Source organism: Paenibacillus sp. JNUCC 34 (assembly GCF_058269055.1).
In genome coordinates this window covers 1,579,558-2,040,930 of the sequence record NZ_CM177770.1, presented here as the reverse complement: position 1 = coordinate 2,040,930, position 461,373 = coordinate 1,579,558, and the positions used below count along the sequence as shown (strand labels likewise).

The window sequence follows — 461,373 nt, the reverse complement described above, 5'->3', positions numbered from 1 at the left end:
AGCTTTTACGATATATTTACTGCCGAGATATTTGCCAATCGTCTTCGCCTTGGCCGGCGACTCTACGATGACGAGTGAATCCGCCACAGGTTCATCCTCCTCTCAAACATTCAACTTACAATTAAATCAGCTTATATATTGCACCGGGTAATTGGGTTATCTGCTTTTTTATGATTAAAGATAACAGAACTGAATGCAAATGTCCAAAATCCCATCGGGACCGCTCCAATAGTTCATCCAGCGTCCCGGGCCCCTGTTGCAACATATGGTATATTTCCATTTCATCATTTGTCAACCCACTAATATCGTAATCCCTGGACGAAGATCCCCGCTGCTCCTTGAAAGATGCGCTTTGTTCCGCGCTTGGCAACCATGATCCATACTCCTCCAGAACATCTTGAGCGCAGGTGACCAACTTGGCACCCTGTTTGATTAAATCCAGTGTTCCTCTGCTTTTGGGAGAAGTGACAGGACCGGGAACGGCAAAGACATCTCTCCCTGCCTCCAAAGCAGCATCCGCAGTTATCAAAGATCCGCTTCTGGCGTCCGCCTCAACGACCAACGTTCCGAGTGTCATTCCGGCGATGATGCGATTTCGCTGTGGAAAAAAGCCAGGAAGTGCCTTTGTCCCTGGTGGATACTCAGATAGGACGAGACCTTTTACAGAAATCTCTTCATATAAAGAGCGGTTCTCCGGTGGATAGATAACATCAATTCCTGCTCCAAGAACAGCGATTGTGTTACCTCCACATTTTAAAGCTGTCTCATGAATAACACTGTCAATGCCTCTAGCCATACCACTTACGACGGTCAGTCCGGACCTGGTTAATTCTTCAGTCAAAATCGATCCAACCTTCCGTCCGTAGGCTGTTGGTACTCGTGTCCCTACCATGGCGATTCCCGGTTCAGTCAACAAATGAACATTACCGAGCAGATATAAAACCCAAGGTGCCTGCGGAGATGACTTTAACATGTCAGGGTATCCTTCATCAAGTTTAGTTATAATCTGACATGAGTTTAGAGTCAAATTTCGGCATTTTTCTTCTACAGAATAATCAAGGGTGTCTGATAATCTGCGGGCCGTTTCGACAGAAACTCCACAGGCTATCCAATCTTTTTCTCTAAAATCCGTCATATGCTTACCGAAAATACCATTCACCATGAAGCGTTGAATTGTCTTCCAGCCTACTCCCTCTGTCTCGTGAAGGGCGATTAATAACGCACGTTCAATCAATTGCTTCATTATATAACCTCCAAGGCATAATCTAAAGAAAAACACAAAAAGCAACCCTTCATTTCCTTTAAGGAAATAAAAGGTTGCTTACCTACAGCGTTATATTACTTCATCTTGCTTAGTGTGTTGTGCACAGGTTAAGAATACCCTTTTCCTCAAGCACACTCACAAGTGTTGAACCCATCTCGGATGGTGTTGGAGCTACTTTAATTCCGCAAGCTTCAAGGACAGCTATCTTTTCCTTAGCTGTTCCTTTACCACCGGAAATGATAGCACCCGCATGTCCCATACGTTTTCCTGGAGGAGCTGTAGCACCACCGATAAAGCCAACAACAGGCTTAGTCATGTTCGCAGCTATCCATTCAGCCGCTTCCTCTTCCGCTGTACCACCGATCTCACCAATCATGATGACAGCATGGGTCTGAGGATCTTCATTGAAAAGTTTAAGAATATCAATGAACTCAGAACCTTTAACAGGGTCGCCCCCGATACCCACTGCAGCGGATTGTCCAATACCACGTGTTGTCAGTTGATGAACCGCTTCATACGTAAGGGTTCCGCTTCGGGATACAACGCCCACATGTCCTGGCATATGAATGTAACCCGGCATGATACCGATTTTGCATTCACCTGGTGTAATAACGCCCGGACAGTTAGGTCCGATCAGACGGGACTTTTTGCCTTCCATATAACGGGCAACTTTGACCATATCCAGTACTGGAATACCTTCTGTGATACAGATAACAAGTTCCATTTCCGCGTCAACTGCTTCCATGATGGAGTCAGCTGCAAATGCAGGGGGAACATAGATAACACTTGCAGTAGCACCGGTTTCCGCTTTGGCTTCTGCTACCGTATTAAATACCGGAAGACTGACAGTTTCGCCATTCTCCAGCGTAATATCCACTTGGGTGCCACCTTTGCCCGGAGAAGTTCCTCCGACCATTTGTGTACCGTAATCGAGTGCACCTTTCGCATGAAAGAGGGCAGTTTTACCTGTAATCCCCTGTGTAATGACTTTTGTGTTTTTATCGACCAAAATACTCACGATTGATTCACATCCCTATTGTTATTTGAAAATGAAAGCAACCGCACGGCTGGACTTACCGTCCTACGTGCCATGCCCCTTCAGGAATGAATATTACTGAACGAGTGAAACGATCTTCTGTGCTCCATCAGCCATGGAATCAGCAGGAACGATATTCAGTCCGGATTCAGCCAAGATTTGTTTACCCAAATCAACGTTTGTACCTTCCAGACGAACGACCAGCGGACGAGTAAGTCCGAGCTGTTTCGCCGCTTCCACAACACCGGATGCAATGACATCACAGCGCATAATTCCACCGAAAATGTTCACGAAAATACCTTTAACCTGCGGATCGGACAAAATAATCTTGAATGCTTCTGTTACTTTCTCCGTTGTGGCGCCGCCCCCTACATCAAGGAAGTTAGCCGGGTCCCCGCCATAGTATTTAATAATGTCCATTGTAGCCATGGCAAGGCCTGCGCCGTTTACCATGCAGCCGATATTTCCATCTAATGCTATGTAACTCAAATCATATTTTGAAGCTTCAATTTCCTTCTCGTCTTCTTCTTCCAAATCACGCAGCTCTTGAATGTCCTTATGACGATACAGCGCATTGGAATCGAAGTTCAGCTTAGCATCCAGAGCCATAACGTTGCCGTCACCAGTTACAACCAACGGATTGATCTCGGCAATCGAGCAGTCTTTTTCGACAAAAGCGGTATACAATGCGATCATGAATTGTGCAGCCTTGCCGACCAGTTCTTTAGGAATATTGATAGCGTATGCCAGCTTGCGGGCTTGGAACATCTGCATCCCAACAGCTGGATCAATGACTTCCTTGAAAATTTTCTCAGGAGTTGCTTCTGCAACCTCTTCGATTTCTGTGCCGCCTTCTTCCGAAGCCATCATAACGACACGTCCGGTCCCCCGGTCAACAACAACACCGATATAATACTCCTTGTGAATATCGCAGCCTTCTTCAATAAGCAAGCGCTTAACTTCTTTACCTTCAGGTCCGGTCTGATGTGTTACCAGTACCTTGCCTAAAATCTCCTCGGCATAAGCACGAACCTCATCGAGATTCTTGGCTACTTTAACGCCGCCAGCTTTACCGCGTCCGCCTGCATGGATTTGCGCTTTGACAACGGTTACGGGACTGCCAAGCGATTGTGCCGCCTCAACAGCTTCCTCTACCGTAAAAGCTACCTTGCTGTTAGGAACGACCACTCCATATTGCTTCAGTACTTGTTTTGCTTGATATTCATGGATATTCATTCTGGAATCCTCCTATCAACATGACTGGAACAAGGCCTTATAAACCTATATACAAACCCAAGCTATTGTAACATGTTTTTAAAACGCTTACCTTAAAAAGTTCACAACTTATCCACAGTTTTTTGATATGGATATGATTCCAACTAGAGAATGTTTGGAAACTTTTGTAAGAAAAGGTGCTGATTTAACGATATTTCAGTACTCTCTTAGTGTCATTTCCTAAAACTTTTAATAATGATCTTGGTTATAAAAATCCCTATGGCGATGACTATGATTCCTGCAATTAATGTTATCACAATGTTTTCCCAAAGGATTGTCATCGTTTCCTCCCCAATTTCTCAATATTTTTTAACCCTTTTGAGAACTTCGTTTAAAATAAGTTAAGAAAGCTTGCACAAGAATATTTTACCAATAGCATGAACAGATTACAAAAGGTTTTATCATTTACTTCCCGTTTGTCACTCATACGAAAGAGGTTGCTAGATCAAACAAATGGTTTTGCAAACATGGCAATGATCCGATAATCACTAAATGTGCTGTGTTATGGCTAATGTCCTTTATTGACTTCCCCTCTCACTTTTATATAAAATAGATACAAATAGCGCGAAAATAAGGAAGCACCTTTTTTCGGATAACATCCCCCGCCTCTGAGGTAGGGATCTATCAGAAAGTAGGTGTTTTTTTGGTATGTATGGCAAACTTCACAGCGCATGCCTGTACGGCATTGACGGTGTTATCATCCAAGTAGAGGTGGACCTTGCCAATGGGCTGCCGCAAACCTCCATCATCGGTCTTCCCGACTCATCCATCCGTGAATCGGTTGAACGGGTCAGAGCCGCCATTAAAAATTGTGGCTTCACCTATCCCATGCAAAGAGTCACTGTGAATTTAGCTCCTGCTGATTTACGTAAAGAAGGCTCATCCTTTGATCTGGCTATAGCTTTAGGGATTTTGATGACAAGCGGACAGCTTACATTGACCTCCCCAGATCGGCTGCTGATGATCGGGGAACTCGCTCTGGACGGCTCTCTCAGGCCGGTTACAGGGGTGCTTTCCATGGTAGAGCGCGCCAAACGCGAGGGCTTTGAAGGGGTTCTCCTTCCCCGGGAGAACGCTCCTGAAGCAGCATTAATCGCTGGAATTAACATATACGGGATTAGTCATTTAGCAGATCTAACTGAGGTCGAGGAATTAGAATACAGAGATAGAAATACGAAGTCACGTAAAAAAGACGGTGAGCCTATAGCAGTCTCACTGTCCCACTTATGTTATCGGCCGGAATCAACCCATACTAAGAGTTTTATTAAGGATACAGATAGGATTTCATTCGAAGATTACAGCGATGTGCTTGGACAGCAGCATGTTAAGCGCGCCTTAACCATCGCGGCCGCTGGAATGCATAATATCCTGCTCATTGGACCACCAGGCACCGGCAAGACGATGCTCATCAAACGGCTCCCTTCTATCCTCCCTGCGTTGAGTGAACAAGAGTCATTGGAAACGACCAAAATTTTCAGTGCAGCCGGCAAGCTAAAACAAAGCGAAGAACTCCTGCGGCAGCGTCCTTTCCGCTCACCTCATCATACGATATCCTCGGGCGGACTTATCGGCGGCGGCACGATTCCGAAGCCCGGCGAGGTCAGTCTAGCACATAGAGGCATATTGTTTCTGGATGAGCTGCCTGAATTCTCCCGAAGTGTGTTGGAAGTATTGAGACAGCCGCTGGAGGATCGTGAAGTAACGATAAGCCGCGCCCGAGCTGTATTTACATTTCCTGCTCAATTTATGCTCGCTTGTTCCATGAATCCTTGCCCTTGTGGATTCTATGGCAGTGATCATCCACATCACCGCTGTACATGCAGTCTGCATAGGATTGCACAATATAGAGCCAAAATATCAGGTCCACTGCTTGACCGTATTGATCTCCAGGTAGACGTGCCCAGACCCAAAGAGTGGCCGGGAGCAGCAAATCCGCTGTCCTCGGAGGAGATGCGTGTTCAGGTGAATCTAGCCCAGAGTGTTCAACTGGCACGTTACCGTAATACTCCATTCAACTGGAACAGTGAGCTTTCTGGCAGCGCCCTCAGGCGGTTTACCAAGCTTGATCGTACTGCTGCCGATCTTCTCCATTCCACACTCGATATGCTAGGACTTAGCATGCGTGCATATGACCGCATATTAAAGCTGGCCCGAACCATTGCTGACCTTGAGAGGTCTTCAGGCATAAATTCCGGTCATATTGCTGAAGCGATTCAATATCGTCAACTCGATAAACAAACCGTACAGACGGATGAAGCAATGTATTAGATGATTTTGAAATAAACAAAACAATACAAGCCAACATTTCACGGTTTTTCAATTGACCCATGAAATGTCGGCTTTTTTTAGAGATATTCTTTTGATTAGAAACGGACTTAGCCTGCTACCTCTCTATCTTGCCATCGTTGACAAGGGCTGCTCAAAAGGCAGCCTCTATAAGTTCAATGGAGTCCACACTCATATCCGGCTTAAGTATTACAGCTACCACATCAAATCGAATCGGTATGTCATAGTTTTTTTTGTAATGAATATACTGCTGGGCGATACTGCGGACTTGGGCGATTTTCCGATGGTTAACCGATTCGGATGGCGTGCCGTATGTAGACGTACCGCTTCGACTCCGTACCTCGACAAACACGAGCGTCCCTCTGTCGTTCGCAATGATGTCAATTTCCCCCGTTCGATTACGCCAGTTACGGTCCAATATGCTGAAACCACGTTCAACCAGGAAAGAGGCTGCAGCTTCTTCTGCTACTGCTCCCTTTTGCTTACGGGTATCTTTCCTTCCTTCTGACATAGGTCTCATAAAGGTCGACTCCCTTCCTTAGCCAATCCATCCGCCTGATAGACATAGGTTAGAACTTCGGCCACCAACTGATATAGCTCTGTAGGAATCTGCTGATCCAAATCGAGCTTAGAGAGAACTTCTACCAGGGCAGCATCCTCTTGAACCGGGACACCATGTTCCTTTGCTCGTTCCAGGATTGTGTCTGCCAGCTTGCCTTGTCCTTTGGCCGTTACGATCGGTGCATCGCTCTCACCAGGGGTATATTTTAAGGCTACCGCTTTTTTCAAAGCTAATTCGGGTTCTTTCCCCTTCATATCCTATAATCCACCCCTTTATAGGTCTGCGGTGTATACTCTGCTGCCGTACCTCCTGCAGAGCTGTCAGCCCCAAGCTCGGTGATCTCAGGAAAGGGGCTTGTCTTCATACTGAACAGCTGATAACCGATTGATTCTACTCCTGCCGCGAGCTCGCTTTTTCTGGATTCAAACAATTCCGAGACCCAAGGCTGATCATTCCGTAGATGAAGACTTACAATCTTGTCTACTACATGAACATCAATGACGGTTGGCCCCAGATGTTTCATATCCAGATCAAACCATAAGCGGCAGTTTCTTGCGTCGAGCTCGCCCTTTCTGCCTCTCCGTGACTGAATATGTACGGATGCTGTTTGCTGTCCATCGGACCCATGTAACGGAATAAACATCGTAACCTGGGCGAACGGTGCCGTTCTATCCGTATTAAGCAAAAGCTGCTGTCCCGTCAGATGTTGTATCAATTGCTGGGCTGCCTCTTTAAGGACAGGTGGCATATCATTGCTCGCTGCAAGCTGAAGCAACAGTCCTTTCAACGTGTCATGACCATCCGCTGGACTGTTGCCGTTTACAGCTGACGCTGTATTGGGAATCTGGGAGCCAAGGTTCGCCATTGTCTGTTCCATTGTAAAGTTACCTGAAGCTGCCATGTTCGCAGCAGGCCCCTGCAAACTGTTAACGGAATTTCCCTGTGCCGCCGCTGTTTGTGCTGTTTGCCCTGCCTGTGTCGTCTGCGTGGTCTGTGTCGTCTGCGTTGTAGTGTTGTTAGCTCCCTGAGCGAGGCCAATCTCCTGGGTTTGCGTTCCACGTTGAGCTGTCTGGGCAACTTGTGAGACCCCCGTCCGTTCATTCACAGCAGCAGCCGTTCCTTGAGCTGCTGACGCTGCAGAAGCTCCCTGGAATCCTTCTGCAGCCATGTTGGGACCGGGACCCGAACCTCCGCTAGGCGGGTTCAGGGGCCCGGTATGGCCGGCGGCCGCGGTACTTGCCGCCGAGCCTTGGACGGGGCTCCCACTTGCCCCGCCGCCTTGCTGCGCGGGTGGCTGCGCCCCGCGCAACACCTGCTGCTCGTGCTCTGCACCGAGCAGCTTGAGCAGCCGCCCCACCCACGGCTCCGCCCCGTGGGTGGGCGGCTTCGGCGAAGGGCCTGCGGCCCCTTCGCCAGGCTGCGCCGCTTGCGCCGAAGGCGGCGGCGCGCTCTCTGCCGCCGGCCCTGTGGGTGCGGCGGCTTGCCCTGCTGCCGGCGGCATGGCCGTTCCGGCAGGGCCTTTGGCCGGCTGAAGCGGTGCACCGGCCAAAGGCCCTTGCTGCGCGGTGCCTGCGCGCAGCTGCTGCAGCAGGTCTTGCAGCTTCGTCAGCAAGGCCTGCTGCCCTCCGCGTGCCGTTTCAGCGGCAATCGTCGGCTTATCGCCTGCGCCCATTGAGGGTGCAGCCTCACCAGCTGTCTCCGTAGCTAACGCTGCCGTATTTGATGAGCCAATATTTTTGCCAATATGCTGCTCATTCGATTGACTACCCCGCAGTAATTCAGCAAGCTGATTCTCCAGAGACTTTAGCAACTCGTGTAGTTGAGGACCAAACACAGCTTGATGCAGCCCTTTAACGCTCTCTGGTGTTATAGGCAGCCCACGGTGAAACGCAATAGCAGATGCCTCGATCCACTCCGTTAAAGGTACTTGGACTGGCTTCATGGCAAGCATTTCTTTAAACTGAGCTATATTTTCCTTCGTTAATGGAATTCCTACCATCTGCATACCACGAATCATTTCCCGGTTTTCCTTCGTATCCGGCAGACTCGCGAATTCAAGTATCTCAACCATTGAGGACGGTGTAAGCGTCTGGTTTGGAGATTGACTCAACGGTTTTAGTACCGTTGTTCCTTCTTCACCTGGCGGTTGGACTTGAAGTAGCGCTGTTTCTCCTGCCCGAAGCGGTGTTTCAAGTTTGGCTTTCACCTGTACTCCCTGAATCTGTACAACCGCTTCCTGTCCGTCTTCCGATACATTCATGACGATACCGCGAACCACCTGACCCGGTTTCATTTCTAACGTTTTCGTTTCGCCTACCTTTTGCTCTCCAAGAAGACCACGAATCAACGATCCGATGTTCACGATTTGTTCCTCCCAAAACATCCATTTTCCTTATATATCGGCAGCAGCCCGCCTTTTTGCAAGGCGGGCTGCACAAGATTTTAAAATAGAGACAACTGTTCAACTTCAATATTCTTCAAAAAACTCCGCCGATGCAGCGGTGTTGGACCGTGAATGGAAATCTGCTCACGATGCAGTTTAGTTGCGTATCCCTTATGTATGGCGATTCCGTACTCTGGATAAGCGGTATTCCAAGCTCCTTCACACAGTCGATCCCGCGTTACCTTCGCTACAATAGAAGCTGCTGCAATGGATTGGCTGTTTGCGTCTCCTTTAATGATGGCAAGCTGCGGTATGTTACAGTCTACCTTTTCCGCATCGACAAGCAAAAATTGTGGAGTTACCACCAGCTGCTCCAAAGCCATTTTCATTGCCAACCTAGCCGCCTGTTTTATGTTAATCCGATCGATTGTTTCAGCATCCACCTGTCCAACGCCAACAGCAAGCGCATGTTCCATAATAAGATCATACAACGAATCACGCTTCTTAGCGCTCAACTTCTTTGAATCATTAATTCCTTCAATAACTAATCCTTCTGGCAGAATAACCGCAGCGGCAACAACATCCCCAAACAGACAACCTCGCCCTACCTCATCAATTCCTGCAATATGTACATACCGGGTCCAGTACTCACGTTCATATAACAACAAATCACTCATCATAATAACTCCTCGATGCCTAGCAAATAAGGCTTCTGATTCAATCTTCTGTCTCGATACCTGCACTTCGAATCTACAAATCTATTAGACAAATCATATCATATGCAGCCGTGAACAACCACCCATCCTTAAGCTCATCAATACTATCAATCCCGCCTCTTAACGGAAAAACATCACAAAAAAACCACCGTTACCGGTGGTTTCCAATGTTCAATTAGTAGGGTGATTCCATTGAGAAGCGCCCCATCTTTCCGGCCCGCAGTTCACGTAAAAAGGTGCTTGAGGCTTTTTCCAAATCCACTCGCCCACCACTCATGATACAACCGCGCTTACGGCCAATGTCCTCCATCACTGTCACAATCTCATCCGGATTCTCAAAATCCTCTGGACGCTGCTTCAGATCAAATCGCTCGCTCATGGGTTCCCAGTAATATTTAGACAAGTATTTAACCGCAAAAAAGGCGATATCCTCGACGTTCAATATTTCTTCTTTGATGGCCCCGGTTACTGCGAGACGATATCCAACATTTTGATCCTCAAATTTCGGCCACAAAATACCCGGCGTATCGAGCAGTTCCATTTCACCACCTGCAACCTTAATCCACTGCTGGCCCTTTGTCACACCCGGACGGTCTCCTGTAGCAGCAATACTGCGCCCTGCTAATCGGTTGATCAAGGTGGACTTACCTACATTCGGAATACCTACAATCAGAACACGCATGGCCCGAGGATTCATACCTTTGGCTATCTGTTTGTCGATTTTCTCTTTAAGCAGCAGTTTCACCTGATCTGGTATATCTTTAACACCCGTGCCTGTCGAAGCGTCTACCGGGAATGCCGTATGGCCCTGCTCTTTAAAATACGTCAGCCACTGACGAGTCACCTCAGGGTCTGCCAGATCCGCCTTGTTCATAATGATCAGTCGCGGCTTTCCCTGCAAAATATCGTCGATCATCGGATTACGGCTAGATAGCGGCAGTCTGGCGTCGATCAGCTCAATAACAGCATCAATCAACTTCAGTTTATCCTGTATTTGACGGCGTGCTTTTGTCATATGTCCTGGAAACCATTGTATCGTCAACGTCGTCACCTCACAAAAATTCCAATTCCATTATTCTTTATATTCCCTGCTAGTGATTAATCAAACCAATATCTTTTATCGGCCAAAAAATCAGGTCAGCCCGGCCTACGATATCTTCCAATGGAATAAAACCGATCATCCGGCTGTCTGTACTATTAGAACGATTATCACCCATTACAAACACATGACCTTCAGGTACCTTTCCATCCGAGAAATGCGCATTCGGGAAGTTCGTACTGTTATAGAGCCTGTCATCTTCATGTGCTTGATCGATAGCTTCTTGTATGTAGGTTTCATTAACAGGCTTTCCGTTAACGAGTACTTTGTCTCCTTCAACCTGAACTGTATCTCCGGCTACTGCAATTACCCGCTTAATGAAATCTCTTCCTTCAGAAGGCACATGGAATACGACAACTTCTCCACGCTCCGGTTTACGGATATCGTACAGGATCTCATTGACAATGAGCTTCTGTCCCGTTACAAAGTTAGGCTGCATTGACGGTCCTTGCACAATGAATGGTTTAAAGAGAAGCCAGCGAATGAGAACCACAAGAACTAATGCAATAAGAAGAGCCTTAAGCCATTCCACCACTTCATTCTTTTTCTTCTTAACCGGTTTCTCTGCCTCGTCCGTTTCAAATGTCTCTTGCTGTGTATCCTGCTGCATAATTCACCGTCCTCTCTGTATTGATGAGCTACAGCATATAATCATTTTTGGATATACAAAAGGGGCTTGTATATACGTACAAGCCCCTTTTACCGTCAGTTGATTAACGACGAAGTTCTTTAATTCTCGCTGCTTTACCGCGCAGTTCACGAAGATAATAAAGCTTCGCACGACGCACTTTACCACGGCGAGCCACTTCGATTTTCTCGATTTTTGGCGAGTTGATTGGGAAAGTTCTTTCCACACCAACACCGTAAGAAATTTTACGAACTGTAAAAGTCTCACTGATTCCGCCACCGCGACGTTTAATTACAACACCTTCGAACAACTGGATACGTTCACGAGATCCCTCGATAACCTTAACGTGCACTTTTAAAGTGTCGCCAGGACGAAAGCTCGGAATATCCTTGCGAAGTTGCTCTTGAGTAATCGCTTGTACGATATTCATCTAGGACTCCCTCCTCTCACACAGGCGTTCTTACCTCTTCCGGAAAACCTCTTGTTCCCCATCATTATCCGCAGCGGACCACCGTATTCACAACAAAAGAAATATTAACATAATTCATGGGTAGAAGCAAGTACTTTGTACTCTACGATCATTTATCCGTCCCAATGGGGAACAATAAAATTCATCTTACAATGTAAGTGTATGATCTTGACATTCCCACCCCTAAAGGGGCAAGTCTGCTGGCGCAGATAGGATTCTTGAGTAGTTAACGCCCCTCCTGAGACAGTGCATTTAGCATCTCAGGCTCTCACCCTGTTACCAGATGAGACAGGTTGTTTGCTCAAATGTTTTAGCGTCTTGTTCTTGACGACTTCATACATTTTACGTGGCGAAAGAGTTAGTCGCCACAACCCCTTATGTATACTATTTTCAAAGAGCGAGCATTCGTTCACTATACCCTAACTGGCAGTGTAGGACAATTAGCTGTCTAATGACAGCCCTTGCCCTAAGCCGATTCATCCAGTGCCTAAAGGCTAGGGCTTTTTAGACTAGAATCTGTAATTAAATATTCGTGTTAAGTCCCGATTTGGAACATCGATACTCTCGCTCCAACGGAAGTCGCTGTAAGTGATTTTGAAGTGGGAGATAAGTTATATAATTGAACGGCATCACCGACTGCCAAATTGATAACCGCCGATCCAGACAATCTGGCATTTTTCGAATTAAGCTTTATATTAGCTGTGCTTGTTGTATTACCATTAATGACGATACCAAAGGTGATTGGTGCAGTTTGCCCACTAGCATAATAAACTTGCCAATCAAAATAATAGTAACCCGCGGTAACTATGGTCATAGTAGTAGTTCCATTAAAGGTTACCCCTTGCAAACTAATTTGGTTAAATGTGACAGGAGTATTAGAAGCAATAGTCTCTACTACTCCATTACTGTTGTATAAAACACTTCCACCAATCCTTGTTGCGTTGCTGGTAGTCCCAGTTGCTTCTGCGGCTTCTACAGCAGCTTCTATAGTATCTGTAACTCCTGTTGCGCCAGTCTCTCCATTAACTCCCGCTGCACTTATTTTCGCTATTGCTCCGGTTTCACAGGTTATTCCTGTGTCGCCCGTTACTATTGTTTCATCTATAGCTCCAGTGGCTCCTGTAGCTCTTATGTCACCTGTTGCTTCTGTTTCGTCTGTGGCTACCATTACTCCCGTAGCATCTGTTGCCTCCGTCCCACCTGTCACTTCTGTGACTCCAGTTGCTTCTGTTCTACCTGTAGCTCCATTCTCTCCTGTAGCTCTTATTTCGTCTGTGGCTCCCGTTTCTCCCGTCGCACCTGTTACTTCAGCTACTTCTATTTCTCCCGTTACTTCAGTTGCTCCTGTTTCGTCTGTTACCTCAATTTCACTCGTACATCCTGTGACTCCCGTCGCTACTGTTACACCAGTTTCTACTGTCTCTCCTGTCGCTTCTGTTTCTTCCATTACTTCGGATGCTCCGATTGCTTCTGTGTCATCTAAAGCTCCTAAGTTACCTGTCGCTTCTGTTACTCCCGTTACCTCTGTTGCCACAGTTCCACCTGTCACTTCTGTGACTCCAGTTGCTTCTATTTCACCTATTACCTCTGCTGCTCCTGTTTCGCCCGTTACCTCTGTTTCGCCGGTACCTCCTGTGACTACCGTCGCTACTGTTACACCAGTTTCTACTGTCTCTCCAGTTACTTCCGTTACTTCGGATGCTCCGATTGTCTCTGTGTCATCTGAAGCTCCTAAGTTACCTATTCCTTCTGTCTCTCCTGTTGCTTCTATTACTCCCGTAGCTTCTGTTGCCCCAGTTCCACCTGTCACTTTTGTGACTCCAATTGCTTCTATTTCACTTATTACCTCTGCTTCACTCGTACCTCCTGTGACTACCGTCGCTACTGTTACACCAGTTTCTCCCGTCACACCTATTACTCCGCCGGCTATTTCTATCTCTTCCAGTGCTCCTGCTTCGCTCATGGCTCCAACTTCACCTGTAACTCCCGTTACCACAGTTGATCCCGTTAACCCTGTTACTCCTGTTCCATCTGTAGCTACTATTACTCCAGTTTTACTCGTTACTCCGATTACTTCTGTCCCTCCTATTGCTTCTGTTTCTTCCGTTACTTCTGTCCCTCCTATTGCTTCTGTTTCTTCCGTTACTTCTGTTGCCCTTGTACTACCTGTCACTTCTGTGACTCCGATTTCTTCTATTTCACCTATTACCTCTGCTGCTCCTGTTTCCCCTGTTACCTCTGTTTCGCCGGTACCTCCTGTGACTACCGTCGCTACTGTTACATCAGTTTCTCCTGTCTCGTCAGTTACTTCCGTTACTTCGGATGCTCCGATTGCCTCTGTGTCATCTGAAGCTCCTAAGTTACTTGTTCCTTCTGTCTCTCCTGTTGCTTCTGTTTCTTCCGTCACATCTGTTGCCCTTGTACTACCTGTCACTTCTGTGACTCCATTTGCTTCTATTTCACCTATTACCTCTGCTGCTCCTGTTTCCCCTGTTACCTCTGTTTCGCCGGTACATCCTGTGACTCCCGTCGCTACTGTTACATCAGTTTCTCCTGTCTCGCCAATTACTTCCGTTACTTCGGATGCTCCGATTGCCTCTGTGTCATCTGAAGCTCCTAAGTTACTTGTTCCTTCTGTCTCTCCTGTTGCTTCTGTTTCTTCCGTTACATCTGTTGCCCTTGTACTACCTGTCACTTCTGTGACTCCAATTGCTTCTATTTCACTTATTACCTCCGTTTCCCCTGTTACCTCTGTTTCGCTCGTACCTCCTGTGACTACCGTCGCTACTGTTACACCAGTTTCTCCCGTCTCGCCAGTTACTTCGGATGCTCCGATTGCCTCTGTGTCATCTGAAGCTCCTAAGTTACCTGTTGATTCTGTTACTCCCATTACTTCTGTTGCCCTTGTACTACCTGTCACTTCTGTGACTCCAATTGCTTCTACTTCACTTATTACCTCCGTTTCCCCTGTTACCTCTGTTTCGCTCGTACCTCCTGTGACTACCGTCGCTACTATTACATCAGTTTCTCCTGTCTCGCCAGTTACTTTCGTTACTTCGGATGCTCCGATTGCTTCTGTGTCACCTAAAGCTCCTAAGTTACCTGTTGCTTCTGTTACTCCCGTTACCTCTGTTGCCCCAATTCCATCTGTCACTTCTGTGACTCCAGTTGCTTCTATTTCCCCTATTACCTCTGTTTCCCCTGTTACTTCTGTTTCGCCGGTACCTCCTGTGACTCCCGTCGCTACTGTTACACCAGTTTCTCCTGTTTCGCCAGTTACTCCTGCTTCACCCCTTGCTCCTGGTTCATCAGTTTCTTCCGTTACTCCCGTTACTCCTGTTTCTCCAGATATTCCAATAGCTCCCGTTGCACCTTCTTCGTCACCTGTGACTCCGGTGGATCCTGTGCCTTCCGTTACACCAGTCTCTTCTCTAGATCCAATAAATCCAAAAAATCCCATACCTCCTATTTCTCCGGTTGCTCCTATGGCTTTTGTTTCTTCTGTTTCTTCTGTTGCCCCAGTTCCACTCATTATTCCTATCTCTCCCACTGCTTCCGTTGTTCCAGTTTTCCCCTTTACTTCAGTTACCACCTCTCCCGTTTCTCCTGTCTCACCGCCTACTTCATCCGTTGTTCTTGTGCCTCTTGTCATAGCAATAGCCCGTATTTGTCCTATTGCTCTGGTAGACCCTTTATTTCCAGTCTCTCCAGTTGCTCCTGATACCCCCTCTAACGCTTGCATAACCGTAACCCCATAAACACTCTCAGCACTCGAATGTGATACCGCACTAAATGATCGAAACAATGATGCCTCTCCAGCTAACGATATATTTAAAGTCGGGACTAATGCTGCTAAAGTGGTTAAATAATCAGTCAATACCTCGTTAATTAGCACTGCTGGAATAGGGTCATGTTCCAAGAGATTGATAATATTTTGTTCTATTTCGCGAAGCCTGTTGCTCTTCAAAGTTGTGGCTCCTAACAAAACAGTCTGCTCGCTAATTTCGCTTAATACACTCCTTAGCTTCTCTCTTGTTTCCATCCCCGGTTGAGTCATCGCATTCATTATAAAGAACGGTAAACTATCCAGCGAATTTATTAATGATGCAGGATCCCGTAGTGTATTTGAGCCATTTCCGGTTTCCACCACTTGCCTTATAACCCTTAGACCGTCGTTCACAATAGTCTCAATATCCTTTCGCACACCGATGCGAACAGCTGAAATCATTACTGCATTTATAAATTGCTCTAATCCTTTTGCAACCATGATCGGGTCGGACACGTTTGAGATTACAGCTTTTTGCTGTGCGGCATTTGAAATCGCCCTTTTTTCACGCATACTAATTGGCATATTTTGAATTAGTCTGTTCAAAGTTTGCACCTGCGATTTAAGTAGTACAAAACTCCCGTCCCCCCTGTCCGTGAACGCCTTTGGTATATCAGCGCTCAGTTGCCTGATCAATTGTATAAATTTTCTAGTTCGAGAACCTCTCTTTTTAGGATGATCTTCAGCTCTCTTTATCTTGAATTTTTTACCACTAGGCCTCTTCTGCAGATTCATGTTCTCCCTCCCAAATTGTCATCGCTGCACCAATGATTTCCCGTTGCCTATATACCTATAGGACATATACCTATAGGACATATTATTCCCTTTAGCTCGTTCCAGTTCTGCTCCCACTAACAAAAAAACAATCATCCTCTACTTGTTCAGGAAGATTGCTTAAAGTAAGTCATAAATAGAGCGATCTCAGTACTTCATCGTTTCACCACATGCCTGGCAGGAATAAAATGTACCTCTCTGGTAACGATGTCACTCGCATTATTCCCATAATGGTCAATCTCGAACGCAATCCGGCCAATACTCCATTTCTGACGAAATTTCTGATTCGAAACGGATCCTACTCTAGACAGATTAAAACAAATGACGAATACCAGTATGTTATGCAACAGAGCTCATCCATTATGTAACATTTCCCCACAAAAAAAGAGAAAATCCGCAAAGGACTTCCTCTTCGATATATTCTTTAATTCATTATTCATGATTCTCACGTTCACGATTCACACGAAGTTTTTCCAGAAAAATCTTATCTTTTGGGGTAAGCTCCAGACTTTCCAACAATTCCGGACGCCGCTCCCAGGTTCTCTGCAACGCCTGCTCTCTGCGCCACACCTCAATATTCGCATGATGGCCGCTCAACAAGATATCCGGCACTTTCCATCCTCTGAACTCAGCCGGACGAGTATAATGCGGATATTCCAGCAGACCTGTACTGAACGAGTCAGTAACGGCAGACATTTCATTACCCAGGACTCCAGGGAGAAGCCGGACAACTGAATCAATGATTACCATGGCCGGAAGCTCTCCGCCTGTCAGCACATAATCACCAATGGATAGTTCATCCGTTACCAGGTATTCACGAATCCGTTCATCATAACCTTCATAATGGCCGCAAATAAATACCAAATGTTCTTCCTGCGCAAGCTCCTCCGCTTTTTTCTGCGTAAACGTTTCACCCTGTGGGCACATCAAAATAACACGGGGTGGCTTCTGATGAGCCACGACCTGTACTGAAGATACCTCGTCAACCACAGCAGTATCCGAATCCGTATCACTTCCGTAAGCTGCCGACGTCGATGACAGCAAATCCTCAACAGCCGCAAAGATCGGATCCGGTTTAAGAACCATTCCGCCCCCGCCTCCATAAGGCGTATCGTCCACCTGTGAGTGTTTATTGCCGGAATACTGGCGGAAGTTAACCGCATTCAAAGAGACGATTCCCTTCTCAGCAGCTTTACCCAATATGCTGGAATGGAATACACCGTCAAACATTTCAGGAAACAGCGTCAGAACATCAACCTTCATGTTATAACAATCCTTCCATCAGGTGAACCCGAACAATTTTGGAGGCTTTATCCACATCCAGCACTACATCCGGAATGGACGGAAGAAGGATTTCTGTACCATTTGGAGTTTTCACTACCCATACATCGTTAGCACCCGGTGTCAGAATCTCCGTAATTGTACCTAACTCTTCAGCAGGCTCGTCATCAGTGATGACACGGCAGCCGATGATTTCATGAAAGTAATACTCGTTCTCCGGAAGTTCCTCTTGAAGATCTTCACTGATCTTAAGGAGACTTTCTTTATATTTCTCAGCTTCATTGATTCCGCTAATTTCTTTAAACTTGATGACATACATGTTTTTATGAAAACGGGATGATTCCACCGTTACGGGTACAGGTCTGCCACCCTTTGGCGACACGATAAACAGCTGGTTTTTACTCGCGAAACGCTGCTCTGCAAAATCCGTATGTGGCACCACCTTAATTTCGCCGCGAATACCGTGTGTATTCACGATTTTCCCTACGGTAAATAACTTCTCAGACATGTCTTCCTCCTGCATCTCGTTATGAATTCAGATCACATTCCGACCTACCGGATTTCTTCAGCATGCACGAAAAAGGGCTAGGACATGCATCCTAACCCCCTTTCGTATATCTTTAAGAAAAAGTCTCTTAAGAAATGATATCAACGGTCACCCGTTTATCCATTTTAACTGCCGCTGATGTTACGACCGTACGCAGTGATTTGGCGATTCGCCCCTGCTTGCCTATGACCTTCCCGACATCGTCAGGATGCACGTACAGTTCATATACAATCAGGTGCTCCTTCTCAACTGTCTTCACAGTCACATCTTCTGGATGATCCACTAAAGCCTTAGCAATTACACGAACTAATTCTTCCATAGATGACCCTCGCGATCAGTCTTATTTCTGATGCTTAAGCTCATGAAACTTCTTCATAACGCCCGCCTTGCTCAGCAAGTTGCGAACAGTATCGGATGCTTGCGCACCGTTTTGAAGCCAGTTGAGCGCTTTTTCTTCATCGATCTTAACTTCAGCCGGTTGAGCAACCGGATTGTAATAACCGATTTCCTCGATAAAACGGCCGTCACGCGGGGAACGGGAATCAGAAACCACCACGCGGTAGAAAGGGGCTTTGTGAGCACCCATACGTTTCAGACGAATACGTACTGCCATTTGAAAATTCACCTCCTTCAAAAAATGTCCTGTTTCTTTCCTCTATTTGAACCTTAACGGAAAGGGAACTTCATTCCTTTACCAGTTAAACCTTTTAACTGCTTCATGGCCTTATTCTTGCCGCCCTTTGGACCCATCATATCAGAGAACTGCTTCATCATCCGGCGCATTTCATCAAACTGCTTGATGAGGCGGTTAACCTCGGCAAGCGATGTACCACTACCGGTTGCAATCCGCTTACGGCGGTTATGATTGATGATGTCCGGTTGCTGCTTCTCTTCGGTTGTCATGGAGTGCACGATCGCCTCGATGCGACCCATCTGCTTCTCATCTACCTTGAGATCTTTCGTCTGCTTCATCTTGCCCATACCCGGAATCATGTCCATTAGCTGGTCCAGTGGACCAAGCTTCTTAACCTGCTCCATCTGCTCCAGGAAATCCTCGAACGTGAACTCAGCATTACGCATCTTCCGTTCCATTTCCTTCGCTTTATCAGCATCGATGTTCGACTGAGCCTTCTCGATCAAGGAGAGCATATCACCCATTCCGAGAATCCGGGATGCCATCCGCTCCGGATGGAACGGCTCCAAAGCGTCGATTTTCTCTCCGAGTGCTGCGAACTTGATCGGGCATCCGGTGACCGCTTTAACAGACAATGCGGCACCGCCTCGAGTGTCACCGTCAAGTTTGGTCAATACAACACCGGTTAACTCTAACTGTTTATTGAAGCTGTCTGCCACATTGACAGCATCCTGACCTGTCATCGCATCCACGACGAGCAGAACTTCATCCGGATTCACAACACTGTGAATCTGTTTCAGCTCTTCCATCAACTCTTCATCAACATGAAGACGTCCGGCAGTATCGATAATGACATAATCATGACCATTATCCTTGGCATGCTGCAAACCTTGCTTCGCAATTTCTACCGGGCTTGTTTTGTCACCAAGAGAGAACACAGGTACCTTGATCTGCTCACCCAGAACCTCCAGCTGCTTGATCGCTGCCGGACGATAGATATCACCTGCTACGAGTAGCGGACGGCTGTTCTGCTTCAAAAGAAGCTTGGCAAGTTTACCCGAAGTTGTTGTCTTACCGGCACCTTGCAAACCTGCCATCATGATAACGGTTGGGGGCTTAGTGCTCTTCACGAGCTTCGACTGGCTTCCGCCCATCAGCTCTGTCAGTTCCTTGTTGACGATGTCAATGATAACCATACCCGGCGTGAAGCTGTCCATGACTTCCTTGCCAATAGCTTTTTCTTTGACCTTGGCCACAAATTCTTTTACTACTTTGAAGTTGACGTCGGCTTCAAGAAGTGCCAGACGAACCTCGCGCATGGCTTCAGTTACATCCTCTTCGGATACTTTACCTTTACCGCGAAGCTTGCTGAACACATTCTGCAGCCTGCTGGTCAATCCTTCAAATGCCATATCCGCCACCTCCGTCCTACATTCTTAATCCTATAACATGAGTTGATTTACCATATCGGTCATTATTTTCTTATCGTGTTCATTCAAGGTGCTATCACTAAGTAGATTTCTCAGCTTTTCAAGCTCATGGAGACGCTCCTCGTGCTTTTTCATAAGACCGAGCTTCTCTTCATAAGTCTCCAGCACCTGTTCTGCACGCTTGATGTGCTCATAAACAGCCTGACGGCTAATTTCAAACTCACTCGCAATTTCACCCAAGGAGAAATCCTCATGAAAATAGTGCTTTAAAAACGTCTGCTGCTTCTCTGTAAGCAGTCGTTCGTAGAAATCGAACAGCAGATTAATACGGTTCGTCTTCTCGAGTCGGTTCTCCTGACTCATTTAAGGGCACCCCCTCGTCAAGGAAAAACACTTTACAGTTCACTTAACGAACATTATCATACAAAAAACATAGAAGGATGTCAAGCTTTTCTCCTTGTCATCCTTCTCTTTTAATTTTCTTATATTTTTCAAGCAATCAGCGAATTGGCAGCAGGTAGATCAGTACTGCGAAAAAGTGCAGCACACTGCCTGCCAATACGAACAGATGCCAGATCGCATGATGGAACGGAAAGCCTCTCCATACATAAAAAATGGTGCCGAGCGTATATAGCAAACCACCACCAACTAATAAGTTTATGCCTTGCGGAGCGATAACCGCTGTCAACGGATTCCACGCAATGACAATCAGCCACCCCATTGCAATGTAAAACACCGTGGACATGAACAGAAACCTTTTGACAAAAAAGGCTTTAAATATACACCCGAACAAAGCGATGCCCCAGATGATCCCGAACAAGCTCCATCCAAGAGTTCCTCGAACCGCTACTAACAAAAATGGAGTATAGGTTCCGGCGATAAACAAGTAGATGGAAGAGTGGTCAAGGAACTCAAACACATCCTTCGCTTTCCCTTCCTTAAAACTGTGAACCAGTGTGGAATTCAGATACAGAAGCAGCATGGTTGTTCCATAAATCGTAAAGCTCACCACATGCCAGACAGTTCCTTCGATACTGGAGAAGACAATCAGCAGCACGAGAGCGGCTACACTGAGCGCGGCGCCAATACCATGAGTAATTGCGTTGGCTATTTCTTCCCTGCGGGGATAAGTATAAGTATTCGCCACAACCAACTTCCTTTCGTTCTAATCTTTATTCCTCATTATAAGCGCTTCTGTTATTCAAATCCAGCCGAGAAGAAGCATCACCTTCATTCTCAAAATTGCAGTTCCATAGACGATGATAGTTTAAACTTATTTTTGAACAAGTCCTCCTTTCATCCAATCTATTAAGCTATCAATACATATAATGTCGTAGAACGTTGAAAGGAGGATCAGACCTATGCCTATGTGTTTCTTCACCAAAGCAAAAAAATTAACTCGTCAAGTGGAAGTTCTCAGCCTACAGACTGAATTGCTAACCGACCGGGTCCAATCTCTTGAATATCAACTGTTGACCGGACTTATCATCATCCCGTCATTTATTGATTATTTTGGAAATCGGACGAGCCAAAGGGTTCGAGTCAGCACGATGTTTGTCACGCTTGAGGGCATAGTTATCGCAACCGCAGATGATGGTGTCCAGCTTCGCGAGCCTTCGGGAGACCTCGTACTGATTCCATTCTCAAAAATAAACTCTGTTCGTTAATGCTCATGCGGATATAGAAAGGTGGTGTATAAGGTATGCGCTATGTCGATTGGCTTAGAGGCTTTCTCGGATCGGGGGTAGAAGTAACCGTGTCTGGTGATATCGTTGTCGGAACGTTAATAGACTTTGATGAATCGACTCTCTCTCTGAAAATTCTTCCCATCATTCACGGCCCCCCCACTGACACAGTGACGATTCCCCTGCAATCTGTTGAATTTATCCGTATTGTCTCCTCATTAGAATAACGTCTATTGACGTATCTCAAAGAAGACAGACCACTTTTAGCGGTATTTTATTCTTACGAGAGAAGGATGCTGTTTACTCTTTCTTATCTCATAAGAAAAACAAAAAAGAGGACCTACACAAGTGGATCCTCTTGCTTGTCTATATCAATACATTGCGTTACACGGAATCTTCCGTACCCTCTTCTTCCTTAATCAGCCCGGCAAATAATGCGTGCACAAACTGTTCGGAATCAAAGGTTTGCAAATCGCCCATTTTCTCACCGAGACCCACCAGTTTAACCGGCAGATTTAGCTCTTGGCGGATGGCCACAACAATACCGCCTTTAGCCGTACCGTCCAATTTCGTCAGTACGAGGCCGGTAACCCCGCTTTTCTCGCCAAACAGCTTTGCCTGGCTCAGTGCATTTTGGCCCGTTGTAGCATCCAATACCATTAGCACCTCATGAGGAGCGCTTGGAATTTCACGCTGGATGACACGGAAGATTTTATTCAGCTCTTCCATTAGGTTCGTCTTGTTCTGAAGGCGTCCCGCTGTATCACATAACAGAACATCCGCTTGACGCTGCTTCGCGGCTTGTACCGCATCAAACATCACTGCCGCCGGATCCGAGCCCGGTTGCTGCTTAATGACCTCAACCCCGACACGCTCTCCCCACACTTCCAGCTGCTCGATTGCTCCGGCACGGAACGTATCACCAGCGGCAAGAAGCACTTTTTTGCCTTCCTGTTTGAAACGATGTGCCAACTTACCAATGGTTGTCGTCTTGCCAACCCCATTGACTCCCACGAACAATATGACGGTAATCCCGTCCGGATTCATTCGGAGCTCATTATTGTTGTCACCTCGAAGCAAGCCCATCAGTTTCTCGGACAAGACCGGCTGAAGATCAGCAGCGTCTTCAATACGGCGTTTCTTTACTTCGTCACGCAGGTCATCCATCAAGTCCATTACCGTGTTTACGCCAACGTCGGCGCCGATAAGAATCTCCTCGAGCTCTTCGTAAAACTCCTCGTCAATCTTTTTGCGGCGAATCATCAAATCCGAAACCTTTTCCACAAGCCCTTTACGGGTTTTCTCCAGACCATCACGGAATTGTTTTGTTACACTTTCTGTTTTGCTCGAAATGCTCTCTTTAAGTTTCTTAAAAAAGCTCATATGTTTCCTCCATGTGATTGTATATAGTTAGGCGATTTCCGCTTCCTCGCTCTCAAGCTTAACGGAGACGAGCTTCGACACGCCGCCTTCTTCCATCGTCACACCGTATAATACATCGGCTTCTTCCATCGTACCTTTGCGGTGTGTGACAACAATGAATTGGGTTTGCTCCGAGAACTCACGTAAATACTGAGCAAATCGGACGACGTTTGCTTCATCCAGGGCTGCTTCTACCTCATCCAAAACACAGAACGGCACCGGTTTAACCTGCAATATCGCAAATAACAGCGCCATTGCGGTCAGTGCCCGTTCTCCGCCGGAGAGTAGCTGAAGATTCTGAAGCTTCTTGCCTGGAGGCTGAGCCACGATATCAATGCCTGTCTCAAGCAAACGCTCTGGATCTATGAGGATCAGATCTGCCCTTCCTCCGCCAAACAGTTTCGTAAACACCGTGCCAAATTCTTTGCGAATCGCATCAAAGGTCAGTTTAAAGCGCTTGGACATCTCATCATCCATCTCTTTGATGACCTGATATAGTGTTGTCTTCGCTTCCACCAAGTCAGCCTTCTGCTCGCTGAGGAATTGATAGCGTTCGTTAACACGCTGGTATTCCTCGATCGCTCCCAGATTGACGTCACCCAGTGCCGATATACTGCGCTTCAGGTCGCGCACTTCATTCTGTACAGTCGGCACATCCTCAGGCACGGGATAACGATGTTTCGCGAGCTCATAACTCAGCTCGTAATCTTCACTCAATTTTTTCAAAATGTTCTCCAGTTCCACATCCAGACGGTTTACACCAATCTCGGTCTGACGGAGCTGATCCTCAACAGATCTCAGCTGAGTTCGCTGTTCCTTCGTCTCACTTTCCTCCAGCTCTAGCTTTCGACTGAGCTGTGCACGGGATGCCCGTTTAAACTCAAGCTGTTGTGAGGCCTCGTCCTTCTTCAATTTGAAATGGTTCAGATCCTCGATCTGTTTTACACTCTCGGCAGCATTCTGTTCCAATTCCGCCACTACGGAGGATAGCATCGTCCGGTTCTGTCGCTGCTCTTTCTCGTGATTGTCCACATCGGACTGAAGTCGCTTCAATTGCTCCTCAAGCGAGAAAGTTTCCTGATCCAGCTTACCCTCTCGAACCTTGAGTGTGGTCAGCTGTGTCTGAAGCTCGTCTTTAGCGGATTCGTTAGCCTTACGAGCGAACTCAGCAGCCTGTATAGCCTGATGTGTCGCCTTTTCCTCAGCCTCCAGCTCAGAAAGCAGCTTTTCTGCACGAGCGCGGCTCTCCTGAATCTCCTTGGCTTCCTGCTCGTGACTTGTCTTTTCCTGACCTGCCAGCTCTGCCTGCTCCAAAACATGACGTAGTTCATGCTCCAGCTGTTTCCGATCACCCGATGCTTGCTGCTCTTCTATTCGTTTATCGTCACCGGATTTCCGCAGCTCATCCAGCTTGTCCTGAGACTCGACCATCTGACCTCTAACCTGCTCAACACCCTGTTGCAGCTTTCTGATCTGCTTCTCAGTCTCCGTAATTTCCTGATCCAACTGATCGAGTTGGCGCTTACGTCCCAGAAGGTTGTTACTCTTCTTATGATGGCTACCGCCTGTCATAGAGCCGCCGGCATTGACCACGTCTCCTTCCAGAGTTACGACACGGTAGCGATACTGGAACCGGGCAGCAATTTTGTTAGCCTGCTCCAGCGTCTCCGCAATCACTACATTACCGAGCAAGCTGCCAACGATGCTGCTATATTTCGGATCATATTGAACCAGCTCTGACCCGAACCCAACGAAGCCAGCCTCGCCTTCAGCCATTGAACGATCCGATGCTGAAACCTGACGCGGACGAATAACGTCGAGTGGCAGGAATGTGGCACGACCCAGCTGACGCTGCTTCAGAAACGATATAGCTTGCCGTGAAACAGCTTCATTATCCATAACGATATGCTGTACAGATGCACCGAGCGCCGTTTCCATGGCTAATTCCAGTTTTTCCGGCACACGGATTAGCTCTGCAACTGCTCCGTGAACCCCATGCAGGACAGACTTACGGGATGCCTTGAGCACTTCTTTAACACCCAACATAAAGCCGTCGAAATCATCTTGCATTTCTTTCATCGTATCACGACGGGAAATTTGCGCTTCCCGCTTCTGTTCCCATTTGCGAAGTGCGTTCTGACTTTCCTCCAGCAGCTTCTGTAACGAATTGTATCGCTCGCTCTCCGTAATATATCCGTTGCGAAGTTCAGCAATCTCCTTGCCGAATCGTTCAACATTACGGTTGATCTGCTCTTTGCGGCTGAGCAGTTCCTCTTTCTGACCTTCCCATTTGCCGGACTCCTCTTCAGCCCGATTCATCCGGCGTCCTAACGCCTCTTGCTGCTGATCCGCATAACGGATTTCATTGCGAGCCTGGGCCATCCGGTTCATTAGCTCCAGAAGGTTACCTTTCAAACTCTCTTCTTGCTGTTGGCTAATTCCGCCAGTAACGCCCACCAGCTTGGCTTCCTCTGCAGAAAGATTATCTCTCAGCTCAGCCAGCTCTTTCTGGAGAGCTCCAAGCTTGACCTTCATTGCGGCCAGTTCTTCCTGCCGGTCATTCAGCCGGGTGTCACCAGATTCTACGTTCTGGGATAACTGATCGCGAGTCCGCTCCAGATTTCGGCGACGCTCCTTTAGAACTTCACCGTAACCCTCATTTTTCTCAAATGATTCACTGTACTGCAGCAACTGGTTCTGGATTGTTTCAACTTCCTCTTCCAGCTGACGGAGTGCTGAACGATCGTTCTCCAGTTTGGCATCATGTGCAGACACCACGGTAGACAACGCCAGCTGCTCTTCCTTCAGCTGCTCCAGCTTGGCGTTCGCCTCACTCCATGCGCCATGAATCTGTTCAATCTGATACACATATAACGATATTTCTTGGCGCTTCAATAGCTCTTTAAGTTCCTTGTAACGTATTGCCTTCTCTGATTGATCCTTCAATGGTCCAATCTGGTCCTCAAGCTCAGTTACAAGATCGTGGATACGAAGTAAGTTCTGCTCCGTCTCATCCAGCCTGCGTACAGATTCCCGCTTTCGGGACTTATATTTCACGATACCCGAAGCTTCCTCAAATATACCCCGGCGATCCTCGGAACGAGTACTCAAAATCTCTTCGATCCGGCCTTGTCCGATAATGGAATACGCCTCTTTGCCGATACCGGTATCCATAAACAATTCAGTTATATCTTTCAGTCGGCATGACTGTTTGTTAATCAAATATTCACTATCACCGCTGCGGTGTACACGACGGGTTACAGTCACTTCATTAAAATCAAGCGGGAGCACATGGTCCTCATTATCCAAAGTCAAGGATACTTCGCCATAGTTCACAGCCTTACGCGCATCACTTCCGGCAAAAATGATATCCTCCATCTTGCCGCCACGAAGTGATTTCGCACTTTGTTCACCCAAAACCCAGCGGATGCCATCAGAGATATTACTCTTACCACTTCCATTTGGGCCGACCACTGCGGTAATTCCCCGAACGAATTCCATTTCCGTCTTGTCGGCAAACGATTTGAAACCCGCTAATTCTATCCGTTTCAAAAACATATATTCCAAATCACCTCTACCGTTATTGTACCATATCGAATAACCTCAAGCTGTCGTTAAATCCCTGTATGTAAGGAAGCTGCTCTTAACATCAAGTTCCATTCATCTTCTAAGGGAAGGACAACGAAAAAGAGCAAAAAACAGTCGTGAACTCGGGTTTCCGGTTGTCCTCTTGACTGATCTTTGCTCTTTGTTTGTCCTCACATCGGCGAAGCTTAGGTGTTTGCGCGTTTCAGCTGCTTTAAGGCTACCGCCGCTGCCTGCTGCTCGGCTTCTTTCTTAGATCGGCCACTGCCGCGTCCAAGACATTCGCTTCCCATAAATACTTCAGAGACAAACTCACGTTCATGCGCAGGTCCCCGCTCTTCAACGATACGATATTCCAGCGTACCCATACCGTGATGCTGTGTTAATTCTTGAAGCTCGGTCTTATAATCGCTCATTTGAGGCCGGCCGTTCACTGTGACCGATCGGAATACATGATCACTCAAAAATGAACGAACTGCCTCTAACCCTTGATCGAGATAGAGCGCCCCCACAAAAGATTCGAACACGTCGGCAAGAAGAGCCGGGCGAGTTCGTCCGCCCGTCATTTCTTCTCCCTTGCCTAAGAGCACATAACGGCCAAAATCCAGTCTTTCAGCAAATTTGACCAACGAAGGCTCGCAAACGATTGCGGCCCGGAGTTTTGTCAGTTCCCCTTCTGGACGATCTGGGTAAAGGTTGTACAAGAACTCACTCACCGTGAGCTCCAGTACAGCGTCACCCAAAAATTCCAGACGCTCGTTATCCTGACTCTGGCTAAAACGATGTTCGTTGACATATGAGGCGTGGGTAAAGGCCTGCTTCAGCAACATCCCGTTACGAAACTGGATTTGAAGTTTATGCTGTAACTGCTTCAGATCTCCACTCAACACACTGTCCCCTTACTCGGCGTATTTTTTCAGAATAATGGTGGCGTTGTGGCCCCCAAATCCAAACGAATTGGACATAACCACGTTCAATTCGGCTTTTCTTGGTTTATTTGGCACATAATCTAGATCGCATTCTGGATCCTGATCCTCGAGATTAATCGTAGGAATAATCGTTTGGTTTCCAAGGCTCAGTGCACAAATAACGGCTTCAACGCCGCCTGCAGCACCAAGCAAATGGCCTGTCATCGATTTGGTGGAGCTCACCGCAACTTTATAAGCATGATCGCCCAAGGCCATCTTGACTGCCTTGGTCTCCGAACGGTCGCCAACCGGTGTGGATGTTCCATGAGCATTGATGTAATCAATATCTTCCGGAGTAATACCTGCATCTCGAATAGCCATCTTCATACAGCGTGCTGCACCATCCGGATTAGGCTCGGTAATGTGGTAGGCATCAGCGCTTAATCCATAACCGATAACCTCAGCGTAAATTTTGGCACCGCGCTTCTGCGCATGCTCCAAAGATTCCAGTATCAGCACTCCAGCACCTTCACCCATTACGAATCCGTCACGTCCAGTATCAAACGGACGGCTTGCCTTCTCAGGCTCATCATTACGGGTTGACATCGCACGCATCGCGCAGAAACCGGCCATGCCTGTTGGACGGATGGTAGCTTCAGCACCGCCGCACACCATGACGTCAGCATCTCCGCGCTGAATCAAACGTAAAGAATCACCGATAGAGTGGCTGCCAGTAGCACAGGCGGTCACTTGAGTTGTGTTCGGTCCCTTGGCACCTAAGTTAATCGACATTTGGCCAGAAGCCATATTAGCGATCATCATCGGAATGAAAAACGGACTTACACGCTTAGGGCCCTTTTCCAGCAATATGTTATGCTGGTCTTCCCATGTTCCCAATCCGCCAATACCAGAGCCAATCGATACACCGACACGTTCTGCTTCAGCGTTAACACCAATCTTAATTCCGCTGTCTTCAAGCGCTTTACTGCCGGCTGCAACCGCAAACTGGACAAAACGGTCCATCTTGCGCGCTTCCTTGCGATCCATGTAATCTTCCGGATTAAAATCCTTCACCGATGCGGCAATCTGTGTCGTATAGCCACTGACATCAAAGGCTTCAACATGCGACACCCCAGATTTACCACTCATCAGACTATTCCAAAATGTTTCGAGGTCTTGACCCAAGGAGGTCATGACACCCATTCCTGTTACAACCACTCTTTGTTTCAAACAGACTCACCTCTATGTGGACTACCCTTATCTTTCCAAAACACTCGAGAAAATTCAGGGCAGCAATAATATATCAATATTTATTTCATACATGAAAATCATTTTCTTGAAATGTGGAGAAGTCCCGCCTTACAACAAGAACGGGACTCAACTTTAAGACTTAGGTATGAGATTGTATGTACTTAACAACTTCACCTACGGTCGTAATTTTCTCCGCATCTTCATCAGAGATCTCCATATCAAACTCATCTTCCAATTCCATTACCAATTCTACTACGTCGAGAGAATCAGCTCCAAGGTCATCTTTGAAAGATGCTTCTAGTGTTACGTCGGCTTCGTCAGCACCCAGGCGGTCGACGACGATGCGTTTCACGCGTTCCAATACATCAGACATCCGGCTCACCTCCTCTTTGGTAATTATACGAGATATGATTTCAAATTGCCATAGAAGGCAATTGAAAACGTTTTTTAGTCCGGCGGCTTTTCTGTCATGACAGAAATGTCCTTACATATACATCCCGCCGTCTACGTGCAGAGTCTGCCCTGTCATATAAGCCGCTGCGGAAGAGGCCAGGAAAGTAACGACATCTGCGATCTCTTCCGGCTTTCCAAGACGTGCAAGCGGGATATCTCCCATAAGCTTTTCACGCATGTCTTCCGGCAGCTCACGCGTCATGTCTGTATCAATAAATCCAGGCGCAACCGCGTTTACTGTAATTCCACGAGAAGCAAGCTCACGAGCTGCCGATTTCGTCAAACCGATGACTCCTGCCTTCGCGGCAACATAGTTGGCCTGTCCCGGATTACCGAGTGCTCCTACAACAGATGAAATATTAATGATGCGCCCATAACGCTGCTTCATCATCGGACGAGTTACCGCCTTGAGACAGTTAAACACACCCTTTAGATTTGTTTCGATCACTTGATCGAATTCTTCTTCTTTCATCCGCATGATTAAATTATCTCTAGTAATCCCCGCATTATTCACCAGAATATCAATTCTGCCCCATGCATCGATTACTTGCTTAACGAGAGCATCGGCTTCGGCGCTGATTCCGACATTGGATTTCAAGGCAATCGCCTCAACACCTTTGGCTCGTATTTCAGCTACAACTTCATTGGCGGCAGCCTCATTACCGGAATAATTCACAGCGACATTCGCCCCCATGTCCGCTAATGCGAGTGCAATACTACGCCCGATACCGCGGGAAGCGCCTGTAACCAGAGCCGCTTGCCCTTTTAAAGCTTCGATCATGAATGTACCTCCTTTCCCCGAGTTTACCCATGTAACTGCTGTTTCAACTCATCACGAAGTGATTCAAGAAGCGAAATCGACGTCGAATCTTGAATTCAGCTGAAAATCTAACCTCTTGAACATGAACTTAAAGAGTCTCAAGCTCTTTAATGCTGCTTAGGCTGTTAATATTGATAAGCTTCACACTTTTATCAATTTTCTTAATTAATCCGGTAAGAACATTGCCTGGCCCGATCTCCACAAAGGTATCGACACCTTGACTGATCATCCATTCCACACTGTCGTGCCATAAAACCGGGGAATAGACCTGTTCCACCAGCAATTTCCGGATTTCTTCAACGTCGCTGACCGGAAGAGCAGTTACGTTGGCTACAACAGGCATAGCCGGAGCAGACAGCTTAACATCTTTCAGCTTCCCGGCGAGACGGTCAGCTGCTTCTTTCATCAGAGATGAGTGGAAAGGACCACTGACTTCCAGCGGAATAGCCCGCCTGCCACCTGCTTCTTTCACACGTTCTGCAGCAGCGCTCACACCTTCTGCGGAACCAGAAATGACGATCTGACCCGGACAGTTCATGTTAGCAAGCTCAACGGGTGCTCCAGCCTCTGAAATACTGCGGCACAGATTGCTTAACGCTTCACGGTCGGCTCCCAGGACAGCAGCCATAGCACCTTGTCCGCCTGGTACAGCTTGCTCCATGTACTCACCGCGTGCACGGACAATCACCACTGCCTCCTCTAAAGACAAAACTCCTGCAGCTACCAGTGCACTGTACTCACCAAGGCTGTGACCGGCCACATAATCGGGAGTGATGCCCTTTTCGCGGAAGGCCTCTAAATATGCCACGCTTGCAGCAAGAAGTGCTGGCTGTGTGTTGTAGGTTTGCTTCAGCTCCTGTTCGGGACCTTCAAATATAATAGAGCTAAGCGAAAATCCAAGACTTTCGTCGGCGGTTTCAATGACGCGCCGGGAAGAGGGAACCTCTTCAAACACATCTTTAGCCATACCTATCGACTGTGCACCCTGTCCGGGAAACACAAATGCTATTTTGCCCAAATGTACGGCTCCTCTCAGCTGATTAAATTTAACATTACCATTTAAGTACGGATGCTCCCCAAGTCAGACCCCCGCCAAAACCAACCATAACGACGGTATCGCCTTCCTTTATACGACCCTCTTCGCGAGCCTCTACTAGAGCCAGCGGAACGGAAGCTGCCGAGGTGTTGGCATACTTGTCTACATTGATCATAACTTTTTCATCCGGGAGATTTAAACGCTCCTTGGCGGATTGAATAATCCGGACATTTGCCTGGTGAGGAATAAACAGGTCGATATTTTCTTTGGTTACACCCGCTTTGGACAATACCGTCTCTGTTGCAGAGCTCATGACCCGAACAGCGAATTTGAACACTTCACGTCCGTTCATATAGATAAAATGCTTATTTGCTTGCAGTGTATCCGCTGAAGCTGGCAAGCGGGAGCCGCCTGCTTCGAGATACAAATGAGCGCCGCCAGCGCCCTCTGCTCCGAGGTCAAAGGCTTGGAAGCCGCGTCCTTGCGGCACTTCACCGAGAATGACTGCACCTGCACCGTCACCGAACAAAACGCAGGTATTGCGGTCTGTGTAATCTGTAATTCGGGACAGACAATCTGCGCCAATCACGAGCGCATTGTTGTACATTCCTGTCTGCAAGAAATTCGTTGCCGTCGCCAGCCCATAGACGAATCCTGAGCAGGCTGCCGACAAGTCAAACGCTGCCGCTTTTTTCGCGCCAAGACGATCTTGAAGCAGACAAGCCGTAGAAGGAAAAAACATGTCAGGCGTAACGGTAGCGACGATGATCAGGTCCAGGTCCTGACCGGTCATTCCAGCTGACTCCAATGCCTTTACAGCGGCTTCGTAGGCTAGATCCGAAGTCGCCTGATCCGGAGACGCGATATGCCGCTCCTTAATGCCTGTACGGGAGACGATCCACTCATCGCTCGTCTCCACCATTTTTTCCAAATCACTGTTCGTTAAAATTTTCTCAGGGACATATTTACCTGTACCAATAATACCAACCGGACGTAAATTGTTGTTCATATTCTCACTCACTTCCCGCTAATTTCGTTTGAAATACTTTCGACCAAACGATTTTGCATAGCTATTCGGGCTTGACGTACCGCATTTTTAATAGCGTTGCCGTCTGCTGAGCCGTGGCTCTTAACCACAAGACCGCTTAATCCAAGGAGAGGTGCCCCTCCATGCTCTTTATAATCCATGATTGACTTCAGGTTTCTTAACTGTGGCATCATCATGGCGGCTGCCAGTTTTGTCTTCAATGACTGACTGAACTGTTCCTTAAGCAGTGAGAACAGCGCGCCAGCGGTTCCTTCGATCGATTTCAACAGGATGTTTCCCGCAAATCCGTCGCAAACCAATACGTCGCAAACGCCGTTCATTACATCACGAGCCTCTACATTGCCAACAAAATGGATCGGCAGTTGTTCAAGCAGAGGGTATGCGTGCTTCGTCAATTCATTGCCTTTGCCTGGTTCCGTTCCGACATTCAGCAAGCCTACACGAGGTTTGGATACACCGTGAACCTTTTCACGGTACAAGCTTCCCATCAGTGCATACTGCTGCAGATGCTCAGGCTTAGAGTCCATATTCGCACCCAAATCCAATGCCAGTACACCTTTACCGTCCAATGTAGGAATCATTGGTGCCAGCGCAGGACGTTCAATACCCTGCATCCGTCCCACAACGAGCAATCCAGTTGTCATCAGTGCACCCGTATTTCCTGCCGAAATCATGGCTTCCGCTTCACCCTCACGGATCATTCTTCCGGCAACAACCATCGAGGCATCCTTCTTACGGCGCACTGCCTTAACGGGCTCGTCTTCCGCCTCAATGATCTCGCTCGCATGGCGCAATATCAGGTTCGAGGGCCGCTCCTTGAGAAACGGCTCCATTCGTCCCTGATCGCCGACAAGAATGATCTCGGTGTCTTTCCATTCCTGTGCTGCAGCTACCGCTCCTTCCACCGTACTCTGCGGAGCGTTGTCACCGCCCATGGCATCTATGGCAATTCTCATGTTGTATCCTCCTTTGCTTGGCTCTATTACTCTCCTGTCGACCGGTATACGATGAAATTACCCTGGAACACCATTTCATCACTGACATAAGTGAACACTTCAACTTTAGCCTTGTCCTTCTGGCCAGCGTTTGAACGCACATATGCTTTTGCAATACACTTCTCTCCAAGCCGAACCTGCCGTAAAAAACGGATATCCGCCGAGGAAGTGAGCGCAATTTCGTCATTGATAACGGCGACCGCCAAAGAATTAGCCTGAGCAAAAACATAATGCCCTCTCGCAATGAGTGTCTTGCTGAATACATGCTCATCCCGGATCTCAAATATCGATATGCCGCTCTTGTCCAACTGCAAATCCACCACATCACCGACCACCTCATCCAGTGACAGTGAACGGACCTGATCGTATGAGTGCTCCGCCATCTGTTTCATCCGCTCTCGAAGCTCAGGAATGCCGAGTTCCATCCGGTCGAGGCGAATCGTCTGTATGCTCACTTTAAGCTGGCGCGTCAGCTCACGGTCCGTGACAAAAGGGTTATCATCAATCAGCTGAATCAATCTCTGGTGCCGGTCTTTTTTAGTTAGACGTTCGATGATGATACAACTCCTTCTGCCGCAAAGGCGCCATTCTCATGATATATGTAAAAGTTAAACCTTAATATTAGAACCTGGTACTAATATGTAGTATAAATCATGTTAGAATAAAAAGAAAGGGGCAACCAGACAAAAAAAATAGCACCTCACCAGAGATGAAGTACTACTTGTTAAAAACTATTGTTTGATGATCTCTCTTGCTTTGTACGTTCCGCACACTTTACATACGCGGTGAGCAAGTTTCAATTCTCCGCACTGTTCGCATTTCACCATGCCTGGCACAGCCAGTTTAAAATGAGTACGACGCTTGTCACGACGTGTTTTGGACGTTCTACGTTGAGGTACTGCCATGTTCCCACCTCCTTATCAGTTCAACCCGCTTTCACGGGATGTCATATCCATCATCATTTAAAAAAGTCCTTCAGCCCGGCCAGCCTCGGGTCGATCACTTCTGTGTCGCAATCGCAGGAGTCCTCGTTCAGATCTTTACCACAGCTTGGGCAAAGTCCCTTACAATCCTCGCTGCAAACCGGGGCCAGCGGCAGATAGAGTACCAATGCTTCTTCCACATACTGAGCGAGATCCACACTCTCGCCTTTCACGTACGTGATGTCTTCATTTTCATCCTGAACATCGTCAGGATTCTCTACCGGCTGGAATACTTCATGAAAAGGGATGTCCAGTTGTTCAGTAACCGACTTAAGACAGCGAGAGCATTTAATCTCAAGCTGACCTTGTAACCGTCCACGAACGTCTACCGAGCCCGTGATGGATGGAGTCGCCTTTAGGTCCACTTCAAGCGGTGTTACGGCGATAATCTCCTTCCGGCCTTTAACAGCACGGCTTACATCCACGGTTTGATGGAACTGTAACGGTTGATCGCTGGTTGTCAATTTTCGAAATTGAATAAGCATATCCATCACTCCAAACAAACAAAGATTATTATACCGATTTATAGAGACTTTTGTCAACAGCATTTCCTGCAAGTTTCCACGCTGAACTTGTTATTACAGTATAGTACTGACATGGTCGCGTGCCTTCAATTATTCTTGCAGAACAATCAAAGAATTATGATATATTTTTAGCACAAGGAGTTGGTATTGGTGAAAACTGTTGGAATTATCGTGGAATACAACCCGCTGCACAACGGCCATGTGCTTCATTATACAAAATCCAAAGAAATAACGGGTGCCGAAGCCGTAGTTGCGGTCATGAGCGGCCCATTCCTGCAGCGCGGAGAACCTGCGCTCGTTAATAAGCGGGCTCGTACAGAAATGGCTTTACGAATGGGTGTTGATCTTGTCATCGAGCTGCCAACAACCTATGCTGTGCAGCCTGCAGAATGGTTCGCATATGGTGCTTGTGCTCTTCTGAATGCAACCGGGGTCGTGGACTGCCTTTCCTTCGGCTCTGAAAGCGGAACACTCCATGATATTCTTCCGCTTGCTGAAAGGCTTGCCGAGGAAAGCGGAGAGCTCCGTCAGGAAATTGCAGAGCGCATGTCGTCCGGGAGCAATTTTCCATCCGCATATGCCGCTGCAGCCGCAGCCGTAACCGGTGCCTCAGAAACATCCATACATACTTTAACACAACTGCTATCTCAGCCCAACAACTCGCTGGGTCTGCATTACTTGATAGCACTTAAACGACTCGGCAGCCAGATCGTTCCGTATACAATTCCACGGAACAGTGCGCAGTATCACGATTTAGTACCTGCTTCCCCATCCATTGCCAGCGCAACTTCCGTCCGGAAGCTGATTCTGGAGAACGGGCTTGAAGCATCCGCGCCGTATGTCCCAAGTTACACTCTCGACATTCTCCGCCGAGAAATCGAAGAAGGCCAAGGGCCAATTGACTGGGAAAGACTCCGTCAGCCGATGTTTCATGCTCTTTTTACACAAGATGTCGCAAAGCTGGAGTTGTATCACGAGGTTACCGAAGGTTTGGAGCACCGGATTCATCGGCTTCTCCCCCAACTTGCGGAGCCAACCGTGGAATCTTTGCTGGACGCGTTAAAGACTAAACGCTATACCCGAACTAAGCTGCAGCGTATGCTTCTGCACATTTTGCTTCATCACAACAAATCCGAGATGACTCGTGAGCAGCTCGAAGAAGGACCGGGCTATATCCGTGTCCTCGGATTCAGCACAACAGGACGAGCTCTGCTTAAGGAAATGAAAAAGACGGCCTCACTCCCAGTAATCATAAGACCGTCCACCTTCAATCATCCCCATCTGGCACGGGATCTCGAAGCGGCAGCCATATATGCTAACGCATGCCCGAAACCCTCCGTATCAGCGATGTTCAGCGATTATTTTCTGCCTCCGGTTACCCTTTAGGAGGCAGATTGTTCATATAATCAACCGCATCCTGCAGCTTGTCAACCGGGATCAGTTTCATGGCGGTACCGATACGGTCCGCTTTGGCCTTCGCTTCGTCGTAATTTTTACGCGGAACGAAGAATAACTCAGCCCCTTCACGATCGGCTGCCACGATTTTGTGCTTCGCTCCGCCAATCGGGCCTACCGTTCCCTCTTTATTAATCGTTCCGGTACCAGCCACTCGGTAGCCTTTGGTCAAATCACCTGGTGTGAGCTGATTGTAAATTTCCATCGTAAACATAAGCCCGGCCGAAGGTCCGCCAATCTTAGTGTCGGCAAAGGTGATGCGGTTATTCGGATTTTCCGGTTCGATCGTCTGCATCGTAGCGATCATAACGCCTAATCCAGGCCGCTCGGCACCCGTATTGTCATCCTTGATCGGTACCAGTTTCACTTGTGTGGATACAGGTTTACCTCCCCGCTCCAACTTTACTTCCACCGATTCTCCGACCTTTTTCGCCGACATCAGCTCTGCCAGCTTCGCGTTGTCTGAAGTCGGTTCCCCATCTACAGACAACAACTTGTCACCGGGGTGGAAATGCTCCTTATTTGCGGAATCTTTCGGAACCGAAATGACAAACATGTAAGCCGGGATAATGCTGTAATCAATACCAGCCGCATAATAAGCTGCTTCCATCGCTAGAGACTGGGAGGAATTCATGTAATACACCTGGGTAGCTGCATACTCCTCTTTACTTTGGTTGCCAAGCTTTTCTTCTTTTTGTACCACTTCCGCATTTGAATTAAACGCAGCCATAATCAGCAGTGCCGTATTAGCATAACTCGCCGAGACCGTTGTTAGCATAAAAGTACCCTCTTCAGCTGAGTCACCTTTTTCAACAGAAATCATCGGTCTTATTTCCTCAGCGCTTCCCGGCTGATACACCAAGTAAGGTGTGGGCATATACACAACCACATACAGCAAAATTCCAACAAGCACAAGATATAAAAGCGCTCTTAATCCACTTGGTTTAACGGTTTTTTTCATGGTTTTCCCTTCCCTCTGGCATGTCTCTCGCCACTCCTGACACCGCATATGGTCTGACGGTTGTCTCCTCTGCATAAAGTGGTACTAGCCATGTTTACGCGGAGAGGAGAATCCTTATGAATAAAGGTAATGCCGTCAACCGGTCTTCCAGCCTGTGGACCACCATTCTTCTCGGAGCCGCAGCTTTTCTACTGGTACTGGCTGTCATCAGCGCTCCTGAATCTGCATTTCAAGCCTCTCTCCAAGCTTTAAAGCTGTGGTGGAACATTGTATTCCCCGCCCTGCTCCCTTTTCTTGTCCTTGTAGAGATTATTATTGCCTATGGCTGGGCTCACGGTATCGGTAATCTTCTAGATCCCTTAATGCGAAAAATTTTCAAAGTGTCAGGTAGCGGGGGCGCAGTACTGATTACCGGAATGATTGCAGGCTTCCCAGCAGGGTCCCAAGTTTCCGCCAGTATGGTGAAACAAGGAGATCTCGATGCCCAAGAAGCCGGAAGGCTCGCCGCTCTATCGCATTTCTGCAACCCGATGACCATCATGGTCGTGATCGGTACCGGACTCCTTCATCAGCCTGTGGCCGGATATTTCCTACTCGCTGTTCACTGGTCGGCCGGTTTGCTGGCAGCGTGGACATACTCACGCAAGCGGATGAGTCTGAGGCGAGCCCAACTTGAACACCCCGCCGGATCAAATAAAGTCATAGAACAGTCAAAAAACGCCTCATTGCTGTTTCGTTCGGCAAATGCAGCTTCCGAGGCACGTATGCGTGATGGACGCAGCTTCGGCAAGCTGCTTGGTGAATCCGTTACACGCTCGGTCCAAACGCTATTGATGACCGGCGGTTTTATAATGATTTTTGCGGTCATCGTTAAAGTATTGTCCGCTTATTTGTTTCCATATGCTCCTTCCTATACTGCAGGCCTGCTGGAAATTCATATTGGAGCCCAGACCATCAGTGAAGGCACATTTTCTTCCTCTTCAATTCAATTGGCTATTCTGTCAGCCATGCTCGCATGGAGCGGTATCAGTGCACACCTTCAGAGCCTTTCGGCTCTTACGGCAGGCAGCACGAAATGGACGGTATTCGCTGGAAAAAGACTTCTGCATGCAGCTTACGCCTTCTGCCTTGCTATCATCTTTTGGAAACCCGTCGGTTCCATTACTTCCGCAGTGCTTCCGGCATTCGGTGTTGTACCGCAAGAACCGCTGCAAGATGAGCACATATTTAACCTATGGAGCGGTTTTCATGTAGTTCTGAAGTGGCAAATTTTAACAGCCCTTATCTTAATGTGCTTATTTTGGATTGGCTCCCGGTTTATTTCCCGACATTCCCGTTAAACTTCTGACGGAGCGCCTTATCAACCTCCGGGCTCACCAAATCGGTCGTGTCCCCGTTGAAGTGAGCAATTTCTTTTACAAGGCTGGAGCTGAGATAGGAATACTTCGGATTGGTCATCATGAATATCGTTTCTGCGTCAGGATTCAGCTTGTGGTTCGTGGATGCCATCGTCAGCTCGTATTCAAAATCAGTAACCGACCGGATTCCGCGTACAATAACTTGGGCATTTTTATCACGGACATAGTTAGCAAGCAAATCCCGGAAGCCGTCCACCTCCACATTCGGCAAATGCGATGTGACTTGGCTGAGCAATTCCTTTCGTTCCTCTAAGGTAAAGAGGGGGTTTTTGCTTAAGTTGTTAAGCACGGCTACGATCAAATGATCGAACTGTTTAGAAGCTCTTGTAATAATATCCATATGCCCCATCGTTACAGGATCAAAGCTGCCTGGATAAACGGCAACGCGATATGTACTTTTCTGCTGTCTTTTCATTGATGTTATTCCTCCTCGCCGGACTTCTCCGGCTTACTTTCAAGTTCTTCATACTCATATATTGATACGGTGGTCTCACCATATTTGGCTGTTCGCAAATGGCAGAAGCCGCTAATTTCCTCGGGATACGAATAGCTTGACTCGTACTCCAGCACCAATAAGGCTCCTGCACTTAGCAGCCCCCGGGTTGCCATCTCAGTCATCAGTACATCACCGTTTTTCATTCGGTAAGGAGGATCCAGGAACACGAGGTCGAAGATATTCTTCCTCTTTTCCAATGCTTTTATTGCCCTTCCCGCTTCATTACGATATATTTCAGCATCTAATTCAAAGCCTGTCGATTTCAGGTTAGCCTTGATCGTATCAATGCTCTTCGGTTCCATATCGATAAATACAGCCCGCTCCATTCCCCGGCTCAGCGCCTCAATTCCAAGCCCGCCTGTACCGGCAAACAAATCCAGAACGGTCCCTCCATCAAAATACGGACCAATCATGCTGAAGATCGCTTCTTTCACTTTATCCGTCGTCGGACGGGTACCCATACCAGGCACGCTTTTCAGCGGCCTGCCCTTGGCACTTCCCGCTACTACTCTCACTGCAACTATCACCCGTTCTATGTCCAAATGTTAAATGCCGACAAGCAGAAACGACTTCGTCGTCCCTCTCAAAGGACAACGGCGCTTCTGCGAGAAAGATAAGCCAAGTATAAGTGAATTCTTATAATTGCTTATATTTTGAAAAAAGGCATTTTATGAGATTATCGTAACACAATCACCCCGCATATGAAAAATGAATCATAACCTTCTTCAAATTTTTTCAATAAACAGGTATATTTCCACCTATGAGGGGCATCCTTGAACTATCGACATCAACGTATGTCGTAGACAACCGCGGAGAAGACTTACGTTTCCCCATAAGCTCTTCGTCCGGTTTCTCCTCTCCCATGATGGAACCTCCTCGGAGGTTCCTGAACAAAAGCCCTGTAGAGTCAAGACTTTTACAGGGCTTTTGTTCTTTTTTTATCTTAGGGGTAAGAACTGTATAGAAGGCTTTATGTATTAGGATTTTAGATGAAATGATTGCTATAGCTACTCAAGTAACGTGATGTGATAAGTAATGTTGTATGTAATACAACACTGGAGAATCAGAATGTCTGAACCTACTGATATTGTTGTAGATTCTACAACAATCCCTTCTGGAAAGAGGTAAATAAATGATCTCCTCTCCTACTTATTGTATTGAATACAACAATTCGTCCTTCGCCACTTTATAACGGAATAAAATTGCACTTTATACAACACTGACTTAAATCCTGTTGGATGATATGAGCAGTCACTTTCCACGTATGGGGGTTCATTCAAGTTCATATAGGTTTTCCATATGTGTATCAATGATTAAAGCAATAAAACCCAGCCTATATGGCAGGGTTTTATATCGACGGTCTCTACTCGTCACAGTTTGGCCCGCTTCGTCTATCGTGGGCCAGTATCAAGGATTAGATAAATGCGCGTTGCCTTTTCCCTCAAAACGAACTAGGCGAGCGCCTTTTGATCATAAGATTGATGAATTCGCCTATCAGCTTTAGCACCGACGTAACTCAAAGAAGACAGACCGCTCTTAACAGTAGTTTTTCTTGCGAGATGAGGCTGCTGTTTACTCCGAAGTTTATACTTTCTTATCTCATAAAAAAAAGCGTGCCGATATATTCATCGGACGCGCTGATCCATATAAGAGTCTATATATCTGCATACTTACTTTACCGCTTCATTCACAGAAGGCTCGTCAGATAACTCAGAACGTCTGCGCCGATCGATGAGCCCTTCTTCTCCATGTTCCCGATATTTCCGCATCCACACCTTCAGCCGACCGATGTCAGATATCTCCAAGGCTTCTGCAACTTCTTTTTTTGTCATTCCATTCAGCCGCATGGCGACTGCCTTCTTTTTAGTCTCCAGACTGTAATATTGAAAAATCTGTCCCTTTTTCGCCATTGATATCACCTCTACCGATATATATCGGTTTAATCAGACGTTTTTTCAATATATGTTGTACGTTTACAATTAGGGCAGCAAATATCCTCTGCGTACCGCGTCTTCGATCAGCTCTTTCGCCCACTCGCAAATGCCAGGCACGGAGGAAGATATAGATTCGATTCGCGACAATACTTGTATGGAGGTCACGCCATGTTCGCGCCATGATTTCCCTTCAGTCGCATAATTGTGAAGCAAAGGCTGAAGCCGGTCCATCGCACAGGCGAATTGTGCATCCCAAGAGGAGCCTTCCTCAAATTCGAGCCACAACGCCATCATGTCCTTACCCTGATCTTCAGGCAAAATACTGAATATACGCTCCGCTGCGGCTCGTTCACGCTCAAACTTCCCCACACTTCCCTGAATGTCATACGCAAAAGTATCACCCGCATCAATTTCCACCAGATCATGGATCAGCAGCATTCGAAGAACACGCAGAAGATCCGGTTTGATTCCTACAGCATGCTCCTCAAGCACTGCTGCCATTAGCGCAATATGCCAAGTATGCTCCGCATCGTTCTCCCGTCTTGTACCGTCGGTAATATACGATTGTCTAACGATATTTTTCAGCTTATCCACTTCACGAATAAAATCCAGTTGTCTTAAAAAACGTTCATTCATGCTTGATTCCCCCTAAATTGTCTTACTTCCTTCCATATAACCTAAGCATACTTAAAAACAAAAGGCAGTCCAGAAAAATCATTTTCTATTCTGCCTAATGATTCTTTACGTTCCTTCTGGAGATTCATCATGCTGCTGAGAACAATAATAAGTGTGATATACTTATTTAGTATATTAAAGTGCGTGTTCAAAAAGGTCGGTTTTCAGCACCGAGAAGCTTGGATAAAGCTAGGGACTGAGGAGCGGAGCGTACGTTTTGGGTACGTGAGCACCGGAAGGACCGGCTGAATTCAAGATTCGATGCCGAGCCCACTTCCTGATTCACTTCGTGATCAAAAGCGGACTTTTTGAACTACCTCTTAAAACAACAATTCGTAGGAGCCTAAACAGATGCACAAGACCCCGATTCGTAATGTTGGTATCTTCGCTCATGTCGATGCCGGAAAGACGACAACCACCGAACATTTACTGTTTTGCAGCGGAGCTATACGCAAACTGGGCAGCGTTAATGATGGTACCGCCCAAACCGACCGGTTGGAGGTGGAACGCGAACGGGGCATATCGGTAAAATCCGCCTCAGCCTCGCTAGAATGGAACGGCACAAGGCTCAATCTGATCGATACACCAGGACACGTCGACTTTCTGTCCGAGGTGGAGCGGCCGCTCAGGGTCATGGATGGTGCTGTACTTATCATCTCTGCAGCCGAAGGTATTCAATCCCAGACCGAAACCGTCTGGCAGACCTTGCGTTCGCTCGGGATTCCAACCTTACTCTACATTAACAAAATGGATCGGACAGGTGTCGACACCAAGAGTCTGATGGATGAAATCCGGCGTGTACTCTCCCCTGACATCTTTCCTGTAAACTTACCACATGGTGAAGGAGAAACTTTTCATAGCGTCTCCTCTATCTGGAGCGATAGTGACAGCAGCAACCCTGCTGTCGAAGCCAGCCTGCATTATGCAGCGGAGCTGGCTGCCGGACTCGACGAAGACCTGCTCGAGCGTTACGTTGAACACGGTACTCTTGCGAAAGAGGACATTCGAAATAAACTTAAAGAATATACCCTTATTGGTCAATCCTTTCCTGTCTGTTTCGGTGCTTCTCAACGAGGCATCGGTATCCGTGAACTGCTGAATCATATGACCGAATACCTGCCGGAAGCCGGCGGCAATGAAGGTGCTGAGCTGTCGGGCGTCGTATTTAAAATCGAGCGTGACGCAAATATGGGCCGGACTGCATATGTACGCCTCTATAACGGTGTTTTGAAAAACCGCGACTCCCTCTTTAACTCCACCAGAAACATTACCGAGAAAATCACCCAGATCCGCAAGATGGATAGCGGTGGTAAGCTAGTAGACACCGGCCAGGCGGCAGCAGGCGACATTGCGGCTGTATATGGCCTGGTACAGACCCGGATTGGAGATATCCTCGGAAATACGGAAGGCGTTCCCATCTCCCCTGAGATGGCGGTTCCGCTACTAACGGTACAGGTCCGAAGCAAGGATGCTTCACGGTATCAGGAATTAGCAGAAGCACTTCAGGAGCTTACTGATGAAGATCCGCTGCTGGATTTTCAGTGGATGCCGGTTGAACGTGAGCTTCATTTAAAAGTGATGGGAACCATTCAGTTGGAGATATTAGAAAACATACTTCTGAACCGGTACCATCTTGAGGTCGTCTTCGATCCGCCTTCGGTCATTTACAAAGAAACACTGGCTTCAACAGCCCAAGGTTTTGTCGCTTATACGATGCCGAAACCTTGCTGGGCAGTGCTACGCTTCGACATGGAACCCCTTCCCCGCGGCAGCGGTCTAGAGTACAGTTCCATTGTCCGGAATGAGAATCTTCTCCAGAGTTATCAGAATGAGGTCGCAAGACGAGTACCGGAAGCCCTTCGCCAAGGACTATTCGGCTGGGAAGTAACCGATCTTAAGATCACACTCGTAGAAGGCGAGCATCATGTGTGGCATACACATCCACTCGATTTTGTCATTGCCACACCGATGGCTGTGATGAACGGGCTTGCAGCTTCAGGAACCGTACTGCTTGAACCTATGCTCCGCTTCCGGCTGACTGTGCCTGAGGAGAATGGTGGACGTATGCTCAGCGACCTTGTCCAAATGAGAGCCACGTTCGACAGCCCGGTCATCTCCGGAGGCCGCTGTATCGTTGAGGGGGTTGTACCAGCAGCCGAATCACTCGATTTCCCTATTCAAGTTCGCTCTATAACCGGCGGACGGGGCGTGTGGACTACTTCATTTGCCGGCTATGAACAATGTCCGACCGGAAGTAACGTCACACGCGAACGCCGAGGTGTCAATCCGCTGGACCAGTCCCATTTTATTCTCAGCATGCGGAATGCTTTATCCAATGTATAAACAATTTCTAGATGGAGGATAAGAATGGGTAATTTTATTGGATTTCTTTTATTATGGAGAATTTTGGGCAACCCGGTCGTAGCTATACTAGTCATACTTCTTATCGTTTATTTATTGGACCGCCGATTTGTCGGATTGTTCCCAAGCTTCACCCGCCCTTTCAAACGGATGCGCGGTATCTCCAAACTTCGTACTGTAATTGCGAACAGTCCAAGTGATGTAACTTCACGGCACGAGCTCGCTAGACTGCTCATCGAACGCCGCAAATACAAGGAAGCTTTGGAGCTACTTGAATCCATTCATGCCAGCTCTGAAGATTCCGCGGAATATTGGGATGATCTGGGGACCTGTCACCTGAACACCGGGAACATTCCGCAAGGTGAGCAATATATTTTAAAAGCACTCGAGATGAATCCCAGAGTAAAATACGGAAGGCCTTATTTAAGGTTGGCGGGGGCATATAAAACCAGTGATCGTGAAAAAGCAATCACCTACGTTCAACAATTTCAAGCTGCACATTCGTCCTCCAGCGAGGCTTATTACTTACTCGGATCCATGTACAAGGATCTTGGAAGAAACGAAGAAGCGAAACAGGCCTTCAAGGAATCCGTGGAAGTGTACAAGTCATTGCCAAAGTATAAGAAGCGCCAGGAACGGAATTGGGCTGTTCAAAGCCTTCTAAAAAGCATCTTATAAATCCGCATGGATAGATTTTTTACTAATTCAAAAAACCGGCACCTTCAAGGTTCAAGGAGCCGGTTTTTCTTATGCAATAATGCGGTGACGCGCCGTGTACTTACCCCTACTTTAAAGGCTTGTACCCAAGCTGGTTCAGCTGCTCTGCAATAACACGATGTCCTTTCGTGCTTGGATGTACGCCATCAATAGAGAGCATCTCTTGCTCCCGGCCTAAAAACCGGGAATATACATCGGCTACACGAAAATAACCCCCATCTCCGAGTCCCATCAAGTACCTGTTAAAGCGTGTAACATATTCTGCTGCCTCTCCCCAGGAAGGATACGGATTGTACAAGCCAACTACCCTAATCATGTATGGCTGTCTGCTGCCTGTCTTTAATTTACGAATGGTGCCGAGACTGCCGGACATATTTTGCTGACAACGAATTAGAGCTATATCCAGCTTCGATTTGTCCAGTTGACCTCCTGACGACTTTACAGCACGGATCAGATCATTCCCTCCAATAGAGATGGTAATGATATTCGCTTCTTTTAAACTACTCCGAAACCTTGGATCTCTCATCACCCGTTCATATAGCTCCTCTGAGGTTAACCCGTTGATCCCCAAATTGTCATAAGCTACAAACTGCTGAAGATGTATCTCGGACATCCGCCTGTATAACGGCACAAAACCGCTGCCAGGTACAGCCCCAATCCCGAAGGTCAGAGAGTCGCCAACAGCGGTATAATGGTACACCACCCTATTCACCTCCCCCCCTACTCATGATAGATATCATATGATTGATCCGCGGTATCCGAAACGGGAAATAGCCTCGTTTGAAACGGAAAACCTTGGCAGGGAGGAAAAATTGGGAGTTACATATTTATGCTTTGATGATGATCGTCAGACTGTGATTTAGCCCCGCTAAAAGGCCACCAATTGCCTTTACCGAACATTTTAACCATTACGGGTACAAAGAACGGCAGGAACACCAATGCGTAGAGCACAAGACCGGTTAGTACAACCGTTGCTATCTGCATCATAGACAGGACGCCTGATGGATACATGGCTGCAAAAGTACCGCCCAGGATCAAGACTGCTGATAAGATAACCGTACCCATGTTTCTCATAGCATGGAGTATTGCATCCTGCACATTCATCGTTTTGTTCTCGTTAAAGCGGTCCATCAAGAAGATGCTGTAGTCCACACCAAGTGCAGTAAGCATCACGAATCCGAAGAAAGGAGTCGCCCAGCTTACGCCTGAATATCCCAATAGATCAACAAAAACAAATTCGGTTACTCCAAGTGACACATAATACGTAATGATCAGTGAGAATAAAAGATAGATCGGCATAATGATGGAGCGTAGCAAAACGATCAAAATCAGCAAAATGCCCGTCATCATCAGGATAACTGTCCGGTTATAATCCTCATCCGAAATCATTTTCAAATCCGCAAATGTGCTAGTTACACCGCTGATCGCCTGTTCAGCATTTTCTAGCTTCGTGCCTTTTACTGCACGGTCCACTGCATCTTCTATATCCTTCACACGGTCCAACGTATCAGCAGCGTAAGGATTTCCTTCAAAAATAACATCAATAGTCATGATTTTCCGATCAGGGGACAAATAATTGTCAAAGGCCCGCTGCATATCCTTATGGCCCAGCGCCTCTTGCGGAATGAAAAATCCACTCAATTCTTTGTCGGGTGCTGCTTGAATTTGCACAAGATAATCTTGTGCTGTATCCAGTCCTCCACTAATCTTCGCAAGTCCATCGACACTTTGATTCAGGCCATCTGTCAGCTGAGAAATCTGGCCTGACAATTGGCCAAAACCTTCCTGGATCTGCTCCTGTCCTCCTTGCAGCTGCTCCATACCTAATTGAATCGAAGGAAGTTTGCCGACAACTTGGCCTTGGCCGCTTGCCGCTTGATCAAGCCCTTTCTGCAATGCGCTCATGCCGGAAATCAATTGGTCGAAGCCCTTGGCAAGTTCCTGTTGACCGGATGCCGCAGCTGCAAAGCCTTCATTGGCTTTATTCAATCCGTCTGCTGCTTGTTTAGTCTGCTGCTGCATCTGAGTCAGCCCTGCAGCAAGCTGAGACGTCCCTTTACTTACCTCGCCGACAGTACCGCGAATCGTTAAGTAATCCTTATCCTGAAGGAGATCCGGCCTAGATGTCTCCAAACGTTCAAAGGAAGCCTCCAGCCCGTTAAGGGCTCCGACAACACCGCTAAGATGCTCTTGAATTTCAGTCATCGCTGTGCTTAAAGCACTGACTCCCTGAGCTGCCTGCCGGTAACCTTTAAGCAGCTCATTATTGGCGATCGCAAGCTGCTGAGCGCTCTTTTTAGCCGTTTGGAGGGCTTTCTTCAGCTCGCCAGCTCCAGCAGAACCGCTCTGTATGCCGTTCTGAATTTGCTTGAGTGCATTCCCAAGCCCCCCAATGCCCTGCTTGAGTTCAGCAGTACCTTGTGTCAGCTTGCTACTGCTTTCTGCCGCTTCCCTCAGTTTAGGCTCATTTTGACTTAACTGTCGGCTGGCCTCGGATAGCCCCTTTTGAATTTCAGATAAACCGTCTGTCGTCTGCTTCAGCCCTTCATTCAAGGTACCAACCTGTTCGGAGATCTGGAAATCCTGGATTTCATCTCCGGCCGGACGAGACAAACTTCTCACAGAATCCACGCCGTTCACCTTCAGCAGTTCACGGGATATTTTTTCTGTCAAAGCCATATATTCGCCTGTATCCATTCGGTCATCATTTTTGATGACGAGCGTCGTCGGCATGGATTGACCCGCCCCGAAGCCCGCCTCTATGAGATTAAAACCTTTAACAGATTCGTAATCTTCGCTTATTTCTTCCATGCTGTTAAACGACAGCTGCCCATTATACGTCACCAGGAAAGGTATGCAAATGAGGGCAACAATAAGCAGCGCTGCCCATGGGCGCTTCAGTGAAAAAGAACCTGCAAGGCCCCATACCCGACTCTCTTTATGCTCCAATGAGCCTTTTGAAGGCCAGAACAGTTTGTTACCGAGCACCACCATAAAGAAAGGTACGATCGTAAATAGCGCTGCCAGCATGACCGCGATGCCGACTGCCACTGCTACCGCAGACTGAAAAAGGATAAACTGCGACAAGCCGATGGACAGGAACCCGATAAAAACGGCAAGACCAGAAAAGAACACGGTTTTACCAGCTGTTCGATACGTCTCCACGATCGCTGAAGCGATATCTTCCTGACGCATCAACTCTTCCTTGTATCGACTGATCAACAGGATACAATAGTCTGTACCGATCCCAAACATGACCGCAACCATAAAGATTTGCGTAAAGGTTGACAGCGGAAAGTCGATCGTGTCAACCAGAAAGGCCACGACGGACTGCGATACCAAATAACTGATACCTACCGTCAGCAAAGGAATGAACGGAGCAACGAAAGAGCGGAACACAGCAAATAAAATCACAAGAATAAATATAATGGTTATGTATTCCGTCTTCTTGAGTCCGTCTTGCGAGCCCTGAATCGTATCTTCATTAATCAGTTCATTACCAGTAAGAAAATATTCCACTCCGATATCGCCAAGTGTTTCATGGACTTTCGTTCTCAGCTCTTTAACCGGCATCTTATTTGTGTCAGCTGAGACTGCGATCATAACGGTCTTGCCATCTTTGGATATCATCTTGCCTTCAAGAGCAGGTTCGTCAAAAGGATTCATAATCGTATCAATCCCTAATACATCCTGCAGTGCCTTCAAGTCGGAAACAGCTTTCTTAACCTTACTTTTTCCTTCTTCACCTAAATCGTTTGAGTCGTAAAAAACCATGGCGGATTGAACCAGATTTTCTCCACCCTTGGCTGCATTCATGTCTTTCAATATTTGGGCTGCTCGGGTTGAGGAGTATCCGTCCGGAACGGACAGCTGACCTTTTTCCCGGACTAGATCACCCATCGACGGAGCAGTAAACAGCAATAAAACAGCAGCAGCCAACCATAATACGATGATAGCCCATCTGGCCTTAAGTACCGTTTTCATTCTCTTGTTCCCCTCCGTGTTCCTGCATCAGTCTGGCCAGCTTTTCATACAGTGTTATAAAGTGCTCTACTTCACCTTCGTCAAAATGGGTCAAATACGATGACACGATTGACTGCACCTGAAGCTCAGCCTGTTGATACACACTGCGACCATGTTCCGTCAGTGTCAAATAGACCACTCTTCGATCCTCTTCATCCCGCGCTCTCTCAATCCAGTTCCGCTCCACCAATCTGTTGACAATCGCCGTAATTGAGCTTTTGCCCACAAATAAAAATTCCGCCAAATAAGTAGATGTGCATCGTTCGTTACTGTGGATCAGACCCATCACTTGATGCTGCTCTCGCGTCAGCTCAACGCCGATCCCTTCACGGGTATCCGAAAGTATTCGTCTGCTCACCATCATATCCGCCTCGATATAACGTTTGATCCAGCTCTCAGCATGTTTTAGATCGATGTAGCTCACCCCTGTCCTATTTAGTTCACCAATAAAACTATTTCACAATAAAACTATATCCATCCGTGGTTTAATTGTCAAATTTTTGTATTATTCCAATAACTTGTCTGGACATAACAATAGCCCCCACTTGTGAAAAGTGAGGGCTATTGTTCATTAACCTATCAAGAGGTGTTAAGTACTAACTCATAATCGCAATATCGATTAATTCCGGATCAGATAATCGAAAGCACCTAAAGCCGCCGTAGCACCAGATCCCATAGAAATGATGATCTGTTTATATGGACTATTCGTACAATCGCCGGCAGCAAACACTCCAGGTACATTTGTAGCACCATGGCTGTTTACGACGATCTCACCAGAGCGAGTGCGTTCAACCGTGTCGCCTAACCAATCGGTATTTGGTACAAGACCGATCTGTACGAAGACACCCTGCAATTCAACATGGTGAGTTTCGCCTGTTCCACGATCGACATAAGAGATACCATTGACCTTGTCATTTCCGGTAATTTCTTTGGTTTGCACATTCTTGAGCACCGTAACGTTAGGTAGGCTGTAAAGACGATCTTGGAGCACTGCATCAGCTTTGAGCTCTGGTGCAAACTCTAGAACCGTTACATGTTTTACAATACCTGCAAGATCAATCGCTGCCTCAACCCCAGAATTACCGCCACCAACAACCGCAACGTCTTTACCTGTAAACAAAGGACCGTCACAATGCGGGCAATAAGCTACCCCTTTGTTCTTGAACTCTAATTCACCAGGTACACCGATATTCCGCCAACGCGCTCCTGTCGATACGATTACCGTCTTGCTCTTTAGAACAGCACCGTTTTCGAGTTCGATTTCAATGAAATCTTTCTTTTCCAAACGCTTGGCACGCTGCAATTTCATAACATCGATGTTGTATTCTTTCACTTGCTCTTCAATACTAGCTACGAGCTTAGGACCTTCCGTATATTTGACACTGATAAAGTTCTCAATGCCCAAAGTGTCATTGACCTGACCGCCAAAGCGTTCAGCAACAATACCTGTACGGATCCCTTTACGTGCCGCATAAATCGCTGCGCTTGCACCTGCCGGACCGCCGCCAACAACAAGCACATCATATGGGTCCTTATTGTCAAACTCTGATGCGTCCGGAGCAGTACCTAGCTTAGCAAGAATTTCTTCAACCGTCATACGACCGCTTCCGAAAAATTCACCATTGAGGTAAACGCTTGGCACAGCCATAACATCCTTGCTCTCTATCTCTTCTTTGAATACCGCACCGTCAATCATCGTATGAGAGATGCCAGGATTGAAGATACTCATCAAGTTCAGAGCTTGTACAACATCAGGGCAATTATGGCAGCTCAGGCTGATATAAGATTCAAAGTTATATTCGCCACGAATACTTTTGATTTGATCAATTACGCTTTGCTCGACCTTTGGAGGTCTTCCGCTAACCTGCAATAGAGCCAGTACTAATGAAGTAAACTCATGACCGAGCGGTGTTCCAGCAAAGGTTACTCCCGTGTCTTCACCCACACGATTTACGCTAAAGCTTGGTGTTCTAGATAATTGTGTGTTTTCCACAGTTATCTTAGCAGACATGCCGGCAATCTCATCAACCAGTGCAAGCATCTCTTGAGATGCCTCATCGGAGCCTGCACTGACTTTGAGCACAACATCGCCTTCCAAAAGCTGGAGATATTGTTCTAGTTGATTTTTTATTTCTTGATCTAGTGTCATTTTATCACACCTTAAATTTTGCCTACGAGATCGAGGCTCGGTTTAAGTGTTTCTCCACCTTCCTGCCATTTCGCTGGGCAAACTTCACCCGGGTTGTTACGAACATACTGTGCAGCTTTGATCTTGTTAACAAGAGCACTTGCATCACGGCCGATGCCTCCAGCAGTAATCTCAACAGTTTGGATAACACCATCTGGATCAATGATGAACGTACCGCGATCTGCAAGACCATCAGCTTCGATCAGTACATCAAAGTTGCGAGAGATCACATGGGAAGGATCACCGATCATAATGTACTCAACCTTGCCAATAGCAGGGGAGCTCTCATGCCATGCTTTATGTGTAAAATGAGTATCTGTAGAAACAGAATATACTTCAACGCCGAGTTTCTTCAAAGTTTCGTATTGGTTCTGCAAATCTTCGAGCTCAGTAGGGCAAACAAATGTAAAGTCAGCTGGGTAGAAGCAAACAACACTCCATTTACCTCTGAAATTTTCTTCTGTAACTCCGATAAATTTACCATTGTGAAATGCGGATGCTTTGAATGGTAGTACTTCTGTTCCGATTAGTGACATGTTTATATCTCCTTTAGTTATATTTTTATTAGTAGTATACTCAATTCAATTCGAATATACTTTATAATAATTATTATTAGATAATTAATAAAATATGTCAAGCGTATTTTACTAATTATAATAAGAACTCTTTGAGTTAATTATACCTTTTCACAAAAACTACAATAAAAAGGCCACCCAAGGATGAATCCTCAAGAGCAGCCTGCTTTTAAAACACATATGTTATTCTTCTTCCTCTTCCACATCATATACGCAGCGGAAACGTTCAACCCCAGGGTACAGCTCTCCAAGACTGTAAATCTCAAATCCGATGCTGCGGTAAAAGCCCACAGATTCCTCATCGGTCTCTGCAATAACACGCGTAGGCTTTTCTTGCAGCAGCAGTTCCAGAATCATGCCCCGGCCGTAATCCTTACCTCTGTTTTCCGGTGTTACTGCAATGTGCTTGATAGTCATTTCATCTACTACCTTGTGGACACCAATAATGCCTACAAGCACGCCTTCTTCCTCATATCCGTATAATTCCAGTCCATTAGGTTTACGGTAAGCTTCTACCGCTTGATCCAGCCTCTCCGGATCCGGAAAGACGGAGTAAGCAAGCAATTCCTTAACCTCCAGATCCTCCAGACGGGAAGAAATTTGTTTTATCATCGTCATATCTCCATTTCCAAGTAGTATCTCAAACTCATCTCACTGCAATTCCTGTGCGGTAATACCGAGCTTCCTGAGTAGAGCTGACGCCTGCAGCTTCTCTTCATCCGTTAGGCCGCTTACCGCGTGCGCAATCTTCTCTTTATGTACGGAGAAAATACGTTCAAATTGCTCCTTGCCCTCATCAGTTAATTCAGCGTAAATAACACGGCGATCCTCTGCCGATGCTCTTCTGATGAGCAAATTCTTTTTTTGCAGCTTGTCCACCACATACGTAATATTTCCACTAGAAATGAGTACCTTCTCGCCAATTTTTTGCAGTGGCTGCGATCCTTTGTGATACAGCACATCCAGTACACCAAATTCTGTTGAGTTGAGCCCGTGACTTTGGATACTCCGGTTAGAGTGAGCCATCACGGAGTTATATGCCCGTGAAAGTACTACTAATAAGTATAATGACAAATCTTCATGTTCCTGATTATCAGACATGCTTTTTTAACCTCCGAAATCATTTATCCCGAGTTGTTTTTTGTTGTTGCTGTCCATGACATCCACAGCCCCGTCGCTACGCCCGATAAAAGCTATGTCTGCCATACCGATGAACAAGCCATGTTCTACAACACCCGGAATTCCCCTCAATTGCTGCTCCAGCTGTTCTGGAGAGTTTATTATACCAAATCCACAATCAGCTATGTAATTACCGTTATCCGTTACATACAAGTTCCCCGTTTCTTCCAGCCGAAGCTGCACGCTGCAGCCCAATCTCTCCAATGCAGCGTAAGTCCACTCCCTCGCAAAAGGTACAATCTCAACGGGCAGCGGAAAGTTCCCTAATGAAGTAACTGACTTACTCTCATCGGCCACAATCAGAAGACGATCACTGTGGAAGGCGGTAATTTTCTCTCGAAGCAGAGCACCTCCGCCACCCTTGATCAAGCGAAGCTCTGGATCGAGCTCATCCGCGCCATCAATCGTGAGATCGAGTCTACCGATATGGTGCAGGGGACTTAGTGTAATTCCATGCTCAACTGCCAGCTTTTCCGAAGCCTTAGACGTAGCAACCGCTTTAATGGATAGCCCTTCCTTTACACGTTCTCCGATTCGGACGATCGCCCAATAGGCAGTAGATCCGGTACCGAGTCCAACCTTCATACCATCCTGAATATATTCAACTGCTTTTTCTGCGGCATTCTTTTTCATATTCATGCTGTTCTTTCTCCTTTGTCTGTTAAAGAATATCGTTTCTGGAGGTATGTTAGCAATTTTAAACGGGGCTGCGCTCCGCAAGCCCCGTAATAACGTTACAGACAGAGACTGTTAAGCATAGTGTTCCAACCACTGAACATACAAATTCGCATTGTCCGATTCAAAACATACAAAGTCAATCTGCTCGAGTCGGTTATCCTGCGAATCTTCTCTAAGAAATTCAGTGACCGCTTTCAAAGCAACATCACAAGCGGGCGATTTGGGATATCCGTAAATACCGGTGCTAATATTGGGAAACGCAATGCTTCGTGCTCCCACTTCATTCGCCAGTTGCAAACTGCTCCGGTAACAATCCGCCAAGGTTTGTGCTTCACCACGGCCTCCGCCTTCCCAAATTGGACCGACGGTATGGATAACATGCTTGGCATCCAAATTCCCTGCCCCCGTAATGACTGCGTGACCTGGAGGACATCCCCCCTGGAGCTTTCGAATTTCCTTGCACTGCTCCATAATTTCAGGACCGCCTATCCGGTGAATGCCTCTGTCAACACCGTTACCGCCCAAAAGGCCGGAATTCGCTGCGTTTACGATAATGTCACCCTTCCAAGCCGTAATATCGCCTGATAATACGGAGATCAGTGTCTTTCCGATGGTTATCGTTTTCATTCGGAAATCTCCTTTCGGCCTTGTTCCTGTTCATTACCCCGTCAGAGGAGAGGTTGACTCTATCCGCAGCATTGTTATTTTAACAGTTCCTCTTCTGTTTGACTTGCAGCCAGTTCTGAACGATTGGCAGCTTCAGAGAGTCGATCCGCCATTCGTATTTCATCCTCACTCTGCAAAGCTTCCACTTCCGAACGATAACCGATAAACGTTCCTCTTTGATGAGCCTGAATCATATGTCTCATCATTATCATCCCTGCCTCTTCTAATTTCAAATCCCCACTGCTTTCGTGAGTAACTCTGCACAAAACAGCCTTCATTATTCCGTTCAAGTCACGGTATTCCATGATCCCAAGCGGCACCATAGTCCTTCGGTCCTCTTCGGTTAATTCCCTCGTCATATAAAGTGTATATTCAGAGGAAGGCACTGAAATGTATGTAGCCTGCTTCTTTTCGGCAATCATTTTTGAATTCCGAAAAGCTAAATATCCTGCCACAGCAAACAACAACAGACATACCGTGATTCCAACCTTTAGCATTAAATCCCCCCCTTAATGAATGCAGCTTCAACCTAAAGCTTTATAGTCATGTGAATATCTTTCGATTCAGTTCGTATAGCTCCGGATCCTTCTCTTCCATCAGTAGAAGATATATTATTTCCACAGCTGTATTATGGCTAGAAGTAACATATGCAGCGGATAAAACGATCTCCATATCCAGGAAGGTACGCGGAACGATTCAATCCGCTTCCACATAAGCGGGCCATAAGCAATCAGTATGGTCGGCAACAAACTCCACAGCTGTAGGTCCCAATTATTTAAGAAAAGATACAGCATATTCAGCATCAGATGCCACGGTACAAGTAAATGGACAGGAGAGTACCTGAATACCAGAATGAGCAGTAGACCATAGGCGCCGTAATCAAAAGGAAACATCTCCATAACAAAACTTGCGGCAGCTACAATTCCGATGGACAGCGTCAAGGAATCAGAGCGGTCCAATATGTGCAGTACAACCACACCGGCCAAAAGTGAAACGACCACATTCAATCCATAGGGATTGATCACAAGCTGGTACGGAATTTGAGACAATAAAGCGATCATACCCAGACGAAACATATAGCGGGGTCTTGATGAAGTGTGGAAATAACCCTGAACAAGACCATAGACATAAAGGGGAAATGCAATACGCCCGATGATTCTCCAAATTTCCTGTCCGGGAAAAAAGACAAGTCCAACATGATCAGTCAGCATAGTAAGCATGGCCAGCAGTTGCACAACATCCCTCCCCAGCTTATTTATTCCATTATGAGTTGCTTTTCATTTGTCTGCAAGCTCTAAACAATCTATCAAATTACCGTTACTTATCCAGAAAAACGCCCGTCCCCCTTGAAGGGTGCGGGCGCAGATTAACTCCGTTATATACCTACTATTATAAAAGTTCCTTACGAAGCTGCTCCGGTGATTTCGGGGACAGCAGTCCGAATGGAATATCAAACACGGTTTTCGCACCGGCGTCACCAGCTTGTCCCAACTTGTAAGCAGCACGTGCATAAGCTACGAGCACACTGGCTGTAAATTCTGGATTACTATCCAGCTTCAGACCGAATTCGATAATCTGCTTGCTGTTTTCTCCAGTACGGCCACTGCGCAGCACTGTACCACCGTGTGGCATGCTGGAATGATCACGCTTCAACTCTTCTTCACTGATAAAGTTTACTACTGTATCATAATCGGCGAAATAGTTCGGCATTTCTTTAATTTCAGTCTCAATCGCAGCTTGATCCGCTCCTTCTTCAGCTACGATATAGCATTCACGAAGATGCTTGTCGCGGGTGCTGAGTTCCGGATTCTCGCCGCTGCGTACACGCTCAACAGCTTCTTCACGAGGAATTGTGTACTGCACACCATTCTTCACGCCGGCAATACGGCGAATGGCATCAGAGTGGCCCTGACTTACACCCTTACCCCAAAATGTATATTCATTTCCTTCAGGAAGTACTGCTTCTCCAAGCAGTCTGTTCAAGGAGAATAATCCCGGATCCCAGCCTGTTGAGATCACACTGATTTTACCGCCTTTACGTGCGGCTGCGTCAACACTTTCGTAATAAGAAGGAATTTTAGCGTGTGTATCAAAACTGTCTACTGTATGAAACAGTCCTGCCAAAGCTGGACCCTGTTCCGGTAGATCCGTAGCAGAACCGCCGCAAAGAATAAGCACGTCGATTTGTCCTTTATAGCTATCCAGTTCGGAAATATGTACCGCTTTCGCTTCCGAGGATACCCCTTCAGGATCACGCCGGGAAAATACGGCTGTTAATTCGAAGTCGCTGTTCTGTTTAATGGCCTTCTCTACCCCGCGGCCCAGATTTCCGTATCCTACAATCCCCACTCTTATCTTTTGTGTCATATTACGCCTCCTTATATTTTGACTTCCGCTATTGTACCAAGAGTTTCGTCATTTTTAAACAATTGCCAGCATATTTATCGGATTTTTTTTATTATTATACCTTGGAGTTATTTTGGGTAAAGCCACTCTTGTAATCGACTGACACCGCCCCATATCGGGTGACGACGCCCGCGAGCCAATGCAACATTTGATATACAGTAACATAAAAAAGGAGCTTCTACAAAGCAAGCTCCATCAATTCAGAATATTCCACTCCGATTTAAGAATTAACTATTGCGTCTCCATGCCCAGACCGATTCATCGTCTCTGGATGGCGGATCATCGATACACAGAACAATGCAATCAACATACTGCCCGCTGCACAATAGAACAGAATTGAATATCCAAACGCATCAATAAGCTGGCCCAGTAGCGGCGGTGAAGAGATGGCGGCAAGTGAGGATGCAAGATAGTACATTCCCGTGCGTGTGCCAATACTCTCTTCCGATCCGGTAGACACGATGAACGGATAAGAGTTAATGTTGATGCACGCCCAGAACAAGCCTCCAATCGTCAGCAAAATCCGCAGCACCAGCAAAGAATCAATGAACGGAATGGATGCAAATACGACCAAGAGTCCTGCAACGCCGATGAATATTACCCGCTTCTTCCCAAATTTGCTTCCGAGCCACCCGCTTGGAATAGCGAATAGCACAAAGGCAAGTGAAAAGAATGTCAGTGAAAACGACGCTTCTGATTTTGTCAGTCCCATTTCATTTTTGCCATATAAGGTAAAAAGTGTTTCCACGCCTTGATAGGCGACAAACCAAAAGAAGATGGCTAAGAGCAGAAAGATCGTTGTACGATTTAACTGACCCTTAAACGATATTTTTGTTTTGACCTCGGTTTGTACGGCATAACCCGGTGCATCCCGCTTCTCTTTAATAAAACGCATCAGAATAAACATGGAGATTAGAGTGACACAAGCCGCCGCAATGAACGGGAACGAAGGATGCGCTTTATACAACACCGATCCAGCACCAAATGCAATAATGGAACCGATGCCCCCCATAAAATTAATAATACCATTGGCCCGGGTCCGGTTTTTCTCGGCTGTGATGTCGGGCATAAGCGCAACCGTTGGAGAACGATAAAGGCTCATAGCGAGATTCATCAGCACCATAAACAGAATTAGTGTCATCATTCCGGTGTGAAATGGAATGATCGCTGTAAATAAGGCACCAAGCGGCATACCGATCAGAAGATAAGGCATTCTTCTTCCGAAGCGGGTATGAGTCCGGTCGCTGCGGCTGCCTATCCATGGCTGTAAGAATAGAGCAAAATAATTATCGATGGTCATAAAAAAACCGATCAATGCAACGCTCGATATGTAGTCCTCAAGGAAAAAGGGAACAAAAGCGTTATATAATGCCCAGGTAATACTAATACTGAAAAAACCGAATCCTAACAGCCACGTTTTTTTCACATATTCACGCTCCTTCAGTTCGAAGCAGTCCGTTAAGCCGATCCGGGTAGTCCGTAATGATACCGGCTACTTTAGACGCAATCAGACGCTTCATTTCTTCAGGTTCATTAACAGTCCACGGATGGTACACGATACCGCATGCTTTGGCTTCCTCAACCCATTCAGGCAGCACAGCATATTTTAAAGCATGCAGCGCATCTGCGCCTACAGATTGGGCGTATTCCCAAGCCTTGTACAAGCCCTCTACATATAAAATACCTGTACGGATTTCAGGGGCAATGGTCTTGCATTTTACGAGTGAATAATGATTAAAGCTGGAGATGACAACTCGATCCTCCATCCCGAAACTTCGGATACTGGCGATTACCTTTTCTTCCAGCTCCGGATATTGAATGCTCCCATTTTTCAGTTCAATGTTTACAATGGTACCCCGATCTTTGGTCAGCTCGAGCAGTTCCTCAAGCGTAGGGAGTCGCTCTTCACGGAATTCCTTACTGAACCAGGAACCCGCATCAAACTTCTGGATTTCTTCGAGCGTGTAATCTTTAACAAATCCCTGTTCACCTGTCGTTCGCAGAACCGTTTCATCATGGATTAGAATCAGCTTTCCATCCTTGGTCATCTGGACATCCGTCTCGATTCCTGTTGCTCCAAGCTCCAGTGCCTTACGAAATGCCGCCATCGTGTTCTCCGGGCATACGCCAGATGCCCCCCGGTGTGCAAAGTTGATGATTTGTGTCATATTGAACTCCTCCTGATCGTCTTATGGATTTAATTCTATAATAGCCCCTAATTGTTAAGCCTGTGTTTAATGAGAGCAAACATGTTTAAACAAATAATTCACTCCCCTCATCTTTTATTCCACGTTCATTAGCCAAACCCTGTAAAGACCATTGTGAAAACGATTAATTTTTGAGGCAGCATCCCTTTCTTAACATTATGCTCCATAATAAATAGCCAGACGCATTCTCTCGCGCCTGGCTCCATTAACGGGACATAATCCAACCTTCATTACTGCCCGTTTCCCTCAATATATGCCTGTATCTCTTCAAATGTAGGATCTTCAAACTTTACACCATTGATAAAGATCGTTGGGGTTCCTTGCACCCCCTGCTTATCAGCGATATCCAAATCACGTTTGATGTTCTTGATATACTTTTCAGACTTCAGGTCTTCTTTAAATTGTTCCAAAGGTACTTCAGGCATTTCCTGTTCTACCAGATCTGTTATAAAAGAATAGGTCGCCCATTCCTTGTCTTTATCGCCTTGCCGTTCTGTCATCAGTTCGTGATACTTCCAGAAATAATCCGGATCCATTTGGTACAGTGTCTCTCCAGCTAAAGCGGCGAGGACGGAGTCCGGAGCAAGAAATGCCATGTCAACATAAACAAAATTGGCTTTCCCTGTGTCAATATACTCGGTTTTTAAACGGGGAAATACTTCATCTGTCCACACTTTGCAGTAAGGGCACTTATAATCCGAAAATTCAACGATTTGAAAGGGCGCTGATGGGTCCCCCAAAGTTGGTTGATTCTCAACATCAAAACCTTCCGGCACTTCACCGGCCTGAACTTGTTGAAGATCAGGATACTTCATGCTCTCTTCTCCGCCTGATTTATCATTCAGGACAAACAATGCAGTTATAGCCGCAACAACGAGGAGACCTACTATGATTCCAGTGAAAATCCTTTTACGCTGTGACAATGGCTTTACGGATTTTGACGGTTTTGGCTGTGAACCAGAATACTTGGACTTTTTACGCTTGCTCTCCCCCAAGTCTCTCCCCTCCTTTTTTTATTCTAGGGCAAATCTCTCTTTCATCACATAAATATCGCATAAATTGGGGCAATTTAATCACATAAACATAGGCAATTTATTGACAATCATAAATTGTCAGACATATAATTGTTTAGACAACTATTTTTTTGAAAAAATCACTGAAAGCGGTGAGTTATTTCTTGAAAGATCTTGAAAGCATTCCTTCGATCGGATTTCAGCTCGGTTATACCTACCGCAGAGCGACGAATCTGTTTGCACACAGATTAAAGCCTTTTGATATTACACCTGAACAGTGGTCTGTGCTAAACCAGATCGCAATCAGCGAAGGGTTGAATCAAAAAGAAGTTGCGGCAAGGGCCGATAAGGATCAGCCTACTACGACACGCATACTCGATTTATTAGAAAAAAAAGGGCTCATTCGGAGAGAAGTTTCACCCCATGACCGCAGAGCCTTTTTGCTGCATATTACGGAAACCGGCAAAGAGCTGATCACATCCACAACTCCCATAGAGCAGGAGTGCAGCCGTATGATTGCCGAAGGTATTGATCCGAAGCAGATAGAACTGTTCTGGGACATCATCTCTCGTATGAACGCTAACATCGAACGAAATCAGACATAACAGGAGAGATAAAATCCATGAATGACCTAATCAAAACAAACAAATTGTGGACCAAAGAATTCGTCACATTAATGCTAAGCAATCTGTTCTTGTTTCTCACCCTTCAGATGCTTCTGACCACACTGCCGGCTTATGCCAAGGAAGCTTTCGAGGCCAACCCGACACAGGTTAGTCTCATCACAAGCGTATTTGCATTTAGCGCCATTGCATCCCGGCTGTTTTCCAGTAAAGCTCTTGAAAAGGGAAAACGCAGGCAGCTGCTTTACATCGGCCTCTTCATATCACTGATTGCAACACTTGGCTATTACTGGGCCACAGGCATTGGTGTTCTGCTGCTTATGCGCGTTTTATTCGGCATCGGCTTCGGTATGACCAGCACTTCCTTCCCAACGATGGCTTCGGATGTAATACCGGCTAAACGCCTCGGTGAAGGAATGGGTTATTTCGGCTTGTCTACCACCCTTGCCATGTCCATTGGACCTATGATTGGTTTAACCCTTCTACAGGGCGGAGGATTCACTCCGCTTGTTATTATTACATCAACCATAAACATTCTCATATTTCCACTAGTTTTTTTACTTACCTCGAGAACACCTAAAAACCATAAGAAGTCGGCACCTGAACCTATTCAGGAAGGCGGGAGAACTTCCGTCAAACGCCGTTTGCTCCTTCCTTCTGTTTTGAATTTCTTGACATCAGTCACCTACGGTGGACTTCTAAGTTTTCTCGCTGTATACGGAGATGAAGTCCAACTGTCCAATCCGCAATATTTCTTCCTGTTTAATGCCCTTGCCATTATTCTAATTCGTCCCGTTTCAGGCCGATTATATGACCGATATGGACACAAAGCACTATTAATTCCAGGAGCCTTGTTCATGATGGCTGGTCTTATACTCCTTACTTATGCTTCATCGACCGGAGGTCTGCTGATTTCCGCCATTTGCTACGGTCTTGGTTTCGGTTCTATGCAACCTTCGTTGCAAACATGGATGATCCAGGAAGTTCCTGCTCGGCAGCGTGGTATGGCCAATGGGATGTTCTTAAATTCATTAGACTTCGGAGTGGCCATCGGCGCCATGATTCTAGGAACGATTGCCAGGTACACCAGCTACACCATTATGTATCGTTATTCTGCCATTGCTATGGTTTTATTAATCATCATTTATACGGCAGCTCTCATCAAAAGATCCTTCTCCCGAAAATCAGATATCAACCAAACCGAAGCAGATCAATCCATCTGATTGTTCAGCTTGTTGAACTGAACATATTTCACGAAATAGAACACACAAAAAACCTTGCCTACTTACGGGCAAGGTTTTTGTTGCTCAATCCATGCGGTTTTTTAAACTGCATTCTGGAGTTTCCTCCGCCACGACTCTGTTCTTTCTCTTCAGGCTTCACGGCAAAGAAAGTTAATAGCGATCCGATTGCCGACACTGCGGCCAGCACAATAAACAGTACCCAGTGATTGGCTCCAAGCAAAAGAGAGACGACGGGTGGCCCCAATGAGACCCCGATGAAGCGCATACTGCTGTAAAGTGAGGTAATTGTTCCTCGCTGCTCCTTCTCCACACCTTCTGTCAGAAGGGTGTCCATACATGGGAGCGTAAGGCCGATACCAATACTTCCAAGAGTCATCAGACTTATGACAAAATATATCTGATCACTGAATCCTGTTATGATCAATGAGGCTGTGAGCAGTGTCATTCCCGTAAACCCGGTCCACTTCATAGCTGTCTTATTACTTCCTATAAATTTCCCTGCCAAAAAAGAAGCCAAGCAAAGTCCAGCGAGTGGTATAGCCAGAACAAGTCCTTTCAGGACTCCCTTTAATTTATACGTTGATTCCAGTATCTCCGACAAATAAAAGAGAACACCAAACACTCCAAACATAGCAATGCCGCCAATTGCAAAAATTGCATACAGCCATCGGCCCTTTTCATGAAGAACCTCTTTCGTGGTTTTCAAAAATTCACGGATGGACTGCTTGTTTTCCTTATGCTTAGGGGGCTTCACAAGAAATATGACCAATAAAATAGAGATTAAGCATAACGCGGGTATCGCTATAAACGGAAGATACCAGACAATACTCCCCAAAAAGGCTCCCAGTATCGGACTTACAACTTTACCAAACGTATTCGATGTTTCGATAATTCCTAGACTTTTACTAACTTCCTCTTCTTCCTTAAACATATCGCCTACAAGTGGAATCACAATGGGAAAAGCACCGGCCGCTCCTATACCCTGAAGCAACCTTCCTGCCAAAATCACGGTGTAAGCTCCCATTCCATCCATCAGCCAGGCTGCAACCGCTGAAACCCCGCCTCCTGCAGCAGTAATAATCAAGCTTGGTATAATTATTTTTTTGCGCCCGTAACGGTCAGAAAGATAGCCAGCAATGGGAATTAGCAGTATGGCAACAACGCCATAAACCGTGATCAGCATACTGACCATAAACGAGCTAATACCCAAGGCTCTAGAAATTTGGGGCAAAATGGGAATTAGCATGGAATTGCCTAACGTCATGATTAACGGTATGGATGCTAGGGCAAGCAAGTCCCATTTCTTGTTTTCCATGAGAAGACCACCTTTAACATCATTTGCTTCATTGTTATTGTGGGTTCTTTCTCACGTAATATTCATGGCAAAAAGGTGGTTTACAATTCGCTACACTTTAAAACCGGACATTAATTGCTGCAGATGATTTGAAAGTTCATTTAACGTTTGAATATTGTTTGTGATTTCCTCCATCGAGGCCAGCTGTTCTTCGGTTGCAGCGCTGACGCTTTGAGTACCTCCAGCCGTTGTTTCCGTAATCTCAGAAATCCGTTTAACCGATTTGACAATTCCATCCGCACCATAATTCATCTGTTCCGTAGCTGCACTCACTCCGGCGATTTGATCGTTCAGTTCCGCAATCGATTGCTCGATATTTTGGAAAGCATCTTCAGCTCCCTTTGCAACACTCATGCCTTCCATTACGGATTGGAGCCCATTCTCCATCACTAGTGTCAGATCCATAATGTCACGTTGAATTTGTTGAACGAACTGACTGATTTCTTCTGATGATGCCGATGATTGTTCCGCCAGCTTTTTCACTTCCGAAGCAACTACTGCAAAGCCTCTTCCATGCTCACCAGCCCGGGCTGCTTCGATCGAGGCATTCAGGGAAAGCAGGCTCGTCTGGGCCGCCACATCCTTAATCATGTCACCCATAGCTCCAATACTGGCCGCTTTTTGGCCCAATGCCTTCACAGCCTCAGTTGACTGACTTACACTACTGCGTATATTTTCCATCTGCTGCATCGTATGAATGATTGCCTGCTCACCCTCTCCCGCAAGTTGATTCGTTTTGCTTGAGAGTTCTGCAGTTACCTGAGCCGTTACTGCGATCTGTTTCATTCCGTCTGCCATTTCATAGACAACAGCTGAAGTAGCCTCCGTATCCTGAAGTTGATTTTCTACCCCCGCCGCCAACTCCTCCATAACGCCCGAGGTGTGCTGTGTAGCCTGACGTATCTCCTCAGAACTGGATTTGAGCATCACGGTAGATTCCGCCACCTGACTGGCAGCATTTTGAACCTGGAGTACAATTTCCCGGAATCCTTCATTCAGCTTGTTGTAAGCACCAGCCACTTCTCCGATCTCATCCTTCGTCCGGATACTTACCTGCGTTATCAGATCCCCTCCACCATCTGCAATCTTCAAGAGTTGCTCACGCATCCGACCTAGAGGAGAAATCGATCTCACTAGGAAAAAGCTCTGAAGTGTGTTATATACAACCACGGCTAAACCAACAACCAAAACAATGCTGTTTTGAATATTAGACTGTTTACTGATTGCATCCTCTCGTTCTTCCATGTCTTTATCTTTTTGTTCCGTGAATTCTTTTATCATAGGTTCAAAGGATTCGCGAATTTCCCTTTCAAGCTGAAAGGCCTCTTTATACACAGTAAAAGGATTGAGTTCTTTCTGTCCAAGACCCGCCTTGATTAACACTTCTTCTACCGCATCATTGTAAATCGAATATCCTACAGAGATCTGATGGAGTCTCTTTAACTCTTCAGCCTCTGAACCCACCAGCTTTTTCGTCGCCTCTAATAACTGAACAAAAGAATCTTGTTTCTTTCTCAGACCGTCTATGAATAACTGATCTCCAGACAGCAAAAATCCTCGTTCATCATTCGCTATACCCGCAAAATACAGCTGCATTTCATTCAGATTGTACACAATCTTCTGGTCCACTTCTATAATCGATGAGAATTTCTGTTCTGTTGTTTTCGATGAGAAAAATGCGCTAATGATCATGCAAGCTATCACCGTTGATACAACGGTTGATGAAATTAGTAATTTTGTTTTTATTTTCATTCCACAGCACCTATCCTTATGTAAGTTTCTGTTCCATATATATCTTTCGACAGGACAAGCTGGGAAATGAATAGGGTACTTAAAGCCCTAGTATGTGTTTAGAGCAATTGTGAGGTTTTTGTGAATTTAATAATATGTGGTCTCGCTTTCAAGGAAAAATTTATTATTTATTCAAATTATGAACATCCGGAGCCATAAAACGAAGCAGGTTACCCAAGGATGTATCCTCGGGTAACCTGCTTTTTGGGACAACCTTATTTGACATTAATTCTGGGGGAGAAAAGTGCTCTTTTCACCCACATGGTAAATGTGAAGCTCATGCATCGCGCGCGTGCAAGCAGTATAAAACAACTTCCGCTCACTTTCCTTGCTGTACACTTCATTCGATCCATTGTATATAATCACAGCATCAAACTCCACACCTTTGGCCAAATAGGCCGGCACGACAAGTGTACCTTTTTCAAATGCAGGCGTGTTCTTTCTAATGAGTCTTACCGGAATTTCCGCCGACAGCTGCTTTTGAACACGCTGGCTTTCCTCTTCCGTCTTACAAATGACTGCCACATAATGATATCCCTTGTCATGGAGACTGCGAATATCGGATATGACCGACTTCGTCAGTTCAGCTTCTGTCTTTACCGGAATAACACGAGGCTCCTCGCCAGGGCGGTTAAACGGAACGATGACCTCTCCCCCCGGAATCATCTTCCGTGTAAATTCAACGATCTCATAAGTGGACCGGTAACTCCGTGTTAGGTTGATCACTTCTGTCTCTTCTTTTCCGTATAGGCTGACTAGATTTTCCAAACTTCCCAGCGCTTCACCGTGAGCATAAATGGCCTGATTAAGGTCGCCTAGAACCGTCATTTTTGCACGTGGGAATAGCCGTTTGAGAAATTCCAGCTGAAAGGCTGAATAGTCCTGCACCTCATCCACGATAACATGGCGGATCGATGTGTTCGTCCGGAAGCCTTGCAGCAGCTCTTTCAAATAAAGGAACGGAGTTGCATCTTCATAAAATAGTTCCTTATGCTCGATCTTCTGCATCGTCTGACTACACACTTCACTCCAGCTGCCAGGCAAAGCCGCTTCATTTCCTGCCAAACGTCTGAACAACCGTTCGTCCGCAAACAGCTTTCGATACAACCCTTTAACATCAACAAACCGGAACCGCTTGATCCAACGCCGCAAAGGTTTGAGACGATCACTGACCACCATACGCCCGAGAAGTTCCTTCTCCTGATCAAAATCGTTAAAGCTGTCTTCCTTCTTGCTCTGTTTTCGCCGCATCGTTTGATAAGCACGGTGATAATCATCCGGATCCATCAACTCGATCTGATCCTCAACCCATGGCGCTTTTCTCTCTTCATGCGAAAAATCGGATAACCTCTTCAGCATCCACTCTCTCATTAAGTCGAGTCTTCCGGCGAGTTTAACCGCAGAGTCATAACCATAGAACTGAGCAGCCATCTCATCTCCACTTATGATGACCCTGCCCTGAAAAACAACGGGCCTAAACATCATGCCTTCTCTCTCTAACAGGTCTTTATACGAACGAATAACATCCAGATAAGGCACAGAAGACTTATAAGCTATTCCCTCTAGACGCGCCCGATGAGCCGGTGTATCTGGTGCATTCAACAAAATTTCGGTCTGTGTAAACACATCTTCCAGCTCGAACTCCCTTCCGAGCCGATGCTCCAGATAAGATTGGAATGTTGTCTGCTGCATGTTCTCTTCCCCGAGCTCTGGCAGAACCGTTGAAACATAACTGTTAAAGAGGGGGTTCGGCGAGAACAGGATCATCTGATCGGCCTGCAGCACTTCCCGGTATTTATACAGCAAATAAGCAACTCTCTGAAGGGCAGCCGAGGTTTTCCCGCTTCCGGCAGCACCTTGAACGATCAACATACGTGTCTTGTCATTCCGAATGACTGCATTCTGCTCTCTTTGAATCGTAGCCACGATACTTTTCATGCGGTCATCAGCGCTGTGGCTGAGCACCTGCTGCAGAAGCTCATCACCAATGGTCACTCCTGTGTCAAATAGGACTTCAATGACTCCATCATGAATAACAAACTGCCGCTTCAGGCTCATCTCTCCCGTTACAGTACCGGAAGGCGTCTCGTACCGGGTTATTCCCGGTGCTCCATCATAATATAAGCTGGAAATCGGAGCACGCCAATCATACACAAGAAAGGTCTCCGAGTCGTCGTCCATAAAGGAACCGATCCCTAGATAAATAGGCTCCTCCTGGTTCATTCCTTCTTCTCGGAAATCAATCCGCCCAAAATAAGGTGAGTAAACGAGCTTCTTATATTTTTTCAAAGCTTTGCTGGACTGCAGGTGGGATCTCTCTCTTTCGGAAAGAACCTGGGCCTGCTGCCGCAGGTTGGTTGACGTCTCGCCCAAATCATCAGGGTTACTGAAATTGACGGTCACCTCATCCCAGAATTCTTTACGCATGCCAATGACATCACCACGCACTAAACCGACATCCGCCTCAAGTTGAGTAATTTTACTGCTGATTTTATCCGTGACATCTGTTACCCGCGTTTGTTCGTCTTTCCAATCCTGATCGCTGATAGCCATCTTTTCATCCCCTTATGCACTGGTTGACAGCGTGCTTAATCCATGATATAATTAGATTGCCTTAGACATAACATTGATATATCTGTACAATCAGACCAAGATTTATTTTATCAGTCTACACCACATTAATCAATATAGTTACCCAGAAGTCGGCTAAACTAGCCGGTTTTTTTGTGTTTACTTATAAACAAACAGGCTGGACTTTACTGTGCCCGCCTGTTTATTTATATAATCGCACTTCATTATGATTCGTATAACGACGTCTTTACTCTTATTTCTTGAGCCAGGCCAGTATTCCTCCGTTGTTATCCTTATCCTCCACGAAACGGCTGATGTGATCCGCAACTCTGTTTAACCGCTCTAACGTATGGCCATAGTCATACATTGCCGCTGCAACAATCGTCAACCGGAATCCCCCGGGCTGCATACCCGCCCCACATATCACCTGATCCATAAAAGCCTCGTTCTTTTCTGCCATACATTCGGCCTCATCCCCATTAGGCTTCAGTATATCTTCAAACTTCCACAATATATGCTCATGGAATTTGATCAGCCGTTCGAGATTCGCATCAAACTGCACATCGATTTCCTCACTACGCTGAACCTGAAAATAGTGATTCTCCACGGCGTTAAGCACTTCATACCCTTTTTGGAGCGAGCTTAGCAAGTGCTTATACACAACAAGCTGTCTGGAGTGGCTGAATTTTGCACGCTTCATTTTTTTCTGCTCTTCCTCAAACAAATTGTACTTGTCAGCCAGAGATTTAATCGTCCCTTCCAGACTGTTCAATTCATCCCGGTAAACGGAGTCCTTAATTTCGTGGGAAATAGCAGTTCGGAGCAGCAGTGACATTTTGCCGAATACGCTGTTGATTTGCTTGAAATATTGCTCTCTCGGTTTCGGGGGAAAGACCAATATATTAATCAGAAATGCTGAAACGATACCAATGAGCGTTAGGAAGAACCGATTTATGGCAAAATCCCACTGTCCGGATGCTTCCATAACCGAAATAACTGTGACCAGGGTCAGACCGATCGTCTCTCCCATATTCAATTTAATACAGATCATAATGACCAGAATACACACAAGTCCTACGGAGATAGGTTTATTGGTAAGAAAATATCCTCCAAGCATCGCGATAATAGCCCCAAGTGTGCTGGTCTGCAATTGGTCAAGGAAATACTTCCAAGATCGATAAATTGAAGGCTGCATTGCAAATATCGCTGCGATCGCAGCACCGACCGGCGAGGTAATGCCGAGCAGCATCGTCAGGTAGAGGGCCAAAGTTACAGCTAAGCCCGTCTTAAACATTCTTGCACCGAAGGCCATCGGAAGCCCTCCTTAACATATTTCTATGATCACTATTCATGTATAATAGATAAGTACTGTTTATTGCAGTAACCCATCTCATATACGAAGTAATTACCCTTTAAGTTCCAATGTTATGCAATTCGGCTTTTTAGAGACTCGTACATACCGATAGAGAACATTAACCATGAACAACTTACCAAATACCCACCAATCACATCACTTGGGTAGTGAACTCCCAGATAAATTCGGCTTAGTCCTATGCCCAAAATCATCACACTGAATAAAATCAGAACAAAAACTCTGCGTATTACGGTATCTAAATGCTTCCACAGCAAATAGGTCAATATCCCGTACAATGCAAAAGCGGCCATTGAATGTCCGCTCGGAAAACTATATCCAGTTTCTTCTACCAAACGGTTTATATCGGGTCTTATTCGGCGAAATGACATTTTCAATACCATATTCAAGATTTGAGATCCCAATACTACAGTAAAGAAGAGTATTATTTCTCTACGAAGCCGCAACGCATACAACAAGACAGATACGACGGCACAAATCACTATAATGGGAACTGTGGAACCAATGTATGAGAAGCCTTTGGCGATATCCGTTATCACGGGCTGTTCAAATCCACGGACAAGCTCTATGAAAAAGGAGTCGAACCAGAAAACTCTATCTAACACAACCATTGCTGCTACTCCCGCAAAAGCAAGAAACGAAAGAAAAGATAAGATCCAAAACCGTCTGATTCGGGTATTAGAATATGTACGGTTGTGACTCATAATGCCATCTCCTTATCCATGTCTCATTTATAATGTGGACCAGAAACAAGATACTATCATGTTCCCCAGCTGTTGTACAGCTCTTTCCAATATGTTTAGTTTTTCCGTAATAATCTAATTATTATCACCAATTTCATCGAAAAACTTTTTTAGGAGGTTTATATGCAATACAAACGCTGGATCACTGTCGCTTTAGGAGCAGTTATATGTGTTTCATTAACCGCTCCCGCCCATGCAGACACAGGAGAAGTGCCTGCCGGAGCCGGATCTTATACTACTGTTCTTCCGCCTGGAGCCGCTGAAGCTCAGCAGGGCATTTACAAAACATCCAGGGTGACTGGTAAAATGCCTACGAATGATTGGTGGAGTAGCCTTGCATGGGATACCTATTCGGAAGCTCAATACCCCCATCCTCTTGCTATAAAGAACGAGGAAAGCGGCATACAAATTTTTAATCCGAGCCCGCGAATATGGGCAGACAGCGCTGCGATCTCGGGCATGATGGACGATACTCGTGATTTTACGGTCGGACATTCAGGTTCAGCCACCTTTCCGGATGCCAAGGTCGATGAATATAACGATTGGTTTGTCAGAGCTGAGTACAAGTCCGGGACGAAGTCAATGCAGGTTACATATGGTCACGGTTCGCCATTCGTATATTTCACTTATACAGACGGAGATCCGCAAATTTCATTCCACTCCACACCAGAAGTCTGGTACGGAAATGCGTCCAGTTCAGCTATAGGAATAACCATTGATGGTGCCCATTACGGGCTTTTCGGACCGACAGGCAGTACTTGGAGTGGTATTGGCAGCCGTAAGCTCACCAATTCGCTTCATGGCAAGGACTACTTCTCTATTGCCGCATTACCGGATAACAAACCTGCAATCCTTGAAAAATACAGGCAATACGCTTATTCACATGTTACAGATACCAAGGTCAGTTGGAATTATGACCCTTCAACCAGTGAGGTCACAACGACGTATACATATGATACGGAACCGAAAGAAGGGAGCCAAGATGGGACCATTTTCGCCTTGTACCCACACCAATGGAAACATTTATCCAGCACATATCTTCTTCCATACATATATCCATCGGTTCGCGGCCAAATGAAGACGGGTGAAGGCAGCTCTTTTCAAACAAAAATGAAGTTTACAGGTGTGCTTCCCTCCCTGCCGGACAAAGGTTCCTACGACCGGGACAAGCTCGCTCAATATATAGAGGAAGCCAAAGATGAAGACTATTACGGTGCTCCTGACACCTATTCGGTCGGAAAGCATCTTGGCAAGCTGACAGCTCTTGTACCGATCGCTGAACAAATAGGAGATACGAAAGCCGCAGAACGGTTTCGCAGTGAAATCAGGTCACGTTTGGAGGATTGGTTAAAAGCCAGCGATATCTCGGGTAATCCAAATCCCTCCGAGTTGTTCTATTACAACAGCCAGTGGGGCACACTCATTGGTTATCCCGCAAGTTACGGTACGAATATAGAACTGAATGATCATCACGTTCACTACGGATATTTTTTGAAAGCAGCCGCTGAAATCGCAAGAACGGACAAAAACTGGGCCAGCGATAGTCATTACGGTCCCATGATACAAATGCTGATTCGGGATATTGCGAGCATGGATAGGAACGACCCACTGTTCCCGTTCCTTCGCAGCTTTGATCCCTATGCAGGACATTCCTGGTCTTCAGGTCATGGCAGATTCGGTGACGGGAACAACAACGGCTCCTCTGCTGAGACTATGAACGCCTGGGCAGCGCTTATTTTGTGGGGAGAAGCAACCGGAGATACAGATACCCGTGATCTCGGCATTTATTTATATACAACAGAAATGAATGCTATAAATGAATACTGGTTTGATACGGCTGGCACGAATCATTCTTCCAGCTTTACACGATCTAACGCGAGCATCATCTGGGGTGGTAAAACGACCGGAGATTCAACGATGTGGACTGCCAATCCGGAAGTGGTTCACGGAGTGAACTGGCTGCCAATCACGGGTTCTTCTCTATATCTGACCCAGTACCCTGCCTATGCCAGTAGGAATTATGAAACTATGGTTGATGAAAACAAGGGAACGGACTTCAATGCATGGGAAGATCTCGTGTATATGTACTTAGCTATTTCAAACCCTACGGAAGCTGCAAATATGTTCGCTGCTCAAGCGAGTTCCATGGTACCGGAGCAAGGTAATTCAAAGGCAAACGCGTATCACTGGATTCACAATCTAGACGCCTTAGGTACCCAAGACCCGGACATTACCTCAGACTATCCGCTGTATGCTGTTTTTGATAAAAACGGGCATAAAACCTATGTGGTCTATAACATGACTGATTCTGAAAAAACCGTATCCTTCTCAGATGGTACAGTGATAACCGCTTCTCCAAATCGTTTTACGAGTATAACGAAAGAATAAGAGCTTAAAAAAGAAGAAACAGCTCAATACTATTTGCCGATTTTTTTACAGAAGATGAAGACAATCATATTGAAGAAGAGACTAAGTTAGCAGAGACGAAAAGAAAAATTATTGAAGCCATTAGAGCTAATTGAATAATTACAACAGGCAACAATGAAAAAGGTATTGGTTTAAAGCCAATACCTTTTTTCACTTGATGTTCAATTGTATATAACCCAGATGGTCACAAATGCGGCCAAAGCAAGGACATAGAGCAGTACAAGTCTCACCATGTTCGTTTTCGTCCTGCGCTCATATTTCGGGTTAGACTTCTTGTTTTCCTGAGATAAGCCTACCATGACAGTAGCTACACCTCCGATTAACGCTAAAGCAATGACGATGACATAGGATATCACGTCATATCCCCCTTTATATGTAGTCGATAGTCGGAGATGTGCTCACATCGATGATGAATCAGAACCGCCCATCCAAAATATGTTTAACTGCCTGCACCCCTTCTTCGATGCTGCCGACATGCAGGACAATCTGTTTGTTCTCGTCATAATGACGGAAAGAATGATCATACTTCGGATCATAATAATGTGTCAGCAGCAATTGTATAGCTTCGGGATACCGGTCTTCGGCAAGACAGCGTCCAATCTCTGCGGCGACAGGTGTATGGATCCGCTCTTTGATCCGCTTGAAGGCCTCCACATATTCATCTTTGAATTCGGCCGGACGATAATCCTTCATAATCTGCGAGACACGTTCTTCTATAGGCATATCCATTACGATTGCCGTACCGGCCTCCTTCTTCTCCATAAGGAAATCCGGGATAACAACCTTACCGACCCGTTTGCTTTCCGCTTCAATAAGAACATATGGTGATCCAGCGACTTCTTTTAACCGTTCAAGCAGTAGAGAGTCAAATGTCTTCTGATTGCGGGAGCTGAGGCCGATATGTCCAAAGATCGATCCACGGTGACCCGATAAACCTTCCAGGTCAATGACCGGATACCCTTCCTGCTGTAGTTGTTGCAAAACAGCGGTCTTACCAGTTCCCGTGAATCCGTGAAGCACGAATGCTTCCGAATCGAGTTTCGCCTGCTCCAATGTTTCGACAACCAGCTTACGGTATGCTTTAATCCCGCCTTGCAATCGGTACACATGTACATCCATCAGAGAAAGCACGGTAGCTGCTGTCCGGCTGCGCATACCGCCTCTCCAGCAGAATACTGCCTTGTTGCCTTCAATATCCTTAAATGCCCTTACAAATGCCGGAAGCTTAGCAGACATGATTTCCAGACCGCGGTCTTTGGCTGCATCGACACTAACCTGTTTATACAGGGTTCCTATCTCTGCTCTTTCCTCGTCATTAAATACCGGGATATTACTGCTGCCTGGTATAGTTGACTCCTTGAACTCCGATGGAGATCTAACATCGATCAGACTGATTTTTTTACTGCTCTGAAGTTCAAGCAGTTCCTCCACACTGATGTCTTGAAACATATCCGTACACTCCTTTTATCCAAGCGGGACCACTCTGGTTGTTATTCGACAATAATTCTTCCCGGGTGATCGCTCGTTACACGTCCGATCAAACCTGCTTCAACACCTGCATCCAAAAGTTCCTGAAGCAACTTTCCTGCTTCGCTTTCTTCAATCGCAATCAGCAGACCTCCTGAAGTTACTGCATCACACAAAATCCAGCGGTCTACTTGGTCCATCTGTTCAGGGAAGTCAACAGAATCACTGACGTGATCATGGTTATTTTTCGTACCACCTGGAATTACTCCAGCTTCGGCCATCTCTCGGACACGTGGTAACACAGGCACCTGATCTTTTACGATCGTAATACCTACTCCGCTGCCTTTTGCCATTTCAAGTGAATGTCCCATCAGACCGAAACCTGTTACGTCTGTACAAGAATGCACATTATAACGGTCCATGATTTCAGCGGCTGTCTTGTTGAGCCCTGCCATAACTGAAGTCACCCGGGTAATCTCTTCTTCACTAAGCAGATCCTTTTTAATAGAGCTTGTCAAAATACCTACACCGATCGGCTTGGTAAGGATAAGCACGTCTCCAGGCTTCGCGCCAGCGTTAGTCCGAACCTTGTCAGGATGAACGATACCGGTAACAGCCAAGCCGAATTTCGGCTCTTTGTCATCAATGGAGTGTCCTCCGACAAGGGTAACGCCGGCTTCTTTCAACTTATCTCCCGCTCCGCGCAATATATCGGAGAGAACTTGCTTGTCCAGTGTAGAGATCGGAAATGCTACAATATTTAACGCTGTCAGCGGTTTTCCGCCCATTGCGTAAATATCACTGATGGCGTTCGCTGCTGCAACCTGACCAAACGAATACGGATCATCAACGATCGGAGTAAAGAAGTCGACGGTCTGCACCATAGCGAGATCATCCGTCAAACGATATACACCTGCATCATCACTTGTATCCAAACCTACCAGCAAATTCGGATTTGGTTCTGCAGGCGGAAGTGTGCGAATCACTTGTGCCAGATCAGCAGGTCCAATTTTACAGCCGCATCCCCCTTTAGAAGAATAAGAAGTCAGTTTGATTTTTTCAGGTTGGTTCATATGATGGATCATCCTTTCATGATGGGTATCCTTTGTACTTTCAACATACAACAACCCCGGAAATGCTATGCTGGTCTAACAGCATGAAACACCTCCCGGGGGCTAATCAACAAAAGTCGTTTTTTAGTTAATTTCATTATATGAAAATGCCGGCATTAAGTCTATTCGTTTCCGCTCCCTCAAAGATCTTCCATACATTTATCTCATTACTGAGCGAAATACTAATGCTATAAAATCTATACTTCCTAAATGTTGGTTTATATCTTCAATATTTTTATCATTTCTTAAGGTAAGCCATTTGTTTATCTGGTAAAGTGATAAAAGATAATAACAACTCATTATTAGAAGTAGTTGAAGGGAGTCAATGATTTTAATGAAAGAAAATGATGATCTACAGCCAACGAACAGCGAACGTCCAGAGGATGATATGGGACAAGCCCAGGATCCGAACCCGAACGTAACGCCAGATCCTGTCACACCTGATGAGAATGAAACTCTGCTGGAAACGCCTGATTCAGACAATCATTCCGAAGAAATTTCTGATTCGGAACCTGCTCGGGACGAACTTATTCCACTGGATGATGTAGCGGTCCAACCATCCGAATCTGCAGAATCTCTTACACCTGACAGTGGTGATATAAACGAACCCCCGGCATCAGGAAACGGAAGCGGAGGCAAAGGCTGGATGATCGCATCCCTGCTATTGGCGGCCGCACTGATTGTCGTCCTGATCGTGAATCCATTTGCCAAGAATAACGGCAAAAAAGCAGTGGCCACCGTAAATAATGTCAACATTACAAAAGATGAATTGTACGACTCACTTGTTAAGGCTGGTGGAGAGCAAACCTTGGATTCTCTCATCACTGAGGAGCTGCTCAAACAGGAGCTCGACAAGAAATCCATCAAGATCACAGATGCTCAAATTAATGAAGAAATCGAATCCATAAAAAGCATGTTCCCATCGGAAGAAGATTTCAATACAGCTATGAGCTCCAGTGGATTGACAATGGACTTACTGAAAGACCAGACCAAAATGCAGCTTGAGTTGACTCAACTGATGGGCGACAAAGCAAAAGTGACAGATGAAGAGGCAAAGGAAGTTTACGACCAATATAAAGACAGCTTTGCTACACCTGAGGAAGTTCGTGCTTCCCATATTCTTGTCGAGACGAAAGAGGAAGCCCAGAAGATCATTAAGCAACTGCAAGATGGTGCCGACTTTGCGGCCATTGCCAAAGAGAAAAACCAAGACGCTACGAAGGAAACCGGGGGCGACCTTGATTTCTTTGCACGCGACTCCGGTATGGATAAAGACTTTGAAGATGCAGCCTTTAAGCTGAAAAAGGGTGAAATTACCACTGAACCGGTAAAAAGCTCCTTTGGATACCACGTCATTAAAGTGACTGACCGCAAAGAAGCAACGAATCCAACGTTTGAAGATAAAAAAGAGGAGATTCGCAAACAGCTCGTTTCTTCGAAAGTGAACGAACAGTCCGGTGCGTATATCCAAGAATTGAAAGACAAAGCGAAGATTACGAACAGTATTGAAAAGAAAGAAGATAAATCCGCTAGTGAGACGGGTAAATCTTCAGCGGAGTAATATTCAAAAGTACCCTATGCTGTCAAAGGCATAGGGTACTTTTTTGTTAAATTTTAAAAATCCCTTTTATGCACGCGGAAAACATGTTAGAATGTAAGCGTTATCAAAAAAATGATAATTAAATAAGGGGGAATCAGAATGATGAGGTGCGCACCAGAATCCAGAAATGTGTATGAGGACTTCGTGGTCGAGACGGACATTCTGTTCTTTAAAACCGGAACCCACGGGTTGGTCAGCTTTCACGGCAGAAATTATAATATAAAAAAAAGAATGACTGCCGAACAAATCACCTCGCTTTTATCCGGAAAACAATTCTTTAATGTTGGCGGAAACTGCTACGTTAATGTAGACAAAGCTACGGATGTCGAACAGGGAATTGTTTTTTTTGGCGAAAAGGCACCGTCCTCAAAAATTCTTCGTATTCCAAGAAGAAAGCAAGAACCGCTCAAACGACTCATGGCGGGGGTCAAACAGCCTGTTACATAGTCCCTTGCTAGATGAAGGGGGTGTCCCATAAGGTCCATTGACCTGGGACGCTCCCTTTGTCTTTCGCATAGTTCTTATGTTAACGAAACGGCGAAACCGCTTGATAACCAACATATAAAAATACTTCTCGAAGCAAAAATGGTAGCTTGGTACTCCAGCTTTTATAGGCACTGTTGACAGCAGGTGATGAATGGGCATCCAGATTCAGGTCATCCGCCATAAGCATTGCTCGTTTCATATGAAGCGGGTCGCTGACGATCAAGAAGGAGGTGATTCCTTCCCGTTCTGCGACGATTTTAGCATTTTGCATATTTTCTTCGGTAATGGTGGAGGTTGTTTCGACGAAGATATCCTCGGACTTCACTCCGTGACGAATTGCATATGCTTGCGCGGCTTCCGCCTCGCTAATCTCGCCTTCTCCTCTACTGCCTCCCGTGAAAATCAACTTCTTCACATTTCCAGTATTGTACAGCTTAATAGCATGGTCAATTCTCCCCTTCAAGACAGGCGAAGGCTCTCCGTTAACAATGCCTGCACCCAGGACTATAGCTGCATCGGCTTGAACAAGGTTTGTCTTCTGTCCAAAGGACAAGATAGAATAGGCTGTGACCATGACATATATGAACAGAATGATTACCAGCATAAGAAGAAATCGCAGCGTTCTGCTTTTCTTTAGAGATTTTTTCCGATTAACTGAATCGCTGACCATACATGCCCTCCTATGCGTTATGGGGTTTATCCCCTAAAGAAGCTCACATTCTCCCGGCAATCGTCATTTTAAAACCCTGGCTGCAGTGCTTGATTAGGCTTCGTTATCCGATTTTTTCGTGCTGTATGCCGTTAAGAGTTGTTCGATATGACGGATTGTATATAAAGCATGCTTATTCTCCTTTGTCAATCTGCTGATCATAATTCCGCCTTGCATCGCGGATAAAATGAATGAAGCGACCGATTCGGTATCCAGATCCGATCGAAATTCTCCACACTCTACCCCCATTTGCAAAATTTCGCGAATGAACGCAAGCATGCGATCGAAAGAAGCGACCGTAGGCTCCCGAAGAACCGGGGTTGAATGGTCACTCTCCACTGCGCTGATCAGGAACGGGCAGCCGCCTTTTAACGGAGGATTGTGAACAGGATCGTTGTAGACGTTGCAGAAAGCGAGGATTTTGCCCGCTGCGGTAGGAACATTCTCTATTGCCTGATTAAAGTGACACCCTACTAACTCGCACGCATAAGCAAATGCCTCCAAAGCAATCTCGTCTTTGCCGGAAAAGCTTCGGTAGATTCCTCCTTTGGTAACGCCTGTCGTTTCGATAATATCTTGTATCGACGATCCTGAGACTCCCTTTTGGTTAAAAAGCTCCGCGGACTTCTGGATGATATGGAGTCGTGTTTTTTCTCCTTTGCGCATGGAACGTCCCCCTTGCCGTAACTCGTCAGAAACTCGTCCTTATTTTGTAACATTTGACGAATAAATTATAGCACGAATCGGTATATGATCGAAAAAAGAAACCGAACGGTACGGTTTTTTAAATCAAACTCAATTAGAAAGAGGTTAGCGAAGGATGAGCAAGAATAAGAAGCTGTACGGGGTCGTGGCTATTGCCGCATTTGTGTTTATTTTTTACATCGTGTATATGTATTTTTTTCGCGACCCGAATGCATCCACGTTTCTAAGCAGCAAAAGCGATACGAGGCGTCCGCCCGACGTCGAGGCCTGGTTAAAAGTCATGCGAGTCCATGCCATTCTCGCCTGTATCGCCATGGTACTTGGAATCGTTAACTTTTCCAAACGATTTCTCCGGAAATTTCGAACGTGGCATCGCATAAATGGCTACCTGTATTTATTGTGCGTCGTCGTTGTCGTCGTGACCTCCGGTTACATGGCGCCGTACTCGACCGGAGGAAGAATAACGAGCATCGCGTTTAATCTATTAAGCATGGTCTGGCTGGCGATGACGATCGCAGCGATCGTGAAAATCAAGAAGAAACAGATCGTTCGGCATCAAAAATGGGCCGTTCGAAGCTTTGCGTTCTGCTTTACGAATATGTTCATCCATTTGTACACGTCAATTTTGCATTACGGGTTCGGTGTCCCCTATGTAGACAGCTATACCGTCGGTATTTTCGCTACGATCGCCACTCTATTCCTGCTAGCCGAGTACGTTATCCGGAACATTCTGGAGCTCCACACGCACAACGCTTCAACTGGCATTAATTCGAATGTACATTGAGACGTTATTAATTTTAATGATTTTAAGCTCAATTTTTTCAATTCATGGTAATATTCATATAAAGAAAAAGTTCATCACCCGTACTCCAAGGGAGGTCTCTCCATCAAATCGTTATTTGATCCAAATTATCCACATGCTTTCAAGGCTTTCTCTACAGAACATTGGATTATTCTTGGCTTACTACTTGTGCTGATCTTGACTCTATTCTTTTGCCGAAGAGTAATCTCGTCAAGACCCGCTGTTCAATCCACCCTGAAATGGGTCCTCATTGCAGCGCTGCTGCTGCCTGAAATTAGCCTTCAATTATGGTATGTATCGAGCGGCATATGGGACCGCACCACATCCCTTCCGCTAGAGCTATGCAGCCTGACGATGTTACTTTCCGCAATCATGCTGATAACTGGCAGCCGTAAAATATATCCGTTAGTATACTTTGCTGGCATTGGCGGTGCACTTCAGGCGGTACTCACCCCAAGCCTTGATTATCCATTTCCGCATTTCCGATTTTTCCATTTCTTTGTGGCCCATCTCGCGATCATTATTGCACCCTTATATATGACGTGGATACGAGGATATCGCCCTAACTGGAAGTCCATTGGCTGGACTATGGTGTTCCTGAATGCTGCCGCACTTGTTGTGGGACTATTCAATCTTGCGTTGGGTTCCAATTACATGTATCTGATGAGCAAGCCATCCACACCATCTATTCTGGATTTGCTGGGACCGCACCCTTTTTATATCCTTGTGGAAGAATTGTTCGCACTCGCCCTGTTTATTGTCATGTTTGCCCTGTTCTTTGCCATACCGGACCGCTTAAGGAAAAGAAGAGCCAACCGTACCAAGTCGCTGGAACGATCTGTGTAACAACAAAAAAGCGTATGGGATCTCTGCTTAAGACGCGGGATTCCATACGCTTTTATATTGAGCGTGATTCTACTTTACATACAACCGGGATGTCTCTTCCCATATTTCATCTGGTGCGAGACTGAACAGTCCAATTTCATCACTTGGGAGATCCACATATGGTGCATTGACTAAATTGACCTGAGGCTCCGGACAGAAATACTGTTTGCAAGCTTTGTTGTTCCAAATCATCCACTGCTTATACGAAGTGCCGACATCGTAAACCAAGGTCTTTCCGATCTTGGAATCCGTCAGCTCCATACGGTTTCGGCCATTTTGTGGAACTGCTGTGTAGTGATTGTCCATCTCTTCAAAATAAGGACTAACCCCTTCTCCACGCATCTGCTCCTCTTCTGCCGTCAAAGCTTGATACTTACCTGTCGGCAGCATTCGTTCATTCAATTCCCAGCGCTGGCCAATCGTGAATTTCACCTTACAGTCATCTGAAGTGCTTCCTTCCGAAAACGGTGCGTTCACTGCCGTATGGAATGCCAAAAGGCAAGGCATCACGTTATCTCCATTATTGCGGATGAATACCTGCTGTGATAATCCGTCAGCACTCAAGGAGTAGCGGAGCCGGAAGGTAAACTTATGTGGCAGCATCGTAAACACCGGATGCTCTTCTTCGATCTTCACACTCACAGCAACATAACTTTCTGATGGGGTCGTTCCAAACTCCTCCACAGTCCAAGGAATAGTATGTAAAAAACCGTGCAGGTGATTACCCGTAGCCTCTTCATTTACCGGGAATTGATATGTTTGTCCGTTCCACGGAAACTTTCCATCCTCATAACGGTTCGGCGGGAACAGCACAGGTATACCGTGTACTCCTGGATTGTCCTTGAATTGTCCCATCTCTGACTCGGCAGGCTCCCTCAGGAATCGGTAACCGCTTTCCTTATCGCGAAAAGCAATCAGGTTCCCCCCAATTTCCGGCAAAATAACGGCCTCATATGGACCGAACTGTAGCCATACGGCTTTCTCTCCCTGATACGGTCCTTCGAACGCCTTGTGGTTCATCGGTTGATCTCTCCTCTCAATGTGACATATATAGATTACCATACCCTACCTCTCGGTCAAGATTCTATATGTCACATGAATTGGTCACCCTGGTCAGAAATGACCGAGGGTGAGTTTCATGTATATGAACATTACTCCGTCCTTGCCGGTCTTGTCGCTTCTGCGAGTTCTCTTTCGAGTTCCCCTGCAAACGTTTCTTTCTGCTCTGGGGTCCAATCCATTACCGAAGCCATGTATTGAATCACAGGTTCCTTCCACTTCAATGTCCATTCGATTTTAAACAGCAATGAACCGGTTCGGCGGATAAAGAAATCTACAGGTTTGACAACCATTTCATACTGAATCGCATATACAAGCGGAACAATTACCGACAAGGGAAGATCATTATCATTTCTTTTATTACCGATCTCATGCGCTAGCTGGAACAGCTTCTCGGCATTGGTACCATACGTCCTTACCCAGCTTTCAGCAAGCTTGGAATCCAGTCCTTGACTTACGCCCTGCTGTGTCTTTTCGCGAATAAAAGCAGGGAAATTAACAGAACCCCCTACATTACCGCCGGAGATCGGGAGATTTTTCGTTTTACAAGGGCCAAACACCTTACCGCCCCCTTCTTGAATTCGCTTCGCAACCAGATTAACAACGGTATCAGCCATTTTCCGGTAACCTGTCAGCTTCCCTCCAGCAATGGTGATCAATCCAGATGGTGATTCCCATATTTCATCCTTCCGTGATATTTCGGACGGGTCCTTGCCTTCTTCCAAAATAAGAGGTCTAACTCCTGCCCATGCAGACTCAACGTCTGATCCTATCAACTTCACACTTGGAAACATATAATTTATCGCTTTTAGAATGTAATCCCGGTCTTGAACGGTCATAAATGGATGTCCGGGATCATTTTTGTAAACCGTATCAGTTGTTCCTACATAGGTTTTTCCGTCCCGCGGAATAGCAAAAACCATACGTCCATCAGGCGTATCGAAATATACAGCCTGTCTTAAAGGAAACTTCGCCTGATCGATGACAAGATGTACCCCTTTGGTCAGTTGGAGTGTTTTCCCCTTTTTAGAGCCGTCCATTTCGCGTATCCGATCCACCCAAGGTCCGGTGGCGTTCACGATTTTATGGCCAGATACCTTATGAACCCCGCCGCTCAACATATCTTTCACAGTGATTCCCGTGATCCGTCCGTTTGCGTCATAATTCAAGGACTCCGCTTTCGCATAATTGATCAATTCAGCACCGTGTGCTGCTGCTTCTTTGAGCACTTCCAGCGTCAGACGGGCATCGTCTGTTCGGTATTCAACATAATAACCGCCACCTTTTAACCCATCCTGTTTCAGGAGTGGCTCCCTGTTTAAGGTTTCAGTTGATGACAGCATAGTACGCCGTTCGCCACGCTTAACGCCAGCCAAGAAATCATAAACCTTCAGTCCGATAGACGTGCTGAATTTACCGAATGTCCCTCCTTGGTGAATAGGTAGAAGCATCCACTCCGGAGTTGTGACATGCGGCCCATTCTCATAAACCACAGCCCGCTCCTTGCCGACTTCTGCCACCATACCCACCTCAAACTGTTTCAGATAGCGTAGTCCTCCATGAACAAGCTTGGTCGAGCGGCTGCTCGTTCCTGCTGCAAAGTCTTGCATCTCCAGCAATAGAACACTAATGCCGCGAGTCACCGCATCCAAAGCGATCCCAGCCCCGGTTATACCGCCGCCAATAACAATCAAATCAAAAGTGCTGCCTGCCATATTCTCAAACTTCTGTTTCCGATCCATACTTGAAAAAGACTTCGACTGCTTCATTTTTGTATTTCCTCCCCGAACAAACCTCATTTATTTGTAAGAAAAACGTCTATCGCCCGAACCTCAAAGAAGAAAGACCGCAAAAAAAGAGACCACGAAGTACGCGGAAACGCCAGAATAAACGGCGTCCGCGACATGTGGTCTCTCCTAATCTCCAGACGTGTATTAACTTATGGATTATTATAACACATAAAATTTTAATGAAAAGCCATTGCTGCAAAAATAGCCTTTTTCCAACCTTTATAAAGCTGCTCCCGCGTCACTTCATTCATGTCAGGGTCAAATCTCTGCTCTACACTCCACTTATTACAGATCTCGTCTTGGTCCTTCCAGTAACCTACAGCCAACCCTGCTAGATACGCGGCTCCTAGAGCTGTTGTTTCACTAATGACAGGGCGTTCCACAGGCACGTTTAATATATCACTTTGAAATTCCATAATAAACGTATTGGCTACCGCACCGCCATCTACACGCAGCGCTTCAATCTTGTATCCCGAATCCTCTTCCATGACAGACAGAACATCCCTTGTTTGATATGCAAGTGATTCCAGCGTTGCCCGAATGAAATGCTCTTTAGTCGTCCCTCTTGTCAATCCGAACACTGCCCCGCGGACTTCACTATTCCAATAAGGGCTTCCTAGTCCGACAAAGGCAGGAACCACATACACCCCTTCTGCAGATTCAACCCGTCTAGCATAGGGCTCGCTATCCTTAGCTTCCCGGAACATACGCAGTCCGTCTCTAAGCCACTGGATCGCAGATCCTGCTACAAAAACGCTGCCTTCGAGCGCATATTGAACTTTTCCGTCTAGCCCCCAGGCAATTGTCGTAATCAGTCCATGCTCGGATTTTACCGGTTTATCACCGGTGTTCATCAGCATAAAGCTGCCTGTGCCGTACGTTGTCTTTACCATTCCTTCTTTAAAACAGGTCTGGCCGAACAATGCAGCCTGCTGGTCACCTGCTGCACCGGCAATCGGCACTTCCCGGCCGAAAAAATGATAGGTAGCCGTTGTGGCGTATACCTCGGAGGATGGTCTAACTTCCGGAAGCATAATTTTAGGGATATCCAGTATCTCCAGCAACTCGTCATCCCACTTCAAGTCATGAATGTTAAACAGCATCGTGCGTGATGCATTGGAGTAATCCGTAACATGCGCCTGTCCTCCGGACAGCTTCCAGATGAGCCAAGTATCAATCGTACCGAAGAGAAGCTCTCCTCGCTCGGCGCGGTCACGCGCCCCGTCAACATGGTCAAGAATCCATTTGATTTTCGTTCCGGAAAAGTACGGGTCAACCAGCAGTCCGGTTTTGTCACGAACTTTTTGGTCATGGCCGGCCGCAATCAGCTGCTCACAAATATCGGCCGTCTGGCGCGACTGCCATACAATCGCATGATAAACCGGAACTCCCGATTTGCGGTCCCATATAACGGTGGTCTCCCGCTGGTTGGTGATGCCGATCCCGGCTATCTGATCTGTTTTCACTCCGGCTTCGGATAAGCAGGTTGCAATAACAGCCAGGATAGAGCCCCATATTTCATTTGCATTTTGCTCAACCCAACCGGGTTTGGGAAAATACTGCGGAAACTCTTTCTGAGCTGAATACACCATACTTCCTTCCTGATCAAACAAAATCGCGCGGGAACTAGTTGTGCCTTGGTCCAGCGCCAATATGTATCGTTCCATCATGGTCTCCCCCTTTGCAAATCGTCACATAAAAGATTAAGGTTTCATGTAAACGATGTCAAATAAGTCATTGCAATTTCTCGAACCCATCTTCTAGATGACAAGGTAGGAACTAGCGACCCGGGTAATAATGCTCAAACAACTCTTTGCTCGATGTTGTAACAGCCGTAGCTCCTGCCGAAATTGCCTCCTCCACCTGCGTCGGAGTCCGGATCAAACCTCCAGCAAAAATCGGGATTCCGGTACGCTGGTGCACTTCTTCAATCATATGCGGCATTGCTCCAGGCAACACTTCAATATAGTCGGGCTGGGTCTTCTCGAGCAGGGCGTAGTTCTTCTCCAGAGCTAGCGTATCCAGCAAGAACACTCTCTGAATCGCAACAATCCCCTTCTTCTTTGCCTTCAAAATAACGCTCGCTCGTGTGGAAATCAGCCCGTCCGGGCGAATTTCCTGGCACAAATATTCTGCAGCGTATTCGTCATTTTTCAGTCCCTGAATCAGGTCTGCATGAAGAAACATGCGTTTCCTCGCTTCGCGAATCAGCCGATACATTTGTCCCAGACGGGCGACGTGCGTATCCAACAGGACACCGTACTCGTATGTGCTCTCCAAAATTTTATCCAGCTGCTTCATCTGTTTCGCAGCGGGAAGTATTTTCTGTCCGTGAAAGCTCATGTGCTCCACTCCTCTCAATCGAAATAACAAGAAACTCTCTTTATTCTATTATTTTTGCTGTTTGGCGAAAAGTTTGCACTTTTCTCCATTGTCATCCTCAGTGTGTGGGTAGCATTGCTATAACTATTTTATTAAAGGAATCGGGATGTGCGGAATTAATGGGTAACTGCATGTATATATTGTACAGACACTGTCTCGATGAGCGAGCTTATCTCATAATCGGATACAAGGAGGGGTATGATCATGCTGAAAGGTATCAATCAGTGGGGATTTCCCGAGGGGACTTCCTTGGAGGACATGTTTCATCATGCAAAATTGGCCGGTTACGATGCGGTGGAGCTTAACCTTAATCCATCCGGTGGAATCGGGCTGACAATGGAAAGCACACTAGCTGATGCAGAAGCAATTCTTGCACTTGCCACCAAGCATGGAATTATGCTTCGGAGTTTGTCTACCAGCTTGCTGTGGCGTGCACCTTTATCAGCAACGGATTCGGCAGTCAGGGCTGAAGGTGCTGCTGTTGTAACGAAGCAAATTGAACTGGCTTCTCTGCTTGGTCTAGACACGATTTTAGTCGTACCCGGTGTTGTAAACGCTGACATTTCTTATGATGAATGCTACAACCAGAGTCAGGACGAAATCAGGAAACTGCTTCCTATCGCTGAACAACATGGTGTATACATTGGTATCGAGAATGTGTGGAATAAGTTCCTGCTCTCTCCGCTGGAAATGAATCGGTACATTGATGAGCTGGATTCTCCAATGGCTGGTGTCTATTTCGATGTGGGTAATATCCTGCAGTATGGCTATCCCGAACAGTGGATCCGGATTCTCGGACATCGCATCAAGAAGTTACATGTCAAGGATTTCAACACGAATATTGGCAACGGCGCCGGGTTTGTACCTTTACTTTCAGGAAATGTGAACTGGAATGAAGTTCGGAGGGCACTGCATGATATCGGTTATAACGATACCTTGACTGCAGAGCTCAGTCCTTATGCCGCAGATCCTTTCCAGATGACATATGACACCTCCCGGCAGCTTGATATTATTATCGGCAGCCCAAATCCCCTCAGGAGTGATGGATCCATGCTCATTACCTGACAAGTTCCAGTTAACACTCCATGGTAGTGCAAGAAAGAACTATCCGGCGAACAGGTTGTGAGCAATCCACACACACTTGATCTTCTTCGTTATCTCTTAACATAGAAGCCGTACGGTGTTTGTCCTGAACGGCTTCTTTGTTTGCTCTTTTTTTCTCTAATAAACTCTGCATTTATTCAATTGGCTATAAACCAAGTGAAATGTACTTGGTTTCAAGAAACTCCTCAATTCCGTAGTGTCCACCTTCTCGGCCAAGCCCACTTTCTTTGAAACCACCGAATGGTGCCTGTGCCGTGGATGGTAGAGGATCATTTATCCCGACAATGCCATATTCCAAAGATTCAGCGATCCGTATAGCTTCTCCCAGATGTTCGGTAAACACATAAGCTGCAAGGCCATAAGGGCTGTTGTTCGCCCGTTTCACCACTTCCTCAACGGTTGAGAATACAGCAATGGGAGCAACTGGACCGAATGTCTCTTCATTCATACATAACATGTCATCGGTCGCGTTCATAATGACCGTTGGGTGAACGTACTGGCCGTGACTTCCAGCAGAAAAATCATTTCCTGTCAAAATAACTCCGCCTTTTTCTGTCGCATCTTTGATCTGACTTCTAACCTTCTCTGCTGCTTTTGCGTTGATAAGTGGCCCAATATCTATCCCTTCATCCATCCCGTTTCCAACCTGAAGTTCCTTGGTCCGTTCAGCTACCTTCTCTGCAAACACGGACGCAACAGACTCCTCCACATATATACGGTTGGTACACACACATGTTTGTCCAGCATTCCGGAATTTGGACAAGATGACCCCTTCTGCAGCTTTGTCTAGATCTGCTCTCGCTGTGACGATAAACGGAGCATGTCCGCCCAGTTCCAGTGACAGTTTTTTAACATTACCTGCTGCCCCAACCATCAATTTTTTCCCTACAGCGGTTGAACCTGTGAATGACAGCTTTCTGACCCGGCTATCCTTCTGCCATGCCTCAGCAATCTCGCTCGCTTCACCTATTACAACGTTAATGACGCCAGCTGGAATTCCTGCTTTTTCTGCCAGCTCCACCAGCTTGAGTGCAGTATATGGCGTTTCCTCTGAAGGTTTAATGACGATCGTACAACCGGCGGCCAATGCAGGTGCTGCCTTTCTGGTTATCATTGAAGCTGGAAAATTCCATGGCGTAATTGCAGCGACGACACCAACAGGCTGCTTTGTTACAATGATTCGTTTATTGGGAGAGGAAGACGGAATGGTCTCACCGTAGATTCGTTTCCCTTCTTCTGCGTACCAGCTAATAAAGCTGTTGGCATAATTAATTTCTCCCGACGCTTCTTTCAGCGGTTTTCCCTGTTCAAGCGTCATGATCTTCGCCAGTTCATCCGTGTGTTCTTCGATCTGTTCATACCAGCGACGCAGTAGCTTTCCTCGCTCATCGGCTGTCAAACCAGACCAGGCTGGGAACGCATTAAAAGCTGCATCTACCGCCAATCCTGCTTCGGTACGTCCACCCTTAGCCACCGTTCCGATAATTCCACCGGTAGCCGGATTCACAACCTCCATTTGTCCGGATGCGGTCACCCACCGTCCGCCGATATACATGCCATTAGGATACATGTTATAAACCTCCTCTTCAGTCCTGAGTCTTCATTATCCTCTAATAGTAACTGGCTATCAAACAACAAAAACACCGATGCCTGAAGACAGACACCGGTGTTTCTAATCTATTTATTGTTACTTCACACCAGCGTTTACTTCTTTAACCATTTCTGCTACGGATGTCAGTCCACCACCGGAAAGATACCAGTAGTTCGGATCCAGGTAAACGATGTTTCCTTCTTTGTAAGCATTTGTTGTCTTCACAAGTTCGTTCTCTACTACATCTTTTGCACCAGAAGCTTCACCTGTAGTTACGACAGCTCCGCGGTCAACAACGAACAGATAGTCCGGATTTTTCTCTACGATATATTCGCTGGAAATGTCCTTACCGTGTGTGCTGACTTCAATACCAGGGTCAACAGCTGTAAATCCGAATACATCATGCAGAATACCAAAACGGGATCCAGGACCATAAGCACTGATCTTTCCTTCGTTCGCCAAAATAATCAGAGCGTTCTTTCCAGTTGCTGTAACCTTATCGTTCAGTGCTTTAATGTCTTTATCAATCGCAGCCAACTCTTCTTCGACTTGACTTTCCTTACCGAAAATTTCACCAAGAGTCTTCATATTTTCTTTAAAGGAATCCATATATCTGCTTGTGTCAACGCCCATGTAAATCGTTGGTGCAATTTCAGAAAGCTCTTTGTATGCATCGCTTTGTCTGCCGGAAATAATAATGAGATCTGGAGCAATTTTGTTGATTTTTTCAAAATCCGGTTCTTTTAAGCCACCCACGTTCTCATATTTACCTTCACTATACTTGGACATATAAGGAGGAACATTCTTTTGAGGAACACCTGTAACCTCTACGCCCAGCTTATCCAGCGAGTCCAATACACCAAAGTCAAATACTACAATTTTCTGAGGTTTTTTTGTAATTGGAGTTTCTCCAAGTTCATGCTTAATAGTCAATTTATCGCCTGTAGCCTCTTCCTTATTACCGCTCGCACCCGTTTTCTTCTCATCGGAACCACATGCGGCAAGAGCCAGTGTAAGTAAGGATACCATAAATAACATCAACATTTTCTTCATTTCTTAAACACCCCTGTTTTTTTATTTATTATATTTAATATAAATATTTGAAGATAAGGTTAAATTTTACATTACCATGTCATAAGAGATCCTTCCGCTTTGCCAAGCAGACCCCTTAATATTTATGAAGGAATAAGCTCAATCGCATATCTTATTCCTTTTTGAAATTGTCCCAACTAACGCTTATGCGTAGTAAACACAAATCTTATTATCGTTAATCTCTTCAATCTCAATGTCCATATCATAGATTCCTTTAAGCACATTGCTCTGGATAATCTTATCGGTTCTGCCCTCGTTCTCAATTTTTCCGTCTTTCAGAGCTACGATATAATCCGAGTAGCAGGACGCAAAGTTGATATCGTGAATAACAATCACAATCGTCTTATCCAAATCCGTCACCAGTTTTCTGAGGATTTTCATGATTTGGACAGAATGTTTCATATCAAGGTTGTTCAGCGGCTCATCAAGCAAAATATAATCTGTATTCTGAGCGATGACCATGGCGATATAAGCACGTTGAGTTTGACCGCCGCTCAGCTGATGCAGATATTTATCCTGCATATCTTCCAGCTCCATGTAACGAATGGCTTCATCGATATATTTCTTATCCTCATTCGTTAATCTGCCCTGAGAGTAAGGGAAACGCCCGAAGGATACCAGTTCTCTAACGGTCAACCGAAGACTGATATGATTCGACTGCTTCAAGATCGAGATCTTCTTGGCAAGGTCGCCACTCTTCCATTGGCTAACTTCCTTACCTTCAATCATGATCTCTCCGCTGTCTTTCGTAACCAGTCTGCTGATCATGGACAAGAGGCTACTTTTACCGGCACCGTTCGGTCCGATAAATGACGTAATCTTACCTTTAGGTATCGAGACCGATACATTATCCACGACTTTTTTGCCGCCGTAAGCTTTAGATACGTTAGTTACCTGGATCATGATTTACTCTCCTTTAATAGCAGATATATGAAATAGACACCACCGATAAAGTTAATGATGACACTCAGCGTTGTTGAGAACGTAAACACTCGTTCAACAATTAACTGACCTCCGACCAGAGCGATGATGCTGATCAGGATAGAACCTGTAATTAAGTAGGAATGACGATAAGTTTTCATGAATTCATACGCCACGTTAACAACAAGGAGTCCCAGGAATGTGATTGGACCGACAAGTGCTGTTGCTACTGAAATCAGAACTGCCACGATAATAAGCATTCTTTTGACAACATAATCGTAATTCACACCTAGGTTAATCGCGTGCTCACGTCCCAACGCTAATACATTGAGATACTTGAAATACCTGGCAAAATAAATCAGGGTAATTGCCACCACTATGAAAGCAATGACTAACAACTCTGTTTTTACATTGTTGAAACTGGCAAACATTTTGTCTGAGATAAACTGGAATTCATTCGGATCGATCAACACTTCCATAAAAGAAGATAAGCTTGAGAATAACGATCCGAAGATCATTCCGATTAATAGAAGGAAATATATGTTGTTTCCTTCCCTTCGGAACAAAATCTTGTACAAGACTCCCGAGAAAAGAATCATGCCGCCGACATTGATCAGAAAGTTTACATTACCCAGCTCATACAGTTTAAAAGAACCGAAAGCGAATATGACAAATGTCTGTATTAAGACGTATAAGGAGTCCAACCCCATGACACTTGGCGTCAAAATCCGATTATTGGTAACCGTTTGAAACACCGTGGTAGACAGCGCAATTGAGCCGCCTGTTAGAACAATCGCCAACACCTTCTTGATTCTTCTCGGCAGCGCGTAGTCCCAGTTACCTCCAAGATCAATGAACAAGAAGAGGCCTATCAGGATGAGTGCCACCGCGGCCAGCAGACCGGTTTTGGCTTTATATGTCATATGCCTTTCTCCTCATCAGTAAGTAAATGAATATGCCGCTTCCGATTACACCCACGGTTAAGCTGATCGGAATTTCATAGGGATAAATGATAATTCGACCGATGATGTCGCAGAAGAGAACAAATGCGGCCCCGAGTAGTGCGGTATGCGAAAGGCTTTTTTTCAAATGATCCCCCAAGTAAAGACTCACGATGTTTGGTATTATCAACCCCAGAAAAGGTATCATACCTACAGTCAGAACTACTGAAGCTGTCACCAGAGCCACAATGATCAAGCCGATGTTCACAACTCTCCGGTAACGAAGCCCCAGATTCGTTGCGAACTCCTCTCCCATGCCGGCCACAGTAAACTTATTAGCGAATAAGTAAGCCAGAATGACCAGAGGAACACTTATGTACATCAACTCGTACTGCCCTTTAATGATCATCGAGAAGTCACCCTGCAACCAAGCAGACATGTTCTGAATAAGGTCATATTTATAAGCAAAGAATGTAGCGACCGAGCTGATAATATTCCCGAACATCAATCCAACCAACGGGATAAATACCGCATCCTTGAATTTGATCTTGTCGAGGATCTTCATAAAGATCATCGTACCTGCAAATGCAAACAAGAATGCAACCAGCATCTTAATCAGAGGACCCGTAGTTGAGAATACCAGCATCGCTACCAGAATGCCCAGCCTTGCGGAATCCATAGTCCCTGCCGTTGTTGGAGATACGAATTTGTTCCGGCTGAGCTGCTGCATGATCAAACCGCAAATACTCATACTGACTCCCGCCAGAATTAGACTGATAAGCCTCGGTATACGACTGACTAGCATAATATGCTGTTGTTGCTCCGTCATGCGGAACAGGTCAAGCGGTGAAATATCCTTCACTCCTATGAATAAAGAAGTAATGGATAACACCACAACTGCTGCGATCAAGTATCTTTTCTTCATATCTCTTCCTTCTATGCGGGATGCAGTTCCGGTATGATCCGGCTGGATGTCGATATCACTCTCAATGAGATTGATTATCATTTGCGATCTAAAGTGAATTATATCATCACATTCTCAACCCGACAAGTATAATTGAGAATCAAACTCAATTATACTTTTAATTATTAGCACATTTGTTCATCGTTTGTTCATAATATTAAGTTTCTTTCATGATAAGATCACTTGTTTAAATCGCCCTGGTTCAATTATTTGTTTAAACTTCAAAAAAAGTGATTAATAAAATCTTGACAAGGTGTTCTATATTATACTAAGATACTTACGTATCAATCATTTCTTACAAAACGTAAGTTGATAGACGTTGTGAGAACTCCATATGAATGTATGATTGATCGAAGTATTAGAAACCAAGATGCATAATCACAGGTATATCAAGGAAATGCTTATATCAGGTGAAAATGCAAAAATGATAATTTTAGGAGGATTTTATATTATGTCAACAGATTTCAGCACTGCTCTTAAGAATCGCCGCTCCCACTATGCAATCAGCAAAGATTCCGTTATTTCGGATGAACGTATCCATGAAATCGTAAATGAGGCTGTAAAACATACTCCGTCTTCTTTTAACTCCCAAAGCGCCCGTGTGGTTGTACTTTTAGGAGAACAACACGATAAGCTGTGGAACATGACAGAAGGTATTCTTAAAGAAGTGGTAGGCGGAAGTGAGGAGCAGTTTGCTCCCACAGCTCAAAAAATGGCTGCTTTTCGTGGAGGTTATGGTACTGTCCTCTTCTTTGAAGACAACAATGTAATTTCAGGCCTACAAGAAAACTTCGCTGCTTATGCGGATAACTTCCCAATCTGGTCTCAGCAGTCTTCCGGTATGCTTCAGTTTGTAGTATGGACGGCACTTGAAACAGAAGGTCTTGGTGCTTCCTTGCAGCACTATAACCCACTGATCGATGAGAAGGTAAAAAATGAATGGAACCTGCCTGAAAGCTGGAAGCTTATAGCTCAAATGCCTTTCGGCAACCCTACAGCTGAGCCTCACGAGAAGGAATTCAAACCTCTTGAAGATCGCGTAAAGCTGTTTAAATAAGAACCTATTCAAGAAAGCACCGATGATAGTCGGTGCTTTCTTTCTTTTATATAGTATCTTATACTTATTGATATATCCCGATCACGGGGAGTACAATATCGCTATAACAATTTTATCATCAATTCACTGAAGTTCGTTTTCACTCAACTTAATGAATTATTTTCAAGCTGAACTAGGGGTGCCTTGTGCTGAGAGACGAATTGTTCGTCAACCCTTACTACCCGATCTAGGTCATACTAGCGTGGGGAAGTGGAGCTTTATGTTTATTTTGCTATAAGCATAAAACTGCACTCCTTCACAGGGTGCAGTTTTTTTTATATCTTATTAGGAGGTTATTATGTATGAGTAATCCAGCATGCGGGACCAGCCGAATTGTAGGCTGCCGTTTCTCTGTATTTCCGATGACTGACAGGTTCGTTCAGGTCATTACAGAAGCATTGGCGTCCGTAAACACGGACAAGGTATGGATGTATACCGATGATTTATGTACTTGCATTAGAGGCAGAGCCGAACATGTATTTGACGTAACCCGTGCAATATTCGCACATTCAGCGGCCACTGGCGTACATACCGTATTTAATGGAACATTCTCAATCGGATGTCCAGGCGACAGCAAAGGTGATGTGTATATGTCGGAAGATGATACACGTATGAACGAAGGCCTTGCGGGTTCAGCTAATATTGAAACTGCCTGTCATTTCTCGCTCTATCCACTTGGCACAGATAATTATATGGACATCATATATCAAGAGGTTGAACGTGCTAAATCAAAAGGGACTCTGACACAAGGCATTCACTATGCCAGCCGGCTGGACGGTACATTATCAAGAGTGTTCGACACACTCGAAGATGCCTTTATGCATGCGATTCAAACTGACCGAAGCCATCTGGTTATGACAGCCGTGGTATCGGCCAATAGCCCTTCACCAAAAGAAATCTAGCACATGATTATATCACACAAAACAAAGATGAGCTCGGCCTGATTGCTGGCCGAGCCTTATTTCTTTTGTTTTACTTAGTTGCTTATACCATGCAGTAAGGACGATAACCACTCGTGTGATTTAATCACAATATTAATGTATTGAGATGGGAGCGATTCAGTAACGGCAAGAGCCCCTTACCTTTGTTTATTCTTCATATCCGATTAAATGAGTTCCTCCATAGGGCTCAAGGAGTCTTGGCACTAATTCGATTATGGCTTCCCGATCATCGTAAAGATACAACCTCTCGAGCGCCTCCTCCAAATCCGCTGCGATGCTGAAATTAAATTCCGACAACAATCGGTATAATGTCTTTCCCTCACCCGTCCACTGTTGATTCACTCTAAGAATAAACTCGCATAATAGCGTGGTCAGTTTTTGAGCGATAAACCACATTTCTACACGTTTGTCTGAGCCTTTTAAGTCCATCATAAATTCGGTTACAGCATAACGGGCTACATCAATATCAAATGAAGTATAGGGCAACGGGCCATAATCCAGATCACTTTGTGCTTCTTCCCGAATCTTCTCCCCTTCCGGGCGAGAAGTTAATACTCTTCCTTCTGCGAGTATACGCTGCAGAGTTGGATTTCCGGCCATTACACCTGCATCAAACTGCTCCCGGTATCCTGATGTTGTTAAGAAGAACAGTTCCACGACCCAGCCAAATGATTCAATCGTTTTTCGATTGAAGTCTTCCACACTGTCATCTATAAGCACAATATCGAGATCAGATTGTTCGTTGTGCTCTCCTCTGCCTGCACTTCCTCCCAATACAGCTATCAAGCAATTCGGATAGTCCCGAAATATCAGTTGTTTGGCTACCTCGAACGGCTCAGTTTTCACGATACGTTCCCCCATTGTTTGATAAATACCTCCTCAGCCGAGAAAAACGGGCTCAAATTATTAAATTCAACTAAAACCCCAAAGGTACCTTAAACATATGGTAAATAGACGAATACACTTTACACCGAATATAAGGAAGAATTGGGGGACTCAAGAGCATGAACTATATCAACATGCTATCCAAATTAGGAATGGGAAGCGCTCATCCGGGAGGATTTGAAGCGACCCTAAGGTTATTCCGAAAAGAACCAATCCCTCTAGGCAGCCGTATTTTAGAAGTAGGCTGTGGGACCGGTAGAACTGCATGTCACCTGACCGAGCAAGGATATAACGTTACCGCTGTTGATCTGCATGAGAACATGCTGAATAAAGCCCGAATGCGGGCTGATGCAATGGGACTGGATATTAATTTCCTTAAGGCTGATGTGTGCTCTTTACCATTTGAGGGTGAACAGTTTGATTACGTGATTGCAGAGTCAGTCACGGTATTCACCAATGCAACCGAATCGCTATCCGAGTACTGCCGGGTATTAACCAAGGGAGGCACGCTGTACGACCGTGAATTGCTGATGGACAAACCGATGCCGTCTAAAACGCAGAAAGAATTGGAACAATTTTTTGGTATCCCGCGTCTCATGAATCGTGAAGAATGGCGCAGTCATCTCATAGAGTGTGGATTCTCCTTTGAGGAAGCCTTAGAATACAACCACTTTACAGAGCAAATGAAACAGGAACAAATCCAACACCTGGATACGCTCGAATGCCGGGATGAAGGCGCACTGCTTGATCTCTCCTTATGGGAAACGTTATTTCAACATGACCGGATGATATTGGACAATACGAATTTTTTAGCTTCCGCCTTATTCAAAGCTGTAAAGTGATAATTTGATGTTCATATCCAAGGGGAAAAGCATTGTAGACCCACCTTTTTTTCCCCTTTGGCTTTTTACTGGATAGACTATTTGAACTATTTTTAATTATTTTAAATCCATACAATGTAATTCGTTATATCTACTTATGTCGAAGAATGTTATAATCATGGTAAATATATCCTATGCTTAAAGGAGGAACTCTTTCTTATGTCGTGGTTCAACAAGCTACCGATCTCCAGTAAAATAACAGCTGCTTGTTATGCGATAGCTGTTCTATTTGCAGTTCCAATGCTGCTAACCCTAATCGTTCTCGGCAAAACCGTAATAGGGATTCTGCTTGTCGCTACACTCGCCCTTCTTACATACCCGCTTTCGCGGATAATCGAGAGAACGCTTACACAATCTTTCGCTGATATTTCCAATGTTTCATCCAAAATTGCCAAAGGCGATTTCACTTTTAAAGTGGAAGAAATCGGAGGCATGTCAGATCTGAGTCGAACTTTTAACAGTATGGTTGAGAGACTTCGAAAAATTTTGCAGGAAACTTCGGATATCACTCGTAAAGTCATGAAATCCAGTCGTGATATATCAGACAAGAACCATAACCTGATCGAAGTTATGAACCAAGTGTCCCTTTCTTCTAACGAGCTTGCTGTAGGAGCGAATGAAATATCGGAAGATGTGTCCGAGATGAGTGAGTCAATCCGTGAGATTGAGCAGATGGTTAGCAATTATACAAATTCCACAAAAGAGATGAACCAGCGTTCCACAGAAACACTCAGCTTAGTGGAACAAGGACGCGTATCTGTTTCGAAACAATCTGCCGGAATGCAGAAAAATATTGAAGCCACCGAGAAAGTGTCGGAATCAATTGATGCCCTCTCCAAAAATGCTAAAGGGATTACCAAAATCACCGAAACAATCTCGGAGCTCGCTGAGCAGACTAACCTGCTGTCACTAAACGCCTCGATTGAAGCTGCACGGGCTGGGGAGCATGGCGCCGGGTTTGCAGTTGTCGCTCATGAGGTTCGCAAGCTCGCGGAAGAATCGACTTCTTCCACGCGTGAAGTGTTTAATCTTGTACGCAGCATTGAGCATGACATTAATCTTGCCGAACAGAACATTAAAATTAATGAAGAAGTGGTTCGTCAACAGACTGAAATGATTCATGAAGCGGAACAAGTCTTTTTGGATATCGTTACAAGTGTACAGTACATAGCTGAGCAAATCTCCGCCTTCTCCAAAGAAAGCGAATCGATGCTAGAAAGCGCCCAAAGTATATCTGCTGCGATACAGAACATATCGGCCATTACTCAAGAGTCAGCTGCCGGAACCGAGCAGGTATCCGCCTCCATGAACGAAGGAATCGTATCCATCAAGAAAATGGCGGACGAAGCGGAAGCTATGACCGATGCTGTATTCCAGCTCCAAAAGACGATCAATGTCTTCAAATTTTAAAAGACAATCTGAAATCAAAATGGACTATAAAACAAAGCAAGCTACCTAAGGATGAATCCTCGAAAGGATGAATCCTAGAGTAGCTTGCTTTGTTTTATTCTGAGAGTTATCCGTCAGCAACGAAATCCAAGTCATCCATTTCCCTGGAAATATTTCATAACAATATTTAAACAACTGAGCTTGCTTGAATCTGATTGAACTTGCTGATTGCTAATTTTATTGATCATGATCTCCTTCAGTGAACTGCTCTGTCATCATCTCCACAAAAGGGGTGATTGGGATAAACTTCAGCTTTTTCAAAGGTATCCACTCCGCCCCAAGCGAATCCTGCTGGTCCCCTTCTCTTTTGATCGGGGCTTTGTCATCCTCTAGCTCTACCTGATATATAATACCGATATGGTGCATTTCCTCCAGCTCATCTTCAGTCCGCTGATAAATGATCGTGCAGGAAACGGCGGTTTTCATGACACCATGAATTGCTGTCAGGCCAGTTTCTTCTTGAAATTCTCGTTTCAACGTCTGTTCAGGTTCTTCTCCGAACTCAATCGAGCCGCCAGGCAAGTCCCATTTCCCCAAATAAGGTCCTCTCGCTTTACGAACCAACAGTATACGGCCATCCTTAATCAAAACCCCATAAACACCGAGATGCGTATATTTTTCCACTGAACTCACAACCTTTTATTGAAAATCTATCTCTTCTGTGTTTGTTAATTTTTTTGCGCTATAAAGGTAATCCATTGGCTTTGGAACAGTATGTCCCTTCCATGCTTTACTTCCTGAATCTCCTGTTTAATCTGGTTCATCTTCATAATTTCCCAATCCAGAATGTCAAAGTGCTCGGCATCCGCTATATGACCTTCTATGAGATGTTCAACCTCGTATTTCACTGCATTTGCCCGTAATATATCAATCGCAGCTGACAGTAGATCCACACATACAATCTTGCCTTCGCTCTCCCGAATACGCTGTGCAATCGGAATGCTGTTTCTTCATAAAATTGGTTATGATAGTTTATTTCTTTCGTTCGTGCCTCGGTGAACTGATTCATCTATTTCCCTCACTTCTGTGACATGCTCTCTCCAAAATGAAACAAATTCAGCAACACTCTTATACCGCTCATCTCGGTTCGGGCTGACAGCTTTAACCGCAATTTTATGTAAGGCCTCCCCAGCATCCCATCTGTCCATCGAACGGTCCCGTTCACCGCCGAGTAATCCAAAGGCAATCGCGCCCATATTAAACACATTGGTCACGCTATCAATGACCGCTCCTCGTTGAAATTCCTCAGGTGACATAAACCTGGATGAGCCCCATAGTCTTCCCATCGAATTATTAAATGGTTTCCGTTGATACATGTCAATGTCGCATACGCGGACCGTGTGGTGAATGAAATCATATAAAATACTGCCGTCATAAAAATCGACAGCAACAACATCATTCTGTTCCACGTAGACATGAAAATCAAAAATATCATTCAAAGATTGCAGCCTTAACTCGACCGGCAGCTGTCTAAAACGGAAATAGGGGGAATCTGGATGGGTGTATTTTGCCGGAGGTGGATACGTTTCATGCGGATGCAGATTTTCTCCTGCAAACCATTCGAATACGGTAGCATATCCTGTTCCGACAGGGTAATGGTTCAGCAGCTTGATCAGGGAAGGATGACTCAGCTCCTCATACAGGTGAATTCCTTTCTTTAAACGATTTACAGCATCGTCCGGTTCTCCATTAAACTCCAGCGTTCGTGCCCCTGCATATTTTATAAACTTTCGCGTGCCATCTACTGATTCCACACCAAAGCTGATATTTCCGGAATCCTGCTGGGCAAACACCTGAAAGACACGTCCCTCATCCTGAATCCACTCGAAGTCATGGACTTCCCTTAAATCAAAAGTAACATCACCCATTTTGATCTTTACATTAGAATCATTCATCCGGTGCCCCCTCATAGAAAAAAATAGACCGTTCTCATCCAGAAAACGGCCTTTGTACTAAATCAGAACTGTTTATTATTATATTCCAATAAATTACTTATCTCAATCCAATATCTTCAAACCGGTTATGTATGTTCTCACTTAAAAATAGACTCAATTCTTGTACTGCCTCCTCTTCCCGCTGCTGAGCCTCCATAAATAACGGAATAAGCTGTTTGGCCCTCGTTCGATTCTCCGGAAAGCTTGTGCCAGCTCGGGGCGAATTTTGAACAATATCATTAAATAGTTCAGCTACCCTACCGTACAGCTCAGCCGCCTTATTGCACAAAGGCCATATATTTTTCAGTGAGGACATGTATTGGGCGATATCCTGCTTGGCGGCCCCATAACAGCGAAAGGTTTCCAAGGCGCCTTCCTCGTCATAATCTCCGCCTTGAAGAGCTTCTATAATGGCAGCATACGCCTGCCTGCCGCAAGCATACTCACTTGAAGGCAGCATAATGTCATGTGTCTCCCACTTGCTTACTGCCTGCATCAGCGACTCCTTATAAATCTCATAGATGTCCATGGCGATTTGTTCTTCATACAGCTGATAATACCAATATGGGGAATGGTTACAACCGAAATCCTCATATCTAATCGTTTGATACTCATTACTAATTCCATCACAATACAAAAATGTTTGTTGTTCATCATCATAACCCGTGACGACAACAAATGAATCCTTCCAAATCAGTGCTCCCGTTCCCCGGGCAATCGATTGTTTGATATCTTGTACAGCAGCCTTTTGATACAGCGAAAAGGTAGGCTGAAAATGAAAACCTGCATGTTGTGTTGTCGTTAGCCCCAGAAGATCAGCAGCTACAAAATGCTCAGCCATCCAATTGTAGGCTGTGGCGGAGTCAACGGATAATCGGCGGTTTACCGTAAAGCGGAAAGCCATCGCCGTCATACCCGACAAAACAGACTTTGAGCAGTTCACTGAACCTCTATGCATCAAAATAGCATAAAGAGCGTCGATGTAGGAAAGGGATTCTTGTCTCATATGTAAATCGGATAAAATGATCCGTTCCATCATTTAGCACTCCTTTCATTATCGAACCATATGTGCGCCCCACCTTGGAATCGTGCTTCGCTTAGGGTCGGGGTAACGTCTGGAAATATCTCTGAATTGATTGACAGCCTGATCTTCTATATCTTTAGCCGCAAGCAGAGCTTCAATAAGTACCGGGATGTACGCCCTGTTTATTTGTCTTCCGTTTTGCGAGTCCGTTAGGTAATTCGCAAGCTCTCCTATGACTTGTGTCAGCTGTGAATACAGTTCATAAGCTGGCTGAAGATCAGGCCACAGCACGACTGCTTCCCGTAAATAATTTTTGATCTCATTTCTCGAATATATATAGGAATCCAAAATATAGACGGCGCCAAATTCGTTATAACTGCCGCTCTCCAGTCCTCGGATAAGAAAATCGTAAGCCAGTTTGCCTGAAGCGATATCCGTCGAAGGTAGTGTCTTATAAGGAATATCCCAATCTTGTATAGCGAGTCTCAAAGATTCCAGTATCATATCTTTTACCGGGACGTCCACTTTTTCCCCCAACAACTGAATGTGCCAAAAATCTGTGCTATTCAGTCCAAAATTATCGTAGAGTACAATCTGATCTTCTGCAGAATAACCATCTTGTACGAAAAAGACCGAATCTTCATCATCATATCCACGAATCACGCCGAATTCCGGAATCCAGTAGATTACACCTTTTCCTTGATTCAGGCTTTCTTTTACCCATTGTACAGCTTCTTGCTGATAGCTCTTAAACGTCGGATGTCTTCTATAGCCTCCATCGCTTACGGTATAGATTCCAAGATTGTCTACAGCCGGCCAATGCTCTATCCCCCATTGTCCATAGGCTGACACAGACATCGGCAGCAATCGCTCATGCACGGTAAACTTAAAGGCCATTCCTGTAAGACCTGACAACATATACTTCGGTCCTTGAAAAAGTCCAGAGTATGTCAATATGGCATAAAGACTGTCTGTAAACGATTTTGACTCTCTTTTCATGTCAAGATGATCCAAATAAATTCCGCTCATAGCGCCTCCTTATTCCTTTGATGTGTCAGTTGAATGTTCATTCAATGAATTCAATTGCTCAACTATGGTCTCGCAGCGACTTCTAAGCTTAGCTCTTAGCCATTTGGGTGAGGACAGCTTCCGCCATTCGGTCATATGAATCATCAGATCCTGCATAAATAGCTCCGTATCGTAAAACTCAATTTGGTATTTACATTCTTCGATTCCACAAGCAGGATAGCCATACCACGTATTTCCGATGATCGGCTGCCTAAACTCAACCATTGCCTGAAAAGGTTTTGATTTCGGACGCAAGGTATCTCCGTATTCATAAATAGAACCAAGGGTAGTTTCTTTAGCCTTCTCCCCTGTTACTTTCAAATGCTTGATCCGGTCCAGACGTAATTCAATATCTTTTTGTTGTTCGGTGCAATGCATACGGACATAATCCGCACTGTATTTAGATAAAAGCTGAAGAGGACATCCTGTTAAAAAAATATCGCCTTCTTCTTCTCTATACAAAATTTTTACAATGAGCAACTCCCGAACAGCATGATTCAGCAGTTCAAAAAACTGCATCACTTGTGGGCTGACGCTAAATACCGGAAGACGGGTACTTTCCAGCTGCTGCTCGTCCGTAAAACGTCCAAGTAAATGCGCAACCCTTCGGACGGAAGACGAGTTCTCATAATCATAGCTTCTATAGCGGTGGGCAAGGTAGTTAAGTACTCTCTTTTCTTCTTCGGTCATATAAAGAAGGGGGAGAAGAAACGTTTTATCCTCATAGCAATAGCCTCTTTTTTTGGCAACGTAATTCAGTGGGGCCCGTAACGAGATTTCCATATATTCAATATCACGTTGCGCCTGGCGGGTAGATATTTCAAACTCCTCTGCCAATAAACGACTGTTCGGGTATTTTCCTTCCCGAATCTGCTGATCGAACCAGTGTATCCGGTGCATATTGCTCATAACGGTGTCAACTCCCCTCTGCCATTGTAACCAACTTAAAGCGCCCGCTCCCTCCATGGGGAACGGGCAAGCACCTTCCGACTCAGTCAGCTAAATCAGCTAGCTGAAATTGCGTCTACCTTCGACTGTGGTGCCTTGTCACACCGTTTACATACTTTAACGGCTGTTCCGTCTGTTTTTGTCCGAGGATATAGCAGCTTGATTCTGGTGCTATGACAGACGGGGCATGTACCTCTTCCACGTGAAGGTAAGTTCCAGAGGGAGCGCCCTCTTTTAGGTTTGGCCATTTTTTGCTAACCTCTTTTCATCTAATCTCATCTTAGAATGTCTTCCTTAATATGGGAAGCAATTTTATTATATTACATGTGCTACGACATAAAATGTCGTAGCACTAAAGCAATCAATTAAATTAAAAACTCTGTTAATATATTGTTGTTTTTATAGTGAAAAAGAGACCCTCAAGTTGCGAAGGTCTTTTAATTAATCAATTATTCATCTTTCGGTTATAAACAACTCTTGACCAAAAGTAAACAGCACAACCTATCAATAAGATTGTCATTTGCCAACCAGAATCACCCTTAATGAAAAAACCATAAAGTGACCAAATCAATAATGCTATGGTATAAAAGATGAATCCATATTTTGCAGATTGGTCACTCTGATATTTCTCCATTTCATCAGCTTTTCGTAATTTCATTTGACTTCCTCCTCAAAAATAAATAATTTATCAATTGGTGTATCGAGATGAAGAGATAACTTGAATGCTAACGCTAAGGTAGGGTCATATTTATTATTTTCGATGGCATTTATTGTTTGTCTTGTAACGCCACATATATTTGCGAGTTCTTCCTGAGAGAGTTTCATATTTCTTCGTATATTTCTAATATTATTTTTCAATTCAACCCACCTTAATTTCATAAATGTAAAAAACTTTTTACATTCATAATTATAATACATCGTCTCTGAATGTCAAATTGTTTTTACATTTAGATCTACTTGACTATCAACTCTTTAAACGTGATTTCAAATCCTCCACACAAGGCCAAATTAAAAAAACCGCCAGCTGCCCGTTGAACGAGCGTTGGCGGTTTTATAGTGCGAAATTACCGATATTCCTTCCCATCGATATGCAAAAAATTATTGTGTTCTCGACCTTATGCAGGTACCTGTTAAATCGCCGCATCAATCCTGGTCTGCGATGCTTTATCGCACCGCTTGCATACTTTTAAAGACGTACCGTCGGATTTGGTTCGGGGGTACAGCAGTTTAATCCGGGTACTGTGGCATACCGGACAAGTGCCCCGACCACGGGAAGGCAAATGCCATAGGGAGTGTCCTCTTTTGGATTTGGCCATTCTCTCATAAACCCCTTTTCCTCAAAATTTCACCTGAAAACGCATTACCGGACCGGGTTGAAAGTTATGAGATCCATGGGCAAAAAGGAGGCTGGTTAATTCTAATGTCTCGTATCTGTAATCGGGCCTTTTCCTTCAGCCAAAAGCTTTGTCAAATAAACAATTTGTCCGGTATGATATCCGTAATGCTCAGCCACATAGAACAGATGGCTCTGAATCGGACGTGTGTAATAGGAATCTGAGGTTTCGGAATTTCCTACTCTCATCCGCTTCCAATCTTCAGGGTCGTACCATACCTGCACTTCACGTTGTAAGTCCTGATCCGTCAGTTCACCCAATACTGCTCCCGAATGCTAACGGACGTCTTTCATCCGGGTGAGAATCTCACTTCGTTTCAATCCACCATTCATCGTAAATTCATTAGAACGTTCTCGGATAAACGGATTGTTTCCAATTCCGCTCACGAAATGCTGGTACTCGTTACCGGCCAGATGAATGCACAAATTCCCGATGCTCAGCATTTCCCCGTTTACCCTCTCCCAGATCTGTTCCTCCGAGAGTCGGTTAAGGCAAACTTCAATCCGCGCAAGCTGGGTGTTCATCTGCTTCAGCACTTCTTGGACAAACATATCTTATACCTCCTCATATGTACCATATTTATGTTCATTTTGTTGATTTAGTCATGTTGGCCGTTAATTTCATAGGGAACATAATATGTCATGTTTCCGAACCCGGATTTCGTCTTAGTCCCCATCTAACCGTACCGTATATAACGGCAAGCAAGGCCTTCATCAAATTTTTAACGGATTCCTGATCATAATCCTGTAAAAGACGATAATTAATCATCGATCCCTCTCCCTATAGAAAAGTAACAGCCATGCTGATCAGATAAGCAGCAGGTATGATGACAAGCTGTGCAAGCAGAGTTCCAAAAAAACGCGTGACCATTAACAGTGTATATACCTTTCCTAGCTGATCTCTCGTTTCCGGTTGGTGTGTTGCTTTATCTGTAATTAGACCCAGCTGGGGATCAATAAAAATCGTTAATATAATAGTAGCTATACCATTAATAATGCCGGAGGCTTGAGAAGCTGTTGTACTTAATTCAGGTACGATATGGGCCGCATATAAAGAAGACAACACTCCTACTGTATAAAAGGCCGTTACCACAACATTCAGCAAGATAAACCGCTTGGGAATGTCCAGATATCGGAACTGACTGATCTTAAGTGTTGGTTTTCTAAAATAATGCTTCGTATTCTTGAGCTGACCTACCGTTACGCTTGTAATGAGCTTGGGGATCGAGCCGGCTACCTCCAGCTTCGCTATGACTCGGGCGAACAGGTTTACGAACGTGGGAAACAGCGCTATGGCAATCAAGGTGCCAACAGATGCCGCAAGTAGAATAAATCGAAAATAACGGAGTACATCAAAGGAAGGATCTATTCGGGCATAGTCTACAAATTTGGCTGTCAGCGGAGCCTGAATCAGGTTGGAGGTTCTCGATACGAGCACAATAATGCCCGTCAGAGACAAAGCGACAGCAATTTTGTTCAACTTCACGCCAGCATACCGGGCGGAATAGGATAATGTTTCAGCTGTGTGGATAACCATCGTCAGAATAAATACGATTATGAGGCTGTTCACCATAAGCGGTACTCCTCTCACTCCACCGTAATATTAAAATCCATCCCATACGGATGAAGTCCTAACTTTTGAGCTACTCGTTGAGAATTCAAATTGTCCCAGGACGTACTGTACAGCGGTATGCGACCTTGCTTTAATACTTCGCCAATCCATTTCGCGGTTACCTTTGCAGCCAGTCCTCTCCCCCTGAAATCTTCAACGGTTGAAAGACTTGCTTCAGTAGCTCGGTCTGAGATTCGGGCGGAGCAACATAGCGAGACCACTTGACCATCCCATACATAACCGACTATCGGCAGATGTTCTGTGAGCTTAAGCGTTAAATGATCAAAATGTCTGCTAAGCATATGAGCATTATTTTCGTTGATCACCATTATCTGTTCATCTTCCATAGGCGGTGGGGTGCTGTGAAGGTATGCGTAAGCTGGACCAATCCATACATTTTTCACTGCACTATATTTTCCGATGATTTCACATAGCATTACGATATTTATAGATGATTTGATATGATCATTTAGCTCTTCTGCAATCGCCTCGGGTAAGCGATCACTTATATACGTATGCATGGAATTACGTGTTTTCCCAATAAAAAGCGCAGGTGAATCTGTCTCGTCCGGTTCGTTTATTCTAATCATCCGCCCTGTTTCATCCAAAACATACAATGTCGAAGCCTGAATCTGCATCAGCTGATCGTCATTTAGATCAATGCTTTTCATAAAATTATCTTTATCATCATCCTGCTTCGCTTCTCTAATGATAAAATCCATGGTGTCCTCCAGTAGTTTGATATAAATCCGTATCAGATTTTATCTAATGTTGTTCCACATGGATTTAACAGCTCTTCCGTTTGGCAATCCATAGGGTCCATCGGTCTTGTTCCTTTATTTCATCGTCTTGTCTATCTTGCAATTTTTCAAGTATATAGGCAACGAGCTCCCCAAGTTCATGATCATTAAGGTCATGAAGAATAGATCGGCCTGTTCGATTCAGCAGGTCTTGCTCCAGTTCGGCTATATCATGATAGGTTCTACGTGTTTCCCAGAAGGAAATCTCTTCAATCTGTTCAAATTGATTCGCAGAAAGGCTTTGTGCTACGACAAGACTCGTATGCCTGCGCTCCGTTTCCTTCTGAATCAATCTAGGGTATCTCTCGAAAAAATATCCGCGAATGTGGTTCACACTTCCAGGAAGAAGACAATCTGCCTGGGTCCTGTCCTGCACAATGATCAATCCCCCCGGCTTTAGCACACGAGAAGCTTCCCTGAAGCAGGCACCTAGATCCGTAATGTGATGAATAAGAGCCCGCTCCAAGATCAGATCCACGCTCTGCTCCGGCAAACCGGTATCAAGCGCATCCCCTTGCTTAAAAGATATATTTTCGTAAGAGCTACAGTTATCCCTTGCCCCATCCAGATTGGATCTGGAGAAATCCATACCTATGACACGACTTGCTCCCATGTCTGCCAAAGCCTTGCTGTATATCCCGCCGCCGCATCCAATATCGAGTGCAACCCCAGGCTTGCTGCCGACATAAAGTCGCATAAGCTCAACCCACCCGTGATCGGCTGTTCTTGCAGCGTAGGTATGTTTATTTTTCCCGTCATGAAAATCAATGGTCATCGCCGCACCTCCTATTACTGTGGATATAACGCTGATCCTAATCCGAGCAGCCGTGCGGCTCTCTCATATACTTTATGCAATTGATCCTTGCTGATCAGTTCATGGTTATGCTCGAAAGTAAGGTGGAACTCTTGATTCCGTTCAGCCAAATATTCAAGATAGCGATAGGAATCCCCGCAGCTTACATCCTCATCATGCTCTGGCAGCACCGGCAAATGATGTTTAAAAGTATCATCCGAGTAAACAACGTTGCTGTAATGCACCAAATAAACCTGAGAAGCCAAAGTCTCCATGAAGTTATATGGATCAAAACCCTCAAACACTCGGCGTGCGATATCCAGCCTTGCCGTGTCGATGACCAAGCGGATGTCGGGATTATTTAAGAACGATTGAATAAACACATCTTCATAATCTCCGAAAAAATCATGCTCTAGCACAATACGCTGTCGGTATTGTTGCTGCAGCTCGGACAATTTTTCAAACAACCGTTCAGAAATGTCCTGAAATTCGGATTTGCTTAATTGGTCATATTCATAGCGTTTCAATGAATCCGGAAGTTTCGGATACGGAAAATAAGGCTGTTGAAAAGTTGGATAGAATGGATAGTGAAATAGAATATAATCCGCCCCACACTCTGCCGCAAGCCTAACTTCTGTCGTTATTCGTTCTAATGCCTCTCTATATTGCTCCGGGTCGGGAGAATTCAGGGTAGGCATCGAGTAGCCATATGTATCGAGAATAGGACCGTGAACACCAAACTTGAGATTTTCGTTCATGCAGAACCTGCTTACCTCTTCAACGGCTTCTTTGCTCGGATACTTCGAAATCTCCATTCCGCTAATGAAATCATTAGATATATCATTCCATCGATCCAGCGTGAATTGATGCCACATCCCTATTTGAAGACGTCTCATTTTCTATTCCTCCATCGCCATTTACTCTGTAATACTAAGCTTCACTTCATCCTCGTATGCTTCAAGGTTCGCTTCTCCACCGACAGGAATCGTAATTTGCGGTGATGTATGTCCAAAGTTCACATCGGCTACTACAGGCAGGTGCTCCAGTTCTTTCTTGGATTTGATAATATCGTGCAGGAGTTGTCTGCTCATCTGTGATGCATGTTGAAACCGTCCGATAACGATTCCTTTAACATCATGAAAGCCGGGCTGATGAATGAGTGATTGCAGATCACGATCAAACGTTGGCGGTAGCGATTCCAAATCATCTTCAAGAAACAAAATGGCTCCCGCTAAATTCGGCATAAACTCAGTCCCTTGCAGCAGGTTCAGAGTACACAAATTACCGCCAATGATTACACCTTCCGCTTTTCCTTCATTAATAACATAAGGGCCGTCGTTCTGGATAAACGTTCGATTCTCCTGATCCATATACCAGGCATCATCACTCCATTCCGCTGAAGGAAGTACCGATACTGGCCCCTCTTGGAACATCATTTTGTAAAAATATTCGGTCGTATATTCAATCCCGTGAAGCATGCCGAAGGTTGAATAATGCGGACCAGAATATGTAATCAACCCTGTCTTAGCATATATAGCGTTGCTGAGTGCCGTAATATCGGAATATCCACACAGTCTTTTCGGATTCGAAGCGATCAGATCATAATCAACATAGCTCAGGAGCTGATTGCAATTGTAACCGCCAATCGTTGTGAGAATGCCCGAAACATTCGGGTCAAGAAATGCTTCATGTAAATCTTGAATTCTGGATTCGATAGACGAAGAACTAAACGCGTCACTTTCCTCGCAGTGCTTGGAGTATGTTACAGTGAGCCCCATCTCACGTAGTCGCTGCTCGGAAAGTATCCGTTGTTCTTTTGCGATAATAGACATACTCCGTGAAGGTGACAGGATACGGATCTCATCACCTGGCTTGAAATTTTGCGCTTTCATGTTACGTCTCCTCTATGTTCAAGTGACTATAGTTCACTTGTATTCTTGAATGTGTGTTTGCCGATGCAATGATTGCATCAAGTACAGATTGAACCTTATGTCCATCATGGAAAGTAGGTAAATCGACTAGTCCATCATCACCGTTTATCGATTTATGTATTAAATCTACCATTGGATAAAACCCACTGTAGTAATGTTTAAGTGGAGCTTTTAATTTATATGGCGGCGGGATAAAAGACATCAGCTGTAAAAGAAGCATCGTTTCTAAAGTTACCCATGATTGAAAATGCATCATCTGTGTTCCTATTTTCTATTTCAGTAGCTCCTGAAAAGCTAGGGACAACCGTTCTCATACTAGCGTATACATGGTCGATTTCTTCTTCCATCCACCACATCATTGAATCCAGCATATGTGAGCCTACCGCAAATAAATGTCCTCCACCAGACTCTTTTTGCCCTTCCCATCCTCTAGGTTGAGTCGCTAACGCTTCATATCCAGAAAAACTCCCCTGGTACTTCATATGATGTATACTGCCAAGTTCACGATTCTTCAAAATTTGTTTAATCCGCTGTCGGACAGGTGTTAATCTCCATTGGAAATTTACAAATCCTTTGCGCTTTGTTCCGATGGTTTCATTTATCATGATCCGAGTCTGATCCGAATTCATTCCAAGAGGTTTCTCACATAATACATGTAGTCCGTTCTTCAGTGCTTCCATTGTCATTGAAAAATGATGTACTGGAGCAGACGCTACAGATATTAAATCTAGCTCCTCCGCTTCAATCATCTTGTTCCAATCTGTATAATGTTTAAGGTTCGTCATAGCCTTTTCATCGAGACCTCGATGAACACTGGAAATGCACTTCACTTCAAAACCCTCATGCATTTGAAATATGGGAGCGTGTACAGTCGCCCCAAACCCGCCTCCAATAATACCAACGTGAATCTTTCGCATGTATTGTATCCCCCAGTTAGTAGTATTCTCTGCTGTACTCCTCGATTCGGCTCTTTAACTCTCGATTTCGGTACATTAAAAACTGGCGCATATACGATTTCAGCGCAACTCTTTCAGCAATCCATCCGAGTGGACCTAACGGGGCCTCCAGATAAAGAACATCCTGCATGATCGTCGTAATCCCCAAATCGATAAAATGATGCTCATGCTTCAGGCTTTTGAATGCTCCGCGGCTCATCGTATCTACAAAAAGATAAGGCCTTCTGTACTCCGTGATTTGAGAAGTTAACCGCTGCCGGATCAGAAAGTGGGTCGCTTCAAATGTAACAAACTCTCCTTGTCCGATCATTCCGCTCGTGACTCCCTCAACCGCATGTTCTTTTGTATGAGGCCACACAGTTTGTGTATGAAGATCGATATCCCTGGCAAAATCAAAACAAATGTGAATAGGTGCCATGATTTCAATTTCTGTTGCAATTTTAATCAAAAGATTTACCCACCTTTATGAATTCTCTCTGCTGCTTAACACGACAGATGTTTCAGGTATAATACCTTTGTATGCCTGCGCGGATTAATAATTTCAAGAATAACTTCGGTTTCTGAGGAATCACAAAGCCTCAAATGGCTCACTCATTCTCTTCTTTGTTCAGCCATTCATCATCACCATCACTCCTTATCTAGTAAAAAAGACACCAAGCACGATTAAGCTTGGTGTCTAATATAAATCTTATCTCAGGTGTTATCTGCTGTTAATAGTATACATCAAATGGCTTTAACCGGAAATGCCATTACACTCACCCGTGCAATTCACTTTGATGGCATTGTACCCAGAATTACAGAGGACAGTTCAATCCCCATGATCACCATACGGGGCCCGGCCCCAACTTTCCCCAAGTTAATGCCCGCTGGATGAGTTCCTGAGCGTGAAATCCCAGCCATTCCTCAGCATCTAGCACCCATTGGACAATTCCATGCATCCAACCCTCGCTGTCCAGCCCGTCTACATAGCGACCATAGAAATAGGCCAGCATCGCTATCCGCCGAAGTCTGATCAAAAAGGGAATACACTGAATCTCCTTCTCAAGAAGTGGGTTATGACTTAGATATCCCGTACCAAATGCTTCAACAATATTCCAGCCGTCACCATGCTCCCATAAAGCCGTTGGGCCTCCGCCCAAACCGATGGCCAGATCCATAACTCGAACATCATAACAACAAAATTCAAAATCGATAATTCCAGTAATTTGCCCTCGCTGCATCAGCCTGTTCCCGTTCGTATAATCTCCGTGAATAAGCTGCTTAGGTAAGGAAGAGTAAACTTCTTCAACTCCCTCCAATACGGAAAATATCATTTTCTGTATTCTGCTCTTGTGGATACTGGATGCAGGCAATTTATCAGGGATTTGCGAAATATCCTCCACATTCCGGTGAAACCGGTCCAGCTCACTGTACGAAGGATTTCCATCCAAGTCAGGCTTAATATATTTCAATACACGGTCCAGTTCAGCCAAAGCCCTCCCAGATTCATATTGCTGCTCCGGATCGGTAAGGTCTGGATGACGGCCAGCCAGTAACGGCATTAGAGTTGCGTATCGATGAAGTTCATCAATATATACGATAGTTTCTTTGGTTACTGATTCTGTGAAGACGGGTACTTCAAACGTCGTTTTTTGCAGCTTCAGCGCGTTCATGATCAACCATTCCCTATGAATCCGAGTCATATCCTTGTCGCTTTCGTATATACGAAGAATATAGGATTGATCCGGGTGGGTAATTTGAAAAATTTGATTAAAGTGGCCAATCGTTATTTCAGTTATGGTATACGGTTTATTCAGGTTATAGTATTGATCTATATAAGATATATTTAATGCTCTTTCTCCACCCATCTCTAGTCGAACCACACCTCTTTCGCCGGATTCCGAAGATACTCGAACATCTGCTGAAGCTGTTCCTTGGTGTTGCGTTCCAGCGATAATTCCGGCAAGTTATTTTCGCTAAAGAAACCAACGTCTGAGGTCTCTACTCCACCTGCCGCTTCTCCCCCAGTTAGTTCGCATTGGATAAACATCTTATATACATGCTGAGATGCAGGGGGATGATTATGGAATTTCTTATCCAGCACTGCCAGCAATCTGACAGGCCGAGCATCATAACCGGACTCTTCCTTGATCTCTTTTACGGCAACCTCTTTTGCCGATAGCCCAATGTCAGCCCATCCGCCCGGAAGTGCCCATGCTCCATCTAGCCTTTCCTTGACTAGAAGAATTTTTCCCTCTTGAAAAACAACCCCACGCACATCCACCTTCGGTGTTGGGTATCCCGTGTCACTCGCAAATAATGTCCGAATCTTCTCATGCTTCATATCAGTGTATTCATGTAAAATCGAAACGCTTAGTTCCCGCAGCTGTTCGAATCGTTCTTTATCATAAACATCCTTGGAGTATGCAAGGCCTGACTGACTGATCGCCTGAATCTCCTTCGCCCACTCAAGCCACTTCTGAGTCATTGTACTTCCCTCCTATTATTCCAACGGTTTAATCTGATCTTTCCAGCGTGCCATAAAATATCGATTGGATATTTCGAGGGCTTTCGTACGATCGCTCGCCGGTGCTGAAATCATCAATCCATCTCCCCCGTTCCAGCCACGCCCGCCCGAATCTGATTCCTCAAACACCTCTATCGTAAATTCGCTCATATCCGCATTTGTGTACATTGCACCGTAGTTATAGTGGTTCACTTTTCCGTTTTCAACATGTACATATAAAATATAATCTGGATCAGCGTTTTTACGAAATCTCATTTTCAGCTTCTTCTGCTCTTCAGGTATCGGTATCTCTTCACCCTCAACTTCAATTTTACCCGTAAATATTCTTTCCCCTTTGAAATTCCACTTCATCTTACCATTAATGTTGACGGTAACAGACTCTTCGAAGTCCTTGTTCTCTATCCCTAGCCTATACTTCATCCCTTCTACTGTATGATGAATAGACTTCGGAACCATATACCAAATGACGCCAGCCACGGCAGCAATCAACAGGCCCATTAGTATAGATACGGTCACTTTTCTAATACTCCACTCTCTCAGGCTAGACTCACCCCGACTTCCATAAATTTCATTATTAATATATCATATGAAAAAAAATAGAGGGTGTTCTAAAGATGAATACTCCCACCACTTACCTATGCTGACGCTTCGATTGAAGTGGGGGTTTCTGATGTATCATCTCTGCTTATTACTGGATGCTTAACATCAGTGGAGTTGACACGTTGACGGACTGGCTACCGACCAACCCCGCTATCCCATTGGCGGATGCTTTTGGGAATACTTTACGCATGATATTCGCTGCTCCGTTCACATCAGCATGGATCAGGCCCTTCCGACTTCGATACAACCCGCGATGAATCCGCTTGCCCGAGAAGGCCCTTGTAACTCCTTCTTCATACTTGGGCAATGGGTCGTGATCCAGGAAACTGGCCTTCGACGTATACGCCTCTTCGGTGAGAATCACTTCGATTCCGAGTGCCGCGGCTTTATACCGGATCATCGAAACAAGCATCTGATGTGGAATGTAACAGAACGACTGATTGTTGCTCCGCCCCATATCGGATTCCACCTTCCATCCCTGATTGTATCCGATGATGATTGTCCCGATCTTCTGCTCGGCAGCTAGTTTGACAATATAATGACTCGTCTTGTGAAACAAGTCCTTAATCCTCCGATGACGCTTCAGATGCAGCCGATTTAGTCGCTTGGATGAAAATGCACCTTCCTGCGGTTGTTTGCCTTGGCGGAGAATCCCAGTATAATGTGCCTTCAACTTGTTGTAATACTGATTGATTGCTTTCATCGGCTTGCCCTTCACGCATACCGGTCGATGACCCGTATTTGTGACGATGGTTGCAAGCTGATCAATGCCCAAATCAATCGCCAGCGCATTCTCTTTCGCGACATCCGTCGCTTCTACTGGGCAAGCGAATACCAGTTCCACGACATATTGCCCGTATTTCGGAACGATGCGTACCTGCTTCAAATCTCCCTCTGTATAGCCGAGCTTGCCGATATTGAGCCGCTGTTTCGTCTTTGGGAGTTTGAGGTACTTGCGATCCTTGATCTCACAATCCTGATTGGTGAAAACGACTTCCTTGGCCTTGGTGCGGGCGTAGCCGGGAATATGCGGTCTTCCGGCGTATTTGTCAGGTCGCACGCGATAATCCGTGATGCTGGCGAAGAAAGATTGCCAATTGGAAAATACACGCTTCATAACCCACTGACTGCATTGTGCAGGGAGCGCCCGGTAATCCGCTTGTTCCATCGTCTTGAACAGACAATCGAGAAAGGGATAATCCACATAAGGAGACGCCTTCGTCGGCAATTCGAACAGGTGGCAGCGGGAATCCTTCCGCTGGTCGGCTGGTTTCAGAAGCTGCTTCTGAAGTCTCGCCTGATGGGCTTCAAGTTGGCGTACGTTCATCAATCCGATGTTCGCCAGTAACGTGTTCATGACTTGTTGTTGCAGGGGTTGAAGAGGTTTGTCCTGCCTGAGTGCCGTAAACACTTGGCGGATATAAAAGTTCGTCGTATTGTACAAATTCTTGGCGTCCTGACGCGTTGCTAAACGCACAAGAGGGCGTCCGTCTCTCCAGACAGACACCCTCCTCTATTTACACTTAACTAGTAAGCGGTTTCAAACATTCTAATAATGGCTGCTTCTTAATTAGACTTATCCTCAAGCCGCAATACCAAGCGGGGAGAACAGCACATACATTGCGATCATCAATATGACCATGACAACCGTAAATACTCTCGCATGTTTCCATGGTGTCAAGTCTACCTTGCCTGAGTTGTACAGTTCGAAATCTTCATCTCGCGGCGCAAACTTGCCGACAATAAGCATAACAAGCACACACACAGGGAACAGCACACTTAAAATATACAAAAAGTTAATCTCACCTAAGAAGAACTTGGACAACGCATAGAGTACAATGTGCGCACACAGCGCAATTTTCGGTGCAATCGCCGGTACTCGCTTCGTAAAGAATCCGACCACAACCGCCGCGATAATCGGCACATTATAGAATCCGAACATTTCTTGCAAATAATAGTACAAGCCTGATGGTGCGAATAGAATAAGCGGTGATATTGCTACCGATACGAGGCCGAGCACGATAGCAAATATACGGCCAGCTTTCACCAATTGCTTTTCTGTTGCTTGCGGTTTGAACATCGGCTTGTAAATATCCAACGTAAACAACGTCAAAGAGCTGTTCAACGCTCCGTTGAAGGAGCTTAGGATTGCACCGAACAATACAGCCGCGAAGAATCCGGATAACAATGTTGGCAATACTTCGATAACGAGCGAAGGATACGCCATATCCGCATTTGATAATGAGTTATTGAACAAGTGATACGCAATGATACCTGGAATAACAAGATAGAAAGGTCCAATTATTTTGAACATACCTGCATACAGAACGCCCTTCTGGCCTTCCTTCAAGTTCTTCGCACCTAATGTACGCTGCACGATCGCCTGATTTGTACACCAGTAGAACAAGTTGTTGAATAGTAGACCGAAGAAAATCGTAACGAATGGAACAGGTGAACTGCTGTCACCGATAGAATTCAGCTTTTCAGGTTCCTTTTGCAGCAATGTGTTGACACCATCGACAAGGTCCCCTCCCCCTAGTGCAACAAGACCAAGAACCGTAATTAACAGTCCGCCTACAATAAGACCTACCCCATTCAACGTATCTGACAAGGCACAGGCCCGTAGACCACCGAGAACAACATACAGGATACCGACAATACCAATCACCAATGAAACGACGAGTACCATTCCAAAGTCACCGAAGCCAAAAATAGAGGACAAGTTAAAAATCGTATCTAACACAAGCGCACCTGAGTAAAGAACTGTTGGAAGATACGCCATCGCATAACCTAGCAAGAATAAGATCGAAATAATTTGACGTGTACGCATGTCATAGCGCTGCTCCAGGAAGTCTGGAATCGTTGTAATACCTGCTTTCAAATAACGGGGCAGGAAGACAAACGCCATGAAAATTAACGCGATTGGCGAAGTAACCTCCCACGCCATAACGACCATGGATGAGCCATAGCTCTGTCCATTCAAACCCACCATTTGCTCGGTGGATAAGTTTGTCAGGAGTAGGGAGCCTGCAATGACGATCCCCGTCAAACTGCGTCCGCCTAAGAAATAACCATCTGAACTGTTCAAATCTACCGCTTTCGTCTTATGCCACGAATACCACGCTATGAAGCACGTATACAGTAAAAAGGTAATGACCGTGATGTACAGCATGCCTTTATTCCCCTTCCACTCATCGAGTAACGATAGTAGCCTTTCTGCTTGCAACTTGCGATTCTGTATCTATTTTCTAACGACAGACTGCACAGCGACCAGCTGGCCCGTCTCGATCGATTGCTTGCACGCATATCCTAAAATCGTCGACTGAACACCATCTGCCACCGTTACTTCCGGCTTCCGATCTTCACGGATACAGCGAATGAATTCAATCACTTCATCCACATATGCCTGTTCGAACCTCTCCAGGAACCCGCTCGCACATTCGCGTACGACTCCGCGCTCATCCATTAGCGCAACTTGATTCTTCTCTGGTATCGTACCGATACGCAAAGAGCCATGTGTCCCGATAATTTCTGTCTCGATATGATAACCATGGGCACAGTTCCGACCTGCCACGAATATCCCCATCTTCTTACCCTCGAACTGCACGAGAGCCGCTCCTGTCTCTGCATCCTGCAGCTGTTCAAGCTCTGGATAACGATGTGAACCGCCAATTGCCCATACTGTTTCCGCTTCAGCGCCAAGATACCAACGTGCTAAATCGAGATCATGAATCGCCATGTCGAGGAACAATCCACCACTGTAGTTGCTCTTAGCGAACTGTAGGAAGCTAGGCATCGCCTGAGCAGGATCGAGTCCATAACAGCGGACAAGCACAGGCTCGCCAATCGCTCCCGCTTCAATCTGCTGCTTGGCATAAACGTAAGAGCGGTCATAACGTCTCATGAATCCAAGCATAAATACTTGATCAGGATAACGCAGTACAGCTTCCTGTACACGCAGCGCTTCTCCCATATACAACCCGAGCGGCTTCTCGGAGAAGACGTGGAATCCCGCTGCCAAAGCTTGCTCAATCTGCTTGCAGTGAAATCCAGATGGAGAGGCGATAAAGATCGCATCAAGCTCATTATTGCGCAACATTTCTTCGTAATCTGTATATCCGTACGGAACACCAAGATCACGCTTAGCAGCTTCCACTTCCTCCTCCTTCACACTGCATACGGCTGTCAATGTGCAGTGCGGTATCCGGAATGCCAAATTCTCTGCATGCTGTCTTCCTAATCGGCCTAAGCCGACTAAGCCAACCGATATGCGCCTGTTGCCGTTTAATTGCATGCTCCCACTCCTTTTTCCTCGCCTATACGCCTGCTTTCTCCCGAATATAACCTCTCGCCTTTATCGCATATTCCAACGGATTCGCCTTCGCCGGATCCTGTTCTGCCTCTACGAGCATCCATCCTTTATATGAAGCGCCTGATAATTCCTCGAATACAGGTGTGAAGTCGATGCAGCCATCTCCCGGAACTGTAAACACACCGGACTTCACTGCTTGCAAAAAGCTCATCTGCTCCGTACGAACTTGATGCGCTACGTCTGCCCGCACATCTTTCAAATGCACATGTTTAATTCGACTCATGTGACGCTTCAGCACATCCAAGTGGTTCTCGCCCGAGAACACGAGATGACCGGTATCATACAGCAAGGACACAAGTGCTGGGTCCGTACTTTCCATGAGACGGTCGATCTCTTCCGTCGTCTGTACGCCTGTCCCCATATGATGGTGGTAGACGAGATGCATCCCCTTCATCCGAGCCAATTCTCCGAGTCCATGCAACCCTTCTACGAGATGATTCCATTGTTCATCTGTAAATACAGGCTTGTTCGCGAACAATGGCGTCTCCATTTGACCCTGAATGCTGTGACCTTGCTCCGAAACTACGATCACCTTTGCACCCATTGCATGCAGGAAATCACGATGTTCAATGAACATTCTTTCTGTCTCTTTATAGTCCTGAACGGTCAGGTGTGCGCTGAACCACGCACTTGCCACTTCTAAGTTTCTCAAGTGTAACGCCTTATGTAAAGCGCTTACATTTCTGGGGTACTTATTACCGATCTCCGTGCCTGTGAACCCCGCCAGAGCCATCTCACTAACACACTGCTCAAACGTATTGCCGCCGCCCAATTCAGGCATGTCATCATTTGTCCAACCGATCGGGGCAATTCCAAGCTTTACGGTACCTGCTGCAAACATATCCATTCCTCCCAGCTTAAGTGACTATTATTTTAATCCCTTTGAAGGTGAAGCAGAGGGGTAAGGTGATCGCCTCTTGATCATGTAAAAGCTCGACCACCCTACCTTCTGCCACTATACACCGAACTGATTACCGGTTCCCCAAGTATCTGTGTTCCTTTAGTAAGGTTTTGCCTGTTTCAGATGATGCTCTCGATCCGCCAGCGCTTCCTTAATTCCTGCCTGATCTGACACTTGAGCAACGCCTACGTTCCACCAAGCTCCATAACCATCTGTCATTGTCTTTGGTAGTACCTTAATGTCCAAGAGCGTTGATGACGTCTGTTCTTTCGCCCACTCAATCGCTTCAGCGAGCTCGTCAATCGTAAGTACGGTACGAGTTGCGACACCATATCCAGCAGCGCTTTTGGCAAAGTCGATCAGCAGCAGCTCCCCGTCGAGCTTACCTGTCATCAGGTTGCGTGCTCGGAACTCTGTACCGAAGCTCCCCATGCCATGACCCATCTGCAAGTTATTAATACAGCCGAAGCCGATGTTGTCAAAGAGCAGTACGTTCACTTTTTGCCTTTCCTGCAAGCTTGTGACCAGCTCGGAATGCAACATCATATAGCTGCCATCCCCGCAAAATGCGTACACTTCCCGCTCGGGCTCCGCGATCTTTACACCGAGAGCTCCAGAGATTTCATAGCCCATACAGGAATAACCATATTCCATGTGATACGTGTTCGGTTTCTCCGACTTCCACATCCGTTGCAGATCTCCCGGCAGACTGCCTGCTGCACCAACGATGACCGCCTCTTCACCAAGTAGATCATTCAATGCTCCTAGCACCTGCGTCTGCGTCAGATGGCTGTTCAGTACCTGCGCATATTCCGGCAAGGCCTCATTGATATGACCTTCAATCTCTGGCTTGAAGTTGCTTGTGTCATATTCGATCTGTGCCAGCCTATTCCACTCTGCCGTCCACGATTTCTTCGCAGCTTCAACCTCAGTCTTGTAGGTCGACTTATAGCCAACCTGTACAAGGCGCTCATGCAAAGTGAGAAGTGCGGTGCGGGCATCCGCTACGACACTGACCGCATCAAGCTTACCAGCATGGAATGACGAGGCATTGATCGTCAACACCGCCTTGTCAGGGTGCCCGAACAATTCCTTCGAACCCGTAGTGAAGTCAGTGAACCGTGTGCCGACACCGATAATAAGATCGGCTTCGCGTGCTAGCTTGTTAGCCGCTTCATTACCCGTAACCCCAATCCCGCCTACATTCCACGGATGGGATGCAGGGATCGCGCTTTTTCCAGCCTGCGTCTCGACGATCGGGATGCGGAACGATTCCGCGAACGCCATCAAGGCTTCTCCTGCCTCGGAGTAGCGGACACCTCCGCCACACACGAGAATCGGCTTCCGTCTCTCGCGGATAAGATCTTCTGCCGCCTTGAGCGCCTCTTCGCTCGCAGGACGGCGCTCGATGCGATGTACTCGCCGCTGGAAGAAGGACAGCGGATAATCGTACGCTTCCGCCTGCACATCCTGCGGAAGTGCGATCGTAACTGCTCCGGTGTCCGTTAGGTCCGTCAGCACGCGCATCGCTTGAATCATTGCTGACATCAACTGCTCAGGACGAGTTATGCGATCCCAGTACTTACTTACTGGGCGAAATGCATCGTTCGTCGAGATCGTCATATCATACGTCTGCTCGATCTGCTGAAGCACCGGATCTGGCTGACGGGAAGCAAATGTGTCACCCGGCAGTAGCAGCACTGGGATCTGATTCGCTGTAGCCGTTGCGGCAGCAGTTATCATGTTCGCTGCACCTGGCCCGACAGACGAGGTGCAAGCGCAGATTTGTCTGCGACGCTTCTGCTTCGCAAAAGCAACAGCAGCATGTGCCATGCCTTGCTCATTCCGGCCTTGATATACTTCAAGCTCCCCAGGCGCCTCCTCCAGCGCCTGTCCTAGACCGAGCACGTTGCCGTGCCCGAATATCGTAAAGACTCCTTTAATAAATCTCTCCTGCTGTCCATCCACCTCTATATATTGTTGATTCAAGAACCGAACCAGCGCTTGGGCTGTTGTCAATCGAATCGTTGTCATCGTTAGAACCAACCACCTTTCGATCACCGCTTACAGGTGTGGGATTACCACCGAGTCGTTACCATCTTCTTGCGTGTATAGAACTCCACTCCGTCCGTGCCGTTTGCATGCAAGTCGCCGTAGAACGAATCTTTCCATCCTGAGAACGGGAAAAAGGCCATTGGAGCCGGAACGCCGACGTTCACGCCAAGCATACCTGCATCGATATTTTCACGGAACTGGCGCATATAAGCACCGCTGCCTGTGAAGAGACAAGCACCGTTCGCAAATCGGGACTCATTCGCCCACGTAATCGCTTCATCAAGACCCTTTACTCGCACGATGGAAAGCACTGGAGCGAATATTTCATCCTTCCATATCTTCATCTCTTGCGTCACTTCATCGAAGATCGTCGGGCCTACGAAGTAGCCTTCACCAGACGCCTGAGCATCGTTACGACCGTCGCGCACGAGACGTGCTCCTTCTTCAACACCAGCCTCAATATAGCTGAATGTGCGTTCCTTGTGTGCTTCACGAATAACTGGACCTAAAAACACGTTTTCTTCTAATCCGTTACCAATGTTCATGTCATTAGAAGCTTTTACTAGTCGGGATACGAGTTCATCTGCCACCGCTTCGTGTACGAGTACAACGGAGCATGCCATACAACGTTCGCCAGCAGAGCCGAATGCCGCATTAACGATTTGGTTCGTTGTCACATCCAGGTCCGCATCTTCCATGACGATGGAGTGATTTTTCGCCCCAGTCAAAGCTTGAACGCGCTTCAAGTTCGCCGTACCACGCTTGTACACATACTCTCCTACTGGCTGCGAGCCAACGAAGGAAATTGCTTTTACAAGTTTATGATCCAAGAGCCCGTTCACTACATCATGCGCACCATGAACAATATTCAAGACACCTTTAGGTAAGCCTGCTTCTATGAACAGCTCAACGAGACGAATCGCCAATAGCGGTGTGCGTTCAGAAGGTTTCAGCACGAACGTGTTGCCGCAAGCAATCGCAAGCGGAAACATCCAGCAAGGCACCATCATCGGGAAGTTGAATGGAGTAATACCACCGACAACACCGATCGGATAGCGATACATACCAGATTCGATGTTCGTTGCGATATCTGGAAGCTGCTTACCCATCATTAATGTAGGCGCACCTGCTGCGAACTCAACGCACTCGATCCCGCGCTGAACTTCACCATACGCTTCCTTGAAGTTTTTGCCGTTCTCCTGCGTAATCAGCTTCGCCAGCTCGTCCCAATGCTCTACCAAGAGCTGCTGATAACGGAACAGAATGCGCGAGCGGCGCGGAACAGGTGTGCGGGACCATGTCTTGAACGCCTCGGCGGCAGCTTGCACAGCCTCATTTACTTCTTCTGTTGTGGAGAGCGGCACATGTGCAATCACTTCTCCTGTCGCTGGGTTGTATACAGGTTCAATATGAGTGGATGAAGAGGATTTCCATTCTCCTCCGATAAAGTTGCGAACGGTCATTTCTGCTACCATGATTTTTGTTTCCCCTTTCGCGTATTGGATTAGATAACATTATATATGGATTCATAAGGGCCCTTTACCATTCGTTACAGTTGAATACGTTCTGTTGTCTCCATGAAGGTCCGCAGCTCTTCTGCTGTTGGCATCGCTTCTGAGCAGCTGTGGCGTGAAATAACAATTGCAGCGGAAGCACTGCCATAATCCATCGCCGTTGCCACGTCATGTCCTTGCATCAATGCATAGATCATAGCTGAAGCGTAGGAGTCACCTGCTCCGAACGTCTTAAGTACTTTCGTTTTGAAAATACCGCCCTTAAACGACTGCCCTTCCTTCGTGTAAGCAATCGATCCCGCGCCGCCATGCTTGATAATAACAACCTGCGCATGATGATCGAACCAAGTCTGAGCAGTTCGTTTGTCATCTGCCTGCTGGCCATCGAACGATTCCATCATGTCGAACTCCTCACGTGTTCCGATAATAAAGTCGCAGTACTGCGCCGCCAACTTATAATAAACCGCTGTTTCTGATGTATCCTTCCACGTGTACGGTCGGTAGTCCAAGTCGAAGAACACGAACACGCCGTGCTTACGGGCGTAGGATAGAGCGACAAATACCGCTTCACGAGATGGGCTTGCAGCTAGTGCAGTCCCGGAGATTAGCAGTGCCTTCGCCTTCTTGATGTAATCTTCGGACACTTCCTCAGGACGCAGCATCAGGTCTGCGACATTGTCACGGTACATCAAAATGCTGCAATCTTCGGGGCTTTTAATCTCTGTGAACGCTAACCCTGTCACCGCTCCTGTATGATCAACGGCTAACTGGGTCGCATCGATGCCCTGCTCCTCTAAATATTGCTTGATGAATCTTCCCATTTGATCATCCGAAATTTTGCCGATGAACCCGCTCTTCAGTCCGAGTCGTGCTACACCGATGGCGATATTAGCCGGAGAACCTCCTACATATTTCGTGAACGTCCGTGTCTGTTCCATCGGACGGTTGAATTCATTCGCATTTAAATCGATACACAGTCGGCCCAGCGAGATAAAGTCGAGCTGTCGCTCCGCTGGAAATTGAATCGTACTCATTTCATTTCGCACCTCCATATGGTCAGATACCGTATATGTTACTTCTCAGCTATACCCTTTCCTTCATGTGACACATTGCGCTGTGATCGACTAAACGATCTGTCTGAAATCCTGTCATGTTCGGTCTCGCTGTAATGTTATGAGTTGGAGTTAAGCGCTTACCTTATGGCTCATTATAAACATACATTTTTCCCAATGTAAACGCTTTTTCATAAGGTTTTTAAGTTCTTTATTTCACAATCCCTATTTATTACCTTTATAAAAAAACAGCCTTAGAACAAGGGATAACGCGGTTTAACTATGTTATTAAATTCACAACTTGAAAAATAAAAAAAGGTCCAGTATGATGGGGGCATGAGTTAAGCGCTTTCCCTAAATAATCATTCTATATCAGAGAAAGCAGGAGATATTATGTTTCAAGTAGGTATAATTGGCGCCGGACGAATCGGCAAACTTCACGCTGAACATATTCAACGCACATCGATGGCACGCGTTCGTTCCGTATCTGACGTCAATATGCAAGGTTTGAATACTTGGGCATCCAGCCTTCATATTCCAGTAGTAACTGACAACTATCAAGACTTGTTAAACGACCCTGCTATTGATGCAATATTCATCTGCTCGCCAACGAGCACACATGCGACGATCATTCAAGAAGCAGCACGTGCCGGTAAACATATATTTTGCGAAAAGCCTGTGAGCTTCTCGGTAGAAACTACGGAATTGGCACTGCAAGCTGTACGCGATGCGAATGTGATGCTGCAAGTCGGATTCAATCGCCGCTTCGACCATAACTTCAAGAAAGTTCGCGATACCGTGCAAGGTGGTGTCATTGGCGAACCGCATCTTTTACGAATTACATCGCGTGATCCTGAGCCACCTCCAGCTGAGTATGTAGCAAAATCCGGCGGTCTGTTCATGGATATGATGATTCATGACTTCGATATGGCTCGGTATGTCATGCAGAGTGAGGTTGTGGAGGTATATGCACAAGGCGCAAATTTGATCGATCCGAAAATTGGCGAGCTGAACGATGTTGATACCGCTGTCGTCATGCTGACCTTTGCGAACGGCGCAATCGGTATTATCGAGAACAGCCGTAAAGCTGTTTACGGCTACGATCAGCGTATCGAGGCATTCGGCTCCAAGGGCTGCATCTCTACGGAAAATGATCGCCCTTCAACTGCAGTCATTTCAACAAATGACGGGGTTATGATGGATAAGCCGCTTTATTTCTTCCTGGAGCGCTATACTCAGGCGTATGTGCAGGAGATTGAAGACTTTTTCCGTTCAATTCAAGAAGAGTTCCCTATCGTATGCGATGGCAATGACGGTTTGCAAGCGGAACGACTCGCGCGAGCAGCGAAGGAATCCCTTCTTACGGGTCTTCCGGTCAAGCTTAATCATGTGACTGTGTCAGATTGAAAATATTTATAAACAGCGCGAAGGAGGCAATCCCTATGTCTAAGCTTATCGTCTCTCCGCACACACGCGATGCGGAAGGAAATATTGTTCGCGTCACACCTGAGAGTGCGGGCTGGAAATACGTTGGATTCGAGGTATACTCCTTGAAGTCCGGCGAGACTCTGCAGCGAAATACGAACGATCAGGAAGTTTGCCTAGTACTCTTGAGCGGAAAAGCAAATGTGAGCACAAAAAAAGAACAATTCGGAGTTATCGGACAACGTATGAGTGTGTTCGAACGCATTCCTCCGTATTCTGTCTACGTCCCTAACGACGATCAGTACACAGTCATAGCAGATACTGATCTCGAACTCGCAGTATGCGCGGCACCGGGGCGCGGCACGTACCCAGCCCGTCTTATCCGACCAGAAGATGTCGGTGTGGAGACACGTGGTTCGGGAAGTATGGAACGTCACATTCAAAACATTTTACCTGAGCAAAACGCTGCTGATAGCCTGCTCGTCGTGGAAGTATATACACCGGGTGGACATTGGTCCAGTTACCCACCGCATAAGCATGACCAAGATAATTTACCGCATGAATCCTACTTGGAGGAAACGTATTACCATGAAGTAAATCCAGGCCAAGGGTTCATCATGCAGCGGGTATACAATGATGATCGCTCGCTCAACGAGACGCTTGTCGTGCCTAACCGTAATGTCGTGCTGGTACCGGAAGGGTATCACCCTGTATCCGCGCCTCCAGGATACGATTCGTATTATTTGAATGTAATGGCAGGCCCGATTCGGACGTGGAAGTTCCATAACGATCCTGATCATGAATGGTTATTCCCTCGATAAGTACATCTGAACCATCTACAGTAAGGCTATAATATTAAACAAGGGAGAATGGGTGTAGTCCATTCTCCCTTTGTTGCTTATAATAGATTTAAAGGATGACGTATGAAGGAGAAAGCTATGAAACCAACAATTTACGATGTGGCCAAAGCGGCAGGCGTCTCTATCGCAACGGTATCCAAAGTTGTGAACAAAACTGGTAACATAAGTCAAAAGACACGCGAACATGTGCTCAGCATTATGGATGAGCTGCAATATCAGCCTAGCGTCGTCGCTTCCGCACTGACAGGGAAGAAAACATCTACCTTTGGACTCCTCCTGTCAAATATTGCAAACCCATTCTTCGCAGAAGCAGCACGATCCCTAGAAGATGAAGCACGAGCGGCGGGCTATAGCATCGTAATGTGCAGTACCGACAATGAGGACGAGCGGAGTGTGAATTATCTTTCTCTCTTGCAACGCAAGCAGGTCGATGGCATGATCATCGCATGTCACTTCACGGACTGGTCACTGCTTCAACCCTATTTGGCAACCGATATGCCTGTCGTACTCTTCTCAAAAGATATTCCTTCCTTAGACGTACATACCGTAACGGTAGATGATTATAAAGGTGGCTATCAGGCGATCGAGCATCTTATTCACAATGGGCATCAACATATCGGTATCGTAGCCGAAGCAGGTCCGAGTGGCGAGCACCGGATTCAGGGTGGACAGCAAGCGATGAAAGAAGCCGGCATACCATACCGTTCAGAATGGATAACAAACGTTCATTCCTCCATTCGAGATGGCTACACCGGGGCACGTCAAATGCTGGAGCAATCTGAACGGCCAAGTGCTATCTTTGCCTGCAACGACATGCTCGCTGTCGGTGTACTGCAAGCCGCGCAGGAGTTGAGACTGCAAGTTCCGAGTGACCTCTCTATCATCGGCTTTGATGATACGCTGCTGTCCCAGATCGTACAGCCACGGCTTACGACTATTTCGCAGCCTATTACAGATATGGCACATCATACGATCCAACTGTTACTGCGTCATGCAGATACACCCGATATGTCCAAGCAGAAAGCTATCTTTCAGCCGAAGCTTATAGAGGGGCGTTCGACGCAAGCCATCACACCTACATCATAACTCGGTCATGATCGTCGTGTGTTCTCGTATACATGTAGCGTAGATTGCTGAACACAAGAATGGTCTGGCCGATACTACAGCCAGACCAAGGGGAGATTAAACGTTATACTTGCTGAAGCCAAGATGGGCTTCAATTTTTTAAATGCCCTTTGCAACAATTTAATACAGCTTATCAGAAGTCGCCTTCGCGGTAAGCTCCTTGAACTTCAACGCATGATCCTTCATTCGCAGCGATACGCCGACATTAAGCAGATCAATAATGGAGAGCTGCGAAATTTTAGCTGCGAGGGAGCTGCTTGAAAGCGGGTTTTCACGTGCAACCATAATGAGTACAATATCGGCTATTTTCGTAATTGGAGAACGGGCATTGCTTGTAATCGCGATAACCTTCGCTCCAGCCTTTTTAGCCAGCAGCAGGTTCTCATTCGTATCTTTCGTGCTGCCGGATATCGAAATGCCTACAGCGACCGAATCATCTGAGAGCAGAGCTGCCTCGATAGCCTGAAAGTGAGTATCAGTACTGGCGCCTCCCCGTTTGCCTATACGCAGAAAGCTTTGTGCTGCCTGCTTTGCTGTAAGTCCAGAGGAGCCTACACCAAAAAACTGAATCTGCTTCGCATGATGAAGAACATCTATAGCCTTGCCAAGCTCTTCGGGATTTACGAGCTCTCGTGTCTGTTCCAACGTCTGAATATGTGCTGTAATAATTTTGTTCGTTAATGCGGAAGGGTCGTCCTCCTCGGTAACTTCCGTATGTAGATAATCCATAGGCTGAACTAAATCCTGAGCCAAGGATAGCTTAAAATCTTGAAATCCTTGGAACTTCAGCTTCCGGCACAATCGAAGAACCGTTGTCTCGCCTACATCCGCTTTACTTGCTAAATCGGTCACCGATTGATAAATGATCTCTGGTGCATGCTCCAGTATATATTGGGCTGCTTTTTGCTCTGTTTTAGTAAGACCATTGTAGTGACTTCGTATGTGTAGTAAGGTTTTACCTGCTTCCTGTTTGACTTCCACTCCGCTCAACCTCCTTGTTTAGATGTTCAGTAAAAATTCCATGGACACGCCAGATACTGTACATCAATATAACCTAATTTGTTGAAATTTTCATCCTCGCGTTTCATGCGTAGGATGAAATGACGTAAGTTATATAGTCAATTTATAAACCAGAAACAATTTCATGTTTTTTGGCATGATCCTTCCTGTCCAGAAATATAAAGAAACTAGAACCATTGCCAACCTTACAGGAGGGATTAAGATGGGAAAAACGAAAGTGGCCATTATCGGATGCGGAACGATAGCCAAATCTGCACATATTCCTGCGTACCTGAATAACCCAAACGCAGAAATAAAATATTTCTGTGATTACTACAAGGAAAATGCAGAGCGTTTCGTGAAAGAGTATGGGTGTGGTATAGCAGTACAGGATTATCGTGACATTTTGGACGATCCGGAAATTGAGGCTGTCTCCGTCTGTACGCCGAACAATGCACATTCTATCGTCTCAATCGATTTTTTACGTGCTGGCAAAAATGTGCTGTGTGAAAAACCTGCTGCCCGAACGTATGTCGAAGCATTGGAAATGCAAAAAGTACAGCATGAAACGGGCAAAGTCCTCAATATCGGAGTGGTCAATCGCTTCAACAAAGGTGTTAATATTATTAAAAGTCTGATCGAAAGTGGCGAGCTTGGAGAGCTGTACCACGTCTATGCCAGCTTCCGTGCCCACCGTTCTATCCCTGGTCTTGGAGGCGCTTTCACAACAAAGGCCGTTGCAGGCGGTGGTGTAATGATCGATTGGGGGGTACACTTTCTTGATGTAGTTATGTACTGTTCAGGAGATCCAGCTCCAAAGACGGTAACCGCTCAAACCTATTCCAAGCTCGGCCGTGATATGAAGAATTACACCTATATGAACATGTGGGCTGGTCCTCCGAAATACGAAGGCACTTACGATGTCGATGATTTTGTCACAGCCGTGATCCGAACGGAAGGTCCCAGCATCACAATGAATGGTGCCTGGGCACAAAATATCGGCGAAGAAGAAATGTACATTGATTTTCTGGGGGACAAAGCAGGAATCCGGTTGCAATACGGCGGTGACTTTAAAATGTACAGCGCAAAAAACGGGGCCCTGCTAGAAACCAGTCCGAAATTTAACGCCGGTGACCATTTCCAAAATGAAATCGACGCTTTTCTGGAATGCATCCGTACAGGCGAAAAGCTGCCATCACACATTGACACCGTTATCGTTACCGCAAAAATGATCCAGGCCATTTACGATTCATCAGAGCAGCAAAAAGAGATTACTTTCGACTAACCAGCTAGGAGCGTGAAGAAATGACGAAAAAAATCGGATTCATCGATTATTTCCTCGATGAATGGCATGCAGAAAAATACCCAGAATGGATTGAGAGCGCCTCGGGCGGCACGATGAAAGTAACATGCGCCTACGGTAAAATAGACTCTCCAACCGGACGAAGCAATGCTCAGTGGTGTGCAGACAAGGGCATTCAGCTCCGCTCTTCCATTGAGGAAGTCATCGAGGAGAGCGATTATCTGATTGTTCTTTCTCCCGATCACCCTGAATTCCATGAAGAGCTGTCGCAACTTCCGCTCCGATCAGGTAAGCCAACTTACGTTGATAAAACATTTGCCCCCAACAGACAGACGGCGCTCGCCCTGTTCGAGACTGCAAGTGAGCACGGTACCCCACTCTATTCCAGTTCAGCTCTCCGATTTGCAGCGGAATATATGGAGACCGAACGCATCGGAATCGAAACCATTTGCAGTGTCGGACCCGGACAGTATGAAAATTACTCGATTCATCAGATTGAACCGATTGTGTCTCTCATGGGAAGTGATGTCAAACGGGTGATGTATATCGGGACAGCGAATTCGCCTGCACTGCTCATTGAATTTGGTAACCGCCGACAAGCAACGATTAACCATTTTGGATGGGAGTGCCCTTTTACACTAACTTTGAATTATGAGTCGGGGCAGGCCAAAATCGTAAAGCCTGAGTCTAATTATTTCGGCTCGTTCATATCTCAAATGCTGCAGTTTTTTGAAAGTGGTGAGCCAAAGGTCGATCCTGCGGAGACGATTGCCATTATTACTATCATCGAATACGGCCTGAAAGCAGCCGCTACACCCCATCAATGGGTGAATCTGCCGTCCTGATCATCATGTAAACAACAAAAACCGTCCAGATCGTGAAGTGCCCCCAATTGTTAATTGTATCTAACGATTAGGGGGCACTTCAATCATCGGACGGTTTTTGTCTTGATGAAGCAGTCGGCATTACCCTACCAATCCAGTTCGTTCCACACTTTCTACAAAGTACTTCTGAGCGAAAAGATAAAGGAAAAAAATCGGCAAGATGCCCAGCAGCGTACCGGTATTCAAGTATAGGGACATGTGAGATACACCGCCGACATATTCAGGGCGTACTGTACCCGGGAGCAAATCGAGCATGCGTGACAAGAGTGTGTAGTTCGGTGCAAACAGATTGACGAAATAGCTGTCATTCCACTGCCAAATGAAGGAGAACAGCATCACCGTAGCAATGGCAGGCACAGCATTGGGGAGCATGACCCGGGCAAAGGTCTTCAAAATTCCTGCACCATCCACATAAGACGCCTCCTCCAAATCCTTGGGTAAAGAACGGAAAAACTGCCGGAATATAAAAATATACAGACCATTTTTAAGCCCCATAGCGAGCCCCGAAGAAATGAAAAATGGCCAAAAGCTCTCTAGCAGATTAACGCCTTGCTTTCCTGTAAATAGCTGATACAGACCGAACACATCAAAAAACCGGTAGTGCAAATAGGTCGGAACCATAATCGTCTGTGGCGGTACTACAATCGTAAAGATAACAATACCGAATAAAATACCTCTTCCCCGGAATTTAAGTCTGGCAAATCCATATCCCGCCAAAGCGCATGAAATGAGCTGAAGCACCGAGGTAACCATACTTAAAATAAACGTGTTGCGAACTGCTTCCGTGTAGTTGAGATACCCAAATACCGTCTTGATATTGTCCAGGGTCAAATTGCGCGGAATCCACACCACGGTGGAGTCAAACAGATCTTGTTTGTCGCGAAGAGCTATCGAAACCTTGGTAAAGATCGGGTACAAAATTATAAAACAAATGCCAAGCAATAGCACTGTGCGGGTAATGACCCAGAGCCAATGTTTCGCTTTCTCAACCGGATTATAACGCTCATACCAGCCACCGATTGCGTGAATGGGGCCGGCAGCTGAATCGCTAATTTTTTTCATGTTTGATTTGAGGTTCATGGGGTGAGCCTCCTAAAAGTTTTGTGGAGCATAGACCCATTGTATTACTTCGGAACAAAACTCACTTCAAAAGCGTGAGCTTAGTTTTGTGGAGCATAGACCGATCTAATCATGATAGAATACTTTTTTCGAGATGAAATATGTTGAAATCACCAGAATGATCGATATGACCAGGAAGTAAATCCACGACATTGCCGCACTTACCCCGAAGTTTAGACCCCCGAATGCGGTACTCTGAATCATTTCCGTCATCCGGTTGTTGTAGAAGGAATCGATGATGGTATATACAACATTTGTCAGGATTAGCGGCGATATCATCGGAAACGTAATTTTCCAGAATGCCTCATACCCGGTGGCCCCCTCCATTTTGGCAGCCTCGTACAGAGAAGAGGATACGGACTGAAGTCCAGCCAAAAAAATGAGAATCTGTACGCCCGACGAACTGATGATCTGATATATCCGATCAACCGCTCCTGTTAGATAATTGACAATATCGAAGCTTAGACCCGCTTGCAACAGAAGCGGCCGCAGCTCTAAGCTTCTCAATCCGGAGTAGTTGCTCTCGAGATCGGTCGACGAAGCACCCATCACCTGAGCAAGAAAATTTCCGTTATCCAGCTTGGCGATGACACCGGAAGCGAGAACAACCGGAAGAAATATAATTGCTCTTGCCAGCATTCTGCCCCGGAATTTTTGGGACAGTAGGGTTGCCGTAAACAGACTAAAAAAAATGATGAGCGGGACGTTTAGAGCCATCGTTGTAACTGCTTCGGTCAAGTTGCGTACATACCAAGCGTCAACAAAGAGAATATGTTTAAAATTGTCCAAACCCACATATTGAAGATCATATCCGTCCGAGGTGAGACTCAATTTATGGAAACTGAACTGCAGGGATTGAATGAACGGAACTGCCATCAGCAAAATGAAGCCGAGCAGCCAAGGGGTGATAAACAACACGCCAAACCACGCTTTTTTTCGTTCCAAGCTCATCTTACGTTTACTCGCCATGATCAGCCCCCCTCAACGATATAACCATTCCCTTGAATAGTCTTGCCTTCCACGGTGACGGCTTCCTTCCGATAATTCACAATCACTTGCAGTCCGTTTTCATACGTCGTCCGGTATACACGTTCAGACAGTTTTTCATGCCCGGTAATGGTTTGGCTCCGGACTTTCTTCAAAACAGCATTCACTTCACCATACGCCGAGACAGCCTCCTGAACCCACTGCTTATACTGATTAGAGTACAAATAACTGAAGCGGGTATCTTTAAGAGCCGAAGGATCTCCATAGAACCAGCTGAAATAAACGTTGGCCCCTGTCTCAACAGAGCGAAGGATACTAACACGAACGTCTTGGTCATCCGCCATATTGAACGGACTTCCCGTGTATTCCACATAACCATGCAGTACCATCTGGTTAAACGGAACTGACTCGCCAGCTAGCTGATATTCATTGCTCTTCTCCGGTACACCCAGTACGTGAGAGGCATAAGGAAGAGCATATGCATTGCCGCCGTTCATCATTAAATCCGGCACACGTTCATATATCTTAGCCAGTTCAGAGGTAATCAGGGCTTTAGATTGTTCACGTGTCAGTTCCCCATTTCGCCGAAAGTCCGAATATAGCTCGGAACCAAGGTCCCGAAGAGACAAGGAGCCTGGATTCCATTTGGCATAATCGGTCATGAAATCGTCCACGGTCTCTTGGAGCTTCCTTGGAGACAATAAGTAATACTGCAGAAGCTCGGTATGGCGAAAATATGCAGCACGGTCAAACTCGTAGATTTTGGCGTATCGGCGGGATATATACTGTGCCGAATCTTTACCCGGGCTAAATCCGCCAGACGAATGGTATACATGCTGAAATGCCGTATCCGGATAAAAACCCCCTCCGTTCTGCTGCAGCTTCTCTGCAAGATGCCTCCAGTCTTCCTTGCTTCCAATGACAGAGTCCATAGCAATTCCGGAAGGAAAACTATGATTGATTCCGTTGTTAAACCAGCCTTTGTAATTAACACGGATGTTCTTTATCTGATTACCGTAGAGCTCATCCACGATCTCTTCCGCTTGCTCTAACTTGGTCAGCGGGACTAGTGATTCATATGGAAAGCCGAGCATGTTTTTCATTTTGGGAACACTGCCGAACAGTTCCAGATAAAACGGCGTATCCCCGTCACCCTGTATTTTTTTCATACCGTATGCGGTCTCCAGATAAGAGCGGTAGCTTCCAGCCATACCGGCATAATTTGCCTGATCACCACTTAAAAAAGCATAGCGGATTCGCAGCTGACCCCGATATGTTTCTCTCGGAGTTTTATGCATAATTTCGTTATTACTCAGACGAACCTCATCTTTGGGCAAAATGATGAACTGACTGGAAACGGTGTTGAATTCATGCAATCTCCCACTAATATCAGCAGACAGCCAAGCCAGACCGTCCCCCTCCTCAATAACGGCCAGAAACGCGGCATCGTTTTTTTTCATACCGAATACCGGCAGGCGGTTGGGAAGAATACTGTTGAGCTTCTCCTTCACATATTTCGCGCTGTCTTCACCATATACCGGCATTTGAATCGGCTGCGCCAGCTTCCTGCCGCTATTGAGTCGAATTAAAGTGCCTGAACCGTCCGGCAAAAAAATATACCCTTCATCCTCTTTACCTGCAGCCCCGAAATTCTCTAGAAGACTGAGGGTATGAACCCGGTAAGGGGGCGTTTCCTCCTTCAAAGTATTCGTATCTACCGAAGCGACGAGGTGATCTCCATCCAGTGTATAAGAAAGAGCTACCGAAAACTTCGGATTCCCTCCCTCGGTTTCACTTTCCGCTCCTCCCTGACCGCCTTCACCGTTGTCGATGGCTAGATCCTCTTCCGTGTATTCCATTTTTTCGAACAAGGCAAGCAGCTTCTTGACCACCGCTTTTGGTATTTCCCGCCGTTCATATACATTCTGGCTTTCGTTGAATTTGTAACGGATTTTCAACTGCTCTTGATCTGCTGAATCATCCAGCCGGCTCAGCAGCCGTTCTTCGAACCTCTCCTTGCTAACCTTAAGAGGGACTGACTCCAATCCCTTTTCTGGATTACCGAATTGATAGGTGACTGTTACGTCCTTTCCCGTAACTTGAATTTCAAACTGCTTGAATTTGACGCTGTTGTTAAAGCTGTCATAATCCTTGTTCTGTCCATTGCGGGTTAGATAAACAAAGGAGATTTGAGAGGACAGCTTTCCTTTCAGATAAGGCGATGCCAACTTATCCCCGGAGCTGTCCGGATTAGAACGCCACACCTGCCCGCTTCGTTTATCCAGTACGGCGATCTCCGCGGTTTTCTTACTGATATACAGGCGAAGGTAATCATTCTCCAATACCGGATCAAGCCCTGGGATTTGAGGCTTAACTTGATCCGCGGCCGTTAGCGCTATGAGAGTAGCATCCGGTGTTAAACTCACTTTCTTGGTTCGAGTATCGTCCCCGACCGGCTGAACCGAATCTCCATCCGGTGACGATTTACAAGCTGTAACGGTCATTATGACCAGTAGAAGGGTTAATACCGCCAATCGGCGCCATCCAGTTACATTACTCACGATATTAACCCTCCCCCATTCTGAATATCACTTCTTTATATATGGTCGTAAAGAAAGAGAGCATCTGCTGAGCAAGGCTGAAGAACAACAGTCCAAGGAATATAATAATTCCGATCACAATCATCGTTAGAATTATCGTTATAACTGTCTTGGTTACACTGTATTGATGAACCGTCAGCATACCCACAAACAATAAAGCGAAAAACCATAGATACCCTGCCGATTCAAGAAGTGAATAAAAAGCACTTTCCTGAATGGTCATAACGTTGGATAAAAGAATTAGAGGGACCTGCAGCAAAATGAGCGGAATAAGCGCATATGCCGTAGCGATGACGATTTCCTTGAACTTGCCTTCGCCATCCATCAGCGTGGTTAGTGACCAGTTCGCGATACAGAACAAGAAAAACGGAAGAACGATGAACTTGATCTCATCAAGTGTGTTTACGCTGGCTGCAGTGCCTGCCGCCGGGTTAAATATAAAGCCGGTAAACTGCCTCTTTAGCACATATGCGAGTGATAACAGGAGGAGAAGCAGCAGCGCAAACCAGGTGCGCCCTTTCTTCTCGAACTTCAGCTCCCAAAAACCGTTGAACGGATGAAAGATCGTATACCAGGCTATTCCGATCACCCCTGGCTCACCCTCCTTCCGCTTTAAAAGCAGCTTAGCTGCAACGAATAACAATATTACAGCTATAAACCCGGTGATGATGATCCCGAAATGCTCCCACATGAAATCTTTCCGGTACCGTTCGAACGCCCTGGAGTAATATTCTCTATGCATACCGAGTTCGAAGTTGGTCATCGCCTCGTAATTGTTACCTTGCCTTAGCTCCGCCTTGCCGATTCCGAGATAAGCCAATTCCAAATTACTGTTGAGGCTCAGCGCTTCACGCCATTTTTCAACGGATTGTTCTTCCTCGCCTGTATCGTTTAAAATCACAGCATCCCGGATGACTTGACCATAACGCGTCGGTTCAAATATCACGAGATGATTAAATCCTTTGTCGAGTACAACCATCTTGTCGCCGAGCATATCGATATCTGCGGGTGTTTTGAAGGTGCCGACCTGCTCGCCAAGAAGACCATAAATGTACATTAGCTTTCCTTCACGATCATAGGTAAAAATCCGTCCACGGGTGTTGTCCAGAATGCTGTAAATTCCATTACGATCAATAGCCACACTCGTGATGGAAGAGGTTCCACTTCGGGTTCCTCCAATATTGAAACGGATATCTCCTTTAGGCGGATGATAGCCCGTTCGCTTCAGAACATCACTTCCTGAAGGATTCAGACGTTTGACCGGCGCGTCCGAGAATGCCTCACGGGTCGTCGCGTAAATGAAGCCTTCGTTATCGATGTCCACATTACCGAATTCAACCGGGATAAACAGCACCATTTTGGAGCGTTGCTCCTTTGTCATCACCCGTTTCCAGAATAACTCGACCGGGCTGTACTTTACGTTGTTCACACCCATAAATCCAGTGAATTTACCACCGGAGTCAAACTGCATAATTCCGTTAAAAACACCTTTCCCCACAACATACAATCTTCCCGCCGAGTCACCGACCAGCTTGCTCGGTTCATAAACGAAATTGCTACCCAACACATCGCTTTCAGGCGCCCCTATCACCCGAATCAAATCCCCATTTTCCGATAACTCCACTACACGTTTATTGCCAGTGTCCGCGACGAACAAATGACCATTGGGATGAACAAATACGCCCTGCGGTGCTGAAAATATGTCTTTCATGCCTGAGTTCTGAAAGCTGTCAATCACCCTTACTACCTTCATTTCTGAATTCAAAATAACGATGCGGTGATTACCGGTGTCCGCAACATAGATTTCATGGTCCTGCGTAATGTAGATGTCCTCAGGTGCATTAAACGGACCGGACGAAAGCTCGTTACCGCTGATTTGCCGCACAGGCAAATACGGAGCCGGAGCTGGTTCAGGGTCTCCCCACCAGGAATAGTTGTAACCTTCATACGGGGCGGCCAATGCCGTGACCGGGATGACAAGCATCATGGCAAGCAGCGGGATCAGCAGCATTATTCGATATCGTCTCACCGTGACTTCCCCCTTCCCCTCAATCCTTCATCCCGGAAGTTGACATCGTTTGAATGACACTGCTCTGTGAAATGATGAAAATGAGTATCGGGACCGTCAGCATCAGCAGTGTTGCAGCCATAGACGGACCGGTTCGAATGATGCCACCCGACAATATTTGTGAAAAAGCATAATCAATCGTCTTCAGCTGCTCACTGTAAATGTACATAGATCCTGCTGTACCGCCCGCTCCCCACAGGCCCTGAAACGAGAAAATGATAAGTGTGAGCCACGCTGGCTTAACAACAGGCATGACAATGCTCCAAAAAATACGGATTTCGCTGCAACCGTCAACCTCCGCTGCCTCCAGCAACGCATCTGGAATCTGTTCCATGTACTGCTTCATGAGATACAGACCAAGCGACGATCCGATGGCCGGGATGATGACAGCCCAGTGTGTATCCAGAAATCCGAGCCAGGACATCGTCATATAGTTCGTTATTTGGGTTACTGTAGCCGAGAACATAAGCGACAACACTACAACCGTAAACAGAAACGTTTTGCCGGGGAATTTTCGCTTAGCAAGCGGATAGGCTGCCATGGATGCAATGATGACATGCCCGGCCGTGCCCACAATAGCAATGAAGAAGGTGTTGTAAATATACCTTGTGAACGGAACCCAAGATCCTGCGAGCAGATAGTACAGATCATAGAAGTTCGTTAGCGTAGGATTCCGCACAAAAAAATCCGGCGGGAATTTTAATATTTCGTTAATCGGCTTGAAAGCATTACTGATGACAAATACAAGCGGAAGAGCCATGAAACAACCGATTATCGCAAGCAAGCCGAACAGTATGATGTCACCCACCAGGGAGCGGCCTAGCCTCTTTTTCCTTAAGGTGATTTGCACCACGGTCACTCACCGACCTTTGTAAGCAGTTTACGGACGATCAGGTTAGAACCCAGCATCATGACGAACAGAACCGTGGCGATGGATGAGGCGTATCCCATCTCAAACCGAATGGAGCCGTAATCCATCAGATGCGTAACAATCGTATGACCTGCATATTTGACGCTTGGAAATCCTGCTAGCGCAGTTGCCACTTCGGCGACTGCAAACGAAGCCGTAATCTGAATGACCGCCCCGAACAGCAGCATGGGTTTCATCGAAGGCAGTGTGATGAACCACAACTCCTGCCACCGATTGCGTATACCGTCAATCGCTCCCGCTTCATGCAGTGTTTTATCCATACTCTGGAGACCGGCAATAAACGCTAAGAAACTCGTTCCGAGACTCAGCCACAGCTGTACGATAATAATGATAGGAAGAATATACTTCGGTGTCTTGAGCCAAAGAATCGGTTCCAAGATGAGATGCCATTTCAGCAAAAATGCATTGATGTACCCGTACGAATCACTGCTGAACAGCAGGGTCCATACGATGTAAGCACTGCCGGACAAGGCTGGAGCATAAAAGACCAATGTCGCGATTGCTCTCAATTTAGGCGGAAACTCGTTGATCACCCAAGCCAGCACAAAGCAAGCAATATAACTGATCGGACCAGTAATAGCAGCAAACAAGAGCGTGTTTTTAAGAGCAATCAGAAACACGTCGTCACGCACAAACAGCTGCGCATAATTCCGCCAGCCGACCCATTTTGGAAATTCCAACATATTGAAATTGGTGAAGCTGACGAGAAGAGACAATACAACAGGTAGAACTGTAAATGTCAAAAAGATCAGAAAGTAAGGCGTGAGCATCGCATAGATGGCTTTGTTTCGTTTCACTTCCCTCCAGATTCCGCCTTCCCGCCGCCTTGAAGGCGCTGCCATTTTATTCTTCTTCACTAGCTGCACCATGGATATCCCTTCTTCCTACTTCGTCGGCAGACCGAACTCCTGACGTTTTATGGTGATTTCCTGGTTGATCGTCCGAACGTAATTTTCAAGCGTTTCTCGCGGCTCACTGCCGTCGGTGTAAACCTCATAAAAAGCGTTATAAACGTGGCGATCCAATGAATACCCACCCGGTACTACCGGTCTGCCAACTACCCACTTCAACTCGTCTGTCAGCTGCTTAAGCTCTCTTGCCGACCAAGGCAACTGTTTCAGCACTTCGATATTTGCTGCCGCATACCTAGCTGATTCCCCGAGAATTGCTTCCATCTCTCGTCCAAACGTTACCTGAGCTTCCGCATCGGTCCACCATTTGATAAATTCCCAGCCAGCCTCTTTATTGACCGCATTTTTAAACATGACGGTGCCAGTCGAGGTGCTTAGTGTATCATGGCGTACGATACCGTCCTTGCCCAAGGTACCTGGGAGCGCGGTGAAATTCCACTGACCCCTGATTTCCGGTGCAAATATCGTCAGGAAGTTATACGTTGTGTAATCGGCTATACCAAGCGGCATTTCACCGGTTCGAAAGCGATTAATAAAATCAAACTCAATTGGCAACTTATAGTTCGTATACAGCTCCGTCCATTTCTGAAATGTGTTGATACCGATTTCCGAATCCAAATCCGTGACAATGCCGTCATCTTGATAATATTGGCCACCATTTTGATAAAGCATGGTCTCAAACACAATGTTAGTCGGCAGGGCAATATCCATATTGTGCTTTTGAAGTTCCGGTATGATCTTATATATGTCTTCCCACGTTTCCGGAACTCTAAGATTCAGCTCATCCAGTATATCTTTCCGATAGAACAACATCGGGAATGATTGTGTTTCTGGAACTGCGTATATCCCGTTTTTATACTTAAATCCTGTAAAAGCACTATCCATAAACCGGTTCTTAACGTCCACAAAATCGGGAAAAATCGTTAAATCCTGCAGTGCGTTCCGTATTGCGAAATTGATCACATCTCCTTGAGTCAGAGCAATATCAGGTCCTTTGCCTGCCAGGGTTGCCGGAAGTACAACCGCAGGATTTACTAATTGCAGGTTGACTGATATACCAGTTTGCGGTGTAAAGGAGTTATCAATCATGGAACGAAGGAGCTGCGCCTGATCCCGTCCGGCGGCGATCCAGACCGTGACCTCCTTATCTTTTTTATTGCCGTTACTGACATGGTTGTAATTTTCTGAGAAAGATTTAGTGAAAGACATAACCTCATGGACTGATTTGCCCACAAAGCCGGTACTGACAGCCGGTGTCTTTACATCTGGTGATTTAAAATATAAATAATCAATCTCGAGCGGTTGATGACTAACCGATAAAAGCCATGTTCCCAGCGCGGTGACATTGTCTTTAAACTGCTTCAGACGCGAATTCAATGTCTCCGGTCGACTTCCAAGATCGCTGAGCTGAAACGATGTCGTCCGGAGAATGGCAGTGCTTCCGCTCGTCCCTCCGACCATTTGATCCATCTGATCCGCTGCCTTGGACAGCAGCTCACTCTGCTTCATAAAGACGTCCTGAAGCTCGGGAATTTTCTTGTCGAGTTCATAATCCCGAAACGGGTCTGGTACTGTTGATGTAATCATGATGATCTTGAGGTATAACGCGTTCAACTGCTGTATAGTGGATCGGACCATTCGAATAGTGTCCGTTAATTCACCTATAGTAAGCTCCAGCTTGATTTCGTGCTTCCCTTTCGCCAAGTAAAACAAATAGGGCTTACCGTCTTCACCGGGTGAGCCCATCTGCCAGGCTCCATCGTAATTGAACGGAATCGCCTCTGCCTCCTTGAACGGCACACTGCCGTCAATCGTTAATTTACGGACGACTCTAATTCCTCGAACGGCATTCTGCTTGTATCGTAGCCCGAATTCATACAGCCCGTCCTCAGGGATGTCAACATCCCAAGAGATCCACTGTCCAGGCACCTTCCAGTTGACACCACCGATCGTGTTCATTCGGATTTTGGAAACATGATATGGCTCAGTTCCGGGGCTAGATCGGTCATTCAGTGGGTATAAGGAAGGATTGGACTTCAGCGAAGCGCTCTCTCCTTGAAATTTGATGAACTGGCCACTTGTTTTACTGTAACCCTGCTTCACATAATTTTGTTCCACCTCAAGATAGGCGGGTATTTCTTTCTCTTGATAAATTTTCAAGTAGTCTATAATCATCGGTTCTCGCAAAGAGACCAGTGTAATTCGATGGTTACCTTTTGATAAATAAAACGAAAAGGGCTCTTTATAATAACCTTCCGAGTCCCGGATGACACTGTCCTGCCACTCTGGGCTCTCGATCTGCCTTGGTCTAAGGTCGTTCCCTCTGGAGTCTTGTTCCACTTCGGACAATTCGTTTCGCCAGACGCGGGAAAACACAAGCCTGGACGCTTCATCAAAAGGCGTCTTCCCGTCAATCAATAGTTCCCTTTCGATCGGAGAGCTGTTTCCCTTTACCGGAAAATAGTGCAGTCCAATATGATACAGGCCTTCCTCTTCCACAAAGACGTCCCAATGAACGGCCCCTGTATCTTCTGTCTGTATGACGGGGGTTTCCGCTCCCTCATAGGAGGTTATGATTCGTACTTCCATTCCTTCTGTGGCAGCAAAGGACTCAGCTTCTATCGTTTGAGCAGAGGCGGGTCTGGGCTGATTCCCGTACTCGGCCAGATAAGTCTCATATCTGCCTCCGGATGCAGCTTTCAATACCGCAGAATTATTCATTAGCGCCTCCGGCGATACTTTAATAGGCTCCAATACACTGCTTGAAGCTTCGTTACTTGAAGCAACAAAAATAACAGTTAAGACGATGACCAGGGCCAGCAGAGCAGCGGTGATCATCTTGGTCTTCCTAGTTACCTTCCGCATGCAAAACCCTCATTCCTCATCAATTGGATAAAAGGAGGGAATCCCTTACGGGATTCCCTGCTGTTACAGCCTCTCTTCTGTGCAATGGACACGATTTCAACATTCCACTTTATTTTGCAGGTTCTTTTTTTGTATTCAGGTGCTTGTCGATACCATCTTGGGCAACCTGTTTATTTCTTTCAAGTATGGTCTCTGGTGACTCTCCCTTAATAATTGACCTTGGTATTTCTCCGAGAGCGCCGTTCAGTGGTAGGAATACAGGCTGGGAGTATTTAATCAGCTCCAGCATCGCTTCTACATCTTCCTCATCAGCCAGAAGTTGCTTTTCCGCATCTTCTCGGTTGACTTGATCCACACGGTCCCACATCTGGATTTGCTCCCATATATATGCCTTCTCTTCGGCACGCTTCACGTTCGCCGGAATGTAGAATTGAACATAGTTTTCCACACTGCCTTGATACTGTGTTGCCTTTGGTCCTTTCGGGAAAAATACGAAGCCTTGCTCATCCGTCATATTCGTCCGGGTTGCACCTTCCCACAGTTCACCAGTCACCATGGCAGCTTTACCTGTATTAAAATAGGTTTGAGAGTCAGTATGTTCGTTATCGCCAACTTTCGGGGCGATCACTTTGTGCGTGTTGTACAAATCGTACAAGAAGCGCAGAGCTTCCAGCACATTCGGATTGTTGTAGGCAAATACATGCTTGCCGTCCTTTTCCTCAATCAAGGCAGCACCATTGGAATGAACCAGAATCCGTGTAAGTACAGCTCCGTCGTTGGTTATCCCATACTGATCGATCACCCCATCACCGTCAGTATCTTTGGTGGCTTTTTTTGCGATATCCAGAAATGCGTCCCAATTCCATTTGTCCTGAGCGACCAACTCATGCGGATCAGGCAGTCCTTCACGTTCAAACAATGTTTTATTGTAATAAACACCGGATACATTATTGATATTGGAAGTGAAGCCGTACATTTTACCGTTGACCATACCATGCTTCTTCATGCCCTCCGGCCATTTGGGATCATTAAAATCAAAGAAATCATCCACCGGCATGAATAATCCTTGATTGATTGCAGGAACGGCAAAATAGTAGTCAAGTGCCACAATATCCGCTACAGATTCGCCGGAGAGAGCTGCGTTCGTGACCATTTGGATGTTCTCTCCCCAAGGTACCTTCTCCCATACAATTTTGACGTTATATTTCTTCTCCGCCTCTTTCCATTTTTCAATCGTCAAAGCCCCTTCCGGTGTGTCTTCCTTCGGACCATCGATCCAATGCAGGATTTTAAGCGTCTCGCCGTTCATATCAATTTTCCGTTCTTCTTTCACCGGCGGTTCCTGTTCTTTTTTCTCCGGCGGCGGTGGTGTCTCTGCTGTCTTCGTTCCTCCGCTCTCGGGCTTCGGATTTGCCGGGGGAGTTGAGCTGCTGCACGCCGATACAAACAGGAGTGTAAACGCTACCATAATTGTGGCCAACAAATGGATCTTTCTCATATCAAAGCCCCTCCATCTTGGTTAAAGTGACTTATATCGTACCGTGTATCACTAATTTTATTATTTAGAATTTTGTATTATTCCCGTTTTATTTCAAAATCGATAAAAGGCTTTTATTAGGGGATCTCATTCATATTTTCAAAAATAAAAAAACAACATCATAGCCCTCTATAAGATGAGGTACCACAATGCTGTTGTATTCATAAACGGCCACACAGACTCATACAGTTATTTCACAACTTTTTTGCCGAGCTTATGCCCAACCAAGACGACTGGGAGCATAAGCAGCCCTAAGGGGATGCTCAACAAAACTTGACTCCACGTTACCAATCCATCCGAGAGCAAGCGGTAAAACAAGAACAGGCCATACGGAAGTGTAATGATTACAGCAGTAACAACCCCCGGCGTATATCTCCTTAAATAAATACTTTGACCAAGATGAGTGAACACATGTATGAAAAACAAACTGTTAAAAGCCAGAAACACTAAAAACTTCCCCTGCTCCGCAGCCATAAACGTAAACGGGATGAACACAATCAGCTCCAATAGTACGGCAACGGCAAATTGACTGCTATTAATTTGGAACAGGTTCTCTAGTCTCTTCTTCATGAAACCCGGTACTTTCGTTATGACTTCTGTCCGGTTCTTCTCAATCCACGGGCCGACCCAGATAATCTCTTCGAGATCATGAATTAAAAAAGCAACAATAAACAGCCATACTAACGTTGGTATGCTCATTTCCATAAATAATTCCAGCATATTATCTCCCCCAGACCCAGATCTATTAAACTGTTTAGATCATCAATATTTCCCGGATCTCCTGTTCCGTAAGTGCTGTCAATACTTCCTCTCCAGGTTGAATAATTTCCTCGATTAAATCTTTCTTATTCTGCTGGAGCTCGTACATCTTATCTTCCACGGTACCCTGCGCAACAAGACGGATCACCTGCACTATATTCTTCTGTCCGATGCGATGTGCACGATCTGCCGCTTGCTGCTCAACGGCAGGGTTCCACCACAAGTCGTACAAAATCACGGTATCTGCGCCAGTCAAATTCAGTCCAGTACCGCCTGCTTTCAGAGAGACCAAGAACAAATCCCTCTCTCCTTCATTAAATCTGCTGCATAAAGTAACCCGCTCCGCGGCCGGTGTCTGACCGTCCAAATAGAAATAAGATATCCCCTGATCCCCAAGCTCACGGCCGATGAGGCCTAGCATCTCTGTGAACTGCGAAAAAATAAGCATCCGCTTTCCTGCATTGCGGCACTCTTCAACAATCTCGATCAACTGCTCGAACTTGGCTGAACTGCCTTCATACCCCTCCACAAACAACGAAGGATGACAGCACAGCTGTCGAAGCCTAGTTAAGCCGGCGAGAATCTTGATACGGTTCTTCTGGAACCCCTTCTCGTTCAAATGTTTCAAGGCTTCATGCTGCAGCTTAGCCAGATAAGCGGCATATAGCTTCTTCTGCTCCGGCAACAGCTCAGAAGCTTGAAGAGTCTCAATCTTATCAGGCAGCTCCTTCAATACATCGGACTTCAGCCGGCGCAGCAGAAATGGCCGGATACGCTTTGCCACCGTTTCCCTAGACAGCTCATTAAAGGCCCTCCTATCCGGGAACAATTGTGGAAACACAGCATCGAATATGGTCCATAGCTCTTCCATTTTATTCTCTACCGGCGTTCCTGTAAGTGCAAAACGGTACAGTGCATCAATTGCTTTTACGGCGTGTGCTGTCTGGGTAGCATGATTCTTGAACGTCTGGGCCTCATCCAAAATTACCGTATGAAATGATTTCCCTACATAAATAGTAATATCTCTGCGGAGTAGCGGGTACGAAGTAATTACAACATCTACTCGTTCGGTATTCTGCAGTGCAGATGCCCGCTCACTTTTCGTGCCATCAGCGATGACGACTTGGACCTCAGGCGCAAACCTTTCCAGCTCATTTTTCCAGTTGTACATAAGTGATGCCGGAGCGACAACCAACGCAGGTTGCTTCCGTTCTCGAATCTCAGACAGAACCGAAACGATAAACGCGATGCTCTGCAGTGTTTTGCCAAGACCCATATCATCCGCCAGGATACCTCCAAATCGGTAGAACGCCAACGTCTTCATCCACTGATAACCGTATGCCTGGTAGTCCCTCAAGATATGAGACAAACTTTCAGGTACCGGGAAATCCAAATGGTCCGGATTTCGAACATGCTCCAGGAGACGTCTCAAAGACTTTTCCAGCTTTATAGAGTTCCCATGACTATCGGAGTCCATGAAAAACAACGCGCGAACCGCAGGCAAACGCATTTCGGTACCATTCAGATCCGATAGATTGATCCCCATCCCATTCATTAAATGAAGCATTTCCTGAAATTCTGTACTTTCCAGTGGCATTAGAGCACCGTCCGGCAGCTTGTGAAACTTGCGTTTCTCTTCCAGAGACTTCAGAAGCTTGCGTACTTCCGCCTCCGGTATTCCATCCATATCAAACTTGAACTGCAGCCATTCCGTCCGTTCGTCCATACTCACCGTTACTTTAGGAGGAATAACTCCTTTAAACAGCCGTACCTTCACCGCAGAGGTAGCATACACCTTTAACAGCTGCTCCAGCTGCGGAACAACATGATACAGAAAATCGTACTCATCATCCTCGTCATCCAGAAAATATCCGCCCTCAGTCTTAATGAATCGGCTTTGTTCCATAAGCTCCAGAATTCGGTTTTCCTGATCTCCGTTACGCATCAGAATCCGGCCTTCGCCCCGCTTTTGATACGTTTCCTGGAGAGGATTGATAATAATATCACCGTATTGAAATTCAAGACCCGCCAATAACCGATCCTTCACCCGATCCAGATACAAACGGGCTGCAAGAGGCGTCTGCACGATCCGGTTAGAGACGACCTGAGAAACACCGACACTGCCTAGCTTTCTTAATCCGGGAATGACCTTTTCCATAAAAGATTCCATCTGTTCCGGAACAATCCCCATGGTGCTCCTGCCTGAGTTCTCAAGCATATGTTTCATATTCAAGAGTTTTGCGCATTGATCCCCAGGCAGCTTCCACAGCTTCCCTTCTGCAAGGACCAACTCATACGCTTCCATAACCATCATATTCTCTAGCCCTTGTACATGAAGCTGATAGTCTTCAGTTCCCTCACGGACCTGGTCAAACTCAAAATGAAGCGGAATCGCTTCATCACTCAAACCGAGTCCATCATACGTAACCCCATCTTGCTCCAGCTTTATGGATGGTGCTTTTACGAGCAGCGGATATAAATCTCCCCAGACATAAGGAGGAATTAATAACATCCGCTCACCACTCAGCTTGCTCGGCTGAACATTAGCAAACGGACCGGACGTCTCAAGGTACATTTGCTCACTGCTGAATATTTCAATAATCTGCCGAATAATATCGTCATCCTCTTTTTTAAAGCTGTGAAGCTCAGGGTCGTACGTGAAATGCTTAGAAAAAGCATAACTTTCTTTACGCTGAACTCGATCGAGAAATTGCCGGATGTTTTGTACGATATACATTCGCTTGGGTCCGATCTTCATCTCAATGCCAAACCTATATTTCCGGTATCCATAAGAGATCACTCGGCATACAAGCTCAACATCAAGTACCGTTCTAGTATCAAAATAGGTCTGCGAACGGCTTGAACGCTTGTGCTTGTCTTCAAAGATTTCCAACATCGTCTTCGTGAGCATAATATCCACATCCGAAACGCCTGTTTCCTCCACAGGAGAGCGCATTTCTGAATCTGGATATCCAACGGGTAAAGAAAGAAGAGGCAAATCCCCTTCTTTTTGAATATGTAATATATACAGCAGTGCAGCGGCTGTATGTTTGCAGTGCTTATCAAATGAAAAAAAAGACGAACAGGTGCATGCCGCCTCCACTTCTCCATTATTATAAATCTTCACATCTACATCACAAATCGGGTCATCATCGACCCTCGCATAAAAAACAGATTCACTTGGATTATAACTTGTAATCGAAACTTTGCCAGACCGAGCGTACATTACTCCTTTGTTAAAAGAGGTTCGTCCGCACAGTGTTTGGATGACTTGTTCATTTATTGGAAAGCTCATCCCGAATCCTTTCTTTTACCTGATCAATTGGACAAGCCGTTATGGCTCGCCAAATCTAATATAACAGAATAAGCCCAGTAAGAGCCACTGAAGAGTGGCTATCTTTTGGGCTTGTGTTTCGGTATGAGCAGTTCATTCTTTCTTTTTGATCCCAGCCAACTTCCGTAACCCATGGATCAGAAGCAGCAGCAAGGGCAGCAGCAATCCAATAGTCAATATATAAGTAACCCAAATTCGGGAATCGAAGTTCTGCTGATAGACGACATTGGGGTAAATGACGACCGATATAGCTACCTGAAGCATGCCTAGGGGCAGCACCAAAGGCCGATAGTCACTCAGATTGAATATGTAGGCCAGAGCGAGCGCTATGATGTACAGATACAGGGTTAATCTAAAGTAGAGTGATATAAACCACATGATCGCCATAATCGCTTCAATTCGCTGCAAAAAGTTGCCGATATTAATTTTTTGAGCTAGCAGATAGCTGGGATAAATACTATGCGAAATGATCTCGGGGCCGAATACCAATATCGATAAAGCCACGATCAAAGCTATCACAAGCCCGCCAATCAAGCTTCCCAGAAGAAAAGCTTTTCGGGCTTCCCGGGGCTGATTCACAGCAGAAGAATGAATCATCAGCATTAAGAAGTGTGGGAGAAACACCGTTGCGATGAAAGAAAGCACACCAGGCAAAATGGGGCTTCCCCCCCGTTCAAACACAGGCTGAATATTCTCCAGTTTGATCCGTGACGCTACTAAAATAACGAAAGAAACGTAAAGCAGCATAAACCAGGGGAACATCAACTCGGCTGAGCGGGCCAGCGTCTCCAAGCCGAGCCTTACGCCCATGACCACCACAATGGCAAATAGAATATTTACAGCTTGTATTGGGGTTTCGGGCATCATCTGAGTCGTCAAGAAACTTCCGATATAATGCAATACTCCGGTAACTATAATGATTAATGTAATGATGATCAGCAGAGATAAAGCTTTTCCCAGCCATTTGCCCAAAGCTTTCTCCATGATTTGAATCAGATTCATCTGTGGGTACAGCCCTGCTAAGATATTGTACAACACGGTTAGGCAGAGCCCGCAGGCCACGCCAATGAGAGAGGCAATCCAAGCATCCTGCTTGGCTATATCAGCTGCGGTCGATGGAATGACCAGAATGGCGCTGCCGATTGTGAAAAAAATCGTTAAGATCGTAAATTGTCTTACTGAAATTTTGACCGTTTCTTCCATAAGTTCACCTCAGTTCATTAAACGATTAGACCGATTGCGGACAACAGATCACTGAGCGGCTTAAACATAAAAGTGATCCATTCAAGCGGGCTGGGAATATCGCGATTTATATTGACAATGATACTGCTCACGACAGCCAAGAGCAGCAGGATGGAGAATACCCAAAGCTCCTTTTTTTGCTTTTTTTTGAATAAAGGGGGGGCCTCCAACCAGGCAATGAGAGCCCCAACCGCAATGATTACCGCAATAGCGAGCATGCTTGAGTTACTCCTTCATATTGTTCAGAAATGAATCGCCAACTGTACCGAGTCGGTGAATTCTAACTTTGACCTTGATATGAACCGGTAAATCGCTAAAGTAGCGCTCATCCCAGTCGTCTTTCATCTTCTTCCATGCTTTCGGATCAGCACGTCGAATCGCTTCACCGAATCCCAAAATATCCACACCGAAAGAGTTCTGCGCCTTCTTGATTGCTGACTCCATCAGCGATATGATTTCGGCTTCCATCTCTTTTTCAATCCGTTGAATCGTTTCTGTCTTGGTCAGTTCCAAGTTTCTGCACTCCACTTCGGCAATATTTTGCTCCACTTGGAGGGTAATGTTCACCTGAGGCTGCCCCTGTACAATATGGCCTTTTATCTTCGCTTTTGTCCGATAGACCTCTGTAGTAATCTTGCCTCCCCCCGGGCAGTCCACATGGCCGGCCGTGCTTTTGACATTCCCGCGGATGTAGTTATACCCCTTACTCTCATTCTCGTTTAACCAGCCAATCAATTTGTCTTCCTTAAATGCGGCAAGCCCTGAATCTTTCAATTGGGTGGGGGTATCGATGTTTTCAACATTTTTCTTTGAAGCTCCGATCTCCGGGTCTCCAATGATTTGAAGTCCGGACAGGACAGGGTGCTTACCCCTGTCGATAAGATCCCTGACCGTTTCATCTAGCGTTTCCGTCAAACTGGGAGACCAGAATTTCTCGGATGTCTCCAGTGTGCTAAATAATTTGCTTGCCGGGACTTTCTCAAGTGGTGTCATGATTTTTAGCACCTCCTCTGCGGAACTGTTCTGAGTCACCACAAGGTAAAAATCGGTTCGAAATTCATGATCGCGGTACAAAAGATCCAAGCTTTTTGCCATTCCTTCCCGGGCAAGGGATTCACCGAGCAGGAGTATCCTCAGGTGGGAAAAATAAATTTTTCGCGGACTGAAGGTGCTCATTCTCCGCACAGCTTCCAAGACGGTGTCGCCCTCTGTCGAATATAAGATGGACGGGGCTAAGCCGCCCCCTTTGGAAGATACTTCTTTGGGATTCACCACCTGAACCGATACTCGGTATTTTTCTCCCACCTTATCGATCCCCATTCCAACCGCGATGGCGAGCTCATTTAGTTCCCTACGATTCCAGCAGCCTGTCAGAAAAGAGCTCAAAATAAGGAGTGAGAACAGACTGAATACGAATCGTTTCATCCACCTCTGCCCTCCTTTCCATGCTTATTTTTGAGATTTGCGGGAAGAAGCGCTGGTTTGCCGCTTAATATTTTTCTGACTGATCAATCGCGGGCGGGAAACCATCAGGCCGTGAGGAAACCGGAAGAGAGCATCCTTGTTGTCGCTGGGAATCAAAGGTGCAAGCGGCGTCATATAAGGGACGCCAAAGGTTCGCAAGCTACAAAGATGCAGGACAAGAGCGATACAACCTACGAAAATGCCGAACAATCCGAAGGAAGCGGCGATTCCCATGAAAGGAAAACGCATCATCCGAAGAGCGATGGACATGTTGTAGGCAGGCAGTACAAAGCTTGATATGGCTGTGAGTGAGACGACAATGACCATGGCGGCGGAGATAATTCCGGCCTCAACGGCCGCTTGCCCGATAACCAGCGTACCCACAATGGAGACTGCTGCTCCAATGTACTTTGGCATGCGGACGCCAGCTTCACGTAAAATTTCAAAGGTAATCTCCATCATGAGCGCCTCGATGAAGGCGGGAAAAGGAACGTTTTCCCGCTGCGCTGCGAGCCCGATCAGCAAATTAGTCGGCAACATTTCATGGTGAAATGTTGTAATGGCAATATATAACGATGGAGCCAACAAGGCGATAGTGGCTCCGCCATAACGAAGCAACCGGACAAAAGTGCTGATATCTGCCCGTTGATAGTAATCTTCCGCAGCATTCAGGAAGGAGACAAACGGCGCCGGGACGATAAGTACAAACGGAGTACCGTCGACCAGGATCGCCACTTTTCCTTCCAACAGCTCAGCTGCAATGACATCAGGCCGCTCGGAGTGATACATGGTCGGGAAGGGAGTTCGCGTTTCATCCTGAATCAATTCCTCGATATATCCAGTCTCCAGAATAGAGTCAATGTCGATGCGGTCCAGCCGAGCATGAACTTCTTCTACGATTTTGTCATTCGCTATGCCCTTGATATACATAATGCCTATATCCGTTTTAGTGACTCGGCCGATTTGTTTGGATTCCAGCCACAGACGTGGATCCTTGATTTTACGCCGGATCAAAGCTGTATTGGTACGCAAGGATTCTGAGAAGCCTTCACGTGGGCCTCGGACCACATTCTCTACGGCAGGCTCACCGACACCGCGATCCCTCCATCCTCTCGCGCTCGCTGCTATACCCTGCGATTCGCCGTCGATGAGAATAACTGCATCTCCGGATAGCAGCGAGTGATATAAGGCTTCAAAGTCCGAAAGATCATGGATGTCGCCAAAAGTTAGGGCTTCATCTTTTAGAGTCTGTATAATATCTGATGAGGAATCCGACTTCCGGTCAATAGAATCGGAATCATCTCCTTCTTTTTTTTGCATTAATGATTCCATAATATAGTCGTTTATGACTTTTCCTTCTGCCAGCCCGTCGGTAAACAGGATTGCAAGGGTTCGGCCGCCGGCGGGCGCATATGGAATTTTCCTTATAATGAGATCGGTGCTGTTACCTAGGCTCTCTTGAATTTGCTTAACGTTTTGCTCCAGACTCTTGCTGAGCACGTCAGCAGGAGGATCCGTCTGAATCTCGCCGTTTTCAGCAGGCGATTTTTTGATTTTATGAGGGCTTCTTTTCCGAAAAATCATGATGTTCTTCCTCTCGCGGTCATCTTTATCCCCATTATTACCTTAGTGGCTTTTGATAAACCCCAGAAAAAGAGGAATAGGAAATTCATTTTTCTCTCATTCCGGTTCAGCCGAGCAATTTGTATGTAGTTTCAAGGACATTATTTGTGGTATAAAAAAAATGCCCCGCAGCCGATTGCTCGGCATACGAGACACAAAGTATGAGAATCCCTTAGTAGGAGATGAACCACTATTCAACGGATTCAGCCGATTAGGCTGAATCCCAGGTCTTAAACAGCCTCTTGCTGTTCAACCTTCGGTTCGGCCGCCATCTTTTTAGACAGATAGACGGCAACGAATATCGCGGTAATCCCGCCAACGATTTTCCCGACAATCATCGGGAAAATCATCTCTTTAGCTACCCCTGCTGTAAAGCCGAGGTGATCACCGAACACAAATGCGGCGGACACGGCAAAGGCCACATTGATGACCTTACCCCGAGCGTCCATGTCTTTCATCATGCCAAACATCGGGATAACGTTGGCGAGTGTAGCTACCAAACCCGCTGCTGCAATCTCATTCATGCCGAGCAGCTTGCCCAGCTTCATCAGCGGTTTGTTAAACACCTTCGTAATAACAAATACCATAGCAAAGGCACCAGCCAACACAATGGCAATGTCGCCGACAATTTGAATACCTTCCTCAAGTGGAGCCATACCAGGAATAATCGTGATATCCGTCAGCTGTTGTGTAATACCAACAGCAAGTCCCAGTGTTGCAACGATAACAATAAACTGTCCAAAGATAGTGAAACCTTTGATCATGCCTTGCGGGAATTTCCACAAGCCAAGCACGATGAGCACCGCGAACAGGATGATTGGCACCAGATTGGATAAAATCATTCCGATGGAGAACCCTGCCACAAGGCCCCCGATCAAGCATCCAAGAGGAATCGTAACAATACCAGCCAACACACCGGTGGCCATAAATTTATGGTCTTCCTTTTTAATGATGCCAAGTGCAACTGGAATGATAAATACAATCGTTGGTCCCAGCATTGCACCTAAAATAGTACCGGCAAACAAGCCTGCCTCAGGATTCTGAGCCAGCTCCATAGCGAGTGAATAACCACCCATATCGTTAGCTAGCAACGTGGTTGCGAACATTGCTGGATCCGCTCCCAGCGCAGTATACAGCGGAACGACAACCGGGCTTAACAGCTTGGCCAATACCGGAGACAGGGAGATGATCCCTACCATCGCCAGCGTGAGCGAACCCATGGCCATAATCCCTTCATCGAATTGGTGGCCCAACCCGAATTTGTACCCGATGCACTTGTCGATGGCACCGAGAACCATGAAAATAACCATGCCGTAAATGATGATTTCGTTGATTTCCACGAACGTGCTCCTCCATTCTTACTATCAGAAATGTTGTTTGATTTCCTCGGACGGGGAACGCAGCACGGTATTGTGAATAATCCGTTTCTGATCAATGGAGGACTCGAACACCTTCATCCCCTGCTCAACGTCGCTGACACTACCCGTGAACACGGCGAGGAACTTACCGCCAATCGCCATGCCGAGGTTCATTTTTTTCACATGAATATCACACTGCTTCAAAGCTTCATTCAATGCAAAAATACCGGAAGACACTGTAGCCGTCTCTACAATTCCAACGGCATCCACAGGCCGGGAAGAATAACGCCGTTTCAAGCCCTCCACGATATCGGAATGAACGCCGTTCAGCACGAAATCGCTTATTCGGAATTCACCCGCCGCCGTCTTGGCTGTGTCCATCGCTTGCTGCACGTCTGCCGTATCGCCGCTCATGATGATGAGGAACTTGCCCGGACAGATCGGCTTCAAATGATGTATGTTGACAGGAGAAGTCTTCAGCATGTGATCCGCCGTCTCGTATCCTTTACTTATGCTGCGCAGCTCAACTACACCAATCGCGCTACTCATGGGTTACCTCGATGGAATCAACGATACCCACAATTACTGCGTCAACAGGCACGTCCGTATTGGCAAAAGATGCTCGGGCAGCGCTTCCCGTTGTCACGAGTACGGTGTCCCCGATGCCTGCTCCCGCGTTATCCGCAGCAACGAAATAGTCGCGCTCTACGGGTGCATCGTTATACGATAAAGGCTTGACCACCAGGAAGGTCAGACCGTTCAGCTTGTTGTCTTTTCGGGTAGCCCAAAGACTGCCCATCACTTGTCCCATGATCATAGGTTCACCTCATCGTTATCTTCTGTGTACCTGCATCTGCTGCATTCGCAAATAGTCCTGAGCGAGCGGCGTAATAATACTGTTCCGATCGATCACAATCTCTTTCCGGTTTTGGTTTTGAAGACGGTATTTTTTCAGTTCGGCTTCGGTAATGACTTTGCGGGTCAGCACTTCAGGTTGTGGGAAAACATCAGTATGTTCAATAGCGGGAGACGATTGCTGAATATCCTCCGATCGTCCATCTTGCAGACAAGCCATTAGCAGTTTCGACTCTTTGACTATCTGGATACCGTAACTGCTCAGCTTATCTGCAAATCCGTCATACAGCTTGTACAACAGCACAGGTGCTGTTGACTTGTATTTCCGGTAAAGTAAACCCTCTTCTAGAGCAATAACCTGTCTTCCTTTCAACAGCATCGTCAGCACGAACCGCTCACGCTGGCCCGCACTTATGCCGTTGCCAAGATTGGACAGCAACTGAAGACACAGCTTCGGAATGATCAGTACATCGCAATCTCTAAGCGACTCGTCGTAATATCGCACCTCATAGTGTTGATTCAGCATGCTCTCCAGTTCCGGTAACGGTTCCACGGTCAGCAATACTGCCTGCTTCTTGAGCACAGGTACGGTTGTTGGTTCATTCGATTGTGCCTGCTGCAGCCTCTTCATCACTTCAGCCGTAACGGCTTCAATAATTGCAGCTCGATCCAGAACTTCTATGTTCATTTTTTCACACCCCTAAACCTAGATGCTCTATTTCAAAATTTTTCCCTTGGTGCCCCTCGTAAAGCCACATGCGTTTGCCTCGTCATAATCGATATGCATGTATGTTTCATAGTTAGGGCTGACACGAACCAGCACATCGTCGAAAATAAGCGGGCGCTTGCCGTTTACCTTCACTTGTACGATTTCGCCGTTCGTCACGTTTAATTTCTCCGCATCCTCTGCTTTGACATGAATATGCCGCTGAGCTGCGATTAAACCACGATCCAGACGAATCATATTGCTGCCTGAAGCGATGACGATGCCTGGCGTTCCTTCCAGCTTGCCGCTTTCTTTCACAGGAACGGGTACTCCAAGCACAACAGCATCCGTAAGCGATACTTCAACTTGTGATTCTTTACGCTCCGGTCCAAGCACAACAACATTATGCAGCGAACCTTTTGGCCCGATTAGCGTAACGCGCTCTTTGCAAGCATATTGTCCCGGTTGGGAAAGATCCTTCGCTTTGGTCAATTGATGACCTTCACCGAACAAGGCATCAATGTCCTTACGGCTTAAATGCACATGCTTACCGGATGCTTCAACCTCGAAGCAAACTTCTTCCTGCACCCGCTTGATTACTTCATCTATGATGCTCTCTACCAGTTGATTATCCATTATTCTCACCTCATGAGTTGTACTGTCCTACACGGATTCGGAACATGATAATCCAGAATAATGAAGACAATCGGTTCAGCGTCCGAATGATATCTTCACGCTCTGCTTCTCCATGTTCCTTTTTGAAGGCTTGATAAGCCAACAATTCCGTTTCCCTCGTCAATGTGCGCAACGCATTTATAACAACAACCGCTTCGCCCATTTCATAGCTGGGTTGAAAATGTTCCAATCCAAAATACTTCTTGGGAAAATGAGACTGCTCTCGCAATTCCTTAGGCGTCATCCCAAGCAAGTGAAATTCCTCTATACTTTCGCTTAACACTTCACACCGTACGATTCGCCGTACAAATTGCAGTATTTCTTCCAAATCATCTACCAGCTTGGTCATATTCAGCTTAAAACAGCTGATTTGTGCTTCTAATAGTTTGGTTTCTAATGAATCCAGCTTGCCGCGGAATAATATCCGAGGATGGTCTTTAAACACAAGCATATTCCCATACAAATGCGTCATATGCTCTGGCTTCGTTTCCAGAAAACCGCCATATAGCGTTCGAAACCGTTTTTTCCCTTCGGTTTGTGGTTCAGTATCCAAGTTCTTAGTGATTTGAAGCTTGACATCCTTCTTGGGAGCCGGCGTATCCACTGCGGTCCCAGGAGACTCCACATAACGAAGCTCAATCTGATGATCGGTCAAAAAGCTTTTGGCCGATGGCGTCAAAATGGTCCCTGTCGCTACTTCGTATACGGCAACCTCTTTCAAATTCTGATTTCGAAAGTGCTTGCGCAATTCGCTTTCCGTTATCACAGCCATATTCTCACATCCTTATACATGCGGTTGTTTCATCCGCTGACGATGGGGTTCAAGTTGACAGGTGGAGCACAGGGTGCGGTTAGTAGCCCGCACCCTGTTTCCATCCTAGTCTTTTAGGCTTGTTTTGCGAATCAGCAATTATTCTGCGATTTTAGTCTTAGGCAGAATTGCATCTACTTCTGTGTGTGGTCTTGGAATTACATGTACGGACAGCAATTCACCAACACGCTCTGCTGCTGCTGCACCTGCATCAGTAGCTGCTTTAACAGCGCCTACGTCACCGCGAACCATAACCGTTACGAGACCTGCACCGATTTGCTCTTTACCGATCAATGTAACGTTAGCTGCTTTCACCATTGCGTCTGCTGCTTCGATTGCTCCTACCAAACCTTTTGTTTCTACCATTCCCAATGCGTTTGCGTTTGCCATGATAAAATTCCTCCTAATGTTTGTTTTGATTTATGTTAATTAGTGAATCAACTTTAGTTGGTACTGCTTTTTTGTTTCTGCTTTTTTGACTTACATTTTTTCAAGAATGCGAGCCACAATCATGTCAATGAGCTGCTCTTTATCGCCTAGATCGATGCTTGCAGCTTCTGGCTGCTCTACCAAATCTTCGATTTCCATCAGACCGTATGCTACTCTGCGGATATTAAGCAGATTTAATGGACTGATATTGTCGGATGTCGAGCTTCCACCAACTGCGCCGCATCCAAGTGTGAGCGCTGGTGCGATTGCTGTTGTTGCACCGATGCCGCCAAGTGTACCCGGCGTATTTACGAGCAGACGGGATACCGGCTTCTTCAGAGCGAATTCCCGTACGATGTCTTCATTTTCTGAGTGAATGACCATCGTATGTCCGGCGCCTTCGCCATTCAAAATCTCGATGCAGCGCTCGCATGCCGATTCCCAGCTGTCTTCAGTGTAGAAGGCCAGAATTGGGGCCAGCTTCTCGCGTGAATATGGAACTTTTGCTCCGACACGAGTCTCTTCGGCAATCAGCACACGCGTACCCGCTGGGATATTCAAGTTCGCCAGCTTAGCGATATGCTCTACACTGCGACCAACAATTTGCGGGTTCATCGTGCCGTTAGCGCGCATGATGAATTTACCAAGCTGAGCTGCTTCTTCTTCAGTAAGGAAATAAGCTCCTTGCTTTTTGAATTCAGCAACAACCGCTTCCTTGCTGCATGCTTCAACTACAACCGATTGCTCCGATGCGCAAATCGTGCCGTTGTCAAATGTTTTGGAATCCATAATGCGTTTAACTGCAAGCGGAATGTTTGCACTCTTCTCAATAAAAGCAGGGCCGTTGCCCGGACCAACGCCGATCGCTGGTGTACCGGATGAATAAGCCGCTTTGACCATCGCCGTTCCGCCGGTAGCCAGAATCAAGGCAACATCGTTGTGCTTCATCAATTGATCGGTTCCTTGAATCGTCGGAACTGTCATGACTCCGATAGCACCCTCTGGGCATCCAGCTTGGACAGCTGCTTCACTGATGATCTTCACCGTTTCCAAAATGCTCTTGAGCGCATTCGGATGCGGGGAGAACACGATACTGTTACCGGCCTTGAGCGCAATGAGCGCCTTATAGATAACAGTCGATGTTGGATTTGTTGACGGAATCAAGCCAGCAATAACGCCGACAGGTACAGCAACCTCCATCACCTTATGTGCTTTGTCTTCCTTCAGCACACCGACCGTCTTCATATCCTTGATCGACGCATACACCTGCTTCGAAGCAAATGCATTCTTGACGATCTTATCCTGCCAACGGCCAAAACCTGTTTCCTCATTGGCCATCTTCGCCAGCTTCTCGCGATGCTTGTAGCTCGCATCGGCAACCGCTTTGACGATTGTGTCAATCTGTTCTTGCGTCATGTCGGCCAATTGGACTTGTGCCTCCTTGGCCTTCTTGATTAGATTTCGGACTTCTTGAATGGATCTTAGGTCTTTATCCAATGTTTCCATCAATACTCCTTCTCTCTGTTACATTTTTACGAACTGGCTTTTTTCTTGTTCTTAGTTCGCTTCGCTGCCGGTGCAGGTGCTGGCTTCACAAGCGGATTGTTACCATTCTGGTTTTTCTGTGCACCGATTGGTTTCTCTACAGTTGCTGCTGTATTGACTGCAGGCACGGCGTCCGTCTGGTCGGAAGCTGACTTGACTTTGTCGGCTTCCTTAGTGACCGTTGCTGATCCCAGTTTCGCCTTATTAGCTTGTGAATCCTCTGCAACGGCAGGTTCCTTCGACTCAGCAGCCTGCTCCACCTTAGCCTTCGTGGCCGTAGCGGCCTTTTTTGCCTCAGTTTCCACGTTTGCCCCAGCCGCATCCGATTCTACAGCTTCGGAGGTTGCAGATACTTCTTCACCAATTGAACTCCCTGCGTGATCTCCAGCAGAGACTTTGGCAGTGTCTTCTTGATGTTCTTGTCTTTCGTCTGTGTCAACTGGATTCGCAACCATAGCGACCGTTTCTTCATGCAATCGTGCAATCACATGCCTTGTTACCAGCACATCCAGTTGAGTAGCCGCCTCTGCTCCCGCTTCCACGGCAGCTTGTACAGCACCGACGTCACCGCTCAGCTTGACCGTCACCAATCCGCCCTTAATAATCTCCACGCCGATGCAAGTAACGCTTGCCGACTTCAAGGCAGCATCAGCTACAGCGACTGCCCCCAGGTACCCTCTTACTTCAACCAACCCTAACGCGCTATGTCTCATTTGCCGCTACCCTTAATAACTCGTCGGGTTATCTGCGACGAATTGGACAGCGTCTGCAAATGCATCACATGCTGCCTTGCAGGCCGACTGGCTGCCTGTCAATAGTGCGCCACCGAAGTTGGTTTCGGAAGGTGGGCCATAGAAGGCTGTAATCGACACATCGGCGGCCTTCAGCGCTGCATCGAGCGCGTACATCGCTTCAAGAGGAGGAGCGATCAAATACGCCAGTGACTCGCCTTCTTTGATGCCCGCGGTCTGGGACAAATACGTGCCAGTACGTGAAACGCAATGAGCGAAATAAGTAATGCTATCATCCTCATTGGCACTAACAAAATGAGCGCCACTCTCGATAAAATCAACAACAGCGTTCAAGCCGCTGCGAACTTCCTCGGGACTTGGTCCAGCCAAAATCCCGATAACCTCGCCCGCCAGCTTCGTCGATGCATTAGCCGATCCGGCATAGAAGCTTTTTGCATAGACAACATCTACTACTGCTGATTTTGTTGCTTCATCTAATGCCGCATAAGTGACATCGTCGATGTCAGCGGTAATGATCCCCAAGCTTTTATGGTACGGCTTCAGCTCCAGCTTGCTTGCCATATCCATGCTTACGTTGGAAATGAGCTTTATGCCGAGCACCTGTGCATGAATCGGTTCATTTCTCATACGAGCGCCTCCTTGCCTTCCCTATAATTTCAAATCAATGCCTGATGCTTTGCGGTCAATCATCGTCTTGATCAGTTCAGCAATATGCGCGCCAGCTTCAACCGCTGGTGTTCCGCCTGAGTGAATGTTGGAGATAACCGTGCGTCTCGCTTCAGGCATACCCACAGTCGGTTTATATGCGATATAAGCACTCATGGATTCTGCTGTTACGAGTCCAGGACGTTCTCCAACTAACAAGCACACTACATCCGCTTCAGTTACATCGCCAATTACATCCATCGAAGGAACACGGCAATGCTTAACGAACAATATATTGCCTACCTCGAAGCCATACATTTTGAGCCCTTGCGCAATGGCTGGCACAATGTCGCGCAGATTGGCTTCAATCGCAGCTGAACTTAAGCCGTCTCCAACCATAATCTGCACTTTGGCCTGCTTGGTCGTATGCTGCTTGATATGCTCGATGGTATCTGCAGAGAACTGACGGCCCAAGTCCGGACGTGTAATGTATTCATCTTTGTCCCGGCACTTTGTTTCCACCGGCACAAGATTCATTTCCTTTACGAACTCCTCAGACACATAGGAGAACACAGCATCTTGAGCAGCGGCATGGTCGGCACGGAATCGAAGCGACGTAATCGTCTTGTAACGCGGGCCTGCACGCCACACTCCAAGACGGGCTGGCGTCTTTTCCTTCATTTTCATGTACCCTTCGCGATCCGCTGGTTCAGGAACGAGCAGCAACTTGCGAAGGTCAATCTCCGTAATGTCATCCAAACATTCGCCATCGTCAGTTTGCTCTTCTGCTGGCATGTTTGCCTGCACAAGCCCGCCTACGTTCGGCTTCGTTTCCTCTGTTTGCACCACAGGAGCTTCAGTTTGCACAGGTTCTACTGCTACTGCTTCCTGCTCCGACTTGTTTCCTACCATTTCGTTCAAAATCGATTCAATCATCGATTTCAGATCCTTTTCGTTCATGAAAGCTTCCTCCTTCCCTTACTTGAGAAACACTGACGCGTCCCCAGCTCTTTTAGTCAGCTTGCCATTTTCGATGAAGCCCATTTTTTCCATCCACTGTTCAAATTCCCGGATTGGACGCAAGCCGAGTAATTCACGCAGCGTCGCGGTCTCGTGATATCCGGTTGTCTGATAGTTGAGCATGACATCGTCCCCATGCGGGATACCCATGAAGAAATTGCAGCCTGCTGTGGACAGTAGAACTGCCAAGTTTTCCAAGTCGTTTTGATCAGCCTTCATATGGTTCGTGTAGCAAGCGTCGCAGCCCATGGAAATGCCCGACAGCTTACCCATGAAGTGATCTTCCAGTCCAGCGCGAATAACTTGCTTCGCATCGTACAAATATTCAGGACCGATGAACCCAACCACGGTATTAACAAGGAATGGGTTATATTTCTTCGCAAAGCCATAGCAGCGTGCTTCCATCGTCACTTGGTCAATCCCGTGATGGGCTTCGGAAGACAGCTCCGAACCTTGACCTGTTTCGAAATACATTACATTGGGACCGGCTACCTGACCGTGTTGCAGCACAAGCTGCTGTGCTTCCTCGATTGTTGCTGCATTAAAACCGAACGCTGCGTTACCTTTTTCCGAGCCTGCAATCGATTGGAAGATGAGACCTGTTGGCGCGCCTCGCTTAACGGCTTCCATTTGAGTGGTAACGTGGGCCAGCACGCAAGTTTGCGTCGGAATCTCCCACTTCTGCCGGAACTCTTCGAACCGCTTCAGGACGCGTGTCACGCTCTCCACAGAATCATCCACCGGGTTGAGCCCTAATACCGCGTCCCCGATACCAAAGGTCAAACCTTCCATCAAAGAAGCCATGATTCCATCGGGATCGTCGGTCGGGTGATTCGGCTGCAACCGTGCTGACAAGGTACCCGAACGGCCAATCGTCGTATTGGCGCTCGCCGTAATTCGGATCTTCTTCGCCCCGTACATCAGGTCAAGGTTAGACATAATCTTGGCGACTGCTGCCACCATCTCGGCCGTAAGCCCACGGGACACACGCTTGATGTCGGCTTCGGTTGTGTTCTCGTTCAAAATCCACTCCCGAAGCTCCTCCACTGTCCAGTTCTGAATTTCGCTATAAATGCGTTCATTCACCTGATCCTGAATAATGCGGGTAACCTCATCCACCTCATAAGGTACCGCTGGATTGTTGCGCAAGTCCTTCAATGTAATTTGGGACAACACCACCTTAGCGGCCACTCGCTCCTCCGATGAAGTAGCCCCCAATCCAGCCAGCATATCCCCTGATTTTTCCTCGTTTGCTTTCGCCATAACTTCCATCAGCGTATTGAATTGATAGACTCGGCCAAATAGCTTAGTTTTTAAAATCACAAAAGCTCCTCCTTTCAAATACAACTCGATTAGTTAAACACAAGCGTTTTAATGACGACGGGCAATACTTTGCCGTTCGCAATCGGCTTGCCGATGTCGATATAGTCGCCGTTGTCAACTTGAACGCTGTCGATGCAGACGACATCCTTCTTATAATCAAGCAAGCCATACAGCGTCTGCCCCAGCACCTTCGCCATATCATGATGGACAATCACAATGAGCGGGTACTCTAGTTGCAGCAGTTCTGACATTCCTTTGTACAATCCTTGGGCATATTTCTGCACCTCTTGGAAGCTCGGACTGTTCTTCCCTTCCAGCGCAATGGCGACCTGCTGCAGATCATTGTTCAGCTTGAACCAATTCAGCTTGTCAGCAATGGCTTGCGCCAGCACATCACTGCTTCCCGATTCATCCATCACAGCAAGTTTCAGGATCGGAATATTCTTGATCGGAAAGCTCTCTTCCGTATAGGTGATCGTGCTTCCGCTGATCTCGGTCGTGTGGGAACCGGCCCCCACGACGGTAGCCCGAATGGTCTCGGCTGAACGCGCTACTGTCATCTGCTGCGTCAACGGAGAAGCGGCAATTGCTCTTCCGAGCAATATCCCGATATCTCCATACTGGAACACATCACCCGACGCTTCCTGATAAATGTAGTCGGCCACCCCTCCGGAGAAGGAAATGCATGGAATCGTCCGGTTCAGCTTCAGCCCTTTGTTCGTGACGATAGTATCGTAGAAGTCACTTGGCGGCAGGAGGCCGACACTTTCTTCGAGTAGCTTCACCATCTCGGCGATAATCGGTTCCAGATCAATCGGGGTTACCCGCTGGCCTAAAACCAATTTCAATCCCCGTCGCTCTGCGAGCTGCTTGATCTTTGGTGCGATATAGGTAATTTCATGTGTTCCATGGTCAACCTTGATCAGGCGGCCTCCGATGTCTAAACATCCCGTGTCCAGCAACTCTCCGCCAGCGAACAGCGCCAGATTGCTCGTGCCGCCGCCAATGTCGATATTAACAATGGAGGTGGAATGCTCTTTGGAGTACGTATGGGCACCCGCTCCTTTAGCGGCAATAATGCTTTCCAGATCGGGACCCGCGGTAGCGACCACAAAGTCTCCAGCAAAGCCGCTTAACGACAGCAGCACTTCATTTGCGTTTTCCTTGCGAGCGGTCTCGCCAGTAATAATGACGGCACCTGTCTGAATCTCATCCTTTATGATGCCTGCCTTCTCGTACTGCTCCTGCACAAAGGTCTGGATCTGCTGCATATCGATCCGATTGTCTTCAAGCACAGGCGTGAAACAAATATCGCTGCGATAGACCACTTCTTTATCCGTAATGACCAAGCGAGGCACCGAAAAAGAGGATGCCATGTTCTGAATATGGAGCTTCGACAACACGAGTTGGGTTGTAGATGTCCCCATATCGATGCCAACACTTAGCAATTGCTCGTTCACTTCTCTCACCCCCATCGCTTGATTTCCAGAACATAAACATAAAAAGGCTTAAAGTAATAACCTCCCGCTTGACCGGAAATGGTTAACTTTAAGCCTCATTGCTTATTAGACTACACCCTTGTAGCCTTATTATTTATTTTTTGAACGTAAACGTAACAGCCGTACCGTCACGACCCGATACAATCGCGAGCTTGCCTTTCAGCTTGTCCTTCACATAGCTGCGGACAATCGACAGCCCCAAGCTTTTGTACGAACCTTCTTTAACGGCGAATCCAACTCCGTCATCGACTACGCCGACTATAACCAATTCGCCTTCCAGCTGCACAGTCACGGTAATCGTGCCGTCCGTGCAATCGCCAAATGCATGCTCATAGCTATTATGCAGCAGCTCGTTTACAATAAGCGCAATCGCAACAGTACGGTCACTGTCCAAGTAGATGCTTTGCGCTGCCGTTATCTTGATATCGATCGCATTGCAATCGACAAAGCAGCGTTGAATGTTCGAAGCCATGAGCCGAATGACATCAAGTAGATCTACCTGTGCTTCGATCTCCATTGATAACAGTTCATGGGTCGCCGCGATAGCGAGTACCCGGCTGACACTGTCATTTAAACATTTTTTGGCTTCTGGACTCTCACATTGGCGGCCTTGAATACGGAGCAACGAAGCCACCGTCTGCAAATTGTTTTTCACCCGGTGGTGAATCTCTCGAATAGCCACCGATTTGGAGACGATCTGTGCTTCCTTGTCTTTTATCTCGGTAACATCATGCAAGATGACGCCTATGCAAAGATCCTGCTCTTCAATAAACAGTCGTTTCACTTGATAATAGCGTTCGGCTGCCTTCACATCTGTCGTCAATGGACAACTTTTAGAGATAGAGCGCTGCTTCATCACGCCAGAGAATATCGTCTGATCCAGCGACAAGTTGTCATAATGCAATCCTTGAATATCCTCCAAATAACCAAGTTGCCGATAGTACATGTCTGCCTTCTTGTTTTTCATCTTCAAAAATCCATGCTTGTCGAACACCAGAACGGCATCTTCCAACTGGTTGATGATCGAGTCTTCGAAACGTAACATGGCGGTCAGCATGAAAGACATCTCACTGTCTTCGTACTGTGTCACATTGAAGTGGGCTTGAATGTTATCGCTCACATCTTTTTCATAAATGACGACCGCAATAACACTCTCTTGATTCTTGATCGGATATACCGTTTGCCTGACCAGATGATTTTCCTGCGTATTGGCGACGAGCCCCTGTGACATTACGCCGGTTTCCAACGTCCTCAGGACGCCGGGTTCGTTCTCACGCAGCGCTTTCTCACCAACAACCGAGCGACCATACAGCGATTTGCCCACACCCGGACGATAGTGGTACACCACAATTGCCTCATTCTCCACGTCGGACAGCACGTCGATGAATACGTCATCCTGCCCATCAGACTTCTCGAACGACGCAGCCATTTCCGTAATCCGGGCGATGTCTGCGTCGCTCAATCCCGTATGACGCTTGCAAAGATGCTTAATTCGTTCTTGGAAATCAATCATAGGAGATGACGATCGTAGTTGCAATTTCCATCATCGGACATCGTCGATCCATACTGAGTTTGCGCAAGGTTTGATAGGCTTCCTCTTCGGTACAGCCGTTCTCCTTCATCAGGATCCCCTTCGCTTTCTCAACTACTTTTCGTTCTTCCATCTTTTGCGACAGCTTCGACAAATCTTGTTCCAGCTTGCGTACTTCCCTACCTTTTGCAATCGTCACTTCCACCATGGGAATAAACGATTTTTCATCAAGCGGTTTCACCAGATAACCAAGCGCACCGATAGAGGATGCTTTTTCAATCGTTTGTTTATCACTGAATGCGGTCAAGAGGATAACTCCGCCCGCCAGTTGCTCCGATATGATTCGTTTACCCGCTTTCAGCCCATCCAGGATAGGCATTTGAACATCCAGAATGACCAAATCGGGCAGATGCTTTTTACATAATTCAATGGCCTCAAAACCATCAGAAGCTTCGCCTACTACACTGTAGTCCGCCTCTTCAAGCATCTCACGAATATCCATTCTTGTAATAGGTTCGTCGTCGACTATCACAATTTTTCCATTCATGCGTCATGCACCTCGTTGTCTACCGATATTTGCTTGTATCTCGTGAATCCTCTATCATATTGAACCGCTTACGCTTCCAAATAAGCTTGCAGCTCATCCACACCCAAATGCTGCACGGACGAAACCTCAAAAATGCGCTCCACGCCCGCCGCTTGCAAGAAGGATCTCGCTTCCGCAATGTCCTTATCCGTCTTAGCCAGTTCCACCTTGGTTACAATTCCAATGACCGGCTTGGCAAACATCGTTGCGAAGGCTGGTGGAAAATAACTTTCTTCCTTTGTACAATCTTGCACTAGCCCGATAACATCCGCATCAACGCTTGTGACAAGTAACATTTTGTATAAATACCGGTTCTCAATACATTCCCCGGGCGTATCAATAGCTTGCTCAAAATTCTCAACGGCTTGCGTCTTCTTATAGGCAATCTCTTGTCCATGCAACCGCTGGCACAATGTCGTCTTGCCCGATCCGGTGCTTCCGGCAAATATAATTTTCCTCATAGCACGATCCCCTACGTTCTCGTAATCTTCGCAGCCGAAAATCCGAGAATGTTCTGTAAGCCAAGCAACACTTCGCTCACCGCGGATTCCACGGATGATACATCACCCGTAATGACGAGCGAGCCGCTGAAGCGATCAACGAAGCCGATCTGCACGCCTGCTGCTTTGGTCGCAATGTCGGCCGAAATAATAGATGCTTCGCTCGGCGTAATAGTCATAATGCCAATGGCATCCCTCGCATCGCTTCCCAAGCCCAGTTTCTTGTAAATATCCGGATTAGGGTTCGCGATAATATGAGCCAGCGTTACCTGTTTGCCCGGCACATACTCTTGTATGACACGTTGTTTTTCGCTGTGTTGATCCATACCATCATCCCATCTCATGAAAGAAAAAGCGACATATAGCTGCAAAAAAACATAAAGACCCCTTAAAAAGTTCACGCGGAATTTTTAAGAAGCCTCTTCGCTTTTATTTGTATGCAACACGCCGTTGTGTTACTTTCACTATATTTTAACCTGCAAACAATGTCAATATCATTACGAACGAAACTCAACTCCAGATTCAGGATTGAAACATTTTGTTCAAAATTTCAACAATATCAGCTGCGGCAGGAACGCGTGGATTCGTGGCCGTACAGCCGTCTTGCAGCGCTCCTTCTGCAATTTCCTCTCTCATCTTTTCAAGCGCAGCTAATTCCACGCCGCACTCCCTGAGCGTCTGCGGCATCTGCAATTGCTTCTGAAGCTGCTTGATCGCCTGCACCAGACTACGAACGCCGCTCTTTACATTAGGAGCCGACAGTCCCAAGCTTTTGGAGATTTCGGCATATCTTGCCGCTACTGCACTACTCTCTTCTCTGCCATAACCCGGTTTGTAATCCGCATTAAATTCAATGACATGCGTCAGAAGCAGTGAATTCATACGCCCGTGCGCAATCTTGAATTTAGCTCCAGCCACATGAGCGATCCCATGATTAAGCCCGAGCGACGTAATATTAAACGCCATACCAGCTAGGCAGGAAGCATTGTGCATTTTCTCGCGCGCCTCAAGATCAGTCCCATCCTTATAGGCTCTTGGCAAATAGGCAAAGACCAGCTTGATAGCCTTCTCGGCCAACGCATCGGAAATATCGTTCGCCTTGGTGGATACGTACGCTTCAATCGCATGGGTCAATACATCCATTCCTGTGTCTGCAGTGATGAAGTTAGGTACGCTCTTGACCAATTCAGGGTCCAAGATAGCTTCTTGTGGCAACATGTCATCGGATACCAGCGGATACTTGATGTTCTTCTCCTTGTCGCTGATAACGGAGAAAGACGTCACTTCTGAGCCTGTGCCGCTTGTTGTCGGAATCGCTACGAACGGAATATCGTGCTGTTTCAATATTTTTTGAGCGAAAAGCTTCATCGCCTTGGCCGCATCAATTGCAGAGCCCCCACCAATCGCGATGATCAGGTCAGCCTGGAATGCTCCGAGCGCTTCAACGCCCTCAGTTACAACTTCAACTGGAGGATCGGGTACGATGTTGCTGAAAATGTATTGTTCGTTACTGTCATGCAGCCGTTCAAACAGCATGTTAATCATACCCGACTTGATTATAAACGGGTCTGTTACAACAAAGATCCGTCTATTTCTCCAATCCGTCAGGCGATCCAGCGCACCTTGTCCCAGATAGATGTCGGTTTTAATCGATATTTTGTCCATGTAAGGCACCTCCAAGGAGTAATTGACAACAAAAAAAGAGGCCTCTAAAAGGAGTAAATCCCTTCAAAGCCTCTTTGCTTGTTATATAATGTGCACGCCATTGTGCAGCAATCATTTAATTGTCCATCTCCACTGTACAACGTAATTCGGATGCTCGTCAACCGAATCTTGTCTGCCATGCTCGGCAAGTGAGCGGTTCATTATAAAAAAAAGGGACATGCACATCATTGTGCATATTATTCTTCATCATTGAAGAACTTCCCGCTTGCTTGTTCTTATACCTCATTGTATATGTTCGGCGGCGAGCACCTAGCTTTACCGACAGCAGCGTCGGCAGCCTATCTTGCAACGTAAAAAAGCCTAGCGAGGCGTTATACGTCACTAGACTTGTAAACCAGTCACTTTCGCCTCGAAATGACTGGCCAGACAAAGTTACTAGGCAAACGACCTGACTTAAGACCGAGCATTCGGTCTATCACAGTGGCGGGACCGCGTTGGATTTGCACCAAACTTCCATTGCCTATAACTTTTTCTATTGTGTATGACGTGAATGGATGTCCATTCGAACATTATTATAGCATAAACCATCGAGTTGGCAATATGCAGAACATAAAAATCCGTCGATTAACGCTGACATGATACGGATTAAGGGTGTATTAATCTTGTATGTTATACAACAGTAGACTGGCTGAAGGCCTGATTTTACTGGCATTGTTGTAAATTGTACAATAATTTCTTCTGAGGAGTGGCTAACAAATGACTTTCTATCTATTTTGTTGTATAAAGTGCAACAATGTAACCTTTGGCGACCAGTCACGAAGTAGTGATGTACTTTATACAACTATCCACTTCCAATTATATAGTATCGAGCTCTCTTATTATAAAAATATTAGAGATATTCCACTTCAAACTCTTTAACCAAGACCGCTGTGCCCGAAATAAAAATATCCATCTCATTTTGTCGTATGGCGTGTACATGCACTTTTCCATCCCTATTGATCTCTTGCCCCTGCTCTACGATAAATTGAATTTCATTCAAATTCTGATCTATATAGGTTAAATAGTAAGCGCCCATCACGCCCGAGGCCGTACCTGTTACCGGATCTTCAACTGTACCAGAGTAAGGGGATGAAAAATGTCTCGCATGCATGAACGCATTCTCGTCATAAGTTTCAAAACAAAAAGGATGTACAGACGCTTTGGGATTCTGGGCTAATATTTCAGGAAACTGTTTATTATTTGGCTTCATGATTTTGAAACTATCCAATTGCCTTATTGGAACTAATAAAGTCCAAATTCCTGTACTACCATAAACAATGGGCTTCGTGACATCCAAACAGTCTTCATTTAATCCCAGGGACTCTGCTAGTTTTCGGGTATCTCCATCAAAAGGAATAAATTCCGGACTCTGCTGCTTCATGCCTATTATTAGATGATCCTCAGCGTTAAAAGAAATGGGAAGTATGCCACCATTGGTTTCTATCTGGATTGAATCGCGACCTTCAAAAAAACCTCGTGTTTTCAAGCAGTATAATGATGCTATGGTTGCATGCCCGCACAGATTGATTTCATGACCCGGAGTATAATACTTCAATTTTAGGTCGGCGATCTCAGATTTCAATACAAAAACCGTTTCATTAAATCCGACCTGAAAAGCGATCTTCTGCATATCACCAGGCTTCAAATGATCGGCATCCAGAACAACTCCTGCCGGATTTCCCTGATTGGCTGTGACAGAGAATGCGTCAACATGGTACACGGTAACTTTCCCCAATAGGCTCCCACCTTCACATTTATACCCGGCCCAGGTTTAAGAATCAACACAAAACTGGGTAATATATTTTATTAAACAGGTATCGGTTATTGATTCATATTACAGTTGAAAAATTAGAGGGTTCATTTGGTGAAATCGTCGGTGCGAGTCAATCTTTTCATAATTCCACAGCATAATGATTCTTGTATCCAGTTCAGGGTAATGCCAGATTTCTGAACGAAATCCAGGTGTTCCGCCACCGATCAGGTTAAAATCAGATCCCAAAAACCAGCCATAACCGTAATGCAGATCAGGATCAAAGGTGGTTGTCCACGATGCGTGCCAACTGCTCGGTCATATCCACCTCTACCTCCGTTTCACCCTAACTCTTGCAGACTAATTATATCCTATAAATTGTAAATAAAGATAGATATATACGGAAAAATAATAAAAACGCATCTCCGTTGGGAAGATACGTTTTCTTTAACATTTACATATTCACGGAACAATTCTGATCCGTTATTTAGGGATGTTCCCGCCCATTATTCGATTACCGGAATTACCTGCAGGATCGGTTTTACCATCGTCTTCGTCTTCATGGATTATGAGCGATCGTCCAAGCAAGGAATTAGCCTGATTCTTATCTAGCGATGCATGTTTAATCAGCAGTTCTGTTTTAACTGTACCATCTTTTTCAACTACCAAATTTGGCATATCGCCAACGTGACTTCCTTCTGGGTGTTCAAGGCCATGGTGTTTATCCGTCGGATTGAAGTGTCCGCCAGCAGTCTTGAAATCAAACGACTGGATTGCGTTCTCATGTACATGGAATCCATGCTTGCCCGGGGTCAGACCGGAAACGGAAACCTTCACTTTCACACCATCGTCCACCTGTTCAAATGAAGCAACCCCTGTAGGTTCACCCGCTGCATTAAACAGCTTAACAGAAACCGAATTTGTGGATACTTCCCGAAATACCGGTTTGTCAATCTTTTCAGTAACCGCAAGATCTGGAACATTAGTTACACCATTGTGAGTAAGTGAATCGGGAGTTGTTTGCCGGACGGCATTTAATATTTCTTCAGCGTTAGCTGCAGCATAGATAAGACCTAAACACAACATGGCCCCTGCAACAATTTGGTACGTTCTTTTCTTCATTTCATCGCCTCCTGTCTGTAGTACTCACCTATGCCCCATTTTGGGGGAAATAAACTATTATTACAGGTGATTTAGCACTTTCGACATGGAGGAAGGTCTACAACTCGTTAGGAAAGTTCCAACTCCTTTAACAAAACATCTAAAATTCTCTTTTTGCATGTTTCTCTATCCACGGCGTGTGACCATATTGTTCCAATAAGATATATCTGAAATCATGAAGGATTTTCTTATTCTTTAGTTAACAGCTTATAATACAACACGGTTTCATCCAAACTTCCATTCGAGGATCTTGCAAAATAAGGAATCCGACCCGCTTCCATATAATCCATCGACTGATATAACAGATTTGATGGATCACCTGCTCTAGTATCCAGAACGATTAAAGTTCTTCCTTCTATTACAGCTCTCTGCTCTGCCGTGTGCATAAGAAGTCTTGCGATGCCTCTTTTTCGAAAATCCGGGTGCACCATCAATTTCATGATTTCTGCACGGTGGGAGGCGTTGCGCTTCATAGCCAAATGCAGTTGTATCGTACCAACTATTGTTCCCGCCATAGAAGCAGTGAACATCATAACGCCAGTTTCCGTCACACTCTCCCAATAAGCTCTAGCTTCTTTCTCTTCAACAGGCGCCAGAAAACCAATCGAAGCCCCATCTTCCACTACGCGAATCAACAAATCTGAAAATTCTTCCACCATCACAGCATTCATAGATGTTACTTCGGATATAGTGATTCCATTCTCCATACTCGCTTCCTCTTTCTTCAATATGATGCCGACTGATCGGTTTCTTCTTCCCCAAAACTCACCTGTACAAACTACTCCAGCATAAGCTCCATCGGTTCTACACAGTGCTTGTAGCCGTTGCGCTTGTAAAATTCTATTTATCCCCCTGAATAGCTTGATCCAAAAACACCCTGCACTCTTCATAAAAATCTTCGTAATGCTCTTCCGCTATCTTAACTTCGTTATATTCGTTGGTGAAATCCCACCTCATTCTCACTAGCTGATCGATATGGGACGTTAAATATTCCATCCTTTCATAGATCGCAACAACCAACAGGCTAACCAAGAATTCTCGGTTAGCCTGTTTTCACAGCAAATGAACATAATTTTAAAATAATCCGCTTAATATAATCAAACTATAATAGCAGAAGCCCATCCTAGCTAGCTTAAGTGATTACACTTCATCCCAGATACGTCTCAGATTTTCAAGACCAAGCCGTGTACCTTCACGGCACTCCTCCATACCTTCGAACTCCAGTGTGATATCTCCGTCATAACCAGATTCCTTGATCAAGCGCAGTACCCGGCGTACATCGACATCCCCCTGACCAAAGATGGAACCACGCAAATAGTTGCCGTGTGACGTACGGAACCAGTCACCGCTGCCCGGGTTCTGATCGAACGGACGAATATAAAAATCCTTCACATGGATAAGTGAGGCGTATGGTAAGTTGCGTTTCACACCGACAAGCGGCTGCTCATCCACACACAAGAAGTTGCCAATATCGAGAGTCGTTTTGAAGTTCGGACGGTCAACCGCCTGCAGCACGCGCTGTACCCGGTCGCTGGCCTGAACACTGACTCCATGGTTCTCAATCGTTGTGGTAATACCGAACTGAGCGGCATAATCAGCAATGATCCGGCATCCCTTTACGATCTGTTCCAAGTTGTCCTCCAGGTAATTGATACCATGCTTCTCCGACGGAAGGGTAAATAACGTCACATCATGACGCATATGCTTCATGCCAAGCCTGTGGACGGTATCCACATGACTCTTAACCCGCTCCATCTCAGCCTCAAAGGCCTCTTCTCCCTCCTGCACAAAATTCGCAGGCATCGAATAATTGGACAACCCAATTCCGACCTTTGCTGCACGCTCCCGAACAGCATCCGCAAGTTCGGGTTGATCCTCCAGAGTGAAGCCATAAGGAACTATCTCCATATGCTCCCCACCGTTTTCAGCGATCCAATCAATCACATCCAGTACCGTCATCTCTCCCGATTTGATTGCGTTCAAAAGGCTATAGGTGCTGACCCCCACTCTCATGACTGTTCACCGCCCAGAGCAACAGACTCGTTATCGATCAGCTCGAGTTCGATGACAGTATCCAGCTCATCTGGAAGTTCTCCGCCAGCTAGGTGGATAAAAGCACCGCTTCCCGTGTCAGAATACTGCTCCGCCATCCAAGGAGTCTCCACCCGCAGCTCACTCCCGTCCGCGAGCAGACGCGCTTTTTTGATTCTTCCCTTCAATCCCTGGAAATAAATAGGGCCAATGCCGCGATCAAAGATGTGGGCATACAACTTATTTCCCCGCTGTGTATAACGTCCCCATTCCGGCTTATCCAGCTCCGCTATTCCACAGCCATAAATGCTGTCTCCATTACGGCGTATCCATTCACCGACCTTGGATAATATTTCTAGTGATTCCTGAGGTATCTCCCCTTCTGCATCGGGTCCGACATTCAGCAGCAGGTTTCCGTTCTTGCTGACGCATTCCACGAGTGCCCTTACAACCTGGCGTGGTGACTTATATGCATTGTCGGTGGCATGGTAACCCCAGTTTCCGTTCAGCGTAATGCATGCCTCCCAAGGTACCGGTTCTCCAAGCTCATTCACAATCCCGCGAGGAGGAATAATCTGTTCAGGTGAATAAAAATCACCAGCATATACTTCCGGTTCAGCCGCCATAATGTTACCGCCGAGCCGGTTATCAATGACAATATCCGGCTGCAGCGATCGGATCGTTTCCATCAGCTCTGTCGCCCGCCATTTTTCCCCGGTCATATCGTCATAAGAGAAATCAAACCACATGATATCAATTTTCCCATAATTCGTTAGTAGTTCTTTAACCTGACCATGCATATAGTCGAGATAACGGTTGAAATCCTGTTCCTTATCTTTGAAAGACTCCACTCCGCGCATCGGGTGAATGCGGTCACCGTAGGCCGGATAGTCGTCATGATACCAGTCGATGATAGAGTAATAAAATCCGACGGCAATGCCTTCCTCACGGAATGCATCAACGTATTCCCGAATCAAATCTCTTCCCGCGGGTGTGTTAGTTGCCTTGTATTCCGTCAGCTTGCTGTCAAACAGGCAGAAACCGTCATGATGCTTGGTTGTCATTACCGCGTATTTCTGACCTGCGGCTTTTGCGGCCTTTGCCCAGCTGCGCGGATCATAGCGTGATGGATCAAACTCCTCGAAATAAGACTGATACTGTTCATTTGAGATGCGCTCCTGGCTCCTTACCCATTCTCCTCTTGCCGGTATGGCGTACAGTCCCCAGTGAATAAACAGCCCGAAACGGTCGTTCATAAGCGTAGCGGTTCTATTAAATCTCGGATTCATTGATTAAAATCCCTCCATCTGCTGTTATTTGCTTTTCGCATCATAAGCTTGCTGGTAAATTTCCAAGTAGCGTGCGAGATTCATGGCCTCTAACTGCTGAACATATCCGTCCCATTCGCTGTCCAGATCAGCATCTCCGATGACAAAACGTGCGATCATTTCGTCTACGTAATCGTTTACAGTTTTGGCCAGATCTGCAACCTCTGAAGCCTGCTCATTGGTCAAGAAGAGAGGCGGTACCGTGGAAACATCCTTCGGCTCATATGGTTCATATTTATTCTTCGTTTCGTTGTACAGAATTACCTCTAAATCATCGTCACCTTTTGCTACCGCACTCAGACGGAATTCATTGGTACGCATAGCTGGTCCTGTCTGAGCCCAGTTTACGTTCTGAACGGTACCGAAAGATTTCAATTCGGACCATACAGCTTGTTCACCATTAATCCCTTTCTCTCCTTCTTTTGCATCACGCCACTCCTCATTCGGACGGCCATAAACGCTGCGAAGCGTATGCTCTTTTTCATATAAACCGTCAGCCCAGCGCAAGGCAAGCTCTGGATTTTTCGCTTTTTTCGTAATAACAAAGGCACCCGGTGTTAAAGCTGTTGTATCGTTAGCTGCATACTGAACACCGCCGGGACCCTTTAATGGAGGAACCGCCTTGTACTCACTCCATCGTCCGCTATCACCCAGCAGTTGGGTAAAGACGCCCTGATGTCCTCCTGTAGACGCGCCCAGAATAACCGTATCCGGATTTTCGCCGATCTGAATCAGTTGGTTATCATCCTGCGTGAACGACTCCGGAGCGATCAGACCATCCTGATACAGCTTATTCATATAACGAAGCCCTTCCTTCCACTCCGGTTTGTTATAAGCCACATCCATTTTCCCGTCTTTAACAAAAATATGTTTATAGCTTGATCCGTAAACCGGATTGTAGATAAAAGAGTTCATAAGGAACGCATCGATCGAGGATCTCCATGATTTTGGCGAGATGGACAGCGGAATTTCATCAGCCTTTCCGTTCCCGTTCGGATCCTGCTCTTTAAATGCTTTCAGCACATTGTACAGATCGTCTGTCGTTTTCGGCATTTCAAGATTCAGCTTTTTGAGCCATGGCTCATAAATCCACATTTTCTGGCTCATGGAACAGTGGTAGCAATCGTTGATTTCCGGAAGGGCATAGATGTTGCCGTCGAGCGCGGTAATCGTTGATTTGATTTCCGGGTAATCCTGAAACAATTTTTTCGTCTGTGTTCCCTGCTTCTCAATCAATTCATTGAGCGGAATAAACGCACCCTGCGAGCCGTAAATCATCTGCTGCGAAGGAGAAATGTTCAGACCCATAATAACATCCGGATAGTCCTCACTTGCCAGCACAAGATTCAGCTTCTCCTGCATACTTTGCTCCGGAACAACCTCCCATTCGATATGCACGTTCGTCTTTTCTTCGTACCACTTCGTAAACTCATTCGTTGCAAAATTTTCGACCAACGGGTTTCCTCGAACCATGACCTTCAAGGTCTCTTTCTCCGTTACAAGAGGATAAGTGCCTGGCTCCGACAGCTTAACCGCTTGCGCTGCGCTGTCCTTCTCCTTGTCCGTTCCAGCCTTATCCGTACCTCCTGAGCATCCGGCCAGCAGAATGCTGAGCGCCGTAAATGCGCTGAATGCTATCTTTAATCTTTTTTTCATAATGACCCTCCCTGATTTCAAATGGAAATGGAACTTTATCCTTTTATGGAACCGATCATAACGCCTTTAACAAAAAACTTCTGAAGAAACGGATACACAACAAGCAGCGGAACCGAGGTCACTACAATCAGTGAATATTTGAGCAATTCTCGCAAACCTTGGCGGGCTGCTGCGGTCTTGGCATCACCGAGCATTTCGATATTAACCTCGTTCTGAACGAGAATATCGCGGAGCACCAATTGCAGCGGATACAAATCCGCCCGTTTCAGATAAATCATGGCGTTGAAATATTGATTCCAATGTCCGACAGCGTAAAACAACGCAATGACTGCCAGAATAGGACCCGAGAGCGGTAATACAATACTTCGCAAAAAACGGAAATCCGTGCATCCATCCAGTTGAGACGCTTCGAGCAGTTCACTCGGAATCGTCGTCTGGAAATAAGTACGCATAATAATGACATTCCACACTGACAGTGCTGCCGGGATCAACATGGCCCACACGGTATCGATCATGCCAAGATCCTTCACGATCAGATAAGTCGGAATGAGTCCTCCGTTAAACAGCATCGTGAATACGAACAGCAGCATAAAGACATTGCGTCCCTGAAAGTCTTTACGTGAGAGTGGGTATGCCGCCATGACGGTAAGCACCAAGTTAATGGCAGTACCGGCCATTGTGTAAAAAATGGTGTTCATAAAACCTTTGACAACCATGGTATTTTTAAATACTGCTTTATAGCCTTCCAGCGTTGGTTCAACGGGCCAAAGCCACACTCTACCGGACAGCACTGCACTGCTCGAGCTGAATGAAGCGCTTACAACATAAATTAACGGATAAAGAACAACGATGAGAACAATGGAGAGCATGACATAATTAAAGATCGTAAACAGGCGGTCGGAGCCCGATTCTTTTATGGTCTTCGATTGCATATGTTTCGCCCCCTTACCATAAGCTTTCCTGTTTAAGCCGTTTGGCTGTTTGATTAACAATTAGCAGCAGAATAAATCCAATGACCGCTTTGAACAGACCGATCGCTGTAGCGTATGAAAAGTTCATGGCCTGAGAGACCAATCCGACCTTGTACACATACGTATCAATGACTTCCGATGAACGCAAATTCAGCGCATTTTGCATAAGCAGTATTTTTTCAAATCCTGTTTCCAACATTTGCCCCGTGTTCAGTATGAGCAAAATAACCGCGATCGGCATAATACCTGGCAGATCAATATGCCGCATACGCTGCACTTTGGTTGCTCCGTCAATAACAGCCGCTTCATGTAGAGCGGGATCGATCCCTGCAAGCGTTGCCAAAAATATGATGCAGGAAAATCCGACATTCTGCCATACATGAGACCAGACATAGATAGACTGAAACCATGACGCCTCCGCCATAAAATGAAATGGTCCGATGCCGATCCAGCCAAGAATGGTGTTAATCAGCCCTGTTCTGGGATCCAGAAACTGAAGGAGCAGACCGACAAGAACAACGAGTGAAATAAAATATGGTGCATACGTCACCATCTGAACCATGTTTTTGAATCTCTTGTTTCTTACATAATTCAGTCCTAGCGCAAGCAGAATCGGGAACGGAAAACTGGCAATCAGCGTGTAAAAGCTAATGGATAGAGTATTCCGCAGCAATCTCCAGAACTCGTGTGAGTGGAAGAACCGCTCAAAATGAGCGAAACCTACCCACGCGCTCCCTCCGATTCCTTTGGTTACATTAAAATCTTTAAAGGCAATCGACGCTCCGTACATAGGCACGTACTTGAAAATGATAATGTACAATAGCGGCAGTGAAAAGAGTGCGTACAGCTGCCATTTGACTCTGATATTCTTCCAGCCCTTCAGTGCCTATCACCCCAATCTATAAAATGGTCATACCGACCGGTCCGGTGATTTGAAGTATAGATGGACTTGGTTTTTTCGTAAATCATCTCATTTTTAAAGTTATTCCGTTCTTTAGAATCTCCATTATTCAGCATTCATGAACTTAACTTTTCTTTAGAAAATACCTTATCCAGCCTCATGATTTCGCCTATATTCCGTGGCGCTGATGCCATTCGCGCGCTTGAACGCCCGGCTGAACGTATTCAGCGATAAGTAGCCGACGGCTGCCGCGATTTCACTGACTGGCTTACCACTCTCTAATAAGAGCCGCTTGGCCTCCTGCATACGAATGTTCTCCAAATAATCAGAGAAATTAAGTCCCGTTTGTTCTTTGAAGAAATAGGACACGTACGCTTCTGAGGTACGCGCTTCACGTGCCAATACGGTCAAGCTTAATTCACTCTCCGGATAATGCACATCGATATAAGCAATCAGACGATTTGTTAAATCATCATTATGGCTTTTTTTCCGCTCTTCATTCTTACGGCACAGACTCAGCAGCGAAGCACATAACATTTCGATGGCCTCGACAGGAGGAAGTGCCGGATCCGCAGCTTTTAATACCGTTTCCGCTTCTTCGGCAATGTCAGCACCCGCAGCTTGTTCACAACACTTCATCAATGTGCCGCATAATTCATGAGCAAACAACCTTTCCACGACCAATGGCAGCTGCCTATCCCCCGCATTTTTCTCCTGAATTTGTTGAATGAGCTGTCCAGTTTCCGTTTTGTTGCCCGATTTTACAAGCTGAATTAATCTTAATTCCACATCTGAAGGATAAAAATAGCTAGGAACCGTTAGTTCTACATCCTCATGGTAAAGAATCGGATCACTTTCATGCCACCTGGCATGCTGCAGAACAAATTTGGCTTCACTGAAAGACCGGTACAGCTCCGTCAACCGGGTCTGTACGCCGCCAGCAGCCATATAAAGTCCAGCACCCGTTTCTCCTGTAAGATCTTCATAAATTTCTCTTAGCAGTGACCTCATCTTAATCATAAAATCATCCGAGTTGATTTCTGTATCATGCAGCATTAGTGCCAACAAGTTCTCTCCTAAATCATGCACGATGACACAGTGATGTAAAGACTCCTCAATCCGGTCACGAATACCCAGCTTCACGATATCCATCTCTGTCAATATTTCTTCATTATAAGGAGCATGGTAGCCACGAAGACGCAAAATAACGACGGCATACTGCGAACTGCGGAGTTCGATCCGCGAATGCTCCAAAGCTACCTCTACATCCCGCATGGATGTATATCCTCCCTTAAGTAGCCTATCGAAAAAAACACTCCGCATTTGCGGAAGCTGCTCGTCAAGCCGTCCTTTCAGAGCATCATGCCTTTCAATCAGATCAGATACCGAGCTGCGGATATAGTCCACCGTGTTACGAAGCATATGAGGGTTGTCCTCCGAACGGGAAACCGGAAGCATCTGCAACAGTTTGAGGAACGGGCGACTGCTCCGATAAGCAAAATAAGCCGCGATCATAAGGCCCAAAATAAGTGCAATCAGAAATACAGTGAATGTAAGCTGTTTGATGTAATACGCTTTTTCGAGTACAACCGCTTTCGGCTGTGCGGATACATAAGTCCATCCGTTATAAGCAGACGTGGTCTCGGTCACAAGCATTTCCTGACCGTTCCATGTCAGCTGGGAGAAGTCTCCTTTTGTGGGAAGCGCTTTCAAATTGATCGAATCTTCGTCCAATCCGATGTGGCTGATCAAGTTTCCGTTCTGGTCAGCAATATAGGCGAATCCTCCCTGTTCGGAATCAATGTTTCGAAGCATCTCTTGAATCTGCTCATTGTTGATAAGAACCGTAATTACTCCACCGCTGCCTTTAAGCCCAAAAGATTGCATAAAGCTCACAACGGAATAGTGTTTCCCTTCATACACGACCGAGGTACCCGGCATATAGGTTTTATAGTGATAGGTGTCAAACAGCCGGCTCCGCCACTCTTCCAGCGTAAGACCGTCATAATGAAGCTGCAGGTCATAAAACTGCTTCATCGTATATACTTTTCGTGGGGAGATAAACATCCCGTTGTTTTTGAAAGCAACATAATAATCCACAATAAAATGATTAAACATACGATAGTCAAACAGGCTTTTCTCCAAATCCCATAAACTGTATGGATTCTTGCCTCCGAAAGGGTCTTTGACGAATTGAAAAGATTGTATCTTCGGTTCACTGGACATCTGGCGCGCAATCGTCTCGATTTCGGCAAGACGCCGGTCGAGCGCTTCCCGGATTTGGCCTAATACGGCGGTGTTGCTCTTCATCGTCTCGCTCTCGACAAGGTTGGAGGTCTTATTATAGGCGAACCAGCCGACAAGCAGCGCACTGAACAAAATTAGCGCATAAGGAACAAAAAAACGGATAAGTAATGATGCTTGTTTGCCGGACGTATCTTTCACGGATTTTCCTCCTTCTCAGAGTTAGCGGTATTCTCAATATAGCAAAGTTACTGAGCGTCGTCAGTAGCAGCGAGGTACTGTTTTTATCGAAAATAAAAAGGATCGCGCACCCGGATATAAAATCCTTGCGCAGATCCTTTTCAGGTCCCCGATTGTTCAGAATATGAGATCCAGTACCGTCTCTCCGCCGATCTCTTCTCCGGTCTCCACAAATCCGAATTGCTTATATAATTGATTCACTGTCGTATTATCGGGCACGTGAGATATTCGAATTTTGGTGCATGTAGGATGGCTACGCATCTTGTTCAGAATTTCTCCAAGTGCCGCTCTCCCGTACCCTTTCCGCTGGTATCTCTCATCGATCATAAATCGGCAGATCCAGAAGTAGCCATCATCAGGATAAGGCTCTTCATCAAATAAAGCAAAACCAACCATGACATTCTCCGCATAAATACCATAGGGTCTGGAAGTCGGCTCTTGCTCCGCTTTCTTTAAAGAGTCTGCATTGGAAGCTACAAATCTCTCTTGAAATTTCTGCGGCCTTAGAAGCAGGCATTCTTCTTTACTCTCATCCGTAATTAACTTTAAATACACTGAATTCATAAGAACACCTCTTCAATAATAAACTTCATCATTAAATCCCCTTCGTGCCGAGCCGCTTCGCGAGTTCTGCCAGGTCCTGCCCTTTCAGTGCTCCTTCCACCAGCTGCGGAAGCAGCGCAGGAGTACAAGCGAAACAAGGCGTACCATCACGCGACAATGATTTGGCGACTCCTTCATCGTAAAATGGCTTGCCTTCATCGGACAACGCCAGCAGACACATCGTTTTGACACCCGATTCCCGCAATTCACGCATACGCCGGATCAGTCCAGCCTGATTGCCGCCCTCGTACAAATCCGAGATGATAATAAACAGCGTCTTTTTCGGTTCTTCAATAAACTGCTCACAATAAACGACTGATTTATGAATATCCGTACCGCCGCCAAGCTGAATACCAAACAGCATATCTACCGGATCATTGGCACACTGCTCGGTCAAATCGACAACCTCCGTATCAAACACGACCACACGGGTGTCCAGCGATGGGATACTTGCAAAAATGGAGCCGATAACCGAGGCCCAGATGACGGACTCCGCCATCGATCCACTCTGGTCAATATCCACAATGACAGTCCACTCTTTGCTGCGCTTGGCTCGGTCGAAATAATAAAATTTCTCCGGGATGAGCTGTCTCCGGTCAGAATTATAATTTTTCAAATTCCGCCCAATCGTTCGCTTCCAGTCTATGCCGCTAAGCGAGGGAAGAGGGGTATGCTGCCTGCGGTTCAACGCGCCGGTAACTGCCCTGCGAATGTCATCCTGCATTCGTGCAACCAACTCATCCACGACCGCCTTTACAAGCAAACGGGCCGTATCCTTCGTCTTTTCGGGAATTTTGCCTTTGAGGGACAACAGCGTGCCAACCAATTGAATGTCCGGCTTGACCGTAGCCAGAACCTCCGGTTCAAACAACAGCTGCTTCCATCCCTTCCGTTCCATCGCATCATTCTGAATGATCGATACGACATCTTCCGGGAAAAATGATCGCACATCCCCTAACCACTGAGCGAGTCGGGGAGCCGATTTTCCTTGTCCGGCTCCTCTCGAGCCTGAGGTCGTGCCCCCATCTTCCATTGCGCCGTCCGTATTATCATAAATGGCTGCCAGCGCCCGGTCCATAATCAGCTCTTCCTCCGACAGCTGGATATTCCCTACGGGACTATATCCAGCTAGCTGCTCTTCCGCTGACTGGCCGAGTATAAGTCGCCACCTGGATATCTTGGCTTGTTCTGATATTGTACTCATACTCAAAAATCCTCAAAATCAAAATCATTCAAATCGTCAATCATCTTTACTTCTTCCTCCTTCAAGTCGCCGGTCAGGATTTCAGCAGCCTGCTCTGCATTCACTCCCCATAATTCACCCAGCAGCTCGGCTATCATCGTCTTCTCCTTCGGGGAAAACGTACTAAAGGCCCTCCGTAAAAATACAAGTGCACGAGTAAATTCATCATCGTCAAGAGACAAAATATATTCGTTCAGCTGCTCCCATAGACTGAGACGTGACAGTAGCGCATAACGGTTACGCATGGACATCCCCTCAAACCATCCTGCTCCAAGATCAGCCGGAATCCCGGGGGATAGTCTTCGTGAAACTTCTTCAGCACATTGCTGTGCCGATATCGCACTGCGCTCCATCAAAATGGCGCAGGCATACCCCGACAGACGAGGATTGCGGTCGTCCCGCTCTGACAGATGCTGCAGCTCCTGAAGCCATAGCCCTTCATCCACCTGCTCTACATGCTCCATAGCTACACTATTCAGCTCATTCATAGCAGTAATCATCGAGCTCGACACTTCATCACTGCACTGGCTTGCATCCAGTAAAAACAAGCAGGCCCGCATAAACAGCTGCTGCAACAGTGGTACAAGTGGCTGCGTATCCATTCGTCTGTTGCCGCCATACCGGATAAGAATGGACAATTCTCTAGATGCAGCCGCAATCCCCATCACATCCCGACTGTCCACAGCAAGTCTCTGCAGGGTCTGACGTCCTTCTTCCATCTGGTGTATCATCCCGCATTCATAAGCTATACGGATCAGAGATGAGGCTTCCTCAATCGAACTGCAGTCCGTCAGCTTCTGCTGAAGCACATAAGCTGAAGCGACTTCTACCGTCTCCCCGAGCAGTGTCGACTCGACAATCTGTATCTCGACCTCCGGCGTCCACTTCACAACCCAGTGTTCCGCCCATGCAGCCTGCTCTTGCCCACTCGGTCTGGCACTTACAAAATCGATCCCGAGAAGCTTTAACCGATGAAACAGAAAAGAGCGATTCAAATCAAGGTAAGCGGACTCCTCCGACTTTACCCTCCGGTTCTCACGCAAATCCAGTATCACATCATTGGCTACAACAGATTTAAATTTCTCGAGCTTCAATCTCTTAAGCTGACGGTTAAGGTCATCCTGAATCGGTGTTTGGCTGACTCCTTCGGCGAGCTGTCCAATCGATGTGCCGATGTCCGTCCTCGCAAGTTCTTCGGCTATAACCTCAAGTTCTCCGCGCCCAAGCAAAGTCTGAGCTGCATCCTGCAGGTCACGAAGAGTTGGTGCGCTACCTCCATGCAGAGCTGCGAGGGACTCCGCGAGCCGAACCGCTTCAATAACCTCCGCTGTTGAGCGATGGGTTCCATTCTTTCTCATCGAACCCGCAACCTTAGATAAATAATGATGCGGCAATTCTGTAAGCGTCCCCTGAACCATTCGGTCCCACATCATCTCGAAATATTGAGGAGCTATATTCCCGGCACCATAACCTGAGAGAGATGAAAGTTTATAGTAAGAATAAGGCATGAGTGTCAACTTCGTAGCGCGGGAAGGAAGGCTTTTCAATTCCTCATCATTCATTCGCTCGGACAGATCCGTGAGAGCAGAAGCATGATATGCCCCGCATACAACTACAATTTGTTCCGGTTTATGACCTGCTTCGATGACCTCAACAATCTGCCGACGCATGTAGGACTCCCTTACGGCGTTGTAGGCGTATTCCAATGTATCCTCAAGCCGTTCCTTCTCTTCCGACAACTCCCGCATCTGCTTCGAAAAAGCGAGTATAGAATGTTGATAAGCCCCGGCATTCAAATTATGTTCATAGCTGCGCTCCCAATACATATCGTAATCATACTCTCCAGCCAGCTCAGCAATCCGGCTGTATATCGAATTTTCTTCGGGCTGACTCTCATTCATAGACTCCGTTGTGCCTGTCTCTGCAGATGTTCCTTCATCTTCTCCCCCATCAGGGATATCATCCATCGCTTTAGCACGCAGATCTTGCAGACATACCGCCGACGATGACGGAAGGTCAATAAATGCGGTATGAGCGCCGTGTTTCTGTGCCCACTTCATGGCCTGATACTCCGGAGAATAAACCGCAAAGGGCCACAAAACCGTCCTTACAGGCAGTTCTTCGGTAAATGCCAAAATGGCTACCGGAGGTTTCGTTGTTATATTAGTCAGATGGCGGATTTCCGATGTCGCATCTGACGGTCCTTCAATGAGTACGGCCGTTGGACGGATATCGTCCAGAAAATCTATTAAATGCTTAGCACCGGCGGGAGACAAATGCCGAACTCCAAAAATATGTACGCCAGCAGCATTCACTGGTTTATCTCCTTGCAAGCATTATATAGGCCACGCCACTGCGCCCCACGTTTCTTCATAATATTGTCGAGATATTCCTTCCACACCAGCCGGTCCTTATCATCATCCTTAACTATCGCGCCTTGAAGTCCTGCAGCCAGATCTTCATCCGTCAGCTCACCGCTGCCAAAGCTAGCTGCCAGAGCCATGCTGTTCGTCAGCAGTGAAATGGCTTCCGCCGTTGAAATAACTCCTGCTGGAGACTTCACTTTCTCTTTTTTGTCCAAGGTCATGCCGCTGCGCAGCTCTCGGAAAATCGTAACGACCTTGAGCAGTGCTTCATCAGCAGGTGCAGCAGCTTGTAAGTCGTAAGAAGCGGCAATCTCGGACACACGCTTTTTCACGATTTCAATTTCCGTATTCAGATCCGCAGGAGCTGGCAGAACAATTATGTTAAAGCGCCGTTTGAGCGCCGTCGACATTTCATTAACTCCCCGATCTCTTGTGTTCGCTGTCGCAATGATGGAAAAGCCTTTCCGGGCGTTCATTTCTTTTCCAAGTTCAGGCACCGATATCGTCTTCTCGGACAAAATGGAAATGAGAGCATCCTGCACCTCTGACGCACAGCGAGAAATCTCCTCGAAACGGGCGATTCCACCCGCCTCCATAGCCCGCATGATCGGGCTTTGCACCAGTGCTTCACGTGTCGGCCCCTGCGCGAGCAGCATTGCATAGTTCCAGGAATACCGGACATGCTCCTCAGTCGTTCCGGCCGTTCCCTGTACGACCAGACCCGAATTCCCATAGATAGCTGCCGAGAGATTTTCTGACAACCATGATTTGGCGGTTCCCGGTTCTCCTATTAACAATAGCGCTCGATCGGTTACCAGTGTCGCAATCGCCATCTCAATTAATCTTTTGTTACCAATATATTTAGGGGTAATCTCGGCCTTACCCGCCTTGCCGCCAACGATGAATTTAAGCACCGACTGCGGAGACATTTGCCATCCTGCCGGAATTTTGCCGGTATCCTCTTTACGAAGTGCTTCCAACTCATGACGGAACAATATTTCTGCGGGTTGACGCATGATATCCTGTAATTGCTCTTGACCAACTGTCATATATTTCACTCCTTTTATGTTCTTACTAAGCTTTTCATATTCCGTAATACATATTGAAGCTGATCTTCAGCATTAGCCTTAAAGTTAGGTAGTATCACTTGAACGCGGTCATAATAGCTGGATGGTAGACGACATAGCTGCTTGAATATAAAGGGTTCAATCTCATAACAATCCTTGTTCCGCTCATCTTCCAGGGCAGTAACCAAAGCTTCATATAAATTTTCGTCCTTCATTCCCGAACGAACCAACCCCATGATTATCAGGTTGGCGAACCGGTTGCGGAATTCGGGAGAGTTCTTCAGCTTTTCCAGCAAGTACACTTCCGCAGCCTTATGTCCTTGCCGGGCAAACGCGCTTACTAGTGTAAATTCATCCTGCTCAATAAAAAGCTCCAGCCATCTATGATCCCAGCTTATTGCCATCTGCTCCTGCGGCAGCATCTCAACATAATAGGTGTAGCTTCCTTTGTCCGCAAAAGACACGATATCCTCATAAGCTCTGTATTCCCGGTGGATAACCAAATCCCCAATGGTGCCCAGCAATTTTTTTCGCTCTTTGGCCACTTTGCTTAGAGTAGAGGATGCAAAGCCTTGAACCAGGACTTCCTCATACTGTTCATATAAGCGTTCAGGCGAGAGCACACGATGGGCTTTACTGAACACCTTATTAACATAGGAATCACTGTGTTTGAAATGCTTTAAATCTTGCTCCGCATTTTCACGAAGCAGTTCCCTGGCTTCCGCGGTATCGATCCGCCCCATGTAGATTACCGCTTCGTTCATTAGATACCCCCAGCCTAAAGAGATCATATACAGGGAATATTGCTTGAGCACATCCCGGTACAACTCTTCCAGCTGTGGACTCTGTTTATCACCCATTGCCCATAGAAGTAACCTCACCCTAGACCAGATTTCCTCAATCTTCTGTTTATCATCTTTCACTTCAGAAACAGATTGAAGCTCAGCAGATAAATCACGGACAAGCCAATCTTTTAACAGAGCGGAATTGCATTTGGCCAGTACTGGATTCACCAACTCTTTGTCTTTTCCTAATGAAGCTTCATACAATCTCTCCACAGACGTATCTGAACCGTTCTCGGCAAGCGCATCATATGCGGCTTCACGGATCACTTTCTTTTTGTTCCGGCTCCATTCAATCAGATCGGATTCATATTCCTCATAGCCTGCTAGCAGCTTGATCGCCGTAGAACGCACATCATCCGTTCCCGTTTCGCTAGCTTGATAGATCAGCTCAAGCACATCCTTGCCGCCTGTCTTCGCTATGACCTGCAGCTTGCGGGATTCCGACTTTCCACCCTTCGGATCAAAGCTCTCAACGAGGAAAGGGACAATCTCGGGGCCATACGACGGCAAAATATGATTACCAGCGAGCTCTGCTATTTCTACATAGGGATCATTTAGCGCCTCAATTGCTAAGTGAACCAAGCGGAGATCCTGAAATAGACCTTCCTTCCAAGCATCAACAATGATCTCATATCGCCCGCCACCTTTTGTGGTTAGAGCCACTTGGACAGCGGAAAGCTTACGATATGACAAATGTGATGACAGCGAAATAGGACGGTTATTAACTGTCGCAAGTTCACCTTCCACGTTCGTAGTTCCTTGTGTATGCAGCACTGAGCTCAGTAGCTGATTTAAATCCTGAAGAAGCTGTGCGGAGTTAACGTCGCTTCCGGGCTGCGGTTCAATCAGCGCGCTAATGCCTTCACCTAATCTTTTGAACACAGGAGCTCGTTCTCCTAACTGTTGGAACTGCGGCAGCAACCGCTTCAGTCGGAAATCGCCGACAGCCAGTTCGCTTCCTGCAATATATAAACGCCTAACCTCCTGGTTAAGCTCCTGTAGTAATGCTGTACTCATTGTCGTTCCCCTTTCGTTAACTGCTCTAGTACAGCAGTCGGATCATTTCCTTCTCCGTAATAATGGTTAACGGCTGCGCTAACAGACGACCCGTCTTCAGGCAATGATTAAACATAACCAGCATGGAGACCCCACTCAGCTTATCCTCTGGAAGATAGCGCAGCAAAGGCACCGTTGGCTCTGAATACACATCACCAAGTCCAATTGACTGACCTGATTCATCGGTGATTGCATATTGACCTTCTCCATTCTGGCAGACCTTGGAAACCTGCAGGAGCATGACCGGATGTTTATCGCTCAGTGGATTTTTCAGCTGGTTCTTCACCTTTTTAACGGCTTCTGCGTAGGAGTTAGTTGCATACTTCTGAATCCACGCCATGTCTTGTTCCGTCACAGCCCTTGAAGTCATCTCTTCAAAACGCACCCGTCGGTTCATGTCTCCCGGATAGCGGTATAATACAGAAATATGAGCTGCTTCGAAGAAGCTGTCATCCTCACGCATGAGCTTCGCAGCCTTATAAGGACGGTACTGGATCGTGCGGTGGATTTCTCCATTGTCCTTCTGAATCCAGTATCCAATGTCCAAATACTCCTGCCGTGCATCATCCGCATAACTGAGAAAAGAAAGCTGGATCAGTTCCACCTGCTCACTAACCAGTCCGAAGCTTTGCAGCTCGGTCAGCTGCCACGCGTGCCCTAGCCACTCTTCGATCGTCGATTCATGATCAAGCGCCATCTCCGGATCTTCCAGCTTTGCGGTTAAATAGAGTCGCCCCTTTTTAATAAAAGCGTTCATGACCGCAAGCTGCTCGGCAGCATAAGTATAGGCCGTCTCTTGATCCTCTGCATCCGACAACAGCAGCGACAGACGACGCAGCTCATTCTGAGCACCTGACAAGTAATAATTGCCCATTTGCTTTACATGATCTTTAATCAGCTTCAATTCTTTTTTATCCATGGTGCCAAGCCCGTTCCGGATAAGCGAGTGGATCAGCTTTTCCAGTACGTCCAAGCCCTCCAATTGAGTAGTGATCTTCTTTTTAAGTGCGGATTTATTAACCTTCTTAGGCTTAGGTGCAGCACCTTCGGCAGCTTCTTTGATCTTCCGCTCTTCCCGTTTCTCCGCTTTCTCCCGCTTCGACGCCAGATCTTCCGGCACCACACCAGGCGTAAACGCTGCACCATCTGCATAAGCATATAGCAGCCCAAGCACATGCTTGCAGGGAAACTGTCTGCTAGGACATGTACAGCGCATGACCGGTTTCTCAGGTATCGCAAAATCAGCGGACGGTTGGTAATGAGAGCTACCGCTGCCCGCACATGTACCGAACAGTACGACTTTATCCTCTGAGTGATTCAGCTGCAAGAACCGCCCCTTTTTAACAAGGCCCTGCCCATTCTTAATGGCTGCACTATTCGGTGCAAGCGAATCGATCCATGTCTCTGTAATTTCAACCAAACTCATACCCTCCTACATCAAATCGCTACTGGAACATAAATAATAATAATATCCTTTACATTAAATCATACCTAATCTCTGGTAATCTCCGTACCCTGCTTTAGACCTATTTAAGAACACTCATTCTTATTTTTTAGGATTCCATTTCTTTTAATGGTCAATAATGGAACATAAATGTGCATTACAGGGGTCTTGGCTCCCACTTTATATGATGTTTGGTAATACGATATATGGCCTATTTCATTAAATCGCTCTTCCCTACAAAACTCCTGCCTAATAAAAAAAAGAAACCCTATTCAGGCTGCGTGTAACATTATATGTTGAAGGTCAATCAATTACCGCCACGATAACACACTTCTTTGTGGATGCTTGAGGACAGACGTTCCATTATTTCTCCATGTTTGGCTTTTTGGGAGTGTACGCGGACAGGAGATCCGCTATATCCATCAACCAATGAAATTCAGCACCACTGCTCATATTCTTCCAACAGGAACTCACCTTCGACCTCTAATATAGCATCCGGCTTACTTCCATCGTAATAACAAATGTCGGTAGTCGTTCCCTTCCAGTGAAGGTCAAAAATTCCCTGACCCTTATACTCCAATGTCAAAACATTACAGTTTACATCCTGATGCTCAAAATAATATAATCTGGCGTCCCAGTTATCTTGTTCCTGATCGTATCCAGCTTCAATCTCATATCTTCTCACTTCAAAATGGTTCAAATCCAGTTCATCCAAATAGATCGTTACTTCGGCGCTCGGATTCATCTGCATCCCTTCAGTATCCGGTACAGTCAGCAAAGGTTCCTCATCCGTTTCGGCCTCAAACCACATCATGATTCGCTTACTGCCATCCTCATCATGTTTATATGTACAGTACGCTTTAGACTCGGATAATCTGAATTTCTCAACACCATTAAAGCGCGTGATCGTTAAAGTTCCCATGTTGTTACTCCTTCGGCATATCAGTTATCATTGTTGTTACAAAATGCTTACGGTCTGTTTCTCTGGTCATTCATCGTTTTAATGCCTTCATTAATCTCATCCAATGTTTTTTGAAGTTTTCCCATCCTTCTCAGCCCGGAATATTGATTACCAATAATCCCCAATAGCCCAATCAGCAAAATAACAAACACAAATAACTCCATCAACACGGCCTCACTTTCAGTAAGTAAAATGCTTATTGAGCTTCTTTTTCTTTTTGAAACAACTTCCATTTCTTTAGAACGATCAAATACAATTTATCTATGCTCATTGGCAGACCCGATTCGGCGATATTGATTGGAGTATCCACCTTGTTGCATGTATTAGCGTACAACTTCATTTGCCTTCACATATCTTTTTTATTCATGCTACTAATTTAAGCTGCTTGTAGTTTTTAGCAATGTAATTGAACCCGGAATAAATCGTCATTACGACTGCCAGCATCATCATCACATTATCGATCGGAATGGTCGTAAAGAAGCGAAAGGGAACGTTGCCTAACAGCACGGCCGTTATTGCAATAACCTGAAGTACCATTTTTAATTTACCGTACTGATCAGCAGACAGAGCAACTTTCTGTGCAGCCGCCACCATCCTTAAGCCTGTTATCACGAATTCCCGGCCGATAATAACGACAGCAACCCAAGTTGAAATCAACTCTTGCTGGACCATCATTACAAGCGCCACCGAAATCAAAAGCTTATCTGCTAAAGGATCGAGCAGCTTGCCCAGGTTCGTAATCTGATTGTATTTTCTGGCTACATACCCGTCCAATTTATCCGTAGCTGAAGCGACAACAAATAACATAGCAGCAATATACACGCCATATTGATTGACCATGTGGAAGAAAGAAAAACGGTCAGCCAACCAGCTTGGATACTCAATGAAAAACAACATAAAGAACGGTATGAGCAAAATTCTGGCTATGGTGATCTTGTTGGCTAGGTTCATAACCTCTTCCTCCGCTTCCTTAAACTTACTTATTAAACTCAACATAAAAAGGATCTTTATGATACAAACAATACTCGATCCGCTCCCTGAAATGTCACCATTTGCAATGCTGTATCAATGTCATAATACCCGGTATGTTTGGGCGTTCGATACATGATTCTCATCTCCTCCTCATGAAAAAATACCGGCTTAAGAGTAGGTGCTTGTTTATCTTAGGCCGGATATCGAATCACTATTTTAGAATATGAGCAAGGGCTTGACCGATATCCTTGTACTTAAAAGTGTATCCGGCTCTCTCCAACCGCTCAGGAACAACCCAGCGGCTTTTCAAAATAAGCTCGGTTTCCGTCATGATCATGACCGCCCCAATTTCAAGCAGCCATTTCGGAGAAGGTAATCCGATTGCCACCTTCATCGTTTCCCGAAGCTTAGCCATCAGCTCCCGGTTCGTAACCGGATGCGGGGATGAGCAGTTAAACACGCCGTTCAGTTCTTTTCGTTCCAGTAGGAACTGCATAATGCCAAATATATCTTCTATATGAATCCAGCTGAACATTTGGTTTCCCGGTCCTTGCGCTCCGCCGAGCCCAAATCGGACGAGATTTTTGAAAGGGGTCATCACACCGCCGCCAGGGCCGAGTACAATAGCAATCCGAAGAGCAACCTGTCTTGTCTGTGGCAGCTGAAAAGCGAAAAACGCCTCCTCCCATTTCTTAGCCACATCCACCGAAAATCCCGTTCCAATTTCCCCACTCTCTTCCGTCATGGGTCGATCCTCAGCATGCCTGTAAATCGTAGCTGTACTTGAGTTAATCCATAGCGAAGGAGGGTTCACGCACTTTTTTAGCGCCTTTCCCAGTATTCGTGTTGTTTCCGTTCTAGATCTCAGTATTTCTGTCTTGTTCTTCTCATTGTACCGGCAGTCCACCGACTTGCCTGCAAGATTGATTAATATCTCGGAATGATCAACGGCCTCTACAATTGCTTTATGATTATTCCAGGAAATATGCTGTTCCTGCCTTGAAATGATATGGACATCATAACCAAGCGCCCTGTATTTGTCTTCCAGAAACTTACCTATAAACCCCGTGCCGCCTGCAAGAACTACTTTTTTTCGCATATGATCAGCTCACTTCTCTTTGAGTTAACTAGATAGAACTGTAAAGACTATACAGAAAATGGTGTGCTCTATGTCATAGATATTCGATTCAACAGTTGCCAGTTCCTTCAAAAAAATGAAACTGGTTCATCCGCACATGAAAAAAAGACGCTGCAGTACGTAAACTGCAAACGCCTTAAATGTATCTCATCACACTGTATTCACAATTAACTCTGCAGATTTCTACGCCACCATTCTTGCTTCAAAGTGGTTGACAGAATAACTGAAGGATGGAAATTCATACCGCGTATGGGTCGATGTCGAGTAAGCACCAACCACATTAAGGACTTCTTGATCTCCCTGAACAAGCCTTAACATCTCATCTACTTCTCCATTTACATATGCCGCAGCGATTGCGCTCAGTCTAGTCTGTACTTCTTCTTGTTGAGGTACGACTATTTCATCTTCAATATCATGCTCCACAGCTTGAAGTTCTTTTCGTGCACGATGATATGCAGCCTTAACGGCCCCTTCTGTCGTCTGAAGCTTCTCGGCTGTCTCTGCCACGGAATAACCTAATACACTTCGCATCAGCAATACCGTTCTCTGAAGAGGAGACAAATGTTTCATCAGAAAATGAAATGCCATTTCCATGTTGAGGGTACTACTATCCATTACGGCGTCCCCATCTTCCTTAGCCTGCTCCCGCTCCTTATCCAGTATCCGTTCGAATACTTTTCTTCGACGTATTTGATCAATCCACGCATTCTTGGCTGTTCGCAGAAGCAAAGCCTGAGGGTTGTTATGCTGCTGATCTTTTATCTTTTCCAAGGATTTTAACCAAGTATCCTGTACGAGATCTTCCGAATCCCACACGGATTGAGTAAGGGAGAGACAGTATCTGTTAAGAAGAGCGTTCAACTGCTCCATATTATTGTCTTCCGGCTCATATAATGTATTTAATGGATTGGTCATCTTCACAGTCAGCTCCTTATCCGTTCTTTAGATTATCTTATATGTAAACGAATAAAGCATTCATTACGTTACGCTATTCCTATAAATTTTTCTGGTGCATACTCCGTACCTTTTGGCATCACCTAATCGTTTACCTGTTGTTAAATATCTTAAACACAGGAGGTAACATGATGTCCAACTATATCCCTTATGTTGTCGAGCAAAGCAGCCGAGGCGAAAGATCATATGACATCTATTCAAGACTTCTGAAAGATCGGATTATATTTGTAGGCTCTGAAATTAATGATGCAATCGCTAACAGCGTAATTGCTCAGCTTCTGTTGCTTGCGGCCGAAGATCCGGAAAAAGACATACACATGTATATCAACAGTCCTGGGGGCTCGGTTAGCGCCGGTTTCGGTATTTTTGATACGATGCAGCACATTAAGCCACAGGTTCAGACCATATGCACAGGCTTAGCTGCTTCGTGGGGATCCATGCTGCTGCTCGCTGGTGCCAAAGGTAAACGCTTCGCACTCCCTAACAGTGAAATTATGATACATCAACCGCATGGGGGCGTTCAAGGTCAGGCAAGCGATATCGCCATCAGTGCAAAACGGATTCTTAAAACCCGTGAAAAAATTGTCCAAATCACAGCAGAGCGGACGGGTCAATCTATTGAAAAAATAGAACGAGACATGGATCGGGATTACTTCATGTCTGCTGATGAAGCCGTTGAGTACGGGATTATTGACAAGGTAATAACGTCGATTTAACGGATTGAAAGAAGCCACCGAGAGGTGGCTTTTCATTTCATGCAAATATCCACCAGAACAAAAATAATTGGACTACAATCATCACTAATCCAAGTACCAACAACATTTTGCCGGTATCTTGCTTGTCACGGTCTTCACTGAATGAAACTAAGCCGCCAACAATAAGTCCAACGATGGGGATAATAATAGTTGAAATCACGATCAGAGCCATTGCGGTATTATCGGGAGTTGCTGTTAATTCCTCGTCATATAAATAATGGCTTCCAGATGGAGACGGTGATTTCGATACCAACGTTCCACAGTACTTGCACTTCAAAGCATCTTCTTCCAATGATTCGTGACAATGACTGCAAACCGATGTTTTTGATAAAGACCCACTATACTTTTTGTCTGAATTTAATGTGCCCTGGGGGACAACATCTCTTAACGAACTGCTGCATACAACACACACATGGGCCGATTCTTTATTGCCTTCTCCACATCCGGGACAAACTTTTACAGCCATGAGGGAGCCTCCTTTTCATTACCTTGCTCCTTAGGGAATGATACGTACCACTCTCTCTTAAGATCCTGTTCCTTGGCTATCATTTGTGTAGCTAGCTACTTCTTCCGCCCAATATACAGTAAATGTGATGACAACCCTAAAATATACGGATTCCCCGCTTCCTTATATATAACCTCCATAACCTCTCTGAACTCATCATCTCCACGAGAACGCCAATACTCGAACTGCTCGGACTGGAATGAACCGGCAATGCTTGAAGAAGCAATCAACTGAATACTTTCAAAACCATGTGATTCCATAAACGGCTGGATTTCATCAATATTAAAATAGTAGGCTCCCGTAAATCTTCCTTCATCGCTATGATTAAAAATACCCGTTTCCATAAATGTGGAAATATCACGGATATTATCATTAGGCTTCCAGTGCTGAGGGTATAAAAGCGAGGTTGTTAGATGTCTTGTTCTGGTCATAAACGCTGCAAATACAACACCGCCACTCTTCGTCACCCGATGAAGCTCCTTCACTGCTTGATTCCGGTCCTGCTCCTCTTGCAGATGATACAACGGCCCTAACATTAAAGAGGCATCGAACTGCTCATCTTCAAACAGGTCAAGATTTCTGGCATCGGCCGCTTTAAAAGCTTTGAATTGATCAAGTAATTCAAAATCCTTGGCTTTCTCATAAGCAACCTCCACCAAACGGGGTGTCAGATCTGTTAATGATATATCATATCCTCGCTTCGCCAGTTCCATAGCATATTTCCCCGGCCCGGCTCCGTTATCCAATATATGACCATGGGATGGCATGTACTTCGTAATATAGTGCAGATTTACAAGAAACTCTATCGGCTCCCGATCCAGACGGCCCCATTCATCGAATTGATTATAGTACTTCAGGATATGATCCATATAAATTCTCCTTCAATTGTTTAAAATAATCCAGCTTCACATCAATGAACTCATCACCGTAATCTATACTGCCGGTAATATGCGGATCACTAAGACATAGTCCCATCAACCACAGCTGTCTGATACCAACAAAGATAGGTACAGCCCGAAGGTCATTTTCCGATAAATCTCTAATCGAAGTGTAACCTTCAATAAAAGCACTCCATAACCTCTCTAATTGATCGGGATCATGACTCAAACGAACCTCTCTTGCTAGACGGAATTCTGCAATATCATATGCACGCCAACCATATCCGCACAGATCAAAATCATAGTGAGTCATGGCTAAATCTTCGGTGAAACTGACATTGGTATTTCCGTGCAGATCTCCATGGCATATCCCCCAATCTAATTGATTTAATGGGATGTCCAGCAAGGCTTGCTCCAGCGCTTTACCAACCTCTTTGATGAATTCAAAATCATCTTTTCGATGCCCCATGCCAGCTGCAATAATATCAAGTGATTGATTAATTAAATAATCTAAATTGAGCTGCGGTCTGGCATAATCGCTTTTAAAGCTGTCACCTTGTAAATGAATATTTGCAACGGCTTTTCCAAAAGCACTGCTGATTTCTTCATTATCTATTCCTCTTTCGCTTCCTTCTGCAAAGGTGAACAATACACCAAATCGTCGACCCTCCGGAGCGTCAATGGCTTGAATAAACTCCCCATGAATGTCCGCTATAGGTAAAGAGACTGAAATCCTATTCTGACTAAGATGACGTAATAGCTCCAATTCAAAAGCGATTTCTGAATACTCTTTCCTCCAATCTCCACGATAAACTCTAAAGATGAATTTTTCATCGGATGTGGTGGTTACCAAGTAGGTGTCATTCATTCCTCGTAGGTAGTAACTCGTCTTCAATAAATTTTGAATGCTGTACTGCGTTCTTAAATATTGTGCAAGTACTTTATCAGAAAGCGTTGAATAGGTTACTGGAAAATACATATTCTGAACACATCCCTAGTTAATTTTCCGCTGATTCCTTCACAAAATCTTCTTTCATCTCTTCTTCTAGATCATAAATAGACCACGCTGCTTCCAGCAGATTCCCTTCATTATCTCTAAAATAAAAATACTTGGCTTCTCCAGCACCGAGGGATTGCAACGGTTGCACATCAACCCCATTAGTCTTCAGGAATTCGTGCGTTTGTTCAATATCTGGGCAATTCATAGCCATAATCGGAAAAGGTTGACCGTTTCTGGATATTTGCAATCTCTCCTGATCCTCGGTTTCAATCAACAATAAAGCAATCGAATATTTGCCGGGATGATGCAGTACCGCAAGAAATGAGCCCCGATCCTGAAATTTATCGATTAGCTGAAATTCAAGATGTTTTGTATACCATTCAATGGAAGCATCAATATTAGATGTAGGAACATACACATAACCGATTCTGGTGAATAAAAGATCTTTTTTCATAGAGCGCCTCCCATAAAATTCATTTCTTAATTGAACAAATCCCATCTTAAATGACCATTAAAAATCCTCACCAAAGCGGATTTCTCGCTTCATAATGTAACTGCTTTCATTATACGTTATAGCAGGATCAGAATTCCATATTAAGTTAATCTATCCCAAGTTTTCTGCAAGTCTAATAGATTTATTAAAGGTACTCTTTAGTAAAAAAACAGCCTGGAACTCAAAGTTCCAGACTGCTCTTTTTGCTGATTGCTATATTATTATGTTTGATCCAGCGTGTATAAATAGAAGCCATAGTCAGTTGGTGTCCCTGGATGACCAAGCTGTCTCAGCATCGCTGTAATATTTCCTCTGTGGTAAGACCCGTGGTTCACAATATGTTGAATAAAATCAACATACCGGGCCTTGAATCCCCCTGATGAATACATGGACTCTATGTCTTCATGCTGCTCAATAAATGCCCTAAAACGTTCACCAAATGTTTCAATCATGACTCCTAATTGTTCAATACGCTTTCCTTCCGTTTCAGCAACCAATCGATCAGTCTCAGCTTTTACTTGCTCAATATATTGTTCTGACATCTCCGTAACGTCACCAGCAGTAAAAAAGGTTAACCAGTTGCTGTCAACCACAAAAATATGCACCATGGCATCATAGATCGTAGGAAATACGCTCACCATTTCCTGGCGGTATACTTCCTCAGATAGTTCCTGTAAATAGGCGCACACTTTTTGGTTAGCCCAAACGTGATAATCAAATTGCTGCAAAATATATTGTTTCAAAAAAGTTTCCCCTCTCGATGGGGATCACGCAGTTTATGGGCGATTATGCGCTAAACCCCTCATAAGTTTGCCCCTGATTACGCTTTGCTTTCATATCAAACGCCTCCCGTTCATTCATCTTCCTGTATATTATCATATAAATGAAGAACTGTCTTATTTCGATTCGACATATGAACGTATACCTTTAAGAAAAAAGTCAATCAACAGCTGTAAGCTGTAATCCGGATCAATCGGGATATTGAAGTTCCCCGTCTGTTCCAGTGATGCAAACCCGTGTAAAAGACTATGCAGTCCGCGAACCGTATGAACGGCCGCCTCCCCCTCTAATCCGTATGCGCCCAGTACGCGAACGAGAAGTTCTACAGGCTGAGCCGCGATTCTTTCGGTTTCCTCATGATGCCAATCCGGTGTACGAACAAGAGCGTCATAAAGTCCGGGATGCTCCCTGGCAAACGTAATGTAAGCTTTAGCAATGGCATGTACCGCATCGTCTTGCGCACGCCCAACCGCTGCATATGTCATCGCTTCATTTAACCGTTTCATTCCATGCAACGCAAGCTGATGACGTAGTCCAGGCAATCCATCCACATGATTGTACAATGAAGGTGAACGAATCCCCAGCTTCTTGGATAGTGAGGCCAATGTTACCTCATCCAAGCCTTCCGTATCCGCAATCTCTGAGGCCGCTTGTAATATGATCTGCATATCCAGCTTCACTCTCGACATCTTACTTTCATCTCCTTATATATCATTCACTTATAGATGAATAGGATTAAATCAAAATATTAACATTAATAACAATCTAACTAATAACATTAGTTTTTGTCAACCAAAATTAACTTAAGTTCATATTTTTGTTTTTTTCCTCTCCATGTTTGTGTACTGAGCACACAGGCTACTATTTTGGGGATATATAAAATGAACTCTCGATAAATCTGTTATATATCTGACTCTCCCGGTCTCCATCCTATTTGCTTACTCCATTCACTCGCCTTCCTCATAATCTCCCAAATGACAGGCCTTCATTTTTCCATGCCTTGTCATAAGGCACTACGATTACGGGATCAGACATCGTTGTCTCCTTCTGCTTTATCACTTTTCACTACTTTTACTTTTAACAAAAGAACAACTGCATCTTTCTTAATCATTTTATCCATGGCTTGACTGTCTTGATAATCATAGCCTTCTATCCTATTATTATTTCCTTGCCGGTACACCGCTAACAATTTGGTCTCTCCGGATTCCAGGCTAACCTTTTCACTTCCAATGGCATAATCCCAAACGTTAAACGCTGCTGAGTTATTTAGGAGCTGGTTGTCTATTCGAATAGGTGGTACTTTCACATTATGTGAATACATAAATATCGAACCTGCCTCACTAATAGGATTAATTAACCCAAAACCCATATGGCCCTCTTCCACCTGTTGTGGACTTTTACCGTAGCTTAGTTCGATTAAGTGAAATGGCTCCATTTTCTGACCGTTTTGATAACCCTCCACCCAAATGTCCACCCAGCTCTGATCCGCATACGGAAGCTTAAAATCAAAATCATACAGAACTCCTAAACCTAGTTCCTTATATACCTTTTCGTATTCCGAATTTTCATTAGCAGAAATGTATGCCACCTTATTTTCTGGCGTGGCTTCTTTACTGCAGCCAAGAATACCTAGCAGTAAGACCATGATAACCACAAGCCAAACTATACGACGTATATTTTTCAAAAGTGCTCTCCCCTCCTTATTCTCTTCACCGTTAGTTCAATCTGTAAAAAGTAAATTGGATTAAGCCATTTTTAATTGAGGCCATATTTCTAACCATTTCTTAGTACTTACTCTGGAATTAAAATATGCTTCGTCTTTAAAATATGGACTTTTACGAACAATCAACTGAAACAAATCTTCCAGTCCATGAGGCGCTATCACTTCAATATTCATATCATCATCAAGACGGATTCCGACAGCAGTTACCGTCTCTGGCCATCTCTTCATTGCATCTGCCACAGAGACAAAGGGATCATCTTGGTTTTTTGTATGCATGCGGGCCTGATTCTTCACAGACCAGTTATATTTATCGTATTGATTTATTAGCTGGATATCATAATGTTTTTCCGACTCTTCTCGAAGATCAGTTGGATCAAAGTATAGAACATCTACATCGTTTAGTGGGGTTCGGTCTGTATAGCCATGAAGGTAATCCCAAACAAAATTTCGTACATAACCGGCCGCTATACACCAATGCGGCAATCCCAATTGCCGTACCCATTCCAAATCTCTCATTAAATTTTCGTTAGTCTTCAAAATATTGATTAGTTTTTCTTCTAAATTCAAATTAAACTCCTCCTTCTATCAACAATGATTATTTCCTAGGTAATACTCGTGTCACAACCCGCTCTATTATCGGTTTCAATTCATCCGGAAGTTCGATGTTTTAAATAATACATAAGGCCGGCCCGATCCACGTTGGAAAAAAGCAGCGGATCCTGATCCATAAGTTCGCGAATGTCTTCAACCGACCTCCAGTGTACCTTTTCCGTGTTATCGCCGTTCTCGTTTAAATCACCTGTTACGGTGCAAATGAAATACATGCCCATTGAATCAATAGGCCCATTCACCGTTTGATAAACACAAAAAGGCTTTACGCATTCTACCTCGAACTCAGCGTTAATGCCTATGGTATCAATTCTTGTGTCTTGATCTTCCACCCTGACGACTTTCAATCCCGTTTCCTCGAATACTTCCCTATATAATCCATCCAGTATTGGCTCAAACAGCTCTAGCCTTCCTCCAGGCAGTTCTAATATTTTAGGCTCTCCTGGCTTAACACGAGTTTGAATGATGAGTTCGGTAACTCCGTTATTCTCTCGTTCAATGAAGGCCCTTGCATTAACAAAAAACATATCAAATCACCGCCCTCTGGGTCCCTTTTTAACGATTCTTCTACGTATTTTTATGCAGCTTATAGTTGTTGTATTGCATATCATCTATCTCTAAGACGTTAATCAAAGCGAAGCCACACTTCTGTATAACTTTGTTAGACGGTAGGTTATGTGCTAATGCCAGTGCGCAAAGTTCCTCGACATGGGTATTCTCAAATAAATACTTGATAAGTCCTCGCACAGCCTGAGTTGTATACCCTTGCCCTCGATGATCCTTCGATATGGCATACATAACCTCTCTTTTAGGTTCGGGTAATTCATCTTTTATTCCTGTGCAGCACCAACCGATAAACTCTCCTGTCTTCTTCAGAATCATTCCTAAACGTAAACGGATATCACCGATTTCTCCTGTTTCCGACACGGCTTGGATGAATCTTTGATTCTCGGGAATTTCATAATTTATTAACCAGTCCAACCTTTGTTCCTTGGGCACGTCCCAATCAGGCAAAAACTCTTTGATTTCAGGCTGCTGGGTTAAGTTATATAAGGCATCCAAATCTTCCAGTTTATATTCTCTAAGAATAATATCATTGCAATCGATCGTGAAATCGTTGTTTGTTGAATCTTGCAGTACTTCGGTACTCATATTTTTTTATCCTCCTTTTTGTGTACGCTGTGACTGCAATAGATCTTTTAACTCCTCATATGCGTCTCTTAGCCAAGGATGTATTACTTTGAGCGATTCCTTGCGTTCCCATAAGTAATTAATATAAGAAAAGGCTCCATGGGTTAATGAAACTTCCAAATTCCGATGAAGTTCTTGTATGTATGGAGGAATGCCTGACTGGTCCCACGCTATTTTGTCTGCTACAAATAAAACTTGATCCAACTTACTTGAGTTTTTCCTTAGTGTCGTATGACATCCGACAGCATCCAATATCTCGGCATTCGTGATTTTGAATATTTCTTTAGCCATTACTTTCGATAACTTCTGATGAATAATCATAGGAAAAGCTTCTTCTTCAGCTAGAATATCAATTTGCAGCTCCTTTGCAACCGCAATCCGTTCGTTATTTGGAATTACCGCACTAATATCATGCAACCATCCTGCTATTTCTGCTCCATTCGGGTTTGCATTAAATAATGTGGCAACTCTCCTAGCCTCCGTCCCGACCTCTATACAATGCTCAGCAGTCTTCGGACAATGATTGGAGATTAGGAACGATTGTATATCCTGCTTCAGGTCGTGTGTGAATTTCATATTTCCAGTTAGTTCTTTCAGTATTGCTTGCATTGCAATTCCCCCCTGCATATTCATCTACTTTTATGACAAGGATACCTCTATGATTATATCAGCTATCCAGTAAAAGCTCTTTTGTTGTGAGAGCCATTATACCTGTACACGTAACCTCCAGCTTCCTTATCGACATCGAGATTTTTTCTTAGAAAGCGCACTCAAATTTCCGGTATATCTATTCAGCTCTGCCCTGGAAGTGTATGCTAATGATGTAGCTATAAAAAGGCTTGGTCACAACGCGTAATTCAGAACGGAGGTTGAGTCCATGATACCAGATCCTTCCCATTCATTGGAAGAACATTACTTACATGTTGTAATTGAAAAATTTTTAGAGTTAAAGCAATCCGCGGAACGTACATTTGAACAATTAGATCGTGACGATTGGAACTGGTCCTACAACGCAGACTCGAACAGCATCGCTGTCATTGTTAAACATATGAGCGGCAATATGATTTCGCGATGGACAGATTTTCTAACGACGAACGGTGAAAAGCCGAATCGCAATCGAGATAAAGAATTTGAAAACGAGCTTATGTCTGAAGAAATGCTGCTTGAAGTGTGGAACCGCGGATGGGAAGTATTTTTGAATACGCTGCGCAGCCTTAAACCGAATGATCTGTTAAGCACCGTATTTATTCGCGAGAAACCACACTCGGTCATGGAAGCAATCGAGCGTCAGATGTCTCACTACTCCTACCATGTCGGACAGATCGTATATGTTGCAAAACTTCGGAAGTCAGATGAATGGAAGTCCTTGACCATACCTAGGAAGAAATAAACAAAGCACCCATTCCTCATCTATCGAGGGTGGGTGCTTTCGTTGCATGCAGTGGTAGCTTTACGATGAAGATTGTCCCAGCACCTCTTGTGCTTGTCACTTCAATCGTACCATTATGAAGCTGTACAATCTTTTGCACAATAGACAAACCTAAGCCGTTGCCACCTTGTGCTCGATTGCGAGAAACATCTGCCTTGAAAAATCGCTCAAATACATGTAGGATATGCACTTCATCAATGCCTATGCCGGTATCCTCCACTCGCACCTCAACATGATTATCTGTCGCCCTCATGAATATGCAGATCGAACCATTATCCGGCGTGAACTTAATCGCATTATGAATCAGATTCACCCATACTTGACTGAGCATATCCTCATCCGCATGAATACGAACCTTATCCAGGTTCAATTCCATCTCCAGCCCCTTCGCAGTCCATTGCGGCTCACTTGCAAGAACTAGATTTCGAAGCTGACTGTCTAAGCGAAAGAATTGTGGTTCGATGGGGTGATGATCCGATTCCAACGAAGTCAATTTAAGCAGATTGTCGCTTAATTTGGACAACCTCATCGTTTCCAATTCAATAATTTGAAGATAATGCTGGCGTTCGTGTTCACTTAATTCATCATTTTGCAGAGCTCGCGCAAACCCGCGTATCGAGGTTAAAGGAGATTGAATTTCGTGTGATACATTTGATATAAATTCTTGGCGCATCTTCTCCATCTGCCCCAGTTCACCAGCCATCTGGTTTATGCTCTCGACCAACGTTCCATATTCGTTTTCAAAATCTGCATGTTGCTTGATCGTAACGTCAAAATCACCTTTCGATATCCTTTTCACAGCATCAACTATAGACTGATAGAATGCAAGATGCTTATTTCGCGCAAAGGGTACAAATAGGCCACAAACAGCGCTAAATAGAAGCAAAGCAACAACATTTACCACGAAAAATACCCAATAATCTGAAAACTTCCAACTAAACCATTTCATTAACAAAGGGCTAATATAGTAAGAAATAGACCAGGCCCCAAACATTATGAACAATATAGTAGCTATGTCGAAAATAAACTTAATCCTTCGCCATGCCTTCGTTTTCATGAACGCCTTGATTCTTTGTATCAGACTCATCCGAGTACCTCTAACCGATAACCAAGTCCTCTGATCGTCTTGATCCTAAAAGCATAGTTGTCTTCAGGGAACCTTTCGCGCAAACGGTTAATATGAACATCCAGTGTTCTCTCGTTTCCCTCGAAGTCGTATCCCCATATATCTTCAATCAATTGTTCCCTCGAAAATGTCTTATCAGGATAACCTCCAAGCTTAAACAGCAATTCGAATTCCTTCATGGGAAGTGAAAACTTCTGTTTGGATGAAGTCACTTCAAAGGTCTGTCTGTTCATGCTCACTTGACCGAACTGAACGGTTTGCGATACAACGATCTGATAACGTTTTAACAGCGCCTTTACCCGAACGACCAATTCCATCGGATCAAATGGCTTGACCAAGTAATCATCCGTTCCTAGATTGAATCCCTTCACTTTCTGCGAGGTCTCCCCTTTAGCGGTCAGCATAAGCAGTGGAATATCGTACATAGATCTAAGCTCACGACACAACTCCCAGCCATCCATATTCGGCATCATGATATCAAGTACGACCAGATCGGCTCTATCCGTCTCCATCTTATTTAGCGCCTCTACCCCATCGGAGGCTTCAGTAGTCCTGAAGCCTTCCTTTTGCAGGAATACGGAAACTAATTCTCGAATGTGAGGATCGTCATCTACGATTAAGATCGTTATCATGCTGTTCTCTACCGCCTTTCCCTATTACCCGTTAAGAGCCGTATTGTTCTTGTATACGCAGCTGCTGCGTTGCGAATTCCCGATACATCGCATGGCTCTCCAACAATTTCTCGTGAGTGCCGTTGCCTGTTAATTTGCCTTTCTCGATAAACAAGATCTGGTCCGCATCAACTACCGTTGACAACCGGTGGGCAATAACTAAGGTAGTACGACCCTTCATCAGGTTGTTTAATGCTTTCTGCACAACAATCTCAGACTTGCTATCCAAGCTGGAAGTCGCTTCATCCAGCATTAAGATATGCGGATTACGAAGTAATGCTCGCGCGATAGCGATTCGCTGGCGCTGTCCGCCTGATAGCTTAACACCGCGTTCACCAACTTCTGTCTCGTAACCTTCCGTTAACTCGCGGATGAAGCCGTCCGCGTATGCCATTTCAGCTGCCCGCTCCAACTCCTCCTGCGTAACTTCCCGATTCATTCCATAGCAAATATTTTCCCGAATCGTACCATCCATTAATGGACTCTCTTGCGATACATAACCGATCTGAGAGCGCCATGATTGCAACGAAAATTCGTTAATGCCGTTCTGTCCTAACCTGATTATACCTGAAGTAGGCAAATAGAAGCGTTCGAAGAGCGAGAATAAAGTTGTCTTTCCACCGCCGCTTGGTCCAACGATGGCCGTTACTTTTCCAGGCTTGATCGTAAAGCTGATATCTTCAAGAATGGGCTCTCCTTCAACGTAAGCAAAGTGCACATGCTCGACTGCGATCGATTGATTGGCCTTAGCAACCTCTTTTCCATTCACGTGCTCCTCTTCCTCTGTATCAAGAATAGAGATCATGTGCTCCGTTGCACCAATCGCTTTTTGAAGTTGTGTAAAGAACATAGACAATTGGCTCATTGGCATCACAATTTGAATTAGATACAGAATAAAGGCAACCAGCTCGCCCGCAGACAACGCACCAGAAGAGACTCGCATTCCGCCGTATCCAATAATGACAACCAATAGGACCATAAGTACAAAGGACATGATCGGGGATATCAGTGCTTGCACTACACCTTCCTTAATCCCAAACTGAAGCAAACTTTTGATGCCTTTGCTGCCATTCTCGTACTCCCTCGACTCCGCATTGGATGCTTTCACAAGTCGAATCTCGGAGAGCACTTGGCTTAATACGGCCGTGAAAGATGCCGTTTCATCCTGAAGGCCTTTGGATATTTTAAACATTTGCTTTCCGAGGGGGAATAAGACGAGTGCCGAAAGCGGAATAACCACCAGCATAATGAGTGTCATCTGCCAGTCTAAATACAGCAGCACGATAAACGAACCAACAACTGACACGATACCGGTAAAAAAACTTGCAAGGTGTTCGGTAATAAATCCTTTAATAATGCCTGTATCGTTCGTAATCCGGCTAACGGTCTCTCCGGTCTTGTTCTGATCGTAGTAGGATACCGGAAGGACTAGCATCTTTTTCCATAGCCGATCCCTTAAGCTGGCAACCACCCTTTGCCCAATCAGATTCAACATATATATAGACAAACCTGCAGCAATCGCCTGGATAATAAACGCAACCGCCAGCGCGACGATCTGCATCGTATCCAACTTAGATATGGAGAAATTGTCCACCATGCCCTTCGTAAACATCGGGATAACCAACGCTACGGCAGTTGAGCCTATACTCATAAGTAAAGCGACTATCAACATTAATTTCGATGGCTTTGTCTCGTTAATTACGTTCATGAATTGGCGCCAGTTGCTGATTGAACCTTTGGTTGGTTCCATTTCTAATTCCATGACTTCCACTCCTTCTTTAGCACAGCATTAGCTATTGAATACATTCATCATAATCCACGAATTTAAACGGAATTTAAACGACCAAGTAGAAACGGCTTCGTCGTCTTTTCAAAGGACGACAGCATTGCATGCTGGCGGTCGACTACATGCGGGTGGACTCACGTTCCGTTATCTGGAGCAATTTCGTCTATTATTGTGAGGTGGCGGACTGGAAGGCCCTTATTTGTGCCTATTCATGCGGAATCGGATATGTTTTGAGGAAATAACGGATTCTCAGACCAAATGAGTGCAAAATCTCGTCGCTTGAAGCAAATAGCGGAATGTGAGTCCACCAGATTAATCCGGTTTATCGCAGTGGAAGCAATTGCTTCTGCAATAGGGGCCGGACTAATCAGACTAATCGGACTTATCCGTAATACGCTCCGCTCGGAGCTTTGTCTCGTACGAATCACTATCGATTAACGGTGATATAGCTATTTGGATTGGAGCCTCTTAGATAAAAAAAACCTTCTCAAGCCTCGTTAAGGCTAAGAAGGTTTTCGCGGATATGTTACTTCCCCAGCAAAATTCCAATTCTACCATCCTGAATCTCTACCTGATATTTCTTCACCCTGATTCTGTCGCTGAATAAAGACTTGCCCGTTTGTAAATCAAACTCCCAACCATGCCAAGGGCAGCGGATAATCTCGCCTGCTCTTCCATATTCGTAATCATATACATCCGATGGAAGTGTAGTCCCGGAGACGAGCCCCGCGCAGATTGGTGCTCCTTGATGTGGGCAATAATTATTTATGGCATGATACTCTCCATTCACTCGATAGATGCCGATTTCACGTCCCTCAATATGCACGACTGCGTGACCGCCCTCTGAAATTTCATCTGCATTCAATACATAGTGCACCACCATAGTGACCCTCCCAAACCCCCACTCAAGTTATCAAGTCAATTGATATAACTCCTTTGCATTCTCATAAAAAATCTTCCGCTTTGCCTCCGGTTTAAGTTTGCGTAAAATATGACCAGGCGAGTCGAAGTCCCAATGCGGATAATCGCTTGAGTAGAGCAGTATATTTTCAGCATCGATCATATTAAAAAGATCGATGAGATGCTGCGGGTTGTCAGGCTCCTCTATCGGCTGCGTAGATAAGTAACAGTGCTCTCGGATGTACTGGCTTGGCATTTTCGTCAGCCATGGAACGGTCGAACGGAGCGCTTTATAATTTTTGTCCAGCCGCCACATCAATCCCGGCAGCCAAGCGACCCCGCCTTCAACCAACACCACTTTCAGCCTCGGGTACTTCACAAAAACCCCTTCGCATACCATACTCACCAGATGTGCCATAAACATCTGAGACAAACAGGTGTGCCACTCAATATAACGAGTCGGATAACCGGCAGCGCTAGGAGCCGTTGAGCTCCCCCCACCCTCCGCTCCCGGATGAATCGCGACAGGCAGGCCGTTACGTTCTGCTGCTTCATAAATCGGATGATAGTGGCGCTGCCCAAGTGGCGAACGCGCCGCACTAGAGATCATAACCTCCACAATGTCCGGATGTCCGCCAACTCTATCGATCTCCCGCGCTGCAAGCAGCGGGTCTTGGGTCGCTACCACCATCGCTCCCTTGAACGCCTTATGCTTACCAAGCCATTCAGCAATTAAGAAATCGTTATAGGCTGAACATATGGCTGCTGCGTAATCAGGGTCATGCGTTGATGAGATGTTGTAAACGACCCCAGTCAATACGGCATAATCCAGATTATACCCTTCGATCAGCTGCTTGATCATGAAATCAGGATCAGAGCCCGCTCTCCCTCCACCTGGGGGGATCGAATCCTTCTTCATGACGCCGATCGGCGAATAGTAGCCAGATCCAGCATAGCCGATGCCTGATGCAGCAACCCGCGATCGCCACGGCTCCTTCAGATAAGGGAGCAGAGCGGCATCCTCTTGTTCATTATGAACATCGACATCGATAATTTTGTATCCGTCCATCACCTGTCCTCCGTCTCCATCACAAAATTACTTGCCGTACGTGCGTGTATATGCAGTGTTGTACATGTTAAGGAGTTCATCAGACCCGAATTTTTTTGCTTGGTCAACAAATTGCTGATAAGTCGTATCGTTAATCGGTGTTTTGCCTGTTACAAATTCCGTAATCTTCTGTTCGAGATATTTATTTAAATTGTTTAGCTTTGACTTTTCAAGTTCAAGCTCTTCTTCTGTTTTGACGATCTGTTTCGGAGCAGGAATTATATATTGCTCGTACCGAGCATTGATGTCCTTGCTCTTCTCACTTAAACCTCGCTCCCACACTTCACGGGATTTCGCATTGTTCAGCGTTATAAGGTCATACCAGACACCCCAATCCTTACGCAGCGTATTAAAAGGGGATGCTCCAAATTCCTTATTGTACACCGGCTTACCGTCCTCTATGGTATACGTCTTGCCTTCAATCCCTAAGGAAAGGTAATTACTTCCCTCTTCGCCAACTAAATAATCGAGAAATTGAACAGCCCGCTCCTTATTCTTCACTTTTGCTGAGATGGCTCTGCCAACCGTGCCAACTACCGGACGAGAAAACTGATAGTTTTTAATTCCCTCGGCTGCAAAAGAAGGGATCGCATCCAGTTCATAATCAGCTGTACCAGCACCTCTCGCCTTTGCCACCAATGATTCCAGATCCGCCTTCCAGAAATAAGTAACTAATGATTTGCCGGTTAAAATTCTCTCCTCCCACTGCGCTTGAGTCAGCAGCGAATATTCAGGATCCAGCAGTTTCTCCGAATAAAGCTTATTCAAGAATACAAGCATATCCTTATAATTCGAATGATATGGAGCGAATGCATATTGGTCGGTCGTTGGATCAATATTGTAGAAACCACTGATGCCCGTGAATACTCTTCCAAAAGTTGTATACAGTCCTGTGTCACCAACGATGGTATTTGAAATAAGTGGGTAAGAATCCGGATAGTTTTGTTTAAGTGTTTTTAAATATTGATAAAACTCATCGACCGTTGTCGGAGACTTAATTCCATGTTTATCCATAATATCTTTTCGTGCATACCAGATAAAGTTAAAGCCTTTCCCCTCTGCATCACCTTCTAGTACAGGTACGGTATATAGTCCTCCATCCGTGCCCGTTGCCAGTGCCTTTGCTTCAGGATATTTTTCGTAAAACGCTTTCAAATTTGGAGCCTTATCCAGATAATCCTTTATGTTTAAAAACACCTTCTCCGGTCCATGTTCCCTTCCGTCTTGAGTCGGTACTTGGATAAAATCGGTTGCTGTATTCGTTGCGATCATAATTTGCCGTTTTTCCTCAAGTCCTTCTTGGCTTACGATTTGAAACTCAACCTTGACACCTGTCTTAGCCTCAATTTCTTTGAAGATTTCCCAGTCATCACGAACCTTGCCTTCCACCCGATCGTAGACGAGCCATGAGAATTTAACTGGATTGTCTGGGCTTAATGTGCCATTATCTTTATTCTTTCCGCTGGTGCAGCCAGTTACGAGGACGGCCCCGAGCAATAAAATCGTAAGCACCGTTCTGAATCTCGTTAGCTTCATTCAATAACCTCCCTTTTTTAGGTAAAGCACAGCTTCCATATCTATCCCTTAATACCTCCAATCATCGTACCCTGCACAAAATACTTCTGGATGAACGGGTAGACGCACAGAATAGGCAGTGTCCCAATGATAATCATGGCATATTTCAATGTTTCCAAATGGGTCAGATCTCCCTCACCCTGCACATTCGTGCCGGCGATCAGAATGTTACGCATCATAATTTGTAATGGATACATATCCCGGTCATTCAAATAGATTAACGCGTTAAAAAAAGCATTCCATTGATTCACAGCGGTAAAAAGGCCAATCGTGACCATAACCGGCAATGATAACGGCAGTACGATGCGCACCAGTATTTGCATAGATCCGCAGCCGTCGATGGCAGCTGCGTCCTCAAGTTCCTCAGGCAGCGCCTCGAAAAACGTCCGCATAATAAACAAATACCATGTACTAATAAGCGATGGGAGCACGATGGCCCATATCGAATTCAAGAGCCCAAGCTGCTGCACGATGAGGAAGGTTGGGATCATCCCCCCGCTGAAGAGAAGTGTGAAGGCGGCCATGAGCAGAATCACTCTTCGGCCTGGCAACCATCGTTTCGCGAGCGGATACGCCATAGCAGACGTAACAATAAGCGTCAGCACTGTTTGAACAAAAGCATACCGAATCGTATTCCAATAGCTCACCCAAAGATCAGGGTTATAAATTAGCTGCTCATAGGCGATAAACGTTATATCCTTCGGCCAGAACAGTACAGCGCCGCTCGCTACCAGCGCATTATTGCTGATCGATGCCGAGAATACATACACCATCGGGTATACCATAACGATGACAAGCAAGATCATAAACAATATATTTAGCACATCAAACAGCTTGGAGGCCAAGCTTTCCTGCTTCTTCATTGCACACCTCCCTTTACCATAGGCTAGTCTCCGAATGTTTGCGAACTATTCGATTCGCCACAACGACCAGAATGAAACCAATCGCTGATTGAAACAAGCCCACCGCTGTTGCAAAACTGAAATCGGCATCGAGGATACCTCGTCGGTAGACGAACGTGTTAATCACATCCGAGGTTTCATAATTCATCGTGTTGTAGATCAGCAATATTTTTTCAAAACTCGCTTCCATAAAGTTGCCTAACGACAGTACGAACAAAATAATCATGACCGGTACCATGCCTATGAATGTGATGTGGCGCATCTGCTGCCACCTATTCGCTCCATCCATCTTGGCCGCTTCATAAAGCGTCGGATCAATCCCCGCGATAGCTGCCAAATAAAGAATCGTACCCCAGCCCACCTTCTGCCATATCTCAGAGCCAACGTAAACCGTTCGGAACCACTCCGGTATACCCAAAAACATAATGGGCTCGATGCCAAACACCTTGACGAGAAAATGATTTACAACCCCTGTTGTCGGAGAAAGGAAGGTAACGAGAATGCCCGCGATAACTACCGTAGATAGAAAGTGCGGCAAATAGCTAATATTTTGCACAAATCGTTTGAACCACTTGCCCTTCAGTTCATGGAACAGGATTGCCAAAATAATCGGCGCTGGAAAATGAAACAAAAGATCGTACACATTCAGCATGATCGTATTGCGAATCAGCTTCCAGGCATCTGGCGTGACATAGAAAAATTCAATGAAATGCTTCAATCCAACAAATTTACTTCCGAAAATACCTCGGCCGATCGAATAGTCCTGGAAGGCGATGATAATGCCATACATCGGCGCGTACTTGAATATTAAGTAGTACAAAATGCCAGGCAGCATCAACAAGTACAACGCTTTATGCTTTTTCAGAACATACCCGATTCGTGATAGCTGCGCCAATCATCCCCACCTCCATTTGTAAGCGCTTTTATTTATTTGTTGTCCTTCACTATACGAGCAGCACTTCAGGGCGTAAAGCGCGCATCTTTTCCTTAAGTCACTTGTTTTACATGGCCTTATTACATCAGGTTTTTCACCTGTTATCGCAAAAAAAGAGACTTTAGAAAAAAAGAAGTCTCTTCTTCCCCTTATTGATTTATTGATGGATGCTCCGGTACTTTGCAGGTGTAATGCCTTCGTATCTGCGGAAAGCCCGAATTAATGAGTTCCTGCCCCAATACCCCACCTTCTCGGCGATCTCATCAATTTTCATATCGGTTTCGAGCAAAAAGTGCTTGGCCTTCGTCAACCGGCATTTCGCGATATACTCCACATATTTCTCACCAACCTCCTCCTTGAAGGTACGGCTGAAATGCCCAATGGACATATTCGTCATTCCCGCAAAATACTCGATAGATAGCTCTTGGTCATAATGTTCATGAATGTAATTTGCGATTTCTAAAAATTGCTGCCTTCGACTGCTGGTCTCTGTCTTTCGGAATAGAAAACCATGAATGTCCTCGAAGCAGTGCTTCAACTCGTCCCATGTCATACAACGATTCATCCGTTCAAAGAGACCGGAGTAATAAGGGACGTTCAACTCGTTATGTTCCGATTCCACAGCACGGATCCATGTGTTCAGCACATCAGCGAACAAATATTTCATTTGGGCAGCTGCCGCATCTCTGCGCTTTCCTTCCTCCAGCAGATCTAGCACAGATTGGAGCAGCTTGTCGTATTCCCTTGTTTTGTACTGATTGAGAATCCGGTTAACTTCCTGAACTGATAGGAAAGAGTCCCATTGCTGCAGTTCCCGGGAAGGCTGACTCCTGCAAATTTCAACGGTTGAATGTAGCCCTCGATACTTAAGCACTGCAGCCGCATGCTCATAGGACAGATGCAGCTCTTCCATGGCGTGAACAGTCTTGCCGATTCCGATTGTTGCTTTGTAGTAAGTACTATACTCCAATAATACAAGTCTAATCATGTCAGCCATATGCTCTGGATTGTCCTCATTCTGATCATGCTGTACGACACAAGCCAATAGATCCGGCTTTGTCTGACATAACCAAATCAGTCCAGGTGCTAGCTTATGTATCTTGTCCTTCAACTCAGTTAGGAGAAACGTTTTCGTCGATTCCGATGCTGAATCGTAAACGTGAGGATCATAGTGAAAAGAGATGCACAGTACTGTTCTTGCAGCCTTATTGCTGTAGGCAAACTCAATCTCCCTGGCGTAATACTCGATGGACAAGGCGTCACGATATTGACCTAGAAGTATTTTTGAAAAGAATTGCTCCTGTACAATCGGCAGCATCCCGTTCACCATTTGGAACAGCTCTTTATTCTCCGTCATGATTAACTGCGAGTAGCGTTTAATGACATCAAACTCATTTCCTTCGTTCCGAAGAGCCTCAACCGAGAGATGATGAGACTTCAGTCCATCCTTTATTTCTCGAATTGGCCGATATAAGCGACGACTTAAATAATACGAAACAAGGCCGCCGACCAATAGGAAGAAGATAACGAACAGCCAACTGATAATGCGGGTAAGGTATACTGGCTTCATCAAAGTACCTAAATCAATCATGCTGATATAATGCCAGAAGTCGTCAAAGCCCGATTGCATAAAGGACAGTCCTGTCTTGTCCGATATCGTAAATTGTGAAGCTATTCCATCTGTACGTATACGCTGCTGCAGCGTTAGCTGATCCTGTTCAGTTAAACCAGTTTGTGATATAAATCTCCCCTTATCGTCAACTATCGCAGTGGCTGTGACCCAGTTTTCAGGCATATAAATTTGCTCTTTGAGCTTGTCAGGATTCACATCAACCAAAAGATAAACGTCAGGGGTGGTGGTATTGAATGGGTAACTCATCGAAGCGGTTATTGTTGCTGGAGAATCAATAAAGTCCATCATTTTCTTACCTGTCAGTTCAGCTTCAAGCTTATTGCGCCAGCTAAGATCCATGGTATTACGGGAGGTAAAATAATACGATTTATTCGTATATGTTTCAGCATCAACGATAAGGTCCTCGTGTACAAAGTAATAATATGCTTTCTGTACCAAATCAGACGATTCCAGTTGCTGAAGTTGCTCCCGGAGCGAATGAAGCAGCTCCGGAAGCCGTTCACTGTCCGCAGATGATGCCATAGGAGTAAGGAGAGCGCTACGCAATCTCGATGTACTGAGGTTATGAATCATATTATTCTTTAACGATTGAAGTTCTGTATCGGTCTGCTCGGAGAATCGGCTCATCATCACGTTGTTGAACCGCTCAGCATCCTCTTCAATGATACGAACGACGAGCACATGTGCGAGTACACTCGCGACAATAACCGGAATGAGGATCAGAAGAAAATAGTTAGCGAACAGTCGCCAAAAGAGGGTATGCCTTCTGAGAGGTGGAGATTGAGTTGCTCCTAGCTTAGGCAGTCGAGATGGTGCGGTTCGCTTCAATAGAGATTCCCCTTTTCAGCCATATTTAAAATGGAACAATTAATAAGACTGGCCCTCTGAAGTTACAGTTTTGGTTGCAGTCATATTAACTATATTTTGATACAAGTTATAATATTCGCTACATGAATCAACCTGCGGGTCGCATATGATGCACCAAAAGACAACCTTTCTCAGGCTGAAGTTTGACCATCGTTTCAACCATTCCCCCTTTTAGTATCTTCTCACTCTTAATATAGATCAAAATGATATATTTTCCAATTCCTTGATATAAACCTCTATTGTAGGTACCAGAAAAAACTAAACGACCGCTTCCCGATTAAATAACGGGAAGCGGTCGCTTCATAGTAGCCTATTTGAAGATTACGTTTGCATAAACGAAATCACTTTCCACCAAGCGTCGCGTTCGGCCATAGCTATATCGCAAGTCGTTGCCTGCTTGCTTAGGACAATCGGGGGCAGACCCGGGATGAAGAAGCTGTGATCGGCTTTCGGGTAGCGTAGGTGACTCGTTAAATAAGGGTAGTTTTGCTGCTCCAAAATTTGCAGCGTTTCGACTGACATCTCTGAAGTTGGCCCGAGCGCATCAAGATCGCCAGTGACGAGCATTAAGTCGCATTTCATTCGTTCGACGGGGATTCGCGCGTTTTGAATGGCTTTTTTGTCCTGAAGGGCGCGTATATACAAATCCCGCAAAGTAGTTTTGTCGAAATCTTCATGCGGTTTGTAATCGGATGGATAGGAAGCGTAGTCAAAAGGTTTACCGTCGTAAGACCACGAAGAAACGGATTCCTTCACACCGATTTGAATTCCTTGAAACACATATAGCGATGGAGCAAAAGCGACAACGGTGCAGATATCATTGGGAAAGACCGAGCCAAGCAGTAAGGCGAGCTCCGCCCCTTTTGAAATGCCCATTACGCGAATCGGACGACCATCCGTTTCTTTCCGTGCTTTCAGCCATTCCGCCGCTTGCTGGAACTGCTCGAGCCGTATTTCCGCCAAACCGGTTGGAAGGTCGTACTGCCCGCGGTAGTCGAAATAAGCGACGGCAAGAGCCGCATATCCGCGCGAAGCAAGCAGAGACGCTACCTGCTCAGACCATTGGAATCCGCCTCCCGAACCGCCGACAACAAGAAGAGCCGGTAAATCCGAAGCCCGATCGGATGCGAAGTATTTACCGACGAAACCGTCCGTCACGAATGTCTCCTGAACGTCGTCGGATCTGAACGTTAGATCGAATTGCTGTTCCACAAGTCTATCGCCATTTTTGTCTACAATAACCGTTACAGTCTGCGGCTCGGTATTGATTTTCATAAAAAACGGCATTTTATCCGAAAGGTCATTCAAGCGCATCGACCAAAACAGCCCCATAGCGTCCTGATCTTTGTATGTCCCACTTAGCGGGACGGCGGACTGCACGTCGATGCATCCGTCCCGATCGGCGGTGAACTCCGCTAACGCTTCCCATACTCTCCCGAAATCGTCATGCATCGCCGTTTTCAGCAAATACGTTTCTGCCGGCTCCAAGCCGAAGATGCGTAGGTGCACTGGTTCGTCGGCCAAAGAACTTTTTCTGTTTACTTCAATGGTTGGATTCACTGATATCGCTCCTTTATTCAATATTGTATGTCCAACATTGGATATTAGACTAAATTATATCCAATGTTGGTTATTATGAGCTGATTATAGAACGGATAAATTTCCCTGTCAATATAGTCAAGAGATACAATTTCGCAAGCATCCTCAAATATACTGAAAGTTATCATTGCCCTTATTTCATCACCAAATAATGCTACATATCCCGGTAACGTTCCCGTAAATGTATCTTACCTCTAGATACTACAATGGATCCCCCAAAAACTTTAATATTCTCTCTGGGCTTATAGTGGAGCGCCCGAGGCACCTCGCCAATTAACCGGAGCTTTTGGTATAATACACTTTTAAACATTGAAAATGATTATCATTATCTAGGAGAGAGTACAATGCATAAATCCCCCTCTACTTGCGAAGGGATGCCTATAACCCCTAACTCCTTTTTTATGCCCATTCGCGTAACCGGATTAGGCGAGCCAGGTGTGTACGATACCCTGGAAGAAACATCAGCGTTATTCCGTATCCTGATTGTAAGGGGAGGAGACGGATTGCTCTGTATCAACGATGATCAGCATGAGCTGTGCCGGGGAAGCGTAGTTCTATGCGATGCTGCGTCGACACTGGATCTTCCAATGAAGCCGGGTTCCCTGTTGCGAGGAACCCGAATCGAGTACCGCTGCTTGACCGTCAGCGGTTCTGCGCCGAACGGCTTGAAGCACCCAGTACCGCTGCACCGTTGCCCGGCCAAAATAATAAGATTGGCAGATGAGCTGGAAACTGTCTGGAGAGAGCCGCAACTCGGCAAGCCGTTCAAGGCTCAACAGCTGTTCATCGAACTACTGGCAGAGCTGTCCAATGAGCTGGTGAGCAGGCAGCAGCCAGCTAACGGCTGGCTGGAACAAGCCCTGCATTATATGCAAAGCCACTACAACGACGACCTGACGCGAGAGCATATGGCTGATTTAGCCAATGTAAGTCCAGAACATTTTTCGCGCACGTTCCGTAAACATACCGGTCGCACCTTCAATGCCCATCTAACCCTGCTTCGGATTCGCAGCGCCCAACGCCGCATCTTGACCGGTGCGCCGGATTTGACTACGCTGGCTCAGGAGGTGGGCTATAAGGAAGGCTTTTATTTGAGCCGCAAATTCAAAGAGTCGATCGGACTGTCCCCTACCGCCTATCAGCGCAAGCGCAAACGAATTGCCGCTCTGAATCTCAATCATACCGCAAGCTTAATCGCGCTGGATGTCGTACCCGAGCTGGGTGTCTATTCGTCGTGGCTGGAGCAGATGCAGCGCAGCAGCAATAGAAAGATAGGATCGAAGCTGAATCCGTACGGACACTCCCGCTCGGCTTACTGCGAAGCGATCGCCGCCGCACAGCCGGATGTTATCATCAATTACAGCACGGCGGATGAGAACGAGGGTCTGCTTCCGGTGGCGCCGGTGCTGGGACTGCCGTTCATGACGATGAACTGGCGTGAACAGTTCCGTCTAATCGCCGATATTGCAGACAAGAGGCTTCAAGCAGAGCGCTGGCTGACTCATTATGATGAGCTAATCGGTAAGGGCAATCTTCTGCTTGATCGGGAGCTGGGCAGCCGGGGAACCGCGATTGTCTGGGAAATCGGTTCCCACACCGCTTACTGCTTCAGCAGCAGCTTCGGACGAGGGTGCCATATCCTCTATGAAGATATCGGCTTTCGTCCTCCCTCCCGATTGTTGGAGCAAAGGATATCGGCACGCGGATATATAGAAGCCGAGATCGAATCGATTCCGTCCTATCCAGCCGATCATATTTTTATCACTGCGCTGCCTTCTGCTCCAGAAGTTCAGCCACGCATCCAGCGATTATTCCAATCTTCGAAATGGCTGAATATGGATTGCGTCCGAAATAATCGAGTATATCTGTTAAACCAGCCGGAATTGTTTTTTGGATATGATCCAATCTCTTCACAGGCTCAGCTTGATGAACTACTTCGAGCGCTGACATCACAAATTTGCATGACCGGCCATCATTTGAAGACATAGCCATCCCCCTTTCCGTGTTGTATAGTGTTGTTGATATAATTGATAATGATTATCGTTGTCAAATAAAAGGGGGATACACCATTGTTTTCTCAACCGCGATACAGCAATCGTAAATTCACTTACTTCTTCTCACTCTTACTCCTGTTGGCTGCCATTCTCTCTGCTTGCGCTGGAACAAAGCCGGACAAACGCAGTGTCACGCCTGATGGCAGAGAATCCGCGCAGACTACAGATGGCGGTTCCGGCGACCAATCATCCCATCCTGACGAAGCTTCGTCGGAAGCGGCTGCAATGAAAACCATCTCAACCATCAATGGGGATATTGACATTCCAGTTCACCCTAAGCGTATCGTGGCTGAGGAATATTTGGGCAGCCTGATTGCCTTGGATGTCATCCCTGTTGGCGCACCCGGCTTGACGATACAAAACTATTACTTCAAGGAAGCGCTGAATGGAGTTGCAGATACAGGGGTATACGGGAAGCCATCCGTCGAGCAGATCCTCTCTCTCAACCCGGATCTCATCATTACCGGCAATGGTGAGAGTTACGATATGCTCAGCAAAATTGCGCCGACAGTCGTCATTCCCTACGGCGAATTGAAAAATGTGCATGAGGAACTGTCCTATTTCGGCAAGCTGTTCGGCAAAGAAGCCGAGGCAACGGCATGGTTCGCTGAATATGATCGTCGCATTGCCGCAGCCAAAGCTACCGTCGATGCTGCTATTCCCGCAGATGCCACCTTCTCCATCATGGAGCACGCCGACAAGACTACCTGGGTATACGGGGATAACTTCGGCCGTGGCGGCCAGCCGGTGTATCAAGCATTGGGCCGCAAGCCTCCGGCCGGTGTCGCGGATGAAATTATAGACAAGCAGTGGGCTGAAATATCGGACGAAATGCTGAATCAGTATGCCGGCGATTATATCATTATGACCTCCAACAAACGAACGGTGGAGGATTTCAGGGCCGATCCGCTATGGGGCAATCTTCCGGCGGTGAAGAATGACCAGTTATACATATGGCCCGAAGAGCGATCCTGGTATTACGATCCGCTCGCTGTTCTTGCCCAGACCGAAGAGCTAGCTGGCTGGATTGGCGATCGGGTTGTTCATTAGAGCGATCACGAATCGAAAACACGAAATTAAAATATTGGTTAGCTCGAAAGCGTAAGCCAGTATATTTTAAGCCAAAGAGCGCCTGCCTGCACAAGGCGGAGCTCTTTGGCTTTTTGTGTACCTTCCAATATGCTAATAAGCCCTAACGATTGTACGAATGGATGGTGGCTGACGGATTCAGCCCAATCCTATGGGGAGCCTTCAACATCTCGCCAGCAAGCATTTTAATACACTTTCGCCATTTCGTAAAATTGCTTGGATATTGACCGCGACAATAAGCGCATCTGCCTGTATTAACGGAGCACCGTGCAGAGACTCACTTGGCCGTTGCCATTACATTCGTTCGCTCCAAAATATCAAATAACGCCTCGTTGAATTTCTCCTTACGGTCAAGCATGGCAATATGACCCGCATCCGGAATGGAGTAAAACAGCTTGAGCGGCGCTTGTATTGTTGTAAAGAATTCCTGTGCCAGCGGATAGGGTGTTTGCCAGTCCTGCTCACCATGTATATAAAAGACAGGTATTTCAAATGGAGCGCCCATAGACGACAAATCGTATGATTCCATTAAATATTTCCAAATATGACACTGTCCGTCGCCAAATGCTCCGGAGATGAAAAAATAACTCATATCCTTGAGACTATAAAATGGTGAACATAAAGCATTGATGATAAGCTCTGTTGTTGGGCCAGCCGATAACTTATATTTTCTTTGAAATTTTCGAACCTTCATAAGTTTCCTGATCATTTCGTCATCGAATGCGAGCGGAGGGTAAGGTTTCAAACGAAGAAGAGCTCGATAATCGTTGTCGTTTCCCGCTTCTTTTGCCGATTCCAGTACTTTTTCATAGCCAACGCGTTCATTGTCAATCATATTGACAACCTGTCCAACGCCGATATAAGCCTGTACAAGCTCCGGGTATTTTTTACTGAACAAGCTGCCTAACACCGATCCCCATGAATGTCCCAAAATAATAATCTTCTCTTTGTTATACTTGTTTTTCAAATATTCCACAATTTCATAAGTATCCTGAACGATACGGTCAACCGTAGTTGTGGGCGTTACTTGTTTCGGATCATTATTGAAATAAGTTTTGCCGCTGTTTCTTTGATCCCAATGTACGACCGTGACACGCTTCTCCCACGGAATTTGAAACTCTTGGGCAAACGGTAGTATAGGCTCTCCCGGGCCGCCATGCAAAAACAGCATCACAGGATTGTCAATGTCCTCGCCCCGATGATGCAAATATTGCGAAATACCGCCGATGGTTACGAATTCTCTGCAATCAATGCCATTACTCATGGGAGAAATCTGAATTTGATTTGCCTTCATCTTTTTCTTGTACTGGACAAACAGAACCAAGCAAACCATTAAAATAAGCAATCCGCCTAAAACTATCATTAAAACGCTCATTGCTTAGCTCCCCCCGCCATATAGTCGGCAATGGAATAGACGAGTATATCCAAGGCCTTCTCTCTTCCCCTCTCACCAAAAGACATATCTGTCGAACCAATATAATGGAGCGCATTCATTAAATAAGCAAGCACATCCATCTCGCATCCCGATTCGTCAATGCCGCAAAGCGACAGTGTCCTGCTAAAATAGTCGTTTGATTTTGATGCTTCCCAGTCTGCCGCCTCATCTGGAAGCTTACGAAGCAGATACTCTATGTCCGCTGGAGAAACGTAAAGAACAATACTGTCCGCTGCCAGATAGATTTCCTTCAATGCCTTTACAAGCCTTTCTTTCAATTTTATTTTTTCGGACAAAACGGACTCGACTCTTTCAAACATTCTATTCTCGCTCTTTTTGATAATCGTATAGAGGAGTTCTTCTTTGGAATTGTAGTACGAGTAAAAGGAACCCTTACCGATATTTGTCGCCATGGTGATATCCTCCACAGTAACCCGCTTTACGCCTTTTTTGCGAATCAATTCAATCCCTTTTGTATACATCGCTTCTCTAACCATTTCTTTTTCATGTTCAGTGACAATTTTAGGCATAATCCCTCTCCTTTTATTGACTACAAATTCATTTTACAGTCAATAAAAATATATTAACCTCTTTTTCCGCTTCTTACAAGACATTTTGTTTTTCTAACTATTTTCCGCATGGAGGTATTAAGGTACTCGGTTGCTCTGTCAAGACAACCATAGTCCCAACAAAAAGAACCCGCGTCAGACGCGGGCTCTTACGTTTTTCTCATTTCCAGTCGCAATCGGATTCTCCTCGTAAGAAATCCAATCGCTCCAGCTCCCAGCATATAATCTTACATTGCTATATCCCGCTTCCTGCAACGCCAAGACATTCGGGCACGCGGACAAACCGGAACCACAGTACACGATGACTTCTCGGTCAGGATCGACATCGGCAAACCGCTCTTGCTGCACTACCGGTGATTTCAAACTCCCGTTATCCTGAATACCGTCCTTCCAAAAGGCATGAATGGCACCTGGTATGTGACCTGCTACCGGATCCAATGGCGCGGATTCGCCTGTATACTGCTTTCTATCCCTTGAATCTATAAGGGTGACTTCCCCCCTTCTGTCCAGGGCTGCTCTTACATCGTTCACATCTGCCAGCAGTTCGGGGCGCAGTTCCACTTCAAAGTTCCGGGGTGTCACTTCAGTCTCCTCGGCGGTCAGAGGAAGTCCGGCATCAGCCCAGCCCTTGAATCCTCCATCCAAAATGTAAGCCTGCTCATGTCCAAGATACTTCAATATCCACCATAACCGGGCAGCTTCTGGCCTTAGGTCATCATCATATATGACTACGGGAGTGCTCCGGTCGATGCCGAGACTTCCGAATGTCGTTGCAAGCCGCTGCGGATCAGGAAGCGGACTCCGTCCGCCATGCTTACCTAGATGGTCTGTCAGATCTTTTTTCAAATCAACATACACTGCTCCCGGCAGATGCTGCAAAGTAAATGAACTTATACCGTACTCCGCATCTCCCGGTTGAAATCTGACGTCTGTTATAACAAACTGTCCATTTCCTGACTGAATCCGTTCAAGCACCCATTCCTGACTGACCAGATTAGACATCAGCTTCTCCTCCTGTCACCTTTTCACTAAATGGTAAACTCCAAATCTTCCTCGGTTTTCACATCATAAATGGCAGAATATATGTCATTCTGGATCTTTAGGAGACCAGCATCATCAAGCTTACGTGGACGTGCGAGAGTAATATTGAAAACACGGTGAATCCGTCCAGGTCGCGGTGACAGCAACACGATACGGTCTGCGAGAAAGACCGCTTCCGAGACATCATGCGTTACGAACACCACCGTCTTCTGTTCCTCCTCCCAGATCCGCAACAGATCACTCTGAAGCTGCAGCCTCGTGAGATGATCTACGGCACCAAACGGTTCATCCATTAACAGCACTTCAGGATTACCGACAAGGGCTCTGGCAATGCCTGCACGCTGCTTCATTCCGCCGGACAGTTGGTGTGGATACTTGGACCCAAAGCCCAGCAAGCCAACCATCTCTAAATATTTATCAACGCGTTCCTTACGCTCAGCTTTACCAATACCCGCAAACTCAAGCCCAAGACCTACATTTTGATCTACTGTACGCCACGGGTAGAGAGAGGGGTCTTGAAAGACGACGCCTAATTTACGGTCAGGTCCCTTCAACCGCTCTTCGTCTAGCAATATACTTCCCTCGGTTGGTCCTTGAAGTCCCGCAAGCAGTTCTAGCAGCGTACTTTTCCCGCAGCCGCTCGGACCGAGAATGCAGAGGAACTCACCATCTTCCACGGTCAGATTGATGTCCTTCAGCGTTACCGTTGGTACGGCTCCGTCATAGACTTTGGATACGTTATGCACGGTGAAACCAGCCATATGGATCCCTCCCCAACGGTATTATTTTTGTGGAATAAATCGCAAGTCCAAAATGCTTTCCACGTCATATATTTCATCTTGGAAACCTAATTCCTTCTGGATCTTTTGTGTATCGTTCAGCGCATCGACATTTACATCGGGATTATTCTCCCACAGAACGTCTTCACGCTTTAATGACTGGTCAAGTACATCCGGATCGATATCTATATTTTTCAGATAATATTCCTTAAACTCCTCCGGGTGGCTCTTTGCATATTCCTGCGATTTGAAGTAAGCGCGAATCAGCTTTTTCACCAGTTCCGGTTTGTCTTCTAAAATCCCTTGCCGGGCGGCAAGAACCCCTGTATGAAATGTCGGCAGGTAATCCCAACCGGTGGCAATAATTTTGCCCTTCCCTTCCTTCTCTACCAACGAAGCAAAAGGTTCGTGGATAATGGTCGCATCTACCTGGCCTGTTTCCAAACTTGCATAAGCTGCTTGGTGTGTACTGTTGGCTACTAGCGTAACATCATCGGCATTTATTCCGTGCTTCTCCAGAATTACTCTTGTATACACTTCAAGGCCGCTTCCGAAGAGGGCAACCCCAACTTTTTTCCCTTTCAGGTCCTCAACCCGATCAATGCCAGGCGATGCAATTAAATAGAACGGGCCCTTTGTACGGAACATAGAAGACACAATCTTGATCGGCGCACCCTTTCCTGCCGCTACGATAGCTGTAGTTGTGGCTACATCCACCACATCGATATCTTTACTCGTCAAGCCAGCAATCGGATCTTTGGTGCTAATGAATTCAACGTCCAGCCCTTCTTCTTTAAAAAATCCTTTTTCTGCACCGAATGACACAGCCAGCCCACTTACACCGCTAAGCGGTGCATAACGGATCTTCTCTAGCTTCTGCCCCCCTGATCCATTGGACGACGGATTAGCCGTGTTTGAATCAGCATTACCTGCGCATCCTGCGAGCAGTGAGAGAAGCATAGCTGATAAAGCAACTGTAATGAAAAGACGATTTCTCTTTATATTCATGCAACATTCCCCCTGCCAAATTTGACTCTCAATTCTTCTATTTAAGAGGACTTCCATTTCATAAAAACTTTACGTTCGAGCAGATCGATCAGTGCGATAAGCAGCACAGATACGAGTGTTACCAATACAACAATGGCAAAGGCCTGTGCCGTATTATATAGAGACGTAGCCTTGACCAAAATATTACCAAGACCGTCTTTCGAAGCCAGCATTTCACCGAACAGCGCTCCGACAAGACCGGTTGCAGCCGAAATTCGCAGAGCAGTGAATATCGTCGGCGCGGCAGAAGGCAAAATCACCTTCATAATGGTCTGATAACGGCTGGCTTCAAACACCCGAGCAACTTTCATATGCTGATCCGCCGTTTGTTTAATCCCCGTGATCGTATTCATCGCAATCGTAAAGAAACAGAATAAAAAGACAATCGAAATTTTGTGGATCACACCAATGCCGAGCCAGAGCGCCAGCAGAGGTACAATCGTTACCTTTGGAATCGCCATCAACGCGGATAAATACGGGCGGAAGAACTTTTCAGCCCAAGGCACAAGCACCATAAACATGCCAACAGCTATTCCCGTAATGACGGAGACACTGTAACCGACCACAAATTCACCTAGTGTAACGTAAATATGTTTATAGATTTCACTATCTACAAATAGCTCTAACATTGCTTTAATTACCTGTGTTGGTGCCGGTAGATAGAGACTGCTTACCACTTCCGTTCTAACCAGCAATTCACAGAGGGCAAGAAGGATTAATAGGAGTACAAGCTGACCAGCAAGAATTCCTCGGTACTTTCCTGATGTCTGAGTACCCATATGTTCACCCCTTGAGTTGAAGCTCAAAGCGATTTCCCGGTCGCCCCAAACCAAGATGATCCCGGAATGTGCTCCCTTCATATTCTGTCCGGAATATACCTCTACGTTGAAGCTCTGGCACGACGAGTTCCAGAAACAGATCCAATCCTCCAGGCATGTACGGAGGGCATACATTGAAGCCATCTGCCGCCTCATCAACGAACCATTCTTCGATCAGTTCGGCTATCCGCTCCGCACTTCCTACGACAAGCAGATGTCCTCTCACGGTCACGGTAAAGAAGTAGAATAAATCCCGTAACGTAATATCCTCGCGTCCATTTGCCTTTTTTGCCAGTTCAGCCCAATGGAGTGCAACTTCTGAAGAAGATAAATCCGGCAGGGGAGCGTTTAGATCAATACCGGTCAGATCAATACCCAATTTATCGGATAAAGGTTTAAGATCATAGTCCGTGACGACCAGACTGTTCAACTCATTGTATTTGGCCCGAGCCTCTTCATCTGTTCTGCCAACAATCGGTACAAGACCAGGCAGTACTTTCAGATCCGAATCCGTTCTGCCATACTCACGCAGCTTGCTCTTCACTTCCTTATAAAAAGCCTGTGCAACCTCCTTAACATTCGTACCGGTGAACACCATATCAGAGTATTTGGCCGCCAATAACTGGCTGCGCGGAGATGTACCTGCTGTAATTAACGGGAGCTGTCCTTGAATCGGACGAGCTACATTGAGCGGACCTGCTACAGAGAAATGCTCGCCACTGTGATTCAACTCGTGCACCTTGCTGCTATCCGCAAAAACACCGGATTCTTTGTCTCGTGGTAAGGCATCATCCTCCCATGTATCCCACAACCCGCTTATCACTTCAATGAATTCCTCGGCATAGTCATACCGTTTGGCATTGTCCCAGTGCTTCTCGCGGCTGAAGTTTTGGGCCGCTCTAGGATCCGATCCTGTCACTACGTTCCATGAAGCTCTTCCGCCACTCAAATGATCTAAAGAAGCCGTCATGCGGGCGATATTATAGGGCTCGGCATAAGTCGTGTTCACCGTGCCGATCAAGCCGATTTTCTCCGTCACAGCCGCCAAATAGGACAGCAACGTAAACGGCTCCAGACGGTTCATTTGGGACGGGAATAAATACTGCATGTCTGCACTCGTTGCCAGACGGTCTCCAAGGAAGAAAAAGTCAAATTTGGCCTGTTCCAGTTTTTGCACAATTTCCTTTAAAAAATGTGGATCGTATGCACCATCCGTTCGCCCTTCTGGAAGTCTCCACCCGGCGGGATGATAGCCCGTTCCGAACAAAAATAACCCCAGATGCAATTGACGTTGTTGCTGTTGTGAACTCATTCTAGTCACCTTCCTGTATGTAATAGTTGTATGAAAAAATGTTGGGATGAACAGAAGTTACTCTGCCGTGCTATTCAAGCGTCTCAATGGAAAGGCGGTCAATCTCGGCTAATTCTTCCGAGTCCAGCCGCTCATCTGAGTATCGAAGCGTCTCCTGTAGTTGCTCAGGTTTCGAAGCACCCACGATGGCAGATGTAATGCCAGGACGACTCAACACCCAATTCACAGCATACTGAGGAAGGCTCCAACCACGCTTCTCCGCCAAGGGACGAATGATATCAACAATCTTTAACGCATGTTTTTGATTTAGCAGCGCTTGTAATCGCTGCTCTCCTGCAGCCAAACGCGATTCCGAAGGCGGGGCTTCACCGGATCGATATTTTCCTGACAAAATCCCTCTTCCGAGCGGACTGTACACAATAACCCCCACCTGCTCAGATTGTGCAAAAGGGATCAGTTCCTGTTCTATTCCTCTGGTAATCAGACTGTACTCTGGTTGCACACTCTCAAAGCGGCGCAAATGATAGAGTGCGCTTATTCCATGGGCCTTGGCAAGCTGCCACGCGGCATAGTTAGAACAACCGATATAGCGGATCTTCCCTTGCTTGACCAAATCATCCAGCGCCTGAAGCGTTTCTTCCAGCGGCGTATGGGGGTCGAAACGGTGTACCTGGTACAGATCGATATAATCCGTCTGAAGACGCCTAAGACTGCTTTCAAGCGCACGGTAGATATGATACCGGCTCTGTCCTTGGTCGTTCACTCCTGGACCCATCACATTATGCAGCTTGGTTGCCAGCAAAATGTCATGACGTCTATTTTTTAATATGTTGCCTAGTATCGTCTCCGACTCCCCAAGCTGAGATAGGCTTCCATTGTCCATACCCTTGCCATACACATCAGCCGTATCCACCAGATTGATACCCATGTCCAGTGCCTGATCCAGCACCCTGGCTGAAGCCTGTTCATTAATCCAACGGCCAAATGCCATCGTTCCAAGACTTACTTCGGAGACCTTCAGTCCTGTTCTTCCAAGTGTTCTGTATTGCATCTTGTTGACGCCTCCTTAAAAAAAGACAGCCGGAAATACATCTCAATCGAGAAGATGCATCTCCGGCTGTCCGGTAGAATGGGTTTATTTGTCTTTAACTTATAATTCCGATAAGTTAAGTGGAGTATAGCATTGACACTTTTTGTCGTCAACCATTTTTTTAAAGAAAGGAGGCTGAGGCTTGCCCTCACCTGATAGATAATTTGAGAGTTTATGCTTCAATTAATCTCCACAATACCCTCAGCTTCATAAGGATAATCAATCTGTTTCTTGACCTGTACCACTCCATCTTCCCCTCCAAATAACTTGATCAGGTATAACCCCAAGTCGATGGAGGTAGCTACTCCGCCTGCTGTAATGATATTGCCGTCTCTGACAATTCTGGATTGAATAACTTCCTTACAGTATGGTTCGAGCAGATCATAGGCTCCTGGATGTGTTGTTGCAGCTTTGTCTTTTAAAAATCCGGCGGCACCCCACAACAGCGAACCTGTACATACAGACACCTTATATTTGCACGGTTCAGCTGATCGCAACCAATCGATAAACTCCTGATCATACCGTAACTTTCTCGTCCCAATTCCCCCAGGAATGAACACCATATCATATTGTGATAAATCCGGCTTGATCGTGTTCACTTTTATAGTCAGCCCTAATTCATCCGTAACTTCTTCCGTTAGCCCACAAATATCCCACGTCGTTCCCTTGGTTTGATCAAAAAGATTTAACCGGTAAATGACATCATAAAAACCAATAAAGTCTAAAAACGTAATATCGTTAAAAAGAATAAACCCGATCTTCACCGTAATTCCTCCTTTAAAATGCTGCTTTCTATTTGGTTGTCAGGTGAAACCTTTGAACTTCCAATGGCCCTGGTTTAAAGCCTATATTATAGTATACAGATTCGGCAGAGTTCCCTTGCATCACATATAATCTCAGTATTGGAAAATGAGGCTTTAACATGGTTAGCGCTTTTTTCAACATATTTGTAGCTAATCCCCTACCTCGATATTCTTGAAGAACACCTATATTATATATAGCTGGAAAATAACCTTCCCACGAAACTAAGCAGGCTCCTATAAGACGATTACTTTGCCGATCATATACTAACGTAGAAGCTGCTAAAGTTAATTCATTGGTTTGATAAGCGTAGGAGCCAATCATGTCCTTATAACAATCTGCTGACTCCTGCTTTCGTCTAATAGCATCAATGCTGCCCACATTACATTCGTAGAAAAAATGTTCTATGTCCTGAGTGTTTACTAGTTTCTTTGCATCACCATTCTCAGCTGCAAGCTGTGGCTCTATAGCAATCAGACCTTCGTCCCAATTCAATGCATACTGCTCAGTTGGGCGCTGCATCCACTTACATCTGTATTCATCAGGCCAAAACCCTGCCCGTGCAAAGAAATCCACGTGATCCTGTAAAATTTCGTAAACAATAATAGGTTCTGAGGGATCTGACCATGTAAGCAGTGCTTTTTTCAGTAAAGTAACAACTTGAAACTCTACATGAAACGGAGGAATGAAAAACAATAAATATAAGACATTGGGCGCAATAACGAGCCCGCCTATCCTTTGCTCACCTTTATAAATCCAGAACGGGTCTCTTTGTAGATGAAAATCATACACGCTTTCCTTGAAAAAACCGTTATATTCAGAGTTGTAATAAACCGAGCTATAAACGCCCCATTCTTCCTTATCTGCTTTGATCAGGGAGAATTCTTCGGATAACTGGTATACCTGCTGGTCACTGGACCATTGAATGATTTGATACATAATGTTCTCCTTTGTTTCAACTTTTCTAGCCAAGCTCTATTAATTCATCTATTGAATGCGGGTACAGTGGTTTGATTAGCTCTAATATAGCTTTTGCATAATCCTGTATTTCTTTCTGCGCATCATGTTCAAGCCTTTGATTCAGAAAATGGCAAACGGATTGAAGTGAGGCGGTCCAATACCACCTAACATACATTCCATAGGCAGGCAAGAACAACCGAGCTTGTTCTGCACATACCCCGTTGTTTAATGCAGTTTCATACTTTTGAATTCCTGAATCTATGTATTCTAACAATTCGGATGTAAGTTTCATTCCAATCGTTTCATCTAAAATATCTCCGCTGCCTTGCTTGGAATTTTCCGGTTTACTTCTCCATTCTCCAGACCCCGGAATATAAAATGTAGGTTCCTCCGTAATATATCTCCGACTTGATTCATTCCAAGCCTCAAAGCTATCACCAGTACCTTCAAAATGAGCCGAGCCAATCACATATTTCCACCACTGTCTCGCTACCATTAATGGAGCATATATTTCAAATTGTACAATCACATGTCTGAATGGCGACGTATGGCCTTCTCGGGCCAGAAACTTAATGAGTTTAATGTCTTTGTCGTTAAGTTCAGACGATTCCTTCGCATAAGAAACTCGTGCAGCATTTACAACAGTCAAATCCGACCCCATATGATTCACAAGCCGTACATATCCCTTATCCAATACATTTAGAAATGACAATAGTATCTACCCCTTATTTTGTATTTCTATTTTCTTAGACTACTGTACTTAAATACTCCTTTATTGCTCGGGCCACTTCTTCAGGTTATTTTCATCATCAAAAGTACTAAAAAAACAGGTTGGCTGCTCTTTGTTGTTCAAAACAATCCTCCAAACTCAGTACAGTCTCTTCTCGTATGATTCCTTTAACGACTTCCGGACATCCTCTTCTCTTGCTCCGGTATGGGCTGCCAGTATTTCTGAAGGCTTGGGTAATGTACTGCGATCTGGCCAGCTTTCGTGATCCCATAGCTTTGATCTTTTGAAAGACTTAGCACAGTGTATGTAGCATTCCTCCACCGTTACACCGATTCCGACCGATGGTATCTTTCCGTTTGCCATCATGGATTCCAAAATATTTTTATCTTTAATAACACATGCCTTCCCATTGACCCTTAATGTTTCTTCAATCTGTGGAATCACAAAGACAATTCCGATGTGAGGATTACTTAGAATGTTTAATATAGAATCCATGCGGCGGTTTCCCGGACGTTCAGGAATAACCAGATGTTTACTGTCAATCATATGAACAAATCCTGCGGCGTCACCACGCGGAGAAACATCGCAAGCCCCTGAAACATCTGAGGTGGATATAAAAATGATTGGCGATTGCCGAATAAAGTTCATCGCATGACTGTCTATGTGATCAATCGTTTTTTTCACGACCAGTGGACTTGGGTAACCTAACATTTCCCGAAGTTCTTCCTCACTCGTTATTCTCTCATTCTCATGAAAGGGTTGATGCATATTCGTTATCCTCCTCTATGATTTTTTATCCAATCGATACATTTAAATCATAATGGAAAAATTCCTCGTCCTTAACAAATCCATTTCTCTCATATAGTCTCTGTGCTATAACGTTATCTGCTGCTGTAGAAAGAGATAGACCTTTCGATTTCGTTTCTTGAGCATAGCTTTTGGCTGCATCTAACAATAATTGCGCTACTCCTTGCTTGCGGTAATCCTCATGTACATACAGATCATTCAGAATCCAAGATCTCTGCATGGATATGGACGAGAATGAAGGATACAGCTGCGTAAATGCGGCATACTGATCTGATGATCTCTCGATGATCGTAAATATGACGGACTCTCGCTGTTCAAATCGTTCACTCAGATATGCCTTGGCACCCTCCAGATCAGAATCTTGCTTGTAAAATGTTCGATAATGATTAAATAAGACAGCTATCCCGTCTAAATCTTCAATCGTAGCTTCTCTGACAATGAACAACTCACTCATCCTTCTCGCCCCTTTTTATAGGTATAATATAACATTTCCCCATGAGGTATTCTCTGGGATATTATTATCAATTTATGCGTAGTTGCCCTCTAAATAACTCTTTATATCCAATAGGTCCTTCACTATGTAATCACTTCGAAGTTGTTATCTATTTTTGTAAAGTATAGTAGTAAAGGCCGTCTCTTAGTTCGTCTTCTCTTGTAAAATTCATTTTAGTCAATAGTTTCTGTGATCGGATATTGTCTTGTTCAACAGTGGCTTCGATGATATCAAGCTGCATGTCACCAAATCCAAGTTTCAGAATTTCAACAAGGGCTTCCTGCATAAAGCCCTGTCCCCAATATAGACTAGACAGATCAAATCCGATTTCAGCTCTCGAAGGAACTTCTTTCACCCAACAATGATATCCGCAAGTTCCTGCTAACTCACCACTCGACTTAATAAAAAATCCATATCTACAACCCGAATCATCAATATGAAATTGGATAATCTCCTCAGCCTCTTCAAGTTGCTCACAAGGATCTATATCCATAAACCGGGTTACCTCTGGATCGGAAAAATGTCTAAAGACCGACTCTGCGTCCCTCAAACTTAGCTCTCTTAGTAAAAGTCTACTTGTTGTAATCTCTTTAAAATGATTCATATTCTGAACTCTATCCTCCCAACTGTATACAACAAGACCCGACCATGGATAGTACCTTAGGTCGGATCTTGTTCGCTCCTGTATCCCTTTATTACATGTCACGGACCATCGCCTGATCCGGCAAAAATCATTCTGGTCTCTACTGCCCGACCCTATCGCGGTAGATCCTTGGAGAGACACCGGTAATTCGTTTGAACACTCGGGAGAAATAAAATGTATCTTTATACCCGAGAGCTTCGCCAATCTCTTTGACCGTCAGTTCTGTGTTGAGCAAAATATTTTTTGCTTCCGCTGCTTTAAGCCGGTGCAGAAATTCATTGAGCGGATAACCGGTATGCTCATGAACAATTCTGCGGAGCGTGGAAACGGAAATGTGATGTCTCGAAGCCATATCTGCTGGTTCCTGCTTCATATATAATGACTGCGAAATATCGTCGATCACTTTTACCACGAAACTTTCCCGATTGTTCAACTCGCTGCGGTCCGATTGGGATACGAGATCATAGAGGAAGGCCTCCAAAATTAATGCAGCTCGGTCCATATTGCTGGAAACTCCACTATCAATCAGCATAAACATCATTTCCATCCGATGAATGAGTGAATCGTCAAACGTAGCCTTTTTGATCATTTCCGGATTAGGAAGCCAGTGCTCCAGCCACTCCATAACTCTGTACCCGTCCACTGTAAAATAATATTCATCCCAGTGCCCATCGGTATATGGTCCATAATCAAACGATGCGCCGGGGAACAGACAAAACCAGCTTCCTGCCTCTACCTTCTGTATTTCTCCACCATTCACCTGGTAATAACCACTCCCGCCTGTGATCATAACAAACGCCCAGTTGTGGAATTTGGCATCCTTTCTCTGTAAGGTTCTGCCTGGCAAATGACCCGCATTTATAACCGTCAGCGACTTGATCTTCTGCTTGCTGGAATCGATCATTGGGTTAAAGACTCGAATAGGATGAGAACTGATCATATAATCCATGTATTTTGTCATCCTGCACATTCTCCCTTTAAAACAACTATGTTAAATTGTACTTACTTGAATAAATATAACATATCTGCGTTGTAAATATCGCATTATATAGCAGTTCTACGGCGTAGATAAAGAGAGGATGTAAGCGTAAACATGAGTAAAGTGAAAATTGGTGTGATTGGCTGCGGTTCGATCTCTGAAAGTCATTTCCAAGCTTATCAAAATAATCCTAATGTGCAGGTGGTAGCTGTCTGTGATTTAAAAGAGGACCGAGCCCGCGAAAAGGCTGAAAAATATAACGCTTCTCACGTATATACCGATTATCATGAGCTGCTGGCGAACACCGAAGTAGATGCAGTCAGCGTTTGTACCTGGAACAATACCCATGCCGAAATCAGTATCGCTGCACTTCGTGCAGGCAAGAACGTTCTGTGTGAGAAGCCGCTGTGCAAAACAGTAGATGAAGCTCTTCAAGTTGAGCAAGCTGTACGTGAGACAGGCAAATTCCTTCAGGTTGGTTATGTGCGCCGTCATGCGTCCAACATTTCTGTACTGAAGAAGTTTATCGATGCAGGCGATCTCGGGGAAATTTATTTTGCCAAAGCCAGCTTGATCCGTCGTCTCGGCAATCCGGGTGGATGGTTCGCAGATAAAGAACGTTCCGGCGGAGGACCGCTGATTGACATCGGCGTGCACGTCATTGACCTTTGCTGGTACCTGATGGGCAGACCTAAAGTGAAATCCGTAAGCGGTAATACTTACAACAAGCTTGGAAACCGCTCTAATATTGAACATTTTGACTTCTATCAAGCTGCAGATTATGACGCATCTTTCAACACGGTTGAAGATATGGCGAATGCACTCATTCGTTTTGAGAATGGAGCATCCATTATGGTTGACGTCAGCTTCTCGCTTCATGCTAAAAAAGAATCAAGTCAAATTAACATTTATGGTGACAAAGGTGGCGCTGAAATTGAGCCGGCACTGTCTATCGTTACAGAACGTCATAACACGATCATTAATATTGATCCTCAGATCACTACACCAGGCTTTGACTTCCAAGGAGCCTTCGACAACGAAATCAATCACTTTATCGACAGCTGTCTTGGAAATATCGAAACCAACAGCCCTGTAGAAGACGGTGTGGAGATGATAAAAATCCTGAACGCAGTGTATAAGTCCGCCGCAGAAGGAATCGAAATCTACTTCTAGTCGACTTTTGATCACGAAGTAATTCACACTATCTTTTATACTTAGGAGGCTAAAGCCGCTATGAATTTGAATAACAAAATTGGTGTTATTGTAGATAGCTTCGGAGTAGGCGTTATGGAAGGCCTAAAAAAAGCAAAAGAAGTTGGAGCCGATGGCGTTCAAATCTACGCCGTATCCGGCGAGATGGACCCTGCAACCCTTTCACCAACTAAACGCAAAGAGCTTCGCAGCTACATTGACGGACTAGGACTAGAGATTTCTGCTCTATGCGGTGACTTGGCCGGTCATGGCTTCCAGGATGCTGAAGCGAACCCTGAGAAAGTGGAAAAATCCAAGCGCATTCTTGATCTGGCTGTAGAACTTGGTAGTTCCGTCGTGACCACTCATATCGGTATCGTTCCTGACGATAAAAACGGCCGTATTTATGACGCTATGCAGCGGGCTTGTGACGAACTTGGCGTATATGCAAAGAGCATGAATGCTTACTTCGCCATTGAGACCGGACCAGAACCGGCTGCGCATTTGAAGAGCTTCCTGGATACACTGAGCACGAACGGTGTCTCCGTCAACTTTGACCCTGCCAATATGGTTATGGTTACAGGTGACGATCCTGTAGAAGGCGTTAAGCTGTTGAAAGATTATCTGGTTCACACCCATGTCAAGGACGGAAAGCGTCTTCGTCCGGTTGATCCTAGAGATGTATACGGTTTTCTCGGATACGGTGCGATGGATCACGAGAAGATTGCCGAGATGGCAGCCTCAGGTGCCGCATTTGAAGAAGTACCGCTGGGTGAGGGAAAAGTGGATTTTCCAGCCTATTTTGCAGCACTTCAAGAAATCGGGTATGGCGGTTACTTAACCATCGAAAGAGAAGTCGGCAGCAATCCGGAGCATGATATCCGTAAAGCCGTTGAGTTCATCAAATCTTATCGAGGCTAAATGAAGTTAACATCTGAAGGGAGCAAACAGCATGAAGTTAGGAATTAGTTCTTATAGTTTATTTCAAGCGATGCATGCGGGAAAAATGAGCATCGCGGAAGTGATTGAATGGACAGCCGAAATTGGTGCCCAGCATATTGAAATCGTGCCAAAACTCGGTTTCGACTTTGATGTGAATCCCGAACTCGAAGAGCAAATCGTAGAGAAGGCCAAATCTGTAGGCATTGATATTTCCAATTACGCGATTGGGGCGAACTTCATTACAGAAACGGAAGAGCAGTATGAAGCGGAAATTGCCCGTGTAATAAGCGAAGTAGATCGTGTTAACCGCCTTGGCGCTAAGTTGATGCGTCATGATGTTGCTTCCCGCCCGGATATATCCATTGCTAACTTTAACAAGGATTTGGAAAAGATCGCACTCGCCTGCCGCCGGATTGCCGATCATGCGAAGCAGTATGACATTACAACCAGCGTAGAAAATCATGGGTTCTATGTTCAAGCCAGCGACCGTGTACAATCCCTGATTCATGCGGTAGACCGGCCTAACTTCAAGACGACACTGGATGTCGGCAACTTCGTATGTGTAGACGAAAATCCAGTAGCCGCCGTGAAAAACAACTTGAAATACGCTTCGATGGTTCACATTAAGGATTTCTATATCCGTCCATCGTACCGTAACCCAGGTGAAGGATGGTTCACCAGCGCAAGCGGTAACTACCTTCGTGGGGCTATTGCAGGACAGGGTGACCTCGATATGTATGAAATATTGCGCATCGTGAAGCAGTCTGGATACGACGGCTACATGTCGATTGAATATGAAGGTATGGAAGAGTGCACCCGAGGTACCAAGATTGCTTTCGACAATGTAAACCGCATTTGGAACGAAGTGTAATATATTTCATCATCCATAAATGAATGATACTAACAATCCCCTCGAGGCTGACAACTTCAAGGCCACATCTGCTCAGATGTCCTTGAGGTTGTTAACCGAAAAGGGGATTGTTATTTCATCGAGATTCTTCCATGGCACTTGCCAGCATGACGAGCTTGTTTATTGTTTTCCAGTTGCGAACCGTCGCCGGGACATTTAACCTATGAAGATTGTTTGTAAGTTTGGAATTACGTACGCTATGGCCGAATAACAGAAATACCTCTCGCCCATTTATCCGGAACTGTTCATTATCGCTTTGATAACCCCTCAGCCTTTCTATCCCTTCCGATGATGGTTCTTCCTGCAGCAATGAGACGTATAAGCACTCTCCGACAGACGAAGCTTCCGCTGCGGCAACTTCTTCTTCTGAAAATGGGTTATTCGCGGCAATCTTTTTCAATTCCTCAGCTGTTCTTATAATAACGTTGACTGAAAATCCAAACACGGCTTCAATTTCATTCTCCATGGTCTTCCGCAGTATGTCCTCCTCTTCTTTTGATTCGAAAAGAACATTTCCGCTTTGAATATACGTCTGAACTCGATTCAGACCCAAAGCTTCACACATTTTATTCAATTCAGCCATCTTGATCATATTCTTACCGCCGACGTTAATCCCTCGTAATAACGCGATATAGATCGCCATACCTCTCACTCCCTTACTCCTCATTCATTCTTCCGTAATTATACATTGGATAATCACCAGAATGTAAGACTAGAAGCTATATAGCAAAAAGCCCTTCCGATTCCGGAAAGGCTTCGCTACCCAAACATAAGATTTACGATAAAAGTCGATTTAAAGCGTCCTCATTTATATTTTCGGTGATTACGGATTGAATTTTCCCATCAGCCAGATAGACGATGGAAGGAACGGAATCTACACCTAACTTGGCAGCAAGTCCAGGCGACTTATATACATCGACTTTCGTAACCCGTACTTCTGACGAATGAGATTGTTCAAATTTTTCGATAACCGGCAATAATTCACGACATGCGGCATCCGTAGCGTTCCATAAATAAACAAGCGAAGGATGGCCATGATTCTGAATCTGGTTCTCATAAATCTCACATTCAGAAATATACTTTTCTGCACCATATCCAGCAATCGCACCATCACCAACCGCAGTAGCCACTTGCTTAAGAAACTTATCACATACATCTCCTGCCGCAAAGATACCAGGTATGTTCGTTTCCATTTTTTCATTAACAAGAACATATCCGTTCCGGTTCATGTCCACTACGCCGCTTAGTACTTCCGTATTCGGTGTGTATCCGATAAACAGGAAGCAGGAATCAACCTTGACGGGCTGCCGTTCATTGGTTTTTAAGTTTTTAAGTACAACGGTATCTAGATGACCTTCCCCTTCAAAAGAGTCCACCACCGTATTCCAAATGAATTCCATTTTAGGATTTTCCAGTGCCTCGGTTTTTGCTATTTCATTGCAATCCATTTTGCCATGATCATGCATGACAGACACAATTACTTTATCCGCGAACTTGGTCAGGAACATCCCTTCTTCAATCGCTGCATCCCCGCTTCCAATCACCATAACGGTTTTACCCGTATTGGCTGCCGCATCACATGTTGCACAGAAGGAAATCCCTTTATCATATAAAAATTGATCCTCATTCATTGCTCCGGTAACCCTTGGTTTACCGCCCGAGGCAATGATGATTGACTTGCATTCATAATTCGTCCGGAAGGTTTCGACTATTTTTTTATCCTCGGTTACACTTACCGCTTTGACATCGGTCATTTTGAAGTCAACGCCGAATTTTTTGGCCTGTTTATGAAATAGTCCCATGAGCTCCGTACCTGTCGTTCCTTCAGGAAAGCCAGGATAATTTTCTATTTCATTGGTATACGTGGCGAGCCCGCCTACCAGAGATTTTTCTAATAGAAGTGTTTTCAATCTTGCACGTCCACAGTAAATGCCAGCAGTCAAACCTGCTGCTCCTCCGCCGATGATGACAACATCATATTGTTCGGTTTTCTTATTCATTTCCTTCACCCCTCTTGTACAACGGGCTGACTTACGTCAGCCCTGAATCTTGGTTCATTCTCGGTTCTACATAAAAAACTTGGCCAACAATTTGCTCCCTATAAATGCACCTACAAACAGGAACAGTCCAAAGATCCATCCTGAAAGGGATAAAGAAGCGATCGCTGTAAACAGTGCACCAATATTACATCCATTAGCCAATCTGGCGCCGTATCCCATGAGCAAACCACCAAGTACAGCAGCCGCAACCTGTTTTTTCGACTTAATCTTTTTCAACTTGAACTCGGATGCAAACAGTGTTGCTAATAATGCTCCCACGATAATACCTAAATTTCGAATCGATCCGCCATCGTTCAGAAACCCGGAGGATAGCGTTTCTTGGGATTTTTCCGAGCTAAAGTAAGACCAGTTGTCAACGTTTCCGCCAACAAGCTGATATAACCATGCTCCCCAATCCGCAAATGTACCCGTAACTCCCCATCCTTTAGAGAAAACGGCCAGATGAGCAGTAGCAAACACAGCGAGAAGTACAGCTCCGGTAACATAAGTTAACGGCTCTTTCAGCAGCTTTTTGTAAAAGCGGTTAGAGGATATTTTTAACCAGAATTCATTCACCGCTTCACTCACCGTCCTTTCTCCCCAGAATTCTATTTCGCCTTCTCAATAACAACTTCCCATTCGCCGTCATCAATCTCTTCGATCTCAACATTATGTCCTTGTTTTCTTGCCCACTCTGGAACATTCTTCATCGCACAGCTATGGTCTATGGATACAACGAGAACGTCGCCTACGTTTAATTCAGCCATTTTCTTCTCTGTTCTCATCAACGGAACCGGACAAGCTTCTCCCATACAATCAAGTGTAAATTCAGCCATCTTGATAACCACCTTTATCATTATTTTTTTGTTTGTTTCGATTGTGAATAAATTCACTTATAAGACTAAACTTATTCGGCGCTGCCCATCTTTTTCTCCTGCCATTTTACTGCCGCGATATATAACAGAAGAATAATTAGAAACTGGACAATTAACGCACCAAGCCATCCAAACACATCAGGCAAAAATACAGCTGGCGAGTCCTTAATGACGTGTGCCCGCCACCAGCCCATATCATGTGCTCCCCAAAGCGAGCCAATGACAAAAAACAAAAGTGACAGCATCTGCATCGTAAACCCTTCCCCTACACGCATCAAGGTTCCTGACGCACATCCCCCGGCAATAACCATGCCTATACCAAACAATACAGCCCCGATGACCAAGGCAAAGCTGATCTGACCGACATTCCCCATGCCCGGAATCGGATTTCCATCCATGAACGCTGAGTACTTAATCGCTGTGAATCCAATCGTAGCAAGAGAGAATGCGATTAATACAGCTCTTGTAACGGAAGTACTGCCTGTAATACATGGGTCCCTCATAGAAGCGGTAAAGCAGAAACGTGATCTTTGTAAAATAACTCCAAACGAAATACCGAAGAGCAAGTAGATACCCATTTTGTCGTTGTACCGGTTTAAGAAGAATGCTAATACAATGACGAGGACCGTTACCAACAAAGCAATTGGCAATTGACTTTTCTTAGGTTTTCTCGGTGCTCTGGTTCGGGTTGATTTCGTTTCGGGACGCTCGATTTGTCCCATGGTTGCACCCCCAACATTTATATTCAGTTGACTATGTGAAAATAGTAACATACTTTTTAGAGACGTGGATATATGCTTTATTTATGCTGTATAAGTTTTGCTAATGGCACTTCAAAATGTTCAAATTCGAGCATCAGGAGGAATGATTTTATGAATTTGGAATCGCTTAAAATATTTCTGGATATTGCTTCGCTAAAGAGCATATCAAAAGCTGCCCAGAAATCTCACCTGACCCAATCCGCGCTTAGCCAACAATTGAAATCTTGGGAGAATACTCTCGGAACGGAGCTTCTTCACAGGAGCAATAAAGGGGCAAGTCTTACGGATGCAGGGGTCATTGCCGAGAAGTACGCGGCCCAAATCTGCAAATTGTATGATGATATGATTACGGAGATCAGTCATTTGAAACCAAGCCAACATTGTTTGTCTATCTACGCCATTCCGGAAGTATGCAATTATGCCCTTCCCTGCACTTTGTATGAAGTAAAGAAACAGTTTCCGAAATGTCATATCTCTCTGAATGAAGGCTCCTCTTCCATGATCGAAGAGCGTATTCTGCTGGAAGATGGCGATATCGGGTTTATTTCTGGACCTTCATCCAATCCGGAACTAAGTTCCTATAAGGTGTTCGCGGATAAGGTCATGCTTGTAACAAGTCGTTCGACCCTTTGTCCCGATGAGATTACTTTAAACGAGCTTCCCCGTTATCCGCTGATCTGGTCGGCTCAGCTATGCTATGTTCATAAGGCCATAAATAGCACTCTTGAACGAGAATTAAACTTAAATATACTTTATAATCTGGACTCCATTGAAGCGGTTAAACTCGCAGCCGTCAAAGGCCATGGAGCCGCTTTTCTTCCCTACATATCCATAAAAAAAGAGCTGTATAATAAACAGCTCAAAATTATAAATATTGATCAATTTCAAATATACAATGAGGTCTATATGATAAAAAAGAAGAATCAGCGTTGTGATAACGACACGAAGCAACTACTCCAATACATAGAAAAAACGCTGATTGATACATTGTGTTGAATCGAAATCACATCACTCTTCGATGGTGATCTCCCATACTCCGTTGATCACTTCATCAATGGAGCATTTCATATTGGCGCTACGACAATAATCAGTAATTGTTGTTTTCGCACAACTATGATCCGTAACTAACATGACCTTTTCACCGCTCCGGATCGCATCTCGATGTTTTTTTAACATGATGACAGGGACGGGACAAATTTCACCCAGACAATCAATTTCAATCATATGTCCCCCTCCCGCTGTTTCACGGTAACGACTTCCAGCACTCTCTTCTTATGATCTTGTTCTGCAGACATGCCGTCCTCCCGAAAAGTTAGACCTCATTATTCATTGATCCTCATACTATATCTTTAACCATAAGTAAATGTATATCGATTAACTCATATCCCAGTGATTTATATAATTGGATTGCCCCTTGGTTGCTTCCTACTACACCTAGAGATATTCCTTATCCAAATATTCACATCACTACGAATACGGATTATTCTTACGATCGCTGTTGCCCCCAGATTTCTTTTGAATATTATTTAATTGTTGAAAATCCGGTGACAGTTTATGCTTCCGATGCGAGCTTTCCTGTGGAAAGCTTTCGGGCGACCACTCCGTTTCTCCAAAATAATTCCGCCTTCTCCGTTTAAGTTCTTCTGTATAGTTAGTTCAATCAATATTGTATCTTAGAAAAACGGATAATCCTCCTCTCATACCAAATGGTATTTCATCGGCCCCGTTCTTGGTGAATCCATATAATTCAATTGAAGGATCTTCAAAATCCAGAAGCTTAGAATCCCCGTAAACTTGTTTAATCGGAGCATAGATTTGATATATGACGCTTTCTCCTGGTTTAAGCTTTACAGGTTTTCTTTGCTCTGTCTTACCTTCAATCTTAAACGGGTTACTCTCTGATCCATTCGCTGTAAGAATAGGAAAGTGCAAATAGAACTGTAAATAGCTAATTTCAATCTCACCTGCGTTAGTTATTTCAATGTCATATGATTTTGATTCTTTATCCGAACTGGAATGAATTAATTTGAACTTAATGTCACGATCATCGAAGGAAATATCTTTATCTGCCTTACAACCAACTAAAACGAGTAATAGAATAAAAAAGGTTAAAGCATACTTTTTCTTCATAGCTCCCTCTCTTTAAGACAAAATCTTTATCCGAGCAAATCCTCACCCAGACAAATCTCGATGAATTCAAAAAGATTCTTTGCTTCAACAGATCGCTTTCCCCAGTCGTGCCAATGATATAATACTTGTCCTGCTACTCCCGCTTCCGAGGGATCTGTGTCAAGACAGAGATAATCGCCACCACCGTTTTCTGCAATCGGAATCCATTTGGCATTCCACAGAAAAGGCTTAATTCCGTTATCTATGTCTGGTTCCAGATCCTCTGGATCAAATTCATCCTGTAGAAACTGCCAGTTCTCTATAATTTGAGAAATAGGAGAGAGTGTCAGATTTCGTACAAAAGGTTCAACACCCAGATTCCAATCCTGACCGTTATGTACTTTGTAAAAAGCTTTCATTTGCTCGGGAAGTATGATACCCAGCGTGTTCTCAAGCAGCTGGAATTGTTCATCCTTTGCACCAGTTTGCAAATTCAATGCTTCTGCAAAATTTTCATTTGTGCTTTTTCCTTTTTCAATAATACTCTTCCATAACAACTCAGCTTCATTAACCATATCTATCCTCCTAGTAAGTGATGACATGAAATGAATACTCCCACCACTTACCTATGCTGACGCTTCGATTGAAGTGGGGGTTTCTGATGTATCATCTCTGCTTATTACTGGATGCTTAACATCAGTGGAGTTGACACGTTGACGGACTGGCTACCGACCAACCCCGCTATCCCATTGGCGGATGCTTTTGGGAATACTTTACGCATGATATTCGCTGCTCCGTTCACATCAGCATGGATCAGGCCCTTCCGACTTCGATACAACCCGCGATGAATCCGCTTGCCCGAGAAGGCCCTTGTAACTCCTTCTTCATACTTGGGCAATGGGTCGTGATCCAGGAAACTGGCCTTCGACGTATACGCCTCTTCGGTGAGAATCACTTCGATTCCGAGTGCTGCGGCTTTATACCGTATCATCGAAACAAGCATCTGATGTGGAATGTAACAGAACGACTGATTGTTGCTCCGCCCCATATCGGATTCCACCTTCCATCCCTGATTGTATCCGATGACGATTGTCCCGATCTTCTGCTCGGCAGCTAGTCTGACAATATAATGACTCGTCTTGTGAAACAGGTCCTTAATCCTCCGATGACGCTTCAGATGCAGCCGATTTAGTCGCTTGGATGAAAATGCACCTTCCTGCGGTTGTTTGCCTTGGCGGAGAATCCCAGTATAATGTGCCTTCAACTTGTTGTAATACTGATTGATTGCTTTCATCGGCTTGCCCTTCACGCATACCGGTCGATGACCCGTATTTGTGACGATGGTTGCAAGCTGATCAATGCCCAAATCAATCGCCAGCGCATTCTCTTTCGCGACATCCGTCGCTTCTACTGGGCAAGCGAATACCAGCTCCACGACATATTGCCCGTATTTCGGAACGATGCGTACCTGCTTCAAATCTCCCTCTGTATAGCCGAGCTTGCCGATATTGAGCCGCTGTTTCGTCTTTGGGAGTTTGAGGTACTTGCGATCCCTGATCTCACAATCCTGATTGGTGAAAACGACTTCCTTGACCTTGGTGCGGGCGTAGCCGGGAATATGCGGTCTTCCGGCGTATTTGTCAGGTCGCACGCGATAATCCGTGATGCTGGCGAAGAAAGATTGCCAATTGGAAAATACACGCTTCATAACCCACTGACTGCATTGTGCAGGGAGCGCCCGGTAATCCGCTTGTTCCATCGTCTTGAACAGACAATCGAGAAAGGGATAATCCACATAAGGAGACGCCTTCGTCGGCAATTCGAACAGGTGGCAGCGGGAATCCTTCCGCTGGTCGGCTGGTTTCAGAAGCTGCTTCTGAAGTCTCGCCTGATGGGCTTCAAGTTGGCGTACGTTCATCAATCCGATGTTCGCCAGTAACGTGTCCATGACTTGTTGTTGCAAGGGTTGAAGAGGTTTGTCCTGCCTGAGTGCCGTAAACACTTGGCGGATATAAAAGTTCGTCGTATTGTACAAATTCTTGGCGTCCTGACACATCTGCTCCGCGTACGCATACAACCGATGGCCGGGCTTGATCCAAATTTGATAGGTTCTATATGTTGGTTCTGACACACATTCACCCCCCTGAAACCAAACGTATGTTCTATTTCAATTTACCACATATGTTTGGATTGTGGGAGTGATTTGAAAGGAATTGTTACAAGCATTTCACAGATGTCCCCGATTCACCACCCCCTTAGCTCATGCGTCGCTTGAAGAGGGCGTCCTCTCGGTGAATTTGATAGACCGCCCTTGGTAGTAACGGTCTATTTTCCATGCTTAATTATGCGAATGGCTACTCTGAAGAGCTATTACCATCCTTAACTCCTACTACTTAAAGGTATATCTGGATAATTCTTCTCCCCAAGGAGCCACGCCTATCTCTTCAAATCCTGCACTCTTATACAATCTTCTTGCACCTTCATTGTCAGGGTTATAGCCGATCATAATTACCTCTGTTCGATTATCGGACCCTTCTATGTGTTGTATTAGCAGATTCATAGCCGCTTTTCCATAGCCCTTACCCTGAAAATGCTCATCAATCATAAATCGATAAATCCAATAGTTCTGATCATCAGGGTCGATACCGAACATAAGGAAACCAATTACCTTATCATCGAGGAAAATGGCTCTCATCATAAACCCAGGTAGAAATTGAACCTCGGCAATGGAATAGAGATTTGAAGCCATAAACCGTTCTTGCTCTTCTCTTAAACGGAGATGAATGCATTGTTCCCAATTCGAGCGATCAATTTCTCTTAAACTAATCAAATAGACTCCTCCTAATTGAATAGAGAAATCTGTTAACAAATTCCTCTACTCTGATTTACAATGCAACTGACTTTGAAACACTCTCAACTGTTTAACATTTAATAATAGGATGGATGACTTACTCATACCACATCACTCCTTTCAAAATTTCGATTTCCCCTGCTTAGTCCTTTAGTTATCAGAGAACTTCAGGCCTTTCACCTCTAGAGCATCACGAAGCTGTTCGACTGCTTTAGGTCCAATGCCATGGAGCCCCTTCAGCTCAACCTCATTTAGCTTAGCGACCTGTTCCAATCGAGAGATACCGGCATTGGAGAGTGCTCGCTGTGCTGGCCTAGCCAAACCGGTTGGGAGGTCACTTTCCTGGTTATGTGCGTTGTCCTTTTTCATGCCGTTTCTATCGTTTTCTTTAAGCAATATCTTTTATGATTCTTAGGGTTATTGTCCAACACACCAAAAATTTCATATCCATGTTTTAGATAAAAATCCAATGCCTGAAAATCAAAGGTTTCTAAATGTATCAATTCAATTCCATGTTTTATGGCTGTTTGTTCGATATCATTTAATAGCATTGAACCCAACCCTTGATGCCTTAATTTTTGATCAACCCATAACGCATCAATAAACAAGCATTTCCAAGAATAGTCCACACAATTAATTCCTGCTACGATGTTCCCATCGATATCTTTAATATGTTTATTGATTTCATGGAATGGGATTTTCCCTTTAAAAGGCACATTCGATTCATTGAACTCACAAATTTTCTCTTCTACATATGCTGAATCATCTTCTGTACTCGGATTTATTAAAAACAAATTACTCTTCATCTATATCACCTTTATTCTTTATTGTGTTGAATTGTGTTCGGATAAGGAGCGTACTGACGCTCTATCAAAAAAACAAAGATTCCCTCTGCAAATGAAATCCTCCTAATCTATACTGTCTCACATAATAATAACAAAACCCGGCAATTGTTTGTTTCTTTTCTCTGCCGGGTTTCGTTTAATCTTTATTAATCAAAAACTACAGACGCCCATATAATGTCCGTTGAATTCAAAAAAATTGAAAAATTTAAGATTACCCTCATCTATAATTGGTTCTACCTTTAAACCCTTATCGGTTAACACTTGATGAGCTCTTTCGATATCCTTAGTGAAGAAGTTCATATAAGGATGTTCTTCGCCATTTTTATAAAAACAGAGAGGGTTAAAATCCTCAGCTTCTACCAGGGTGATCATTGCTTGTGCTTTATTGACTCCTTCAGATGGTATGGATACATACAGAGCAGCATATCCTGTTTCCTCTTCCCAAGAAAATGTACATCCAAAAACATCGACATACCAAGCTATGGATTCTTGCAAATTGGAAACGGGTATGAAATTACAATCAATTCGTTGAAAGATGTTATTCATTTTAATTTCCTTTTCCTTTTTATAAGTTTCTCTAACAGATTAGTTATCCCGTCAGTCCACTTGCCTTCCTGATCTGCGATTATAGTGACCCACCCTAGATTTCTAGCTGTATCCAAGTTTTTCTCTTGATCATCCACATAAATGATGGGCCCACTTTTTTCCGGGAATTAACGAGATTATAGATCGAGATATCGGGTTTGCAAAAACCAACCTCACTAGAGATCGTTGTCGTTTGTATGTATGGTTCAAGCGGTTTTAAAAGACCACTAGCCATTCATGACGGTGGTTGCTCAGCAGATGAATATCTGCGACCTGGCTCCAATATTCGAGATGCTCAATGGCAGGCAAAACCTTCAAATGTTTATCTATTAATTGCCTTGCATATTGAGTTTCAATTGTCGGACAACAAGCTGTGGCTTATTCATGATTCGAGTTGGCCTGATATAATCCCTGCTCTTCTAATGACTTCAATACGTTCTTCTCTACCTTCGATTTTCTTAATCATGTCTATCGCTGTTTCAAAATCCATGATGACATAACCGGTTGTTTCATAACCTTTTGGCAGCTCAACAAAATTCTTAACCTTTGCTAAATAATAAAGCCTATAAGCGTCAAATTCTTTCCAATACCAGCTTGCAAAAAGAGTTCTTTCATCCGATAATTCTATCCCTGCTTCCTCCATAACTTCCCTATTCAAGCCATCAAATAATGATTCATTCTTTTCCAGTTGGCCCCCAATTGTCGTTAATACCTGTTCATATCTATCCCAAACCATCACCAAATTTCCATTCTCAAGAATCGGGACGCAATGAACTCCCCCTATTTGCTTATTTCTTGGTACCTCCGTAATAAATTCCAGCATTGAACCCACCCTTTCTACACTTATTATTCTTATCCTTGTGTATTTAATCCGTTGAGTAAAATCAGATACCGGTTGTGGAGTATTTCAAGAAGTAAAATTGAGGTTTCAATGGGGACTTCCCTGTAATCGTTCAATTCTGCCCACAAATCTTCACGATATGGATCAGATTGGGGTTCATCTTCAGTTAATGCTTATTACTCCCCTATTACTTTGTTGGGATAGATAATTCTATGCGATATCGTTCTCTTCCCGAGCTGTATTTAAATATTCTTGTATATGTTTTACGGCATCTTTTGTGTTCTTTATATAAAATCTCTTATTTGAGTAGGTATCAGTCATGTCTGATACCTCTTTCAAGTCATAACGATGATTCCACTCCACCATCATTTTTATTAAGTTGCTGAAAGACTGTTTATAATTCCATGCTTCAATCCCGGTTCTTGATCTGATAAATCTTTTGATTATTCGATAATCTCTCACCCAGACGTTAGGAACAAGAATGAAGATGATATCCGCACGTCCGAAGCTTTCGCCTGTCCATTTGGATTGTGCGCCTTCCACGATCCATGACTCAGACTGCACTATTTTGAGAAATGTTGCGTTGCGTACTTCCTCCGGAAACCTAAGATCTTCCTCACTTCTATCCCAGATCATATTATCGATCTCATAGTATGGGATATTAAAATCCTTAGATAACGCTCGAGCTAAACTAGATTTCCCGCTCCCACAAGGACCAACAATGCGTATTTTCAAAAAAACGACTCCTTAGATCAATAATCTTGGTTTATATCACACCAAATTTTTGTAAAGCGTAAGAAATCCCGTCTTCACTTGCCTTTTTGGTAACAAAATCGGCCTTTTGTTTGAGCTCTTGCTCAGCGTTTCCCATGGCAATCCCCAATCTTACATATTCCAGCATATCGATGTCGTTTCCGCCGTCACCAAAAGCGATAGCTTCTGACCTGGAAATGTTGAAGTGCTCTAGTACTTGCTTAATGGCATTCGATTTGGACGCCTCTGTTTCTTCAAATATGCTCATCACATAGCCATGCCATCGCTTGAACTTGAGTGCAGGGAATTTGTCTACGAATTTTTGAGCCTCGCTATCGTCTGCATATAAACACATCCCATATACCTGTTCTGTTAGAGAGCTCATTTTTTCAGGATACTTTTTAAGACTCAATGTTTCTTGTAAGGCACTCATAATTCGCTCATTATCAGAACCTATACCGTTCATAGAATACCGCTCCGTAAAATAGGAAATGCCGTGACCGCTCAAGGCAGCAAAGTCCGTGATTTTCCGAACCGTTTCTGTCGTCAGCACTGATTTATAAATCGTTTCATCATTACATTTTACCAACGCGCCGTTAGCGGAAATGATAGTATCAATCCCTATCGCTATAAGCTCTTCGCAGAGATTGTAAGGTCTGCCTGTCGCAACTACCACTTTGATTCCTTTATCAATCAGTTTTTTAATGACTTCTATCGTGCTTAGGGGCATACTTCTATCAATCTCACTGTATAGGGTCCCATCAACATCAAAAAACACAACCTTGTACATTATGTAAATAAACCTCCCTAGTGTTCTCAATAGCTATGACTCGGCCCTTATCTACAATCAATATCTATCCATTCAATATGCTATTGATCACCTTCATTTCATTAAAAACTCTTGCTTTCCCTTTATCTGTTCTATACCAGTTATCCTTGTCAATTCCTCTATGATCCAACAGCGGCAATACATCGAATATTTTATTAGAATCATCATGAAGAGTTGCCAAGATTAAGAAGCGTCTACAGAAAAACGCCTTGCCTGCCAACAAAATATTCCTCATGTCTATGTCTAGTTGCTGAAGCGCCCTCATAACTACATCACATCCATCATTAAACTCTCCTGTTATGGGATGAATGATATCGGCTGGTACACCAAGCTCAGCTAATAGAGGAGTGTGGTATTCATATTCGTTGGCTTGCAAGAAACTATTGTATACATTTGGGATAAAAAGATGATTAAACCCTTCTTCATGAAACAGATTAGATATCAGCTGATTTAACTCAGGGAAGTGGCCTGGATGATAAATAACCGCATCTGCTCTGGTAAAAAGTTGTTGCCTTTCAATAAAAATAATATCGCTTATGTTTTCGATAAATTGTGGATTCACTTCGACCCCTCCGATTTATCCTACAATGAAAATAATATAACTATTTTTAAAAGAAAGCGCACTGTCATATTTAGTCCTTTAACTATGAGATACATCCTCTAAAAGTTTGTTCCCAACTGCGATCCATCGCCCGTCAATATCCTCGAATACAAATTCACGATTGTTATAATCCGTAGTTGATAATGGTCGTACGATCTTAATTCCTAAATTCATTAGTTCTTTTTCTAACTCCTTCTGATCATATGCAACAAAGTATGCATCATAACCATAACCATGGCTTATTCGATTCGGAATAATTTCATGATTCTTGGATTTAGTTAGTACGATTTCTATGGAATCCCTATACAGACAAACATGAGGCTCAGCTGATTCTAGATAATAAACAGCCCTAAATCCAATCCCCTCATAAAATTCAGCTGTTTTACTAAGGTTGGGTACCGGAAACATTTGTAAGCAGTGCGAAAATCCTTGATTCATAGGTATACCTTCTTCTCGAGTAATTTATTCTATCAGTTCTAAGTAATGAGTTACCTTCTCATCATCCATAACTTCCTTAAATCCGAGTGCCTTATAAAATTCACTCGCATTAGGATTATCCGTTTTTAATACAAGCTTTCGGTAATGACTTTTTGCGGTGTTTATTACTTCTTCTGTAAGCCTTCTCCCAATACCATATCTCCGGAATTCCTTCAGAACATAAAGTCTTCTAACTCTACCTATTACTTCTTCAGAATACGGATCTCTATTCAATCCACATACTCCTATGAGCCTGTTATGTACGCGACATTCAAACAATGCTTCATCTTCGTTATGAAATCTATTAATCCCTGTAATGTAATCATTTATCAATCGATTAATATGTCGAAAACCTTCTGCCGTACTTTGAGCTAGCAACTCGGAAAGATCTTCAGGATTTAAATTAGTCACTTCTTTGTATATAAAGCTATCCATATTCTGGCCTCTCATCTTCAAAATTGTGATCTGCAGCTTTTTCACTAATGCCTACTTTCTCTAGGAAGTTCTGAATAGACTGCACTTGCTTTTCTCTCTCTGATCTTCTTAAGTCATGTCCTGATTCGGAAAATTCTATGATTTCACAATCAGTGATCAATTCCTTATATTTTTTTATATCTTCATCACCAATTTCGGAACCTTCCAGCATTCCTCGTAGTATTAATACAGGCTTATCAATTCGTTCTCTAAATTCAATTTGTTTTGACTCTTTCTCAATTCCCCGTACAGCAATCTCAGAATTACAATGTCGGGATTATGTATTTGGATCGAATGCCAGCTATCTTCAACTATCAAGGTAATCATTCCTTGTTACTTTCAAGTTTCCACTCCTCTCTTCCGTAAGGTTATAAAAAGTGCTTGTATTTACAACGAAACCCGACTCTAAGATATCTCTTATCAATGGCCGGGTCATGTTTGTCAATTATTTAATTGTATGAGACCAAATACTTAGATAGAAATGCTTCTCTAATCCCTTCGCTTGTTTCAATTAATGGGTCTATTACAGTAGATGTATGTTCGATTAATTTACCATCCATATATTTGCATTTATGTTCATAACAATTAGGATCATTCAAGATTAGTTCAAGAGACTCCGGAATGTTCGCAGCAATCCCTACATTGTTTTTATCCATAATCCATGTCGTTGGTTTCCAGTCTAATATTCCTTCAACCGTTTTTATCGGTGTGTCGTATACGTATTGTTCAGAAATTTCAGCAAGATAAAGGTACATTCCCCCAACGATTTTTTCATCAACTACCCAAGTAACAACACCTTTAAAATGCAATGTATATTCTTGAATATTAGTCTCTTCATATATTTCACGTCTCATCGAGTCTCTTGGCAATTCATTGTTATCCAGCTTACCGCCTATTCCATTCCAACAGCCCATCCATGGTGCGTAATTACGGTTCAATAACAGGATCTCATTACCTCGTCTTATAAAACAAATGTTGTACTTTATCATAAAGAAAACACCTGTGAAATTGTTTTATGCTTCCCTGTTAGTCCATCAATCTCACTGAAATCTTCTTGCTCAACAAACTCTATATTTTCATTTTTATAATATTTCTTCCAAAATGCAACCGCGGCCTTATTTCGTTCCAATTGATCTACTCTGATTATTCCTGAGAATTGATCCAGAACCAAACTCACTGCTTCTGCTGCTAAATTCAACCCTCGATATTTCTTTAATAAGAATAGCTCCTGAATCGTATAATCCACTCCCTCTGAAACATATGGAGGGGAGCATACTAGAATAAATCCAATGTTTTTACCATTATAGTTGATGAAAAATGGATGTAACTCGTTCCGTTCAAGATATAAATATGTATTCGTTGGATCAAATTTCCCTTCATCCTTCGGATCTTCACCAGTAAATTCAGATAAATCGTATAAATATAAATTGTACAAATTTAAAAATAGTTCTTCTTGTTCTTTTTTTATTTTCAAAAGTTGAATTTTCATTTCTTCTGCACCTTCCTTTTTATTTTCACAGCAGATGACCAGTCAATTTTGTCATGACATTACTCCTCCAACTGTATTTAAGTAACTCTATATGTTTAGAACAAATCCCGTTTTCTTCCCCTTAACGAACCCTGCTCTCTCATAAAATCGATGAACTTCTTCATCTTCTCTTCCCGTCAAAAGCATAATTATATAACAGTTCTTTCCCTTTGCTATCTCGATAGCTTTATCTAGTACCATTTGTCCAAATCCATTCTTTCGATATTCCTCATGTGTTATGACATTTTCAATTAATCCATACGGTCTTGCATTTCTCGTTAAGTTTTTTACGATGGCCAAGACGCACGATGCAACGATAATTCCTTCATGTTCAACAACAATGATGTTCATGTTCCGATCATTTAAGATGTCGTTCCAATGATCAAATAAATCCTGGTTTCGAGCTAGATCCGGATCTTCTGGCTGCAAAAACTTATATAGAGTTAACAGACCCTCTAACTCATCTTTACGTATAAGCCTACTTATTGTATTCAACTCGTTGCACCTTCTCTCTCCAAGTATTACACTTATTTCGTTGTTATCTGATGTTAATTCCTGCTTGAAATTAAAAAGAGAGAGATTTCTCTCTCCCCAATCCTTCTCCCCAAAAACCTTATTAATAAAATTTGTCTCAAATACACTTCTTCTTTTGAAGAATCAAATGAGTTCTTGCGGCGTTGCATGATGTATATGATAGTCCGAGCTATTTTCTCACATCAATTTTTCAACCCACCCGCCTATTTTCTTGACACATGACATGTATTGCTTCTTTACGAATCGAAATATCGATAGGCGTTTCACCGATTATTTCCCCATCTCCAGTAGCCAACATAGGAGAACTCGATGAAATTTCAACTTCTTGCCCCTGAAGCATCGAAATCCCAGGACGAGAAATATGTTTTCCAAGAAATACTCGCGGAAGTAGTCGTAACGCTTCAAAACGGGAAATTCCATGCACGATACAAATATCAAATACCCCATCTGTATACGAAGCCTCGGGACAAATGTTCATTCCTCCACCGTAATTCGGGATATTAGCCACGGCAATGAGCCATACGTCCGAAAAAATAGTTTCCACTTCGTCTACTTTAATATTTACCGTATGGGGTCGATAGCGGGCTAATATCTGAAGCAAGCTTATTACATAAGCCAGACGACCCAATCTGAGCGTGTTTAACCATTTTTTATACCTCGAACGATTTACAGTTTGTGCTATTTTTCCATCAATCCCGATACCAACAATGGTTGTATAAGTTTTGTTACCGCTTTGTGCTATGTCTATTTTTTGGATCGCTCCGGTTAATAAATAGTCCAGTGCTTTTTCGGGAGTTAATGGTACCCCTAAAGCCCTGGCAAAATCGTTACCCGATCCTGCTGGAATTATGCCTAACGGGATATTGCTTCCTGCCAATTCGCCGACAATACTTTGTACCGTGCCGTCGCCTCCTATAACCGCAACAGCTTTCACTTGATCGATTTCTCTCACATTATTCAGTAACAATTGCACGGCATGAACCGGATTATCCGGAAACTCAACCCGATAATGGATCCCTTTTTCCTTAAGCAATGGTTGTATTCGTTTCCATACCTTTAATCCTTGTCCGTTTCCGGACAGACTGTTCACTATGAAGAGAATCATTCCAGCCTCCTATTTTGACTACACCTGTATTATTCCACAAGAAGAAGAGGCCATCGAAGCTGACGGGCCCGTTACTATGCTTCAAAATTGCTTTTAGCCTTCTCGCCTATTAGGATGTTACTCAAATTTACAAAGCAATTATTAGATAATATTTTACCTTAAACAGTAAGAGGTTTGAACAATCATTTTTCTACTGTTCTATGAAAAACGATCGAGCTAAAGAACTCAATACAGCAGACGGTAAGGGATAGATGTACAAGCTTTTCTGTGGTTTGAATCATCTCTACACCCCTGGCTTCGTTACGTTATACTGTTTCCAGCAATCCCGAATCAGTTCGAAGGCATTTGGTTACGCACTCCCCATTTGCACATCTCCTCAAGTATTGGCATCAAAGTTCTGCCCCTTGGAGTTAATGAATATTCCACCTTTGGAGGTGTTTGTCGGAACTCTTCCCGTTTGACAATACCGCTGTCTTCCAATTCTTTCAACTGGGAGCTTAGCACCTTGTGAGTGATTTCCGGTATGCGCCTCTTAAGCTCTCCGTAACGCGTAACCTTTTGGCAGGTTAATTGATACATGATTTTCATTTTCCACTTTCCGCCAATAATGGTTAAGGTATAGTCAAACGGAGTCAGGTTGTTTAGTTTTTCCGTAGTTTGGGTCTGTTTGATCATCAGAATCCTCTCCTTAAAGTAAGTACGCACCTAAAAGTGCGTACTAGTTTATATTGGGCACATGTTTATACTTAAGGCTAGCCGAAGTGCTATATGAGTTCCAGATGCTGACGGACAGCAAAGAAAGGATGATAACTATGCCAAAGCATGATGCGAACGAGTTTACTACAAGCGATTTAAGCGAGCAGGAAATGTACAAGCTAATGATCGGTTCGGTTGTACCGAGACCTATTGCATGGGTTTCCTCCAAAAGCAAGGATGGTGTTCTCAATTTGGCGCCCTTTAGTTTTTTTACCGTAGCTTCTCGCAACCCACCGACACTGCTTATTTCTATCGGCCCGGGCGTAGGAGAACGGGAAGGTACAGTCAAGGATACGCTGACCAATATTCGTGAGATCGGTGAGTATGTCATCAATATGGTCTCCGAACCTTTGGGCGAGGCGATGCATCGTTCATCCGCCAATGTCGGGCCGCAGAAGAATGAGTTTGAACTTGCAGGAGTCACGCCAAAGCCTTGTAAGAGCGTCGATGTGCCGGCGGTGCTTGAAGCACCTATCGCTTTCGAGCTTAAGCTGGATCGAATTATTCCTGTGGGCGGGGATCATCTGGTACTTGGAATCGTGGAACGTGTGCAGCTGGACTCCGCCGCCTATGCAGGGAATTATAAAACAGCAGTGGATAGCTGGAAGCCGTTGGCAAACTTAGCCGATAACTTTGCCAGATTGACGTCTGCATTTCCGCTCGGACCAGGTAATCGTTAAAAGAATGAATTTTATCAAGGAAAGAAGCAGCGAGGAACTAGGACGAAAAAAAGTCCAAGACTGCCGCTGCTTTTATTGCTCTATCGTTTTCCGTAGGCTCAACTTTTTAGTTCTAAATGAAGTAAGGGGAATGGCCGACCTGTTCCGTCTAATTCTGATCGTCCTGTTTGCACAAATCCATACCGTTTATAAAAGGCTCGCGCCCCCTCATTTTGCTCATTGACGTCAACTTCGAGGTGGCTACCTTTCAATTTTTCAGTGTTTTTTAGTAATCGACTACCAATTCCCTGTCCGTGGTAATTAGGGTCGACAAATAACATCTCTATTTTACTACCATTAAGCCCAATAAACCCAATCGGTTCGTTATTTCCATTCACTTCTATCCAAATTTCAACTTCTTTTAATGCTTCATTTTGAACTATGTGGTGATAAAATTGAATGTCCTTTTCAGACAAAAAAGTGTGGGTTAGAACCACAGCACGATACCAAATATCCACTAATTGTTCATGATAATTTTGTTGATAAGGAACAATTTTGTTGTTCATTATTAATCCTCCACTCTAGTGCTTACTGATGATACTGACTTAAATTATTCTTCAACATCTCCATTACTAATTCTTGCAGTTGTCTGGGGACGATGACCTTTGCTTCGGGACCATATGAAAGCAATCTCCGTGCTATAAATGGAAACTCCTCTGGCGGAACTTGGCCTCGCCATTTGTTGTGTTGAACGGAATTAAATAGAGGTTCCGATCCTGCAAGCCTTGCTCCAAAGTCGGTAAATTGCAACACCACTTCTACACTTTCCCTTTTATCCTCTGAGTCTAACCACTCTTTAAGGGTCGGAATAGAATTGTCCGATCGATTAAGTATATTCAACTGCTGCATCCGATCTACACGATACAATAACACCCGTTCATGTTTCATAGCTGGCATGTACCAATATCCGTTCTCATAATAGATGCCAATGGGACAAGCTACCACATTCTTTGTTCCGCTGCGAGATGAATAAACAAATTCAATCTCTCTTTTTTCAACTGATGCACTTAATATTTTCGTTGTCAGTGACTCTGGCTGTACCGAATGATATTGATGAAATGTAATGTGCTGTCTCATACGAATAATCATATCTTGTACATCGCTGGGTAAACTAGAAAAATAATGTTCTGCTAAATGGGTACGAATCGATCCATATGGAAAGTCGGGGACTTTTTCCAAATATTCAATCATCATAAATAAACCAAACGCCTCATGCTGTGTAAGTTGAAGTGGCGGCAAAATTCTGTTCGGCAGAACACGATAACCCCCGTGTGCACCTACCTCTGTATAAAGAGGTACACCCATCTGCTGCAAATAATCCAGGTCACGTTGAATTGTACGTACCGATACATTAAATCGTTCAGCCAGTTCACGGGCAGTGAACTTTTTCCTCGAATCTAATAATCGCATTATCGTAAGCCTTCGATCATTCATTTCCCTCACCTAATTACGTCAATTTTTGTCGTAGTTATAATGTATCATAATCCTTAGAAGGGAGCGATTGATATATGAACAATAATAAAGTAGTACTGTACATCGCCATGAGTTTGGATGGATATATCGCCAAACCCGACGGTTCCGTCGATTGGCTGTTTGATGTCGAAGGGGACGGACAGGATAACGGATATGATGAGTTTTATAATACGGTAGGTACGGTCGTAATGGGGCGACTCACGTATGAAGAAGTGCTAAAGCTCAGTGATGACTTCCCCTATGCCAACAAACCATGCTACGTCCTGTCGAGATCGAAGCAAGCCCCTGCCCCGCATATTATGTATACGGATGAGGCTATAGAAACTCTTATTCCAAGGTTAAAGCACGCATCGGATGGAGACGTTTGGCTTGTAGGAGGAGGACAACTTGTATCTGCTTTTTTGGAAGCAAAATTGCTTGATGAACTTTACATCGCTGTCATTCCGAAAGTACTCGGAGAAGGTATCCCACTGTTTCCAAAAGGAACCATACCAAGTACTTTTCAATTAACTCATATGGAGAAGATCGGACAAATCGTTTCGTTGAGTTACAAAGTAATTTAGCACTTGAGACTTGCTACTATCATTTTTTAATGTTAACATTCTGCTGTAAGTCATTTTACTTTTAAATATGAAGGAGGGAATACCTGATGAAAAAGAGATCCATTAAATATTTATCTTTCGGTATTGGGTATTCTACTGCTGTTTTTTTCTAGAATTAATTTCTGACGGGATAAGTCCGTCTAAAATTAAGAAGTATTAAAAAACAGTGGAAATATATAACATTTCCATAAGTTATGTATTTTCTATTTAAAAGGAGACTTTACAAATGATGAACTTAAATAATAATGTAGTTAAAAGATATAATCCGGAAAATATAGCAAAACCTGTTGGAAACTATAGTCATGTAACAAAAATAAGTAGAGATACTGAAATATATGTATTTTCTGGTCAAATTGGTATCGATCAAAACAATGATATCCCCACAGATTTTAATCAACAAGTAACAAATACAATGAGCAATATTGTTGCACTCCTTTCTTCTCAAAAGTTGACTCCGGATCATGTAATTAAAATCAACATTTGGGCCACAGAAGAAATTGATTGGGATCATTTCGATGAAATATGGAATGGAGTGTTCGGTACCACATATCCTTCTATGACGATTGCTTATGTTAAGGGATTAGGTTTACCAGAATTAAAAATTGAATTAGATGTTTGGGCTGCAGGTTGATTTTTAAAGTCCAATAAGTGACTATATGATATTATCCCCTCATGGTAGACAGTATTAAAAGATCTCATGTTATGATGAGTTCAAAGACTGTTGACCGGAGGGGGTTTTTTATCCAAGCAGGCATTATGTTTCTTCATGATAGAGATACAATTGTTCGGCTTCAGTTTCAATCAAATCCTTGATGTTCATCACACTCCTTAAGATTAGTCTACCCATTGATTTGCTCCTTCTTCTTGCCTTTAATAATTGTCGCATATTTACTTTCAGTTTCCTGAATCGACTGGATTTGGAACCCTGTTGATTGAAAAAGACGTACATATTCATCCATATCGATCGGGTAAAGCTTTAACTTCCTACTACCACATTCAAACCATTCATCGTCTTTACTAACCGACAACACAAATGATCCATTATTTTTAAGCGAATTGTAAATGTTTTTCAATGCTATCTCTTTATCCTCTATATGTAAAAAAGTCAATACACTATAGGCCAAATCAAAGGTATTGGGGCGAATAAATTGATGTGCATCTGCCAGCTCAAGCTCCATGTTTGAAAACACACTTAGATTAGACCTGGCTCTTTCTAAGCTCTTTGGTGAAATATCAATTCCAACAAGAAACTGACATCCTGCATTCAAAACCGACTTAGCTATTCTACCCGTTCCAATTCCCACATCTAATACGACTTTGTTCTCAGCTTTTAATGCCTCGAAAAAAATGTCACCATCCCATCTGTTCATATAAGATTGTAGTAATGGAGGATCTTGCACAGGATCATTTCCCTCGTCAATTAGCAATTCATAGTGCTCGAGAGTGGTAACCACCTTCATGGCTATACACACTTCCTTTTCTAAGGCTTTTTGGCCGATATTACATTCCTGTGTTAACGACTTCCCACCGATTTTCTTTGATTTCGCTCTCGATATAATGCTTAATGGTTTTATTCAATTCGATATCCTTATTTTTATCCCATATCGTACTTACTTCGAATATTCCTGGTCTGAAAAACAATGGTATTCTTTCTCGAAACCAATCCTGCATAGGAAGTTCATTCAACTGATCCTTGTTGACCCACATCAATTCCCCTTCTGGTGGGTTTGTAAGAAGATCGCCCTCAAATGAAGTTACCAAATAATTAAACACCATGTAACGAAGTCCAGAATTAATTTCGCAGAATTCATCTAGCCCCTTATATATGATGTCTTTTACAATTAAGCCTGTTTCTTCTCTTACCTCTCGAATTGCTCCATCTACTATACTTTCTGGAAAATCAACTTTTCCGCCTGGTGCAATATATCCTGGGAACCCTAAATGATTCGGACGGTTCATTAGCAGTATCCTATCCCCATCTTGAACCATGCTCATCGTCAGTATCTTGTGATTTACCTCATTTGACATTCAAACCAGATCCCCATTCATGTCTTTTGTTGTTCTTACTCTTCTTAAATCTATTATATATAACGACTACGAGTATCAAATATGAGGGAATCCACTTTAGTCCACGGAGTAAAGGTGGTCGTTAATGGGTAACGCTGACCAGCTTCCGCTGATTGATATGCACCGAACATAATCTCGTGCACGTGCAGCTGCTGTCTACCTGACTGTACCGGCTGCTCACCAGTTCTAAGACAGTTAACAAAATGGGAAATCACACTCTCATTTTTTTGCTTAGAAATCTTTCCATGCGGAACATAACAATTCTCAATTCCACGCCAATTGACTTGTTCTGCCTCTGGTATTATTTCTCCTATTGTTTGGACAACCAATGGAAACCCGCTATCATTCAAAGCTATAGTCCCGTTACGTCCATAAATAATTGTATTATTCTGTTTGAACGACAGTCCCCATAATGAGCGAATAACCGCATGTTGTCCTCCTGCAAACTGGAGGATTATGGACACATTATCATCCACATCACTACACACTTTCTTACCATCACCGACAATTCGATTCGGAATTAAGGTATTTACTTCTGCCATAACGCTTACAGCCGGTCCTAATAAGCCAACTAGTCGGCTAATCGGATATACCAAGCAATCAAGCACGGCCCCTCCATGAGATATTGATTTATCATAATACCAGTTGTCACGCCATGGTCCCGGAAGGGAAAGTTGTGCCTCGGCACCCGTGATTTTTCCGATATATCGTTCATCAACATATTCGGAAGCGGCCAGGAAGGTGGGACTCAAGTCAAAAGGTAAACTCATGAAGATGACGTCCTTCTCCTCTGCAAGGAATACCATCCGTTTACAATCCTCAAAGTTAGTAGCCATGGGCTTCTCGTTTAGAACATTCAACCCACGTTCTAGTGCAGCAAGCACCGGCTCCGTGTGCATGGAATGAGGTGTGGTGACGACTACAGCATCAAGCTCCTCTCGGTCCATCATGACCTTATAATCATCGTACCAACTTGGGACTCCATAGATTAATGCCTTCTTCTCCGCATTTTCCAAATGTTTTGAGCAAACTGCAGCAAAACGTACTCCTTCTAATTTGGACGCCTGCTCAAAATATCGATTACTTACATGCCCGCTGCCTATCATGCCTAAATTGATCGTTTTCATTAAAGATCTCCTTAAATAAACTTTTCAACTATCATCGAATGTATTTATATATTTTCTCGTGCAATTTTCGAAAAAGATTAGCGCCCCAGCCCTAGATAACTCTTATCTTAGGCTGGGGCGCTTGTCGATTGATCATGTCAACAGCGACATCATCACTTTAGGTTCTCTGGGTTTAATCCCTGTAATTTTTCTGGAATAAACAACCCATCTTTTCGGATTAAAATATCATCAAACCATATTTTTCCCCCGCCGTATTCCGGCCTTTGGATATTAACAATATCCCAGTGAAGTTCGGACCAATTTTCATTTCCAGGTGACCCAAGAGGAACACATCCAGGAGTGAGGTGGAAACTTCCCCATACTTTTTCATCAAACAAAGTATCTTTCATTACATTTTCAATATAAGGGTTAAGACCTATTCCAAATTCGCCAAAATACCTTGAACCTTCATCAGTATCCAGTAATTTATTTATTCGATATGAATCATTTGCGGTAGCTTTAATAATTTTACCATCCTTGACTTCAAGACAAATGTTATCGTAAGTAAAGCCTTCTTTTAAAGAAGGTGTGTTATACGAGATTACTCCGTTGATAGATTCTTTAACCGGCATTGTATATACTTCTCCATCCGGAAGATTCATGATTCCTGCATCTTTAATTGAAGGCATGCCCTTGATCGAGAATGTCAAATCTGTTCCTACACCCTTAATTCTAACTTTATCTGTTTGATCCATAAGCTCAACTAGATTATCCATCTCTTTATCCATTTTTGAATAGTCCAAATTGCATACGTTAAAGTACAAATTCTCAAAATCCTCAGTTGACATGTTCGCCTGTTGAGCCATTGCATGGTTCGGATAACGAAGAATACACCATTTCGTATGATTATAACGTCTGCCATTGATGGGTTGGGAATAATGCTTTCGATACAACGCCATCTTCTCAGGACTAATACCACTTAATTCACTTATATTCTCTCCAGCTCTAATGAGTATATAGGCTTGCATATCGTTAACTCTGTTTAAGTCGTATGATGCCATTGCTTTTAATTGTTCCTCGGTACAATCTTTTAATATTTCTCTTAATAATTCATGATTGTTTATTAAAAGAAATGGAACTCCACCGACACGATAAGCCTGTCTCACCAATTCTTGTGCTAAAGGAATTTCCAATCCATCTACTTCAATTAGTATTTTTTCCCCTTGTTGTAGCTTCACCGAATATTGAATGAGATTTTTAGCGAGTTGTTCAATTCTTGGATCTTTCATCGTTAGTCACTTCTTCCTTTATGATTGAGAAAATTACCGCGTCAACAAATCTTTGCTTCACATAATAATATTTTTTTAAGTACCCTTCCTCACTAAATCCAGACTTCTCTAATAGTTTTCTAGAATTGATGTTATCTGGATATGTAAAGGCCTCTATGCGGATTAACTCAAGTTCTTTATGTCCAAAATTAATCACTTCTCTTAAAACTTCAGCCATGATTCCTTTTCCCCAATATTCAGGACTTAGTTCATAGCCAATCTCAGCTTTAAAATGTTTCTTAGACCAGTTGTGAAAACCACATGTCCCGATAACTTTATCTTCTGCTTTAAGAGTGATTCCCCACCTAATTCCTTGCTGAGTAATAAATCGATCATTGAATATTCTTATAAGATTTTCTGCTTGCTGGAGTTCCGTGAAACTATCTAAATCATAAAACTCTGTCACTTCATCTTTAGAAAAATAATTATACAGATCGACGGAATCCTCTGGTCGTAATTGTCGGAGTATCAATCTTTCAGTTTCTATTGTCGGAAATGTTTTCATCAATTTCTTTCCTCCCTTGAGAAGCATTTAGTTTAATATCTTTTAGTTATTACGAGTCGTATTGAAGTTATATACTTTATACTCCCCGTTATTTGATGAGAATCTGAGAATATTTCGGTCCTCGGGAATACCTTCGAAATAAGCGCCAATACATCCCGTTGTACATCTGTGACCAGATAACAAAATGTTTACTTTTTTCACGCTATATTCAGCTTCAAGTTCTTGCATAAACTCAAAAACTCTTTTAATGTAATGATGGATGTTTTCAACACTTCTATAAATTTTTGAATCAGGAACTACCCCCATTATTTTCACTTCGTCTTTTTTTAACCCATCAGCTTCTCCCAAATCAAAAACATCCAATCTTGGATCTATTTTTACTGTTTTACCCGTTGCTATCTCTGCTGTTTGAATAGCTCTTTCTTGTGGGGAGGTAAATACATAATCAAATTCTACATTTGCAAGTTTGGCTCTTAAATTTTGCGCTTGAATTATTCCATATTCATTTAATGGGAGTCCCCGTCTTCCTTGGAGTCTTCTTTCTTGATTCAAATCTGTTTGCCCGTGTCTAATCACATAAATCATGCAATAACCTCCTTGAATCACATCTTATAGAGTTCTCCTATCTCCCGAATACACAACCGTACTCAGCTCCTAAGAATCCCCATTCGTTCTTCTTTTAAATCAATAAATACTGGTTTCTGTATTCTATTAATAGTTTCAAGATTAATTTCATCAAGATGTTTAAATATAAGTTGTAACGATTCATTGTTACTATCTGTATGGATAATTGTTGATCCATCTTCTTCGAGCTTCCCTTTTAGATCGGCTTCAATATTAAATAAGAACATAACAAAAACGACTTCATTTCCATCAGGATATGTATACATCATTCTTGATCCAGAATAAATAGAGTTTAGATTGTAGTGTATAACATCAAGCCCGGTTTCTTCCTTAACTTCTCTAACCATCGTCTCTTCGATTGATTCCCCTGGTTCCATACCTCCGCCCGGTAATCCCCAATCTCCATAATCAGATCGTTTCTGTAATAATATTCTTCCCGCACTGTCTTTAATAATTGCTCCACCTGTTACGATAATACGTCTGCTCATTTATTTCATTCCTTATCTAATGTTTATAGTTGGCGAAATACTCAACCTGTCTTCAATCGCTTACAAATTAATTGTTAGATGCAGTAAATCTCAAGTTACTTACACAAACGTTCCAAAACCATTGCCACTCCATTTTGGTCATTACTTCCCGTTATTTCATTAGCAATCTCTTTCAATTCAACAACCGCATTTCCCATGGCAATTGAATATCCAGCTGATTTAAACAGACCTATATCATTATGGTCATCTCCAAATACAATGACTGATTCCATTTTTTCATTGTAGATATTACATAACCTAGTTACTGCCGCCTCCTTCGATGCTTGAAGTGGCATGATTTGAATTAATTGTTTATTGTCTGTTACCAGTATGTTTACCTTATGTCCGAACATTAAAGAAAGCCCTTGAATATGATTGTTTCCAGATATTAATATCTTGGTAGCCTCATATTGTTTTAACTCTTCCAATGATTTTACTGTAGGGTTAGACTTGGCGTTCATCGTGTTCATATAATTAAGCTCCCTAAAGCTAAACCATTGATCTTTTACTTCCATAGTCAGTTCGATTTGAGAGTCATGAAACAAACAATAATCGATGATTTCAGAGGTAATATCAGCAGGAATGGATTCACAAAATTCGGTTTTCGATTTTCTACAAATGACTTGTGCTCCGTTATAATATACAAATGCTCCGATATCTAACAACTCATTTGGAAGGAATACTTTAACTGTTCTAGGAGGACGAGCTGTTGCAAAAATAATTCTTATATCTTTTTGATAACAAGAAAGTACTGCTTCATAATTCCGCTTAGAAACTTGCTTTTTCGAGTTTAAAAACGTGCCATCCAAATCTAAGACAACAGTCGAAAATTTCAATGAAGCTACCTCCCCCAAAAATGATTAGGACTGTCAATAACGTTACATCAAGCGTAGTGTCCTCAGAATAACTAAGTAATTTTTCAATCTCAATATTTGTGATTTGTGAATTAAATGACATCGTATCCTCCGTTGATGGTATACTTATGTGTTACCCCCTGCTTTTTTAAACATATTAACTCCGATCGGCCTTAACCGATTATTTTTTCCAATCTAAAATCACTTTGTACTTGTAGTCTGAATCGCCTTCATACATTACTTCTCCATAATTGACTTTCACGCCTAATTGCTTTGCAATGCTATGCCCAATCTCATCAACTTCCAATCCTGAGTTTCGAAAGATTAAAATTACTGGACAATCATACATTCCGTGTCTCCAGTTGTGTTCTCTTGATATATTAATATAGATGTCTTTACTATCCTGATCTGTTGCTCCGTACTCATACCACTCCCACGTATCCTCATAATCTCTATGAGATTCATTTAGAGTTAATATTGTATCAAGCTCTTTAATAATATCTTTCATTTCTTTCTCAATAAAAAACCAAAACTTATATTCAACCATTACGTCTCTCTCCTCGGTTAAACTAGAAGATTCATGTGGCTTTAAAAGTACCTTAAAGACGCTTATCTCTCATTGACTAACCAAGTTTTTGCATCTTCAGGATCTTTATAAAATGATATCCTTTGTGTTATCCCCAATTTTTTTATTCTTCTTCTTAGTCTCCATATATTGATTCCCGATAGTCCGACAAACGAAAGTTTATCAATATGAGCACTTAAGTTATTGATATTGTGTGATAACTCTTGCAGTACCCGATTTGTTACTGAGGTTTGGTACATATCGATCCATATTTTCAGTTTTTTATTTGTGTTAAAAATAAACTCTTCTTCTTGTTTCATCAATTCAAAAAGTTTTTCTTCGTTATTATATTTACTCCCGTATTTTAAGCAATGAATTTCTCCACCTTTATAGTAGTAAGGAAATATTGAACCTCCTGGTGATTTCATAAAATTCACTTCCTCAGATTTTTTTCACTTTCTTTTACACAACTGATTGGTTCGTCATCCCACACTTGTACTTCAATATATCTTTCGGGACCATGTAAACCGTCCCTATTCCAATCTTGAGGTAAACCATATTTTTGGATGAGTTTTAAGATTTCTTCATATGTATAAATCTGTTTTCGATATTCCCGGCCATCATTTATACGAGGACTAAATGTAGGAAATAAATCACCATAGGAAAATGATAGGGCATCAATGTTTAACTTAGATATATGAATTTTTATATATTGACCTTCACTGTACCAAGTATTAAGCCAATCGCATTCGCCTACGACCATATAATGGGGTGTTTTTCTTTCTGGTTTTCCACCTTTTGATATGAACATGTTTCGAGCCATTTGTTCCAATTCATATCTTCTTTCAAGGTATCCATCATTTCTATGAGCAGCCATAACATCACTTTCTCTTTTTAACTTATCTAAAACATTTTTCGCTTGCATCAAGGTTAAATCTGATAAATTCATGAAGGGACCTTTCGATTTCTCATAATAATGATATAAATAATTTATCTCTACAGCGTCACTCATATATTCACCCCATCTGATGTAATATAGTAAATCATGTTGATTATTTATTCTTCAAATATCAATGCATTCCGCCAATTTCGATAACGTTTCCTGCATCTATGATGGGACCAGATGGCTCACAACCTAATTTATTGTATAGATATAAGTTCCTTCCACTTTTATCTTCTGTTTTAAATTGTACTCTAGCGTAACAGTTCTTCCAACTGTAATTGGGTAAATAAATGTATTTCGTTAGGGATGCAAATGAGTTAATTGTATCCGTAACGATTTTTTTTGAATTCAACTGTAACATTTACCAGATCAAACCGTTGTCTAGGGTGAGAAGGAGGAGAGGATATCGATGCGAAATGATTTATATACAGAACTGTTCAAAACGTATCAATCCTCTCTATATCTCTATCTTTACCGGATGTGCGGATCAAAGGAGATCGCTGAAGAATTGGTCCAGGAAACATTTTATAGAGCGATGGTATCGATGAAGACAGAGCATCGGGAGTATGCAAGGGCATGGCTGTATAAGGTAGCGCGTCATCTGTTTATCGACTGGTATCGAAAGCACCGTGGAGAGATTCAGATGCGAAGAGAGATAGAGGCGCAAGAAACAGACAATACGTATCCAACACCAGAGGATGCGCTCGCTGCAAGTGAACGTAAAATCCGCGTTGCAAAAGTTATGGGCAGGCTTCCTGAGCAGTATCGAACGATATTGCTTCTGAGAGAGATGAACTGCTTATCCTATCGGGAACTGGGCGAAATTCTTGATATCAGTTTGAATCAAGTGAAAGTCACCCTATACCGGGCTAGAGAACGTTTTAAGACGGAGTTAAAACAAGAGGAAGGTGAACTGTGAATATGCGTGATGAGTTTACAGAGCAGGAACAAGATGTTTTGCGGGATGAGGATTTCAATACCGAACCTCCGAAATGGAATAAAAAGAAGTTTAATCGAATGATCTGGCGAACGCGGGTGAAAATGCTAGTAAATGCAGCATCTGCTTTGCTTTTATTATTTTTGTTGTATGCAGTCTACATTTCTGCTGTTCACATCTATTTTGATACTACAGGCGTTAGAGGTAAATTTATTAGATCTATAATTACGGTAGTAGAACTACACGAAGATGGCGTTAGAGTGGAGAAACCAGCAAATCCAACCGTCGAAATTACACCATTTCTCACCCAAAAAACAACACTTAAGCTATATAGAGATGTCGGTAACTGGCAAGTTATTACGGGAGAGATTCGAGCGAAACAGAGCTTGTTAGGCAAGCTCACCTATTCCATCGTAAATACCGGCGCTTATTTGAATAATGATAGTCAGGCTGCTTTTATTTTGCCGTCATCTATTATGTTTGATAAAACGATGAAGGACAGATCTCGTAAGGAAGGCGGCCTTGAACAATTAGGGAAGATTGAAGACGGAAATGTGGCCGAGTTGTCATTTTCTATAAGCACATTGATGTCACCAGAGCAGCTCATGGAGTTGCTCGATAGTTATGACGTTGTAGTGACGGGAATGCCTGTATATGCAGGAGAGCTTAAAGCTTTTGACACTCCTCATTCCGTTGGCGGCGGAAGTGAGGATTATTATGTTCCTCACTTAACTCTGAGACCGATGTCTGTGTTTGAGGAGAACAACAGGCTTTCCATGTGGCGCCTATATTTTTCAGCTGAAGACAAGGGGAGAATGTCGGAGCATATAGATTATATGCTGTCTGATCTTGAATGGATGACTAAGAACATCAAATATTACGGTGTAGATCAAGATAAACAGCGACTTGCTTATTTACGGAAAAATGGAGTTCAGGTTTACGGTGCAACCGTAACTGGGCCTGTGCGAGAGCTCGAAAAACTGAAGGAACAACCGGAATTCCGCGAATTCCGATTGGGGCGCATTGAGGTATGGAATTGGGAAGAGAGTTCGTAATTACTTTACGATTCGTTAACGAATAAAAATGAAGAAGGAGAGCGCCTCAAGAGGTGCTTTCCTTCTTCATTTTTTCTCTGAATTTTTACCCAATAAATATTCAAGAGACTTATCGAGGTCTTCTTACCATGAAGCTTTCAGCATCCTTTACAAATCCATATTGTTCATATAATCGGTGTGCATCAGCTGTTCCTAAGAAGCCAGATATATCTTTAAGATCTTCACTATGAATTATGGTTTCTACTAATTTTTTGCCTATTCCTTTCCCTCTATAATCATCATCAATGATGACATCACATAACCAGTATGCAGTTGCCCAATCCGTAATAACTCGAGCAAATCCAATCTGTTTTTCTCCGTGATATACTCCGAAGCAGAGTGAAGTTTCAATCGCTTTTTTAATTCGTTCAACTGGTCTTTTATTTGCCCAATATGTCCCCGCTAATAATCCACAAACAATCTCATAATTTAAAAGTGTCTTGTCTGAACTTATTAAATAGTCTTCGAATCTAACTTGCATGATTTCATCCTCCTTTTCTACACTAAAGGTTTGATTTGAAATCTCTTTACTACTACTGGGTCTATAAATTCAATATCCTTTATGTCCCTGGCTTGAAATTCTTCTAATATTCTCAGAAAAATTCTTCCAATTAATATACTGTCTCCTAATGCATCATGCCTTCGTAAATCCTTATCATGAATGTTATAATGCTTAATCAAATAATCTGTCCAAATTATGTCTGTTACTTCTGGATATAGGACAGTATATTCGGTGTCTGATATAAATCTAATCTCCATTGAGAGTTTGCCTCCGTTTTTTTGGTTATCAAGGACCGAACATTAAGTATCGTTAATATATTGTTATATGATGTTAGGGGGCCGTCTCAGAAATACCCTCAACTCTAAGTTTTATCTACTTTATTCTTGTTAAAATTCTATCAATAACACCCATGGTGTCTAGCTGGTCAGTAATAACTTACACTTAGTTAAGGCACTTCTTGTAATAATAATGTTTATTTCCCAACGGAGCATTCTCGATGATTGCCATTACCTCATAACCATACTTCTTATAAAATTCGGGAGCTTGGAAACTGAATGTATTTAACTTAATGAATGTACAATTCTTCGCTCTAGCAATTTGCTCTGCTTCTTCCAATAATCTTTTACCAAGTCCCCGCCCACGATGTTCATCATCTACCCATAAAATATCAATCTCCATCCAGTTCCAACATACTACACTAAGGAGACCAGCAATTATTTCTTCTTGGTCATCCTTTAAACATAAATTAATTTCTTCATAAATGCCGTTTGGTACATTTTTAGAATTGAACTCAATAAGTTTTTTTCTAACATAATTTGCTTCATCATTTGTACCTTTAATTATCTTTGGTGTATTCATCATTAGATCCTCCCGTAGGTTTTCCTCATTCACTACATTAATTTCGTCTAACGTTTCTTGATTTACGAAGTCCATAAACACTATCTGTTTGGTTGTAGGTATATCATAATCTCGTGAGCCTTGACAATTATTCTTTCTCCTACAGAGGCTTCTCCCTTACCTAAGACGAAACCTCTTTTGTTTTTAGTAATTTCATAATACAAATCAATTCTATCGCCTGGAGAAGCTTGCCCTAAAACCTCGATACCATTTAAAGATGATAAAAACCCTAATCCGTTATCCTTCGTAATTGATGCAAATGCACCTAACTGTGCTAAAGCTTCAACTATCAACGTACTTGGCATATGCTTATTTCCTTCAGTTATATACCATTCGTTCCATGTCACATTCTTATAGCCCTTGACCCATTTATTTGGCTCGACCTCTAGAACTTTATCAATCATTAAGAATGGATATCTGTGAGGAATTACATTAGGGATATTAATCATTATTTTCTCCTTTATGTATTGAAGTTTTCTTTTACATTTGCAAATGTTCTATATCGTTATATAGAATGCACTTCCATCCGTTGCTTTCTTTCGTTATTAGTGTAAGTGAAGCGTTATTAATATATGTTTTACTAAAACAGTTCTGGAAATAGTCTCTGTAACGATAATCCGATTAACGCACCATGACTTACAACGAGTACTCTCATATCTTTATATGTATCACATATTTCTTCCAGGAAAATAACACCGCGACATGCTACATCATCAAATCTCTCCATACCGAGGTCAAGCTCACGCCAATGACTTCCCCATTTCTTTATTCTTTGTTCCTCAGTCATTCCTTCAATTCGTCCGCAATCAATTTCACGTATTCGAATATCTTCAATAATATGATTGCCCCCTATTTCATAGGCGATAATTTCTGCAGTCTCTTTGGCACGTATCAAATTACTTGTAATGATAAGATCCCAGTTTTCACTTTTTAATTTCACTCCCAAATACTTCGCTTGCTTTCTACCTTCTTCGTTCAACGGAATATTAGAGAGTCCTTGTGCCTTCTCTTGAATATTCCATTCGGTTATTCCGTGTCTTATCATTCCTATAATAGCCACAGCTTTCCCCCACATTGGTCTATTGCTTAGAATAGAAATTTATAATGTTTCCATCTGGGTCTCTAAACCAAAAAGAGCGTCTTCCCCATGGATAGGTTTCAGGTCATTGTTTTGTATTAATGCTTTTCCTATATCGAGCTATGTGAACTACCCATCACTTAAAACCTCACGGTTTTTGAAGTGGGGGCTTCTCGACTTATCGCTGCTTTTAGTAGCCAGCGAAAACTGACCGAGCTATCCCTCTCGTTCCAAGAGGTCTTTTTGCTATACTAACGCTAATAAGCGCAGTCCTTCATTTTTGATATTGATCGAAGCATTCCAGTCTCGATCTGCTACAAATCCACAATCACAGTGGAATGTCCGCTCAGAAAGAGATAGGGACTTCCTTTTGCGACCGCAACTTGAACAAGTTTTGGATGATGGAAACCACTTATCTATTTTGATAAGCTTCTTACCTTGTTCTTCTAACTTGTATTGTAGATATGTCGTGAACATACCCCAGGCATTATCAGCAACACTTTTACCAAAATGGAGAGCTTGTGACATTCCCTTCATGCTGAGGTCTTCGATCACCACGCAATCATATCGTTTCGCTAATGCGTGTGATTCCTTATGTAGAAAGTTTTTTCGCCCATTTGCAATCTTTTCATGTAGCTTTGCTACTTTCAACCGCTGTTTTGCAGAGCGATTAGAGCCTTTCATTCTATGTGATAGAATACGCTGTTCCTTCGCTAATTTTTCCAGGGCCTGGCGATAGAAACGTGGATAATTGGCTGTCTTACCCTCATTACTCTCGACAAATTTGCCATTCATGGAAAAATCCAAGCCAATAACCGCACGTACTTCTTTGGGTACAGGTTGATGTTCATATTCGGTGAGGATCGAAACATAGTATTTTCCCGTTTTCGTTCAGGAAACGCTGCAAGACTTGATGATATGACATGACGGAATTTCCCGATGCTGCTTCATTTTCATGAGTTTTAGTTTCGGTAATTTAATATAGCCATCCAAAAGCATAATGTTTCCGTTCACCACATTGGTTGTGTAGGATTGTTTTGCCTTACGGCTTTTGAACTTGGGGAATTCAGCACGACCAGAAAAGAAGTTTTGAAATGCCTTCTGCAAATTGAGTTGTGCGTTCGCTAGTGCAAGGCTGTCTACTTCCTTTAGCCAAGGGTACGCACTCTTGTATTTTGCAGGTGTAGGTAGTTTTTGCTTCATCAATGCTTCTTTGTCATCCTTGAATTGCTCATAGGTTTCCTTTCGTTCAGCCAGCATTTTGTTGTAGACGAAACGAACAGAGCCGAAGGTTTTTGCAAGAAGTTGCTCTTGTTCTTGAGTCGGGTACAGACGGAACTTATATGCTTTGTTTGCCATATCGAATCACCTCACTTCATTCCTTGGTTTTCTATATTTCTTACTTAAGACCGATTGTATCATAACGTGGAAAAATATAGAAAAAGACTTTAGGCTACGCCTATGGAAATTCATCTCCCTCTTTCATCATGCTTCGCAAGATTTAGAAGTGGGAGACTTCTTTCGGAGGGACGTTAAAAAACCTCTCTTTATTTTACTAAGAATTTCTCCCCAGTATGTAAGATAAATTAAATGGCCCTGTTCTTGAATTATATTCAAATCTGCATTCGGATATTGTTTTTGCAGATATTTTGCAGTCTTAGTTGTCCAAATCGTATCTTTTTCTCCTTGCCATATATAAATTTCACTTGGCATTTTGCTTTTATTAATAAATATTTCTTTACAAAGTGCACGTGCGTCAGAATAAACCCCTGTCCCGCTATTACCATACCCTTCAAGTGCTGCTTCTCTCAGAATAGTTCTTATATAAGAAACTGAGGCACTTTGTTTGTCGGCATCAACCATCTCTCTAATTGATTTATCTAATACTCTTTCTATATCTTTATTAAGTTGTTTACTGAATTTCCTAAAATGCCTTTTTGTGAAATTGGGTAAATATTTATTGATGAATCGTATAATCTTCCAGCCGTTGGATAAATATTTGTTTGATTCCTTACTAGAAATGGCGATTGCACTACTTACTAGTGATAAAGAAACAACATCCTTTGGAAACATCGAAGCATATGCTTGGCTATACAAACCTCCAGCAGACCAGCCTTATAAGGCATAATTATCCACTTCAAAATGTTCCATAACTTCCTTAACATCATGACAATGATCATGGACTGTATAATTTCTATGAACGTCTGATAGACCTACTCCAGGGCGATCAATTGCAATTTGTATTTCCGACCCCGAGAGACTTAATAGTGTTATGCTCATAACTTTGTCCAAAAGCTTTTATAGTCCTCAAACTCACCATCTTATCTTTCTTGCAATACTCGGCATGGAAGATTTCGTCTACGATTTTTTTATTATTATCATCGGATATCCTGTACTGACATCCATCCCGCATATCCTGCCTGCTGTTTTCTTCTCGATGAGTATCGGTATTTTCTTCGGTTACTGTCCAGCCAACAAAACGGCCAATATGGATCCAATCGAGGCGTTGTTGTATGAATAAGTAGCCCTGCCTTCTTTGACAATAAAGATCGCGTTCCGGTATACTTGGGTCATATTTCCACCAAAGTGGAGAGAAAAGTCTGGAATCGAAGTAGCTACTTCCACTTAAGTAGAAGGATATAGCAAACGAGCCATAAAAAATGATGATTTGTGCTTGGAATGGCATTTGGAATGGCAATCTACACATATAACCATGCTGTCCTCCAATACATGAGGTGACCCACACAACTCCGCGCGTGATTTATAGTTTAACCGATTTATCCTGCTCAAGATTAAAAAGATTACATTACGTTTTGTGCCTTGAGCGAGGCGAAAGGAATGGATATAACCATGAAGAATGATTTGCTCCATATTGGTCCATTAACCATATATGGATATGGATTGATGATTGCGATAGGTATTATTACAGCATATCAGGTCTTGGTAACTCGAGCAGAGAAAAAGCAAATGGAGCGTTCCCATATTTTCTCGATCACGCTTTGGGGACTATTGGGTGGATTTTTAGGCGCAAAGCTCCTATATTGGATAACCCAAGGCAAAAATATCATGGATCATCCTGAAATTTTATGGGATATGTCTACAGGCTATGTGGTTTACGGTGGCATTCTGGGCGGGATCCTCACGGGTTATATCTACTGCAGGATGAAAGGCTTAAATTTCCTGAAGCATCTCGATCTGTTTGTCCCCTCTATTGCCTTGGCACAGGGATTTGGAAGAATCGGATGCCTTCTGGCAGGCTGCTGCTATGGAGAAGAGACGCACGGCTGGTTTGGCATTACCTTTCACGAATCTGAGTTCGCTCCAAACGATGTGTTGCTGATTCCCACTCAAATTCTTGAAAGTGTATTTAGCTTCGGCCTCTTTTTTGTACTGATTTATTTAGCAAAGAGTAAGAGAACGGACGGATTCATAACAAGTCTATATTTGCTGCTCTACAGTCTCGGTAGATTTATTATCGAGTTTTATCGAGGAGATATTATTCGTGGCAGTGTCGGGATCCTGTCTACTTCACAATTTATATCGCTCCTAGTAATTGTAATTACGTGTCTGATCATGGTGGCGAAGTCCTATCAAACCTTGAGACATCGGAATACTTAAATTCCTAGCATCCTACAATCCCTCCGTTTACCAAGCTGGAGGGACTTGCTTTATGCACAAGATGCTAGCCCTATAAAATCAGAGGATTCCTATGAAGTCATCAATTCTAAATTTTATGAATAAGCCGAGAACACTCGTGATTTTAATCATGAGTGTTCTCGGCTTTGGATAGGGCGTGTCATTTGACACGTCAATTATCCGACTTCTTCTTGAGTTACCAACAATAACTGCTATAATTAACTTAACTTGTGAGGTTCATTCATATACCATAACCCAATACTTTTCTCCAGGTTTACCTTCTTCAACGACCTTCTTCCAACCATTATTCTCATAGAAATTCAATGCTTTTCGATTTTCTGATACACACTTCAATCGTACTGGTTTATTCATTTTTTCTATAGCGGAATTAACTAACTGAACGCCAACACCCTTACCGAAGAAATCAGGGTGCACAAATAAATTATGTATAAAATTATCGGGCAAGTACAAAGATGTAAATCCAAGAATGTGAAAATCATCCTCTGCTAATAATATATACTCTCCAACAGTATCCCTATCAAAATCTTCTAAAGTCATTTCTTCTATATTCGCCCAATGAAAGCTTTTACGACGTGATTCCAGATATGTAAGTCTTAAGTCAGGATAGTCAAGTTCACTTGCTTCTCTAATATTCATAGTGTCAATCTCACTTTCGCCGTTTTCATCTGTTACTTCCTAATTTCAAGCAACAGGACGTTGCGATTGACCGAGTCCAATGGACTTAGCCTCGCAGGGTTATCAGCTGTAACCTCTTCGCCTTTGCTTCTGCAGATCAAGGGTCCGTTAGGGCCCACAGTGTGAATGTTATGAGATGTCATTGCCTTCTGCCAGTTACCCCCAGAAAATCCCGTTATTATCCTTATCAACGATCTCCAATTGTTTCTCAAAATCTTCATCTGGTTCTATATCATCAATGAAGTGCCATCTCTCTTTGCTATCTCTCCAGAATACTTCCCATTTTGTTTTATTTAATCTAAACTGTGCAACAGGCAATTGAACCCACTGGTCACTTTTGAAAGCTTGTCTTTCTTCAATTAATGTCACGTTGTTTCCTCTAATTTTATAATTAATCTTTATCTGGTTTTTCACATGTTCTGGCACTGCATTTTTTGTGTATTCTTCCATTATTTTTATAATCCGTTTCTTCGTAAACTAGTCCATTTTGTATCTCCTATTTGTATTCTGTATTTGTAAATTCATTTAATAATTACTTAACTTCTTTGTAATTCCTCGGGTACACCAGCTTCAGCTCTGTTTCTTTACAAATAAATTATATATTATTTTTGCAATGATGTCTCATAACGTTCAGAGGTTCACGACCGTGCCCCACCTACTATTTGTTCTTGCTTTTATTCAAATTTCATCTATTTTCTATATACGGGTTTGTTAATAATCCCATTATTTTAATTATCTCTGCTTTTGCTACCTTTTTCGGTCCTTCCATAAAATATCCCGTCATTCCTACATCTAATGTTTTTCTGTGCCTAGCTCTAGATTCGGGAAAAAGAACCCACATTCTTGCTGTCCCATTTAATGGCACTTGTTTAGTTTCATCCATTATTAGCTTTCCAAACTCATCTTCAAATTCTGGGTGAATCACTCTTAAATCAATAGGATTCTTCAAAATATCGTCTTCAATTGCAAAGTCACTTCTATATCCTTGATAAGGAAGATTTCTTCTTCCACCTTCTTCATGTGTGAAAAATCTATACTTAATAAGAAAATCCGGAGGATGCATTCTAATTTTCTCATAAGGAACCCATATAATCTGCTATTCCTTTCTTTTCAAATTTTCAGATATTAAGGCAATTGCATATAACGTTTGGGTATTCACGAACCATCACCGACTTAAGGCTCCGACAGGCCGGACGCGACTGCGCTTAGTCGGTGCATGGTTGTCCGCTGAAATCCCTTCCCCGCGGACCGAGGTCGGTAGCAGCCGACCGATGCGTGAATGCAATTTTATAAGATGCCCACGCCTTCGGAGCTTTACAATAACTCAATTCTCCACTTAACTTTCATTTATAAATGCATAAACTGGATAGTCTTCTTTAACTTCAAAACCTAATTTTATAGCTAACTTGTGAGAGGGTGTATTCTGATGGGTCGTCTCCCATAATGGAAACATACTATTGTGTAATAAATGATCTATTAATTTGATTGCAGCTAATGTTGCGTAACCTTTTCCTCTCTGCTCATGAACAAACGTATCAATGTCTATAAAATATTCATTATTATAGACAAATCCATTATTTCTACAGATTGTAATCAATTCGTGTCCCTTTCTGATTTCAACTCCAGGATAAGATTTAGTTAAAAACCTTTCATCAACGTATTTTAAATTCCGATATTCTTCTGACAGTATCTCAAATTCCAATAAGTTAACTTCAATATCCTCAATTGGCGGAGAAAATGTTTCCTTGATAAGCTTAAACTTATCCAAGTTCAAGGTGTAGACTGATTCATAATGTTTATCTACTTTAACAAGGTCTAATCCATCGAGAAAAAGTTCATCCCAGCATTTAATATCAGAAGCATAAATTTCAAACCAATTTACATTACGTTGTTTACAATCTGGAATGACTACGTCATAAATAAAACGATTGAGTTCCATCTTTTCCTTCTCGCTATTTATATTGCCCTCTAAGTACATCCATCTACCGATTGCCCAAACAATTACTAGATTAGGTTCACGATCATTCACAAATACTCTTCCAGGATAGTTACCATGAATAACAGACAAAGCAGGAATATATTGTTTCTTCTTGAAAAAAGGTTCTGCAAGATGATATTCTTTAAAATTCAATTCAATCATTATCAATTCACTCCAACTGTATTTTTTTCTTTTCTTTTAAAGGGGGATTTCTTCTAACGTTTCCATGTTCACGATGCCCCACCACCTTGAAGCAACACTCGGAGAAACTTATTATTTTAATTTCTTTATCAAATGAAGCGCAACATCGTCATCTATGACTACTGTATCTCCACGTTCAATATATTTCTCATTTTTACTAATACCTTTACCATCAGGAACATAGCCGCGTGTAACATATAATATTTGTGCATTACCATAATCAGAAAACAATCCTACACCAATTCCCGCATATTCAGATCGTTCTTTGATGATTTCCTCTGCCTTATCCATAAGTTTACTACCAATTCCCTGTCGACGAAATTTAATCAACACATTAAAATCATTGATCTCTGGAGTACTTTTTTCTCTGAATTCTGGATAATAAGAATCCCACAAAACATTAACATATCCTGCAAAAACACCTTCTACTTCAGCAATTAATGAAACTCTGCTCCCATTTTTTTGTTCTTCAATATATCTCTGATAAAGTTCTATTGGCTTTACCCAACCTTGATCACTAAATGCTTTTGTAATTATTTCTGGATCATGTTCATTTATTCTTCGAATTGTTATTGTCAACACAATTACCACGCTTTCTGTGAAATATTAATAGTTCTGTGGAGATTTCATCTAATATCTGTTTATCACTATTCCAATGCTCATTAATTAATTTAGTAAAAGTATGAAAACAACCGTGCACATCACCCACTACTAATAACTCCATGTTTAACCCCCATGCAAAAAGTCTCGCCGTAATTACGCATAACGTTGTTGAAATCACGAACCCTGATTCTTCTTCTTAGAAAACTCCTCAGACAGATCGAAGGTGTTAGCCCGAAGCGTGAATACGGTGTTTCCGAAGTTCCTGACTTCTATGGATTACTTCCACCATAGGTCTTTCTGTTATATGCGTCTTCTAATAGTTCTTTAAGTCCTTCAGCTTTTCTCTTCATAAATGTATTCCAAAAAATCTTACCCTTATGAGCTAACTCTTCTGCAGGAGGAATTTCGGAGAAACTTCTTCGAATAGAGACAGGACGTCGGCCTAAATCATTTTATGTATCAACTAACCATTCTTTGTTACTTCAAAAAGAATTGCAGCTATAATCTTTCGTTTATACAGTCAATTAAAAAATCTTTATCTTCTGGAAAACTTAAATCTAATGCCTCTAATTCATATACCGTCTTCCATGAAATATCACAAATCAAATTGTCAGGGTCTTGAATTTTTCTTTCCCCACCAACAATCTTTACTAGAAAATAATAAACCTCATAAGAGATACTGATATCTTCATAAATACCATTCTTCACCTTAAGTTCTTCTACTACTTCTACATCGTAACCTGTCTCTTCCTTAACTTCTCTAATACAGCATTCTTCAAAAGTTTCGTTTTTTTCTTTTCCTCCTGATGGAACAGACCAGGCCTTGTCTTCCGCGGCTTTCCCTGTAATACCATTAGCAATTCACCGTTCTCATTAATACATATGCCTGATGCACCACACCATTTTTTCATTTTAAATAAACTCCTTTTATTTAAAATAATTGTATATGCATCTGGACAACTAAGGGGCGATAGCTAAGACCTATAAACTATTTCTTGAGCTGCCTTCGAACCAATCAACTTCTTCGAGTTACCCTCTAAATCGTCTTTTAAATCAGCTTCTGGCCATCATCAAATCGTTTCTCAATCTGTTTCCTCCAAAATTTACTATATTTATTTTATCGCTTTAAAATGCCGAATATGTATTCCTATATGTCCTATACCAATTATGATAGCAGATAAAATCAGCCAAATAACTTCCCCATAAATACCCAACAACAAAAAAACCATGACAGGCAGACTCGCAAGAGGTACGGGGATCCCATAAAAACTACGATAAAAATTTTCCTCTGTATGTTCATTAGTAAAATATCTAATCCAACAAATTTCATAAAGAATCATTAGTAAAAATGATGCTATTAGCCACAAGCTCCATGCTGAAAACACTCCAATGTTAAAATCACTAAAAATCAGTACGCTAACCGTACAGCAAACTTGTCCAACTCGTTCAAACAATATTAATATTTTAGTTTCTTGAGTTTTGTCATAATCAATTGGCCGACTCTTACTCCATATGATATTTGGGATAAATAACATCAATAAATAAATCAGACCTACATATGAGAAGCCTAAATGTCCTAACATGTAATATCTCCTCAACAAATTACTAATCCTATATCTTCCTTTTTCCGTTGATTTCACATAACGTCTCTAGGTCAATGACTTCCTCGAACTGCTCGCAGTTATTTACAGTAGTTTTTTCTTATAGCCCTGTTTCCCATTTGTCGATAATTTCAGTCATACACCTAGAAAATTGATTATTGTAACCTCGGCTCTTAGAGCTAATTGTCATACTTATTACTTCAATACACTCATATTTATTTGCCAGCTCTATGAACTCGTTCGGTAACTTATCTTCGAATTTTATATAGGCCACTATGCTGTGCCCATCACTTTTATGTGGCCTATCCATCCACGGAGTCTTGGTTCCTTGACAAGAATATTGTGTCCTTAGCCCCAATAAATTAAGTCTAGCGATAATGTTTACGAGTTCTTCGTCAATTTCATTTTTATAGCGCTCTTCATAAATGTCATTTTTGATATGAAATTGTTCACGATAATTAATATCTCTCGAAAATTTCGAAATAAAGTGGTTATAATGCTTTTCATTAAAATCATTCACCAAAAAATGTCTGTAGTACTCGTCAATAACGTTGTTATTAGAATCAAATATTTGTATTGTACATGTATAGCAACCTTCTTCATTACTGGGGTGAAAATCATCGGTATAGGCAGTTAATGTATAGATGGCTCGCTTTCCGTCTTCAATACTTTTTCTAGTTTTCTCTTCAATTATAAGCCCCACCGATTTTCCTCCTTTGGGTGTAAGAAATGTTGTTTAAGCGAACCAAGGGTATAAGCCCGCAGCGTAGATGGGCTATATTATAATTCTCCATCTTCCTTTTGTTTTTCAATAAATTCATCTTTGGTTAACCCAAACAAGATAAAGTCTAAATATTTTCCGTTTATATATACTACTTGGCGACGAACACCTTCTTGAACACAACCGAGTTTCCTCATCATCTTCGCTGAACCTTCATTTCCTTCAAGAACATAGTCATTGAATTTATTAAGTCTTCGTTCTAGGAAGGCATACTTTAATAGAATTTTCATGGCACTTGTTCCATAACCCTTACCTCGGTACTCTTTATCAATTACAATACCTATACTAAATGTCCCATTTCTCTCGTCGATACTGTTTAAATTGATGCCACCTATACTATCGCCATCCAGGTTTTCAATAGTGAACATTATTCGTCTATTAGTAGAAGAAAAATTAGCATTTTCTTCTACGAATTTTTTTGCCCCTATTATTGTGGGCGGTAACTCAATAGCACATTCTAAAAGAAGACGTGCAGGAGTGTCAAAACCACTTATGTAACAACTTTCCCAATCTTCATCCTGTATTGCTCGCAATCTAATCTTTTCATTTTGCCAAAAATAACTGGTGTAATCTATTTCTCTCATAATAACCTCCAGATTTATTTATGTTTTTGCGCTGATTTCCTATAACGTTTTAGCATCTACGAAACCTTACTGGCTTAAGGCGTTAGCCGGGCGGGACTCACTTAGCCAGTGCAGGGTTAACAGCTTGAATCCTCTTCTCCAAAACACCTCAGGTAGACAAAGGCCGATAGGACTCCGCGTAGATGCGTTGTTATATGATGTAAGCACCTTTTTCGAATGAACTAAAATTTAAATGCATATCCCTTGGAACAAATTCTTTTGAAAAACCTAAGTTGATCCCACGAATCTAATTTTCTGTCATTAAAGACTATAATTATGTCCTCTTAATGATTCCGCTTCATAATCCATTGCTATATGTATATTAATTATTTGTTTTAGTTGATATACTCTCTCTTGGAGTTTGGGATTAGCCGGGTCACTTTCAAGCTGGGCAGCTAACGAGCAGAGCTGGGGTACTTCCCAGACGCTTCGTAAAGCGGTACTTATACAATAACCGTATCTAGCTAACCTCTCATCCCCTTCCCATCCCATATCCCTCATTCCGTTAATATAAGAGTAATACAATGAATCTCGATAAGCTTCGTATTGATCCGTTGGAATGATTCCAAGGCTCATATTTGCCCCAAACATCTTACCAAGATCTTCTCCAATACCTGAGATACTCATGAACTGCCAATCAATGAGCACCAATTGATCGTTTGGAGTTAAGATCATATTTTTTTGTCCTAAGTCTTGATGTGCTAACACACGTGGTAAATTGCTAAGAGAAGCCAACTTTTCATTTATTTTTTCAGTCAGTTTTTTGAACCATTCCCAAATATACTTTATCTCTTCATCTTGTAACTGGAATATGTATGACTCTGGGTTAGGCGCATACATTCGACTTGAGGTTGTCCACGATTTAAGCCAACTTTTGCAGAGCCATATTTCGTCTGGTATTGCTTTTGCAGTAAGGTACTCTGCGTTAAACATGCCAAGTCGATGAGCAATAAAATTGAATTTCTCCTTTGAATGTGCAAAGCGCCCATTTACCTTCTCCATCCATAACCAGATAGTTTCATCATTCTGCTCTTCAACAAGATAAGTATTTGGAGCTTTGATATATTCAGAAAGATGATCAAGGAGCTTGGATTCAAACAAAAGCGCCTCCCGGCGCCAGTAATTGTGATGTTTAATATCGTTCTTTTCTTCACTATCTGGCTTGATTACTTTTAAAATAATAGACCATGGTAGTTGTTCATTGTTAGTTTCTAAGAAACCGTATAAATGATAGATACCTTTTGTAGTAAAATTCAGAGTTTCATTTTCTAAAGCGTCACACGTAAAGGCATCTATCTCAAAAACAATCTCACCGATCATCTTATGAATGCAAGCATAAAGTTGGTCTACTTTTTTCTCTATGGGTAAACTTGTGTTATTGTTTATTATCATTTTGAAAATCACCCCTCCCTCTAAAATTCTTCATTATTATGTTATAGTTAACATCCTCAAGCCTAGAATGTTTGTTCCTGTTTGTAAATATCGGGCCTTAGATAACTCCATCTTAGGCCCGGTCATGTGTTGTCTGAACAGGCTTCTGCGCTTAACTTCCTTTATTTATTCCATGCTTTGATTCATCTTTTCTAATATGATAGTATATATTTAATAAAGACCAAGTGCGCTAACACTTGGTCAGTACAATTGGCTTGGATGGTTATCCCTTCTAGGTCATATAAGGATTAAAACCCACCTTCGGCTTCCAATCTTAGGGTGGGTTTTACTTTTTCTTGTTGTTATTATTGATGTATGTTAAAAGAGCAAGAATGAACGTTCCAAAAAGGAACATAATCGTCAATGCATCTTTCACTTCCATGGCTTCACCTCCTTTCGAAGGGAAACCATGCCCACCCAAGATTTAATTGTAATAATATTTTACCTTTATTTACACATGCGTACAAGCGTTCTTATAAATTGTTCGTATTGCTCTTGTTTTTTATATAGAAGTTTTATTATCAGCATCCCTTTCACATAACGTTTCCGTGTTCACGACGTCCATTCACCCTAATCTGCTCGAGTCGTGCGACTAGCACGATCTCGGCCGGCCGCGACCGCGGTTGGGTGAATGGATGTGTCCGCTAAATTTGCTTCTATGAGACCTAAGTTACCTCATCGAATATGCATCGCTTCTAGCTGAGCGAGGGGTGTAAGCCCCGAAGCGTGAACGCATTGTTATAGGATGTCGGTGCCTTCTTCGAATTACCAACAGGTTTATTCATACAGTCTTAAGCTATCGTTGACCGTTAGTTCAACTATGAACTCTTTACTCGCTGCTTTTTTGCGGTTGCAAGAGGGCGTAGAAGGTTTCCTTGTCCACCAACCGTGCATAATCTTGGTCCTGTATGGTGTAAACCATACGTCCTGCATCACCAGGGAGCTTAAATACGACCTCAGTAGCGTGGAAGGGCTTCATGGTTTCCATGAGGTGCCACACCTTACTATAGATCTTGTAGAGCCCATCCTTTTCCTGGTTTGTGTATTTTTCGCGATCGATATCAAGTTCCAGCGAGTAATGGGTCAACTGGTCGTCGAAGTGTGGATTCAAGCCCCAAATGCCCACTTCTTCCTGCTCCAGGAAAGTGTAGAGCTTGTCGAATTGAGAATCGAAATTCTTATAAATCAGGTTTTTGATCTGTTCGAGGGTCTGTTCCTTCAACTCCTTCTCACTCAGTAAATCCGTACTAAAGCCGAAGGGATCGTGTTGATCCTCGTTCACGCCTTCCAAGGTAAACACATGGTCCACGAAAAGATTAGGACTTTCATCTTTCGGCAGCCGCTCGTCCTGATAAATCATGTGTAGTTCATGGATCTTATGCTGCTGGCCATCCTCAAAGAAAGCTTTCGCCTTACGAATCGTCTCGTCCATATTAGTTAACGTGACCGGCACGTATTGGCTCGGCTTCTCTCGAAGCGCCTCATTAAAGCTATATGGTTCGCCCGCTTTCACCGCTTCCCAGTACAAGGAGATAAGGTTCTGTGGCCCGATGCCAAAATGTTTCTCCACCAGTTCCGGATAGTGATAGAAATAACGAGTAGTCCTGTAATCCTCTCCTAACCTTCCCCAGAATGGCAGTCCACCGGCAGAGTCGGCACCGTTGTTCCGCTCAGCAATAAAGGTGGTGGTGGGCTCGTCATTCGGAGCAACGACAAGCCTCTGGTAGCCGTCCTCGTTACGTTCTAGTCTGTCCGTCACGAGAAATTCGACCCCATGCCGATCCTCCATTTTGCCCAGGATTTTACGTTCGTACACATACCCGCTCTTCGAGAAGAGGAATAAATAAATAATGACGACTATCAAAAACATGATGCCAAAAAAAAACGAAAACCAAACCCAATTATTCCGTTTCTTATTGTAGGCATTCACTTTCCTATCAATCCTCTCACTCTTGTATTTGACAATCTTAGTTGTCCGAATCGGCCCCCAAATTATATCAAGTAACTCCATTTTCAATCCTGCCGGGGATATCAGCGCCTTCCTTGCTTTACTTGAAACGTCCTTACTCCATTCCAAATCCTTTACTTGGTCTGTTCACATATCTACGAACCCAGAGGCTTAAGGGAGCGCATGCGGCTGGGTCGTAGACTTAGCGTAGACTTAGCCTCGCAGGGTTGTTCGCCTGAGTCAACATCCTTGCTTACAGCATCTTGCGAACCGAGGGCGAAGCCTGCAGCGTAGATACGGTGTTATGAGATGTCGTTGACTTCTTTGGATTACCTACACATTCATTTTGTTAACTCTACTGCAATTATTTCGCCGTTATTTTGATCTACTACTAAATTTATTACAGGAACAAAACCTGCAAAAAATCTTATGAATTTGGAATCTCTTAATTCGTCATGCAAATACCAACCTGTAGGAATCAAGACTAGCTCCTCATCTTCCTCAATATATTCTGTCAATATATACTCTTTCATACTTTCAGTATTATTCAAATCTAATACTTGGATGCTTTCTTGTTCTATTCTGTAATACTGAATGCTTCGTTTTGATGAATGCCTCCAATTTCTAATACTAGTTTCTCGATATAAATCTTTGACTAGTTCTAAAAATTCCATATCAGCATTTATAAATAGTTCTTTCGATTCTTCCTTAACATAACGCATATTAATTGATTCAATTCGATTATCTACCCACACTAGTTTTATTTCTTTAAAGAACGGAGCGACTTCTTCCAGTATCTTCTTTCTTGAGTTTTCGTTCTTTGTTGGTAGACTAACCATCATATCTTCTGATAACAAGACGCTTCCGGCAATAAATAGTATTGCAAGTTCGCTTATCTGACCTACTGATGCTAGTTCTATCCGTTCTATGCGAAATGGTTTCAACTGTATTTCTTGCTTTCTTCTTAGTATTTCTGGATTCCTACTAATTGGTTCAACTTTAGATAACCAATTAATCATATAATACTCCTCCTTCCGCCGATTTCTCATAACGTTATTGTATCTGCGAACCTGAGAGGCTTAAAGAAACTCCTGCGACTGGGTACGCAGGACTTAGCCTCGAAGGGTTGTGAGCTGAAGTCATCTTCCTTGTATACTACGCCTTGCGAACCAAGGACAAAGTCCGTAGCGTATATATGTTGTTATGAGATGTCAGCAACTTCTCTGAAATACAAAAAATATTATTTTAGGATTTCTTTATCGTGTCGTGTTTTACCAATTCGCTTTTTGAAAAGTACGTAATCATTTTCCCATTTTCGATTGCATACTCAATTTCTTTTTTAGTACTACTACCGATGTAACCGTCAACATCGATAACAAATATTTCGTCTGACATATCAATTTTTCGGAAATGTATTTCTCCAAACAATTCTGCCTGTTCCTTAGTAATCTCAATTCCTTCGTACTGCTCAAAAAACGCCAAAGTAATAACAATATTCCCCTGAAGCGTTAAGTATTTATTGGCTTGTTCAAATTGTTCCTTAAATTTTGTAGATCCACATAGTGTTATTACCTTCATTTAATTTCACCTCTGTTATAACTTCTTGTCCGCTGGATCTGTTTCCCTGCCTATAACTTCTCGCGGACCGAGGAGCGCAAGGCCCCGATGCGTGAATATAATGTTATCGGAAGTTCCCACTTCGTTGAAATACCTAGCATCAAATTATTTTTAATAGATTCTGAATGGAAAATGAAACAAATACGTTAATAATTGCTATGGACGCAATTGACAAAGGTACAGATACTTTTCTAATAAAAAGATTATTTAAAAATCTAATTCTCTGACTTTGGAAATCTTTTATATCATAGAAATAATCATTAACCTTCAATAACACTTCTAAATACACAAATGCAAACGCCGAAGAAACGATCCATGCATTTTGTTCAAGTTGAGTTTTTGAAGAGAATTGAAATATAATTACAATCCATACAGTAAACAATACTTTGAGACTAGATTCAACGAGGAAATTTAAATACTTTAATCTTGCAACTCCCAACACTATGAAGATTCCTATTATCTGAAAGTTGATTGTAAAAATATCTTTGAGTAGATCAAAGTAAGGGGTGCCCTTAAACACCTTTCCCAATATTACTAATGAACAACCATACAGTATGATACTTATAAAAAGGCAGAAAATTAATACAACAAATTTCAATATGTTCTCTTTTAATAATAATTTCTTTTTAGAATGTTTTAATCTTCTTGGTTCCATTTTTGTTCCTTTTCATTAATGTTTAAGGGAATTTCCCATAACGTTTGAGCATTCACGACGTCTCACCGACTAACTGCGCTCGCGCAGTTAGTCGGTGCAGATGTGTCCGCTGTAATATTTAAGTTCGTAGCCTGCTCTACTGCTTCAGCTTCTTGGCGGACCAAGGGCCAGCTCCGCTGTCCCGAAGTGTGAATGTTGTGTTATATGATGGATCAGCCCCTTTCCGGGAGGCAGGACGTCGACCCTTCGGATATTTAATTCCATAATCTTTTATTTATCTATCGTTTCCGTTAATTGAATAAACAATTTTATATTCGCGAAAAGTCCAAATCAATATATGGTGTGTTATTCAGTAAATTGAAATAATAGAAGCGTCGAGCTTGTTCATCCCATTCACTCCAATCAGGAGCATTAAAATCTCTGCTTCTATATAGCGCGGATAAAACTCTAGCTTGTCTTAAATCGAGAAATAAAGGTATTTTCTCTAACCATACTTGACTTATAGTATTTTCTTTACAATAGCCGTTTAAGAAGTTGGAAAAAAAGCGCTTTGTAATCTCCTTTCTTACCTCTCCATTCACAACCCACGGTATAGGGATTTCATAAAATAATGGTGTAGCAATATCAGACACAAACCAGCTATATTCCGCCTCGTCAAAGTCGATAATATTGGCCTTATCCCCATCATTTAGATAATTACCGCAACTGACATCCCCATGAATAAGGCCGTATGTATCTTTATCCTTAGAAAGAGTGCTAACTTCCCCAAGTAAACGGTCGAAACTGCTAAATAATTCTGACGGACAATAATTTTTAAATGAAGCTAATAAAGCATTGTCATTCCATTCATAGCGTAAATGTTGGGGGGTATAGTGAAGTGAAAGCTTATGTATTTTTCCAACAAATTGACCTATATTCTCATAAAAAGCATTGCTCTCTTCGGCAATTTTTGCATTTCTGCCAGAGACTTTCTCAAATGCTGTCACAACAAAAGCATCATCAATTGTATGAAGAAGATGGCCCGTTAAAGACTGAATCGGTCTAGCTACTTTTACACCGGACTCCGCCAAAAACATAATAAAGTCTAATTCCGCTTTCGTTAATATTTCATTCCGATGTGTCGTATGGGCAATTCTTAGAATAACTTCTCGATCTCCGACCAATCCAGAATAAACGAAGTTTTGAAACCCATTTAAATCGATCATTGAGTCTTCATGTATACCATAACGTTCTGCAGCTTGTCTCAATATATCTTGAGTGAATAGCTGTTTAATCCTCTTATCCATATTATTCCTCCTGCCCGTTAATTGAGTATAATTATCTTAATTTTTTTCTTCAGTCCCATGGATGGGACAAATGATCTATTTACAAAATGTGTTTTGGGGCCAATCTTTCATATAACGTCTTATCTACGAACTTCGTGAATACTACCATATTACGTGTATTCCCGTACTTCGTAAACACTCCTTTCGTGAGGATATTTACGAACTCCCCTTCCATAATAACCCCGATTTCAAAAATGAAGCAGGCTCTTAATTCGCCTGGCGTCCTTCATAACACATAAGTATAACGTTCTGTTGTTCAGTTGCTTTGGGGCCCGAGTAACTTTTGTATATATCTTAGATCCCTATCCCCTTCCAGTAAATGCATCGTAAAGGAATGTCTCAACACGTGAATGCTCGCCTTTTTCGCCAGAGCGCTCTGTTAAGAGCCTTCCGTGCCATTGGCCCGGGAAAATCAATTCCGGTTAATGCAACTCCATATATTTTTGAAGCAGCTGATAGGCTGTATCCGATAAGATCGTAAAGGCGATCTTAGGGCCTAACTACCAATTTAACTTATATAAAATTACAGCGCACTGCTGCATTGATTGACATAAGCATGTGAGTAAGCAAGCAAACCAGGTAAAACAACATACCCGCTCCTAAAGCAACTCATTCCTACAAAAAGACCCACAGATCACGAATAGCTGGGGCTGTAATCATATCTAGCACTCTTTCCTTATCAATCCAACAACTTTCTGAGGTTTCTTCCGATGTACTTAATACTCCCCCGATTGGTCTACATACAAAATCCATCATTAGTTTTGTTGGTACATCTGTTACACAGTCGTACCATTTATGTATTCCAGTATTTGAGTAGATCCCAATTACATGAGATACTTCAATGTTAATTCCACTTTCTTCTTTTATTGCTCCTTATTTTAAAAAATAGAAGCCAACAGACTAACTACTACGAAAAAGTGAAAGAAAATACGGTTCAATTTATTTGAACCGTTTTCCAGTAACAACATGAAATAGGTTAGGGGCGTTTTTCCAAAGAGCTTCTGTTTTCTCTGGACCAACTTCTTTAACTAATTCTGAGAACATAGTGTCATGCCTGATGTATTCCATCGCGATTAACACAAGTGCTGGGTCTTCTGTTTTTATCGCCCATGCAGGTGTATTTGGCGAAAAATTTGCAATTAATACTTCTTCATATCCCGTGCAACAATCGTTAATCGACCATTCATACGTTCCTCAGCTACTTCTGGAGCCATGTAATTATGATGAGTAGTTACACCAAGCTGAATATCAGGTGCTCCAAAAAGAATTGAAAAAACGTGGATATCATCTTTTATCCGCCTATCTATAGCACCTTTTATCGAAGAGACTTGTGGTTCCCAAATCGACAACCATATTTCTTCTTCGACTTTATCTATAATGTCAATCATTACGAGGTACACCCGACCTTATACTTATTTCATATCCTGTTATTGGGAAGTCCCCCCCTCCCTAAGACCTACTCCCCAAACCTTTCCGGACATTTGGAATGTGTAAAAATTCATAACAAGGAATGCTAAGGGAATGGCGCAGTTACTAGGAAGATGCACAGCATGAAACCACATGAAATCAAAATACGTTCCCTTATCGCATCCGCATTATTAACCTTATATGATGCAAGTGAATAATAAAATCGACCCATGTTCATTTTTTCACAAATAAGCTGCGAGACCCATTAAATAAACGGAAAATTGCTGTATATTAAACGGTGCATACATGTATCGTTATACATCGCCGCCATTAAAAGTAACAGCGTATGCATTTTTGTCCAGGTATTACTAGGCAAAGCTAGGGAAATCTAGTGACGCAAAGCTAAAGGGGCTAAGGAAGACATTCTATGCCAGCCAGCTGCCGATTAATAGAATCCAATCCCTATTAGTCGTTTGCGTTAGTTTTGTATTGTTCATCATAAGTAATACCCTACCCTAGCTGCCTATTAATATAATCTATTGATAGGAAGTGAATAACGGATGAAAACTAGGAGAAAGCAGAGTGCCCGAAGATTGTTCGCCATGACGGTAATGACCATCATGATGTTCGTGTCTTCATTGGCCCCAGCTTATGCAGGAACGACTGTTCCTGCAGCACAGGAACCTGTGGTCAAGAACTCGACACAGGAAATCCGGAATGTCATGTACTATGGCGATTGGTCGATTTGGGGAGGACAAGGGAACTTTTATCCCAAGGATATTCCCGCCGATCAATTAACCCACTTGAACTATGCGTTTCTCGATTTTGACGCTCAAGGCAACCTCGTCTTTACGGACAAGGATGCGGCTGTAGGCGCGCCTGTCGGCCAGGATGGCGTACAATGGGATGTAGCCAATTCAGGCAGCCTTATCGCCCTGCAGCAATTGCGCGCAGAAAACCCGAACCTGAAAATCGGCATCTCTCTTGGCGGATGGTCCAAATCAGGCGACTTCTCCGTTGTAGCGGCCGATGCTTCGAAGCGGGCGAATCTGGTGCAGAATGTCATGAAGTTCATCAAGTACACGAACATGGACTTCGTTGATGTGGATTGGGAGTTCCCGGCTGAAGTTCGCCAGCCTGATCTGGTCGATAATAAAAACGATGAAGGCACGAAATACGCCACGCCGGAGGATAAAAATAATTATATCGTGCTCCTGCAAGACTTGAAAAACGCATTAAATAAACAAGGAGCCGAGCTTGGTAAAGCGTATGAACTGTCTGTTGCCCTGCCCGCCCCCAAAAAGAAAATTGATATCGGCATTGATGTGCCAAGACTGTTCAACATTGTAGACTTTGCCAACATCATGACTTATGATATGCGCGGCGCATGGGATGAGATAAGCGGCCATCATACCGGCTTGTATCCGAATCCAAATGACCCGCTCACCGGCAACAACCTATCCATTGACGAGAGCGTGAACTATTTGATTCAGCAAGGTGCCGAGCCGAGCAAGATTGTCATCGGAGCGGCTTACTATACTCGCGGCTGGAATAAAGTGTCGCAAGGCTCCGATCCGAATCATCCGGGGCTGTTCGGTGAAGCGACACTATCCGCCAAGGATGCGGATCAGACTCCATCCCGCGGCGCGGTTGGCGAAGCCCCTCTCGTCCTTGGGGACGGCGGCCGCCGAACAGGGACTTGGTCTTATCGCAATCTCGACAAGCTGAAGGCCACATACCCGAATCTCAAAGAATACTGGGATGATGCGGCTAAAGCTCCCTATCTGTATGATGAGACAACCGGCGTATTTTACACGTATGACAATGAAAGATCCATTCAAGAGAAAACGAAATATGTGCTTGAGAATGGTCTAGGCGGCGTCATTGCTTGGATGGCTGCCAATGATGCCCCTACTACGGACCCTGCCAAGCGTGACAAATTAACAAAGGTGACGAAAGAAGGTCTCTTCGGAAGCCAGCCGTTGAAAACACATGAGATCCAATATACCAAGCTGGACGTGACGGTTACTATGAAACCGTATACAGAGCCTTGGGGAAACAATACAGGGTATGAAATTACCCTCGTCAATAACGAGTCTTTGACCGAATCGAATCAAGTATTGAGAGCCGTGGAAAGAGGAGCAAAAACGGTTAAGCTGCCGAAGCTTTACATCCAAGCCGATGGACCGTTCACTTCCGGCGATTATTTGGCGGGAACCGTAACCAATGAGAACGGTTATACGGTCGTCGATTTGAAATCGGTTTATGACGCCAAGACGATTGAGCCTGGCAGATCCTATACGTTCAAACTTAAGGGAGATGCCGAGATTACAAGCATGGAGCTTGTTCAGCGGGTGTCGAATAACAGCCCGGAGATGAATAGACAACTCATTCTGGGTGATGAAGCTCCAAGCAAGAATCAACCGCCTGTATTGCATGGCGTAACGGACCTGACGATTCAAGTCGGCGACAACTTTGATAAGCTGGCCGGCGTAACCGCTACGGACGCAGAAGACGGAGATCTGACATCCCGTATTACCGTGACGGGAGAAGTCAATACGAGTGTGGCCGGCAAGTATCAGTTGGTGTACTCCGTTACGGATTCGCAAGGATTAACGGCCGAGAAAAAACGCACCATTACAGTTATCGAAGCGGCAACTCCGGAGTATAACTTTGGGGTTGGCCAAGGAATCGAGTGGCCGAAGCAAGTCAATTCTCCATTCGTCGATATGGTTGCATGGGTTACCAAGCCGGGCTATTCCAATAACGGCGCCCCTAACCTCGCCAGAATTTCCGAGGATACCGGCGTGAAATTCTTCAATCTCGGCTTTATTCAATCCATTTCGCGGCAAATCGTTGACGGTAAAGTGCAATGGGGCTGGGGAGGATACTCCGTCCTCAATGAGAAGAATGCAGATAACGCCCAATATCAAGGAATTAAGCAGTCGATCCGGGAGATTCGCGAGATGGGTGGCGATGTCACGATCTCGCTGGGCGGTTTGAACGGCGTTACGTTCTGGGAAGTCACTCAAGACACCGATACGCTCTTCAATACGTATATGGAGCTGGTCCAAGGCTATGGACTGACGAGGTTGGACCTCGACATTGAGGGCGGCGCTCAGAACAAAGCCCTGAATATCGCCAACGCGAAGGCGATTAAGAAGCTGCAAGATGCAACGGGAGTCGATATCGTATTAACCCTCCCTGTACTGCCAAGCGGTCTGACTTCTGTTCAATTGGATGTGTTGGAAGCTTACTTATCTGCCGGCGTGGATGTCAAAGTCGTGAACATCATGACGATGTGCTATGGCAACGGAACGCTTCTGCCTGGCGAGAACTATGGCTCCGCTTCTCTACGAGCCGTTGATTCGACGAAGAATCAAGTGAAGCAGTACTTCAAGCAGTTTGCCAGCATTGATCTAACCGATGAAGAGGCTTATGGAATCATTGGAACGACGCTGTCCATTGGTTTTGAAGGAGCGGCTCATCCGGTCTTCACAACGGAGTGGTCTCAGTGGGTTGTGGATCATGCGATCGAGAAAGGGCTCGCGATGACCTCCTTCTGGTCGATGAACCGGGATGCGATGTTGGAAAATAACAGCGGCGTAACGGCGCAATATCAATTTACCGATATTTTCAAAGCATTCGGAAATGGAAGCACCCCGCCGGTCGCTTCAAAACCCGTGATTCATGGCGCAACGGATAAAACGATTTTCGTTGGTGAGCAATTCGATCTGAGAGAAGGAGTTACCGCTACGGATAAAAAGGACGGTGACCTGACCGAGCGGATCGTCATCGAAGGAGCGGTTGATTCCTCCACTCCAGGAGCATATAAGCTGGTATACAGCGTAGAGAACAGCCAAGGGCAGCAAGCGGTTGCAGAACGTACTATCACGGTTGCAGAAAAGATCAATCACAAGCCTGTGATTCATGGCGCAACGGATAAAACAATTCTCGTTGGCGAGCACTTCGATCCGAGAGAAGGGGTTACCGCTTCGGATGAAGAGGACGGCGACCTGACCGATCGCATCGTGATCGAAGGAACAGTTGATTCCTCTACTCCGGGAACCTACAAGCTGGTGTACACCGTAGAAGACAGCCAAGGCCTGCAAGCCTCTGCAGAGCGCCATATTACCGTTATCGATGGACTTGCGGATACGTATGATCCGAAGAAGGTCTACCTCGAAGGTGATTCGGTCATCTACAAAGGAGAGAAATACACGGCGAAATGGTGGGTACAAGGCCAAGCTCCAGATACCTCACAAGCATGGCAAAAAGAACTAATTCCGAATGAAGACGGCAGTGTGGATTACGTGCCGGGCAATGTGTATGTAGGAGGCGACTTGGTTCGCTATGAAGGCAAGCTCTACCAAGCCAAGTGGTGGACACAGAGCATTCCGGGAAGCGATGACTCCTGGAAGCTTGTAGAATAATTGTAAGACGCAGCCACAGCTGCCGGGACTGACCCTTCACGGGTTAGTCCCTTTTGCTTGCTTTCATGACTGTGCATACGGGGCGATAAGATACGACGTTATCCTCTAGACTTTTGAACGCAATCGCTTTGTTTTTAAAGGCAACAGCGCCATTCAAATTAATTCTCTTTCCATTTCTATTGAGACTATTTTCTTATTATCTTGATTCATTATTACTTTATATCCACACGGCGTAAAACCCTGATTGCAATAAAAAATAAGAGCTCTGGTATTAGTGTTATGGCAAAATAATTTCATCTTTTTAATACCATGTTCATTTCTAGCCTTATCCATCATTATGTTAATTAAATATGCAGACACACCTTTGCCTCTATGGTCAGGACTAACTATTACATTACCTAACCAACAAATAGAATCTTCATGATTCAAGTCATATAAATTTGCATATGCAATAGCTAATTGGGTGTTAGTATCAGTAATTACTGTGGGACTAAATCTATTTTCTAGGATCTTAATAATTTGATCAGGTGTTAATGGATATTCAAATCGAGGACTTATAAAAAATAATTCTTCTACATTCAACGGAAATAAAGAGATGATTTCTAAATCTTCTTTCAATAGATTTCTATGAAATATCATAGTTTTTCCCCCTCGCTTCAGCCGGTTTCGCCTGACGTACTTGTATCTACGAACTCGAAAGGCTTAAAGGAGCGTCAGCGACTGGGTGGCTTCGCACTTAGCCTTGCAGAGTTGTCTACTGAATCTTCCTTCTCGAAAAATCTTCTGGCAGACCAAGGGGGCTTGACCCCCGCAGCGTAGATATGGTGTTAGACGATGGTGCTCTGAGTTACCCCAAAAAATCAATTTCCCTTAAAAATTCTTCTGAATCTCTAATGGTCTTCTCATATGGTTTATTATCCAGATTTCCATAATTGAAAAAACCATGTCCTAATCCCTCAAAAGAGATTAGTTCAGACTTATTACCATGAGATCTCATCCTGTCAGTAAAATCAATTACATCTTCAATTGGTATATTCTTATCATCTGTGCCATGAAAAAATAAACTTGGAGGTAACTTAGCTCTCACCTTCTCTACAGGAGATGCAACTATTAAAGATTCCTTCAATTCAGGAAAAAGGTTTATAAGAATGTTAGAATTCACTCCACCATTAAAAATGATCAACGCATTGGGCTGAGGACTTATGTGTAAATTATCCATAGGATCATTGAATTGATTTTGATCGATCATTGCAGAACATAAGCTTAGATATCCTCCAGCTGACGCTCCTACAGCAATTATCTTATCTGGGTTAATCCCAAGCTCTCTCGAATTATTTTTTGTCCATCGGATAGCAGATTTCGCATTCTTCAGACTTTCGATTGGGGAAAATAGTCCTTCTACTTCAAGTGGCCGATATTCGGCAAGTACGGTAACTATTCCAAGCATAAGCCGGCGAATCAGCAGTACGATCGGGGCCAGTATAAAGAATGCATCGCGATCACGGCCAGCACCAAATAGCTGATTAGTACCGGAAACGAACGGCTTCCTGTTTTCACATTTCATTTATTTAAATATTATTTCCTTTCACATCATTTTTTTGAGGTATGGAATCTTTCGCCATACAAAATGACTTAGCAAAAAACTTAGGATAATTCCTAAAAATGCCGTTATAAGAAATTTAGTCCAGACTGATATTGGTAGGTCATTCAATGCATATTGAAGGAAGACAACTACTGGGACATGGATGAAATAAACAACAAATACATTGTTTGATAACATCTTAGACCAACGATTAGTACCGTTAATTTTTTCTCTAAATAAAATTAAAAGACCGATTACAAGCGAAATACACAGTAACGTCTCAATTAATGATCGAGCCAACGAACCGAAGTTTTGCCCCCCTTTTAAAAAAAAAGAATCTACCGTATTTCCTCCAGAATACAAAATGGTTACTATTAATACTCCAATAATAAGCCAGATGTATCCTGCTCTCGCACTCAAAGTTAAAAACCATTTGCGATGATAGGCCATAATGCCTAAACAAAAAAAGCTCACATACTGTGGTACATGTGCAAATTCTGTTTGAATAAATCCTAAAAAAGCTGTCCAATGATCAATAGGAAACCATATCCTTGTAATAAAAGTCACTAAACTAACGACCAACCACAGGGAGAGAATCTGATAAACCTTAATGTTTCCATCAAATTTTTTTGTGGATTTCTTAGATGTAAAGAAGGTCCAGACTGAAAACACAACCGCATACACAAGTAAATGCTCTAAAAACCATAAATGGCCAAATTGCATATCAGGCCATGATGGCCCAGACCAATTCGTGGGTTCATTACCAAGTCCAAAAAATATATTAACATAGTAAGAAAAAAATGAGATGGGTTCATAATCTCTGAAATTAATGTAATATAAATACATCAGAATAGGAATTATCACGAGAAATCCCAGTAGCAAGGGAATACCAATTCTAATAATCCGTTCTTTTAAAAACCGTTTCGGCCCTTTTCTCGAGATTGATTGAGGGAGAAAATAGGCTGATAAAAAGAAAAACATACTCATAAAAAATGCTGCATTTACAGAGAAAAATCTGCCCAACCAGTTGATAGATTCATCATCCAAAAAAAACCACCAACCACCTGCTCCATATGCTTGTCCAGCATGGTGAGCTACTACAAGCATAATTAAAGCTATTTTTATATTATCGATGAAATATAAATGATCACTCTCTTTTTTCACCTTTAAAACTCCTTTTCCTTTAAAAGTTATCCTTTAGTTAATAATGCAAAATTGCTTGTATATAACTTGTTCGTCTCCATTAAATTAGGATCGTTTTCAAATTCTTCTAGCACAATCATGCTTCGTTCTTTCATTTGATGTTCTTCTGCTCTTGTTCCATCCCTAAAAATGATTGTTTGACTATCAACCATCAATACCACATAAACAATTCTTATTTTTACATTTATCAATTCTTCTTTTACTCTTTTTAGATCTTACGGAAAAGTCACATAGTCAACTAATACATCATAGCCGTATTCTAATGAATTCTTGATTAAACTCGTGAAATTCTTCCATGTTAATTCATTTGTATTTTTATCTAACCAAGGTTTCCCTCTTCCTTTAACGGGGATATGGCTTATATAGTCCCCTGAAATATAAGCACTCTTTGTAAGTGTCTGAATAAGCATTTTTGAAGTTGTTGACTTACCAACTCCTGGAGGTCCAGAAATTATATAAAGGCTTTGAATCATTTTTGATTGACATACCATCATAATCCAAAGCCGCTTATTATTATTTCTGCCACTTCATCCGGTTCTATATTTGTATTATTTATTCTTAAATAATTCTCTTTTGTGATTTCACCTGGATATGAATTCAATCGATGTTTTTCATGAGTTTTTATTAAATCACTTTCTGACCATTCAATATCTCTTTTTGTAGTTTTATGAATCATCCTATTCTCTGTTCTGTTTCGCTTTATTCTCTCCTCGTAATCTGCTTCTAGTTCAATTAAATACACATCTGCTCCTCTTGATTCAAAGAGGTTAGAAATTTTATCTATGTATTCCCAATCAGATTGGAGATCAAAACCCCAAACAAAAGTAAATATTAATCCCTCCAGATCACTTTTAGATACTTCATCAAAAATCTCTTGCCGAATCAAATTAACCAAACGCTTCCCTGATGGGCTTCCATAATCAAAGAACTGAGATACAAAATCGATAGACATATGGTTATGAAACAATTTGATATTCAGTTTTGATGCTAGACTTTGACCTACTGTCATCTTACCGACTGCTTGTGGCCCAAATAAGATAAAAAACTTCATTGATATCCTCCCATCGAAACCGATTTAATGATCTTTCGTCTAACGTTCCTGTATTCACGAACCCGAGAACCTCAAGCCCTGTATGGGGCGACCGCGACTGCGGTTAAGCTCGCAGGGTTGTTCGCCTGATTCCACTACTTTGCCGATCCCTTCGGGCGAACCAAGGAGCCGCCAGGCTCCGCCGCGTGAATACTATGTTAACTGATGTCTCCGACATCTTGAGCTGCTTTCAAAACACGCTATTATTCAGCCATTATTCAAGCCCTTATTTGGAATTGTATCTCATTCCCTTTCTTATTTCATTACTTCTTTTAAATAGGCTTTGTTAAACTGTGTTGTTAATTTTTTTGTTGAAGTAACGGACAGCATAGTTGTAAGGATTGCATGAATACCCGTGAAAAAAGATAGTAAAAACGAGTTGACATTGGAGTTTACTCCAATGTTATTGTGAATGTATGGAAAAACAATATTCTATAAATGAGGTTTCACGGATACTTGGTATTCCGAAGGATACGCTCCGGTATTATGACCGTATTGGAATCGTATCGCCGTCTCGGGGACACAATTCTTATCGCAGGTATTCTAGGGAAGACATCGTCGATTTGATGAATATTCAAATCATGCAGTATGCGGACTTTTCTCTAGAAGAAATCAAGGGGAAGTTTCAGTTCCACAGAATGCAGAGTGTAGATCCTGCTTATTGCCAGGAGGTCGCTGAATTCCTTGATGCCAAGAAAGCAGAAACACGCAAGAAAATCGCACATCTTGAAAAGGTCAGTCAGTTGCTCGACGTAGCAGTTAAAACGCTAAGGGACTTTAATCATGAAAGTGACCAGCAGCTGGCAGTGTTCGTTCGGGAGATTTACCGGGATCTTCACAAGAAGGAACCTGAAATAACTAAGGAGGATTGTGATGGACATCAGAATTAAGAATTATTATTGTTTGATTGCCGGCGTTCTTGCAATACTTTTTGCTGTTACGCACGCATGGAACGGGCAATCCGCTGTACTGCCGACGCTCTTAGTGAATGATATAGCCTTGGATACACGGATAACATTTACGTATGTCTGGCACATTATCACCGCTGAGAATCTGGTTTTCGGCATAGTATTCATTATCCTGTCATTTCAAAGCGAGAAATCTAAGATCCGGTTTGCTGCGTGGATGATCGTGTCACTTCTGCTCATTCGTCTGATGGTTATTCTCGGTGTAACCGCATTTTATGATGTTTCGGCACTTACGAATACGTTAATCGATTCGATTGCCATCTTAATCTATGCCGCTTTCATTATACTGGGCACAAGAATAAGGAAAAAAGAGTAAGGAGGTCAATCATCACAAACCAGTAGAAGGTTTGAAGCACTAAACTGCGTTTCACTGCCAGTGATTTGCAATACGCTAACGGGAAACTAGTTCAGAATAAACTGCCTAATGTGGCGGTTTTTCTTTTAGTCGCAAATCAACAATCAAGGATAACAGAGCCTATAAATAAAAAATCCCCCTGGTCATTCACTTTCGACCAAGGACATTTCACAATATCATCTCTTATTAAACGCACGTACTTTCTAGGTAACCCTATGCATTCAATTCGGATCTAGACATCGCAAAATCCAAACAAACTAAGATAATTTAAGTAATGCTTTTATATTTCTTTCCTGTTTGACTTACTGAAACTTAAATTGTACTTATCGATCTTATAACGTTCTTTCCGGAGATCTCAGTTAACGTTCTTGTATTCACGAAACGCCCCAGCCTTAGATAGCTCTAATCTTAGGCTGGGGCGTTTGTTGTCTGAGCTTCTTCCACGATTATACATCTGACAACCAAGGGGCGATAGTCACGATGCGTGAATATGGTGTTAGGTGATGTCTCTTCCTTCTTCGAACTGCAAACATATATTTCTTTGTTTCTATTGTTTATTGTATGGTCCGGTTATCTCCAGCATATTTCCATCTGGATCTTCTAGCATAAAGCAATAATAAGGTTGAACTATATTTATGTACAAAATCTCTGTTACTTTACCAATATTCATGGACTTAATACGTTCATATTCTTCGTTAAGATCTGGTACGTTTAAATTCAAAATGACATTATTTCCGTAGTTGATATTGTAAGTATGTTTATATTTTAGGTATTCATTATTAAAATGCTCATCTAGGTTATCCTTGTTTCTAATTAGCTCAAGATCATATTCAGGATTCCATAGCGCCAAAGTATTTCCGCACTCAAATTGTGCCCATCTCTTTATATTCCTTGACTGTGCCTTGATTCCCAAGACTGATTCATAAAAGGTAATTGATCTTTCCATATCTTTCACGATTAAATATGTACATGTTAAATGAAGCACTATTTCAACCCCTTCTCCGACTAACTTATTTTTCTTCGATTATACTAATCTACTGTTTATATTTATTGCAGAGATTTCACCTAACGTTGTATCTACGAACCCGAGAGGCTTAAAGGAGCGAAGCGACTGGGTCCGACGGACTTAGCCTCGCAGGGTTGTGAGCTGAATCTGCTTCTCTGACTACTGCCTCATGTGAAGCAAGGGCGAAGCCCTCAGCGTAGATACGATGTTATATGAAGTGTGGCACTTCTTCGAGTTTACTCTCAAATCATTTTCTTTCAAATAAATATAGTTCTCCGTTTTTTGGCTTCATTTTTAATTTCCCTACATATCCTCTACATTTGAGTTCTTTAAATAGTACTTTCATGAACGCTCCATGACTAACAACTAACACTTTTGAATTAGGATAATTTCCTTCTATTTTATCAATAATTATTTTTGCTCGTTGTAATGTTTGACTTTTAGACTCAGATTGTGATTTATGTGAGAAAAACCAAGCAATTCGCCCCAACATCATCCATAAATTTATATGAAGCTTAATCTTTGAATTAACTACTGCTCTAATCCCTATTTCTCTAAGTTGATCAGATACTACAGTTTTACCTTTAAATATTATCTCTGCTGTTTTTGTTGCTCTTGATAAATCACTAGTCAGACAAACATCCCATATAATATTATTAGTAAAATGATTTGTACTGTCTATTTCTGCTTGATCATATTGCTCTACCCAATCATTAAATTGTTTCGCTGTCATCCTTTTACGATTTGTTTTAAAATTCACTTTTAAATGTCTTACTATTCCTATCATTTCAATTCTCCATGTTATTAATAATGTTCTTGCCACATTTCATATAACGTTCTTGTATCTACGAACCCGAGAGGCTTAAGGGAGCGAACGCGACCGGGTCCGACGGACTTTGCCACGCAGGATTATGAGCTGATTCTACTTCTCTGCTTACCTCTTCTTGCGAACCAAGGGCCGAACAGCTCGCTGCGTAGATACGATGTTATCTGATGTTATTACCCTCTTGAATAGTCACACAAAATTATTTGTTAATTAGCGAATTATTAAGAGCCTTGTATATATATCATAATCTCTTTTGCTCTAATAATTGCTCTGTTTCCAACAATGGCCTCTCCTTTACCCAGTATAAAACCTCTTCTGTTCTTTATAACTTCATAATATAATTCAACTCTATCACCTGGATAAGCATTGCCTATAATTTCAATACCGTTTAAAGATGAAAGAAAGCCCAAACTATTCTCCTTACTTGATGTTGTGAATGCTCCTAATTGCGCTAATGCCTCCACAATCATCATACTTGGCATACATTGACTTGACTCAGTAATAAACCATTCGTTACATGTCACATTCTTATATCCCTTAGCCCACTTACCTTGCTCTAACTCAACAATTCGATCAATCATTAAAAATGGATATCGATGTGGAATTACGCTTGGAATATCAATCATTGGTATGCACCTCAAAATTTATTTATTCATGGTCTTTAATGAACTGTAGTCCTTAATAAAATATTTTCAACAATTTCATATAACATCTTGTCTACGAACTTCGTGAATACTACCATATTACGTGTATTACCGTACTTCGTAAACACTCCTTTCGTCAGGTTATTTACGAACTCTCCTTCCATAATACCCCAATTTCAATACTCCAGCGGGCCTTTAATCCGCCTGGCGTCCTTCATAGACACATAAGTATAACAATCTGTTGTTCCGCTGCTTTGGTGCCCAAGTAACTTTTGTATATACCTTAGACCCGTACCTCCTTCCAGTAAATGCATCGTAAAGGAATATCTCAACACGTGAATGCTCACCTTTTTCACCACATTGGACCGGCTTACCGCATGTTAAAACACCTTCTGCACATTGCGCTCTGTCAAGTGCCTTCCGAGCGATTGGCCTGGGAAAATCCATTCCTCCGGTTAAAACAACATACCAGCTCCTCCAACAACTCATTCCTACAAAAAAGACCCGCAGATCACATTTGTGACACCTGCAGGTCTCCGGTCTCCGAAGCCTTTTATTGTAGCCGTTTATCTCTAAACATTTTCATTTCAATTGTTCAAGAGCGTACTCCGTTGTTATCGTAATATTATCTGGTATGTCATCAATAGGAAACCATTGCACTTCCTGTAAAGCATGAGGCTCCTTATTCTGTACGTTGCCATTAATAATGTGAGCTACGAAAGTAGGAGCGACCCAATGAAAATTTTCCAATTGAACGATATGATTTGTAACACATAAATAGTCGTTCAATCTCAATGTCACCTTTTTCGAAAATTACCTACACATTATATTATTCTTGTTTACAAACTCTTCTCTCAAGATTCCCATATATATGACATCAGTGTATTGACCATTCGAAAAGTGCTTTTGTCTTAGTCATCCTTCTTCTTTAAATCCGCATTTTATATAGCACTTTACTGCCTTATCATTGTAATCGTGTACCTCTAGTTGTAGTCGATTTAAATTTAGTTGTAGAAAAATGAATTTCTGTAATAATTGGATAGCTTCCGATCCGTACCCTTTGTTTTGTAAATTAGGATTACCAATAACGATTCCCATTTCTGCACTTCTATTCTTCCAATCAATGTGAAATAAATCGATTTGTCCTATATACTCTTCTGTTTCCTTATCAGCAATTACAAATCCTTTCATAAAATGATTCTTGAACCGATAAGATGTGGCATATGTTTCACTTCCCTTGTTATATATATATTTTCACTGGTTTCATCTATCTTTTCTACATTCCTGACGTATTAGCGCTTAAGGCACGAAGTGTCGTCAGACTTAGCCGGTTGAATGTGTCGCTTGAATATAGTTATTGTTTCTTAATCGATACGGAAAACAGGACCTTTTGGAGAAAAAGGTAGTTCATTTCCTTTTGGCAATAAATAAGCATGTTCTCGCCGAATGGTCAATTTGTCGCAATAGCCATCGGTAATAATTAAAAGTGGTCCATTTTTCGGAAAATCCTCAGCATGAGTGATTAAATCAATCGCAGGCTGCAAAATGGTCCCCCCTCTACCTCTAACTTGCACACGATCGGCGATTGTCTCTGGGGCAACATAACCCGCATCATAAGGAGCTGCATCACAAAACACAAGTCGAGCGAAAGGCACATCTCGAGCTTGTGCATAACTAGCAATGGCACCAAGCGCCTTAGCCAGCAATTTTTTATCCATTGAACCAGACGTATCCAAGATCACACCAAACGTACGACCATCTTCAGAAGAACCGCTGTAAACCCATTGAGGTCTTGGGATATCTGGAGTAGAAGATTGACGACGACTTACACGGGCATAGGACCGCGTTTTTTCAAGTGGAGAAAAATATGAATCAAACCATTTGGCAAGCTCAACGTCCCATTTAATCGGTAGTTGACCAAGTGCTCTAATTTCTTCAACAAGCCCAGAAGGAAGTAACCCCCTACCTTGTTCTTCATGATACATTAAACCTTGTTGAAGAGCATTTTTGCAAAAATCATCGAGCGTTTGCCCATTTCGAACATCCCAGAGTGACGGATCACCTTTGCCAATCATATCGCCTAATCCATTGCCGCGAAGTGTAGCCAGTTTTCTATATAAGCGAATATCTCCAACCATTTTGTCGTAAATCGATTCTGCAGATAAACCTTTCAACTCTGGGTCCAAAAGTAGACCAATTTTAGGATATTCACCAACTTGCATTTCAACCAACCACAGGTTGATGACATAATCACAAGCGACATTCCACAAATAAGGATCGCGACCATGGCAGCGCTCATGATGCTGAAGACCTGCGTGTAATAACTCATGCGCCATCACAAAAATACATTCTTCGTCGGTTAGTCCAGCTGCTGGATTCATGTAAATTTCGCGTTCTACAACATCAATAGCCGCAACGGAAATGCTTAATCGTTGACAGATGGTTTGGTCTTCAATAATTGTAAAACCGGAAGCAAGTGCGCCGAGTAATGGATAACGGTCCATAAACCACCGTTTTGCCCGTTGCGCAGCACTTTTAACATTCGTAGAATCCCATAAAGAAGTAGAGTGACCTCCCGCCACACTTACAGCACTTGTGACCGCGTTAGATAACCCAATGGCAAAGTATTTTTCCCATTCGGGTTCTCCCCTCCAATAACTACGCGCTGCTGTATCCCGAACATCCATATCCGAACTTGCTACACCTGCTGTGCCAAAATATTTCAAAACTTCCGGCACGCCCCGTGCACAAAATTGCTCATAAAGAAACTCCTCATCCTTTACGTTCATATCCGTCCGTGTTTCCATATCAGAAGGGGGTGTTCCTAGTTTCAAATCAGCAAGAAATTTGGTAGTGTACAAATCACAAGCTGCATTCCATGCCACTGGATGATCTTTCGTTATTAAATGACCAAGTCCTAGATGCAACAAACAATGAGCAAGCACATAGACCCATTCCGAGGTTTCACCTCGGCGTTTAGGATGCGTGTAAATATATCCACCTTTTGTAACGGTTGCCCAACCATTTATTGGATAAGGGGTCCCATCACGATGGACAATACTGGTTCTTGAACATAAAGGCGAAAAAATAGGATGGTTTTCAATTATCTCTACTGCTGCTTGGAATTGTTTTAAAGCTGGATTTTCAGGTGTCGATTTTTTTGACATCATTACCCCTTATCTTTAACGGCGAGCCGTGGTAAGTCACGAACAATTTCCACCATGAGCCAGTCAGGAATATTTGAGGATTGTTCATTTTTCGCAACAACGAGCTGTGCAATTTCGAAACTAATGGCAGACAAGTCTTTAATCAATTTTTTCACCGTGTGAGCAAACTGCCTATGATTCCCACTGATCTCATCTTTTCGAGCGGGAAGTTCTTTAATAATTTGTGCTCGAAAAGATTGAGCTAGAAAATAGAGAACATCACGATCTTCTGCAGCAGACGGAAATGAAATTTTGCCCTCTAAGATAGCATTTAATTGATATTTGCCACTTAAATTTTTGTAAAAAGCTTTAAATTGTGTTGCATGAGCAGGAGTTAAAGAACCACCCGCTAAAATACCGACCACTTCTGGTGATAAATTATCACCAAACTCGCGAAGTGCATCCGAAAGCATATGCCAGGACCTTGGCGTGGAGAACGGTTCTTCCGTTTTCGGAGGAGCACTCCACAGATGATCGGGGCGAGACTCTAAATATTCAATAACGATCGGATGAATTTCGTTTTCGTACGCCCAAGTAATCCAGTCTTGAAACGATACATTAAGTTGGACATGAAACATACGGTTAATGAGCGCAGAGGACATCGGTTTTACAATTGCACTATCTTGCGCACGGTTGCCGGCACCGATTACAATCGAGCCTTCTGGAAGATGATAATCACCAATTCGACGCTCATGAATAAGACTGTAAAAAGCTTTTTGGACTTCTTGCGAGCAAGCATTAAGTTCGTCCAAGAATAAACAGTAAGGTTCATTGCGAGCAATCATTTTAGGTGGACAAAATTGACTTTTTCCGTCAACGATCTGAGGTACTCCAATAATATCTTCTGGCGCAAGCTGAGAGCCTAAAAGTGAAACACATGGAAGTCCGACTTGATCGGCAAATGATTCAACTAAAGCTGATTTTCCAATCCCTGGGGCACCCCAAATAAAGACAGGGCGAATAACGGAAACGTTAAGCAATATCTGCATCAGTTGTGACTGTGTAACAGGAACAGCAAGATTCAATAGAAATACTCCTTTTTCTTGAAAGATAATCTTATTATAACAAAAACCGCCATTATGGCGGTTTAAAGAGAGCGTAAAATATGTTGTATAAGTATCGATGTTACTAAAGGGAATAGTGTTGCTGCTGCGTTCCTTGCCTATCGTGACTGTATCTACAAACCTTTTCCATTCAATCATTCAAATGCGGATCTTCATCGACTCTTGGCTATCTTGGAGCAAATGAAGAATGCCTCGGGCCAGGAGCCTAAAGTTGTCCTAGCCACAGGAAGCTACTCGAAACCTCTGGTCTCGTTTGTCGTTGCCTTCTGCGAGTTACCCCCAGAAAATCCCGTTATTATCCTTATCCACGATGTCCAATTGTTTCTCAAAATTTTCATCCTCTAATTTTTATAATTAATCTTTATCTGGTTTTTCACATGTTCTGGCACTGCATTTGTATATATTTTTCCATTATTTTTATAATCCGCTTCTTAGTAAAGTCGTCCATTTTGTTTCTCCTATTTGTATACTTTGTTTGTCTATTTACTTAATTCCCATATTCACGACGTCCATCTCCCTTAGATAGCTCCTATCTTAGGTCGACTCGTGTGTCGTCCGAGTTATCTTCTTCGATTATTATACATCTGACGACCAAGGGGCGTAAGCCCCGCAGCGTGAATATAATGTTATGGGATGTACCGGCTTCCTGAATATACTTACAATCTATCACTTCTGTATTTGTTAATATAATTATCTACTGTATCTCTGGCATTTTCGTAAATTCTTATTACTTCATCCAATTCGTTCTTTATTTCTATGTTGCTTTCCCAATATTCTTTATCGACTTTAAGTATTGAACAAAATAAATCTCCAACATATAAGTCACCTGATTGTAAAGGGTTCTCCGCTAATCGCTCCAGTGCTAAAGGCAAAAGAAAATCTAAACTAGTTTGTTGTAGTATTAATAGTCTCAGATCTTCAAGATTGAACTCACTTAAAGGTTTCTTTCTTAATTCATGTGAACGGACTACCAATCCAGAGCTAAAAACTGGTTCACTCCAGCCTTCTCCTTCAAGTTCTTCGAGGGTTTTAGTTATATCTACTTACTTCATGAATCTACCCCCTCTCCTTAAATAATTAGTTCCCGGTATTTCGCCTAACGTTCTTGTATCTACGAACCCGAGAGGCTTAAGGCACGATTGCACCAGGTCCGACGGGCTTAGCCTCGCAGGGTTGTTCGCTGATTCAGCTTCTCTGCCTATCACATCTTACGAACCAAGGGCAAAGCCCGCAGCGTAGATACGGTGTTAGGCGACGGCCCTTCTTTTTCATAATACCTACAAAGATGTATTTCTTTCTTTAATAATGAATTGTTTATAGTAATCCCTAAATACATTATAAACAGCTTTTATTTCTTTGATTTCCTTAGAGAATTTATTCTGTACCTCTTCTTTTTGTTTATATTCGAAGTCAATATTGAATTCAGAGTATTCATATTCATTTAATAAATCATAAAAATATTCACATGGCTCTTTCACACCTTGACAATTGTCAGCATATTGACCAGACGAAAATAGAAAACTAGCCCAAGATATTTCCCTTCTATCGTACTTTAAGTACAAACAAGCTATGTATTGATCAAACAGTTCACTATTGTAAAAATCAATATATGGTTCTGAATTAATATATTTGTTGACTATTTCAATAGCGCTTCCTTGAAAGCGCACTGTTGCTAATTCAATTATCCAATACGGTGGTTTTATATATTTAAGAATTATGTCATCACAAAACAACTGGAAGTGCTTATACCAGATTAATTTACTATCGAGCATGATACTTAGTTTACAAGCAAATTCTTTATTAGGATCTATCTTCATTGAATAACTCCTTATCTAAGGGCTTTCGCCTAACGTTTATGTATCTACGAACCCGAGAGGCTTAAGGGCGCTTGCGCCCGGGTCCGACGGACTTAGCCGCGCAGGGTTGTGAGCTGAGTCCTCTTCTATGCTTACCTCATCTTGTGAACCAAGGGCGTATCCCGCAGCGTAGATACGGTGTTATCTGATGTTGCGGACATCATTGAGTATGATTAAAAAATTCCTCTTTCTTTTAGAAATCTCTCCCCTTTTTTCTTGTACCATTCTATGAAATCATTCGTTACATGCTCATGCTTAATTATTCCCATATAATCTGTCCCTGGCTTATTAGGCCTGTAATCTGATTCTATTAGATAAATATTGAAGTACACTTTATTCTCGTCTTCTGTCAACTCAATTCCATCGATCATGCTTAGCAATTCATCTACCACTATGTAATCAAATTCATTCTCACTTTCAATTATGTAAAACGGATAATTCATGTTCTTAAGTTCAATCAATTTCTGATAATCCTTCAAGTTTGTTGGTATATTTTTAATGTATTTTTGAACTTCCTTCTCTTCTTTGAATATTCCTGATATCCACTGGTACTTCCCATTTGATGCTATGACAATATACACTTCCATCATCCTTAAGAGAGTTTTGTATCGTTTTATTACCTCTTTTATCTATATTCCGCAATTTCAGTTAACGTTCTTGTATCTACAAACCCGAGAGGCTTAAGGCGCGTACGCGCCGGGTCCGACGGACTTAGCCTCGCAGGGTTGTGAGCTGATTCAACCTCAATGCTCACCTCTTCTTGCGAACCAAGGGACGAAAGGGCCGCCGCGTAGATACGTTGTTAGAGGATGTCTCCGCCATCCCTGAAATTACTTACTACTCGTACTTATTATTTTGAAAGCACTGCACAGGACCGTTCCACAGTTCATTTAAGTATTCTTCCTTATACCTGCCATTTGTATATTCATTTATTATTTTGTTCCAGAATTGATTCGCATGGTGATTTTGCTGTGTTTGTCTAATCTCCCATGCACCTGGGAACTTATTAAAAATATTAAATGCTGCTTGCTTTCCCACACCCTGTCCTCTGTACTTTCGTAAAATAAAAAAGTCACTTATAACATTGGTTTCTTGAGCGCTACTTAGTTTAACAAACTCCCTCGGAACTCCAACTATAATGAGAGCAAAACCAGCTAACTCATTATCTTTAAAAACAAAAAATGGATGCCTATATTCATCTGTCCACTGATGGTCAAGATATTTATATTGATATAATCCATATTTATTAAGGACATGCCCATCATACTCACTCGAATCATATCTATACAATTGGATTAAATTTTGTAAGACTGTTTTATCTTCATATGACACAGCTATAACCTTCAGTATCCCTGTCCTCCATCTTCAAAATATATTCTTACGCGCAGATTTCCTCTAACGCCTTATCTACGAACTTCGTGAATACTATCATATTACGTGTATTCCCGTACTTAGTAAACACTCCTTCTGTCAGGATATCTACGAACTCCAGCTCCGTAATACCCCGATTTCAATAATGCAGCGGTTTCTTAATTCGCCTGGCATCCTTCATAGACACATGAGTATAACCCTCTGTTGTTCAACTGCTTTGGTGCCCGAGTAACTTTTATATATACTTTAAATTCCGTACCTCCTTCCAGTAAATGCATTGTAAAGGAATGTCTTAACACGTAAATGATCACCTTTTTCGCCACATTAGACCGGCTTCCCGCATGTTAAATCACCTTCTGCGTAGTGCGCTCTGTCAAGTGACTTCCGTACGATTGGCTCGGGAAAACCATTCTTCCGGTTAAACAACTCCATATATTGTTAAATCACTGATACGCTGTATCCGATAAGATCGTAAAGGCGATCTTACCGACCGTTGCAAGTTATCCACCAATATAACAAATCATTCCTACAAAAAAGACCCGCAGATCACATTTGTGATACCTGCAGGTCTCCGGTCTCCGAAGCCTTTTGTTCATATCTCTTTGACTGTAGCCGTTATCATTTGATATTACGAATGATGAGACAGATTTCCCGTAAAAAAAGAAATTGGACTTTCAAAAAAAATAATTCCTTTTATCATTTCAACTGTTCAAGAGCGTACTCCGATGTAATCGTAATATTATCTGGTATGGTCATCAATAGGAAACCATATAAAAGAGAGATAACGATGGCTAACTTTATTGCGCTGCCGGTAGTTACGATACGGTTTATTTTGTCATATTTAAAAGCATAGAAATAGTGTTAGGCGATGCCACCCTTATGTCACCCTCACATCACTTATACTCTTCAGTCTATTGGGGAATAATTTTTTTTGAGGTGCTTAAACGTGATCATAAAAATATTATCAATCGCATTACTAGCCTTTAATCTTAATTTTCAAAATCCAGATCAAACATTGGTTCAGATTTTTGATGTTAGGCAAGAAAAAGTTATTAAACAACACCCTTTAACTCATAATCTTGAGAAATCAATAATTACACTTCTTAATTCTTCACCTAAAATACATGGCGATTTTTCAATGGATCCAAAAGATGGATTGATCCTGCATATAGAATTCAGAAACCCAGTAAAATTATCATCTAACGTATACCCTGACTTAGTTAAAGAAGTTTATCTCTTCCTTGAACATGATGTGGAGCCAAAGGCTTTAATGTTCTTAAATAATACGAGAAAGAATATTGTAGTTGTTCTAGATGGAGATAGCGATCAGTTCATTATGCAAAATAATCTAAGGTGAAATCATTCTGTTCTCGTCCTTAAATATTCAATATGTCTTTTATTATTTGCAGTCCATTCTACTAATATTTCATATTGATTCAAATCCATTGATCCAATGTCCAAGTCTTTTGAATACATATATTCTTTGTTTCCCTTATCCAATGGATATTTAATTATTGTATTGCCTTTGATTATTAACAGGTTTGCATCATTTTCTCTATGAAGTCCATTTATATTGATTTGTACATGTATGGTATTACCATGTGATATAGAATATGAACCTAAATTGGATTCAAATCTTTATAACAACAGGCTAACTAGAGTTACTACAACCAATATTGCTGAAATCCATACTGCTAATGAAAGAATGAGTGTTCATTTGCTTTGAAAACCATTCACCATCAATTTTTTCTAATTATCTACGTTTCTCTTCTGAATAACCGTTAAATGGATCAAAGTTATTCCAGACATCTAATTCAAACCAGTCAATAGGTATAAACTCTATATTCTGCTCTTCGCATAATGGAAATATAAGTTCCCAATATTCACTTGCTGGTTCTCCCCAATAGCCCTTTTCATTTTTGTCCTTCAAGTATTTAATCCAGCTTTGCGGATGAACTTCACCACAGATAATATCTGGGTTGAAATCATTAATAACATCTTTATAGAGAGTAAGGGAACTATTATACTGTTCTCTTACTTCTTGATTATGAATCGTCCCTAAGATTCCAACGATTGTCATATGTATTTCTCCTCTGTTATGTCTATAAATGTTTTATTAAGCTTATACGAACTATTTCATCCCAGATCGGCCCACGTCTAACTTCCTTATATCCAAGTTTCTTATTAAGCTCTATAACATGTGAATTTCGTTCTTCTGTATGTGTGTATATCAAATTCACATTATTGGTTTTTGCTACTTCTTCAAGTCTTTTCTTTAGCATCGTCGCAATACCAGACCTTCGATAATTTGGATCAACCCATAATTGAAAGATCTCCACAAAACGTCCATCTTCCTGAAATAATTTTCGATCTAATTCATGGAAAATGGTTTTCCAAGGATACTCCACATCTCTACTACAAATTGAATACATAATCAAACCGATTCTTTCCTTCTTGTCTTTATCTTCATAAATTAATGCGCCTCTATCTTTTTCCATTACAAATCTCGTAATTTTCTCACGATGTAGTTGCAAATCCTCGTCCGTCATTTGAATTTCGGTAACCGAAGTAATACCCTCATCTTTTAAATCTATTTGAACTAAAAAGTTCAGGTCAGTAATATCCGCTTTTCTTATCATCATCTCACCACCAAAATGTGTGATTAAGTACTTAGATTAAAATGTGAAAAAAAAGGAATCTGCAAGGCAGATTCCAAGTATTACATCATTTATTCTGAATTAGCCCAATACCATTACCTACTGGGTCTACTAAATAAGCTAAATAGAAATTATCAAATTCCATTTTGTCCCTTACAATCTGAGCACCTAATTCAACAGATTTTTTTATTGATTCTTCAATGTTATCCACTTCAATTTGAATTCTGGTTCCATGAGGAAAATCATTAGGCCCTTTAGAAATTCCTCCATGTATTCCTGGTTTATTATCATCACCTGTTGTTACTGGATAGTATCCCCAGTTGGGTTCTGCAATCTCCCATCCGAATACTGATGAATAAAAGGCTGCCGCGCGTTCTGGATCTTGACTACTTAAATCAAATAACACAACTCTTCCCATATAAACGCCCCCACAAGATGGAATTTTTGTCCAAACAGATAATACCAAATACTTGTTCCCATGTAAAGGTTAGAAATATCAATATACTTACAGCGTGAATACGTTGTTATGCGATGGTCCGACTTCGCCCAGAAATACTACCATTTCTTGCTAATTCTTTAATTCCTATACAGGATCTTAATATTCGACACCCTTATATCATTTTATTCCTAAACAATAGTGGCACAATAACCTGTTTTTTTTCCTTTTTCAACTGCTTTAACTTATACCTCAAAGTAATATGGAATATCATCTTCTTTTCCATTTACAATTCTTCCCTTAGCTTTATCAAAAGCATATAAAGAAATTGAAAATGTAGGTTCCCCAGTAATTAAAACTGCTTGTTCTCTTTCTTGAATCCAATAATATTCTCCACCATAATTATTCCTCTTATATCCATCATTTCAATTTTGTTCCATTCTGATATGCAATAAAAATATTTAAGTTTAATCTATTCACTTATTTTCCTTCGACTGCTTATACATGCTAATAAAAATATTATTTGAAAAAAACCAAATATTATTGGTATAAAAAGTTCCCATAAGCCCCAATCCCACGGAAAACTTACCCATCCGCCTGTACCTTCGTGAAAACGAGAATATAATATAAAAGCTATTCCAGGTATTATTGATAATAATATCCATACATATAAAGTTATTAGATCAAATTTATTCACGAGATATGCGTTGATTATAGTACCGATAAATAGTAAAAAATATACAACAAAAGTAAACCAATCAAACTCTTCAAATATATTCGACTTGAGACTCAAACTACAAATTAAATAGCTAAATATAATTGAGATCAAACCAATAAATCCTCTCAACTTTACACTTCCTTTCTCCCCCCATAAAAGCTTGTCATTCTATTTATTGCAGATATTTCCTATAACGTCACGCGTGGAGTCGGCCGCGACGCGGTTAGGTTCGCAGGGTTATTCGCCTGACTTCACTTTCCTATCAAACTCTTCGGGCGAATCAAGGACCGTCAGGCCGGCAGCGTGATTACAGTGTTAGGTAAAGTTAATACCTTCTCGGATTACTAGTAGGATTTTTTAGGCCTTAAAATATTGATATATTACCTCATGTCCATCTTCTAGCTCTTCTTTTTCATAAAATTCAATATTGAATGATTTGTATATGCTATTTCATTAGACTGAGGACAAAGTTATTGGTTTTATTCTACTCCAAAGTGGCTCATTCTCGAATCAAGATGAATTCATTTTTCATTCCACTCTCCTGACATATCCTTCGGGCGCGGGTGTTTTCTATAATGTTACATCGCTTTTGTTTAATTATTATTTGACAGCTAAATCAAGTGTTTTTCATAAAACACAATTGTCATTTTATTGTTAATCACTTTTATCTTTCCCGTTTGTTTATAACCTAACTTTTCATAGAGGTAGCAATTGCCTCGCTCTTGTAATATTGTATCTAGTTCCCATGTCCTCGCGTCGTTATACATCTCCTCTATCATAGCAAATACTTTTTGTGCAATTCCTCTTCCCTGGTATTCAGGCAATATAATTATAGGGCTGACGCGATAAGTTTTATTATGTTTCCTAACGATTCTAATTGCACCCACGGCAATTTCAGAACTTTTTATGATGTAATAATCCGTAAATGATTGATTCAATCGACTCATTATTCGTTCGACAGACTCGTTGGCTGGGCTTGTTTCATAATCCTGATATTTATCTAACAATGGCATAAATGCTTTGATTTGCATTTCATGAATAGTAGATGCTTCATTTAAGCCTGATTTGAATAATGTAATCTCCATATAGTTATTCCTCCAAATAAGAAGTAAGCGCCTTCATATAATAAGCATTCAAAATTAAATAATTGAATGTCTATAATATTCTTCAGATGATATCACCATGATTTGATTATCTTTATATACTCCCTCATGTAACTCATGTCTTTCTAATACTTTGACTTTACGGAATCCACACTTTTCGTAACACCGAATTGCTCGATGATTCCATGTTTGTGGATCAATAAAAATAGCGGTTGACTGTAGTTCCTCAAATAAATATTTAATCACTAATTTTAATGTTTTGCTTCCCAATCCTTTATTCCAATGCTTTGTTTCTCCAATAAATAAATCAATCCCATATACATCCTTATTATTAGCACCGTATTCTTCTAGTTCCTGATTTGTTAGCAAGTAATACTGTATATAGCCAATTGGATGATCAAGATATTCAATGATGCAAGGAATGACATAATCTTTTCCCGAAGCCCTAGAATCAAATTTAAGTATGATTTGTTCTCGTGTATATTTCGTGCTCTTTCCTTCGTAATAATCTTGTACTTCTTCGTCATTTAGCCACTTCTCTAATAGGTCAAAATCCTCCGAACTGGATCTCATCTTTCTTATTATTAGTTCTTTATCAGTTACATTCATAATATTCTCTCCCTGCCCCATAATATATTGCACTGATAGGTGTCACCTCTTCTTTGAAAACACTTGAATCTTATTCTATTATTTTAATGGCTGAACCTTAGACACAGAAATATATTTGCTTGGTACTACGATTCCTTCTCCCTTACGTAATACTTGAACAATTGGTGCTACATGCCCACCGTTATATTCTTTCTCAGGAATATAAGAATTAAGTATTTCCAATATACTTTCTCATCAGTTCATATCCCAAATCATTAAAGTAGGGACAATCAGTAACCCAATTAGGTAATCGTTCAAGAAACCCCTCTGTTAAAAAACAATCCTTAAATCTTTCTGGTACATTAGGGCAGGTTACAGGTCTTCTTGCCAATAATCCACTATGCGGTAAAAAAATCTGATCCAGCTTATCCTCATGAGTATAATGATAAAACGTCATAAACTTTGCTGAATCCAACTCTACTGTTCCCATGTCAGGCTTAAAACCAAATTCACGAAGCAATAAACCTTCATTATCTATAAATGATTTTCCTATTCTATTCATGATCATCCTCAATTGGTTTGTAATGTTGATTATTATTCTTTTAGGAGATTTCCTATAACGTTCCCGCATTCACGAACCCGAGAGCCTTAAGATCCAAAGGGTCAGCTGCGCTTGCGCAGTTAGGTTCGCAGGGCTGTCTACCTGACTCCACCACAATCTAATAACATTATTTTGATTTGAATGCATTTAATATCATAATTATGATAAAATATATAACAAATACATGATACGGAGGGGTCGCCATGCCAATCATTCGTCCAATATCTGATTTACGAAATAATTTTAATTTTATTTCTGAGGTTGCCCATAAAGACGGTGAGCCAATATTTATTACTAAGAATGGTCAAAGTGATCTTGTTGTTATGAGTCATGCTCTTTATGAAAAACAACAAGCTTTAATTGAACTATATCAAAAGTTGGCTGTTGCTGAAAAACAAAGTAATTCAAACTCCTCTACAATCGAACATAAGGAACTAATGGATAAATTAAGAGAACGAATTCATGGAGAATAAATATCAAGTCATATATCTTCCTATTGCGGAACAAGATCTATCTGAAATCATTGAGTACATCATGTTAGATATTCCTGATGCCGCTTTATCTGTGCTTAATAAATTTGATAAAGCAATATCAATACTAGAAATATTTCCTTTAAGTGGGGTAGTATCAACTGACGTTCGACTTCAGGCTCTTAATTATCGTATTTTAGTTGTTGAAAATTATCTAGTGTTTTATGTTTTCTTGTCCGATATTGTTGAGATTCGCAGAATCTTACACGGAAAAAGAAAGTATGACTTCTTGTTATAATATTTAAAGTATCCTTGCACTGATTTCGAATAACCTCTTTTTCACAAACTTCGGTTAAAATGCAATTTATGCTGTTTAGTGAACTAACTACATTCTTACACATCTCACCATATAAGTTCCATCTTTGTTCAAAATAAAATAAGAAAATAACCGGCTTGTTGGGCACTATTCAGAAATCGGATTATATTGTTGACACTCGCCACGATTAAGAAAACTACATATTATGTCGTATTTCTATTATGCTTCATCAACACAAGAAAAGGGCAATCGCTATTCTCAGCGAATGCCCTTAGGTTATGGATCAAGAATGAATTATTGTTCTTACAAGGCCCGATTCCCCTCGATGTTCCGTTCATCGATTGCCTCATCCCTTATCTGTATGAGGTATTCAATGCTTTCAACAAGGTGCGAACATCATACTTATGAGGTGTTACCGGGCACACCTTTTTATTCAATCCCAGCAAAGTATAAACGGCAATTCTGGCTGCACGAATCGAATATTCTTCCGTGAACACCATGTCCTCTGGAATTTCAACGAACTGACTAATCATTGCCAGGTTCGTAGAGCCATCTGGTACCACTTTTGGACGATCGCTCATTGCACGCGGTTGGAACTGAGAATCAATATATGGCATCATACATGGAATAACGTTCACGACGCTATCCATGATTTCATCCATATCTTCTTCCATATGCAGATGGTGCAGCAGTTCAACCAGCATCTCTTTGCCTGTACAATCTCGCATTGGTTTCTTGACATAATCGCCTTCTTTATCCGTGTACAAGCCGTATCCCCAGAATATTGTCGTGTCTGCCGGTTGATTTTTAAAGTGAGGCTGTGCGGCAACTACAATCGACATCAACCAATTGGAATCTTTGAATGTCATTAAAGCACCACTGCCTGGTTTGTTGCGGGAATATTTCTCAATCATCTTAAGCAGCTTGTCACCTTTGCAAGTAACCGTGAAGGATTCCCAGTTCGTTTCCTCTGCATTGCCGAAGAATGGAGCCGGATTACCGAGTCCCTCTTTCTTAGCTGCGATCTTCGCCCACAGATTACCTGACATCGGATTCTCTGGCACCATCTTAGCAGGTGTGTTCAGATCGCCTAGTGTCGCATTATCAGTCATACAGCCATTAGTCACGATACACAAATCGCCCTCCCGAAGTTGAATAATACCCGATTTGCCATCTTGCTCATAATGGATCGCTGTTACCGTGATACCATCGCCTTCTTCAAAGTCGAGATCTGTCACTGTATATTTCAAGCTGAAATCAACGTCGAAACCATCAAGGTACTTTTTAATTGGCAAAATAATCGAATCATATTGGTTATAAGGAGTACGTGTAACCCCTTCAAGAGTTTGAATACGAGAAAATTCAAATACCATACGGTTCATATAGCGTCTAAATTCAAACAAGCTGGACCATTTTTGGAAGGCAAATGTTGTCTGCCACATATACCAGAAGTTCGTTTCGAAAAAATGCGGCGTTTCCGCAAACCAATCGCAGATCCGCAAGTTGTCCAATTTCTCCTCCGGTGTGATCATTAATCTTCCAAGTGCTAATCGATCAGCTGTATTAAAGCCCATGGACATAACATCCAGAACCTCGCCGTCTTTGTTAATCAAGCGAGCATTCGCATGTGTAGGATGCGCATGGTCAAAAGCTAGAATTTCGTCGCATACGGACACACCTTCTTGTTCAATCGAAGGAATGGAAGATAGCAGCTCCCATGTATTTTCATAGGTTTCTTCGTTCAACATACGACCGCCACGGCATACGAAACCATTGGTTGTATCACCCGCACCGTCATTACTTCCTCCGAGAATGTGCATACCTTCTAAAATATGAATATTTTCACCTGGAAAATCACAATCTCGTATAAGATAGGATGCACCTGCGAGCGATGCTAGACCGCCGCCAACAAAGTAAACTTGTCTGTTCCCGTAATCTTTTTTCATCGATGTAACCTCCATATGTTCATTTATTTTGTCCGTGAAACCAATATACTGCACATATGGATCGTCTACCTTAGACAGCAAAAGGGCCGTGTATAAAATTTATACACAACCCTTACAATGTCTAAATATATAGGATAAATTGAGTCCCCTTGTTAGCAACTCTTTACATACTTGTTAATTGCCTTTTCCATATCGCCTTCAACCAGAACACTTAATCGATCAATAATTATCTCTGGATCTTCACTCATGTCATTTCGGATCCACTCCAGCATAATACCGATAAACGCATAAGTGTAAAAATTCGCGATAAAATTCTTATCTTCCTGCCTCACCTGCATATTTGCGTTGACTTCTTCTATGACGCCCATGAGAAGCTCGAATACCGCTTGGTGTAGAAACAAATCTAAATGTTCTCGCCCCATGGATCGATAGGTACACATGCAGAATTTTTTATTATCCAGTACATAATGAAATATCTTAAGAAAACCCTGCTGCCACGTGTCGTATGTACGTAAATTAGCGATACTATCCAGTGCTTCCGTCTTATAGATCCAATCCAACAGATCATATACATCTTGAAAATGATAATAAAACGTCTGTCGATTCACTCCACATTCAGCAACGAGATCTTTAACAGTGATTTTATCTAGCGATGATCGTTCCATCATTGCTTTTAAAGAGGAAGATAAAGCTTTTTTGGTCAACCCGGACATGTTGCACAGCTCCTTCCCAGCTATAAAGAGTTATCATAAAAGACAGTACAATCTCATTCATTATAACTGCGCCGTGCCAAGCGGTACAAGAACCTTAAAGCCTGGTTTATGCGTGTGAAAACCTCTTGAAAAATGAAGGCCTAAACATTGTTTACTTAAATCCATCCTTAATTTCTTTGATTTGTTTAATATGTCTTTGTTCATGTAAGTACAGTGATCTAACCCATTCAATTAATAACATCTCTTTGAAGACTGGGTGTATAAAATGTCTTCTACTCAGCACTGATGGGTCTTCTAATGTGTTTAATATTTCATATAACTTCTCTCTTGAATTGTTTAGTTTCTCAACAATTTCTTTATTTTCTAAAATTTCATCTGTTGGTTTAGCAATGTCAGGAGCTTCTAACTTTTTACTTCTATCAAGTAGAAATTCTAATGGTTTACTTTCTATGAATGAATTTTCTTTGCTCATTAATCCTTTCCTTATTGCTACGACATATAATTCTTCTGTCTTTGAAAGGTGTTGACATACCTGACTAATACTCCAACTGTATGAGTCTTTCCGTTTGTTTAATTGATCTCCATTCAATCCTTTAAGTATTTCTAATAATTCAGTTCTTGTTTCTTTTAATTTTTGATTGATTTCTTGAAGTTCCATAGAAAACTCCCTTTCCTTAATTTTTTGCGGATATTTCCTATAACGTTCTTGTATCTACGAATCCGAGAGGCTTAATGGAGCGATTGGGTTTGTCATTTGTCTTGGCCTCCATTCAGTCATTTAATGACTCACCAAATCCTATTGGTCTCTCACTTAACGTTTATGTCAGCGCTTTCTTCGAATTCCTACAATGTACTTGATTCTAAAGCTTTCAAAATATCCTTTACCAAAAATTCTGATATCACATCACGAGTGAATTCATTTAAACTTATTATCTTTACTTCCTTCAAATATTTGATTTTGTCTATTTCAGGATGACTGTCTAAAGGAATTGTCCCAAGAACAATATGATTACCGGAAACAATGTCCTGTACTATTTTATGGAAAGAGGTGGATAGCATCTGCATAAATCCAATTTCATCAATTACAATTATTTTTTTTGAAGACAAGGCGTCATTTAATACTTTAATAGCAAAATCTTCGAATTTTTCTATATCAATTCCGTACCTTCCAATTCGAATTTTGCTAGGACTTGCTACATTCGCGATTTCTACACTTTCTCCATTAACGGACACACATCTGAAACCTATTCGATCATCTGAATTTGTTATTTCTTCCGTATAGAATCCACCACAAATATCTGATCCAATGTCATTTATGAGTTTTTTTATCATTGTTGTCTTGCCCATTCTAGGTTTTCCTGTGAGTAAAAATACATTTTTAGAATTCTTATGTTCTCCGTCTAATCTTGACAACAGCTTATAATTAGGTGCGTTCAAATCCCATGTCTCATATGGGATAGAGTTTACTGCATTTAGTGCATCAAGTATGCGCGACTTTAGTTGAGGCCTTTTTATATATTCATCAATATTAGTATCATCCAAATTTAAATATTTTGCCTCTAGAATTTCTTCTGGTTGAATTGTTATTTCACCACTAACATATTCCGCATTAAAAACAACAGACAAAACATGAATCCTTTCATTGTAGTAGACTCCGGATATTCCTAAAGGGCGTATAACAATTCCCGTTTCTTCCAAAAATTCTCGACACACAGCTATGTCTAATGGCTCGCCAGCATCAACAAATCCTCCGGGCATTTCCCAAGTGTCAGAACGCAAATGTGTACGAACCATTAAAACATGTCCATTCTCATTCTTAACAAGAGCTGAAACAGCAATTAAATGTTTTGACTGTTCATACATCGTTAAACACCACCCGTTTAATAATTTCAAGCTTGTCTGCAATGTTTCGAATAACGTTCTTGTATTTACGAACTCGAAAAGCTTAGAGGAGCGGACGCAACTGAACGGATTTTCCACTTAACCTTGCAGGGTTTTCTGCTTGATGACACTTCTACGAAAAACACCGGGCAGACAAGGAGCGCCAGCGATGAGGCGTAGATACTGTGTTATGCGAAGTTCATCCTTCTTGATTAACTTACTATCGGATCTTCTTTATAATGACTTGTATCTCCATGCAAAATAATATTTAGTCTTACATAAACAGGCTGGATGTATATAAGGAGGATTCCAAATATCCTTCAGAGGTCGATCTTCAAAATATGCCATTAGCAATTTCACAACAACGGTATGAGTTACAATCAATATTGATTTACCTTGATTTATACTAATAATTTCGTGTAATTTATCTATTGCTCGTTTCGAGACATCCTGAAAAGTTTCACTGTTTTGTACATGAAATTTCTCAGGATCATGCCAAAAATTGTGGAATTGCTTAGGATATAAATCTTTGACTTCTTCTTGACGTTTACCTTCCCAAATTCCTAAACGAATCTCTTTCAAGTCATCACTTTCAATTATATCAATTTCCTTTATATCTCTTATTAATTCAGCTGTTTTTCGGGCTCTAAGACTTGAACTTGAGTAAATAACATCTATTGTATCATTCTGGAATGATTCACCTAGCCATTGAGCTTGTTTGATTCCCACTTCTGTTAATGGTGAATCTTGAGTCTTTCAAGTTTATGATCTCAGGACTTTTGCATAAGCGTATGTATTCACGAACCCAGCACTGGCTTAGATAGCACTTACCTTAGCCGGTGCTGGGTTATCCGCTGCTTCCACTTCCTCAAAATTACTACTCGCGAACCGAGGACCGTATGGAAGGGTGTGTGAATTCTGTGTTAGCTGTTGTATCGCACTTCTGTGAATTGACCCTCAAAGACTCTTCTTGATAAAAGATAACTCAGTAAGAAGTTGAATGTTATTATTTATTTCAAAGAATATTTCTTCAAATTGATAGTCGATTTCTAATTCAGTAAATTCTTCATTCTGAAGTTCATCATGAATACACTCTTCTGTTTCATCATGATACAGCGCCGTAGATTGATTCGGCAGTCAACAATGCCTGTGACTTCTTCGAATTACTAGACAGCGTTATTAAATATAAATCCTTGCCCCTTCCATGATTCTGTCTCAACATTCAGCAATTCATAGTTACCATTAGTATATTTCTCAATAACACTCTTCCAAAATGACTTAGATGGATCATTGTTACCGTGTTGAAGAACCTCCCATTCCCCACAAAACATATCAAATATCTTTGTTGCCACAATACTTCCTATCCCACTTCTTCGGTACTTACGCATAATAAAAAACTCAGCAACAGATTTAGCATCATTCTTTTGCAAATAACAATGGTTATTAATCAACACAAATCCTGCGAATTCATTATCGACTAAAACAAAGAATGGATACCTACCTTGGTCAGTCCAATAATGATCCAAATACTTGTAACCATATAAGCCGTACTTATTTACGTCTCGACTGTTATACTCACTAAAATCATATTCATATAACTCAATTAACTGCTTGAGTATAAACTTTTGATCTTCTGTGACTTCAACTACATCGATTTGTTGCATGTCTATCTTCTCCTAACTACTGTGAGATATTTTCATTAATAAAATGCACAGGTTCCAGATAACGTTTTTGTATTCACGAACCCTCACCACCTTAAGGTGAACCCTGGAGGCTTAGATATCTCTTATCTTAATCTTAGCCCCCAGGTCTTCCGGCCGCGATGCCGTTAGGTGTTGCAGGGTTGTCGCTCGAGTTCGCTTTCCCGAAATTCCTCAAACGACCAAAGGCGGATGCCCAAGCGGGAATACATTGTTATCTAATGGATCGGCCCCATACAACTCAACAAACATTTCCCGTTAATGCAACGAGAACAAATCATTTTTTTGCTAAATACAAATCGATGGTATCATAAACATATAACACATCACCAAAACGTAAAATCGCTTCTTTAATCTCGTTTTCAAATAATACTCTTGTAGTTGATGGCATTGTTCTATGATCTGAATATGTATTTAATAAGGCAATATAGTCAGATGAAGAAAATCTTCTTGTTAAATGATATAATTTGAACACAATTTCTCTAAATCCATATGCCTGAATTGTTTTCTTTCGACATTCATATCTTTCAGTATCATGCTCCATAATTTTGGTACTGGAAGGTCTATATTTTTGATATATGCTTTGAATCTTCTGATGCAACTCATCATTTTCTCGTGATACAAATGGACGGTTCCATAATAATGCTAGTGTTCCATCGGTTTTTAATAATTTGGAGACTTTAGGATAACCCGTTTCTTCTGGAATCCAATGAAATGCAGTAGCTGAATAAATTAAATCAATACTGCCATCTGGACATTCAAATTCTTCAAATGCAGTATTGCATACTGTGAAATTTTTATATTCTAGAAACTTCAATTTTGAATATTCTGCAAGGTCTTTTCCTAATTCAATTGCCGTTAATTCACAGCCTGTTTCCAAAAAAGGTCTTGTTGCCTGACCTGTTCCAATACCAATTTCAATTGCTTTTTTGCCTTGCTCAATTTGAGAATACTCTATAATATCTTTGAATAATTCATCACAATATGTCGGTCTCCATTTTTCGTAATTCTCCACATCCTCATTAAATGTTAGTCGTTTATCCATAATAATCTTCATCCTTCCAAAAATCGTTACTATACAGCCCGTTAGTTATAGTATCAATATGTTTCCCGCTACAATATACTTTTGTCTTATTCATTCTGTACGTGCAATAATACGAGCGATCGCTGAATCTGTCTTAATAAGTAATGGCAGTGCTATTATCTCAAAGGAATTTACATTCAATAATTGATCAATATTAGTGAGATTCTCAGCAATAAGCACGTGATTATCAAACAAGAATTTATGTATTTCAAATGGAAACTTATCTGGAGATGGTGTATCCATTCCAATCAGTTTTATCTTCTTTCGAACTACTAATTCTGCAAATTCTTTCGTTAAAATCGGATGTTCTGTATAATACTTTTCTTGACCGAAATAAATACTGTGTCCAGTATAAAGAACTAAAATCGTTCTTTCACTTATCAAGTGTTCGTACTTATCTTTATACTCAATCCTGTTCATTCCAGAAACATTTAACAATATTCCTTTCCCTATAAATGAATCCAATGGAAAGTCACTCAAATATAGTTCAGATTTATTTAAGGACCATCTATATGTGTACCTGTGTGCATATTAATCGTTAACTGATGGTTGCAATAACCGTCACTTTTCAAATTTTTAGTTTGTACTAACTCCATCTCACTGTCACCTGGATACACAGGTATCTTATTTTGAATAATATGAGTCAGATCTATAAGCTTCATTGAAACCCCTCATTTTATCTTTTATAGTCATTGCGAAAATCTCCGATAACATATTCACGAACCCGAAGCATGAACACATTGTTATGCGCTGTTTCTGCCTTCATTGAACAACTTACACTTCTGTAGTTCTTTTTTTCTTTTCAATATGAATTTCCCGTAATAGAAGAAACAATGGAAGACCAAGTGAAACACCAACTGTTAACGTACCAAGAACAGGGAGCCATAAGTACTTCATTCCTTTTTTCTTGCCTTCATATAAGATAAAACCGATAAGAACTATTATTGATACAACTACATCCATCCATGCAAATGCTCCAATTGGAGATTGACTAGCTTCAATAAATAATTGAGTAATACTAAATCCTTTCTCATGTATCCAAGGAATGAATTGTGAATAGGGTAGAATAATGCCCAATAATGATAATATTCCATAAAAGTACTTCAAGTTCCTCACCTCTAAGTTATTTGTCAGTATTCTTATATTTAGATCCTCTTTTGAGAATTTTAATACTTGCAATAATTGCGCATGACGTTCTTGTATCTACGAACCCGAGAGGCTTAAGGCGCATCGCGCCGGGTCCAACGGGACTTAGCCTCGCAGGGTTGTTCGCTGATTCAGCTTCCTCGCGAACCAAGTGCAAAGACTACTGTGTATATGCGGAGTTATATGATGTACTCACTCTCTCAAGTACCCCTTCAATATATCTTTTTATCAGTTTTCGCTTTTATATATTCTATATGTCTTTTATTATTTGCTGTCCATTCCACTAAAATTTCAGTTTCATTTAGATCGTTAGCTTCTGTATCTATATTCCTTGAGTATAGGTATCCATTATGTCCGTTCTCTAAAGGGTATTTACTTATTTTATTCCCCCTTACTATTAATATATTTGCATTACTCTCTTTATAGAGTCCATCTATATTAATTTGAACTTTTAGACCATTACCATAAGTGATAGAATATGATCCCAAGTTGGATTCAAACCTTTGTAATACCAGATAAACTACATTCACTAAAATTAAGACTACTAAAACCAATAAAACTGATTTTTTCTTTAATCTGGGGCTCATTTCCCTCACATTACCTTTCATAAAGAAAGTAGTAAATATAAGATCTGTTAGTACCTAGCGATTATTTCAACTAATGAAAATACTTTAAAACATCATTTGCATATTTATTCCATTGTTTTAAATCAGTGTTTATTTCTATGGTAGGTACTCTAGATAATTTGGCTTGTTCTCTTAATTGTTGTTGAGTATCTATCAAATCTTGACATCCCTTTAGAAATTCTTCTTTGGATTTTTCTTTCCACATTAATGCATCTCTACTCATTACTCTCTCCTCAACAATATCATTTGATATTGTCAGTAATACACATTTTGCTCCCAATCCAACTAAATTCTGTTCTAATTCTTCAATTTCATTATCTAATGTATTACTAAATGCTACTCTATGATTTAAATGAAATCTTTCCAATATGAAGAACAAACCTCTAGACTTTCGCGATGAAGGCCCTAAATAAATTGCCCATTCGTTTAGCTTTTTCAGCATTTCTACTCTTTCTTCTAATATTTTTTGATGCTCAGCTTTATTTAGCTTGACGAATTCCCCGTTTACATTATTTAACACTTGAGTATAATGCTCTCCTAAAACAATAAGACTCCGTTCAGCAGTTTCATCTTGAGATTGCATCATTTTTAAGGTTTTTAATAATGATGTTTTTCCAGAGTTTGAATATCCCTCAAGAATTATTCCCCTTATATGCATCCTTGAACTCCTCCATTAAAATATTGTTACCTGCATATTATTTCAGTTAACATTTCTGTATTCACGAACGCCCACTGACTTGAGGCCGAAGACCGTGTGCGCTTGTGCACTTAGTCAGTGCGGTGTTGTCCACCTGATTACACTTCCTCGAAGTTCCTCGGTGCGGACCAATGGACGGCTTGTCGGCCCGCAGCGTGAATGCTATGTTATCGGCAGTAATATGTCACCTTTGATATACATAATATTTTTTAACCGTTCCATCTCCTAAATACTCTAAAACCAAAAAATTCTAATTGTTCATCAATTGTTTGTATTGAGCGGATTTGCCTTAGATAATTAATATTTTTAAATAACCAACTGTCTTTTTCTATTAGTTCTTCAATAATTATTGTTCTTTCTGGGAATAATATATTTAGCTGTTCAATATATTCCGTCTCTGATTTTCCGATATAAAATGTAGGAGGGTGCGGATATATATTACTATTTAAAACAAAATTAAAACCCAATTTATTAATATACTCAGGAATATCAATCTTATTTTGTAGAGCTTTGTCCTGAATTAAATAATATAAATTTCTGTCAGCATTCTCCAGGTTAGTAACATATCTAGTTGGATAGTGTTGCATAAGTAAAGTAATTATATCATTCGTAGCTTTGGGATATTTAGATGTTGGTTTAAAAATGTAACCTAAAAATTCTAGGTATGCTTGAAGAGATCCATTGAAGTTTTTAGTTCTCAATTTTGCTTTAATTTTTTGATAAAGTTCTTGGGGTATCGCTTTATAGTATGTTATTTCTTTGTTTTTAACATGTTAATCAATTTGATTAATTAGATCTAATTCTTCCTTCGAATACTTCATATTCGACTCCTTAATATACATTTCCGATAACGTTTCTTCGATTTAACTAAATTTCAGTTTTTTAGAGCTGGTTTAATGTTCCTAGTATTTCTTTAGTTATAACCTCAGATCCGCTAATATTCAGTAATTTAAAATATACACTTCGCAAAAGATTCTTAGTATTTCCTCTAATTATGTCATATTGTGGATATGTTTTTTCTAATTTTTCAATGCTCCCAAGCTGTTGCACCCAATTAATTAAAATATCTTCCTTAAGGATATTACGCTTAACAATTTGAATTACTACTTCTGCCATCCTCTCATCTTCATCGTTTATAAAATAATAGTTACTAACACAAGCCTTTTCCCCTATCAACTCTAAAATAACCAATAAATGTTTCTGAGAATAATAAGATGAGGATGAAATAAAACCTAAAACATCAGCTGCATGGGCAATCGAATGTGCCCATCCTTTATCTAATATATATCCTCTAAAATCCTTCTCGAGTTCAAAATATAATGTCACTCTAGAGTAAATATATTCATATTCATTTTCAGTTAAATAATTAAAAATATCGTTATAATGTAATGCAAGCGCTATGAACAGGGCTGAAAAAGAACGTGTAAACACTGTATCTTGATCGTTATCACCTATTCCATCAAATAAATGATCATCATCTAAGGTCACGTATAATACTTGTCTGACTAATTTTATACTTAGTTCTTGATTCATTATCCATCTATGTAAAGTTCCATAAATGAGCTTATCCCTTAATTCGTCATCAATCGACCCAATGTGTTGAATCATTTCATGAACCACTTGATCAATGTCTGTTCCTTCTGGAACTTTATAATTATTATCTCTTACATCTCTTAGAAAACTTTTAATGTTGCTCATTTATTTCTCCTTATGTTTAGGTTTCCCCCGAATTCACTACTACACTTGTTCTTGAGCCGTATATTTAATACTCCCCGTTGTATTCTATATAGCTTGTTTTTTTGGCCCTCACAACATGATAGGGCATATATACATTCTTCGTTTGAGGAGATAAATCCTCGGTAAAATTAATCGCTGCATCCACTAATTCATCCGTTAAAAAGACACTTTCATCTAAAAATCCACTTAGTAAAGCAGCATCTCCCTTATACTTCAAACAAAGATATCCATAACCAGGATCAACGATAACTAAATTGACGATGTCTTCTTCCTTCTGCTCTTTTGTACCATTTTAAAATCTAACTACGATGTCTTGTCCTTTATAAAAAACATCAACATCACAGGAAAAGTCTTGATGTATAAATTTCATGTTTCGTTTTCCCCCCATTATCTTGAGTTAGGGATATTTAATAATTTCATATTTATCAGTGTCGTCGGGGGCTTCATTGAGTTGCCCTCAAAATGGTCTGTAATTTAGGTCCTAATTGTTTTAATTTCTCTTTAATATAGGAATCTGTAGTTTCAGGAATTTCATGAAGATGATAAAATTGAGCATCCAACACTTCATTGCCATCTGGCCGAATATTCCCTTCAAAATCAGTACAAATGTAACCAATGATAACGTTGTAATATTCATGACCATTTTTTAGTTTGGTATACAGCTCTTCTCCAGAAAATACTCCAAATAACTGTAGTGATCTTAACTCAATATTGATTTCTTCTTTTACTTCTCGTTTTATACAATCCTCTACGGACTCCCGCAGTTCCATGAGTCCGCCAGGAATACCCCATGACTGATCTTGATATTTAACTAATAGGATTTGGCCAATATTATTAATAATAGCTACAGTGGGCCTTACCAAAATTAAAGCCTTGTTCCCAATCAATTCTCTGAGTTCTTCAATGTACCCCATTGCAATACCTCCCAAAAAATTCAATATATTCGCCTTTCCCCAGTGTCACATAACGTTTCCGTGTTCACGACGTCCATTCACCTTACGCGAACGTAGTGAGCGGCCGCGATGAGGTTAGGTGAATGGACTGTCCCGGCAATTACATCTTCGACTTTACTTCCGGGGCCGAGGCAGCTTGTCTGCCGATGCGTGAACATTTGTTAGGCGATGCCAAAGGCATCTTCGAACTATCTAGATACCTTGTATTTCATTCTCTTTCTCTATAAATTCATCCTTTGTTAATCCAAAAAGTATGAGATCATAGTATTTCCCGTTTGTATAAATGACTTTTCGTCGTACTCCTTCTTGAACACATCCGATTTTTCTCATCATAGTTGCTGAAGGTTCATTTCCTTCAAGTACAGAATCGTTAAATTTATTTAGACGTCGTTCAAAGAAAGCATATCTTAATAAAATTCTAATTGCTTTTGTACCATATCCCTTGCCTCGATTATCCCGATCAATTTGGATGCCAATACTGAAAGTGCCATTCCGTTCATCGATGCTATTTAGGTTTATTGCTCCTATGTTCTCACCATATAAATTTTCAATAGTAAACATTATTCGTCCATTACCAGGTGAAAAATCAGAGAATGAATCTACAAACTTTTTTGCCTCCGCAATCGTCGGTGGTAATTCAACTTCACATTCTAATAAACGCCGAGCAGGCGTATCAAATCGGTTATAATAATGCCCTTCCCAGTCTTCGGGCTCAATAGCACGTAAACGAATTTCTTCATCCTGCCAAAAATAATTGCTATAGTTTATTTCTTTCATTTTTATTCCCCCAAGAAATATTCTGATTCTTGTATCTATATCGTTCCGTTGGTTTCGCCTAACGTTTCCGTATTCACGAACCCGAGAGGCTTAAGGCGCGTCAGCGTCGGGTCGAAGACTTAGCCTTACATGGTTATCTGCTGCTATAACTTCTCATTTTCGCTCCTTCAGACCAAGAGGCCGACAGCCCCACAGCGTGAATGAAATGTTTGGCGAAGTTCTATCACTTCTTCTGGGCAATTACTGTTAGTATTTCTGATTCTTCTTCATATTCCCGTCCAGTTACGTCAGAATAAAATTCAAATTTTTCAAATCCTATAAGGCTAAGTAATGATGAAATCTCGTCAATTGTATATGTTTGATCCCAAATATTATATACTTGCATATCTTTATCATCTTCTAACACGATTGTTTGTTGTAAATGAACTCTTTCTTCTGGATACCAATAACTAGAGTTCAAACATAAATGTGGCCTTGGTCTCCAAAAGCCACTTTGATAGGAATCCCATGCTTTTGAATCGATATGATTTTTATATTTTTTAGGTGTAAAAACATCAAAGACGAATTTCCCTCCTGAATTCAAATTATTATAGATCTTGTGTAACAATGTATTCCTAGCGTATTCGTCCAAAACCCCAAAATCACAATATATGAGTAGAACAACATCAAAATAATTGGTGAAATCAAGTGTTAGATAATCATGGCAAATATAATCAACTTGGAAATTTAACTCCGATGCTTGATTCTTAGCATATTCTATAGAACGACTTGAAAAATCAACCCCCATAACTTTATTAAAACCTTGCTTAGCCAACCGATTTGTATATACTCCTGGCCCGCAACCTAAATCAAGTATTTTTTGTTCAGAGTTATTGCCACAAATATAATCTTTGATCCATTTCACAGAGGCATCAACAGTAACGCGATTTCTACTTGCTGCATCTGTATTGGGATCTAAGTGAGCTTCTAGCATTTGTTGTGATATATATTCATCAACCCACATTTGTGAACTTCCCTTTTCAAATAGCAAAGGTTTTTTAGATTTCTCAATTATTTTATAAATTTCCATAAAAAGAACCCTTCCTTCTATGTAAGAAAATCCTTTTGATAGAATCTAGCATAACGTTCCGGTTTTAGGTCATTTCGCCTAACGTTTTAGTATTCACGAACCTTCACTGGTTTAAGGAGCGATCAACGGAAGCTGGGTCGGGTCGCCTCTGCCGACTTAGCCAGTGCAGGGTTGTCTGCCTGAATTCGCATCCCCGAATGAGCCTAAATATCTTCATCCTTAATCTGAACAAGACCACCAACAGGGTTGAGTACATATTCACATAATGTTTTAACTGCATTATCATTCAGTATACATTCCTCAATATGTCTAACCATTATTGCATCTAGATTCCGCAATACATTAATTTGGTGTTTGGGTTTTACAGCCCACCAATTACTAATAATGAAATGAGCTTCTACGCAAACATTCATAATTTGATACTTAATCCATTTTAAGGATAATTCGTCAACTTCATCAATGAAGCTGTTTAATAATTCTGTAATTCTTCTCCTAATTTTTAATACCTCTTCAGCTGAAACAGGTGCAGGGCCCTGGTTATACATTTCAACAGCTTTTTCTTTCAGTGTCTTCCATCTAGTTGTATCTGTGCTCCATAAGCAAACACCACCGGCTAACATAGAGGTTATCGTTCCAATATTGCCCTTTCTCTCATAGGAGTTTAAGACTTCTTGATACCACTCCCACGGAGCAACCATTAATTGAAATTCATAGTTTTTAAATACCCTATACTCCCTTCTAAATTCAGTGAAACTACCGATATAACAAAGATCAATATCACTATGATCAGTGGCTTGTCCATTAGCTTGTGATCCACATAAAATGATTGCTTCTAATTCTGGTTTTTTAGGTTTATCTAAGTTTACAAAATCATCAATGATCTCTTTAATTTGTATTTTCATATTTTGTTCCTCGTTTTATATATTTTAAGCAATTTCAGTTAACGTTCTTGTATTTACGAACCCGGGAGGCTTAAGGCGCATCGCGACGGGTCCAGCGGGACTTAGCCTCGCAGGGTTGTTTGCCTGATTCCGCTTCTCCGAAATACCTCGGGCAGACCAAGGTCCAGATGGCCCGCAGCGTGAATGCAATATTATACAACGGGGTCCTCTCTGATTTCATGCAAATTTCAAAGGAATCAATACAGTACTTCAAAACAATCCGAAAATCTCTACCTGATAACCTCCAACATACCCTATTCCTCTATGAAGGCGCTCAATTTTCATTACAAGCAATTCTGGAAAGTAATATATATCTTCAAGGATTTAAAGATGCCTTACATCTTTATAATGAATTACATATCTCAAGGAATTAAGAGCCCTCAAGGCTCTTAATTTTTTGACCCTGTCGTATAACGTTTCCATGTTCACGACGTCATTAACCTTAAGCTGCTCGTGTCGTGCGTCTAGCACGATCTCGGCCGGCCGCGACCGCGGTTAGGTGAATGGGATGTGTCGCTTGATTACGCTTCATTGAAATCCATCCGGCGACCGAGGGGGCTTGCCCATAATGCTTGAACATATTGTTATCTGAAGTTAACAACCCCTTTGATTCACTCGCAAAAAAATGTTTCATTGCCTTTCTAAGGTCTTATAATATATTGCTATTAGTATCTTTGGTTTATAATTTCTTTTGAAGTAATACTTCTTCCTTTCTAGAAAATCTTGATTTTTCATATGTCTTTATAGCAATTTCATTTTTTTTGCCTGTTAGAACGTTTACACTGGTAACACCTCGTGCTCTAAGTTCTTCCTCTAAAAAAGCAATTAATAAAGTTGCCAATCCTCTTCCCCGAGCAACCTCTGTAATATACAATTCTGTGATTTCCCCTTGGAAACCACGGTAACAAAACGATTTAAAATATTGTGCACACGCAAATCCAACTGGCAGATCGCCAATGATGGCCAAAGCAATCAGTTCATTCGATAAAGCAAGATTATCTTTTACTTCATTAATGGACATTCCTACTCCATTAAAAGCATCATTGAGCATAACAAGATCTGCTGCATCATTTGTGTTCGCCCATCGGATATTAATGTTCTTTTCTTTCATAGCGTGACCTCCAATAATACTAGAGTTATAGATCTACTAAGTCTTTAATGGATATAGTTTCGTTAATTTCGGATAACCTTCAGGCATTCACGAACCCTCACCAACTTAAGGCCGACAGGCCGGGTACGACTGCGATTTAGTCGGTGTAGGGTTGTCCGCTGAAATCCCTTCCCCGAAATGCCTTTTGCGGACCGAGTTCGGTAGCAGCCGACCGATGCGTGAATGCAATTTTATAAGATGCCAACGCCTTTGGAGCTTTACAATAACTCAATTCTCCACTTAACTAACTTCATTTATAAATGCATAAACTGGATAGTCTTCTTTAACTTCAAAACCTAATTTTATAGCTAACTTGTGAGAGGGTGTATTCTGATGGGTCGTCTCCCATAATGGAAACATACTATTGTGTAATAAATGATCTATTAATTTGATTGCAGCTAATGTTGCGTAACCTTTTCCTCTCTGTTCATGAACAAACGTATCTATGTCTATAAAATATTCATTATTATAGACAAATCCATTATTTCTACAGATTGTAATCAATTCGTGTCCCTTTCTGATTTCAACTCCAGGATAAGATTTAGTTAAGAACCTTTCATCAACGTATATTAAATTCCGATATTCTTCTGGCAGTATCTCAAATTCCAATAAGTTAACTTCAATATCCTCAATTGGCTGAGAAAATGTTTCCTTGATAAGCTTAAATTTATCCAAGTTCAAGGTGTAGACTGATTCATAATGTTTATCTACTTTAACAAGGTCTAATCCATCGAGAAAAAGTTCATCCCAGCATTTAATATCAGAAGCATAAATTTCAAACCAATTTACATTACGTTGTTTAAAATCTGGAATGACTACGTCATAAATAAAACGATTGAGTTTCATCTTTTCCTTCTCGCTATTCTTTTATAGCGGGGATTTCTTATAACGTTCCAGTATTGAAGATGCCTCACCACCTTAAGCCCCAAAGAGGCGACCGCGATGCGGTTAGGTGGTACAGTTGTGTTCGCCTGAATCTTGCTCCCAGCTTCATCCTCATCGGGCGAACCAAGGAGCCGCCAGGCTCATCAGCGTGAATATATTGTATATGACGTTCAAAACCTTCGAAAGCAAAGGCTAATAATCATTCCTTTAAATTTCTTGTGATAATCTCAAAATTTTTAGCTAATACCCAGCCATTCATCCCATACGATGACATTAAAATAATATATTTATATTGGCCTTCACTTAATAATCTTTCTATCTCTTCAATAGATTCAAACATCATTGGCCAACCATAGTTTTTATTTCTTTCTAATAGTTCTGAATTATCTTTAATAAAATGACTAATCTCCGATTCAATAATATCAAGAATAATGCTGCCCTTTAATTGTTGTTCAAACATATGACTAAATACATCAGTAAAAACAATATCAGTTTCTTCTACTAATCTTGTATCATCATATTTTGTATGTATTGTTATTTGATCATTTTGCAAATCTACTTTATACGATAATATTTCATTGTCATGTACCATCGACATAATTGATCTCTCCCTTAAGCTCTTGTGGGAATGTCATATAACGTTCTTGTATCGCGGATCCTCACTGGCTTAAGAAGCGGCAGCGCCGAGTCCAACGGACTTAGCCTCGCAGGGTTGTTCGCTGATTTAACTTCGATGCTTACCACTTCTTGCGAACCAAGGGCAAAGTCCGCAGCGTAGATACATTGTTATCTGATTTCGGTGCCTTCTCAGAATTGCTTGCAATATTGCTTATCTTATGATGTTCTTAATCATTTTCAATCCAATATCTTTGTATTACTGTTCCGTCCACTATGTCTTCGGAATCTAGCCTTCCACTATTCTTTATGATAGTCCTTGCTGATCCTATATTGTCTTTATCGCATGTTACTAATACTTTTCTAATGCCTTGTACTTTGGCTTTGACTAACGCCATGGCCAATAATCGAGAAGCATTCCCTTTCATTCTCTCACTCGGTCTTATTCCGTATCCAATATGCCCACCAATATTAAGTAATTGCTCATTCAATTCATGTCTTATATTGGTTGCACCTAGTACTCTTCCTTCATTATTCACTAATAAGAAAGTCGAACTGTTTACTTTATTTTTATCTAGGTCTTTTCTAGTTTTTAATTTATGTACCTCTTCTAGAAACGAATTAAAATTACTGCAATCGAATCTCAGTACGAACGGAATCATTCTCTCACCAGTGCTTCTCCATTCATTAATCATGTCTAGATACTCATCTTGATATTCTAAAGAAGGTTCAATTAACTTCAATTCATCCATAAATGATCTCCCTTATTTATAGATTTGCACCGGTTTCATATAACGTCTCTTGCATTCACCGGCATCTCGAATTCATCTACATTTATCTTTATAATTTCAAGCAATAAAGAACTTCGTCGTCTACGACTTTCCCTGTATTTTCAAATCCAAATTGTTCATATAGTTTTTTTGCAGAATGGTTTTCTGGATCAAACGATATAAATATTTCAGAGCATTCCTTGTTCTTACTCATCTCTTTAATGATTAGACTTAGTGCCTTTCTACCGAAACCTTGACGTTGAAATTTATAGTCAATCATAATACGGCATAATTCAAAACAATTATCCTCTTCTGAATATCCATACATTGTAAATCCCACCATGGTATCTTCACTATAAATCGCTTTTGTTATCCATCCTTTTTCTATCTTTGATTGTGCAATCGAAACTGCATTTGAAGCTACAAATTTCTCTACAAGGTAATGATTTTTATCAGGATCCGTCGTTAGAAAAATACATTCTAACCAGTTTGTTTGGTCTATGTCCTTTAATAAAACTTCCACGAGCTCGCCTTCTCTCTAATGTTTTATCGGAAATTGCAGATAATGTTTCCGCCATCTACGACGCGACCCGGCCTTAGATAGCTATTATCTTAGGCCGGGTCGTGTGTTGTCTGAATATGCTTTGCGTTTAATTCGACTACCAAGGGGCGAATTCCCCGCGCAGCGTAGATGCAATGTTACGACGGGGCCCTTCTTTGAGTACACCTTCAAAATTTATGTATCATTCATTATCGGGTGTGTATTCTATCAAATCTGATAACTTACAATTAAATGTATCGCACAGTTTAATAAGCGTTTCTAATTTTGTTGTTTCAATGCTTGTTTCTCTATATAATTTGTTGATAGAATTCCGACTCAACCCTGATCTGGTCATTAACTCTGTTATATCATCGATTCTATGCTCGGCCATAAGCGTTCTAATATTACATCTTATCAGATTTATTCCCTCCCTTCCTATCATAACTATATTATCTTCCAATTTTATATTCTTCAATTAAAAATCACTATTTAACCTTATAGAGTCAATATTTAACTTTACATTTAACCTTTTGAGGTTATATAATAACTTCATAAAGTTAATCGAAGGGGTGTAATAATGATTAATTCGTTAGAGGTCATAGTGGATCCACTAATTCGCAATCGTCTAGAATCGCTATACAATGATCTTAAAAAATCAAAACCCGATTACATACATCTATCTTTAGAATGCGACCAACACTTTAAACAAATTCGGGAATCCCTCCCTGAACATCTAAAACACACCCTATTTCTTTATGAAGATGCTCAGATTTCTCTTCAGTCCATCCTTGAAAAAAATATTTATTTACAGGGATTTAAAGACGCACTTAACCTCTCTGATGAATTACGTAACTCATAATTTGAGAGTCTACTGACTCCCATTTTTGTTCTTTGGCTAATTTGTTACCTACTGCTCTTATTTCTTTAATCTTAATTCGAATTCTTGACATGCGATAACGAAAACGTCGTCATATGTATATATTACATATTGCTTTAACTCCAGATTTCTTGCATTCTTTATATCTCTAAGTATTTTTGTATTAAATATTTCCCCAAAACTACTACTTTCATTGTATGGATTATCAAACATCTGTAAACTTACATCTAACTCAACCATATTAAAGTAATAAACTTTCTTGAATAGCAATTCGTATCCAATAAACTCATCATCATCTGATTCTGTACATAATTGCCCATTTATCTCACCAATTAATTTAACTTCATTCTTTTGATAATTGAATTGAATATCATCAAGGAAGATCGCGTCTCTTCCATGAATTTCACCTAATTCGGTTTTTATAGCTTTGATTTTTTCCATCTCTTTCATACCTCTCAGATTTATCTTAACCAATATTATTATCAGAATTTCAGATAACGTTTCGCATTCCTGACGTCTAAGCGGCTTATGTGACCGGAGAGAACGGAGCGTCAGACTTAGCCGATTGGCTATGTCGCCAGATTACTTCTCCGAAAATCCTCTCGGTGACCGAGGAGCCTTAGCGACGACGCAGGAATGTAATGTTAGCTGATGTTAACGACCTCTTCGAGTAACATAGCACAAAGTTCCCTATAGTTTATTTTAACTTCAGCTTATATATAATCTCTCCATCTTGATTCTCTTTATCTTGATTAACAAATCCTAATTTCTCGTAAAGCTTTCTAGCATGATCATTATTTTTTTCGATTGTTAGAGAGATTACTTCGCATTGTCTGTGCATTTCCTGAATGAATTCTAATATTCTTTTTAGAGATTGTGTTCCTAATCCCATCCCTTGATATTCCTTGTCTATTTGAAAGCCGCCGATCCAGTAATTATTCGTACTATTAGGTGTATAGGAAAGATAGAAAAATCCGAATGTTTTATCATCCTTGCACAAAATATATGGATCAAAAGCCTCATCCCACGGTTTTATATAAGCCCATGCTAAAGATTCGATAACAGAAGGTACAAACTTCTCTTGTGATTTTAGTAAAGATATCGAGAGCGATTCTTCCCAATTATTTCTATCAATTGGTTCTATGCGGATTAGTTTCATTTTTTTATTCCTTTCGATTTTCCATTACAATTTCGTTGATTTCAGATAACGTTTGTGTGTTACGACGTCCACCGACTGCGAACGACAGTGAGCAGCCGCGATGCGGTTAGGTGTTAAGTAAATAGATAGTTGGTAAATACCCAATACGTCCTAGTCCTGTATTTGGGAAATTAAGTATTAAAAGTGTGATTGTAAGTATTGAAGGTGACATTGCTAGCAAATATTTATCAAGGATATTCCCTAACCAAAAGTACTTCAAATTAGCACTAGGCAGTCCAAAAAATGATGTATTACAATCAGTGCATATGTGTAGATAAGGAATAATAAAAGGAAATAATGCAATCAACGCTCCATAATCAATGGCACCCGTAAAAAAGTAAAAAGACAAAAATATGTAAATGGAAAGTAATAGTCTTGTTTGTAACGAGCTCAACTGTTTTACATTAATACTTTGACAACTAGAACAGTTTTTCATATTTCCACCTCTTCAAAAGTCAAAGCAAACAAACATGACTAATATTATAGTCCTTAAGGCTTTCGTGTAATTTCCCATAACGTTATTGTATTCACGACGTCCGACGAAGTCGGATGTGTCCGGATGTCCAGCTTCTCTGAAGCATCTGGAAATATCGCGAGTCATGTTACCCTAACAGGACAACAAAAACATTTCTGCACACAAGCACATATGTAGTGCTTCATTGTTTTAGCAAATTTATTTCATTCTAAAGAATCTTTCTGTATTCAACACCATGAATATGTATTAGCATTTTTCGCTCTTCTAATGCCTCAAAAAAGTTCAACATATCACCAAATGGATTTTCGAAATATTGAATTAAGTGTTTAAGATTCTCAGTTGATTCCAAGAAGTTGTAAAAAAAATAGGGGTCAACGTTTCCAATATCGTCTATACCTCCGAGAGAAATTTCCAATTTTTGACCAGTTTCTAAATTCTCAAACATGCAGTGCTCTCCATGAACATCAAAGTACCAATTACCGGTTAAATGTTCTTCACCGTTTAGTAATTCCGCATTTGAAAGTAAGTAGTAACTTCCTTTTATGATCTCTGATTTTTCAAGCTGGTTAGTTTCCAATATTAATTTGTCAATGAGTTCTTGTGCAATTACTTTATAAGTGTCCATTGCTGCCAATAAAGCATCTATCGTTTCTTTTGTTAGTGAGTTCATACAATACCAATCCTTTTTTCTGACTTTAGGAATTACTTATACTTCACGTTTCTCTTTTGATCTATAAATAATTCTTTGATAATCCAAATCTTTAGAATCCATATCTCCTAAATACATTCGTTCGTGTTCAGGGACTAGTTCATATTTTTCCTTTAGATATGCTCTATTGAACTCACTTGGATTAGCGAGATAGTTAAAGTACGCTTCTCTACAAATTTCTAATGTTGTTTTGTCTCCTTTTATTTCTGTATACATGTCTAAGAGTTCTTTTAGTTTTTCATCTAAGTTTGATGCATATAACACTTCTGAAAAGGTAACCTGACCTAATTCTGAAATAAAAACTTCTGTTGGATGATTAAATTCAGTGAACAATATTCTGTTATTAAATAATTCAACAACTTCTTCTAGTTGATATATTTTTTCGAAACTAGAATTGTAAATACCAACTAAACCATTTTCATAAATCACTAAATTAACCAAATAATTCGTTTCATTATATCTCATGAAAATAAAATAGCCTTTTCCTTCAATCGTTTCATAGAACATTTCACGCACAACATAAAAATCAACAGCACTTGGCGAATGCAAGATCTTTCTAGTTTCAAACAACTTTTTTTCTGACTTTGTGATCGTATATATATTTTCAAATTCAGGATTCAGTATTTTTATTCTGTTCTCAATAAATTGGTAATATGTATTCTTATTAAAATTCCAAATAGCAGACTCAACTTTATACTCCCCTAACCCATGAACCGATAGAGTTTCGCCTGTAGGAACTGTCGGTGTCAACCAACCAGAATTGATTTTTACTTTGAGTCCTTTCAAATCCACAAGTTCCCAACAATTTGACATGCCGTCTTCATAGATATCAACGTTAATATAGAAATAATGGCCACCATTATTTATGATACCAGGAACTGTAGTTCCTTCTATTTCTTTTTTTCTGCGAATTCTTTGCAAACTTATCACACCTCAGACATTTATATTCTATTTTGCGGGGATTTCTTATAACGTTCTCGTATTCACGAATCCTCACTGGCTTAAGTGAGTGTTAGCGAACGGGTCCGACGAACTAGCCAGTGCAGGGCTAGGGCTGTCTGCTGATTCAACTACCCGAAAATACTTCTGCAGACCAAGGGCGTCAGCCCGCAGCTGAATACGGCGTTCCTTATAAGAAGGACAACCCTCGATCAACATTCCTTAACCTATTCTTTCTCAATCATCTTTGGATTCACCAACTTAATTTTTTTAAAGGCTTTGGTGATTTCATGCAAATTTCAAAGGAATCAATACAGTACTTCAATACAATCCGAAAATCTCTACCTGATAACCTCCAACATACCCTATTCCTCTATGAAGACGCTCAATTTTCATTACAAGCAATTCTGGAAAGTAATATATATCTTCAAGGGTTTAAAGATGCCTTACATCTTTATAATGAATTACATATTTCAAGGAATTAAGAGCCCTCAAGGCTCTTAATTTTTTGACCCTGTCGTATAACGTCCCTGTATTCACGAACCCGAGAACCTTAAGGCTCCGCCAGGAGCCGCCGCGACCGCGGTTAGGTTCGCAGGGTTGTCCGCCTGATACTGCTTCCCTGCCTATAACTCCGGGCGGACCAAGGGTCGACGCCAGTCGACCCGCAGCGTGAATACTATGTTGGTATTCTCAGTTCATACCCGACTGGTTCGGGGATGAACTTTTTCTTTATACTGGAGAAAACACCGGGCTGAACCCCAAGTCCCGGTAAGTGAGTCCGTTCAACAACTCCGTGTAATTTGTCGTCAATATCAGCACTGGATGGGCTTATATGCTAAGACTCAGCTTCATTTTCGTGCTGTTCTCGATCTTCTCTTTCCGGGATATGACAAGGCTTTTCACAAGGTCTGCAATCGAACTTCTCTGGAATTATTATCCCGTTACCCTACCCCTTCTGAGCTTTTAGCTGCAGAGCGTGAGGAGATTATTACGCTGCTATTGTCCAATCGCCGTGGTCGAGCTTGGAAGGAATCTAAGCTTCAGGAGTTACTTGAAATCGCTAGACACAGCCTCCCAGATCTTCATGCGATTCAAGCCCAGAGAGTAGTTCTTATGCAATATATCCATCTTCTTAAGACTTACCAGGATTGCATACTCTTCTGGGTAGGTCTATTTAGGTATGCTTACTTTTAATACACGAAATTATTTTATTGATAGAGTTGACTTTGATTAGCTGGTTTATATGATGCCTACGCCTTCTTCGTATTAATTTCAATCAATATTTAATATACCTATATTAGTTTTTCCAGATATCTGGGTTCGTTGCGTGTAATTTAATTTGTCAGTCAAGATTTCTTCTACCCTTGTAAAGAATCTTTTTTGCCCTCCAAATACCCTGAAGTTCTTCAAATGTAGCTTTTCTTGTCACACTCCAAAATTCCCCAAACAAATGCATAGTTCGTATATATCCCTTATCAACTTCAACTGGAAAAGAATCTTGACATTCCTTTCTCTGACAAAGTATTTGTTTGGCTTGTGCAATTTCTTTTTCGAAATCTTCATCCGCACGAATAATCTTTTGTTTTCCACAGGATTGACATTGAATTTTTATTTTGATTTTTATCATCTCCAATTTCGTATTTAAATTGATCCTTGTTTATTTCTATCATGATTGCGTAGGTTTCATATTACGTTCTGCATTTACGATGCCGACGTAGTCGGTGCGTCCCGGTATACGCTTCCTTGCTTCTTAACTTCCGGGATCAAGGGATGGCAAAGCCGGACCGCAGCGTAAATGTTATGTTATATGCTGTCGAGTCTTCTTAGACTTTTCTAATCAAATGTTTTCAATCTTTATAATCTTGTTCATCTTTATAGAGGTTCGGACTTTATCGTGTTTATAGTCTTTCTATAATTTATAGTCTTGTCCGCTCTTGTCATCCTTTCTTTCACTTGTCTCCTTCAAATTTTTCGTATTCCTTTAGTTTTATCTTTATAACCATTCCTAACCAAATAAATAGAGATGGGATAAGTGATGCTATGATAATTGCTTTTGGTGGACTATAGAGAAACTCCGATAAAGTAAAATATTCGTATATCTTTAAAATTGGGATAAAGTTTGAATATTGGTAGAAATAATAAATTACCCATACTAAATATGATAAGAATGAGCCATCATCTAATCCTAAACAGAGTAACCATACTACAAATCCTAATAGTGAGACAAAAGAAACAGAAAAAAGATTTTTTATAGAATTACGATAATCTATTAGTGGAAAAAAGTAACCAAAAAGAGAATAAAGAACGCTTATTACCACTAGAGTAATAGAAGCACTGACTAGACTAAATTCCACCTTAAGAGAATATATAGGAATAAATAATAAGCAAATTACTAGATGTATTAATAGAGCCTTGAAATTATTAATAAAAACTCCTCCAATAATATAAATGTCTAATCTGCATGTAAGGCTTTTATTTCATACACGATCTAACTGCTCATGGTCTTGATTAGTCTGTTAAGTATTCATGCAAAAATACCAGGTTCGCAGGGTTATCTGCCTGAATCCACTTCCTCGAAATGCCTCGGGCAGATCAAGGGTTGTCAGCCCCGCAGCGTGAATATATTGTTATGCGATGCCAACCACTTCAATGAGTTACTACAAGATTTTTGAATATTGCACTTAATTATTATCCAATATATATTATGATATCTTCATCTTTAAATTCTTCTACTAATTTCCCTGTCAGATAGTCGATTCTTTTATTTAAATAATCAAAATCATCTCTATTTAAACTTGTTTTAGCCTACTCCCTTAGTAGATTCAGTTCATTAATAGAGCGGGAAGATCTTTCTTAATCAAATCTAAACCGGGGTCGAAAAAAGAAATTAACTCCAATTGCAACTCTTTGATTGCAGGGACCCAACATCTTTGAAAAAAAGTCTCCGTTGAGACAGGCACATAGAAATTACTATCTTTAGGCTCAATAATAATTGCTGCTACTGACAACAATTTCACCTTCTTTATATATCAATTCTATTTTTAATTGGTTGGTTTCGCATAACGTTCTCTGTGTTCCTGAACCCTTACTGCCTTAAGCCCCAAGGGCGGCCGCGACGCGGTTAGGCAGTGCAGGGTTGTCTGCTGTTTATGCTTCCTCGAAATTCCTCTGGCAGACCAAGAGGCACCAGCATCACAGCGGGAGCACGATGTTTTATGAAGGAAATGCCTTCTTCGAACTGCTAGAAAGTCACGGTTTCTTTAGTTGTTGCCCATTGTATTTGTGGATTTGATTCATTATTAGCCGTTATTGTTCCAACTAAAATGTCATCAAGATTTGGATTCTCTAAATAGTGTTCAATAGTAAATTTAATAATCTTTGACGTATGTAAATTTAATAACTCATTCTTATGTATCCAATATAATTCCCCTTCATCAGAAGAGATAAAGTTCATGTGCTTTGTTTCTCCAAAATATACGTATTGCTGTCGGATTTCCCCACTGTTATTCTCTATCAATATGTATTTCAATTTAAAGTTTTTAATCTCACTCTTTTTAAATCCCGTTTCCTCTTCAATTTCTCTATAGCTGGCCTTCATTGGAAAATTTAGTTCTTCATATTCAAGATGTCCTCCAATACCTCCCCAAAATTCAAAATTAAAGAGCTTACTCCTTGCTTTTTTCATCATCAATACTTTGTCATCGTTAATTAAAAATGCAGTTGCCATTTGTCTTACTTCCATGAATACCCTCCTCTGTCCAAAATTATTAATCTTTGCATTTCTTTCATATAACGTTATTGTATTCACGATGCCAAGAGGCTTAAAGCGCTCTGCGCGGGTCCGACGGACTTAGCCTCGCAGGGTTGTTCGCTGAATAAACTTCTCTGCTTACCTCATCTTGCGAACCAAGGTCCAAACGGACCGCAGCTTAGATGCAGTGTTATCTGATGGGGATGCCCTCTTCGAAATACTTTAAATATGTGTTAAAATGCCTTAAAACAATCTTTTCGATTTCATTTAATTCTTTGATACATCTTTTCAATTATGGTAATATATATTTAATAAAGACCAAGTGCGCTAACACTTGGTCCATACAATTGGCTTGGATGGGTAATCCCTTCTTAGTCATTACGATCGGAAACCCACCTTCGGCGGTCAACCTTAGGGTGGGTTTTTACTTTCTCTTGTTGCTATTATTGATGTAAGTTAGAAGAGCAAGAATAAATGATCCAAATAGGAACATTATCGTTAATGCATCCTTCACTTCCATGGCTTCACCTCCTTTCGAAGGGAAACCATGCCCACCCAAGATTCAATTGTAGATATATTTTACCTTTATTCACATCTACGTACAAGTGTTCTTATATATTGTTTTGATCCTATGTTTTTTATGTGGTTTTAATATGATTCGTAGCCCTATCGGATAACGTTTCTGTATCTACGAACCTGAGAGGCTTAAGGCGCATCGCGCCGGGTCCGACGGACTTAGCCCCGCAGGGTTGTGAGCTGAGTCCTCTTCACTGCCTACTACTCCTTACGAACCAAGGGCAAAGCACATGTCAAGGCCATCTTAGATTAACTAAATATTTCTTTTCTATATTACATCTTTGTTATTCGCTGAATAGGATCGTATTAATGGAAATTCTTCTGATTCAAATTTAAAGTATACATTGTCTTCGGACCAATCCCCCCAACCTTCAGCTTCAAAATTTGGAACGACAGACACATTATATCTTAAATCAAGTTTATTAATAAGCTTGCTTGTAACCTCTTCAATTCCCTTCGATTGATCTTTATTCACTTCGAATTTCTTATCTTTATTATCCGCTCTAAATAGCCGCTCTCTCCATAAGGGCGATACACTTACTGCGTACACAACATCTTCTAGATGCTCTTTATGTTTTTTCTTTCTTATTCTTTTATTTATATCAATTCCTCCTAGAAATACCTCAATTCTTAAATTTCACTCGCCTAGATTTCAGATAACGTTCTCGTATTCACGAACCCGAAAGGCTTAAGGCGCGTATGCGCCGGGTGGCTCCGCCACTTAGCCTTGCAGGGTTATCTGCCTGGTTCCACATCTCCGAAATTCCTCGGGCAAATCAAGGAGCCGAGTCAGGCGACGCGGTGTGAATACGATGAGATGGTGATGTCTTCTATGGGATACTCTCAAATGTCTTACTATAATATGGTTTTATTAATTGATCTGAAAAATATTCTTTAAAGAATTCATAGGTTGTTCTAGGGAATTTATATGACTTTAATGATTCTTCTGATTCATTTACTGTCTTCTTAATTTCATTAATTGGTAGCCATTCAATCCCGACCTGTCCAATATCAGCTTGTATGCTTCTTAATTCATTATTAAGGAATTGAGTGTTGCACTCATAAATAAAATCAATAGAATGAACTTCCTTCATAATGAAAGAGTATTCATGATTGCGAGATATGTATTCCCTTACACAAATTAAATTACTACTCGATATTTCAATACCTAGTTCTTCTATACATTCACGAATTAGTGCCTGTTCTAATGTTTCGTTCGATTCTTGAGCTCCTCCAGGTAGTGCATAATAAAGACCAATATAAGGTCTCTTTTTCTTAATTAATAAAAGCTTATCATCCTGAATAATCAGTGCTCTTACTGTATTTCGAACCATCTAGAATAATCTCCCACCATACAATGTTTTATAAATACATCACTTTCTCATAACGTCTCTTGTATTCACAAACCCGAGAGGCTTAAGGCGACGAAGTCGCCGGGTGGCTCGCCACTTAACCTCACAGGGTTGTTCGCTGACTTAACTTCTCTGCTTAACACTTCTTGCGAACCAAGGGTGTAGACCGCGATGTAGATACGGTGTTAACTGAAGTCATTGACTTCTTGCATTATCCGAATAAAAATTATAGTTTTTTAAATTACGAAGCACTTTAGTCAGAGTGTCGATCTTATTTTCATGCTTTTCAATTTCTTTTCGGTACTTTGATCCGTATTTCTTTTTAGTTTCTAATGGTACTTTATCAATTATTTGTTCGAGTAATAAGCAAGACTGTATACTAGCTTCTAGCTTATCTTCAAGGATAACCTCGAATAGTACATCAACATGTTCTGCATAGTTTAATGGCTCCAGTGAATATACAAGTGTACCCCTACTACCTTCTGTTCTTGGATCCTTAAGTAATTTTATTATTGGCACCACTGCTTCTTGACATTTCATATCCGACAATGTTATTGCTACATGATTCCTTAATATATTATTTGTAGTTGTCTGCAATACCTCTATTAAATCTTTTGTTAATGCTTTAGTTTTTTGCCTGACGACTAAGCTATCAATCAATTCAATTGCTTTATCTATATCATTATTATCTATATAGGTCTTTATATCATCTTTCATGTTTTCACCTTATCTTTTTAGATTTCAATGATTTCAGATAACGTCTTATCTACGAACTTCGTGAATACTTCCATACTACGCGTATTCCCGTACTTCGTAAACACTCCATTCATCAGGATATTTACGAACTCCCCTACTCAATACTCCCGCTTTCAATAATCCAACGGACTCTTAATCCGCCTAGCGTCTTTCACAGAAACATGAGTATAACGCTCTGTAGTTCGACTGCTTTGATGTCCGAGTAACTCTTGTATATATCTGAGATCTGTAGCGCTTGTTCGAACACCTTCTGCACAGATCGCTCCATTAAGTGACTTCCTAGCGACTGGCTCGGGAAAAGCCATTTTTTCGGTCTATTCTACTCCATATATTGTTGAAGCAGTTGATACGCTGTATCGGATAAGATCGTATATAGATCTTTCCGTCCCTTGCCTTGGCGAATAAGCTTGGAGTGAAACAGCCCTACCTGCGTACCTTTCGTTCCTCACCGAATCGCCGGATGTGTCCCAAGTAAGCTTTGATTGTCTTCGAGCTATATCCCCGCAGAGCTAATTGTTCTTTCAATTTTCTCTCTTGCTCGGGATTAAACAAATGAACTTCAATCAAATCCAGCTCACGCATATCTACCTCACTACTCTGCCTTGTCTTAATCCACTCACAAAAAGACTCCCCTTCCTGCTTTAAAAGTGAACTTACATGTAACTTTCCTTCAGAAAAGTCTCGGATTAGTTGTTCCACCGCCGCCTGCGTATATGGAATGGACCATTTCCTTCCTCCTACCTTCTTCGGTTTATCGTACATGCCACCAAATCAAGCAAAGTTTACAATCCGGCTATCCCCAACCACTACATCCCTCTAATATAAAAAAAGACCCGCAAGTCACTTTTGTGACCTGCAGGTCTCCGTTCTCCGAAGCCTTTTATTCAACTTCTCTAACCTTTTCCCTTAAGAACACTTGCTGTAACCGCAGTTGCTGCATGTTTTGCAACCTTCGATGTTAATCAGCGAAGCACCGCCGCAGGACGGGCACAGATCACGGGAAGTAGCAACATGGCTGCCATGACCGCCTTGTCCCTGGCCACCCAACTGCTCGGCAGGAGCCATCGTAGCAGCTACCGGAGCTGGATCATGTCCATGATCATCATGGATTCCGCTTGCCACATGGGTCTCCAATGCTTTTGCGACTGCATCCGCAATAGATTCCACACGGTTCGCGCCGAAGCCGATAGCCCCTGATCCGCCAATGCCTTTGAGATGCTTGATCAGCAGCTCCACCTTGTTACCATGGTCTCCGTAACGCAGGAACAAGGAGCAGACACGACCCAAAGCTTCAGCCATAGCGAACACATCCGAACCCGCTTTACCCACGTTCAGGAAGATTTCTCCCGGTGTGCCGTTCAAATCGTTGATCGTGATATACGCCATACCGAACGGCGTATTGATCTTGTAAGTCGCACCACGCAGTATTTGTGGACGACTCTTGTACTGCTTATCCAAACCGCTCTTGCTGGAAACAGCAGGTGCTGCCACAGTGCTTGCGGACTCATTCACCTGTACAACACTTTCTGGTACAGTAACAGGAGCTTCTGCTTTCTCTTCTTTTTTCTCCGTCTGTAGCACTTGAACATCACGGCTGCCGTCACGATAGATCGTTACACCTTTACAGCCCAAATCGAAGGCCAGCTCATACAGACGTTCCGTCTCTTCCACGGTGAAATCAGCCGGGCAGTTCGCCGTCTTCGAAATCGAGCTGTCCACCCAGCGCTGAATAACAGCTTGTGCACGAATATGATCCTCAGCGGATAGATCCATCGCCGTTACGAAGTAATCCGGCAGATTCTCGCCTGGATGGCTGTCGAGCCAATCCTGTGCAATCGGTACGAACTGCTCATCGAAGCCAAGACGGCTTTGACGGAAGTATTTAAAGGCGAAGTACGGTTCGATACCAGTAGATGTGCCAACCATTGTACCTGTGCTGCCTGTCGGCGCTTGAGTGATCACCGTTACGTTACGCGAGCCTTTCGAGCGCACCGCTTCTTCTACCTCTGGGAACGTTTCGGACATATTTTTCATAAATCCGCTTTGCAGGTAAAGCTCTGCATCGAACGCTTGGAAGGATCCCTTCTCTTCAGCGATATCCGCAGATGCCAGGTATGCTTCACGAGCGATAAACCCGTACAGTTTATCCAGGAATTCCAGCGATTCCGGACTTCCGTAACGGATATTCAGCTTGATCATAAGCTCTGCAAGACCCATTGTACCCAATCCTACGCGGCGTTCTTTTTTCTGATTAGCTTCATTTTCCGGGAAATGATACGGAGTGGTATCGATAACGTTATCCAGGAAACGAACCGAGTAACGAGTCGTTGTCGCCAGTTCATCCCAAGCCACATCATGATTTTCTTCATCATAAAACTTGGACAGATTCATCGCAGACAGATTGCACACACCCCAGCCTGGAAGCCCCTGCTCACCACATGGGTTCGTGCAGATGATCGGGTTGAAATACCAGCTGTTGGACATCTGATTGTAGTATTCCATGAACACTACGCCAGGCTCAGCCGATTTCCACGCGGACTCAATGATCGTATGCCAGATATCACGTGCCCTCACCGTTTTGTAAGTGATGACTTTACGGCCTGCTTTTTTCCACTTGTCCAAATCGCCATCCCAGATTTCATCATAATCCGGATCAGAAGTATCCGGGAATACGAGATCCCAATCCAAATCTTCCTTCACGGCCTTCATGAAATCATTGCTCACGCATACCGACAAGTTGGCATTGGTCACCTGACCCATCGTCTGCTTCACAGTGATGAAATCCATCACATCCGGATGCCAGTCGTTCATCATCAGCATGAGCGCGCCACGTCTGCTACCACCCTGCTCAATGAGTCCGGTTGTATAACTGAACAATCCACCCCAGGATACAGCACCGCTAGAAGATCCATTAACACCTTTAACAATCGAACGACGAGGACGGAGGGATGACAAGTTAATACCAACACCGCCACCGCGAGCCATAATTTCTGTCATCTCAGACAGTGTTTCCATGATGCCGCCACGGCTGTCCTTCGGCGAAGGAATAACATAACAGTTGAACAGTGTCAGTTCGTCGCTTGCTCCCGCTCCTGCTGCAATACGTCCGCCCGGAACCAACTTCCAGTCATCAAGAATATGACGGAATTTAGCCTTCCACTCTTCCTGCAGTTCTGGCGTTGCTTCTGCCGATGCCATTGCAGCTGCCAAGCGGTCCCACATTTCCTCAGGTGTCTTCTCAATCGTCAGCGTCAGCTTTTCCACATCGGTCTCCACCAGCTCACCCTTACGGGTCTTCACTGTGACTACCCGGCCATCACGCTTCACAATCTCTCCAACTTCCTTGGTCGGGAACTTAGGATCATCTTTGGTAAGAACCAGAACCATATCGCCCACCTTGGCGTTATGGGAATTCGCGTCCTTCCACGCATACCTGTCCAAAAAGATCTTCTCACTTAAACCTTCCAGCCGCTGATTTTGCATCGTACTCAAGAGCAACTACCTCCTATATAAACAATAAATTCTATAAATCTGCGTTTAAGCCGCTATAAGTCCGGTCTATTACAACTTAACCCTATATGTATACCGGTTAAACGAGAAAACATAAGGTTTCACACCACATATTGTGGGCGAGATTCATTATACTACACTACATATGGTAAAACTATGCCTAAGATGTGAAATTTAAGGCTTGTACACCTTTCTGGAGGGCCCAGCCTTCCTTTTTCTTATTCTCTCTCCTTTTTTCGCCCATCTGTCTATGAAAAGAACTTGAAAAATCGCCAAATGTAGCATCCGTGCGACCTCACGGGTATTTTGGAACACGGTAAATATTCGGAAGGTTATGAAGTCTTCTTTTTTCGTCCATACTACACATACACCGTTGTCTGAAATCGACATCTAGGAGGAGATTTTGTGAACTACCAACCACCCGGTAGCCCGGGTTCTTTTAAGGATCCGCGTCTCCCTGTCCCACTCCATGTGGACCGCTCCTGGCTTGAAGATTTAGAGACCCGTCTCGACAAAGGCGGGCCATGGGGAGATTGGAGCCTGTCGCGGCTGGCTGTGCAGGGAGAACAATCCCGTCTGGTTACAAGCTTCGAAGAACTGCAGTGCTTGAAGCATATCGGCAGCCTTTCCCCGCTTCCGCATCAGACGGATACGGCGCGACGCGTGCTGTTCGAAATGTCCGGCAGAGCGATTTTGGCCGATGAGGTTGGCCTGGGAAAAACGATTGAAGCCGGTCTTATTTTAAAAGAATATATCGTACGCGGGCTAGTCTCCAAAGTGCTGATTCTAGTCCCCGCTTCACTTGTGTTGCAGTGGGTTCGTGAACTCAACTCCAAATTCGGCATTCCGGCAATCGCGCAAAAAAAAGCCTACTCCTGGGGCAACGATATCGTTGTTGCATCCATGGACACGGCCAAGCGCGATCCGCATCAGGAAATCCTATTAAATGAAGAGTATGACATGCTCATCATCGATGAAGCGCACAAACTGAAGAACAAGAAAACATCCAACTATCAATTCATACAGAAGCTGCGGAAAAAATACTGCCTTCTCCTTACCGCAACTCCCGTACAGAACGATCTCAGCGAGCTCTTCAATCTCATCACGCTGCTGAAGCCGGGACAGTTGGGACGACAAGGCGATTTCTCGGCCAACTTCGTTGTAGATAAACGCATGCCGAAGAACCAGGACCAGCTCAAGAACGAGCTGTCCAAGGTCATGATCCGCAACCGCCGGGGCGAAGGACCCGTGAAATTCACCAAACGGACCGTACGCAATGTCGGTCTCGAGCTTTCACCCGAAGAACAGTCATTATACGACGGGGTCACATCTTTCGTCAAAGATCAGTATCAGGCATCCGGGGGAAATTTAAGCAGTATGCTCTCACTGGTCACCCTTCAGCGTGAGGTGTGCAGCAGCCGAGATGCGGTCTTTGTCACGCTCGTCAACTTATCTAAGAAAATGCCCGAGGACTCCCCGCTGCGCGATAAAGTATGGGAGCTTGTCCACCTGATCAAAGCAATCAAGGCCAACACCAAAGCCGAAAAAGCCATTGAGCTGATCAAGCAAATGAACGAGAAAGTGATCGTCTTTACCGAATACCGGGCTACCCAGGAGTATCTGCTCAACTATTTCCGGGATCACGGTCTCGTGTCCGTTCCATACCGTGGAGGAATGAACCGCGGCAAGAAGGACTGGATGATGGACCTGTTCCGCGGAAAAGCACAAGTCATGATTGCGACCGAGGCTGGAGGAGAAGGCATCAACCTGCAGTTCTGTCACCATATGATCAACTTCGATCTGCCTTGGAACCCGATGCGGGTCGAGCAGCGGATCGGACGGGTTCACCGTCTCGGCCAGACGAACGATGTGCGGATCTTTAACTTGTCCACTGCCGGTACGATCGAGGAACATATTCTGAACCTCCTCCACGAGAAGATCAATATGTTCGAGATGGTCATTGGCGGTCTTGACGTTATTCTGGAACGGTTCGAGAAGAAAGAATCCATTGAAAAGAGTCTATACAAAATCATGCTCGAATCCGGCAGCGATGACGAAATCCGCAACCGGGTCAGTTCCCTTGGCGACTCGCTTCATCACATCAAGCGGGATATGGAACAAGAATCATCCGCAGAAACCTTAAGAGAGGAAGAAGCCTAACATGACCATGACGCCGCAGGAGGTGCAGCAGCATTTCATGGCCTATCTGGAAGCCACCGAATGCACCGTCATTGAAAAATCACCTGAGCACGTTACGGTCAAACTGTCCCCCCAAGCGGACAAAATGCTGACCAACCGCCCTTATTATTGGGGATTCGTGGAGCGAACCGGAGCACCGGCCGAGACACTGTCGTTCAGCTTTGTATTTGACCCGCCCAAATATGACGAGCGTTTAGCCAAACAAGTCGAATCCAGACCAATTTCACAGCCGGGGGGAGGACAGGACGCCCTCCTTTCCCGCTATTACGGCAGCGCTCCGGCTCTTCCGGTCATTGGGCCGGGACGGATTCAGCGGGAAGATATTATCTATGGCAACCGCAGACTCGCTCAAATCTGGGACGCCTCCCGTGAGGAAGGTAAATGCGTATACCTGTTCGAGCAGACCGGTGAAGTACAGCGTCCTAAAACACGCTCTGCCCCATACGAGCAGTGGCTCGGTATCTGCTTTAAGGTTGAGTTCAGCTGCGACTTGAAACGGGAAGAGCTTCATTTTCTCGGCATCTCCCTGTCCCGTAAGACCATTATAGATAACTTTCCTGCACAGCTGGAAGACCGTAACATGACTCCCCGTCTTCCTGAGAATGTCCATGTAAGGCCTGCTGCCTTAACACTGCCCCAAGCTGCCGCAATGCTGGAGGACTATTTAATCAGCAAGCTTGGCAAGTTGGATTACACCTGGGCGGAGCAAGCTCAAATCCGGCTTCAAGAGGAACTGGCTATCGTGGACAGTTATTACAAGGACTTGCTGAATGAACCCGACGAAGAGAAAAAGACGGCAATTCAAGAGCAGTATCAAAGCCGCCGTTCTGAAATGGAATGGCAGTATTCACCTAAAGTGAGTTTGTCCGCCATAACTTGCGGGCTGTTCCACCTGTGTTCGTCTAGTAACGGGACCTCTTGACCCGCATCAACAAAACAAGGCAAAAAAAGACCCGTTATTCAAGCCCTGAGCGCGACACCTTGTAACAGCCTTTTTAGGGCTTGTCCATTAAAATAAATCTAAATTACAAATTTCATATTTGTTGTTTCTTGGAAAGGCGGTTGCCTATGATAAACTTTTCATCCACATTAAGTATTAAAATAATTCGTGCCACTTTTTCAGCCATTCTGCTTGCAACAACTGCGCTTTCTTGTCTTCCATCAAACACAGCATTTGCAGCTTCAGCGCCAACCGACACTACGTCATCTAATACAGCATCATCTACAGCTTCCGTATCACAGTCCGGGTTATCCGAAATATCCCTCAAGCAAACAGCTTCCACAGCGGCAGAAATGGTTCCTAGCCGGCTTGAGGCATTCGCGGAACAGACGATTGGCGATCTGGCCGACCATTTGCCTTTCAAAAGCTGGCAGGATGCCAGCCTGGATTATACACCGCTTGGACCGGGTACACACAGCTGGCTTGTAACCATTGAAGACGGGGTTAAGCCTCTTGGTTACTTGATCATCACTTCAGACGATCTCGGAGGTTATATCCTAAGTGAGTACGGTATCGGATCCGATCTGCCGTATAGTCTCACTCCATTGGAAAATACACTCGCAGGGGCAGGCATATTAAAGGGAAAACCGCAAAACGGTAAAATTACGCTTAGCTCCCTCCCTCAGGGAAGCCAGGTAGAGGCGTTGTACAGTTCTATTTCTCCCTATTGGAAAATAACGCTCAAAGGGCAGACACCGGTCTATGTTCATGCTGTGACATACGATATTGTCCCTTCCCCACCAAACACAAAAACTCCGTTTATCTCAGGGAAGAAAAACGTTAAAACTTCGCTCCTGAATTCTTCTAGTGCTTGGACAGCCGCCTCCGTCATAACCACTCAAGGGGAACAGGACCCTTACCAAAACCTAATGTGGCTTAGTAAACCGACACTGTCCATTAAAAACGGAAATGATCTGATACAGCTGCTCCCAGAAGGAAGCCGAAAATCACTCATCTTTACGGCGGACAAGCAGAATGAAGCCTTCGGCGCCCCATTCAATCTTACGGGATGGCAGCGCTGGTCTCATCATGACAAGCTTGAATCCGAAGCGATTTATGTAACCGTACCGCAGCGGAATACCGACCTGATCCGTTTTGTACCCGCTGATAACTTGATCGGTCCGGGTAAATTCCGTGAGGAATCGAATTCATCAGAGTAACAGCCTCCATCCATCATCTCCATTTAGTTCACCAAGATCTTATTAATATTTTCCGACACAGAGCTGTCTCAGGCCGTCCGAGGATTCATCCTTGGGCGGCTTCTCGCTGTTCTTCTTGTCCATAGCTTCAAACAGCTCGCCCCACCTTTTCTTGCAGCCTTACTTGTGTTTCATCACCGCTTAAAGATGTTTCGTTCGCGCATCATCTCACAACAGACAATGGGGATGCCCTAGGTCAATTGACCTTTTGGGACATCCCCACTCTTACGGCTTCCAGCTCCTCTGATGGTACGTGACGGTTTCGCTGATTTACTTGGCCCTGCGTTTTTTGCTCTTTTTGGACACCAGATCATCCTTCCATAACGAGACGGAGAATGGGATCATACCAAACCAGCGAACAGTCCAAGACTCCTTTACCCGCCTTCTCTTCCTCACTTCTTTCGGTGTATCGATATATGTCACTACACGTTCCGTTATATATTTTATGAGTTCATTACTATTTGCCATATTAACCCTCCTCAAACGCCAATCTTATTGTATTCCTTATCAGGATGCACCGAATCACAACAATCTAGACCTCAGCATGTTTTCCCGTTTTTTGCACAAAATATAGCCAAAGGTTTATGACTTGGGAACCCACACTATAACGAAAGAGGGTGCATCATGACGAAACGAATATCACTGGCTGTACTGGTGGCTTTATCCATCGTGCTCTGCCTTCCTTCCCTTCAGGTATACGCGGACAGCCATATTGCTGCCTTGACTCCATCCCCGACTGGTTCGAACAATAGCAGCACACGGCAGCATAATCCCGCACTCCAGTCCGAAGACTACCCGCATCAGGAATCGGGAAACAGAAGAACGCAACAGCACCTACCTTTTCCTCATGATGTCATTCTAATTGATGTCGGACACGGTGGAATTGACGGGGGCACATCCTATGGCAACATTTTGGAAAAAGACATCAATTTGGAGATCTCACGTCGGTTGTTTATGTTATTGCGCAGTGAAGGATATCATGCGGTATTAAACCGGGATGCAGATTATGCACTTAGCGATGATAACCGCTGGCATGCCAGCCGATCCCGCCACCTGAAGGATTTGGCCCAACGCAAACAGCTGAGCCGTGAGATTCCTACAAAAATGGTTGTAAGCATCCACGTAAATTGGAGCAAAAACAAATCCAAAACGGGCGCTATCGTTCTCCATCAAGCAGAGGGACGAAGCTCCATTCTGGCAGAATCCATACAAAGCGAGTTGAACATTCTGCATAAGAGCAACCACCGTACTTCAGTTGGAAAACCCTTCTACCTGCTAAAGCGGATCGAAGTTCCCGCCGTCATTGTGGAGACCGGTTTTATCAGTAATTCCCGTGATCGGGAGAAGCTGTGCAGCCGAAACGGCCAGATGGGAATTGCCGAAGCGATTGCAGATGGTATCGCCAATTATTTAACGGCCCTTTAATCAAGGCTTCTCATATCCGTTAATATCACCAAAAAGGCGTTTCCACTCATACAGAGGGAAACGCCTTTTTTTAGTAGAAAGGCACCGGGTTCGGCTTCCAATTGGACCTGTCCTGTACAAGTTCTTGAATACCAACGAACTGTACCTGTTTTTGCAGTTCGGGGATCGAACCCTTCAATGCGGCAGCTGTCCGTTCGCCGAAGGTTCCCACATGTCCAATCGTAATGCATGACTTCTTCTGCACTGCCTGCTCTGCAGCTGCCTTAAGCTGTTTGGTAACGTGTTTGACTGTATGCACATCATCCAGGAAAATCTCATTCGCTATATTCGGCATTCCTTTCTCGACAGTGAGCTTACTGGTGACAGAATGATAATTGGTCTTGCTATCTATAAAGAACAGCCCGCGTTCCTTGCAAACATCGAGCACGATGGACATAATCCGCTCGTCTCCTGTAATTTTGGAACCCATATGATTATTCATACCAACAGCAAACGGTACATGATCAATGGCTTCTTCCATCCGCTTTCGAATCTCTTCGTCCGTCATCTTGCTTGTGATGGCACCGGGCCCCAGCCAGTTAGCTCTCCCCTGCTTCGGTTCCATCGGCATATGGATAATTACATCATGGCCAAGCTTATGTGCCCGTTCCGCATCACTTTTACTTGTCGGCAGAAAAGGCATTACAGCAACCGTAATTTTTACCGGCAGGCTCAGCATTTCATCGGTACCTTTTTGCCCGTTGCCAAAATCATCAATAATAACGGCTAGCTTATGCGCAGGAGCATGCTTCTCCGTCCCCTGTTTTGCCGTCTTTGAGCGTACCGAATTGTTTTTCAGACTGCTGCCAATGTTGGACTTCGCGTTTCCATCTGATGAATCGATCCTATGGGCATCGTTGACTGGCCCCCCCCTACCCGCTTCATCAGCCTTCACTTCTCCGGGCAATGTTCCTACCAGTGATACCGCCAACAAAGCAGCCCATAGCGCCGTTAAGTATTTCGTCTTCATATTACTCACATTAATCTCCTTTCACTGAAGAAACCTGTTCTATAGTGTTTGAGAAAAAAGCAGCAAATATGTAAATTGAGCAAAAATCAGCAAAAAACCAGTTAATGTTTGTCAAGCCTTTGGTCTTGGTGAATTGAAAAATTACTGGTGTATTGTTTTTTTGAGCACAGCAAGAACCTCCAATTGGTGTGGAAATTTTGAAACAATATAGGATCAACTCAAACTTTGGTAAGGTTGTCCTTTTTTAGGATGGCGTAAATGTAATGAAGTAGCTTTTTAGCGCAAGCAATCACTGCTACCTTATAGGGCTTGGTCCAAGAACATGATGAGGACATGATCCATCAAATTTTGGAGTGTATTATCCGAGTTACAAAAAGAGAAGCGGTATAACACCACTCCTCAAAATGATTATACAGAACCCTTATGAACCTATTTCTGAATGGGTCAGGGGATAGTCACTCACTAGTGTGTAAGTCAAGTACGGTTGAAATTCATGAACCCTTCTTATTCTGTTCCTTTATATGTGAAGATTTCAATGTCAGCACTATCATTTTCATCGCCACTTATTACAACTTTAAAGGTATAGTTGGCAGACAAATTCCCCGGTGTATAGATATATCTGTACCCACTGCGAGCATTTGGCATCCAGTCCACTAACTCGCCCGTTGTTACATTGACAATCGCCCAGTTGATCGTCGGCATTTTATCAGTGGTTTCCTTGATATCAATAGCCAAGGTTTCACCCTGCTTTATAATAAAGTTTTTTCCAAGCTGCGTACCTTGTTTACCATTTATATTTTTTAATAGTCTTGCTTTATCATTAAAAATATCCACTACTTTATCCTTTTTGTCATAGCTGGTTAAAGGCTTTATTCCCAATTCATCCCCATTTTTCTTTTTCTTCATTTCAAATTGAAAGTCTTTGGCTTCTGTAACATTCTGGATAACATAGACACCTCGTGTAATTAGCTCATTTACAAACGCCGGATGGTCATACTCATCCCGTTCACTGTGATAATTTAGCTCAAAAGTAATCTGGTTCCGAATCATTTGCTCGATTACCGGATCGTCCTTATAGACTGCCGCATTGTGGGAAAAAGCAACAGTAACTGTTTTTCCTTCTATAGATAAAGTCTTGCTAATCATAACTTTAAAATCTGTATTGTTTTGCTTCCATTCACGACTAATTTCGTAATATGGCGCCGTACGGTTAAATAAATCCACTTTCCGTCCGTTAACATCAATATAGAAAGGAGCATCAGTTACACGAGTCTGAATTTTTTCTGTAGTCGTTTTTACGCCAATTGTACTCCGAGCATTTTCCTCAAGTGTTTGATCAGAATTGTAATAGGTCTTCATTCCGCCACCGTATTCAACCATGGGCTTGGATCCTTCAGCAAACACCACAGATGTCGCGATAACGGAGACGGCAATCATTACACTTACCATTAAAGCACCTATGTATCTTTTGTTTCTTGAATGTTTTTTCATGATAAGTTCAAACCTCCTATGTAATTGTTTTTTGTTTTTGGATAGACTGCTGCTTAAAGCTGGAGATGTATGGGAAGCAAACATCAATATCATTTCACTGTAATACCTTTTTTCGTTCGTCTCCATATCTTTCGTTATTTTTTCATCACAAGAGTATTCACAGGCTTCACATAAGTTTGCAGCAGCAAGATAGGCTATAGGGTTAAACCAATGCAAGGAATTTATCACCACTACAAAAAGCTTAATCCAAGCGTCCCCTTGTTTATAGTGATTCAACTCGTGCAGTAATACCAGCTTATAGTCCTCCTTGTTTATTGTAATGTTAGGGATCACAATAGTTGGTTTTAAGAAACCAATCAACATAGGGGAATGAACATAGTCACTTATCACAACATCTAAATTCTCCACTTTGTCTATGGGATTGCGCTGAATAATTTTATGTCTATATCTGAAATAACTCATAAAATTGCGAGACAGCATGAATATAAAACCGCACATCCAAATGACCATAATGCTTTGTGCAAGAGAAGGTATTGAAAGACCTCTCCTAAATGATGGTGAGATTTCTGCAACCTGATCAGACGTAAGGTCATGATTGGCAACCCTATCCGTTCTTTCGAAAAGTGCAGTTTCATTAATAGGCGTTCCTGAAATTGTCGCACTTACATCAATAAACATGCTATGAAGAGTATTGGATGTTACAGGTAACTGAATGGGTAGAACAAACAGCAGTAAAGTCAACACGCACACATAATAGTACCAATGTCCACCAAGCCTTCTTACAAGCAGGTTTTTAAACAATATGACCAAAAGACTAACTATGCTCCCAGTAAGAGATGTTAGTATAAGCCATTTAATCATGATCATTCGCCTTATTATTAATAAACTCCCGGAGTTCCTCAATATCATTTTTCGTTAAACGCTCATCCTTAAACAAGGTATTGATTAAACTTTTAGCAGAACCTTTATGAATGGAACGTATAAAGTGCATCGTTTGGATCTTCTGATACTCCCCTTCACTAACCGCCGGCCAATACTCATGAGCATGAGAACGCCCAATTTTGACGGAATTCAGTACACCTTTTTCAATTAATCTGCCAGCAAGCGTGACAATGGTTGTAACCTTTTTATCTGGCAGCTTCTCCTGAATATCCTTGGTAGTCAACCTCTGCTCACTGTTCCACACAACACGCATAATCTCCATTTCCGCATTTGTAATATGAAGCACTTAATTACCACCCTTCGCTTCTACATCTTGTTTTTTATTATACCGATCATAGAAATGATGTCAATATTTTCCTATATATTAAATCTGGAAAAAAATAATAAAATTAATGTCACAAAACCAGGGGTTTTATGGTCATTATGTGCGAAAGAAAAAAAAGAAGGTGATTCCATTGGGCTAAGTTAAAAATTAAAAATCATTTAATGACCAAAATTAAAAATGGGAGAGTGTTTACATGAAAAGAGGTAAACTATTAGCTGTTTTAATGTTGTTGGTACTATCATTGGGTATGAGCCTCAACGCTTTTGCCGCAGAGCCTTCAAGAGAAGATGTTGAAGGCGTATTACCAAACGGTTTGAAATATTCCATTCACTACTTGACGGAAGAAGAAATTGAAGCACGTGAAAGCGCTATAACCCCGTTCTCATACTCCTGGAGTGGTAACGTTACTGTTCCTATTAAAAATTCTGCTGGGACTAATGGAGCACAACTCGGCAAGGATTTCATAATTAGTCCTGATACTAAAGCAGTCATTACCGTCGGAAACCTGCCAAGTGTTATGCCTACGATTAATGTTGGAGCTACAGCTACAAATGGCATGTGGTCTGATTGGATTCCAAATGTGAGTGGGAATGCAGAGATAACCCTTGAACCCGATTCCGGATACTTAAGCTACTCTTACAGAGTTAAAGTAAGTACATCTGAAGAAAACTCAAGAGCAGCTGCTTTCTCCATTGCAACCCAGTAATAATATTACTAAAAGGACAAACCTAAAGACCGCTGTTTAGCTGCTGTGAACTTTGACCCTAATTTATGGATGGTATGAACAAACAGCCCTTGGCCTAACCGGCCAACAGATGGCCTCTGAATTCATCAAGAGGCCATCTGTTTTTATGTCCATTGGTATCGCTCAGAATTGGAATAGCTGATATAGTCAGCGACACGCGCCCCTACTTCATCAAGTGATTGAAGCTCTTCTTCAGCTGACAGCTTCTTGCGGATCTCCGCCCTGCACTACCTTTTCCACCCCGATCCTCAAGAAGCCCACTCTCACCATGTGCGGCATAGATATCCCGCCAACGTTTTAAACTATGCTTCGGTTTCATGTTACCGATTACGCCCAAATCGAACCCCGCCTCCAGAAAAATCTCAATTAGTGTTTGGCCTTCCATATATGCATGCACAGCGTCAATCTTAAACGCCATGATATAAGTCATATTCGTTTCCAAAACATGCTGCACGTTCCGACTGGCTTGGAGTTTCTCATGTCCACTTCTGTGAATAAAGTTCGATTCTTGTTCCCGATGTTTGTTCCCTCGTCTTTCATTCAAATCTGGTTAAAACACAAATGACCCACAAGAGGTGTCCTTTTTTGCAGATCACAGTTCAATGAGGAACATGCAAGCTTGGAGGGGATATTTTTATGGCTAAAAAGGGACAAGTGTTTTCAGATGTATACTGAAGATTTCCAAGTGAAGTCAACCAGAGAGGGATTGTCACGATGACCATTTCACTTTGTCCATCCTTATTTCGGCTACAAAAGATGACGACTTTGTGGAAAGCAGGACATCGTATCAACCACAAAACAGTATAGCGACTTATGAAAAGTCGTTCATTCAGTCCGTTATTTGAAAGAAACGACAACAATCCATTATAATGTCCCTTCTGTCGTTTACCCAAACGATTGAAGTGTCAATTCCATCTCGACAGGACCCCAGCAGAAGATGGTCACGGATATCACCTATATCTCCAATTGTACACGCATTTATACTACTCTTATAATTACCAGCGTTTTTAGGATAAACTCAAACAGCGCGCGCCGATTGAGTATCGGCACGCGCTTCAAATTAAATCAAGATTATCACATTGGCGATCAGTATTTTTTTGAAAGTTCTTTCGAGTCAGTGTTTTCTAAACAAATTTTAATTAAGCTGATGGTATCTTGTTTTTTTCTCCCTTTCCAGTTTTATTCGAAGCTTGTTTCTTGCACGCTCCAGTCTTTTACGAACTGTTGCTTCAGAAATATTTAGGATATCAGCAATTGCTCCAATTGAGTACTCGTGCAAGTATTTGAGGGCCAGGATGTTTTGATCGGAAACAGTAATTTTGGCGACCACCTCCGCAAGGTTCCCCCAAACATTCTTTTGCACGTTCACATCATCCGCAAGTGTAAATGCTATTTTCTCAAGAGGGATTGATAATTCTTTCTTTCGTTTATTATATAGATCAATTGAATGGTTCCGTACCGTAGTAATAATATAGTTTCTCGTTTTGTGGCAATAAACATCATCTATTTGATCTAATTTTCCAATAATCTTGATAAACGTCTGTTGGACAGCATCTTCCGCAAGATATTCATCGTTTAGAACTCGATTCGCAACATAAAACATCAGTTTTCGGTAATGTTCATATAACAGAACAATTTTTTCATTTTCTTCCCTGCTTTCGGTTAAGAATAAGTAGACTCGCAACTTACCATCTCCCTGGAAACTACTTTGGTAAACAACATTTTCTGTGACAACTACAACCAATAAAAAGAAGATATAAAATTCAACGACCGATCTGACAAACCTCACCATAGCAAGCACAGAACAAAAGATCGATTAACATGAATATCATTCCTTAAGGTCTTTAGCATGCCCCCCTCCAAAGCTTCAGCATATATTATTCCTCTCGTTATATAGACAACTCCCCCTCAAAAATTGCAACAATAAACAGAAATGTTATACTTTGTAAAGTCTTAAAATAGCGAAAGCGGTGTATCTACCACTCAGGAAGTAAAGGCTATAGTTCTGTTCCCTGCCTAATAATCGCAACTAACCTTAATACGGTTTTGAGATCTAATGAATAAATGATACAAACTCATTGTCGTTTCGACGATACTGCCGGGTAAAAAAGAAAGTTGGACATGTCTTTTTGAAGAGTGGATCTGCTTTGAGGAGCAGTAGGTATACAGATCGTCCGATGGCGGTAACTCCTGACCATATTCATGATGCAAAATTCGAATCTCTGGCAGATATTTTAAGACGGTGGCAAGTTCCTCCCGTTTGTTGCGCAATGCCCTGCTTTTTTGGAGTGTTTTATCCGAGCTACAAAAAAGAAGCGGCGTAACACCGCTTCTCATAATGATTAGTATTGTGTTTCAGAAGAATATGAGTTTATTATCTCTACTACAGAACCTTGATGAATGACTCTCGTGGTGTTCACAACTCTATAAATGTATCCGGAAGTAACATAATACTTACTCTCAAAACCATGAGAACCTATCCCTGAAAATGATTTTGACCAAGATTCAACATCTGACCAACTGCTGCTGTTGCTCTTTCTTCTCTGTAATGTAAGCGTAATGGAAGTGTCATAATCCTCATAAATTTTCAATGTGCCTCCACTATAGGACAAGCCATTGTCTTCAATAGATAGTGAGACTGCCGTTGCAGAAATGTACTTATAAAATAGCGAGACAACACTCTCCTTATCTACTGACTCTGCAGGAACAGCTTCAACTGACGAACCCAGCATGAAAGTTGCGGATAAACACAAGAAAATAAGACATCTGTTTTTCATTTACATCCTCCTATAGTAAGATATCTGATCTATTACTATTAAGACAATCTAACCATTGTACTTGCAACAGTTTCCTCGTTTCCATTCACCATAATTTTACGCTATTTCCTATGCGTATAAGATCTTCTTTGGTTAATTGTTCTGAGTTGGAGCTGATATAAAAAATCCGTTCATTGTTGCTCCATATAAGTGATAGAACTTTTTCTTTCTTACTTAGTACGGCTTTATAATTCATAACCTGTACTTTTTCTACCTGCTCCGCATCCTCGGTATCCAGATTCGTTAGGGACTTATTCGTTGATTGCTCAAAGATAAGAATATCATTTTTGCTATTTTTATAGGTTGCCGTTACCATACTTTGCATTCTTTGAATATGAGATAAACTATACCCGCTCGGCGTTTTTATTATATAATCCCCATCTTGATAAGTCGCTATTTCAATTTCGGATTGCTCTATCAGACCAAATTGAGTGTAATCGTTTTGCATCTCAACAAAAAAGTTAAATATTTTCATTCTAAATGCTTGTACTGATACTACGGATATAGAAAAGATCGTGACAACAATCAAAAAAATGATGACAGCAACCTTGCCAATATTGGAATGAAACCGTAATTTTTCTATAAAACTTTCCTTTCGATAATACCGCTTTATCCTTTTTCGAAACTTCTTTTTACTATTTTGGGATGGAAGATAAAAATCATTCTTACGTAACTCTTCGTTTTCTTCAAGTAATTGCTTCCCTTCTTCTTCCGCGTATTTGTTCATGGCTACACGAATAAGAAGATCTTCGTAATCCTCCACAATTTTTTTCTTATCCGTAGTTTTTTTCATTTGCCACCTCTGTCTTTTTCTTAAGCAATAGTTTCAGTGCTCTTCGTCTAGCTCTCGTTAAATAAGATCGAACATTAGCCACTCGTATGTCAAGTGAATCTGCAAGCTCTTTATCAGTTAACTCAAGAATATATTTATAGTACAGCAATTGTTGATCTCGCACCGACAATTTGCTTATTGTTTTGCCAATTTGATCATATTCCTCTTTTAAGCTATACATTTCCTCGATGGTTGGCCGACTGTCGGCAATCCATTCCACTCCATCGTCTGAGTTCCCTACATTCGCTGAATATGTTTTGTTTAATTGTCGGTTCCGCTTTTTTACATGATTGAGGGTGACGTTACGGACCGTATGTACGAGGTAAGAAATCAATTTATATGGCTCTAATGAACGTAAAGTAGGAACCTTCACAATTAAACGAACAAACGTTTCCTGGATCATATCGTCTACAATATAATAATCCTGTGCCACTTCATACGCTTTCATTTTCATTATAGGGTAATATTTCTTATATAAATCTGTCAAAAAATCGGCATCATCTTTGTTCTCTATTGTGGAAATAACGAAAAAGAACATAGCATTTCCTCCTCCAAGAAGTAAGTATAGTTCTACAGCAGGATGCATACAGGCTGTTTTGGCAGAATATACCCGTTTTCAATGTAAAACACCCATTTTCGATATGAATAATCTAATATCCACTATTATCTAAATCTAGTGCAACATACATTTTTCCTAGGATTTTCAGGTAAGCGGTTGCATATTCGATATTCAGAACAAATTACTATAAGAAAGGGATGTTTAATTTTAACTGTGAAATGTAAATGCCACTGTAATACCTGTTGATGAAATTAAGCAATTCGATGGGCTGGACCAAGTCCTAAACAAGCAAAATAATACGTAAAAAAGAATAATCCATCTCACATTCCCCATTGAAAAACAAATCTAGAAAGAAATTACCACTATTTAAGGGGTCAGAAAGCAATGATCAAATCGAATCTGCCCATTTTGGAAAACGTAAAAGATACAAGGAATATCCTACTTATTACCCACTACGTAATCATAGCCCTACTTCCTTATATTGTAAACAATGATTATAAAAAGGAAGGAAGAACTATGACTTATGTCTTCGCTAAAAAATCTGGAGGTTCACGGGCCGAAAGCATTAATCAATAAACATTCGTACTACAGTTTATAGAACTGTATTAAAAGTAATGAGACGGAAGCTCCAAGACTGTTAGACACGAGCGATTTTGTTCCGGCTGAAATCAACCTCTGAGAGGGAATCACCATAATCTGCAAGAGGGAGCATGATACATCTGCTGGCCTGCGTCTAGCATTGCGGGCAGCCTACTCAGATGAGGAGGAGCTTCGTGGAAGATCAGAGCTATGATCCCGTTTTACCACCGGCGGCTTGAAACAGGTTTTTGATTCTTTTTGAGATGGAGGCCTTTTATTGGAGTACATCCTTTCTGAATTACAGAGATGAATGCGACAAATGAAAAACAAATGGATTTCTACTTCCTTGCAGTGAAGAGCAACATAAGGACTACTTATATCTGGAAAAGTTGGGGGAACGGATTAAGGCGAATTATATTTCGCAACACTCTTAGCTGAGGAAACATGACTTGCTACGGATTCGTTTTCACGATCTCGTTACAGTTTCGTCAGCCTGTTGCTGATTAACGTATGAGTATGAAGGAATTTCAGGAGTAGCTTGGTCACAGCCATTTCTCTAAAACGGCGAACATTTACGCTCATTTGGACTTTAGCTCGAAGATTTCCCAGCTCAGGTAATGAGCAATATCCTGAACTTTCTAAACATATAAAAAAGGTTCGTAAATTGCTACAAGAGCAATCTCACGAACCAGTTTATTGTAAGGTGATGCGGTCGAGAGGACTCGAACCTCCACGGGGGTTAGCCCACACGGACCTGAACCGTGCGCGTCTGCCAATTCCGCCACGACCGCATGTATATTGTCACTTACAAGATCTCATCAGCGACAAGATATATCATACCATGCTAACTAAATGGAGTCAACATTTTTTTTGGATCTTGATTAAACAATCAAAAACAGGTTAAAATAAGAACAACAGTTCGTATTTATTATTGATTTTCTATATAAAGGCGGTGAGCATCGATGGGAATAACAGGAATTACATCAGCAGAAAGATCCTTGATCAAAAGCTACCTGCTCCTTATGTTCATACACAAAGTTTTCGAAAGAGATTGCCGGATTATTCAGGAAAGCGGCGTATTCAAAACGCCACAGTTGTACGTCGAAGTGGTGGAAAATGGTGCAAAGCGTGCTGCAATTCTGCTAAGGGAGGTTAAACAGGAGTTTGCCTCCCGGACCATCAAAGTATTTGATATACACCGAGGTCACACTGGAATCGAAGCACGTTACGCCTGTCGCGGTTATGTCGGAAGCATGGAAATCTTGTGGCCGTCCTTCCGTGAAGAGATGATGTCCCGAATGCGCGTTTATCTTGGCCTTTCTCCTTCGAACACCGGACCTCCTCAAGTTGCAGCAGCAGGCCATTAAGACCATTGCAAAGTCAGATCAGATCCGGTGAAATGAATCCTTTATACAATAGTTCTATTTCTCGTATCCGACCCTCCCCCATCACGTAAAAAACCGTCTCCTTTCCAGCACTCAGCCAGTCAAGTGAGACGGTTCATTTATTCATCTGTCCCTATTGATGAAGATCTATGCTTCTAAGCCAGTGGGCTTGTCCGCGGTTCTCCAAAAAGTTGATAGCTGTAGTTTCGGTCCAGCTTCACCACACGGCGGTTTCGGCGACGGATAATCACATGTTGCGGATCCCATGCAACCACGATGCCTACAACATCATTGCTTTCTAGATCATCCCGTACAACCCGGACTCTTTCACCGGATAAACGCAGTGCGTCCAACTGTTCGTCACTTATCATATTTCTTATCTCCTTCTATTCGGCAGTATAATGCCCATAATAATGATCCTGTTGTCGATATATACGACAAGAATCCGTTTCAAAAAGAGACCTAAATGGGATCATTTAGGTCTCTTGAGTGTATATGGTTTATCATCCCGGCTGAGATGCTCCCTGTAAATCCACTAGCGTTGCGCCGGCTCGATGCTATCGTTTGTTTCAAACCAGAAATCAAGCACCGTCGACGACATCACCCGTTTCTCAACATACTCCACCTGCTGTGATGTAAACTGTTCTCTCCATTCGTAGGAGAGCTCCTCACACAGACCAGCAATCGTAAGCAATTCAGACCAAGCAACATAACGCTTATACCAGAAAAACTGAGGATGTTCAATCATATAGGGATAAAGATCATCAAACTCCGTATGTTTACAATCCAAAGCACGTTCAAAATGTACCTTTGCACCATTCAACTTCTCAATCAAAAACGGCTCGGTTACCGGTTCTTTCCCCATTGTGTTGCCTCCTCTCTCTTTTCCTACCCTTATATTATATGATAAAAAAGCGGGTCCGAAAAGAAGTTGTTAAGATTTTAAGCTCGGTTCAATAAAATAGAGAATAAGCCAACTCCTGCTAGTCTGCAAATGTGATCTTCCCGTCTTCAAGCGAAGTGATGCGGACAAGTGGCTCGACCTCAACACCCTGTTCGCGAAGCGTTCTTGCTCCTGCCTGGAAGCTCTTCTCAATAACAACACCGAGGCCTACCAATTCGGCATCCGCTCGTTCGATAATTTTGACCAACCCCCGAGCTGCATCACCGTTTGCAATGATATCATCAATAAATAGCACTTTATCGGACTCTCCGATATATTGGCGGGACATCATAATATCCGTAACGATCCCTTTCGTAAAGGAAGGCACACGCTCACACAATGCATCTGGATCGGCCAGCAGTGTTTTTTTTCGCCGGGCAAACACCATCGGGACTCCAAGCTCATGCGCCACCGCAAAGGCGACAGAAATACCGGAAGATTCGAGTGTGATAACCCTTGTCACACCCTTGTCCTTAAAACGGGCTGCAAATTCCTTGCCCATCTCCATTATTAATGCAGGATCTACCTGATGTGTCAGTATAGCATCGAGCTTAACAACCTGATCCGATACAACCACGGCTTCCTCTATAATCCGCTGTTTCAACCAATCCATTCTATGACCTCCCACGACAATCCTTTGTCGTAAAAGTACCATATCCGAACTAGTCCGGCAAGTCTTATCGTCTCGGTCTAAGGACAAGTAACAGTCATGTCCGGAGCTGTCCAGGCATACCTTGTACTATGCAGTATGAAGCGCAACTACACCCGACAAGGAGGCAGCTACGTGAAAAATCGGATACGCGTCTTCCAGATAGCTTTTACATATATCGGTACGATCGTTGGCGCAGGTTTTGCTACAGGACGTGAGATATTACAGTTTTTTACCCAATATGGACATTGGGCAACCATCACCATATTACTCGCAACAGTACTTTTTATTTGGCTGGGAACCAAAATGATGACCATCTCCAGAAAGATCGGTGCTAAATCCTACGAGGATTTAAACAAGCATTTATTCGGTCAACGATTAGGCGGAACCATCAGTCTGATCATGCTCGTTATCTTAATGGGAGTAAACTCCATTATGCTGGCTGGCGCTGGTACCGTCTTTACGGAAAACCTGAATCTTCATTACCAGACAGGATTGATTCTGACCATGGTCGGAACCTTTTTTATCCTTCGCAAAGGGATCCAATCCATTATGATTATGAACAGCCTTGTCGTTCCCATGATGCTGATCCTGTCATTGTTGATCATTTCCCAAACCATCAACACACCCGGTGCCACTCGGTTTCTTACGCTGACCACAGAGCATAGCCTGCCTTCAGCCTGGCTTTCTCCTCTGCTATACACGGCTTTCAACCTGGTAATGGCTATGCCGGTTCTTGTACCTCTTGGAAGTCAAACAGGAAGTGCAAGGGCTGTAAGATGGGGGGGAGTCATCGGCGGAGCGGGGATCGGTTTTATGATTATGTCTGCCCATTTCGCGATGTCGGCTCAAATGCCGGGTATTACCCAGTTTGAAATTCCGATGGGAAGCGTCGCTAGTCAGTTGGGCTGGTTTGTACAGACCGTCTATATCATTCTCATTTTCCTGGAAATATTCAGTACGTTTGTGGCTGATGTTTACGGAATATCGCTGCAGCTGCAGCAAAGAACTTCACTTCCTCCACAGATTATCACCTTAGGCATTATGCTGATCTGTTATTTCTTCAGCCAATTCGGATTCAGCTCACTCTTGTCCGTGCTCTATCCTCTGTTCGGGTTGGTCTGCCTCTTCTGGATGGTTCGTTTATCCACATTCAGCATCTCACCTTCGCGAAGATAAGGCGAATTTTCAAAATAAGTAATTCCATGAACTGTCCTTTTGTCTGTTATAAGGCGCTACGTGTACGTACTCGTAGCGCCTTACAAATTTACATCTCTATAATTTGAACTGATGGATGAAGCTCCTGCATCATCTTTACCACATGATCATGACAGGTCATCAGGATGATCTGTCTTGTGGAGGATACCTCTGCAAGTAACTGAAGAGCATGCCCCAATCGTTCCCTATCGAAATTCACGAAAATATCATCCAACACCATCGGTATCTTTTCTTTATGCGGCATAAGCTCCGCTAAGGCGAGGCGCATCGCCAAATACAGCTGTTCTGCCGTTCCCCGGCTCAGGCGCGTGCTCTCAATAACGGCTCCGTCTTTCTGCTCAACCAGCAGCATCTGATCCCCCATCCGTATCAGTACCCTGATATAAGTACCACCGGTTAATCGCTCTACATATCCGGAAGCGAGTCTTAGGACGTGTGGCTGCTTTTCTTCTTCGTAAAATTTACGGGTCCGGCTGATCAGTTCTGTTCCAATCGAACGAACGGCATACTGAACAACAATGTCTTTTAAGGCCGATTGCTTCTCTTCCAGTTGCTGAAGAGCATCCTCCTGCAGCCCCTTTTGTTCCAGACTTTCCTTCTCCTGCAAAAGACGGCCGCGTCGTTCCTGCAGCTCGTCTCTCGCTTTATCATCTGCAGATGATGCCTCTTCTTTGTCCTGACACCGTCTTTCAAGCTCAGAAGCATCAGACTGCTCCAGTATGAACTCCAGCTGCTCCCGATCTTCCGAATTCCAGCCGCTGAACATCGCAACTTCCGCATGACGTATGCTGCGCTCCAACTCGTCACATCGGATAGCAGCAGCTCCTAGCCGGAGGAACTCCTCCTCCTTCTCTACGCCGCAAGCTTTTAGCAGAACTTGCATCCGTTCTTCCAGCCTGTGGCTCTCATCTGCAACTTCGGCAGCCTCTGTCAACAACTCGCCAGTCCTTGCAGATAACAGTTTCCGTTCTTGCATCGTCTCCTTGTAGCCAGCCCACTGTTGATAAACGACTTCCAGCAGAGATGGACCCCTTGTTTCTTCCAGGCCCAACTCACGGATAACAAGAAGACAATCTTCCTCATAACGCGCTTCTTCACAAGTCAGTTTATCTATTTTGATTTTCAGACTCTCCAGCTGTCTGATCAGCTCATTCCCCTGTTCGGTCCAGTTAAGTATGTCCATGACCGCTTCCGGTGAGAGACGGTTTGGTAACAGCCGCGCTTTAAGCCAGCTATCCCACTGCTGTTCCAGCTCTAGAAAACGCTTCTCCTCCTGCTGAATTACCCGCTCTGTATGCATGAGCTCGGAATTTTGCTCCGATACCCGCTCTTCTGCCGTACTCACTTCAGCTGTAAGCCGCCCCAGCCGCTGCTGCCAGGACTGCCAATCTTCCATCAATTTTCGCAATTCGCGCAGACGGGCCTCGATCAATACAGGATCCACAGAAGAGCGGTCTTGTCCGCTGCTCTGTCCACGCCGAAGTGTATGCTCTGCTGCAGAAGCTGCATAGGGATCTTCAACAAGAGCGTTCATCAGGCTAGAAACTTCTTTCTCACCCACATTACCGCTTCCCCCGTCCGCTCCATAAATATTTCCCGAACTTGTGATCAAGGATTGCTCACGTCGACCATTCCACCACATATAGAGGTCGCTTCCAAGAAGCAGCACTGCAGAAGCTGCAGCTGCCTCAACCGCTCCCGTCCACAGCAGCACTCCTGGTAGAAGTACAGTTAAGATGATTAACCCCGTCAATAACTTACGGTAAGAAGGCAGCATTCCCTTCTTATGCTGAGATTCCTGTAATGGTGATGGACCCGACGCAGAACGGGTCAGCCGTTCTTCCCTCCAGCGTTCCGCTTCAAGCTGAAGCTTGCTCCATACGGTAAGCGTCTCCCGCGGGTTGGAAGGCTTGATCATGAAAAAGTGGGAGCTCCCTCTTTCCGTCTCTTCACGAAGACTCCGCTGCGCTTCCCGCAGTGATGATTCAGCAGCTGCTAGCGCCCGCATAGCGCCTCTATGCTCAAGAGACAGTTTCTCCATCCGGCGGTCATATCCGGCAAATGAAGCCCCCATTCGGCGTATATCCTCCCGTTCGGAGGCTGACACTTTAAGTGATGCCAGGTGATCTGGTGTCCATGAATCATCAATGTCCTGTAAAATACGATAAAGGCGGTCATTCAGCAGTCTGTACTCGGCTTCTAACTCGTCTTTCTCTGTCTGACCTGCTATATAGAGCGGTCTTTTTGACCACAAATCTTCGATTTGAGGGCTGAGCCTTTCCAGCAACTGATTCTCAGGCAGACTTTCAAGACGGGAAGAAATGTCCCCTTGCGCTTTCTGAATTCGAATGGACCGCTGCTCCAAATTTCTGAGCTCTTCCGCCATTAGTTCCCAGCGGTTAAGTCCATCCAGAGGAAAAAAAGAGCTGTCAGGAAGAGTGGACCATTCGAGATTATCCTCCTTCCAGGATAGCCATAGCGGCCGGATTTCCATCGCTTTGCGATACAAGACCAGCTCATGCATATTTCTATGACGTCTTATCTCCAGCGTAGACAGACCATTATCAATCTCGCTTAACTCGGAGATTACCTGATTGTACTGCTGAAGATATGAGCGGCTCTCCGCAATACGGCCTCGCAGCTGCTCGATGTCCTGAACGATCTTCGCGCTCTCTTGAACTCTCCCTCTCGGTTTAAAGAGCTTGTCCATTTCCTGGTTCAGCTTCCGCTCCGCCCGAACAATACCATTTCCACCTCCAATTCCCGCATGAAACAAATACCTGTTCATCTCATCGGACTGAAGTGTACGAATCTCCTGTAATTCGCTGAGCGAAATGGCAAACAACTGTCGGAACATGCTCTCCGACACACCGCTGAGCAGATCTCGTTCCATCTCCTGCTGACCCACTTCCACGACCATACCCGCAGAGTCTCGCACAGTTACACTCACACGTTCCATCTTCCCCCCAGCCGCCGTTCCTTCGGGAGGACGATTGAAACGTCTGATTACCCATGTACTACCTTTTTCATCCACCAGAGACAGTTCGCCTCCATGAACGCCCCCATCCTGCGGCTCTCCGCGCTGAGCGGATTGTGTACGGCCCGGAAAGCCGTACAGCATCGCTCTAATGAAATATAAAACACTGCTCTTTCCGGCTTCATTCGGTCCATATAATACGGTCATGGGGCGGCTAAGCTCCAACTCCTTGTTATGTACCGCACCGAAACCGCGAATGTTGACCCGTTGTATTCTCATGCCGAAGCACCTCCGGCTTCCTGATCGTCGAGCAGAAGAAGAGTCGTAAGCTCCATCGCCCTCCGGAGCCATTCACGCTGCTCCTCCTGTGTAAGTCCCGTGAGTAAAAGCCGGATTTCCGGTTGATCCATCATCGGCCTTAAGGCATGACCGATCACACTGTCACTTCCTATATCCCCAGCGAGCTCCGCTTCGGCCAAACGAAGCAATTCTCCAATAAAGCTATCTTCCTGCAGCAGTGTCTCTAGTTGAATTTCCGCTCCAGACGAAAGACAAAAGCTCTCCACCCAGACACAGCCTGCAAAACCGACTGTTCCGGCTTGGTTATCAGCTTTGCGGCGAAGATCAATTAGGAGATCCTCAAGAATAAATCCGTCTTCAAGCTCCCGATGAATTGGCCCTCTGCCGATTATACGTATCCGAACCATGCTGAATCCGGTTGTATAGGATTCTGATATGTCGGCCAACAGTCGCTCCACCTTCAGTCGTAAGTCCTCCGGATGACGGCAGCCCCCGATGGAAACCTCCATATCGAACCACCGGACCGTATCCAGTTCACGAAAATCCATTGCGACAGCTCCGGTTTCATTCACATCAACCAGATAGCAACCTTTCGGACCAGTCTCTCGGATGTTTCTGCCCTGAATGTTACCCGGATAAACGATGTAAGGCGACTCTTGCAGCGTCCGGCGGGAATGAATATGACCCAGTGCCCAATAATGATAGCCGGCAGCATTTAAATCCTTCTTCGAGCAAGGAGCATATGTTTCATGCTCCTGGTTGCCATCCACATTTGCATGAAGCAGCCCGATATGAAACAGCTCGGAAGCCTCAGCCTTTTTGCTATACTGCAGCGATATATTCTCTTTCACCTTGGACGTCGGATAAGACATGCCGGTAATGACAGCTACGTCCTGTCCATCTCTGCGGCGGACGACGGTCACCGACTCAGGTACAGGTCCGAATACATGCACAAGTGGTGGCAAGGTTACCGCCAGCCTTGGACTGTCCAGCGGATCATGATTGCCATGAATGATAAATATAGGGATATGTTCCCGGTCCAGCATCTCAAGCGCCTCCATGAAGCGGAGTTGTGCTCGTAAAGACGTGTTTGAACTGTCATATACATCCCCGCTTATAACGACGAAATCGACCTTCTCACGGACCGCCAGCTGCACCATCCGGTCCAGCGCGATAAAGGTCGATTGCTGCAAATACTTGCGTACACGATCTGTTAAACCGGACATACCTGCAAACGGGCTGTCCAGATGCAGATCTGCTGCATGAATAAAACGGAAGGGAAGCATGCTATGTCCTCTTTCTTAAGGTTGATATTTCAAATATAATTTCTTAAGTTCATTTACTGATTTGGTGAGTGAGTATCGATTCTTGGCATTATCCCAAGCTGAACGAGCGAGCTCGTAGCGATACTGAGGATCTGAGATGACCTTCTCAAGTGCCTCACCAAGAGCCACATAATCCTCAGGAGGCACGAGCAGCCCGTTAACACCATCTTCAATCTGCTCAGCAATCCCTCCAACATTACTACCCACAAGCGCCAGGCAGCTCAGTGCGGCTTCCGCAAAGACAGAACCGAACGCCTCCGCCCGCGACGGAAGTACAAAAATATCAAAGAACGGCATAAATTCTTCCGGATGCAAGGTATACCCGTAAAATATCGTTTCCTGATATATACCGAGATCCTTCGCCATATCCTCCAACTCTTGCCGGGACGGTCCGTCCCCGATAATATGAAGTACATAGTCATAGCCTTGGCGTTTCAGCTCTGCACAAGCTTTGAGTAGCACATCCAGTCCTTTTGCAGGAACTAGACGGCATACCGTAATGAGCTGCGGGATCTCATTCTCATGCGGCACAGGCTTAAAACGCTTTTCATCAAATCCGTTTGGAATAATTGCAATGGACTCTGGCAATTCAACGTATGAAGACATATAGTTAGCAAAAGACTTAGACACCGTAATCAGCTGCTGACTGACGTGTTCTAACTCCCGGTACAACGATACGAGAAAACGATGCTCCAGCCCATTCTCTTCGATTCTTCCATTTAATATAAGCTCCCGCTCGTAGCTGGAATGAATCGTCTGGATGAGCGGCGTATCCGGAAATACGGTTTTCATGGCGAGACCAGCAATGGGGTGATGCGCATGGATCAAGTCGTAAGGCTTCTGGAGCCGAAGCCGGATCCACCATATGTAGTCGACGTACGTTTGAATATATTTGAGAACAATAGGGCTCTGTTCGAATTCTTTCCAGTCAAAAGTGTGAAATACGGGCTCCTCTTGTCCTTTGTTGCGGATCCTTTTAGGCAGCCAGAACATCTCCATGTCCCAGCGTGAAGAATGAAATCGGTCCTGCAAATAAGGAATCATCGAAGAGACGCCTCCCGGCTGTTCAGGAGGGAAAAATAAGGCCTGCAGCAATTTCATGAAGATCTCCCTTTCTGTAAGTCTCTTTTCAGACACTTTTCAATTATGATATATTAGAACATATGTTTCAGTAAAGGAAAATAAATCCTCCAGGAGTCTGATACCATTGTCCAACGATCCAACATTGTGGTCCGCATTTCCGATTTTCAGCATTACGGCCGTGTGCGGTGCTTATTTAGCTCTCATGATGCTAATAATGTGCCTGCTGATGTACAGCAAACAGCGTAAGAAGGCTTATGTTTACATGGCCGCCGCGTTCTTCTTCATTATGACATACGAAGGACTGAACATCCATCAGGCCTTCTCTGGACGTGCATGGCTGCCAAGCGGGACCAGCATGCGTTCGCTTCAGCTCTTTTCCTTTATTCTGCTTAACCTCTCGGTTCTGCTTCTGTATCGTCGTGTCAGGAAAGTGCATTATGGGCTTCCCGCAATAACTGCCGTAATGCTCCTGGTTCCGCTCTTCCTTCCGTCATCCATCAACCCTGTATGGCCGGATCTTTATTTAACCATTATAGAGTGGGTTGTTATTTACTTGTCATTCTCCAAGATTGCTCCCCGTATCGGACAGCGATTTAAATACTCTCTGGGACTTTCCATCTATTCGATTTGGGCTTCTATACATATCATATATAAATACTTAAACGGTGGTGACGAACCCGGTCTCCCGCTTCAAATCTCGGCCGTACTTCCCCTCGTATTTTACAGCATTATCTTTTTTATTCTGTTTCAGCGCATCATCGAACTGATGCAGTCCATTTACCGTTCTTCCATTACGGACGGGCTGACTGGACTATATAATCGGCGCTATTTCATGAAACATCTGAATCATTACGTTTCGAACGGAACAAAGATTTCAGCCATTTTTTGCGATATCGACAATTTCAAAATGTTGAACGACACACAAGGCCATGCCCATGCAGATGAAGTGCTGCAGCAGGTCGCTACGATCATGGAAGAGGAACTGGACGGTATCGGTCTTACCGGACGCTACGGCGGCGAGGAACTGGTTGCGATTGTCGCACGAAAAGGGAGCAGGGTGTCACAAGTAGCGGAGAAGATCCGGTTCCGCGTATCCGAAGAGACTATAGTCACCGTCAGCGTCGGGTACAGCACGCTTCGCAAAGGTGCGACCGCTGACAACCTGATGAAACAGGCGGATCAGGCTATGTATCATTCCAAGAGTAATGGCAAGAACCGCGTCACCGCTTACCGAAGCATACGCGCCAGCCCCAGAACGTCAGATGAAGCCGCTAACTTAGGTTCGCTATAAACCACGTCAAAAATCCTCCGTTACCATCATTCAAGACGGTGCGGAGGATTAGTTGCAATACCCGCGTTAATCAACAATCACCGCAGGTTTTAATTTTGTAATTTAGGACAAGCAGTATTTCACTAACGCTTCGTGCACACCGTCATCATTGTTCGATGCCGTCACAGCATCTGCTGCTGCTTTCACTTCTACCGGGGAATTGTCCATTGCAATGCCCATACCGGCAAACGTAAGCATCGTAATATCGTTATAATAATTGCCAATGGCCAGAACCTCTTCCGGCTGGAACCCACGTTTGGCCGCCAGCTGTTTCAAAGCGTTCCCTTTCGAAGCCTGCTCATGCATAAGATCAATGAAATACTCTCCGCTGCGAAGCATATTAAAGACCAGGGTCCACTTGCTCCAGTCTTCGAACACGGCTTCCATGTCCGCAACCTCGCCAAATGCCGTAAACTTCACGACCGGCTCTTTAAGCTCTTCCCAGGCCGGCAGGTTGGAAGGCAGCATCAGATAGTTTTCGTACATATGGCGGACAGGACCTGCCAGTGTCTCTACGTTGTCGACATACATGCCAAACGCTGTATTGACATCAAAATGAACTCCCTTTTCCCGGCAATAATCCATGAACGGATTCAGGGCCTTCTCGTCCATACCAAACTGATGAACGATATTACGGGTCTCCACTTCAACTGTTGCAGCACCATTATGACTGATGACGTAACCGGTCAAGCCCATTTTCTCCATAAATGGAATGGTGTTTTGCGGCCCCCGTCCAGTACATAACACGATTTCTATTCCCTTTTTCGAAGCTTCCATGACCGTATTCATCGTCCGCTCCGTCATCACGTGATCGTCGTTTAACAGCGTTCCGTCTACGTCCAGTGCTACCAGTTTATAAGTCATGTCTCCACCCATCCTTTTATGCGTATATATTTTCTCTATTAAATTGTGTCTGTCAGGGCATGCTTACTGGCTACTTACCCAAAATTGCCAACTCTTCCGTTGTAAGCTCCCGATATGAACCAATAGGAAGCGCCTCATCCAGCTTCAGTTCTCCCATACTGACCCGCTTCAGGTAAACCACCTTTTTGCCCACCGCTTCAAACATTCGTTTGACTTGATGGAATTTGCCTTCGTGAATCGTAAGCGAGATTTTGGACAACGGTCCACTCTCTCGCTCTTCAACCGATAACACCGTAAGCTCCGCAGGCAGCGTCACATATCCATCATCCAGCGTGACACCTTGAGAAAAAAAAGTGATATCCTCATCAGATACCTTTCCGGCTACGTCCGCTTCATACGTTTTCGGTACATGCTTGCGGGGAGATAACAGCTCGTGAGCGAGCTTGCCGTCATTGGTTAGCAGTAGCAATCCCTCTGTGTCTTTATCCAGCCTGCCAACCGGAAACGGCTCATAGATCAAATAGGACTTGTCCAGCAGATCCAATACAGTACGGTCTCTTGCATCCTCTGTCGCTGAGATAACACCTGGCGGCTTGTGCAGCATTAAGTAAATAAACTCCCTATAAAGAACTTTTTCCCCCTCGATCTCTATGGCATCCTGATACGGATCCACATGCATTCCCGGATCCTTCACAGATGAGCCATTTACGGTAATTCCCCCCTGCTTCACGATCTTTTTCAGTTCGGCACGGGAGCCGTAGCCCAGATTAGAGAGTACTTTATCCAGCCTTTGGGTCGTCCTGCCCTTGGCGCTCATACAGATGTCCACCTCCAGCCTGCTGGGTACTCATTTTTTAACATTCCAGATTGCCACTTGCCCCAGCCGGCAGAATACCCATCTATACATACTAACACATACCCTTTGGAATCGGTGACAGACTCGTAATGAATTCGGTCCAAGGGAATCTCTAGCGTTTCCCCCTTCAGATATCGTACAGCTTCTCCATCATGGGATGACAGGTTGACCGATCTGCGGGCCTCCGAGGGTTTCAGCGCTGTTGCAAGAGGATGGCCCGGAACAAACCGGCCATTCTTGATCTGCCCCATATACCAACCCGCACGTACTGTCTTTAATCCTTGCAGCCGGCTCTCCGGCAGCGGAGACAAGTAGATGTAGTTTCCATACATTACAGGATAACCTGCAGACAGGTCTAGATTCAGTTGATCGCGGACAAAATCATAAAAAACCGTAAGCGAACCCGGTTCGCTTCCTTTCCGGTCCGACTCGGTCCGCCCACCAGATCGCTTAGAGCCTGACAATTTTTTGTCTTTCAGATGATCACCATTACTTCGTGACTCTTGACGTTTCTTTCTTGGAGAGGATACTGGCAGGGCTCTTTCTTCTCCCATTTCAACCAAATCAGCCTGCTCCTCCTGCTCACCATCCCGGCGGAGAACGGCGAAGAAATGCCCTTCTCCTTTAACCCGGTGCGGCCACAGACGACCCGCACCCAGAGTCTGCTGAATACATGGATCGTTATCCTGACCACTCATGCCACCCTGGGACAAGTTATGCTCCTCAACCCACTTCGCTTCTCCCGGTGAGAACCACTCGGAGTCACCAATAGGGACTACTGAAAACTCCGAATGGTCCTTCAGAAAAGCTGCAATCATCCCTTCGTTCTCTTCAGGAGAGAAGGTACATGTAGAATAGACAAGCCTTCCTCCTCTACATAACATTTTGGCGGCGGAAGACAATATGTCTCTTTGCATATCCGCATATTTAAGTGGAGAGGATTCGTCCCAGTACTTTAGCATATCCTCGTCTTTACGGAACATCCCTTCTCCCGAACACGGAGCATCAATCAGGATTTTAGTAAAAAACTGTGGAAAAGCTTCAGCAATTCGTTCCGGATTTTCATTTAGCACAACAGCGTTCCTTACCCCGTACATCTCTACATTTTTAGCCAGCGCTTTGGTCCGGTCCGGATGAAGATCATTGCTGACCAGAAGTCCCGAGCCTGCCAGCTTTGCGGCGATCTGGGTCGATTTCCCGCCAGGTGCAGCGCATAGATCCAATACACGGTCACCAGGTTCCACCTCCAGCAGCTCAACGGGTGCCATGGCACTAGGCTCTTGAATGTAATACAGACCAGCATGATAATACGGGTGCCGTCCCGGCCGAACCCCTTCTTCCACATAATATCCGGTTCCACACCAAGGAATGGGCTCCAGCTCAAACGGAGAGATCTCATTAAATTGTTCTTTGCTAATCTTTAATGTATTAACCCGGATGCCTGCATGAGGAGTCTGTTCATAGGATTGTTTAAACTGTTCATACTCATCGCCAAGGAGCGACTTCATCTTCGCCTCAAAGGGCGCTGGGAGTCGTAATGCCATATATCTACCTGCCTATCCTTTAGAATAATGAAGAGCGGATACTATCGTGTTCCGCTATGACATTTATTATTGTATAATAAAATACATTAAGAGGGACATGCCCTAATAATACTATTTCAATGATATGGGGGTGAGTAATTGAACCGCAAGAAAAAGAACTATACAAGCCTTTATCTGTTTGGCGGCATTTTGCTTGTTCTCATCGGCTTGCTTGCTTTTCTGAATACTCAAGGTGAGAAAAGCGAGCTGTACGGCGGTAAGAAAGTCGCTGAGCTGAATCCTGCCACGAAGGAAATCCTCGATGATCCCAACTATCAACAAGTCATCCTGCCTGATGAATTAAGCAAGAAAATAGACAACAAAGAAAGCTTCTTTGTATACTTCTTCGCATCAGATTGTCCTAGCTGCCGAGCAACAACACCAGAGCTGATGCCGCTTGCGAAAGAAAGCGGAGCGTACCTTCACCAGTACAACCTTCGTGAATTCCAGGACGGTTTCAGAAAGTTCAATATTGAGTATACCCCTACCCTTGCGTTCTTCGAGAACGGAGTGGAGAAAGAACGCCTGGTCGGCGGTTTAACAGCTGTAGCCATGGAAGGTGGAAATACAGCTGAAGCTTTCACGCAATTTTTCGATAAATTTAAAGGGAGTGTAACGCCATGAAGCGAGCACATTCCATCCTGATTACAGGATTAGTCGGCATTCTCCTGCTCTCCGGCTGTGGCCGCAAGCCATCAGTTATCTCCCACTCTCATGGCTTAGACTCCGAGAGATACGAGACAACCGCCTCTGTTACCGTTATGCCCGAACTTTTATCGGTTTACACGGATAACACCCAAGCATCTTATGCAACTGTTGGAGATCTCGAAGATATTCTCAAGGAGCTAAAATGTTACTGCGGCTGTATGGATGACGGAAAACTGCATGATTCCCTGCATCGCTGTTTCATAGCCGAGAAGAATGATGACGGTGTGAAGTGGACGGATCACGGTGCACAATGCGGCATCTGTCTGTCTGAACTGCAGGATGCGAAGCGTCTGAACGACGAAGGCAAGTCCGTCGAGGAAATCAAGAACTTCATCGATAATAAATACAAAGGCACAGCACCGCAAGTATAAGTCGGCCTTGACGCTGCCGTTCCTTTAAATCAACAAACCCGCTGCGATCCACATGCAGCGGGTTTTGCTATATTCCTTCGGTACAGATGATCTGTACCTGTTCATATCAAGCCATGAGAGGCCTGCTTCCCAAAATGGTTACTCCACTTTAAGTGCGTGTTCAAAAAGGTCGGTTTTCAGCACCGAGAAGGTTGGAAGAAGCTAGGGACTGAGGAGCGGAGCGTACGTTTTGGGTACGTGAGCACCGGAAGGACCGGCTGAATTCAAGATTCGATGCCGAGCCCACTTCCTGATTCACTTCGTGATCAAAAGCGGACTTTTTGAACAATCTTTTTAAGTTTTTCGGCACGCTGCGGACCTCGACGCTGAGGCACATTGGGCTGAATCTCAGCGGATGCCTTAGCTACAATCGCTACCAATTCCGTGTCCACAATCTCGATTGTGAGATCATAATATGGAAACGGCTGCGTATCATAGGATGCTAACCGAGCAGCATAGACACTGATCTCAGAAACCAGCTTGCCCATATGGATGCCCAGTTCTTCGGCAGGATACGGCTGCAGACGGGCATGGGCGCTGCTCATCATTTTGTAACTACCACGGACGTTTCCGTTCCGAAAATGATAGAGACCTACAGCCGCCTGGAGCAGTCCTTTATAACGGGGATCCCGATCCCTGGCAAGCCAAAGCTCTTCAAGCACCTCATGGCATTCGAAATAATCTCGGTCTCGGTTGAAATAAACTAGATAGGCAGCGTAAAGCGGATCATATTTCATGATCACGGACTTTCTTTTTGGCTGTCTCCAGCAGTTCCTTAACCTCCGTTAACAGCTCCTTCACCGCTTCCATATCGTGATCCTGACCTTGCTGCTGCCAAATGGTGTTGAACCGTGCTTGATACTCGATCGCCTCATTAACCATGTGATAGAAATACAGCTGATGCATCGCGTTGAGCAGCTGTGAAGTAATATTGGAGTTATCCTCAAATTGCTTCTGAGCCTCCAATATATCCTCACGGATACTCGACATTTCATTATCCAGCGTATTGGCAGCTTCCCCCGCTTTTTTCAGTCGGTTACGGATTTCGTCCGGTAGGCTCTCACGATATTTATAGCTTAAAGAATGCTCAATCGTTGCCCAGAAATTCATAGCCAGCGTACGAATCTGAATTTCAGCAAGTACAATTTTTTGGCCGAGCGCAGTCTGAACCGGATACTCCACAATCATATGAAAACTTCGGTATCCGCTATCTTTATAATTGGTTATATAATCTTTCTCATATAAAACCTTCAAATCTTTTCTTTCGCGGATGTATTCAGCTACCCGCCGAATGTCCTCGACAAACTGACACATGATGCGGATACCTGCAATATCCTCAATTCCTGTTTCCAATTGATCCATTGGGACATTAAGCCGTTTGGCTTTGTCCAGAATGCTTGATATCCGCTTGATCCGTCCGGTCACGAATTCGATTGGTGCATACTCTTCTCGTTTCTTTAACTCAGAACGCATTGTCTTGAATTTAACTTTCAATTCTTCAACGGCCTGTTCATACGGAAGCAAAAATGTCCCCCAGTCTCTACCGTCCATCGTCGTGCCTCCTGTCTTTAACCCTTTAGCGGTGATTCGCTCCTACCGCTTCGGATATATGTGCATACCCGTCACGTTTTAGTAATTCTCTTAGGCCGGCATGCAGCCTTCGATTCACTTCAGGGCCCTCATAAATGAGTGCTGTATAAATTTCAACCAGGGATGCTCCAGCGCGAATTTTTTCATAAGCATCTTTGGCAGTAAAAATCCCCCCAGAGCCGATGATCGGCAGGGAGCCACCGGTCTGCTGATATATCCTTGAGACGATCTCTGTAGATCGCTCACGCAGCGGCTTACCGCTAAGTCCTCCAGTTTCTTTCGCATTTCCGTGACTTAAACCAGCCCGGGACAATGTTGTGTTTGTCGCAATAATGCCGGATACTCCGCTTCGGGAAATCGTATCCACCATATACTCTAGTTCCTCGTCGCTAACGTCTGGAGCGATTTTCACGAGAACTGCTTTTTGTGTTCCATGGATCTGAGCCTGATGTGACATCTCACTCATGACCGCATCCAGCAATGAGGACAGCTCGCTGCCATGCTGCAAGCTCCTTAGATCCGGTGTATTCGGCGAACTGATGTTCACAACAAAGAAATCCCCGTATGGAAACAATTCGCGGATGCAAGCTTGATAATCGCCATGCGCTTCCTCATTCGGTGTCACTTTGTTTTTTCCGATATTGACGGCTACCGGAATCCGCCGCTCCTTAAGGAGGGATAATCGGCGAGCCATCGCTTCTGCGCCTTCGTTATTGAACCCCATCCGGTTAATTAATGCTTCATCCGGAGGGAGCCTGAACAATCGAGGAAGCTCGTTGCCTGGCTGTGCTTTAGGTGTCACCGTGCCTACTTCCATAAAACCAAAGCCGATGGAAGAAAATCCTCTTACAGCTTGCCCGTTTTTATCCAATCCTGCTGCAAGCCCTACCGGCGTAGGAAAATGCAGACCGAATAAGTCTACTGCAAGGTCGGGTGTTTCGTTCACTCCGTACATCCCGCGCATGGCGGCCTCAGCCCCAGGCAGCAACGATGTGCGCCCGAGCCCCCCTACGACAAGATGGTGAGCTTTTTCCGGATCCAATTTGAAAAATAAAGGCTTGCCTATATTACGGTACAGCACATCCATTCTTCCTCTCATGGCTTATAATTTCTCTATCACTCAGTTTATCCGTTTCTGAAGTAAAAAGAAAGTTTTCTTCCCTCTTTTGTGCACCTGCCCTTTCGTCTCATGTTATAGCATTTTTTGGACAAACCCTTTACAATGTAAGGTAATTAACGACTATACAAAAGAAGAGGGGTATGGACATGTCAGCTAAGCGCAGACCACCAACACTGCAGCAAAAAAAGGAAGAAGTTAACAAGAAGGCCATCCTGTGGATCGGCACAGGTATCACCCTGCTGATCATTCTGATCATCGTTCTGATCGTTATATCCCAGCCTTAATCCAACCAATGATAAACCTTATGGGGGTTCGACTGGCCTTTGGAATGTTTGAGTGTAAAGCGCTCATCCGGTATGACCAGGCCATTTGGTAGAGCCCCTTCCTCAATCCTCACTTTGGTTCCCATGGGCACGAGGTCGAACAGCTCCTCCACATCCTCTCTATACATGCGGATGCATCCTTCCGATTCATTGCCACCGATACTCCCAATATCTTGAGTACCGTGAATCGCATAATTGGAATCCGATAGCTGCATCCCGCGGGAACCATAGGTGCCGTTTGCAGACCCGTTCGGATTCACTACCTTGTCACTGATGTTAAAATTGCCCAGCGGGGTTTTATTGTCACGTCCAAGCCCAACCTTATAATTTCTAAGCAGAACAGAACCACTAATTACCCCTAGACGGTGATTTTTGCGGTCTATAATAACCTCCAGCCGCTCAGTGAAAAAAGCCTGGCCATCCGGGGATGAACCAAGGCCTTCCGGTATCTGCCGTCCTACTGTTTCTTTTTTCTTATGTGTACCATTTTTATCTGCGGGACCAGTGCCAGTTAGAATCGGAAACAGAATTTTCATCGCCGGTGATTTTCCAGAAAGCCAGTTGTGCGGAAATGGTCTCGTCAGCTCATCCAGACTTCCAGGGAGTTTACCGTTTCGCTCGCGGTAGCGTTGAATAGCCTCTGTTAGAACAGCATTCTGGACCTGTACATCCGCCCAACGTTCTGCAGGATCTTTCAACGCGGTACCATCTGCTGGTATACAGTCGCAATCTGCCCGGCTTCCCTCGTAAGGTTGAATTCCAATGACACCGCTTGTATCCCGATAAATGCCGTAGAGGATCGGCATGTTCTCAGACCATATCTCCCACTTCCCTGACCGTTCCATTCCCAGAGCCACTGTCCACGGCGGCAGCCGGTCCGGCTCGGTCAACAGCTGAGGCAGCACACTGGACCAGCTCTTCCCACGAATTGCCGTAGCGGTGAATAAAGGCCCCTTACGATCCTTCTGATCTTTTGCATCGGCTATGGCCAGATGGATCTCATCTGGATCATTTACCTTAATCTTTGCCAGGCTTGCTCCCGGCCCTCCCGGAGCGTTCACTGAAGGAAGCATAATCAGAAGCATCAATACGACTGCCAGAAGTGCACGCCGGATTCGCTTTCCCCTTTTATACTTCTCCCTCTCGACCTGTAAAAGCCTAACCTCGTAATTTTTCCATATATCTGAAGGTACTTTACTTAGTTCAAATGCTTCATACACTTCTTCAGCACGGTTAAAGCAGTAATTTGCTTTTCCTTGCTCCCCGTTGGTCTCGTAATCCTTCCCGAGCAGGTACCAGGCCATTTTATTGTCAGGATGTGTCTCCACATAGCGCTTGAGATGCAGCGAATTGTTCAACATGAGAGCCTCCGTCTGTTCTTTTTTCAAAATATAAGAAAGTATAAATTTTACGTTTTATACTTGACTTATATTTCTCGAAGAAACGCCACCGTCCTTTAACTAAGGACGCCAAGGGCGTTTCTTCTTGTATATTCAATTTATCGGCACAATGCCCTCCATTATGTATTATCCGATTTACATAACCTTACAGATGAATTCTGTGTACAAAAAAAAACGTCCCTGCCCAATGAGAGCAAAGACGCCTAAATCACTACCTTATAATAAAACCTGCGAACCCGTCCGCAGAAATGATTACTCTTCGTTAAATGGCTCGTCCGCAATCCGAATGGAATCCGTTGGGCATCCGTCACACGCATCTTCCATGTCTTCATACATGTCCTCAGGAATTTCCGTTACTCCCCGGTTGTTGTCACCTTCATAGATGACTTCAGCAAGACCCTCATCATCATAATCATAAATATCGGGTGCTGTTGCGCCGCAAGCGCCGCAAGCAATGCAGGTATCTTTATCTACCCATGTGTACTTCGCCATAGTTTCCTCTGCCTCCTGTATATCTAGAACATAGATAACGGTGCACATATTGCCCTGCACCATCTACATATTAATACAATTTTTTTGGTAACACAAATGATTTCTATAACATTTTCCACTAGAAAGCGCTTATTCCTGTTCCGGTTTGCGATCCGTGTTTCTAACAAAATCCATCTGCAGAGAAGTTCCCCTGACCTTATGATTACGGATCAGAGCCGAAGGATCGTCCCCAAGCATTCCGGCTGTCAGCACTGCACTTTCCCCGAATTTGTTACGGAGCTCGTCCATCACCTTGGTTAGTGATTCCTTCTTAGGCTGTTTCTCATAATCAAAAAGGTCCATCTGGATTGCCGAGTCTTCACGCGATGTTAGCTGCTGTAGCGTAATTCCAAGCAATCTTAGCGGCTGTTCCCGGGTCCAATGCTTCTCGTACAATAAACAGGCTTCCCGGTATATATCCTCTGTATTCTCTGTAGGTGTGGCAAGCTGGCGGGATCTTGTAATAGTCTTCATGTCCGGTGTCCGCAGCGTGATTTGAACGCCTCCTGCGATCAGTTCCTGTCTTCTGAGACGCCGAGCCACTTGATCGCTCAGATTAAGCAGTACACGTCTTACATCCTCTGGAGAAGTAATATCTACGGGCAGTGTTGTTGTATGGCCAATCGATTTACTTTGCTCCCGCTCAGCATTGACCGGGGAATGATCCAGACCATTTGCCGCTTGCTTCATCCAATTTCCCATGACACCAAAAGTACCGGTTAGCAGTCCTTCATCGGCCGCTGCCAACTCGCCTATGGTTACGATATTCAGCTTCCTCAGCTTGTCTGCCGTCTTGGAGCCGATACCGAACAGCTCTGCGCAAGGACGGTTCCACAACACCTTCGGCACATCCCGGATACGAAGCACCGAAATGCCGTTCGGTTTCTTTAGATCGGACCCCATTTTGGCCAGCAGCTTATTTGGGGCGACACCGATTGAGCATGGGAGTGACAGTTCCTCCCGAATCCGGTTCTGAATTTCCTCCGCAATCTGAAGTGGGGTCCCGAACTGTTTGGAGCCTGTAATGTCGAGATAGCATTCATCAATAGAAGTCGCTTCAAGCAGTGGTGTATAGGCGTATGCTATATTCATGAACGCATTGGAATATTTGCGATATAAATGAAAGTTTGGCTGGATGAGAATCAAATCCGGATAAATCTTCAGTGCCTGACGAACATTCATCCCGGTACGGATCCCCATCCCGCGTGCCGCATAGGAGCAAGTAACAATAACCCCTTTGCGAAGCTCCGCGCTGCCAGCGACAGCCGTCGGTTTCCCGCGATAGAGTTCCGGCTCCTCCGCCTCGTGAACAGAGCAATAGAAAGCGTTCATATCCACATGAAGAATGACACGGCCGCTTGCCGGATAGTAATCGTTAATGTTTCCCACGATAGATTCCTTCTTCTTTCATAATTTCTGACTCCTTCAGCATACCGTTCCCCGTGAGTCAGGGTCAAGAAAGGGCCAGGGCGGAAAATTTCAATTCTTTGTCACTTTGCCATAAAGAAATGCTATAATGACAACATTATATCACTTTCACGGTCCATCCCGGACTTGCAAAAGGAGGACATCATGTCTAAGTCTATTTCCATCTTTGATACGACACTTCGCGACGGTACCCAAGGCGAAGGAATCAGCTTGTCGGCGGATGACAAAATTAAAATCGCCAAAAAGCTGGATGCTCTTGGTGTCCACTATATTGAAGGCGGCATCCCGGGAAGCAACAGCAAAGACATCGAGTTTTTTAAAAGAGTACAAGAACTAGGTCTGACTTCCAAAGTAACAGCTTTCGGCAGTACACGCCGCAAAGACTCCATCGCAGACCATGACGCGAACTTGCACCGGATTTTGGGATCCGGCGTAAGAGCAGCAACACTTGTCGGAAAATCATGGGACTTTCATGTTCACACCGCCCTTCAGACCACTCTTGAAGAGAATCTCGCCATGATTTTTGATTCCATTGCTTATCTGAAACAGCAGGGCCTTGAAGTGATTTTCGATGCGGAGCATTTCTTCGACGGATTCAAGAACAATCCGGAGTACGCTGTCTCTGTTCTGTCCAAAGCCCAGGAAGCCGGGGCCGACTGGCTCGTCATGTGTGATACCAACGGAGGCAGTCTTCCTCATGAAGTACATGGAATCGTAACTTCATTAAACGGTCTCCTACCTGGAGCCCCGCTCGGTATTCATACCCATAACGACTGCGAATTAGCTGTTGCGAATACACTAAGCGCTGTCCAAGCCGGTGTAGGGCATGTTCAAGGAACAATGAACGGATACGGCGAGCGGTGCGGCAATGCCAATCTGTGCTCCATTATCCCGAACCTTCAACTTAAGCTCGGCTATGATTGTATTGGCGAAGCTAATCTTCACAATCTCACGAACACTGCACGTTATGTAAGTGAGATCGCTAACGTTAACATGCCTGTGAACCAGCCATACGTAGGTAATGCAGCATTTGCCCACAAAGGTGGCATTCATGTCTCTGCTATTCTGCGCGATTCCAGAACGTACGAGCATATTGAACCGGAGAAGGTTGGCAACAAACAGCGGGTACTCGTCTCCGAGCTTGCAGGACAAAGTAACATTGTATCCAAGGCGCATGATATGGGGCTCGATTTCGATCCAAGCAGTGAGCAATACAAGCTTGTCATCGGTAAAATTAAGGATCTTGAGCATCAGGGTTATCAGTTCGAAGGTGCGGATGCTTCTCTTGAGCTTCTCCTTCGGGAAGCAAACGGTGAGCTGCAGGAATTATTCACCTTTGAATCCTTCAAAATGCTGGTAGAGAAAACAGCAGGTCGACCGGTTGTCTCCGAGGCTTTCGTGAAGATTAATGTGGCAGGGCAGAGCATTTATACAGCCGGGGAAGGCAATGGACCTGTAAATGCGCTGGATAATGCACTACGAAAAGCGCTGCTGCAATATTTCCCTTCCTTGAAAGACATGCATCTGTCGGACTACAAAGTACGTGTACTGGACGATAAAGACGCTACAGCGGCCAGAGTACGGGTACTGATCGAATCCAAAAATATTGAAAATTCCTGGAACACGGTCGGTGTGTCAGGCAATGTCATTGAAGCCAGCTGGGAAGCGCTTGTCGATAGTATGCGGTATGCGCTACTGGGACAGATTTCACCCTCAGAGACCGAAGGCGAATCCTTGCCACGGCAGGGAATCATTAACCATTAAACCAAACGCCTCAGTATGCAAAGAGCACGTTCCCTTCTCATTTACGGGAGCGTGCTCTTTTTATGATTGCTCAAGATTTAATGAGCTGTTTAATCTTCTTCTCAAGATCTTCCGGGTCAGGCGCTCCCAGAATGATTTCCGTAATGACACCTCTGCGGTCAATCAGAACGTTGGTAGGAAACACTTTGCCCTTATAAACATCCTCAAATACCTTGCCTTCCTGATCCAACATAATCGGATAAGTCAGGGCAAAATCCTGAACAAACTGCCGTGCTTTCTTCTCATTATCATATTTCGTGACGTTAATCCCGTAAACATCCAGGTCTTCTGCATATGCAGCAGCAAATTTCGACAACTCCGGCGCCTCTTGCTTACACGGGTCGCACCAGGAAGCCCAGAAGTTAATAATGAGCGCTTTGTCTCTTACTCCGGCTCCAGTGTATGTTTTGCCGTCCAATCCTTCCAGTGAGAATTCAGGTGCAAGCAAACCTGCCTTTGCGCCGGTCTCGGTAGGCAACGGTTTCTCAGCCATAAACACGGATTCAATCTTGTCCCCCGCCTGGTTATAGATCACCAAGACCCCTGCCAGTAGAAGTATTGCCAATATGGTCAAATTACGCTTCATTGGGTAGTTTCCTTTGCTGATAGACTTTTTATAGTCACTATTGTACCCTGAATAGCATAACTTTCAAACTAGCTTGAGATGAATTTCTATATAGAATATGAGTTGAACTAAAGATTCTTAAGCCTAAACATCACTACGAATGCGGATTATTCTTCCGATCGCTGTTGCCCCCAGATTTCTTTTATGTATTTATACAATTGTTGAAATCCGGGGGCAAAGGCGACCACTCCGTTTCTCCAGAATAATTCCGCCTTCTCCGTTGAAGTTATTCCATTTCAAAGGAGATTAAACCATGGGCGTTTATACTCACGAAGATTTTTCAATACAACTTACTGCTGAAGTCCTTCAAAAGATTCGTGAGCACACCTTTACGTGTCTTCCCGAAGAGGCATGTGGCGTATTTCTGGGAAACCAGTCAGAAAAGAACCTCCTGCTGGATGACTATATACCTGTCCGTAACTCGGCTGCTGACCCACGGCATCAATTCTCACTAGATCCTGTCCAATGGACGTCTCTCCTGTTTAAGAAGTACCGTATATATGGCTTGTTCCACAGCCATCCAACCAGCCCACCGGTTCCCTCTCAGGATGATTTACACCAGCTGCAATCATTTGGCGGTCTGTTCCATGTGTATTTCATAGGATCGCCTCAGAACTTGCATCCCGGAGATCTTCTGCTGCAATCTTACCGGATCATTAAGGAGTTGTCGCCGCCCCAAAGTTCATCCCGGCCATCTCAAGACCAAGAAACGAAACACGGGTCGTGGACGTTAAGACAGGAAGACTACACCTTATTACAATCCACTTAAATACATATACAAATCACCCAAAGTATCGGCATGTCCTCGGCGCTGAATTTCTTCCAGATAGGTGACCCAGAGCTTTGCGGTCATAATCGCATCACATAACGCATGATGACGCCCATGTATCGGAATGTTCCTATGTCGAAGCAATTCGTTGAGACTGTAATCTGGATAGCTGGGAAATAAATGCTGAGCCAGCATCATCGTATCCAGCAAGCGGTGAGTTAAACGTACTTTTGACGTTTTCCAAAGGGCTGCGTTCAAGAACGCTCGATCATGGCCGGCAGCATGAGCTACAAGTACCTTTCCTTCGACAAATGCCATAAAATCATGCAATCCGTCCATCAAGGGAGCGGCAGCATCAACCATCGGTTGCGATATTCCGGTCAAGGCCGTAATATGCTCAGGTACAGGTACGCCACTGTTAACAATCATATAGAAACACTCATCCTCGATGATTGTCATCCCAACTGTTCGCACAGCTCCAATAGACAGGATCTCATCACCATGCTGATGTGAGAATCCGGTCGTTTCCAGATCGAACACTACGGTTTCCAACTGATTCAATGGTACAGCCAGCATCTCGGGCCGCCTTTGCTCCCGCATCTGTGAGCGTATATAAGCGATCTGCTGAGCAGAAGGATCCCCTTTCATGGATGCAATCGCCGAACTCCAATCACCCTTGCGCAGCGACCGCCAAAATCCGGCTCCAGATTCTCTTGGATCTCTCACAGCCCTTTCCTCTCCGCAAAACGAAGCTCTCTTTGAAGTGAGCGGTGTATCCGGCGTGTTACACCTAAAATATCTCTTAACTCATATTGCATTTTTTTGTCCTTTAGCTGTTCTTTCTGAATGTAACCGCTGCTACCAATCAGTCCGTCTTTCATATGGAATGAAGTATCCATCCTCATTCTGAGAGCAGCTATGAAAGCATGTTGAACATTTTCAAGCAGCAATCCGCCCCCTTCCAAAAGAATAGTCTGCTCAATCCGTTTTAACGAAGAAGATTCTATGATCCCCCGCTGCAAAGCCAAGGTGCGGATACTGTTAACCAAAGGAATGTACATGCCGTATTTTACGTCGAAATCTCCCGCATGCTCCCCGAACCGCTCCGTCACAATCTTCCCCATGGCATTAAGTGTTGCTTTATGGCGTACCGTATTGCGGAGAAGCGCTGGAACCATGCTCGGCTGCTGCAGAACACAGCTTCGAAAGTTTTCCATCCAACACTCGGAAAGCCCCCTGCTCCCTGCTATATGTCTCATGTCTGAAGCGATGATAAAATGCCGGGTCGGTTCCCATGCATGATCAGAACTCCACTCCGTAAGCTGCTGTTTCCAGGCTGTGAGTGACAATCTCCATATTGGCTCAGAACACATAACTTTTCCTGTACATTTCGGATATCCCGCTACCTCAAGCATGTCGGACAAGCATCTTCCGAACGTGTGGAAATAGATTTCTGCACCATCCTCCAATTCATCACCGATAATCAAACCGTTGTCCTGATCACTCCACAATGTGGCCTCTTGTCTCCCAGCACTTCCGAATGCAACAAATGCATAACGGGCTGGAGGCCGGCCGAAGCCAGCCTCCACCATCTTCTGTTCACATATCATAGCAGCGCGCTGCCCGATTTCATCATGCATCCGGTTCACCCAAACCATCCAAGTATCCGGACTCGTGTCACTTTTCAATTCTAAAAGTTTGTTTTGTCCGGCTATCCGAGCTTTTCTCAATTCATGCTCAGTTCCCGCCTCCTGTATTTCTGAGAATTCCGGGAACAGATCTTTCGATTCCAGAGGTTTCATGCTGCACCCTCCCTACAACAGGTTTCTCCATTCTGCTAAATGGCCGGCTCGCTTTCAGGTGCTGTTTTCGGTAAATTCCGCAATTCAACAGACTTAGACTCCGATTCTGCAAGCAGCTTCATTTGCTCAGGATAGCCATACGTTCCATGCTCACTAATATCCAGCCCCATAAGTTCCTCTTCCTCAGTAACCCGAAGTCCTATCGTCATTTTGATCAGCCCAAGAATCAGGAAGGAGATGACCAGCACGAAAGCAAAAGTTCCGATTAAACCGAGAAGCTGCACGCCAATCTGTCCAAAACCCCCTCCGTAGAACAGACCTGCATTACCGACACCTGTAATTTCAACAAGTCTAGGTGCGGCGAATAAACCGGTAGACACCGCTCCCCACATACCTGCGATACCGTGTACGGAGAAAGCATATACCGGATCATCTACTCCTTTGCGCTCAAACCACTGTGCAGAGAAGAACGTAATACTACCAGCAACTGCACCGATGACAACAGCTGCCCAAGGTTCGACAAATGCACAAGCACCGGTAATGGCGACAAAAGCTGCCAGTACGCCGTTCAGCATGCTCGGAATGTCCGCTTTTCCAAGAACCGCCCAAGATATAAGCAGAGCAGCCAGTGCACCCGCGGCCGCAGCGATATTTGTGTTCAATGCTACAAATCCGAAAAATCCGTCGCTCAGTGCCGAGATCGTGCTGCCTGGGTTGAATCCGAACCATCCGATCCAAATAATCAGTACACCCAGAACAGACAAAACTTGGTTGTGACCAGGAATGCTATTTGGTTTACCATCCTTATTGTATTTGCCAAGACGGGGTTTAAGCAGTATCGTAGCAACCAAAGCTGCCGTAGCACCCGTCAAATGAACTACCGTTGAACCGGCAAAGTCTTGCATACCAAGGCTTCTAAGCCATCCACCGCCCCAAACCCAGTGAGCAACAATCGGATAAATGATAATCGTAAATAAAATACCGAATATGATATACACACTTAACTTTGCCCGCTCTGCCATACCTCCGCATGCAATCGCAAGCGATACGGCAGCGAATGAAAGATGGAACAAAAAAATAATCGTTGTAGGCACATCATAAACGGATAATGAGCTGAAGGAGGCCACCATGTTGTCTCCGCTTAGAAAGAATCCTTCCAATCCGAAAAAACTATTGCCGTTTCCGAAAGCCAGCCCGAATCCCAAAGCCCAGAAAGCGACGACACTAATACCGAAAGTCAGCACCGTTTTACCCGCAACGTGACCTGCGTTCTTCATTCTTACCGAACCTGCCTCAAGGAGTGCGAATCCGGCTTGCATAAAGAATACGAGCAACGCAGCCAAAAAAACAAACACTGAGTTTAAACCGGCTTGTAGTTGAACGTTAGTCGCTCCCTCGTCAGCAAAAACGCTCACTGGAAAAACGAACAAGGTACCCATCGCAATTAAAGAACCGAGCCATCTTTTTTTCATACTCCCCACTCCCACTGTGTAAGATAATATGACATATGTGAAATTATCAATGTTATTATAAACACAGGAAAATCAAGTTAGCAACGTTTTTCAATGAAATAGTCATAAAAATCCATTTTATATGTAATATAATATAACATCCAAATTATTAGAAATAAAGAAAGCGTTTAAAAAGCATGACGTTTGACTGTATGGTTCACGATCATGTATCATATTTCTATTAGGATTTAATATCATAATCATACAGGCCTGCGAGGTGATAAAACGTGAGAAGTTTGAGTGCACGCATGAATCTGTATCGCATTGGTGAGTTGGCAAAGGCTGCCGGAATCAGTGAAAGAACCATCGATTATTATACGAAGCTTGGTCTTATCAACCCCGAGAAGCGGACTTTAAAAAATTACCGTCTGTACAGTCATGAAACCTTAAACACGTTACAACGTATTAATCAACTAAAACAAGAGAAATATACCCTCGAAGAGATTAAAGATACGCTGGAGCGTTGGAAATCGGTTGCTGAGGATGCTGAAGTCACAGATAAATTGACCAAACTGGAAATTCAAATCCAGCAGCTTGAACGGGATGTCAAGGAACTTAACCCTCTGCTGAAAGACTTAAAGCCGAATCAGGCACGCGCAGTGTTAACCAATATCCTCCCGAAGGGAGCGGCTTGTATCGAGTCGCTGCAAATATTACTCAATCAATTTACTTCAATGTAATTCCTATACTAACTATGGAGGTATGATCAATGTATTTTGACCCAATGTTTATTCTTATTATTATCGCATTCATTTTCACACTAGTGGCACAGTTCCGAGTGAAAGGAACGTTTACCAAATGGGCTAAAGTAGAAAATTCGAGTGGAATGACAGGCTACGATGCAGCTCGTCATATGCTCGACAGCAACGGTCTCCACGATGTACCGATTGAGCCAGTTCCCGGCGCTTTGTCTGACCACTACGACCCGATCCAGCGTGTTGTGAGATTGTCCGAACCCGTCTACTATGAGCGTTCGATTTCCGCTGTCTCTGTTGCCTGCCACGAAGTTGGCCATGCAATCCAGCATAAAGTAAGCTATCCGATGCTGGTTGCCCGTCACAGGATGTTTCCAATCGTTAACTTTGCATCCGGGATCGCGCCTTTCCTGCTCATCGCCGGATTCATGTTCCAGGCTTTCAACCTGATCGGCCTCGGCATCATTTTCTTCTCGGCCGCAGTTGCTTTTCAGTTGGTTACTCTGCCAGTCGAATTCAATGCCAGCAACCGTGCTCGTGAAATCATGGTTTCCGAAGGCTATATTTCAAACGAGGAAGAACGCGGTGTAGCCAAGGTACTGAACGCCGCAGCCTTAACTTATGTAGCTGCTGCCCTTCTGTCCCTGCTTGAATTGCTTCGTTATATTATGATCTTTTTAAACAACCGCGATTAAGCTCATCGTTCTCAGCTTTACCATAATAAAAAGGGGGTGTCCTACAAGGTCTATTGACCTGGGACGCCCCCTTTGTCTGCTATAAGACGCTACGTGTACAAATCATTCCTCCGATCACTCTTGCCCCCCGATGAGCACAATACCAAATAGCCCAGCCAAGGAAAAATCCTCGGCTGGGCTGCTTTTTCTTTTATTGGAAATATTCCTGTTCGTGGAATCTATCGTTCATCTTATACAGTACTAAGAGCGGGACGGGGTACTGTCTTTGGTTGGCTGTGCAGCCGGACCAAGACCGAAATATTGCAATAGAAACGTCCGAAATGCCTGAGCGACTGGTGGTAGCTTCTCATCAGCCCGATGAATAAGCCCGATTGAGCGGGTTACTTTCGGTTCTGTGATGCTTACTCTCGCTGGCTGTAGCGGATTTGTCTGGAACAGTGCCATTTCCGGCAGCAGACTTACTCCCATGCCAGCAGCGACCAGACCTCGGATGGTATCCGTTTCCTCTCCCTCAAATGCGATTTTTGGAGTAAAACCAGCCTCCAGGCAGGCATGCCACACAATCGGGCGAAGAGAGTAGCCTTTGCTGAAGAGTACAAAGCGATCATCTTTAAGCTGTTCCAGCTTGATACTCTTCTCACCCGCAAGCGGGTGATTAGGAGGCAGGACAGCGAATAACTCCTCAGTCAGTACCACATCTCCCCCCACCTGATCATGACGCTCAGGGAACGGAGATACGAAAGCCAGATCAACTTCCGCAGAGATGACATCCCGGATCAGCGTTGGGAACATGCCCTGTTTGAAGCGGAACTTCACATTCGGATAATTCTTCCGAAATTCCGCTACGACAGACGGTATCAGATGAATACCGAGGCTGTGGGGAAATCCGATCCGTATCTCCCCCTGCTCCGGATCCAGAAATTCATGAATTTCTATTACCGCACGGTCCAGATCTTTCATAATACCTTCCACCCGTTTACAGAACAACTGGCCGACAGGTGTCAGCTGCAGGTTACGTCCCTTCTGCATAAACAGATTAACACCGAGCTCTTCCTCCAACTGATGAATCTGCCGGCTAACCGCAGACTGGGCCACGTGAAGCTCTTCTGCCGCTTGGGTAACGTGTTCCTTCTGCGCAACCTTTACGAAGTATTGTAACTGTCTCAATTCCACGCGATAATCGCTCCATTCTTAATTCCCTTGCTACTTTTTACTTATTATCAAATACATTGACCGCACCATTACCGGGTCACATCCGACGTTGTTTTACGAGACGGATTAGCAAGCCGTAAATAAAGAAACCGCCAACCATTCCGCTTAAATGAGCCACCATGCCGATTCCAGGAGCAAACGAAAAAAGAATCCCCATTATAAGCAGGGTATAGAGCATCTTTCTAGAGGCTTCATCCATCTTGTTACGCTGGAATAGGGCGATATACAGAAATGCTCCATACACCCCGTAGATAGCACCGGAGGCTCCTACAAGTAACGTAAGCCTGCCTATATTATCATAATGGGCAACACTGACGATATTTGCAATAAAGCCGCTGCAGAGGTATAGCAGTGCATATTTAAACGTACCAAGTATTCGTTCAAGCGGAGGTGCAATCACCAACAGACCAAAACTGTTAAAGAACAAGTGATCAAATCCGTTGTGCAAGAACATAGCTGCAAAATACCGCCACCATTCTCCACGAAACGGTTCTTCGTTGATGACCGCTCCATACTCAACCAGCGTATTTAAGTTTGTCGATCCGCCGTTAAACGTCAAAATAAAGAACATGACGAGGTTCGCAATTAACAGCAGCGAGGTAAACGGATAATAACGTAGGTAGCTTTTCCAATTTTCATATCGAATAAATATCATGGCATCCTCCTATCCCATCATCGGACACAGGAGTATCCTTAGGTGGACATTCCCTTTTTAAAAAGATTATAATGTACCATGAACCTAATCACCAAATTTTGAAATATTTAAGGAGGAGATTTTTCATGGCTCAAGAACGTACAGGCGTCGCTACATTTAAAGGCAACCCTCTTACTCTCATCGGACCCGAACTTCAGGTAGGCGACACAGCTCCTGATTTCACAGTCAGCAAAAATCTGCTGGAAGACGTATCACTTAAGGATTTTGCAGGCAAAATCAAGCTGATCAGCGTCGTTCCTTCCCTTGACACCGGTGTATGCGATGCGCAGACCCGCCGCTTTAACGAGGAAGCAGCCGGACTGGGAGATGACGTAGTCATCCTAACCGTTAGCGCAGACCTCCCATTCGCTCAAGCACGCTGGTGCGGAGCAGCCGGTGTAGATCGGGTCATTACTTTGTCTGACTACAAATCCCGTTCCTTCGGGCAAGGCTACGGCGTGCTTATTAAGGAATTCCAGCTCGACATGCGCTCCATCTTCGTTGTGGATCAGAACGATAAAGTTACTTATGTGGAGTATCTCGGCGAAATGACAGAGCACCCTAACTATGAAGCAGCCATTGAGGCCGTCAAGTCTCTGCGATAATATTCTGCTTACATATTGTCACACTTTTAAAGCGGGAGAGCAGCTCTCCCGCTTTTTTCGTGTTTAACTATCGAGTTTATACTTGGCGAGCTTTTTGTCCAAAACTGAAAATAAATTTAAAATAACACGATAGTTAGCTCCCAGGTCACCAAGAGAGCCGCGGGAAGCCGAATACATATCGATAGCGGACCTTACAGGATTAATTCCAAGCACTGATACCGTAATATCCAATGTACGTCCGAATGAGGTTTTTTTCTCCAATGTAATTTCACCGACTGAAGGCACCTCATGAAGCACTTTGTAACCCGGAATTTTTTTGAGAGTTGAGGATACTTCTTCAAAACACTTCTCTTTAGAGAGATTGTAATAACGCGTTTTCAGCTTGGGGTCTTTAGCACGGTCGCTTGTGCCGTCATAGCTGCGCACGATACCCGTTAGAACTCGTTTTAATGACAAAGACCGTTCCTCCTTTATAAATGACCGTTCCCTTTTCACTCTCTAGTGTATCAATTGTTTATACTTTCAGCAAACCTTTATTGTATTTATATACATCATCTTATAATTTCAAAAAAGCGCCCCTTACCTTCGACGAAATCAAAGGAAGAGGCGCTCATTCATAAGCTAAATAAAAACCCGCCTATGCCGTCCGGTAACATTGTCTTCGAACCTGCGTAAACAGGTGGGTGACCTCAGATTCGTATATGAATTCCCCTTGTCGTATAGACAGGGCTTTTCAGCAACGAAACGATGTTGATCTCCCGAGACATCGTCATTGGTTCAAAACAACGGAATACCGAAACGCACATCGCAGGATGTAGTCTTATTATAGGGGCTTTTTCGGAAAAAGTAAACCCTATGATTTTCGTGGTTTCGACTCTTTTTCGTCGGATTTAACATTATCCATGCTTTCCAGCAAAGCTTGTTCCGCCGATTCTTCCTCTTCAATCTGTTTCAGACGTTCTGCCTGCTCCTGCATTTTCAGGTATGTCGTATAAAAATTAAAGAAAGCAAACAACGCCATCAGAGAGAACAGGAAAAAAACGAACAGCACCGGCATTTTCGTGCCGATAAATATCAAGATAGCGCATCCAGCCAGCGTCGAAAAAACACGAAACGGACGGATCAGTGTAAGCAAGATCGCATTTTTTAGCAGTTGGCGTGTCTTCATTTCATAATGAACGGCCATCGAAAAGAAATTGAACATGGAAACGAACAATACAAGAAGCAACACCAACATGACAATTCCAACAAGCTGGAAGCCTTCAAGCTGTGTCATATAAACGGTGTAGTCAACATACATGATGACAAACAGCAAAGTATAGACAAAACCGCCGATCATCGCTTGTTTGTAATTTTCTTTATACCCCTTGAAAAAAGTCTTAAAAATCGGAATATCCGGATCACCCATAACCCATTTTCTCACAACCGTAAACATTGCTGCTGTTGCAGGGAATAGAAGGAACGGGGCCAATATCCCCATGATCCAATTCGCCAACAGTTGCTCATTGTGCGCATTCGGCGTCTGAACCGCCATCAAGAACTTTGTCAGAAGCATAAATAAAAATGGCGAAGAACATAAAGCCCACAAAATATTGGTAAAAGCGATGCGGGTTATCCATTCGGTAACTTTATATAAGCCACCCATGGCTCCTTTCATTTCCAAAACGTTTCCTCCTCACTCAATCACATGCATGTATCTAATAATATACCTTATTTTGCACACCTATGACCAGAGCCTAATTTACAGAGGTTTTGGGTTAACGTCCAATCCATCCATGCCATCCCCCCATAATATATGGACGTAATCATAAACAACCATTAACAACCTAACGGTAAAGGAGTTGAATGTTCATGTCCTGTGGTACTGTCGGCGGTTTTGGATTCGGTCCTTCAATAGGGACCATCTTGGTCCTCTTTATCTTGCTGGTTATTATCTTGCGTTGTACTTCTTGCTTCATCTAATAATGATCTAAGTCCGTCTAATAAGGGTGCTGTTACTCCAAAGTTTATACTTTCTTATCTCTAAATCAAAAAAGACGGAGCAGCCGCTTTAAGCAGTTGCTCCGTCTTCCTTTTTGCTGGCATCAATCTAAAGCCAGATTAACCTCTGTAAGAATCGTCACCGCTACGGTTAGGGCGACGGTCTCCGCTGTTAGTCCGAGGCTTGCGGTCTCCGCTGTTGCTTCGGTCACGGTTGTAGCCGCCGCTGCCGCCACTACCGCCATCACGTCCGTAGCCGCCTTTGGAGTATCCTCCACGTCCACCGCTACCGCTGCTATTGCGATCACGGTTGTAACCACCGGAGTTGTTGCTGCGGCCATAACTGCCACTAGGCTTGCGTCCACTACGGATATCCGGTTTCCGGCGTTTCGCGCGAATCGGATCTTCCGGTGTAAGCTGTACATCAGCTTCTTTTTTGGAATCGCCAGTTAACAGTTTCATCGCTGATGCGAGCAACTGTACGGAATCATACTGCTCTAGAAGCTGAATAGCCAAACCTTTGTACTCGTTAAGCTCACCGTTCTCTACGGTATCAAGTACACGCTCCGCAGTTACGCGCTGTTTGCCTTCAATAGCTTCTGCCATCGTTGGAAGCGGCTTACGCGGAATACGGTGACGGGTTACCCGTTCGATGAAATGAAGGTGATCCATTTCCCGTGGAGTTACGAAAGACCATGCCGTACCTTCTTTACCAGCACGGCCTGTACGGCCGATACGGTGTACATAACTCTCTGGATCCTGCGGAAGGTCAAAGTTCACGACATGTGATACGCCCGATACGTCGAGGCCACGGGCAGCTACGTCTGTTGCTACCAAAACGTCAATGCTACCATCACGGAATTTCCGCATAACCGTATCACGCTGATGCTGAGACAGGTCACCATGCAGTCCGTCTGCGGAGTAACCGCGTTTCTGCAATGCTTCTGCCAGTTCATCTACCCGGCGCTTGGTACGTCCAAAGACGATGGCAAGATCAGGAGATTCCATGTCGATCAAGCGGCTCAGAGCTTCAAATTTCTGACGCTCAGGCACTTCAATGTAAGCTTGGTCGATCAATGGCGCACTAACGTGCTTAGGAATAACGGATACATGCTCAGGGTTTTTCAAGAATTGCTGTGCAAGCTTCTGAATGTTAGGAGGCATTGTTGCCGAGAAGAGCATTGTTTGGCGTTCGTCAGGCACGAGCTTAAGAATGGACTGAATGTCATCCATGAAGCCCATATCCAGCATTTCATCTGCTTCATCCAGAACAACGGTCTGAACATCATCCAAACGGATTGTTTTTCTGTTAATGTGGTCAAGTAAACGTCCTGGTGTGCCGATAATAATTTGAGGCTTCTTTTTTAAAGCGCGAATTTGGCGGCTGATGTCCTGCCCGCCGTAAATTGGGAGGGAACGGATTCCTTTAAAACGGGATAATTTACCGATTTCCTCAGCTACCTGAATAGCCAGTTCCCGGGTCGGTGTCATAACGAGAGCGACAATACGATCCTCTTCTTTGGCAATCTTGCTGATCAGGGGAAGACCGAATGCTGCGGTTTTACCTGTACCGGTCTGTGCTTGTCCGATCATATCTTTGCCGGAGATCGCAATCGGAATGGATTGGGATTGAATCGGAGTGGCTTCTTCAAACCCCAACTCTGTTATTGCCTGGAGCACCTGTGGCTCCAAACCGAATTCTGCAAATGTTTTCAATAGGTTCATACTCCTTCTATCTAGTGGACATCCCACTTTCTTCTCTGTATTCTTAAGTAGCGGTAACGTTTATAGGCTTTCCCGGCCCGCAGGATTTTCTGCATGAGGTGGACCGTTTTTTTATCTGGCCGCCAGTCCATGGGTCGGCTAATGTATAATCATCCTGTTAAGCATGCAAAGTTTTCATTGTAACGAACTACTCAAGAATATCCAACACATTATATCACAAAACAATTCTGGAATACCAGCAAGCTCCTTTAACTAATACTACTTATAGAGGTGATGCATTTGATAAAACATATTTGGAGCTATCTCGCCATTTTGTTCGGCGGAATCGTTATAGCATGCGGCTTTAACTTATTTCTCATCCCCCATCATCTTCTCAGCGGCGGAGTTTCCGGACTAGCCATGCTGATTGGTTATTTTTCCCCTTTCAATATTAGTGTCATGTACTTTGTACTTAATATCCCGATTCTGATTGCCGGGTGGATTAAGCTTGGCAAACGGTTTATTGGGTTCAGTATATTGTCCGTTATCATGGTCACTTTATTGCTGGAATTTATTCCTGTTAAAGCGGTGGCTTCTGATATGCTGCTCTCTGCTGTATTTGGCGGAGTTTTGGTAGGTCTTGGCGGCGGATTATCTTTTCGGGTCGGCGGCTCCACAGGCGGCTTTGATATCATCGGTTCCCTTGTGACGCGTTATCGTGATTTCCCGGTTGGCAATGTGCTTGTTGGAATGAATACTTTGGTTATTTTGGCAGTAGCTTATATGGAAGAGGACTGGAATCTAGCCTTGGCTTCCATGCTATCTATTTACGTTACCGGAAAGATCATTGATCTTGTCCACATTAGCCACATTAAAGTTACGTTGTTTATTGTGACTGACCAGACGGAAGCACTGCTTGAAAAATTGCTGAAGCGTCCACGCGGCGTTACTAAGATTAAAACCGAAGGAGCCTTTAGCCACAAGGAAAAAGATATGCTGATGACCGTAACAACCCGGTATGAGCTTGCCGAATTGAAAACCATCATTACCGAGACGGATCCAGAAGCTTTTGTTAACGTTGTGGAGACAGTTGCGGTTATGGGACAATTCCGCAGGAGTTAGTTTTTCCCATTTCAAGAGATAAAGATTAATAATTGTGGTATAATATTAAAGCGCGGTTCCTACAATATTCATGAGGTATCTTTAAACCAGCCCCTAGGCAATTTTTATTAGCTTTTCCGTTTTACTGCAGACGTCCTGCCTAACCTAACGTCAAGGAAGGAAAGGGTGATTTTTGTGGAAATGGAAACTGTAAAACTGTCAGAAATCGTCATGAAGTGGTTTCCGGACATGATGCCTTTCTTTAGACAGAACGAGCTGAATTCCATGATCGTTCTAAGGGATGGGCTGAATATTCTGGAAGAGGACGACGCCTTGGAGATTATTCAATACAGTATTTGCGAGCATCAGAACCAAGCTTACCTTCATTAAATCGTGATCAAAAGTCACAAGATTTTGTTAGCAATGCCGTTTTTCCCGAAATATTTCGCGGAGAAACGGCATTTTTTATCCTCGATAAAGTGGTTATCATCCGCAACTTCAGACTTTTCCGTTTTAATCACTCCCAATTCGTTTAAAAACACTTAGTACCTGGTTAAAATAAAAAGCCCTCTGTTACATATCAGTATTCTTATTGTAACAAACCTGTTCTTTTTATTGGTAGCGGTTCCTTTATAATCATGTAGTGAATGTACACAAGGGAGAGAAGCATTTATGAACATCATCTTAGCTTTACTAATTTGGACTATAGGAGGAATGGGAGCAAACGGGCAGCCGGACGCTGGTCAAGTGACCAACTTGCTTCACACTACGGTTAATTCCACCATAACCCAGCAGCAAAACACCGGAGATAACGGTCCCAAGCAAACAACTGTGAAAAGCGATCCACAGGAAGAAGCACCCAAAGTGAAAGGAATTTATGTGACAGCTTACAGTGCAGGCGGTTCACGTATGGATCAACTTGTGAATTTGCTTGATAAGACCGAATTGAACGCCATGGTTATTGACATTAAAGATGATGAGGGATACATAACTTATAAGACGGATAATCCTAAGCTTAAAGAGCTTGGAAAGCCGCAGCCTTTTATTAAAGACATCGATAAATTGATGCAGCGGCTGAATAAGCACGACATTTATCCGATCGCCAGAGTGGTTGTATTCAAAGACACGATCCTCGCCAAGAAAAATCCTGAACTTTCCTTCCGTAAAAGCGACGGCAGCGTGTGGCAAAACGGCAGAGGCGAAAGCTTTGTTAACCCGTACAGCAAAGAAGTGTGGGACTATAACATTGAAATTGCCAAGGAAGCAGCCAAACTCGGGTTTAAAGAAATCCAGTTCGACTACGTTCGCTTCCCAGAAGGGTTCGAAAAACGAGCCGATTCCTTGAAATATACGAAGAGTAATCAATCCCGTGTTGATGTCATATCTGAGTTTGTTAAATATGCCCGTAAAGAACTCGCACCGCTCGGCATTCGGGTATCGGTCGATATTTTTGGATATGCAGCTTCTGTACCGGCAGCAGAAGGTATCGGTCAGGACTTTGTCAAAATTTCCAAGCATGTAGACGTCATTAGCCCTATGGTTTATCCGAGTCATTACACGACAGGCTGGTACGGCTCCAAAGTGCCTGACAAAGCGCCTTATCAGACAATCAAGGGTTCTATGAAAGACACGCATAAAAAACTCGATCCGCTCGGATCCTACAAGCCAATTATCCGTCCTTGGATTCAGGACTTTACCGCCAGCTGGCTCGGTAGCGGTAATTATGCCAAATACGGGAAAAAAGAAATTGAAGAACAAATCCGTGCGCTTCAGGATATGAATGTAGATGAATACCTGCTCTGGAATGCGGCTAATCGCTACACTCCAGGTGTAACTTACAAGTAAATCGCCATTATGATCCATTCTCGAAAGGTCCAGCCAAACGTGCCGGACCTTTTTATTTTCTTATAGATTGTTATATCGGAGCAGATTGATTACAATAGGAAGTTGTTAAAAATATATACCAGCAAAGAAGGATCTCATTATATGAATAAGACATTTACAACCCGGCAGAAGCTGAAACAATTCGCTGTTATTCTGCTTCCTATTCTCATCACACAGCTTGCTCTGTCTGCCATCACTTTTTTCGATACGAATATGTCTGGTAAATTCAGCTCGGCAGATCTTGCCGGGGTAGCTATTGCAACAAGTATTTGGATACCTGTTCAGACTGGACTCAGCGGTATTCTTATGGGGATCACCCCGATTGTGTCTCAATTTATGGGCGCCCGTAGGGAGGATAAAGTAGCCTATCAGGTTATACAAGCTCTGTGGCTCGCAGTGATCCTGGCTCTGGTTGTTCTCGGCATCGGTTATCTCGTCGTTCCCAACATACTGAATGCCATGACGCTGGAGCCTGCTGTCAGAGACATCGCTTCCCACTTCCTGATGGCTATTTCAGCCGGTATTGTTCCTCTCTTCGCTTATACTGTGCTCCGCTGCTTCATTGACGGTCTCGGACAAACCCGGGTATCCATGGTCATTACGCTTATTTCGTTGCCAATCAACGTAACGCTGAACGCCCTATTCATATTTGGTAACTGGGGCTTCCCGAGACTTGGCGGTGTTGGTGCAGGTATTGCCTCAGCCATCACATACTGGGTTGTCTTTCTCGTTGCAATTGTGGTTGTTCATAACATGCATCCATTTTCCAGCTTCCGCATATTTCGAAGCATTCCGAAGATTTCGATTGCCGCCTGGAAGAGTCACTTGAAGATCGGTGTGCCCATCGGTTTCTCGATTTTTTTTGAAACAGCGGTATTTGCGGCGGTCACCCTGATGATGAGCAATTTTGATACTGTTACTATTGCAGCTCATCAGGCAGCCATGAACTTTGCAACAACCTTATACATGCTTCCACTCAGTATCTGTATGAGCTTGACGATCTTGGTCGGATTTGAAGCCGGTTCAGGGCGAATGAAAGATGCAAGGCAGTATGCCAAGCTTGGAATCGGACTAGCCGTTATCCTGTCATTGATTACAGCCGTTATTCTGATGCTTTTTAGCCGTCAGGTAGCAGGACTCTATTCTAATGAACCGAGCGTTGTAGAACTGATACAGCATTTTCTGCTGTACGCTATCTTTTTTCAAATATCCGATGCGATCGCAACACCGACTCAAGGGGCATTACGCGGCTATAAAGACGTCAACGTGGCATTTATGCTCGCGTTTCTCTCTTACTGGGTCATCGGCCTACCTGTAGGTTATGTGCTGGCTAACTTCACCTCTTTAGCCGCCTTCGGATACTGGATCGGATTAATTACAGGCCTTGCTGTGGGGGCTACCCTCCTGCTCATCCGCCTGGTCAAAGTTCAGCGCAAATTTGCCCACGGCAAGCTTGCTGATGCACATTAAATTCACTAACAGTAAAGGGACCGCCATCAGGCAGTCCCTTTTTTTACGTTTCAATAACATATGCCGCGCCGGGAGAAATCCGTTTCTTTTCAAGCAAGGTCACTTCCCGGATATCCGGCATCGTTAGAAAATGCCGCTCAACATGCTCATCCACCGCAGAAAATGCTTGTTCTTCATCCTCGGCAGCCGTTATCACTACCAACTTGCCTTTGTCACATTCCACTTCCAATCGGTATAAATACATCACACTCTCCCCCTTTCTGGTCTAGAATATATTTGAAAAAAACCCCGCAGGATTTCCTGCAGGGCCGGTTCTGGAAAAGTTGCTTATTGAGACAGGCGCAATGCCAACTCATACATATCCATGTCGAATTCTTTTTTCGTGTTGACGACTTTGTCAATATCCGTAAGAACTAGTTCGCCTTTTATAATGCCGCAGCCCTTATCCGACTCACCTTGAATCAGACTGCGAACTGCGAAGTCGCCAAGGCGGCTTGCAAGGTTACGGTCAAACGGAGTCGGTGCTCCACCGCGCTGAATATGGCCCAGTACGGTTACACGAGCATCGATAGATGCATGGCGCTCCTTCAGAGCGTTTGCCACATCTTCACCTTTGCCAACTCCTTCAGCCACAATCACAATACTATGACGTTTACCGTTACAGAAGTTCTCCTTCATCCGATCAGCAATTTCATCCATGTTATACGGCACTTCAGGCACCAGGATCGTTTCCGCTCCGGAGGCAAGCCCTGCATGCAAGGCAATATCCCCGCAGTGGCGTCCCATAACCTCTACAACGGACGAACGGGCATGAGAAGACATCGTGTCACGCAGTTTGTTAACCGCATCTACAACAACGCTCACGGCCGTGTCAAAGCCAATCGTATAATCGGTAAAAGAAATATCGTTGTCAATTGTACCTGGCAGTCCCATCGTTTTAATACCCAGCTTGCTTAGCTTGTTGGCACCCTGATAGGAGCCGTCTCCGCCAATCACAACAAGGCCGTCGATACCGTGCTCGTTCAACACGTTGGCACCCTTCTGCTGGCCTTCCAGTGTCTTGAATTCCGGACAGCGGGCGGATTGCAGGATCGTACCTCCGCGCTGGATGATATCGCCGACGCTGCGAAGATCCATCTGATAAATTTCATTATTAATCAAACCTTGATATCCGCGTTGAACACCGTATACTTCTAGCCCGTGATACAAGCCGCTTCGAACAACGGAACGCAGTGCCGCGTTCATCCCCTGGGAATCTCCCCCGCTTGATAGAACTGCAATTTTTTTAACTTCTGCCATGTTCTTCTTCCTCCTTATTGTCACTCATTCTTATGCTTGCGGATCCATCGACTATTGACAAAAAAGAAAAGACGCGTCATCGGACTTCTCTTCATCAACCGTTTGGATACGGAGCGAACCAATTGCTGTTCGCTGACTTTGGGATCGGATAAATATAAAGCCAGTAATCCCTCAATGATCATACGATGAAAAGGAGTTGAGGGAATTGCTGTAACATCCTTCCGGGCCCATTCAACGATGGAAGCGATACGGTTCAGCATCGTATCGGCGTCTTCATAATAATTGCAGAAATTAAGATCGCCGCCCAACCTGTCTTCGTCTTGATCGATCAGATAATCCAGCATAATGTGGAGACTGCATACATTGGGAAAGTAAGACGCATGAATAGAAGATGCATCCTGTTCATCCAGAAATGGATCCGTTGCAGCCAAAAACAACATGAATACCCCAAGGGTAGACCCTGTTGCGGCAGCAAACTCATTCCACCTTAGATGAGGCGTCCGATGGGCTTGCTGTGACCACCATTCCAGGAGCGCAGCTTCCCTTTTTTCCGGATGAATATGCTTGTACACCTGTAAGTCGATATAAAGCTCGGCCAAGTCGCGAATATACGGCTTGGCAGCTTCGTATCCCGAAAGCTGACTAATGCAGTCACGGCAGGTCTGTACAAGACGCCCTAGGTAACCGCCATCTTCTTTTTCCGAACGGTATGCATAGTAATCCGCCGGCTCCGTACCCGGAGTCACCGCATCCAGCATCGACTGGTGGAGCTGCCTGAAGTCGACAGGATCCAAGGAAGTACTACGGTCGCATAAATTATCGAGATAGTCGCTAATGGTCTGATAAGCCACTATTAACGGAATCAAAATATGCTTATCCGGTAGGCTCGCTGCGGCATAAACTGCCCCGCCCTGGCAATGAAATTGCTTCGTTTCAATGCTGGCAAGTGCCTGCTTTCGGAGCTCCTCATTGGGAATTTGTTCGGCGTCCCGACGCCACTGGTCCAGTTCGGCAGCCACTTCCGGGAGAATGAACTTATACACCCGGCTCATGAGGCCGATTGGACTACGCGGAACTTTACGGCTTAGCTCTTGATCATTCAATGAACTCTGCCTCCACATGGTTGTCATTTTTATACCTATCCAAATCAAACCTATTATAATATGATCGACTCTTTTGTACAAATAACACACATCACTGAAGAAATATTTCGGGTGGTTTTCGTATCTTTGTTCAATCTTTTTCGTAAGAAAAATCTCTATCGACGTACCTCAAGAAGACAGACCGCACTTAGCGGTAGTTTTTCTTGGGAGATAAGGATGCGGTTTGCTCCGATGTTTATACTTTCTTCTCTCTAAAAAAAGACTTAATTTCTGAAATTTATGTAAAATCCGAATAACAACATTTCACCTATCAGCACTGTGCTATACTTAGCGTTGTCATACAACCCGTGTTCTAAACTGAACTGTTCGCATGGCATTAAAAGTGATGTTCGCCACATCATCTCGGCTTAAGCAGCGAAAGCGTTCCAGATCAGTTATTATCGCCTTATCTCGGGCGTTCACAGTTACAGAACCGGGCGCTTTTGTGATATAGAAAGGCATACCTTGGTTTGTGGAGATCCAGCAAAACCAGTTCACTGAAAGAGTTATGCAGGATAAGATAAACCTGTATGAGCAGTATTACCTGAGTAGGGAGTAAAGGAGAGAGCCTTGTCAGCCAATAGGTAGGAAAATATTCCCTTATGTATGGATCATAGGCAAAGGTAATTATAATATAAGTGAACGACCTTTCGGGGTATACAAGGCGATTGTTAATGAGATCTTAGCGCGGATAAACGGTAAACTGAAGTTTAGAAATTTTAGTCTTGAGATTCCAGTTTCTGAAGACATAAATAATAGATCATCCTTAAAAAGAGCGCCTTATACGTACGGTATCGACATTGTTACAAACTAAAAGCCAGCTATTCCCTTGAATAGGAATAGCCGGCTTTCTTTCAGATGTTTTTGTTTTCGTATATGGCTTTGATATCGCTTATGTTAATTTTCTTCAAACGAAATATCGGGTATTAGCTTGGAATTTCAAGGATTTCAAAGTAGTCATAGTTACCATAAGATTTTGAGATAGCATCAAGAAGTGGAAGGGCCTGTCTTTCATTGGAGTGCCCGGCAAGTTTGTAATCAGCATTAGCAGCGTCAAAGCCAGAAATAATCATGACATGGGTTGGGGTAGTGATCCAGCCTGCAGCTCCTTGATGGAAAATGACTACATCGCCCATATAGATTGAAGAATTGTTGTAAACATTTCTATGGTTTTGTTCGTAATTTGTCCTAGAGTACGAATGAACTGTAGATTTTGGTTTCCAGTAACTGCTGAATGCCTCGACACTAATCCAAGGACTAGGATCTGATAATGTCCAGCTGTAATCTAACTCTTTTGCACTTTTAGGAGCTAGGTAAGTAGAATTCTTTTTATAAACATACCAATTTCCAGCCATCGCTTTCCCACCACCAGTATACATGGCTTGAGATACAAAGTTTGTACAATCACTACCCCAGCCTGCATTAAAGGCAGGGAAGTTAGTGCTGTATTTATTATAATTGTTATATGCCCAATTACCCGCAGCAGATCCGTTATAGGCTGCTAATAATTGATTTGAATCAGTCTCTGTTTTCGTGATTTCTTTCAGAAATGTTTGAGCCTGCTGATCACCGGATGAACTGGCATAACGATCTAAAAATCCCTTAAGTACTTCTTGGTCTGCAACTTGTATGGATGTGTAATATTTCTGGATTTCGTGCATAGCCTTAATTTTGTCTTCTTTGACAAGTGATAATGTTTTTTCTTGAATATTTAGCTCGCTAGATATTGATTGAAGTATAGCAGCGACATCAAGATCTTTTTTGTAATACGAATCCAAATTGGCAAGAATGATTTTTTCTTCTTCAGCAGGATCTACTACATAATCCCTTTCTTCGACCGTCTCTTCCTTATTCTCATTGAGATGCTGCTCAATATACGGATTATTTTTGACACTGACATCGGCACTAATCACAATTTCATTTGAATCCACAATTTGCGAAGGAGTAACCTCATTTGCAAAAGCAGTAAAACTACTCAACATGAGCGCAGCACAAGTGGCTAGAGGAATAAAATATCTCTTTTTCATACCAGATAACATTCCTTCCATATTTTAGGTGTATTTGTTACAATTCTAGTAAAGCACAATGAACAAAAGGATTCAATATATTTCCAGTAAATATTTACAAAATTCTTCCTGAATTTTCAAATTCCTTGTTTAATCTGAGTGTCCTAAGTTTATTAAAAAGGGGAAAAACGAATGAGTTTAAAAGGACTGAAGTCAAAAAGATTTAAACAGATTAGGATAGTACTTATAATTTTGTTGATGTTAATTATTATTGAACAGATCCCAGTTATACAACGTTTTACTGCGATATCTACATCTCAAGTATATGTTTATGTAAAATATGGGGGCGACTTATCGTTTACAGGAATTGAGTATGTACCTCAGTTCGGGGATTATTTTGTCTCTTATGAAAACAAAGTAGGTGAAAAACTTTCATTCATTGTCTCACCAAATTTTTTTCCTGTGTTGGTTACATATGATCCAATAGTAAAAAAAACCGGTAAATTAGGGGAATTGGGTATGCAGATCAACTGGCATTATGCTACAAAGGAATAAAAACCAAGACTTATAGTAGGGTGAATTTCTAGTGGCAGCTGCCTATTCTATTTTTTACCTACACATGTTTAGATCGTCGTGGTTTTAAGGGGCATGCTTTAGAAGTGTTAAGTGATACCTAGCAAATACTGAAGGAACGAGTAGATAATCTACTCGTTCCTTCTACTGGTCCAGTTTCGTATATCGGCAGTCGGAGTCCGTTGCACACTCAACAACATCCGGATCGTAGTCAAACCACTGACCATCTTGGCTGTAGATGTTCAAAGTGAAAGTCTTGCCAGTCCCTGACAGCTCGATGTTTTCCAACATGATCTGGAGCTTGGCCAGCGATAAATATCAAACACTCAAAAAAATTATGATTATCCTCATTGCCGGACAGCTGTTCATGCTGCTTGAGATGACCGGCGCATCCGGGTTTACTCCTGTCTTTTTGATTATCACGATTTTCTACTTCTTCTATTACCCTGTCTATCCTCTAACCCGATACAATGGCTATTCAAACCGCTCAGCGTTATGGCCGAAGTTTTACGGTCATTCGGGTGTTCGGCTCTTTAGGATATGCCTTTTTTGCATTAGGGATTGGATATGTTATCAGCGTTGCAGGCGTATCCTGGACACTCGGGATCGGTATCGGAATCGGTACATGCGGTCCGTTATATCACCCGGCTTATACCAGGCCGTTACCGGGCGACCGGGATAGCACTGTTTACGGTATTCTGGTCCAGTGCATCCGGGCTGATCAGCGGTACCTTTGGCGGGATGTTGTCTGAAACAGCCGGCAGGGATTCCTTCTACTATCTAGCCACTGTTCTAGCTTTCGTGGCTGCATTAGGATTTCTGGGAAGACATCTGTTTGCTAAAGCGATGGATACTTTTGTGGAAGCCATTGACGATCTAGAAACCCAGACTACAGTAGAGTCTATTGACACAAAATAATACAAAAAAGGGTAAGCTGCGTCCGAAAGACGATGCGCTTACCTTTTTCTATGAAGCGCCTTATCCTCTGCCTATTGTTAAAAAAACACAGCAAAAGACAAAAAGACACAGCTCTCAATGAGAACTGTGTCTGATGCCTTAGTAAACAAATATCCTGATTAAGATCACTCTTAATCTATAAGATCTCCGTTGTAGGAGTTAACTTACAGTTTTGTTACGTTGGCTGCTTGAGCACCACGGTTACCTTCAGTGATTTCGAACTCAACCGCTTGGCCTTCTTCCAAAGTTTTGAAGCCGTCTCCTTGGATTGCGGAGAAGTGTACGAATACGTCTTCGCCACCTTCAACCGAAATAAAGCCGTAACCTTTTTCTGCGTTAAACCATTTAACTGTACCTTTCAAATGAACAACCTCCTAAAAATACCGCCATCTATGGCGAATATCCATATTATATCCCATGTTTTCTGACAATGCAATCCATCATTTTGCTGTCTCAGCTTTTTTTAAAGCGTTTTTCTTATTTGCTTTTCAGACCACGAGTGCGTTATCATTTACACAAAAAGCCCAATAGTAACGGAGAATGCATATGATAAAAAAACATGAAATATACAAAAAAGACAAATGGAACATGATGACGGTTGAGGTGCAGGGTCGCTACATCGTTCTTCGTGAAATTTCCGACCAATGGGGTGAAGAAACGCATACCTTCATGAGCCGTCCAGCTTTGATGCAGTGGGCACAAAACCGTTTTCCGAAAGAAGAGTATACGGAACAGGAAGATGAATGGCGGCGCATAATGGACGCCTTCAAGCAGGTATAAACAGATGGACTATTCCAACGCTGTTATCTTCATTATTCTTGCTTTCAGCCTTGGGCTCATTATGATCATGAACAAGGACCGTATCCCTCAGAGGATCCGGAGAGGAATGGCTTTAACTGCTGTCGCCTTGGTCTTGTTCGCCTTCTACATTATTGTATACAGTTTAGTTACTATGGGTTCCTCCTAAAGTAAAGGATGAAAGGGACGGGGACGCGGCATACTATCGCTCGAAACTATTTTTTCGAGGAGGTTATGCCCAATGAAGCGTGCAAGAGCACTCTGCCTGACCTTAGCGCTAAGTCTCCTGCCACTTCCCGCCCTTCACTCAGACGTTTTAGCCGAAGGTGCCCGATCTATATCATATTCTCATCAATCAAGGAGGATTCCCATGGAAAAAGTAATGAAACGTTCCGAAGTCCCAACCGAGCATCAGTGGAAGCTGCAAGATCTGTTCGCAGATCAGAAAGCTTGGGACAATGCTTACAATGAAGTTCAACGTCTGATCAAGACTGCCGCCGATTTTCAAGGCAAGTTAACCAATGCGGAATCGACCAAACAATGCTTCGAGCTTGAAGATGAAGTGGGGCTTCATACCGAGAGACTATTCGTTTACGCACATATGCATCATGACGAAGATACGGCCAATCCTACATACCAGGCTCTTACCCAAAAGGCAAAAAAGCTTAGCGTTGAAGTCGGTGAAGCTCTTTCTTTCATCACGCCGGAAATTCTTGCTTTGTCGGAAGGTGAGCTTGACAAGCTGATTGCTGACCCAACACTTGCAGACTACCGGTTCACTTTGACAGAAATGAAGCGTGAGAAAGCCCATATTCTGTCCAAAGCCGAGGAAGCTCTTCTCGCTCAGGTCGGCAACATGTCCTCTGCACCGCAGACGATTTTTGGCATGCTGAACAATGCAGACATGAAATTCCCGAAAATCAAAGACGAAAATGGTAAAGAAGTAGAACTAACGCATGGAAGCTACATCCAGTTCCTTGAGAATCCGAACCGCGAAGTGCGCGAAGCGGCCTTCAAAGCGGTTTATGAAACCTACGGTAAACAAAAGAACACCATCTCCGCCACTCTAAGTGCCAACGTGAACAAAAACATATTTTATTCCCGTGTGCGCAAGTACCCTTCCGTACTGGAAATGTCCCTATATGGCGACAACATTCCGAAGGAAGTGTATACGAACCTGATCGATACGATCCATGAAAGCTTGCCTCTGCTACATCGATACATGAATCTCCGTAAGAAGCTGCTGGGCGTGGATGAGCTTCATATGTACGATCTATTCGCTCCTCTTGTGGAAGAATACAAGATGGACATCACTTACGATCAAGCGAAGCAGAAGATCAAGGATGGACTTCACCCACTTGGAGAGGATTATCTAAAAAACCTTCAAGACGGTTATGACAATGGCTGGATCGATGTCTATGAGAATGAAAACAAACGTACCGGTGCATACAGCTGGGGAGCTTACGGCACACATCCTTACGTACTGCTGAACCATAAGGACAATCTGAACAGCATGTTCACACTTGCTCATGAAATGGGTCATGCGCTGCATTCGTTCTACTCGGACACCAACCTGAAGTACCGTGATGCCCAGTACACGATCTTCCTCGCTGAAGTCGCTTCTACAACCAATGAAGCTCTGCTGATGGATTATCTGCTAAAAAAATCTACGGATCCAAAGGAAAAAATGTACCTGCTTACCTATTATGCAGATCAGTTCCGCACTACCGTGTTCCGTCAGACCATGTTCGCAGAGTTCGAGAAAATCGTACACGAACGTGCTGAAAGCGGCGAATCGCTCACTCCTCAGGACCTCTCGGATATCTATTATGACCTGAATGTGAAATATCACGGCAAGAACATGACTGTAGATAAAGAAATTGGCATGGAATGGGCGCGCATTCCACATTTCTATAACAGCTTCTATGTTTACAAATACGCAACAGGCTTCTCGGCCGCAACCAGCTTCTCGAAGCAAATTCTTGAAGAAGGCCAGCCAGCCGTCGACCGCTACCTCGGTTTCCTGAAAAGCGGCGGAAGTGATTTCTCCATCAATATTTTGAAAAAAGCCGGAGTCGATATGTCTTCCCCAGAGCCGATCCGCGAAGCGATGAGCGTATTCGAAAATGTGATCTCCCAGATGGAAGAACTGACAAAATAAAACCCGGACCTGTAGAAATCCGTAATAAAATCCCTTGCCCCCTGCGGCAAGGGATTTTATACTGTGATGAAAGGAGGTGTCCAGATGAAAATGCAATGGTCACTTATTGCAGGACTCCTGTTCGCACTGCTTACTGCGGTGTTCGCCGTCATCAACGTCGACCCCGTGGATGTAAACCTTTTGTTCGGAATGGTTCACGTCCCTCTTATCCTGCTTATTATCGGCTGTACGCTGATTGGTGGCATAATTGTCGGCTCATACGGAATATACCGTCAGTACCAGATGCAAAAGGAGATTAAATCCCTTGCAGCACAGCTTATACATATTCAAGAAGTAACTGGCTACACGCCGGAAATCACGGAAGAGGCTGAAACAGCATCTCAGGACCAGGAAAACATCCCCCAATAATCCGGAGGATACTCGTCCATCCTGTTTATGCCGAGTCGTATTAAATCAATCAAGTTAGGAGTGCTTTATCGTGTCTATACAACCTAATGAAAGCTATATCCTATCCCTGCTCAAAGATTTACTGGAAACGCCAAGCCCTACAGGCTTTACCGGACATATCATGAAACGAATTGAACAAGAAGCTACAAATTTGGGAGTATCTTTGACCTTCAATGAAAAAGGCGGAGCCATCCTCTCCGTTCCGGGGCAGGACGAATCCCATACCATTGGTCTTAGCGGTCATGTGGATACGCTTGGCGCCATGGTCCGTGCGATTAAATCCGAAGGAACATTGCGTCTGACAAAAGTCGGCGGTTTCATGATGAACAGCATTGAAAATGAATACTGTGTTATCCACACACGTGGCGGGAAAACATACACCGGTACAATTCTGTCCACCCAGCCATCCGTCCACGTATATGACGATGCCCGGACTTTTGAGCGTCAAGAAAGTCATATGGAAGTCCGCATTGATGAGGTTGTTGAAAATGCTGACGATGTCAAAAAACTTGGCATTTCTGTCGGTGATTTTGTATCCTTTGATTCTCGAGCTGTCATTACACCGAGTGGGTATATCAAATCACGCCATCTTGATGATAAAGCCAGTGTAGCTGCTCTGTTCGGACTGCTTGAGTCCATGAAACGTGAAGACTGGAAACCACGCTGTAATGTAAAAGTGCTCATCTCCAACTATGAGGAAGTCGGACATGGAACGGCATACATCCCTTCTGATATTAAAGAATTCATCGCTGTTGATATGGGCTGCATCGGTGACGACCTGAGCTGTAAAGAAACCGACGTATCAATCTGTGCCAAGGATTCATCAGGTCCATATGATTATGATATGACAGGCCGTCTCATTCAGCTTGCAGAGGCCGAGGGAATTCCGTATGCAGTCGATATTTATCCACATTATGGATCCGACGCTTCTGCAGCTTTGTCTGCCGGTAGCAACATACGGGCTGCACTTATTGGTCCCGGTGTTCATGCCTCCCATGCCATGGAAAGAACACATAAACAGGCCGTTTTGAATACGACTAAATTGCTTGCAGCGTATGTGAAATAATATCTTATAGTGCGTGTTCAAAAAGGTCGGTTTTCAGCACCGAAGCATATGCTTCCGATGTGCGTTTTTTCAAACGCTTCAGTTGGATGAAGCTAGGGACTGAGGAGCGGAGCGTACGTTTTGGGTACGTGAGCACCGGAAGGACCGGCTGAATTCAAGATTCGATGCCGAACCCACTTCCTGATTCACTTCGTGATCAAAAGCGGACTTTTTGAACAATCTCTTATACTGAACCAAGCAGCACAAAGAGGGGCTGTCCGAAATAGGTCTATGACCTTTAATTCGGACAGCCCCTGCTGTATATGCCTTGATAAAAGACTAGAAAATCAGCAATGCTTAGCCTTTACTCTGTTCAATTTTTTCAGCCAACTCATTAAGATAAGTCCAGCGGTCCATTAAGCGTTCCAGCTCCGCTTCACTGGCTTGCAAAGCCTGCATCAATTCCTGTAGACGTGACGCATCGCTTACAGCGGTCTCCATATCGGATTGAATTTGTACCATCTTAGCCTCGGCAGCCTCAATCAACTCATCAATCTGTTCAAACTCCCGCTGCTCGTTGTAGCTGAACTTGAGCTTCTCCCGCGGCGTTTCTTTGGCTGTTGTTCCTGCGGATGCTGGATTCGTCTGAACCCTGCTTCCTGCCCCGGACGATTCACCCTTACGGGAGGATGACGGTGATCCAATGGCATTGCGGGACACCCATTCGGCATACTCGCTATAAGAGCCAACATGAACACGAACCTGCCCCTCTCCTTCAAATGCCATAATCTTGTCTACGGTCCGGTCAAGGAAGAATCTATCATGAGATACAACGATAACTACTCCTGGAAATTCATCGAGATACTGTTCCAACACGGACAGGGTTTGGATATCCAGATCGTTAGTCGGTTCATCCAGCAGCAACACATTCGGTGCGCTCATCAGCACCCGTAACAAATACAGCCGCCGCTTCTCCCCGCCGGACAGCTTAGCGATAGGCGTCCACTGCATCGCCGGCGGAAACAAAAACCGTTCCAGCATCTGTGCTGCTGTGATGGAAGCACCTTCGGCCGTTCGCACCACTTCCGCTTCTTCCTTAATATATTCAATAACACGCAAGCTGCCATCCATCTCTTGATGTTCCTGTGTGAAATAACCAAGTTTAACCGTCGGGCCCGTAATAACCTGCCCGCCATCAGCCTGCAGACTTCCAGAGATGAGGTTCAACAACGTAGACTTCCCGCTCCCGTTTGGCCCAACAATGCCAATCCGATCTTCAGGAACTGCAATATAGGAAAGGTTCTCAATAAGAACTTTGTCACCTGCACGCTTATGGAGATGCTCAATCTCAAGAATTTTACGCCCAAGCCGCGTGGAAGCTACAGAAACATCAATTTCTCCGGTCGAATGAATAAGTTCCTGCTCCTTCAAGCTTTCAAAACGATCAATTCTTGCCTTCTGCTTGGTCGTCCGGGCTTTGGCCCCTCTCCGCATCCAGGCAAGTTCATTTCGGAACAGGTTTTGCCGTTTCTGTTCTGAAGCAGCTTCCCGTTCCTCGCGATCGGCTTTTAACTCTAGAAATTTGCTGTAGTTCGCTTCATAACGGAACAGACGCCCATGATCCAATTCCAGCATAACGTTGGCTACGCGGTCAAGAAAATAACGATCATGGGTAATCATGAGCAGCGCGCCGCGCCGTTTTTGTAAATACTGCTCCAGCCAAGCCACCGATTCATTATCAATATGGTTAGTCGGCTCGTCCAGAATAAGCAAATCGGACGGTTGGATCAAAGCAGCAGCAAGCGCCACCCGTTTCCGTTGCCCACCGGATAACGCACCCATTTTGGCATCGTAATGGCGAATGCCCAGCTTGGAAAGAATCGTCTTGGCGTCACTCTCCAGCTGCCATGCCTGCAAGGCATCCATACTCTGGTTCAGCTTCAGCAGTTTCTCCTGCAGTTCCCTGTGATCGGGATTGATCTCCAGCAGCTCCATCGTTTCCGTGTAATCACGAACGAGCTTCATCTCTGGAAGATCACCTGCGAACACCTGCTGCAGCACGGTATTGTCCGGATCAAAATCCGGATTTTGGGCCATATACTGAATCTTGATCCGGTTGCCTACAGCAATTTTCCCGGAATCGGCCGGCTCTAGGCTAGCTATAATCCGCAGGAACGTAGATTTCCCTGTTCCGTTTACTCCAATAACCCCGATTTTATCTTGATCCTCCATTCCGAAGGAGGCATTCTGAAACAATATTTTATCACCATAGCTTTTGGTCAGTTGTTCAACAGTCATGATATTCATCGAATTATTCCCTACTTATTATGAATTTACTTCATCATATCATGGCAGAGGTCTGCTGTCGAAACACACTGCTCTTACAAGAATGCTGCTGCCATCCAAGCGGCAAATCCCCCGATAAGCGAACTGATCAGGTTCACTGCGTCGTTTGTCATCCAGTCCCATCCGCCGGAACGCTCCGTAGGCTGACCGCAATGACGATGAACCTCCACATCCTTACCGCAAGTGGTACAGCGGTACATTTTCTGTACGGTTGCACCCATCCATGAATCGGTAAAAGCTCCCACTAATCCGCCGATAAGACCAGCGGCTGCATAAGCAAGCAGATCTGGCTCTATACCCTCTATACCAGACCATACACCGAACAGCCATGCTCCCGTTCCTATTACGGCTCCCCCAAGGGCAGCGGCTGTTGAACCGAGCCATGAAACACCGCCGGACGTTCCAGGCGGCAGAGATTTACCGTTCAGGATCGATCTTGGCGGCCGGCGGCTCAAACTCCCGATTTCTGTAGCCCATGTATCAGCTGTCACCGCAGCCATTACCCCTATAAACGTAAACTTCCACGCCTCATGAGGATACATAAAGTGAAGGAGACACAGAACCATGCCGATGCCTCCGTTGGCAAATACTTGTCCCGCATCACGCTTGCCGGTCTTGGCATAAGACTTCTCTAAATCTTGCTTGCTTCCTTGACGATATTTCGACAGCAGTGTAGACGTCATGAAAAAAAGAAGCAGGGTTCCGAACCAAAACAGGTTCCCTGCTCCATAATAAACCGCGCCCATCATAACGGCTGCTGCCGCTCCTGATAATGACAACGATTTTTTCCAGTATGCTGCACCTGCTACTATCAGTGCCCCCATGGCACCAATCAGCCAGTTCAATGCTTAACCCCCTTACATTTTCGCGAAATCTCTATTCAATCTCGCAGCGTCCAAGACGCACATCGCCCCAGAACAGCTCAAACACATCTCCGCTTTCCGCAGGTCCCACTCCGGCAGGTGTCCCCGTAAAGATCAAGTCTCCTTTACCAAGTCCGTAATGATGCCCAATGTAATCAATAATGTTCTGAAGAGAGAAGATCATGTCTCCTGCATTTCCACGCTGTACCTCTTCTCCATTCTTCAAAACCGTAAATTCTGTTTGTAGTAGTTGATCATTTCCCGGGAAAGTAATATACGGGGTCAGAGGTGCCGAATTCTTAAATCCTTTAGCCGCTGTCCAAGGTTGTCCCTTTTCTTTAATGACGGACTGCACGTCTCTCAACGTAAAATCGATACCAAGTGCCATTACCTCAACCAACTCGTCCACCTTCATGCCAGAGGTATAATCCTTAGCCACCTTAATAACAAGTTCTCCTTCAAAATGGACAATCCCACGTCCTTTCGGCATCGCCAGGCGGCTGCCGTCCAGAGGAACGACTGCATGAGATGGCTTTAGAAATATCATAGGCTCATCCGGTACCGCATTACCTAATTCTGCAGCGTGAAGCCGGTAATTACGGCCGACGCAATAGACGTTGTTTACTAGAGCACACATCCTAAAACCATCCTCTCCATTTTCTGCGCCAAAACGGAATCCGCGGTGCAATCTTATTCAGAAACAGTTGCCCCCATGTATCGGGCCGATTGGTGCATATCATAATTTCAGGGCTCATCTTGGCCAAGGAGGCCATACTACGTTTATCGTCCACTGTCCAAGCCATCGGCGTAATTCCGTTTTTGATCAATTCATCAGCAAAAGCCTCGTCCAGATGAGAGTAACCTATGGACAGAAAAGAACAGCCTATTTTTTTCAGTCGGGACAACAGATCACGTGGATGTGCATCAATGATAAGACCAACCTGTACTTCAGGGTCTATTTCCTTAGCTCGAAGAAGCGCCTTCGGTTCAAAGGATGTAAGAACGATTTCCGATATCATTCCATGGGCATGAACTCGATCCAATACAGCTTCTTCCAGCCCGGGATACATATCCCCGCTGGTCTTCAGCTCAATATTCAGCTTTAAGCGACCTTTGACAAGCTGCAACACTTCATCCAGTGAAGGAACTTGTTCACCTTGGAACTCCCGTCCTTTCCAGATACCAGCATCCATCCGGCGTATTTCCTGCCAAGTAAGATCCTTTACCTTCCCCTTGCCGCTCGTCGTCCGGTCAACGCTGTAATCATGAATAACAATAGGAACGCCGTCACGCGTCAGCTGCACATCAATTTCCATCCAGTTTACAAAAGGCTCATTCATCGCCATTTTAATGGCTGCATGTGTATTTTCAGGCGCTTTGGCTGAAAATCCACGGTGAGCCACGCATAAATTGTTCATGGCAAGACCTCCTATGTGTCTCTATATGGTGCGTGTCGAGTCGGCAACTTACCTTGCTGCTTTCCAGCACCCGGACACCGTTGCTTAAGCAATTCTACAATTAATTACCCAGAAGGAACTCGTCCTCATTAACTGTTTTGCCCAAATATTTATACGGATAATATGTGCCATTGGCTTCAAAAACTCATCAACCTTGTTTGAAAAATGACGTATCCCCAGCAAAAGGAACTTCAGATTCTCAGTCTTCTAAAAACGAATACTGTTTATCGGTATAAGCATAGGCCCCGGGGCGAATACTTGATGCACTTCTGGAAAGTCTCGCATGGCCGGATCATAGAATGAGAGTTCTGTCCCGGTCTGCTCCTCCTCCTTGAATACAAAATAATAAGTAAACACAGCAGTGATCACAACAATGAGGACTAAATTAATAACAGTCCAGACCCGCAACTGGTGGTTCTTTCGGGCCTGCTGCTTAGCTTTTTTTCTCTCTGTACGTGATGGGTACATAATTCACCCCTTTTTCTCTCTATGCGGCTTTCCATGAACTCCCTTCATTATACCAAGATCCGTAGAAAAAATAGAACCCCCCGGCTTGCCGGAGGGTAGCTTATCTTTATGTTAATAACCAGATTAGAGTTTGGCTCCAGTTATCTTGAGGTGTATACGGGTTTTATTGGCCGATCCCCTGTTTCCAGCTTGTAATAACACAGTCGCTTAATGTTTCCATATAAAGAGGGTCGCTGTTTAAGGAATCGATACGTTCAAGACGCATATCCATTTCTTTCGCAATAGCCTTTGCTTCGATGTCCAGATCGTACAGTACCTCCAGATGGTCGGACACAAAGCCGATAGGAGCGACAAGCACATCCTCCACCTGCTCTCGTTTAAGATCCTGCATCGTCTCCAAAATATCCGGACCGAGCCATGGCTCATGCGTACGGCCAGCACTTTGCCAAGTGAACTGCCACTGTCCGACCTTAGCTTGTTCGGCCACGGCTTTTGAAGTTTCCAACAGTTGATCCTGATATGGATCCCCCATAGACAAGATCCGCTCCGGTAAGCTGTGCGCACTGAACAATACACGTACACTTTCGCGAAGCGCTCCGGCTTCCTTAAACAGATCGAGTTTGGCGCTTACCCGCTTTGCAAGGGCCTCGATCAATAGAGGGTGCATATGATAACTTTCAACAAAGGAAATCTCAAGTCCAGTTTCCTCTGCTTTAGCCCGCGCACGCTTCACATAAGTACCGACACTCATCACAGAATAATGAGGAGCAAGAACGATACCGATCGCCTGCTTGATGCCGTCTTTTACCATTTGCTCCACTCCGTCTTCAATTAACGGAGCCGCATGCTTCAATCCTTGATAGCATACAAACTCTACATTCTGTGCGCGTTTATCGCGGTTAAGCGTATCTTGAAGCGTCCGAACTTGCCGATCAGTATTCTCTCGCAGCGGAAATACTCCGCCTACGATAGCCTCATACCGGTCCGTCAGTTCTTTCAACTGTTCATCGGAAGGTTTGTTGCCACGACGGATATGCGTGTAATAAGCCTCGATTCCTTCCATACTTTCCGGTGTTCCATAAGACATAACCAATACGCCAATTTTATTACTCATCCAATTCACCTCTGGGCTATTTAGAGTATTCTATCTATTCATTTACCCGCATTATGGACTATTGACGGGCGCTTACTTTAATTGCTTCTGCAGAATATTCATGGATATATGCTGTCAATTCGCGAAGCTTTTCCAGAGATGCCTCAGGGAACAGCCCGTGACCCAGATTAAAGACATATCCCGGTTCAAGGATGCCCTGATCGATAATATCCTTAGCATACTGTTTGATGACTTCCATAGGACCGGTCAATACAGTTGGATCCAAATTTCCCTGTACCGCGAATTGTCCATTTAAGCGCTTCCGTCCTTCAGTAATCGATACTCTCCAATCCAGACCAATGACGTCCGCTTTTAGTCCGGATAAGGTTGGAAGCAGTTCTCCCGAGCTGACACCAGGGAAATATATTTTCGGTACATTCAAATCTTCAAGTTCGGCAAAAATACGGGTAACGGTTGGAAGTACGTACGTCTGGAAGTCACGTGGAGATAGAGCGCCTACCCAGCTGTCGAACAGCTGAAACGCCTTGCCTCCGTTAGCAACATGAGCCCGCAAGTAAGCAATGACCATATCACCTAACTTGTCCATCAGAGAAAACCATACCTTCGGCTCACTGTACATCATCTCTTTGGTGCGTATGTAATTTTTGGATGGACGACCTTCAATTAGATAGCTAGCAATGGTAAATGGGGCACCGGCGAATGTAATCAGCGGAACTTTCAGCTCTTTATCAAGGATGCGAATCGTTTCCAGCACATGGCCAAGATCACCCTCTACATCAATTGGCTTAAGCTTCTCTACATCAGCGGCACTACGGATCGGATTGTCGATAACGGGCCCGATATCTTTCACAATATCAAAGTCCACACCGATCGATGCCACTGGGTTCATAATATCCGAATATAGAATAGCAGCATCCACACCGAGCTTACGAACCGGCATTAGTGTCACCTCAGCGGCCAGCTCAGGTTGTTTGCAAATTTCGAGGAGTGAATACTTTTCCTTAATCTTGCGATATTCCGGATCGTAGCGGCCTGCCTGCCGCATATACCATACGGGAATATGATCTACTTCCTGCTTCCGGCAGGCTCGAATAAACTGATCATTGTAAGTCATGATTAGGCCCCCATTAATGTAATAAAAAGTTTCCTAAATTACATTATGCCCTTTTTAAAAGTAAGTAACAACCATCACTCCGAATCTCATATGAACATCAGATGACAATACTATGACATTGTTGCCACCAGGAAAATACAAAATATGTTATACTAATAAGATGGCATTTTTTCTGAGAGTTAAATGACCCGGTTATTCCGGATTGGACAGCTTAGAAAGGAAGTGAAGAGCACATTGAAAACTTGGAAAGTGAACCTCATTGTGCTTTGGTTCGGACAGTTTCTCGTCAATGCGGGAATGACTATGATCACTCCATTCCTGACGTTATATCTAGCACAAGACTTGAATGTCGTTGGGGAGCGTGAAATTGGAATATGGGCTGGTCTAATATTCGCTGCCAACTTCTTGACCTCATTTATTTTCCAGCCTATCTGGGGAAAAGTTGCGGATAAGTATGGCCGTAAACTAATGCTGCTCCGTTCAGGCTTTGGTATGGCACTCGTCATTGCGTGTATGGGGTTTGCAACTCACCCATGGCATCTCCTCGTGCTGCGCCTGCTAAACGGTACCATCTCCGGATTCAATCCGGCAGCAATTTCTCTCGTATCCGGCACCACACCGAAGAACCGAATGGGCTTTGCGATGGGCATCATGCAATCCGGTCAGGTGGCTGGTACAATTCTCGGCCCGTTAATCGGTGGATTAATGGCGAATTGGATTGGATTTCGTCCGATATTTTACATTACAGGCGTTCTCATCTTCGCAGCCTCCATGCTTGCATTGTTTCTCGTTAAGGAGAACTTTAACCGTGAAGAGGCGCTGGCGACTCCGCAGGTCTCCGTTATTGCCGGCTTGAAAGAGCTCAGCCATACACCGCAGTTGCCTGCACTGTTTGCCGTTACATTTCTGCTACAGTTTGCGATGATTAGCCCGATGTCCTTGCTGCCGCTATACGTACAGAAGCTGCATGGCTCATCCGTAGACATTGCGCTGTGGGCCGGTTTCGTCATTGCGGTCACCGGATTATCCAATATGATCGCCTCCCCGATACTCGGCAGATTGAGTGACAAGGTCGGAGCTAACCGCATCTTGACCTACGCCTTGATCGGAACCGGGCTTTCGCTCATACCGCAAGCGTTCGTACAATCCGTATGGCAGCTGATTATCGTGCGTTTTATGATGGGTGTGTTTATGGGTGGTCTGCTTCCGAGCGTGAATGCGCTCATCCGATCGTACACTCCGGACGGCATGGAGAGCCGGGCATTTGGCTTCAACACCAGTGCACTCGCCCTCGGTAACATGCTCGGAGCCATCATCGGTGGGTTTTTATCCGGGTTTATCGGTATTGAAGGACTGTTCCTCATATCGGGAAGTCTACTCATCATTAATATGATATGGGTCAGACTGAAGCTATACGCTAACAAGCCGGCACCCCATTTCAGGTGATCCCTAATGCTAAAAACCCAGAATACAATGGAGCTGTCCCAAAAAGATCTTTAGATCTTGAGGGACGACTCCTTTTTTGCGTGAAAGACGCTCCGTGCAGATGCAAACGTTCAATTAAAACACAAAAGAAACCGCTCTCTGGTAATGGAAGTACCATCAACCATCTCAAAGGAGCGATTTCTTTGTACATTCAATATACTATGGACCAACGCTAGAAACAGCGAGCTAATAAAAATCCCTACCGACCCATAAAGGTTAGTAGGGATTTTCTACAGATCATATAGATATCCACCTATTTCACTCGAGCAAGAATCAATCCATCGTAAGCAGGCAAAAGCGTACTGACCAGCCGTTCATCGCTGGCTATCGTCTCATTGAAGCTTCGGACAGCTTGCACGGATGGTCCGTTTTTGTCACTGTCCAGCGTCCGGCCTCTCAGGAAACAGTTATCCCCTGCAATAATGGCACCGGGATTGGCAAGCTCGATCGCATAGTCGAGATAAAGCGGATAATTCTCTTTATCTGCATCGATAAAGAAGAAATCGAAGCGACGTCCTTCAAATTTGAGCTGCTCCAAGCTGTCGGCTGCCGGCCCGATCCGGTATTCCGCCTTGTCCCTGAACCCTGCCTTCTCCAGATGAGACCCGGCGAGTGAAGCATATTCTTCTTTCAACTCCAGCGAAGTCAGTCTTCCGCCTTCACCTAAACCGCGGCAGAGACAGATACCGCTGTAGCCGCCCAGAGCGCCTATTTCCAATACTTCCTTCGCACCCGAGGTCTGGACTAGCAGAGTAAGTAAACGGCCATATGCAGGCGCGACCGATACTTCAGGCATACCTCGCTCCCGTATCACTTCTTTTACATGCTGCAATTCTTTATCTTCGGGATATAATTGGCTAACATAATCATCAGGCGTTATATGCAAGAGATATCCTCCTTTAAGTGATAATAATGATAACGTGATCAAAATGTGAATCTCATGAATCCTATCATATGATAATTGTCTTGCCTTGTACAATCGCATATACTATATAAATTGAACCGGCGGTGCTTCTGTGCCGTACACACCGTAAATGGAGTTGACTTTGTTAATGCCTCGATTACAACTAATCGCTACCGCCCCTATGGGCCTTGAAGCTGTAGTTGCACGTGAATTGAAAGAACTCGGATATACTGACACCGAAGTGGAGAACGGAAGAGTGATATTTTCCGGGGATCTGATCGACATCTGCCGCTGTAACCTGTGGCTTCGTACGTCGGACCGGATTCTAGTCAAAATGGGAGAGTTTAACGCGCTCACCTTTGACGAATTATTTGAAGGGACCAAGGCTCTTCCTTGGGAAGACTGGATTCCCGCGAATGGCGAATTTCCTGTTGAAGGACGTTCGCACAAGTCACAACTGAGCAGCGTTCCAGCCTGCCAGGGTATCGTTAAAAAAGCGATTGTGGAAAAGCTTAAGCTTTCTCATCATACAGAATGGTTCCCGGAAAATGGTGCGCGATATGTGATCGAAGTATCCTTGCTCAAGGACCGGGCAATCTTGACCCTCGACACGACGGGTCCCGCGCTGCACAAACGGGGATACCGCAAGCTCATTACCGAAGCGCCGCTGAAGGAAACGATGGCTTCCGCTCTGATCCAATTAAGCCGCTGGGGCCCGCATCGTCCGCTTTATGATCCATGCTGCGGTTCAGGTACAATTCTGATCGAAGCGGCCATGATGGCATGGAATATCGCTCCCGGACTGCGCCGTTCATTCCCTTCAGAGCATTGGGACATCATTGGCAGCGATCGTTGGGCGGATGCACGGGATGAGGCCTTTGATGCTGTCACAGACGACATTCCGCTCGAACTAGCTGGCAGTGACATTGATCCCAAAGCTATTGAAGTTGCCAAAGCTGCTGCTAAAAGCGCAGGACTGGCTGGAGTCATCGATTTCCGGGTACTTCCCGCTTCCAAAGCGTTGCCAGAAGGCGACTACGGCTGTCTCATTACCAATCCGCCTTACGGTGAACGCCTGAGCGAGAAGGAAGAAGTAGAACGTCTCGTCCGGCAGCTTGGCGGAATGGCCAATCGGCTCCCGACATGGTCCTTTTTTGCCTTGAGTCCGACAAAGCAATTCGAGCATTATTTTGGCCGCAAAGCGGACAAGCGGCGCAAGCTGTTCAACGGACGGATTGAGTGTCAGTACCTGCAATATCTCGGCCCACTTCCGCCTCGTCCACGTCCGGCTGAGTAATTCACAACATTTTCTTGCTGTAACAGCCGCCCTTATAGGCGGCTTTCGTTCTTTATGTATTAGATCAAGGAGGACTTCCATTTGCTTACACTGTCGCCGAGAGGCTTTAAAGACCGACTGAGCCGTAGTCTACAGAACCGGTATGCGGCCTACATTTTATTTATCGTCGTCATGCTTATCAAGCTTGTGCTCATGCATTACTACCTGCAGGTAAAAAATATCGACATGAATCCGGTCGATTATATCATTGCCATCGGTTCACTTATACTGGTATCATTCTGGACCTTTTGGCTTCCAATGAGAGGCAGGCTCAGCGCTTTAATGCTGCTCAACCTGATCCTCACGGGAATCATTTATGCCGATCTCGTCTTTTACCGTTATTTTGAAGATTTCATTACCGTCCCGATTCTTATGCAAGCTGGTCAGGTAGGATCGCTGGGAGAGAGCATCAGATCACTGATTCATTGGCAGGATCTGTTCTTTTTTATCGACTGGATCGTGCTCATTCCCTTAACGATGTCCCTTGTCTTTCGTAAACGCCAAGTACGGAGTTATATGGAAGGACCTATCTTTGGCACTACCTCTCGCCGCAAAGTCGCGGTTCGCAGATTCATTACAGGTACAATAGCGCTTGTCCTTGGTTTCGTTCTCACTTTTGTACCGATTAAAAAAATATCCAAAACATGGGCTGTCGGTCTGTTTGAGAGCAATTGGTGGAATGTTACCATTTATAACGTCACTGGATTAATCGGATTTCATGGCTACGACGTCTATCGATATGCAAAAGACCATTTAGGTCTCCAACCTGCCTTGGCCCAGGAGGAAGTGGACCAGAACCGGAAATGGTTTGACGAGAAACGAGCTGATCGGAACATTACGAACGAAACGTTTGGTAAAAATAAGGGAAGCAATGTCATCATGATTCAAGTCGAAGCGTTCATGAACTTTGTGGTAAATCAAAAAATTAACGGACAAGAGATCACTCCGAACTTCAACAAGCTTATAAATGAAAGTATGTATTACAGCAACTTTTACCATCAAACAGCACTCGGACGGACTTCGGATGCTGACTTTGTAACCCAGAGTTCCTTGCTTCCCCTTCCGATGGGTTCGGTATTTACACGCTACCCTTCTCATAAGTACGACACCATACCAACGATCCTCAAAGAACACGGTTACGCAGCCAATGTATATCATTCCTATGAGAGCAGCTTTTGGAACCGGCATACCGTGTATAAAGAGATGAATTATGACCGCTATTACAGCAAAAAAGATTTCGAGCAGGATGAGCTGGTCGGTTGGTCGGTCAGCGATGAATCGTTTTTCAAGCAGTCCTTAAACATGATGAAGGACGTTCCGGAGCCATTTTACTCTTTTCTGATTACGTTAAGCAGCCATCATCCGTATGTATTGCCTAAAGAGAAACAACAGCTTGATACCGGTGAATTTCAAGGAACTATGTTTGGGGATTACCTGCAGTCCATACACTATGTTGATCAAGCACTGGGCAAGTTCGTGGAACAGATGAAAACGCAAGGACTATGGGATTCTTCGATATTAATCATTTATGGCGATCATGATAATTCAATCAAGGATAAAGCCATGTATGAACAGTTTATGGACCGCCCACTAAACGATCTCGATATGGAGCAGATTATGAATCAAGTACCGCTTCTGATCCATCTGCCTGATGGAGGCAATGCCGGTGTTTATCCGGAAGCAGCAGGGATGATGAACACAGCACCGACAATTTATCATCTGCTGGGGATTTCTGCAGAGCCATACTTCTTGATGGGAGATACCCTTCTGGGAGATCAGAAACGCCTAATCCCTCTTCGAAGCGGTGCATTCTCGGACAACGAAGTATTCTACATCCCGGCGGAAACGGGCAGCTTTGAGGATGGCATTTGCTACAATTTGTCGACACGCCAACCGAACGATGTCAACGCTTGTCGTCAAGGATATGAGGAAACTAAAAAATTATTAAAAATATCAGATCAGGTCGTCACATATGACTTGCTCAAACAGTATAAAGCTTCCCCTCGAGATAAAAAATAAATTTCCTTCAACGCACGAACCGTCCAGCAGTATATGGTTCGTGTGTTTATTATACTTTCTTCTCTCTATGAAAAAACCCGTTAAGAGTCTGACTCTTAACGGGCAGCACAGGATCGTGCCTTTACCTTTGATTTGAATGAAGCTTGGACAGACGTTCCTTCTCTTCCCCGAGCATCTCCTCTGCCAATTCAACAGCCTGCTTATTAGCGTTTCCCCTGGCTTGAAGAACAGCTTGTTCGGTATGAGCCAAGGAGTTGTTCGCTTGCTGGATTAACTGTTCTGTGGGATGGGACAAAGCTGAAGAAACCGAACGATGCAATTTCTCAGCCGAGTCCATGGCACTGTTGGCCGGGTTGTTCGACTGAAGACTGGAATCGTGACTGTTCATGACGGTTGCTCCCTTCTCATTTCAAGGTTCCTGTTGCATCCTTAGCATGGATATGTTCGAGAGGAAATATTCAGTAAAAAAGGGGAAATATAAATTCAGAGCAACCGTTCATAGCCAGACTGTTAAGAAAGCTACTTGATAAAGGGCTTGGCCTTCTCCAGTACCTCATCCTCTGTCGGAGCACTAATGTAACGACCGTTCACATAAACAAAAGCACGCTTCTTGCAAGGCCCGCAGTACGATTTACAGCCCACTTTAATGTCGGCATCGGGCGCCAGCTTTTTCAACTTGGGAATAATAGACTTTAGTGAGGTAGCCCTGCACTTTTCACATACGCGGATATCATTTGCCATGTCTCGTAACCTCTTTAATAAACGACCTAATGGTCGCCGTGATTTCCCTTGGATGGATTGGTTATAACGAACCCTTCTTGTGGGAGGTACAAGTAATCGATCTTGACGCCATCAAGGAGTTCCTGCCCGGACTCCAGAATCACATCGATTTCTTTATCGGTTGATACTACTTCGTCGTTGTCCTTCGGCGTATCCAGGTCAAGCCCGTAATGAGCATGATCTCCATGAGCGTGTGTTATGACAACACGGAGTTTTTTGCCTTGATTTTCTTCCTTTTCCAATTCCCTCTTTATCACTTTAGCCGCATTGCGGGTAATTTTGCAGTTCATTTATGTTCATCTCCTCAAGATTCAATCACTCAATGTTTTATTTTAGACCTCACAGAATGTTTTCGCAAGCGACGTTTCCGTTAACGAACTGGCGGGATACGCTTGGGGTTGTCCGAATTCAGTTCAGGATACTTTCGCTCAATCCAACCTACGAACCAGTTCATAAGCAGCATGGTCACTCCGATGTCATCGATTGGCATAAACGGCATAATATCAGGTAGCACCCAGTACAGCACAACCGGTATAAAGAACAACAGCTTGTCAACGATAGAAATACGCGGTGAGGACAAGTATTTGAATATACGCTTAAAGACGTGAGACCAACGCTGAAGTGATAGCAGCTTTCTCCATTTCAAGGCGTTTCCTCCCATCTGAATTATCTTCTTTCCTAATTCTTAATACCCGATTCCGGCATATGAAAGAAGAGACAACCACCGTATCATTAAAATACTCAAGCACGGCGGCTGTCTCCCCTTGTATAGCTTACGCATTTTCACTGAAAATGTTTCATTCCCATTTCAATCCAGCGACATGAAAGCAGTCATTATTGAACCCACCTCGACACATAAGTCCTCGAAGTCCTCTACTGGAAGAGGATTGATTCCCCGTCCAATCTCAACCGTGAATCCCGGCCGGCGAAAATGCTCTATAAACCAGTCTTTATATCCCGCATCGCTTCCCTGTAGTTTGACCGGGCGATAGCTGCTAGCCTTACCTAATGTAACTGCCCATCTCTCACTTTCCGGCGGCTCATATCCCCTGTAATTCCAGTATATTTCTTGACCTTGGCTGTGAAGTGATACGGCACGGACAGGAGAAATTTGGAGCGTGTGCCTGGCTAAAGCCTCCGCTTCAGGTTCACACAGCGGGGCTGTTCCTGCATAATCCTGCGGACAGGGAGCTGTCTTGCCCCGTCTCTCTACCTCTTCCTTCCAGTGAGCCGGAAATTGGTCACCCAGGTCCACGCCGTGAATGTTTGCTTTCCATCGCCGGAAATCGTCCCTTCCACCGTTCCAGTGCAATAACTGATCGTAATAACTATGATCCGGCAAAACTCCCTCCTGGACAAGCTCAACGCCATCCGGGTTAGCCATAGGAACAAGCCACAATGTATAGTTCTGATACCATTTTTCCGGCTCATAGCCATCAATAGGGTAACTTTCTGTTAGGGCCGATGCGTAATTTTCCAGAAACCTAAGAAGACATGGAGTAGTGATCCATTCATTCGCATGTAAAGACGCATTCACATGAAGATGCCTTTGACCGACGCCTATTTTGACCGCATGTAGCGGTTTACCCATAACGCTAACTCCAATTGTACTGCATTCAATCACAGGATATTGTGCTGCCAGCGCATCCAAATCCGCCGCCAAATTCCGTGGTCCATATTCACCGGACAACCTGATCCTATGTCTCGGTTCCGAAGGCGGAAGAACGATCGTTTTACCGATGGGAAAAGTATAAATCGACATCCCTGGGTTCATGTCTTCCAAAGCTTCTGGTTGGAAATGAAATGTACGGGCAATACTTTCAGGGCTGTCTCCTTCCTGAATCACATATCTTCGGCGTAATGACGCCGGAAGAAACATCATCTGACCCGGCAGCAGATAAGGCTGCTGTCCAGCCCATGGATTAGCAGTAATAAGCTGTTCCCTTGCCAAACCATATTTCGCCGCAATCCTTAAAAGTGTATCCCCTTTTTGCACGATATACTGCCGCATGACGTTATTCCTTTCTGGCAGCCACAGCCACCGCCTATTTGCCGTCCACTGCATGTATATGTGTCAGAGGTTGTACGAAATGTCAAAGAAAACAGACCGCACTTAGCGCGTAATCTCAAAATTTGTCCACTTGGGACAATGCCAGATGTCTTTACCTCTAACCAAAACCATTCAAAAAATTCGTGGCAACAGCGATGGGAGGAATATTTCGTACACGGAGCGTCTTCCAACAGAAGTAAAGGCTGTCCCGCAAGATCTAAGATCTTTGGGACAGCCCCTTGCTTTTGCATTATTAATGGATGGAATTAGAACCTAGTAATCTGCCATACGACAGGAGTCCGCTTTATTTGTTCTCCCAGCCACTCTGTTGCGATGCTCTGGAACATCTCAGCGTCACCTGAGCAAAAAAACTGATGAATCGGCGTATCTTCACCGCTGGAAAGTTGGCCCTTGTCGTACAAAATCGTGCTGATCTCCCGGGCCGTTTCATCTGCGGAGCTAATCAGTTTCACTCCTGGCCCCATAACCTTCTGTATCGTATCCACTAGGAATGGATAATGGGTGCAGCCGAGAATAAGGCAGTCTATCGTTGATTGTTGAATGCCGCAAAGAGAATCCTGCACGACCTTAAGCGAGTTAGAGGAACGGAACAGGCCGTGTTCAACGAGTGGTACTAGCGCGGGGCATGCTTGGCTTTCTACCTCCACATAAGGCGACAGCTGTTTAAGCGCAGCCGTGTAAGCACCGCTGTTTATCGTTCCTACCGTACCGATTACACCGACATGCCCGGTCTTCGTAGCACTGATCGCCGCGCGGGCTCCCGGATGAATAACGCCAATCACCGGAACAGACACTTTTGCCGAGATATAATCAAGCGCCGCTGCAGTTGCCGTGTTGCATGCGATGACAATCATTTTGGGATCATATTGAAGTAAGTAATCTATGATTTGTTCCGTAAATAAACGGACTTGTTCCTTGGTACGGGGTCCGTAGGGTGCGCGGGCAGTATCTCCGAAGTAAATAATTTTCTCTCTTGGGAGCTGTCTCATCACTTCTTTGACAACAGTCAGCCCACCCACACCCGAGTCTAGTATTGCGATTGCTTGCTGCACGAACACACCGCTTCCTTCTTGTCATTATTCTTATCATTTAGCTGTGTTACCATATGTCGTTTTCACATAAAACGTACCTAGATCTTAACCCAATTCTGTCTCTTCTTCAACTTTGAGAGGATCTGGACATAGCGTTTTTCAAGGGATTGTCCACAGAATGGAAAAGTTCACCCGGCCCCGAGAGTCATCAATTATCGTATAATATAAGGGTTATAGAGCCTACAAGAACGTGTTCAAAAAGGTCGGTTTTCAGCACCGAAGCTTATGCTTCCGATGTGCGTTTTTTCAAACGCTTCAGTTGGATGAAGCTAGGGACTGAGGAGCGGAGCGTACGGTTGGGTACGTGAGCACCGGAAGGACCGGCTGAATTCAAGATTCGATGCCGAGCCCACTTCCTGATTCACTTCGTGTTAGATATAGAATTTATAAGTTATCTTGCTACGCTGATGAAATTCTATATCGCAAGAAAACCAACCTTTGAATCGCGGTCGCTCATCCTTGAATGGCCTCGTTAGAAGTTTTCTTATCAAAAGCGGACTTTTTGAACAACCTCTACAAGAGAAAGACAGGTGAGCTACGATATGCTTGGCAGATTGGAATTACAAAAAGCCGCTGAACAATTCATCTTTCGCTGTTACGGAGAGCTGAACCGGACACCGGAAGAGGCGGAAGAAAGAATCGACAACATCCGGAACGAAATCGAACGAACCGGTACATATGAACATACTTTTCAAGAACTAGAACACGGTGCGAAAATGGCTTGGCGGAACAGCAACCGGTGTATCGGAAGATTGTTCTGGGACAAACTTCGCGTCATAGATGCCCGCAATTGCAGGGCAACTGAGGATTCAGCATCCCAGCTTCTTCATCATATTAACAACGCCACAAACGGCGGAAAAATCATACCAACGATCAGCGTATTCGGTCCTTCCACGCCGGGACTAGACTCTATCCGGATCTGGAACCATCAGCTTATCCGCTATGCGGGCTACGAAACACCTGAAGGAATAACTGGAGACCCGGCTTCCGTTTCATTTACACAACAATGTCAACAACTCGGCTGGTCCGGTGCTGGAACAGAATATGACATCCTGCCCCTTGTCATTCAAAAAGGGCAAGATACACCTAAATGGTATCGCATTCCCGAGGAAGCCGTCCTGGAAGTTCAGTTGGAGCATCCGGATATTCCTTCATTCTCCTCTCTCGGACTGCGGTGGTATGCTGTGCCCATTATTTCGGACATGTCTTTGGAGATTGGTGGGATTACCTACCCTACGGCACCTTTTAACGGGTGGTACATGGGCACGGAGATCGGGGCGCGTAACCTCGCAGATACAGAGCGCTATAACAAGCTGCCCCTTCTGGCCGGGCTTATGGGATTGAATGTAAGCAGCGAAACAACACTGTGGCGTGACCGGGCGTTGGTCGAGCTGAATTATGCCGTTCTCTATTCCTACAAAAAAGCCGGCATCAGCATCGTTGACCATCATACGGCTGCGGCGCAGTTCCGTACCTTCGAGGAACGGGAGGACAGAGCAGGCCGTGAAGTTACGGGGGACTGGACATGGCTCATTCCCCCAGTGTCCCCGGCGACTACCCATATTTTTCACAAATCATATAAAGATGAAATTCACAGCCCTTCCTTTCAATATACGAAAAAACCTTATTGACTGATGCCAATATGACAAGCTGTTTGAGCGAGCCGTTAGAAACGTTATATCATAAACCTCCGATATCCTCTTAAGGTGGGGGTGTCCCAAAAGGCTGTAGACCTGGGACACCCCCTTGGTCTGTTATGAGACGCTACGCGAAAAATCATTCCTCCACTCTCTCTAATCATTCGAAAATTAATTTTCATTCTGGAGGGGGATTTTACCATTCCGGACGAGAATCTATTCATAACATCATGATCTCAGACTATGGACGTTACAAAATAATAACTGAATCTGAGGTGATATTTATGGGTAAGAAATATTCAAATGCGCTGTCCAGACCTTTAAAAATGTTAACACTTCTCGCGCTCACCGCTGCGCTATCCGGAAATTTCATCGGGATGGTCCATGCCGATCGCTCTCCATGGGAATATGAAGCCAATATGACTAAATACGGCTCCCCTGCATCAGTATATTTTGACAATCTCAATATTTATGTGGGCAGGCAGCCAATAAATCATAAAGGAACAGTCATGGTTCAAGCGGAACCTCTGTTAAAAAGTCTCGGGTATCAAGTTACATGGGATGTTACAGAGAAGAAACTTACCGCTGAGCAAGCCGGAAAGATTTCCCTTACTTTTTGGGCACAGCGTGCTGAGGCGGAAGTAGATGGCCAATCCGTTCACACTCTCCCCGCAGCACCATTTGTGCACGAGGACCAGCTTTGGATTCCTCTCCGCTTTACTGCGCAGAGCTATGGATTAGTGGTAACTTGGACTACAAGAGGGTCTTTTGTTTCAGTCCGTGATCCCAATGACCAGATTCATTTACGTGTCGGAACGCGGGCAGATAATGAGATTACCGGGCAGCCCTCAGCCCTTATTCAATACATGAAAGAAAACTGGAAAACCAATGTTCAAATTAACCTTACAAGCCCCAAAGACTTCCCCAACAAAACTAAACTTAAAATTGCGGCAGGAGACATGGATTCATTAATGCTGCTTGCCGACGCCTATGAATTTCAAGATGATCTGCTGGAGTCGATAGCTCTGGATCTCAGTGAAAGCCTTCAGTCTTATCCATCCTTAAAAAAGCTTACTGATGATTCCAATATAGCCGTGCGTAAAATTAGCGGAAAAGTGTATGGCATTCCAAGGCCCGCTGATCTTAATGATGCACCCTTCCCTGCTCTGCGCCAAGACTGGATCAATAAACTGGGAAGCAAACAGCCCGAAACGATGGACGACATGTTTGACTTGCTAAAACAATTTGTGAATAAAGATCCCGATGGAGATGGCAAAGACAACTCAATTGGCATGTATGGATATGTGAACGCTAATAATCTGGGCTCCCTCGCATGGGTAGAGCATGCGTTTACTGGAAGTCCGGAACGGTTCAGTATTTCAGAAGCAGGTACCGTCGTGGATCATGCGTTAAGCAAAGGCCAGCGCCAAGCCTTGGAATGGCTGACCCGTGCGTATGCCCAAGGACTTATCAACAAAGATTTTGCCACGATTGATCCCGAGTCGGCTATCGAAGGAGTTAACCTAAAAGATGTCGGCCTCGCAGTGCTGAGATTCGATGAGGCTGCCAAGCTAACCCTGGACAAAAAAGGTAGCTGGACCCCACTATCAGGATTGAAGGCTAGTAGCAATGCACCGGAGATTGCTCCTTGGAATTATGCAGGCGGCGGTATGTACATCGTATCCAGAATGTCGAAAGTTGAACCCGTGAAGGTACTGAAATGGCTGGACCGAGGAATTGAGATGTCGGAAACCGGCAAATGGGTGGAAATTGAGGGATTGAAAGAAGGAGACCGCTCCGCCATTCAAAATCTGTTCGGCCGTAAGGACCTACTGAAATCCAACGCTCTGCTGGATGAGCTTGCCCCTGAAACACAGAAATTGTATGAAGAAGCAGCCACTCGCTGGCATCAGATCTCCTATAAAGCCCAAACACTGCCTGAAGCCAATCTAATGTGGAGCCAGGGTCAGCACGTCAAGTTCATTCACGAACTGAACGACATCAAAATTAAAGTCATTATGGGGAAAGTTTCATTGAGTGAATGGGACGAATATGTAAAAAAAATGGCGAGTAGTGAAGATTATAAGGCCATGATCAGAGACTTCAACAAGCTGATCCATTCAAAGTAAGTGAGACAGCCCTGAAAGATCCGTTTCCCGGATTCAATCAGGGCTTGCTTACGTAACGGTCAAACTACACTTCTTCTTCAGCCTTAATAATTACACCGTCATCGTTACAAGAAGATACCTGGACCGTTTCCTCTTCATCAGCGACCCAGCCTTCTTTTTTGTTCCGCCATGCCTGAATGTCAGAGATTACTCCTTCAGCCCGATCTGTTACCACACCAATCAGATTGATTCCCTGTTCTCCAACTTTTCCAGCAACCTCCTGAACCTTGCCTCCGACCTGGCGAGCGCCGTCCGCAATATCCTGACGCAATTCTCTGCCGGATTTTGGCGCCAAAAGAAGTGCAGTCACAGAGCCGGCAATACTCCCGATCAAAGCTCCCCACAAAAGACCCTTGCTCTTCTCTTTCATTGTTCATCTCTCCTTCTTCATCTAATCGGCATGCCCGTCACCTGACTTGGAAGTGCGGCGGTTCCATGTGTACCAGAGTGTCATACCTGCATCGAACCAACGAAATACTTCACCGATGCGGCGTTCGTTCTCCAGACGGGCCCGTTCCATATGCTCGACTGCAGCCAGCGATGCCCGCTTGCTGACCGAATGCACAGCATTGGCGGTTTTCACTACAACAGAGGCAGCCTCGCTCATGGATATCGCTATGGATTCACCTGCCGCCAGCTGACGCTGGATGCTATCCAAAGATACCGAGGCCCGCTCCAGCACCCTTGAGGCTTCCCTCGACAGCTGTGTGCATTCGCCTTCCAGCTTTCCAAGCACTGCCTCTGTACGAAGCAGCATTCTTCTGACCGACAGCATAATACCTATAATCGCGGCAGCAATTAACAAGATGCCTACAGCAGCAGCCAAGGCGCTCCATTCCGCCATATGTCCACCCTCCCTAATATCCGGCTGACCGGGCGAATGCCTAGTCGCATGATGCATTATAAGCAGGATGGGCTTGTATTGACACAAGGATTGTAATTTTTTTATGAGGAGGTACTACCTGCTCTCCAGATGTATAAGAAAAAGCCCCGCACAGTAATCTCCTGCGCGAAGGCAAATTTAAGTAACGATGATATGTAACTGTGTGAATGCTGATTTACATCATGCGGATTAAAGTTCCTGCTTGAGATAGTCACGCACATTCACTGCAAACTGCTCCAGTACATCAGGAAGAACGGATGACAGCGGGTGAAGGGTATGGCGTTCCCAATCATAATATTCCTGAACGAGCGGTTTACGCAGCCGTACCAGTTCGAGCAGCACAGCATGAACCTCACTTGTCATCACTTTTTCTTCATGAGTAATATCTATTATGTCCTCGTAGCTGCTAGCATCCCTCATAATAAAGCCGTCTATCAGATAACTGCCTACATCTGTTACAACTTCAATCGCCAAATGAAGAGCCCGCTCCTGGACCAGTCCGAATACCAGACCTCCGTCCCAAGATTCGGCCGCCCGCTTCAGTCCACTGGCAATTTCGGGAATGGCGTTTAAACGCCGTTCAATTTGTTCCTGGTTAACATAATACACGGCTGATCTCCTCCAGCATGTCTTATATATGATCTAACAATTGTGTTCGATGCAAATATGACTACCGTAATTATACTTCGAAGTCCACACTAATCGAGGATTCTTTCACTTCGCTGATATAACGAATGACTTCCTGGTGTACAGGATGCACATTATACGCCTGTAAATCTTCCAGTGAATCCACCTCCGAGATCAAAGCCAAATCATATGACCGCTCCGAGCGGATGATATCACTTCCTACCTCAAGAGAGCGGAGCTGGGGGATCTTACCCTGCATATCTCTCAGCACTTGAACGGTCCGTTCGATGTTGTCCGTTGTCGGCTCTTTCAATTTGAAAAATACGATATGTTTAATCATGATCTGTTCCTCCGTCACTGAAATGTTATGTTTCCTATTGTATCATACCTCTACCAACTGGAAAAAGAAATCGCTGTCATCAAGAAGGCCTCGCTAGAACGGAATTTCTTTGCTAAGGTAAATTTCGGTCCCCGGTATAAGCCCCTAAACCATATTTTTAGGGATATAAGAATTTGTACCAATTTCCATGTTGAATACCCATCCATAATTCACACTATAATTACGAATGTATCACAAGAAATATGAAATATCATTCGTATTTAAACTTCAATCCTTACCTCTCAGAACATATTTTTACTACATACAATAATAAATACGAATGTTGACTAAGTATCACGAACTTAAACACGCCTTCATATCACTGGGACTATATCCATCCCAAAGCCTCAAATACATGAGTTGGAAACAAATGATAGATGAAGCCTATTGAAAGTACCTTGTCGAATATTGTAGTATGGTGGTAAAAAAAGTCGGAGGAATTATGCCTACACAACAACATCAAGAAAAACACTCCATCGAGGCGTGGTCCCTGATCAATCGCAAATATTTAGGGAAAGGCGTGCGCGTTAAACGTTTCCGTAAACCAACCCGCTGCCAAATTCGCAACCGCGTATTGCTTGCCATCCTGATGGCCAATGATATCAAATTGTCCCAATTAGCCGAGGAGCTGGGCGTTTCCTCTCGAAGCGTCAGCGCTTGGGTATATGAAGGTCGTATTCCCGGAAAGAACAATCTTGAGAAAGCTTGCGATTATCTGGGTTACCCACGTCATATTTTGTTCAGAGAGGAACTGCTGGAGAAATCTCCGCTGATTTGTCAGCCCGAACCTTCTCGCTTCATGAAGAGAACACTGACACGTTCGCCTGTGAGCAACCGGATTCTGACCGGACTTTGCATGGTGCATGATTTGTCCGTCAGCGATGTAAGCCGGTGGATCGGCGTTCATCCAGGCACATTCCGCAAATGGCTACACCAAGGCACTCTGCCGTCCAATGCTTTTCAGGAAAAAGCTGAATTGTTCTTCCGTATTCCAAAATCTGTATTATTCGCCGACTGCGTACTGCATCCGGATACGAAATCATCTCGTTAATTCATTCATAAAGCTCCGATTCTGGCTCTAACGCCGAGAATCGGAGCTTTTGTACGACTTATACATATATTTGGCTATTTTTAGGGAATACAAGTAACAAACAATTAAAGGAGCATAAGCAAACATGATAGGTAAAGATACGGGTATGGCACTCGGACTTCTTGCAGGAACGACATTTGGAAGCGGGATTGGATTTCTGCTAAACTGGCATTCCTATAATCTAATTTGGAGCGTAACCATTTGCGGTGGAATAGGTGTACTGACAGGTCTCCTTTACGCACTGAAGTCACACCGTGTAAGCAAATGATGACAACATAAAATCTGCCCGTCCGTTGTACACACAACGAACGAGCAAAACCTAAAGCTTCAGTTCTCCGCTCTTTTTCCAGTGCATGCCTCCGTCTGTCGTCTTGTTTAGAATGGCTGGTTTCTCACTGTCTAATGTGATCATCCACCCGTGGCTTTTGTCTGCCATAGCGAGCAATTGTCCACTGCTCCCTTCCAGCGCCTGCTTGCCGTTCTCCCACGTCTTCCCGCCGTCTGTCGTCCGCCCTACGGTGTTCGGCTTGTCACAAGGCGCACAGTAGCCTCCCATCACGGCTGTGTCCCTGTCCACAACATACAGCGGTCCTGGGGCAACACCCTCGTTCTTAAGCGCATCTGTCTTGCCGGACGGATATCCGGGAGCCGGACCGCCACCGGCAGTAGAATTGGCGACAACCGTAATCCACGTTTTTCCGCCATCGGATGTATGGAACAGAGAATATGACGTCTGACTCATTCCGCTGCCACCGATCGCTTCCAACCATGCATCCTGTTTGCCCATGGAACGGATAATTACCCTGCCCAGTGGGTCTGTTGTCTCCTTCGAAGCAGTCTTTTTCCATGACGCCCCGCCATCGGCTGTTTTCATAATCTGAAACGAATCATCCTTAAGCTGACGAACAGCCCATCCAATGGATTCATCATGAAAATACACCTCACCGATAGTCCCTTTCGGTATTTGAAGTTTGCTCCATGTTTTACCTCCGTCCCGGGTTAATGCATGACCGACAAAACCAGTCTCTGAGGAAATAAAATGAAGAAATCCATCGTTCGGCGCTTTGCTTAACTGTTTCCAGCTTCCTCCTCCATCACGGGTATGATAGATTTCAAACTCCTCTGTAACCGCCCAGGCCTCCTGATCATTCAATGCGAAGATTTGCTTTACAACGCCTTGCGGTTTAGCTTGAATACCCCAACTTTCTCCGCCGTTATCAGTGCGGGCAATCCAACCATCCCCTCCTATCCAGCCGGATTGATTGTTTATTAGTCGAAGTGCTGCAACATTGTTCAAGCTGGGAGTTGTTCCGCTGTCAGCTGGTGCAGAAACTGCCGCCAGTGAATGATCCTGTTCCACAGATTCAGCATTCGTCCTATCTGTCTGGCAGCCTGTTACAAAGAGCATCATCATGATGATCAGTAATGAACCAATGGAAATCAGACGTTTCGATTGTGACATGATGACTTCTCCTTTCGATGTATTTGGTTCTTGTTATGATACTTCCTTATTCTACCACGTATCCATTTTTTGGAGAATTCACTCATGCATATTGTAGTTTATGAACTGGTTGTTTATTTTGAACTTCATCACACTGTATCTAATCATAAAGGATTTCCGGTAGGCTAAATTCACCGCAAGCTCGAATTGCCACAACTTGCCGGGGAAACTCATTCTCGGCCTGTGGGGAGGAGAATCGGGCTGGGCTACCGGGAATACCCAGAAAAATAACCAAAACTGGGCCAACATGACTTACACGAATGACTCCAATCCCCCTGGTAATATCGGTAAAGGTAGTAGCGGTTGGGCGAAATTTTGTGGTAGAAATACTTTTGCCACAGGTTTTGCTGGATTCTTGAAGAACAACTCCCGTTATTCTGATTTAATCAAATATCTTAAAGAAACGAAGAGTCCCGACGCCAACTCATGCGCAAAGTACATTGCAGATGCTGGTTATGGTGGCTCGGATCATAAAGCTTATTATGATCTCTTGGTTGGATACATGAGCACCCTCTGCAATCGAAGTGACTATTGCTAAAAGAAAATTTCGGACGTAGACTAAAAATGCCTGTGAACGCGTGTCTCATCTAGAACACGCGGTCACAGGCATTATATGAGTCAAGCTATAATCCCCTTGAACCATATACGTAAATATCTACCTCTTTTTGCAGCCAGCTCCCATAACCCTTTACTTTATAAACTTTCCATTCTTTCAACTTTTTTGGATTCTGAACTGCTAAGAAAAGGTCTTCAGGCTTTTTATCATCTACATAGAACAAAATATCTTTGCTCGCTGGAGCATTCTCACCAACTTGAGGCTCATAAGATGGCTTATTTAGTCTTACATAAGTATAGCTAGATGAAACGCTCCCTTCCTGGGTGGCTTCACTATATCTAATAAATTCCAATTCATCTGCTGTTGTTACACGAATGTCGCTTTCCACATCTGTGGTCAAAAGTCCTCTGTATACTTCATTATACAATGTTGTTAAGTTATACATTATCGCCCGATTAGCCTCTTGCCCTGTACTCGAACTTTCTGGGTGATCAGTTACAAAAATGTCCTGATCTCTTTGAACAACGATCCCAGTAATTGAGGAAGACTTCTTTTTTTCATCAATGGTTACTGTCTTTGTTTTCTGGTCCCAATATACATGTTGATTCAAGCCTTCTGCAATTACACGCAATGGCACTAATGTCGTTCCATTTTCAATTTTTACGGCTTCCGAACTGATTTTCTTTCCATGAATCAAGATAGTCACTACGTCCGAAGCATATGCAACATTAACAGCTCCAAGGATAAGCAAAGCAGCAGTAATGAACAATCCCATTTTTTTCATTAAAATCTCCCCCTGACTTAAAATTCGCCCTCAAGATAATACACATGTAATATATTGCACTAATATTCAAGTGTCAACCATATTTATACATAATTACCTGATATTATCGCAAGATCGAAACAACACCTGTATCTACATAAAAATCACCGCTCTATTTCCGTCAAGGAAAGTGAGCGGTGATTTTTATTGCAAACAATACCCGTATTCTGCTGGTTCATTTACCACTAATTTTTAATCGAGAGAGAAACCTAGTTTTTGCATTTTGATAGTCAAGAAATTCAAGGGGTTTCGAATAAAAAAATACTTTTCCTGACTTTTTGTAGTGTACAAGCCCCTCATTTGCCGTAGTTAAAAAGAAATTCTTTCCGTCTATCACACTGTGCTGTTTCCAAATGTTGCTCTTTAACTTAAATAACCATTCAGGTGAACGTAAAACAATAATAAATCGATCGTTTGCATTTGTAATCTGGGCATCAATTTCACTGAACAAATCCGATTTTGTATCTAGAAAAACAATGTTAATAGAATGTTCTGTATTAATTCGCAATGAATGATTATGTTCAATGACTGCTTTTAATATCGAATAGTCTGATAGAGCTATTGCCTTATCTATTCGGAATTTAATATAGCCTAAAATAAGAAGAATAATTGACAAATATAGTATTGCGCCTACTGCTTCCAATGTGCCCACTCCTTTTTATCTCCAAAGAATAAGGAGATATTAATTAGCAGCATAATTATGGAAATACCTAAAACCGTGTATATGGACTCTATGACGGTTGCATGATAAAAAGGTAAGAAACACTTCAATACTACAACACTGATCAAAATGAAGTTTCTAAGAAATGGATTATTATTCAATACTTTAGCTTTACCAAAACATCCGCAAGTGGAACTACCTGTTCTTCTCTTCTTTATCCATAAAAATGTAGTGAAGAAAACCAATAAAGCTAACACTAAGAATTCTTTTATAATAGACGGATAACTGATTGAATAAGCTATGAAAATTGCAAATTCAAGGATCAACACACTATAAGCAGCTAATGCAACCAAATACACAGGTAAAACTTTATAAGAGAAAATTTCGGATTTAAACACTGTGATTAGGTTTACTTTTGAAAGAAAGGAGAAAAGAAAAACACTGGCTATAAAAATATCAAGATAATGAGCGACTACGTGCAATTTCATCACCTTCTTTCCATAAGTCAAGAAGATCATTGACTTGCCGAATAACTTTGTAGCTGATTACTTTTCCTTGAGTGTCAATGAAATACGTTTGAGGAGTTCCTCCTATACCAATATCTACAAATGGTCTATCGGCAAAAGAAATAAGATGAAAATTATAGCCAAGTTGCTCACGAACCACCTCATTATCTTCTTCTGAACCATTCGTTATGAGAAGAAACTCGAAGTGGCTGCTCTCATTAAACATTTTGAGTTCTGGCATCAGTTGGAGGCAATGACCGCAACTTAAAGAGACTGCACAAACTAATCGAATCTTTTCTGATTCTGTTGGAAGTCCTAACAAATCAAGTGGATAGTTGCTGCCGGCCGAAAGAATTGAATGTTCAAGATTAGACATTTTTTATCCCTCCAAATTAAATAGTAGATTTATGTGTTTCATTCATAAAAGCTTTAATACTCTCTTCGAAATGAGATAAGTCTATTTCCATATTTAAATCGTACAAAAGAATTGCTCGAATTATTTTCTCCAATAGCTCTTGTTCCAAATCCTCTTGTTCTTGAGAACTTATCTTCTTTTTTACTTTTTTTATAGCAGGGTAAAATCGATGTATGATGGCCAATAAAGCTTTCTGATCTCCACTTTGTGCTTCTTTCACCAGATCAATTAGATATTTCTCTGCCTCAATCATTTGTTTCGACCTCCATCTCTTATAACCTGAGCCAGAGCTTGAATAGAATCATTAAGGTGTTCGATTTTTTTCTCAAATCGTATGAGTAAATATCCTGTAATAACAATGGGGAAACCAAAGTTGCTTATTGCCGTTATTAACCATTCTGAGCCATTCATTTTATTTTCCTCCCTTCTATAAAAAGCTCTGGGTAAATAATAGACATTCGTCTTCTGATTTTTTCCAAAGCTGTGTTCCTAGACTTGGATACGGCTTGAGGAGATATAGATAATATTCTAGAAATTTCTTTATCTAAATAATTCATGGAGTATGTGTACGTAAGAATTTTTTTCTGAGTAATTGTTAGATCAGAGAAGGAATTGAATACGCTTTCATCTGAAATTGAATCAAGAAGGTCCTCAGGGTTCGGGCTTGCATAAACTTCATCATCAATACTTTGAGCTGAATATTTTTCGCCAAAACTTTGATTATTTTCCTCATTCAATTCCATATCGAAAATTACCGGATTTCGTTCTTCTCTGCGCTCCCTTTTCCTTTGATAATCAATAAAAGCATACTTTATCGTAGAGCTCAAATATTTCGTAAACCTGACTTCAAAATAAAAGTCACAAAATGCATTTTCTAGCTGCTTCCAGTATTTCAGGGATTGACCATTTAAGAACAAACTGAGAAGGAGACAATGTTCTGGATATGAAAAAAACCGCTGGACAATAAAATCATTGGAAAATAATAAAAACTTTTGAGGCGATACTGTTATTCTCTCTACATTTGAATGATTAAGTGATGGCCATGATACTGCCATGTGACCTCCCCCTCTCAAATTCAGACTATCTATATATTTACATTGCTGGAAGTTCATTAAAAAACAACCAACAATCCAAATATTTTAAATTTTGTCTTTTTGAAGGTCATTTTATGTGAATAAAAACAACGAGGGTGAATTATATAGGTCTATGTGCTTATACCATTCTTAGACTAAGGTTATCCTAAAATGGAATTTATTTCATTATATAATTGTTAGAATTCCATTAGACGATATGAAAAAGCTTGTGACCGAGGAGAGGAAAATCCATCCTCTGCGATCACAAGCTTTTTTTACAAATAAATCAATATGGCAGTACTGGTTGTTTTTTGGGGGAGTTCAAACAATGTAGTGAACAAGAGCGATTTAATGGCTCAGGGGCTTGAATACATTTTTTCGTTCTTCAAAAAAAGGAGGTAGGGGAACATGGCAATATTAGAACTCACCGTTCCAAAAGTAGCTACAGCAGAGGGGACTCATCCTGGTAGCATCATTGCTCGTCAAAATTTCACCGTATCCGTCATTGCTCGTAATTCTAACGGAACAATTGATACTGCTTACAACAGCACTCTGACCGTCTATGCAAACTCAACATCCAGCGACACTGCATTCACAATTGGAACAATTAACATGAGTGCAGGGCGAGGAACGTCTTCAAATCTTAATATTTCATCCGTTTATACAACTGGCAGCTCTCGAAAAATTACCGTGAAGGCATCGAATGGCGACCTGGCAAGCAAGCTGGTCGGAGTATGGTTTAAGGGAAAAGCATCCGAATTTAATGATACAACGGTCTCATGTTCAGGAACTTTACCCTCCCGTTATATTGCTTTGCCTCAGACGGGTCATTGCAGCGATAATGTTATTGTTCATAATACAGGTACAAATAAATCGGCTACAGCTCTGGTAAAGGATGTTGGGCCTTGGGTTCCCTGCGGCACTTGTTCAGCAGACCCTTATTGGAATACGGGTACGGTTCCCTGGGCCGAAACCAATAAAGATAAAGATCGCTCAAACATATGCGGATCGAACTGTAAATATAAAGTGAATGGCGCAATCATTGATTTGAGCAAATTGATCATGGACGACTTGGGCGTCACTGGTGCAGCCAACACTCGATCACTCGATAATGCTTTGTGGCGGTGGGCATAAACGTCTATTGACGTACCCCAGAGAAGTCAGACCGCATTGAAATAGGAGGAGCCCCCCTCCTATTTTTCTTTTATATACGTGTGAAGTTCGATATTTGTTATAAAGAAAATACCTCCCGTCATCTCTGATGATTCTGCCGTCACTTCGTAAAAAAAGTTATCATCATACTTGATTGTTGCTACAGCATGATTATCTGTTTGTTTTTTTATTTGAATGAACTCTTTTTTTATCTCATCATCTTTTTTATAGGCTGGGGGAACTAAATTGGAGGCTTTGATACTAATAAATGTTTCGGCATGTCCTAACCAGGGATGATGACCTTCCTGAAAGGATTTAACCGTCTTTTCTGTAATGTATTCAATCTTACCTAAAGAATAGAATGGAATTTCGCTTACAGTTCTATTTGTATAATCATTCAAATTTATAGTGTAGAGCGTGGTTACTATTTCAGTGTCTTCCTTCTGGCTTTCATTCATTTCTTTGTTTTTCGAAAGCGGAATTACAATAGATTTATGAAATGTAAGTTCGTAGGAAGCTAAACGTTGCTCAGTATCAAGCTCAACATCAAATACCCCATTGCCATTTGCATCCGAATAGAATGTAAGCTCTCCATATTCATTCGTGGGCGATTTTATTGTAAGGCTCGTTTTAAAAGTTCCATTCTTCTGCACATCAATCTTTCCCTCAGACAAAAATCCATGCCCATCTTCTACTTTATAAAAAAAGTAATTTTGCTTTAGCCCTTGTACTTGGCCTGAGATCGTGAAATCCAAGCCAGAAATGAGCATAGATTGCTTATCCAGCTCAACAATTGCTTTGTTATCGCTGTTGCTATTGCAACCCGCAATAATAAATAAACTCATGAACATCAGCAATAAAACTTTATTCATACTGTCCCTCCTTTATTCAACTAAATGATTAAAACAGGTTGTTTTTCTAGATAGATAACACACTGTACATTAATAGATTCAAAAAATAATCAAAGCGAAAGGATGAGAAAAATGGGTTTATCAGGAAAAAAGATTCTTATTGATGCAGGTCATGGAGGAAGTGATAGTGGTGCCAGCGGTACAGTAAACGGAAAAACAAAGTATGAGAAGGATTTGGCGCTTATGTTTGCACAATCAGCAAAGTCGTATATTGAAGGTGCCGGTGCAACTGTTATTATGACTCGCAATAGCGACACTGCCGTCGGAATAGATGACCGATGGAAAAAAGGTCAAGATAACGCTGTTGATGCTGTGATCAGTATCCATTTTAATAGTGGCAGCACTACTGCTAAAGGCACAGAAACCTTCTATGCACAAACTAGATCCGGGGACAAAGCTTTCGCAGAAAAGCTCCAGAAAAGAGTCGTTGAATACCTCGGAACGAAAAATATTGGAGTAAAAGATGACACGAAAGCCGCAGTTGGCAGTTTAGGAGTCCTTCGTTACCCAACCAACAAAAGTTATCCAAGGGCACTGGTTGAAGTTGAATTCATTTCGAATTCAGCCGCTATGAAAGTGCTTGATGACCAACCTATGTATGAAGCATCTCTTGATTTTGCAGCAGGAATTGTAAAAGGCCTGCAAGATCACTTTTAAACACTCGAACGTCATTGATTAAGCAAAGACACTTCAACTCATAACAATAAAGATGGCTCAGGGGCTTAATTCCCGTTCAAAATTGAACAGGATAAGCCCCTTTCCATGGAATATAAAAATATTATGCTTCTCCAATAGTTTTAATGATTCTTACATATTGAGCATCTCCCAGACCGTATTGCGGGAAAAGATGAAATAAATGTTTCAGCAAGTCATCCTGAGACTTATCTAGATGTTTTTTTATATAAGCTGTAATTTCGTTATCTTCCTTTAAATAGTCCAAATAAAGTTTTATTCCCTGATACATGACGGGCATTAGTTGAACATCAGGAATACGATGTTGAATCAAAACCTGCTCATAAATTTCTTTATAACCTTCTGATCGTATTTCAGTTTCTTCCACATCATAAGTCGTTTCCTTTACCATATGATAGTATACTTTTCCTTTATACCCCATTTGATCCAAATATGCTAGTACTGTAAGTAAATTCATCTGACAAAACATGTCATCACCAAACCATAAAACAATACATTTGTATTGTTTTTCAAATAAAGGCTTTAAAGTGTCAATGGTAATTTTCTCGTATTCTGTTAAAGATACTTGATGTCCTGACGCTCTTATTTTATTAAATTCGTCACTGAATATTGTAGGACAGGTATCATTAGAACACATGGCTTCATTAAAAGGAACGTAGTCGCTTTTCCCCATTAGCTGCTGTGTATAAAACTCTTCATACATCATTTGTCCATTTAAAATATTCAATATATCCTGATCATACTGACTAGCGATTTTACTCTGTAAAGTTTCAATTTTTAATTTCTGTGAAATATCCAACCTAAAACCCTCCTTTATACCATTCATATTAAGTTTCACATAGGATTGCAGTGGCTGCGGATTTTTTCTAAAGGCATTCGGACTGATACCAAATGTATGTTTAAAAGTTCTTGTAAAAGCTTCTTGAGATGAATAACCATATTTAAACGCAAGATCAATCGTTTTTTGATTTGTTTGTTTAAGTTCAATAGAAGATAGATATATTTTTCTAAGTGCTATATATTTCTTGATCGTGATTCCTGCCATTCGATGAAACTTGAAAGAACAGTAAAAAGGTGAATAGCCCATATCATTCCCTAAGTTCATTAAAGAAAAATCATCAAAAAGATGGTCTTCAATCCAATCTATCATCTCCTGCATCATATTGTTCACCCCCTTTGCCCTTACATTAATGATAAATGAAAAGGAAATAAAAGTTTTGATATAAGTTGTGTAATATTCGGCCCAAGTGATGAGAATACCGCCTAGTTCCCTATTATCCACCTCTGTACTAAACCTCATGAAAATCGCCCTTCATCTAGCCTAACAGGCCAATTGAAGGGCGATGAAATCAAACCTAAGGTGGCATCCGGCTTTCCGAAGCGGATATTGTTTAGTATGGTATCATGAAACAGATATACCTTTTGGAATACGATACTCATTTGTATAAATAAAAACATCTTACACGGTTTTTCCAGGTTTGAACATTTTTTCTTCTTCAATCGGATTTTCTTTCGCAGTGATATGATGTGGATCTATTCGGTACACCTGAACCGGACCACCGAATATTGCTGACCGGTATTTGTCTACGTGCTGCTGGGGTAACGGCCGTTTATAGTAATCAGGAACATACTTATATATCATTTCTTGCAACATGTGTGTAGCTTCATCCAGATCGACGATGGGCTGTGCCTTGCCAAAAATCATTACACTCATATACGCTGTGTCTGTCTTGGCTGGCACCGGATCAGTAATAGTTCCATATTCTTCACAAACCGTAAAACAGACCTCCGGATTAGCACCCATAACCTGATTCCTTCTCCCACCGGTGGTTCCATGGAAATAAAGCTTCCCATTTGTCCAAACAAAATTGAGCGGAACAACATACGGCAGATGACCATCGACCATTCCAAGATGTCCTATTCGAGCTTGCTGCAGAAATGTCTCAATCTTGCTCTTGTCCAACACTTCTCTTATCTTGTAACGCACTCCATCCATTGTTATCGCTCCTCTTGTATTGAAGTATTATTATGTAAGTTTATCAGCCATTGGAATGAATATAAAAGTCCATAATCACAGAATTATGGCAATCCATATCTGACATTAAGCAAGAGCTCTTATAGCAACCAATTTCAGGACTACATTTACGTCAATAAGCTGGGAGAGCGAATCAAGCCGGGGTATAGGTGGTCAGCTTGAAGGAAATTCAGGAGTGGCTGGGGCATAACATTATTCCAATACCGCGAACATTTATGCTCATCTTGATTACAGTTCGAAGATTTTTTCGGCGCAAGTGATGAGCAGTGCATTGCTAATCCTGACCACATAAAAAAGGGCCTATAAATTACTTATTAGTAATTTATAGACCCTTTTGGTTTTTAAGGTGATGCGGTCGAGAGGACTCGAACCTCCACGGGGGTTAGCCCACACGGACCTGAACCGTGCGCGTCTGCCAATTCCGCCACGACCGCAAGTATGTATCTTCCTCATAAATATGATGAAGATTTGATTCCGGAATTAAAAACACTCTCTTGTTTATGAGTATGTTTCAATTACCGTAATTAAGAGTATATTCCGTTCATTTAAAAATTGCAAGAGTTTTTTTCGAATACCTTCCTAATTCCTTATTTATTGTTTTTATAGTAGTTTTTATAAGATAATATTTCCTTAACCTTTTGCGTCCTTTTGATATCTCTCTGCGTCTAACCTATGTAAACATCATGAAGCTACAAAATAAAAAAACAATTTAGGCGATAAGCAACGTAAAGGAGAATATATAAAATGCTGAAAAACAAAACAATCGCACTCTTAACAGCAACTATTTTGACAGGTTCCGCTTTTGCGGGTTTTATGAATACGACTTTGGCAGATCAAACACAACCAAAGTCCGTTACACAGCAGCAAGTTAAAAAAGCAACTGATAAACAGCAACAAAAAATGTTCCGTAACATTAAAGTAATGGAGTCGGCTGTCACATTTATGGTGAAAGGTGAAGCAAGTTTATTTGAAGGAACTTATCAATATGCGGTCAAGCAAGGTAATAAAATTGTAGCAAAAGGCTTCGGAACAGCATCCAAAGGTGGTCCAGAGTGGGGAACATTCTCACAATACATCTCCATTCCAAAAAGCAAGCTTTTCGATGACAAGCCGATGACACTTGAACTGTTTGTAATAGATCAAGCTACTGGCGCTAGCGTAAACAAACTTACAGTTCCTATGAATAAGATCGGCGAAGCAAAACAAAATCAGGTGTTTCGTAATACAAAAGTAACATCGTCAGCTGTCGTTTACACTGTAAAAGGCGAAGCAAGCTTATTTGAAGGAACTTATCAATATGCGGTCAAGCAAGGTAGTAAGATTGTAGCAAAAGGCTTCGGAACAGCATCCAAAGGTGGCCCGGAGTGGGGAACATTTACCCAAAAGATTTCAATCCCTGTCAGCAAATTGTCCGGTGACAAGCCGCTCACAGTTGAATTGTTCGAAGTAGATCAAGCTACTGGAAAGATCACCAATAAAGTGGTTATGCCTGTGAAGTAATGACATATTCCCGCAGTGCCTATGCACTGCGGGTTTGTCATAAACACATACATTCAGAAGGAGGGTGTGTAACCGCGTGAATCAAACCGAACTAGCAAAAAGAGCGATTGCCGGTGACGAGGACAGTTTTACCTTACTTATAGAACAGAGAAGAGAAAGTGTATACCGGATGGCGTACACATATGTACGAAATAAAGAAGATGCGCTGGAAATTGTACAAGAGGCTGTATATCGTGCCTTTATCTCAGTACACAAGTTAAAGCAGCCGCAATATTTTAACACTTGGCTGACGAGGATTGCTGTAAACTGCGCACTAGACTATATTCGCAAATCTAAAAAAGTTGTGTATATGGATAAGGAGCACGAAGGCAGCTACACGCAGGCGGAAAGAGACGATGTGCTAGATTTGCTCGAGGCATTGGAACAGCTTGATGAAAAATCAAAAACGGTACTTATGCTACGGTACTTTGAAGATTTGACGATCAAGGAAGTTGCAGAGGTGCTGAATACGCCTATTAGCTCGGTAAAGTCCATCATATACCGTGGGTTAGAGAAATTAAAAGTAAACCTTGGGGAGCGTGAATTTCTTGGATAAGGAGCTTAGTCGTTTGAAACAAACCTATCATGATATTGAGATTCCAGCAGAGCTTGCTGCTGTTACGCAGCAGGCGATTGAAAGAGGAAAGAGTCAGCGGAAACGTGCAATAACAAGAAACCGTGGGATGAAGAAGATGAGTGCAAGCGTCGCTGCAGTATTGGCGCTATTCGTAATTAGTGTAAACACGATGCCGGCCTTTGCAAGTAGTCTAGAAGACATACCCGGTCTTGGCAAGCTGGTGAAAATACTACAATTCAACAAAGGCAGTGCCGAAGGCGGTACGATACAGGATTCGACGGACGTTAGTTTTATCACACTAAGACAGCAAGGCAGCAGCGAAACGATTACGTTGAATTTTACGAAGCAGAACCAAATGCAGGAGAAGGTAAACGCATTTCATGTCAAATTTACGGAGTATCCGAATACGATGACCTTTTCGGTGGGCGGTGCGCGAGCATTTTCCGCAGTTAAAGACTTTGAAACATTAAAGAAGAGCGAATACATTCAAGACGTTTACGAAATTATTACGCTGGACGACTCTTTAATTCGATTCAATGTGACGTTTAATAAAGCGATAACCTATGATGTAAAAGAATACGCAGATCCGGCGCAGGTAGTCATAACGATTACACCTGATGACGCTAAGGAAATGCAACGTCAACCTGTATATTCGCTGCGGACGGCTTCTCATCCATATGGCGAATCACAAGGTGCTGCTGAAGAAGCATTGTTGGGATGGGAAAACATTCGGATATTAAAGGATAGAGAAGGTACTTTTTTTGTTGAAGCAGGGTATTATGCGACTGAAACTGAGGCTAGAGCCAAGTTAAAACAGCTAGAAGAGCAAGGCGTTATTGGAGAGCGGATGTATGTGGAAGAAAGGGAGCCTATACAGCTTCCTAAGGTGATCTCCCCTGAGTAGTGACTATAAGACAGCCACCGTTCGGGAATTTCACCCTGAGGATGACACCCATGTTGGGTGTACATTAAAAAGAGAGGCCCTTATCGATCAATAAGAGCCTCTCTTTTCAGTCTATCAAATGGTCCATTCATCATGTATAATGCCGGACAATACCCAGCTGCTGCCTTCTTTTTGGAACACAAGACGAAGGCTCTGCCAATCTATCCCTCCGTATTCAGGGTTAATGCCATCAAAGTAATATTCAACGAACACCGCTCCAGGATAGACTTTGCTCGCATTATTAATCGTGTTCCCTTGACTCTTCGATCCGTTATACCCAACGTAAGGGGCCTTAGCAAAGTCTTGGCTGTAAACAAACCTGTTATAGTAGTTCTCAAAGTTCATAGATATCGGTTTACCACTGCCGTCAAACTTGCCCCACGGATACAACTTATCATTCCCAAAACCTTCAGATAGTTTTTCTTTACTGAGGGTAACGTCCTTTGTACGGTCAACATATGCGTATGGCGAGAAGGTTACTCCCTTCGAGTGGGACAGCTTAGCCAGTTGTTCAAAATCCTGATCCTTCAGAGACTGAACAACCTGATTTGCCAACTCTTTCACCGCTTGCTTCGCTTGTTCAGGAGTCTGGTCTGGATATAAATTAACTTCTCTCAATGAACTATTCCATTTTGCAGTGCCACCCAAACCTTCTGCCGAGAATCGCAGTGGAATGAACAAATGTCCCTCTTTCATAACTGGCTCTGTATCCAGCACAATCGGGCTACCATTACGCAGTGCTTTCAACTGGCCGGCCGCAAGTTCAAAGCTATGCTCACCTTTTACTGCTGAAGCCGTTTTCTTTGATGCATTCCATTTCACTTTGGCACCCAAAGCTTCCGAGACGGTTCGCAGAGGTACCATTACACGGCCATTGCGAATGAATGCGTCCCCTAACTGCTGCGCACCATTCACTTTTATGGAGATCATGTCTACAGGCTTTGGATCAGCTGCCGCAAAAGCGGCTGTCGTACCATTGCTGTTTCCGGATATCGTCAAGCACAGCACAAGGGCCCCTGCCAACACACCGGGCAACTTCTTCAACATCTGATCACCCTTTCTTTTAGAAAGCGTTTACATTCATTTGTGGATCACGACAGCTTTGTGCCTTGTACCATCACCTATGTTATTTAAGCGCTCTCCAACAGTTCTGTTATTCTTTATCTCTCCAATTCATGCGGACCTGCTTAATGCCTTCGACCTGCCACAATCTTTCAAATAAAGTATCGATCCCTTTGCTATTAAAGGAAAATACCCGAAATTCCATCGTTACTTTCGATGAGTCTTCTTCAGCCCCATCATCATTTACGATCATTTGCTCCACCGACATGTTTGATTTCTGCAAAAGTGATGTAATCTTACTGACCTGAACCGGCTGGTCTCCCGCTTCAATCGTAATACGCAAACTTCCTGATTTTTTGATGAACAAAAATCTGGACTCCAGTTTGTTTAATATCAGGGTGCTGCATAACACAATAGCCGTCGTGATTACCGCAGGCCAGTAAAAACCTGACCCCACACTAAGACCGATAGCTGCCGCGACCCATAACGTAGCCGCAGTCGTGAGACCTGAAATAATATGATTGGAACGCCGCAGTATCGCACCCGCCCCCAGAAAACCGATACCGCTCACTACTTGGGCAGCCAGTCTTGCCGGATCAAATCGGGCATTCGGATGATTAATCAACGAATTATCAAAACCGTATATGGATGTAAGCATAATTAGTGTAGACCCTACAGCCACGAGCAGATGCGTTTTTAAACCAGCCTGCTTATTTCTCCGCTCACGTTCCCAACCAATCAAACCGCCAAGCAATGCAGCCAGCAACAGGCGCATTAGCAAGGTTTCTGTATCTAGCTGTATAATAACCATTGAATCCCTCACCCATCTTTCAAATGAACTGTGAAGGCAGGCTGCTAAGACATATTCTCATCCTGCCAGCGCCAGAGCTCCTTACTGGAAGTTGAAATTCCAATGACTCCGCTTTTCAGCGCCGTATCAAAATCCTCCAGATCAATCATCAGTCCGCCTGCGATAACAGGCACATCGACTTCCATGCGAATTCTGTCCATAATTCGTTGACACACCATGCCAGGCAATACTTCAATTGCGTCCGGATCAGATGCCTTTGTCATTTTGATTCCGTTATCCAGTGACACCGAGTCAAACACGAACAGCCGCTGCACTGTAAGCAGCCCTAACTTCTTCGCCTCAACGATCGCTGTATTTTTCGTTGTGACAATACCGTCGATTCCAACCTTTTCAGCCAAGTAGGCCACACCCATTTTGTCCTTTCCAATTCCGTCAATAAGATCAAAATGAACAAAAGACAATTTACCCGCTTCTCGAATTTGTTCAACAATCGATTCAATGACAAAAATGTCCGTTTTCAGAATGAATACGATATTGGAATCGGTCTCGAGAACAGAAGGTAGTTCATCTATATTCATTAATGAAGTAATAATTGGTTTACGCTTCAGACAATAAGCAATTCGTTGTGCACCATTCACGCTAGCTTTTACATTAGTTTTCATTTATGCTCACCTCATTGTTGAAACAACTTCTCCGGTTCTCCTGTTGTAACAACATATTTTATGTAACATGTAACAGATAATAAATTTACGCGTTTTGCAAACTGCTGTTCCGGTAAATATCATGGACAGAATTCAGTACGTACGTCGGCTTTACTTGAACAACTGATAAATCCTCCTGCTGGGTTACACCTGTGAGAACGAGTGCGGTACTCATCCCAGCATTGTTGCCCATCAAAATATCAGTCTCCAGCCGATCTCCCGACATCAGGCAATCCTTCGCATCGACCTGTAATATATCCAGGGCAGCCAGTGCCGTTAACACCGAAGGTTTACCCATGACCACATTGATTTCCATGCCGGTCGTTCCTTCAATAGCTCCTATCATCCCGCCGCAATCAGGCACATCGCCGCCAGGCATTGGACAGGTCCGGTCTGGGTGGGTGGCGATAACACTCGCACCATTTTTAATCGCTTGGTAGGCGAAATCCAGATGATTATAATGGAACTCCCGATCCCAAGAGACGACCACCACATCGGTTTCTTCAGGACATGTGGCAAGTTCAATTCCGTTCTCACGGAACTCATGCTTTAATATCTCTTCTCCAATGACGTACACTTTTCCTCCGTTATGATTCTTTTGCAAATAATGAATCGTAACAAGTGCAGGATTCAGTATATTGTTCAAACCAATCTTAATGCCGAATCCGTTCAGCTTCTTCAAATAATTTTCTCTGGACTCGATGGTCTTGTTCGTTAAGAAGAGCAGCTTCTTATCCAGCGATTGCAAATATTGAATGGTTTCTACTGCCCCTTCAATCGCTTGATTCCCAAGATAGATCGTTCCGTCCAAATCGAATATGTAACCTGTAAAATGATCCATCTAATCTCTCCTCTGCATGTAATTTCCACTATATTCCCTACTTAAGGCCTGAATGCATAAAACTCTCAACAAACTGTCTTTGGAAAACGAAAAATGCTATTAGAAGTGGAAGGATTACAAGAACCGTAGCTGCAGTAACTGTTCCCCACTGAGCACCCGTTTCAAAAGATTGAGCAAAGATAGCAATCCCTACGGTAAGCGGACGCGATTCCACTGTATTGGTTACGATCAGCGGCCACATGAAATTGCTCCAGTGCGTACTGACCGAGATGAGCCCAAAGGCGATGTACGTCGGCTTTGCCGAAGGCAGATAAACATACCACAGCGTTTGCCACCAGCGGCAGCCATCCACTTTTGTCGCTTCATCCAGTTCAAGCGGAATCTGTTTAAACGTCTGCCGAAGCAGAAACACCCCGAATGAAGAAGCCCAGTAAGGTAGCATAATGGCAAGTTTTGTATCAATCAGATTCAGATCTTTCATAATCGCGTAGTTCGGAAAGATCAAAATATCTGGCGGAATCATGATCTGAACGAGAAATACGATAAAAATTAATCCCTTGCCAATAAAGTTCAAACGCGCAAAAGCATATGCGGCAAGCGTAACGGTCAGCATCTGAACGACTAATATCCCTAGAACGATGACCAACGTATTCCAGTAGTATTGAAGAAATGGGATCGTATCCCAAGCCGAAATATAGTTCATAAACGTTGGATCTTTAATAGCAAATGGATTCGCACGCGTAATTACTTCAGATGAAGGTGTGAAAGAAGTAATTACAGTCCATACCAACGGAACGAGGAAAATGATGGCCAGAATAATGACAAGCAGTCGGTTAATTACGCGGTACATGGTTCAATTTCTCCTCTCCTAGTAATGGATGCGCTTATCCAGGTAAGCATAGTTGAATATTGAGATTGAAAGCAGAATAACAAGCAAGATAACCGTAAGCACGGAAGCCGCACCCATATCCCAAAAGCTAAATGCCGTTTCATAAATGTAGAACAATAGCAGGTTACTTGCGTTGTCCGGTCCGCCCTTGGTCATAATGTATAAATGGTCGACCAGTTTGAATGAATTTGTTGTCGCGATGACAAGACAGAACAGCGTAGTCGGCATGATTAGCGGGAACGTAATTTTGCGGAATACTTGGAACGGTCGTGCTCCTTCAAGCTTCGCGGCCTCATACACTTCACTCGGCAGATTTTGCAATCCGGCAAGATAGAACAGCATAAAAAATCCGGCTTCCTTCCAAATAATCATCCCGATCATCGCGTACATAACCCAGCCTGGTTCTCCCAACCAATTCACTCCATCAATTCCGAAAAAGGACAGGAACTTATCCAGCAGACCATAATCGGGTGTGTAAATGAACAACCAAATGTTGGCGATCGCAATCATCGGAATGATTGTCGGGTAGAAAAAGGCCGCTCTCAATATGCCGTTTCCTTTCATCTTGTTGTTCACCCAAATAGCAAGGTATATCGCCAGAAAAATACTGATTGGCACCGTCCCAATAACCAAAATGAGGTTGTTCTTAATTACTTTATGGAACACTTCATCCTGCATCACCCTGGAATACTGGTCAAACCCAACAAAGGTCTGACTGCCAAACGTTGAATTAAAGAAACTTAAGTAAATCGATTTAAAGGTCGGGTAAAAAGTAAACATTCCAAGAAATATGAGTGAAGGAAACAGCAATGCGTAAGCAAACGCATTTTCTCTCCAATTGAATCTTCGCCTTGTGCGTCTATATATGGATGGTTGTGCCAATTCAATCCCCCAATTCCACCTCAGAGAGTTTTAAGAAATGCAGGCCTTAAACGAAATGATTACGCTTTCAATTGTGGTTCGATTCACGGCGCTGCGTGAACCTGCTATCCTTAAACAGAAAATTTACGAGTTATTTTTGAAATTGCTTCAAAATCCCATCAGCTTGCTGCTGTGATTTTTCCAGTGCTTCCTTTGCAGTCATGTTTCCAAGCAGAGTGGCTTGAATATTATCGTTGAATATCTTGGTTACTTGGCCGTTCTGATATGTAGATAATTCACTGTCCGCATATTCCAACTGGTCTCTGGCAATGGCCGCTGCCGGGAAATCGGCTACATATTTCTTGAGTATATCTGTTTCATACGAAGATTTCGTAGTTCCAACATAACCGGTATCGATGGACCACTGAGCTACCCTCTCTGGTTTGGTCAGAAACTCGATGAATTTTACAGCCGCTTCTTTGTTGGCATCCGGAATGTCTTTGAACACATACAAATTGCCACCCCCTGTTGGAGATCCGAACTGCTTGTTGGCAGGCAGGAAGGCTACACCGAAATCAAATGCCGCTTCGTTCTTGACTTTAGTCAGATTGCCTGTCGTATGGAACATCATGGCTGTCTTTCCGCTGATAAAGTCCGAAGGAACCGTTGCCCATTCAATCGTTCCTTTAGGCATAACCTTATCTTTCTGTCCGAGATCCATGTAGAATTGCAGTGATTCCTCTACATGAGGCTGGTTGAACATCACTTTCGTCCCGTCGTTTGACATAATATTCTCACCCGATTGCAGTGACAATGCTTGTAACATCCAGTATTGATAGCCTGTGCTCGGAATTTCGATTCCCCATTGAGAGCCGTCTGCCTTCGTCAGTTTTTTGGCATACTCACGAAGTTCATTCCAATTACTTGGCGCCTTCTCTGGGTCGAGTCCTGCTTCCTTAAACTTATCTTTATTGTAGTACATAACAATCGTACTTCTCTGGAACGGAACACTCCACACGGTATCTCCTGATTTGGTGTTTCCCAGGAAAGCTCCATAGAAATCATCGAAATATTCCTTGGAGAAGCGCGGAGTCAAATCCTCAATTGCGTTCATGGAAAGCAAGGTGTACAAGTCGGTTGATAAGAGAACCGCAATGTCCGGCGAGTTATTTCCTTGGACCGCTGTAGCTACTTTTGTCATCGTATCTTGATAACTTCCACCATAAATCGGCGTAATTTCGATATTTTCATTTTCCTTTTCAAAATCATTAGCCAACTGGTCTATCAGCTTTTGAATCGGTCCGCCAACTGCAACTGGGAAATAGAATTGAAGTTCTACTTTCCCGTCCTTTCCACCGCTTTCCGTTTTACCAGCGCCCTTGGTATTTCCTCCACTATTACAAGCAGAAAGAACTAGTGCAAATACGATGAACAGAAAACCGAATTTTCTCACATATATCCCCCTTTTTCATCGTCCGGGCACAAAAAAAATAAGAGGCGCTCTGCACAAAACGACTTTCATCACAAAGAAAGTGTTTTAGTTATGCAAAGGGCTTCTCATCATCTCTACCCAGCTCTAAAACTTATATTGTTATACTACAATCTGTTCACTTGTTTGACAACAATATTTTTGATATATCCCTTCTATGGCACAAATTATCATTGACATTCGCGAATTTCGTAAAATGAATGTTAAATCCAACTCGAATTCATACAATATTATGCATAAAATCTCGCTTTCGCTGGCTCATCCTGATTCTTTTTCTTGGGCCTTCCAACCATAAAATTATTTTCTCGGATATCCCCAGATAAGTCCCACGTTGATTTCAATTGTTCCTGCAGCATAGACCATTGTTTATCAATCTCACGTTCATCCCAATCCAACAATTCACTTATCATCATCATTGTATTTCCTATGATTACTTCAGCCTTTTGCCGATCAAATAACAGCCATCCTGTTCTTCTTAATAAAAAATCAACCGCGGTTAATGTCATTTCATAATGAATAGAGTACTGAATTTCGGCATGCAGCAGCCGGTCTTCCATCATTTCTGCCTGATCAGATTTTTGTATATATCGGAATATTTCACTTGTGTTAGAACCGTAGCGTGACATCAGATCAAAGGTATCATCTACATTGATGCCAAGGGTTCGGCCTTGTTTCACCATCGCTTTTTTCAGGTCGTGATAGGATCCGTTGTCCAGCAAACCGCCGCTGATCGGTATCCGATCCGTTGTACAGGGCGGAAATATCGTACCCTCTTCGTCCTGAAGCTGTTTGGAGACAAGATTAACTACCTTTTCAGCCATTTTTCTAAATCCGGTCAGCTTGCCTCCGGCTATAGTGATAAGTCCCGAATCCGAGACAAAAACCTCATCTTTTCGGGATATTTCGGAAGGATTCTTGCCTTCTTCTCTGAGCAGCGGACGAAGACCAGACCATGCAGCCTCAATATCGGTCAATCTTAATTGAACATTTGGAAATGTATTGTTAACCGCATTCAGTAGATATGTGCGATCAGCCTCTGAAATACTTGGACTACCAATATCCCCTTCGTATACTGTATCCGTCGTGCCAATATACGTTTTCATGCCGCGGGGAATTACAAAGATCATCCTTCCTCCTTGTACATCGAAATAGGCAGCCTGCTTCACGGGCAGCTTTTTGTAATCCACCACCAAATGAACTCCTTTAGTCAAAAGTAATCTTTTACCCTTTAGCGAGTTGTCCTTGGTTCTTATTTCATCCACCCATGGGCCAGCGGCATTCACAATTCTTTTGGCGTAAATGGAATAGACCTTTCCGCTAATCAGATCCTCCACTTTGACACCGACCACTCTTCCACCACGGTAAATGAAAGCCGTTGCCTTCGTATAGTTCGTCATCAAGGCTCCGTTAGCTCTAGCGCTTTTCAACACTTCAATCGTTAAGCGGGCATCATCTGTCTGATACTCATAATAATAGCCTGCACCTTTTAACCCCTCCTGCTTAAAGAGCGGTTCAAGAACTTTCGTATCTTCAAGGCCGTACATTTTTCGACGCTCACTGCGTTTTACGCCTGCCAGCCAATCATATAGAAGCAGACCAAATGAGCTTGCCCAATACCCGTATGTTCCTTTTTTATAAATAGGGAGCAGCATCGGGATTGGATCTACAAGGTGGGGAGCACTTTTGTGCAGGAGAGCCCGTTCCGATCCTACTTCACGGACTAATCGAATCTCACCTTGCTTCAAATATCTAAGACCCCCGTGAATCAGTTTCGTTGACCTGCTGCTCGTTCCGGATGCGAAATCATTCATCTCCACAAGGCCTGTTACCATCCCTCTGCAACTGGCATCCCATGCGATGCCAGCTCCTGTAATGCCTCCTCCGATGATAAGCAGATCCAGCTTGACCGCCGACATCTCCTTCAAATACACTGTTCGTTCACTTGACGAGAACCTGCTATCCATTGCCTTACCTCCATTATCGACACCCGTGCTGGGAGATCCAAAAGGGTACAAAAAAGAACCCTTTCGCCAAGAATACATACTGAAGACAGTATATACTCAGCAAAAAGGGTCCTCCGTTATCTCCGCCCGTCTATGCTATAGATATATTAAAGCCCATTATATGACAACCCGGGTGATAAGTCTATACTCTACTGTATGCAGCACAACCCGAATTAGTACACCATAATGTCATTATGAATTTTATACTTATCAACGAAAAGTTATAATTTTCAATTAAATGGAAATCTTTTTCACACAAAATTCACATTTCAGTTTATAATCAGAATACATTTTCCGTAATTTTCATAACATTATCTATTAATTTTTCCACTCCTCTATCTCTTATGATTACACCTACTCCTTATTTAGGATCTCTTTCTGTCAGATCTGTTCTGCCATCCACTCTATCTTTTCTATGTCCATATCACGTTCTATTGATCAATTCCGTAGTGTATAAACTCTTCATGAGTTTGTATAAATGTATATTCAGTAAAGGAGGTGATGTTCTACGTGTCTTTCAACCAAGACGACTGATTAATTACAGGTAAGAGGAGGTGTTGAATTTATAGTTTCATCGAATGTACAGGATTTCCAAATTATAAGGAGGCTAATCCCTATGACTTCTATTCGTTTATCCAATCCAAAGTTGGTAAAGCTGCTTGCCCTGTGTGGAATGATGATTGTTGCTACATTAAGTATGTTTCTCTTCTCGGAAAAAGTATCCGCTCACGGCTATGTCGATAGTCCAGGCAGCCGAGCGATTTTATGTAAAAACGGACAGAATACCGATTGCGGAGCGATCATGTATGAGCCTCAAAGTTTGGAAGCACCTAAAGGCTTCCCTGCAGCAGGCCCTGCGGACGGCAAAATCGCAAGTGCAGGCGGCGCCTTTCCGAAGCTGGATGAACAATCAGCTACCCGTTGGACCAAGGTGAACATGTCCTCTGGACAAAATACGTTTACCTGGAAGCTGACTGCTAACCATGCCACGACCAGCTGGAAGTATTATATAACGAAACCGAATTGGAATCCGAACGCTTCACTTACACGTGATTCCTTCGACCTTACCCCATTCTGCTCCGTCGCTTATGATGGTACTCGGCCTCCGACAACGTATTCCGATACCTGCAATGTTCCACAGCGTACCGGGTATCATGTCATTCTGGCTGTTTGGGAAATTGCAGATACGCCAAATGCATTCTACAACGTCATTGATGTGAACTTCAACGGAAGCAACCCGATCGATACGGAAGCTCCGACTGCACCGTCTTCCCTTGCTTCCACAGGCATCACTAGCACGAGCGTATCCTTGGCTTGGAATGCGGCTACAGATAACGTAGGTGTAACAGGCTACAAGGTCTACAACGGAAATACCCTCGTCACAACGGTATCCGGTTCGACCCTGAATTACACTGTAACCAGCTTAACGGCAAATACAGCCTATACGTTCACGGTAAAGGCTGTGGATGCCGCAGGCAATTTGTCCAATGCCAGCAATGCAGTTAATGTGACCACGAATCCTGTTGTAGTAGATACCGAAGCACCGACTGCCCCAAGCTATCTGCATGTCATGGGTAGTCCAACTTCCACAAGTGTCAACCTGATGTGGAGCCCGTCAACGGACAACGTGGGCGTAACCGGATATAAAATTTATAGTGGCTCATCCTTGGTAGGAACTGTATCCGGTACAACTACTGATTACACCGTATCAGGTCTAAGTCCAAATACGGCTTACACATTTACCGTTCATGCGTTTGACGCTGCTGGCAACGAATCTTCCGCCAGCAATTCAGTAACTGCGACAACGGCAGATGCACCTGCCGTTCAAGCCTGGTCGCCAAACACTTCATATACTGCTGGGACTCAAGTAAGTTACAACGGCTCGGTATATGAGTGTCGCCAATCCCACACTTCGCTGGCCGGTTGGGAACCAACCAATGTTCCTGCACTTTGGAAGCTAGTATAAATATATTCGCGCTCTAGCTTTTTAGACTAGTTTTCTTAACAAGAAAACCCCTTTGGGTGAGAACCGGATATCCTGCAAGGGATTCCATTCTACCCAAAGGGGTTTTTTCTATTTCCTTATTTCCAGATTTCGTCAGCAATCTCTTTAATCAATTCAAGCTTCTTCCACTGCTGCTCCTCTGTTAAAATATTACCTTCCTCAGTAGAAGCAAATCCGCATTGAGGGCTTAGGCAAATATGATTGAGATCCACATATTGAGCAGCTTCCTTGATTCGGCGAATAATTTCCTGTTTATCTTCAAGCTCGCCTGTTTTCGACGAAACCAACCCGAGTACAACTTGCTGGTCTTTCATATGTTTCAGTGGTGTAAAATCCCCCGTACGATCGGTATCAAACTCCAAATAGTATCCGTCAATATGATCAATTCCGAAAAGATATTCCGCAACAGGCTCATAGCCGCCAGAAGATGCCCATGTTGAATGGTAATTTCCCTGTATCATGCCTGAAAGGTGTAACCGTTCTTTGTTTAGGACTCTCCAATGAATTGCTCATCTGCACTATCCCCTTTAACTATTTATCTGTAAAAAATCGTTATAAGAAAGATAGCACAGTTTTTCAGCTATAGAGTAACTCCAAATAACTATAGCTGGTTATAGTTTCAGGCTATAGACAGCTCCATTTCCGGGAAATCATTGGAAGAAAATTCTGTGTTTTGTTATCGTTGGACAGTGTATTTGTGATTAAATAATTCCACTTGTGTGATAATGAAATATGAAAACAAATTAGGTGAAGGTGGCTGAGAAAATCATGACATTGCGGATGAATCCGTATCTTATCCTGGACGGAAATGCGAAGGAAGCAATCTCTTTCTACGAGAAAGCGCTCGATGCCAAAGTTGTAATGATGCAGACATTCGGGGAAATGCCGGCCAACCCTGATTTTCCTTTGCCGGAGGACGCCAAGGACCGTGTATCCCACGCGAACTTGAAGGTTGGTGAGACGGAATTGATGTTCTCGGATACGTTTCCGGGTCAGCCTGTGCATTCGGGTAATCAAGTTCAGATCTGCATTACCACGTTTACAGCGGAGCGCTCTGAGCAGATTTATGAAGCTCTAAAAGAAGGCGGCCAGGTTCCCATGCCTCTTCAGGAAACGTTCTGGAGCCCTGCTTACGGAATCGTGATAGATCAATTCGGCGTCACTTGGAATATCACAACCGAAGTAAAGGCGTAGGTAGAAGAAGGAATCTCACACAAAAGATCTGAAAGCTCATCGAATCGGGACCTTCATCTTAAAAAAAATGAAGCCCTTACTGGGGGCTTAGATAAAAGGCATGGCGGGAACCCGTCATGCCTTTTTATTGCAGAGATTAGTTGAAATCCAAAATTCCATCCATTCATTTTGAATTTATTTTTTTAAAATTTTAAAATATCTATTGATAATGATAATTGTTATCAATATAATGATAATCATTATCAGTTATGAAAAGGAGAATTATCCCATGAAGTTATCTCGTTTTAAACCTGTACTTATTCTTACCTTGTTCACAATATTCGTCGCTGCCTGCAGTCAAACGCCATCTACCTCTAGCACGTCGGTACAGCCTGCAACTTCCTCTACCACTGCATCAGCACCAGAAACAGTTCAAGACACAGAATCAACTCCAAGCACTGAATCACAATCCTCTGTCGCTGTTGATGAGGCAAAACTTCAGGAATTGCTGACGCAATTCAAAGAGAAGACGCCTGAAGGGAAAACGCCTGATAAAGTGGTTACTGTATCTGTCTCCATATCGGAATTGTTGAATGAGCTTGGCGTTATTCCTGTGGGCGTACCAACTACAAGCAGCAAGCTGCCTGCAGCTTTTGACCAAGTGC

The 461,373-nt window shown here is 43.7% G+C and carries 477 protein-coding genes, 2 tRNA genes, 1 other RNA gene, 4 pseudogenes and 3 riboswitches (2 of these 487 cut by a window edge); of the genes and pseudogenes, 91 read left to right on the top strand and 393 right to left on the bottom strand.

The window, feature by feature from the left end; all coding sequences use genetic code 11:
* The 4 genes from topA to sucC form a co-directional block, all read right to left on the bottom strand.
* Window positions 1-87 carry the beginning of a type I DNA topoisomerase gene (gene topA / locus AC2TF5_RS09610; protein ID WP_491301947.1) on the bottom strand. The gene continues 2,013 nt to the left of window position 1, outside the view, so 87 of the gene's 2,100 nt are visible here — the first part of the coding sequence; the start codon lies at window positions 85-87; its stop codon lies beyond the left edge, outside the window.
* Between the two features lie 34 nt (window positions 88-121).
* On the bottom strand, window positions 122-1,243 hold the full coding sequence (dprA, locus tag AC2TF5_RS09605) for a DNA-processing protein DprA (protein WP_491301946.1): 1,122 nt from the start codon (window positions 1,241-1,243) through the stop codon (window positions 122-124).
* Between the two features lie 109 nt (window positions 1,244-1,352).
* Window positions 1,353-2,282, bottom strand: a complete 930-nt coding sequence (gene sucD, locus AC2TF5_RS09600) for a succinate--CoA ligase subunit alpha (RefSeq protein ID WP_491301945.1) — start codon at window positions 2,280-2,282, stop codon at window positions 1,353-1,355.
* Window positions 2,283-2,375: 93 nt separating this feature from the next.
* Window positions 2,376-3,536: an ADP-forming succinate--CoA ligase subunit beta gene (gene sucC, locus AC2TF5_RS09595; protein ID WP_491301944.1), complete on the bottom strand. Its 1,161-nt coding sequence runs from the start codon at window positions 3,534-3,536 to the stop codon at window positions 2,376-2,378.
* Window positions 3,537-4,223: 687 nt separating this feature from the next.
* Between sucC and AC2TF5_RS09590 the strand changes: the two genes are divergently transcribed.
* On the top strand, window positions 4,224-5,843 hold the full coding sequence (locus AC2TF5_RS09590; RefSeq protein ID WP_491301943.1) for a YifB family Mg chelatase-like AAA ATPase: 1,620 nt from the start codon (window positions 4,224-4,226) through the stop codon (window positions 5,841-5,843).
* Between the two features lie 151 nt (window positions 5,844-5,994).
* Here AC2TF5_RS09590 and AC2TF5_RS09585 read toward each other — a convergent pair whose 3' ends face one another.
* The 16 genes from AC2TF5_RS09585 to trhA all read right to left on the bottom strand — a co-directional run bounded on the left by AC2TF5_RS09585 (window position 5,995) and on the right by trhA (window position 21,357).
* Window positions 5,995-6,381 carry a YraN family protein gene (locus tag AC2TF5_RS09585; RefSeq protein ID WP_491301942.1) on the bottom strand — a complete coding sequence of 129 codons (387 nt, stop codon included), beginning with the start codon at window positions 6,379-6,381 and terminating at the stop codon, window positions 5,995-5,997.
* Entirely contained in the window at window positions 6,378-6,677 is a 300-nt protein-coding gene (locus AC2TF5_RS09580) for an EscU/YscU/HrcU family type III secretion system export apparatus switch protein (RefSeq protein WP_491301941.1), read from the bottom strand. Before AC2TF5_RS09580 ends, AC2TF5_RS09585 begins: the two co-directional genes overlap by 4 nt.
* Window positions 6,674-8,785, bottom strand: a complete 2,112-nt coding sequence (locus AC2TF5_RS09575; protein ID WP_491301940.1) for a TP0910 N-terminal domain-containing protein — start codon at window positions 8,783-8,785, stop codon at window positions 6,674-6,676. Before AC2TF5_RS09575 ends, AC2TF5_RS09580 begins: the two co-directional genes overlap by 4 nt.
* An 80-nt stretch (window positions 8,786-8,865) precedes the next feature.
* On the bottom strand, window positions 8,866-9,483 hold the full coding sequence (rnhB, locus tag AC2TF5_RS09570) for a ribonuclease HII (RefSeq protein ID WP_491302848.1): 618 nt from the start codon (window positions 9,481-9,483) through the stop codon (window positions 8,866-8,868).
* Between the two features lie 214 nt (window positions 9,484-9,697).
* Window positions 9,698-10,564: a ribosome biogenesis GTPase YlqF gene (ylqF, locus tag AC2TF5_RS09565; RefSeq protein WP_491301939.1), complete on the bottom strand. Its 867-nt coding sequence runs from the start codon at window positions 10,562-10,564 to the stop codon at window positions 9,698-9,700.
* A gap of 49 nt (window positions 10,565-10,613) precedes the next feature.
* The gene (lepB, locus tag AC2TF5_RS09560; protein WP_491301938.1) at window positions 10,614-11,231 is read right to left on the bottom strand and encodes a signal peptidase I; all 618 of its coding nucleotides are present in this window, start codon (window positions 11,229-11,231) and stop codon (window positions 10,614-10,616) included.
* Between the two features lie 103 nt (window positions 11,232-11,334).
* On the bottom strand, window positions 11,335-11,679 hold the full coding sequence (gene rplS, locus AC2TF5_RS09555) for a 50S ribosomal protein L19 (protein WP_491301937.1): 345 nt from the start codon (window positions 11,677-11,679) through the stop codon (window positions 11,335-11,337).
* Between the two features lie 574 nt (window positions 11,680-12,253).
* On the bottom strand, window positions 12,254-16,090 hold the full coding sequence (locus tag AC2TF5_RS09550) for a beta strand repeat-containing protein (RefSeq protein WP_491301936.1): 3,837 nt from the start codon (window positions 16,088-16,090) through the stop codon (window positions 12,254-12,256).
* Between the two features lie 383 nt (window positions 16,091-16,473).
* Window positions 16,474-16,665: a hypothetical protein gene (locus AC2TF5_RS09545; protein ID WP_491301935.1), complete on the bottom strand. Its 192-nt coding sequence runs from the start codon at window positions 16,663-16,665 to the stop codon at window positions 16,474-16,476.
* An 85-nt stretch (window positions 16,666-16,750) separates the two neighbouring features.
* Window positions 16,751-17,581 (bottom strand): tRNA (guanosine(37)-N1)-methyltransferase TrmD, encoded by an 831-nt coding sequence (gene trmD / locus AC2TF5_RS09540; protein WP_491301934.1) that lies wholly within the window; start codon window positions 17,579-17,581, stop codon window positions 16,751-16,753.
* Window position 17,582: 1 nt separating this feature from the next.
* Window positions 17,583-18,107 (bottom strand): ribosome maturation factor RimM, encoded by a 525-nt coding sequence (gene rimM / locus AC2TF5_RS09535; protein ID WP_491301933.1) that lies wholly within the window; start codon window positions 18,105-18,107, stop codon window positions 17,583-17,585.
* A gap of 127 nt (window positions 18,108-18,234) precedes the next feature.
* Window positions 18,235-18,465 (bottom strand): KH domain-containing protein, encoded by a 231-nt coding sequence (locus AC2TF5_RS09530; RefSeq protein ID WP_006211360.1) that lies wholly within the window; start codon window positions 18,463-18,465, stop codon window positions 18,235-18,237.
* A gap of 21 nt (window positions 18,466-18,486) precedes the next feature.
* Window positions 18,487-18,759 (bottom strand): 30S ribosomal protein S16, encoded by a 273-nt coding sequence (gene rpsP, locus AC2TF5_RS09525; RefSeq protein ID WP_006211361.1) that lies wholly within the window; start codon window positions 18,757-18,759, stop codon window positions 18,487-18,489.
* 53 nt (window positions 18,760-18,812) lie between these two features.
* The gene (ffh, locus tag AC2TF5_RS09520; protein WP_491301932.1) at window positions 18,813-20,192 is read right to left on the bottom strand and encodes a signal recognition particle protein; all 1,380 of its coding nucleotides are present in this window, start codon (window positions 20,190-20,192) and stop codon (window positions 18,813-18,815) included.
* A gap of 30 nt (window positions 20,193-20,222) precedes the next feature.
* Window positions 20,223-20,573, bottom strand: coding sequence for a putative DNA-binding protein (locus AC2TF5_RS09515; protein WP_491301931.1), 351 nt, complete (start codon window positions 20,571-20,573; stop codon window positions 20,223-20,225).
* Window positions 20,574-20,709: 136 nt separating this feature from the next.
* Window positions 20,710-21,357 carry a PAQR family membrane homeostasis protein TrhA gene (gene trhA, locus AC2TF5_RS09510; RefSeq protein ID WP_491301930.1) on the bottom strand — a complete coding sequence of 216 codons (648 nt, stop codon included), beginning with the start codon at window positions 21,355-21,357 and terminating at the stop codon, window positions 20,710-20,712.
* A gap of 214 nt (window positions 21,358-21,571) precedes the next feature.
* Here trhA and AC2TF5_RS09505 point away from each other — a divergent pair, with 214 nt between their 5' ends.
* Window positions 21,572-21,877 (top strand): hypothetical protein, encoded by a 306-nt coding sequence (locus AC2TF5_RS09505; RefSeq protein ID WP_491301929.1) that lies wholly within the window; start codon window positions 21,572-21,574, stop codon window positions 21,875-21,877.
* Between the two features lie 35 nt (window positions 21,878-21,912).
* Window positions 21,913-22,122 (top strand): LSm family protein, encoded by a 210-nt coding sequence (locus AC2TF5_RS09500; protein WP_491301928.1) that lies wholly within the window; start codon window positions 21,913-21,915, stop codon window positions 22,120-22,122.
* A gap of 157 nt (window positions 22,123-22,279) precedes the next feature.
* Here the strand turns inward: AC2TF5_RS09500 and ftsY are convergent, their stop codons facing one another.
* From ftsY to AC2TF5_RS09440, 12 genes are all read right to left on the bottom strand, one after another.
* On the bottom strand, window positions 22,280-23,278 hold the full coding sequence (ftsY, locus tag AC2TF5_RS09495; protein ID WP_491301927.1) for a signal recognition particle-docking protein FtsY: 999 nt from the start codon (window positions 23,276-23,278) through the stop codon (window positions 22,280-22,282).
* A 27-nt stretch (window positions 23,279-23,305) separates the two neighbouring features.
* Window positions 23,306-26,875 carry a chromosome segregation protein SMC gene (gene smc, locus AC2TF5_RS09490; RefSeq protein ID WP_491301926.1) on the bottom strand — a complete coding sequence of 1,190 codons (3,570 nt, stop codon included), beginning with the start codon at window positions 26,873-26,875 and terminating at the stop codon, window positions 23,306-23,308.
* A gap of 215 nt (window positions 26,876-27,090) precedes the next feature.
* Window positions 27,091-27,789: a ribonuclease III gene (gene rnc, locus AC2TF5_RS09485; RefSeq protein WP_491301925.1), complete on the bottom strand. Its 699-nt coding sequence runs from the start codon at window positions 27,787-27,789 to the stop codon at window positions 27,091-27,093.
* A gap of 12 nt (window positions 27,790-27,801) precedes the next feature.
* Window positions 27,802-29,040, bottom strand: a complete 1,239-nt coding sequence (gene fabF, locus AC2TF5_RS09480; protein WP_491301924.1) for a beta-ketoacyl-ACP synthase II — start codon at window positions 29,038-29,040, stop codon at window positions 27,802-27,804.
* Window positions 29,041-29,200: 160 nt separating this feature from the next.
* Window positions 29,201-29,434, bottom strand: coding sequence for an acyl carrier protein (gene acpP, locus AC2TF5_RS09475; RefSeq protein WP_046677908.1), 234 nt, complete (start codon window positions 29,432-29,434; stop codon window positions 29,201-29,203).
* Window positions 29,435-29,545: 111 nt separating this feature from the next.
* The gene (fabG, locus tag AC2TF5_RS09470) at window positions 29,546-30,295 is read right to left on the bottom strand and encodes a 3-oxoacyl-[acyl-carrier-protein] reductase (protein WP_491301923.1); all 750 of its coding nucleotides are present in this window, start codon (window positions 30,293-30,295) and stop codon (window positions 29,546-29,548) included.
* Window positions 30,296-30,422: 127 nt separating this feature from the next.
* Complete coding sequence (gene fabD / locus AC2TF5_RS09465) at window positions 30,423-31,352, bottom strand: ACP S-malonyltransferase (RefSeq protein ID WP_491301922.1); 930 nt, start codon at window positions 31,350-31,352, stop codon at window positions 30,423-30,425.
* Window positions 31,353-31,386: 34 nt separating this feature from the next.
* On the bottom strand, window positions 31,387-32,379 hold the full coding sequence (locus AC2TF5_RS09460; protein ID WP_491301921.1) for a beta-ketoacyl-ACP synthase III: 993 nt from the start codon (window positions 32,377-32,379) through the stop codon (window positions 31,387-31,389).
* Window positions 32,380-32,387: 8 nt separating this feature from the next.
* Window positions 32,388-33,374: a phosphate acyltransferase PlsX gene (gene plsX, locus AC2TF5_RS09455; protein WP_491301920.1), complete on the bottom strand. Its 987-nt coding sequence runs from the start codon at window positions 33,372-33,374 to the stop codon at window positions 32,388-32,390.
* 26 nt (window positions 33,375-33,400) lie between these two features.
* Window positions 33,401-33,973, bottom strand: coding sequence for a transcription factor FapR (gene fapR / locus AC2TF5_RS09450; protein ID WP_491302847.1), 573 nt, complete (start codon window positions 33,971-33,973; stop codon window positions 33,401-33,403).
* A gap of 171 nt (window positions 33,974-34,144) precedes the next feature.
* Window positions 34,145-34,318: a 50S ribosomal protein L32 gene (rpmF, locus tag AC2TF5_RS09445; protein ID WP_006211382.1), complete on the bottom strand. Its 174-nt coding sequence runs from the start codon at window positions 34,316-34,318 to the stop codon at window positions 34,145-34,147.
* A 53-nt stretch (window positions 34,319-34,371) separates the two neighbouring features.
* Window positions 34,372-34,881 (bottom strand): YceD family protein, encoded by a 510-nt coding sequence (locus tag AC2TF5_RS09440; RefSeq protein ID WP_491301919.1) that lies wholly within the window; start codon window positions 34,879-34,881, stop codon window positions 34,372-34,374.
* 189 nt (window positions 34,882-35,070) lie between these two features.
* Here AC2TF5_RS09440 and AC2TF5_RS09435 point away from each other — a divergent pair, with 189 nt between their 5' ends.
* The gene (locus tag AC2TF5_RS09435) at window positions 35,071-36,306 is read left to right on the top strand and encodes a nucleotidyltransferase (RefSeq protein ID WP_491301918.1); all 1,236 of its coding nucleotides are present in this window, start codon (window positions 35,071-35,073) and stop codon (window positions 36,304-36,306) included.
* Here AC2TF5_RS09435 and AC2TF5_RS09430 read toward each other — a convergent pair.
* Window positions 36,296-37,336: a SepM family pheromone-processing serine protease gene (locus AC2TF5_RS09430; RefSeq protein ID WP_491301917.1), complete on the bottom strand. Its 1,041-nt coding sequence runs from the start codon at window positions 37,334-37,336 to the stop codon at window positions 36,296-36,298. The two genes, AC2TF5_RS09435 and AC2TF5_RS09430, sit on opposite strands and share 11 nt — an antisense overlap.
* Before the next feature lie 116 nt (window positions 37,337-37,452).
* Between AC2TF5_RS09430 and AC2TF5_RS09425 the strand changes: the two genes are divergently transcribed.
* Window positions 37,453-38,676, top strand: coding sequence for a nucleoside recognition domain-containing protein (locus tag AC2TF5_RS09425; RefSeq protein ID WP_491301916.1), 1,224 nt, complete (start codon window positions 37,453-37,455; stop codon window positions 38,674-38,676).
* Here the strand turns inward: AC2TF5_RS09425 and coaD are convergent.
* The 5 genes from coaD to AC2TF5_RS09400 form a co-directional block, all read right to left on the bottom strand.
* Window positions 38,654-39,169, bottom strand: a complete 516-nt coding sequence (gene coaD, locus AC2TF5_RS09420) for a pantetheine-phosphate adenylyltransferase (protein ID WP_491301915.1) — start codon at window positions 39,167-39,169, stop codon at window positions 38,654-38,656. The genes AC2TF5_RS09425 and coaD overlap by 23 nt on opposite strands.
* A 5-nt stretch (window positions 39,170-39,174) precedes the next feature.
* Window positions 39,175-39,765, bottom strand: a complete 591-nt coding sequence (rsmD, locus tag AC2TF5_RS09415) for a 16S rRNA (guanine(966)-N(2))-methyltransferase RsmD (protein WP_491301914.1) — start codon at window positions 39,763-39,765, stop codon at window positions 39,175-39,177.
* Between the two features lie 220 nt (window positions 39,766-39,985).
* Complete coding sequence (locus AC2TF5_RS09410; RefSeq protein ID WP_491301913.1) at window positions 39,986-40,114, bottom strand: hypothetical protein; 129 nt, start codon at window positions 40,112-40,114, stop codon at window positions 39,986-39,988.
* An 806-nt stretch (window positions 40,115-40,920) separates the two neighbouring features.
* The gene (locus AC2TF5_RS09405) at window positions 40,921-41,160 is read right to left on the bottom strand and encodes a helix-turn-helix domain-containing protein (RefSeq protein ID WP_491301912.1); all 240 of its coding nucleotides are present in this window, start codon (window positions 41,158-41,160) and stop codon (window positions 40,921-40,923) included.
* Between the two features lie 69 nt (window positions 41,161-41,229).
* Window positions 41,230-41,820: an HD domain-containing protein gene (locus AC2TF5_RS09400; RefSeq protein WP_491301911.1), complete on the bottom strand. Its 591-nt coding sequence runs from the start codon at window positions 41,818-41,820 to the stop codon at window positions 41,230-41,232.
* A 390-nt stretch (window positions 41,821-42,210) separates the two neighbouring features.
* Here AC2TF5_RS09400 and AC2TF5_RS09395 point away from each other — a divergent pair, with 390 nt between their 5' ends.
* Both AC2TF5_RS09395 and AC2TF5_RS09390 read left to right on the top strand, forming a co-directional pair.
* Window positions 42,211-44,202: a GTP-binding protein gene (locus AC2TF5_RS09395; RefSeq protein ID WP_491301910.1), complete on the top strand. Its 1,992-nt coding sequence runs from the start codon at window positions 42,211-42,213 to the stop codon at window positions 44,200-44,202.
* Between the two features lie 24 nt (window positions 44,203-44,226).
* The gene (locus tag AC2TF5_RS09390; RefSeq protein WP_491301909.1) at window positions 44,227-44,898 is read left to right on the top strand and encodes a tetratricopeptide repeat protein; all 672 of its coding nucleotides are present in this window, start codon (window positions 44,227-44,229) and stop codon (window positions 44,896-44,898) included.
* Window positions 44,899-45,004: 106 nt separating this feature from the next.
* Here AC2TF5_RS09390 and AC2TF5_RS09385 read toward each other — a convergent pair whose 3' ends face one another.
* From AC2TF5_RS09385 to AC2TF5_RS09315, 15 genes are all read right to left on the bottom strand, one after another.
* Window positions 45,005-45,640: a GDSL-type esterase/lipase family protein gene (locus AC2TF5_RS09385; RefSeq protein ID WP_491301908.1), complete on the bottom strand. Its 636-nt coding sequence runs from the start codon at window positions 45,638-45,640 to the stop codon at window positions 45,005-45,007.
* Window positions 45,641-45,756: 116 nt separating this feature from the next.
* Complete coding sequence (locus tag AC2TF5_RS09380; RefSeq protein ID WP_491301907.1) at window positions 45,757-48,921, bottom strand: MMPL family transporter; 3,165 nt, start codon at window positions 48,919-48,921, stop codon at window positions 45,757-45,759.
* Window positions 48,905-49,384: a MarR family winged helix-turn-helix transcriptional regulator gene (locus AC2TF5_RS09375; RefSeq protein WP_491301906.1), complete on the bottom strand. Its 480-nt coding sequence runs from the start codon at window positions 49,382-49,384 to the stop codon at window positions 48,905-48,907. Before AC2TF5_RS09375 ends, AC2TF5_RS09380 begins: the two co-directional genes overlap by 17 nt.
* Before the next feature lie 195 nt (window positions 49,385-49,579).
* Window positions 49,580-51,109 (bottom strand): alkyl hydroperoxide reductase subunit F, encoded by a 1,530-nt coding sequence (gene ahpF, locus AC2TF5_RS09370; protein WP_491301905.1) that lies wholly within the window; start codon window positions 51,107-51,109, stop codon window positions 49,580-49,582.
* Between the two features lie 11 nt (window positions 51,110-51,120).
* Window positions 51,121-51,684 carry an alkyl hydroperoxide reductase subunit C gene (gene ahpC / locus AC2TF5_RS09365; RefSeq protein ID WP_491301904.1) on the bottom strand — a complete coding sequence of 188 codons (564 nt, stop codon included), beginning with the start codon at window positions 51,682-51,684 and terminating at the stop codon, window positions 51,121-51,123.
* Window positions 51,685-51,906: 222 nt separating this feature from the next.
* Window positions 51,907-52,335 (bottom strand): GNAT family N-acetyltransferase, encoded by a 429-nt coding sequence (locus tag AC2TF5_RS09360; RefSeq protein ID WP_491301903.1) that lies wholly within the window; start codon window positions 52,333-52,335, stop codon window positions 51,907-51,909.
* A 39-nt stretch (window positions 52,336-52,374) separates the two neighbouring features.
* Window positions 52,375-52,824, bottom strand: a complete 450-nt coding sequence (locus AC2TF5_RS09355; protein WP_491301902.1) for a MarR family winged helix-turn-helix transcriptional regulator — start codon at window positions 52,822-52,824, stop codon at window positions 52,375-52,377.
* Window positions 52,825-52,830: 6 nt separating this feature from the next.
* Window positions 52,831-53,541, bottom strand: coding sequence for a ribose-5-phosphate isomerase RpiA (gene rpiA / locus AC2TF5_RS09350; protein ID WP_491301901.1), 711 nt, complete (start codon window positions 53,539-53,541; stop codon window positions 52,831-52,833).
* Between the two features lie 111 nt (window positions 53,542-53,652).
* Window positions 53,653-54,207 carry an O-acetyl-ADP-ribose deacetylase gene (locus AC2TF5_RS09345; protein ID WP_491301900.1) on the bottom strand — a complete coding sequence of 185 codons (555 nt, stop codon included), beginning with the start codon at window positions 54,205-54,207 and terminating at the stop codon, window positions 53,653-53,655.
* 74 nt (window positions 54,208-54,281) lie between these two features.
* Complete coding sequence (locus AC2TF5_RS09340; protein ID WP_491301899.1) at window positions 54,282-54,743, bottom strand: hypothetical protein; 462 nt, start codon at window positions 54,741-54,743, stop codon at window positions 54,282-54,284.
* Between the two features lie 114 nt (window positions 54,744-54,857).
* Window positions 54,858-55,481, bottom strand: coding sequence for a TraX family protein (locus AC2TF5_RS09335; RefSeq protein WP_491301898.1), 624 nt, complete (start codon window positions 55,479-55,481; stop codon window positions 54,858-54,860).
* Window positions 55,482-55,635: 154 nt separating this feature from the next.
* Entirely contained in the window at window positions 55,636-56,613 is a 978-nt protein-coding gene (locus AC2TF5_RS09330; RefSeq protein WP_491301897.1) for a diaminopimelate dehydrogenase, read from the bottom strand.
* A 259-nt stretch (window positions 56,614-56,872) separates the two neighbouring features.
* Window positions 56,873-58,078, bottom strand: coding sequence for an SLC45 family MFS transporter (locus AC2TF5_RS09325; RefSeq protein ID WP_491301896.1), 1,206 nt, complete (start codon window positions 58,076-58,078; stop codon window positions 56,873-56,875).
* 4 nt (window positions 58,079-58,082) lie between these two features.
* On the bottom strand, window positions 58,083-58,820 hold the full coding sequence (locus tag AC2TF5_RS09320; protein ID WP_491301895.1) for a glycerophosphodiester phosphodiesterase: 738 nt from the start codon (window positions 58,818-58,820) through the stop codon (window positions 58,083-58,085).
* 269 nt (window positions 58,821-59,089) lie between these two features.
* Entirely contained in the window at window positions 59,090-59,854 is a 765-nt protein-coding gene (locus AC2TF5_RS09315) for a DsbA family protein (protein ID WP_491301894.1), read from the bottom strand.
* Window positions 59,855-60,036: 182 nt separating this feature from the next.
* Between AC2TF5_RS09315 and AC2TF5_RS09310 the strand changes: the two genes are divergently transcribed.
* Together AC2TF5_RS09310 and AC2TF5_RS09305 are read left to right on the top strand one after the other, a co-directional pair.
* Entirely contained in the window at window positions 60,037-60,477 is a 441-nt protein-coding gene (locus AC2TF5_RS09310; protein ID WP_491301893.1) for a MarR family winged helix-turn-helix transcriptional regulator, read from the top strand.
* Window positions 60,478-60,494: 17 nt separating this feature from the next.
* Window positions 60,495-61,718, top strand: a complete 1,224-nt coding sequence (locus tag AC2TF5_RS09305; protein ID WP_491301892.1) for an MFS transporter — start codon at window positions 60,495-60,497, stop codon at window positions 61,716-61,718.
* 58 nt (window positions 61,719-61,776) lie between these two features.
* On the opposite strand, the gene bcbE is transcribed toward AC2TF5_RS09305, so the two are convergent.
* The 5 genes from bcbE to AC2TF5_RS09280 all read right to left on the bottom strand — a co-directional run bounded on the left by bcbE (window position 61,777) and on the right by AC2TF5_RS09280 (window position 69,531).
* Window positions 61,777-63,054 carry a bacillibactin exporter BcbE gene (gene bcbE, locus AC2TF5_RS09300; protein WP_491301891.1) on the bottom strand — a complete coding sequence of 426 codons (1,278 nt, stop codon included), beginning with the start codon at window positions 63,052-63,054 and terminating at the stop codon, window positions 61,777-61,779.
* A 90-nt stretch (window positions 63,055-63,144) separates the two neighbouring features.
* Complete coding sequence (locus AC2TF5_RS09295) at window positions 63,145-64,845, bottom strand: methyl-accepting chemotaxis protein (protein ID WP_491301890.1); 1,701 nt, start codon at window positions 64,843-64,845, stop codon at window positions 63,145-63,147.
* Window positions 64,846-65,109: 264 nt separating this feature from the next.
* On the bottom strand, window positions 65,110-67,437 hold the full coding sequence (gene helD / locus AC2TF5_RS09290; protein ID WP_491301889.1) for an RNA polymerase recycling motor HelD: 2,328 nt from the start codon (window positions 67,435-67,437) through the stop codon (window positions 65,110-65,112).
* Window positions 67,438-67,708: 271 nt separating this feature from the next.
* Window positions 67,709-68,767, bottom strand: coding sequence for an FUSC family protein (locus tag AC2TF5_RS09285; RefSeq protein WP_491301888.1), 1,059 nt, complete (start codon window positions 68,765-68,767; stop codon window positions 67,709-67,711).
* Between the two features lie 113 nt (window positions 68,768-68,880).
* The gene (locus AC2TF5_RS09280; RefSeq protein ID WP_491301887.1) at window positions 68,881-69,531 is read right to left on the bottom strand and encodes a phosphatase PAP2 family protein; all 651 of its coding nucleotides are present in this window, start codon (window positions 69,529-69,531) and stop codon (window positions 68,881-68,883) included.
* Between the two features lie 162 nt (window positions 69,532-69,693).
* Here AC2TF5_RS09280 and AC2TF5_RS09275 point away from each other — a divergent pair, with 162 nt between their 5' ends.
* On the top strand, window positions 69,694-71,958 hold the full coding sequence (locus AC2TF5_RS09275; protein ID WP_491301886.1) for a glycosyl hydrolase: 2,265 nt from the start codon (window positions 69,694-69,696) through the stop codon (window positions 71,956-71,958).
* 200 nt (window positions 71,959-72,158) lie between these two features.
* Here AC2TF5_RS09275 and AC2TF5_RS09270 read toward each other — a convergent pair whose 3' ends face one another.
* From AC2TF5_RS09270 to selD, 3 genes are read right to left on the bottom strand one after another with little or no spacing between them, the layout of a single operon-like run.
* A complete protein-coding gene (locus AC2TF5_RS09270; RefSeq protein WP_491301885.1) occupies window positions 72,159-72,353 on the bottom strand; it encodes a hypothetical protein in 195 nt (64 codons plus the stop codon).
* Window positions 72,354-72,411: 58 nt separating this feature from the next.
* Window positions 72,412-73,446, bottom strand: coding sequence for a tRNA 2-selenouridine(34) synthase MnmH (mnmH, locus tag AC2TF5_RS09265; RefSeq protein ID WP_491301884.1), 1,035 nt, complete (start codon window positions 73,444-73,446; stop codon window positions 72,412-72,414).
* A 41-nt stretch (window positions 73,447-73,487) separates the two neighbouring features.
* On the bottom strand, window positions 73,488-74,537 hold the full coding sequence (selD, locus tag AC2TF5_RS09260; RefSeq protein WP_491301883.1) for a selenide, water dikinase SelD: 1,050 nt from the start codon (window positions 74,535-74,537) through the stop codon (window positions 73,488-73,490).
* A 373-nt stretch (window positions 74,538-74,910) separates the two neighbouring features.
* Between selD and AC2TF5_RS09255 the strand changes: the two genes are divergently transcribed.
* Window positions 74,911-76,137: a peptidyl-prolyl cis-trans isomerase gene (locus tag AC2TF5_RS09255; protein ID WP_491301882.1), complete on the top strand. Its 1,227-nt coding sequence runs from the start codon at window positions 74,911-74,913 to the stop codon at window positions 76,135-76,137.
* Window positions 76,138-76,275: 138 nt separating this feature from the next.
* Window positions 76,276-76,623 (top strand): LytTR family DNA-binding domain-containing protein, encoded by a 348-nt coding sequence (locus AC2TF5_RS09250; RefSeq protein ID WP_208918779.1) that lies wholly within the window; start codon window positions 76,276-76,278, stop codon window positions 76,621-76,623.
* A 79-nt stretch (window positions 76,624-76,702) separates the two neighbouring features.
* Here the strand turns inward: AC2TF5_RS09250 and AC2TF5_RS09245 are convergent, their stop codons facing one another.
* Both AC2TF5_RS09245 and AC2TF5_RS09240 read right to left on the bottom strand, forming a co-directional pair.
* Window positions 76,703-77,332 (bottom strand): YdcF family protein, encoded by a 630-nt coding sequence (locus AC2TF5_RS09245; RefSeq protein WP_491301881.1) that lies wholly within the window; start codon window positions 77,330-77,332, stop codon window positions 76,703-76,705.
* Window positions 77,333-77,425: 93 nt separating this feature from the next.
* On the bottom strand, window positions 77,426-78,037 hold the full coding sequence (locus AC2TF5_RS09240) for a TetR/AcrR family transcriptional regulator (protein ID WP_491301880.1): 612 nt from the start codon (window positions 78,035-78,037) through the stop codon (window positions 77,426-77,428).
* A 154-nt stretch (window positions 78,038-78,191) separates the two neighbouring features.
* Between AC2TF5_RS09240 and AC2TF5_RS09235 the strand changes: the two genes are divergently transcribed.
* The gene (locus AC2TF5_RS09235; RefSeq protein WP_491301879.1) at window positions 78,192-78,860 is read left to right on the top strand and encodes a DUF2306 domain-containing protein; all 669 of its coding nucleotides are present in this window, start codon (window positions 78,192-78,194) and stop codon (window positions 78,858-78,860) included.
* A 186-nt stretch (window positions 78,861-79,046) separates the two neighbouring features.
* The gene (locus AC2TF5_RS09230) at window positions 79,047-79,724 is read left to right on the top strand and encodes a YwaF family protein (RefSeq protein WP_491301878.1); all 678 of its coding nucleotides are present in this window, start codon (window positions 79,047-79,049) and stop codon (window positions 79,722-79,724) included.
* 69 nt (window positions 79,725-79,793) lie between these two features.
* Here AC2TF5_RS09230 and AC2TF5_RS09225 read toward each other — a convergent pair whose 3' ends face one another.
* The 4 genes from AC2TF5_RS09225 to AC2TF5_RS09210 form a co-directional block, all read right to left on the bottom strand.
* The gene (locus tag AC2TF5_RS09225; RefSeq protein ID WP_491301877.1) at window positions 79,794-80,783 is read right to left on the bottom strand and encodes an aldose 1-epimerase; all 990 of its coding nucleotides are present in this window, start codon (window positions 80,781-80,783) and stop codon (window positions 79,794-79,796) included.
* Window positions 80,784-80,914: 131 nt separating this feature from the next.
* The gene (locus AC2TF5_RS09220) at window positions 80,915-82,591 is read right to left on the bottom strand and encodes a glycerol-3-phosphate dehydrogenase/oxidase (RefSeq protein ID WP_491301876.1); all 1,677 of its coding nucleotides are present in this window, start codon (window positions 82,589-82,591) and stop codon (window positions 80,915-80,917) included.
* A 197-nt stretch (window positions 82,592-82,788) separates the two neighbouring features.
* Window positions 82,789-84,279: a glycerol kinase GlpK gene (gene glpK / locus AC2TF5_RS09215; RefSeq protein WP_491302846.1), complete on the bottom strand. Its 1,491-nt coding sequence runs from the start codon at window positions 84,277-84,279 to the stop codon at window positions 82,789-82,791.
* Window positions 84,280-84,391: 112 nt separating this feature from the next.
* On the bottom strand, window positions 84,392-84,955 hold the full coding sequence (locus tag AC2TF5_RS09210; protein WP_491301875.1) for a glycerol-3-phosphate responsive antiterminator: 564 nt from the start codon (window positions 84,953-84,955) through the stop codon (window positions 84,392-84,394).
* Between the two features lie 243 nt (window positions 84,956-85,198).
* Between AC2TF5_RS09210 and AC2TF5_RS09205 the strand changes: the two genes are divergently transcribed.
* Window positions 85,199-86,059 carry a sugar phosphate isomerase/epimerase family protein gene (locus tag AC2TF5_RS09205; RefSeq protein WP_491301874.1) on the top strand — a complete coding sequence of 287 codons (861 nt, stop codon included), beginning with the start codon at window positions 85,199-85,201 and terminating at the stop codon, window positions 86,057-86,059.
* 184 nt (window positions 86,060-86,243) lie between these two features.
* Here the strand turns inward: AC2TF5_RS09205 and AC2TF5_RS09200 are convergent, their stop codons facing one another.
* The 5 genes from AC2TF5_RS09200 to AC2TF5_RS09180 all read right to left on the bottom strand — a co-directional run bounded on the left by AC2TF5_RS09200 (window position 86,244) and on the right by AC2TF5_RS09180 (window position 91,568).
* Window positions 86,244-87,668, bottom strand: a complete 1,425-nt coding sequence (locus AC2TF5_RS09200) for an NAD-dependent succinate-semialdehyde dehydrogenase (protein WP_491301873.1) — start codon at window positions 87,666-87,668, stop codon at window positions 86,244-86,246.
* A 117-nt stretch (window positions 87,669-87,785) separates the two neighbouring features.
* Complete coding sequence (locus AC2TF5_RS09195) at window positions 87,786-88,742, bottom strand: siderophore ABC transporter substrate-binding protein (RefSeq protein ID WP_491301872.1); 957 nt, start codon at window positions 88,740-88,742, stop codon at window positions 87,786-87,788.
* Between the two features lie 183 nt (window positions 88,743-88,925).
* Window positions 88,926-89,684, bottom strand: coding sequence for an iron ABC transporter ATP-binding protein (locus tag AC2TF5_RS09190; protein ID WP_491301871.1), 759 nt, complete (start codon window positions 89,682-89,684; stop codon window positions 88,926-88,928).
* Window positions 89,681-90,625: an iron chelate uptake ABC transporter family permease subunit gene (locus AC2TF5_RS09185; protein WP_491301870.1), complete on the bottom strand. Its 945-nt coding sequence runs from the start codon at window positions 90,623-90,625 to the stop codon at window positions 89,681-89,683. The genes AC2TF5_RS09190 and AC2TF5_RS09185 overlap by 4 nt, the downstream gene beginning before the upstream one ends.
* Window positions 90,615-91,568, bottom strand: a complete 954-nt coding sequence (locus AC2TF5_RS09180; RefSeq protein ID WP_491301869.1) for an ABC transporter permease — start codon at window positions 91,566-91,568, stop codon at window positions 90,615-90,617. The genes AC2TF5_RS09185 and AC2TF5_RS09180 overlap by 11 nt, the downstream gene beginning before the upstream one ends.
* Before the next feature lie 490 nt (window positions 91,569-92,058).
* Here AC2TF5_RS09180 and AC2TF5_RS09175 point away from each other — a divergent pair, with 490 nt between their 5' ends.
* Complete coding sequence (locus tag AC2TF5_RS09175; RefSeq protein ID WP_491301868.1) at window positions 92,059-92,664, top strand: nitroreductase family protein; 606 nt, start codon at window positions 92,059-92,061, stop codon at window positions 92,662-92,664.
* Between the two features lie 164 nt (window positions 92,665-92,828).
* Window positions 92,829-92,929: riboswitch (TPP riboswitch) on the top strand.
* A 76-nt stretch (window positions 92,930-93,005) separates the two neighbouring features.
* Complete coding sequence (locus AC2TF5_RS09170; RefSeq protein WP_491301867.1) at window positions 93,006-93,605, top strand: YkoF family thiamine/hydroxymethylpyrimidine-binding protein; 600 nt, start codon at window positions 93,006-93,008, stop codon at window positions 93,603-93,605.
* A 186-nt stretch (window positions 93,606-93,791) separates the two neighbouring features.
* On the opposite strand, the gene AC2TF5_RS09165 is transcribed toward AC2TF5_RS09170, so the two are convergent.
* Window positions 93,792-94,505, bottom strand: coding sequence for a nucleotidyltransferase domain-containing protein (locus AC2TF5_RS09165; RefSeq protein WP_491301866.1), 714 nt, complete (start codon window positions 94,503-94,505; stop codon window positions 93,792-93,794).
* A gap of 143 nt (window positions 94,506-94,648) precedes the next feature.
* Between AC2TF5_RS09165 and AC2TF5_RS09160 the strand changes: the two genes are divergently transcribed.
* The gene (locus AC2TF5_RS09160; protein ID WP_491301865.1) at window positions 94,649-95,371 is read left to right on the top strand and encodes a class I SAM-dependent methyltransferase; all 723 of its coding nucleotides are present in this window, start codon (window positions 94,649-94,651) and stop codon (window positions 95,369-95,371) included.
* Between the two features lie 198 nt (window positions 95,372-95,569).
* Window positions 95,570-96,820 (top strand): methyl-accepting chemotaxis protein, encoded by a 1,251-nt coding sequence (locus tag AC2TF5_RS09155; RefSeq protein ID WP_491301864.1) that lies wholly within the window; start codon window positions 95,570-95,572, stop codon window positions 96,818-96,820.
* 216 nt (window positions 96,821-97,036) lie between these two features.
* Here the strand turns inward: AC2TF5_RS09155 and AC2TF5_RS09150 are convergent, their stop codons facing one another.
* The 30 genes from AC2TF5_RS09150 to iolC form a co-directional block, all read right to left on the bottom strand.
* The gene (locus tag AC2TF5_RS09150; RefSeq protein ID WP_491301863.1) at window positions 97,037-97,483 is read right to left on the bottom strand and encodes an NUDIX hydrolase; all 447 of its coding nucleotides are present in this window, start codon (window positions 97,481-97,483) and stop codon (window positions 97,037-97,039) included.
* A gap of 44 nt (window positions 97,484-97,527) precedes the next feature.
* Window positions 97,528-97,752 carry a hypothetical protein gene (locus tag AC2TF5_RS09145; protein WP_491301862.1) on the bottom strand — a complete coding sequence of 75 codons (225 nt, stop codon included), beginning with the start codon at window positions 97,750-97,752 and terminating at the stop codon, window positions 97,528-97,530.
* Window positions 97,753-97,821: 69 nt separating this feature from the next.
* On the bottom strand, window positions 97,822-98,754 hold the full coding sequence (locus AC2TF5_RS09140) for a serine/threonine protein kinase (protein ID WP_491301861.1): 933 nt from the start codon (window positions 98,752-98,754) through the stop codon (window positions 97,822-97,824).
* A 97-nt stretch (window positions 98,755-98,851) separates the two neighbouring features.
* Complete coding sequence (locus AC2TF5_RS09135) at window positions 98,852-99,832, bottom strand: hypothetical protein (RefSeq protein WP_491301860.1); 981 nt, start codon at window positions 99,830-99,832, stop codon at window positions 98,852-98,854.
* A gap of 15 nt (window positions 99,833-99,847) precedes the next feature.
* The gene (locus AC2TF5_RS09130) at window positions 99,848-100,846 is read right to left on the bottom strand and encodes a cysteine peptidase family C39 domain-containing protein (protein WP_491301859.1); all 999 of its coding nucleotides are present in this window, start codon (window positions 100,844-100,846) and stop codon (window positions 99,848-99,850) included.
* Between the two features lie 9 nt (window positions 100,847-100,855).
* Window positions 100,856-101,794 (bottom strand): helix-turn-helix transcriptional regulator, encoded by a 939-nt coding sequence (locus AC2TF5_RS09125; protein ID WP_491301858.1) that lies wholly within the window; start codon window positions 101,792-101,794, stop codon window positions 100,856-100,858.
* A 95-nt stretch (window positions 101,795-101,889) separates the two neighbouring features.
* Complete coding sequence (locus AC2TF5_RS09120; RefSeq protein WP_491301857.1) at window positions 101,890-102,081, bottom strand: hypothetical protein; 192 nt, start codon at window positions 102,079-102,081, stop codon at window positions 101,890-101,892.
* A 197-nt stretch (window positions 102,082-102,278) separates the two neighbouring features.
* The gene (locus AC2TF5_RS09115; protein WP_491301856.1) at window positions 102,279-102,491 is read right to left on the bottom strand and encodes a hypothetical protein; all 213 of its coding nucleotides are present in this window, start codon (window positions 102,489-102,491) and stop codon (window positions 102,279-102,281) included.
* Window positions 102,488-102,691 (bottom strand): helix-turn-helix transcriptional regulator, encoded by a 204-nt coding sequence (locus AC2TF5_RS09110; RefSeq protein WP_491301855.1) that lies wholly within the window; start codon window positions 102,689-102,691, stop codon window positions 102,488-102,490. The genes AC2TF5_RS09115 and AC2TF5_RS09110 overlap by 4 nt, the downstream gene beginning before the upstream one ends.
* A gap of 272 nt (window positions 102,692-102,963) precedes the next feature.
* On the bottom strand, window positions 102,964-103,149 hold the full coding sequence (locus tag AC2TF5_RS09105; protein ID WP_491301854.1) for a hypothetical protein: 186 nt from the start codon (window positions 103,147-103,149) through the stop codon (window positions 102,964-102,966).
* A gap of 101 nt (window positions 103,150-103,250) precedes the next feature.
* On the bottom strand, window positions 103,251-103,487 hold the full coding sequence (locus AC2TF5_RS09100) for a hypothetical protein (RefSeq protein WP_491301853.1): 237 nt from the start codon (window positions 103,485-103,487) through the stop codon (window positions 103,251-103,253).
* 15 nt (window positions 103,488-103,502) lie between these two features.
* Complete coding sequence (locus AC2TF5_RS09095) at window positions 103,503-103,778, bottom strand: hypothetical protein (RefSeq protein WP_491301852.1); 276 nt, start codon at window positions 103,776-103,778, stop codon at window positions 103,503-103,505.
* Between the two features lie 88 nt (window positions 103,779-103,866).
* A complete protein-coding gene (locus tag AC2TF5_RS09090; protein ID WP_491301851.1) occupies window positions 103,867-103,995 on the bottom strand; it encodes a hypothetical protein in 129 nt (42 codons plus the stop codon).
* A gap of 12 nt (window positions 103,996-104,007) precedes the next feature.
* Window positions 104,008-104,799, bottom strand: a complete 792-nt coding sequence (locus AC2TF5_RS09085; RefSeq protein ID WP_491301850.1) for a lipid II flippase Amj family protein — start codon at window positions 104,797-104,799, stop codon at window positions 104,008-104,010.
* Window positions 104,800-104,813: 14 nt separating this feature from the next.
* The gene (locus tag AC2TF5_RS09080) at window positions 104,814-105,560 is read right to left on the bottom strand and encodes a GNAT family N-acetyltransferase (RefSeq protein WP_491301849.1); all 747 of its coding nucleotides are present in this window, start codon (window positions 105,558-105,560) and stop codon (window positions 104,814-104,816) included.
* Window positions 105,561-105,624: 64 nt separating this feature from the next.
* On the bottom strand, window positions 105,625-106,413 hold the full coding sequence (locus AC2TF5_RS09075) for a methyltransferase domain-containing protein (protein WP_491301848.1): 789 nt from the start codon (window positions 106,411-106,413) through the stop codon (window positions 105,625-105,627).
* Window positions 106,414-106,427: 14 nt separating this feature from the next.
* Window positions 106,428-107,327, bottom strand: coding sequence for a sugar phosphate isomerase/epimerase family protein (locus AC2TF5_RS09070; RefSeq protein ID WP_491301847.1), 900 nt, complete (start codon window positions 107,325-107,327; stop codon window positions 106,428-106,430).
* Between the two features lie 21 nt (window positions 107,328-107,348).
* The gene (locus AC2TF5_RS09065; protein WP_491301846.1) at window positions 107,349-108,323 is read right to left on the bottom strand and encodes a S66 family peptidase; all 975 of its coding nucleotides are present in this window, start codon (window positions 108,321-108,323) and stop codon (window positions 107,349-107,351) included.
* A gap of 215 nt (window positions 108,324-108,538) precedes the next feature.
* Window positions 108,539-109,279: a Gfo/Idh/MocA family protein gene (locus tag AC2TF5_RS09060; protein WP_491301845.1), complete on the bottom strand. Its 741-nt coding sequence runs from the start codon at window positions 109,277-109,279 to the stop codon at window positions 108,539-108,541.
* A gap of 16 nt (window positions 109,280-109,295) precedes the next feature.
* A complete protein-coding gene (locus AC2TF5_RS09055; RefSeq protein ID WP_491301844.1) occupies window positions 109,296-109,766 on the bottom strand; it encodes an SRPBCC family protein in 471 nt (156 codons plus the stop codon).
* A 373-nt stretch (window positions 109,767-110,139) separates the two neighbouring features.
* Complete coding sequence (locus AC2TF5_RS09050) at window positions 110,140-111,180, bottom strand: phosphotransferase enzyme family protein (RefSeq protein ID WP_491301843.1); 1,041 nt, start codon at window positions 111,178-111,180, stop codon at window positions 110,140-110,142.
* On the bottom strand, window positions 111,168-111,785 hold the full coding sequence (locus AC2TF5_RS09045) for an NUDIX hydrolase (RefSeq protein WP_491301842.1): 618 nt from the start codon (window positions 111,783-111,785) through the stop codon (window positions 111,168-111,170). The genes AC2TF5_RS09050 and AC2TF5_RS09045 overlap by 13 nt, the downstream gene beginning before the upstream one ends.
* 15 nt (window positions 111,786-111,800) lie before the next feature.
* Window positions 111,801-112,340: a hypothetical protein gene (locus tag AC2TF5_RS09040; protein ID WP_491301841.1), complete on the bottom strand. Its 540-nt coding sequence runs from the start codon at window positions 112,338-112,340 to the stop codon at window positions 111,801-111,803.
* A gap of 172 nt (window positions 112,341-112,512) precedes the next feature.
* The gene (locus AC2TF5_RS09035) at window positions 112,513-113,901 is read right to left on the bottom strand and encodes an RNA-guided endonuclease InsQ/TnpB family protein (RefSeq protein ID WP_491301840.1); all 1,389 of its coding nucleotides are present in this window, start codon (window positions 113,899-113,901) and stop codon (window positions 112,513-112,515) included.
* A 105-nt stretch (window positions 113,902-114,006) separates the two neighbouring features.
* Window positions 114,007-115,596: a solute:sodium symporter family transporter gene (locus AC2TF5_RS09030; RefSeq protein WP_491301839.1), complete on the bottom strand. Its 1,590-nt coding sequence runs from the start codon at window positions 115,594-115,596 to the stop codon at window positions 114,007-114,009.
* 69 nt (window positions 115,597-115,665) lie between these two features.
* Entirely contained in the window at window positions 115,666-116,718 is a 1,053-nt protein-coding gene (locus AC2TF5_RS09025; RefSeq protein ID WP_491301838.1) for a Gfo/Idh/MocA family protein, read from the bottom strand.
* Window positions 116,719-116,740: 22 nt separating this feature from the next.
* Window positions 116,741-117,637 (bottom strand): myo-inosose-2 dehydratase, encoded by an 897-nt coding sequence (iolE, locus tag AC2TF5_RS09020; RefSeq protein WP_491301837.1) that lies wholly within the window; start codon window positions 117,635-117,637, stop codon window positions 116,741-116,743.
* Window positions 117,638-117,796: 159 nt separating this feature from the next.
* Window positions 117,797-119,731, bottom strand: a complete 1,935-nt coding sequence (gene iolD / locus AC2TF5_RS09015) for a 3D-(3,5/4)-trihydroxycyclohexane-1,2-dione acylhydrolase (decyclizing) (protein WP_491301836.1) — start codon at window positions 119,729-119,731, stop codon at window positions 117,797-117,799.
* A gap of 44 nt (window positions 119,732-119,775) precedes the next feature.
* Complete coding sequence (locus tag AC2TF5_RS09010) at window positions 119,776-121,227, bottom strand: CoA-acylating methylmalonate-semialdehyde dehydrogenase (protein WP_491301835.1); 1,452 nt, start codon at window positions 121,225-121,227, stop codon at window positions 119,776-119,778.
* Between the two features lie 74 nt (window positions 121,228-121,301).
* Window positions 121,302-122,300: a 5-dehydro-2-deoxygluconokinase gene (gene iolC, locus AC2TF5_RS09005; RefSeq protein ID WP_491301834.1), complete on the bottom strand. Its 999-nt coding sequence runs from the start codon at window positions 122,298-122,300 to the stop codon at window positions 121,302-121,304.
* Window positions 122,301-122,711: 411 nt separating this feature from the next.
* Here iolC and iolG point away from each other — a divergent pair, with 411 nt between their 5' ends.
* The 3 genes from iolG (at window position 122,712) to AC2TF5_RS08990 (ending at window position 125,689) form a co-directional block, all read left to right on the top strand.
* Complete coding sequence (gene iolG, locus AC2TF5_RS09000; RefSeq protein ID WP_491301833.1) at window positions 122,712-123,725, top strand: inositol 2-dehydrogenase; 1,014 nt, start codon at window positions 122,712-122,714, stop codon at window positions 123,723-123,725.
* Window positions 123,726-123,760: 35 nt separating this feature from the next.
* A complete protein-coding gene (gene iolB, locus AC2TF5_RS08995; protein WP_491301832.1) occupies window positions 123,761-124,564 on the top strand; it encodes a 5-deoxy-glucuronate isomerase in 804 nt (267 codons plus the stop codon).
* Window positions 124,565-124,681: 117 nt separating this feature from the next.
* A complete protein-coding gene (locus AC2TF5_RS08990; protein ID WP_491301831.1) occupies window positions 124,682-125,689 on the top strand; it encodes a LacI family DNA-binding transcriptional regulator in 1,008 nt (335 codons plus the stop codon).
* 159 nt (window positions 125,690-125,848) lie between these two features.
* On the opposite strand, the gene AC2TF5_RS08985 is transcribed toward AC2TF5_RS08990, so the two are convergent.
* Window positions 125,849-126,709, bottom strand: a complete 861-nt coding sequence (locus AC2TF5_RS08985) for a MurR/RpiR family transcriptional regulator (protein WP_491301830.1) — start codon at window positions 126,707-126,709, stop codon at window positions 125,849-125,851.
* A gap of 241 nt (window positions 126,710-126,950) precedes the next feature.
* Between AC2TF5_RS08985 and AC2TF5_RS08980 the strand changes: the two genes are divergently transcribed.
* Complete coding sequence (locus AC2TF5_RS08980) at window positions 126,951-128,012, top strand: Gfo/Idh/MocA family protein (protein WP_491301829.1); 1,062 nt, start codon at window positions 126,951-126,953, stop codon at window positions 128,010-128,012.
* Between the two features lie 20 nt (window positions 128,013-128,032).
* Window positions 128,033-128,875 carry a Gfo/Idh/MocA family oxidoreductase gene (locus AC2TF5_RS08975; RefSeq protein ID WP_491301828.1) on the top strand — a complete coding sequence of 281 codons (843 nt, stop codon included), beginning with the start codon at window positions 128,033-128,035 and terminating at the stop codon, window positions 128,873-128,875.
* Window positions 128,876-128,995: 120 nt separating this feature from the next.
* Here AC2TF5_RS08975 and AC2TF5_RS08970 read toward each other — a convergent pair whose 3' ends face one another.
* From AC2TF5_RS08970 to AC2TF5_RS08715, 52 genes are all read right to left on the bottom strand, one after another.
* Window positions 128,996-129,994, bottom strand: a complete 999-nt coding sequence (locus AC2TF5_RS08970) for a carbohydrate ABC transporter permease (RefSeq protein ID WP_491301827.1) — start codon at window positions 129,992-129,994, stop codon at window positions 128,996-128,998.
* A 105-nt stretch (window positions 129,995-130,099) separates the two neighbouring features.
* Complete coding sequence (locus AC2TF5_RS08965; protein ID WP_491301826.1) at window positions 130,100-131,002, bottom strand: carbohydrate ABC transporter permease; 903 nt, start codon at window positions 131,000-131,002, stop codon at window positions 130,100-130,102.
* 2 nt (window positions 131,003-131,004) lie between these two features.
* Window positions 131,005-133,581 carry a DUF5696 domain-containing protein gene (locus AC2TF5_RS08960; protein WP_491301825.1) on the bottom strand — a complete coding sequence of 859 codons (2,577 nt, stop codon included), beginning with the start codon at window positions 133,579-133,581 and terminating at the stop codon, window positions 131,005-131,007.
* Window positions 133,582-133,585: 4 nt separating this feature from the next.
* Window positions 133,586-135,649 (bottom strand): YIP1 family protein, encoded by a 2,064-nt coding sequence (locus tag AC2TF5_RS08955; protein WP_491301824.1) that lies wholly within the window; start codon window positions 135,647-135,649, stop codon window positions 133,586-133,588.
* Between the two features lie 19 nt (window positions 135,650-135,668).
* Window positions 135,669-136,496 carry a carbohydrate ABC transporter permease gene (locus AC2TF5_RS08950; protein ID WP_491301823.1) on the bottom strand — a complete coding sequence of 276 codons (828 nt, stop codon included), beginning with the start codon at window positions 136,494-136,496 and terminating at the stop codon, window positions 135,669-135,671.
* 47 nt (window positions 136,497-136,543) lie between these two features.
* Complete coding sequence (locus AC2TF5_RS08945) at window positions 136,544-137,461, bottom strand: carbohydrate ABC transporter permease (protein WP_491302845.1); 918 nt, start codon at window positions 137,459-137,461, stop codon at window positions 136,544-136,546.
* 42 nt (window positions 137,462-137,503) lie between these two features.
* Complete coding sequence (locus tag AC2TF5_RS08940) at window positions 137,504-140,395, bottom strand: extracellular solute-binding protein (protein ID WP_491301822.1); 2,892 nt, start codon at window positions 140,393-140,395, stop codon at window positions 137,504-137,506.
* Between the two features lie 109 nt (window positions 140,396-140,504).
* Window positions 140,505-141,893: an ABC transporter substrate-binding protein gene (locus AC2TF5_RS08935; RefSeq protein ID WP_491301821.1), complete on the bottom strand. Its 1,389-nt coding sequence runs from the start codon at window positions 141,891-141,893 to the stop codon at window positions 140,505-140,507.
* 228 nt (window positions 141,894-142,121) lie between these two features.
* Window positions 142,122-142,652 carry an HXXEE domain-containing protein gene (locus AC2TF5_RS08930; protein ID WP_491301820.1) on the bottom strand — a complete coding sequence of 177 codons (531 nt, stop codon included), beginning with the start codon at window positions 142,650-142,652 and terminating at the stop codon, window positions 142,122-142,124.
* A gap of 34 nt (window positions 142,653-142,686) precedes the next feature.
* A complete protein-coding gene (locus AC2TF5_RS08925) occupies window positions 142,687-145,986 on the bottom strand; it encodes a DEAD/DEAH box helicase (RefSeq protein ID WP_491301819.1) in 3,300 nt (1,099 codons plus the stop codon).
* A 132-nt stretch (window positions 145,987-146,118) separates the two neighbouring features.
* A complete protein-coding gene (locus AC2TF5_RS08920; RefSeq protein ID WP_491301818.1) occupies window positions 146,119-147,228 on the bottom strand; it encodes a GerAB/ArcD/ProY family transporter in 1,110 nt (369 codons plus the stop codon).
* Between the two features lie 17 nt (window positions 147,229-147,245).
* Complete coding sequence (locus tag AC2TF5_RS08915; RefSeq protein WP_491301817.1) at window positions 147,246-147,485, bottom strand: hypothetical protein; 240 nt, start codon at window positions 147,483-147,485, stop codon at window positions 147,246-147,248.
* Between the two features lie 7 nt (window positions 147,486-147,492).
* Complete coding sequence (locus AC2TF5_RS08910) at window positions 147,493-148,692, bottom strand: Ger(x)C family spore germination protein (RefSeq protein WP_491301816.1); 1,200 nt, start codon at window positions 148,690-148,692, stop codon at window positions 147,493-147,495.
* A gap of 24 nt (window positions 148,693-148,716) precedes the next feature.
* Entirely contained in the window at window positions 148,717-150,315 is a 1,599-nt protein-coding gene (locus AC2TF5_RS08905) for a spore germination protein (protein WP_491301815.1), read from the bottom strand.
* A 269-nt stretch (window positions 150,316-150,584) separates the two neighbouring features.
* Window positions 150,585-151,694, bottom strand: coding sequence for an ethanolamine utilization protein EutH (gene eutH / locus AC2TF5_RS08900; RefSeq protein WP_491301814.1), 1,110 nt, complete (start codon window positions 151,692-151,694; stop codon window positions 150,585-150,587).
* A 24-nt stretch (window positions 151,695-151,718) separates the two neighbouring features.
* Complete coding sequence (locus AC2TF5_RS08895) at window positions 151,719-152,261, bottom strand: BMC domain-containing protein (protein ID WP_491301813.1); 543 nt, start codon at window positions 152,259-152,261, stop codon at window positions 151,719-151,721.
* A complete protein-coding gene (locus tag AC2TF5_RS08890; protein WP_491301812.1) occupies window positions 152,254-152,529 on the bottom strand; it encodes a EutN/CcmL family microcompartment protein in 276 nt (91 codons plus the stop codon). Before AC2TF5_RS08890 ends, AC2TF5_RS08895 begins: the two co-directional genes overlap by 8 nt.
* Window positions 152,530-152,544: 15 nt before the next feature.
* Window positions 152,545-153,255: an ethanolamine utilization protein gene (locus AC2TF5_RS08885; RefSeq protein ID WP_491301811.1), complete on the bottom strand. Its 711-nt coding sequence runs from the start codon at window positions 153,253-153,255 to the stop codon at window positions 152,545-152,547.
* A 27-nt stretch (window positions 153,256-153,282) separates the two neighbouring features.
* Window positions 153,283-153,909: an ethanolamine utilization phosphate acetyltransferase EutD gene (gene eutD, locus AC2TF5_RS08880; protein ID WP_491301810.1), complete on the bottom strand. Its 627-nt coding sequence runs from the start codon at window positions 153,907-153,909 to the stop codon at window positions 153,283-153,285.
* 10 nt (window positions 153,910-153,919) lie between these two features.
* Window positions 153,920-154,720, bottom strand: a complete 801-nt coding sequence (locus AC2TF5_RS08875) for a cobalamin adenosyltransferase (protein ID WP_491301809.1) — start codon at window positions 154,718-154,720, stop codon at window positions 153,920-153,922.
* Window positions 154,721-154,858: 138 nt separating this feature from the next.
* On the bottom strand, window positions 154,859-155,149 hold the full coding sequence (gene pduA, locus AC2TF5_RS08870; protein ID WP_106766209.1) for a propanediol utilization microcompartment protein PduA: 291 nt from the start codon (window positions 155,147-155,149) through the stop codon (window positions 154,859-154,861).
* 90 nt (window positions 155,150-155,239) lie between these two features.
* Complete coding sequence (locus AC2TF5_RS08865) at window positions 155,240-156,694, bottom strand: acetaldehyde dehydrogenase (acetylating) (protein ID WP_491301808.1); 1,455 nt, start codon at window positions 156,692-156,694, stop codon at window positions 155,240-155,242.
* Window positions 156,695-156,720: 26 nt separating this feature from the next.
* Complete coding sequence (locus tag AC2TF5_RS08860) at window positions 156,721-157,446, bottom strand: BMC domain-containing protein (protein ID WP_491301807.1); 726 nt, start codon at window positions 157,444-157,446, stop codon at window positions 156,721-156,723.
* A 12-nt stretch (window positions 157,447-157,458) separates the two neighbouring features.
* On the bottom strand, window positions 157,459-158,112 hold the full coding sequence (eutL, locus tag AC2TF5_RS08855) for an ethanolamine utilization microcompartment protein EutL (protein WP_491301806.1): 654 nt from the start codon (window positions 158,110-158,112) through the stop codon (window positions 157,459-157,461).
* 21 nt (window positions 158,113-158,133) lie between these two features.
* Window positions 158,134-159,090 (bottom strand): ethanolamine ammonia-lyase subunit EutC, encoded by a 957-nt coding sequence (gene eutC, locus AC2TF5_RS08850; protein ID WP_491301805.1) that lies wholly within the window; start codon window positions 159,088-159,090, stop codon window positions 158,134-158,136.
* Window positions 159,091-159,108: 18 nt separating this feature from the next.
* Complete coding sequence (locus tag AC2TF5_RS08845; RefSeq protein ID WP_491301804.1) at window positions 159,109-160,473, bottom strand: ethanolamine ammonia-lyase subunit EutB; 1,365 nt, start codon at window positions 160,471-160,473, stop codon at window positions 159,109-159,111.
* Between the two features lie 29 nt (window positions 160,474-160,502).
* Complete coding sequence (eutA, locus tag AC2TF5_RS08840) at window positions 160,503-161,933, bottom strand: ethanolamine ammonia-lyase reactivating factor EutA (protein ID WP_491301803.1); 1,431 nt, start codon at window positions 161,931-161,933, stop codon at window positions 160,503-160,505.
* A 133-nt stretch (window positions 161,934-162,066) separates the two neighbouring features.
* Complete coding sequence (locus tag AC2TF5_RS08835) at window positions 162,067-163,485, bottom strand: sensor histidine kinase (RefSeq protein WP_491301802.1); 1,419 nt, start codon at window positions 163,483-163,485, stop codon at window positions 162,067-162,069.
* A complete protein-coding gene (locus tag AC2TF5_RS08830; protein ID WP_241929896.1) occupies window positions 163,478-164,050 on the bottom strand; it encodes an ANTAR domain-containing response regulator in 573 nt (190 codons plus the stop codon). Before AC2TF5_RS08830 ends, AC2TF5_RS08835 begins: the two co-directional genes overlap by 8 nt.
* A 68-nt stretch (window positions 164,051-164,118) precedes the next feature.
* Window positions 164,119-164,550: a EutP/PduV family microcompartment system protein gene (locus tag AC2TF5_RS08825; protein WP_491301801.1), complete on the bottom strand. Its 432-nt coding sequence runs from the start codon at window positions 164,548-164,550 to the stop codon at window positions 164,119-164,121.
* A gap of 11 nt (window positions 164,551-164,561) precedes the next feature.
* Window positions 164,562-164,915 (bottom strand): ethanolamine utilization microcompartment protein EutS, encoded by a 354-nt coding sequence (gene eutS / locus AC2TF5_RS08820; RefSeq protein ID WP_208918701.1) that lies wholly within the window; start codon window positions 164,913-164,915, stop codon window positions 164,562-164,564.
* 196 nt (window positions 164,916-165,111) lie between these two features.
* Complete coding sequence (locus AC2TF5_RS08815; RefSeq protein WP_491301800.1) at window positions 165,112-166,254, bottom strand: 1-propanol dehydrogenase PduQ; 1,143 nt, start codon at window positions 166,252-166,254, stop codon at window positions 165,112-165,114.
* 389 nt (window positions 166,255-166,643) lie between these two features.
* Window positions 166,644-166,795: riboswitch (adenosylcobalamin (AdoCbl) riboswitch) on the bottom strand.
* A gap of 348 nt (window positions 166,796-167,143) precedes the next feature.
* Window positions 167,144-168,028, bottom strand: a complete 885-nt coding sequence (locus AC2TF5_RS08810; protein WP_491301799.1) for a PhzF family phenazine biosynthesis protein — start codon at window positions 168,026-168,028, stop codon at window positions 167,144-167,146.
* Window positions 168,029-168,526: 498 nt separating this feature from the next.
* On the bottom strand, window positions 168,527-169,165 hold the full coding sequence (locus AC2TF5_RS08805; protein ID WP_491301798.1) for a superoxide dismutase family protein: 639 nt from the start codon (window positions 169,163-169,165) through the stop codon (window positions 168,527-168,529).
* A gap of 227 nt (window positions 169,166-169,392) precedes the next feature.
* The gene (locus tag AC2TF5_RS08800; RefSeq protein ID WP_491301797.1) at window positions 169,393-169,911 is read right to left on the bottom strand and encodes a GNAT family N-acetyltransferase; all 519 of its coding nucleotides are present in this window, start codon (window positions 169,909-169,911) and stop codon (window positions 169,393-169,395) included.
* Window positions 169,912-170,344: 433 nt separating this feature from the next.
* Window positions 170,345-171,217, bottom strand: coding sequence for a sugar phosphate isomerase/epimerase family protein (locus AC2TF5_RS08795; RefSeq protein ID WP_491301796.1), 873 nt, complete (start codon window positions 171,215-171,217; stop codon window positions 170,345-170,347).
* Window positions 171,214-172,524, bottom strand: coding sequence for an alpha-L-fucosidase (locus AC2TF5_RS08790; protein WP_491301795.1), 1,311 nt, complete (start codon window positions 172,522-172,524; stop codon window positions 171,214-171,216). Before AC2TF5_RS08790 ends, AC2TF5_RS08795 begins: the two co-directional genes overlap by 4 nt.
* Window positions 172,525-172,548: 24 nt before the next feature.
* Window positions 172,549-174,219: an ABC transporter substrate-binding protein gene (locus AC2TF5_RS08785; protein ID WP_491301794.1), complete on the bottom strand. Its 1,671-nt coding sequence runs from the start codon at window positions 174,217-174,219 to the stop codon at window positions 172,549-172,551.
* 35 nt (window positions 174,220-174,254) lie between these two features.
* The gene (locus AC2TF5_RS08780) at window positions 174,255-175,151 is read right to left on the bottom strand and encodes a carbohydrate ABC transporter permease (RefSeq protein ID WP_491301793.1); all 897 of its coding nucleotides are present in this window, start codon (window positions 175,149-175,151) and stop codon (window positions 174,255-174,257) included.
* Between the two features lie 13 nt (window positions 175,152-175,164).
* Window positions 175,165-175,980, bottom strand: a complete 816-nt coding sequence (locus tag AC2TF5_RS08775; protein ID WP_491301792.1) for an ABC transporter permease — start codon at window positions 175,978-175,980, stop codon at window positions 175,165-175,167.
* 258 nt (window positions 175,981-176,238) lie between these two features.
* Window positions 176,239-178,536 (bottom strand): helix-turn-helix domain-containing protein, encoded by a 2,298-nt coding sequence (locus tag AC2TF5_RS08770; RefSeq protein WP_491301791.1) that lies wholly within the window; start codon window positions 178,534-178,536, stop codon window positions 176,239-176,241.
* Between the two features lie 156 nt (window positions 178,537-178,692).
* Window positions 178,693-179,139: a GNAT family N-acetyltransferase gene (locus tag AC2TF5_RS08765; RefSeq protein WP_491301790.1), complete on the bottom strand. Its 447-nt coding sequence runs from the start codon at window positions 179,137-179,139 to the stop codon at window positions 178,693-178,695.
* Window positions 179,140-179,170: 31 nt separating this feature from the next.
* The gene (locus AC2TF5_RS08760; RefSeq protein ID WP_491301789.1) at window positions 179,171-180,382 is read right to left on the bottom strand and encodes a VWA domain-containing protein; all 1,212 of its coding nucleotides are present in this window, start codon (window positions 180,380-180,382) and stop codon (window positions 179,171-179,173) included.
* A 2-nt stretch (window positions 180,383-180,384) separates the two neighbouring features.
* Window positions 180,385-182,736 carry a DUF5682 family protein gene (locus AC2TF5_RS08755; RefSeq protein ID WP_491301788.1) on the bottom strand — a complete coding sequence of 784 codons (2,352 nt, stop codon included), beginning with the start codon at window positions 182,734-182,736 and terminating at the stop codon, window positions 180,385-180,387.
* On the bottom strand, window positions 182,733-183,836 hold the full coding sequence (locus AC2TF5_RS08750) for an ATP-binding protein (RefSeq protein ID WP_491301787.1): 1,104 nt from the start codon (window positions 183,834-183,836) through the stop codon (window positions 182,733-182,735). The genes AC2TF5_RS08755 and AC2TF5_RS08750 overlap by 4 nt, the downstream gene beginning before the upstream one ends.
* Before the next feature lie 14 nt (window positions 183,837-183,850).
* Window positions 183,851-185,716, bottom strand: coding sequence for a HEAT repeat domain-containing protein (locus AC2TF5_RS08745; RefSeq protein ID WP_491301786.1), 1,866 nt, complete (start codon window positions 185,714-185,716; stop codon window positions 183,851-183,853).
* A 25-nt stretch (window positions 185,717-185,741) separates the two neighbouring features.
* Window positions 185,742-187,175, bottom strand: a complete 1,434-nt coding sequence (locus AC2TF5_RS08740) for an SWIM zinc finger family protein (protein ID WP_491301785.1) — start codon at window positions 187,173-187,175, stop codon at window positions 185,742-185,744.
* Between the two features lie 460 nt (window positions 187,176-187,635).
* On the bottom strand, window positions 187,636-188,121 hold the full coding sequence (locus AC2TF5_RS08735; RefSeq protein ID WP_491301784.1) for a hypothetical protein: 486 nt from the start codon (window positions 188,119-188,121) through the stop codon (window positions 187,636-187,638).
* A 47-nt stretch (window positions 188,122-188,168) separates the two neighbouring features.
* Window positions 188,169-188,324 carry a hypothetical protein gene (locus AC2TF5_RS08730; RefSeq protein WP_491301783.1) on the bottom strand — a complete coding sequence of 52 codons (156 nt, stop codon included), beginning with the start codon at window positions 188,322-188,324 and terminating at the stop codon, window positions 188,169-188,171.
* 199 nt (window positions 188,325-188,523) lie between these two features.
* Entirely contained in the window at window positions 188,524-189,111 is a 588-nt protein-coding gene (pgsA, locus tag AC2TF5_RS08725; protein WP_491301782.1) for a CDP-diacylglycerol--glycerol-3-phosphate 3-phosphatidyltransferase, read from the bottom strand.
* 232 nt (window positions 189,112-189,343) lie between these two features.
* Window positions 189,344-190,231, bottom strand: a complete 888-nt coding sequence (locus AC2TF5_RS08720) for a TIGR01777 family oxidoreductase (protein WP_491301781.1) — start codon at window positions 190,229-190,231, stop codon at window positions 189,344-189,346.
* A gap of 222 nt (window positions 190,232-190,453) precedes the next feature.
* Complete coding sequence (locus AC2TF5_RS08715; protein WP_491301780.1) at window positions 190,454-191,185, bottom strand: RNA polymerase sigma factor; 732 nt, start codon at window positions 191,183-191,185, stop codon at window positions 190,454-190,456.
* A 170-nt stretch (window positions 191,186-191,355) separates the two neighbouring features.
* Between AC2TF5_RS08715 and clpP the strand changes: the two genes are divergently transcribed.
* The gene (gene clpP / locus AC2TF5_RS08710) at window positions 191,356-191,940 is read left to right on the top strand and encodes an ATP-dependent Clp endopeptidase proteolytic subunit ClpP (protein WP_491302844.1); all 585 of its coding nucleotides are present in this window, start codon (window positions 191,356-191,358) and stop codon (window positions 191,938-191,940) included.
* A gap of 37 nt (window positions 191,941-191,977) precedes the next feature.
* Here clpP and AC2TF5_RS08705 read toward each other — a convergent pair whose 3' ends face one another.
* The 11 genes from AC2TF5_RS08705 to yqeK form a co-directional block, all read right to left on the bottom strand.
* Window positions 191,978-192,445: a double zinc ribbon domain-containing protein gene (locus tag AC2TF5_RS08705; protein WP_491301779.1), complete on the bottom strand. Its 468-nt coding sequence runs from the start codon at window positions 192,443-192,445 to the stop codon at window positions 191,978-191,980.
* A gap of 95 nt (window positions 192,446-192,540) precedes the next feature.
* A complete protein-coding gene (locus AC2TF5_RS08700; protein ID WP_491301778.1) occupies window positions 192,541-193,353 on the bottom strand; it encodes a class I SAM-dependent methyltransferase in 813 nt (270 codons plus the stop codon).
* Complete coding sequence (locus AC2TF5_RS08695) at window positions 193,328-194,341, bottom strand: phosphotransferase (protein WP_491301777.1); 1,014 nt, start codon at window positions 194,339-194,341, stop codon at window positions 193,328-193,330. Before AC2TF5_RS08695 ends, AC2TF5_RS08700 begins: the two co-directional genes overlap by 26 nt.
* A gap of 19 nt (window positions 194,342-194,360) precedes the next feature.
* Complete coding sequence (locus AC2TF5_RS08690) at window positions 194,361-194,816, bottom strand: VOC family protein (RefSeq protein WP_491301776.1); 456 nt, start codon at window positions 194,814-194,816, stop codon at window positions 194,361-194,363.
* 260 nt (window positions 194,817-195,076) lie between these two features.
* Window positions 195,077-195,598 (bottom strand): DinB family protein, encoded by a 522-nt coding sequence (locus tag AC2TF5_RS08685; RefSeq protein WP_491301775.1) that lies wholly within the window; start codon window positions 195,596-195,598, stop codon window positions 195,077-195,079.
* A gap of 153 nt (window positions 195,599-195,751) precedes the next feature.
* Window positions 195,752-196,324, bottom strand: coding sequence for a TetR-like C-terminal domain-containing protein (locus tag AC2TF5_RS08680; protein ID WP_491301774.1), 573 nt, complete (start codon window positions 196,322-196,324; stop codon window positions 195,752-195,754).
* Between the two features lie 338 nt (window positions 196,325-196,662).
* A complete protein-coding gene (locus AC2TF5_RS08675; RefSeq protein ID WP_491301773.1) occupies window positions 196,663-197,319 on the bottom strand; it encodes a hypothetical protein in 657 nt (218 codons plus the stop codon).
* Between the two features lie 60 nt (window positions 197,320-197,379).
* Window positions 197,380-197,925 carry a nucleotidyltransferase family protein gene (locus AC2TF5_RS08670; protein ID WP_491301772.1) on the bottom strand — a complete coding sequence of 182 codons (546 nt, stop codon included), beginning with the start codon at window positions 197,923-197,925 and terminating at the stop codon, window positions 197,380-197,382.
* A gap of 80 nt (window positions 197,926-198,005) precedes the next feature.
* Window positions 198,006-198,494: an NUDIX hydrolase gene (locus tag AC2TF5_RS08665; RefSeq protein ID WP_491301771.1), complete on the bottom strand. Its 489-nt coding sequence runs from the start codon at window positions 198,492-198,494 to the stop codon at window positions 198,006-198,008.
* 40 nt (window positions 198,495-198,534) lie between these two features.
* Window positions 198,535-199,119, bottom strand: a complete 585-nt coding sequence (locus AC2TF5_RS08660; RefSeq protein WP_491301770.1) for a GNAT family N-acetyltransferase — start codon at window positions 199,117-199,119, stop codon at window positions 198,535-198,537.
* Window positions 199,120-199,125: 6 nt separating this feature from the next.
* A complete protein-coding gene (gene yqeK / locus AC2TF5_RS08655; protein ID WP_491301769.1) occupies window positions 199,126-199,767 on the bottom strand; it encodes a bis(5'-nucleosyl)-tetraphosphatase (symmetrical) YqeK in 642 nt (213 codons plus the stop codon).
* Between the two features lie 268 nt (window positions 199,768-200,035).
* Between yqeK and AC2TF5_RS08650 the strand changes: the two genes are divergently transcribed.
* Window positions 200,036-200,548, top strand: a complete 513-nt coding sequence (locus AC2TF5_RS08650) for a DUF1572 family protein (RefSeq protein ID WP_491301768.1) — start codon at window positions 200,036-200,038, stop codon at window positions 200,546-200,548.
* A 16-nt stretch (window positions 200,549-200,564) separates the two neighbouring features.
* Here AC2TF5_RS08650 and AC2TF5_RS08645 read toward each other — a convergent pair whose 3' ends face one another.
* From AC2TF5_RS08645 to AC2TF5_RS08600, 10 genes are all read right to left on the bottom strand, one after another.
* Window positions 200,565-201,674, bottom strand: coding sequence for a sensor histidine kinase (locus AC2TF5_RS08645; protein ID WP_491301767.1), 1,110 nt, complete (start codon window positions 201,672-201,674; stop codon window positions 200,565-200,567).
* Window positions 201,671-202,345, bottom strand: a complete 675-nt coding sequence (locus AC2TF5_RS08640) for a response regulator transcription factor (protein WP_491301766.1) — start codon at window positions 202,343-202,345, stop codon at window positions 201,671-201,673. Before AC2TF5_RS08640 ends, AC2TF5_RS08645 begins: the two co-directional genes overlap by 4 nt.
* Before the next feature lie 31 nt (window positions 202,346-202,376).
* Window positions 202,377-204,134 (bottom strand): ABC transporter ATP-binding protein, encoded by a 1,758-nt coding sequence (locus AC2TF5_RS08635; protein WP_491302843.1) that lies wholly within the window; start codon window positions 204,132-204,134, stop codon window positions 202,377-202,379.
* A 562-nt stretch (window positions 204,135-204,696) separates the two neighbouring features.
* Complete coding sequence (locus AC2TF5_RS08630) at window positions 204,697-205,053, bottom strand: Rieske (2Fe-2S) protein (RefSeq protein ID WP_491301765.1); 357 nt, start codon at window positions 205,051-205,053, stop codon at window positions 204,697-204,699.
* A 30-nt stretch (window positions 205,054-205,083) separates the two neighbouring features.
* Entirely contained in the window at window positions 205,084-206,139 is a 1,056-nt protein-coding gene (locus AC2TF5_RS08625) for an amidohydrolase family protein (protein WP_491301764.1), read from the bottom strand.
* Window positions 206,140-206,166: 27 nt separating this feature from the next.
* Complete coding sequence (locus AC2TF5_RS08620) at window positions 206,167-207,714, bottom strand: extracellular solute-binding protein (protein ID WP_491301763.1); 1,548 nt, start codon at window positions 207,712-207,714, stop codon at window positions 206,167-206,169.
* Between the two features lie 41 nt (window positions 207,715-207,755).
* Complete coding sequence (locus AC2TF5_RS08615) at window positions 207,756-208,616, bottom strand: carbohydrate ABC transporter permease (RefSeq protein ID WP_208918651.1); 861 nt, start codon at window positions 208,614-208,616, stop codon at window positions 207,756-207,758.
* A gap of 13 nt (window positions 208,617-208,629) precedes the next feature.
* Window positions 208,630-209,550, bottom strand: coding sequence for an ABC transporter permease (locus AC2TF5_RS08610; RefSeq protein WP_491301762.1), 921 nt, complete (start codon window positions 209,548-209,550; stop codon window positions 208,630-208,632).
* Between the two features lie 196 nt (window positions 209,551-209,746).
* Entirely contained in the window at window positions 209,747-212,050 is a 2,304-nt protein-coding gene (locus tag AC2TF5_RS08605; RefSeq protein WP_491301761.1) for a helix-turn-helix domain-containing protein, read from the bottom strand.
* Window positions 212,051-212,410: 360 nt separating this feature from the next.
* The gene (locus AC2TF5_RS08600) at window positions 212,411-213,649 is read right to left on the bottom strand and encodes an acyl-CoA thioesterase/bile acid-CoA:amino acid N-acyltransferase family protein (protein WP_491301760.1); all 1,239 of its coding nucleotides are present in this window, start codon (window positions 213,647-213,649) and stop codon (window positions 212,411-212,413) included.
* 383 nt (window positions 213,650-214,032) lie between these two features.
* Between AC2TF5_RS08600 and AC2TF5_RS08595 the strand changes: the two genes are divergently transcribed.
* Both AC2TF5_RS08595 and AC2TF5_RS08590 read left to right on the top strand, forming a co-directional pair.
* A complete protein-coding gene (locus AC2TF5_RS08595; RefSeq protein ID WP_491301759.1) occupies window positions 214,033-215,676 on the top strand; it encodes a helix-turn-helix domain-containing protein in 1,644 nt (547 codons plus the stop codon).
* 81 nt (window positions 215,677-215,757) lie between these two features.
* On the top strand, window positions 215,758-216,792 hold the full coding sequence (locus tag AC2TF5_RS08590) for an ABC transporter substrate-binding protein (protein WP_491301758.1): 1,035 nt from the start codon (window positions 215,758-215,760) through the stop codon (window positions 216,790-216,792).
* 316 nt (window positions 216,793-217,108) lie between these two features.
* Here AC2TF5_RS08590 and AC2TF5_RS08585 read toward each other — a convergent pair whose 3' ends face one another.
* The 15 genes from AC2TF5_RS08585 to AC2TF5_RS08515 all read right to left on the bottom strand — a co-directional run bounded on the left by AC2TF5_RS08585 (window position 217,109) and on the right by AC2TF5_RS08515 (window position 230,317).
* Window positions 217,109-218,206: an alpha/beta fold hydrolase gene (locus AC2TF5_RS08585; protein ID WP_491301757.1), complete on the bottom strand. Its 1,098-nt coding sequence runs from the start codon at window positions 218,204-218,206 to the stop codon at window positions 217,109-217,111.
* A complete protein-coding gene (locus AC2TF5_RS08580) occupies window positions 218,203-218,796 on the bottom strand; it encodes a TetR/AcrR family transcriptional regulator (RefSeq protein ID WP_491301756.1) in 594 nt (197 codons plus the stop codon). The genes AC2TF5_RS08585 and AC2TF5_RS08580 overlap by 4 nt, the downstream gene beginning before the upstream one ends.
* Before the next feature lie 174 nt (window positions 218,797-218,970).
* Window positions 218,971-219,837, bottom strand: coding sequence for a sulfurtransferase (locus AC2TF5_RS08575; RefSeq protein ID WP_491301755.1), 867 nt, complete (start codon window positions 219,835-219,837; stop codon window positions 218,971-218,973).
* 26 nt (window positions 219,838-219,863) lie between these two features.
* A complete protein-coding gene (locus AC2TF5_RS08570; RefSeq protein ID WP_491301754.1) occupies window positions 219,864-220,637 on the bottom strand; it encodes an ABC transporter ATP-binding protein in 774 nt (257 codons plus the stop codon).
* A 21-nt stretch (window positions 220,638-220,658) separates the two neighbouring features.
* Entirely contained in the window at window positions 220,659-221,663 is a 1,005-nt protein-coding gene (locus AC2TF5_RS08565) for an ABC transporter substrate-binding protein (protein ID WP_491301753.1), read from the bottom strand.
* Between the two features lie 41 nt (window positions 221,664-221,704).
* Window positions 221,705-222,481, bottom strand: a complete 777-nt coding sequence (locus AC2TF5_RS08560; protein ID WP_491301752.1) for an ABC transporter permease — start codon at window positions 222,479-222,481, stop codon at window positions 221,705-221,707.
* 4 nt (window positions 222,482-222,485) lie between these two features.
* Window positions 222,486-223,832, bottom strand: a complete 1,347-nt coding sequence (locus AC2TF5_RS08555; RefSeq protein WP_491301751.1) for an LLM class flavin-dependent oxidoreductase — start codon at window positions 223,830-223,832, stop codon at window positions 222,486-222,488.
* Window positions 223,833-223,902: 70 nt separating this feature from the next.
* Window positions 223,903-224,883, bottom strand: coding sequence for an aldo/keto reductase (locus AC2TF5_RS08550; RefSeq protein ID WP_491301750.1), 981 nt, complete (start codon window positions 224,881-224,883; stop codon window positions 223,903-223,905).
* A 218-nt stretch (window positions 224,884-225,101) separates the two neighbouring features.
* Window positions 225,102-225,686, bottom strand: coding sequence for a DJ-1/PfpI family protein (locus AC2TF5_RS08545; protein WP_491301749.1), 585 nt, complete (start codon window positions 225,684-225,686; stop codon window positions 225,102-225,104).
* A gap of 28 nt (window positions 225,687-225,714) precedes the next feature.
* A complete protein-coding gene (locus AC2TF5_RS08540) occupies window positions 225,715-226,662 on the bottom strand; it encodes a GNAT family N-acetyltransferase (RefSeq protein ID WP_491301748.1) in 948 nt (315 codons plus the stop codon).
* A gap of 25 nt (window positions 226,663-226,687) precedes the next feature.
* Window positions 226,688-227,344 (bottom strand): FAD-dependent thymidylate synthase, encoded by a 657-nt coding sequence (thyX, locus tag AC2TF5_RS08535; RefSeq protein ID WP_491302842.1) that lies wholly within the window; start codon window positions 227,342-227,344, stop codon window positions 226,688-226,690.
* 207 nt (window positions 227,345-227,551) lie between these two features.
* Entirely contained in the window at window positions 227,552-228,181 is a 630-nt protein-coding gene (locus tag AC2TF5_RS08530) for a pyridoxamine 5'-phosphate oxidase family protein (protein ID WP_491301747.1), read from the bottom strand.
* Between the two features lie 25 nt (window positions 228,182-228,206).
* Entirely contained in the window at window positions 228,207-228,674 is a 468-nt protein-coding gene (locus AC2TF5_RS08525) for a GNAT family N-acetyltransferase (RefSeq protein WP_491301746.1), read from the bottom strand.
* Window positions 228,675-228,822: 148 nt separating this feature from the next.
* Window positions 228,823-229,317 carry a GNAT family N-acetyltransferase gene (locus AC2TF5_RS08520; RefSeq protein WP_491301745.1) on the bottom strand — a complete coding sequence of 165 codons (495 nt, stop codon included), beginning with the start codon at window positions 229,315-229,317 and terminating at the stop codon, window positions 228,823-228,825.
* Window positions 229,318-229,456: 139 nt separating this feature from the next.
* Window positions 229,457-230,317, bottom strand: coding sequence for a helix-turn-helix transcriptional regulator (locus AC2TF5_RS08515; RefSeq protein WP_491301744.1), 861 nt, complete (start codon window positions 230,315-230,317; stop codon window positions 229,457-229,459).
* Between the two features lie 132 nt (window positions 230,318-230,449).
* On the opposite strand from AC2TF5_RS08515, the gene AC2TF5_RS08510 reads away from it, so the two are divergent.
* Genes AC2TF5_RS08510 through AC2TF5_RS08500 form a run of 3 tightly spaced genes read left to right on the top strand, consistent with a single transcriptional unit; the run spans window position 230,450 to window position 233,339 of the window.
* On the top strand, window positions 230,450-231,508 hold the full coding sequence (locus tag AC2TF5_RS08510; RefSeq protein WP_491301743.1) for a Gfo/Idh/MocA family protein: 1,059 nt from the start codon (window positions 230,450-230,452) through the stop codon (window positions 231,506-231,508).
* Between the two features lie 60 nt (window positions 231,509-231,568).
* A complete protein-coding gene (locus tag AC2TF5_RS08505; protein ID WP_491301742.1) occupies window positions 231,569-232,447 on the top strand; it encodes a sugar phosphate isomerase/epimerase family protein in 879 nt (292 codons plus the stop codon).
* Window positions 232,448-232,478: 31 nt separating this feature from the next.
* Window positions 232,479-233,339 (top strand): sugar phosphate isomerase/epimerase family protein, encoded by an 861-nt coding sequence (locus tag AC2TF5_RS08500; protein WP_491301741.1) that lies wholly within the window; start codon window positions 232,479-232,481, stop codon window positions 233,337-233,339.
* A 115-nt stretch (window positions 233,340-233,454) separates the two neighbouring features.
* Here the strand turns inward: AC2TF5_RS08500 and AC2TF5_RS08495 are convergent, their stop codons facing one another.
* The 5 genes from AC2TF5_RS08495 to AC2TF5_RS08475 all read right to left on the bottom strand — a co-directional run bounded on the left by AC2TF5_RS08495 (window position 233,455) and on the right by AC2TF5_RS08475 (window position 237,014).
* A complete protein-coding gene (locus AC2TF5_RS08495) occupies window positions 233,455-234,021 on the bottom strand; it encodes a DUF1697 domain-containing protein (RefSeq protein WP_491301740.1) in 567 nt (188 codons plus the stop codon).
* Between the two features lie 133 nt (window positions 234,022-234,154).
* Complete coding sequence (locus tag AC2TF5_RS08490; RefSeq protein ID WP_491301739.1) at window positions 234,155-235,378, bottom strand: FAD-dependent oxidoreductase; 1,224 nt, start codon at window positions 235,376-235,378, stop codon at window positions 234,155-234,157.
* Window positions 235,379-235,444: 66 nt separating this feature from the next.
* Window positions 235,445-236,005: a YeeE/YedE thiosulfate transporter family protein gene (locus AC2TF5_RS08485; RefSeq protein ID WP_241929972.1), complete on the bottom strand. Its 561-nt coding sequence runs from the start codon at window positions 236,003-236,005 to the stop codon at window positions 235,445-235,447.
* Between the two features lie 20 nt (window positions 236,006-236,025).
* The gene (locus AC2TF5_RS08480; protein WP_491301738.1) at window positions 236,026-236,253 is read right to left on the bottom strand and encodes a sulfurtransferase TusA family protein; all 228 of its coding nucleotides are present in this window, start codon (window positions 236,251-236,253) and stop codon (window positions 236,026-236,028) included.
* A gap of 71 nt (window positions 236,254-236,324) precedes the next feature.
* Window positions 236,325-237,014, bottom strand: a complete 690-nt coding sequence (locus AC2TF5_RS08475) for a YeeE/YedE thiosulfate transporter family protein (RefSeq protein WP_491301737.1) — start codon at window positions 237,012-237,014, stop codon at window positions 236,325-236,327.
* Between the two features lie 150 nt (window positions 237,015-237,164).
* Between AC2TF5_RS08475 and AC2TF5_RS08470 the strand changes: the two genes are divergently transcribed.
* Window positions 237,165-238,049: a LysR family transcriptional regulator gene (locus AC2TF5_RS08470; protein WP_491301736.1), complete on the top strand. Its 885-nt coding sequence runs from the start codon at window positions 237,165-237,167 to the stop codon at window positions 238,047-238,049.
* Window positions 238,050-238,061: 12 nt separating this feature from the next.
* On the opposite strand, the gene AC2TF5_RS08465 is transcribed toward AC2TF5_RS08470, so the two are convergent.
* The 20 genes from AC2TF5_RS08465 to AC2TF5_RS08370 form a co-directional block, all read right to left on the bottom strand.
* Window positions 238,062-238,277, bottom strand: coding sequence for a sulfurtransferase TusA family protein (locus AC2TF5_RS08465; RefSeq protein WP_491301735.1), 216 nt, complete (start codon window positions 238,275-238,277; stop codon window positions 238,062-238,064).
* A gap of 432 nt (window positions 238,278-238,709) precedes the next feature.
* Window positions 238,710-239,183, bottom strand: a complete 474-nt coding sequence (locus AC2TF5_RS08460) for a hypothetical protein (RefSeq protein WP_491301734.1) — start codon at window positions 239,181-239,183, stop codon at window positions 238,710-238,712.
* Window positions 239,184-239,209: 26 nt separating this feature from the next.
* Complete coding sequence (locus AC2TF5_RS08455; protein WP_491301733.1) at window positions 239,210-239,737, bottom strand: SMI1/KNR4 family protein; 528 nt, start codon at window positions 239,735-239,737, stop codon at window positions 239,210-239,212.
* A gap of 104 nt (window positions 239,738-239,841) precedes the next feature.
* A complete protein-coding gene (locus AC2TF5_RS08450; RefSeq protein ID WP_491301732.1) occupies window positions 239,842-241,293 on the bottom strand; it encodes an RNA-guided endonuclease InsQ/TnpB family protein in 1,452 nt (483 codons plus the stop codon).
* A 258-nt stretch (window positions 241,294-241,551) separates the two neighbouring features.
* On the bottom strand, window positions 241,552-241,992 hold the full coding sequence (locus AC2TF5_RS08445; protein WP_491301731.1) for a GNAT family N-acetyltransferase: 441 nt from the start codon (window positions 241,990-241,992) through the stop codon (window positions 241,552-241,554).
* Between the two features lie 171 nt (window positions 241,993-242,163).
* Window positions 242,164-242,382, bottom strand: a complete 219-nt coding sequence (locus AC2TF5_RS08440) for a helix-hairpin-helix domain-containing protein (protein ID WP_491301730.1) — start codon at window positions 242,380-242,382, stop codon at window positions 242,164-242,166.
* The gene (locus tag AC2TF5_RS08435) at window positions 242,379-242,819 is read right to left on the bottom strand and encodes a GNAT family N-acetyltransferase (RefSeq protein WP_491301729.1); all 441 of its coding nucleotides are present in this window, start codon (window positions 242,817-242,819) and stop codon (window positions 242,379-242,381) included. Before AC2TF5_RS08435 ends, AC2TF5_RS08440 begins: the two co-directional genes overlap by 4 nt.
* A 189-nt stretch (window positions 242,820-243,008) precedes the next feature.
* Entirely contained in the window at window positions 243,009-243,404 is a 396-nt protein-coding gene (locus AC2TF5_RS08430; RefSeq protein ID WP_491301728.1) for a VOC family protein, read from the bottom strand.
* 421 nt (window positions 243,405-243,825) lie between these two features.
* Window positions 243,826-244,266, bottom strand: coding sequence for an NUDIX hydrolase (locus AC2TF5_RS08425; protein ID WP_491301727.1), 441 nt, complete (start codon window positions 244,264-244,266; stop codon window positions 243,826-243,828).
* A gap of 228 nt (window positions 244,267-244,494) precedes the next feature.
* Window positions 244,495-245,019, bottom strand: a complete 525-nt coding sequence (locus AC2TF5_RS08420; RefSeq protein WP_491301726.1) for a P-loop NTPase family protein — start codon at window positions 245,017-245,019, stop codon at window positions 244,495-244,497.
* A gap of 31 nt (window positions 245,020-245,050) precedes the next feature.
* Window positions 245,051-245,827 (bottom strand): Cof-type HAD-IIB family hydrolase, encoded by a 777-nt coding sequence (locus tag AC2TF5_RS08415; RefSeq protein WP_491301725.1) that lies wholly within the window; start codon window positions 245,825-245,827, stop codon window positions 245,051-245,053.
* A gap of 64 nt (window positions 245,828-245,891) precedes the next feature.
* Window positions 245,892-246,428: a hypothetical protein gene (locus AC2TF5_RS08410; protein ID WP_491301724.1), complete on the bottom strand. Its 537-nt coding sequence runs from the start codon at window positions 246,426-246,428 to the stop codon at window positions 245,892-245,894.
* A 78-nt stretch (window positions 246,429-246,506) separates the two neighbouring features.
* Window positions 246,507-246,905 carry a VOC family protein gene (locus tag AC2TF5_RS08405; RefSeq protein WP_491301723.1) on the bottom strand — a complete coding sequence of 133 codons (399 nt, stop codon included), beginning with the start codon at window positions 246,903-246,905 and terminating at the stop codon, window positions 246,507-246,509.
* 24 nt (window positions 246,906-246,929) lie between these two features.
* The gene (locus AC2TF5_RS08400) at window positions 246,930-247,379 is read right to left on the bottom strand and encodes a GNAT family N-acetyltransferase (RefSeq protein ID WP_491301722.1); all 450 of its coding nucleotides are present in this window, start codon (window positions 247,377-247,379) and stop codon (window positions 246,930-246,932) included.
* Complete coding sequence (locus AC2TF5_RS08395; protein WP_491301721.1) at window positions 247,372-247,590, bottom strand: hypothetical protein; 219 nt, start codon at window positions 247,588-247,590, stop codon at window positions 247,372-247,374. Before AC2TF5_RS08395 ends, AC2TF5_RS08400 begins: the two co-directional genes overlap by 8 nt.
* A 277-nt stretch (window positions 247,591-247,867) precedes the next feature.
* Complete coding sequence (locus AC2TF5_RS08390) at window positions 247,868-248,407, bottom strand: NUDIX hydrolase (RefSeq protein WP_491301720.1); 540 nt, start codon at window positions 248,405-248,407, stop codon at window positions 247,868-247,870.
* Window positions 248,404-248,907 carry a GNAT family N-acetyltransferase gene (locus AC2TF5_RS08385; protein WP_491301719.1) on the bottom strand — a complete coding sequence of 168 codons (504 nt, stop codon included), beginning with the start codon at window positions 248,905-248,907 and terminating at the stop codon, window positions 248,404-248,406. Before AC2TF5_RS08385 ends, AC2TF5_RS08390 begins: the two co-directional genes overlap by 4 nt.
* Window positions 248,908-248,994: 87 nt before the next feature.
* A complete protein-coding gene (locus AC2TF5_RS08380; RefSeq protein WP_491301718.1) occupies window positions 248,995-249,441 on the bottom strand; it encodes a GNAT family N-acetyltransferase in 447 nt (148 codons plus the stop codon).
* Window positions 249,442-249,670: 229 nt separating this feature from the next.
* Window positions 249,671-250,585 (bottom strand): diacylglycerol/lipid kinase family protein, encoded by a 915-nt coding sequence (locus tag AC2TF5_RS08375; protein WP_491301717.1) that lies wholly within the window; start codon window positions 250,583-250,585, stop codon window positions 249,671-249,673.
* A gap of 330 nt (window positions 250,586-250,915) precedes the next feature.
* On the bottom strand, window positions 250,916-251,260 hold the full coding sequence (locus tag AC2TF5_RS08370) for a winged helix-turn-helix transcriptional regulator (protein WP_491301716.1): 345 nt from the start codon (window positions 251,258-251,260) through the stop codon (window positions 250,916-250,918).
* Between the two features lie 137 nt (window positions 251,261-251,397).
* On the opposite strand from AC2TF5_RS08370, the gene AC2TF5_RS08365 reads away from it, so the two are divergent.
* Window positions 251,398-252,021, top strand: coding sequence for a flavin reductase family protein (locus AC2TF5_RS08365; RefSeq protein ID WP_491301715.1), 624 nt, complete (start codon window positions 251,398-251,400; stop codon window positions 252,019-252,021).
* A gap of 98 nt (window positions 252,022-252,119) precedes the next feature.
* Here AC2TF5_RS08365 and AC2TF5_RS08360 read toward each other — a convergent pair whose 3' ends face one another.
* Both AC2TF5_RS08360 and AC2TF5_RS08355 read right to left on the bottom strand, forming a co-directional pair.
* On the bottom strand, window positions 252,120-252,566 hold the full coding sequence (locus tag AC2TF5_RS08360; RefSeq protein WP_491301714.1) for an acetyltransferase: 447 nt from the start codon (window positions 252,564-252,566) through the stop codon (window positions 252,120-252,122).
* A 22-nt stretch (window positions 252,567-252,588) separates the two neighbouring features.
* The gene (locus AC2TF5_RS08355) at window positions 252,589-253,470 is read right to left on the bottom strand and encodes a helix-turn-helix transcriptional regulator (RefSeq protein ID WP_491301713.1); all 882 of its coding nucleotides are present in this window, start codon (window positions 253,468-253,470) and stop codon (window positions 252,589-252,591) included.
* A gap of 98 nt (window positions 253,471-253,568) precedes the next feature.
* Here AC2TF5_RS08355 and AC2TF5_RS08350 point away from each other — a divergent pair, with 98 nt between their 5' ends.
* Entirely contained in the window at window positions 253,569-254,096 is a 528-nt protein-coding gene (locus AC2TF5_RS08350; protein ID WP_491301712.1) for a dihydrofolate reductase family protein, read from the top strand.
* Window positions 254,097-254,361: 265 nt separating this feature from the next.
* Window positions 254,362-254,766, top strand: a complete 405-nt coding sequence (locus AC2TF5_RS08345; RefSeq protein WP_491301711.1) for a RidA family protein — start codon at window positions 254,362-254,364, stop codon at window positions 254,764-254,766.
* Window positions 254,767-254,974: 208 nt separating this feature from the next.
* Here AC2TF5_RS08345 and AC2TF5_RS08340 read toward each other — a convergent pair whose 3' ends face one another.
* From AC2TF5_RS08340 to AC2TF5_RS08290, 11 genes are all read right to left on the bottom strand, one after another.
* On the bottom strand, window positions 254,975-255,595 hold the full coding sequence (locus AC2TF5_RS08340; protein WP_491301710.1) for a class I SAM-dependent methyltransferase: 621 nt from the start codon (window positions 255,593-255,595) through the stop codon (window positions 254,975-254,977).
* 40 nt (window positions 255,596-255,635) lie between these two features.
* Entirely contained in the window at window positions 255,636-256,163 is a 528-nt protein-coding gene (locus AC2TF5_RS08335; protein WP_491301709.1) for an 8-oxo-dGTP diphosphatase, read from the bottom strand.
* Between the two features lie 53 nt (window positions 256,164-256,216).
* Window positions 256,217-257,329 carry a Gfo/Idh/MocA family protein gene (locus tag AC2TF5_RS08330; protein ID WP_491301708.1) on the bottom strand — a complete coding sequence of 371 codons (1,113 nt, stop codon included), beginning with the start codon at window positions 257,327-257,329 and terminating at the stop codon, window positions 256,217-256,219.
* 152 nt (window positions 257,330-257,481) lie between these two features.
* Window positions 257,482-258,597: an aminopeptidase gene (locus AC2TF5_RS08325; protein ID WP_491301707.1), complete on the bottom strand. Its 1,116-nt coding sequence runs from the start codon at window positions 258,595-258,597 to the stop codon at window positions 257,482-257,484.
* The gene (locus tag AC2TF5_RS08320) at window positions 258,578-259,141 is read right to left on the bottom strand and encodes a GNAT family N-acetyltransferase (RefSeq protein ID WP_491301706.1); all 564 of its coding nucleotides are present in this window, start codon (window positions 259,139-259,141) and stop codon (window positions 258,578-258,580) included. Before AC2TF5_RS08320 ends, AC2TF5_RS08325 begins: the two co-directional genes overlap by 20 nt.
* A 42-nt stretch (window positions 259,142-259,183) precedes the next feature.
* A complete protein-coding gene (locus tag AC2TF5_RS08315; RefSeq protein WP_491301705.1) occupies window positions 259,184-259,726 on the bottom strand; it encodes a histidine phosphatase family protein in 543 nt (180 codons plus the stop codon).
* A gap of 62 nt (window positions 259,727-259,788) precedes the next feature.
* Window positions 259,789-260,253: an NUDIX domain-containing protein gene (locus AC2TF5_RS08310; RefSeq protein ID WP_491301704.1), complete on the bottom strand. Its 465-nt coding sequence runs from the start codon at window positions 260,251-260,253 to the stop codon at window positions 259,789-259,791.
* 95 nt (window positions 260,254-260,348) lie between these two features.
* A complete protein-coding gene (locus tag AC2TF5_RS08305) occupies window positions 260,349-261,128 on the bottom strand; it encodes an HAD family hydrolase (protein WP_491301703.1) in 780 nt (259 codons plus the stop codon).
* 199 nt (window positions 261,129-261,327) lie between these two features.
* Window positions 261,328-261,693 (bottom strand): hypothetical protein, encoded by a 366-nt coding sequence (locus AC2TF5_RS08300; RefSeq protein WP_491301702.1) that lies wholly within the window; start codon window positions 261,691-261,693, stop codon window positions 261,328-261,330.
* A 62-nt stretch (window positions 261,694-261,755) separates the two neighbouring features.
* Window positions 261,756-262,139, bottom strand: a complete 384-nt coding sequence (locus tag AC2TF5_RS08295) for a hypothetical protein (protein ID WP_491301701.1) — start codon at window positions 262,137-262,139, stop codon at window positions 261,756-261,758.
* Between the two features lie 5 nt (window positions 262,140-262,144).
* Window positions 262,145-262,723 (bottom strand): hypothetical protein, encoded by a 579-nt coding sequence (locus AC2TF5_RS08290; protein ID WP_491301700.1) that lies wholly within the window; start codon window positions 262,721-262,723, stop codon window positions 262,145-262,147.
* Between the two features lie 340 nt (window positions 262,724-263,063).
* On the opposite strand from AC2TF5_RS08290, the gene AC2TF5_RS08285 reads away from it, so the two are divergent.
* Both AC2TF5_RS08285 and AC2TF5_RS08280 read left to right on the top strand, forming a co-directional pair.
* Window positions 263,064-263,573 (top strand): RNA polymerase sigma factor, encoded by a 510-nt coding sequence (locus AC2TF5_RS08285; protein WP_491301699.1) that lies wholly within the window; start codon window positions 263,064-263,066, stop codon window positions 263,571-263,573.
* Between the two features lie 2 nt (window positions 263,574-263,575).
* The gene (locus AC2TF5_RS08280; protein WP_491302841.1) at window positions 263,576-264,646 is read left to right on the top strand and encodes an anti sigma factor C-terminal domain-containing protein; all 1,071 of its coding nucleotides are present in this window, start codon (window positions 263,576-263,578) and stop codon (window positions 264,644-264,646) included.
* A gap of 109 nt (window positions 264,647-264,755) precedes the next feature.
* Here the strand turns inward: AC2TF5_RS08280 and AC2TF5_RS08275 are convergent, their stop codons facing one another.
* The 7 genes and pseudogenes from AC2TF5_RS08275 to AC2TF5_RS08245 all read right to left on the bottom strand — a co-directional run bounded on the left by AC2TF5_RS08275 (window position 264,756) and on the right by AC2TF5_RS08245 (window position 269,259).
* Window positions 264,756-265,166, bottom strand: coding sequence for a GNAT family N-acetyltransferase (locus AC2TF5_RS08275; RefSeq protein ID WP_491301698.1), 411 nt, complete (start codon window positions 265,164-265,166; stop codon window positions 264,756-264,758).
* Window positions 265,167-265,183: 17 nt separating this feature from the next.
* Window positions 265,184-265,444: a hypothetical protein gene (locus AC2TF5_RS08270; protein ID WP_491301697.1), complete on the bottom strand. Its 261-nt coding sequence runs from the start codon at window positions 265,442-265,444 to the stop codon at window positions 265,184-265,186.
* Between the two features lie 184 nt (window positions 265,445-265,628).
* Window positions 265,629-266,048: a GNAT family N-acetyltransferase gene (locus AC2TF5_RS08265; protein ID WP_491301696.1), complete on the bottom strand. Its 420-nt coding sequence runs from the start codon at window positions 266,046-266,048 to the stop codon at window positions 265,629-265,631.
* A gap of 77 nt (window positions 266,049-266,125) precedes the next feature.
* Window positions 266,126-266,533, bottom strand: a complete 408-nt coding sequence (locus AC2TF5_RS08260) for a 3-hydroxyacyl-ACP dehydratase FabZ family protein (protein WP_491301695.1) — start codon at window positions 266,531-266,533, stop codon at window positions 266,126-266,128.
* Window positions 266,534-266,664: 131 nt separating this feature from the next.
* Window positions 266,665-267,144, bottom strand: coding sequence for a histidine phosphatase family protein (locus AC2TF5_RS08255; RefSeq protein WP_491301694.1), 480 nt, complete (start codon window positions 267,142-267,144; stop codon window positions 266,665-266,667).
* Window positions 267,145-267,408: 264 nt separating this feature from the next.
* A pseudogene (locus AC2TF5_RS08250) lies at window positions 267,409-268,521 on the bottom strand (RNA-guided endonuclease TnpB family protein).
* Window positions 268,522-268,647: 126 nt separating this feature from the next.
* Entirely contained in the window at window positions 268,648-269,259 is a 612-nt protein-coding gene (locus AC2TF5_RS08245) for an alpha/beta fold hydrolase (protein WP_491301693.1), read from the bottom strand.
* Between the two features lie 175 nt (window positions 269,260-269,434).
* On the opposite strand from AC2TF5_RS08245, the gene AC2TF5_RS08240 reads away from it, so the two are divergent.
* Window positions 269,435-269,683 (top strand): ABC transporter permease, encoded by a 249-nt coding sequence (locus AC2TF5_RS08240; RefSeq protein WP_491301692.1) that lies wholly within the window; start codon window positions 269,435-269,437, stop codon window positions 269,681-269,683.
* 317 nt (window positions 269,684-270,000) lie between these two features.
* The gene (locus AC2TF5_RS08235; protein WP_491301691.1) at window positions 270,001-270,780 is read left to right on the top strand and encodes a prolipoprotein diacylglyceryl transferase; all 780 of its coding nucleotides are present in this window, start codon (window positions 270,001-270,003) and stop codon (window positions 270,778-270,780) included.
* A gap of 255 nt (window positions 270,781-271,035) precedes the next feature.
* On the opposite strand, the gene AC2TF5_RS08230 is transcribed toward AC2TF5_RS08235, so the two are convergent.
* The 17 genes and pseudogenes from AC2TF5_RS08230 to AC2TF5_RS08150 form a co-directional block, all read right to left on the bottom strand.
* Window positions 271,036-271,455, bottom strand: coding sequence for a GNAT family N-acetyltransferase (locus tag AC2TF5_RS08230; RefSeq protein ID WP_491301690.1), 420 nt, complete (start codon window positions 271,453-271,455; stop codon window positions 271,036-271,038).
* Window positions 271,456-271,650: 195 nt separating this feature from the next.
* Window positions 271,651-271,944 carry a DUF3024 domain-containing protein gene (locus AC2TF5_RS08225; RefSeq protein WP_491301689.1) on the bottom strand — a complete coding sequence of 98 codons (294 nt, stop codon included), beginning with the start codon at window positions 271,942-271,944 and terminating at the stop codon, window positions 271,651-271,653.
* A 235-nt stretch (window positions 271,945-272,179) separates the two neighbouring features.
* Window positions 272,180-272,557 carry a hypothetical protein gene (locus tag AC2TF5_RS08220; RefSeq protein ID WP_491301688.1) on the bottom strand — a complete coding sequence of 126 codons (378 nt, stop codon included), beginning with the start codon at window positions 272,555-272,557 and terminating at the stop codon, window positions 272,180-272,182.
* A 273-nt stretch (window positions 272,558-272,830) separates the two neighbouring features.
* Window positions 272,831-273,634 carry a GNAT family N-acetyltransferase gene (locus AC2TF5_RS08215; RefSeq protein ID WP_491301687.1) on the bottom strand — a complete coding sequence of 268 codons (804 nt, stop codon included), beginning with the start codon at window positions 273,632-273,634 and terminating at the stop codon, window positions 272,831-272,833.
* A 111-nt stretch (window positions 273,635-273,745) separates the two neighbouring features.
* Window positions 273,746-274,252 (bottom strand): GNAT family N-acetyltransferase, encoded by a 507-nt coding sequence (locus tag AC2TF5_RS08210; protein WP_491301686.1) that lies wholly within the window; start codon window positions 274,250-274,252, stop codon window positions 273,746-273,748.
* Window positions 274,253-274,774: 522 nt separating this feature from the next.
* A pseudogene (locus AC2TF5_RS08205) lies at window positions 274,775-275,187 on the bottom strand (NUDIX hydrolase).
* A 201-nt stretch (window positions 275,188-275,388) separates the two neighbouring features.
* Entirely contained in the window at window positions 275,389-275,859 is a 471-nt protein-coding gene (locus AC2TF5_RS08200) for a hypothetical protein (RefSeq protein WP_491301685.1), read from the bottom strand.
* A 118-nt stretch (window positions 275,860-275,977) separates the two neighbouring features.
* Entirely contained in the window at window positions 275,978-276,580 is a 603-nt protein-coding gene (locus AC2TF5_RS08195) for a hypothetical protein (RefSeq protein ID WP_491301684.1), read from the bottom strand.
* A 77-nt stretch (window positions 276,581-276,657) separates the two neighbouring features.
* Window positions 276,658-277,242 carry a GNAT family N-acetyltransferase gene (locus AC2TF5_RS08190; protein ID WP_491301683.1) on the bottom strand — a complete coding sequence of 195 codons (585 nt, stop codon included), beginning with the start codon at window positions 277,240-277,242 and terminating at the stop codon, window positions 276,658-276,660.
* A gap of 300 nt (window positions 277,243-277,542) precedes the next feature.
* Window positions 277,543-278,673, bottom strand: a complete 1,131-nt coding sequence (locus AC2TF5_RS08185; RefSeq protein WP_491301682.1) for a phosphotransferase — start codon at window positions 278,671-278,673, stop codon at window positions 277,543-277,545.
* Between the two features lie 325 nt (window positions 278,674-278,998).
* On the bottom strand, window positions 278,999-279,094 hold the full coding sequence (gene comI, locus AC2TF5_RS08180) for a competence inhibitor ComI (protein WP_019419116.1): 96 nt from the start codon (window positions 279,092-279,094) through the stop codon (window positions 278,999-279,001).
* A 447-nt stretch (window positions 279,095-279,541) separates the two neighbouring features.
* Window positions 279,542-280,723 carry a low molecular weight phosphatase family protein gene (locus AC2TF5_RS08175; protein WP_491301681.1) on the bottom strand — a complete coding sequence of 394 codons (1,182 nt, stop codon included), beginning with the start codon at window positions 280,721-280,723 and terminating at the stop codon, window positions 279,542-279,544.
* Between the two features lie 278 nt (window positions 280,724-281,001).
* A complete protein-coding gene (locus AC2TF5_RS08170; protein WP_491301680.1) occupies window positions 281,002-281,679 on the bottom strand; it encodes a hypothetical protein in 678 nt (225 codons plus the stop codon).
* 226 nt (window positions 281,680-281,905) lie between these two features.
* Window positions 281,906-282,238 (bottom strand): hypothetical protein, encoded by a 333-nt coding sequence (locus AC2TF5_RS08165; protein ID WP_491301679.1) that lies wholly within the window; start codon window positions 282,236-282,238, stop codon window positions 281,906-281,908.
* 139 nt (window positions 282,239-282,377) lie between these two features.
* Window positions 282,378-282,932 (bottom strand): hypothetical protein, encoded by a 555-nt coding sequence (locus AC2TF5_RS08160; RefSeq protein ID WP_491301678.1) that lies wholly within the window; start codon window positions 282,930-282,932, stop codon window positions 282,378-282,380.
* A 308-nt stretch (window positions 282,933-283,240) separates the two neighbouring features.
* Entirely contained in the window at window positions 283,241-284,218 is a 978-nt protein-coding gene (locus AC2TF5_RS08155) for a phosphotransferase enzyme family protein (RefSeq protein ID WP_491301677.1), read from the bottom strand.
* Between the two features lie 978 nt (window positions 284,219-285,196).
* Window positions 285,197-285,645 (bottom strand): annotated as a pseudogene (locus tag AC2TF5_RS08150) (TrmB family transcriptional regulator); the annotation flags it as partial.
* A 380-nt stretch (window positions 285,646-286,025) separates the two neighbouring features.
* Window positions 286,026-286,110: riboswitch (cyclic di-GMP riboswitch) on the top strand.
* A gap of 114 nt (window positions 286,111-286,224) precedes the next feature.
* Between AC2TF5_RS08150 and AC2TF5_RS08145 the strand changes: the two are divergent.
* Entirely contained in the window at window positions 286,225-290,097 is a 3,873-nt protein-coding gene (locus tag AC2TF5_RS08145) for a glycosyl hydrolase family 18 protein (protein ID WP_491301676.1), read from the top strand.
* 153 nt (window positions 290,098-290,250) lie between these two features.
* On the opposite strand, the gene AC2TF5_RS08140 is transcribed toward AC2TF5_RS08145, so the two are convergent.
* From AC2TF5_RS08140 to AC2TF5_RS08115, 6 genes are all read right to left on the bottom strand, one after another.
* The gene (locus AC2TF5_RS08140; protein WP_491301675.1) at window positions 290,251-290,736 is read right to left on the bottom strand and encodes a GNAT family N-acetyltransferase; all 486 of its coding nucleotides are present in this window, start codon (window positions 290,734-290,736) and stop codon (window positions 290,251-290,253) included.
* Between the two features lie 208 nt (window positions 290,737-290,944).
* Window positions 290,945-291,661, bottom strand: coding sequence for an alpha/beta hydrolase (locus AC2TF5_RS08135; protein ID WP_491301674.1), 717 nt, complete (start codon window positions 291,659-291,661; stop codon window positions 290,945-290,947).
* Between the two features lie 21 nt (window positions 291,662-291,682).
* A complete protein-coding gene (locus AC2TF5_RS08130; RefSeq protein ID WP_491301673.1) occupies window positions 291,683-292,843 on the bottom strand; it encodes an acyltransferase family protein in 1,161 nt (386 codons plus the stop codon).
* A gap of 26 nt (window positions 292,844-292,869) precedes the next feature.
* On the bottom strand, window positions 292,870-293,073 hold the full coding sequence (locus AC2TF5_RS08125; RefSeq protein WP_491301672.1) for a hypothetical protein: 204 nt from the start codon (window positions 293,071-293,073) through the stop codon (window positions 292,870-292,872).
* Window positions 293,074-293,097: 24 nt separating this feature from the next.
* On the bottom strand, window positions 293,098-293,376 hold the full coding sequence (locus AC2TF5_RS08120) for an ATP-binding protein (RefSeq protein ID WP_491301671.1): 279 nt from the start codon (window positions 293,374-293,376) through the stop codon (window positions 293,098-293,100).
* On the bottom strand, window positions 293,373-293,933 hold the full coding sequence (locus tag AC2TF5_RS08115; protein WP_491301670.1) for an AAA family ATPase: 561 nt from the start codon (window positions 293,931-293,933) through the stop codon (window positions 293,373-293,375). The genes AC2TF5_RS08120 and AC2TF5_RS08115 overlap by 4 nt, the downstream gene beginning before the upstream one ends.
* A 455-nt stretch (window positions 293,934-294,388) precedes the next feature.
* Here AC2TF5_RS08115 and AC2TF5_RS08110 point away from each other — a divergent pair, with 455 nt between their 5' ends.
* On the top strand, window positions 294,389-294,862 hold the full coding sequence (locus AC2TF5_RS08110) for a MerR family transcriptional regulator (protein WP_491301669.1): 474 nt from the start codon (window positions 294,389-294,391) through the stop codon (window positions 294,860-294,862).
* Window positions 294,846-295,256 carry a hypothetical protein gene (locus AC2TF5_RS08105; RefSeq protein WP_491301668.1) on the top strand — a complete coding sequence of 137 codons (411 nt, stop codon included), beginning with the start codon at window positions 294,846-294,848 and terminating at the stop codon, window positions 295,254-295,256. Before AC2TF5_RS08110 ends, AC2TF5_RS08105 begins: the two co-directional genes overlap by 17 nt.
* A 586-nt stretch (window positions 295,257-295,842) precedes the next feature.
* Here AC2TF5_RS08105 and AC2TF5_RS08100 read toward each other — a convergent pair.
* From AC2TF5_RS08100 to AC2TF5_RS08050, 11 genes are all read right to left on the bottom strand, one after another.
* The gene (locus tag AC2TF5_RS08100; protein WP_491301667.1) at window positions 295,843-296,280 is read right to left on the bottom strand and encodes a VOC family protein; all 438 of its coding nucleotides are present in this window, start codon (window positions 296,278-296,280) and stop codon (window positions 295,843-295,845) included.
* Between the two features lie 268 nt (window positions 296,281-296,548).
* Complete coding sequence (locus AC2TF5_RS08095) at window positions 296,549-297,088, bottom strand: histidine phosphatase family protein (RefSeq protein WP_491301666.1); 540 nt, start codon at window positions 297,086-297,088, stop codon at window positions 296,549-296,551.
* A gap of 260 nt (window positions 297,089-297,348) precedes the next feature.
* Window positions 297,349-297,753, bottom strand: coding sequence for a 3-hydroxyacyl-ACP dehydratase FabZ family protein (locus tag AC2TF5_RS08090; protein ID WP_491301665.1), 405 nt, complete (start codon window positions 297,751-297,753; stop codon window positions 297,349-297,351).
* A 194-nt stretch (window positions 297,754-297,947) separates the two neighbouring features.
* Window positions 297,948-298,106: a tyrosine-type recombinase/integrase gene (locus tag AC2TF5_RS08085; protein ID WP_491301664.1), complete on the bottom strand. Its 159-nt coding sequence runs from the start codon at window positions 298,104-298,106 to the stop codon at window positions 297,948-297,950.
* 580 nt (window positions 298,107-298,686) lie between these two features.
* Entirely contained in the window at window positions 298,687-298,962 is a 276-nt protein-coding gene (locus AC2TF5_RS08080) for a GNAT family N-acetyltransferase (RefSeq protein ID WP_491301663.1), read from the bottom strand.
* Window positions 298,963-299,135: 173 nt separating this feature from the next.
* Window positions 299,136-300,941, bottom strand: a complete 1,806-nt coding sequence (locus tag AC2TF5_RS08075) for a vWA domain-containing protein (protein WP_491301662.1) — start codon at window positions 300,939-300,941, stop codon at window positions 299,136-299,138.
* Window positions 300,941-302,002 (bottom strand): AAA family ATPase, encoded by a 1,062-nt coding sequence (locus AC2TF5_RS08070; protein WP_491302840.1) that lies wholly within the window; start codon window positions 302,000-302,002, stop codon window positions 300,941-300,943. Before AC2TF5_RS08070 ends, AC2TF5_RS08075 begins: the two co-directional genes overlap by 1 nt.
* A 695-nt stretch (window positions 302,003-302,697) precedes the next feature.
* Window positions 302,698-303,015, bottom strand: a complete 318-nt coding sequence (locus tag AC2TF5_RS08065; protein ID WP_491301661.1) for a contact-dependent growth inhibition system immunity protein — start codon at window positions 303,013-303,015, stop codon at window positions 302,698-302,700.
* 303 nt (window positions 303,016-303,318) lie between these two features.
* The gene (locus AC2TF5_RS08060; RefSeq protein WP_491301660.1) at window positions 303,319-303,858 is read right to left on the bottom strand and encodes a hypothetical protein; all 540 of its coding nucleotides are present in this window, start codon (window positions 303,856-303,858) and stop codon (window positions 303,319-303,321) included.
* 212 nt (window positions 303,859-304,070) lie between these two features.
* Window positions 304,071-304,478, bottom strand: a complete 408-nt coding sequence (locus AC2TF5_RS08055; protein WP_491301659.1) for a hypothetical protein — start codon at window positions 304,476-304,478, stop codon at window positions 304,071-304,073.
* Between the two features lie 256 nt (window positions 304,479-304,734).
* Window positions 304,735-305,229: a GNAT family N-acetyltransferase gene (locus AC2TF5_RS08050; protein WP_491301658.1), complete on the bottom strand. Its 495-nt coding sequence runs from the start codon at window positions 305,227-305,229 to the stop codon at window positions 304,735-304,737.
* 985 nt (window positions 305,230-306,214) lie between these two features.
* Here AC2TF5_RS08050 and AC2TF5_RS08045 point away from each other — a divergent pair.
* Window positions 306,215-306,625 carry a hypothetical protein gene (locus AC2TF5_RS08045; RefSeq protein WP_491301657.1) on the top strand — a complete coding sequence of 137 codons (411 nt, stop codon included), beginning with the start codon at window positions 306,215-306,217 and terminating at the stop codon, window positions 306,623-306,625.
* Window positions 306,626-307,021: 396 nt separating this feature from the next.
* Here the strand turns inward: AC2TF5_RS08045 and AC2TF5_RS08040 are convergent, their stop codons facing one another.
* From AC2TF5_RS08040 to AC2TF5_RS08015, 6 genes are all read right to left on the bottom strand, one after another.
* Entirely contained in the window at window positions 307,022-307,348 is a 327-nt protein-coding gene (locus tag AC2TF5_RS08040; RefSeq protein WP_491301656.1) for a hypothetical protein, read from the bottom strand.
* A gap of 22 nt (window positions 307,349-307,370) precedes the next feature.
* Window positions 307,371-307,910 (bottom strand): GNAT family N-acetyltransferase, encoded by a 540-nt coding sequence (locus tag AC2TF5_RS08035; protein ID WP_491301655.1) that lies wholly within the window; start codon window positions 307,908-307,910, stop codon window positions 307,371-307,373.
* Between the two features lie 82 nt (window positions 307,911-307,992).
* A complete protein-coding gene (locus AC2TF5_RS08030; protein WP_491301654.1) occupies window positions 307,993-308,343 on the bottom strand; it encodes a VOC family protein in 351 nt (116 codons plus the stop codon).
* A 1,347-nt stretch (window positions 308,344-309,690) separates the two neighbouring features.
* Window positions 309,691-310,164 carry a GNAT family N-acetyltransferase gene (locus AC2TF5_RS08025; RefSeq protein ID WP_491301653.1) on the bottom strand — a complete coding sequence of 158 codons (474 nt, stop codon included), beginning with the start codon at window positions 310,162-310,164 and terminating at the stop codon, window positions 309,691-309,693.
* Between the two features lie 54 nt (window positions 310,165-310,218).
* Window positions 310,219-310,791, bottom strand: coding sequence for a GNAT family N-acetyltransferase (locus AC2TF5_RS08020; RefSeq protein WP_491301652.1), 573 nt, complete (start codon window positions 310,789-310,791; stop codon window positions 310,219-310,221).
* A 208-nt stretch (window positions 310,792-310,999) separates the two neighbouring features.
* Window positions 311,000-311,332: a hypothetical protein gene (locus tag AC2TF5_RS08015; protein ID WP_491301651.1), complete on the bottom strand. Its 333-nt coding sequence runs from the start codon at window positions 311,330-311,332 to the stop codon at window positions 311,000-311,002.
* A gap of 242 nt (window positions 311,333-311,574) precedes the next feature.
* Here AC2TF5_RS08015 and AC2TF5_RS08010 point away from each other — a divergent pair, with 242 nt between their 5' ends.
* Window positions 311,575-311,844 carry a type II toxin-antitoxin system prevent-host-death family antitoxin gene (locus AC2TF5_RS08010; RefSeq protein WP_491301650.1) on the top strand — a complete coding sequence of 90 codons (270 nt, stop codon included), beginning with the start codon at window positions 311,575-311,577 and terminating at the stop codon, window positions 311,842-311,844.
* Complete coding sequence (locus AC2TF5_RS08005) at window positions 311,834-312,139, top strand: type II toxin-antitoxin system RelE/ParE family toxin (RefSeq protein WP_491301649.1); 306 nt, start codon at window positions 311,834-311,836, stop codon at window positions 312,137-312,139. Before AC2TF5_RS08010 ends, AC2TF5_RS08005 begins: the two co-directional genes overlap by 11 nt.
* Before the next feature lie 371 nt (window positions 312,140-312,510).
* On the opposite strand, the gene AC2TF5_RS08000 is transcribed toward AC2TF5_RS08005, so the two are convergent.
* The 25 genes from AC2TF5_RS08000 to AC2TF5_RS07880 all read right to left on the bottom strand — a co-directional run bounded on the left by AC2TF5_RS08000 (window position 312,511) and on the right by AC2TF5_RS07880 (window position 331,812).
* Window positions 312,511-314,103: an oleate hydratase gene (locus AC2TF5_RS08000; RefSeq protein ID WP_491301648.1), complete on the bottom strand. Its 1,593-nt coding sequence runs from the start codon at window positions 314,101-314,103 to the stop codon at window positions 312,511-312,513.
* Window positions 314,104-314,255: 152 nt separating this feature from the next.
* Complete coding sequence (locus tag AC2TF5_RS07995) at window positions 314,256-314,816, bottom strand: TetR/AcrR family transcriptional regulator (RefSeq protein WP_491301647.1); 561 nt, start codon at window positions 314,814-314,816, stop codon at window positions 314,256-314,258.
* 151 nt (window positions 314,817-314,967) lie between these two features.
* The gene (locus tag AC2TF5_RS07990) at window positions 314,968-315,474 is read right to left on the bottom strand and encodes a DinB family protein (RefSeq protein WP_491301646.1); all 507 of its coding nucleotides are present in this window, start codon (window positions 315,472-315,474) and stop codon (window positions 314,968-314,970) included.
* 185 nt (window positions 315,475-315,659) lie between these two features.
* Complete coding sequence (locus AC2TF5_RS07985) at window positions 315,660-316,679, bottom strand: nucleoside-triphosphatase (RefSeq protein ID WP_491301645.1); 1,020 nt, start codon at window positions 316,677-316,679, stop codon at window positions 315,660-315,662.
* Between the two features lie 252 nt (window positions 316,680-316,931).
* On the bottom strand, window positions 316,932-317,426 hold the full coding sequence (locus AC2TF5_RS07980; protein ID WP_491301644.1) for a histidine phosphatase family protein: 495 nt from the start codon (window positions 317,424-317,426) through the stop codon (window positions 316,932-316,934).
* A 437-nt stretch (window positions 317,427-317,863) separates the two neighbouring features.
* Window positions 317,864-318,361, bottom strand: coding sequence for a GNAT family N-acetyltransferase (locus AC2TF5_RS07975; RefSeq protein ID WP_491301643.1), 498 nt, complete (start codon window positions 318,359-318,361; stop codon window positions 317,864-317,866).
* A gap of 313 nt (window positions 318,362-318,674) precedes the next feature.
* Window positions 318,675-319,442, bottom strand: coding sequence for a class I SAM-dependent methyltransferase (locus tag AC2TF5_RS07970; RefSeq protein WP_491301642.1), 768 nt, complete (start codon window positions 319,440-319,442; stop codon window positions 318,675-318,677).
* Between the two features lie 90 nt (window positions 319,443-319,532).
* Window positions 319,533-319,946 carry a cyclase family protein gene (locus tag AC2TF5_RS07965; RefSeq protein ID WP_491301641.1) on the bottom strand — a complete coding sequence of 138 codons (414 nt, stop codon included), beginning with the start codon at window positions 319,944-319,946 and terminating at the stop codon, window positions 319,533-319,535.
* Between the two features lie 32 nt (window positions 319,947-319,978).
* Complete coding sequence (locus AC2TF5_RS07960) at window positions 319,979-320,143, bottom strand: cyclase family protein (RefSeq protein WP_491301640.1); 165 nt, start codon at window positions 320,141-320,143, stop codon at window positions 319,979-319,981.
* 112 nt (window positions 320,144-320,255) lie between these two features.
* Window positions 320,256-320,597 carry a DUF2834 domain-containing protein gene (locus tag AC2TF5_RS07955; RefSeq protein WP_491302839.1) on the bottom strand — a complete coding sequence of 114 codons (342 nt, stop codon included), beginning with the start codon at window positions 320,595-320,597 and terminating at the stop codon, window positions 320,256-320,258.
* A 242-nt stretch (window positions 320,598-320,839) separates the two neighbouring features.
* Window positions 320,840-321,214 (bottom strand): hypothetical protein, encoded by a 375-nt coding sequence (locus AC2TF5_RS07950; RefSeq protein ID WP_491301639.1) that lies wholly within the window; start codon window positions 321,212-321,214, stop codon window positions 320,840-320,842.
* 70 nt (window positions 321,215-321,284) lie between these two features.
* The gene (locus AC2TF5_RS07945) at window positions 321,285-321,911 is read right to left on the bottom strand and encodes a hypothetical protein (protein ID WP_491301638.1); all 627 of its coding nucleotides are present in this window, start codon (window positions 321,909-321,911) and stop codon (window positions 321,285-321,287) included.
* Between the two features lie 248 nt (window positions 321,912-322,159).
* Window positions 322,160-322,651 carry a hypothetical protein gene (locus tag AC2TF5_RS07940; protein ID WP_491301637.1) on the bottom strand — a complete coding sequence of 164 codons (492 nt, stop codon included), beginning with the start codon at window positions 322,649-322,651 and terminating at the stop codon, window positions 322,160-322,162.
* A gap of 181 nt (window positions 322,652-322,832) precedes the next feature.
* Window positions 322,833-323,648, bottom strand: a complete 816-nt coding sequence (locus tag AC2TF5_RS07935) for a DUF2785 domain-containing protein (protein WP_491301636.1) — start codon at window positions 323,646-323,648, stop codon at window positions 322,833-322,835.
* A 64-nt stretch (window positions 323,649-323,712) separates the two neighbouring features.
* On the bottom strand, window positions 323,713-323,904 hold the full coding sequence (locus AC2TF5_RS07930) for a hypothetical protein (RefSeq protein WP_491301635.1): 192 nt from the start codon (window positions 323,902-323,904) through the stop codon (window positions 323,713-323,715).
* Between the two features lie 226 nt (window positions 323,905-324,130).
* Window positions 324,131-324,601 carry an NUDIX domain-containing protein gene (locus tag AC2TF5_RS07925; protein WP_491301634.1) on the bottom strand — a complete coding sequence of 157 codons (471 nt, stop codon included), beginning with the start codon at window positions 324,599-324,601 and terminating at the stop codon, window positions 324,131-324,133.
* 231 nt (window positions 324,602-324,832) lie between these two features.
* Entirely contained in the window at window positions 324,833-325,417 is a 585-nt protein-coding gene (locus tag AC2TF5_RS07920) for a GNAT family N-acetyltransferase (protein WP_491301633.1), read from the bottom strand.
* Between the two features lie 223 nt (window positions 325,418-325,640).
* Window positions 325,641-326,486 (bottom strand): class I SAM-dependent methyltransferase, encoded by an 846-nt coding sequence (locus tag AC2TF5_RS07915; protein WP_491301632.1) that lies wholly within the window; start codon window positions 326,484-326,486, stop codon window positions 325,641-325,643.
* A 203-nt stretch (window positions 326,487-326,689) separates the two neighbouring features.
* Window positions 326,690-327,388 (bottom strand): nucleotidyltransferase domain-containing protein, encoded by a 699-nt coding sequence (locus AC2TF5_RS07910; RefSeq protein ID WP_491301631.1) that lies wholly within the window; start codon window positions 327,386-327,388, stop codon window positions 326,690-326,692.
* Between the two features lie 718 nt (window positions 327,389-328,106).
* Window positions 328,107-328,538, bottom strand: a complete 432-nt coding sequence (locus AC2TF5_RS07905) for a GNAT family N-acetyltransferase (RefSeq protein WP_491301630.1) — start codon at window positions 328,536-328,538, stop codon at window positions 328,107-328,109.
* A gap of 279 nt (window positions 328,539-328,817) precedes the next feature.
* Window positions 328,818-329,423, bottom strand: coding sequence for a GNAT family N-acetyltransferase (locus tag AC2TF5_RS07900; protein ID WP_491301629.1), 606 nt, complete (start codon window positions 329,421-329,423; stop codon window positions 328,818-328,820).
* 238 nt (window positions 329,424-329,661) lie between these two features.
* Window positions 329,662-330,060, bottom strand: coding sequence for a hypothetical protein (locus tag AC2TF5_RS07895; RefSeq protein ID WP_491301628.1), 399 nt, complete (start codon window positions 330,058-330,060; stop codon window positions 329,662-329,664).
* 247 nt (window positions 330,061-330,307) lie between these two features.
* The gene (locus AC2TF5_RS07890) at window positions 330,308-330,829 is read right to left on the bottom strand and encodes a GNAT family N-acetyltransferase (protein ID WP_491301627.1); all 522 of its coding nucleotides are present in this window, start codon (window positions 330,827-330,829) and stop codon (window positions 330,308-330,310) included.
* Window positions 330,830-330,917: 88 nt separating this feature from the next.
* A complete protein-coding gene (locus AC2TF5_RS07885) occupies window positions 330,918-331,370 on the bottom strand; it encodes a GNAT family N-acetyltransferase (RefSeq protein WP_491301626.1) in 453 nt (150 codons plus the stop codon).
* A gap of 220 nt (window positions 331,371-331,590) precedes the next feature.
* Window positions 331,591-331,812 carry a helix-turn-helix domain-containing protein gene (locus AC2TF5_RS07880; RefSeq protein WP_491302838.1) on the bottom strand — a complete coding sequence of 74 codons (222 nt, stop codon included), beginning with the start codon at window positions 331,810-331,812 and terminating at the stop codon, window positions 331,591-331,593.
* A 153-nt stretch (window positions 331,813-331,965) separates the two neighbouring features.
* Between AC2TF5_RS07880 and AC2TF5_RS07875 the strand changes: the two genes are divergently transcribed.
* Complete coding sequence (locus AC2TF5_RS07875) at window positions 331,966-332,247, top strand: hypothetical protein (RefSeq protein WP_491301625.1); 282 nt, start codon at window positions 331,966-331,968, stop codon at window positions 332,245-332,247.
* Between the two features lie 57 nt (window positions 332,248-332,304).
* Here the strand turns inward: AC2TF5_RS07875 and AC2TF5_RS07870 are convergent, their stop codons facing one another.
* The 4 genes from AC2TF5_RS07870 to AC2TF5_RS07855 all read right to left on the bottom strand — a co-directional run bounded on the left by AC2TF5_RS07870 (window position 332,305) and on the right by AC2TF5_RS07855 (window position 335,568).
* A complete protein-coding gene (locus tag AC2TF5_RS07870; RefSeq protein ID WP_491301624.1) occupies window positions 332,305-332,706 on the bottom strand; it encodes a hypothetical protein in 402 nt (133 codons plus the stop codon).
* 256 nt (window positions 332,707-332,962) lie between these two features.
* Window positions 332,963-333,424: a GNAT family N-acetyltransferase gene (locus AC2TF5_RS07865; protein WP_491301623.1), complete on the bottom strand. Its 462-nt coding sequence runs from the start codon at window positions 333,422-333,424 to the stop codon at window positions 332,963-332,965.
* Window positions 333,425-334,146: 722 nt separating this feature from the next.
* Window positions 334,147-334,608 (bottom strand): DUF6896 domain-containing protein, encoded by a 462-nt coding sequence (locus tag AC2TF5_RS07860; protein ID WP_491301622.1) that lies wholly within the window; start codon window positions 334,606-334,608, stop codon window positions 334,147-334,149.
* Window positions 334,609-334,644: 36 nt separating this feature from the next.
* Window positions 334,645-335,568 carry a DUF7638 domain-containing protein gene (locus tag AC2TF5_RS07855; RefSeq protein ID WP_491301621.1) on the bottom strand — a complete coding sequence of 308 codons (924 nt, stop codon included), beginning with the start codon at window positions 335,566-335,568 and terminating at the stop codon, window positions 334,645-334,647.
* Between the two features lie 269 nt (window positions 335,569-335,837).
* On the opposite strand from AC2TF5_RS07855, the gene AC2TF5_RS07850 reads away from it, so the two are divergent.
* Entirely contained in the window at window positions 335,838-336,071 is a 234-nt protein-coding gene (locus AC2TF5_RS07850; protein ID WP_491302837.1) for a hypothetical protein, read from the top strand.
* Between the two features lie 860 nt (window positions 336,072-336,931).
* On the opposite strand, the gene AC2TF5_RS07845 is transcribed toward AC2TF5_RS07850, so the two are convergent.
* The 8 genes from AC2TF5_RS07845 to AC2TF5_RS07810 all read right to left on the bottom strand — a co-directional run bounded on the left by AC2TF5_RS07845 (window position 336,932) and on the right by AC2TF5_RS07810 (window position 345,507).
* The gene (locus AC2TF5_RS07845; protein WP_491301620.1) at window positions 336,932-337,216 is read right to left on the bottom strand and encodes a hypothetical protein; all 285 of its coding nucleotides are present in this window, start codon (window positions 337,214-337,216) and stop codon (window positions 336,932-336,934) included.
* Between the two features lie 1,195 nt (window positions 337,217-338,411).
* A complete protein-coding gene (locus AC2TF5_RS07840) occupies window positions 338,412-338,597 on the bottom strand; it encodes a hypothetical protein (RefSeq protein WP_491301619.1) in 186 nt (61 codons plus the stop codon).
* 233 nt (window positions 338,598-338,830) lie between these two features.
* A complete protein-coding gene (locus tag AC2TF5_RS07835) occupies window positions 338,831-339,331 on the bottom strand; it encodes an NUDIX domain-containing protein (protein ID WP_491301618.1) in 501 nt (166 codons plus the stop codon).
* Between the two features lie 433 nt (window positions 339,332-339,764).
* Window positions 339,765-339,860, bottom strand: coding sequence for a competence inhibitor ComI (comI, locus tag AC2TF5_RS07830; RefSeq protein ID WP_491301617.1), 96 nt, complete (start codon window positions 339,858-339,860; stop codon window positions 339,765-339,767).
* Window positions 339,861-340,746: 886 nt separating this feature from the next.
* A complete protein-coding gene (locus tag AC2TF5_RS07825) occupies window positions 340,747-341,250 on the bottom strand; it encodes an NUDIX domain-containing protein (protein WP_491301616.1) in 504 nt (167 codons plus the stop codon).
* A gap of 213 nt (window positions 341,251-341,463) precedes the next feature.
* Window positions 341,464-341,985 (bottom strand): HEAT repeat domain-containing protein, encoded by a 522-nt coding sequence (locus AC2TF5_RS07820; RefSeq protein ID WP_491301615.1) that lies wholly within the window; start codon window positions 341,983-341,985, stop codon window positions 341,464-341,466.
* A 462-nt stretch (window positions 341,986-342,447) separates the two neighbouring features.
* A complete protein-coding gene (locus tag AC2TF5_RS07815; protein WP_491301614.1) occupies window positions 342,448-342,786 on the bottom strand; it encodes a hypothetical protein in 339 nt (112 codons plus the stop codon).
* A 144-nt stretch (window positions 342,787-342,930) separates the two neighbouring features.
* Complete coding sequence (locus AC2TF5_RS07810; protein ID WP_491302836.1) at window positions 342,931-345,507, bottom strand: adenosylcobalamin-dependent ribonucleoside-diphosphate reductase; 2,577 nt, start codon at window positions 345,505-345,507, stop codon at window positions 342,931-342,933.
* A gap of 432 nt (window positions 345,508-345,939) precedes the next feature.
* Between AC2TF5_RS07810 and AC2TF5_RS07805 the strand changes: the two genes are divergently transcribed.
* From AC2TF5_RS07805 to AC2TF5_RS07795, 3 genes are all read left to right on the top strand, one after another.
* Window positions 345,940-347,694 carry a DEAD/DEAH box helicase gene (locus AC2TF5_RS07805; protein WP_491301613.1) on the top strand — a complete coding sequence of 585 codons (1,755 nt, stop codon included), beginning with the start codon at window positions 345,940-345,942 and terminating at the stop codon, window positions 347,692-347,694.
* Between the two features lies 1 nt (window position 347,695).
* Complete coding sequence (locus AC2TF5_RS07800; RefSeq protein WP_491301612.1) at window positions 347,696-348,655, top strand: YqhG family protein; 960 nt, start codon at window positions 347,696-347,698, stop codon at window positions 348,653-348,655.
* A 146-nt stretch (window positions 348,656-348,801) separates the two neighbouring features.
* Window positions 348,802-349,893, top strand: coding sequence for a hypothetical protein (locus AC2TF5_RS07795; RefSeq protein ID WP_491301611.1), 1,092 nt, complete (start codon window positions 348,802-348,804; stop codon window positions 349,891-349,893).
* Between the two features lie 309 nt (window positions 349,894-350,202).
* On the opposite strand, the gene AC2TF5_RS07790 is transcribed toward AC2TF5_RS07795, so the two are convergent.
* Window positions 350,203-350,400 (bottom strand): YqzE family protein, encoded by a 198-nt coding sequence (locus AC2TF5_RS07790; protein WP_491301610.1) that lies wholly within the window; start codon window positions 350,398-350,400, stop codon window positions 350,203-350,205.
* A 153-nt stretch (window positions 350,401-350,553) separates the two neighbouring features.
* Here AC2TF5_RS07790 and AC2TF5_RS07785 point away from each other — a divergent pair, with 153 nt between their 5' ends.
* Window positions 350,554-351,357, top strand: a complete 804-nt coding sequence (locus AC2TF5_RS07785) for an N-acetylmuramoyl-L-alanine amidase (RefSeq protein ID WP_491302835.1) — start codon at window positions 350,554-350,556, stop codon at window positions 351,355-351,357.
* A 70-nt stretch (window positions 351,358-351,427) separates the two neighbouring features.
* Here the strand turns inward: AC2TF5_RS07785 and AC2TF5_RS07780 are convergent, their stop codons facing one another.
* The 3 genes from AC2TF5_RS07780 to AC2TF5_RS07770 all read right to left on the bottom strand — a co-directional run bounded on the left by AC2TF5_RS07780 (window position 351,428) and on the right by AC2TF5_RS07770 (window position 355,085).
* Window positions 351,428-352,375 carry a divergent polysaccharide deacetylase family protein gene (locus AC2TF5_RS07780; RefSeq protein ID WP_491301609.1) on the bottom strand — a complete coding sequence of 316 codons (948 nt, stop codon included), beginning with the start codon at window positions 352,373-352,375 and terminating at the stop codon, window positions 351,428-351,430.
* A gap of 495 nt (window positions 352,376-352,870) precedes the next feature.
* Complete coding sequence (locus tag AC2TF5_RS07775; protein WP_491301608.1) at window positions 352,871-354,718, bottom strand: M56 family metallopeptidase; 1,848 nt, start codon at window positions 354,716-354,718, stop codon at window positions 352,871-352,873.
* The gene (locus tag AC2TF5_RS07770) at window positions 354,711-355,085 is read right to left on the bottom strand and encodes a BlaI/MecI/CopY family transcriptional regulator (RefSeq protein ID WP_491301607.1); all 375 of its coding nucleotides are present in this window, start codon (window positions 355,083-355,085) and stop codon (window positions 354,711-354,713) included. Before AC2TF5_RS07770 ends, AC2TF5_RS07775 begins: the two co-directional genes overlap by 8 nt.
* Before the next feature lie 232 nt (window positions 355,086-355,317).
* Between AC2TF5_RS07770 and AC2TF5_RS07765 the strand changes: the two genes are divergently transcribed.
* Window positions 355,318-355,830 carry a hypothetical protein gene (locus AC2TF5_RS07765; RefSeq protein ID WP_491301606.1) on the top strand — a complete coding sequence of 171 codons (513 nt, stop codon included), beginning with the start codon at window positions 355,318-355,320 and terminating at the stop codon, window positions 355,828-355,830.
* Window positions 355,831-356,032: 202 nt separating this feature from the next.
* Here the strand turns inward: AC2TF5_RS07765 and AC2TF5_RS07760 are convergent, their stop codons facing one another.
* The 6 genes from AC2TF5_RS07760 to AC2TF5_RS07735 all read right to left on the bottom strand — a co-directional run bounded on the left by AC2TF5_RS07760 (window position 356,033) and on the right by AC2TF5_RS07735 (window position 361,446).
* Entirely contained in the window at window positions 356,033-356,299 is a 267-nt protein-coding gene (locus tag AC2TF5_RS07760; protein ID WP_491301605.1) for a hypothetical protein, read from the bottom strand.
* Between the two features lie 705 nt (window positions 356,300-357,004).
* Entirely contained in the window at window positions 357,005-357,553 is a 549-nt protein-coding gene (locus AC2TF5_RS07755) for an RNA polymerase sigma factor (RefSeq protein WP_491301604.1), read from the bottom strand.
* A gap of 658 nt (window positions 357,554-358,211) precedes the next feature.
* Window positions 358,212-358,646, bottom strand: a complete 435-nt coding sequence (locus AC2TF5_RS07750) for a hypothetical protein (protein WP_491301603.1) — start codon at window positions 358,644-358,646, stop codon at window positions 358,212-358,214.
* Between the two features lie 85 nt (window positions 358,647-358,731).
* Window positions 358,732-359,478: a DUF4367 domain-containing protein gene (locus AC2TF5_RS07745; protein ID WP_491301602.1), complete on the bottom strand. Its 747-nt coding sequence runs from the start codon at window positions 359,476-359,478 to the stop codon at window positions 358,732-358,734.
* Window positions 359,459-360,055: an RNA polymerase sigma factor gene (locus AC2TF5_RS07740; RefSeq protein WP_491301601.1), complete on the bottom strand. Its 597-nt coding sequence runs from the start codon at window positions 360,053-360,055 to the stop codon at window positions 359,459-359,461. Before AC2TF5_RS07740 ends, AC2TF5_RS07745 begins: the two co-directional genes overlap by 20 nt.
* 1,307 nt (window positions 360,056-361,362) lie before the next feature.
* Window positions 361,363-361,446: transfer RNA gene (locus tag AC2TF5_RS07735), tRNA-Leu, on the bottom strand.
* 171 nt (window positions 361,447-361,617) lie between these two features.
* Between AC2TF5_RS07735 and AC2TF5_RS07730 the strand changes: the two genes are divergently transcribed.
* Window positions 361,618-362,022 carry a YhjD family protein gene (locus AC2TF5_RS07730; protein ID WP_491301600.1) on the top strand — a complete coding sequence of 135 codons (405 nt, stop codon included), beginning with the start codon at window positions 361,618-361,620 and terminating at the stop codon, window positions 362,020-362,022.
* Window positions 362,023-362,195: 173 nt separating this feature from the next.
* Here AC2TF5_RS07730 and AC2TF5_RS07725 read toward each other — a convergent pair whose 3' ends face one another.
* The 3 genes from AC2TF5_RS07725 to AC2TF5_RS07715 all read right to left on the bottom strand — a co-directional run bounded on the left by AC2TF5_RS07725 (window position 362,196) and on the right by AC2TF5_RS07715 (window position 363,596).
* Entirely contained in the window at window positions 362,196-362,411 is a 216-nt protein-coding gene (locus AC2TF5_RS07725) for a hypothetical protein (RefSeq protein ID WP_491301599.1), read from the bottom strand.
* 164 nt (window positions 362,412-362,575) lie between these two features.
* Window positions 362,576-362,905 (bottom strand): hypothetical protein, encoded by a 330-nt coding sequence (locus AC2TF5_RS07720; RefSeq protein ID WP_491301598.1) that lies wholly within the window; start codon window positions 362,903-362,905, stop codon window positions 362,576-362,578.
* A gap of 118 nt (window positions 362,906-363,023) precedes the next feature.
* Window positions 363,024-363,596 (bottom strand): xanthine phosphoribosyltransferase, encoded by a 573-nt coding sequence (locus AC2TF5_RS07715; protein ID WP_491301597.1) that lies wholly within the window; start codon window positions 363,594-363,596, stop codon window positions 363,024-363,026.
* A gap of 171 nt (window positions 363,597-363,767) precedes the next feature.
* Here AC2TF5_RS07715 and AC2TF5_RS07710 point away from each other — a divergent pair, with 171 nt between their 5' ends.
* Window positions 363,768-364,811 carry a YkvI family membrane protein gene (locus AC2TF5_RS07710; RefSeq protein WP_491301596.1) on the top strand — a complete coding sequence of 348 codons (1,044 nt, stop codon included), beginning with the start codon at window positions 363,768-363,770 and terminating at the stop codon, window positions 364,809-364,811.
* Window positions 364,812-364,899: 88 nt separating this feature from the next.
* Here AC2TF5_RS07710 and AC2TF5_RS07705 read toward each other — a convergent pair whose 3' ends face one another.
* Genes AC2TF5_RS07705 through AC2TF5_RS07695 form a run of 3 tightly spaced genes read right to left on the bottom strand, consistent with a single transcriptional unit; the run spans window position 364,900 to window position 370,553 of the window.
* Window positions 364,900-368,106, bottom strand: a complete 3,207-nt coding sequence (locus tag AC2TF5_RS07705; RefSeq protein ID WP_491301595.1) for an AAA family ATPase — start codon at window positions 368,104-368,106, stop codon at window positions 364,900-364,902.
* Window positions 368,103-369,413, bottom strand: a complete 1,311-nt coding sequence (locus tag AC2TF5_RS07700; protein WP_491301594.1) for a metallophosphoesterase family protein — start codon at window positions 369,411-369,413, stop codon at window positions 368,103-368,105. The genes AC2TF5_RS07705 and AC2TF5_RS07700 overlap by 4 nt, the downstream gene beginning before the upstream one ends.
* Before the next feature lie 15 nt (window positions 369,414-369,428).
* Entirely contained in the window at window positions 369,429-370,553 is a 1,125-nt protein-coding gene (locus tag AC2TF5_RS07695; protein ID WP_491301593.1) for a glycosyltransferase family 4 protein, read from the bottom strand.
* A 106-nt stretch (window positions 370,554-370,659) separates the two neighbouring features.
* Here AC2TF5_RS07695 and AC2TF5_RS07690 point away from each other — a divergent pair, with 106 nt between their 5' ends.
* Window positions 370,660-371,826, top strand: a complete 1,167-nt coding sequence (locus tag AC2TF5_RS07690; RefSeq protein WP_491301592.1) for a GGDEF domain-containing protein — start codon at window positions 370,660-370,662, stop codon at window positions 371,824-371,826.
* A gap of 102 nt (window positions 371,827-371,928) precedes the next feature.
* Here the strand turns inward: AC2TF5_RS07690 and AC2TF5_RS07685 are convergent, their stop codons facing one another.
* The 3 genes from AC2TF5_RS07685 to AC2TF5_RS07675 form a co-directional block, all read right to left on the bottom strand.
* The gene (locus AC2TF5_RS07685; protein WP_491301591.1) at window positions 371,929-372,729 is read right to left on the bottom strand and encodes an HAD family hydrolase; all 801 of its coding nucleotides are present in this window, start codon (window positions 372,727-372,729) and stop codon (window positions 371,929-371,931) included.
* A gap of 70 nt (window positions 372,730-372,799) precedes the next feature.
* Entirely contained in the window at window positions 372,800-373,546 is a 747-nt protein-coding gene (locus AC2TF5_RS07680; protein WP_491301590.1) for a pseudouridine synthase, read from the bottom strand.
* Entirely contained in the window at window positions 373,543-375,129 is a 1,587-nt protein-coding gene (locus tag AC2TF5_RS07675) for an RsmB/NOP family class I SAM-dependent RNA methyltransferase (protein WP_491301589.1), read from the bottom strand. Before AC2TF5_RS07675 ends, AC2TF5_RS07680 begins: the two co-directional genes overlap by 4 nt.
* 138 nt (window positions 375,130-375,267) lie before the next feature.
* Between AC2TF5_RS07675 and AC2TF5_RS07670 the strand changes: the two genes are divergently transcribed.
* Together AC2TF5_RS07670 and AC2TF5_RS07665 are read left to right on the top strand one after the other, a co-directional pair.
* On the top strand, window positions 375,268-375,792 hold the full coding sequence (locus tag AC2TF5_RS07670; RefSeq protein WP_491301588.1) for a thioredoxin family protein: 525 nt from the start codon (window positions 375,268-375,270) through the stop codon (window positions 375,790-375,792).
* On the top strand, window positions 375,789-376,247 hold the full coding sequence (locus AC2TF5_RS07665) for a PCYCGC motif-containing (lipo)protein (RefSeq protein WP_491301587.1): 459 nt from the start codon (window positions 375,789-375,791) through the stop codon (window positions 376,245-376,247). The genes AC2TF5_RS07670 and AC2TF5_RS07665 overlap by 4 nt, the downstream gene beginning before the upstream one ends.
* A gap of 305 nt (window positions 376,248-376,552) precedes the next feature.
* Here the strand turns inward: AC2TF5_RS07665 and AC2TF5_RS07660 are convergent, their stop codons facing one another.
* From AC2TF5_RS07660 to AC2TF5_RS07650, 3 genes are read right to left on the bottom strand one after another with little or no spacing between them, the layout of a single operon-like run.
* Window positions 376,553-377,023 (bottom strand): DUF309 domain-containing protein, encoded by a 471-nt coding sequence (locus AC2TF5_RS07660; protein WP_491301586.1) that lies wholly within the window; start codon window positions 377,021-377,023, stop codon window positions 376,553-376,555.
* A complete protein-coding gene (gene yjbM, locus AC2TF5_RS07655) occupies window positions 377,013-377,837 on the bottom strand; it encodes a GTP diphosphokinase (RefSeq protein WP_491301585.1) in 825 nt (274 codons plus the stop codon). The genes AC2TF5_RS07660 and yjbM overlap by 11 nt, the downstream gene beginning before the upstream one ends.
* A 25-nt stretch (window positions 377,838-377,862) precedes the next feature.
* Window positions 377,863-378,957, bottom strand: coding sequence for a quinone-dependent dihydroorotate dehydrogenase (locus tag AC2TF5_RS07650; protein WP_491302834.1), 1,095 nt, complete (start codon window positions 378,955-378,957; stop codon window positions 377,863-377,865).
* 185 nt (window positions 378,958-379,142) lie between these two features.
* Between AC2TF5_RS07650 and AC2TF5_RS07645 the strand changes: the two genes are divergently transcribed.
* A complete protein-coding gene (locus tag AC2TF5_RS07645) occupies window positions 379,143-379,280 on the top strand; it encodes a hypothetical protein (protein ID WP_491301584.1) in 138 nt (45 codons plus the stop codon).
* Here AC2TF5_RS07645 and AC2TF5_RS07640 read toward each other — a convergent pair.
* The 3 genes from AC2TF5_RS07640 to AC2TF5_RS07630 all read right to left on the bottom strand — a co-directional run bounded on the left by AC2TF5_RS07640 (window position 379,277) and on the right by AC2TF5_RS07630 (window position 382,639).
* Window positions 379,277-380,680 carry a L,D-transpeptidase gene (locus AC2TF5_RS07640; protein ID WP_491301583.1) on the bottom strand — a complete coding sequence of 468 codons (1,404 nt, stop codon included), beginning with the start codon at window positions 380,678-380,680 and terminating at the stop codon, window positions 379,277-379,279. The two genes, AC2TF5_RS07645 and AC2TF5_RS07640, sit on opposite strands and share 4 nt — an antisense overlap.
* A gap of 291 nt (window positions 380,681-380,971) precedes the next feature.
* Window positions 380,972-381,211 carry a ferredoxin gene (locus AC2TF5_RS07635; protein ID WP_491301582.1) on the bottom strand — a complete coding sequence of 80 codons (240 nt, stop codon included), beginning with the start codon at window positions 381,209-381,211 and terminating at the stop codon, window positions 380,972-380,974.
* A gap of 129 nt (window positions 381,212-381,340) precedes the next feature.
* Complete coding sequence (locus tag AC2TF5_RS07630) at window positions 381,341-382,639, bottom strand: DNA polymerase IV (protein WP_491301581.1); 1,299 nt, start codon at window positions 382,637-382,639, stop codon at window positions 381,341-381,343.
* Between the two features lie 183 nt (window positions 382,640-382,822).
* Here AC2TF5_RS07630 and cimA point away from each other — a divergent pair, with 183 nt between their 5' ends.
* A complete protein-coding gene (cimA, locus tag AC2TF5_RS07625; protein ID WP_491301580.1) occupies window positions 382,823-384,442 on the top strand; it encodes a citramalate synthase in 1,620 nt (539 codons plus the stop codon).
* 70 nt (window positions 384,443-384,512) lie between these two features.
* Here cimA and AC2TF5_RS07620 read toward each other — a convergent pair whose 3' ends face one another.
* Window positions 384,513-385,067, bottom strand: coding sequence for a TlpA family protein disulfide reductase (locus tag AC2TF5_RS07620; protein WP_491301579.1), 555 nt, complete (start codon window positions 385,065-385,067; stop codon window positions 384,513-384,515).
* A gap of 292 nt (window positions 385,068-385,359) precedes the next feature.
* Between AC2TF5_RS07620 and AC2TF5_RS07615 the strand changes: the two genes are divergently transcribed.
* Window positions 385,360-385,875 (top strand): M67 family metallopeptidase, encoded by a 516-nt coding sequence (locus AC2TF5_RS07615; RefSeq protein WP_491301578.1) that lies wholly within the window; start codon window positions 385,360-385,362, stop codon window positions 385,873-385,875.
* On the opposite strand, the gene AC2TF5_RS07610 is transcribed toward AC2TF5_RS07615, so the two are convergent.
* Genes AC2TF5_RS07610 through AC2TF5_RS07600 form a run of 3 tightly spaced genes read right to left on the bottom strand, consistent with a single transcriptional unit; the run spans window position 385,861 to window position 389,149 of the window.
* Window positions 385,861-386,601: an exonuclease domain-containing protein gene (locus AC2TF5_RS07610; RefSeq protein ID WP_491301577.1), complete on the bottom strand. Its 741-nt coding sequence runs from the start codon at window positions 386,599-386,601 to the stop codon at window positions 385,861-385,863. The genes AC2TF5_RS07615 and AC2TF5_RS07610 overlap by 15 nt on opposite strands.
* The gene (locus AC2TF5_RS07605; RefSeq protein WP_491301576.1) at window positions 386,598-387,677 is read right to left on the bottom strand and encodes a DUF294 nucleotidyltransferase-like domain-containing protein; all 1,080 of its coding nucleotides are present in this window, start codon (window positions 387,675-387,677) and stop codon (window positions 386,598-386,600) included. The genes AC2TF5_RS07610 and AC2TF5_RS07605 overlap by 4 nt, the downstream gene beginning before the upstream one ends.
* 35 nt (window positions 387,678-387,712) lie before the next feature.
* Window positions 387,713-389,149, bottom strand: a complete 1,437-nt coding sequence (locus tag AC2TF5_RS07600; RefSeq protein ID WP_491301575.1) for an ammonium transporter — start codon at window positions 389,147-389,149, stop codon at window positions 387,713-387,715.
* A 287-nt stretch (window positions 389,150-389,436) separates the two neighbouring features.
* Here AC2TF5_RS07600 and AC2TF5_RS07595 point away from each other — a divergent pair, with 287 nt between their 5' ends.
* Both AC2TF5_RS07595 and AC2TF5_RS07590 read left to right on the top strand, forming a co-directional pair.
* Window positions 389,437-389,868 (top strand): MerR family transcriptional regulator, encoded by a 432-nt coding sequence (locus tag AC2TF5_RS07595; protein ID WP_491302833.1) that lies wholly within the window; start codon window positions 389,437-389,439, stop codon window positions 389,866-389,868.
* 29 nt (window positions 389,869-389,897) lie between these two features.
* Window positions 389,898-390,578 carry a zinc metallopeptidase gene (locus tag AC2TF5_RS07590; protein WP_491301574.1) on the top strand — a complete coding sequence of 227 codons (681 nt, stop codon included), beginning with the start codon at window positions 389,898-389,900 and terminating at the stop codon, window positions 390,576-390,578.
* Between the two features lie 240 nt (window positions 390,579-390,818).
* Here AC2TF5_RS07590 and gltC read toward each other — a convergent pair whose 3' ends face one another.
* Together gltC and AC2TF5_RS07580 are read right to left on the bottom strand one after the other, a co-directional pair.
* Window positions 390,819-391,751 (bottom strand): glutamate biosynthesis transcriptional regulator GltC, encoded by a 933-nt coding sequence (gene gltC, locus AC2TF5_RS07585; RefSeq protein ID WP_491301573.1) that lies wholly within the window; start codon window positions 391,749-391,751, stop codon window positions 390,819-390,821.
* Between the two features lie 76 nt (window positions 391,752-391,827).
* The gene (locus tag AC2TF5_RS07580) at window positions 391,828-392,445 is read right to left on the bottom strand and encodes a rhomboid family intramembrane serine protease (RefSeq protein ID WP_491301572.1); all 618 of its coding nucleotides are present in this window, start codon (window positions 392,443-392,445) and stop codon (window positions 391,828-391,830) included.
* Between the two features lie 125 nt (window positions 392,446-392,570).
* Here AC2TF5_RS07580 and tpx point away from each other — a divergent pair, with 125 nt between their 5' ends.
* A complete protein-coding gene (gene tpx, locus AC2TF5_RS07575) occupies window positions 392,571-393,089 on the top strand; it encodes a thiol peroxidase (RefSeq protein WP_491301571.1) in 519 nt (172 codons plus the stop codon).
* Between the two features lie 63 nt (window positions 393,090-393,152).
* On the opposite strand, the gene AC2TF5_RS07570 is transcribed toward tpx, so the two are convergent.
* The 3 genes from AC2TF5_RS07570 to AC2TF5_RS07560 form a co-directional block, all read right to left on the bottom strand.
* A complete protein-coding gene (locus AC2TF5_RS07570; protein ID WP_491301570.1) occupies window positions 393,153-393,545 on the bottom strand; it encodes a DUF1499 domain-containing protein in 393 nt (130 codons plus the stop codon).
* A gap of 170 nt (window positions 393,546-393,715) precedes the next feature.
* Window positions 393,716-393,906: non-coding RNA, 6S RNA (gene ssrS, locus AC2TF5_RS07565), on the bottom strand.
* A 36-nt stretch (window positions 393,907-393,942) separates the two neighbouring features.
* Window positions 393,943-394,752 carry a YesL family protein gene (locus tag AC2TF5_RS07560; protein ID WP_491301569.1) on the bottom strand — a complete coding sequence of 270 codons (810 nt, stop codon included), beginning with the start codon at window positions 394,750-394,752 and terminating at the stop codon, window positions 393,943-393,945.
* A gap of 188 nt (window positions 394,753-394,940) precedes the next feature.
* Here AC2TF5_RS07560 and AC2TF5_RS07555 point away from each other — a divergent pair, with 188 nt between their 5' ends.
* Window positions 394,941-395,051, top strand: a complete 111-nt coding sequence (locus AC2TF5_RS07555; RefSeq protein WP_481856657.1) for a YjcZ family sporulation protein — start codon at window positions 394,941-394,943, stop codon at window positions 395,049-395,051.
* 138 nt (window positions 395,052-395,189) lie between these two features.
* Here AC2TF5_RS07555 and cshA read toward each other — a convergent pair whose 3' ends face one another.
* On the bottom strand, window positions 395,190-396,785 hold the full coding sequence (gene cshA / locus AC2TF5_RS07550) for a degradosome RNA helicase CshA (protein WP_491301568.1): 1,596 nt from the start codon (window positions 396,783-396,785) through the stop codon (window positions 395,190-395,192).
* Window positions 396,786-397,067: 282 nt separating this feature from the next.
* Between cshA and AC2TF5_RS07545 the strand changes: the two genes are divergently transcribed.
* The 4 genes from AC2TF5_RS07545 to AC2TF5_RS07530 all read left to right on the top strand — a co-directional run bounded on the left by AC2TF5_RS07545 (window position 397,068) and on the right by AC2TF5_RS07530 (window position 401,228).
* Window positions 397,068-397,895, top strand: coding sequence for a YitT family protein (locus AC2TF5_RS07545; protein ID WP_491301567.1), 828 nt, complete (start codon window positions 397,068-397,070; stop codon window positions 397,893-397,895).
* Window positions 397,896-398,075: 180 nt separating this feature from the next.
* Window positions 398,076-398,264 (top strand): hypothetical protein, encoded by a 189-nt coding sequence (locus tag AC2TF5_RS07540; RefSeq protein WP_379248790.1) that lies wholly within the window; start codon window positions 398,076-398,078, stop codon window positions 398,262-398,264.
* A 282-nt stretch (window positions 398,265-398,546) separates the two neighbouring features.
* Window positions 398,547-399,719: a putative glycoside hydrolase gene (locus AC2TF5_RS07535; protein ID WP_491301566.1), complete on the top strand. Its 1,173-nt coding sequence runs from the start codon at window positions 398,547-398,549 to the stop codon at window positions 399,717-399,719.
* A 141-nt stretch (window positions 399,720-399,860) separates the two neighbouring features.
* Window positions 399,861-401,228, top strand: coding sequence for an MATE family efflux transporter (locus AC2TF5_RS07530; RefSeq protein WP_491301565.1), 1,368 nt, complete (start codon window positions 399,861-399,863; stop codon window positions 401,226-401,228).
* A gap of 43 nt (window positions 401,229-401,271) precedes the next feature.
* Here AC2TF5_RS07530 and AC2TF5_RS07525 read toward each other — a convergent pair whose 3' ends face one another.
* The 4 genes from AC2TF5_RS07525 to AC2TF5_RS07510 all read right to left on the bottom strand — a co-directional run bounded on the left by AC2TF5_RS07525 (window position 401,272) and on the right by AC2TF5_RS07510 (window position 405,696).
* Window positions 401,272-401,472: a DUF3906 family protein gene (locus tag AC2TF5_RS07525; protein WP_491301564.1), complete on the bottom strand. Its 201-nt coding sequence runs from the start codon at window positions 401,470-401,472 to the stop codon at window positions 401,272-401,274.
* A gap of 83 nt (window positions 401,473-401,555) precedes the next feature.
* Complete coding sequence (pfkA, locus tag AC2TF5_RS07520) at window positions 401,556-402,527, bottom strand: 6-phosphofructokinase (RefSeq protein WP_491301563.1); 972 nt, start codon at window positions 402,525-402,527, stop codon at window positions 401,556-401,558.
* A gap of 20 nt (window positions 402,528-402,547) precedes the next feature.
* Window positions 402,548-403,630: a tetraprenyl-beta-curcumene synthase family protein gene (locus AC2TF5_RS07515; protein WP_491301562.1), complete on the bottom strand. Its 1,083-nt coding sequence runs from the start codon at window positions 403,628-403,630 to the stop codon at window positions 402,548-402,550.
* A 965-nt stretch (window positions 403,631-404,595) separates the two neighbouring features.
* Window positions 404,596-405,696, bottom strand: a complete 1,101-nt coding sequence (locus AC2TF5_RS07510) for an amidase domain-containing protein (RefSeq protein WP_491301561.1) — start codon at window positions 405,694-405,696, stop codon at window positions 404,596-404,598.
* Between the two features lie 171 nt (window positions 405,697-405,867).
* Here AC2TF5_RS07510 and AC2TF5_RS07505 point away from each other — a divergent pair, with 171 nt between their 5' ends.
* Both AC2TF5_RS07505 and AC2TF5_RS07500 read left to right on the top strand, forming a co-directional pair.
* Window positions 405,868-406,230, top strand: coding sequence for a hypothetical protein (locus AC2TF5_RS07505; RefSeq protein ID WP_491301560.1), 363 nt, complete (start codon window positions 405,868-405,870; stop codon window positions 406,228-406,230).
* A gap of 585 nt (window positions 406,231-406,815) precedes the next feature.
* Window positions 406,816-407,166, top strand: a complete 351-nt coding sequence (locus AC2TF5_RS07500) for a hypothetical protein (RefSeq protein WP_491301559.1) — start codon at window positions 406,816-406,818, stop codon at window positions 407,164-407,166.
* Between the two features lie 203 nt (window positions 407,167-407,369).
* Here AC2TF5_RS07500 and AC2TF5_RS07495 read toward each other — a convergent pair whose 3' ends face one another.
* Window positions 407,370-407,567: a cold shock domain-containing protein gene (locus tag AC2TF5_RS07495; RefSeq protein WP_208918476.1), complete on the bottom strand. Its 198-nt coding sequence runs from the start codon at window positions 407,565-407,567 to the stop codon at window positions 407,370-407,372.
* 184 nt (window positions 407,568-407,751) lie between these two features.
* Between AC2TF5_RS07495 and AC2TF5_RS07490 the strand changes: the two genes are divergently transcribed.
* The 5 genes from AC2TF5_RS07490 to AC2TF5_RS07470 all read left to right on the top strand — a co-directional run bounded on the left by AC2TF5_RS07490 (window position 407,752) and on the right by AC2TF5_RS07470 (window position 411,677).
* The gene (locus tag AC2TF5_RS07490; RefSeq protein ID WP_491301558.1) at window positions 407,752-407,985 is read left to right on the top strand and encodes a hypothetical protein; all 234 of its coding nucleotides are present in this window, start codon (window positions 407,752-407,754) and stop codon (window positions 407,983-407,985) included.
* Between the two features lie 4 nt (window positions 407,986-407,989).
* Window positions 407,990-408,172 (top strand): hypothetical protein, encoded by a 183-nt coding sequence (locus AC2TF5_RS07485; RefSeq protein WP_491301557.1) that lies wholly within the window; start codon window positions 407,990-407,992, stop codon window positions 408,170-408,172.
* A 201-nt stretch (window positions 408,173-408,373) separates the two neighbouring features.
* Window positions 408,374-410,164 (top strand): oligoendopeptidase F, encoded by a 1,791-nt coding sequence (gene pepF / locus AC2TF5_RS07480; protein ID WP_491301556.1) that lies wholly within the window; start codon window positions 408,374-408,376, stop codon window positions 410,162-410,164.
* Window positions 410,165-410,248: 84 nt separating this feature from the next.
* On the top strand, window positions 410,249-410,572 hold the full coding sequence (locus tag AC2TF5_RS07475; protein WP_491301555.1) for a LapA family protein: 324 nt from the start codon (window positions 410,249-410,251) through the stop codon (window positions 410,570-410,572).
* 70 nt (window positions 410,573-410,642) lie between these two features.
* Entirely contained in the window at window positions 410,643-411,677 is a 1,035-nt protein-coding gene (locus AC2TF5_RS07470; protein WP_491301554.1) for a M42 family metallopeptidase, read from the top strand.
* A 336-nt stretch (window positions 411,678-412,013) separates the two neighbouring features.
* Here AC2TF5_RS07470 and AC2TF5_RS07465 read toward each other — a convergent pair whose 3' ends face one another.
* The 7 genes from AC2TF5_RS07465 to hemE form a co-directional block, all read right to left on the bottom strand.
* A complete protein-coding gene (locus AC2TF5_RS07465; protein WP_491301553.1) occupies window positions 412,014-413,963 on the bottom strand; it encodes an ABC-F family ATP-binding cassette domain-containing protein in 1,950 nt (649 codons plus the stop codon).
* Window positions 413,964-414,037: 74 nt separating this feature from the next.
* A complete protein-coding gene (locus AC2TF5_RS07460) occupies window positions 414,038-414,847 on the bottom strand; it encodes a DUF92 domain-containing protein (protein ID WP_491301552.1) in 810 nt (269 codons plus the stop codon).
* A gap of 31 nt (window positions 414,848-414,878) precedes the next feature.
* A complete protein-coding gene (locus AC2TF5_RS07455) occupies window positions 414,879-415,502 on the bottom strand; it encodes a fumarylacetoacetate hydrolase family protein (RefSeq protein WP_491301551.1) in 624 nt (207 codons plus the stop codon).
* Window position 415,503: 1 nt separating this feature from the next.
* On the bottom strand, window positions 415,504-416,283 hold the full coding sequence (locus tag AC2TF5_RS07450) for a glycerophosphodiester phosphodiesterase (RefSeq protein ID WP_491301550.1): 780 nt from the start codon (window positions 416,281-416,283) through the stop codon (window positions 415,504-415,506).
* Window positions 416,284-416,529: 246 nt separating this feature from the next.
* The gene (locus tag AC2TF5_RS07445) at window positions 416,530-416,790 is read right to left on the bottom strand and encodes a hypothetical protein (RefSeq protein ID WP_491301549.1); all 261 of its coding nucleotides are present in this window, start codon (window positions 416,788-416,790) and stop codon (window positions 416,530-416,532) included.
* Window positions 416,791-416,953: 163 nt separating this feature from the next.
* A complete protein-coding gene (gene hemH / locus AC2TF5_RS07440) occupies window positions 416,954-417,904 on the bottom strand; it encodes a ferrochelatase (protein WP_491301548.1) in 951 nt (316 codons plus the stop codon).
* A gap of 58 nt (window positions 417,905-417,962) precedes the next feature.
* The gene (gene hemE / locus AC2TF5_RS07435) at window positions 417,963-419,018 is read right to left on the bottom strand and encodes a uroporphyrinogen decarboxylase (RefSeq protein WP_491301547.1); all 1,056 of its coding nucleotides are present in this window, start codon (window positions 419,016-419,018) and stop codon (window positions 417,963-417,965) included.
* Between the two features lie 183 nt (window positions 419,019-419,201).
* On the opposite strand from hemE, the gene AC2TF5_RS07430 reads away from it, so the two are divergent.
* Window positions 419,202-420,464, top strand: coding sequence for an MFS transporter (locus AC2TF5_RS07430; RefSeq protein WP_491301546.1), 1,263 nt, complete (start codon window positions 419,202-419,204; stop codon window positions 420,462-420,464).
* Window positions 420,465-420,756: 292 nt separating this feature from the next.
* Here the strand turns inward: AC2TF5_RS07430 and AC2TF5_RS07425 are convergent, their stop codons facing one another.
* On the bottom strand, window positions 420,757-421,389 hold the full coding sequence (locus AC2TF5_RS07425) for an O-methyltransferase (protein ID WP_491301545.1): 633 nt from the start codon (window positions 421,387-421,389) through the stop codon (window positions 420,757-420,759).
* 166 nt (window positions 421,390-421,555) lie between these two features.
* Here AC2TF5_RS07425 and AC2TF5_RS07420 point away from each other — a divergent pair, with 166 nt between their 5' ends.
* The gene (locus tag AC2TF5_RS07420) at window positions 421,556-422,704 is read left to right on the top strand and encodes a THUMP domain-containing class I SAM-dependent RNA methyltransferase (protein WP_491301544.1); all 1,149 of its coding nucleotides are present in this window, start codon (window positions 421,556-421,558) and stop codon (window positions 422,702-422,704) included.
* An 81-nt stretch (window positions 422,705-422,785) separates the two neighbouring features.
* Window positions 422,786-424,762, top strand: coding sequence for an LTA synthase family protein (locus AC2TF5_RS07415; RefSeq protein WP_491301543.1), 1,977 nt, complete (start codon window positions 422,786-422,788; stop codon window positions 424,760-424,762).
* A gap of 121 nt (window positions 424,763-424,883) precedes the next feature.
* Here the strand turns inward: AC2TF5_RS07415 and AC2TF5_RS07410 are convergent, their stop codons facing one another.
* From AC2TF5_RS07410 to racE, 6 genes are all read right to left on the bottom strand, one after another.
* Window positions 424,884-425,150 (bottom strand): hypothetical protein, encoded by a 267-nt coding sequence (locus tag AC2TF5_RS07410; protein WP_491301542.1) that lies wholly within the window; start codon window positions 425,148-425,150, stop codon window positions 424,884-424,886.
* Window positions 425,151-425,281: 131 nt separating this feature from the next.
* Entirely contained in the window at window positions 425,282-425,503 is a 222-nt protein-coding gene (locus tag AC2TF5_RS07405; protein ID WP_491301541.1) for a YuzB family protein, read from the bottom strand.
* A gap of 26 nt (window positions 425,504-425,529) precedes the next feature.
* Window positions 425,530-425,832: a HesB/IscA family protein gene (locus tag AC2TF5_RS07400; RefSeq protein ID WP_491301540.1), complete on the bottom strand. Its 303-nt coding sequence runs from the start codon at window positions 425,830-425,832 to the stop codon at window positions 425,530-425,532.
* A gap of 80 nt (window positions 425,833-425,912) precedes the next feature.
* Complete coding sequence (locus AC2TF5_RS07395; protein WP_491301539.1) at window positions 425,913-426,188, bottom strand: hypothetical protein; 276 nt, start codon at window positions 426,186-426,188, stop codon at window positions 425,913-425,915.
* Between the two features lie 162 nt (window positions 426,189-426,350).
* Window positions 426,351-427,553, bottom strand: coding sequence for a M14 family zinc carboxypeptidase (locus AC2TF5_RS07390; RefSeq protein WP_491301538.1), 1,203 nt, complete (start codon window positions 427,551-427,553; stop codon window positions 426,351-426,353).
* Between the two features lie 305 nt (window positions 427,554-427,858).
* Complete coding sequence (racE, locus tag AC2TF5_RS07385) at window positions 427,859-428,665, bottom strand: glutamate racemase (RefSeq protein ID WP_491301537.1); 807 nt, start codon at window positions 428,663-428,665, stop codon at window positions 427,859-427,861.
* A gap of 581 nt (window positions 428,666-429,246) precedes the next feature.
* On the opposite strand from racE, the gene AC2TF5_RS07380 reads away from it, so the two are divergent.
* Window positions 429,247-430,335, top strand: a complete 1,089-nt coding sequence (locus tag AC2TF5_RS07380; RefSeq protein WP_491301536.1) for a nitric oxide synthase oxygenase — start codon at window positions 429,247-429,249, stop codon at window positions 430,333-430,335.
* A 290-nt stretch (window positions 430,336-430,625) separates the two neighbouring features.
* Window positions 430,626-432,470 (top strand): extracellular solute-binding protein, encoded by a 1,845-nt coding sequence (locus AC2TF5_RS07375; RefSeq protein ID WP_491301535.1) that lies wholly within the window; start codon window positions 430,626-430,628, stop codon window positions 432,468-432,470.
* A 64-nt stretch (window positions 432,471-432,534) separates the two neighbouring features.
* On the opposite strand, the gene AC2TF5_RS07370 is transcribed toward AC2TF5_RS07375, so the two are convergent.
* The 4 genes from AC2TF5_RS07370 to AC2TF5_RS07355 form a co-directional block, all read right to left on the bottom strand.
* Window positions 432,535-432,879, bottom strand: coding sequence for a YtxH domain-containing protein (locus tag AC2TF5_RS07370; protein WP_491301534.1), 345 nt, complete (start codon window positions 432,877-432,879; stop codon window positions 432,535-432,537).
* A gap of 21 nt (window positions 432,880-432,900) precedes the next feature.
* Window positions 432,901-433,353 carry a DUF948 domain-containing protein gene (locus AC2TF5_RS07365; RefSeq protein ID WP_491301533.1) on the bottom strand — a complete coding sequence of 151 codons (453 nt, stop codon included), beginning with the start codon at window positions 433,351-433,353 and terminating at the stop codon, window positions 432,901-432,903.
* Between the two features lie 228 nt (window positions 433,354-433,581).
* Complete coding sequence (locus AC2TF5_RS07360; RefSeq protein WP_491301532.1) at window positions 433,582-434,001, bottom strand: DUF86 domain-containing protein; 420 nt, start codon at window positions 433,999-434,001, stop codon at window positions 433,582-433,584.
* Between the two features lie 70 nt (window positions 434,002-434,071).
* Window positions 434,072-434,359, bottom strand: a complete 288-nt coding sequence (locus AC2TF5_RS07355) for a Dabb family protein (protein WP_491301531.1) — start codon at window positions 434,357-434,359, stop codon at window positions 434,072-434,074.
* Window positions 434,360-434,840: 481 nt separating this feature from the next.
* Between AC2TF5_RS07355 and AC2TF5_RS07350 the strand changes: the two genes are divergently transcribed.
* Window positions 434,841-435,449 (top strand): helix-turn-helix domain-containing protein, encoded by a 609-nt coding sequence (locus AC2TF5_RS07350; RefSeq protein WP_491301530.1) that lies wholly within the window; start codon window positions 434,841-434,843, stop codon window positions 435,447-435,449.
* Window positions 435,450-435,573: 124 nt separating this feature from the next.
* Window positions 435,574-435,756: a hypothetical protein gene (locus AC2TF5_RS07345; RefSeq protein WP_491301529.1), complete on the top strand. Its 183-nt coding sequence runs from the start codon at window positions 435,574-435,576 to the stop codon at window positions 435,754-435,756.
* A 51-nt stretch (window positions 435,757-435,807) separates the two neighbouring features.
* Here AC2TF5_RS07345 and AC2TF5_RS07340 read toward each other — a convergent pair whose 3' ends face one another.
* A complete protein-coding gene (locus AC2TF5_RS07340; protein ID WP_491301528.1) occupies window positions 435,808-436,950 on the bottom strand; it encodes a hypothetical protein in 1,143 nt (380 codons plus the stop codon).
* 196 nt (window positions 436,951-437,146) lie between these two features.
* On the opposite strand from AC2TF5_RS07340, the gene AC2TF5_RS07335 reads away from it, so the two are divergent.
* Entirely contained in the window at window positions 437,147-437,527 is a 381-nt protein-coding gene (locus tag AC2TF5_RS07335) for a glucosaminidase domain-containing protein (RefSeq protein ID WP_491301527.1), read from the top strand.
* 85 nt (window positions 437,528-437,612) lie between these two features.
* Here AC2TF5_RS07335 and AC2TF5_RS07330 read toward each other — a convergent pair whose 3' ends face one another.
* The 7 genes from AC2TF5_RS07330 to AC2TF5_RS07300 all read right to left on the bottom strand — a co-directional run bounded on the left by AC2TF5_RS07330 (window position 437,613) and on the right by AC2TF5_RS07300 (window position 441,005).
* Entirely contained in the window at window positions 437,613-438,329 is a 717-nt protein-coding gene (locus AC2TF5_RS07330) for a stalk domain-containing protein (RefSeq protein ID WP_491301526.1), read from the bottom strand.
* A gap of 214 nt (window positions 438,330-438,543) precedes the next feature.
* Window positions 438,544-439,011 (bottom strand): hypothetical protein, encoded by a 468-nt coding sequence (locus tag AC2TF5_RS07325; protein ID WP_491301525.1) that lies wholly within the window; start codon window positions 439,009-439,011, stop codon window positions 438,544-438,546.
* Window positions 438,999-439,517 (bottom strand): MauE/DoxX family redox-associated membrane protein, encoded by a 519-nt coding sequence (locus tag AC2TF5_RS07320; protein ID WP_241930148.1) that lies wholly within the window; start codon window positions 439,515-439,517, stop codon window positions 438,999-439,001. Before AC2TF5_RS07320 ends, AC2TF5_RS07325 begins: the two co-directional genes overlap by 13 nt.
* On the bottom strand, window positions 439,486-439,911 hold the full coding sequence (locus AC2TF5_RS07315) for a TlpA family protein disulfide reductase (protein ID WP_491301524.1): 426 nt from the start codon (window positions 439,909-439,911) through the stop codon (window positions 439,486-439,488). Before AC2TF5_RS07315 ends, AC2TF5_RS07320 begins: the two co-directional genes overlap by 32 nt.
* 16 nt (window positions 439,912-439,927) lie before the next feature.
* Entirely contained in the window at window positions 439,928-440,203 is a 276-nt protein-coding gene (locus AC2TF5_RS07310; RefSeq protein ID WP_491301523.1) for a helix-turn-helix domain-containing protein, read from the bottom strand.
* On the bottom strand, window positions 440,200-440,361 hold the full coding sequence (locus AC2TF5_RS07305; RefSeq protein ID WP_491301522.1) for a YvrJ family protein: 162 nt from the start codon (window positions 440,359-440,361) through the stop codon (window positions 440,200-440,202). Before AC2TF5_RS07305 ends, AC2TF5_RS07310 begins: the two co-directional genes overlap by 4 nt.
* On the bottom strand, window positions 440,358-441,005 hold the full coding sequence (locus AC2TF5_RS07300) for a sigma-70 family RNA polymerase sigma factor (protein ID WP_491301521.1): 648 nt from the start codon (window positions 441,003-441,005) through the stop codon (window positions 440,358-440,360). Before AC2TF5_RS07300 ends, AC2TF5_RS07305 begins: the two co-directional genes overlap by 4 nt.
* Window positions 441,006-441,431: 426 nt before the next feature.
* Here AC2TF5_RS07300 and AC2TF5_RS07295 point away from each other — a divergent pair, with 426 nt between their 5' ends.
* On the top strand, window positions 441,432-442,157 hold the full coding sequence (locus AC2TF5_RS07295; protein WP_491301520.1) for a hypothetical protein: 726 nt from the start codon (window positions 441,432-441,434) through the stop codon (window positions 442,155-442,157).
* A 59-nt stretch (window positions 442,158-442,216) separates the two neighbouring features.
* On the opposite strand, the gene AC2TF5_RS07290 is transcribed toward AC2TF5_RS07295, so the two are convergent.
* Window positions 442,217-443,047 carry a hypothetical protein gene (locus AC2TF5_RS07290; RefSeq protein WP_491301519.1) on the bottom strand — a complete coding sequence of 277 codons (831 nt, stop codon included), beginning with the start codon at window positions 443,045-443,047 and terminating at the stop codon, window positions 442,217-442,219.
* A gap of 111 nt (window positions 443,048-443,158) precedes the next feature.
* On the opposite strand from AC2TF5_RS07290, the gene AC2TF5_RS07285 reads away from it, so the two are divergent.
* A complete protein-coding gene (locus AC2TF5_RS07285) occupies window positions 443,159-443,743 on the top strand; it encodes an N-acetylmuramoyl-L-alanine amidase family protein (RefSeq protein WP_491301518.1) in 585 nt (194 codons plus the stop codon).
* Window positions 443,744-443,864: 121 nt separating this feature from the next.
* Here the strand turns inward: AC2TF5_RS07285 and AC2TF5_RS07280 are convergent, their stop codons facing one another.
* The 3 genes from AC2TF5_RS07280 to AC2TF5_RS07270 form a co-directional block, all read right to left on the bottom strand.
* The gene (locus tag AC2TF5_RS07280) at window positions 443,865-444,950 is read right to left on the bottom strand and encodes a helix-turn-helix transcriptional regulator (protein ID WP_491302832.1); all 1,086 of its coding nucleotides are present in this window, start codon (window positions 444,948-444,950) and stop codon (window positions 443,865-443,867) included.
* Between the two features lie 288 nt (window positions 444,951-445,238).
* A complete protein-coding gene (locus AC2TF5_RS07275; RefSeq protein WP_491301517.1) occupies window positions 445,239-445,775 on the bottom strand; it encodes a pyridoxamine 5'-phosphate oxidase family protein in 537 nt (178 codons plus the stop codon).
* Between the two features lie 389 nt (window positions 445,776-446,164).
* A tRNA-Leu gene (locus tag AC2TF5_RS07270) sits at window positions 446,165-446,248 on the bottom strand.
* Window positions 446,249-446,558: 310 nt separating this feature from the next.
* Here AC2TF5_RS07270 and AC2TF5_RS07265 point away from each other — a divergent pair.
* The 3 genes from AC2TF5_RS07265 to AC2TF5_RS07255 all read left to right on the top strand — a co-directional run bounded on the left by AC2TF5_RS07265 (window position 446,559) and on the right by AC2TF5_RS07255 (window position 448,834).
* Window positions 446,559-447,314 carry a Gmad2 immunoglobulin-like domain-containing protein gene (locus tag AC2TF5_RS07265; protein WP_491301516.1) on the top strand — a complete coding sequence of 252 codons (756 nt, stop codon included), beginning with the start codon at window positions 446,559-446,561 and terminating at the stop codon, window positions 447,312-447,314.
* A gap of 76 nt (window positions 447,315-447,390) precedes the next feature.
* A complete protein-coding gene (locus tag AC2TF5_RS07260; protein WP_491301515.1) occupies window positions 447,391-447,909 on the top strand; it encodes a sigma-70 family RNA polymerase sigma factor in 519 nt (172 codons plus the stop codon).
* A gap of 13 nt (window positions 447,910-447,922) precedes the next feature.
* On the top strand, window positions 447,923-448,834 hold the full coding sequence (locus AC2TF5_RS07255) for a DUF4179 domain-containing protein (protein WP_491301514.1): 912 nt from the start codon (window positions 447,923-447,925) through the stop codon (window positions 448,832-448,834).
* A 114-nt stretch (window positions 448,835-448,948) separates the two neighbouring features.
* On the opposite strand, the gene AC2TF5_RS07250 is transcribed toward AC2TF5_RS07255, so the two are convergent.
* The 8 genes from AC2TF5_RS07250 to AC2TF5_RS07215 form a co-directional block, all read right to left on the bottom strand.
* On the bottom strand, window positions 448,949-449,920 hold the full coding sequence (locus AC2TF5_RS07250; RefSeq protein WP_491301513.1) for a stalk domain-containing protein: 972 nt from the start codon (window positions 449,918-449,920) through the stop codon (window positions 448,949-448,951).
* A gap of 106 nt (window positions 449,921-450,026) precedes the next feature.
* Window positions 450,027-450,746 (bottom strand): MgtC/SapB family protein, encoded by a 720-nt coding sequence (locus AC2TF5_RS07245; protein ID WP_491301512.1) that lies wholly within the window; start codon window positions 450,744-450,746, stop codon window positions 450,027-450,029.
* Window positions 450,747-450,790: 44 nt separating this feature from the next.
* On the bottom strand, window positions 450,791-451,408 hold the full coding sequence (locus AC2TF5_RS07240; protein WP_208918413.1) for a glycerol-3-phosphate responsive antiterminator: 618 nt from the start codon (window positions 451,406-451,408) through the stop codon (window positions 450,791-450,793).
* 85 nt (window positions 451,409-451,493) lie between these two features.
* Window positions 451,494-452,288 (bottom strand): HAD-IIA family hydrolase, encoded by a 795-nt coding sequence (locus AC2TF5_RS07235; RefSeq protein ID WP_491301511.1) that lies wholly within the window; start codon window positions 452,286-452,288, stop codon window positions 451,494-451,496.
* Window positions 452,289-452,325: 37 nt separating this feature from the next.
* On the bottom strand, window positions 452,326-453,138 hold the full coding sequence (locus AC2TF5_RS07230) for a carbohydrate ABC transporter permease (protein WP_491301510.1): 813 nt from the start codon (window positions 453,136-453,138) through the stop codon (window positions 452,326-452,328).
* An 18-nt stretch (window positions 453,139-453,156) separates the two neighbouring features.
* On the bottom strand, window positions 453,157-454,059 hold the full coding sequence (locus tag AC2TF5_RS07225; protein ID WP_491301509.1) for a carbohydrate ABC transporter permease: 903 nt from the start codon (window positions 454,057-454,059) through the stop codon (window positions 453,157-453,159).
* 130 nt (window positions 454,060-454,189) lie between these two features.
* Window positions 454,190-455,491, bottom strand: coding sequence for an ABC transporter substrate-binding protein (locus AC2TF5_RS07220; RefSeq protein WP_491301508.1), 1,302 nt, complete (start codon window positions 455,489-455,491; stop codon window positions 454,190-454,192).
* A 266-nt stretch (window positions 455,492-455,757) separates the two neighbouring features.
* Window positions 455,758-457,491, bottom strand: a complete 1,734-nt coding sequence (locus AC2TF5_RS07215) for a glycerol-3-phosphate dehydrogenase/oxidase (protein ID WP_491301507.1) — start codon at window positions 457,489-457,491, stop codon at window positions 455,758-455,760.
* A gap of 655 nt (window positions 457,492-458,146) precedes the next feature.
* Here AC2TF5_RS07215 and AC2TF5_RS07210 point away from each other — a divergent pair.
* Window positions 458,147-459,496, top strand: coding sequence for a lytic polysaccharide monooxygenase (locus tag AC2TF5_RS07210; RefSeq protein WP_491301506.1), 1,350 nt, complete (start codon window positions 458,147-458,149; stop codon window positions 459,494-459,496).
* 116 nt (window positions 459,497-459,612) lie between these two features.
* Here the strand turns inward: AC2TF5_RS07210 and AC2TF5_RS07205 are convergent.
* Window positions 459,613-459,990: pseudogene (locus AC2TF5_RS07205) on the bottom strand (5-methyltetrahydropteroyltriglutamate--homocysteine methyltransferase); the annotation flags it as partial.
* A 313-nt stretch (window positions 459,991-460,303) separates the two neighbouring features.
* Between AC2TF5_RS07205 and AC2TF5_RS07200 the strand changes: the two are divergent.
* Together AC2TF5_RS07200 and AC2TF5_RS07195 are read left to right on the top strand one after the other, a co-directional pair.
* Complete coding sequence (locus AC2TF5_RS07200) at window positions 460,304-460,729, top strand: VOC family protein (protein WP_491301505.1); 426 nt, start codon at window positions 460,304-460,306, stop codon at window positions 460,727-460,729.
* 268 nt (window positions 460,730-460,997) lie between these two features.
* A protein-coding gene (locus AC2TF5_RS07195; RefSeq protein ID WP_491301504.1) for a helical backbone metal receptor crosses the window boundary here: on the top strand, window positions 460,998-461,373 show its beginning. 662 nt of this gene lie beyond the right edge of the window; the window shows 376 of its 1,038 coding nt (coding positions 1-376); it begins with the start codon at window positions 460,998-461,000; its stop codon lies beyond the right edge, outside the window.

Bases quoted from the DNA above. Each gene is read 5' to 3' on its own strand.
- dprA (WP_491301946.1), bottom strand. From the start codon at position 1,243: ATGAAGCAATTGATTGAACGTGCGTTATTAATCGCCCTTCACGAGACA.
- sucC (WP_491301944.1), bottom strand. From the start codon at position 3,536: ATGAATATCCATGAATATCAAGCAAAACAAGTACTGAAGCAATATGGA.
- AC2TF5_RS09590 (WP_491301943.1), top strand. From the start codon at position 4,224: ATGTATGGCAAACTTCACAGCGCATGCCTGTACGGCATTGACGGTGTT.
- AC2TF5_RS09585 (WP_491301942.1), bottom strand. From the start codon at position 6,381: ATGAGACCTATGTCAGAAGGAAGGAAAGATACCCGTAAGCAAAAGGGA.
- AC2TF5_RS09580 (WP_491301941.1), bottom strand. From the start codon at position 6,677: ATGAAGGGGAAAGAACCCGAATTAGCTTTGAAAAAAGCGGTAGCCTTA.
- rnhB (WP_491302848.1), bottom strand. From the start codon at position 9,483: ATGAGTGATTTGTTGTTATATGAACGTGAGTACTGGACCCGGTATGTA.
- lepB (WP_491301938.1), bottom strand. From the start codon at position 11,231: ATGCAGCAGGATACACAGCAAGAGACATTTGAAACGGACGAGGCAGAG.
- rplS (WP_491301937.1), bottom strand. From the start codon at position 11,679: ATGAATATCGTACAAGCGATTACTCAAGAGCAACTTCGCAAGGATATT.
- trmD (WP_491301934.1), bottom strand. From the start codon at position 17,581: ATGAAGGTTGATGTTCTGACGCTGTTTCCTGAAATGTTTGACGGTGTA.
- rimM (WP_491301933.1), bottom strand. From the start codon at position 18,107: ATGTCTGAGAAGTTATTTACCGTAGGGAAAATCGTGAATACACACGGT.
- AC2TF5_RS09530 (WP_006211360.1), bottom strand. From the start codon at position 18,465: ATGGAAGAATTAGTTCGTGTAATTGCTAAGGCTTTAGTGGATCATCCA.
- rpsP (WP_006211361.1), bottom strand. From the start codon at position 18,759: ATGGCAGTACGTATTCGTCTGAAACGTATGGGTGCTCACAAAGCCCCT.
- ffh (WP_491301932.1), bottom strand. From the start codon at position 20,192: ATGGCATTTGAAGGATTGACCAGCAGGCTGCAGAATGTGTTCAGCAAG.
- AC2TF5_RS09515 (WP_491301931.1), bottom strand. From the start codon at position 20,573: ATGAGTCAGGAGAACCGACTCGAGAAGACGAACCGTATTAATCTGCTG.
- AC2TF5_RS09505 (WP_491301929.1), top strand. From the start codon at position 21,572: ATGCCTATGTGTTTCTTCACCAAAGCAAAAAAATTAACTCGTCAAGTG.
- AC2TF5_RS09500 (WP_491301928.1), top strand. From the start codon at position 21,913: ATGCGCTATGTCGATTGGCTTAGAGGCTTTCTCGGATCGGGGGTAGAA.
- ftsY (WP_491301927.1), bottom strand. From the start codon at position 23,278: ATGAGCTTTTTTAAGAAACTTAAAGAGAGCATTTCGAGCAAAACAGAA.
- smc (WP_491301926.1), bottom strand. From the start codon at position 26,875: ATGTTTTTGAAACGGATAGAATTAGCGGGTTTCAAATCGTTTGCCGAC.
- acpP (WP_046677908.1), bottom strand. From the start codon at position 29,434: ATGTCTGATGTATTGGAACGCGTGAAACGCATCGTCGTCGACCGCCTG.
- fabG (WP_491301923.1), bottom strand. From the start codon at position 30,295: ATGATCGAAGCTTTAAAAGGGCAAGCGGCTCTGGTTACAGGCGCTTCC.
- AC2TF5_RS09460 (WP_491301921.1), bottom strand. From the start codon at position 32,379: ATGAACAACAATTTACGTCCGGTTGGTATTATTGGTACAGGTAAATAT.
- plsX (WP_491301920.1), bottom strand. From the start codon at position 33,374: ATGAGAATTGCCATAGATGCCATGGGCGGTGACAACGCTCCGCAGAGT.
- rpmF (WP_006211382.1), bottom strand. From the start codon at position 34,318: ATGGCAGTACCTCAACGTAGAACGTCCAAAACACGTCGTGACAAGCGT.
- AC2TF5_RS09440 (WP_491301919.1), bottom strand. From the start codon at position 34,881: ATGCTTATTCAATTTCGAAAATTGACAACCAGCGATCAACCGTTACAG.
- AC2TF5_RS09430 (WP_491301917.1), bottom strand. From the start codon at position 37,336: ATGAAAAAAACCGTTAAACCAAGTGGATTAAGAGCGCTTTTATATCTT.
- AC2TF5_RS09425 (WP_491301916.1), top strand. From the start codon at position 37,453: ATGAATAAAGGTAATGCCGTCAACCGGTCTTCCAGCCTGTGGACCACC.
- coaD (WP_491301915.1), bottom strand. From the start codon at position 39,169: ATGAAAAGACAGCAGAAAAGTACATATCGCGTTGCCGTTTATCCAGGC.
- AC2TF5_RS09410 (WP_491301913.1), bottom strand. From the start codon at position 40,114: ATGGGAGAGGAGAAACCGGACGAAGAGCTTATGGGGAAACGTAAGTCT.
- AC2TF5_RS09405 (WP_491301912.1), bottom strand. From the start codon at position 41,160: ATGGCGAAAAAGGGACAGATTTTTCAATATTACAGTCTGGAGACTAAA.
- AC2TF5_RS09400 (WP_491301911.1), bottom strand. From the start codon at position 41,820: ATGAATGAACGTTTTTTAAGACAACTGGATTTTATTCGTGAAGTGGAT.
- AC2TF5_RS09395 (WP_491301910.1), top strand. From the start codon at position 42,211: ATGCACAAGACCCCGATTCGTAATGTTGGTATCTTCGCTCATGTCGAT.
- AC2TF5_RS09390 (WP_491301909.1), top strand. From the start codon at position 44,227: ATGGGTAATTTTATTGGATTTCTTTTATTATGGAGAATTTTGGGCAAC.
- AC2TF5_RS09380 (WP_491301907.1), bottom strand. From the start codon at position 48,921: ATGAAAACGGTACTTAAGGCCAGATGGGCTATCATCGTATTATGGTTG.
- ahpF (WP_491301905.1), bottom strand. From the start codon at position 51,109: ATGACACTAGATCAAGAAATAAAAAATCAACTAGAACAATATCTCCAG.
- ahpC (WP_491301904.1), bottom strand. From the start codon at position 51,684: ATGTCACTAATCGGAACAGAAGTACTACCATTCAAAGCATCCGCATTT.
- AC2TF5_RS09360 (WP_491301903.1), bottom strand. From the start codon at position 52,335: ATGATAAAACAAATTTCTTCCCGTCTGGAGGATCTGGAGGTTAAGGAA.
- AC2TF5_RS09355 (WP_491301902.1), bottom strand. From the start codon at position 52,824: ATGTCTGATAATCAGGAACATGAAGATTTGTCATTATACTTATTAGTA.
- rpiA (WP_491301901.1), bottom strand. From the start codon at position 53,541: ATGAATATGAAAAAGAATGCCGCAGAAAAAGCAGTTGAATATATTCAG.
- AC2TF5_RS09345 (WP_491301900.1), bottom strand. From the start codon at position 54,207: ATGAAAACGATAACCATCGGAAAGACACTGATCTCCGTATTATCAGGC.
- AC2TF5_RS09340 (WP_491301899.1), bottom strand. From the start codon at position 54,743: ATGCTAAAGGTTGGAATCACGGTATGTCTGTTGTTGTTTGCTGTGGCA.
- AC2TF5_RS09330 (WP_491301897.1), bottom strand. From the start codon at position 56,613: ATGACACAAAAGATAAGAGTGGGGATTGTAGGATACGGAAATCTGGGC.
- AC2TF5_RS09320 (WP_491301895.1), bottom strand. From the start codon at position 58,820: ATGACACAAATCATCAACTTTGCACACCGGGGGGCATCTGGCGTATGC.
- AC2TF5_RS09305 (WP_491301892.1), top strand. From the start codon at position 60,495: ATGAATGACCTAATCAAAACAAACAAATTGTGGACCAAAGAATTCGTC.
- bcbE (WP_491301891.1), bottom strand. From the start codon at position 63,054: ATGGAAAACAAGAAATGGGACTTGCTTGCCCTAGCATCCATACCGTTA.
- AC2TF5_RS09295 (WP_491301890.1), bottom strand. From the start codon at position 64,845: ATGAAAATAAAAACAAAATTACTAATTTCATCAACCGTTGTATCAACG.
- helD (WP_491301889.1), bottom strand. From the start codon at position 67,437: ATGGCTATCAGCGATCAGGATTGGAAAGACGAACAAACGCGGGTAACA.
- AC2TF5_RS09285 (WP_491301888.1), bottom strand. From the start codon at position 68,767: ATGGCCTTCGGTGCAAGAATGTTTAAGACGGGCTTAGCTGTAACTTTG.
- AC2TF5_RS09280 (WP_491301887.1), bottom strand. From the start codon at position 69,531: ATGAGTCACAACCGTACATATTCTAATACCCGAATCAGACGGTTTTGG.
- AC2TF5_RS09275 (WP_491301886.1), top strand. From the start codon at position 69,694: ATGCAATACAAACGCTGGATCACTGTCGCTTTAGGAGCAGTTATATGT.
- mnmH (WP_491301884.1), bottom strand. From the start codon at position 73,446: ATGTTTCAAGACATCAGTGTGGAGGAACTGCTTGAACTTCAGAGCAGT.
- selD (WP_491301883.1), bottom strand. From the start codon at position 74,537: ATGAACCAACCTGAAAAAATCAAACTGACTTCTTATTCTTCTAAAGGG.
- AC2TF5_RS09255 (WP_491301882.1), top strand. From the start codon at position 74,911: ATGAAAGAAAATGATGATCTACAGCCAACGAACAGCGAACGTCCAGAG.
- AC2TF5_RS09250 (WP_208918779.1), top strand. From the start codon at position 76,276: ATGATGAGGTGCGCACCAGAATCCAGAAATGTGTATGAGGACTTCGTG.
- AC2TF5_RS09245 (WP_491301881.1), bottom strand. From the start codon at position 77,332: ATGGTCAGCGATTCAGTTAATCGGAAAAAATCTCTAAAGAAAAGCAGA.
- AC2TF5_RS09240 (WP_491301880.1), bottom strand. From the start codon at position 78,037: ATGCGCAAAGGAGAAAAAACACGACTCCATATCATCCAGAAGTCCGCG.
- AC2TF5_RS09235 (WP_491301879.1), top strand. From the start codon at position 78,192: ATGAGCAAGAATAAGAAGCTGTACGGGGTCGTGGCTATTGCCGCATTT.
- AC2TF5_RS09225 (WP_491301877.1), bottom strand. From the start codon at position 80,783: ATGAACCACAAGGCGTTCGAAGGACCGTATCAGGGAGAGAAAGCCGTA.
- AC2TF5_RS09220 (WP_491301876.1), bottom strand. From the start codon at position 82,591: ATGAAGCAGTCGAAGTCTTTTTCAAGTATGGATCGGAAACAGAAGTTT.
- glpK (WP_491302846.1), bottom strand. From the start codon at position 84,279: ATGGAACGATACATATTGGCGCTGGACCAAGGCACAACTAGTTCCCGC.
- AC2TF5_RS09210 (WP_491301875.1), bottom strand. From the start codon at position 84,955: ATGAGCTTTCACGGACAGAAAATACTTCCCGCTGCGAAACAGATGAAG.
- AC2TF5_RS09205 (WP_491301874.1), top strand. From the start codon at position 85,199: ATGCTGAAAGGTATCAATCAGTGGGGATTTCCCGAGGGGACTTCCTTG.
- AC2TF5_RS09200 (WP_491301873.1), bottom strand. From the start codon at position 87,668: ATGTATCCTAATGGCATGTATATCGGCGGACGGTGGGTGACCGCATCC.
- AC2TF5_RS09195 (WP_491301872.1), bottom strand. From the start codon at position 88,742: ATGAAGAAAATGTTGATGTTATTTATGGTATCCTTACTTACACTGGCT.
- AC2TF5_RS09190 (WP_491301871.1), bottom strand. From the start codon at position 89,684: ATGATCCAGGTAACTAACGTATCTAAAGCTTACGGCGGCAAAAAAGTC.
- AC2TF5_RS09185 (WP_491301870.1), bottom strand. From the start codon at position 90,625: ATGACATATAAAGCCAAAACCGGTCTGCTGGCCGCGGTGGCACTCATC.
- AC2TF5_RS09180 (WP_491301869.1), bottom strand. From the start codon at position 91,568: ATGAAGAAAAGATACTTGATCGCAGCAGTTGTGGTGTTATCCATTACT.
- AC2TF5_RS09175 (WP_491301868.1), top strand. From the start codon at position 92,059: ATGTCAACAGATTTCAGCACTGCTCTTAAGAATCGCCGCTCCCACTAT.
- AC2TF5_RS09170 (WP_491301867.1), top strand. From the start codon at position 93,006: ATGAGTAATCCAGCATGCGGGACCAGCCGAATTGTAGGCTGCCGTTTC.
- AC2TF5_RS09165 (WP_491301866.1), bottom strand. From the start codon at position 94,505: ATGGGGGAACGTATCGTGAAAACTGAGCCGTTCGAGGTAGCCAAACAA.
- AC2TF5_RS09160 (WP_491301865.1), top strand. From the start codon at position 94,649: ATGAACTATATCAACATGCTATCCAAATTAGGAATGGGAAGCGCTCAT.
- AC2TF5_RS09155 (WP_491301864.1), top strand. From the start codon at position 95,570: ATGTCGTGGTTCAACAAGCTACCGATCTCCAGTAAAATAACAGCTGCT.
- AC2TF5_RS09140 (WP_491301861.1), bottom strand. From the start codon at position 98,754: ATGAATGATTCTAATGTAAAGATCAAAATGGGTGATGTTACTTTTGAT.
- AC2TF5_RS09135 (WP_491301860.1), bottom strand. From the start codon at position 99,832: ATGATGGAACGGATCATTTTATCCGATTTACATATGAGACAAGAATCC.
- AC2TF5_RS09130 (WP_491301859.1), bottom strand. From the start codon at position 100,846: ATGAGCGGAATTTATTTGGATCATCTTGACATGAAAAGAGAGTCAAAA.
- AC2TF5_RS09125 (WP_491301858.1), bottom strand. From the start codon at position 101,794: ATGAGCAATATGCACCGGATACACTGGTTCGATCAGCAGATTCGGGAA.
- AC2TF5_RS09120 (WP_491301857.1), bottom strand. From the start codon at position 102,081: ATGGCCAAACCTAAAAGAGGGCGCTCCCTCTGGAACTTACCTTCACGT.
- AC2TF5_RS09115 (WP_491301856.1), bottom strand. From the start codon at position 102,491: ATGAAATTACGAAAAGCTGATGAAATGGAGAAATATCAGAGTGACCAA.
- AC2TF5_RS09105 (WP_491301854.1), bottom strand. From the start codon at position 103,149: ATGGCCAAATCCAAAAGAGGACACTCCCTATGGCATTTGCCTTCCCGT.
- AC2TF5_RS09095 (WP_491301852.1), bottom strand. From the start codon at position 103,778: ATGTTTGTCCAAGAAGTGCTGAAGCAGATGAACACCCAGCTTGCGCGG.
- AC2TF5_RS09090 (WP_491301851.1), bottom strand. From the start codon at position 103,995: ATGATTAATTATCGTCTTTTACAGGATTATGATCAGGAATCCGTTAAA.
- AC2TF5_RS09085 (WP_491301850.1), bottom strand. From the start codon at position 104,799: ATGGTGAACAGCCTCATAATCGTATTTATTCTGACGATGGTTATCCAC.
- AC2TF5_RS09080 (WP_491301849.1), bottom strand. From the start codon at position 105,560: ATGGATTTTATCATTAGAGAAGCGAAGCAGGATGATGATAAAGATAAT.
- AC2TF5_RS09075 (WP_491301848.1), bottom strand. From the start codon at position 106,413: ATGACCATTGATTTTCATGACGGGAAAAATAAACATACCTACGCTGCA.
- AC2TF5_RS09070 (WP_491301847.1), bottom strand. From the start codon at position 107,327: ATGAGACGTCTTCAAATAGGGATGTGGCATCAATTCACGCTGGATCGA.
- AC2TF5_RS09065 (WP_491301846.1), bottom strand. From the start codon at position 108,323: ATGAAAGCGCAAAATTTCAAGCCAGGTGATGAGATCCGTATCCTGTCA.
- AC2TF5_RS09060 (WP_491301845.1), bottom strand. From the start codon at position 109,279: ATGCGAAAGATTCACGTTGGTATTATTGGAGGCGGGTTTGGGGCGACT.
- AC2TF5_RS09045 (WP_491301842.1), bottom strand. From the start codon at position 111,785: ATGACTCAGAAGTGGCTTGAGTGGGCGAAGGAGATTCAGGCGATCAGT.
- AC2TF5_RS09030 (WP_491301839.1), bottom strand. From the start codon at position 115,596: ATGCTGTACATCACGGTCATTACCTTTTTACTGTATACGTGCTTCATA.
- AC2TF5_RS09025 (WP_491301838.1), bottom strand. From the start codon at position 116,718: ATGCAATTAAACGGCAACAGGCGCATATCGGTTGGCTTAGTCGGCTTA.
- iolE (WP_491301837.1), bottom strand. From the start codon at position 117,637: ATGTTTGCAGCAGGTACCGTAAAGCTTGGAATTGCCCCGATCGGTTGG.
- iolD (WP_491301836.1), bottom strand. From the start codon at position 119,731: ATGACAACGATTCGATTGACAACAGCCCAAGCGCTGGTTCGGTTCTTG.
- AC2TF5_RS09010 (WP_491301835.1), bottom strand. From the start codon at position 121,227: ATGGTAGCAGAAATGACCGTTCGCAACTTTATCGGAGGAGAATGGAAA.
- iolC (WP_491301834.1), bottom strand. From the start codon at position 122,300: ATGAGTACGATTCAATTTCCAGCGGAGCGACAGCTCGACTTTATCTCG.
- iolG (WP_491301833.1), top strand. From the start codon at position 122,712: ATGTTTCAAGTAGGTATAATTGGCGCCGGACGAATCGGCAAACTTCAC.
- iolB (WP_491301832.1), top strand. From the start codon at position 123,761: ATGTCTAAGCTTATCGTCTCTCCGCACACACGCGATGCGGAAGGAAAT.
- AC2TF5_RS08990 (WP_491301831.1), top strand. From the start codon at position 124,682: ATGAAACCAACAATTTACGATGTGGCCAAAGCGGCAGGCGTCTCTATC.
- AC2TF5_RS08980 (WP_491301829.1), top strand. From the start codon at position 126,951: ATGGGAAAAACGAAAGTGGCCATTATCGGATGCGGAACGATAGCCAAA.
- AC2TF5_RS08975 (WP_491301828.1), top strand. From the start codon at position 128,033: ATGACGAAAAAAATCGGATTCATCGATTATTTCCTCGATGAATGGCAT.
- AC2TF5_RS08970 (WP_491301827.1), bottom strand. From the start codon at position 129,994: ATGAACCTCAAATCAAACATGAAAAAAATTAGCGATTCAGCTGCCGGC.
- AC2TF5_RS08965 (WP_491301826.1), bottom strand. From the start codon at position 131,002: ATGGCGAGTAAACGTAAGATGAGCTTGGAACGAAAAAAAGCGTGGTTT.
- AC2TF5_RS08945 (WP_491302845.1), bottom strand. From the start codon at position 137,461: ATGGCAGCGCCTTCAAGGCGGCGGGAAGGCGGAATCTGGAGGGAAGTG.
- AC2TF5_RS08940 (WP_491301822.1), bottom strand. From the start codon at position 140,395: ATGCGGAAGGTAACTAGGAAGACCAAGATGATCACCGCTGCTCTGCTG.
- AC2TF5_RS08935 (WP_491301821.1), bottom strand. From the start codon at position 141,893: ATGAGAAAGATCCATTTGTTGGCCACAATTATGGTAGCGTTTACACTC.
- AC2TF5_RS08930 (WP_491301820.1), bottom strand. From the start codon at position 142,652: ATGCTGGAATTATTTATGGAAATGAGCATACCAACGTTAGTATGGCTG.
- AC2TF5_RS08925 (WP_491301819.1), bottom strand. From the start codon at position 145,986: ATGAGCTTTCCAATAAATGAACAAGTCATCCAAACACTGTGCGGACGA.
- AC2TF5_RS08920 (WP_491301818.1), bottom strand. From the start codon at position 147,228: ATGGAAGAAACGGTCAAAATTTCAGTAAGACAATTTACGATCTTAACG.
- AC2TF5_RS08915 (WP_491301817.1), bottom strand. From the start codon at position 147,485: ATGCTCGCTATTGCGGTAATCATTGCGGTTGGGGCTCTCATTGCCTGG.
- AC2TF5_RS08910 (WP_491301816.1), bottom strand. From the start codon at position 148,692: ATGAAACGATTCGTATTCAGTCTGTTCTCACTCCTTATTTTGAGCTCT.
- AC2TF5_RS08905 (WP_491301815.1), bottom strand. From the start codon at position 150,315: ATGATTTTTCGGAAAAGAAGCCCTCATAAAATCAAAAAATCGCCTGCT.
- AC2TF5_RS08895 (WP_491301813.1), bottom strand. From the start codon at position 152,261: ATGAGTAGCGCGATTGGTGTAGTTGAGCTGCGCAGCATAAGTAAAGGA.
- AC2TF5_RS08890 (WP_491301812.1), bottom strand. From the start codon at position 152,529: ATGATCATGGGACAAGTGATGGGCAGTCTTTGGGCTACCCGAAAAGAC.
- AC2TF5_RS08885 (WP_491301811.1), bottom strand. From the start codon at position 153,255: ATGAACATAGAAGTTCTGGATCGAGCTGCAATTATTGAAGCCGTTACG.
- eutD (WP_491301810.1), bottom strand. From the start codon at position 153,909: ATGGATAATCAACTGGTAGAGAGCATCATAGATGAAGTAATCAAGCGG.
- AC2TF5_RS08875 (WP_491301809.1), bottom strand. From the start codon at position 154,720: ATGGCTGTGATAACGGAAAGCGAATTGCGCAAGCACTTTCGAAATCAG.
- pduA (WP_106766209.1), bottom strand. From the start codon at position 155,149: ATGGCAAACGCAAACGCATTGGGAATGGTAGAAACAAAAGGTTTGGTA.
- AC2TF5_RS08865 (WP_491301808.1), bottom strand. From the start codon at position 156,694: ATGGAAACATTGGATAAAGACCTAAGATCCATTCAAGAAGTCCGAAAT.
- AC2TF5_RS08860 (WP_491301807.1), bottom strand. From the start codon at position 157,446: ATGAGACATAGCGCGTTAGGGTTGGTTGAAGTAAGAGGGTACCTGGGG.
- eutL (WP_491301806.1), bottom strand. From the start codon at position 158,112: ATGAGAAATGAACCGATTCATGCACAGGTGCTCGGCATAAAGCTCATT.
- eutC (WP_491301805.1), bottom strand. From the start codon at position 159,090: ATGAACGAAAAGGATCTGAAATCGATGATTGAATCGATTTTGAACGAA.
- AC2TF5_RS08835 (WP_491301802.1), bottom strand. From the start codon at position 163,485: ATGATTGATTTCCAAGAACGAATTAAGCATCTTTGCAAGCGTCATACG.
- AC2TF5_RS08830 (WP_241929896.1), bottom strand. From the start codon at position 164,050: ATGAATGGAAAAATTGTGATAGTCGACGACGAACCTATTACAAGAATG.
- AC2TF5_RS08825 (WP_491301801.1), bottom strand. From the start codon at position 164,550: ATGAGGAAAATTATATTTGCCGGAAGCACCGGATCGGGCAAGACGACA.
- eutS (WP_208918701.1), bottom strand. From the start codon at position 164,915: ATGGATCAACACAGCGAAAAACAACGTGTCATACAAGAGTATGTGCCG.
- AC2TF5_RS08815 (WP_491301800.1), bottom strand. From the start codon at position 166,254: ATGGACAAAATATCGATTAAAACCGACATCTATCTGGGACAAGGTGCG.
- AC2TF5_RS08805 (WP_491301798.1), bottom strand. From the start codon at position 169,165: ATGAAGAAAAGAACGTACCAAATTGTTGCAGGGGCCATGTTGTGTTTA.
- AC2TF5_RS08800 (WP_491301797.1), bottom strand. From the start codon at position 169,911: ATGGAGAATGGAATCACTATATCCGAAGTAACATCTATGAATGCTGTG.
- AC2TF5_RS08795 (WP_491301796.1), bottom strand. From the start codon at position 171,217: ATGAGAGTGGGGGTCAGCACCTATAGCCTTTTGAACGCAATCAAATCG.
- AC2TF5_RS08790 (WP_491301795.1), bottom strand. From the start codon at position 172,524: ATGAATCCGAGATTTAATAGAACCGCTACGCTTATGAACGACCGTTTC.
- AC2TF5_RS08785 (WP_491301794.1), bottom strand. From the start codon at position 174,219: ATGAAAAAAAGATTAAAGATAGCATTCAGCGCATTTACGGCGCTCAGC.
- AC2TF5_RS08780 (WP_491301793.1), bottom strand. From the start codon at position 175,151: ATGCAATCGAAGACCATAAAAGAATCGGGCTCCGACCGCCTGTTTACG.
- AC2TF5_RS08775 (WP_491301792.1), bottom strand. From the start codon at position 175,980: ATGTACGGAGCGTCGATTGCCTTTAAAGATTTTAATGTAACCAAAGGA.
- AC2TF5_RS08765 (WP_491301790.1), bottom strand. From the start codon at position 179,139: ATGAATTCAGTGTATTTAAAGTTAATTACGGATGAGAGTAAAGAAGAA.
- AC2TF5_RS08760 (WP_491301789.1), bottom strand. From the start codon at position 180,382: ATGAGTACAATATCAGAACAAGCCAAGATATCCAGGTGGCGACTTATA.
- AC2TF5_RS08750 (WP_491301787.1), bottom strand. From the start codon at position 183,836: ATGACAGTTGGTCAAGAGCAATTACAGGATATCATGCGTCAACCCGCA.
- AC2TF5_RS08745 (WP_491301786.1), bottom strand. From the start codon at position 185,716: ATGAGTACAGCATTACTACAGGAGCTTAACCAGGAGGTTAGGCGTTTA.
- AC2TF5_RS08735 (WP_491301784.1), bottom strand. From the start codon at position 188,121: ATGGGAACTTTAACGATCACGCGCTTTAATGGTGTTGAGAAATTCAGA.
- AC2TF5_RS08730 (WP_491301783.1), bottom strand. From the start codon at position 188,324: ATGGAGTTATTTGTGTTTGTTATTTTGCTGATTGGGCTATTGGGGATT.
- pgsA (WP_491301782.1), bottom strand. From the start codon at position 189,111: ATGAACCTAGCCAACAAGATCACCATAGCCAGAATTTTGCTCATACCG.
- AC2TF5_RS08720 (WP_491301781.1), bottom strand. From the start codon at position 190,231: ATGCGAAAAAAAGTAGTTCTTGCAGGCGGCACGGGGTTTATAGGTAAG.
- AC2TF5_RS08715 (WP_491301780.1), bottom strand. From the start codon at position 191,185: ATGACCAATCCATTAAATACATTATATGAGCCGGAAGACAATAATATG.
- clpP (WP_491302844.1), top strand. From the start codon at position 191,356: ATGTCCAACTATATCCCTTATGTTGTCGAGCAAAGCAGCCGAGGCGAA.
- AC2TF5_RS08705 (WP_491301779.1), bottom strand. From the start codon at position 192,445: ATGGCTGTAAAAGTTTGTCCCGGATGTGGAGAAGGCAATAAAGAATCG.
- AC2TF5_RS08700 (WP_491301778.1), bottom strand. From the start codon at position 193,353: ATGGATCATATCCTGAAGTACTATAATCAATTCGATGAATGGGGCCGT.
- AC2TF5_RS08695 (WP_491301777.1), bottom strand. From the start codon at position 194,341: ATGTATTTTCCAGTAACCTATTCAACGCTTTCTGATAAAGTACTTGCA.
- AC2TF5_RS08690 (WP_491301776.1), bottom strand. From the start codon at position 194,816: ATGAAAAAAGATCTTTTATTCACCAGAATCGGTTATGTGTATGTTCCT.
- AC2TF5_RS08680 (WP_491301774.1), bottom strand. From the start codon at position 196,324: ATGTCGAGAGTGAAGCTGGATATGCAGATCATATTACAAGCGGCCTCA.
- AC2TF5_RS08665 (WP_491301771.1), bottom strand. From the start codon at position 198,494: ATGTTTTTTGTTAATGCAAGGGCCTTCATTGAACGAGAGAATAACGGA.
- AC2TF5_RS08660 (WP_491301770.1), bottom strand. From the start codon at position 199,119: ATGAGTACCGAAGTACTGCAAGATTCAACAAACAACGATTTCACGATC.
- yqeK (WP_491301769.1), bottom strand. From the start codon at position 199,767: ATGCAAGCAATACTGAAAGAACTAACTGGAAATATGAAATTCACACAC.
- AC2TF5_RS08650 (WP_491301768.1), top strand. From the start codon at position 200,036: ATGATACCAGATCCTTCCCATTCATTGGAAGAACATTACTTACATGTT.
- AC2TF5_RS08645 (WP_491301767.1), bottom strand. From the start codon at position 201,674: ATGAGTCTGATACAAAGAATCAAGGCGTTCATGAAAACGAAGGCATGG.
- AC2TF5_RS08640 (WP_491301766.1), bottom strand. From the start codon at position 202,345: ATGATAACGATCTTAATCGTAGATGACGATCCTCACATTCGAGAATTA.
- AC2TF5_RS08635 (WP_491302843.1), bottom strand. From the start codon at position 204,134: ATGGAACCAACCAAAGGTTCAATCAGCAACTGGCGCCAATTCATGAAC.
- AC2TF5_RS08630 (WP_491301765.1), bottom strand. From the start codon at position 205,053: ATGGTGGTGCACTATGTATTGAATGCAGATGAAATTTCAGAGGGCGGT.
- AC2TF5_RS08625 (WP_491301764.1), bottom strand. From the start codon at position 206,139: ATGGACGGATACAAAATTATCGATGTCGATGTTCATAATGAACAAGAG.
- AC2TF5_RS08620 (WP_491301763.1), bottom strand. From the start codon at position 207,714: ATGAAGCTAACGAGATTCAGAACGGTGCTTACGATTTTATTGCTCGGG.
- AC2TF5_RS08615 (WP_208918651.1), bottom strand. From the start codon at position 208,616: ATGAAGAAGCAGGAAAGCTTGGCCTCCAAGCTGTTTGATGTGCTAAAT.
- AC2TF5_RS08595 (WP_491301759.1), top strand. From the start codon at position 214,033: ATGCATAAATCCCCCTCTACTTGCGAAGGGATGCCTATAACCCCTAAC.
- AC2TF5_RS08585 (WP_491301757.1), bottom strand. From the start codon at position 218,206: ATGAGCGTTTTAATGATAGTTTTAGGCGGATTGCTTATTTTAATGGTT.
- AC2TF5_RS08580 (WP_491301756.1), bottom strand. From the start codon at position 218,796: ATGCCTAAAATTGTCACTGAACATGAAAAAGAAATGGTTAGAGAAGCG.
- AC2TF5_RS08575 (WP_491301755.1), bottom strand. From the start codon at position 219,837: ATGTCTAATCTGGTCAGTCAGGAATGGGTGCTTGAACGGATTCAGTCA.
- AC2TF5_RS08570 (WP_491301754.1), bottom strand. From the start codon at position 220,637: ATGGCTGGTTTCACCGTGCATAACGTATCCAAAGTCTATGACGGAGCC.
- AC2TF5_RS08565 (WP_491301753.1), bottom strand. From the start codon at position 221,663: ATGAATATAAAGAGAAATCGTCTTTTCATTACAGTTGCTTTATCAGCT.
- AC2TF5_RS08560 (WP_491301752.1), bottom strand. From the start codon at position 222,481: ATGGGTACTCAGACATCAGGAAAGTACCGAGGAATTCTTGCTGGTCAG.
- AC2TF5_RS08555 (WP_491301751.1), bottom strand. From the start codon at position 223,832: ATGAGTTCACAACAGCAACAACGTCAATTGCATCTGGGGTTATTTTTG.
- AC2TF5_RS08550 (WP_491301750.1), bottom strand. From the start codon at position 224,883: ATGCAATACAGAACACTTGGAAGAACAGGACTGAAGGTCTCCGAAGTA.
- AC2TF5_RS08540 (WP_491301748.1), bottom strand. From the start codon at position 226,662: ATGTATCAAATCATTCAATGGTCCAGTGACCAGCAGGTATACCAGTTA.
- thyX (WP_491302842.1), bottom strand. From the start codon at position 227,344: ATGGGGTCGGATTTGACTGTTGTAAATGCTGCACGAGTTTCTTATGCG.
- AC2TF5_RS08530 (WP_491301747.1), bottom strand. From the start codon at position 228,181: ATGCATCAACCCTTTCATGAGAATGAGAGAATAACGAGTGAGGAAGAA.
- AC2TF5_RS08525 (WP_491301746.1), bottom strand. From the start codon at position 228,674: ATGAGTGAGTTGTTCATTGTCAGAGAAGCTACGATTGAAGATTTAGAC.
- AC2TF5_RS08520 (WP_491301745.1), bottom strand. From the start codon at position 229,317: ATGAATCATTTTAAAGAGATTACAACAAGTAGACTTTTACTAAGAGAG.
- AC2TF5_RS08515 (WP_491301744.1), bottom strand. From the start codon at position 230,317: ATGACAAAATACATGGATTATATGATCAGTTCTCATCCTATTCGAGTC.
- AC2TF5_RS08510 (WP_491301743.1), top strand. From the start codon at position 230,450: ATGAGTAAAGTGAAAATTGGTGTGATTGGCTGCGGTTCGATCTCTGAA.
- AC2TF5_RS08505 (WP_491301742.1), top strand. From the start codon at position 231,569: ATGAATTTGAATAACAAAATTGGTGTTATTGTAGATAGCTTCGGAGTA.
- AC2TF5_RS08500 (WP_491301741.1), top strand. From the start codon at position 232,479: ATGAAGTTAGGAATTAGTTCTTATAGTTTATTTCAAGCGATGCATGCG.
- AC2TF5_RS08495 (WP_491301740.1), bottom strand. From the start codon at position 234,021: ATGGCGATCTATATCGCGTTATTACGAGGGATTAACGTCGGCGGTAAG.
- AC2TF5_RS08490 (WP_491301739.1), bottom strand. From the start codon at position 235,378: ATGAATAAGAAAACCGAACAATATGATGTTGTCATCATCGGCGGAGGA.
- AC2TF5_RS08480 (WP_491301738.1), bottom strand. From the start codon at position 236,253: ATGGCTGAATTTACACTTGATTGTATGGGAGAAGCTTGTCCGGTTCCG.
- AC2TF5_RS08475 (WP_491301737.1), bottom strand. From the start codon at position 237,014: ATGGGACAAATCGAGCGTCCCGAAACGAAATCAACCCGAACCAGAGCA.
- AC2TF5_RS08470 (WP_491301736.1), top strand. From the start codon at position 237,165: ATGAATTTGGAATCGCTTAAAATATTTCTGGATATTGCTTCGCTAAAG.
- AC2TF5_RS08465 (WP_491301735.1), bottom strand. From the start codon at position 238,277: ATGATTGAAATTGATTGTCTGGGTGAAATTTGTCCCGTCCCTGTCATC.
- AC2TF5_RS08460 (WP_491301734.1), bottom strand. From the start codon at position 239,183: ATGAAGAAAAAGTATGCTTTAACCTTTTTTATTCTATTACTCGTTTTA.
- AC2TF5_RS08455 (WP_491301733.1), bottom strand. From the start codon at position 239,737: ATGGTTAATGAAGCTGAGTTGTTATGGAAGAGTATTATTGAAAAAGGA.
- AC2TF5_RS08440 (WP_491301730.1), bottom strand. From the start codon at position 242,382: ATGAAAAAGGACAACGCACATAACCAGGAAAGTGACCTCCCAACCGGT.
- AC2TF5_RS08435 (WP_491301729.1), bottom strand. From the start codon at position 242,819: ATGAAGAGTAATTTGTTTTTAATAAATCCGAGTACAGAAGATGATTCA.
- AC2TF5_RS08430 (WP_491301728.1), bottom strand. From the start codon at position 243,404: ATGAATAACATCTTTCAACGAATTGATTGTAATTTCATACCCGTTTCC.
- AC2TF5_RS08425 (WP_491301727.1), bottom strand. From the start codon at position 244,266: ATGCTGGAATTTATTACGGAGGTACCAAGAAATAAGCAAATAGGGGGA.
- AC2TF5_RS08415 (WP_491301725.1), bottom strand. From the start codon at position 245,827: ATGTACAAGGTTGTGTTTTTTGATGTTGATGGGACCCTATACAGTGAG.
- AC2TF5_RS08405 (WP_491301723.1), bottom strand. From the start codon at position 246,905: ATGAATCAAGGATTTTCGCACTGCTTACAAATGTTTCCGGTACCCAAC.
- AC2TF5_RS08400 (WP_491301722.1), bottom strand. From the start codon at position 247,379: ATGGATAGCTTTATATACAAAGAAGTGACTAATTTAAATCCTGAAGAT.
- AC2TF5_RS08395 (WP_491301721.1), bottom strand. From the start codon at position 247,590: ATGCTGGAAGGTTCCGAAATTGGTGATGAAGATATAAAAAAATATAAG.
- AC2TF5_RS08390 (WP_491301720.1), bottom strand. From the start codon at position 248,407: ATGATAAAGTACAACATTTGTTTTATAAGACGAGGTAATGAGATCCTG.
- AC2TF5_RS08385 (WP_491301719.1), bottom strand. From the start codon at position 248,907: ATGAAAATTCAACTTTTGAAAATAAAAAAAGAACAAGAAGAACTATTT.
- AC2TF5_RS08375 (WP_491301717.1), bottom strand. From the start codon at position 250,585: ATGATTCTCTTCATAGTGAACAGTCTGTCCGGAAACGGACAAGGATTA.
- AC2TF5_RS08370 (WP_491301716.1), bottom strand. From the start codon at position 251,260: ATGATCAAACAGACCCAAACTACGGAAAAACTAAACAACCTGACTCCG.
- AC2TF5_RS08365 (WP_491301715.1), top strand. From the start codon at position 251,398: ATGCCAAAGCATGATGCGAACGAGTTTACTACAAGCGATTTAAGCGAG.
- AC2TF5_RS08360 (WP_491301714.1), bottom strand. From the start codon at position 252,566: ATGAACAACAAAATTGTTCCTTATCAACAAAATTATCATGAACAATTA.
- AC2TF5_RS08355 (WP_491301713.1), bottom strand. From the start codon at position 253,470: ATGCGATTATTAGATTCGAGGAAAAAGTTCACTGCCCGTGAACTGGCT.
- AC2TF5_RS08350 (WP_491301712.1), top strand. From the start codon at position 253,569: ATGAACAATAATAAAGTAGTACTGTACATCGCCATGAGTTTGGATGGA.
- AC2TF5_RS08345 (WP_491301711.1), top strand. From the start codon at position 254,362: ATGATGAACTTAAATAATAATGTAGTTAAAAGATATAATCCGGAAAAT.
- AC2TF5_RS08340 (WP_491301710.1), bottom strand. From the start codon at position 255,595: ATGAAGGTGGTTACCACTCTCGAGCACTATGAATTGCTAATTGACGAG.
- AC2TF5_RS08335 (WP_491301709.1), bottom strand. From the start codon at position 256,163: ATGTCAAATGAGGTAAATCACAAGATACTGACGATGAGCATGGTTCAA.
- AC2TF5_RS08330 (WP_491301708.1), bottom strand. From the start codon at position 257,329: ATGAAAACGATCAATTTAGGCATGATAGGCAGCGGGCATGTAAGTAAT.
- AC2TF5_RS08325 (WP_491301707.1), bottom strand. From the start codon at position 258,597: ATGAAAGATCCAAGAATTGAACAACTCGCTAAAAATCTCATTCAATAT.
- AC2TF5_RS08320 (WP_491301706.1), bottom strand. From the start codon at position 259,141: ATGAAAACATTTCCGACAATAGAAACTGAAAGATTGATACTCCGACAA.
- AC2TF5_RS08315 (WP_491301705.1), bottom strand. From the start codon at position 259,726: ATGATTTATGTGATTAGACACGGGCAAACAGATTTGAATCAAGAAAGA.
- AC2TF5_RS08310 (WP_491301704.1), bottom strand. From the start codon at position 260,253: ATGAGCAGACGTATTATCGTAACAGGTGGAGCAATTATTAAAGACAGT.
- AC2TF5_RS08300 (WP_491301702.1), bottom strand. From the start codon at position 261,693: ATGGTTGAATATAAGTTTTGGTTTTTTATTGAGAAAGAAATGAAAGAT.
- AC2TF5_RS08295 (WP_491301701.1), bottom strand. From the start codon at position 262,139: ATGAAATCACCAGGAGGTTCAATATTTCCTTACTACTATAAAGGTGGA.
- AC2TF5_RS08290 (WP_491301700.1), bottom strand. From the start codon at position 262,723: ATGAGTGACGCTGTAGAGATAAATTATTTATATCATTATTATGAGAAA.
- AC2TF5_RS08285 (WP_491301699.1), top strand. From the start codon at position 263,064: ATGCGAAATGATTTATATACAGAACTGTTCAAAACGTATCAATCCTCT.
- AC2TF5_RS08280 (WP_491302841.1), top strand. From the start codon at position 263,576: ATGCGTGATGAGTTTACAGAGCAGGAACAAGATGTTTTGCGGGATGAG.
- AC2TF5_RS08275 (WP_491301698.1), bottom strand. From the start codon at position 265,166: ATGCAAGTTAGATTCGAAGACTATTTAATAAGTTCAGACAAGACACTT.
- AC2TF5_RS08270 (WP_491301697.1), bottom strand. From the start codon at position 265,444: ATGGAGATTAGATTTATATCAGACACCGAATATACTGTCCTATATCCA.
- AC2TF5_RS08265 (WP_491301696.1), bottom strand. From the start codon at position 266,048: ATGATGAATACACCAAAGATAATTAAAGGTACAAATGATGAAGCAAAT.
- AC2TF5_RS08260 (WP_491301695.1), bottom strand. From the start codon at position 266,533: ATGATTAATATCCCTAATGTAATTCCTCACAGATATCCATTCTTAATG.
- AC2TF5_RS08240 (WP_491301692.1), top strand. From the start codon at position 269,435: ATGCTCATAACTTTGTCCAAAAGCTTTTATAGTCCTCAAACTCACCAT.
- AC2TF5_RS08235 (WP_491301691.1), top strand. From the start codon at position 270,001: ATGGATATAACCATGAAGAATGATTTGCTCCATATTGGTCCATTAACC.
- AC2TF5_RS08230 (WP_491301690.1), bottom strand. From the start codon at position 271,455: ATGAATATTAGAGAAGCAAGTGAACTTGACTATCCTGACTTAAGACTT.
- AC2TF5_RS08225 (WP_491301689.1), bottom strand. From the start codon at position 271,944: ATGGAAGAATACACAAAAAATGCAGTGCCAGAACATGTGAAAAACCAG.
- AC2TF5_RS08220 (WP_491301688.1), bottom strand. From the start codon at position 272,557: ATGCATCCTCCGGATTTTCTTATTAAGTATAGATTTTTCACACATGAA.
- AC2TF5_RS08215 (WP_491301687.1), bottom strand. From the start codon at position 273,634: ATGATTGAATTGAATTTTAAAGAATATCATCTTGCAGAACCTTTTTTC.
- AC2TF5_RS08200 (WP_491301685.1), bottom strand. From the start codon at position 275,859: ATGTTAGGACATTTAGGCTTCTCATATGTAGGTCTGATTTATTTATTG.
- AC2TF5_RS08190 (WP_491301683.1), bottom strand. From the start codon at position 277,242: ATGAGAGAAATAGATTACACCAGTTATTTTTGGCAAAATGAAAAGATT.
- AC2TF5_RS08185 (WP_491301682.1), bottom strand. From the start codon at position 278,673: ATGATAATAAACAATAACACAAGTTTACCCATAGAGAAAAAAGTAGAC.
- comI (WP_019419116.1), bottom strand. From the start codon at position 279,094: ATGGAAGTGAAAGATGCATTGACGATTATGTTCCTTTTTGGAACGTTC.
- AC2TF5_RS08175 (WP_491301681.1), bottom strand. From the start codon at position 280,723: ATGGAGTTACTTGATATAATTTGGGGGCCGATTCGGACAACTAAGATT.
- AC2TF5_RS08170 (WP_491301680.1), bottom strand. From the start codon at position 281,679: ATGATTAATTGGTTATCTAAAGTTGAACCAATTAGTAGGAATCCAGAA.
- AC2TF5_RS08165 (WP_491301679.1), bottom strand. From the start codon at position 282,238: ATGAAGGTAATAACACTATGTGGATCTACAAAATTTAAGGAACAATTT.
- AC2TF5_RS08160 (WP_491301678.1), bottom strand. From the start codon at position 282,932: ATGGAACCAAGAAGATTAAAACATTCTAAAAAGAAATTATTATTAAAA.
- AC2TF5_RS08155 (WP_491301677.1), bottom strand. From the start codon at position 284,218: ATGGATAAGAGGATTAAACAGCTATTCACTCAAGATATATTGAGACAA.
- AC2TF5_RS08145 (WP_491301676.1), top strand. From the start codon at position 286,225: ATGAAAACTAGGAGAAAGCAGAGTGCCCGAAGATTGTTCGCCATGACG.
- AC2TF5_RS08140 (WP_491301675.1), bottom strand. From the start codon at position 290,736: ATGATATTTCATAGAAATCTATTGAAAGAAGATTTAGAAATCATCTCT.
- AC2TF5_RS08135 (WP_491301674.1), bottom strand. From the start codon at position 291,661: ATGAAATGTGAAAACAGGAAGCCGTTCGTTTCCGGTACTAATCAGCTA.
- AC2TF5_RS08120 (WP_491301671.1), bottom strand. From the start codon at position 293,376: ATGATGGTATGTCAATCAAAAATGATTCAAAGCCTTTATATAATTTCT.
- AC2TF5_RS08115 (WP_491301670.1), bottom strand. From the start codon at position 293,933: ATGAAGTTTTTTATCTTATTTGGGCCACAAGCAGTCGGTAAGATGACA.
- AC2TF5_RS08110 (WP_491301669.1), top strand. From the start codon at position 294,389: ATGGAAAAACAATATTCTATAAATGAGGTTTCACGGATACTTGGTATT.
- AC2TF5_RS08105 (WP_491301668.1), top strand. From the start codon at position 294,846: ATGGACATCAGAATTAAGAATTATTATTGTTTGATTGCCGGCGTTCTT.
- AC2TF5_RS08095 (WP_491301666.1), bottom strand. From the start codon at position 297,088: ATGATAGGAATAGTAAGACATTTAAAAGTGAATTTTAAAACAAATCGT.
- AC2TF5_RS08090 (WP_491301665.1), bottom strand. From the start codon at position 297,753: ATGATTGATATTCCAAGCGTAATTCCACATCGATATCCATTTTTAATG.
- AC2TF5_RS08080 (WP_491301663.1), bottom strand. From the start codon at position 298,962: ATGAAAGGATTTGTAATTGCTGATAAGGAAACAGAAGAGTATATAGGA.
- AC2TF5_RS08075 (WP_491301662.1), bottom strand. From the start codon at position 300,941: ATGATGTCAAAAAAATCGACACCTGAAAATCCAGCTTTAAAACAATTC.
- AC2TF5_RS08060 (WP_491301660.1), bottom strand. From the start codon at position 303,858: ATGAAGATAGATCCTAATAAAGAATTTGCTTGTAAACTAAGTATCATG.
- AC2TF5_RS08040 (WP_491301656.1), bottom strand. From the start codon at position 307,348: ATGACAATCGTTGGAATCTTAGGGACGATTCATAATCAAGAAGTAAGA.
- AC2TF5_RS08035 (WP_491301655.1), bottom strand. From the start codon at position 307,910: ATGATGATAAGAAAAGCGGATATTACTGACCTGAACTTTTTAGTTCAA.
- AC2TF5_RS08030 (WP_491301654.1), bottom strand. From the start codon at position 308,343: ATGGGAAGAGTTGTGTTATTTGATTTAAGTAGTCAAGATCCAGAACGC.
- AC2TF5_RS08025 (WP_491301653.1), bottom strand. From the start codon at position 310,164: ATGGAGATTACATTATTCAAATCAGGCTTAAATGAAGCATCTACTATT.
- AC2TF5_RS08020 (WP_491301652.1), bottom strand. From the start codon at position 310,791: ATGAATGTAACTGATAAAGAACTAATAATAAGAAAGATGAGATCCAGT.
- AC2TF5_RS08015 (WP_491301651.1), bottom strand. From the start codon at position 311,332: ATGAATAGAATAGGAAAATCATTTATAGATAATGAAGGTTTATTGCTT.
- AC2TF5_RS08010 (WP_491301650.1), top strand. From the start codon at position 311,575: ATGCCAATCATTCGTCCAATATCTGATTTACGAAATAATTTTAATTTT.
- AC2TF5_RS08005 (WP_491301649.1), top strand. From the start codon at position 311,834: ATGGAGAATAAATATCAAGTCATATATCTTCCTATTGCGGAACAAGAT.
- AC2TF5_RS08000 (WP_491301648.1), bottom strand. From the start codon at position 314,103: ATGAAAAAAGATTACGGGAACAGACAAGTTTACTTTGTTGGCGGCGGT.
- AC2TF5_RS07995 (WP_491301647.1), bottom strand. From the start codon at position 314,816: ATGTCCGGGTTGACCAAAAAAGCTTTATCTTCCTCTTTAAAAGCAATG.
- AC2TF5_RS07990 (WP_491301646.1), bottom strand. From the start codon at position 315,474: ATGGAACTTCAAGAAATCAATCAAAAATTAAAAGAAACAAGAACTGAA.
- AC2TF5_RS07985 (WP_491301645.1), bottom strand. From the start codon at position 316,679: ATGTATGAACAGTCAAAACATTTAATTGCTGTTTCAGCTCTTGTTAAG.
- AC2TF5_RS07975 (WP_491301643.1), bottom strand. From the start codon at position 318,361: ATGCAACAAATCGATGTAGTTGAAGTCACAGAAGATCAAAAGTTTATA.
- AC2TF5_RS07970 (WP_491301642.1), bottom strand. From the start codon at position 319,442: ATGGATAAACGACTAACATTTAATGAGGATGTGGAGAATTACGAAAAA.
- AC2TF5_RS07960 (WP_491301640.1), bottom strand. From the start codon at position 320,143: ATGAAGCTTATAGATCTGACTCATATTATTCAAAATAAGATACCTGTG.
- AC2TF5_RS07950 (WP_491301639.1), bottom strand. From the start codon at position 321,214: ATGAGCCCCAGATTAAAGAAAAAATCAGTTTTATTGGTTTTAGTAGTC.
- AC2TF5_RS07945 (WP_491301638.1), bottom strand. From the start codon at position 321,911: ATGCATATAAGGGGAATAATTCTTGAGGGATATTCAAACTCTGGAAAA.
- AC2TF5_RS07935 (WP_491301636.1), bottom strand. From the start codon at position 323,648: ATGAGCAACATTAAAAGTTTTCTAAGAGATGTAAGAGATAATAATTAT.
- AC2TF5_RS07925 (WP_491301634.1), bottom strand. From the start codon at position 324,601: ATGGGGTACATTGAAGAACTCAGAGAATTGATTGGGAACAAGGCTTTA.
- AC2TF5_RS07920 (WP_491301633.1), bottom strand. From the start codon at position 325,417: ATGAAAGAAATAAACTATAGCAATTATTTTTGGCAGGATGAAGAAATT.
- AC2TF5_RS07915 (WP_491301632.1), bottom strand. From the start codon at position 326,486: ATGGAAATTTATAAAATAATTGAGAAATCTAAAAAACCTTTGCTATTT.
- AC2TF5_RS07910 (WP_491301631.1), bottom strand. From the start codon at position 327,388: ATGAAAATACAAATTAAAGAGATCATTGATGATTTTGTAAACTTAGAT.
- AC2TF5_RS07905 (WP_491301630.1), bottom strand. From the start codon at position 328,538: ATGAAAGAAAAGAACATTAATATCCGATGGGCGAACACAAATGATGCA.
- AC2TF5_RS07900 (WP_491301629.1), bottom strand. From the start codon at position 329,423: ATGAAACTCAATCGTTTTATTTATGACGTAGTCATTCCAGATTTTAAA.
- AC2TF5_RS07895 (WP_491301628.1), bottom strand. From the start codon at position 330,060: ATGTCGATGGTACATGACAATGAAATATTATCGTATAAAGTAGATTTG.
- AC2TF5_RS07890 (WP_491301627.1), bottom strand. From the start codon at position 330,829: ATGGATGAATTGAAGTTAATTGAACCTTCTTTAGAATATCAAGATGAG.
- AC2TF5_RS07875 (WP_491301625.1), top strand. From the start codon at position 331,966: ATGATTAATTCGTTAGAGGTCATAGTGGATCCACTAATTCGCAATCGT.
- AC2TF5_RS07870 (WP_491301624.1), bottom strand. From the start codon at position 332,706: ATGGAAAAAATCAAAGCTATAAAAACCGAATTAGGTGAAATTCATGGA.
- AC2TF5_RS07865 (WP_491301623.1), bottom strand. From the start codon at position 333,424: ATGAAACTAATCCGCATAGAACCAATTGATAGAAATAATTGGGAAGAA.
- AC2TF5_RS07860 (WP_491301622.1), bottom strand. From the start codon at position 334,608: ATGAACTCACTAACAAAAGAAACGATAGATGCTTTATTGGCAGCAATG.
- AC2TF5_RS07845 (WP_491301620.1), bottom strand. From the start codon at position 337,216: ATGATAAAAATCAAAATAAAAATTCAATGTCAATCCTGTGGAAAACAA.
- AC2TF5_RS07835 (WP_491301618.1), bottom strand. From the start codon at position 339,331: ATGGAAGTAAGACAAATGGCAACTGCATTTTTAATTAACGATGACAAA.
- comI (WP_491301617.1), bottom strand. From the start codon at position 339,860: ATGGAAGTGAAGGATGCATTAACGATAATGTTCCTATTTGGATCATTT.
- AC2TF5_RS07825 (WP_491301616.1), bottom strand. From the start codon at position 341,250: ATGGTTCGAAATACAGTAAGAGCACTGATTATTCAGGATGATAAGCTT.
- AC2TF5_RS07820 (WP_491301615.1), bottom strand. From the start codon at position 341,985: ATGAAAGATGATATAAAGACCTATATAGATAATAATGATATAGATAAA.
- AC2TF5_RS07815 (WP_491301614.1), bottom strand. From the start codon at position 342,786: ATGTACGATAAACCGAAGAAGGTAGGAGGAAGGAAATGGTCCATTCCA.
- AC2TF5_RS07810 (WP_491302836.1), bottom strand. From the start codon at position 345,507: ATGCAAAATCAGCGGCTGGAAGGTTTAAGTGAGAAGATCTTTTTGGAC.
- AC2TF5_RS07800 (WP_491301612.1), top strand. From the start codon at position 347,696: ATGACCATGACGCCGCAGGAGGTGCAGCAGCATTTCATGGCCTATCTG.
- AC2TF5_RS07795 (WP_491301611.1), top strand. From the start codon at position 348,802: ATGATAAACTTTTCATCCACATTAAGTATTAAAATAATTCGTGCCACT.
- AC2TF5_RS07790 (WP_491301610.1), bottom strand. From the start codon at position 350,400: ATGGCAAATAGTAATGAACTCATAAAATATATAACGGAACGTGTAGTG.
- AC2TF5_RS07775 (WP_491301608.1), bottom strand. From the start codon at position 354,718: ATGATTAAATGGCTTATACTAACATCTCTTACTGGGAGCATAGTTAGT.
- AC2TF5_RS07765 (WP_491301606.1), top strand. From the start codon at position 355,318: ATGAAAAGAGGTAAACTATTAGCTGTTTTAATGTTGTTGGTACTATCA.
- AC2TF5_RS07760 (WP_491301605.1), bottom strand. From the start codon at position 356,299: ATGACTTATATCATGGCGTTTAAGATTGACGCTGTGCATGCATATATG.
- AC2TF5_RS07750 (WP_491301603.1), bottom strand. From the start codon at position 358,646: ATGAAAAACAGATGTCTTATTTTCTTGTGTTTATCCGCAACTTTCATG.
- AC2TF5_RS07745 (WP_491301602.1), bottom strand. From the start codon at position 359,478: ATGAAAAAAACTACGGATAAGAAAAAAATTGTGGAGGATTACGAAGAT.
- AC2TF5_RS07740 (WP_491301601.1), bottom strand. From the start codon at position 360,055: ATGTTCTTTTTCGTTATTTCCACAATAGAGAACAAAGATGATGCCGAT.
- AC2TF5_RS07730 (WP_491301600.1), top strand. From the start codon at position 361,618: ATGGGAATAACAGGAATTACATCAGCAGAAAGATCCTTGATCAAAAGC.
- AC2TF5_RS07725 (WP_491301599.1), bottom strand. From the start codon at position 362,411: ATGATAAGTGACGAACAGTTGGACGCACTGCGTTTATCCGGTGAAAGA.
- AC2TF5_RS07720 (WP_491301598.1), bottom strand. From the start codon at position 362,905: ATGGGGAAAGAACCGGTAACCGAGCCGTTTTTGATTGAGAAGTTGAAT.
- AC2TF5_RS07715 (WP_491301597.1), bottom strand. From the start codon at position 363,596: ATGGATTGGTTGAAACAGCGGATTATAGAGGAAGCCGTGGTTGTATCG.
- AC2TF5_RS07705 (WP_491301595.1), bottom strand. From the start codon at position 368,106: ATGAGAATACAACGGGTCAACATTCGCGGTTTCGGTGCGGTACATAAC.
- AC2TF5_RS07700 (WP_491301594.1), bottom strand. From the start codon at position 369,413: ATGCTTCCCTTCCGTTTTATTCATGCAGCAGATCTGCATCTGGACAGC.
- AC2TF5_RS07695 (WP_491301593.1), bottom strand. From the start codon at position 370,553: ATGAAATTGCTGCAGGCCTTATTTTTCCCTCCTGAACAGCCGGGAGGC.
- AC2TF5_RS07685 (WP_491301591.1), bottom strand. From the start codon at position 372,729: ATGACTTATAAACTGGTAGCACTGGACGTAGACGGAACGCTGTTAAAC.
- AC2TF5_RS07680 (WP_491301590.1), bottom strand. From the start codon at position 373,546: ATGAGCGCCAAGGGCAGGACGACCCAAAGGCTGGATAAAGTACTCTCT.
- AC2TF5_RS07675 (WP_491301589.1), bottom strand. From the start codon at position 375,129: ATGGCATTACGACTCCCAGCGCCCTTTGAGGCGAAGATGAAGTCGCTC.
- AC2TF5_RS07665 (WP_491301587.1), top strand. From the start codon at position 375,789: ATGAAGCGAGCACATTCCATCCTGATTACAGGATTAGTCGGCATTCTC.
- AC2TF5_RS07660 (WP_491301586.1), bottom strand. From the start codon at position 377,023: ATGAAATATGATCCGCTTTACGCTGCCTATCTAGTTTATTTCAACCGA.
- yjbM (WP_491301585.1), bottom strand. From the start codon at position 377,837: ATGGACGGTAGAGACTGGGGGACATTTTTGCTTCCGTATGAACAGGCC.
- AC2TF5_RS07645 (WP_491301584.1), top strand. From the start codon at position 379,143: ATGTCAGCTAAGCGCAGACCACCAACACTGCAGCAAAAAAAGGAAGAA.
- AC2TF5_RS07640 (WP_491301583.1), bottom strand. From the start codon at position 380,680: ATGTTGAACAATTCGCTGCATCTCAAGCGCTATGTGGAGACACATCCT.
- AC2TF5_RS07635 (WP_491301582.1), bottom strand. From the start codon at position 381,211: ATGGCGAAGTACACATGGGTAGATAAAGATACCTGCATTGCTTGCGGC.
- cimA (WP_491301580.1), top strand. From the start codon at position 382,823: ATGTCTAAGTCTATTTCCATCTTTGATACGACACTTCGCGACGGTACC.
- AC2TF5_RS07620 (WP_491301579.1), bottom strand. From the start codon at position 385,067: ATGAAGCGTAATTTGACCATATTGGCAATACTTCTACTGGCAGGGGTC.
- AC2TF5_RS07615 (WP_491301578.1), top strand. From the start codon at position 385,360: ATGGGCGTTTATACTCACGAAGATTTTTCAATACAACTTACTGCTGAA.
- AC2TF5_RS07605 (WP_491301576.1), bottom strand. From the start codon at position 387,677: ATGAAACCTCTGGAATCGAAAGATCTGTTCCCGGAATTCTCAGAAATA.
- AC2TF5_RS07600 (WP_491301575.1), bottom strand. From the start codon at position 389,149: ATGAAAAAAAGATGGCTCGGTTCTTTAATTGCGATGGGTACCTTGTTC.
- AC2TF5_RS07595 (WP_491302833.1), top strand. From the start codon at position 389,437: ATGAATCTGTATCGCATTGGTGAGTTGGCAAAGGCTGCCGGAATCAGT.
- AC2TF5_RS07590 (WP_491301574.1), top strand. From the start codon at position 389,898: ATGTATTTTGACCCAATGTTTATTCTTATTATTATCGCATTCATTTTC.
- AC2TF5_RS07580 (WP_491301572.1), bottom strand. From the start codon at position 392,445: ATGATATTTATTCGATATGAAAATTGGAAAAGCTACCTACGTTATTAT.
- tpx (WP_491301571.1), top strand. From the start codon at position 392,571: ATGGCTCAAGAACGTACAGGCGTCGCTACATTTAAAGGCAACCCTCTT.
- AC2TF5_RS07555 (WP_481856657.1), top strand. From the start codon at position 394,941: ATGTCCTGTGGTACTGTCGGCGGTTTTGGATTCGGTCCTTCAATAGGG.
- AC2TF5_RS07545 (WP_491301567.1), top strand. From the start codon at position 397,068: ATGCATTTGATAAAACATATTTGGAGCTATCTCGCCATTTTGTTCGGC.
- AC2TF5_RS07540 (WP_379248790.1), top strand. From the start codon at position 398,076: ATGGAAACTGTAAAACTGTCAGAAATCGTCATGAAGTGGTTTCCGGAC.
- AC2TF5_RS07535 (WP_491301566.1), top strand. From the start codon at position 398,547: ATGAACATCATCTTAGCTTTACTAATTTGGACTATAGGAGGAATGGGA.
- AC2TF5_RS07530 (WP_491301565.1), top strand. From the start codon at position 399,861: ATGAATAAGACATTTACAACCCGGCAGAAGCTGAAACAATTCGCTGTT.
- AC2TF5_RS07525 (WP_491301564.1), bottom strand. From the start codon at position 401,472: ATGTATTTATACCGATTGGAAGTGGAATGTGACAAAGGCAAGTTGGTA.
- pfkA (WP_491301563.1), bottom strand. From the start codon at position 402,527: ATGGCAGAAGTTAAAAAAATTGCAGTTCTATCAAGCGGGGGAGATTCC.
- AC2TF5_RS07510 (WP_491301561.1), bottom strand. From the start codon at position 405,696: ATGAAAAAGAGATATTTTATTCCTCTAGCCACTTGTGCTGCGCTCATG.
- AC2TF5_RS07505 (WP_491301560.1), top strand. From the start codon at position 405,868: ATGAGTTTAAAAGGACTGAAGTCAAAAAGATTTAAACAGATTAGGATA.
- AC2TF5_RS07500 (WP_491301559.1), top strand. From the start codon at position 406,816: ATGTTATCAGCGTTGCAGGCGTATCCTGGACACTCGGGATCGGTATCG.
- AC2TF5_RS07490 (WP_491301558.1), top strand. From the start codon at position 407,752: ATGATAAAAAAACATGAAATATACAAAAAAGACAAATGGAACATGATG.
- AC2TF5_RS07485 (WP_491301557.1), top strand. From the start codon at position 407,990: ATGGACTATTCCAACGCTGTTATCTTCATTATTCTTGCTTTCAGCCTT.
- pepF (WP_491301556.1), top strand. From the start codon at position 408,374: ATGGAAAAAGTAATGAAACGTTCCGAAGTCCCAACCGAGCATCAGTGG.
- AC2TF5_RS07475 (WP_491301555.1), top strand. From the start codon at position 410,249: ATGAAAATGCAATGGTCACTTATTGCAGGACTCCTGTTCGCACTGCTT.
- AC2TF5_RS07465 (WP_491301553.1), bottom strand. From the start codon at position 413,963: ATGAATATCATGACTGTTGAACAACTGACCAAAAGCTATGGTGATAAA.
- AC2TF5_RS07455 (WP_491301551.1), bottom strand. From the start codon at position 415,502: ATGTGTGCTCTAGTAAACAACGTCTATTGCGTCGGCCGTAATTACCGG.
- AC2TF5_RS07450 (WP_491301550.1), bottom strand. From the start codon at position 416,283: ATGAACAATTTATGCGTGGCTCACCGTGGATTTTCAGCCAAAGCGCCT.
- AC2TF5_RS07445 (WP_491301549.1), bottom strand. From the start codon at position 416,790: ATGTACCCATCACGTACAGAGAGAAAAAAAGCTAAGCAGCAGGCCCGA.
- hemH (WP_491301548.1), bottom strand. From the start codon at position 417,904: ATGAGTAATAAAATTGGCGTATTGGTTATGTCTTATGGAACACCGGAA.
- hemE (WP_491301547.1), bottom strand. From the start codon at position 419,018: ATGACTTACAATGATCAGTTTATTCGAGCCTGCCGGAAGCAGGAAGTA.
- AC2TF5_RS07430 (WP_491301546.1), top strand. From the start codon at position 419,202: ATGACCCGGTTATTCCGGATTGGACAGCTTAGAAAGGAAGTGAAGAGC.
- AC2TF5_RS07420 (WP_491301544.1), top strand. From the start codon at position 421,556: ATGCCTCGATTACAACTAATCGCTACCGCCCCTATGGGCCTTGAAGCT.
- AC2TF5_RS07410 (WP_491301542.1), bottom strand. From the start codon at position 425,150: ATGAACAGTCACGATTCCAGTCTTCAGTCGAACAACCCGGCCAACAGT.
- AC2TF5_RS07405 (WP_491301541.1), bottom strand. From the start codon at position 425,503: ATGGCAAATGATATCCGCGTATGTGAAAAGTGCAGGGCTACCTCACTA.
- AC2TF5_RS07400 (WP_491301540.1), bottom strand. From the start codon at position 425,832: ATGAACTGCAAAATTACCCGCAATGCGGCTAAAGTGATAAAGAGGGAA.
- AC2TF5_RS07390 (WP_491301538.1), bottom strand. From the start codon at position 427,553: ATGCGGCAGTATATCGTGCAAAAAGGGGATACACTTTTAAGGATTGCG.
- AC2TF5_RS07380 (WP_491301536.1), top strand. From the start codon at position 429,247: ATGCTTGGCAGATTGGAATTACAAAAAGCCGCTGAACAATTCATCTTT.
- AC2TF5_RS07375 (WP_491301535.1), top strand. From the start codon at position 430,626: ATGGGTAAGAAATATTCAAATGCGCTGTCCAGACCTTTAAAAATGTTA.
- AC2TF5_RS07370 (WP_491301534.1), bottom strand. From the start codon at position 432,879: ATGAAAGAGAAGAGCAAGGGTCTTTTGTGGGGAGCTTTGATCGGGAGT.
- AC2TF5_RS07365 (WP_491301533.1), bottom strand. From the start codon at position 433,353: ATGGCGGAATGGAGCGCCTTGGCTGCTGCTGTAGGCATCTTGTTAATT.
- AC2TF5_RS07355 (WP_491301531.1), bottom strand. From the start codon at position 434,359: ATGATTAAACATATCGTATTTTTCAAATTGAAAGAGCCGACAACGGAC.
- AC2TF5_RS07350 (WP_491301530.1), top strand. From the start codon at position 434,841: ATGCCTACACAACAACATCAAGAAAAACACTCCATCGAGGCGTGGTCC.
- AC2TF5_RS07345 (WP_491301529.1), top strand. From the start codon at position 435,574: ATGATAGGTAAAGATACGGGTATGGCACTCGGACTTCTTGCAGGAACG.
- AC2TF5_RS07340 (WP_491301528.1), bottom strand. From the start codon at position 436,950: ATGTCACAATCGAAACGTCTGATTTCCATTGGTTCATTACTGATCATC.
- AC2TF5_RS07330 (WP_491301526.1), bottom strand. From the start codon at position 438,329: ATGAAAAAAATGGGATTGTTCATTACTGCTGCTTTGCTTATCCTTGGA.
- AC2TF5_RS07320 (WP_241930148.1), bottom strand. From the start codon at position 439,517: ATGAAATTGCACGTAGTCGCTCATTATCTTGATATTTTTATAGCCAGT.
- AC2TF5_RS07315 (WP_491301524.1), bottom strand. From the start codon at position 439,911: ATGTCTAATCTTGAACATTCAATTCTTTCGGCCGGCAGCAACTATCCA.
- AC2TF5_RS07310 (WP_491301523.1), bottom strand. From the start codon at position 440,203: ATGATTGAGGCAGAGAAATATCTAATTGATCTGGTGAAAGAAGCACAA.
- AC2TF5_RS07305 (WP_491301522.1), bottom strand. From the start codon at position 440,361: ATGAATGGCTCAGAATGGTTAATAACGGCAATAAGCAACTTTGGTTTC.
- AC2TF5_RS07300 (WP_491301521.1), bottom strand. From the start codon at position 441,005: ATGGCAGTATCATGGCCATCACTTAATCATTCAAATGTAGAGAGAATA.
- AC2TF5_RS07295 (WP_491301520.1), top strand. From the start codon at position 441,432: ATGGCAATATTAGAACTCACCGTTCCAAAAGTAGCTACAGCAGAGGGG.
- AC2TF5_RS07290 (WP_491301519.1), bottom strand. From the start codon at position 443,047: ATGAATAAAGTTTTATTGCTGATGTTCATGAGTTTATTTATTATTGCG.
- AC2TF5_RS07285 (WP_491301518.1), top strand. From the start codon at position 443,159: ATGGGTTTATCAGGAAAAAAGATTCTTATTGATGCAGGTCATGGAGGA.
- AC2TF5_RS07275 (WP_491301517.1), bottom strand. From the start codon at position 445,775: ATGGATGGAGTGCGTTACAAGATAAGAGAAGTGTTGGACAAGAGCAAG.
- AC2TF5_RS07265 (WP_491301516.1), top strand. From the start codon at position 446,559: ATGCTGAAAAACAAAACAATCGCACTCTTAACAGCAACTATTTTGACA.
- AC2TF5_RS07250 (WP_491301513.1), bottom strand. From the start codon at position 449,920: ATGTTGAAGAAGTTGCCCGGTGTGTTGGCAGGGGCCCTTGTGCTGTGC.
- AC2TF5_RS07245 (WP_491301512.1), bottom strand. From the start codon at position 450,746: ATGGTTATTATACAGCTAGATACAGAAACCTTGCTAATGCGCCTGTTG.
- AC2TF5_RS07240 (WP_208918413.1), bottom strand. From the start codon at position 451,408: ATGAAAACTAATGTAAAAGCTAGCGTGAATGGTGCACAACGAATTGCT.
- AC2TF5_RS07235 (WP_491301511.1), bottom strand. From the start codon at position 452,288: ATGGATCATTTTACAGGTTACATATTCGATTTGGACGGAACGATCTAT.
- AC2TF5_RS07230 (WP_491301510.1), bottom strand. From the start codon at position 453,138: ATGTACCGCGTAATTAACCGACTGCTTGTCATTATTCTGGCCATCATT.
- AC2TF5_RS07215 (WP_491301507.1), bottom strand. From the start codon at position 457,491: ATGGATAGCAGGTTCTCGTCAAGTGAACGAACAGTGTATTTGAAGGAG.
- AC2TF5_RS07210 (WP_491301506.1), top strand. From the start codon at position 458,147: ATGACTTCTATTCGTTTATCCAATCCAAAGTTGGTAAAGCTGCTTGCC.
- AC2TF5_RS07200 (WP_491301505.1), top strand. From the start codon at position 460,304: ATGACATTGCGGATGAATCCGTATCTTATCCTGGACGGAAATGCGAAG.